Source organism: Fulvimarina endophytica (genome assembly GCF_003403015.1).
GTDB lineage: Bacteria > Pseudomonadota > Alphaproteobacteria > Rhizobiales > Rhizobiaceae > Fulvimarina > Fulvimarina endophytica.
In genome coordinates this window covers 230,687-685,173 of the sequence record NZ_QURL01000002.1, presented here as the reverse complement: position 1 = coordinate 685,173, position 454,487 = coordinate 230,687, and the positions used below count along the sequence as shown (strand labels likewise).

Annotated in this window: 412 protein-coding genes, 5 tRNA genes, 1 other RNA gene, 4 pseudogenes and 1 riboswitch (1 of these 423 cut by a window edge); of the genes and pseudogenes, 200 read left to right on the top strand and 222 right to left on the bottom strand. The window is 65.9% G+C overall.

What is annotated here, in order from left to right; translation table 11 throughout:
- Positions 1-2,154, top strand: a 2,154-nt coding sequence (gene katG / locus DYI37_RS06570; protein WP_116682369.1) for a catalase/peroxidase HPI, incomplete at its 5' end; no start/stop codon positions are given.
- Positions 2,155-2,275: 121 nt separating this feature from the next.
- On the opposite strand, the gene DYI37_RS06565 is transcribed toward katG, so the two are convergent.
- The 3 genes from DYI37_RS06565 to DYI37_RS06555 form a co-directional block, all read right to left on the bottom strand.
- On the bottom strand, positions 2,276-3,580 hold the full coding sequence (locus DYI37_RS06565) for a homoserine dehydrogenase (RefSeq protein ID WP_116682368.1): 1,305 nt from the start codon (positions 3,578-3,580) through the stop codon (positions 2,276-2,278).
- 142 nt (positions 3,581-3,722) lie between these two features.
- Complete coding sequence (locus tag DYI37_RS06560) at positions 3,723-4,940, bottom strand: LL-diaminopimelate aminotransferase (protein ID WP_116682367.1); 1,218 nt, start codon at positions 4,938-4,940, stop codon at positions 3,723-3,725.
- Positions 4,941-5,009: 69 nt separating this feature from the next.
- Positions 5,010-5,465 carry a hypothetical protein gene (locus DYI37_RS06555; RefSeq protein ID WP_116682366.1) on the bottom strand — a complete coding sequence of 152 codons (456 nt, stop codon included), beginning with the start codon at positions 5,463-5,465 and terminating at the stop codon, positions 5,010-5,012.
- 156 nt (positions 5,466-5,621) lie between these two features.
- On the opposite strand from DYI37_RS06555, the gene phaC reads away from it, so the two are divergent.
- From phaC to DYI37_RS06515, 8 genes are all read left to right on the top strand, one after another.
- Positions 5,622-7,466, top strand: coding sequence for a class I poly(R)-hydroxyalkanoic acid synthase (gene phaC, locus DYI37_RS06550; protein ID WP_116682365.1), 1,845 nt, complete (start codon positions 5,622-5,624; stop codon positions 7,464-7,466).
- A gap of 358 nt (positions 7,467-7,824) precedes the next feature.
- A complete protein-coding gene (locus DYI37_RS06545) occupies positions 7,825-8,841 on the top strand; it encodes an AAA family ATPase (protein ID WP_116682364.1) in 1,017 nt (338 codons plus the stop codon).
- Positions 8,841-9,779 (top strand): DUF58 domain-containing protein, encoded by a 939-nt coding sequence (locus DYI37_RS06540; RefSeq protein ID WP_116682363.1) that lies wholly within the window; start codon positions 8,841-8,843, stop codon positions 9,777-9,779. Before DYI37_RS06545 ends, DYI37_RS06540 begins: the two co-directional genes overlap by 1 nt.
- The gene (locus DYI37_RS06535) at positions 9,757-10,179 is read left to right on the top strand and encodes a hypothetical protein (RefSeq protein ID WP_116682362.1); all 423 of its coding nucleotides are present in this window, start codon (positions 9,757-9,759) and stop codon (positions 10,177-10,179) included. Before DYI37_RS06540 ends, DYI37_RS06535 begins: the two co-directional genes overlap by 23 nt.
- Before the next feature lie 4 nt (positions 10,180-10,183).
- Positions 10,184-11,137: a VWA domain-containing protein gene (locus tag DYI37_RS06530; protein ID WP_116682361.1), complete on the top strand. Its 954-nt coding sequence runs from the start codon at positions 10,184-10,186 to the stop codon at positions 11,135-11,137.
- A gap of 3 nt (positions 11,138-11,140) precedes the next feature.
- A complete protein-coding gene (locus tag DYI37_RS06525) occupies positions 11,141-12,064 on the top strand; it encodes a vWA domain-containing protein (protein WP_116682360.1) in 924 nt (307 codons plus the stop codon).
- Position 12,065: 1 nt separating this feature from the next.
- Complete coding sequence (locus DYI37_RS06520) at positions 12,066-12,704, top strand: hypothetical protein (RefSeq protein WP_116682359.1); 639 nt, start codon at positions 12,066-12,068, stop codon at positions 12,702-12,704.
- Positions 12,698-13,951 carry a BatD family protein gene (locus tag DYI37_RS06515; protein WP_116682358.1) on the top strand — a complete coding sequence of 418 codons (1,254 nt, stop codon included), beginning with the start codon at positions 12,698-12,700 and terminating at the stop codon, positions 13,949-13,951. The genes DYI37_RS06520 and DYI37_RS06515 overlap by 7 nt, the downstream gene beginning before the upstream one ends.
- 120 nt (positions 13,952-14,071) lie before the next feature.
- Here the strand turns inward: DYI37_RS06515 and DYI37_RS06510 are convergent, their stop codons facing one another.
- The 4 genes from DYI37_RS06510 to DYI37_RS06495 all read right to left on the bottom strand — a co-directional run bounded on the left by DYI37_RS06510 (position 14,072) and on the right by DYI37_RS06495 (position 17,857).
- Positions 14,072-15,274: a flagellar hook protein FlgE gene (locus DYI37_RS06510; RefSeq protein ID WP_116682357.1), complete on the bottom strand. Its 1,203-nt coding sequence runs from the start codon at positions 15,272-15,274 to the stop codon at positions 14,072-14,074.
- A 104-nt stretch (positions 15,275-15,378) separates the two neighbouring features.
- A complete protein-coding gene (locus tag DYI37_RS06505) occupies positions 15,379-16,641 on the bottom strand; it encodes a CCA tRNA nucleotidyltransferase (protein WP_116682356.1) in 1,263 nt (420 codons plus the stop codon).
- Positions 16,638-17,276 (bottom strand): CoA pyrophosphatase, encoded by a 639-nt coding sequence (locus DYI37_RS06500; protein WP_425365027.1) that lies wholly within the window; start codon positions 17,274-17,276, stop codon positions 16,638-16,640. Before DYI37_RS06500 ends, DYI37_RS06505 begins: the two co-directional genes overlap by 4 nt.
- A gap of 2 nt (positions 17,277-17,278) precedes the next feature.
- The gene (locus DYI37_RS06495; RefSeq protein ID WP_116682354.1) at positions 17,279-17,857 is read right to left on the bottom strand and encodes a DUF1285 domain-containing protein; all 579 of its coding nucleotides are present in this window, start codon (positions 17,855-17,857) and stop codon (positions 17,279-17,281) included.
- 220 nt (positions 17,858-18,077) lie between these two features.
- On the opposite strand from DYI37_RS06495, the gene DYI37_RS06490 reads away from it, so the two are divergent.
- The 5 genes from DYI37_RS06490 (at position 18,078) to DYI37_RS06470 (ending at position 25,630) form a co-directional block, all read left to right on the top strand.
- Positions 18,078-19,091 (top strand): AAA family ATPase, encoded by a 1,014-nt coding sequence (locus tag DYI37_RS06490; RefSeq protein WP_116682447.1) that lies wholly within the window; start codon positions 18,078-18,080, stop codon positions 19,089-19,091.
- A gap of 55 nt (positions 19,092-19,146) precedes the next feature.
- Positions 19,147-20,058 carry a DUF58 domain-containing protein gene (locus DYI37_RS06485; RefSeq protein WP_116682353.1) on the top strand — a complete coding sequence of 304 codons (912 nt, stop codon included), beginning with the start codon at positions 19,147-19,149 and terminating at the stop codon, positions 20,056-20,058.
- Entirely contained in the window at positions 20,058-22,943 is a 2,886-nt protein-coding gene (locus DYI37_RS06480) for a DUF4159 domain-containing protein (protein WP_199520099.1), read from the top strand. Before DYI37_RS06485 ends, DYI37_RS06480 begins: the two co-directional genes overlap by 1 nt.
- Complete coding sequence (locus tag DYI37_RS06475; protein WP_116682351.1) at positions 22,943-25,018, top strand: hypothetical protein; 2,076 nt, start codon at positions 22,943-22,945, stop codon at positions 25,016-25,018. Before DYI37_RS06480 ends, DYI37_RS06475 begins: the two co-directional genes overlap by 1 nt.
- Before the next feature lie 84 nt (positions 25,019-25,102).
- Complete coding sequence (locus DYI37_RS06470) at positions 25,103-25,630, top strand: MarR family winged helix-turn-helix transcriptional regulator (RefSeq protein ID WP_116682350.1); 528 nt, start codon at positions 25,103-25,105, stop codon at positions 25,628-25,630.
- Here the strand turns inward: DYI37_RS06470 and DYI37_RS06465 are convergent.
- The 4 genes from DYI37_RS06465 to DYI37_RS06450 form a co-directional block, all read right to left on the bottom strand.
- Positions 25,624-25,965, bottom strand: coding sequence for a tRNA-binding protein (locus tag DYI37_RS06465; RefSeq protein WP_199520089.1), 342 nt, complete (start codon positions 25,963-25,965; stop codon positions 25,624-25,626). The genes DYI37_RS06470 and DYI37_RS06465 overlap by 7 nt on opposite strands.
- A gap of 54 nt (positions 25,966-26,019) precedes the next feature.
- Positions 26,020-26,841 (bottom strand): pyrroline-5-carboxylate reductase, encoded by an 822-nt coding sequence (gene proC / locus DYI37_RS06460; protein ID WP_116682348.1) that lies wholly within the window; start codon positions 26,839-26,841, stop codon positions 26,020-26,022.
- A 4-nt stretch (positions 26,842-26,845) separates the two neighbouring features.
- Positions 26,846-27,349, bottom strand: coding sequence for a type III secretion system chaperone family protein (locus DYI37_RS06455; RefSeq protein WP_116682347.1), 504 nt, complete (start codon positions 27,347-27,349; stop codon positions 26,846-26,848).
- Positions 27,350-27,631: 282 nt separating this feature from the next.
- Complete coding sequence (locus DYI37_RS06450) at positions 27,632-27,898, bottom strand: accessory factor UbiK family protein (RefSeq protein WP_116682346.1); 267 nt, start codon at positions 27,896-27,898, stop codon at positions 27,632-27,634.
- A gap of 267 nt (positions 27,899-28,165) precedes the next feature.
- Between DYI37_RS06450 and lgt the strand changes: the two genes are divergently transcribed.
- From lgt to DYI37_RS06420, 6 genes are all read left to right on the top strand, one after another.
- A complete protein-coding gene (lgt, locus tag DYI37_RS06445) occupies positions 28,166-29,059 on the top strand; it encodes a prolipoprotein diacylglyceryl transferase (protein ID WP_116682446.1) in 894 nt (297 codons plus the stop codon).
- On the top strand, positions 29,056-30,168 hold the full coding sequence (locus DYI37_RS06440) for a class I SAM-dependent methyltransferase (RefSeq protein ID WP_116682345.1): 1,113 nt from the start codon (positions 29,056-29,058) through the stop codon (positions 30,166-30,168). Before lgt ends, DYI37_RS06440 begins: the two co-directional genes overlap by 4 nt.
- A 79-nt stretch (positions 30,169-30,247) precedes the next feature.
- Positions 30,248-31,009, top strand: a complete 762-nt coding sequence (gene pgeF / locus DYI37_RS06435; protein WP_116682445.1) for a peptidoglycan editing factor PgeF — start codon at positions 30,248-30,250, stop codon at positions 31,007-31,009.
- Between the two features lie 6 nt (positions 31,010-31,015).
- Positions 31,016-32,170, top strand: coding sequence for a M24 family metallopeptidase (locus tag DYI37_RS06430; RefSeq protein ID WP_116682344.1), 1,155 nt, complete (start codon positions 31,016-31,018; stop codon positions 32,168-32,170).
- A 164-nt stretch (positions 32,171-32,334) separates the two neighbouring features.
- Positions 32,335-33,297 (top strand): hypothetical protein, encoded by a 963-nt coding sequence (locus tag DYI37_RS06425; RefSeq protein WP_147307890.1) that lies wholly within the window; start codon positions 32,335-32,337, stop codon positions 33,295-33,297.
- A gap of 168 nt (positions 33,298-33,465) precedes the next feature.
- On the top strand, positions 33,466-34,398 hold the full coding sequence (locus DYI37_RS06420) for a ribose-phosphate pyrophosphokinase (protein WP_116682342.1): 933 nt from the start codon (positions 33,466-33,468) through the stop codon (positions 34,396-34,398).
- Positions 34,399-34,697: 299 nt separating this feature from the next.
- On the opposite strand, the gene DYI37_RS06415 is transcribed toward DYI37_RS06420, so the two are convergent.
- From DYI37_RS06415 to DYI37_RS06405, 3 genes are all read right to left on the bottom strand, one after another.
- Entirely contained in the window at positions 34,698-35,390 is a 693-nt protein-coding gene (locus tag DYI37_RS06415; protein ID WP_116682341.1) for a Maf-like protein, read from the bottom strand.
- Positions 35,391-35,435: 45 nt separating this feature from the next.
- Positions 35,436-35,654, bottom strand: a complete 219-nt coding sequence (gene infA / locus DYI37_RS06410; protein WP_116682340.1) for a translation initiation factor IF-1 — start codon at positions 35,652-35,654, stop codon at positions 35,436-35,438.
- A gap of 300 nt (positions 35,655-35,954) precedes the next feature.
- The gene (locus DYI37_RS06405) at positions 35,955-36,698 is read right to left on the bottom strand and encodes a L,D-transpeptidase (RefSeq protein WP_116682444.1); all 744 of its coding nucleotides are present in this window, start codon (positions 36,696-36,698) and stop codon (positions 35,955-35,957) included.
- Positions 36,699-36,961: 263 nt separating this feature from the next.
- Between DYI37_RS06405 and cueR the strand changes: the two genes are divergently transcribed.
- Positions 36,962-37,363, top strand: coding sequence for a Cu(I)-responsive transcriptional regulator (cueR, locus tag DYI37_RS06400; RefSeq protein WP_116682339.1), 402 nt, complete (start codon positions 36,962-36,964; stop codon positions 37,361-37,363).
- Between the two features lie 83 nt (positions 37,364-37,446).
- Complete coding sequence (locus tag DYI37_RS06395) at positions 37,447-37,932, top strand: MmcB family DNA repair protein (RefSeq protein ID WP_116682338.1); 486 nt, start codon at positions 37,447-37,449, stop codon at positions 37,930-37,932.
- 37 nt (positions 37,933-37,969) lie between these two features.
- On the opposite strand, the gene DYI37_RS06390 is transcribed toward DYI37_RS06395, so the two are convergent.
- Complete coding sequence (locus DYI37_RS06390) at positions 37,970-38,542, bottom strand: ActR/PrrA/RegA family redox response regulator transcription factor (RefSeq protein ID WP_116682337.1); 573 nt, start codon at positions 38,540-38,542, stop codon at positions 37,970-37,972.
- Positions 38,543-38,803: 261 nt separating this feature from the next.
- A complete protein-coding gene (locus DYI37_RS06385) occupies positions 38,804-40,162 on the bottom strand; it encodes an ActS/PrrB/RegB family redox-sensitive histidine kinase (RefSeq protein WP_116682336.1) in 1,359 nt (452 codons plus the stop codon).
- A gap of 339 nt (positions 40,163-40,501) precedes the next feature.
- Here DYI37_RS06385 and DYI37_RS06380 point away from each other — a divergent pair, with 339 nt between their 5' ends.
- Both DYI37_RS06380 and DYI37_RS06375 read left to right on the top strand, forming a co-directional pair.
- The gene (locus DYI37_RS06380) at positions 40,502-40,996 is read left to right on the top strand and encodes a DUF892 family protein (protein ID WP_116682335.1); all 495 of its coding nucleotides are present in this window, start codon (positions 40,502-40,504) and stop codon (positions 40,994-40,996) included.
- Between the two features lie 344 nt (positions 40,997-41,340).
- Positions 41,341-43,119: an SLC13 family permease gene (locus tag DYI37_RS06375; protein WP_116682334.1), complete on the top strand. Its 1,779-nt coding sequence runs from the start codon at positions 41,341-41,343 to the stop codon at positions 43,117-43,119.
- A gap of 131 nt (positions 43,120-43,250) precedes the next feature.
- Here the strand turns inward: DYI37_RS06375 and ppdK are convergent, their stop codons facing one another.
- The 4 genes from ppdK to DYI37_RS06355 form a co-directional block, all read right to left on the bottom strand.
- Positions 43,251-45,917: a pyruvate, phosphate dikinase gene (ppdK, locus tag DYI37_RS06370; protein ID WP_116682333.1), complete on the bottom strand. Its 2,667-nt coding sequence runs from the start codon at positions 45,915-45,917 to the stop codon at positions 43,251-43,253.
- Between the two features lie 170 nt (positions 45,918-46,087).
- Positions 46,088-46,942 (bottom strand): DsbA family protein, encoded by an 855-nt coding sequence (locus DYI37_RS06365; RefSeq protein WP_245413796.1) that lies wholly within the window; start codon positions 46,940-46,942, stop codon positions 46,088-46,090.
- Between the two features lie 130 nt (positions 46,943-47,072).
- The gene (locus DYI37_RS06360; protein WP_116682332.1) at positions 47,073-47,585 is read right to left on the bottom strand and encodes a DUF721 domain-containing protein; all 513 of its coding nucleotides are present in this window, start codon (positions 47,583-47,585) and stop codon (positions 47,073-47,075) included.
- Positions 47,582-48,835 carry an O-antigen ligase family protein gene (locus DYI37_RS06355; RefSeq protein WP_147307889.1) on the bottom strand — a complete coding sequence of 418 codons (1,254 nt, stop codon included), beginning with the start codon at positions 48,833-48,835 and terminating at the stop codon, positions 47,582-47,584. Before DYI37_RS06355 ends, DYI37_RS06360 begins: the two co-directional genes overlap by 4 nt.
- Positions 48,836-48,947: 112 nt before the next feature.
- Here DYI37_RS06355 and mutY point away from each other — a divergent pair.
- Positions 48,948-50,000: pseudogene (gene mutY / locus DYI37_RS06350) on the top strand (A/G-specific adenine glycosylase); the annotation flags it as partial.
- 295 nt (positions 50,001-50,295) lie between these two features.
- Here the strand turns inward: mutY and DYI37_RS06345 are convergent.
- A complete protein-coding gene (locus DYI37_RS06345) occupies positions 50,296-51,432 on the bottom strand; it encodes a site-specific DNA-methyltransferase (RefSeq protein WP_116682329.1) in 1,137 nt (378 codons plus the stop codon).
- A gap of 217 nt (positions 51,433-51,649) precedes the next feature.
- On the opposite strand from DYI37_RS06345, the gene DYI37_RS06340 reads away from it, so the two are divergent.
- On the top strand, positions 51,650-52,345 hold the full coding sequence (locus DYI37_RS06340) for an HAD family hydrolase (RefSeq protein WP_116682328.1): 696 nt from the start codon (positions 51,650-51,652) through the stop codon (positions 52,343-52,345).
- 17 nt (positions 52,346-52,362) lie between these two features.
- Here DYI37_RS06340 and DYI37_RS06335 read toward each other — a convergent pair whose 3' ends face one another.
- Positions 52,363-52,728: a gamma-butyrobetaine hydroxylase family protein gene (locus tag DYI37_RS06335; protein WP_116682442.1), complete on the bottom strand. Its 366-nt coding sequence runs from the start codon at positions 52,726-52,728 to the stop codon at positions 52,363-52,365.
- 364 nt (positions 52,729-53,092) lie between these two features.
- Between DYI37_RS06335 and moaA the strand changes: the two genes are divergently transcribed.
- Positions 53,093-54,082 (top strand): GTP 3',8-cyclase MoaA, encoded by a 990-nt coding sequence (gene moaA / locus DYI37_RS06330; RefSeq protein ID WP_245413811.1) that lies wholly within the window; start codon positions 53,093-53,095, stop codon positions 54,080-54,082.
- Between the two features lie 102 nt (positions 54,083-54,184).
- Here moaA and DYI37_RS06325 read toward each other — a convergent pair whose 3' ends face one another.
- Positions 54,185-55,063, bottom strand: coding sequence for an aldose 1-epimerase family protein (locus DYI37_RS06325; protein ID WP_116682326.1), 879 nt, complete (start codon positions 55,061-55,063; stop codon positions 54,185-54,187).
- Positions 55,064-55,535: 472 nt separating this feature from the next.
- Between DYI37_RS06325 and DYI37_RS06320 the strand changes: the two genes are divergently transcribed.
- Positions 55,536-55,958: an NUDIX hydrolase gene (locus DYI37_RS06320; protein ID WP_116682325.1), complete on the top strand. Its 423-nt coding sequence runs from the start codon at positions 55,536-55,538 to the stop codon at positions 55,956-55,958.
- 26 nt (positions 55,959-55,984) lie between these two features.
- On the opposite strand, the gene DYI37_RS06315 is transcribed toward DYI37_RS06320, so the two are convergent.
- The 4 genes from DYI37_RS06315 to DYI37_RS06300 all read right to left on the bottom strand — a co-directional run bounded on the left by DYI37_RS06315 (position 55,985) and on the right by DYI37_RS06300 (position 63,023).
- Positions 55,985-58,996, bottom strand: coding sequence for a bifunctional [glutamine synthetase] adenylyltransferase/[glutamine synthetase]-adenylyl-L-tyrosine phosphorylase (locus tag DYI37_RS06315; RefSeq protein ID WP_116682324.1), 3,012 nt, complete (start codon positions 58,994-58,996; stop codon positions 55,985-55,987).
- A complete protein-coding gene (locus DYI37_RS06310) occupies positions 58,977-60,392 on the bottom strand; it encodes a sensor histidine kinase (protein WP_116682441.1) in 1,416 nt (471 codons plus the stop codon). The genes DYI37_RS06315 and DYI37_RS06310 overlap by 20 nt, the downstream gene beginning before the upstream one ends.
- A gap of 7 nt (positions 60,393-60,399) precedes the next feature.
- Positions 60,400-61,077 carry a response regulator transcription factor gene (locus DYI37_RS06305; protein WP_116682323.1) on the bottom strand — a complete coding sequence of 226 codons (678 nt, stop codon included), beginning with the start codon at positions 61,075-61,077 and terminating at the stop codon, positions 60,400-60,402.
- A 422-nt stretch (positions 61,078-61,499) separates the two neighbouring features.
- Positions 61,500-63,023: a Do family serine endopeptidase gene (locus DYI37_RS06300; protein ID WP_116682440.1), complete on the bottom strand. Its 1,524-nt coding sequence runs from the start codon at positions 63,021-63,023 to the stop codon at positions 61,500-61,502.
- 263 nt (positions 63,024-63,286) lie between these two features.
- On the opposite strand from DYI37_RS06300, the gene DYI37_RS06295 reads away from it, so the two are divergent.
- Positions 63,287-64,459, top strand: coding sequence for a BaiN/RdsA family NAD(P)/FAD-dependent oxidoreductase (locus DYI37_RS06295; RefSeq protein ID WP_116682322.1), 1,173 nt, complete (start codon positions 63,287-63,289; stop codon positions 64,457-64,459).
- A gap of 49 nt (positions 64,460-64,508) precedes the next feature.
- Here the strand turns inward: DYI37_RS06295 and DYI37_RS06290 are convergent, their stop codons facing one another.
- The gene (locus tag DYI37_RS06290) at positions 64,509-65,426 is read right to left on the bottom strand and encodes a cation diffusion facilitator family transporter (RefSeq protein ID WP_116682321.1); all 918 of its coding nucleotides are present in this window, start codon (positions 65,424-65,426) and stop codon (positions 64,509-64,511) included.
- A 135-nt stretch (positions 65,427-65,561) separates the two neighbouring features.
- The gene (locus DYI37_RS06285; protein WP_116682320.1) at positions 65,562-66,848 is read right to left on the bottom strand and encodes an ABC transporter substrate-binding protein; all 1,287 of its coding nucleotides are present in this window, start codon (positions 66,846-66,848) and stop codon (positions 65,562-65,564) included.
- A 334-nt stretch (positions 66,849-67,182) separates the two neighbouring features.
- Between DYI37_RS06285 and DYI37_RS06280 the strand changes: the two genes are divergently transcribed.
- The 8 genes from DYI37_RS06280 to hemH all read left to right on the top strand — a co-directional run bounded on the left by DYI37_RS06280 (position 67,183) and on the right by hemH (position 75,245).
- Entirely contained in the window at positions 67,183-68,322 is a 1,140-nt protein-coding gene (locus DYI37_RS06280; RefSeq protein ID WP_116682319.1) for a (5-formylfuran-3-yl)methyl phosphate synthase, read from the top strand.
- Positions 68,323-68,428: 106 nt separating this feature from the next.
- Positions 68,429-69,082: an amino acid kinase family protein gene (locus DYI37_RS06275; protein ID WP_116682318.1), complete on the top strand. Its 654-nt coding sequence runs from the start codon at positions 68,429-68,431 to the stop codon at positions 69,080-69,082.
- Positions 69,083-69,139: 57 nt separating this feature from the next.
- Entirely contained in the window at positions 69,140-70,576 is a 1,437-nt protein-coding gene (locus DYI37_RS06270) for a DUF6513 domain-containing protein (protein WP_116682317.1), read from the top strand.
- 7 nt (positions 70,577-70,583) lie between these two features.
- Entirely contained in the window at positions 70,584-71,171 is a 588-nt protein-coding gene (locus tag DYI37_RS06265; RefSeq protein WP_116682316.1) for a DUF447 domain-containing protein, read from the top strand.
- 172 nt (positions 71,172-71,343) lie between these two features.
- Positions 71,344-72,789, top strand: coding sequence for a homospermidine synthase (locus DYI37_RS06260; RefSeq protein WP_116682315.1), 1,446 nt, complete (start codon positions 71,344-71,346; stop codon positions 72,787-72,789).
- A 209-nt stretch (positions 72,790-72,998) separates the two neighbouring features.
- A complete protein-coding gene (locus DYI37_RS06255) occupies positions 72,999-73,439 on the top strand; it encodes a nuclear transport factor 2 family protein (RefSeq protein WP_116682314.1) in 441 nt (146 codons plus the stop codon).
- A gap of 210 nt (positions 73,440-73,649) precedes the next feature.
- On the top strand, positions 73,650-74,015 hold the full coding sequence (locus tag DYI37_RS06250) for an Omp10 family outer membrane lipoprotein (protein WP_116682313.1): 366 nt from the start codon (positions 73,650-73,652) through the stop codon (positions 74,013-74,015).
- 168 nt (positions 74,016-74,183) lie between these two features.
- Entirely contained in the window at positions 74,184-75,245 is a 1,062-nt protein-coding gene (hemH, locus tag DYI37_RS06245) for a ferrochelatase (protein WP_116682312.1), read from the top strand.
- Positions 75,246-75,263: 18 nt separating this feature from the next.
- On the opposite strand, the gene cls is transcribed toward hemH, so the two are convergent.
- Positions 75,264-76,670: a cardiolipin synthase gene (gene cls / locus DYI37_RS06240; protein ID WP_116682311.1), complete on the bottom strand. Its 1,407-nt coding sequence runs from the start codon at positions 76,668-76,670 to the stop codon at positions 75,264-75,266.
- Between the two features lie 199 nt (positions 76,671-76,869).
- Here cls and DYI37_RS06235 point away from each other — a divergent pair, with 199 nt between their 5' ends.
- The 7 genes from DYI37_RS06235 to DYI37_RS06205 all read left to right on the top strand — a co-directional run bounded on the left by DYI37_RS06235 (position 76,870) and on the right by DYI37_RS06205 (position 83,989).
- The gene (locus DYI37_RS06235; RefSeq protein WP_116682310.1) at positions 76,870-77,391 is read left to right on the top strand and encodes a L,D-transpeptidase; all 522 of its coding nucleotides are present in this window, start codon (positions 76,870-76,872) and stop codon (positions 77,389-77,391) included.
- 129 nt (positions 77,392-77,520) lie between these two features.
- Positions 77,521-78,198, top strand: coding sequence for a DUF1007 family protein (locus DYI37_RS06230; protein ID WP_116682309.1), 678 nt, complete (start codon positions 77,521-77,523; stop codon positions 78,196-78,198).
- Between the two features lie 6 nt (positions 78,199-78,204).
- Entirely contained in the window at positions 78,205-79,329 is a 1,125-nt protein-coding gene (locus DYI37_RS06225; RefSeq protein ID WP_116682308.1) for a nickel/cobalt transporter, read from the top strand.
- Positions 79,330-79,447: 118 nt separating this feature from the next.
- Positions 79,448-80,413: a dihydrodipicolinate synthase family protein gene (locus tag DYI37_RS06220; RefSeq protein WP_116682307.1), complete on the top strand. Its 966-nt coding sequence runs from the start codon at positions 79,448-79,450 to the stop codon at positions 80,411-80,413.
- A gap of 28 nt (positions 80,414-80,441) precedes the next feature.
- Complete coding sequence (locus DYI37_RS06215; RefSeq protein WP_116682306.1) at positions 80,442-81,698, top strand: NAD(P)/FAD-dependent oxidoreductase; 1,257 nt, start codon at positions 80,442-80,444, stop codon at positions 81,696-81,698.
- Positions 81,699-81,716: 18 nt separating this feature from the next.
- Positions 81,717-82,718, top strand: coding sequence for a 4-hydroxyproline epimerase (locus DYI37_RS06210; protein ID WP_116682305.1), 1,002 nt, complete (start codon positions 81,717-81,719; stop codon positions 82,716-82,718).
- A 203-nt stretch (positions 82,719-82,921) separates the two neighbouring features.
- The gene (locus DYI37_RS06205) at positions 82,922-83,989 is read left to right on the top strand and encodes an AI-2E family transporter (RefSeq protein WP_116682304.1); all 1,068 of its coding nucleotides are present in this window, start codon (positions 82,922-82,924) and stop codon (positions 83,987-83,989) included.
- A gap of 32 nt (positions 83,990-84,021) precedes the next feature.
- On the opposite strand, the gene DYI37_RS06200 is transcribed toward DYI37_RS06205, so the two are convergent.
- Positions 84,022-84,942 (bottom strand): LysR family transcriptional regulator, encoded by a 921-nt coding sequence (locus tag DYI37_RS06200; protein WP_199520087.1) that lies wholly within the window; start codon positions 84,940-84,942, stop codon positions 84,022-84,024.
- A gap of 548 nt (positions 84,943-85,490) precedes the next feature.
- Here DYI37_RS06200 and DYI37_RS06195 point away from each other — a divergent pair.
- The 4 genes from DYI37_RS06195 to DYI37_RS20260 all read left to right on the top strand — a co-directional run bounded on the left by DYI37_RS06195 (position 85,491) and on the right by DYI37_RS20260 (position 91,026).
- Positions 85,491-86,624 (top strand): type III PLP-dependent enzyme, encoded by a 1,134-nt coding sequence (locus DYI37_RS06195; RefSeq protein ID WP_116682302.1) that lies wholly within the window; start codon positions 85,491-85,493, stop codon positions 86,622-86,624.
- A 149-nt stretch (positions 86,625-86,773) separates the two neighbouring features.
- The gene (locus tag DYI37_RS06190; RefSeq protein ID WP_116682301.1) at positions 86,774-87,412 is read left to right on the top strand and encodes a GNAT family N-acetyltransferase; all 639 of its coding nucleotides are present in this window, start codon (positions 86,774-86,776) and stop codon (positions 87,410-87,412) included.
- A gap of 146 nt (positions 87,413-87,558) precedes the next feature.
- Positions 87,559-89,946 (top strand): PAS domain-containing sensor histidine kinase, encoded by a 2,388-nt coding sequence (locus DYI37_RS06185; RefSeq protein WP_116682300.1) that lies wholly within the window; start codon positions 87,559-87,561, stop codon positions 89,944-89,946.
- A 141-nt stretch (positions 89,947-90,087) separates the two neighbouring features.
- Entirely contained in the window at positions 90,088-91,026 is a 939-nt protein-coding gene (locus DYI37_RS20260) for an SHOCT domain-containing protein (RefSeq protein ID WP_245413794.1), read from the top strand.
- 60 nt (positions 91,027-91,086) lie between these two features.
- Here the strand turns inward: DYI37_RS20260 and DYI37_RS06175 are convergent, their stop codons facing one another.
- The 5 genes from DYI37_RS06175 to DYI37_RS06155 all read right to left on the bottom strand — a co-directional run bounded on the left by DYI37_RS06175 (position 91,087) and on the right by DYI37_RS06155 (position 98,106).
- Positions 91,087-92,862 carry a DEAD/DEAH box helicase gene (locus DYI37_RS06175; protein ID WP_116682438.1) on the bottom strand — a complete coding sequence of 592 codons (1,776 nt, stop codon included), beginning with the start codon at positions 92,860-92,862 and terminating at the stop codon, positions 91,087-91,089.
- 143 nt (positions 92,863-93,005) lie between these two features.
- Positions 93,006-94,097 carry a histone deacetylase family protein gene (locus DYI37_RS06170; RefSeq protein ID WP_245413793.1) on the bottom strand — a complete coding sequence of 364 codons (1,092 nt, stop codon included), beginning with the start codon at positions 94,095-94,097 and terminating at the stop codon, positions 93,006-93,008.
- Between the two features lie 126 nt (positions 94,098-94,223).
- A complete protein-coding gene (locus DYI37_RS06165; RefSeq protein ID WP_116682299.1) occupies positions 94,224-95,030 on the bottom strand; it encodes an FAD binding domain-containing protein in 807 nt (268 codons plus the stop codon).
- A 128-nt stretch (positions 95,031-95,158) separates the two neighbouring features.
- On the bottom strand, positions 95,159-97,504 hold the full coding sequence (locus tag DYI37_RS06160; protein ID WP_116682298.1) for a xanthine dehydrogenase family protein molybdopterin-binding subunit: 2,346 nt from the start codon (positions 97,502-97,504) through the stop codon (positions 95,159-95,161).
- A gap of 107 nt (positions 97,505-97,611) precedes the next feature.
- The gene (locus DYI37_RS06155) at positions 97,612-98,106 is read right to left on the bottom strand and encodes a (2Fe-2S)-binding protein (RefSeq protein ID WP_116682297.1); all 495 of its coding nucleotides are present in this window, start codon (positions 98,104-98,106) and stop codon (positions 97,612-97,614) included.
- Positions 98,107-98,673: 567 nt separating this feature from the next.
- On the opposite strand from DYI37_RS06155, the gene DYI37_RS06150 reads away from it, so the two are divergent.
- The 11 genes from DYI37_RS06150 (at position 98,674) to DYI37_RS20530 (ending at position 120,753) form a co-directional block, all read left to right on the top strand.
- Positions 98,674-100,587, top strand: coding sequence for an autotransporter assembly complex protein TamA (locus tag DYI37_RS06150; RefSeq protein WP_116682436.1), 1,914 nt, complete (start codon positions 98,674-98,676; stop codon positions 100,585-100,587).
- Positions 100,588-100,590: 3 nt separating this feature from the next.
- A complete protein-coding gene (locus DYI37_RS06145; RefSeq protein WP_116682296.1) occupies positions 100,591-107,151 on the top strand; it encodes a translocation/assembly module TamB domain-containing protein in 6,561 nt (2,186 codons plus the stop codon).
- Positions 107,152-107,325: 174 nt separating this feature from the next.
- Entirely contained in the window at positions 107,326-107,538 is a 213-nt protein-coding gene (locus DYI37_RS06140) for a hypothetical protein (RefSeq protein WP_116682295.1), read from the top strand.
- Between the two features lie 316 nt (positions 107,539-107,854).
- Positions 107,855-109,522, top strand: coding sequence for a glucose-6-phosphate isomerase (gene pgi, locus DYI37_RS06135; RefSeq protein WP_116682294.1), 1,668 nt, complete (start codon positions 107,855-107,857; stop codon positions 109,520-109,522).
- Between the two features lie 6 nt (positions 109,523-109,528).
- Positions 109,529-112,003: a glycogen/starch/alpha-glucan phosphorylase gene (locus tag DYI37_RS06130; protein WP_116682293.1), complete on the top strand. Its 2,475-nt coding sequence runs from the start codon at positions 109,529-109,531 to the stop codon at positions 112,001-112,003.
- A 369-nt stretch (positions 112,004-112,372) separates the two neighbouring features.
- Positions 112,373-113,647, top strand: coding sequence for a glucose-1-phosphate adenylyltransferase (glgC, locus tag DYI37_RS06125; RefSeq protein WP_116682292.1), 1,275 nt, complete (start codon positions 112,373-112,375; stop codon positions 113,645-113,647).
- Between the two features lie 111 nt (positions 113,648-113,758).
- On the top strand, positions 113,759-115,204 hold the full coding sequence (glgA, locus tag DYI37_RS06120) for a glycogen synthase GlgA (RefSeq protein ID WP_199520097.1): 1,446 nt from the start codon (positions 113,759-113,761) through the stop codon (positions 115,202-115,204).
- Entirely contained in the window at positions 115,201-116,829 is a 1,629-nt protein-coding gene (locus DYI37_RS06115; protein WP_116682290.1) for an alpha-D-glucose phosphate-specific phosphoglucomutase, read from the top strand. Before glgA ends, DYI37_RS06115 begins: the two co-directional genes overlap by 4 nt.
- Positions 116,830-116,892: 63 nt before the next feature.
- A complete protein-coding gene (gene glgX / locus DYI37_RS06110) occupies positions 116,893-118,953 on the top strand; it encodes a glycogen debranching protein GlgX (RefSeq protein WP_116682289.1) in 2,061 nt (686 codons plus the stop codon).
- Between the two features lie 207 nt (positions 118,954-119,160).
- The gene (locus DYI37_RS06105; RefSeq protein WP_116682288.1) at positions 119,161-120,558 is read left to right on the top strand and encodes an L-lactate MFS transporter; all 1,398 of its coding nucleotides are present in this window, start codon (positions 119,161-119,163) and stop codon (positions 120,556-120,558) included.
- Positions 120,559-120,633: 75 nt separating this feature from the next.
- On the top strand, positions 120,634-120,753 hold the full coding sequence (locus DYI37_RS20530; protein ID WP_425365026.1) for an MFS transporter small subunit: 120 nt from the start codon (positions 120,634-120,636) through the stop codon (positions 120,751-120,753).
- Between the two features lie 130 nt (positions 120,754-120,883).
- Here the strand turns inward: DYI37_RS20530 and DYI37_RS06100 are convergent, their stop codons facing one another.
- From DYI37_RS06100 to DYI37_RS06085, 4 genes are all read right to left on the bottom strand, one after another.
- Positions 120,884-121,906: a COG3904 family protein gene (locus DYI37_RS06100; RefSeq protein ID WP_199520086.1), complete on the bottom strand. Its 1,023-nt coding sequence runs from the start codon at positions 121,904-121,906 to the stop codon at positions 120,884-120,886.
- A 15-nt stretch (positions 121,907-121,921) separates the two neighbouring features.
- The gene (locus DYI37_RS06095; protein WP_116682287.1) at positions 121,922-123,271 is read right to left on the bottom strand and encodes a hypothetical protein; all 1,350 of its coding nucleotides are present in this window, start codon (positions 123,269-123,271) and stop codon (positions 121,922-121,924) included.
- 595 nt (positions 123,272-123,866) lie between these two features.
- Positions 123,867-124,889 (bottom strand): ribonuclease T2 family protein, encoded by a 1,023-nt coding sequence (locus DYI37_RS06090; RefSeq protein WP_158555096.1) that lies wholly within the window; start codon positions 124,887-124,889, stop codon positions 123,867-123,869.
- 198 nt (positions 124,890-125,087) lie between these two features.
- Entirely contained in the window at positions 125,088-125,885 is a 798-nt protein-coding gene (locus tag DYI37_RS06085) for an SDR family oxidoreductase (RefSeq protein ID WP_116682285.1), read from the bottom strand.
- 100 nt (positions 125,886-125,985) lie between these two features.
- Here DYI37_RS06085 and DYI37_RS06080 point away from each other — a divergent pair, with 100 nt between their 5' ends.
- From DYI37_RS06080 to DYI37_RS06065, 4 genes are all read left to right on the top strand, one after another.
- Complete coding sequence (locus DYI37_RS06080; protein ID WP_116682284.1) at positions 125,986-126,735, top strand: 16S rRNA (uracil(1498)-N(3))-methyltransferase; 750 nt, start codon at positions 125,986-125,988, stop codon at positions 126,733-126,735.
- Positions 126,736-126,857: 122 nt separating this feature from the next.
- The gene (locus DYI37_RS06075; protein ID WP_116682283.1) at positions 126,858-128,231 is read left to right on the top strand and encodes a glutamate--cysteine ligase; all 1,374 of its coding nucleotides are present in this window, start codon (positions 126,858-126,860) and stop codon (positions 128,229-128,231) included.
- A 203-nt stretch (positions 128,232-128,434) separates the two neighbouring features.
- Positions 128,435-129,388 carry a hypothetical protein gene (locus DYI37_RS06070; RefSeq protein ID WP_116682282.1) on the top strand — a complete coding sequence of 318 codons (954 nt, stop codon included), beginning with the start codon at positions 128,435-128,437 and terminating at the stop codon, positions 129,386-129,388.
- A 113-nt stretch (positions 129,389-129,501) separates the two neighbouring features.
- Entirely contained in the window at positions 129,502-130,815 is a 1,314-nt protein-coding gene (locus DYI37_RS06065) for a hemolysin family protein (RefSeq protein ID WP_116682281.1), read from the top strand.
- Positions 130,816-130,862: 47 nt separating this feature from the next.
- Here the strand turns inward: DYI37_RS06065 and DYI37_RS06060 are convergent, their stop codons facing one another.
- Entirely contained in the window at positions 130,863-131,528 is a 666-nt protein-coding gene (locus DYI37_RS06060; protein WP_245413791.1) for an outer membrane protein, read from the bottom strand.
- 414 nt (positions 131,529-131,942) lie between these two features.
- On the opposite strand from DYI37_RS06060, the gene uvrC reads away from it, so the two are divergent.
- Both uvrC and pgsA read left to right on the top strand, forming a co-directional pair.
- Positions 131,943-134,009 (top strand): excinuclease ABC subunit UvrC, encoded by a 2,067-nt coding sequence (gene uvrC, locus DYI37_RS06055; RefSeq protein ID WP_116682435.1) that lies wholly within the window; start codon positions 131,943-131,945, stop codon positions 134,007-134,009.
- A 161-nt stretch (positions 134,010-134,170) separates the two neighbouring features.
- The gene (gene pgsA, locus DYI37_RS06050; RefSeq protein ID WP_116682279.1) at positions 134,171-134,752 is read left to right on the top strand and encodes a CDP-diacylglycerol--glycerol-3-phosphate 3-phosphatidyltransferase; all 582 of its coding nucleotides are present in this window, start codon (positions 134,171-134,173) and stop codon (positions 134,750-134,752) included.
- 35 nt (positions 134,753-134,787) lie between these two features.
- On the opposite strand, the gene DYI37_RS06045 is transcribed toward pgsA, so the two are convergent.
- The 3 genes from DYI37_RS06045 to folP all read right to left on the bottom strand — a co-directional run bounded on the left by DYI37_RS06045 (position 134,788) and on the right by folP (position 136,806).
- Positions 134,788-135,273 carry an Lrp/AsnC family transcriptional regulator gene (locus DYI37_RS06045; protein ID WP_116682278.1) on the bottom strand — a complete coding sequence of 162 codons (486 nt, stop codon included), beginning with the start codon at positions 135,271-135,273 and terminating at the stop codon, positions 134,788-134,790.
- Between the two features lie 169 nt (positions 135,274-135,442).
- Entirely contained in the window at positions 135,443-135,949 is a 507-nt protein-coding gene (folK, locus tag DYI37_RS06040) for a 2-amino-4-hydroxy-6-hydroxymethyldihydropteridine diphosphokinase (RefSeq protein WP_245413790.1), read from the bottom strand.
- Positions 135,946-136,806, bottom strand: coding sequence for a dihydropteroate synthase (gene folP / locus DYI37_RS06035; RefSeq protein WP_116682277.1), 861 nt, complete (start codon positions 136,804-136,806; stop codon positions 135,946-135,948). Before folP ends, folK begins: the two co-directional genes overlap by 4 nt.
- A gap of 193 nt (positions 136,807-136,999) precedes the next feature.
- On the opposite strand from folP, the gene DYI37_RS06030 reads away from it, so the two are divergent.
- From DYI37_RS06030 to DYI37_RS20415, 3 genes are all read left to right on the top strand, one after another.
- Positions 137,000-137,632 (top strand): DUF922 domain-containing Zn-dependent protease, encoded by a 633-nt coding sequence (locus DYI37_RS06030; RefSeq protein WP_116682276.1) that lies wholly within the window; start codon positions 137,000-137,002, stop codon positions 137,630-137,632.
- A 131-nt stretch (positions 137,633-137,763) separates the two neighbouring features.
- Positions 137,764-137,838 (top strand) — tRNA-Val (locus tag DYI37_RS06025).
- Positions 137,839-138,167: 329 nt separating this feature from the next.
- Entirely contained in the window at positions 138,168-138,302 is a 135-nt protein-coding gene (locus DYI37_RS20415; RefSeq protein WP_280986927.1) for a hypothetical protein, read from the top strand.
- A 277-nt stretch (positions 138,303-138,579) separates the two neighbouring features.
- Here the strand turns inward: DYI37_RS20415 and DYI37_RS06020 are convergent, their stop codons facing one another.
- Complete coding sequence (locus tag DYI37_RS06020; RefSeq protein ID WP_116682275.1) at positions 138,580-139,473, bottom strand: LysR family transcriptional regulator; 894 nt, start codon at positions 139,471-139,473, stop codon at positions 138,580-138,582.
- A gap of 111 nt (positions 139,474-139,584) precedes the next feature.
- On the opposite strand from DYI37_RS06020, the gene DYI37_RS06015 reads away from it, so the two are divergent.
- The 3 genes from DYI37_RS06015 to DYI37_RS06005 are packed head-to-tail and all read left to right on the top strand — an operon-like array spanning position 139,585 to position 143,782.
- Complete coding sequence (locus tag DYI37_RS06015) at positions 139,585-140,664, top strand: 4-oxalomesaconate tautomerase (protein ID WP_116682274.1); 1,080 nt, start codon at positions 139,585-139,587, stop codon at positions 140,662-140,664.
- A 30-nt stretch (positions 140,665-140,694) separates the two neighbouring features.
- Entirely contained in the window at positions 140,695-141,783 is a 1,089-nt protein-coding gene (locus tag DYI37_RS06010; RefSeq protein WP_116682273.1) for a Bug family tripartite tricarboxylate transporter substrate binding protein, read from the top strand.
- 52 nt (positions 141,784-141,835) lie between these two features.
- Positions 141,836-143,782, top strand: coding sequence for a tripartite tricarboxylate transporter permease (locus DYI37_RS06005; protein WP_116682272.1), 1,947 nt, complete (start codon positions 141,836-141,838; stop codon positions 143,780-143,782).
- A 269-nt stretch (positions 143,783-144,051) separates the two neighbouring features.
- Here DYI37_RS06005 and DYI37_RS06000 read toward each other — a convergent pair whose 3' ends face one another.
- From DYI37_RS06000 to DYI37_RS05935, 14 genes are all read right to left on the bottom strand, one after another.
- Positions 144,052-144,429 carry a hypothetical protein gene (locus tag DYI37_RS06000; RefSeq protein WP_116682271.1) on the bottom strand — a complete coding sequence of 126 codons (378 nt, stop codon included), beginning with the start codon at positions 144,427-144,429 and terminating at the stop codon, positions 144,052-144,054.
- Between the two features lie 122 nt (positions 144,430-144,551).
- A complete protein-coding gene (locus DYI37_RS05995; protein ID WP_116682270.1) occupies positions 144,552-145,094 on the bottom strand; it encodes a chemotaxis protein CheD in 543 nt (180 codons plus the stop codon).
- Positions 145,091-145,480 carry a response regulator gene (locus DYI37_RS05990; protein WP_116682269.1) on the bottom strand — a complete coding sequence of 130 codons (390 nt, stop codon included), beginning with the start codon at positions 145,478-145,480 and terminating at the stop codon, positions 145,091-145,093. Before DYI37_RS05990 ends, DYI37_RS05995 begins: the two co-directional genes overlap by 4 nt.
- 130 nt (positions 145,481-145,610) lie before the next feature.
- The gene (locus tag DYI37_RS05985; RefSeq protein ID WP_116682268.1) at positions 145,611-146,633 is read right to left on the bottom strand and encodes a protein-glutamate methylesterase/protein-glutamine glutaminase; all 1,023 of its coding nucleotides are present in this window, start codon (positions 146,631-146,633) and stop codon (positions 145,611-145,613) included.
- Positions 146,630-147,517, bottom strand: coding sequence for a CheR family methyltransferase (locus tag DYI37_RS05980; RefSeq protein WP_116682267.1), 888 nt, complete (start codon positions 147,515-147,517; stop codon positions 146,630-146,632). The genes DYI37_RS05985 and DYI37_RS05980 overlap by 4 nt, the downstream gene beginning before the upstream one ends.
- The gene (locus DYI37_RS05975) at positions 147,514-147,981 is read right to left on the bottom strand and encodes a chemotaxis protein CheW (RefSeq protein ID WP_116682266.1); all 468 of its coding nucleotides are present in this window, start codon (positions 147,979-147,981) and stop codon (positions 147,514-147,516) included. The genes DYI37_RS05980 and DYI37_RS05975 overlap by 4 nt, the downstream gene beginning before the upstream one ends.
- Positions 147,982-147,988: 7 nt before the next feature.
- Positions 147,989-150,280 carry a chemotaxis protein CheA gene (locus DYI37_RS05970; protein WP_116682265.1) on the bottom strand — a complete coding sequence of 764 codons (2,292 nt, stop codon included), beginning with the start codon at positions 150,278-150,280 and terminating at the stop codon, positions 147,989-147,991.
- 67 nt (positions 150,281-150,347) lie between these two features.
- A complete protein-coding gene (locus DYI37_RS05965) occupies positions 150,348-150,713 on the bottom strand; it encodes a response regulator (RefSeq protein WP_116682264.1) in 366 nt (121 codons plus the stop codon).
- Entirely contained in the window at positions 150,710-151,039 is a 330-nt protein-coding gene (locus DYI37_RS05960; protein ID WP_116682263.1) for an STAS domain-containing protein, read from the bottom strand. The genes DYI37_RS05965 and DYI37_RS05960 overlap by 4 nt, the downstream gene beginning before the upstream one ends.
- Positions 151,040-151,041: 2 nt before the next feature.
- A complete protein-coding gene (locus DYI37_RS05955) occupies positions 151,042-152,808 on the bottom strand; it encodes a methyl-accepting chemotaxis protein (protein ID WP_245413789.1) in 1,767 nt (588 codons plus the stop codon).
- Between the two features lie 329 nt (positions 152,809-153,137).
- On the bottom strand, positions 153,138-154,001 hold the full coding sequence (locus DYI37_RS05950; RefSeq protein WP_116682261.1) for a metal ABC transporter permease: 864 nt from the start codon (positions 153,999-154,001) through the stop codon (positions 153,138-153,140).
- Positions 153,998-154,921: a metal ABC transporter permease gene (locus DYI37_RS05945; protein ID WP_116682260.1), complete on the bottom strand. Its 924-nt coding sequence runs from the start codon at positions 154,919-154,921 to the stop codon at positions 153,998-154,000. The genes DYI37_RS05950 and DYI37_RS05945 overlap by 4 nt, the downstream gene beginning before the upstream one ends.
- Complete coding sequence (locus DYI37_RS05940; protein ID WP_116682259.1) at positions 154,918-155,820, bottom strand: manganese/iron ABC transporter ATP-binding protein; 903 nt, start codon at positions 155,818-155,820, stop codon at positions 154,918-154,920. The genes DYI37_RS05945 and DYI37_RS05940 overlap by 4 nt, the downstream gene beginning before the upstream one ends.
- Complete coding sequence (locus DYI37_RS05935; protein ID WP_116682258.1) at positions 155,805-156,701, bottom strand: metal ABC transporter substrate-binding protein; 897 nt, start codon at positions 156,699-156,701, stop codon at positions 155,805-155,807. The genes DYI37_RS05940 and DYI37_RS05935 overlap by 16 nt, the downstream gene beginning before the upstream one ends.
- Positions 156,702-156,972: 271 nt before the next feature.
- Between DYI37_RS05935 and DYI37_RS05930 the strand changes: the two genes are divergently transcribed.
- From DYI37_RS05930 to DYI37_RS05920, 3 genes are all read left to right on the top strand, one after another.
- Positions 156,973-157,416, top strand: a complete 444-nt coding sequence (locus DYI37_RS05930) for a Fur family transcriptional regulator (RefSeq protein WP_199520085.1) — start codon at positions 156,973-156,975, stop codon at positions 157,414-157,416.
- A gap of 81 nt (positions 157,417-157,497) precedes the next feature.
- Entirely contained in the window at positions 157,498-159,423 is a 1,926-nt protein-coding gene (gene mutL, locus DYI37_RS05925) for a DNA mismatch repair endonuclease MutL (protein WP_116682257.1), read from the top strand.
- A gap of 171 nt (positions 159,424-159,594) precedes the next feature.
- Positions 159,595-159,810 carry a DUF2093 domain-containing protein gene (locus DYI37_RS05920; protein WP_199520084.1) on the top strand — a complete coding sequence of 72 codons (216 nt, stop codon included), beginning with the start codon at positions 159,595-159,597 and terminating at the stop codon, positions 159,808-159,810.
- 10 nt (positions 159,811-159,820) lie between these two features.
- On the opposite strand, the gene lpxK is transcribed toward DYI37_RS05920, so the two are convergent.
- From lpxK to DYI37_RS05890, 6 genes are all read right to left on the bottom strand, one after another.
- Positions 159,821-160,861, bottom strand: a complete 1,041-nt coding sequence (gene lpxK, locus DYI37_RS05915) for a tetraacyldisaccharide 4'-kinase (RefSeq protein WP_245413788.1) — start codon at positions 160,859-160,861, stop codon at positions 159,821-159,823.
- The gene (locus tag DYI37_RS05910) at positions 160,858-162,192 is read right to left on the bottom strand and encodes a 3-deoxy-D-manno-octulosonic acid transferase (RefSeq protein WP_116682256.1); all 1,335 of its coding nucleotides are present in this window, start codon (positions 162,190-162,192) and stop codon (positions 160,858-160,860) included. The genes lpxK and DYI37_RS05910 overlap by 4 nt, the downstream gene beginning before the upstream one ends.
- Complete coding sequence (locus DYI37_RS05905; protein ID WP_116682255.1) at positions 162,189-162,977, bottom strand: lysophospholipid acyltransferase family protein; 789 nt, start codon at positions 162,975-162,977, stop codon at positions 162,189-162,191. Before DYI37_RS05905 ends, DYI37_RS05910 begins: the two co-directional genes overlap by 4 nt.
- Positions 162,978-163,001: 24 nt before the next feature.
- Positions 163,002-163,235, bottom strand: a complete 234-nt coding sequence (locus DYI37_RS05900; RefSeq protein ID WP_116682254.1) for a DUF4170 domain-containing protein — start codon at positions 163,233-163,235, stop codon at positions 163,002-163,004.
- Positions 163,236-163,321: 86 nt separating this feature from the next.
- Entirely contained in the window at positions 163,322-164,137 is an 816-nt protein-coding gene (locus DYI37_RS05895; RefSeq protein WP_116682430.1) for a 3'(2'),5'-bisphosphate nucleotidase CysQ, read from the bottom strand.
- Between the two features lie 7 nt (positions 164,138-164,144).
- A complete protein-coding gene (locus DYI37_RS05890) occupies positions 164,145-165,482 on the bottom strand; it encodes a TldD/PmbA family protein (RefSeq protein ID WP_116682253.1) in 1,338 nt (445 codons plus the stop codon).
- Between the two features lie 178 nt (positions 165,483-165,660).
- Between DYI37_RS05890 and DYI37_RS05885 the strand changes: the two genes are divergently transcribed.
- Entirely contained in the window at positions 165,661-167,559 is a 1,899-nt protein-coding gene (locus DYI37_RS05885) for a monovalent cation:proton antiporter-2 (CPA2) family protein (protein WP_116682252.1), read from the top strand.
- A gap of 56 nt (positions 167,560-167,615) precedes the next feature.
- Here DYI37_RS05885 and DYI37_RS05880 read toward each other — a convergent pair whose 3' ends face one another.
- A complete protein-coding gene (locus DYI37_RS05880) occupies positions 167,616-167,837 on the bottom strand; it encodes a hypervirulence associated TUDOR domain-containing protein (RefSeq protein WP_116682251.1) in 222 nt (73 codons plus the stop codon).
- Between the two features lie 217 nt (positions 167,838-168,054).
- Between DYI37_RS05880 and DYI37_RS05875 the strand changes: the two genes are divergently transcribed.
- Positions 168,055-169,107 carry a DNA topoisomerase IB gene (locus DYI37_RS05875; RefSeq protein ID WP_116682250.1) on the top strand — a complete coding sequence of 351 codons (1,053 nt, stop codon included), beginning with the start codon at positions 168,055-168,057 and terminating at the stop codon, positions 169,105-169,107.
- Positions 169,108-169,135: 28 nt separating this feature from the next.
- On the opposite strand, the gene DYI37_RS05870 is transcribed toward DYI37_RS05875, so the two are convergent.
- The 5 genes from DYI37_RS05870 to DYI37_RS05850 form a co-directional block, all read right to left on the bottom strand.
- Positions 169,136-170,050: a patatin-like phospholipase family protein gene (locus DYI37_RS05870; RefSeq protein ID WP_116682249.1), complete on the bottom strand. Its 915-nt coding sequence runs from the start codon at positions 170,048-170,050 to the stop codon at positions 169,136-169,138.
- A 7-nt stretch (positions 170,051-170,057) separates the two neighbouring features.
- Complete coding sequence (locus tag DYI37_RS05865) at positions 170,058-171,377, bottom strand: M16 family metallopeptidase (protein ID WP_116682429.1); 1,320 nt, start codon at positions 171,375-171,377, stop codon at positions 170,058-170,060.
- A gap of 56 nt (positions 171,378-171,433) precedes the next feature.
- The gene (locus DYI37_RS05860; protein ID WP_245413786.1) at positions 171,434-172,960 is read right to left on the bottom strand and encodes a M16 family metallopeptidase; all 1,527 of its coding nucleotides are present in this window, start codon (positions 172,958-172,960) and stop codon (positions 171,434-171,436) included.
- A 109-nt stretch (positions 172,961-173,069) separates the two neighbouring features.
- Positions 173,070-173,627: a 16S rRNA (guanine(966)-N(2))-methyltransferase RsmD gene (gene rsmD / locus DYI37_RS05855; protein WP_116682247.1), complete on the bottom strand. Its 558-nt coding sequence runs from the start codon at positions 173,625-173,627 to the stop codon at positions 173,070-173,072.
- A gap of 3 nt (positions 173,628-173,630) precedes the next feature.
- Positions 173,631-175,610: a pseudouridine synthase gene (locus tag DYI37_RS05850; RefSeq protein WP_116682246.1), complete on the bottom strand. Its 1,980-nt coding sequence runs from the start codon at positions 175,608-175,610 to the stop codon at positions 173,631-173,633.
- A 161-nt stretch (positions 175,611-175,771) separates the two neighbouring features.
- Here DYI37_RS05850 and DYI37_RS05845 point away from each other — a divergent pair, with 161 nt between their 5' ends.
- Positions 175,772-176,227, top strand: a complete 456-nt coding sequence (locus DYI37_RS05845; RefSeq protein WP_245413785.1) for a nucleoside deaminase — start codon at positions 175,772-175,774, stop codon at positions 176,225-176,227.
- Between the two features lie 41 nt (positions 176,228-176,268).
- On the opposite strand, the gene DYI37_RS05840 is transcribed toward DYI37_RS05845, so the two are convergent.
- The 7 genes from DYI37_RS05840 to DYI37_RS05810 all read right to left on the bottom strand — a co-directional run bounded on the left by DYI37_RS05840 (position 176,269) and on the right by DYI37_RS05810 (position 184,594).
- The gene (locus DYI37_RS05840; protein ID WP_116682245.1) at positions 176,269-176,904 is read right to left on the bottom strand and encodes a MarC family protein; all 636 of its coding nucleotides are present in this window, start codon (positions 176,902-176,904) and stop codon (positions 176,269-176,271) included.
- 191 nt (positions 176,905-177,095) lie between these two features.
- On the bottom strand, positions 177,096-177,782 hold the full coding sequence (locus tag DYI37_RS05835) for a hypothetical protein (protein WP_245413784.1): 687 nt from the start codon (positions 177,780-177,782) through the stop codon (positions 177,096-177,098).
- Between the two features lie 202 nt (positions 177,783-177,984).
- On the bottom strand, positions 177,985-181,011 hold the full coding sequence (gene ileS, locus DYI37_RS05830; protein ID WP_116682244.1) for an isoleucine--tRNA ligase: 3,027 nt from the start codon (positions 181,009-181,011) through the stop codon (positions 177,985-177,987).
- A 286-nt stretch (positions 181,012-181,297) separates the two neighbouring features.
- The gene (locus tag DYI37_RS05825; protein WP_245413783.1) at positions 181,298-182,032 is read right to left on the bottom strand and encodes an SDR family NAD(P)-dependent oxidoreductase; all 735 of its coding nucleotides are present in this window, start codon (positions 182,030-182,032) and stop codon (positions 181,298-181,300) included.
- Positions 182,029-182,748, bottom strand: coding sequence for an SDR family NAD(P)-dependent oxidoreductase (locus tag DYI37_RS20255; protein WP_116682243.1), 720 nt, complete (start codon positions 182,746-182,748; stop codon positions 182,029-182,031). The genes DYI37_RS05825 and DYI37_RS20255 overlap by 4 nt, the downstream gene beginning before the upstream one ends.
- Positions 182,745-183,725 carry a bifunctional riboflavin kinase/FAD synthetase gene (locus DYI37_RS05815; protein WP_116682242.1) on the bottom strand — a complete coding sequence of 327 codons (981 nt, stop codon included), beginning with the start codon at positions 183,723-183,725 and terminating at the stop codon, positions 182,745-182,747. Before DYI37_RS05815 ends, DYI37_RS20255 begins: the two co-directional genes overlap by 4 nt.
- 8 nt (positions 183,726-183,733) lie before the next feature.
- Positions 183,734-184,594 (bottom strand): TIGR01459 family HAD-type hydrolase, encoded by an 861-nt coding sequence (locus DYI37_RS05810; RefSeq protein ID WP_116682241.1) that lies wholly within the window; start codon positions 184,592-184,594, stop codon positions 183,734-183,736.
- A 293-nt stretch (positions 184,595-184,887) separates the two neighbouring features.
- Here DYI37_RS05810 and groES point away from each other — a divergent pair, with 293 nt between their 5' ends.
- Together groES and groL are read left to right on the top strand one after the other, a co-directional pair.
- On the top strand, positions 184,888-185,184 hold the full coding sequence (gene groES / locus DYI37_RS05805) for a co-chaperone GroES (RefSeq protein WP_116682425.1): 297 nt from the start codon (positions 184,888-184,890) through the stop codon (positions 185,182-185,184).
- Positions 185,185-185,275: 91 nt separating this feature from the next.
- A complete protein-coding gene (gene groL, locus DYI37_RS05800; protein WP_116682240.1) occupies positions 185,276-186,928 on the top strand; it encodes a chaperonin GroEL in 1,653 nt (550 codons plus the stop codon).
- A gap of 236 nt (positions 186,929-187,164) precedes the next feature.
- On the opposite strand, the gene DYI37_RS05795 is transcribed toward groL, so the two are convergent.
- Positions 187,165-188,394: a sensor domain-containing phosphodiesterase gene (locus tag DYI37_RS05795; RefSeq protein WP_116682239.1), complete on the bottom strand. Its 1,230-nt coding sequence runs from the start codon at positions 188,392-188,394 to the stop codon at positions 187,165-187,167.
- Positions 188,395-188,826: 432 nt separating this feature from the next.
- Positions 188,827-190,638: a translation elongation factor 4 gene (gene lepA / locus DYI37_RS05790; RefSeq protein WP_199520095.1), complete on the bottom strand. Its 1,812-nt coding sequence runs from the start codon at positions 190,636-190,638 to the stop codon at positions 188,827-188,829.
- A gap of 137 nt (positions 190,639-190,775) precedes the next feature.
- On the opposite strand from lepA, the gene DYI37_RS05785 reads away from it, so the two are divergent.
- Positions 190,776-191,252: a CYTH domain-containing protein gene (locus DYI37_RS05785; protein WP_116682237.1), complete on the top strand. Its 477-nt coding sequence runs from the start codon at positions 190,776-190,778 to the stop codon at positions 191,250-191,252.
- Positions 191,249-192,220 carry a CHAD domain-containing protein gene (locus tag DYI37_RS05780; protein ID WP_116682236.1) on the top strand — a complete coding sequence of 324 codons (972 nt, stop codon included), beginning with the start codon at positions 191,249-191,251 and terminating at the stop codon, positions 192,218-192,220. Before DYI37_RS05785 ends, DYI37_RS05780 begins: the two co-directional genes overlap by 4 nt.
- 176 nt (positions 192,221-192,396) lie before the next feature.
- On the opposite strand, the gene DYI37_RS05775 is transcribed toward DYI37_RS05780, so the two are convergent.
- Positions 192,397-192,672 (bottom strand): YjiS-like domain-containing protein, encoded by a 276-nt coding sequence (locus tag DYI37_RS05775; RefSeq protein WP_116682424.1) that lies wholly within the window; start codon positions 192,670-192,672, stop codon positions 192,397-192,399.
- A gap of 179 nt (positions 192,673-192,851) precedes the next feature.
- Here DYI37_RS05775 and DYI37_RS05770 point away from each other — a divergent pair, with 179 nt between their 5' ends.
- Positions 192,852-193,823 (top strand): LysR family transcriptional regulator, encoded by a 972-nt coding sequence (locus tag DYI37_RS05770; RefSeq protein ID WP_116682235.1) that lies wholly within the window; start codon positions 192,852-192,854, stop codon positions 193,821-193,823.
- Between the two features lie 46 nt (positions 193,824-193,869).
- On the opposite strand, the gene DYI37_RS05765 is transcribed toward DYI37_RS05770, so the two are convergent.
- A complete protein-coding gene (locus tag DYI37_RS05765) occupies positions 193,870-194,634 on the bottom strand; it encodes a pentapeptide repeat-containing protein (protein WP_116682234.1) in 765 nt (254 codons plus the stop codon).
- Positions 194,635-194,789: 155 nt separating this feature from the next.
- Between DYI37_RS05765 and xseA the strand changes: the two genes are divergently transcribed.
- Positions 194,790-196,394, top strand: a complete 1,605-nt coding sequence (gene xseA / locus DYI37_RS05760) for an exodeoxyribonuclease VII large subunit (RefSeq protein ID WP_116682233.1) — start codon at positions 194,790-194,792, stop codon at positions 196,392-196,394.
- Here the strand turns inward: xseA and miaA are convergent.
- The gene (gene miaA / locus DYI37_RS05755; RefSeq protein ID WP_245413782.1) at positions 196,391-197,257 is read right to left on the bottom strand and encodes a tRNA (adenosine(37)-N6)-dimethylallyltransferase MiaA; all 867 of its coding nucleotides are present in this window, start codon (positions 197,255-197,257) and stop codon (positions 196,391-196,393) included. The two genes, xseA and miaA, sit on opposite strands and share 4 nt — an antisense overlap.
- 83 nt (positions 197,258-197,340) lie before the next feature.
- Between miaA and serB the strand changes: the two genes are divergently transcribed.
- On the top strand, positions 197,341-198,228 hold the full coding sequence (gene serB / locus DYI37_RS05750) for a phosphoserine phosphatase SerB (RefSeq protein WP_116682231.1): 888 nt from the start codon (positions 197,341-197,343) through the stop codon (positions 198,226-198,228).
- A gap of 43 nt (positions 198,229-198,271) precedes the next feature.
- Here serB and DYI37_RS05745 read toward each other — a convergent pair whose 3' ends face one another.
- From DYI37_RS05745 to DYI37_RS05730, 4 genes are all read right to left on the bottom strand, one after another.
- Entirely contained in the window at positions 198,272-198,868 is a 597-nt protein-coding gene (locus DYI37_RS05745; RefSeq protein ID WP_425365025.1) for a molybdenum cofactor biosynthesis protein MoaE, read from the bottom strand.
- A gap of 2 nt (positions 198,869-198,870) precedes the next feature.
- A complete protein-coding gene (moaD, locus tag DYI37_RS05740; RefSeq protein WP_116682230.1) occupies positions 198,871-199,122 on the bottom strand; it encodes a molybdopterin converting factor subunit 1 in 252 nt (83 codons plus the stop codon).
- An 88-nt stretch (positions 199,123-199,210) separates the two neighbouring features.
- Entirely contained in the window at positions 199,211-199,612 is a 402-nt protein-coding gene (locus tag DYI37_RS05735) for a (R)-mandelonitrile lyase (protein ID WP_116682229.1), read from the bottom strand.
- A gap of 55 nt (positions 199,613-199,667) precedes the next feature.
- The gene (locus tag DYI37_RS05730) at positions 199,668-201,503 is read right to left on the bottom strand and encodes an aminopeptidase P family protein (protein WP_116682228.1); all 1,836 of its coding nucleotides are present in this window, start codon (positions 201,501-201,503) and stop codon (positions 199,668-199,670) included.
- Between the two features lie 300 nt (positions 201,504-201,803).
- Between DYI37_RS05730 and DYI37_RS05725 the strand changes: the two genes are divergently transcribed.
- On the top strand, positions 201,804-202,007 hold the full coding sequence (locus tag DYI37_RS05725) for a hypothetical protein (protein WP_116682227.1): 204 nt from the start codon (positions 201,804-201,806) through the stop codon (positions 202,005-202,007).
- A gap of 99 nt (positions 202,008-202,106) precedes the next feature.
- On the opposite strand, the gene DYI37_RS05720 is transcribed toward DYI37_RS05725, so the two are convergent.
- The 4 genes from DYI37_RS05720 to DYI37_RS19920 form a co-directional block, all read right to left on the bottom strand.
- Entirely contained in the window at positions 202,107-202,973 is an 867-nt protein-coding gene (locus tag DYI37_RS05720) for a 50S ribosomal protein L11 methyltransferase (protein WP_116682422.1), read from the bottom strand.
- A gap of 5 nt (positions 202,974-202,978) precedes the next feature.
- Positions 202,979-204,862 (bottom strand): cation:proton antiporter, encoded by a 1,884-nt coding sequence (locus DYI37_RS05715; RefSeq protein ID WP_116682226.1) that lies wholly within the window; start codon positions 204,860-204,862, stop codon positions 202,979-202,981.
- Positions 204,863-205,045: 183 nt separating this feature from the next.
- On the bottom strand, positions 205,046-205,636 hold the full coding sequence (locus DYI37_RS05710) for an SCO family protein (RefSeq protein ID WP_116682225.1): 591 nt from the start codon (positions 205,634-205,636) through the stop codon (positions 205,046-205,048).
- 46 nt (positions 205,637-205,682) lie between these two features.
- Positions 205,683-205,856 (bottom strand): hypothetical protein, encoded by a 174-nt coding sequence (locus tag DYI37_RS19920; RefSeq protein ID WP_158555095.1) that lies wholly within the window; start codon positions 205,854-205,856, stop codon positions 205,683-205,685.
- Positions 205,857-205,929: 73 nt separating this feature from the next.
- Here DYI37_RS19920 and DYI37_RS05700 point away from each other — a divergent pair, with 73 nt between their 5' ends.
- Entirely contained in the window at positions 205,930-206,601 is a 672-nt protein-coding gene (locus DYI37_RS05700) for a DapH/DapD/GlmU-related protein (RefSeq protein WP_116682223.1), read from the top strand.
- On the opposite strand, the gene DYI37_RS05695 is transcribed toward DYI37_RS05700, so the two are convergent.
- Positions 206,583-207,812, bottom strand: coding sequence for an MFS transporter (locus DYI37_RS05695; RefSeq protein WP_116682222.1), 1,230 nt, complete (start codon positions 207,810-207,812; stop codon positions 206,583-206,585). The two genes, DYI37_RS05700 and DYI37_RS05695, sit on opposite strands and share 19 nt — an antisense overlap.
- Positions 207,813-208,047: 235 nt before the next feature.
- Between DYI37_RS05695 and DYI37_RS05690 the strand changes: the two genes are divergently transcribed.
- From DYI37_RS05690 to DYI37_RS05665, 6 genes are all read left to right on the top strand, one after another.
- A complete protein-coding gene (locus DYI37_RS05690; RefSeq protein WP_116682221.1) occupies positions 208,048-208,902 on the top strand; it encodes a PhzF family phenazine biosynthesis protein in 855 nt (284 codons plus the stop codon).
- A gap of 86 nt (positions 208,903-208,988) precedes the next feature.
- On the top strand, positions 208,989-209,732 hold the full coding sequence (locus tag DYI37_RS05685; protein ID WP_116682220.1) for a TSUP family transporter: 744 nt from the start codon (positions 208,989-208,991) through the stop codon (positions 209,730-209,732).
- Positions 209,733-209,742: 10 nt separating this feature from the next.
- On the top strand, positions 209,743-211,230 hold the full coding sequence (locus DYI37_RS05680; protein WP_116682219.1) for a cobyric acid synthase: 1,488 nt from the start codon (positions 209,743-209,745) through the stop codon (positions 211,228-211,230).
- Between the two features lie 123 nt (positions 211,231-211,353).
- Entirely contained in the window at positions 211,354-212,133 is a 780-nt protein-coding gene (locus tag DYI37_RS05675; RefSeq protein WP_116682218.1) for a heme ABC transporter permease, read from the top strand.
- Positions 212,130-212,327 carry a heme exporter protein CcmD gene (gene ccmD, locus DYI37_RS05670; protein ID WP_116682217.1) on the top strand — a complete coding sequence of 66 codons (198 nt, stop codon included), beginning with the start codon at positions 212,130-212,132 and terminating at the stop codon, positions 212,325-212,327. Before DYI37_RS05675 ends, ccmD begins: the two co-directional genes overlap by 4 nt.
- Positions 212,324-212,965, top strand: coding sequence for a DsbE family thiol:disulfide interchange protein (locus DYI37_RS05665; RefSeq protein WP_116682216.1), 642 nt, complete (start codon positions 212,324-212,326; stop codon positions 212,963-212,965). Before ccmD ends, DYI37_RS05665 begins: the two co-directional genes overlap by 4 nt.
- A 120-nt stretch (positions 212,966-213,085) precedes the next feature.
- Here DYI37_RS05665 and DYI37_RS05660 read toward each other — a convergent pair whose 3' ends face one another.
- Together DYI37_RS05660 and DYI37_RS05655 are read right to left on the bottom strand one after the other, a co-directional pair.
- Positions 213,086-213,472: a response regulator gene (locus DYI37_RS05660; RefSeq protein ID WP_116682215.1), complete on the bottom strand. Its 387-nt coding sequence runs from the start codon at positions 213,470-213,472 to the stop codon at positions 213,086-213,088.
- Positions 213,469-216,870: a CheR family methyltransferase gene (locus DYI37_RS05655; protein WP_199520083.1), complete on the bottom strand. Its 3,402-nt coding sequence runs from the start codon at positions 216,868-216,870 to the stop codon at positions 213,469-213,471. Before DYI37_RS05655 ends, DYI37_RS05660 begins: the two co-directional genes overlap by 4 nt.
- Before the next feature lie 180 nt (positions 216,871-217,050).
- Between DYI37_RS05655 and DYI37_RS05650 the strand changes: the two genes are divergently transcribed.
- Together DYI37_RS05650 and DYI37_RS05645 are read left to right on the top strand one after the other, a co-directional pair.
- Positions 217,051-217,596 carry a PAS domain-containing protein gene (locus tag DYI37_RS05650; RefSeq protein ID WP_158555094.1) on the top strand — a complete coding sequence of 182 codons (546 nt, stop codon included), beginning with the start codon at positions 217,051-217,053 and terminating at the stop codon, positions 217,594-217,596.
- A 258-nt stretch (positions 217,597-217,854) separates the two neighbouring features.
- Positions 217,855-218,397, top strand: coding sequence for a cytochrome b (locus DYI37_RS05645; protein WP_158555093.1), 543 nt, complete (start codon positions 217,855-217,857; stop codon positions 218,395-218,397).
- A 57-nt stretch (positions 218,398-218,454) separates the two neighbouring features.
- Here the strand turns inward: DYI37_RS05645 and DYI37_RS05640 are convergent, their stop codons facing one another.
- Entirely contained in the window at positions 218,455-219,276 is an 822-nt protein-coding gene (locus DYI37_RS05640) for a TIGR00282 family metallophosphoesterase (RefSeq protein ID WP_116682211.1), read from the bottom strand.
- Between the two features lie 219 nt (positions 219,277-219,495).
- Positions 219,496-220,137, bottom strand: a complete 642-nt coding sequence (locus DYI37_RS05635) for a glutathione S-transferase N-terminal domain-containing protein (protein WP_116682210.1) — start codon at positions 220,135-220,137, stop codon at positions 219,496-219,498.
- Between the two features lie 119 nt (positions 220,138-220,256).
- On the opposite strand from DYI37_RS05635, the gene DYI37_RS05630 reads away from it, so the two are divergent.
- On the top strand, positions 220,257-220,781 hold the full coding sequence (locus tag DYI37_RS05630; protein WP_116682209.1) for a CAP domain-containing protein: 525 nt from the start codon (positions 220,257-220,259) through the stop codon (positions 220,779-220,781).
- Between the two features lie 64 nt (positions 220,782-220,845).
- On the opposite strand, the gene DYI37_RS05625 is transcribed toward DYI37_RS05630, so the two are convergent.
- Positions 220,846-221,433 (bottom strand): 5-formyltetrahydrofolate cyclo-ligase, encoded by a 588-nt coding sequence (locus tag DYI37_RS05625; protein WP_116682208.1) that lies wholly within the window; start codon positions 221,431-221,433, stop codon positions 220,846-220,848.
- A 184-nt stretch (positions 221,434-221,617) separates the two neighbouring features.
- Positions 221,618-221,775: non-coding RNA, 6S RNA (gene ssrS, locus DYI37_RS05620), on the bottom strand.
- Between the two features lie 185 nt (positions 221,776-221,960).
- On the opposite strand from ssrS, the gene hslV reads away from it, so the two are divergent.
- Positions 221,961-222,515, top strand: coding sequence for an ATP-dependent protease subunit HslV (gene hslV / locus DYI37_RS05615; RefSeq protein WP_116682421.1), 555 nt, complete (start codon positions 221,961-221,963; stop codon positions 222,513-222,515).
- A gap of 48 nt (positions 222,516-222,563) precedes the next feature.
- Here the strand turns inward: hslV and DYI37_RS05610 are convergent, their stop codons facing one another.
- Complete coding sequence (locus DYI37_RS05610) at positions 222,564-223,352, bottom strand: fatty acid desaturase (protein WP_116682207.1); 789 nt, start codon at positions 223,350-223,352, stop codon at positions 222,564-222,566.
- On the bottom strand, positions 223,349-224,692 hold the full coding sequence (locus DYI37_RS05605; protein WP_158555092.1) for a glycosyltransferase: 1,344 nt from the start codon (positions 224,690-224,692) through the stop codon (positions 223,349-223,351). The genes DYI37_RS05610 and DYI37_RS05605 overlap by 4 nt, the downstream gene beginning before the upstream one ends.
- Positions 224,693-224,837: 145 nt before the next feature.
- Between DYI37_RS05605 and DYI37_RS05600 the strand changes: the two genes are divergently transcribed.
- Together DYI37_RS05600 and DYI37_RS05595 are read left to right on the top strand one after the other, a co-directional pair.
- Positions 224,838-225,437, top strand: a complete 600-nt coding sequence (locus tag DYI37_RS05600) for a DUF2585 family protein (protein WP_116682205.1) — start codon at positions 224,838-224,840, stop codon at positions 225,435-225,437.
- 144 nt (positions 225,438-225,581) lie between these two features.
- Positions 225,582-226,124, top strand: coding sequence for a sterol desaturase family protein (locus tag DYI37_RS05595; RefSeq protein ID WP_116682204.1), 543 nt, complete (start codon positions 225,582-225,584; stop codon positions 226,122-226,124).
- Positions 226,125-226,250: 126 nt separating this feature from the next.
- Here DYI37_RS05595 and DYI37_RS05590 read toward each other — a convergent pair whose 3' ends face one another.
- The 5 genes from DYI37_RS05590 to rpmE form a co-directional block, all read right to left on the bottom strand.
- A complete protein-coding gene (locus DYI37_RS05590) occupies positions 226,251-226,982 on the bottom strand; it encodes an outer membrane protein (RefSeq protein WP_158555091.1) in 732 nt (243 codons plus the stop codon).
- A 186-nt stretch (positions 226,983-227,168) separates the two neighbouring features.
- The gene (locus DYI37_RS05585; RefSeq protein WP_116682202.1) at positions 227,169-228,101 is read right to left on the bottom strand and encodes an efflux RND transporter periplasmic adaptor subunit; all 933 of its coding nucleotides are present in this window, start codon (positions 228,099-228,101) and stop codon (positions 227,169-227,171) included.
- A gap of 21 nt (positions 228,102-228,122) precedes the next feature.
- Positions 228,123-228,326, bottom strand: a complete 204-nt coding sequence (locus DYI37_RS05580; RefSeq protein WP_116682201.1) for a DUF1656 domain-containing protein — start codon at positions 228,324-228,326, stop codon at positions 228,123-228,125.
- Positions 228,323-230,449, bottom strand: a complete 2,127-nt coding sequence (locus DYI37_RS05575; protein WP_116682200.1) for an FUSC family protein — start codon at positions 230,447-230,449, stop codon at positions 228,323-228,325. The genes DYI37_RS05580 and DYI37_RS05575 overlap by 4 nt, the downstream gene beginning before the upstream one ends.
- 250 nt (positions 230,450-230,699) lie before the next feature.
- On the bottom strand, positions 230,700-230,921 hold the full coding sequence (gene rpmE, locus DYI37_RS05570; RefSeq protein WP_116682199.1) for a 50S ribosomal protein L31: 222 nt from the start codon (positions 230,919-230,921) through the stop codon (positions 230,700-230,702).
- A 237-nt stretch (positions 230,922-231,158) separates the two neighbouring features.
- Here rpmE and DYI37_RS05565 point away from each other — a divergent pair, with 237 nt between their 5' ends.
- Together DYI37_RS05565 and DYI37_RS05560 are read left to right on the top strand one after the other, a co-directional pair.
- Positions 231,159-232,964: an ABC transporter transmembrane domain-containing protein gene (locus DYI37_RS05565; protein ID WP_280986911.1), complete on the top strand. Its 1,806-nt coding sequence runs from the start codon at positions 231,159-231,161 to the stop codon at positions 232,962-232,964.
- Positions 232,965-233,102: 138 nt separating this feature from the next.
- Positions 233,103-233,516 carry a DUF7282 domain-containing protein gene (locus DYI37_RS05560; protein ID WP_116682198.1) on the top strand — a complete coding sequence of 138 codons (414 nt, stop codon included), beginning with the start codon at positions 233,103-233,105 and terminating at the stop codon, positions 233,514-233,516.
- Between the two features lie 92 nt (positions 233,517-233,608).
- On the opposite strand, the gene DYI37_RS05555 is transcribed toward DYI37_RS05560, so the two are convergent.
- From DYI37_RS05555 to DYI37_RS05515, 9 genes are all read right to left on the bottom strand, one after another.
- Positions 233,609-233,944: a c-type cytochrome gene (locus tag DYI37_RS05555; RefSeq protein ID WP_116682197.1), complete on the bottom strand. Its 336-nt coding sequence runs from the start codon at positions 233,942-233,944 to the stop codon at positions 233,609-233,611.
- Positions 233,945-234,185: 241 nt separating this feature from the next.
- Positions 234,186-235,445, bottom strand: a complete 1,260-nt coding sequence (locus DYI37_RS05550; RefSeq protein WP_116682196.1) for a PQQ-dependent sugar dehydrogenase — start codon at positions 235,443-235,445, stop codon at positions 234,186-234,188.
- Positions 235,446-235,621: 176 nt separating this feature from the next.
- Positions 235,622-236,656, bottom strand: coding sequence for a peptidoglycan -binding protein (locus DYI37_RS05545; protein WP_116682195.1), 1,035 nt, complete (start codon positions 236,654-236,656; stop codon positions 235,622-235,624).
- 3 nt (positions 236,657-236,659) lie between these two features.
- Complete coding sequence (locus DYI37_RS05540; RefSeq protein WP_116682419.1) at positions 236,660-237,706, bottom strand: MotA/TolQ/ExbB proton channel family protein; 1,047 nt, start codon at positions 237,704-237,706, stop codon at positions 236,660-236,662.
- Positions 237,707-237,899: 193 nt separating this feature from the next.
- On the bottom strand, positions 237,900-238,763 hold the full coding sequence (locus DYI37_RS05535) for an inositol monophosphatase family protein (protein ID WP_116682194.1): 864 nt from the start codon (positions 238,761-238,763) through the stop codon (positions 237,900-237,902).
- Between the two features lie 164 nt (positions 238,764-238,927).
- A complete protein-coding gene (gene efp / locus DYI37_RS05530) occupies positions 238,928-239,491 on the bottom strand; it encodes an elongation factor P (RefSeq protein ID WP_116682418.1) in 564 nt (187 codons plus the stop codon).
- Between the two features lie 174 nt (positions 239,492-239,665).
- Positions 239,666-240,685: a tetratricopeptide repeat protein gene (locus tag DYI37_RS05525; protein WP_245413781.1), complete on the bottom strand. Its 1,020-nt coding sequence runs from the start codon at positions 240,683-240,685 to the stop codon at positions 239,666-239,668.
- Positions 240,682-241,362 (bottom strand): thiamine phosphate synthase, encoded by a 681-nt coding sequence (locus DYI37_RS05520; RefSeq protein ID WP_116682193.1) that lies wholly within the window; start codon positions 241,360-241,362, stop codon positions 240,682-240,684. Before DYI37_RS05520 ends, DYI37_RS05525 begins: the two co-directional genes overlap by 4 nt.
- A gap of 128 nt (positions 241,363-241,490) precedes the next feature.
- On the bottom strand, positions 241,491-242,633 hold the full coding sequence (locus tag DYI37_RS05515; protein ID WP_147307888.1) for a hypothetical protein: 1,143 nt from the start codon (positions 242,631-242,633) through the stop codon (positions 241,491-241,493).
- 217 nt (positions 242,634-242,850) lie between these two features.
- Here DYI37_RS05515 and DYI37_RS05510 point away from each other — a divergent pair, with 217 nt between their 5' ends.
- The 3 genes from DYI37_RS05510 to DYI37_RS05500 all read left to right on the top strand — a co-directional run bounded on the left by DYI37_RS05510 (position 242,851) and on the right by DYI37_RS05500 (position 245,293).
- Positions 242,851-243,429 (top strand): nitroreductase family protein, encoded by a 579-nt coding sequence (locus tag DYI37_RS05510; RefSeq protein WP_245413780.1) that lies wholly within the window; start codon positions 242,851-242,853, stop codon positions 243,427-243,429.
- On the top strand, positions 243,429-244,049 hold the full coding sequence (locus tag DYI37_RS05505) for a flavin reductase family protein (RefSeq protein WP_116682190.1): 621 nt from the start codon (positions 243,429-243,431) through the stop codon (positions 244,047-244,049). Before DYI37_RS05510 ends, DYI37_RS05505 begins: the two co-directional genes overlap by 1 nt.
- 101 nt (positions 244,050-244,150) lie before the next feature.
- Entirely contained in the window at positions 244,151-245,293 is a 1,143-nt protein-coding gene (locus DYI37_RS05500; protein ID WP_158555090.1) for a DUF2336 domain-containing protein, read from the top strand.
- 87 nt (positions 245,294-245,380) lie between these two features.
- Here the strand turns inward: DYI37_RS05500 and DYI37_RS05495 are convergent, their stop codons facing one another.
- Genes DYI37_RS05495 through coxB form a run of 3 tightly spaced genes read right to left on the bottom strand, consistent with a single transcriptional unit; the run spans position 245,381 to position 248,765 of the window.
- On the bottom strand, positions 245,381-245,689 hold the full coding sequence (locus DYI37_RS05495; RefSeq protein WP_147307887.1) for a hypothetical protein: 309 nt from the start codon (positions 245,687-245,689) through the stop codon (positions 245,381-245,383).
- A complete protein-coding gene (gene ctaD, locus DYI37_RS05490) occupies positions 245,689-248,166 on the bottom strand; it encodes a cytochrome c oxidase subunit I (RefSeq protein WP_116682187.1) in 2,478 nt (825 codons plus the stop codon). Before ctaD ends, DYI37_RS05495 begins: the two co-directional genes overlap by 1 nt.
- Positions 248,163-248,765: a cytochrome c oxidase subunit II gene (gene coxB / locus DYI37_RS05485; protein WP_116682186.1), complete on the bottom strand. Its 603-nt coding sequence runs from the start codon at positions 248,763-248,765 to the stop codon at positions 248,163-248,165. The genes ctaD and coxB overlap by 4 nt, the downstream gene beginning before the upstream one ends.
- Before the next feature lie 93 nt (positions 248,766-248,858).
- Between coxB and DYI37_RS05480 the strand changes: the two genes are divergently transcribed.
- Complete coding sequence (locus tag DYI37_RS05480; protein ID WP_116682185.1) at positions 248,859-249,404, top strand: DUF2231 domain-containing protein; 546 nt, start codon at positions 248,859-248,861, stop codon at positions 249,402-249,404.
- On the opposite strand, the gene DYI37_RS05475 is transcribed toward DYI37_RS05480, so the two are convergent.
- Positions 249,374-249,865 (bottom strand): CopD family protein, encoded by a 492-nt coding sequence (locus tag DYI37_RS05475; protein ID WP_199520082.1) that lies wholly within the window; start codon positions 249,863-249,865, stop codon positions 249,374-249,376. The two genes, DYI37_RS05480 and DYI37_RS05475, sit on opposite strands and share 31 nt — an antisense overlap.
- Positions 249,862-250,587, bottom strand: coding sequence for a cytochrome c oxidase assembly protein (locus tag DYI37_RS05470; protein WP_116682184.1), 726 nt, complete (start codon positions 250,585-250,587; stop codon positions 249,862-249,864). The genes DYI37_RS05475 and DYI37_RS05470 overlap by 4 nt, the downstream gene beginning before the upstream one ends.
- A 492-nt stretch (positions 250,588-251,079) precedes the next feature.
- On the opposite strand from DYI37_RS05470, the gene DYI37_RS05465 reads away from it, so the two are divergent.
- The 6 genes from DYI37_RS05465 (at position 251,080) to DYI37_RS05440 (ending at position 259,278) form a co-directional block, all read left to right on the top strand.
- A complete protein-coding gene (locus DYI37_RS05465; RefSeq protein WP_116682183.1) occupies positions 251,080-251,853 on the top strand; it encodes a formate/nitrite transporter family protein in 774 nt (257 codons plus the stop codon).
- A 234-nt stretch (positions 251,854-252,087) separates the two neighbouring features.
- A complete protein-coding gene (mgtE, locus tag DYI37_RS05460; protein ID WP_158555089.1) occupies positions 252,088-253,401 on the top strand; it encodes a magnesium transporter in 1,314 nt (437 codons plus the stop codon).
- Positions 253,402-253,504: 103 nt separating this feature from the next.
- Positions 253,505-255,820, top strand: a complete 2,316-nt coding sequence (locus DYI37_RS05455) for an FdhF/YdeP family oxidoreductase (protein ID WP_116682181.1) — start codon at positions 253,505-253,507, stop codon at positions 255,818-255,820.
- Between the two features lie 117 nt (positions 255,821-255,937).
- Positions 255,938-256,158, top strand: a riboswitch (cobalamin riboswitch).
- A 288-nt stretch (positions 256,159-256,446) separates the two neighbouring features.
- Entirely contained in the window at positions 256,447-257,430 is a 984-nt protein-coding gene (locus DYI37_RS05450) for an ABC transporter substrate-binding protein (protein WP_116682415.1), read from the top strand.
- Between the two features lie 91 nt (positions 257,431-257,521).
- Positions 257,522-258,496, top strand: coding sequence for a FecCD family ABC transporter permease (locus DYI37_RS05445; protein ID WP_245413806.1), 975 nt, complete (start codon positions 257,522-257,524; stop codon positions 258,494-258,496).
- Positions 258,493-259,278: an ABC transporter ATP-binding protein gene (locus DYI37_RS05440; protein ID WP_116682179.1), complete on the top strand. Its 786-nt coding sequence runs from the start codon at positions 258,493-258,495 to the stop codon at positions 259,276-259,278. Before DYI37_RS05445 ends, DYI37_RS05440 begins: the two co-directional genes overlap by 4 nt.
- 65 nt (positions 259,279-259,343) lie before the next feature.
- Here the strand turns inward: DYI37_RS05440 and ypfJ are convergent, their stop codons facing one another.
- Positions 259,344-260,240 carry a KPN_02809 family neutral zinc metallopeptidase gene (ypfJ, locus tag DYI37_RS05435; protein WP_116682178.1) on the bottom strand — a complete coding sequence of 299 codons (897 nt, stop codon included), beginning with the start codon at positions 260,238-260,240 and terminating at the stop codon, positions 259,344-259,346.
- 326 nt (positions 260,241-260,566) lie between these two features.
- Between ypfJ and DYI37_RS05430 the strand changes: the two genes are divergently transcribed.
- A complete protein-coding gene (locus DYI37_RS05430) occupies positions 260,567-261,571 on the top strand; it encodes an AI-2E family transporter (RefSeq protein ID WP_116682177.1) in 1,005 nt (334 codons plus the stop codon).
- A 113-nt stretch (positions 261,572-261,684) separates the two neighbouring features.
- On the opposite strand, the gene DYI37_RS05425 is transcribed toward DYI37_RS05430, so the two are convergent.
- Positions 261,685-261,912 (bottom strand): hypothetical protein, encoded by a 228-nt coding sequence (locus DYI37_RS05425; protein WP_116682176.1) that lies wholly within the window; start codon positions 261,910-261,912, stop codon positions 261,685-261,687.
- A gap of 158 nt (positions 261,913-262,070) precedes the next feature.
- Here DYI37_RS05425 and DYI37_RS05415 point away from each other — a divergent pair, with 158 nt between their 5' ends.
- Genes DYI37_RS05415 through DYI37_RS05405 form a run of 3 tightly spaced genes read left to right on the top strand, consistent with a single transcriptional unit; the run spans position 262,071 to position 265,693 of the window.
- The gene (locus DYI37_RS05415) at positions 262,071-262,847 is read left to right on the top strand and encodes an N-acyl amino acid synthase FeeM domain-containing protein (protein WP_147307886.1); all 777 of its coding nucleotides are present in this window, start codon (positions 262,071-262,073) and stop codon (positions 262,845-262,847) included.
- 3 nt (positions 262,848-262,850) lie between these two features.
- Entirely contained in the window at positions 262,851-263,405 is a 555-nt protein-coding gene (locus DYI37_RS05410; RefSeq protein WP_116682173.1) for a methyltransferase family protein, read from the top strand.
- Positions 263,399-265,693, top strand: a complete 2,295-nt coding sequence (locus DYI37_RS05405) for a putative bifunctional diguanylate cyclase/phosphodiesterase (RefSeq protein WP_210209329.1) — start codon at positions 263,399-263,401, stop codon at positions 265,691-265,693. Before DYI37_RS05410 ends, DYI37_RS05405 begins: the two co-directional genes overlap by 7 nt.
- A gap of 52 nt (positions 265,694-265,745) precedes the next feature.
- Here DYI37_RS05405 and DYI37_RS05400 read toward each other — a convergent pair whose 3' ends face one another.
- From DYI37_RS05400 to cysP, 4 genes are all read right to left on the bottom strand, one after another.
- Complete coding sequence (locus DYI37_RS05400; protein WP_116682171.1) at positions 265,746-266,471, bottom strand: ABC transporter ATP-binding protein; 726 nt, start codon at positions 266,469-266,471, stop codon at positions 265,746-265,748.
- Positions 266,468-267,274, bottom strand: coding sequence for a sulfate ABC transporter permease subunit CysW (gene cysW / locus DYI37_RS05395; protein ID WP_116682170.1), 807 nt, complete (start codon positions 267,272-267,274; stop codon positions 266,468-266,470). The genes DYI37_RS05400 and cysW overlap by 4 nt, the downstream gene beginning before the upstream one ends.
- The gene (gene cysT, locus DYI37_RS05390; protein ID WP_116682169.1) at positions 267,271-268,140 is read right to left on the bottom strand and encodes a sulfate ABC transporter permease subunit CysT; all 870 of its coding nucleotides are present in this window, start codon (positions 268,138-268,140) and stop codon (positions 267,271-267,273) included. Before cysT ends, cysW begins: the two co-directional genes overlap by 4 nt.
- 78 nt (positions 268,141-268,218) lie before the next feature.
- On the bottom strand, positions 268,219-269,208 hold the full coding sequence (cysP, locus tag DYI37_RS05385) for a thiosulfate ABC transporter substrate-binding protein CysP (protein WP_116682168.1): 990 nt from the start codon (positions 269,206-269,208) through the stop codon (positions 268,219-268,221).
- A gap of 434 nt (positions 269,209-269,642) precedes the next feature.
- On the opposite strand from cysP, the gene DYI37_RS05380 reads away from it, so the two are divergent.
- From DYI37_RS05380 to DYI37_RS05365, 4 genes are all read left to right on the top strand, one after another.
- The gene (locus tag DYI37_RS05380; protein WP_116682414.1) at positions 269,643-270,230 is read left to right on the top strand and encodes an SCO family protein; all 588 of its coding nucleotides are present in this window, start codon (positions 269,643-269,645) and stop codon (positions 270,228-270,230) included.
- A complete protein-coding gene (locus tag DYI37_RS05375) occupies positions 270,227-270,802 on the top strand; it encodes a cytochrome c oxidase assembly protein (protein ID WP_116682167.1) in 576 nt (191 codons plus the stop codon). The genes DYI37_RS05380 and DYI37_RS05375 overlap by 4 nt, the downstream gene beginning before the upstream one ends.
- A 154-nt stretch (positions 270,803-270,956) precedes the next feature.
- Entirely contained in the window at positions 270,957-271,370 is a 414-nt protein-coding gene (locus DYI37_RS05370) for a hypothetical protein (RefSeq protein ID WP_116682166.1), read from the top strand.
- A gap of 58 nt (positions 271,371-271,428) precedes the next feature.
- Positions 271,429-271,983, top strand: coding sequence for a copper chaperone PCu(A)C (locus DYI37_RS05365; RefSeq protein ID WP_245413779.1), 555 nt, complete (start codon positions 271,429-271,431; stop codon positions 271,981-271,983).
- Between the two features lie 346 nt (positions 271,984-272,329).
- On the opposite strand, the gene DYI37_RS05360 is transcribed toward DYI37_RS05365, so the two are convergent.
- Both DYI37_RS05360 and DYI37_RS05355 read right to left on the bottom strand, forming a co-directional pair.
- Positions 272,330-272,404, bottom strand: a tRNA-Glu gene (locus tag DYI37_RS05360).
- 101 nt (positions 272,405-272,505) lie between these two features.
- Positions 272,506-272,871 carry a hypothetical protein gene (locus DYI37_RS05355; protein ID WP_116682164.1) on the bottom strand — a complete coding sequence of 122 codons (366 nt, stop codon included), beginning with the start codon at positions 272,869-272,871 and terminating at the stop codon, positions 272,506-272,508.
- Positions 272,872-273,006: 135 nt separating this feature from the next.
- Between DYI37_RS05355 and DYI37_RS05350 the strand changes: the two genes are divergently transcribed.
- The 3 genes from DYI37_RS05350 (at position 273,007) to rpmG (ending at position 275,443) form a co-directional block, all read left to right on the top strand.
- Entirely contained in the window at positions 273,007-273,987 is a 981-nt protein-coding gene (locus tag DYI37_RS05350; RefSeq protein WP_245413805.1) for an RluA family pseudouridine synthase, read from the top strand.
- Between the two features lie 144 nt (positions 273,988-274,131).
- On the top strand, positions 274,132-275,046 hold the full coding sequence (rpoH, locus tag DYI37_RS05345; RefSeq protein WP_116682162.1) for an RNA polymerase sigma factor RpoH: 915 nt from the start codon (positions 274,132-274,134) through the stop codon (positions 275,044-275,046).
- A 229-nt stretch (positions 275,047-275,275) separates the two neighbouring features.
- Positions 275,276-275,443 carry a 50S ribosomal protein L33 gene (gene rpmG / locus DYI37_RS05340; RefSeq protein ID WP_116682161.1) on the top strand — a complete coding sequence of 56 codons (168 nt, stop codon included), beginning with the start codon at positions 275,276-275,278 and terminating at the stop codon, positions 275,441-275,443.
- Between the two features lie 1,077 nt (positions 275,444-276,520).
- Here the strand turns inward: rpmG and DYI37_RS05335 are convergent.
- Positions 276,521-277,885 carry a PleD family two-component system response regulator gene (locus DYI37_RS05335; RefSeq protein WP_116682160.1) on the bottom strand — a complete coding sequence of 455 codons (1,365 nt, stop codon included), beginning with the start codon at positions 277,883-277,885 and terminating at the stop codon, positions 276,521-276,523.
- Positions 277,886-277,894: 9 nt separating this feature from the next.
- Positions 277,895-278,266 (bottom strand): response regulator, encoded by a 372-nt coding sequence (locus tag DYI37_RS05330; protein WP_116682159.1) that lies wholly within the window; start codon positions 278,264-278,266, stop codon positions 277,895-277,897.
- A 123-nt stretch (positions 278,267-278,389) separates the two neighbouring features.
- On the opposite strand from DYI37_RS05330, the gene DYI37_RS05325 reads away from it, so the two are divergent.
- The 3 genes from DYI37_RS05325 to DYI37_RS05315 are packed head-to-tail and all read left to right on the top strand — an operon-like array spanning position 278,390 to position 280,679.
- Complete coding sequence (locus DYI37_RS05325; protein ID WP_116682158.1) at positions 278,390-278,692, top strand: DUF3572 domain-containing protein; 303 nt, start codon at positions 278,390-278,392, stop codon at positions 278,690-278,692.
- A complete protein-coding gene (locus tag DYI37_RS05320) occupies positions 278,689-279,372 on the top strand; it encodes a hypothetical protein (protein WP_116682157.1) in 684 nt (227 codons plus the stop codon). Before DYI37_RS05325 ends, DYI37_RS05320 begins: the two co-directional genes overlap by 4 nt.
- 2 nt (positions 279,373-279,374) lie before the next feature.
- On the top strand, positions 279,375-280,679 hold the full coding sequence (locus tag DYI37_RS05315; protein ID WP_116682156.1) for a DNA polymerase IV: 1,305 nt from the start codon (positions 279,375-279,377) through the stop codon (positions 280,677-280,679).
- A 6-nt stretch (positions 280,680-280,685) separates the two neighbouring features.
- Here DYI37_RS05315 and dnaE read toward each other — a convergent pair whose 3' ends face one another.
- Complete coding sequence (gene dnaE, locus DYI37_RS05310) at positions 280,686-284,150, bottom strand: DNA polymerase III subunit alpha (protein WP_116682155.1); 3,465 nt, start codon at positions 284,148-284,150, stop codon at positions 280,686-280,688.
- Positions 284,151-284,329: 179 nt separating this feature from the next.
- Here dnaE and DYI37_RS19755 point away from each other — a divergent pair, with 179 nt between their 5' ends.
- A complete protein-coding gene (locus DYI37_RS19755; protein ID WP_147307884.1) occupies positions 284,330-284,512 on the top strand; it encodes a hypothetical protein in 183 nt (60 codons plus the stop codon).
- Between the two features lie 256 nt (positions 284,513-284,768).
- Here DYI37_RS19755 and DYI37_RS05305 read toward each other — a convergent pair whose 3' ends face one another.
- From DYI37_RS05305 to DYI37_RS05190, 24 genes and pseudogenes are all read right to left on the bottom strand, one after another.
- Positions 284,769-285,452, bottom strand: a complete 684-nt coding sequence (locus DYI37_RS05305) for an ABC transporter ATP-binding protein (RefSeq protein WP_116682154.1) — start codon at positions 285,450-285,452, stop codon at positions 284,769-284,771.
- Positions 285,449-286,762 carry a lipoprotein-releasing ABC transporter permease subunit gene (locus DYI37_RS05300; RefSeq protein ID WP_199520081.1) on the bottom strand — a complete coding sequence of 438 codons (1,314 nt, stop codon included), beginning with the start codon at positions 286,760-286,762 and terminating at the stop codon, positions 285,449-285,451. The genes DYI37_RS05305 and DYI37_RS05300 overlap by 4 nt, the downstream gene beginning before the upstream one ends.
- A complete protein-coding gene (proS, locus tag DYI37_RS05295; RefSeq protein ID WP_116682413.1) occupies positions 286,759-288,081 on the bottom strand; it encodes a proline--tRNA ligase in 1,323 nt (440 codons plus the stop codon). Before proS ends, DYI37_RS05300 begins: the two co-directional genes overlap by 4 nt.
- Positions 288,082-288,577: 496 nt before the next feature.
- Positions 288,578-288,838: a DUF1467 family protein gene (locus tag DYI37_RS05290; protein ID WP_116682152.1), complete on the bottom strand. Its 261-nt coding sequence runs from the start codon at positions 288,836-288,838 to the stop codon at positions 288,578-288,580.
- A 132-nt stretch (positions 288,839-288,970) separates the two neighbouring features.
- Positions 288,971-289,375 (bottom strand): methylmalonyl-CoA epimerase, encoded by a 405-nt coding sequence (mce, locus tag DYI37_RS05285; RefSeq protein ID WP_116682151.1) that lies wholly within the window; start codon positions 289,373-289,375, stop codon positions 288,971-288,973.
- Between the two features lie 5 nt (positions 289,376-289,380).
- Positions 289,381-290,991, bottom strand: coding sequence for a ribonuclease J (locus tag DYI37_RS05280; RefSeq protein ID WP_116682412.1), 1,611 nt, complete (start codon positions 290,989-290,991; stop codon positions 289,381-289,383).
- Positions 290,992-291,159: 168 nt separating this feature from the next.
- Complete coding sequence (locus DYI37_RS05275; protein WP_116682150.1) at positions 291,160-291,918, bottom strand: biotin--[acetyl-CoA-carboxylase] ligase; 759 nt, start codon at positions 291,916-291,918, stop codon at positions 291,160-291,162.
- A 3-nt stretch (positions 291,919-291,921) separates the two neighbouring features.
- Positions 291,922-293,364 (bottom strand): NADH-quinone oxidoreductase subunit NuoN, encoded by a 1,443-nt coding sequence (gene nuoN / locus DYI37_RS05270; RefSeq protein WP_116682149.1) that lies wholly within the window; start codon positions 293,362-293,364, stop codon positions 291,922-291,924.
- 18 nt (positions 293,365-293,382) lie between these two features.
- The gene (locus DYI37_RS05265) at positions 293,383-294,894 is read right to left on the bottom strand and encodes an NADH-quinone oxidoreductase subunit M (RefSeq protein WP_116682148.1); all 1,512 of its coding nucleotides are present in this window, start codon (positions 294,892-294,894) and stop codon (positions 293,383-293,385) included.
- Positions 294,894-296,891 (bottom strand): NADH-quinone oxidoreductase subunit L, encoded by a 1,998-nt coding sequence (gene nuoL / locus DYI37_RS05260; RefSeq protein ID WP_116682147.1) that lies wholly within the window; start codon positions 296,889-296,891, stop codon positions 294,894-294,896. The genes DYI37_RS05265 and nuoL overlap by 1 nt, the downstream gene beginning before the upstream one ends.
- 7 nt (positions 296,892-296,898) lie before the next feature.
- Complete coding sequence (gene nuoK, locus DYI37_RS05255) at positions 296,899-297,207, bottom strand: NADH-quinone oxidoreductase subunit NuoK (protein WP_116682146.1); 309 nt, start codon at positions 297,205-297,207, stop codon at positions 296,899-296,901.
- Positions 297,208-297,235: 28 nt separating this feature from the next.
- Positions 297,236-297,856 (bottom strand): NADH-quinone oxidoreductase subunit J, encoded by a 621-nt coding sequence (locus DYI37_RS05250; protein ID WP_116682145.1) that lies wholly within the window; start codon positions 297,854-297,856, stop codon positions 297,236-297,238.
- A 99-nt stretch (positions 297,857-297,955) separates the two neighbouring features.
- Positions 297,956-298,447: an NADH-quinone oxidoreductase subunit NuoI gene (gene nuoI, locus DYI37_RS05245; protein ID WP_116682144.1), complete on the bottom strand. Its 492-nt coding sequence runs from the start codon at positions 298,445-298,447 to the stop codon at positions 297,956-297,958.
- A gap of 151 nt (positions 298,448-298,598) precedes the next feature.
- Positions 298,599-298,823, bottom strand: a complete 225-nt coding sequence (locus tag DYI37_RS05240; RefSeq protein WP_116682143.1) for a hypothetical protein — start codon at positions 298,821-298,823, stop codon at positions 298,599-298,601.
- Positions 298,805-299,857: an NADH-quinone oxidoreductase subunit NuoH gene (gene nuoH, locus DYI37_RS05235; protein ID WP_116682142.1), complete on the bottom strand. Its 1,053-nt coding sequence runs from the start codon at positions 299,855-299,857 to the stop codon at positions 298,805-298,807. Before nuoH ends, DYI37_RS05240 begins: the two co-directional genes overlap by 19 nt.
- Before the next feature lie 12 nt (positions 299,858-299,869).
- Positions 299,870-301,945, bottom strand: coding sequence for an NADH-quinone oxidoreductase subunit NuoG (gene nuoG / locus DYI37_RS05230; protein ID WP_116682411.1), 2,076 nt, complete (start codon positions 301,943-301,945; stop codon positions 299,870-299,872).
- A 140-nt stretch (positions 301,946-302,085) separates the two neighbouring features.
- Entirely contained in the window at positions 302,086-303,390 is a 1,305-nt protein-coding gene (gene nuoF, locus DYI37_RS05225; protein ID WP_116682141.1) for an NADH-quinone oxidoreductase subunit NuoF, read from the bottom strand.
- A 968-nt stretch (positions 303,391-304,358) separates the two neighbouring features.
- Positions 304,359-304,962: pseudogene (gene nuoE / locus DYI37_RS20250) on the bottom strand (NADH-quinone oxidoreductase subunit NuoE); the annotation flags it as partial.
- 603 nt (positions 304,963-305,565) lie between these two features.
- Positions 305,566-306,756, bottom strand: a complete 1,191-nt coding sequence (locus tag DYI37_RS05215) for an NADH-quinone oxidoreductase subunit D (protein ID WP_116682139.1) — start codon at positions 306,754-306,756, stop codon at positions 305,566-305,568.
- Between the two features lie 4 nt (positions 306,757-306,760).
- Positions 306,761-307,186, bottom strand: coding sequence for a GFA family protein (locus tag DYI37_RS05210; RefSeq protein ID WP_116682138.1), 426 nt, complete (start codon positions 307,184-307,186; stop codon positions 306,761-306,763).
- A gap of 14 nt (positions 307,187-307,200) precedes the next feature.
- On the bottom strand, positions 307,201-307,809 hold the full coding sequence (locus tag DYI37_RS05205; RefSeq protein ID WP_116682137.1) for an NADH-quinone oxidoreductase subunit C: 609 nt from the start codon (positions 307,807-307,809) through the stop codon (positions 307,201-307,203).
- Between the two features lie 10 nt (positions 307,810-307,819).
- The gene (locus DYI37_RS05200) at positions 307,820-308,404 is read right to left on the bottom strand and encodes a NuoB/complex I 20 kDa subunit family protein (RefSeq protein WP_116682136.1); all 585 of its coding nucleotides are present in this window, start codon (positions 308,402-308,404) and stop codon (positions 307,820-307,822) included.
- On the bottom strand, positions 308,395-308,760 hold the full coding sequence (locus DYI37_RS05195; protein ID WP_116682135.1) for an NADH-quinone oxidoreductase subunit A: 366 nt from the start codon (positions 308,758-308,760) through the stop codon (positions 308,395-308,397). The genes DYI37_RS05200 and DYI37_RS05195 overlap by 10 nt, the downstream gene beginning before the upstream one ends.
- A gap of 377 nt (positions 308,761-309,137) precedes the next feature.
- Positions 309,138-309,214, bottom strand: a tRNA-Asp gene (locus DYI37_RS05190).
- A 424-nt stretch (positions 309,215-309,638) separates the two neighbouring features.
- Here DYI37_RS05190 and DYI37_RS05185 point away from each other — a divergent pair.
- The 3 genes from DYI37_RS05185 to folD all read left to right on the top strand — a co-directional run bounded on the left by DYI37_RS05185 (position 309,639) and on the right by folD (position 312,214).
- The gene (locus DYI37_RS05185; RefSeq protein ID WP_116682134.1) at positions 309,639-310,322 is read left to right on the top strand and encodes a 50S ribosomal protein L25/general stress protein Ctc; all 684 of its coding nucleotides are present in this window, start codon (positions 309,639-309,641) and stop codon (positions 310,320-310,322) included.
- A gap of 99 nt (positions 310,323-310,421) precedes the next feature.
- Positions 310,422-311,150, top strand: coding sequence for an aminoacyl-tRNA hydrolase (gene pth / locus DYI37_RS05180; RefSeq protein ID WP_116682133.1), 729 nt, complete (start codon positions 310,422-310,424; stop codon positions 311,148-311,150).
- Positions 311,151-311,293: 143 nt separating this feature from the next.
- Positions 311,294-312,214, top strand: coding sequence for a bifunctional methylenetetrahydrofolate dehydrogenase/methenyltetrahydrofolate cyclohydrolase FolD (gene folD / locus DYI37_RS05175; RefSeq protein ID WP_116682132.1), 921 nt, complete (start codon positions 311,294-311,296; stop codon positions 312,212-312,214).
- Between the two features lie 125 nt (positions 312,215-312,339).
- Here the strand turns inward: folD and DYI37_RS05170 are convergent, their stop codons facing one another.
- The gene (locus tag DYI37_RS05170) at positions 312,340-312,498 is read right to left on the bottom strand and encodes a DUF3309 family protein (RefSeq protein ID WP_116682131.1); all 159 of its coding nucleotides are present in this window, start codon (positions 312,496-312,498) and stop codon (positions 312,340-312,342) included.
- Positions 312,499-312,658: 160 nt separating this feature from the next.
- Positions 312,659-313,921, bottom strand: coding sequence for a ubiquinone biosynthesis hydroxylase (locus DYI37_RS05165; RefSeq protein ID WP_116682130.1), 1,263 nt, complete (start codon positions 313,919-313,921; stop codon positions 312,659-312,661).
- A gap of 144 nt (positions 313,922-314,065) precedes the next feature.
- On the opposite strand from DYI37_RS05165, the gene tesB reads away from it, so the two are divergent.
- The 4 genes from tesB (at position 314,066) to DYI37_RS05145 (ending at position 318,696) form a co-directional block, all read left to right on the top strand.
- Positions 314,066-314,923: an acyl-CoA thioesterase II gene (gene tesB / locus DYI37_RS05160; RefSeq protein ID WP_116682410.1), complete on the top strand. Its 858-nt coding sequence runs from the start codon at positions 314,066-314,068 to the stop codon at positions 314,921-314,923.
- 364 nt (positions 314,924-315,287) lie between these two features.
- Positions 315,288-315,626, top strand: coding sequence for a P-II family nitrogen regulator (locus DYI37_RS05155; RefSeq protein WP_116682129.1), 339 nt, complete (start codon positions 315,288-315,290; stop codon positions 315,624-315,626).
- A 20-nt stretch (positions 315,627-315,646) separates the two neighbouring features.
- Entirely contained in the window at positions 315,647-317,017 is a 1,371-nt protein-coding gene (locus tag DYI37_RS05150; RefSeq protein ID WP_116682128.1) for an ammonium transporter, read from the top strand.
- 290 nt (positions 317,018-317,307) lie between these two features.
- A complete protein-coding gene (locus DYI37_RS05145; RefSeq protein ID WP_116682127.1) occupies positions 317,308-318,696 on the top strand; it encodes an ammonium transporter in 1,389 nt (462 codons plus the stop codon).
- 172 nt (positions 318,697-318,868) lie between these two features.
- Here DYI37_RS05145 and DYI37_RS05140 read toward each other — a convergent pair whose 3' ends face one another.
- A complete protein-coding gene (locus DYI37_RS05140) occupies positions 318,869-319,147 on the bottom strand; it encodes a GNAT family N-acetyltransferase (RefSeq protein WP_116682126.1) in 279 nt (92 codons plus the stop codon).
- Between the two features lie 252 nt (positions 319,148-319,399).
- On the opposite strand from DYI37_RS05140, the gene DYI37_RS05135 reads away from it, so the two are divergent.
- Positions 319,400-322,609, top strand: a complete 3,210-nt coding sequence (locus DYI37_RS05135) for a DNA translocase FtsK (RefSeq protein ID WP_245413778.1) — start codon at positions 319,400-319,402, stop codon at positions 322,607-322,609.
- 126 nt (positions 322,610-322,735) lie between these two features.
- On the opposite strand, the gene DYI37_RS05130 is transcribed toward DYI37_RS05135, so the two are convergent.
- The 4 genes from DYI37_RS05130 to DYI37_RS05115 form a co-directional block, all read right to left on the bottom strand.
- The gene (locus DYI37_RS05130) at positions 322,736-324,400 is read right to left on the bottom strand and encodes a cisplatin damage response ATP-dependent DNA ligase (protein ID WP_116682124.1); all 1,665 of its coding nucleotides are present in this window, start codon (positions 324,398-324,400) and stop codon (positions 322,736-322,738) included.
- An 83-nt stretch (positions 324,401-324,483) separates the two neighbouring features.
- Positions 324,484-325,293 carry an exonuclease domain-containing protein gene (locus DYI37_RS05125; RefSeq protein WP_116682123.1) on the bottom strand — a complete coding sequence of 270 codons (810 nt, stop codon included), beginning with the start codon at positions 325,291-325,293 and terminating at the stop codon, positions 324,484-324,486.
- A 158-nt stretch (positions 325,294-325,451) separates the two neighbouring features.
- Positions 325,452-325,676, bottom strand: coding sequence for an aa3-type cytochrome c oxidase subunit IV (locus tag DYI37_RS05120; RefSeq protein ID WP_116682409.1), 225 nt, complete (start codon positions 325,674-325,676; stop codon positions 325,452-325,454).
- A gap of 168 nt (positions 325,677-325,844) precedes the next feature.
- Positions 325,845-326,408, bottom strand: coding sequence for a type 1 glutamine amidotransferase domain-containing protein (locus DYI37_RS05115; RefSeq protein WP_116682122.1), 564 nt, complete (start codon positions 326,406-326,408; stop codon positions 325,845-325,847).
- 345 nt (positions 326,409-326,753) lie between these two features.
- On the opposite strand from DYI37_RS05115, the gene DYI37_RS05110 reads away from it, so the two are divergent.
- The 12 genes from DYI37_RS05110 to DYI37_RS05055 all read left to right on the top strand — a co-directional run bounded on the left by DYI37_RS05110 (position 326,754) and on the right by DYI37_RS05055 (position 341,752).
- Entirely contained in the window at positions 326,754-327,491 is a 738-nt protein-coding gene (locus DYI37_RS05110) for a DUF4396 domain-containing protein (protein ID WP_116682408.1), read from the top strand.
- Positions 327,492-327,664: 173 nt separating this feature from the next.
- On the top strand, positions 327,665-328,966 hold the full coding sequence (gene hslU, locus DYI37_RS05105) for an ATP-dependent protease ATPase subunit HslU (RefSeq protein ID WP_116682121.1): 1,302 nt from the start codon (positions 327,665-327,667) through the stop codon (positions 328,964-328,966).
- A 95-nt stretch (positions 328,967-329,061) separates the two neighbouring features.
- On the top strand, positions 329,062-330,831 hold the full coding sequence (locus DYI37_RS05100) for a sensor histidine kinase (protein ID WP_116682120.1): 1,770 nt from the start codon (positions 329,062-329,064) through the stop codon (positions 330,829-330,831).
- A gap of 19 nt (positions 330,832-330,850) precedes the next feature.
- Positions 330,851-332,239 (top strand): sigma-54-dependent transcriptional regulator, encoded by a 1,389-nt coding sequence (locus DYI37_RS05095; RefSeq protein ID WP_116682119.1) that lies wholly within the window; start codon positions 330,851-330,853, stop codon positions 332,237-332,239.
- 386 nt (positions 332,240-332,625) lie between these two features.
- On the top strand, positions 332,626-333,705 hold the full coding sequence (locus DYI37_RS05090) for a DctP family TRAP transporter solute-binding subunit (RefSeq protein WP_116682118.1): 1,080 nt from the start codon (positions 332,626-332,628) through the stop codon (positions 333,703-333,705).
- Between the two features lie 237 nt (positions 333,706-333,942).
- Positions 333,943-334,638 carry a TRAP transporter small permease gene (locus DYI37_RS05085; protein ID WP_116682117.1) on the top strand — a complete coding sequence of 232 codons (696 nt, stop codon included), beginning with the start codon at positions 333,943-333,945 and terminating at the stop codon, positions 334,636-334,638.
- 5 nt (positions 334,639-334,643) lie between these two features.
- On the top strand, positions 334,644-336,260 hold the full coding sequence (locus DYI37_RS05080) for a TRAP transporter large permease (RefSeq protein WP_116682116.1): 1,617 nt from the start codon (positions 334,644-334,646) through the stop codon (positions 336,258-336,260).
- A gap of 470 nt (positions 336,261-336,730) precedes the next feature.
- The gene (locus tag DYI37_RS05075; RefSeq protein WP_116682115.1) at positions 336,731-336,886 is read left to right on the top strand and encodes an ABC transporter; all 156 of its coding nucleotides are present in this window, start codon (positions 336,731-336,733) and stop codon (positions 336,884-336,886) included.
- A 155-nt stretch (positions 336,887-337,041) separates the two neighbouring features.
- Complete coding sequence (locus DYI37_RS05070) at positions 337,042-337,722, top strand: hypothetical protein (protein ID WP_116682114.1); 681 nt, start codon at positions 337,042-337,044, stop codon at positions 337,720-337,722.
- 229 nt (positions 337,723-337,951) lie between these two features.
- Positions 337,952-338,188 carry a zinc-finger domain-containing protein gene (locus DYI37_RS05065; RefSeq protein ID WP_116682407.1) on the top strand — a complete coding sequence of 79 codons (237 nt, stop codon included), beginning with the start codon at positions 337,952-337,954 and terminating at the stop codon, positions 338,186-338,188.
- An 8-nt stretch (positions 338,189-338,196) separates the two neighbouring features.
- Positions 338,197-339,393, top strand: coding sequence for an FAD-dependent monooxygenase (locus DYI37_RS05060; protein ID WP_158555087.1), 1,197 nt, complete (start codon positions 338,197-338,199; stop codon positions 339,391-339,393).
- 100 nt (positions 339,394-339,493) lie between these two features.
- Positions 339,494-341,752, top strand: coding sequence for an OmpA family protein (locus DYI37_RS05055; protein WP_245413777.1), 2,259 nt, complete (start codon positions 339,494-339,496; stop codon positions 341,750-341,752).
- A gap of 196 nt (positions 341,753-341,948) precedes the next feature.
- Here the strand turns inward: DYI37_RS05055 and metF are convergent, their stop codons facing one another.
- Positions 341,949-342,863 (bottom strand): methylenetetrahydrofolate reductase [NAD(P)H], encoded by a 915-nt coding sequence (gene metF, locus DYI37_RS05050; RefSeq protein ID WP_116682112.1) that lies wholly within the window; start codon positions 342,861-342,863, stop codon positions 341,949-341,951.
- A gap of 64 nt (positions 342,864-342,927) precedes the next feature.
- Positions 342,928-343,941 (bottom strand): ArsR/SmtB family transcription factor, encoded by a 1,014-nt coding sequence (locus DYI37_RS05045; protein ID WP_116682111.1) that lies wholly within the window; start codon positions 343,939-343,941, stop codon positions 342,928-342,930.
- Positions 343,942-344,118: 177 nt separating this feature from the next.
- Between DYI37_RS05045 and tsaA the strand changes: the two genes are divergently transcribed.
- Together tsaA and DYI37_RS05035 are read left to right on the top strand one after the other, a co-directional pair.
- Positions 344,119-344,616: a tRNA (N6-threonylcarbamoyladenosine(37)-N6)-methyltransferase TrmO gene (gene tsaA, locus DYI37_RS05040; protein WP_116682110.1), complete on the top strand. Its 498-nt coding sequence runs from the start codon at positions 344,119-344,121 to the stop codon at positions 344,614-344,616.
- Positions 344,613-344,984, top strand: a complete 372-nt coding sequence (locus DYI37_RS05035; RefSeq protein ID WP_116682109.1) for a DUF2293 domain-containing protein — start codon at positions 344,613-344,615, stop codon at positions 344,982-344,984. Before tsaA ends, DYI37_RS05035 begins: the two co-directional genes overlap by 4 nt.
- Positions 344,985-344,988: 4 nt before the next feature.
- Here DYI37_RS05035 and DYI37_RS05030 read toward each other — a convergent pair whose 3' ends face one another.
- From DYI37_RS05030 to ettA, 4 genes are all read right to left on the bottom strand, one after another.
- Positions 344,989-345,633: a DedA family protein gene (locus tag DYI37_RS05030; protein WP_116682108.1), complete on the bottom strand. Its 645-nt coding sequence runs from the start codon at positions 345,631-345,633 to the stop codon at positions 344,989-344,991.
- A gap of 198 nt (positions 345,634-345,831) precedes the next feature.
- Entirely contained in the window at positions 345,832-346,278 is a 447-nt protein-coding gene (locus DYI37_RS05025) for a response regulator (protein WP_245413776.1), read from the bottom strand.
- Positions 346,256-347,740, bottom strand: a complete 1,485-nt coding sequence (locus DYI37_RS05020) for a sensor histidine kinase (RefSeq protein WP_116682106.1) — start codon at positions 347,738-347,740, stop codon at positions 346,256-346,258. The genes DYI37_RS05025 and DYI37_RS05020 overlap by 23 nt, the downstream gene beginning before the upstream one ends.
- 119 nt (positions 347,741-347,859) lie before the next feature.
- Positions 347,860-349,509: an energy-dependent translational throttle protein EttA gene (gene ettA / locus DYI37_RS05015; protein WP_116682105.1), complete on the bottom strand. Its 1,650-nt coding sequence runs from the start codon at positions 349,507-349,509 to the stop codon at positions 347,860-347,862.
- A 279-nt stretch (positions 349,510-349,788) separates the two neighbouring features.
- Here ettA and DYI37_RS05010 point away from each other — a divergent pair, with 279 nt between their 5' ends.
- The 3 genes from DYI37_RS05010 (at position 349,789) to DYI37_RS05000 (ending at position 351,956) form a co-directional block, all read left to right on the top strand.
- On the top strand, positions 349,789-350,682 hold the full coding sequence (locus tag DYI37_RS05010) for a DUF1499 domain-containing protein (protein ID WP_116682104.1): 894 nt from the start codon (positions 349,789-349,791) through the stop codon (positions 350,680-350,682).
- Between the two features lie 166 nt (positions 350,683-350,848).
- On the top strand, positions 350,849-351,469 hold the full coding sequence (locus DYI37_RS05005) for a DUF5330 domain-containing protein (protein ID WP_116682103.1): 621 nt from the start codon (positions 350,849-350,851) through the stop codon (positions 351,467-351,469).
- 64 nt (positions 351,470-351,533) lie between these two features.
- On the top strand, positions 351,534-351,956 hold the full coding sequence (locus tag DYI37_RS05000) for a SufE family protein (protein WP_116682102.1): 423 nt from the start codon (positions 351,534-351,536) through the stop codon (positions 351,954-351,956).
- Positions 351,957-351,979: 23 nt separating this feature from the next.
- On the opposite strand, the gene DYI37_RS04995 is transcribed toward DYI37_RS05000, so the two are convergent.
- Entirely contained in the window at positions 351,980-352,471 is a 492-nt protein-coding gene (locus tag DYI37_RS04995; RefSeq protein WP_116682101.1) for a DUF6456 domain-containing protein, read from the bottom strand.
- A complete protein-coding gene (locus DYI37_RS04990; protein WP_199520080.1) occupies positions 352,468-352,911 on the bottom strand; it encodes a helix-turn-helix domain-containing protein in 444 nt (147 codons plus the stop codon). Before DYI37_RS04990 ends, DYI37_RS04995 begins: the two co-directional genes overlap by 4 nt.
- A gap of 232 nt (positions 352,912-353,143) precedes the next feature.
- Here DYI37_RS04990 and DYI37_RS04985 point away from each other — a divergent pair, with 232 nt between their 5' ends.
- Positions 353,144-353,644 carry a hypothetical protein gene (locus tag DYI37_RS04985; RefSeq protein WP_116682099.1) on the top strand — a complete coding sequence of 167 codons (501 nt, stop codon included), beginning with the start codon at positions 353,144-353,146 and terminating at the stop codon, positions 353,642-353,644.
- A 3-nt stretch (positions 353,645-353,647) separates the two neighbouring features.
- On the opposite strand, the gene DYI37_RS20120 is transcribed toward DYI37_RS04985, so the two are convergent.
- Positions 353,648-353,794 carry a hypothetical protein gene (locus DYI37_RS20120; protein WP_199520079.1) on the bottom strand — a complete coding sequence of 49 codons (147 nt, stop codon included), beginning with the start codon at positions 353,792-353,794 and terminating at the stop codon, positions 353,648-353,650.
- Between the two features lie 281 nt (positions 353,795-354,075).
- On the opposite strand from DYI37_RS20120, the gene DYI37_RS04980 reads away from it, so the two are divergent.
- From DYI37_RS04980 to DYI37_RS04970, 3 genes are all read left to right on the top strand, one after another.
- Positions 354,076-355,245 (top strand): patatin-like phospholipase family protein, encoded by a 1,170-nt coding sequence (locus DYI37_RS04980; RefSeq protein ID WP_116682098.1) that lies wholly within the window; start codon positions 354,076-354,078, stop codon positions 355,243-355,245.
- A 317-nt stretch (positions 355,246-355,562) separates the two neighbouring features.
- On the top strand, positions 355,563-356,210 hold the full coding sequence (locus DYI37_RS04975) for an exopolysaccharide biosynthesis protein (RefSeq protein WP_116682097.1): 648 nt from the start codon (positions 355,563-355,565) through the stop codon (positions 356,208-356,210).
- A gap of 119 nt (positions 356,211-356,329) precedes the next feature.
- Positions 356,330-356,692: a hypothetical protein gene (locus DYI37_RS04970; protein ID WP_116682096.1), complete on the top strand. Its 363-nt coding sequence runs from the start codon at positions 356,330-356,332 to the stop codon at positions 356,690-356,692.
- A 27-nt stretch (positions 356,693-356,719) separates the two neighbouring features.
- Here DYI37_RS04970 and pptA read toward each other — a convergent pair whose 3' ends face one another.
- Positions 356,720-356,944 carry a tautomerase PptA gene (gene pptA / locus DYI37_RS04965; protein WP_116682095.1) on the bottom strand — a complete coding sequence of 75 codons (225 nt, stop codon included), beginning with the start codon at positions 356,942-356,944 and terminating at the stop codon, positions 356,720-356,722.
- 490 nt (positions 356,945-357,434) lie between these two features.
- Between pptA and DYI37_RS04960 the strand changes: the two genes are divergently transcribed.
- From DYI37_RS04960 to DYI37_RS04950, 3 genes are all read left to right on the top strand, one after another.
- The gene (locus DYI37_RS04960; RefSeq protein WP_116682094.1) at positions 357,435-357,626 is read left to right on the top strand and encodes a hypothetical protein; all 192 of its coding nucleotides are present in this window, start codon (positions 357,435-357,437) and stop codon (positions 357,624-357,626) included.
- A 199-nt stretch (positions 357,627-357,825) separates the two neighbouring features.
- Positions 357,826-359,349: an AMP nucleosidase gene (locus DYI37_RS04955; protein ID WP_483466328.1), complete on the top strand. Its 1,524-nt coding sequence runs from the start codon at positions 357,826-357,828 to the stop codon at positions 359,347-359,349.
- Between the two features lie 61 nt (positions 359,350-359,410).
- Entirely contained in the window at positions 359,411-360,457 is a 1,047-nt protein-coding gene (locus tag DYI37_RS04950) for an endonuclease/exonuclease/phosphatase family protein (protein WP_116682092.1), read from the top strand.
- Between the two features lie 104 nt (positions 360,458-360,561).
- Here DYI37_RS04950 and DYI37_RS04945 read toward each other — a convergent pair whose 3' ends face one another.
- The 3 genes from DYI37_RS04945 to DYI37_RS04935 form a co-directional block, all read right to left on the bottom strand.
- The gene (locus DYI37_RS04945) at positions 360,562-362,199 is read right to left on the bottom strand and encodes an acyl-CoA synthetase (RefSeq protein WP_116682091.1); all 1,638 of its coding nucleotides are present in this window, start codon (positions 362,197-362,199) and stop codon (positions 360,562-360,564) included.
- A gap of 75 nt (positions 362,200-362,274) precedes the next feature.
- A complete protein-coding gene (locus DYI37_RS04940) occupies positions 362,275-363,885 on the bottom strand; it encodes a long-chain fatty acid--CoA ligase (RefSeq protein WP_199520078.1) in 1,611 nt (536 codons plus the stop codon).
- A 185-nt stretch (positions 363,886-364,070) separates the two neighbouring features.
- A complete protein-coding gene (locus DYI37_RS04935) occupies positions 364,071-364,919 on the bottom strand; it encodes an SDR family oxidoreductase (RefSeq protein WP_116682090.1) in 849 nt (282 codons plus the stop codon).
- Positions 364,920-365,182: 263 nt separating this feature from the next.
- Here DYI37_RS04935 and DYI37_RS04930 point away from each other — a divergent pair, with 263 nt between their 5' ends.
- Positions 365,183-365,362, top strand: coding sequence for a hypothetical protein (locus DYI37_RS04930; protein WP_116682089.1), 180 nt, complete (start codon positions 365,183-365,185; stop codon positions 365,360-365,362).
- A gap of 36 nt (positions 365,363-365,398) precedes the next feature.
- Here the strand turns inward: DYI37_RS04930 and DYI37_RS04925 are convergent, their stop codons facing one another.
- Positions 365,399-367,060 (bottom strand): electron transfer flavoprotein-ubiquinone oxidoreductase, encoded by a 1,662-nt coding sequence (locus DYI37_RS04925; protein ID WP_116682088.1) that lies wholly within the window; start codon positions 367,058-367,060, stop codon positions 365,399-365,401.
- A gap of 210 nt (positions 367,061-367,270) precedes the next feature.
- Positions 367,271-368,137, bottom strand: coding sequence for a TadE/TadG family type IV pilus assembly protein (locus DYI37_RS04920; RefSeq protein ID WP_210209328.1), 867 nt, complete (start codon positions 368,135-368,137; stop codon positions 367,271-367,273).
- 310 nt (positions 368,138-368,447) lie between these two features.
- Between DYI37_RS04920 and DYI37_RS04915 the strand changes: the two genes are divergently transcribed.
- The 3 genes from DYI37_RS04915 to DYI37_RS04905 all read left to right on the top strand — a co-directional run bounded on the left by DYI37_RS04915 (position 368,448) and on the right by DYI37_RS04905 (position 372,236).
- Entirely contained in the window at positions 368,448-369,407 is a 960-nt protein-coding gene (locus DYI37_RS04915; protein ID WP_116682086.1) for a uracil-DNA glycosylase, read from the top strand.
- A 200-nt stretch (positions 369,408-369,607) separates the two neighbouring features.
- The gene (locus tag DYI37_RS04910; protein ID WP_116682085.1) at positions 369,608-371,026 is read left to right on the top strand and encodes an MFS transporter; all 1,419 of its coding nucleotides are present in this window, start codon (positions 369,608-369,610) and stop codon (positions 371,024-371,026) included.
- Positions 371,027-371,111: 85 nt separating this feature from the next.
- Positions 371,112-372,236: an FAD-dependent oxidoreductase gene (locus DYI37_RS04905; protein ID WP_280986974.1), complete on the top strand. Its 1,125-nt coding sequence runs from the start codon at positions 371,112-371,114 to the stop codon at positions 372,234-372,236.
- A gap of 74 nt (positions 372,237-372,310) precedes the next feature.
- Here DYI37_RS04905 and DYI37_RS04900 read toward each other — a convergent pair whose 3' ends face one another.
- Positions 372,311-373,210, bottom strand: a complete 900-nt coding sequence (locus DYI37_RS04900) for a D-alanyl-D-alanine carboxypeptidase family protein (protein WP_116682083.1) — start codon at positions 373,208-373,210, stop codon at positions 372,311-372,313.
- Positions 373,211-373,510: 300 nt separating this feature from the next.
- Between DYI37_RS04900 and DYI37_RS04895 the strand changes: the two genes are divergently transcribed.
- Positions 373,511-374,578, top strand: coding sequence for a GlxA family transcriptional regulator (locus tag DYI37_RS04895; protein WP_116682082.1), 1,068 nt, complete (start codon positions 373,511-373,513; stop codon positions 374,576-374,578).
- A gap of 43 nt (positions 374,579-374,621) precedes the next feature.
- Here the strand turns inward: DYI37_RS04895 and DYI37_RS04890 are convergent, their stop codons facing one another.
- Positions 374,622-375,449: an EAL domain-containing protein gene (locus tag DYI37_RS04890; protein WP_425365024.1), complete on the bottom strand. Its 828-nt coding sequence runs from the start codon at positions 375,447-375,449 to the stop codon at positions 374,622-374,624.
- A gap of 393 nt (positions 375,450-375,842) precedes the next feature.
- Between DYI37_RS04890 and DYI37_RS04885 the strand changes: the two genes are divergently transcribed.
- The 10 genes from DYI37_RS04885 (at position 375,843) to DYI37_RS04840 (ending at position 389,511) form a co-directional block, all read left to right on the top strand.
- A complete protein-coding gene (locus DYI37_RS04885; protein WP_116682081.1) occupies positions 375,843-377,096 on the top strand; it encodes a sarcosine oxidase subunit beta family protein in 1,254 nt (417 codons plus the stop codon).
- A 25-nt stretch (positions 377,097-377,121) separates the two neighbouring features.
- Positions 377,122-377,439 carry a sarcosine oxidase subunit delta gene (locus DYI37_RS04880; RefSeq protein ID WP_116682080.1) on the top strand — a complete coding sequence of 106 codons (318 nt, stop codon included), beginning with the start codon at positions 377,122-377,124 and terminating at the stop codon, positions 377,437-377,439.
- 13 nt (positions 377,440-377,452) lie between these two features.
- A complete protein-coding gene (locus tag DYI37_RS04875) occupies positions 377,453-380,437 on the top strand; it encodes a sarcosine oxidase subunit alpha family protein (RefSeq protein WP_116682079.1) in 2,985 nt (994 codons plus the stop codon).
- Positions 380,430-381,002 carry a sarcosine oxidase subunit gamma gene (locus DYI37_RS04870; protein ID WP_116682078.1) on the top strand — a complete coding sequence of 191 codons (573 nt, stop codon included), beginning with the start codon at positions 380,430-380,432 and terminating at the stop codon, positions 381,000-381,002. The genes DYI37_RS04875 and DYI37_RS04870 overlap by 8 nt, the downstream gene beginning before the upstream one ends.
- A gap of 84 nt (positions 381,003-381,086) precedes the next feature.
- Entirely contained in the window at positions 381,087-382,346 is a 1,260-nt protein-coding gene (locus tag DYI37_RS04865) for an aromatic ring-hydroxylating oxygenase subunit alpha (protein WP_116682077.1), read from the top strand.
- Positions 382,347-382,412: 66 nt separating this feature from the next.
- Complete coding sequence (locus tag DYI37_RS04860; RefSeq protein WP_116682076.1) at positions 382,413-383,519, top strand: FAD-binding oxidoreductase; 1,107 nt, start codon at positions 382,413-382,415, stop codon at positions 383,517-383,519.
- A gap of 40 nt (positions 383,520-383,559) precedes the next feature.
- Positions 383,560-385,614, top strand: a complete 2,055-nt coding sequence (locus DYI37_RS04855) for an oxidoreductase (RefSeq protein WP_116682075.1) — start codon at positions 383,560-383,562, stop codon at positions 385,612-385,614.
- Between the two features lie 2 nt (positions 385,615-385,616).
- Positions 385,617-387,566, top strand: a complete 1,950-nt coding sequence (locus DYI37_RS04850) for a DUF3483 domain-containing protein (protein WP_116682074.1) — start codon at positions 385,617-385,619, stop codon at positions 387,564-387,566.
- Positions 387,563-388,780, top strand: coding sequence for an electron transfer flavoprotein subunit alpha/FixB family protein (locus tag DYI37_RS04845; protein ID WP_116682073.1), 1,218 nt, complete (start codon positions 387,563-387,565; stop codon positions 388,778-388,780). The genes DYI37_RS04850 and DYI37_RS04845 overlap by 4 nt, the downstream gene beginning before the upstream one ends.
- Positions 388,777-389,511, top strand: a complete 735-nt coding sequence (locus tag DYI37_RS04840) for an adenine nucleotide alpha hydrolase family protein (RefSeq protein WP_116682072.1) — start codon at positions 388,777-388,779, stop codon at positions 389,509-389,511. Before DYI37_RS04845 ends, DYI37_RS04840 begins: the two co-directional genes overlap by 4 nt.
- 172 nt (positions 389,512-389,683) lie before the next feature.
- Here DYI37_RS04840 and DYI37_RS04835 read toward each other — a convergent pair whose 3' ends face one another.
- From DYI37_RS04835 to DYI37_RS04820, 4 genes are all read right to left on the bottom strand, one after another.
- A complete protein-coding gene (locus DYI37_RS04835; protein WP_116682403.1) occupies positions 389,684-391,480 on the bottom strand; it encodes an acetolactate synthase 3 large subunit in 1,797 nt (598 codons plus the stop codon).
- A 305-nt stretch (positions 391,481-391,785) separates the two neighbouring features.
- Positions 391,786-393,003 carry a GGDEF domain-containing protein gene (locus tag DYI37_RS04830; protein WP_116682071.1) on the bottom strand — a complete coding sequence of 406 codons (1,218 nt, stop codon included), beginning with the start codon at positions 393,001-393,003 and terminating at the stop codon, positions 391,786-391,788.
- Positions 393,004-393,379: 376 nt separating this feature from the next.
- A complete protein-coding gene (locus DYI37_RS04825; RefSeq protein ID WP_116682402.1) occupies positions 393,380-394,015 on the bottom strand; it encodes a uracil-DNA glycosylase family protein in 636 nt (211 codons plus the stop codon).
- Positions 394,016-394,032: 17 nt separating this feature from the next.
- Complete coding sequence (locus DYI37_RS04820; protein WP_116682070.1) at positions 394,033-394,644, bottom strand: glutathione S-transferase family protein; 612 nt, start codon at positions 394,642-394,644, stop codon at positions 394,033-394,035.
- A 141-nt stretch (positions 394,645-394,785) separates the two neighbouring features.
- On the opposite strand from DYI37_RS04820, the gene DYI37_RS04815 reads away from it, so the two are divergent.
- The 6 genes from DYI37_RS04815 to rpsU all read left to right on the top strand — a co-directional run bounded on the left by DYI37_RS04815 (position 394,786) and on the right by rpsU (position 398,996).
- Positions 394,786-396,312, top strand: coding sequence for a sensor histidine kinase (locus DYI37_RS04815; RefSeq protein ID WP_116682069.1), 1,527 nt, complete (start codon positions 394,786-394,788; stop codon positions 396,310-396,312).
- A gap of 120 nt (positions 396,313-396,432) precedes the next feature.
- On the top strand, positions 396,433-396,636 hold the full coding sequence (locus DYI37_RS04810) for a DUF1289 domain-containing protein (RefSeq protein WP_116682068.1): 204 nt from the start codon (positions 396,433-396,435) through the stop codon (positions 396,634-396,636).
- On the top strand, positions 396,629-397,339 hold the full coding sequence (locus tag DYI37_RS04805; RefSeq protein WP_116682067.1) for a retropepsin-like aspartic protease family protein: 711 nt from the start codon (positions 396,629-396,631) through the stop codon (positions 397,337-397,339). Before DYI37_RS04810 ends, DYI37_RS04805 begins: the two co-directional genes overlap by 8 nt.
- 525 nt (positions 397,340-397,864) lie before the next feature.
- The gene (locus DYI37_RS04795; RefSeq protein ID WP_116682401.1) at positions 397,865-398,077 is read left to right on the top strand and encodes a cold-shock protein; all 213 of its coding nucleotides are present in this window, start codon (positions 397,865-397,867) and stop codon (positions 398,075-398,077) included.
- 197 nt (positions 398,078-398,274) lie between these two features.
- Entirely contained in the window at positions 398,275-398,580 is a 306-nt protein-coding gene (locus DYI37_RS04790; RefSeq protein WP_116682065.1) for a hypothetical protein, read from the top strand.
- A 188-nt stretch (positions 398,581-398,768) separates the two neighbouring features.
- The gene (gene rpsU, locus DYI37_RS04785) at positions 398,769-398,996 is read left to right on the top strand and encodes a 30S ribosomal protein S21 (protein ID WP_116682064.1); all 228 of its coding nucleotides are present in this window, start codon (positions 398,769-398,771) and stop codon (positions 398,994-398,996) included.
- A 175-nt stretch (positions 398,997-399,171) separates the two neighbouring features.
- On the opposite strand, the gene glmU is transcribed toward rpsU, so the two are convergent.
- From glmU to DYI37_RS04765, 4 genes are all read right to left on the bottom strand, one after another.
- Entirely contained in the window at positions 399,172-400,533 is a 1,362-nt protein-coding gene (gene glmU, locus DYI37_RS04780) for a bifunctional UDP-N-acetylglucosamine diphosphorylase/glucosamine-1-phosphate N-acetyltransferase GlmU (protein ID WP_116682063.1), read from the bottom strand.
- A 125-nt stretch (positions 400,534-400,658) separates the two neighbouring features.
- Positions 400,659-401,399 (bottom strand): cytochrome c biogenesis CcdA family protein, encoded by a 741-nt coding sequence (locus DYI37_RS04775; RefSeq protein ID WP_116682062.1) that lies wholly within the window; start codon positions 401,397-401,399, stop codon positions 400,659-400,661.
- A 279-nt stretch (positions 401,400-401,678) separates the two neighbouring features.
- Positions 401,679-402,767 (bottom strand): cation diffusion facilitator family transporter, encoded by a 1,089-nt coding sequence (locus DYI37_RS04770; RefSeq protein WP_116682061.1) that lies wholly within the window; start codon positions 402,765-402,767, stop codon positions 401,679-401,681.
- A gap of 93 nt (positions 402,768-402,860) precedes the next feature.
- Positions 402,861-403,535, bottom strand: a complete 675-nt coding sequence (locus DYI37_RS04765; RefSeq protein WP_116682060.1) for a MarC family protein — start codon at positions 403,533-403,535, stop codon at positions 402,861-402,863.
- Between the two features lie 308 nt (positions 403,536-403,843).
- On the opposite strand from DYI37_RS04765, the gene gyrA reads away from it, so the two are divergent.
- From gyrA to tgt, 6 genes are all read left to right on the top strand, one after another.
- Positions 403,844-406,597, top strand: coding sequence for a DNA gyrase subunit A (gene gyrA / locus DYI37_RS04760; protein ID WP_245413804.1), 2,754 nt, complete (start codon positions 403,844-403,846; stop codon positions 406,595-406,597).
- A 642-nt stretch (positions 406,598-407,239) separates the two neighbouring features.
- Entirely contained in the window at positions 407,240-407,719 is a 480-nt protein-coding gene (coaD, locus tag DYI37_RS04755) for a pantetheine-phosphate adenylyltransferase (protein WP_116682058.1), read from the top strand.
- Between the two features lie 54 nt (positions 407,720-407,773).
- The gene (locus tag DYI37_RS04750) at positions 407,774-408,367 is read left to right on the top strand and encodes a peptidylprolyl isomerase (protein WP_116682057.1); all 594 of its coding nucleotides are present in this window, start codon (positions 407,774-407,776) and stop codon (positions 408,365-408,367) included.
- Positions 408,368-408,557: 190 nt separating this feature from the next.
- Positions 408,558-409,037, top strand: a complete 480-nt coding sequence (locus DYI37_RS04745; protein WP_116682056.1) for a peptidylprolyl isomerase — start codon at positions 408,558-408,560, stop codon at positions 409,035-409,037.
- An 18-nt stretch (positions 409,038-409,055) separates the two neighbouring features.
- Entirely contained in the window at positions 409,056-410,147 is a 1,092-nt protein-coding gene (gene queA, locus DYI37_RS04740; protein ID WP_116682055.1) for a tRNA preQ1(34) S-adenosylmethionine ribosyltransferase-isomerase QueA, read from the top strand.
- A complete protein-coding gene (gene tgt / locus DYI37_RS04735) occupies positions 410,144-411,274 on the top strand; it encodes a tRNA guanosine(34) transglycosylase Tgt (protein WP_116682054.1) in 1,131 nt (376 codons plus the stop codon). The genes queA and tgt overlap by 4 nt, the downstream gene beginning before the upstream one ends.
- 42 nt (positions 411,275-411,316) lie before the next feature.
- On the opposite strand, the gene DYI37_RS04730 is transcribed toward tgt, so the two are convergent.
- The 8 genes from DYI37_RS04730 to ssb all read right to left on the bottom strand — a co-directional run bounded on the left by DYI37_RS04730 (position 411,317) and on the right by ssb (position 416,968).
- Positions 411,317-411,739: a DUF4864 domain-containing protein gene (locus DYI37_RS04730; protein WP_245413775.1), complete on the bottom strand. Its 423-nt coding sequence runs from the start codon at positions 411,737-411,739 to the stop codon at positions 411,317-411,319.
- Positions 411,740-412,028: 289 nt separating this feature from the next.
- Positions 412,029-412,316: a hypothetical protein gene (locus DYI37_RS04725; RefSeq protein WP_116682053.1), complete on the bottom strand. Its 288-nt coding sequence runs from the start codon at positions 412,314-412,316 to the stop codon at positions 412,029-412,031.
- Positions 412,317-412,412: 96 nt separating this feature from the next.
- Positions 412,413-412,488, bottom strand: a tRNA-Lys gene (locus tag DYI37_RS04720).
- Between the two features lie 396 nt (positions 412,489-412,884).
- Positions 412,885-413,049, bottom strand: coding sequence for a hypothetical protein (locus DYI37_RS19915; protein WP_158555084.1), 165 nt, complete (start codon positions 413,047-413,049; stop codon positions 412,885-412,887).
- A gap of 129 nt (positions 413,050-413,178) precedes the next feature.
- The gene (locus DYI37_RS04715; RefSeq protein WP_116682052.1) at positions 413,179-413,625 is read right to left on the bottom strand and encodes a hypothetical protein; all 447 of its coding nucleotides are present in this window, start codon (positions 413,623-413,625) and stop codon (positions 413,179-413,181) included.
- Positions 413,626-413,785: 160 nt separating this feature from the next.
- Positions 413,786-414,340 carry a hypothetical protein gene (locus DYI37_RS04710; protein WP_116682051.1) on the bottom strand — a complete coding sequence of 185 codons (555 nt, stop codon included), beginning with the start codon at positions 414,338-414,340 and terminating at the stop codon, positions 413,786-413,788.
- Between the two features lie 72 nt (positions 414,341-414,412).
- Positions 414,413-415,993: a hypothetical protein gene (locus tag DYI37_RS04705; protein WP_116682050.1), complete on the bottom strand. Its 1,581-nt coding sequence runs from the start codon at positions 415,991-415,993 to the stop codon at positions 414,413-414,415.
- Positions 415,994-416,437: 444 nt separating this feature from the next.
- On the bottom strand, positions 416,438-416,968 hold the full coding sequence (ssb, locus tag DYI37_RS04700; RefSeq protein ID WP_116682049.1) for a single-stranded DNA-binding protein: 531 nt from the start codon (positions 416,966-416,968) through the stop codon (positions 416,438-416,440).
- Between the two features lie 244 nt (positions 416,969-417,212).
- Here ssb and uvrA point away from each other — a divergent pair, with 244 nt between their 5' ends.
- A complete protein-coding gene (gene uvrA / locus DYI37_RS04695; RefSeq protein ID WP_116682048.1) occupies positions 417,213-420,140 on the top strand; it encodes an excinuclease ABC subunit UvrA in 2,928 nt (975 codons plus the stop codon).
- Between the two features lie 43 nt (positions 420,141-420,183).
- Here the strand turns inward: uvrA and DYI37_RS04690 are convergent, their stop codons facing one another.
- Both DYI37_RS04690 and DYI37_RS04685 read right to left on the bottom strand, forming a co-directional pair.
- Positions 420,184-421,104, bottom strand: coding sequence for a C40 family peptidase (locus DYI37_RS04690; RefSeq protein ID WP_116682047.1), 921 nt, complete (start codon positions 421,102-421,104; stop codon positions 420,184-420,186).
- Positions 421,105-421,130: 26 nt separating this feature from the next.
- Complete coding sequence (locus DYI37_RS04685) at positions 421,131-422,537, bottom strand: leucyl aminopeptidase family protein (RefSeq protein ID WP_116682046.1); 1,407 nt, start codon at positions 422,535-422,537, stop codon at positions 421,131-421,133.
- A 158-nt stretch (positions 422,538-422,695) separates the two neighbouring features.
- Between DYI37_RS04685 and DYI37_RS04680 the strand changes: the two genes are divergently transcribed.
- Positions 422,696-423,538: a tetratricopeptide repeat protein gene (locus DYI37_RS04680; protein WP_116682045.1), complete on the top strand. Its 843-nt coding sequence runs from the start codon at positions 422,696-422,698 to the stop codon at positions 423,536-423,538.
- Between the two features lie 109 nt (positions 423,539-423,647).
- A complete protein-coding gene (locus tag DYI37_RS04675) occupies positions 423,648-424,208 on the top strand; it encodes an RBBP9/YdeN family alpha/beta hydrolase (RefSeq protein WP_116682399.1) in 561 nt (186 codons plus the stop codon).
- Between the two features lie 67 nt (positions 424,209-424,275).
- Here DYI37_RS04675 and DYI37_RS04670 read toward each other — a convergent pair whose 3' ends face one another.
- Together DYI37_RS04670 and DYI37_RS04665 are read right to left on the bottom strand one after the other, a co-directional pair.
- A complete protein-coding gene (locus DYI37_RS04670) occupies positions 424,276-425,052 on the bottom strand; it encodes an HpcH/HpaI aldolase family protein (RefSeq protein ID WP_116682044.1) in 777 nt (258 codons plus the stop codon).
- Positions 425,049-425,360, bottom strand: a complete 312-nt coding sequence (locus tag DYI37_RS04665) for a DUF1476 domain-containing protein (protein ID WP_116682043.1) — start codon at positions 425,358-425,360, stop codon at positions 425,049-425,051. Before DYI37_RS04665 ends, DYI37_RS04670 begins: the two co-directional genes overlap by 4 nt.
- A 341-nt stretch (positions 425,361-425,701) precedes the next feature.
- On the opposite strand from DYI37_RS04665, the gene purC reads away from it, so the two are divergent.
- The 4 genes from purC (at position 425,702) to DYI37_RS04645 (ending at position 427,921) form a co-directional block, all read left to right on the top strand.
- Positions 425,702-426,466, top strand: a complete 765-nt coding sequence (gene purC, locus DYI37_RS04660; protein WP_007065826.1) for a phosphoribosylaminoimidazolesuccinocarboxamide synthase — start codon at positions 425,702-425,704, stop codon at positions 426,464-426,466.
- Positions 426,467-426,536: 70 nt separating this feature from the next.
- On the top strand, positions 426,537-426,779 hold the full coding sequence (gene purS, locus DYI37_RS04655; RefSeq protein WP_116682042.1) for a phosphoribosylformylglycinamidine synthase subunit PurS: 243 nt from the start codon (positions 426,537-426,539) through the stop codon (positions 426,777-426,779).
- Between the two features lie 54 nt (positions 426,780-426,833).
- Positions 426,834-427,514 (top strand): phosphoribosylformylglycinamidine synthase subunit PurQ, encoded by a 681-nt coding sequence (gene purQ / locus DYI37_RS04650; protein ID WP_116682041.1) that lies wholly within the window; start codon positions 426,834-426,836, stop codon positions 427,512-427,514.
- On the top strand, positions 427,511-427,921 hold the full coding sequence (locus DYI37_RS04645) for a hypothetical protein (RefSeq protein WP_116682040.1): 411 nt from the start codon (positions 427,511-427,513) through the stop codon (positions 427,919-427,921). The genes purQ and DYI37_RS04645 overlap by 4 nt, the downstream gene beginning before the upstream one ends.
- Positions 427,922-427,937: 16 nt before the next feature.
- Here the strand turns inward: DYI37_RS04645 and DYI37_RS04640 are convergent, their stop codons facing one another.
- Together DYI37_RS04640 and DYI37_RS04635 are read right to left on the bottom strand one after the other, a co-directional pair.
- Complete coding sequence (locus DYI37_RS04640; protein ID WP_116682039.1) at positions 427,938-428,342, bottom strand: gamma-glutamylcyclotransferase family protein; 405 nt, start codon at positions 428,340-428,342, stop codon at positions 427,938-427,940.
- A gap of 103 nt (positions 428,343-428,445) precedes the next feature.
- Entirely contained in the window at positions 428,446-430,335 is a 1,890-nt protein-coding gene (locus DYI37_RS04635; protein WP_116682038.1) for a hypothetical protein, read from the bottom strand.
- Positions 430,336-430,485: 150 nt separating this feature from the next.
- Here DYI37_RS04635 and DYI37_RS04630 point away from each other — a divergent pair, with 150 nt between their 5' ends.
- Positions 430,486-431,232 (top strand): pyridoxine 5'-phosphate synthase, encoded by a 747-nt coding sequence (locus DYI37_RS04630; RefSeq protein WP_116682037.1) that lies wholly within the window; start codon positions 430,486-430,488, stop codon positions 431,230-431,232.
- 71 nt (positions 431,233-431,303) lie between these two features.
- Here the strand turns inward: DYI37_RS04630 and DYI37_RS04625 are convergent.
- The 7 genes and pseudogenes from DYI37_RS04625 to DYI37_RS04595 form a co-directional block, all read right to left on the bottom strand.
- Positions 431,304-431,387 (bottom strand) — tRNA-Leu (locus DYI37_RS04625).
- Positions 431,388-431,496: 109 nt separating this feature from the next.
- On the bottom strand, positions 431,497-432,078 hold the full coding sequence (locus tag DYI37_RS04620) for a MerR family transcriptional regulator (RefSeq protein WP_116682036.1): 582 nt from the start codon (positions 432,076-432,078) through the stop codon (positions 431,497-431,499).
- A gap of 20 nt (positions 432,079-432,098) precedes the next feature.
- Positions 432,099-432,470 (bottom strand): annotated as a pseudogene (locus DYI37_RS04615) (integration host factor subunit alpha); the annotation flags it as partial.
- 92 nt (positions 432,471-432,562) lie between these two features.
- Positions 432,563-433,537 carry a beta-ketoacyl-ACP synthase III gene (locus tag DYI37_RS04610; RefSeq protein ID WP_116682034.1) on the bottom strand — a complete coding sequence of 325 codons (975 nt, stop codon included), beginning with the start codon at positions 433,535-433,537 and terminating at the stop codon, positions 432,563-432,565.
- A complete protein-coding gene (gene plsX / locus DYI37_RS04605; protein WP_116682033.1) occupies positions 433,534-434,616 on the bottom strand; it encodes a phosphate acyltransferase PlsX in 1,083 nt (360 codons plus the stop codon). The genes DYI37_RS04610 and plsX overlap by 4 nt, the downstream gene beginning before the upstream one ends.
- 93 nt (positions 434,617-434,709) lie before the next feature.
- Complete coding sequence (locus DYI37_RS04600; protein ID WP_116682032.1) at positions 434,710-435,270, bottom strand: YceD family protein; 561 nt, start codon at positions 435,268-435,270, stop codon at positions 434,710-434,712.
- Positions 435,267-435,806, bottom strand: a complete 540-nt coding sequence (locus DYI37_RS04595; RefSeq protein ID WP_116682031.1) for a ubiquinol-cytochrome C chaperone family protein — start codon at positions 435,804-435,806, stop codon at positions 435,267-435,269. Before DYI37_RS04595 ends, DYI37_RS04600 begins: the two co-directional genes overlap by 4 nt.
- A 185-nt stretch (positions 435,807-435,991) precedes the next feature.
- On the opposite strand from DYI37_RS04595, the gene DYI37_RS04590 reads away from it, so the two are divergent.
- Entirely contained in the window at positions 435,992-436,450 is a 459-nt protein-coding gene (locus DYI37_RS04590) for an outer membrane protein assembly factor BamE (RefSeq protein ID WP_425365023.1), read from the top strand.
- Positions 436,451-436,565: 115 nt separating this feature from the next.
- Here DYI37_RS04590 and DYI37_RS04585 read toward each other — a convergent pair whose 3' ends face one another.
- The 11 genes and pseudogenes from DYI37_RS04585 to DYI37_RS04535 all read right to left on the bottom strand — a co-directional run bounded on the left by DYI37_RS04585 (position 436,566) and on the right by DYI37_RS04535 (position 445,703).
- Positions 436,566-437,801 carry an MFS transporter gene (locus DYI37_RS04585; RefSeq protein ID WP_116682030.1) on the bottom strand — a complete coding sequence of 412 codons (1,236 nt, stop codon included), beginning with the start codon at positions 437,799-437,801 and terminating at the stop codon, positions 436,566-436,568.
- Positions 437,798-438,289, bottom strand: coding sequence for a transcription antitermination factor NusB (gene nusB, locus DYI37_RS04580; RefSeq protein ID WP_116682029.1), 492 nt, complete (start codon positions 438,287-438,289; stop codon positions 437,798-437,800). The genes DYI37_RS04585 and nusB overlap by 4 nt, the downstream gene beginning before the upstream one ends.
- Before the next feature lie 4 nt (positions 438,290-438,293).
- Positions 438,294-438,743, bottom strand: coding sequence for a 6,7-dimethyl-8-ribityllumazine synthase (locus DYI37_RS04575; RefSeq protein WP_116682028.1), 450 nt, complete (start codon positions 438,741-438,743; stop codon positions 438,294-438,296).
- Between the two features lie 89 nt (positions 438,744-438,832).
- Entirely contained in the window at positions 438,833-439,438 is a 606-nt protein-coding gene (locus DYI37_RS04570) for a riboflavin synthase (RefSeq protein WP_116682027.1), read from the bottom strand.
- Between the two features lie 3 nt (positions 439,439-439,441).
- On the bottom strand, positions 439,442-440,563 hold the full coding sequence (gene ribD / locus DYI37_RS04565; protein WP_116682397.1) for a bifunctional diaminohydroxyphosphoribosylaminopyrimidine deaminase/5-amino-6-(5-phosphoribosylamino)uracil reductase RibD: 1,122 nt from the start codon (positions 440,561-440,563) through the stop codon (positions 439,442-439,444).
- 56 nt (positions 440,564-440,619) lie between these two features.
- Positions 440,620-441,108: a transcriptional regulator NrdR gene (gene nrdR, locus DYI37_RS04560; RefSeq protein WP_116682396.1), complete on the bottom strand. Its 489-nt coding sequence runs from the start codon at positions 441,106-441,108 to the stop codon at positions 440,620-440,622.
- A gap of 106 nt (positions 441,109-441,214) precedes the next feature.
- On the bottom strand, positions 441,215-442,525 hold the full coding sequence (gene glyA / locus DYI37_RS04555) for a serine hydroxymethyltransferase (RefSeq protein WP_116682026.1): 1,311 nt from the start codon (positions 442,523-442,525) through the stop codon (positions 441,215-441,217).
- A gap of 313 nt (positions 442,526-442,838) precedes the next feature.
- Complete coding sequence (locus DYI37_RS04550) at positions 442,839-444,176, bottom strand: L,D-transpeptidase family protein (RefSeq protein WP_116682025.1); 1,338 nt, start codon at positions 444,174-444,176, stop codon at positions 442,839-442,841.
- A pseudogene (locus DYI37_RS20525) lies at positions 444,173-444,265 on the bottom strand (hypothetical protein); the annotation flags it as partial. The pseudogene DYI37_RS20525 and the gene DYI37_RS04550, both read right to left, overlap by 4 nt.
- 234 nt (positions 444,266-444,499) lie before the next feature.
- Positions 444,500-445,009 carry a transcriptional regulator LdtR gene (gene ldtR / locus DYI37_RS04540; protein WP_116682024.1) on the bottom strand — a complete coding sequence of 170 codons (510 nt, stop codon included), beginning with the start codon at positions 445,007-445,009 and terminating at the stop codon, positions 444,500-444,502.
- Positions 445,010-445,193: 184 nt separating this feature from the next.
- Positions 445,194-445,703, bottom strand: coding sequence for a DUF6163 family protein (locus tag DYI37_RS04535; RefSeq protein WP_116682023.1), 510 nt, complete (start codon positions 445,701-445,703; stop codon positions 445,194-445,196).
- A gap of 242 nt (positions 445,704-445,945) precedes the next feature.
- Here DYI37_RS04535 and hemB point away from each other — a divergent pair, with 242 nt between their 5' ends.
- From hemB to DYI37_RS04510, 5 genes are all read left to right on the top strand, one after another.
- Positions 445,946-446,968, top strand: coding sequence for a porphobilinogen synthase (gene hemB / locus DYI37_RS04530; protein WP_116682395.1), 1,023 nt, complete (start codon positions 445,946-445,948; stop codon positions 446,966-446,968).
- 110 nt (positions 446,969-447,078) lie between these two features.
- Positions 447,079-447,552: an RDD family protein gene (locus DYI37_RS04525; RefSeq protein WP_116682022.1), complete on the top strand. Its 474-nt coding sequence runs from the start codon at positions 447,079-447,081 to the stop codon at positions 447,550-447,552.
- Between the two features lie 148 nt (positions 447,553-447,700).
- Complete coding sequence (locus tag DYI37_RS04520) at positions 447,701-449,530, top strand: SLC13 family permease (protein WP_116682021.1); 1,830 nt, start codon at positions 447,701-447,703, stop codon at positions 449,528-449,530.
- 16 nt (positions 449,531-449,546) lie between these two features.
- Entirely contained in the window at positions 449,547-450,299 is a 753-nt protein-coding gene (locus DYI37_RS04515; protein WP_116682020.1) for an arginyltransferase, read from the top strand.
- A 122-nt stretch (positions 450,300-450,421) separates the two neighbouring features.
- Positions 450,422-451,321: a DMT family transporter gene (locus DYI37_RS04510; protein WP_245413774.1), complete on the top strand. Its 900-nt coding sequence runs from the start codon at positions 450,422-450,424 to the stop codon at positions 451,319-451,321.
- Between the two features lie 57 nt (positions 451,322-451,378).
- Here the strand turns inward: DYI37_RS04510 and DYI37_RS04505 are convergent, their stop codons facing one another.
- Both DYI37_RS04505 and DYI37_RS20410 read right to left on the bottom strand, forming a co-directional pair.
- On the bottom strand, positions 451,379-451,801 hold the full coding sequence (locus DYI37_RS04505) for a DUF1489 family protein (RefSeq protein ID WP_116682019.1): 423 nt from the start codon (positions 451,799-451,801) through the stop codon (positions 451,379-451,381).
- A 114-nt stretch (positions 451,802-451,915) separates the two neighbouring features.
- A complete protein-coding gene (locus tag DYI37_RS20410) occupies positions 451,916-452,047 on the bottom strand; it encodes a hypothetical protein (protein ID WP_280986904.1) in 132 nt (43 codons plus the stop codon).
- A 306-nt stretch (positions 452,048-452,353) separates the two neighbouring features.
- Here DYI37_RS20410 and DYI37_RS04500 point away from each other — a divergent pair, with 306 nt between their 5' ends.
- On the top strand, positions 452,354-453,064 hold the full coding sequence (locus tag DYI37_RS04500) for a DUF599 domain-containing protein (protein WP_116682018.1): 711 nt from the start codon (positions 452,354-452,356) through the stop codon (positions 453,062-453,064).
- Positions 453,061-453,345, top strand: coding sequence for a DUF3253 domain-containing protein (locus DYI37_RS04495; RefSeq protein ID WP_116682017.1), 285 nt, complete (start codon positions 453,061-453,063; stop codon positions 453,343-453,345). The genes DYI37_RS04500 and DYI37_RS04495 overlap by 4 nt, the downstream gene beginning before the upstream one ends.
- A 13-nt stretch (positions 453,346-453,358) precedes the next feature.
- Here DYI37_RS04495 and DYI37_RS04490 read toward each other — a convergent pair whose 3' ends face one another.
- Together DYI37_RS04490 and DYI37_RS04485 are read right to left on the bottom strand one after the other, a co-directional pair.
- Complete coding sequence (locus DYI37_RS04490; RefSeq protein ID WP_116682016.1) at positions 453,359-454,186, bottom strand: YdcF family protein; 828 nt, start codon at positions 454,184-454,186, stop codon at positions 453,359-453,361.
- A gap of 6 nt (positions 454,187-454,192) precedes the next feature.
- Positions 454,193-454,487, bottom strand: partial view of a mechanosensitive ion channel family protein gene (locus DYI37_RS04485; protein WP_116682015.1) — the end only. 1,106 nt of this gene lie beyond the right edge of the window; the window shows 295 of its 1,401 coding nt (coding positions 1,107-1,401); the start codon falls outside the window, past its right edge; the stop codon is at positions 454,193-454,195.

Genomic DNA, 454,487 nt, shown 5'->3' with positions numbered 1-454,487 from the left:
CTCGGCAAGAGCTTCGACTATGCCGAGGCGTTCAAGACGCTGAACCTCGACGAGGTGAAGGCCGACATCAAGGCCTTCCTCACCTCCTCGGTCGACTGGTGGCCGTCGGACTACGGCAATTACGGCCCGCAGATGATCCGCATGGCCTGGCATTCGGCCGGAACCTACAGGCGGGCCGACGGGCGCGGCGGTGCGGCCAAGGGCATGCAGCGTTTCGCGCCGATCAATTCGTGGTGGGACAACGGCAACACCGACAAGTCGCGCCGACTGCTCTGGCCGATCAAGCAGAAATACGGCGCCGCCCTCTCCTGGGCCGATCTCTATATCCTCGCCGGCAACTGCTCGCTGGAAATCATGGGTTTCCCCACCTTCGGCTTCGGCGGCGGCCGCATCGATGCCTGGGAGGCCGATCGCGCCACCTATTGGGGCCCTGAGGGCTGGAACGGCAAGAAGCCGAGCGAGAGCGCTCCCGGCCCGCTCGAGGGCCATCCCAACCAGATGGTGACCCGCACCCTGCGCTGGGAAGGCGAGCCCAAGGACGATCACTACGATCTCGAAAACCCGCTCGCGGCCTCCCATCAGGCGCTGATCTACGTCGATCCGGAAGGCCCGAACGGCAACGGCGATCCGATGGATTCGGCCCGCGATATCCGCACGACGTTCTCGCGCATGGCGATGAACGACGAGGAGACCGTGGCGCTCATCGCGGGCGGCCACGCCTTCGGCAAGTCCCACGGCATGACCTCGCCCGACAAGATCGGACCCGCCCCCGAAGGCGCGCCGATCGAGGCGATGGGCATGGGCTGGCACAATCCCAACGGCTCGGGCTTTGCCCAGTACACGATGACCAACGGCATCGAGGGCTCCTGGACGCCGAACCCGACCAAGTGGGACAACGACTATCTGACCAACCTCTTCAAATTCGAGTGGGAGCAGACCAAGTCGCCTGCCGGTGCCCTCCAGTGGCAGCCGAAGGACCCGAACGCGCCGAAGACGCCGGACGCCCATACCGACGAGATGCATCCCCTGATGATGATGACGTCGGACATCGCGCTGATCACCGATCCGGAATACCGCAAGATCTGCGAGAAGTTCCTGAACGACTTCGACGCCTTCACCGACGCCTTCTCGCGCGCCTGGTTCAAGCTCGTCCATCGCGACATGGGCCCGAAGGTCCGCTATCTCGGGCCCGAGGTTCCGGCCGAGGACCTCGACTGGCAGGATCCGATCCCCGACCTCGACCACGAGGTGGTGAACGATGCCGACATCGGGCAGCTGAAGGCGAAGATCCTCGATGGCGGCCTCACGGTCTCCGATCTCGTCTTCGTGGCCTGGAGCTCGGCCTCCACCTATCGCGATTCCGACAAGCGCGGCGGGGCGAACGGCGGCCGCATCGCGCTCGAGCCGCAGAACAGCTGGCAGGTCAACGATCCCGAGCGCACCGACAAGGTTCTGACGGCGCTGCGCCTGATCGCCGACGAGTTCAACGCCGCCCAGTCGGGCGGCAAGAGGATCTCGCTTGCCGACATCGTCGTTCTCGCCGGCTGCGCGGCCGTCGAGAAGGCCGCGAAGGATGCCGGCGTCGACGTGAAGGTCCCGTTCACCCCGGGCCGCATGGACACGACGCAGGAACTGACGAATGTCGAGTTCTTCGAGTGGCTGGAGCCGGTCTCGGACGGCTTCCGTAACTATCACCGCGAGGACATCGTCTACAACGTGCCGCCCGAGCAGCTCTTCCTCGACCGGGCGATGCTGCTTTCGCTGACGGCGCCCGAATGGACGGCCCTCGTCGGCGGGCTGCGCGTCCTCGACACGAACTGGGACGGCTCGAAGCACGGCGTCTTCACGGATCGTCCGGGGGTCCTGACGAACGACTTCTTCGTCAACCTGACCTCGCCGGACTACACCTGGAAGAAGGCGGATGCGGACGGCATGTCCTTCACGCTCAACGACTTCAAGTCGGACGAGGTGAAGTTCACGGCGACCCGCTGCGACCTGATCTTCGGCTCGAACGCCCAGCTGCGCCAGATCGCCGAAGTCTACGGCGCGTCCGACGGCCACGAACGCCTCGTCAAGGACTTCGTCGCCGCCTGGAACAAGGTGATGATGCTCGACCGCTACGACACCATCCCCTCGCTGAAAAAGGCCGCCTGAGCGGATCTCTTTCCCAAACCGGAAGACAAAAGAGAAAGGCCGGGGCTCCTCGCGGAGCCCCGGCCTTTTTTCATGTCCGCCCGAGATCGAGCCGCCCCTCCCGGCGCGTGTGTGCGAGGGATCAGTCCAGACGCTCGATCCGCAGCATCTGGGGCTCGCCTGCCAGATGGCCGTCATCTGAGATCGCCCGAAGCGCCTCGCGCACGGAGTTCTCCATGGTTTCGTGGGTGACGAGAATGACCATTGCGGTCGCCTTGTCGCCCTTGCCGGCGCGCTGACGCTGGACGATCGATTCGAGCGAGATCTGGTTCTCCGCCATGCGCGCCGCGATCGCGGCGAATGCGCCGACCTGATCGTGGACGGACATGCGGATGTAGTACCCGCCCTCATGGGCACGCATGCGCGCGCGCCGGTAGGGCTGGAGCTTGTCGACCGGAATGCCGAGCGTCGGAGGAACGACGCCGGTGGCGAGATCCATGATGTCGGAGAGAACGGCCGAGGCCGTCGCATCGCCTCCGGCCCCCGGTCCGGCCAGCATGATCGAGCCGAGGAGATCGGTATCGACGGCGACCGCATTGGTGACGCCGGACACCTGCGCCATCGCCTCGGCGGCCGGGATCAGCGCCGGATGGACGCGCTGCTCGATGCCGGTATCGGTCCTCTGGGCGACCGCGAGAAGCTTGATCGAGTAGCCGAGATCGGCGGCGGCGGCGATGTCCTCGGCTGTGACCTTCTCGATCCCCTCCACATAGATCGAACCGGAGTCGATCTCGGTGCCGAAGGCGAGAGAGGTAAGGATCGCGAGCTTGTGCGCGGCATCGAAGCCGCCGATGTCGAAGGTGGGATCGGCCTCGGCATAGCCGAGGTCCTGCGCATCCTTCAGGCAGACGTCGAAGGACAGTCCCTCGCGCTCCATCCGGGTCAGCATGTAGTTGCAAGTGCCGTTGAGAATGCCGTAGACCCGCGAGACCTCGTTGCCGGACAGGCTCTCGCGCATGGTCTTGATGATCGGGATGCCGCCGGCGACCGCCGCCTCATAGAGAAGTTCGGTGCCGTTCTCGGCTGCGAGGCGCGCGAGTTCGACGCCGTGATGGGCAAGCAGCGCCTTGTTGGCGGTGACGACCGGAATGCCTCGCGACAACGCCGCCCTGACGCTCTCGAGCGCAACCCCGTCCGACCCGCCGATCAGTTCGACGAAGCCGTCGATCTCCGCTTCCCCGGCAAGGCGCACCGCGTCCTCGAAGAAGGCGAGAGAGCTCGCATCGAAGCCCCGGTCCTTCGTGCGGTCGCGCGCCGAGACGGCGACGAGCTCGATCGGGCGACCGGCACGATGAACGATCGTATCGGCTTTGGTCTGAAGAAGGCGGGCAAGGCTCGCGCCGACGGTTCCAAGACCGGCAATGCCGATCCGCAAGGGTTTGGTCATGGCTGTTCAGTCGCACTTCGAAGAGGCTTCCGGAAAGCTCACGGCCAAAGCCGAGGTCCTTCCGGTGGCGATTGTCCGGATCGCGGGTACGGCCGAAATGCAGGACGGGGAGCCTCCCGGTGGATGATCCCCGCCCGTCTCGTCAGGCGCGTGCCCGCATGGGAACGACCTTTTGCCCATCTTCCTCACCCGTTGCAAGGAAGCGCTTGATGTTCCGCGCCGCCTGCCGGATGCGATGCTCGTTCTCGACCAGGGCGATGCGCACATGGTCGTCGCCATATTCGCCGAAGCCGATGCCCGGCGCGACGGCGACGTCGGCCTGCTCCACGAGGAGTTTCGAGAACTCCAGCGACCCCATCTCCTTGTAGGCGTCGGGCAGCGGCACCCAGGCGAACATGGTGGACGAGGGAGGCGGCACGGTCCATCCGGCCCGCCCGAAGGCATCGACGAGCACGTCGCGGCGCTTCTTGTAGACCTGACGGATCTCCGACACCGCCTTGTCGCCCTGGTTGATGGCCGTTGCCGCGGCCACCTGCACGGGCGTGAAGGCGCCATAGTCGAGATAGGACTTCACGCGGCCGAGCGCGGCGCAGATACGCTCGTTTCCGACCGCGAAGCCGATGCGCCAGCCCGGCATGGAATAGCTCTTCGACATGGAGGTGAACTCCACCGCCACATCCATCGCGCCTTCCACTTCGAGAACCGAGGGAGGCGGCACGTCGTCGAAATAGATCTCCGAATAGGCGAGATCGGAGATGACGATGATCTCGTGCTTCTTGGCGAAATCGACGACGTCCTTGTAGAACTCGCGCGTCGCCGTGTAGGCCGTCGGATTTCCGGGGAAGTTGAGGATGACGGCGATCGGCTTGGGGATCGAGTGGACGATCGCCCGCTCCATCGCCCGCAGGAAATCCTCGTCGGGCTTGGCCGGAAGCGCGCGGATCGTGCCGCCCGACATGATGAAGCCGAAGGCGTGGATCGGATAGGTCGGATTGGGGCAGAGGATCACGTCGCCCGGCGCCGTGATCGCCTGCGCCATATTGGCGAAGCCTTCCTTCGAGCCGAGCGTCGCGACCACCTGCCGGTTCGGATCGAGCTTCACGCCGAAACGCCGCTCGTAGAACGCCGCCTGGGCCTTGCGCAGACCATTGATGCCGCGCGAGGCCGAATAGCGGTGAGCGCGCGGATCGCGGGCGACCTCGCACAGCTTGTCGACGATGAAGGACGGCGTCGGCAGATCGGGATTGCCCATGCCCAGGTCGATGATATCGGCGCCCTTGGCCCGCGCGGCCGCCTTCAGCCGGTTGACCTCTTCGAACACGTAAGGGGGAAGGCGGCGGATCTTGTAGTAGTCTTCCATGGCTTCAACATCCTGCGGCACCGAAGGGTCCGCGATTAACTGAGGAATTCCATAAAGACCGAAGCGCGATCAGTTGGTCTGGGTTTCGGAGGCTTCGATCTGGCGCAGGACGTCTTGCGGTCGAGGCCCGCGCCCCGTCGTCCCGGAGGCTGCGGGCTGGCTGGCCGTCTGCTCGGCGACGGCCGCCTGACGCGCTCGCGCGTTCTGAAGCTGGGCGATCGTTCCCGCATTGCTCGAAACCGAGGCACCTGCCGCCGCGCGGCTCTGGGCGATGCCGGTGAAGGTCGCCTTCGTCTGGCTCACAGCTTCGTTGGAAAGCTGCGGGGCGGCCGCCGAGGGATAGGCGCCGAGCAGCGGATAGCCGTCTTCGCCCAGTCGCTGGGTCGAGGCCACACGGCCTGCCTGGCTCAGACGCGCCGCGCCGATGGAGGAATCCTCCTCGCCGGGAAACAGGCCCTGGCAACCCGCCAGCCCGAGGGAGGCGACGAGAAGACCGGCAATGCGCGAGGCGATCGATAAAGACATGACGAGGGACCTGTTTGAAATCGTCTCGCGTGTCATACTCTAGTAGATTACGATTTACAAAACGTCGAAAACCGTTCGCGCCAGTCTGGCACCAGAACCGGCGGCCGCGAACACCGGGCAAGACGCACGCCGGATCCGGCGACAGGGAGGAAACCGATGGCTGACAGGAACGACGGGCCGCGAGCGATCAGCGAACCCATACCGTTCTCCAGCGAATATGCGGTGAAGGACCCCGAAGCCTTCGCCATGAACATGGCCCGCATGTTCGAGCAGATCGGCAAGGCGGCGAGCGCCTGGATCGAGCCACGCGAGAAGGGCCAGGTCGTCGAGACGGGCCCGGTTTCCATGGTCGAGGTCGTCGAGACCCTCTCCAAGGTCGGCGAATACTGGATGACGGATCCGGCCCGCGCGATGGAAGCTCAGACGCGTCTCTTCGCGGGCTACATGTCTGTATGGAACAATTCCATCCGCCGCATGGCCGGCGACACGGCGAACGCGGAACACGTCTCTCCTGCCAAGGGCGACAAGCGCTTTTCGGACGAGGACTGGAACCAGAACTTCTTCTTCGATTTCCTGAAGCAAGTCTATCTGATGACCAGCCGCTGGGCCGACGAACTGGTGGAGGAGGCCAACGGTCTCGACGAACACACCCGGCACAAGGCCGCCTTCTACATGCGGCAGGTCTCCAACGCCCTGTCGCCGACCAATTTCATCATGACCAACCCGGAGATCTACCGGGAGACGATCCAGTCCAACGGCCAGAACCTCGTCAAGGGCATGAAGATGTTCGCCGAGGACATGGCGGCCGGCAAGGGCAATCTGAGGATCCGCCAGGCCGATTACGACGCGTTCGCCATCGGCAAGGACATCGCCCTCACCGAAGGCAAGGTGATCGCGCAGAACGAGATCTGCCAGATCCTCCAATACGCCCCGAAGACCGAGACCGTCTTCAAGCGGCCGATCCTCATCACCCCGCCCTGGATCAACAAATACTACATCCTCGACCTGAAGCCCGAGAAGAGCTTCATCGAATGGCTGGTCGAACAGGGGCACACGGTCTTCCTCATATCCTGGGTCAACCCGGACGAGCGCCATGCCGAGAAGACCTGGCAGGACTATATCGAGGAGGGCATCGTCTTCGGGCTCGACACCGCCGAGAAGGCGAGCGGGGCCAAGGAGTTCAACGTGATCGGCTACTGCGTCGGCGGCACGCTGCTGACCGCGGGCCTCTCCTATCTGAAGGCGCGGGGCGATACCCGTCCGCAGACGGCGACGCTCCTGACGACGCAGGTCGACTTCACCCATGCGGGCGACCTTCTCGTCTTCGTCGACGAGGACCAGCTGAAGACCCTGGAAGCCACCATGGACGCGAAGGGATATCTCGACGGCTCGCAGATGGCGCAGGCCTTCAACATGCTGCGCTCGGCCGATCTCATCTGGCCCTATTTCGTGAACAACTATCTGAAGGGCAAGGATCCGATGCCCTTCGACCTGTTGTTCTGGAACGCCGATGCGACGCGGATGCCCAAGGCGAACCACCTCTTCTATCTTCGCAACTGCTATCTCGAGAACAACCTGTCGGGCGGGGACATGGTGATCGGAAAGACGCCGATCGACCTCTCCAAGGTGGATATCCCGATCTACAATCTCGCCACCAAGGAAGATCATATCGCGCCGGCCAAGAGCGTCTATCGCGGATCCAAGTGCTTCGGCGGCGACGTGACCTTCGTGGTTTCGGGCTCGGGCCATATCGCCGGCGTCGTCAACCATCCCTCGCGCGGCAAGTATCAGTACTGGACGGGAGCCGACCCGGAAGACGGCGGCAGCTACGAGGACTGGCTGCAGAAGGCCGAGGAGCACAAGGGCTCCTGGTGGCCGCACTGGGCCGAATGGATCGCCGAGAAGAACGGCGAGGAGATGGTCAAGGCCCGCAAGCCGGGCGGCGGTAAGATCAAGCCGATCGAGGACGCGCCCGGCAGCTATGTGAAGGTGAAGACCTAAACATCGGGCGCACCGGCCGCATCCCGATCGGTGCATCGTCACTCGAACCCTGAGCCGGACCCGGGCCCTGGCCGTTACCGGAAGGGCTTTCAGCGCGCATGCCCTCACGGCCATCGTGGCGGCATGATGCGTTCGCGGTCGATATCGAGGCGCCGACAATTGGTCTGCCGCGCCCGATCGGACGGCGTCGCATCCGCGTGATTCGGGAAGTGCCGCGCGTCGCCGCACAGCTCCGAAGCGGGGCTTCGGGAAAAAGTTCATTTTACTTCCGGTGAAATCCAACGATAGACTGACCATCGTCGCGTGACGGATAGGGGCACGTTCCGGGAGCGCGACGACCCTCGGGAGGGGATCTGCCATGTCGACGCTCGCCGAAACCCGGACGACCGCCGAAACCGATGCGTCCGGCCGTCCGGCCTCGAGCGCCGTCCACCGGCTTTCCGCCTTGCAGGCATCCGTCGAGGCCGGCCTCGTCGGACGGTCCGATCTCGTCGAACGACTGATGATCGCGCTTCTGTGCGGCGGCCATCTTCTGCTCGAGGGCCCGCCGGGCCTTGCCAAGACACGCGCGGTGAAGCTCCTGTCGAACGGCCTGGAGAGCTCATTCTCGCGCATCCAGTGCACGCCCGACCTGATGCCCGCCGATCTGACCGGAACCCAGGTTTTCCGGCCCGAGGCCGGCCGGTTCGAGTTCGTCGAGGGCCCGATCTTCCATTCCCTCGTCCTCGTCGACGAGATCAACCGCGCACCGCCCAAGGTCCAGTCCGCACTGCTCGAGGCGATGGCCGAATCGCAGGTGACGGCCGGCGGCGTCACCTATCGCCTGCCCCAGCCCTTCATGGTCGTCGCGACCCAGAACTCCATCGAGCACGAAGGCACCTTTCCCCTCCCCGAGGCCCAGCTCGATCGCTTCCTGATGCATGTGATGGTCGGCCTTCCCGATGCGGCCGCCGAACTTGCGATCCTCGATCTCGTGGAACGGGAAACGGCGGCGCCGAGCAGTGCAGCGGGTGAGCCGATCTCGGCGGACGAGATCCTGAAGGCCCGCTCCGAGGTCGCCGCGATCCATCTCGCGCCCGCCCTCAAGGACTATATCGTCCGCCTGGTGATGGCGACGCGCGATCCCGCGTCGGGATCCGGCATCACGGACGAGATCGAGCATGCCGTCTCGCCGCGCGGCACCCTGGCACTCGCGGCAGCCGCGCGGGCCCGCGCCTATCTGCGCGGACGCGACTTCGCGATTCCTGAGGATGTCGGCGAACTCGCGCCGCAGATCCTCGCCCATCGCATCATCCCCACCTGGCGCGCGGCCGCGGACGGGGCGACCGGACGAAGCATCGTCGAAAAGCTCCTGTCGCGGATCGAGCCTCACTGATGGCTCTGCCTGGAGCGGCAGGACGGGACGAAGCGACGTCCGTCAGCGCCGAGACGCTGTTCGCGTTGCGCCATATCGTGCGGCATGTTCCCGAGCACCGCCTTCAGCCGACCGGTCGCCATGGCGGCTTCATTGGCAAGAAGCGGGGCAACGGGCTGGAGATCGTCGACGTCAGGCCCTTCGTCGACGGGGACGATGCCCGTCACATCGACGCCGCCGCGACGGCCCGGACCGCCAAGACCCATGTGCGCACCTTTCGCGACGAACGCGAGCGCACGGCGCTCCTCATCGCGGATTTCCGCAGCTCCATGGTGTGGGGCACACGCCGGCGCCTGCGCTCCGTCGCGGCCGCAGGTGCCCTCGCATTGGCAGGCTGGCGCGTCGTCGAAGGCGGCGGCCGGGTGGCGCTTCTCGCCCAGGGCGTCGACGACCAGATCTATCTTCCGCCCCGCTCGCGCGAGCGAGCGATGGCGGCGGTGACGGCGACGCTCGAAGAAGTTCACCGGGGCAGCATCGGCGCGCTCGAGACCGGGCGAACGGGCGCGGCGAGCCTCGAACATCTTCTCGAACAGGCGATCGCCCGTTCGAGCAGCGGCACGACGATCGTGCTCGCCTCCTCGCTCGACGATACGGGTCCCGGTTTCGACCGGCTCCTCGTCGCCGCCCGGCGCCGTTTCGAGATCGTGCTCCTCCTGATTCGCGATCCGTTCGAGACGCACTCTCCGAAGGGCGCCTATCCGTTTCTCGTGATCGGCGAGGACCAGACGGCGTCCATGCGCTGGGGGTTCGTGGCGAGCGACAGAAAGGACCGGATGGATCGGCGGATCGAGGCCCTTCGCTCGTCCGGCATCGACCTGCGCGTGGTGGAGACGAATGCCGAGTGGGCCGAGATCGCGACGGCATTGGAGACGGTGGATGGACCCGGACCTCGTCGCTGATCTCCGCCCGATCCGCCTTCCCGAGGGCTTCGAGGCGTTCGACCTTCAGGGCGCGCTCGCGGTCTTCTCGGTCGCGATCCTCATCGGGCTTCTGCTGGCCTATGGCGTGTCTCTTGCGAGCGAGCGCAAGCCTTCGCTGCGAAGAGCCATCGCGCACGATCTGGCCGAGGCGAGGACGCTCGCGCCCGCCGAGCGCCTTCTCGCCCAGAGCCGCGCCCTCGCCGCTCTGGAGGAAAAGCTGAAGGCCGGGCGCCGGAAGCCGGTGGCGGCAGCGACACGATCCGGCGTCCTCGCATTGAAGAGCGAGCTGTCGCACTCGCTCTACGCCCCGGCGCCGGACATCGATCTCGAACGGGTCGACCGGGAGATCCTGGGTCTTGCGACGGCAGCGCGGGTCTGAGCGCATGTGGAGTTTTGCAAGTCCCCTCGTCTTTCTTTTGCTTCCCCTGCCGTTTCTCGCCATCCGGCTCCTGCCGGGCCGGCGCGCGGTGACGGGCGCCCTCCTCGTTCCCGCGAGCATCGCGCAGACCTTTCCGGCGAACACCGGGGAAGCCGTGCGGCTGCGGGTGAGCCGCGCGATCCCCATCGTCCTCTGGCTGTCCCTCCTCATCGCGCTGGCCGGTCCGCAGCGGCTCGAACCCGTGCAGGCCCTGCCCGCGACCGGCCGCGACCTCATCCTCGCCATCGATCTTTCCGGCAGCATGGAGCGGGAGGATTTCGATCTCGACGGACGGACGGTGAGCCGGCTCGATGCGGTCAAGGCCGTCGGAAAACAGTTCGTCATGAGCCGGGCGGGCGACCGGGTGGGTCTCGTCCTCTTCGCCGAGTTCGCCTATGCGGCAAGCCCCCTCACCTTCGACGTCGCCGCCGTCTCCCGCATCATCGACGAGGCGACCATCGGCATTTCCGGCAGATCCACCGCGATCGCCGGCGGGCTCGGGCTGGCGCTGAAACGGCTGGAAGCCTCGGACGCCCAATCGAAGGTCGTCGTCCTTCTCTCGGACGGCTCCGATACCAGCGGCGATGTCCTGCCGCGCGATGCGGCCCGGCTCGCCAAGCGGCTCGGCGTGACGGTCCATACGATCGCACTCGGACCGGAGGACATGGAGACCGCGCCCAAGACCCGGGACGCCGTCGACACCGCCACCTTGCGCGACATCGCCGAGACCAGCGGCGGCCAGACCTTCCGTGTTCGGAACACGGCCGATCTCGTCGCCGTCACGCGCGAGATCGAGCGATTGGAGGCGAGCGGTTTCGACAAGCCGGCCGCGACCGTCAGGCAGGACTACTGGCCCTATCCGGCCATTCTCGCCTTCGCGCTCGCCATCTTCCTCATCGCCAGCCGAAGGTCGATCTGATCCATGGAACTCGGACCCGTCCTTCTCCTGCGGCCCTTGTGGCTCCTCGCCATTCCCGCGCTCGTTCTTCTCACCGTCCTCGCCCTGAGGCGCGCGCGCGGTCTCGGCGCATGGGAACGGGCGATCGACCCCGAACTCCTCTCGGCGCTTCGGCGGTTCGGCCGCGTGGTTCCCGGCAAGGCGCGGCGCATCCTGCCGCCGGTCGGCATCGCGGCGGTCACCGCCCTCGCCTTGTCGAGCCCGGCGACCCGCACATCCGATCCGCAGACCTTCCGCAATCTCGACGGCGTCGTCGTCGCGATCGATCTCTCGCGCTCGATCGTCGAGGGCGGGGGGCTCGATGATGCGCAGATCGCGGTCCAGAGCGTTCTGCAGAATTCGGGCGGACGTCCCGTCGCGATGATCCTCTTTTCCGGGGACGCCTATATGGCGAGCGCCTTCACGACGGATGCCGGCGCCCTTTCCCCGCTTCTCGCCGTGCTCGGCGGCGATATCATACCCAATCCCGGCTCGCGGGCGGACCGCGCCCTCGCGCTCGCCGAGAAGGTGTTCTCGGAGGCCGGCATCCTCTCGGGCGACGTGGTGCTCGTCACCGATGGCGACCATCTGACGCCGGAGGCCGGGGACATCGCCTCCCGGCTCGCCTCCAACGACATCCATGTGGATGCCCTGCTGATCGAACCCTCGGGCCGCAACGGCGACATGCCGCCAGCCGACCCGGCGGCGCTGGAACGGCTGACGGAGATCGGAGGCGGAGCGTTCGGATCGGCGGCCGACCCGGCGCCCACCGCACGCGCGATCGGCCGCCGGGCCGCGCAGAACCTTACGACGGGCGAAGCCGCGGCGCTCTTCTATCGCGATTACGGCCGCTACGGTCTCGTCCTCGCTTTGCCCTTCGCCCTTCTCCTCTTCAGACGGACGACCTGAGATGAACCGGCTCGTGATCGTCGCCTGCCTTGCCCTCTCCATCGCCGCCGCCATCAGTGCGGGACGCGAAGCCTTCGGCAAGCTCCTCTTCGTCTCCGGGTTTCCCGCGCTTGCCGAAGGCCTCGTCCACGACGACCAGCTCGACGGCATCGCCCGTTTCGAGACCGGCGACTATGCCGGGGCGGATGTCGCCTTCGCGAAGGCCGGGTCGCAGGCCACCTATAATCGCGCAATGTCCCTCGCGGCCCTCGGCGACTATGCCCTGAGCGTCGCCTATTTCGACGCCGTGCTCTTCGTCGATCCGAACGACGACGATGCCCGGTTCAACCGCGACCTCATCGCGGAGCGGGTGCCGGATGTCGTGTCGGAATCGAACGACATCGACGGCGTAGTCGCGCGGATGGAGGCGGAAGAATCCCAGGCGCAGGCGACCAAGCGCGATATCCTGGAGGGCCTGACGCTCGCCGAGACGCGCAGCATTCTCGACCCGCGCGTCCAGCGTCTGACCGCCGCGACCGAAGGCTGGCTTGCGACCCTCGCCGACGAACCGGCGCTCTACCTGAAGCGCCGCATCCAGGCCGAACACGAACGCCGGCAGGATCTCGGCCTTGCCTATCCACCGGAGAACAGCGCATGGTGACGGCTCCTCTCGCACGCGCGCTCGCAGCGCTCGTCCTCCTTGCGGGGTTCCTGTTCCATCAAGGTGCGGCTCCGGCGAACGCCGCTCCGCAGGTCGAGGATGGGGCGACCCGCCTCGTCGTCGAAATCGAGGCCGGGAGCCCGACGCCTTATGTCGGCGAGATGATCCTCGTGACGATCACCGGCTATTACGACGTGACAGTCGCGCTGGAGAAATTCCAAGGCATCGAACTTCCCAATTTCACCTGGCTACAGCTCGGGCGCGACGTCTGGTCCAAGGCACGGGTCGACGGGCGCGAGTTCACGACGGTGACGCGAAGGCTCGCGATCTACGGCGAGAAGGCGGGGCTCCAGCATATCGGCCCCTTCACGCACCATCTCACGCTCACGGAAGGAAAATCGACGCGCTTTCTCCACGACGTCGTCTCCAACACCGTCGACATCGTCATCGAGCCGAAGCCCAGGACCAATGGCGACTGGTGGTTTCCCGCCTCCAGCGCGGTCCTGACGGACGAATGGGACATGGACCCTTCGAAGATGGCGAACGGGGCGACCGCGACGCGGACGATCACCATCACCGCCGCGGGCCAACCGGGAGAGGCGCTGCCCAATCCTCCCTACATGTCCGCGCCCTGGCTGATTTCGTTCATCGCGCCCGAGGAGCGCTCGACGGAGATCACGCCGGACGGGCCCATCGGCAAGGTCACATGGCGCTGGCGCCTGAGGCCCTCGGACTCAGAACCCGGACGCATCCGCGCCTTCCATATTCCCTGGTTCGACACCGTCGACAGGACGATGCGGGACCTCACGATCGATTCCCAGGACGTCGCCTTCGCACTGGTCGCCGAGACCCGCCGCAGGGAGAGCGCGAAACCGGACTTCACCGGGCTCGCGGTTCCGCTGATTCTCGGCCTCATCGTTCCGGTCGTCGCCATCCTGCCCGGCCGGCGGCTTCTTTCCATGCGAAGCATCCGCTCGCGCCTTTCCGCGCGGCTTCCGTCGCGCGACGATATCGGGCTGCGGCTCGCGCTGTGGCGCGGCGATGCGCGGGCCTATCGCAGACATGCCGCACGGCTTCTGGCGGATCCTGCCGGCCCTGATCACGCAGAGCGCGCAGAGCGCACAGGGCGCGCGCTCGCCGAACTCGACCATGCTCTTTACGCAAAGGGTGCGGACGGCGCCGCCGTAAACCTGCGCGACATCCATCGCCGGATGGTGTCGCCCGAGCTTGCGCGGCGCGGGCACTGAACGCAGCATCCCATTGCCTGGCGACTGGATCGAGCGAAACGGGACGAAGGGTTCAAACGAAGACGGCCGGCGCAGGATGAGCGCCGGCCGTCTTCGGGAACTGTCGGATCGAGGGCGCGATCAGCGCTTCAGGTTCACCAGGAGATCGAGCATTTCCGAACCGGTCTGGAAGACCTTCGAATTGGCCGTGTAGTTCTTCTGCGAGACGATCATCGCGGTGAGTTCCTCGGCGATGTCCACGTTCGACTCTTCGAGCGCGCCCGAGCGGGTCGTTCCGAAGCCGGCATCACCGGCCTTGCCGAACTGGGCGGCGCCGGAATCGCGGGTTTCGAAGAAGAGGTTGCCGGTCTGCACTTCGAGCTGATCGGCGCTCTTGAAGCGGGCGAGGCTGAGCGTCGCGATTTCCTTGGTCTGGCCGGTTCCCAGCCGGCCCGTGACGACGCCCCCGGAGGTGACCGAGAAGCTTTCGTAGAAGCCGGCCGGATTGCCGTTGGCCGACATCTCGCTGGAGAACGGGGCGTTGAACTGGGTCAGGCCGGAGAAGGTACCGACCACGGGCGAGCCGTCGGCGAGCGCCAGATTGACCGCGCCGGCCGCCGCCGTCGGATTTCCGTTGAGGCCGAAGGCGATGGGTCCGGCGGTCGCGATGCTGGCGCCTGCCTCGTTCGTGAAGTTGAAGTTCCACGTGCCGCTCGTCGGCGGCGTGCCTGCGGCAGCTCCTGCCGTCTTCTCTGCGGTCACCCGGATCGTCTGCGGCGTGCCGAGCTGGTCGTAGACGACGACGGAGGTGGTCTGCTTGTCGCCCACCACGGCCGAACTCGGAAGCTGGAACTTCATGTCCATGTTCTCCGTCGCGACCGGGGCGATGTTCTGGTTGACCGGCAGCGTGATCGGAACGGTCTGGTTCGCCTCGTTCTTGGTCGAAAGGCGCTGGCCGGCCGCGTTTACGAGGTAGGTCACCTCCGCGCCGTTGTCGTCGACGATGGTCTTCTGAACGAAGGCGCCGGCGCGGGTATAGGCATCCTGGCCGCCCTCGGACTGGACGATGAAGAAGCCGTCGCCCTCGATGGCGAGATCCGTGGCGGAGGTCGAGGACGTCATCGATCCCTGCTGGGTGATGTCCCGGCGGGTCTGGGAAAGCACCGAACCGGACTGGTAAGCCCCGCCCCCGCCGCTATCGAGAACGAGGGTCGAGAACTCCACATCGGCCCGCTTGTAGCCGGTGGTCGACGAGTTCGCGATATTGTCGGAGACAGCCGAAAGCTTGTTGGCCTGTGCATTCATGCCCGAGACGCTCGTGCGGAAAACGCCGTTGATGCTCATTCGATAAGCCTGTGCCCAGTTGGTCGGTTTGGGCCGCACCCTACCCCACCGGACTGACCCGAGGGTGGAGGACCGGCGAGACCGACGGCGCCCGGGCTCGCGTCTCAATTCGTGGGCGCGGCTCCCTCAGTGGCAAGCCTTTCGGCACGCTCCAGCAGTTTCTCGCGGCTCGCCACGAACCCACCTTCCGCCCAGGCGCGCTTCAGCCGTTCGATCGCCCGGCCGAGTTCTGGCCCCGGCTCGTAGCCTTTCTCGATCAGATCCCTGCCAGTCACCGGAAACGGCGGCGGCGCGAAGGCTTCGGCGATCGCAAGCTGGTTGCGCAAGGCTGCCGTCCGGTTGAGATCCTCCTTCTGGCGCGCAAGGGCCAGAGCGAGTTTCAGGCGGTCGACGATCGCCGTCCGGTCGCCGAAATAGAGGCGCGCGCGAAAGGCTCCGTCGCCTTCGTCCGGCATCGGCGCCTCGGCATGGGCATAGGCGAGAAGCCGGTCGCGCTCCTCGTTGGAGAGCTTCAGCCGCTTCGCGATCCCGTTCAGACGCTCGGCATCGGGCGGAAGGATCGAGAGAAGGCGAAGCATCGGATCGGGGGTCCAGCCGAAAGCCGCCTCGGCTTCGATCAGCGGATGCAGGTTGTCGATGCCCCAGCGCTCGCCCTCCGGCAGAACGGTGGTCAGGACGCCCGCCTGTCGCATCCAGAGAAGCGCGCGGCTGGGATCGGCTGCACCGAGAAGCTTCTTCAGTTCGGACCAGACCCGCTCTCCCGAAAGATTGACGAGGCCTGCCTTCAGCTTGGCCGAGGCTCGGATGCCCTCCGCATCGGGCCGGCCGGTGCCGTACCAGGCGAAGAAGCGGAAGAAGCGCAGGATGCGCAGATAATCCTCCTCGATGCGCGTTGCGGCGTCACCGATGAAGCGCAGGGTGCGGGTCGAGATATCGTCGAGGCCGCCGACGGGATCGAAGACCCGGCCGTCCGGTCCGGCATAGAGCGCGTTGATCGTGAAATCGCGCCGCGCGGCGTCGGCCTGCCAGTCGCGCCCGAAACTCACCGTCGCGTGCCGCCCGTCCGTCGCGATGTCGCGGCGAAGAGTCGTGACTTCGAAAACCTCTCCCTCGGCGACGACCGTGATCGTGCCGTGCTCGAAACCGGTCGGAACCGCCTTGAACCCGGCCGCCTCGACGCGGCGGATCGTCTCCTCGGGACGGCAGGTGGTCGCGATGTCGATATCGCTGACGGGTGAGCCGAGCAGCGCGTTTCGCACGGTCCCGCCGACAATGCGGGCCTCCTCGCCATCGCTGTTCAAGATCGCCAGAACGGACTGAAGGATCGGATCGCGCAGCCATTCGGCGTCGATGCGGGTCTCGGTCATGCGTAGTATCTCTCGTAAAGCGTCCGCAGGATGCCGGCGGTCACGCCCCAGATGTAGCGCTCTCCATGGGGCATTTCGTAGAAATGGCGCTCGACGCCGCCGAAGGCCCGGGATGCGCGCCGATGATTGGCCGCGTTCATCAGGAAGGAGAGCGGCGTCTCGAAGATGTCCGCCACCTCGTCGGGATTGGCCTTGAGCTTGAAGCCCGGCGCTACGATGGCGACCACCGGGGTGATGCGGAACCCGGTCGTCGTCAGGTAGCGCGGAAGGCGTCCGAGGATCTCGACATGGCGTGCGGCGAGATCGATCTCCTCGCGTGCCTCTCGAAGCGCCGCCGCCTCGACCGAGGCGTCCTCCGGGTCGACCGAGCCGCCGGGAAAGGCGATCTGCCCGGAATGCTTGCGCAGCGAACGGGATCGTTCGGTGAGGATCACGCTCGCACCCTCCGCCCGGTCGACGACGGGAACGAGAACGGCCGCCTCCCTCGCATCCCGGTCCTCCATCAGCTGGACGATGTCCGGATTGAGGAGATGGTCGCCGAACTCGACGCCGGTGCCCGGCTCGTCCTTGCGTGTCTCGAAGCGCTGTCTGAGATCCTCCGCCGTGAACGGCATGGAGGCTTGAACGGCGGGCATGCTCATCGCTCCCGTTCTCCGCTTCGCGGTCCCTCGAAACGGGTCCCGCCGGACGTCAGGAAGTAGCCTTCCCCATCCTCCTCGAGCCAGCCGGCGAGTTCGAGGGCGACGGCCCGGCTCGCCTTGGCGCGCAGCCGTCCGCGCACCGTCAGATAGGGCACGAAGTCCTCCTCGATGTCGGCGGGAAGATGGACCGGCCGTTCCGCATCCGCGGTGACGAGATCGCCCACATTCGTGCGAAAGGTGAGGACGGGTCCCTGCGGCGAGATCGTCCGCACCACTTCGACCGCCATGAACGGCGCATCCTCGACCTCGATCCGCAGCTTTTCCACGGGCGTTACGAGATAGGTCGCCCCGCCCGCCTCCGTCTTCAGGATCGAGGCGAAGAGCCGCACCAGCGGCTCGCGCCCGATGAGCCGGCCCTCGTGATACCAGCGTCCATCGGCCGCGATGCGGATATCGATCCGGCCGCAATCGGGTGGATCCCATGTGTCGACAGGCGCGCCGCCGGAGCTTGCCTTGGCCGCCCGGCCGGCAAGGGCGATGAGATCGGCGGATGGTGCGTCGTTTGGCTCGTCCATGGGCGGGCATATAGTCCGCTGCGATCTTTCTTTGGACCCATTGCCGCGCAAGTTTTCCCTCCGAGACGCTCCGATGTCACGAAAGCGTTGGAGCGACGGCCTTGCCTCAAATGAGGCCAACCTCTTTCATATGTTTAACTTGCATGCCCTCCTCCGGTTCGGGCATCTGGTCGCAAGGTCCGGCGACCGCAACCACCGGGGAACGATCGAAGGACGCGTCATGACGGCTCATACGACAACCGATGCCACGCTCAGCGAGACGGAGATCGTCGAACGGGCCGAACGGGCCCTCTCCGATATCGCAAGGGTCAGGCAATCCGTCGGCACGGTGATCTTCGGGCAGGAGAGCGTCGTCGAGCAGAGCCTGATTGCGATTCTCGCCGGCGGCCACGGCCTTCTGGTCGGCGTTCCGGGCCTTGCCAAGACCAAGCTCGTCGAAACGCTCGGCGGCGCGCTGGGCCTCGATGGCCGGCGCATCCAGTTCACGCCGGACCTCATGCCCTCCGACATCGTCGGCACCGAGGTGATGGATCAGGACGAGACGGGACGCCGCTCGTTCCGCTATGTGAAGGGCCCGGTCTTCGCGCAGCTTCTCATGGCCGACGAGATCAACCGCGCCTCGCCGAGAACCCAGTCGGCCCTCCTCCAGTCCATGCAGGAATATCACGTGACGGTGGCCGGCGAGCGTCACGACCTGCCGCGCCCCTTCCACGTTCTGGCGACCCAGAATCCGCTCGAACAGGAAGGCACCTATCCGCTTCCCGAGGCCCAGCTCGATCGCTTCCTGATGCAGATCGACGTCTTCTATCCGGATCTCGAGGCCGAGCGACGTATTCTTCTGGAGACCACCGGCGGGCCTTCGAGCGACCGGGTCGAGGCCGTCATGACACCGGAGCGGCTCATCGAGATCCAGTCGCTCGTGCGCCGTCTGCCCGTTGCCGACAGCGTCGTCGAGGCGATCCTGAACCTCGTGCGCTCGGCGCGTCCGGGCAGCGGCCACAAGGAAGCCGAGAGCCATATCGCCTGGGGCCCTGGTCCCCGCGCCTCGCAGGCGCTGATGACCTGCGTGCGCGCACGCGCCCTCTACGACGGTCGCCTCTCTCCATCCACCGACGACGTCATCGCGCTGGCTGAACCGATCCTGCAGCATCGCATGGCCCTGAACTTCGCGGCCCGCGCCGAGGGCATGAGCGTGCGCGACGTCATCGCGGCCCTGAAGCGCGACATCGCCTGAGCCTGCCAAACCGTCCGCCCTTCCCCGTCTCGTAGAACAGGCACCATCAAGGCCCATGCCGATCGGTACGACGACAGACCTGACGCCATCGGGCGACGCTCTCGCGAGAGCCCGCCAGAGGGCGGCCCTGATGCCCGACCTCCTGGTGGAGGCCAACCGCGTCGTCTCGACCGTGATCTCCGGCTGGCACGGCCGCAAGCGTCGGGGCGTCGGCGAGAATTTCTGGCAGTTCCGGCCCTTCGTCGACGGCGAGCAGGTCTCCCGCATCGACTGGCGGCGTTCGGCGCGCGACGACCATCTCTATCTGCGCGACAGGGAGTGGGAGGCGGCCCACACGATCTGGCTCTGGGCCGATCCGTCCCCCTCCATGCGGTTCAAGTCGAACACCGCTCAGGTCTCGAAGGAGTCGCGTGCGCTCGTCCTTGTTCTGTCGCTCGCCGAACTCCTGTCGCGCTCGGGCGAGCGCGTCGGCTATCCCGGCGTGATCGATCCGATTTCCGCCCGCAACGCGGCCGAGCGGATCGCCGCCGCCCTGTCCATGCGCCGGCCGGATGACGGCTTTCCGGCCGACGATCGCTTCCGTCGCTTCTCGGAGGTGGTTCTCGTCTCCGATTTCCTCGATCCGATCGAGGAGACCCTCGCTCGGATCGACCGGATCGGCTCGCGCGGCGTTCGCGGTCACCTCGTGATGGTGAACGATCCGGCCGAAGAGGTCTTCCCCTATAGCGGGCGAACCGAGTTCCGCGATCCCGAGACCGGCGCGAAGCTGACCGCCGGCCGGGCCGAATCCCTGAAGGCCGACTATCGCAACCTGATGGCGGCGAGGCGCGAGACCCTGTCGGCCCAATGCCGGCGCCTCGGCTGGAGCTTCATCGCCCACCGCACGGATCATCTCGCCTCGTCTGTACTCGTCGCCCTCCATGGCCAGCTGTCGGGCGCGCCGCAGGCGCCGCGGAGAAGCGCGTGATCCCGGGCCTCAGCCTCACCTTCGGAGCGCCACTGGTGCTTGCGGGCCTCCTGGCGCTGCCGGTGATCTGGTGGCTCCTAAAGCTGACGCCGCCGCGCCCGCAGACCGAGACCTTTCCTCCCCTGCGTATCCTGCAGCGGATCCTGAAGGCCGAGGAAACGCCGTCGAAGTCGCCCTGGTGGCTGACGCTCCTGCGCCTCATCCTCGCCGCCTGCGTCATCTTCGCGCTCGCCGCCCCGACGCTCAATCCGCGCGAGAGCGTCCTGTCCGGCTCCGGTCCCGTCGTCGTGATGATCGACAACGGATGGTCGAGCGCGCGGGACTGGGACATGACCGTCTCGACCGCCCGCACCGTCATCGGGCAGGCCGGCGAATCCGGGCGGCCGGTCTCCCTCGTCCTGACCGCCGACGGCCCCGAGAACGACGCGACGCCCGTGGAAGCGGTGACCGCTCTCGAACGGCTCGCCGCCGCGACCCCGCGCCCCATTCCGGTCGATCGTCTCGCCGCGAGCGAGCGGCTCGCCACCGCTCTTGACGGCGAGACGCCCGGCTCGCTCCTCTTCCTGTCCGATGGGCTCGACAGCGAGGCGAGCGAGGCCGCGGCCAAGATCGCCCGCAATCTCGGCGCCGGCGAAACCCTCGTCTACGAGCCCTCGATCGAGGCCGTCATCGGCCTCACCCGCGCCGACAACTCGACGGATGCGCTCGTCGTCGACGCGGTCCGCCCCTCCGGCCGCAGCACCGGCTACCAGGCCGATCTTCTCGCCGTGGACAATCAGGGTCGCGAGATCGCGCGCACGCTTCTCAGTTTCGGTTCGGGGGAGACACAGGCCGAGGCGCGGTTCGAAATTCCGGTCGAGCTGCGCAACGACATCGCCCGGCTCCAGGTCGAGACCCCGTCCAACGCGGCCGAAGTGCGGCTGGTCGACGACGCGTTCCGCCGCAGGCGGGTCGCCCTCGTCTCGGGCGAGACGGCCGATCTCGCGCAGCCGCTCCTGTCGCCGCTCTACTATATCAGCCGGGCGCTCGAGCCCTATGCCGACATCGTGCGCGCCCGCAGTGCCGACCTCTCCGTCGCCATTCCGAATCTTCTCGAACAGCGCCCGTCCGTAGTGGTTCTCGCCGATATCGGCGTCTTGCCGGAGACGGCGCGCGAGGCACTGCAGACCTTCGTGGAAAACGGCGGCTATCTCGTGCGCTTTGCAGGCCCGCGGCTCGCCGCGACCACCGGCGAGGACAGTCTCGTGCCCGTGCGCCTGCGCAGCGGCGAACGTCAGCTGGGCGGCGCCATGTCCTGGGTCGAGCCGCAGACCGTCGCGGCGATGGATGCGGACAGCCCGTTTGCCGGAATCGCCATTCCGGACGACGTGACCGTTTCGCGTCAGGTGCTGGCCGAACCCTCGGTGGAACTTGCCGACCGCACATGGGCGAGCCTTTCGGACGGCACCCCCCTCGTGACCGCCGAATCCGTCGGCGCCGGTACCATCGTCCTCTTCCACGTGACCGCCGAGGCCACATGGTCGAACCTGCCGATTTCCGGCGCCTTCGTCGACATGCTGCGCCGCATCGTCTCCCTGTCGCGCGCGGAAGGCGGGGGGCCGGCCGAGCGCGAGGGCGTTTCGCAGAGCCTGCCTCCTTACCGCGTCCTGTCGGCGGACGGGCGTCTCGTTGCCCCCGGCCCGGAGGTCGAACCCCTGGAGACCGGCGGGACCGTTCTGGTGGATGCCGCCCATCCGCCGGGGCTCTACGGCACGGAAGAGGGCTACCGGGCGCTCAATCTCATGGGGCCGGAGACGACACTCTCGCCGCTGCCGGATCTCGAATGGGGGCCGAACACGACTGCCATGCAATACGAATCCGACGACGCCGTCGATCTCGCCCCCTGGCTTCTGGCCATCGCGCTGTTCCTGTTCGCCCTCGATGCGCTGGCCCTGTTCCTCATGAACGGCGGCTCGGCGAGGCTGAAGAGCCTTGCAATGCGGCGCGGGCGCTCGTCGCTTCCCAATCTGGCGGTCCTCGGTCTCGGCGCGGCTCTCGTTCTCGCCGCCCCGTCCTCCAAGGCGTTCGCCCAGGAGACGGAAGCGGGCGAGGCGAGCAGTTCCTCCGATACTCCGGCGCTCCCCGATCTCGCCGACATGCAGCGCGCCGTCGAGGCGACGGAAAAGACCCATCTCGCCTATGTGCTGACCGGCGACGGGCCGACCGACGATCTGTCCGCCGCCGGGCTCTCGGGCCTGTCACAGTTCATCGCATCGAAGACCGCGCTCGAACCGGGCGATCCGATGGGCGTCGACATCGAGACCGACGAACTCGCCTTCTTTCCGCTGATCTACTGGCCGATCGATCCGGCGACGCCGATGCCGTCCGACGAGGCGATCAGCCGGATCGACGCCTATATGAAGCAGGGCGGGACCGTGCTCTTCGACGTGGCCGGCAACGAGATGACGGGGCTTTCGGGCGACAGCGTCTCGCCGGGCCAGATGCGCCTTCGCGAAATCATCGGCGATCTCGACATCCCGCCTTTGCAGCCGGTTCCGGCCGATCACGTCCTGACCAAGTCCTTCTACATCCTCGACGACTTCGTCGGTCGCTATTCGGGCTCGGAACTCTGGGTGGAGAGCCTCGTCGCCGATTCGGAAGGCGAGTTGCGGCCGGCACGCGGCGGCGACGGGGTCTCCTCGATCATGATCACGTCGAACGACTTCGCCAGCGCATGGGCCGTGGATGACGCCGGACTGTTCCTTTATCCGACGGCCTCCACCAACCCCATGCAGCGCGAATATGCGTATCGGGCGGGCGTCAACATCGTGATGTATGTGCTGACCGGGAACTACAAAGCCGATCAGGTGCATGTGCCGGCGCTTCTCGAAAGGCTCGGTCAGTGATGAACTGGTCCTTCGACTTCGCCCCCTTCTTCTCCTGGACGACGATCCTTCTCATCGCCGTCCCGGCCGCCATCATCGGAGCGGGACTGCTCCTTGCCGGCATCCGTGGTGCCGTCGTGCGCATCGCAGCGCTCGCCGCGCTGATCCTCGCGCTCGTCAATCCGGTGGTGCTGCGCGAGGAACGCGATCCGTTGAAAAGCGTCGTCGCGATCGTCGCCGATCGCAGCCAGAGCCAGACCATCGAGAACCGCGAGGCCGAGACGACCGAAGCCGTGGAGGCCCTGCGCACGAGCCTTGCGCGCTTCCCGGAATTCGAGGTGCGCACGGTCGAGGCGCGGTCCGGCGACACGCCCAACAGCGATGCGACCACCGCGCTCTTCTCCGCCATGTCGCGCGCGCTCGACGACGTGCCGCCCTCGCGCGTCGCAGGCGCGATCATGGTCACCGACGGTCAGGTCCACGACATTCCGCAAAGCGCGGCCGATCTCGGCTTCGACGCACCGATCCACGGCCTCGTCACGGGCCGGGCGGACGAGTTCGACCGGCGTGTCGAGATCGTATCTGCGCCGCGCTTCGGCCTCGTGGACGAACCCCAGACCATGACCTACCGCCTCTTCGAGGACGGCCCCTCCCCAGGCGGGCCGGTTCCGGTGGATGTCTATCTCAACGGCGACCTCGTCTCGCGCGAGACCGCGAGCGTCGGCGAGGAGAACCGGTTCACTTTCGAGCTGCCGCGCGCCGGCCGCAACATCCTCGAAGTGCGCGCGCGTCTGGCAGACAACGAGATCACCGACGTCAACAACCGCTCGATCGCGGTCGTCGACGGGATCCGCGAGAATCTGCGCGTCCTCCTCGTCTCGGGCGAGCCCCATGCCGGCGAGCGGACATGGCGCAATCTCCTGAAGTCCGATGCCGCGATCGACCTCGTGCACTTCACGATCCTGCGCCCGCCGGAGAAGCAGGACGGGACGCCGATCAACGAATTGTCGCTCATCGCCTTTCCGACACGCGAACTCTTCGTGGAAAAGATCGACGATTTCGATCTCATCATCTTCGACCGGTATCAGGAGCGCGGTGTGCTGCCCTCGCTCTATTTCGACTATATCGCCCAATACGTGAAGAACGGCGGCGCGATGCTGGTCGCCTCCGGCCCCGAATATGCCGGCCCCGAATCCATCGCCTATACGCCGCTCCAATCGGTTCTGCCGGCGCTTCCGAGCGGGGAGACCGAGGAGGCGCCGTTCTATCCGACGCTGTCCGATCTCGGCCGCAAGCATCCCGTCACCCGGGACCTGCCGGGTTCGGCGTCCAGCCCACCGAACTGGTCACCCTGGTTCCGCTATATCGATGTCGGCGGCACCGAAGGCGAGACCGTGATGAACGGGCCGGACGGCAAGCCGCTTCTCGTTCTCGACCGGGTCGGCGAGGGACGGATCGCGCTTCTTCTGTCCGATCAGGAATGGCTCTGGTCGCGGGGCTTCCAAGGCGGCGGTCCGCATGTTCCGCTGTTCCGTCGGCTCGCCCACTGGCTCATGCAGGAACCGGAACTGGAAGAGGAGGCGCTGCTCGCCGAAGCGCGCGGCTCCGACCTCGTCGTCACCCGCCAGACGATCGGCGATGCCCCCGGGCCCGCGACGATCATCACGCCCTCCGGCGAGGCCTCGAGCATCGATCTCACGGAGACCGAGCCCGGACGCTGGGAGGGCCGCCTCGAAACCGACGAGCTAGGGCTCTTCCAGGTCGCGAACGACGATCTGAGGGCGCTGGCGAATGTCGGACCGGTCAATCCGCGCGAATATCGCGAAGCCGTCTCCACCCTCGACAAGCTGGACCCCATCGCTGAGGAGACGCGCGGGTCCGTGCGCCGCATCGCCGACGACGGAGCCGTCGAGGTGCCGCGCATCGTGCCGGTCTCGGCAAGGGGCGGTGCGGATGGACGCGACTGGATCGGCCTTCGAACCACTGATGAGACGATCCTGAGGGGCGTCGACCGCACGCCGCTCTTCGGCGGCTTCCTGGGCCTCGCGATCCTGCTTCTGGCATTGTCGGCGACCTGGTATCGGGAAGGCCGATAGGCCTCTCGAACAAGGGCCTTAGGCAAGGACGGATGATGAGAGCCGATCTCCCGATCCTCTCCAAGCGCCGGACAAGGGGCGTCGATGCCGAAGAAAGATCCGAAACGGGACGCGGTCGCGGTCGCCGGGCTTCTCGAACAGCTGACGCGGCGCATGCACGCCCAAGGCTTTGCCGCGCGCCTCTTCCCCGCCCAGTGGACCGCCTTGAGATATATCGAGAACGCCCCGCCGCATCTGCGGTCCGCGGTCGATCTCGCCCGGTTCCAGGGCCTTGCCCCCGGCGCGGTCGCCCGCACGGTCCGCACGCTGATCGGCAAGGGGCTCATCGAGAAGACGGGCAAGATGGTGAGGGGCCGGGCCGAGCAGCTCGAACTGACCGATCGCGGCCGGCAGATCCTGCGGCGCGATCCGCTTCTGGCTGTCGTGAGAGCCGCCGATCATGTTCCGGAAGAGGACCTCGTGCCGCTGCGCGCAGGCCTCGGTGCGCTCCTGCGCGCACTCGGCGCCACCCGGACGGAGCTGGACGAGACCGGAGATGGATCGAGCGAGGAGACGCCGGACGCACATGACGGGAGCGAGCGGAAACCCGCATCCGTCGTCGAGCCTCAGTAGAGGCGGCCGCCCTTCGGCACGCTGAGATCGGGGCGGATCAGCACCACCTCCCCGTCCGCGTCCGGAATGCCGAGCGTCAGGACCTCCGACATGAACGGCCCGATCTGGCGTGGCGGGAAATTCACCACCGCCAGAACCTGCTGGCCGGTGAGATCGGCGGGCGCGTAATGCCTTGTGATCTGCGCGGACGACTTCTTGATGCCCAGAGGCGCGCCGAAGTCGATCTTCAGCTTGATGGCGGGCTTACGTGCCTCGGGAAAGGCCTCCGCCTCGACGATAGTGCCGACACGGATATCGACCTTCAGGAAGTCGTCGAAACCGATCGTTTCGCTCATCTCTTGCTCAGCCATTCGCGCAATACCCCGCCTTGCTTCACCGCCGTCCGCAGATCAGTCCTTGGACAGCGCCACGGCCCGGTCGCGGGCCGCCAGCACCGTCTTCGTAACGAGAGGCGGCAGGCCGTCGCGCTCGTCCATGAGAACCTTGAGACCGGCTTCCGTCGTGCCCTTGGGCGACGTCACGTTCTGGCGCAGCTTTGCGGGCGTCTCATCCGAGCGGATCATGAGTTCGCCGGCCCCGGCCACCGTATGGCGCGCGAGCCGCATGGCGAGATCGGCCGGAAGTCCCGCCGCCTCACCAGCCTTCGCCAGGCATTCGGCGAGATGGAAGACGTAGGCAGGCCCGCTGCCCGAAACGCCCGTGACGGCATCGATCAGGTCCTCGCTCTCGACCCATTCGACGGGACCCGACGCCGAAAGAAGCGCGTCGGCGACGGCCTTCTGTCCAGCGGAGACACGGTCCGTCGCAAACGCACCCGTGATTCCGCGCCCGATCAGGGAGGGCGTATTCGGCATCGCCCGCACGATCGGCTTTTCGCCGAGATGCCGGGCAAGGAACGCGGCCGTCGTTCCGGCCGCGATCGAGACGACCAGCGTCTCCTCGCCAAGAACCGGCGCGAGCGATGGCAGCACCTCGGCCATCATCTGCGGCTTGACCGCGACGAGAACCACATCCGGCGAGGTGTCCGCCGGCAGATGGGTCTCGTGGCGAATGCCATGGCCTTCGATCAGCGCCGAGAGCGCATCCCCTCGATGGGGATCGACGACGGCGAGCGACCCGGGCTTAAGACCGGCATCGAGCCAGCCGCCCATCAGGGCGCAGCCCATATTGCCGCCGCCCAGAACGAGAACCCGCTTGCCGTCGAATTCCATCGGATCAGGCCTGCCCGACGGTGTCGAACATGGCGACCTTCAGCGCGTCCTTGGCGGACTTGTCCGCCCAGACGACGAACTGGAAGGCCTGATAGAAGCGTTCGCACTGGTCGATCGCGGACGAAAGCATGGCCTCGGCCTGCGCGCCCGTCGCCTCGACGCCGCCGGCCAGGAGAAGCGAATTGCGATGGATCACCGCACCTTCGGCATCCCAGAACCCGAAATGGCCGACCACCAGCTTTTCGTTGATGAGCGCGATTAGCCGGCCGATCTCGTCGCGGCGATGGGGCGGGACCTTGAGGTCGAACGCACAGCCCAGATGCAGGGCTTCGAGGCTGGCGATCCAGGAAAAGGAGACCGCGTAGTCCGTCCAGATGCCCTTGACGTTCATCGCGAGCTCGTCCTCGCAGGACCGCTCGAACGTCCAGTCATGGGCCGCCGCGACCCATTCGATGGTGTCCACCGGGTGAGCCTGCCGCAGACTCCCGCCTTCATGTGCCAGATTCATGTGTTGTGTCCTCGTGTGCCGCATCCGGCCTCGCCCCTTGCGGACGAAGCCCCGGTGACCGCCGCCGCCTACGGCGAATCACCTTCGAAAATCAGCATACAGACGAGGAGTCCGGCGCTTAAGGGCCGTAATCGTTTTTTCACATTTCTCTGGAAGCCGCGATGGTCGAACGGCTTGCCGGAGGGGCTCAACCCGAATCACCGCAGGGCTTGCGCGAGGATCGGCGGGTGTGCCCGCCTTGTGAAAAGCTTGTGGATAACTTCGTCTCGACCCGTCCGGGGCCTACGAGACATCTCCGCCGAGCTTCTCCTCGAGCTTCGCGATACGCGCCTTCAGCGCCTCGTTCTCGGTGCGCGCCCGCACGGCCATCTCTCGAACGGCTTCGAATTCCTCGCGCTGGACCACGTCCATCTGGCTCATCAGACGCTCGCCCTGGGAGCGGAAGAAGGTTTCGGCTTCGCGGCGCGCCCCCTGCGCTGCGCCGGCAGCGTCGGTCATCACGCGCGCGAACTCGTCGAGGATGCGGTTGGGGCCTTGATTGCTGCGCATGGGTCGGGATCCTTCATGTTCGTCCACGGTCGTCGTCAGGGCTTGAGGTAGAGACGCGGGCGCCGAGCGGCAATGCCTCGGCGGGCCGATCGCGCGAATTCCGGATGCCGGGACGCGGAGAGTGCCGCCGGGCGGGTGGTTTCGCGCCCCCGGTCCCGCCGCGCGGCGGCGACGGCCTTGACCCTGCCGCATGCCCCGGCCAAACCCCTGACGAACGCTCGGTGGGTCTCGCAGGCGCCGCGCGATGTCTGGAACCTGGACCAACCCATGATCACCTTCTCCACCTTCGGCGTACTCGCCTACCCGAACATCGATCCGGTCTTTCTCGATCTCGGATTTCTCCAGCTCAGATGGTACGGCCTCGCTTATGTCGCGGGCATTCTGTGCGGATGGCTCTACGGCCGCAGCATCGCGGGCAATCCCAATCTGTGGCCCGATCGCGTCTCGCCGCTGACGAAGACGGAAGCGGACGACTTCGTTCTCTACATCACCCTCGGCATCGTGCTCGGCGGACGGCTTGGATCGGTCCTCTTCTACGATTTCGACCGCTATCTCGCCGATCCGCTGGCGATCTTCCGGGTCTGGGAAGGCGGAATGTCCTTCCATGGCGGACTGATCGGCGTGGTCGTCGCGATCTTCATCTTCTGCCGCATGTACAAGGTGCCGGTCTGGAGCATGCTCGACATCGCCTCGGCCTGCGTTCCCTTCGGCCTGTTCTTCGGACGCATCGCCAACTTCATCAATGCCGAGCTCTGGGGCGCTCCGACCGACGTGCCCTGGGCCATGGTCTTTCCGGGCGCCGGTCCCGACCCGCGCCATCCGAGCCAGCTCTACGAGGCGGCGCTCGAAGGCATCCTCCTCTTCATCATCCTGCGCATCGCCACCCATCGCTTCGGCATGTTCAAGCGCCCGCGCTTCGTCGGCGGCCTTTTCCTCTTCGGCTATGGCGCCGCGCGCATCTTCGTGGAGTTCTTCCGCATGCCCGACGTCCAGCTCGGCTATCTCTATGGCGGCTGGCTCACCATGGGCATGGTCCTGTCGATCCCCATGCTGATCGTCGGACTGTGGGGCATGGGCTTTGCCAGATACCATTCCCATGCGAGCGATCCGCGCATCATCGCAAAGCGCGCCAAGGCGGAAGAGGACGCGAAGACCGCGTGACCTCTCCGCTCGAAGCGCAGATCGCCCGGGAGATCGCGGCTCGCGGGCCGATATCCGTCGAGCGGTTCTGGACCATCGCGCTCTACGATCGCGAGCACGGCTACTACGTCTCGCGCGAGCCGTTCGGCCGGGCCGGCGATTTCACGACGGCGCCCGAGATCAGCCAGATGTTCGGCGAACTGATCGGCGCGTGGATCGCGGGCGCCTGGACCGCCCTCGGGCGACCATCGCCGTTCCTTCTCGCCGAGATCGGTCCCGGTCGCGGCACGCTGATGGCGGATATCCTGCGCACCCTGCGCCAGGCGGCGCCCGCCTGCCTTTCGGCCGCCCGCATCCGGCTCGTGGAGGTGAGCGAGCGTCTCGCGGCCGTCCAGGCGACGAAGCTCGAACCCTTCGACCTGCCGATCCGTCGCGTCAGGCATATCGGCGAACTCGAGGACCTGCCGACGATCCTCGTCGGCAACGAGCTGTTCGATGCGCTCGCCATCCGGCAGGCCGTGGTTCACGAGGGCCGCTGGCACGAGCGCGTGGTCGAGGTCGATGCCGAGGGGCGTCTCGCCTTCGGCCATGGCCCGGAACTCGGCGCCCTCCCCGGCTGGATGGCTTCGGTCCCGCCGCAGTCCCTGCGCCCCGGTACGATCGCGGAAGTCTCGCCGGCACGCGACAATCTCGCCGCCGAGATCGGTCGCCGCCTCGTCGCCCACGGGGGCGCGGGCCTCTTCATCGATTATGGTCACGCTCGCTCGGCGCTCGGCGACAGCCTTCAGGCGATCGCAAATCACCGTTACGTGCCGGTGCTCGAGGCGCCCGGCGAGGCGGATCTCACGAGCCATGTGGACTTCGAGAGGCTCTCGGCCTGTTTCTCCGCCACGGGTCTCGAAGTCGCGCCGATCGTCACCCAGGGCCGCTTCCTTCTGGACATGGGGCTTCTGGAACGGGCAGGCAGTCTCGGAGGCCCGCTCGACGAGGCCGGCCGCAACGGCCTTCGGCAAAGCGTCCAGCGTCTCGCCGGTGGCGGCAAGGAGGATATGGGAGAGCTGTTCAAGGTTCTCGCATGCGCCTCGCGACCGATCGCGCTACCGCCTTTCGGCGCCGTCACGAGCGATTGACTTCACCCGTCCTGTCGATCACCCTAACTCTTCATCCATCGAACTTACGGCACGAGGCGGCGCGGAAGTGCTGAACGACATGGACGTGATCAGGAGCGGAGCCTTCGGCGAGGCCGTCGCGCACGGGTTCTTCACCCGGAACGGCGGCCATTCGGCGGGGATCTACGCCTCGCTGAATGCGGGGCTCGGCTCCGGCGACGATCGGGAGACCGTGATCCGGAACCGGACGTCGGCTCTCGAGGTCCTCGGCCTTCCGGCGGATCGTCTGGCGACCCCATGGCAGGTCCATTCGCCGGTCGCGGTCGTGACGGACGGCCCGTTCGAAGGGGAGCGGCCGAAGGCCGATGCGGTCGTGACCGCCAAGCCCGGTCTCGCGGTCGGCATCGTGACCGCCGATTGCGGCCCGATCCTCTTTGCCGACGAAGAGGCGGGCGTGGTCGGGGCGGCCCATTCGGGCTGGAAAGGCGCGGTAACCGGCGTGATCGAGGCGACCATCGAGGCGATGGAAAGCCTCGGCGCCCGCCGCGCCGGCATCCTCGCCGTCCTCGGGCCGACCATCAGCCAGGCCAGTTACGAGATCGGCGGCGAGCGGCGCGACGAGATCCTCGCCGCCATCGGCCCGCATGGGGACCGGTTCTTCGAGGCCGGCCGCGTTGAAGGAAAATTCCAGTTCGACCTGCCGGGGCTCATCCTGTCCCGGCTGACAGCGGCGGGCGTTACGGCGCACGACGTCGCTCTTTGCACCTATGGCGACGAACGGTTCTACTCGTATCGCCGGACAACCCATCGCAGTGAAGCCGATTACGGGCGCCAGCTCTCGGCCATCGCGATCAGAGGCTGAAACTTCATGCTGCATTTTTCCATGGACGAGTACCAGAACCGTCAGGCGCGCCTGATCGAACGCATGAAGGAGGAGAAGCTCGATGCCCTCATGCTGTTCTCGCAGGAATCCATGTACTGGCTCACGGGCTACGATACGTTCGGCTTCTGCTTCTTCCAGTGTCTGGTCTTCACGGGCGAGGGCGAGATGCGCCTTCTCACCCGTTCGGCCGATCTGAGGCAGGCCCGGCACACTTCGACCATCGAGAACATCGTCGTCTGGCGTGATCGCGGCTCGGCCGATCCGGTCATCGAGCTGCGGGATCTTCTGGAAGACATGGATCTTCTCGGCGCGAAGATCGGCGTCGAGTGGCAGACCCATGGCCTGACCGCCGCCAACGGAAAGATGGTGGAGGAGCGGCTCGGCTCGTTCGCCTCCCTGAAGGACGCGTCCCTTCTGGTCTCGATGCTGCGCGCCGTGAAGTCGCCCGCAGAGATCACCCAGATCCGCGAGGCCGCCCGCCTTGCCGACGACGCCTACCGGGAGATGCTGCCGCTGGTGCGCCCCGGTGCCGACGAGGCCGAACTTCTCGCCACCCTTCAGGGCAGCGTGCTGAAGAACGGCGGCGACTATCCGGCCAATCCCTTCATCCTCGGCTCGGGCGACGACGCGCTTCTCTGCCGCTACAAGTCGGGCCGAAGCCGGCTGAAAGAAAGCGACCAGCTTACGGTCGAATGGGCCGGCGTGAAGGCGCAATATCACGCGGCTCTGATGCGGACGATCATTCTCGGCCAGCCGAGCGAACGCCATCTCGAACTGCATGCGGCCGCCGTCGAGGCGCTCGAGGCCGTGGAGAAGGCAATGCGGCCCGGCCAGACCTTCGGCGACGTCTTCGACGCCCATGCGGCGGTCATGGAGGCGCACGATCTCGCCCGTCATCGGCTGTCGGCCTGCGGCTACTCCCTCGGCGCGCGCTATGCTCCCTCCTGGATGGACGCGCCCATGTTCATGTCCGGCAACCAGACTGAAATCCAGCCGGACATGACGCTGTTCGCCCATATGATCATCATGGATTCCGAGAGCGGCACGGCAATGACCCTCGGGCGCACCTATCTCACCACCAATGGCGCGCCGGAACCCTTCTCCCGGCTGTCTCTCGATCTGGAAGTCGTCGGCGGCTGACGATCCGCCGGAAGCCAAGCTTTCGTTAACCCTGTCTAGCCTTTGCAAGAGGGCGGGATCCTGCCGCCTTCATCCGACGTCAAGTTTTTTGCGCCACGGTTCACGGAGGGTGCGCATCGATCTGTTCGAGCGTGCGCCCAAAGAGATACCGAAGAGGCCTCGGCTTGACACGACTGCGACCGACATCGCGAAAGGCAGCCCTTCTGGGCGCCGCGCTCGCGCCGGGGCTGCTGGCCGGGTGCACGGGATCGGACATGACGATGGGCCTCGACGGGGTCGGCCCGATCCCGCCGGCATCCGTGGGCAGCGGCGGCGGCGTCTATGGTTCGCCGTCGGTGACGGCGAGCGCGACCGCCAGCCAGGTTTCCGGCGGCTATGGCGGCCTGGCCGCCCCCTACCCGCCCCAGGCCATCGAGCGGCTGCCGGACGGCTACGAGCCGCAGCCCCAGCCGCAATCGCAAGGCCAGTGGCAGGGCGGCGGCATGCAGCAGGCATCGACAGAGGTCGCGGGGCTCCCCCCGACCCCGCCGGCCGCATCCCCGGCTCGCTCGATCCAGTCCGCCCCCCTTCTTGCGCCGCCATCCAGCCAGGCCTCCAGTGCGAACGCGCCTTACGAGAGCGCGCCGCCGGCGCCCGCGCAGGATGCGGGCGGCTCCCCGGACGCAGGCTACGAGCCCCCGAGCCAGCCGGATTATACGGCGCCACCGGCCGCATCGAGCGCCCCCGCCCAGCCGGCCGTCCAGACCGCCGCCCTTTCGCAAACGACATCCGAAGTGCAGTTCCTGCCCCTCGTCGGCGCGCCCAACGAACAGGCGAACCTCCTCGCCCAGGCCCTCTCCGAGGAGGCGGCGCGCTCTCAGATCACGATCCGGCCCTCCAGCGACGGTCGAGCCCCGACCCGGCTGAAGGGCTATTTCGATGCCTTCGAGGACGGAGGCGATTCGGTCCTCGTCTACATCTGGGACGTGCTCGACGAGAATGACGAGCGCATCCACCGCATTCAGGGTCAGGAGCGGTTCGCGACCACGCAGGGCGGTGCATGGGCAGGCGTCGACCGCGCCGTTCTCGACGCGGTCGCCCGCAAGACCCTTCAGGAAGCCCGGACGCTTCCGGCCACCCCCGGTTGATAGTCCCTCCACCCCCGGCGATCCGGTGAGCGCCGGAGTTCCTCCATGCCGGGTTGAAGTTTCCCGGAAGGCTGCTAAAGCGCCGGGACGATGAGCCAGCGTTTCAAGGATCGACCGCGCCTCGCGCTCGACGAACGCCGTATACCAGCCCGAACAGGGACGAACGCGATGAAGATCTTCAGCGGCAACTCCAATCGCTCGCTTACGCAGGCGATAGCGAAATATCTCGACCTGCCCATGGGCGAGGCGCTCGTTCGCCGATTCGCCGACCAGGAGATCTTCGTCGAGATCCAGGAGAACGTTCGCGGCGCGGATGTCTTCCTCGTCCAGTCGACCGCCTATCCGGCGAACGACCATCTCATGGAACTCCTGATCATGACCGATGCGATGCGGCGCGCATCGGCGCGGCGCATCACGGCGGTGCTGCCCTATTTCGGCTATGCCCGGCAGGACCGGAAGGCGGGCGGGCGAACGCCGATCTCGGCCAAGCTCGTCGCCAATCTCATTACCCATGCCGGCGCCGACCGCGTGATGACGCTCGACCTGCACGCAGGCCAGATCCAGGGCTTCTTCGACATCCCGACCGACAATCTCTTCGCCATTCCGCTCTTTGCCCGGGACATCAAGGAGCATCAGGAACTCGCCAATCTCACCGTCGTCTCCCCAGACGTGGGCGGCGTGGTGCGCGCCCGCGCGCTCGCCAAGCGTCTCGACGCCCAGCTCGCGATCGTCGACAAGCGCCGTGAGCGACCGGGCGAATCGGAAGTGATGAACATCATCGGCGATGTGGAAGGGCGCAACTGCATCCTCATCGACGACATCATCGATTCCGGCGGCACGCTCTGCAACGCGGCGGCCGCGCTCGTCGATCACGGCGCGAACAGCGCATCGGCCTACATCACCCATGGCGTCCTGTCGGGCGGTGCCGCCGCGCGTATCGCAGCCTCCAATCTTCAGGAACTGGTGATCACCGACTCGATCGAGCCCACCAAGGCGATCCGTGAGACGGACAATATCCGCATCGTGACGACCGCGAACCTCCTCGGCGAGGCGATCGCGCGCACCGCATCCGAAGAATCGGTCTCGAGCCTCTTCGACTGATGCCCGCCCCGGCGCCGCACGGTCTTCGTTCCGGGCGGCGTTCATGCGCAGCGATCCTGCAATGGCGGCATGGGAGGGCATTGAAGCCCGAATGACGTCGGATCGGTCGATATGGTCCGAGAACGCGCCCGTCGCATATCCAAAACGCGCGAAACATTTCTGCGACGAACAGCGCAGGAGATCGAGCGCATCGGTCTCAGCTCATCTCCTCTCGAACTGCGGCCCATAACCTCAGCCCGATTGCATGTCCCGCCCGTTGGTGCCCCTGCGGCGGAGCGAGGTCGGCATCGAGGCCTGGCCTACCTGCCGGACGCTCGCGTCTCGTCGGCAGACTCGTCGTCGAAGATGGCCGTCTCCGTCGCCAAATCCTCTTGCATCTCCTCTTCGGGAACGGCGAGGCCGCTTCTTGAATCGACGTCGTATCCAGCTCCCGCGAGGAGGTTCACCGTCTCGTAGAGCGGAAGGCCCACAACATTGGTGTAGGAGCCGACGAGGCGCACGACGAAGGCCCCTGCCCGGCCCTGAATCGCGTAGCCGCCGGCCTTTCCCCGCCATTCGCCGGACGCCAGATAGCGCGAGATGTCGAGACGCGAGAGACGCTTAAAACGCACCCGGCTCTCGACCAGCTTCTGACGCAGGGAGCCGCGAGGCGTCACGAGGCTGACGCCGGTATAGACCCGGTGCGCACGCCCGGACAGGATGCGCAGGCAGGCCTCGGCATCCTCCTCGAGTTCCGTCTTCGGCAGGATGTCCCGGCCGACGCAGACCACCGTATCGGCGGCGAGCACATAGGGCTCGTCATAATCCAGCTCGGCCACGCGCCGGGCCGTCGCCCTCGCCTTCTCGCTCGACAGGCGCTTGGCGAGCGCGCGCGGATGTTCGCCGCGTGTCGGCGTCTCGTCAAGATCGGCCGGCATCAGGGCATCCGGCTCTATGCCAGCCTGCTGCAGCAGAGCGAGCCGGCGCGGCGACGCGGATGCGAGTATCAGCATGGCGAAACGCTCGTTTGCGAGAGAGTGGTCGGCGAGACTTCGAGCTTACTTGAAGCGGTAGGTGATGCGGCCCTTGGTCAGGTCATAGGGCGTCATCTCTACGAGCACCTTGTCGCCGGTGAGAACGCGGATGCGGTTCTTGCGCATGCGTCCGGCGGTATGGGCGATGATCTCGTGATCGTTTTCCAGCTTCACCCGGAAGGTCGCGTTCGGCAAAAGCTCGACGACCTCTCCGGGGAACTCCAGAACTTCTTCCTTGGCCATTCGATTTCCTTGTCAGCCGTCCTCCCGCTGCGAGAGGACCTATCATATGAAAGCGGGCCGCGCCGGGCGGCCCGGATCCCCGCCACTCTTGGACGTTCGGAACGACGCGAGGCTATCGGCGGGAGCGGTTGCCCCTCAATCGTCGGAATCCATGCAAAAAGCAAGCGATCGCCCGTCCGGCTTCGTTTTCCATGGGCGAAACGGCAAGAAGGCCGGCCTCGCATCGCGAGATCCGGCCTTCCAGATTCGAACCACGCGGCACGGCGTCCGACCATGCGGACGCTGGCGCGGCGACGTCGATCAGCGCTGGGCGAGACGCTCCGAGCCCTGACGCACGACGACCTTCGCACTGCGCGGAACACGCTCGTAGAGATCGATCACGTCCTGGTTCATCATGCGGATGCAGCCCGAAGACGCGGCGGTCCCGATCGTCCACCACTCCGGCGTTCCATGGATGCGGAACAGGGTGTCGCGGCCGTTCTGGAAGAGATAGAGGGCGCGAGCGCCGAGCGGATTGGTGAGACCGGGCTCCATGCCGCCATTGCGGTATTCCTCGAGCTCGGGCTTGCGATCGATCATCTCGCCCGGAGGATGCCACTTCGGCCAGTGCTGTTTGGAGTTCACATAGGCATCGCCGGCCCAGGAGAAGCCCGCGCGGCCGACACCGATCCCGTAGCGCATGGCCATGCCGTTGGGCTGGACGAGGTAGAGGAAGCGGTTCGGCGTATCGACGACGACCGTGCCGACCTCGTATTTCAGGCCCTCGGGGAAGGACACTTCCTGGCGAAGATACTGCGGATCGAGTTTCTCGGAAGGAATCGCGGGCAGAGCGAATCCGTCGTCGACGACCGCCGCATAATCGGGATTGGACACGGCCGCGACGCTGCCGGAGGCCATCGGAGCCGGCCCCGCATAGGCCGCGGCCATGGCCGGGCTCATCGGCGGAATCGAGCTGACCCGAGAGGACGGGCCCGTCGAGCAAGCCTGGAGAAAGCCCGCCGTCGCAAGGAGGAAGCCGGCTTTGAAAAGCGTGTTCATTCTCATCATCTTCGTCCAGTCGAGAGACCAATGGCCGCCGCCCGCGGCTCAAAAATGCGTCCGATCGTCGGCGTGTTGGCGAGGCAGTCCAAGCCAGCCGTCGTCATTCGGATTAGCACGGCATAGGCGTTAAGCAACGGCCACAATGTGGCAGACCATGCTTAAGAATTCCTTGTTGCCCCCCCAACACAGTTGACCCGGTGCACCTCAGCGACATCTGCTTGAAGGCGGAGCCCCATCCGACCGCGACGAGGTGCACGAGGCAAGCCATGAACATCGGAGAAGCCGCAAAGCTATCCGGTCTGCCCCCGAAGACGATCCGATATTACGAGGAAATCGGACTTCTGAAGCCGGCACGGGCCAGCAACGGCTATCGAGACTATCACGATCGCGACGTCTATGTGCTCCGCTTCCTGCAACGCTCGCGCTCGCTCGGTTTCTCGATCGAGGACACGCGCCGCCTGTTGTCCCTCTACGCGGACAAGAACCGACATTCGCAGGACGTCAAGCAGCTGGCACGGAGGCGGGTCGAGGAGATCGATCGCAAGATCGCCGAGCTTCAGACCCTGAAGAGCGCCCTCTGGAGCCTGACGGAACGGTGCCACGGGGATCTCGACCCGGACTGCCCGATCCTCGAAGAAATCGGCAACGAGCCCATCGTCTCGAACTAAGAAACATCCCGCAGCGGCGGGACATCGTGTCGCGTTCCTGTTTTGTCTTGCCTGCGGCGGCGTTTTCGGCGAAGAATCGCCCGATGCCTCTCGTCTCCCCTTTCCCGAACGCACCGCTTGTCGACGGTCGCCAGTCCGACCGCGCGATGATGGTCCGGCGCGGCGTTCAGCGCCTCATGATCGCCCATCGCGTGTCTCTCCTGCCGGAAATGCCGTTGCAGTCGGGACGCAGGGCCGATCTCGTCTGCATGTCGGACAAGGGAGAAATCTCGATTGTCGAGATCAAGACGTCCATCGAGGACTTCCGGGTCGATCGCAAATGGCCGGACTATCTCCAGCACTGCGACCGGCTCTTCTTCGCGACCCATCCGGGGGTCCCCGCCGACATCTTTCCAGACGACCAGGGGCTCATCGTCTCGGACGGCTATACGGCGGAGATCCTGCGGGAGGCGCCGGTCGAAAAGATGAGCGCGGCCACGCGCAAGGCGATGACGTTGCGCTTCGCACGCCTCTCGGCCGACCGGCTGCTTCAGGCCGAATGGGCCGCCAATCCGTTCATGACGGACTGACGACCTCGCAGGGACGAAAGCTAGTGAGCCCCCGCGTTCAGCGCGGCGCCCGCTTCGCCAGGATGCGCTGCAATGTCCGCCGGTGCATGGAGAGCCTGCGCGCCGTCTCCGAGACGTTGCGATCGCACAACTCGTAGATCCGCTGGATATGCTCCCAACGCACGCGGTCGGCGGACATCGGGTTTTCCGGCGGTTCGGGACGCTCGTCGGGATTGCGCGTCAGGGCCGCGATCACCTCGTCGGCATCGGCGGGCTTGGCGATATAGTCCATCGCGCCGAGCTTCACCGCCGTAACGGCGGTGGCGATGTTGCCGTAGCCCGTGAGGACCACCGCCCGGGCATCGTCGCGCGCGTCGCGCAACGCCTGGACGACGTCGAGGCCGTTGCCGTCGCCGAGCCGCATATCGACGATGGCAAAGGCCGGCGCGGAGCGCTTGACGGCCGTCATGCCCTCGCTGACGCTCTCCGCCGTCGTCACGTCGAAGCCGCGCTGCTCGAGCGCTCGCCCGAGGCGCTGGAGGAACGGCCGGTCGTCGTCGACGATAAGAAGCGATTTGTCCGCGGTCTCCAACCCGAAGGCACGAGCATCAGCTTGAACGGTATCGAGCATTTCAGTCTCCTGGTTCGGATGTGCGCCGCGAGCCGGCGCAACGCGCCCGCCTCGGCCGCACCCTTCGCGGATGCCGGCCGGGCCGATCGCGTTTCGCCATGGGTTCGCGCCTGACCGTAAGATGGTCATGGTATCGGTGAGTAGCAACGAACGAAGGCGTGCGAGGGATGCATGGAAGGGGCATCGAACTTGCGGCCAAGCGTCGCAAGACACCATCGTCCGGGGTGTTCGAGCCTGCGCAGACCCTTCGGCGCGCCTGCGTCAGTCGGCCTCGACCGAGCGTGCGAGCGAGGTCCCGGTCTCCAGCACCTCACGGTTCCATTCCACCGAGACGACCGCACCCGCTTTGCCGCGTTCGCGCGTGTTCTCGAAGGTCACCACCGCCCCGGAACGCTCCAGCAGCGTCTTGGCGATGAACACGCCGAGGCCGAGCCCGCCTCCGGCACGCCGGTCGCCGTTGAAACGTTCGCTCATATAGGGGTCCCCGATCCTGTCGAGGACATCCGGGTTGAAGCCCGGACCGTCGTCGCGGACCGTCACCTTCACGCGGTCCGCATTCCAGAACACCTCGATCACCACATTGCCGGCGGCGAAATCGACGGCATTCTCGACGATGTTGCCGAGCCCGTAGAGGACGCCGGCATTGCGGCGCGTGACCGGTTCGGCGCCCTCCCCTCGGGTTTCCACATGGAGGTCCACCCCGAATTCGCGATGCGGTTCCGCCACCTGTTCGATCAGGGAGAGCAGAGGCAGCTTGGCCATATGGCTTTCGGAGGACGAGGACAGGGTCGAAAGGCGGCGCAGGATTTCCCGGCAGCGCTCCGACTGTTCGAGAAGGAGATCGATATCCTCGCGCAGGGGATCGTCCTTCCCGACGGCCCGACTCATCTCCTTGGTGGCAAGGGCGATCGTGGCGAGCGGCGTTCCGAGTTCATGGGCGGCGGCGGCAGCGAGGCCGTCGAGCGCGGAGATGTGCTGTTCGCGCTGAAGCACGAGTTCGGTCGCGCTCAGTGCGTCGGCCAGAGCGCGCGACTCGGCCGCGACCCGGTAGACGTAGACGGCCGAAAAGCAGAGCGTTCCGACGATCGCGTACCAGAGCCCCGCCAGATAGACGGCCGGAAGCTGGAACATCTCGCCCTCCGGCCAGGGGAGCGGAAGATGGAAGACCGCGAGGAAAGTCGCGGCGAGCGAGGCGAGAAGGCCGAGGCCGAAGGTCGTTGCCGGCGGCTGGGTCGCCGAGGCGATCAGCGTCGGCACGATGAGAAAGATCGCGAACGGGTTGTTGAGCCCGCCGGTCAGGAAGAGCAGCCCCGTCGGCTGCAGGATATCGAAGGTCAGGACACCCGCGGCCGCTCCCGTCGACAGCCGGTGGCTCGCCGGAAACCGGGTGCTCAGATAGATGTTGAGGCCGACGGACAGGGCGATGAGCGCGAGGCAGTACCAGGCCGGAATTGGCCACCACACGCCCCAGGCGACGAAGACGACCGTCGCGATCTGCCCCACCACGGACAGCCAGCGCAGCCGCACGAGCGTCGCGAGACGCAGGCGCTGGCTCTCGCGCATGGTGGTCACATAATCGGGAAGCCGGAAGTGAAAGCTCTGGCGCGAAACGGTATCCATGCCCGCCTCTCTAACTTGGAAGTCTCCGGCCTCGCCATGAGACGAGTGCACGCAGCCCGCTCGTGCGGGGTTTGACCGGGAAATTGGGCGCAGCGACCGGGTTGTCATCATCGGGTGCGCCGAAAAAGCGCGCCACGGACATAGTCGGGGTCGGGCCGGAAAGCGCGCCGCGAACGCTGTCCGGATGGACGCCGAAAAGCGCGCCGGCTGCCGCCTGGAACGATTGACGCGGGCCCTTCGCCTCTCATCTCTCGCAGAGATCGGCGCTACGCACGGTTGGAACGAAATCCACCGCGCCGCGCTACAGACAGGACGACACGAAACCAGCAGGAGACCCAGATGGCGATCAGCAATCTCAAGGACATCTACATCGATCAGGCGCAGGACATCTACAGCGCCTGCAATCAGTCGGAAAAAGTCACCCGCGAACTCATGAACGTCGCGCATTCGTCGGACCTCAAGAACGCACTCAAGGCAGGCGTCGAAGGGATCGAGGAAGGCAAAAAGATGCTGGCCGAGATCATCAAGGGCCACGGCGCCGACCCGACCGGCGAGTTCTGCAAGGGCATGGAGGGTCTGGTGAAGGAGGCCAAGGCCCACGCAATCGAGGAGGACATCACCGATCCCGACGCGCGCGACGCGATGATCATCACCCAGTACCAGCGCATGGCCCATTACGCGATCGCGGGCTATGGCTGCCTCGTCGCCTTCGCCACGCGCCTCGACCTTCCGGAGGAAGCGAAGAAGCTTCAGACCTGCCTCGACGAGACGGCCGGCGGAGACCGGACCATGACCAAGCTCGCGACCGGCGGGATCAACGAAGCCGCCGTCTGAGGCGGTCTTTTCGGCCGCTCCCCAACGGCCGCGTGGCGCCGGCGACCTCGATCCCGAAATCGTGTTCGCCGGCCCATACCGCATCGGACCCCGCGTCAGGATGACAGTCCCGCAGACCATCCTCGCAAGTCCCGTCAGGGCTCCGTGAGACACGAAGACCCCGGTTCGGACCGTTTCCGCGCCGGGGATTTTTCGTTCCGCGCGAGGAAGGCGGGGCACGGAACTGGGGTCGAGCCTACCCATACAAAACAATGGAACGAGGCATCGGCCCCGCATAGGGTCGGGATCCGGAGTTCCAACGCCTTCGGTCAGGCCGGCATCGCCCGGCATCTCGGGTCAGGATGATGACGGACTTCCTCACGGACTACTCGGCCTATATCGGTCTCGCGATCGTCCTTTTCGTCTTCATAGGCTTCGCGCTCGAACGCTATCCGCCCGAGGTCATCGCAGTCGCCGGTGCGGTCTCCTTTCTGGTGCTCGGCTATCTGGACGCAGAGGACCTGACAGCCGCCTTCTCGAACCCCGCGCCGATCACGATCGCCGCCATGTTCGTGCTGTCCGGCGCGCTCGTGCGCACCGGAACACTGGAAGCGGCTGCAAGCTGGTTCATCGCGCGCTCGGGAGAGCGCCCCATCACGACGCTCGCGATCCTGACGATCGGCTGCATGCTGGCATCGGCCTTCGTCAACAACACGCCCGTCGTGATCATAATGATCCCGATCCTGATCGAGATCGCCAAGAAGATCGACGTGGCGTCGACCCGTCTTCTGATCCCCCTGTCCTTCGTCACGATCCTCGGCGGCACCTGTACGCTGATCGGCACTTCGACGAATCTTCTCGTCGACGGCGTCGCCCGTTCGCAGGGGCTCGAGCCTTTCTCGATCTTCGAGATCACACCGGTCGGCCTCTTCTCGGCCGCAGTCGGCCTCGTCTACCTCATGGTGGTCGGCCCGCTTCTCCTGCCCAACCGCAAGAGCGCCGACGAAGCCGTCGACGAGCCGAGTGACAAGTACCTTACGGAAATCATCGTGCGCGACGGCGCCCCTTCGGTCGGCCGGACGATCGGGGAGGATGCCGGCCTTTCACAGCGCGGCATCCGCGTGGTCGCGATCAAGAGGAGCAACGAGACCCTCCGCCGCGATCTCGATCAGGTGACGATCGAGAAGGGCGACCGGCTGGTCCTCTTTGCCTCAGCCGAGGAACTCCTGACACTGAATGATGGCGACGACTATCGCGTCGGCCGCTTCAACCGGTCCCAGAAATCCCCGGACGCGGTGGTCGTCGAGGCGACGGCCGCACCGCATCGGCGCGGTGTCGGCCGCTCGGTCGACGATCTCATCGGCTATTCGGGATCGGGCGTCGCCGTTCTCGGCGTCAGGCGGCACCGCCACACCCCCGGCCCCTCGCTTCTGAAGACGAAGCTGCGGCCCGCCGACAGGTTGTTGATGGAAGGCACGCCCGAAGCGATATCCCGGCTCGCCGAGACCAACGACCTCATCGAGATCGACACGCCCCAGGCGCGCCCCTTCCGCCGTCGCAAGGCGCCCTTCGCGATCACCGCCCTCGTTCTCGTCGTGGCGCTGTCGGCCTTCGGCGTCGCGTCCCTTCAGGGCCTCGCTTTCGTGGCGATCGCCGCGCTCCTCCTCCTGCGCGTGATCGATGCGGACGAAGCCTGGCGCTCGATCCGGGCCGATCTCCTGATCCTGATCTTCGCGATGCTGTCGATCGGGGAAGGCCTGACGCGCACCGGGGGCGTCGACCTCATCGTCTCCTCGGTCCAGCCTCTCCTGTCGTCGGCATCCCCCTTCGTCGTGCTGCTCGTCGTCTATCTTCTCGCCTCGGTTCTCACGGAGATGGTGACGAACAACGCGGTCGCCGTCATCCTGACGCCGGTCACGATCGCGCTCGCGGGCTCGCTCGGCATCGATCCGCGCGCGCTGGTCGTCGCGGTGATGTTCGGCGCCTCCGCATCCTTCGCGACGCCCATCGGCTATCAGACGAACACGCTCGTCTATGCGGCCGGCAATTATCGGTTCCTGGACTTCTTCTGGATCGGCGCGCCAATGAACATCATCGTCGGCATCGCGAGCTGCCTTGCGATCAGCGTCTATTACGGGATCTAGCCGGGCGACGGCATCGGACCGAAACCTCGACCCGGTTTTCGGACCATCCGATGCGTCAGGGAGAAACCGGAGCCTCGGACCCGATCCTCAAATCCGGTCCGAGGCTCCAATCAAGGTCCGGCGCCAAGCGATCAGCGCCGCGCACGCCCGCCACGCAGGATGCGGCCCTCGCGGATCGCGGCCTGGGCGGCTGCGAGACGGGCGATCGGAACGCGGAAGGGCGAGCAGGACACGTAATCGAGGCCGGCTTCCGCGAAGAAGGCGATCGATGCCGGATCGCCGCCTTGTTCGCCGCAGACACCCAGCTCGATATGGGGCTTCGTGCGACGCGCCTTCTCGACCGCGATCTGGATCAGTTCGCCCACGCCCTCCACGTCGACCGACTGGAACGGGTCGCGCTCGATGATCCCCTCGCGCACATAGGTGGACAGGAACGTGCCCGCATCGTCCCGCGAAATACCGAAGACGGTCTGGGTGAGATCGTTCGTGCCGAAGGAGAAGAAGTCGGCGGCCTCGGCGATCGTGTCCGCCCGCACGGCCGCCCTCGGCAGTTCGATCATCGTGCCGATGAGGAAGTCGATCCTGATATCGCTTTCCCTCGTCACCTCCGCCGCGACGGCCTCGATGCGCGCCTTGACGAAGTCGAGTTCCCGGCGAAGGCTGACCAGCGGCACCATGATCTCCGGGATCACCGCCTTGCCCGTCGTCCGGCCGGCCTCGATGGCCGCTTCGAAGATCGCGCGCGACTGGATCTCGACGATCTCGGGATAGGAGATGGCGAGCCGGCATCCGCGATGGCCGAGCATCGGGTTGAACTCCTGCAGCGCCTCGACGCGCTGGCGCAGGGTCGCGATGTCGAGCCCCAGAAACTCGGCCGTTTCCTCCAGATCATGCTCGGCCTGCGGCAGGAATTCGTGCAGCGGCGGATCGAGAAGGCGGATGGTGACGGGAAGTCCGGCCATGATCTCGAACAGCTCGACGAAATCGGCCCGCTGCATCGGCAGCAGCTTGTCGAGGGCCGCGCGCCGGCCCTTCTCGTCGGAGGCGAGGATCATCTCGCGCATGGCGCGGACCCGGTCGCCCTCGAAGAACATGTGCTCGGTGCGCGTCAGGCCGATGCCCTCGGCGCCGAAATCGCGCGCGGCGCGCGCCTCCGAGGGCGTCTCGGCATTGGTGCGCACCTTCATGTGCCGCGCCCGGTCGGCGAACTCCATCAAGGTCGCGAAATCGCCGTCGAGGGAGGGGCGCACGAGGGTCACGACGCCCTGGATCACCTCGCCGGACGATCCGTCGATGGTGATGGCATCGCCCTCCTTCAAAACGACCCTGCCGGCATGGAGCCGGCCCTTCTCGGCATCGAGCCGCAGCGTTCCGGCTCCGGTCACGCAAGGTTTGCCGATGCCGCGGGCAACGACGGCCGCATGGCTCGTCGTCCCGCCGCGGATCGTCAGCACGCCTTCGCAGACATGCATGCCGTGGATGTCCTCGGGATAGGTCTCGTGGCGCACGAGGATCGTCTTGCGCCCCTCGGCGGCGTTCGCCTGGGCCCGCTCGGAGGTGAAGGCGATCTCTCCGGTCGCAGCGCCCGGCGAGGCCGGCATGCCCTTGGCGATGACGTCGAAACTCTCGTCGCGCGCGATCGAGGGATGAAGCAGCTGGTCGAGGGAGGTCGCATCGATGCGCAGCAGCGCCTCGGCCTCATCGATCAGCCCGTCACGCGTGAACTCCACCGCGAGGCGCACCGCTTCCCCGGCATTACGCCGGCCGACGCGCGACTGCAGCAGGAAGAGCTGACCGTCGCCCACCATGAACTCGACCTCGGCGAGATCGCCGAGATAGGTCTCGACCGTGCGCACATGGTCGTGAAGCTGATCGAGATCGGCGGGAAAGGCGCTCGCGCCGCTCTGGAAGGCTTCCGCCAGATCGATGGTCTCGTGGGCGCGGTCGTGGTGGTCGCGCCCGCCTGCTCCCAGAAGAAACTCGCCCGCAAGGCAGGGCCGGCCCGTCGCAAGATCGCGCGAGACGGCGCGACCGCGCCCGGACTGGGCGTTGCGCTCGTTGAAGATCATCGCATGGACCGTGACCGCGAGCCCGGACGTCTCGGGAATGCCGCGCAGGGTGCGATGGGCGACGGCGGGCGCCGAGCGCCAGCTCTTGAAGGATGCGGCGACGACCTCGACGAGTTGCTCGAAGGGCGTCTGCGGCATCACGACGCCGAGTTCCTCGGACAGGAATTCGATGAGGCGATCGATCAGCGCGCGCCAGTCGTCGGCGCGGGACGGCTCGCCGCTCCAGCCCTTCTCCTCGGCCTCCTCGTCGGCGATCTCCTCGAAATCGGTGGGATCGGCATCGAAGACGAGCTGGGCATAGCTCTCGATGAGCCGGCGATAGCTGCGGAAGGCGAAGGTCGGGTCGTCGAGCTCTTCCGCGAGGATTTCGACCGTTCGGCCGTTGAGGCCGACATCGAGAACGCTTTCGGCAAGGCCCGGCATCGCCGTCTTGGCGCTCGTGCGTACGGCGAGGAGAAGCGGGCGCCGGTCTCCGTCGAACCGCCGACCGGTGACACCTTCGAGGGCCGCGACCTGATCGCGCAGATCCGATCTCAGCCCGACCGGCAGATCGTCCCGGCCGCCCTTCGCCTCGCGCCAGGCATAGGTCGAGATGGTGAAGCCCGGGGGAACCGGCAGGTTCAGCGAGGCCAGAAGCGAGAGGTCCGCGCCTTTCAGCCCGAGCGATTCGACCGCATCGGCAGGCCGATCGGCTTCGCCGCGTTGGAAAGGGAATATGCGTTGAGGCATCGGACCGAGGTTTTGCGACTTCCGGAAACGTAACTGTTTCAGCGTTTAGCGCGCCCTCGCCGCAACACCAAGAGCGCGGCGACGGATTCTTCCATCGCCGCGCTCGCAAAGAACCGGGCTCTCATGGGTGGACCCGGCCGGGCGGTGTTCGACCGCCCGGCCAGCGAAGATCAGTTCGAGGGCGAAGCGGCCTCGATCGCGGCGGCCATCTTCTCCGGGCTCATGGAGCCGGCATATTTCGTGCCGTTGATGAAGAAGGTCGGCGTGGCATCGACGCCGAAATCGTTCTGGCCGGCCTTCTGGACGTCGACGATCTGCTGCTGCAATTCGCGATTGTCGAGGCAGGCGACGAATTCGTCCTGGCTCATGCCGGCCATGCGGGCGATCTTGAGAAGCTCCGCCGAAGGGCTTTCGGCCCGCGCCCAGGTGTTCTGCTGGTCGAACAGGACATCCACCATCGCGGTGCGCTTGGCGTCGTCGCCGGTGCAGCGGGCCAGCATGAAGGCGGCGAGCGAGACCGGATCGAACGGGAATTCGCGCAGGATCAGCTTGGCCTTGCCGGTATCCACGTAGGCCTTCTTGATCGCCGGATAGCTGTTCTCGTGGAAGTCGGCGCAGTGGCCGCAGGTCATGGAGGCGTATTCGACGATCGTCACCGGCGCGTTCGGGTCGCCCTGCACGACGTCCGGCAGCGGCTGCTCGGCCATCAGATCGGCGACGTTGACGCTGCCCGAGGACTCCGGCGGCTCGGCTGCAGGCGTGAGGGCCGGCGCGGTGCCTGCATCGGCAGGGGCGGACTGCGCGCTCTGCGCCCCGGCTGCATTGTCGGTGGTCGCCGAAGACGAGGAGGACGACGAGGACGCCCCGGCCGAACCGCTCGACGAGGAATCGACCTGCCCCGCATCCGGCTGCACGATGGCGTTGGCGGCGCTGTTTTCGTCGTTGCAGGCGGCGAGCGTCAGCATGCTGGCGCCGGCAAGGGCGATGGCCGCGAGGCGGGCAGAAGAGCGAATGTTACGGACCACGGGTTCGGGACCTCCGTCTGAGAAACATGGGTTGAGGCGAGTTCTACCGGACAATCGCCGGGTTTCCTACCGGGGGCGATATCCCGGCGACCTTACAATTGCGTCATGTGCGGCACGGGCCGAGGCGAACTCAGTCGCGCTTCCTGTCCGCCCGCGACAACGTGGCCTCGGCGAACGCCTTGAGGCGCGCCTTCAACGCCTCGTCCTCGATATGGCCGACCATCGCCTCGATCCGCTCCCGGTCAGCAGCGTTCAAGGGCCGCGCGGGCGGCTTGTTGCTGCGCCCGGTCTCCATGACCGGCATCTGAGTGATCTTGATCCGGGCGACCGCCGGAAAGCCGTAGAGCCGGTTGATGCGCTGGATGAGTTCGGAGGTCTGATGCTGCAGGCGAAGCGCGGCCACCGGCTCGGCGCCGATGACGAGCGTCGCCGGCTCGAACGGATCGTCCTCGCCGCGCCTCGGCGGCCAGCGGAATTCAAGCGGCCGCGTCTGGCCTTCGAGGCGCGGGCCGACGATCTGCGGCCAGGCGACAGCGAGTTCGGCCGTCATGCCGCTCTTCTTGCGCAGAACGGGATCGACGAGCCGTGCCGCGATGTCCGAAAGCGACCGGACGGGCGGTCGCTTGCCGCGCTTGTCGATCATGCCCGCGCCTCTTGCGGATCGACGCCGATATCACGATCCTCGGACATGATCGTCCCCGCGATGGTCCAGATCGAGAGCGCCCAGACCGCATCGAGAATGTCGTGGAAGAACATGATGTTGGTAAGGCCGGGGACGAGATAGGCGATCACCAGGACGAGAGCTGCGGCGAGACGCACGCGCCCGGCGGGCCGCATGCGCGTGCGATAGGCGCAGAGGATCGGAGCCGAGAGCATCGCGACGAGGGCGAGAAGACCGAGGAGACCGGCCTGAACGCCGACCGTCAGGAAGATGTTGTGAAGGTGCGAGAAGCCGTAGCTGCCGTCGAAAGCCGCGCCGAGATGAGGCTTCAGGGCATCCCAGAGACCCGGTTTGCCGACGCCAATCAGCGGCGCGTCGAGATAGGCCTCGACGCCCGCCTGATACATTTCCGCCCGCAGGCTCAGCGAGGAGGCGATATCGGCATCCGTTGCGAGTTGCCGGAAATCGGTCACGAACTGGGCTATGCGATCGAGTGCGACGCCATAGCCGGTGACGACGACGGCGGCGAGAACCGCGAGCCCCGAGAGAGCGACCATCAGACGCCGCCGAAGGCTCGATCCGCGCCAGCTGGACGCGATCTCGCCGCGCCGGAACCAGAGAACCAGTGCAAGCACGATGAACAGTGCGGGCCAGGCGCCGCGCATGCCGCTGAGAACCACGCCGAGCGAGGCCCCGGCGGTGGCAAGCAATGCGAGCGCGTTGAAGATCGGCGTCCGCCGCCCCTCCAATGCGAGCGCCGCTAGGCCTGCCGTCAGGAGGCAGACGATCGAGAACGGGCCGGCATTGCCTGCAAGGCCAGCCGCGCGCGGCTCACCGGTGACGATCATCTGGCCGAAGGCGACGACCGGCACCAGCAACCCGCCGATCACGGCGCCCTTGAACACCGCATCGAAGACCCGCCTCGGATCGGAGATCGCAACCCGGTGCACCGCGATCAGCGGCATCAGGAAGAAGAGGCGCAGACCGGCCTCGCGCAGCGCGACGACAGGGTCCGCCTTGATGAGGTCGACGAGGAAGAGCACCGCGAAGAAGGCGACGTGGCTCCACAGGATCGGCGCGGCCGCGCCGAACGAGCGCCATTTCAGGCGGCCGACCACGAGCGAGATGGCGGCCCAGCAGACGAGGAGAACGTAGACGAACCCGGCGAGCGACCCCGCAATGGGTACGAGCGCGAAACTGAGGGCGATCGCATTGGGATTTCGCTCGGCCATCCCCTCGGCGGGCGGATTGCAAAGCCGGTACAAAGCGGCCACTGGTCCCTTGCGCCGGCCGTCTTTCGGTCGATCTTCAAACGGCAAATCTTCGATCCTCGAAAGCGTCCCGATGACGGCCACCGCAGAACCGATCTCCGACGCCCTTCTGGCCTGGTACGACAGGCATGCGCGCGAACTTCCCTGGCGGATCGGACCTTCCGCGCGCAAGGCGGGCGAGCGGCCGGACCCCTACCGCGTCTGGCTGTCGGAGATCATGCTGCAGCAGACGACCGTCGCGGCGGTGAAACCCTTTTTCGAGCGTTTCGTCAATCGCTGGCCGGGCGTCGAGGCGCTGGCCGCTGCCGACGAGAGCGAGATCATGGCGCAGTGGGCGGGGCTCGGTTACTATAGCCGGGCGCGCAATCTCCATGCCTGCGCCCGGGCCGTCACGGGTGATCACGGCGGACGCTTTCCAGGCACCGCGGCCGAACTGAAGACCCTTTCCGGCATCGGTGATTATACCTCGGCCGCGATCGCCGCCATCGCCTTCGACGAGGCTGCGCCGGTGGTCGACGGCAATATCGAACGGGTCGTCACGCGCCTCTTTCGCATCGCGACGCCGCTTCCGAAGGCGAAGAGCGAGATCCGAACACGGGTCGCGGAAATGACGCCGGCAGGCAGGCCCGGCGACTTCGCTCAGGCGATGATGGATCTCGGCGCCACGATCTGTACGCCGCGCTCGCCCTCCTGCCTCCTCTGCCCACTGACAAACGCCTGCGAGGCCGCGAGCGCCGGCGATCAAACCCGCTATCCCGTGAAGGCCGCAAAGAAACCCGTCCCCACGCGGCGCGGTGCGGCCTATGTGGCACGGCGCAGCCGCGACGGCGCGATCTGGCTGCGACGACGGCCCGCATCGGGCATGCTCGGCGGCATGAGCGAGGCGCCGTCCACCGATTGGTCCGCGCGAAGCGACGGCGGCACCGGCGCCGCCTGCGCGCCCTTCCCTGCTGCCTGGCGACCTGTCGGTGAGATCGAGCACGGCTTCACCCATTTCAGGCTTATCCTCGACGTCTTCCATGCCAAGATCGAGGAGACGCCAGCCACGGACGGCTGGTGGGCCCTTCCCGACGCCATGGACGAGCAGGGCCTTTCGACGCTCATGCGCAAGGTGGTGGCTCTCGCCGAGGCCAGCGGCGAAGGCGGCGGGACAGCGGCAAAGGCTGGCGGAACCCGGCACGCGAAACGGCCCGGGCGCGAAGCCCGAGCCGTTTTGGCGACGACGGAGGATGGGACGTCGGACGAGCCCGTCTTCGAGGACGCAGGCCGGTCGGGGACAACGCGCCCGGCGCGCCTCGAACGCCGGACGAGGCGAACCTCCGCACGGTGGTCGGGGCGTTGAACCCGCCGGCTGCCCGGCGGGGGTGGTCGCGCTCGAAGGGTCCGCGATGGCCGCGTGCCCCCTCGTGCGGGAGCCGGTGTCAGGCGCCGATGGCAAGGCTCATGCGCTGGCGGGCGAGCTGGCGCAGCTCGTCGATCGGCATCAGCTTCTGGCCCTGCTTCACATGCCAGAAGGTCCAGCCATTGCAGGCATCGAGGCCCTGGACCCGCGCACCGATCCGGTGGATCGAGGCGGCGTCGTCGCCGACGGCGATCGTGCCGTCCGCCCTCACCCGGGCCCGGTAGCGGCGCTTGGAATCGGTGAGTTCGGTGCCGGGGGCGACGAGACCCGCCTCGACGAGGCTCGCGAAGGGCACACGCGGTTCGGCGCGCTTGCCGCCCGCCATCTTCAGGTCGTCTCCGGCAAGCGGCTCGATCGCATCGATGCGTTCCTGGGCGATGCGCACGTAATCGTCCTCGCGCTCGATGCCGACGAAGTCGCGGCCGAGGCGCTTGGCGACGGCGCCGGTGGTGCCGGTGCCGAAGAAGGGATCGAGCACCACGTCGCCGGGCTTGGTCGAGGCGAGAATGATGCGGGCGAGCAGCGCTTCCGGCTTCTGGGTCGGATGGGCCTTGATGCCGTCCTCGTCCTTCAGCCGCTCGCCGCCCGAGCAGATCGGGAACAGCCAGTCGGAGCGCATCTGCACGTCGTCATTGGACGCCTTCAGGGCATCGTAGTTGAAGGTGTAGCTCTTGGCGTCCTGATCGCGCGAAGCCCAGATCAGGGTCTCGTGGGCGTTCTGGAAGCGCTTGCCGCGGAAGTTCGGCATCGGGTTCGTCTTGCGCCAGACGATGTCGTTGAGAATCCAGTAGCCGAGATCCTGAAGGCTCGCGCCGACGCGGAAGATGTTGTGATAGGAGCCGATCACCCAGATCGTGCCGTTCGGCTTCAGCACGCGCCGCGCCGCCGTGAGCCAGGCCCGCGTGAACGCGTCATAGGCCTGAAAGCTCTCGAACTGGTCCCAGGCATCATCCACCGCGTCAACCTTGGAATGGTCCGGACGCATCAGGTCGCCGCCGAGCTGCAGATTGTAGGGCGGGTCGGCGAAGATCGCGTCCACCGAGCCCGCCGGCAGCCGTTCCATCTGGCTCACGCAATGGCCCTGGAGGATCCGGTTGCGCCATCCGGCTTCGTCAGAGTCCCGATTATGGACGAGAACGGGTCCGCTACGCTTCATACTCAACACCGCCGCTTGACTGGGAGTTTTCAACAGGTCTTTCGGCGAACAGGGTTACCGAACAGGGTAAACAGGAGGTGAAAGCGGCCGATAAATTATCCGGCGTCGCCCTGCCTTCCGCGCTTTGCCGCACGGGTCCTCGCATGGTACCGCAGCGCGAAAGCCCGCCGCCGTCTAAGCGCGGCACTGCCGAACCTTGATCCGGGGAGCCGAGCCCATGTCCATGCCCAAGCTGATGATCTTCGATTGCGACGGCGTCCTCGTCGACAGCGAGATCATCGCCGCCGACGTGCAGGCCAAGCTGATCGCCGAATACGGGATCGAGATGAGTGCGGAGGACCTGGCAAGCCGGTTCGCCGGCCTCACCTTTCCGATGATCCTCGAACGCATCAGCGAGGAATCAGGCCAGCCGATCTCCGCGAGCCTCATCGACCGCTCGGACGCGGAGGTCGACCGGAGGCTCGCCGAGGAGGTCGAGGAACTGCCCGGCGTGCGCGAGGCGGTCGAAGCCTTCGCGGCGCGCGGCGTTCCCTACTGCATCTGCTCGAACTCGTCGTCGAAGCGGCTCGAGCTCGAACTCGATCATGTGGGCCTGTGGGACTATTTCACGCCCCACGTCTTTTCGGCGGGCGAGGTCGGCACCAAGAAGGGCAAGCCAGCGCCAGACGTCTTCCTCCATGCCTGCAAGACCTTCGGCGTCTCACCATCGGAGACCTTCGTCGTGGAGGACTCGGTTCACGGCGTTGCGGCGGCGAGCGCCGCCGGCTGCCGCGTCGTCGGCTTCACGGGGGCGAGCCACAGCTATCCGGGCCATGCCGAAGCCCTGGCGGAAGCGGGCGCGACGACCGTCATCAACCGCCTGAGCGACCTTCCCGCGACGGTGGAAGCCCTGTCCGAATTCGACGAGATCTGAGCGCCCGGCCCTTCCCGTCAGGCGTCGCGGGAAAGGCCCTTCTCGTCGAGCTCCTTCAGATAGGTGGCCCATTTCTCGTCCTTTTCGCGGCCGAGTTCGGCGAGATAGACCCAGGAATAAAGGCCGGTATCGTGTCCGTCCGAGAACGTGATCTTGATCGCGTAATTGCCGACGGGCTGGACGTTGGTGATCGCCACATCGCGCTTCCCGAACTGCGTCTTGCGCTCCGCCTCGCTGTGCCCGCGAACCTCGGCGGAGGGCGAATGGACGCGCAGATATTCCGCAGGCAACTCGCTCGAACCCTCGCCGGGCCAAGTGAGGGTCATGCCACGCCTGTCCTTCGAGATCCGGATCTCGCTGGGCGGGGTCTGGCGGGCGATCATCGGCGTCTCCTGTCCTGATGGCGAGCGCACCGGCTCCGGCCGCTGCGCTGGAACCGGAAGATTGAGGACGGCGGGACGAAAGAACAAGGCGTCGCAGGCCGAAGCGAGGCATTCCAGCCTCCGGCAGACGGGGACCACGCTTGACCGGACCCGATCGCGCTTCCACATTCGAGGATCGAACCATTCGAAAAGGCTTGCGGATGTCATCGCGGCATCCGTCTGATATCATTCGCCGATGACCAAGACGACGCTCTTCAAGCAGGACGGCATTCCGTCCTTCCGGCCTCCTGCCGACGCGATCGAGGTGCGGCCGGCCGGCGCGCGGTCCGGCACGGTCCCTCAGTCGGGTGCCGAAACCTCGGAGATGGTCGATCCGTTCGGTCGCCATATCAGCTATCTGCGGGTCTCGGTGACCGATCGCTGCGATTTCCGCTGCGTCTACTGCATGGCCGAAGACATGGAGTTCCTGCCCAAGCGCGATCTCCTGACGCTGGAGGAGCTCGACCGGCTGTCCTCCACCTTCATCGCCAAGGGCGTCAGGAAGCTGAGGCTGACGGGCGGCGAGCCGCTGGTCCGCAAGAACATCATGTATCTCATCCGCTCCCTGTCGCGCCATCTGGAGACCGGCGCGCTGGAGGAGCTGACGCTGACGACGAACGGCTCGCAGCTGAAACGCTTCGCGGGCGAACTCGCCGATGCGGGCGTGCGGCGCCTCAACGTCTCGATCGATACGCTCGATGCCGACAAGTTCCGCCAGATCACGCGCTGGGGCGAACTCAAGAAGGTGATGGAGGGCATCGACGCCGCCCAGGATGCCGGGCTTCACGTCAAGCTGAACGCCGTTGCCCTCAAGGATTTCAACGAGGACGAAATCCCCGCGATGATCGAATGGGCCCATTCGCGCGGCATGGACATGACCCTCATCGAGACCATGCCGATGGGCGAGATCGACGAGGACCGGACCGATCGCTACCTGCCCCTGAGCCAGGTGCGCCGCGACCTGTCCAGCCGGTGGACCCTGACGGACATTCCCTTCAAGACGGGCGGCCCCGCACGATACGTCAATATCGCCGAGACCGGCGGGCGTCTCGGCTTCATCACGCCGATGACCCACAATTTTTGCGAAAGCTGCAACCGCGTGCGCGTCACCTGCACGGGAACGCTCTTCATGTGCCTGGGCCAGGAGGATGCGGTCGACCTGCGCGAGCCGCTCCGCGCCTCGGAAGGCAACGAACTGCTCGCCCGCGAAATCGATAGGGCGATCTCGCACAAGCCCAAGGGGCACGACTTCGTCATCGATCGCACGACCCGCTCGCCTTCGGTCTCGCGGCATATGAGCGTCACGGGCGGCTGAGCGCCCGCCCGGGACGCTTTGCCCTACAGCATCGAACCGAAAAGCGGACCCGGTTTTCGGACCATCCGAGGCGTCAGCAAAAAACCAGAGCCGAGCCGGCCGTCAGACCGTAACGGACCAGGCGAAACTCTCCGCGTCCCCGGGCACGAGTTTGAGTATGCCCGGCTTGTCGAGGAACTCACCGTCCCAGTTCACCGGGCTCGCCATGGAATACCATGGCTCGATGCAGACGAAGGGGGCGCCTCCGGGCTTCGACCAGATGCCGAGATCCTTGTAGCCCTCCCAGGAGACGGTCAGCGAGCGTTCGCTGAAGCCCTCTTCGTTCAGCGCCTGATAGGTGACCGATCGGCTTCGCACATCGGGCATGACGATGGCGTCGGTGGCGAACAGCGCCTCGTCGAGCGGGAGGGTCGATCCGTCGAAGGGCAAGGGCCTGGGATCACCCAGAAGCCCACCCACGACCCCAAGGGCATGCCCCGTCTCCTGGCGTTCGAACAGGATGCGGTGCCGGGTCTTCTCGATGCCCTCGACGAGCGGCCACTGGAAGCCCGGATGGGCCCCGATACCGCAGGCAAGCATGGTCTCGCCGGGATTGGTTACGGTCGTGCGGACGGACAACGTCGTCCCGATCGCCTCCACATGGATGTCGAGGATGAACGGGAAGGGAAACTGCCGGCGCGTCTCGTCGCTGTCGACGAGGCGCAGGGCGACGCTGCGTTCGTCCTCCTCCACCACGTCGAACGACAGGTCCCGTGCGAAACCGTGCTGCTGCAGCGTATGGGACTGTCCCTCGTGCAGCAGCCGGTCCCCCGCCAGACGGCCGACGACCGGAAAGAGCACCGGCGAGTGACGCGGCCATTCCGGACCCGCCTGCCAGAGGAGTTCTCGGCCGTCCTTCCCCTTCAGGCTGCGCAATTCGGCACCGACACGGCTGACGACGGCGGTGACACCGCTGCTTCTGATCTCGAATGTCCGACTCATCGCGCCCTTACCTTGCGAAAGACTCTATCTGGCACGCGCAAGCGCCGACTGCGCAATGGCGATCGCGACACGGCCGATCAACAGATCGCGAACGTCTTCCCTTCGCGCAGGCGGAGAGAGATCATGCACCGGGGTTCGGCTCTTTCGATCGTGCGAGCGCCGGGGACGTGCGTACTCTACTCCGGCTTTTCCGCAACATGCCGCAACGGCAGGATCGATCGCTAGCGGACGGTGCTTTCGTCATTTTTCAGTTGCGAGCCAATGATTTGGGATTGAGACTTTCCATGAACCTTCTTAATTATGTCACGTCGCTCCGATATCCTGCCTCTCAGCGCGCGCCCAGCGCCGCAGGGCAAGTCGCGCGGTAAAAACCGGTTTTCGGACCACCCCTCTCCGCCCATATCGGTGCCGCGGCATCTCAAGGCACCTTTCCATTCGCGACCGAACAGCGTCGTCCCGACCGATATTTGCCATGCCCAAACGCCGCAGACAGACAGCAGCACTTCCCTATCGGATCAAGCCGGGCGGCGAACTTCAGGTTCTCCTTCTCACCTCGCGCGACACCGGACGCTGGGTCCTGCCCAAAGGCTGGCCCATGCCCGGCAAGCAGTTGCGGCGTGCGGCGGAGATCGAGGCCTATGAGGAAGGCGGGGTCGTCGGGCGAACCGTCAAGAAGCCGATCGGAACCTACGATTACGACAAGATCGACGGGCGCAAGAAGATGCCCTGCCGGGTCCACGTCTTTCCGATGCCCGTGGACGACCTCCTCGACGAGTGGCCGGAACAGGACGAGAGACGCCGGGAGTGGTTCGCGGCGAAGGACGCGGCCAAGAAGGTGGACGAGAAGGAATTGCGCTCGCTTCTCGCTCGCCTGAAGTCCACGCTGGATCTCTGAAGCAGCCTCTCGACAAACGCAGAGACCTATCGATCCGTCGGCCGCGCTTCGTCGGGATCGCCCAGATGCCTGACGAAACAATCCCGAACGGTCCCGGTGATCCGCTCGAGCGCATCGGCGAATTCGCCGGCATCGTCGAGATCGAGCGCATCCGCGATCCGCTCCGTCAGGCGCGTCGGCAGGGCCGAGACGTCCTGCACGCCGCCTGGAGCGAGACGGGACAGATGGGTGACGGCTGACAGCATCTCCATGGATCGGGCGAGCTTTTCCGAGACGCCCTCGATCTCCTCGCCGCCGTCGCGGGACCGCAGCGAGCGCAGGACGTCGGCGGTCTCGCGGCCGGGCTCGCCGGGAGCGCGGCCCGTCAGCTGCGCCCACTGGGCGATGAATTCCAGATCCACGAGCCCGCCGGGTCTGAGCTTCAGATCGAGTTCCCCGCGCGCCGGCTTGTCTCTGGCGATGCGCCCGCGCATGGAGACGACCGCGTCGCGAACCTCCTCCTCGTCCATGGGCTGCCCGAGAAGCTCCTCGATCGTCTCGAAGACGGTCTGCCGCAGATCGGCGTCGCCGGCGATCGGCCGGGCCCGCGTCAGGGCCATACGCTCCCAGACCCAGGCCTCGTTCTCCTGATATTTGCGGAACGTCTTGAAGCGGGTGGCGAGGGGACCCGCATTGCCCGAGGGTCGCAGGCGGAAATCCACCTCGTAGAGCGCGCCCTCGCGCATGGGCGAGGTCAGGGCGGCGATCAGCCTTTGGGTGAGCCGCGTGAAATAGACCTGGATCGCCAGCGGCTTGCCGCCATCGGATGTCTCGGCCTCCTCCTCGTGATCGTAGAGCAGGATGAGGTCGAGATCGGAGGCCGCGGTGAGTTCGCGGCTCCCGAGGCGCCCCATGCCGAGGAGCACCAGCCGCATGCCGGCGACGCGCCCATGGGCCCTCGAGAACTCGGCGACGACGGCGATCAGGAGCGCGTTCAGCACCACGTCCGCAATATTTGAGAAGGCGGGACCGGCCTCGTTGAGATCGACGACGCCAGACAGCATGCGCGCACCGACGAGAAAGCGCTGCTCGGAGGCGAAGATGCGCAACCGCGCGAGGACGTCCTCATAACCGTCCGCATCGGCGAGGAAGGCGCCGAGGCGCTCCTCCATCAGTTCGCGATCCGGCACCTCGTCGAAGAAGGCCGGGTCGAGAAGCGCATCGAAGACGTGCGGTCGTTGGGCAAGCGTCGCGCGCATGACGGGCGCCGCCGTCAGGATCAGAAGCAGGAGGTCCAGCGTCTTCGGGTTCGAGGCGATCAGGGAGAAGAACTGGATGCCCGAGGGAAGGCCCGAAAGGAAGCCGTCGAAGGCGGCGACCGCCCCGTCCGGGTCCGGCGCATCGGCGAAGGCCTTGAGGAGAGAAGGCAGCACGTCGGACAACCGCTCGCGTGCCTTGGCGGTCCGGGTCGAGCGGTAGCGTCCGAAACTCCAGATGCGCACCACGCGGGCGACGTCCTCCGGGCGCTCGAAGCCGAGTTCGGCGATCGCCTTGATCCCCTCCGGATCGGCATCGTTGTTGAGAAGCCGCAGCACCGGATCGGGCGCATCGCCCTCCCCCGCCTGTCTCGATCGCCCTTCGTTGAAGAGATCGTTGAAGCGGTGGTCGACGAGGCGCAGGACGCCGAGGAGCCTCTCCTCGAACGCCTCTCTGCTCCCGAGACCCAGAAGCCCGGCGATCCGCGACAGGCCCTCCTCGTCCTCGGGGAGATCGTGTGTCTGCTCGTCGTCGACCATCTGGATGGCGTGCTCGACCTGGCGCAGGAACCAGTAGGCATCGAGGAGATCGTCGCGTTCGCCGTCCTCGATCCATTCGAAGGCCGCGAGCCGATCCAGCGCCTCGTCCGTGCGCCGCGTGCGAAGGGCTGGGTTGCGGCCGCCGGCGATCAGTTGCTGGGTCTGGGCGAAGAACTCGATCTCGCGGATGCCGCCTCGTCCGAGCTTCACGTTGTGGCCGGGAAGCGTGATCTCGCCGAAGCCGCGATGACGATCGATCCGGCCCTTCATGTCGTGAATGTCGGCGATCGCGGCGAAGTCGAGATATTTGCGCCAGACGAAGGGGGCGAGTTCGGCGAGGAAGGCCTCGCCCGCCTTCCGGTCCCCGGCGACGACGCTCGCCTTGATCATCGCGGCCCGCTCCCAGTTGCGCCCCGAGCTCTCGTAATAGGTCATGCCCATATCGGTGGTGATGGCGAGCGGCATCGCGCCGGGATCGGGGCGCAGGCGAAGATCGGTCCGGAACACGTATCCGTCGCCGGTGCGCTCGCTCAGGATACGCACCAGTCGGCGGACGACCTTGGAATGCTCCACCACGGCTTCCATCGGGTCGCAGGCGATCTCGATATCGGCGTCGAAGAAGACGATGAGATCGACATCGCTCGAATAGTTGAGTTCGCGCGCGCCGAGCTTTCCCATGGCGAGGACGAAGAGGCCGCACCCGTCCTCCGGATCGCTCGCATCGGGCAGCTTGAGTTTCTTCGCGTCATGGGCCGAGCGCAGGCAAAAGCGCAGGGCCGCCCGGATCGCCCCTTCGGCGAGGCGGGAGAGATCGCGGGCCGTCTGCGCGGGCGAGGCCGCGCCGAAGAGATCGCGCAATGCGATGAGAAGCGAGGCCTCGCGCTTGATCTCCCGCAGCCGCTTCATCAGGGCGCTCTCGGGCATGTCCGCGTCCGGCAGGCTGTCCAGCGCACCGACGACCGTGCCGAGCCGGTCTCCGGCGTCCTCGTCGAGCAGCGCGTCGAGGACGGAAGGGCGCCAGAGGAGTGAGGATCTCAGATAAGGAGAGAGGGCCATGACCGCCCCAAGGCGGGCCGCGTCCGGACTGCCGGACGAACAGAGATCGGCGACCCGGTCGAGCCCGGCACCGGTCGCGGCTTCTAGGAGTTCGCCGAGCCAGTTCCGCCCGCTCCCGTTGCCTGCCGGTGGAAGGAGGCTCGGTGTCAGATCGCCGCCGATCCTCAGGCGCGGTGCGGTCGCGGTCTCATTGTGCGGTCTCGTCATGGGTCACGCCGTCCCTGGCCCGTTTCGGGAATTCAAGGACGACTGTAAGGCCCGGTGCCGCATCCTCAAGCAGAAGCCGCCCGCCGTGGACGCGCGCGATCGCCTGGACGAGGGACAGTCCGAGCCCCGAACCCGGCTGCGTCCGGCTTTCGTCGAGACGGTAGAACCGCTCCAGAACCCGAGAATGCTTGTCCTTTGGAATGCCCGGGCCGCTGTCGGAGACTGCGAGGCGGACCAGACCCTCGGTTTCCTCCACCCGGATCCCCACGCGCGTCCGGCCGCTCTCGGCCCGGCCGTATTTCAGGGCGTTGTCGACGAGATTGGAGATCGCCTGCGCGACGAGTTCCCGGCTCGCCTCGATCTCGACCGGCGGTCCGCCTTCGCAGCAAAGCTCCGCATCCGCCTCCTCGGCCAGAGGCTCGTAGAGCTCGGCGACGTCGCTCGCGATGGCGCGCAGATCGATCTTCGTCTTCTGGATCGGGTGCGAGCCTGCTTCCACCCGGGAGATCATCAGGAGCGCGTCGAAGGTGCGGATCATCACGTCCGCATCGGTGATGATGCCTTCGAGATGGTCGCGCGTCTCCTCCGAATGGGCCGCCCGCTGCGCGGCCTCCGCCTTGGAGCGGAGCCGGGCGAGCGGCGTCTTCAGGTCGTGGGCGATATTGTCGGACACCTGACGCAGCCCCTCCTGAAGAAGCGCGATACGGGCAAGCAGGGTATTGAGGTTCTCGGACAGGCGATCGAACTCGTCGCCGGCGCCGAGCACCGGCAGGCGCTCGCCGAGATCGCCGGCGAGAATGCGACTGGAGGCGGCGGACATGCGATCGAGACGCATGAGGGCCCGCCGGCCGATGACGAACCATGCGATCAGCGCGAGCGCCCCCATGGCCGCGAGCGCGAGGATCAGGGCGGACCGCACCACCTCGCGGAACCGCTGGGCATCGCTCTGGTCGCGGCCGACGAGAACGCGCATGCCGTTGGGCAGGGAGACGACGTCGGCGATCGCCTTGTGATAGACGCCGGTCTCGCCATAGCGCGAATAGCCGAAGGTATCCGGCGTCGATCCGGTCTCGTCGAGAACGCCGGCCTGAAGGTTTTCCACATTGCCGGCGATGATGCGGCCGGTCGCGTCGGTGGCGAGGTAAAGGCCCGCGCCGGGCTGGCGTGCGCGCCGATCGATGGAGCGCACGAGGCCGACGATGCCGGTCACGCGATAGATCTGCGCGAGTTCGGCCTTCTCCTCCTCGATTCCCGTTCGCGCCTGCTGGGCGATGAGGTCGCTCGCCGTGTTCGTCACATACCAGACGAGGGCGACGGCGCCGAAGGTGAAGATGAGGAAATAGACGGCCGAGAGGCGGACCGCCGTCATCTTGAGGAGGGATTTCAGACGTCGCACGGGCCTGTCAGCCGCCATCGCGCATGATGTATCCGGAGCCGCGCACCGTGTGGAGCAAGGGACCGTCGAACTCGCGCTCGATCTTGGAGCGCAGGCGCGACACGTGGACGTCGATCACGTTCGTCTGGGGGTCGAAATGGTAGTCCCAGACATTTTCGAGAAGCATGGTGCGCGTGACCACCTGACCGGCATGCTTCATCAGATATTCGAGAAGGCGGAATTCGCGCGGCTGGAGCACGATCGGCTTTCCGGCGCGACGAACCTCGTGGGACAGGCGATCGAGTTCCAGATCGCCCACCTGATAGCTCGTCTCCACCTCGCCGCTCGCCCGGCGCCGGCCGAGAACCTCGGCCCGGGCGAGAAGCTCGGACATGGCATAGGGCTTGGTGAGATAGTCGTCGCCGCCGGCCTTCAGGCCCTCTACCCGGTCGTCCACCTGGCCGAGAGCGGACAGGATGAGGGCGGGCGTCCTCGCCCCGCTTTTGCGCAGGTCCGAGATGACGGTGAGACCGTCGCGCTTGGGCAGCATCCGATCGACGATCCAGAGGTCGTAATCGCGCCCCTCGGCCATGTGCTGGCCCTCCTCGCCGTCGACGGCGTGGTCGGCGACATGTCCGGCCTCCTTCAGGGCCTTCGCCAGATAGGTTGCGGCTTCGCGGTCGTCCTCGATGATCAGAATGCGCATCGCGCCGTCCCATGGCCTCCGGTGATCGTCTGTCGGGAATGGGCTGCAAGCTCGTCGAATGCCGCTCATCCGTGACGATCGTTCGTAAGAGCGGGGTTGCGACACTGCAAGACCAGGGAGCGGTCCGAGTGCTCAACGAGGCCCGAGCGTCGGCTGACGAAGGGCGGCGGCGCGGAGACGCGACATACGGGGAATGATCCGCGCCGCCACCTGCGCTTCGATGGCCGATCGGTCGATCGCTCGATCGTCCGCGAAGCCATCGATGCGCGAGAGGTTCGAAGGCGCAAGGCTCGAAGAGCCGAGGGGGATAGCCTTGCGAACCCGTCAACGCGAACAGATCCGGGTTCGGGAGCCGGCTGCTCGCTTGTGGAAAGAGCCGAATGCGACGGGCCGGCTCGCTCCGGCCCGTCGATCGCCGATCGTCAGCTGCGCTCGATCGGGAGCGCGACGAACCGGTTCTGACCCTGCGCATTGCGCAGTTGGAACAGTGCGGCCCTGCGGCCGTTGTCCGACGCCGTCGAAATGGCCTTGCTGACATCCGACTGGGTCGAGACGCTGGTCCCGTTGACGGCGACGATCGTATCGCCGGCTTCGAGGCCCTTCTCGGCGGCAGAGGAGTCCGGATCGACATCCGTGACGACCACGCCCTGCCCGTCCTCGGCCGGCATGACGGTCATTCCGTAGCCCGAGAGCGCGGAGGGATCGACCGGCGAGGAGTCGCTGCGCGGCGCATCGAGCGATGCGGCCTCGTCGAGCTCCGACAGATTGCCGAGCGTGACCGGAATGGTCTCGCTTTCCCCGTTCCGGAAGACGGTGATGTCGACCTTGGTGTTCGGGCTGTAATTGGCGATCTTGCGGGCGAGCTCGCGCGGGTTCTCAACCGTCTCGCCATTGACCCCGGTGATGACGTCGCCGGTCTCGATGCCCGCCTTGGAAGCCGGCGTCTCGTTGTCCGGCAGGGTCACGATCGCGCCCTGCGCACTCGACAGGCCGATCGCCTCGGCGATGTCGTCGGAGACCTCGCCGATCTGGACGCCGAGCCAGCCGCGCTGGACATTGCCGTTCTCGCGCAGCGACGTCACCACGTCCTTGGCGACGGAGGCGGGAATCGCGAAGGCGATGCCGACATTGCCACCCGAGGGCGAGAAGATCGCCGTGTTGACGCCGATGACCTTGCCGTCGAGACCGAAGGCCGGACCGCCGGAATTGCCGCGGTTCACGGCGGCGTCGATCTGGAGGAAGTCGTCATAGGGGCCAGCGCCGATATCGCGGCCGCGGGCCGAGATGATGCCGGCCGTCACCGAGCCGCCGAGACCGAAGGGGTTGCCGACCGCGACGACCCAGTCGCCGACACGGGCCGCGTTGTCGTCTCCGAATTCCACATAGGTGAACTTCGTGTTCGGGGAATCGACCTTCAGGAGCGCGAGATCCGTGCGTGCGTCGGTGCCGATGAGCTTGGCGTCGTATTCCTTGCCGTCATCCATCACCACCGTGTATTTCGCCCCGTTGTCGACCACGTGATTGTTGGTCACCACGTAGCCGTCATCGGAGATGAAGAAGCCGGAGCCCTGACCGATCGACGGCCGGTCGCGTCCGCGCGGCCCCATGCTCGGCGGCATCTGGCGCCCGTCGGGCGTTCCGAAGAAGCGACGCAGGGGATGGTCTTCGGGAAGGTTCCCGAACGGGTTTTCGAAGTTCCCGCTCATCTCGGCGCGCGGCTCGCTCTGCTGTTCGACGCGAACCGAGACGACGGCGGGAGACACCTGCGAGACCACGTCGGCGAATCCGAAATTATCCTTCGGGGCCTCGACGGTCACGGGTTCGGCATTGACGGTGGCGGTGTCCGAGAGAACGCCGGCCGAAAGGGCGGCGCCTGCGACACCGGCGGCCAGAACGCTGGCGATGAACTTGTTGCGCTTGGGCTGGGTGGACGCTGGGTTCGGCATCTGAGCTCCGGTTGTCTCGAGAAAGGCCATCGGGCGGCGAGGATCGACGGTCCCCTTTGGTCGAACCGAACATAGGAGCGGCAAGATTACAGCGCCTTTGCGGGACCATGAAAACTTCGTAAGGTGAGCATAACGGGGAACCCTTCGTGCCTCGGCCTCATCACCCCTCCCGTCCCCGCATGGTGCGCCCGCGCACGACGGCAGGAGAGGAGCGACCGGGCCCCTCTTGCGCCCGTCCCCCTTCCCCGCCAAGAACGGCCGCCATGATCTACGACGCAATCATACTGGGCGCCGGCGGCGCAGGGCTCTTTGCGGCCGCCGAGGCCGGCAAGGCGGGCGCACGGGTGCTGGTGCTCGACCATGCCGACCGGCCGGGCAACAAGATCCTGATTTCCGGCGGCGGGCGCTGCAACTTCACCAATACCGGGATCGAGCCGGGCTGCTTCCTCTCGAAGAACCCGCATTTCCCGAAATCCGCCCTGAAGCGCTACACCCAATGGGACTTTCTGGCACTGGTCGAGCGCCACCGGATCGCCTGGCACGAGAAGACGCTGGGCCAGCTCTTCTGCGACGGCTCGGCCCGGCAGATCGTCGACATGCTCACCGCCGAATGCGCGGCCGGCGGCGTCGATTTCGAGTATCGGACGGCGATCGGCGAGATCGGCCATGGTCCCGGGGGTTTCCGCGTCGGGCAGCACCAGGCCGCGAACCTCGTGATCGCGACGGGGGGTCCATCAATCCCGAAGCTCGGCGCGACCGGCATCGCGTACGACATCGCCCGACGCTTCGGCCACAGGGTCGTCGAACCCCGCCCGGCGCTCGTGCCCCTCACCCTCGGCAAGGAGGAACGCCTGTTCGCGGAGATTTCCGGCGTCGCCTGTCCGGTCACGGCCAGGGTCGACGGCGCGAGCTTCACGGAAGCGGTGCTCTTCACCCATAAGGGCCTGTCCGGCCCGGCGATCCTGCAGGTCTCCTCCTACTGGCGGCCCGGAACGCCCGTCACCCTCGAACTCGTGCCGCAGGCCGCCGGGAAGCTCAGGGACGCCAGGCGCCGGATGCCGAAGGCCGGATTGAAGGCCGCGCTGTCGGAACTTCTTCCCAACCGGCTCGCCGATGCGCTCGCCTCGAGGATCGGTCTGGAGAAGAAGCTCGGCGATGCCTCGGATGCCGAACTCGAGGCGGCGGCCGGGCATCTCGACGCCCTCACCCTCAGTCCGTCGGGAACCGAGGGTTACGCGAAGGCGGAGGTGACCGTCGGCGGCATCGATACCGATGGTCTCTCGTCGAAGACGATGGAATCGAAGCGGGTGCCCGGGCTCTATGCGATCGGCGAGGCGGTCGACGTCACAGGCTGGCTCGGCGGCTACAATTTCCAGTGGGCCTGGTCGTCGGGATGGGCCGCGGGACAGGCGATCGCGGCGAAAACCGCGGCCTGAGCCGGGTACGGATCGGCGAGGCCCGGGCGACCGCGTTCGAGGCCTTCCGTCAGCAGGCCCATTTCGGATCGGCGGTGAAGGTGACGATCAACCAGCGATCGGGCCCCTCGAAGCCGACCGCATCGCTGATCTCCTGGCGGATCCGGTCGGTCCAGTCGATGGTCTCGATCCGGTAGCCTGCCGGCACGACGAAGTGGACCTCGATGGTCCGGCCCCGGCCGAATTTCGCCACGTAAGTCCGTGCCTCCGAGAACCCGTATCGCGAGACCGCCGCAGATGCCGCCGCACGCACCGAGTGATCGAGGTCGCTCGGTGCCATCATCAGGAATTCGCGGATCGCGCTCGCGACCGTCCGGGCAGGCACCGGCAGGAGAACGAGGCAGAGCACCGCGAGGATCGCCGGGTCGGCGTAGACGACATAGGGCTCGAGATCGGTTCCGGTCATCAGATAGGCGGCAGCGAACGAGACGAGCAGGGCGCAGCTCACCGAACTCGACATCAGCCAGCCCTTGGAATCGAGCGCGACGAATTCCGAGCCCACCTCGCGGTTCGCCCGCTTCGTCCAGAGCGCCATGGCGAAACCGATCACAGTGAGCGCCGCGGCATAGAGCATCGCCCATCCGAATTCGATCGCCCGGCCGCCGGCGAAGATCGTCCCGACGGCGTTGATCAGCGCGTAGAGCGAGACGAGCATCAGAAGCGAGCCGTTGATCGCGAGGACCACCGGTTCGAGATGCCAGAAGCCGAACTGGAACCGTGAGGAGAGCGGCCGGGCGATCAGCCGCGAGACGAGGATCGCGAGCCCCGTCATGGATGCGTCGACGAGGGAGAAGAAGCCGTCGAAGACGATGGAGAGCGAGCCGGACAGAAGGCCGAAGACCACACCGAGGAGACCTGCCGTCAGGATGACGGCTATGGAAATGCCGAGAATACGCTGTTCGCGGCGGGCGGCGCTGGAAGCATCCATCTTTGATCGAAGCCGTTCGTGGGTCGTGGGGCCGCGACGGCCGGTTCCCCAAGGTGACCGGCGGCCGATCCGTTCCCGGCTATCTGTCCGCCCGAGCCGGCCCGGCAAGACCGGCTCGTCAGGTTCCGGACGAGGTCAGAGGGAACAGGCGCTTTCCGGCCGGTCGAGCCCCAGCGTATCGAGGTTCGAGACCTGATGAAGGAAGCCTTCCTGAGGGGAAGCCGAGACGACGGAATCCTGCGTCGCCAGAAGCACGGGCTGGCGCAGCTGCCAGTTCCAGTCCCGGAAGGTCAGCCGCTGCCCCTTGAAGGCGGCGATGGTGAAATCGGGCGACTTGATGAAGTCGTCGAGCACCTTCGGATCGGTCGACTGGGTGCGCGAGGCCGCCTCACCCACCACACGGACCGCCGTCCAGGTCTGCATGTCCTTGGACAGCATGCGCCGGCCGGTCGCGTCCTCGAAGCGGTTCTGGATCTGCGCGCCGCCCCATTGCTCGCTCGACGGGTGCCAGGAGCCAGGCGTCAGACCAGCGGTGCCGGCCACCGGGCGCGGCACCCAGGTCCGCCATGGCACATAGGTTCCGAACACCTCGGACTCGTCGGCGACCAGCAGCACGTCGTGATCCGGCAGATCCTGCAGGAAGACGGGGAGCTGGCGCTGGACAAGAGCCTGTCCCGAATCGGTCGCCCGCGCTCCGCCCGTGTCCTCGAACACCTTCTCGCCGACGATATTGCCGCCGAACTTCGTCGCCGAGCGCTTCAGCGATTCGGCGAACTCCTTGTCCGCCTCGTGTTCGCCGGAGACGAGCGCCCAGTTCCGCCACTGCTTCCACATCAGATACTGGGCGAGACCATCGGTCAGCATCGCATAGGAGGGAGCCGTGTGCAGGAGATTGGCGCGGCAATCAGCATCGCGCAGCCGATTGTCGAGAGCGCCGGCATTGAAGACGAGCGCATTCTGTGCGGCGGCGAGATCGGCGACCGCCAGCGTATCCTCGGCATTGAGATCGGTGACGATGTAGTGGATGCCGTCCGCCAGCATCTTCTCGGCCGCAGGCTTCACGTCGTCGCCGGGCGCGAGCGTCACGGTGTCGAGCGTGAAGTCCTGGCCCATGAAGGAGCCGGTCGTATCGTTGTCGGCGATCGCGACTTCGGCGCCCGCAACGCCGATATCCTCTGGCGGAATGTCGAGAACGGACAGGGCGAGCGTGCGTTCATAGGTCCGCAGGAGGCCGATCTTCACCTCCTCCATCTGCGGCTTGGCGGCCTGTTGCGGAGCAGTACGCGTCTCGGTCGTCGTTTCCGCGGCTCCCGATGCACCGTCCTGCGCGGCCGCAGGCCCGGCCCCGAGGCCGACCGCGAAGGCCAGGGAAACGGCTGCGACGGTCGAGCGGCGGGCAGCGCTCATCGAAGATCTGCGCATATGGGTTCTCCTCCCGGTAGTCTCCGGCCTCTCTCGCAGCTTGACCGTTTGATCGCGCGTTCCTGCGCGTTACACTCCGGGCAGCCATGCGGCGACAACCGCCAGGGAGGCTTCTTTTTGTGATTCTCGACCATGTTCCCAACCGCTCCGGCCGGAGGCAAGCTGGACTTTTTCCCGTTATCGCCGGGTCGTTTTTCACCGCCTGCCCTCGATCCTTCGCCGAGCGAGGCCTCAAGGCCGCGTCCCGAACGGTGGCTGCGGCCGGCATCGGCCGATCGCGCGATCTCGCAGGTCCTTTCCGGAACGATGCCCAGTCACGGATCGGGGCGCGTTCGTGATCCGGTTTCTCGCCAGTGTCGCCACGCCCGAGGAAGCGCTCGTCGCCCTTGCCGGCGGAGCCGATGTCATCGACCTGAAGGAGCCGTCGGACGGGGCGCTCGGCGCGGTTTCGCCGGATGTCATCGAGCGCACGATCGCGGCCGTCGGCGGTCGCCGGCCCGTCTCGGCCGTGGCCGGCAACCTGCCCATGCGCCCGGAAAGCGTCCGCCGGGCGATCGAGGAGCGTCTCTCCGCCGATTTCGTCAAGATCGGCCTCTTCCCCGCCGGCCGCGAGGAGACCGAGGCCGTGATCGCGGCGGCCCGCGACTACAGCGAGCGCAGCCTTCTCATTGCTGTCATGTTCGCGGACGGGGCGCCGGATCTCGGCCTCGTCACATTGCTGCGCGATGCGGGGTTCTCGGGCGTGATGCTCGACACGATGGACAAGGGTTCCGGCGGGCTTCTCAGGCATATGAGCCTTGCGAAACTGCACGAATTCGTCGGCGCCGCCCGGGACGCGAACCTGATGACCGGACTTGCCGGCTCTCTGGAAGCCCCCGACATCCAGAGGCTCGGCGTCCTCGGCCCCGATTTCCTCGGCTTTCGCAGCGCGCTGACGCGAAACGCGCGCGATTCCGAGATCGACGAGGCGAAGGTGGCCGAGATCGCCGGTCTCATCGCAGGGCTCGGCCGGCCCGCTTCGCCCGTTCCCTCCCATGCGAACGCCAAACTCTCGGATGCCGACCTGCCGGGTGCCGCCGCGCCGGGCGCTGGGGCGACGGAGGGCGATACGATCTTCGTGCGCGACTTCGTTTTGCCGCTGGAGATCGGCGCCTATGCCCACGAATACGGAAGGCGGCAGGATGTCCGTTTCTCGGTCGACGCGACGATCGACCCGATCCCTTCCGACGCCCGGACCATGGGAGACATCTACTCCTATGACGTGATCATCGACGCGATCCGCGCTCTCGCAGAGAGCGGGCATACGGTGCTCGTCGAGGAACTGGCGAGCCGTCTGGCAGAGACCGTGCTTGCCGATCGCCGGGTCCGCCGCGTGCGGGTGAAGGTGGAGAAGCTCGATCTCGGCCCCGGTGCCGTGGGCGTCGAGATCGTTCGCCCGGCGCCCCACCGAGAATCACGCAGCCGAAGAAAGTGAGAATTCGATCTCTTCGATTGTGTAACTATTGTGTCTTCCGGCGCGTTTGAGCAAGAAGGCCGTCTTAGGGTTCACCCGGCGGCCAGTTCAAGGGAGGAAGTGTGAGATGAAACCGATCATCCTCGTCAAGCTCGGAGGAAGCACCGTCAAGTCGCCCAATCTCCAGCGCTGGATCGCGGCGATTGAACAGACGACGGAGCCCTGCGTGGTCGTGCCCGGCGGCGGCCCGTTCGCCGATACCGTGCGCAGGCATCAGGCCCAGCTCGGTTATGACGACGCCACCGCCCACGAGATGTCCGTCCTCGCCATGGAGCAGTTCGGCTGCGTCCTCCTCAACATGTCGAAGCGCTTCGTGGCCGCCGATAGCCTCGAGGCGATCGACATGGCCCTTTCCACCGGCCGCATCCCGGTCTGGATGGCCCGCAACATGGTCATGAACGCGGTCGAGATCGCACAGGACTGGACGACGACCTCGGATTCCCTCGCCGCATGGCTCCAGGGAAAGCTCAAGGCCGACCGGCTCTGCCTCGTGAAGCTGATCGACGTTCCGCACGACTCGACCGTGGACGCCCTGTCGCGGGCCGGCATCGTGGACCCCGCCTTCCCCGAAATGGTCTCGCCCGAGGGCAAGCTCTTCGTCGCCGGCCCGAGCGATCTGGCGACGGCCGGCCGGCGCTTCGCGCTCGGCGACGTCCCGGGCCGGATCGTTCCCACATCGCCCGACGCCTCGTCCCGGGGATCGGTGATCGCGGCGGAATGAGACGCTTCGACGATCGGGGGCTTGGCAAGTCGCCCGATATCGCCGAATGAGCGGCTCATGGCGCGCGACCGCATTCTCTTTCTCACCGGGCATCTGGCCCGCCCTCGGTTGGAACGCCTGCTCGAAGGTCTCGGCGATACGGACTTCGAGTGGGAGATCGCCGATATCGGCGTGAAGGTCGCGGCGCTGGCGACTGGCGACATCATCGAGCGCCGGCTCGCCCGTCCCGTCACGGCCGATCGCGTAATCCTGCCGGGCCGCTGCCGCGCCGATCTCGATCGCCTCTCGCAAAGCTTCGGCGCCCCGTTCGAGCGCGGCCCGGACGAGCTTGCCGATCTTCCCGCCTATCTCGGGCGCAAGGGGCCACCCCCCGATCTCTCCCAGCATGCCATGCGGATCTTCGCCGAGATCGTGGACGCCTCGGCTCTTCCCGTGGACGATGTTCTCGTGCGGGCAAGAGCCATGCGCGCGGAGGGCGCCGACGTGATCGATCTCGGCTGCCTGCCGGACACGCCCTTCCCCCATCTCGAGGAGATGATCGCGGCGCTGAAGGCGGAAGGGTTCGCCGTCAGCGTCGATTCGGCCGATCGCGACGAGTTGCGCCGGGCGATCGCCGCCGGGGCCGATCATGTCCTGTCCCTTACCGAGGAGACTCTCGATCTTGCGGAGGGGACGAACCTCATGCCGGTCCTCGTGCCGGCAAAGCCCCACGACATGGCCTCGCTCGAGCGGGCGATCGACAAGGCGCGTGCCATGGGGCTCCGCTTCATGGCCGATCCGATCCTCGATCCGATTCATTTCGGCTTCTCGGCCTCGCTGGTGCGCTATCACCAGCTGCGCGAGGCCTATCCCGACATCGAGATCCTGATGGGGACGGGAAACCTCACCGAGCTCACCGATGCCGATACGTCCGGCATCACGGCGATGCTGCTCGGCATCTGCTCGGAACTGTCGATCGGCCATCTGCTGATCGTCCATGTGAGCCCGCACACCCGGCGCACCATCGCCGAACACGATTGTGCCCGGCGGATGCTGTTTGCCGCCAAACGCGACAACGCCCTACCGCGTGGATACACCTCCGGGCTCCTCCAGATGCACGACATACGCCCCTTTTCGGCAAGCCCTGTCGAAGTGGACGAACTCGCCGGGGACGTGAAGGACCGGAACTACCGCATCCAGACGAGTTCGGCGGGCATCCATCTCTACAACCGCGACATGCACGCCATCGAGACCGACGCCTTCGAGTTCTTCCCGAAGATCGATGTGGGCGGCGATGTCGGGCACGCCTTCTATCTCGGCGCCGAACTGCAGAAGGCGGAAATCGCCTGGTCGCTCGGCAAGCGTTATGCGCAGGACAATCCGCTCGACTTCGGCGTCGGCGCGCCGAAGCTGCGGGAGGAAGATCGCACGCGGCTGGAAAAGGCCGGGCATACGCTGAAGGCGAAGAGCGAGCCGAAATCCAAGAGCCGGGCCGAACCGGACCCCAAGGAGTGAGAGACAGATGCCCTTCATCCGCGAAAGCGTTCTGACGACGGTCTCGGTCGACGGCGCCGTGCACATCGCTCCGCTCGGCATCATCGAGGACGGCGAGCACTGGATCGTCGCTCCGTTCCGCCCCTCCACGACGCTCGCCAATCTCGAGGCGAGCGGGCGGGCCGTCGTCAACTACACCGACGACGCGCTGATCTTCGCCGGCTGCCTCACGGGACGCAGGGACTGGCCGCTCATCCCGGTCGAAGGCTACGTGATCCCGCGCCTCGCGGCCGCCCTCTCCCATGACGTTCTCGAAGTCGTCGACGTGACCGAGGACGCGCAGCGTCCGCGCTTCCGGTGCAAGGTCGTCTCCTCCGTCCAGCATGCTCCGTTCAAGGGCATGAACCGGGCGAAGGCCGCTGTCCTGGAAGCGGCGATTCTCGCCTCGCGTCTCGACATGCTGCCATCCGAGAAGATCGAGGACGAGATCGCCTATCTGAAGATCGCGGTCGACAAGACCGCCGGACCCGACGAGCACAAGGCCTTCGGCTGGCTTCTGGAAAAGATCATCGATCATCTCGCCCGCATGGAGATGGAGCCCGAAGGCCGGCTCTAGACGTATCGGACCGCAGGCATTGCCGGACCTGCCCGGGCGGCGGTGACGCATGGGGTGCGCCCGCCTTGCGGCAAAAACGCTTTCCTTATCGATGAAAACCGTCTAGCCGGGCCGCACTGGCAGGATGGATGATCCGCCAGAGCGACTGGACGCGTTTGAAGGAGCTGTTTCGATGGCCAATCCCGACTACAAGACCCACGCGAAGATCTCCGGTCCGATCGTGATGATCGGGTTCGGGTCGATCGGCAAGGGCACGCTCCCGCTCATCGAACGGCACTTCGACTACGATCCCGCCCGTTTCGTCGTCATCGATCCGAACGATGCCGACAAGAAGCTTCTCGACGAGCGCGGCATCCGGTTCGTCAACGAGGCGGTAACCCGCCAGAACTACCGCGATCTCCTGACGCCGCTCCTGACCGAGGGCCAAGGCCAGGGCTTCTGCGTCAACCTGTCGGTCGATACCGGCTCGCTCGACCTCATGAAGCTGTGCCGCGAACTCGGCGTTCTCTACATCGACACCGTGGTCGAGCCCTGGCTCGGCTTCTACTTCGACAAGAACATGTCGAATGCGGATCGCACGAACTACGCCCTGCGCGAGACCGTGCGAAAAGAGAAGAAGGACAATCCCGGCGGCACCACCGCCGTCTCCTGCTGCGGCGCCAATCCGGGAATGGTCTCCTGGTTCGTCAAGAAGGGCCTCGTCGACATCGCGACGGAGATCGGCCTCGAATTCGAGGAGCCGGCCTTCGACGATCGGAACGGCTGGGCCAAGCTGATGAAGAAGACGGGCGTCAAGGGCGTCCACATCGCGGAGCGCGACACCCAGCGCGCCAAGAACCCCAAGCCCATGGACGTGTTCTGGAACACCTGGTCCGTGGAAGGCTTCCTTTCGGAAGGCATGCAGCCGTCCGAACTCGGCTGGGGCACCCATGAGAAGTGGATGCCGAAGAACGCTAAGGAGCACAAGAAGGGCTGTCAGGCGGCGATCTATCTGGAGCAGCCGGGCGCCAATACGCGCGTTCGCAGCTGGTGCCCGACGCCCGGTGCCCAGTACGGCTTCCTCGTCACCCACAACGAGTCGATCTCGATCGCCGACTACTTCACCCATCGCAACAAGAAGGACGAGGTCACCTATCGTCCCACCTGCCACTACGCCTACCATCCGGCCAACGACGCGGTGCTGTCCCTGCACGAGCTGTTCGGCGCCGCGGGCAAGGTGCAGGCCAAGCTCCACGTTCTCGACGAGACCGAGATCGTCGACGGCATCGACGAACTCGGCGTCCTTCTCTACGGCCACGAGCGCAATGCCTACTGGTACGGCTCGCAGCTCTCGATCGAAGAGACGCGCCAGATCGCGCCTTACCAGAACGCGACCGGCCTTCAGGTCACCTCCGCAGTGCTCGCCGGCATGGTCTGGGCCCTCGAGAACCCGGAAGCTGGAATCGTCGAGGCCGACGAGATGGACTACAAGCGCTGCCTCGAGGTCCAGTCGCCCTATCTCGGACCGGTGAAGGGCTACTACACCGACTGGACACCCCTGACCGACCGTCCGGGCCTCTTCCCCGAGGACATCGACGACAAGGATCCGTGGCAGTTCCGGAACATTCTGGTCCGCTAAAGCGTCTCGGCTGATGAATGTCGACTGCGGGTGACCGTTGCCGGTCGTTCGGCAACCGCCCGGCGGGGCGCCCGGCGCCCCGCTCCCGCAGTCCACGGCATCGGACAAAGAAGTGGTGCCGGTTTCCGGACCACCCGATGCGTCAGCAAGAACCCGAGCCTCGAACCCGGCTCTCCAATTCGGGTCCGAGGCTCCAGAAGCGAGACCACATGGCAGACCAGCAAGAACGCCGACGCGCCGCCAACGAGGTGATGCGCGCGGTGATGACGGGCCGGGTCGGATCGATCGCGAACCGATTCCATCCCGGCGCCGTCTTTCAGCAACGCACCAATGCGGGCGCGACGGACGCCCCCTGGTTCGAGCGGATGGAGGGCGAATTCCATCTGTCCGGCGAGGCCGAGACCCAGGCCTTTCTCGGCGAACTTCTCAAGCGTTCCAGCTATCTCTCCTACGAGATCCGCGGTCTGATCCTCGAAGCCGACGATGCGGCGAGCCGGTGCGACTGGTCGCGGCGCGACGAGGATACGGGCACGATCGTCACGGGAACGACGATGTACTGGTTCTCCTTCGCCGGCGACGATCGCATCCGTTCGGTGGAGACGCTGGGCGCGATCCATTCCGTGCTTCCCCGCCGCAAGCGCGAGGCCTGAGCCTCGAACGCGGACCAGGGGGTGCCCGGCTCGGAGGGCCGCACCCGACGAGCGGACGGCGTTAACCACGTTTCGCATGGCTGTTCCGCGCCTCTTCCCATCATCCTCAAGAAATCGTTAAAGTCTTCACCATCGCCGACCCGCGGGGCCGGGCACTCCTCTGCACAGGAGCCGGACCAGGCCCGCCCTTCATGCAAAGGTTCCTCGCCCATGCGCCGCATCGTCCTGTCGCTCACAGTCGCCTCGACCGCCGCCTTCTCCGCCTGCCAGATGCAGGAGCGCGCGGAACTGGCTCCGGCCGTGCCGCAGGGTGTGGAGGGAACCTGGAACTCCGTCGGGGGTCCCGTGAACTACACGGCGAGCCTCAATTCCGGGCAGTTCCGCTCGACCGAGCGCGGAACCGGCGCGGTTCTCGCCCAGGGCACCTATTCCAATATCGGACCCGGCCAGGTGACGATCGTCTATCGCCCGACCACCCGCGATACGGAAGTCGCCGCCAACTGCAACCAGACCGCGCCCGACACGCTGTCCTGTGCCACGTCGACGGGCAACCGCTTCCAGCTCCAGCGCGCCTGAGCGCACTTTCCGTCCTTTGCGCGACTTCGCCACGTTTCATCCCGGGGCGAATGAATTATATCGAACGACGACGCGGCGGAAAGCGACAGGCTTTCCGCCGCGCACGGCTGTGCCCCGCTTCGATGGTCGTGCGGCGAAACTCTACGAGAATGCGCAAAGGCTGATTGGATGAATGCAGTGACCAAAACCATGGCGGAACGCGCCATCGGTCCCCTTCCCGTCGACCACCCGGTGGTGCGCACACCGAAAGTGGGAGTCCTGCTCGTCAATCTCGGCACGCCCGACGGCACCGATTTCAAGCCCATGCGGCGTTACCTGAAGGAGTTCCTCTCCGACAAGCGCGTGATCGAGTGGCCGAAGATCGCCTGGTATCCGATCCTCTACGGCATCGTCCTCAACACGCGGCCGAAGAAGTCCGGTGCGGCCTATGCCGAGATCTGGAACGAGGAGATGAACGAGTCGCCGCTGCGCACCTTCACGAGGGCACAGGGCGAAAAGCTCGCCGCGCGCATGGCCAAAAACGAGACCGTCGTCGTCGACTGGGCGATGCGCTACGGCCAGCCTTCGATCGCCGAGCGCACCGACAAGCTGATGCAGGCCGGCTGCGAGCGGGTCCTCGTCTTCCCGCTCTATCCGCAATATTCGGCCTCGACGACCGCGACCGTCAACGACAAGTTCTTCGAGCACATGATGGCGCAGCGCTGGATGCCGGCGGTTCGCACGGTGCCCGCCTATCACGACGAGCCCGTCTATATCGACGCCCTCGCCAAGTCGATCGAGACCCATCTCGCCAGCCTCGACTTCGAGCCGGAGCGGGTGATCGCTTCCTATCACGGCATTCCGCAGAGCTATTTCCGCAAGGGCGACCCCTATCACTGCCACTGCCAGAAGACCTCGCGCCTGCTGGAAGCGCGGCTCGGCTGGAAGCCAGGACGGCTGATGACCTGCTTCCAGTCCCGCTTCGGACCGGAGGAATGGCTGCAGCCCTATACAGACAAGACCGTCGAAGCCCTCCCCAAGCAGGGCGTCAAGAACATCGCGGTGTTCAATCCGGGATTCGTCTCCGACTGCCTGGAGACGCTCGAAGAAATCGCCGGCGAAGCCGGAGAGATCTTTCACGAGGCGGGCGGTGAGAACTTCACGCATATCCCCTGCCTCAACGACAGCGAACCCGGCATGGACGTGATCGAGGCGATGGTCCGGCGCGAGCTCCGGGGCTGGATCGACTGATCCGCCTCGCTTGCCCGGTCAGAGCAGCGGACTGACCATCCGCGCTCCGTTTTCGAGCACCCGGCTGATACGGCTTCTGCCGCGCCAATCCTGAAGCGTGAGCGGATCGCTCCTGCCGATATAAAGGTCGTGAATCCTGCCGAGGGATCGGCAGGCCGCCTCGTCATGCAGGATGAGGCTGATTTCGGCATTCAGCATGAAGGAGCGCACATCCGCGTTGGACGAGCCGACGATGCCGACCCGATCGTCGACGAGGACGTTCTTGGCGTGGAGCAGGCGCTCCCGATACTGGTGGATCCCGATCCCGGCCGAGAGAAGCTCGTCGTAATAGGAGTGCTGGGCAAGGCTGACGAGGCGCTGGTCGGCGAGCGCCGAGACGATCAGATCCACCTCGACACCCCGCGCGACGGCGTTCTTCATGGCCACCAGCAGGCTTTCGTCCGGGATGAGATAGGGCGAGACGATCCGCACCCGCCGGCGCGCGCCGTGAACCATCTCCACCAGCAGGCGCTCATATCCCGGAACGTCGAAGTCGGGACCGCTCGGCATGGCCTGCAGGTTCGCCTCCCCCGGTCGCCCGGCGACGTCCAGAGGGGCGAGCCAAACCTCGGTCTCCAGATACCAGTCGCAGGCGAACACGGTGTCGAGCGCCATCACCACCGGCCCCTCGACCCGCGCCACCAGTTCGTCGTTGACGATGCCCGGCTTGAAGTCGCGATCGACGATGTTCTGGGACCCGACGAAGCCGGCCCGCCCGTCGATCAGACACAGCTTCCGGTGATTGCGCAGATCGCCCCGCGTCCGGCGCAGGGAAGCGAGGCGCACCGGCAGGACGAGGCGGGCGTCGACATCGAGCGAGGCGAGGAGGTCCATCGTGCGCGCCGCCCATTGATGGGAGCCGAGGGCATCGACGAGGACGCGGACCTCGACACCGCGCCTGCGTGCCCGGCCCAGCGCCTCGGCGATCGCCCGTCCCGTTCGGTCGTCGGCGAAGATATAGGTCAGCAGATGCACGCGGCTGGTGGCCGCGTCGATGTCGCGGACCATCAGCCGAACCGCGTCCTCGTAGTCGGCGGTGAGCTCGATCCTGTTGCCGCCGGTCACGGGGAAACCGCCGAGGGTGCGGGCAAGTCGCGCGAGCGGCTTCGCGTCGAGGGGCGCTGCAGCCCCGCCGGCCAGCCGCTCGGCGACCGCGCTCCGCGCATCCCCCGTCGACGCGAATCGCCGGCGGCGCCATGCCGGAAATCGCGCGCGTCCGATCATGCGATAGACGATGAGCGCGGGGATCGGCACGAACAGGAAGAGAAGCAGCCAGCTTCGGGCCGCCTCCGGCGCCCGGCGCTGCGGGATCACCAGAATCATGACCAGCCGCACGACCCATTCGGCCAGGAGATAGGCAAGCGTGAGGCTGGAAATGTCGAACATGGTAAAGTCCTACAGCATCGGACCGGACCCTGGATAAGGCTTCTCGAACGATCCGATGGAAAATGCCCGGTCGAAGGCGAACGGCTCGTGCTTGCGGACGAACCGGGCCGGTCTTCGCCGGCTTCCGGAGGGTCGGTCAGGTCCCGGTCGCTCGGCCCTCGTTAACACAAGTTTGGCGCAGGCCTGCTAGCCTTCAGCCATGAAGATCGCACCCCTCCTCGCCCCCATCCTCCTCCTTGCCGGTCTTGCCACGCAGCCGGCGCTCGCAGCGTTCGAGCAGCTGGCTCCGCGCCCCGAGATCGACGTTTCGGACACGGCCGATCCGGGCACGATCATCGTCAAGACCGCCGAGCGCAAGCTCTATCTCATGACCGCTCCAGGCAAGGCCTATGTCTACGACGTGGCCGTGGGAAAGCCGAGCGAGCAGTGGTTCGGCAAGAGCTGGGTCTCGCGCAAGCGCCGCGCGCCGACCTGGGTGCCGACGCCCTCCATGCGCGAGAAGAATCCGAAGCTGCCGCAATCGGTGGGTCCCGGTCCCAAGAATCCCCTCGGCGAGCGGGCGATCAATCTGGGCTGGGGCACCTACCGCATCCACGGAACCAACAATCCGCGCTCCATCGGCAGCGCCGCCTCGGCGGGCTGCTTCCGCATGCGCAACGAGGACGTGAAGGATCTCTTCGAACGCGTTCATGTGGGCGCCGAGGTTCGCGTCCTGCACTGAACCGGCCGCCCCTCGCTCTCAGGCGAGCGGCACCGCCCGCGCGGCAAGCTTCGTTCCACAAACTTCGGCCATTGTTTTCCGGCACCCCGGACCCAGCGAGGAAACGGGTTCGCACGGATCGGGGGATCGATGGGCGTCGTCAAACGGGGAGCGGGGATATCGATCCTTGCCGCACTGGGGCTTTCGATCGCAGGTCCGGCCCTCGCGCACCCCCATGTCTTCATCGAATCCCATGTGGAACTCGTCGGCGACGAGACGGGCCACCTGAAGGCGATCCGCAATGTCTGGCGGATGGACGAGCTGTTCTCCTCCTCCGTGGTGGTCGACTTCGACAACAATGCCAACGGCACACTCGACCCGGCCGAACTCGACGCGATCGGCGAGACGATCAAGACCTCGATCGCCGAATGGGGCTATTACACCTTCGCCGAACTCGGCGGCCGCGACGCCAAGCTTTCCGATCCCGACCGCATCCACACCCTGTTCGAGGACGGCCAGCTCATCCTCTTCTTCGAGATGCCGGTCGCCGAAGACGTCGATCTGAGGACCCAGCCGGTAAAGGTCTCCAATTTCGACGAAAGCTTCTTCGTCGCCTTCGATTTCGCCGGCGTCGACTCCTTCCAGCTGGTCGGCCTGCCGGGCGGGTGCCGCAAGGCGCTGAACGTTCCCGACGAGGACGATGCGGCGCAGAAGTGGATGGACCAGATCGCGACGCTCGGTCCGGACGAGGAGGTCGGCGCGGAGGGCGCCGCCTTCGCCGACGTGATGGCGACGCGCCTCGAACTCACCTGCGCCGCCCAGAGCTGACCGGCCATGAAGATCCTGAAAGTCCTCTGCGCCGCCTGTCTTCTGGCAACGATCGTCTCGGCCGAAGCTCTTGCGCGATCCTCCCTCGGCATCGGCTCGGCCGAGGTGACCGCGCCCGTCTCCGACGGCCCGCTCTCGGGCCTCTTCACCCAGATCGCGCTGTGGCAGCGCGAGTTCTTCACCTCGCTGAGGCTTGCCCTCGTCGGACTGAAGGATGGCGAGGGCGCCTTCCTCTATCTCACCGCGCTCTCTTTCGCCTACGGCGTCTTCCACGCGGCCGGCCCCGGCCACGGCAAGGCCGTCATCTCGGCCTATATGCTCGCGAGCCGGGCCGAGCTGAAGCGCGGCGTCCTCCTCTCCTTCGTCTCCTCCTTCGTGCAGAGCATCAGCGCGCTCGTCATCGTCGGCATCGGCTGGTATCTCCTGCGCGGCTCGGGCGTCTCCATGACCGAGGCCACCGACTGGTTCGAGATCGCCTCCTACGGAATGGTCGTCGCCGTCGGCCTCTATCTCCTTCTGCGCGCCCTGCGCCGCATGGGCGAACCCCGCGCGATGAGAGCCCTGCGCTCGAGGATCGCGGCCCCGTTGCGGGCGTCGTCCGCGCCGGTCCATTCGCTCGCCTTCGCCGGTCCCGGCGAGGCCGACTGGCGCCGCGAAACCTCCGGCAATCTCCCGTCCGGCGCCGGCTCCTTCGGCCAGGGCGACGGCGGGTTCGGCCGTGCGCAGGGCTTCGACCGGGCGACCGTCTGCGAGGAGGACGATTGCGGATGCGGGCGCGCTCACATGCCCTCGCCGTCCCAGCTCTCCCAGCCGATCACTTTGAGATCCGGGATCGCGGCGGTGTTCGCCGTGGGCCTTCGCCCCTGCTCCGGCGCGATCGTCGTCCTCACCTTCGGGCTTCTCAACGAACTCTATCTCGGCGGCATCCTGTCGGTCTTCGCCATGGGGCTCGGCACCGCCGTCACGGTTTCGGCGCTCGCGACGGCGACGGTTCTCGGACGCGGCGCTCTCGAACGGGCGGGACGGCGCACGCGCTTTGCGAGCGTGCTCGCGCGGGTTCTCGAGATCGCCGGCGCCTGCCTTCTCATCCTTCTCGGGCTCGGTCTCCTCGGCGGCGTCCTCTTCGGCTGATCGCGACGATGGATCGTCCCGCCGGACCTTCGGCGGGGGATGGAAGGCTGCCGGTCATTTCAATTCCGGCCGCGATCGGACAGACTGCGGCGAGCTGAAACCGCACGAGACCGTCCCGATGAAAGCCGCCATCTTCTCCGGCACCATTCCCGCCCTGATGACCCCCTGCACGCCGGAGCGGACGCCGGACTACGAGGCACTGGTGCGCAAGGGCCGGCAGCTGATCGACGCCGGCATGTCGGCCGTCGTCTATTGCGGCTCCATGGGCGACTGGCCGCTTCTGACCGACGAGGAGCGCATGACCGGCGTTTCGCGCCTGTGCGAGGCGGGCATTCCCGTCATCGTCGGAACCGGCGCCCAGAACACGCGGCTGGCCGCCGCCCACGCGGCCCACGCCCAGAAGGTGGGCGCGAAGGGTCTGATGGTCATTCCGCGGGTTCTGTCGCGCGGCAGTGCGCCGGCCGCCCAGAAGGCCCATTTCAAGGCCGTGCTCGCTGCGGCGCCGGACCTGCCGGCGGTCATCTACAACAGCCCCTATTACGGCTTTGCGACGCGGGCCGACCTCTTCTTCGCCCTGCGCGCCGAGCACCCCAATCTCTGCGGCTTCAAGGAATTCGGCGGGCCTCAGGATCTGCGCTATGCGGCCGAGACCATCACCAGCGGTGACGGTGACGTGACCCTGATGGTGGGCGTCGATACGGCGGTCGTCCACGGCTACGTCAATTGCGGCGCGACCGGCGCGATCACCGGCATCGGCAATGTGCTGCCCCGGGAAGTGCTCCATCTTTGTGCCCTCTCCCGCAAGGCCGCAGCGGGCGACGTCGCGGCCCGCCACGCGGCCGAGGAGCTCGACCGCGCGCTCTCGGTTCTTTCCTCCTTCGACGAGGGACCGGATCTCGTCCTCTACTACAAGCATCTGATGGTGCTGAACGGGGAGGAGGAATATCGTCTCCACTTCAACGAGACCGATGCTCTGAGCGACAGCCAGCGCGGCTTTGCCGAAGCCCAGTTCGCCCTCTTCCGGCGCTGGTATGGCGAGTGGGTGGCGCGCAGCGACATCGCCGCCCTGTCGCAGGCGGCCTGACAGAGCGCGCGCCAGCGGAGACCGGATCATGACCCGCAAGACCGGAGCCTCCCGCGATGTCGTCGTCGTCGGCGCGGGCGTCATCGGCCTGTCCTGCGCGCTCTTCGCACGAGATCGCGGCCTCGACGTCACCGTGATCGATCGCGAGGGTCCGGCGGCCGGGGCGTCCGCCGGCAATGCCGGAGCCTTCGCCTTCACCGACATCCTTCCCCTCGCCTCGCCCGGCATGTTCCGCAAGGCGCCGCGCTGGCTTCTCGATCCGCTGGGGCCCCTGTCGATCCCGCCGGCCTACGCCCTGAGGATCGCGCCCTGGATGCTTCGCTTCGCTCTTTCGGCGAGCCCTCGGCGCTCGGCCCGGGCCGCGAGGGCCCAGGCGGCCATGATGGATCTTTCCAGACGCGAGCTCGAACCCTTTCTTGCGGCGACCGGCACCGCCGCCATGCTGCGCAAGGACGGCAATCTGGAACTCTACGAGAACGAGGCGGAATTTCGCGCCTCGCTTCCCGGCTGGGCGGTGCGCGAGCGGCACGGCATCGACTTCGCCCATCTCGACAGGGACGGCATGGCCGAACTCCAGCCGGGCCTCTCGCCGGCCTTCGAGCGCGGCACCTTCACGCCCACCTGGTACACGATCGCCGATCCGAAGGAATACGTCCTCACTCTCGGCCACCGCTTCGTGGATGGCGGCGGGCGGATCGAGCGCGGCGAGGTCGCCGGCCTCCGTGCACACGAGGACGGCGTGACGATCCGGCTCGCGGACGGTGGAGAGATCGCGGCTGGGCGCGTCGTGCTGGCGGCAGGCGCGTTCTCGCGCGACATCGCGCGCAGTCTCGGCGAACGCATCCCGCTGGAGACCGAGCGCGGCTACAACACGACCCTGCCGCCCGAGGCCTTCGATCTCAGGCTGCAGCTGACATTCGGCGGACATGGTTTCGTCGTCTCCCGCCTCTCGAGCGGCATCAGGATCGGAGGCGCGGTCGAGCTCGGCGGGCTCACGCTGCCGCCGAACTTCGCGCGGTCCGATGCGATGCTCGACAAGGCCAAGCGCTTTCTCCCGGCCCTGAAGACCGAAGGCGGCACACGCTGGATGGGCTTTCGGCCCTCGCTTCCCGACAGCCTGCCCGCCATCGGTCCGTCACGGGCAAGCGCCCGCGTCATCCATGCCTTCGGCCATGGCCATCTGGGTCTCACCCAATCGGCCGGAACCGCCCGGCTCGTCGCCGATCTTCTCACCGGCCGCGAGCCGGCGATCGATCTTAGCCCCTTCTCGCCCCAACGCTTCTGAGCGCCAACGGAACCAATCATGGCCAAGCATATGTTCGCCTGCCTCGACGGGCACACCTGCGGCAACCCGGTGCGGCTGGTCACCGGCGGCGCGCCCCTCCTCCAAGGCGCGACCATGCTCGAACGGCGCGCCCATTTCCTGCGCGACTACGACTGGATCCGCACCGGCCTGATGTTCGAGCCGCGCGGCCACGACATGATGTCCGGCGCGATCCTCTACCCGCCGACCCGTCCCGATTGCGATATCGCCGTCCTCTATATCGAGACCTCCGGCTGCCTGCCGATGTGCGGCCACGGCACCATCGGCACCGTCACGATGGCGATCGAAAACGGCCTCGTATCGCCGCGAGAGGCAGGACGGCTCTCGCTGGATACGCCCGCCGGGCGGGTCGACGTGACCTATGCCGGCAGCGGCGATTTCGTCGAGGAGGTGCGGCTCACCAATGTGCCCGGCTTCCTCCATTCCGAAGGCCTCGCCGTCACCCTCGACGGCCTCGGCGAGATCGTCGTCGACGTCGCCTATGGCGGCAATTTCTACGCCATCGTCGACCGACAGAAGAATTTCCGGGACATGGCCGATTACTCGGCCGGGGAGCTCGTCGCGCTATCCCAGAGACTGCGCTCGGCACTCAATGCCGGTCACGACTTCGTCCATCCGCTTCATCCCGAAATTCGCGGCCTCAGCCACATCCTCTGGACCGGCGCGCCACGCGATGCGTCGGCCCATGGGCGCAACGCCGTCTTCTACGGAGACAAGGCGATCGACCGTTCGCCCTGCGGTACGGGCACCTCCGCCCGCATGGCGCAACTCGCAGCCAAGGGTCGCCTTTCGGTCGGCGACGACTATGTGCACGAATCGATCATCGGATCGCTCTTCAAGGGTCGGATCGAAACCAGGACGACTGTCGCGGAATACGCCGCGATCATCCCATCGGTCGCCGGCTGGGCACGCCAGACCGGCATCAACACGATCTTCATCGACGACCGGGACCCCTTCGCCCACGGCTTCGTCGTGCCCTGACGCATCGAAGAACGGACAGGGCCCGAAGAATAGCCGGCTAGGATCAGAACGAGGCGGCCGAAGAGCCGCGTGGGAAACCGTTCCGGTATCGGGACGTTGGCGAAAGCGTGGGTCCGTGGATCGCGAGGGGCGTTCGGTTCCTCGGCCGCGAGCACCACTCACGAACAACCAGCCCAAGCGGGTCCGGCAGGAAGCGACAGATCATGCAATCCGACATCGTCCGCAACCGCCTGCTCGCGATCCTCGCGGGCCTCGCCGTGATCGCCGCGGTGAAGATCGGCTATCCGGTGCTGATGCCCATCGTCGTCTCCTTCTGCATCATCGCCTCCGCCTGGCCGATCAAGCGCTGGACGAGTGGGATCGGCTCCCCGGCCCTGAGCTACACGCTGACGATCGTCATTCTCGTCGCGGGCGTGACGCTGTTCTTCGGCGTCATCTCCTACGCCCTCACCCGGGTCGCGCAGAACTTCGTGGAGAAGCAGGACGACTTCCAGGCTCTCTTCGATCAATACGGCGAGTGGGCACAAGCCAACGGACTGCCGACCCTGTCGGGGGACATCGGAGGGTTCGACCGCGTCGCTTCCCTCGTGCGCAGCATTCTGGGGGACGCCTACACGGTGCTCAGCTATATGGGCGTCGTGGCGGTGATCGTCGTTCTGGGCTTTCCGGAGGTCCCGAAGCTCGCGCGCAAGTTCCGCCGCGAGTTCGAGACCGAAGAACGCTATACGATCTCGCAGACCGTCGGCGAGATGGCGGATGCGATCCGCAGCTATCTCGCCATGACGATGGTGACGAGCTTCATCACAGGCCTCGTCTCCTTCGCCTGGGCCTTCGCCCTCGGCCTCGACATGGCCCTGATCTGGGGCATCCTGAACTTTCTCCTGAACTTCGTGCCGGTGATAGGAAACGTCATCGGCATCCTGCCGCCGACGCTCTACGCCTTCATCCAGTTCGGCGGCTGGGTCATGCCCCTCGTCGTCTTCGCCGGCTTCGTCGTCCTGCAACTGACGATCAGCAATTTCATCTACCCGATGCTGCAGGCGCGCGGCGTGTCGCTGCCGCCCGTCACGATCATCCTGTCACTGCTCTTCTGGGGCTGGATCTGGGGTGTCGCGGGCGGCCTTCTCGCCGTGCCCCTGACCGCGATGCTCGTCATCGTCTGCAGCAAGTTCGAGGCGACCCGGAAGTTCGCCGTCTTCGTCGGGGGCGACGAGAACTTCCGCAAGACGGGCTCCGACGAGACGAAGGCGCAGGGCGCGGAAGGCCGCTGACATCACCGGCCTTCGCGCCGAAGCCGAAGGCTTCAGGAGCCGTGATGGACGAGGTCCAGTTCGTGCTTCTTGAACCAGGCCGCCAGATAATCGACGAAGAGACGGACGCGCGCCGGCAGGTGCCGGCGGTGCGGGAAGACCGCGTAGATGCCGGCCTCGCTCTCCATGAACTCAGACAGGATGTTGACGAGCCGCCCCTCGCGCACGTCCTCGCGCACGACGAAGGTGGGCGAGAGGGCGAGACCGAGACCTGCAAGGGCCGCGGCCCGCACCGTCACCGGGCTGTTGGCGGTGAACTGGCCGGAAACCTGAACCGGAAGCGCCTGCCCGGTCTCCGGGTCGCGGAACATCCAAGACGTGAAGATGCGCGCATTCGAATCGATGACCACCGGATAGTTCGACACCTGGGAGGGGTGCGTCGGCTTGCCCAGCCGCTTCAGGAGATCGGGGCTCGCGACGACGCAGAAACCGAGGGAGGCGAGCCTCCGGGCGATCAAAGCCGAATCGGCGAGGCGGGTCATGCGGATCGCGACGTCGAAGCCCTCGTTCACCAGATCGACGAAGCCGTCGTCGAGATGGATGTCGAGGCTGACATCGGGATGGTCCTTGGCGAAGTCCACGAGGCTGTGGCCGAGATGGGCGTCGCCGAAGGTGCGGGCGGCGCTGACGCGGATGAGCCCCTTGACCTCCCCCGTGGCCTCGCGTGCAGCATCGTTGAGCGTTTCGATATCGCTGAGGAGCTGGCCCGCCCGGGCCATGTAGACCTCGCCGGCGGCCGTCAGCGCCACCTGGCGCGTCGTGCGGTTGATGAGGAGGACACCGATCTCGTCCTCCAGCTCGCGGACATATTTGGACAAAAGCGCCTTGGACCGGCCGGTCTTGCGCGCGGCGGCGGAAAAGCCCTCGTTCTCGACGACCGCCATGAAGGCACGCATTCGTGTGAGGGTGTCCATGAAGGCCCTTTCGCGTCGGGATCGATCCGATGGCTATGGCAGTTTTGCCACGGGAATCAAATCACTCGTTTTCTTTGGCGCAGCGCTCGAAAGCGCCTTGCATATGACAGTTACCATGTTTATGTCAGCCCTTGCCCAATGTCGCACGTGCCCATTGGCGTCCCCCGGTCCTCACGATAGCGAGGATGAACCGGGACGGTACCTGGACGTAACACACCCAGTCGGTTTCGCGAGCCGCGCGATAATCGAGGACGCCTGAAGCAACGACGGTCCGGGCCTTTCTGGTCTCTCCCGGTGTCCAAACCCGGGAATACTGAAGAGGCACACCTTCCTTGCCTGAAGTGCGGCGGGTCCAAGCCCTCCAATCCATGGCAGACCGATACCCGAAACCGGCGCATGACGTGCCGTCTTCGGACCCATCGCGTCGCGCGATCTCACCCATCCGGTTTCTGGCGTTCCTGCGTCGTTCCGGAAACGAAGATTCGCGTCTCGTTCCTTATCGAACCGCCCGATCAGATCCGGGCGCCCCGTCTCGTGGGAGTGCTCACATGGCTTCGCAGCGCATCACCGATTTCCTCGCCGCCAACACGATCGAAGGCCCCTGCCTCGTCGTCGACCTCGACGTCGTGCAGGACAATTTCTGCGCCTTCCGCAAGGCTCTGCCGGATTCCGCGATCTTCTACGCCGTGAAGGCCAATCCCGCGCCCGAGATCCTGAAGCTGCTGGCGTCGCTCGGCTCCAATTTCGACTGCGCCTCCGTCGCCGAGATCAAGATGGCGCTCGCCACCGGTGTCGGCCCGGATCGCATCTCCTACGGCAACACCGTCAAGAAGGAGCGCGACGTCGCCGCCGCGCACGCCCTCGGTGTCTCCCTCTTCGCCGTCGACTGCGTCGAGGAAGTCGAGAAGATCGCCCGCTCCGCTCCCGGCGCCCGCGTGTTCTGCCGCGTCCTCACCGATGGCGAAGGCGCCGAGTGGCCGCTGTCGCGCAAGTTCGGCTGCGTGCCGTCCATGGCGATCGACGTGCTCACCCATGCCCGCGATCTCGGCCTGCGCGCCACCGGCATCTCCTTCCATGTCGGCTCGCAGCAGACCGACACGAACGCCTGGGACGCGGCGATCGGCGATGCGCGCCAGGTCTTCGAGTCGCTCGAGAAGCGCGGCATCACCCTGACACTCGTCAATATGGGCGGCGGTTTCCCGACCCGTTACCTCAAGGACGTTCCGACCGCCCAGGCCTACGGCCAGGCGATCTTCGAGAGCCTCAAGAAGCATTTCGGCAATCGCCTGCCCGAGACGATCATCGAGCCGGGCCGCGGCATGGTCGGCGATGCCGGTGTGATCAAGGCGGAAGTGGTCCTGGTCTCGAAGAAGTCGGATACCGACGAGAACCGCTGGGTCTATCTCGACATCGGCAAGTTCGGCGGTCTCGCCGAGACCATGGACGAGGCGATCCGCTATCCGATCCGCACCCGGCGGGACGGCGGCGAGACGGCCCCTTGCGTTCTCGCCGGCCCGACCTGCGATTCCGCAGATGTCCTCTACGAGAAGACGCCCTATCCGCTGCCGATCGCGCTGACGATCGGCGACGAGGTTCTGATCGAGGGCACCGGAGCCTATACGACGACCTATTCCTCGGTCGCCTTCAACGGCTTCGAACCGCTCGCGAGTTACGTCATCTGATCATGATCGTGGCTTCGACCCTCGAGCTTCGACGACGAAGCATGACTGACTGATCCGGCGCGGGACCTGCCGCGCCGGGCCGAGAAGCCTCGCGCGCCGTTCCCTCCCGGACGGTCCCTCCCCACCGCCTGACCTGAAGGTGGTTCGTCATGCTGCACATTCCTGCCCTCGATCTCGCGAACGCGGCCCCGCTCGCCCTTGCCGGCGACCGGATCGCACCGCTCCCGCCCTTCGCGATCCTCGCGGAGACCGCCGGTCACGTCGCCGCTCGCGAAGCCCTTCTCGACCGCGCCATGGGCGCCGGTCGCAAGAAGAAGTCGTCCGAAGCGATCCGGCGCGGCCGTCTGCCCGCGAGCGGCCTCTCCTTCGTCGCCATCGGTCCCGACGGCTCCCTTCTTGCGACCCTGCGCCTCTGGCACGTGACCCTCGGGGAAAACGGAACCCAAGCCTTGCTCCTCGGGCCGCTGGCCGTCGAGCCGTCAGCCCAGGGGCTGGGCCTCGGCGGATCGATCATGCGCCACGCGATCGCCTCGGCAAGAGAACTCGGCCATGGGGCGATCCTTCTCGTCGGCGATCCGGACTATTATGCGCGTTTCGGCTTCAGCGCGGCCGCGACGGCGCATCTCGCGATGCCCGGCCCCTTCGAACCGCACCGCCTTCTCGCCCTCGAACTGAAAGCCGGCGCGCTGCAGGGAGCGCAGGGCGTCATCACGGGCACCGGCCCGTTTGCGCCCTCGTCCCATCGCCGCCGTAGGCCGGATCGCGTCCCGGCTGTCATGATCGCCTGAACGCCGGGCTGGACAAGACTTCGGAGAGATGTTTCGCTTTATCCCGGACTGGGCTTCGTTGTATTGCATCGCTTACGGATATCGAAGCGATCGCTGACTGCTGAAACTCACATGGAGGCGGGACAAGGTCACGGAACAGGAAAGCGATGACTCTGCCCCCGGACGACCGGCTCACCGCCCTCCAATCGGAGAACGAGCATCTGCGGTTCCAACTGGCCCGGCTGGAGGCCGAACTCTCCGCCAGATCCGCCGACCGCCAGAAGCTCTCCGGCCCGAGACGGCTCGTTCCGACGGCCAAGGGCGACGTCTACCGCATGATCGTCGAGAGCGCGGTCGACTACGCCATCATCGCGACCGATCTCGACGGCACGATCACGACCTGGAACGACGCGGCCGAAACCGTGCTCGGATGGTCTGAGCGGCAGGTCGTCGGGCGCTCCATCGCGACGATCTTCACGCCGCAGGACGTCGAGGCGGGGATCCACCTCAAGGAGATGCGCCTGTCCCTGACGGAGGGAAAGGCGCGCGACGAGCGCTGGCACATGAAGTCCGACGGCTCGCGCTTCTACGCCTCCGGCGAGATGATGCCGCTTTACGACGACGCGGATGTGGAGATCGGCTACATCAAGATCCTGCGCGATCGCACGCAGGAGATTCTCGCCAAGAGCGAACTCGAGACGAGCCGCGAGCGGTTGAAGCTCGCCCTCGACGCCTCGGCGATCGTCGGCACTTTCGATTGGGACGTGAAGGCCGACAAGATCTGGGCCGATGCCCGCTTCGCCTCCGTCTTCGGCATTGAGCCTGAGGAAGCCGAACGGGGCGCGAGCCTCGAGCGGTTCGTGAACGGCATCCATCCGGACGATCAGGAACGGGTGAGCGGCAGCATCGCGGAAGCGATGCGCACCGGCGAGCCGTTCGCGGAGGAGTATCGGACCCTCGATATCGAGGGAAGGCAGCGCTGGATCTTCTGCCGGGGACGGTGCTTCCTCGACGGTGAGGGCCGTCCGGAGCGATTTCCCGGTGCGATCGTCGACATCACCCAGGAAAAGGAACGCCTGTTGCGCCAGACGGCGCTTCTGCGGCTCGGCGACGATCTCCTGCGGGAAATCGGCCCGAACGACTACGCGATGAATGCGCTGACCATTCTCGGCGAGACGCTGACCGTCTCGCGGGTGGGCTATGCGAGTGTCGGCCCGGGCGGCGCGAGCGCGCGCGTCGTCAACGAATGGCTCGCCCACGGTATCGAGAAGCTTCCCGGCATCATCGACCTGCGCAATTATGGCGAGAAGTTCCAGGCCTCGCTCACCAAGGGCCTCGTCACCATCGACGATGTGGCGACCGATCCTGCGACCGCGGGCCATGTCGAGCGCTTTTCCGCCCTGTCCATCCGCTCTCTGGTGAACATCACCGTGGTCGAGGGCGGCGAAGTGCGCATGATCTTCTACGTCCACGACGAGAGACCGCGCCGATGGTCCTCCGACGACGTCGCCTTCATTCGCGAGATCCTGTCGCGCGCCTGGACCTATACCCGGCGACGGCGGGCCGAACTGGCGCTCCTGGAGACCGAGACCCGGCTTCGGCTGGCGCACGAGGCGGCCGAGATCGGCACCTTCGACTACGATCTGTCGACCGGCAAGCTCGTCTGGGACGAGCGCTGCAAGGCGATGTTCGGCGTCTTCGACGACCGGCCCATCAGCTATGACGACACCTTCGTTCGCGGTGTCCACAAGGACGACATCGCAGAGGTCCAGGCGGCCGTCGACGCAGCGCTCGACCCCGGCGAGCGCGCCGATTTCGATGTGGTCTATCGCACGATCGGCCTGCAGGACGGGGTTCTGCGCCATGTGCAGGCGCGCGGGCAGACGATCGTCGAGAACGGGCGGACCCTGCGCTTCGTCGGCGCGGTGCGCGATATCACCGAGGAGAAGCTCGCGGAGGAGCGCCAGACCCTCCTCACGCGCGAACTCCAGCACCGGGTGAAGAACACGCTGGCCATGGTGCAGGCGATCGCCAACCAGACCATTCGGCGCGCGACCAATGCGGAGGACGGTCTGAAGGCGTTTTCCGGACGGATCGCGGCGCTGGCGAAGGCTCACGACATTCTCGTCCAGACAAGCTGGACCTCGGCTCCGATCGCCGACGTCGTTGAGAAGACGCTTCTGATCCACCGGCCAGGGCGCGCCGACCGGCTGGTCTGGAGCGGTCCTCCGCTGATGCTCGACGCGCGCCAGTCCCTCGCTCTGTCCCTCGCGCTGCACGAGCTGGCGACGAACGCCGCCAAATACGGCGCCCTGTCGAACGAGGAGGGACGCGTCGACATCCGCTGGGACCTCGGCGCCCGCAATGCGGACGGGCAGCCGATGAGCTTCGTCTGGCGCGAGCGCGGCGGACCGAAGGTCGTCGCGCCTGAGAGGAGAGGCTTCGGCTCGCGCCTCATCCACCAGACCCTCACCGCCGAATTCGGCGGCGATCTCGATCTCGCCTATGACGCCGACGGCCTCGTCTGCTCGATGACGACGGTTCTGCGGGCCTGACAGGCCTCATCGGCTCGACGCGAGACGCGGGAAGGCTCGCTGAAGCCATCCCTCCATCCTATCTAACTGCCGAGACCGGACGTGACGTCCACGCATGGTCCAGCACCCGCGACGGCGGTTCCTCCGATAGGATGATCACTCTTGAACGACGACAGCGAAATTTCCCGGATCGCCTCCTCCACCGGTTTCTCGAAGGATGCGGTCGAGGCGATGGCCGACGCGATGCGCAGCGGCGGCGGCAGCATGGCGCAGTTCAACCATCCCGAGCTCGGCGGGTTCGGCCAGTGGTCGGCGGGCGGGATGCTGATGATCGGCGACATGTTCAACAATCAGCTGAAGGGGCGCGTCGGAACGCTCGCCGATGCGGTCTCCAACGCTCTGGCCTATGGCGGGCTCACAATGCGCTCCAGGACCGGCGCCTCCGGTTCCGCTCAATGGTGGCCGGAGGATCTCGGCCATCCGGCTTCGAGCGGTGCCCAGAACCAGACCCGCTATGCCGTCTTCCCCGAAAAGGCGCGTCTCGCCATCGAGCGCGGGGGAGAGACCACCATCTACGATACCGGCGAGCACCGGATCGGCGGCGTCTCCCAGCAGCAGGGCGGGACCAGCAGCCTGCGCTTTTCGAGCCAGCTCGGCACCGTCGAGGCGGACGACCTGCGTCGCGTCGGGCCGTCCCGGAATGACGAGCCGGAGACGGACCCGTTTTCCGTTGGTCGCGAGAACGAGCGGACCGCGCAGGCCCCCGAACCGTCTCGCGCGTCCATCGCGTCCCGGGCCGAGCGATCGACGGGGCATGAGCGGTTAGGGAACGAAGCCCATAAGCGGGACCGCGAGGCCTCTGCCGACGACCTCCGCTCGGCCCAGTCGAGGCAGCCGGCGGAGACCGCTCCTGCCCCCCGGTCGCCCGCAGGCCTCGAGAGTTCGGCTTCGAAGAGTGAGAGCGATGCCCGGCCGTCACCCGAGCGCCAGGACGGGGACCCGATCAGGATGATCCGGGAGCTTGCCGCCCTCAAGGCGGACGGCATTCTCACCGAAGAGGAATTCGCCGCGAAGAAGGCCGAGCTTCTTTCACGCATCTGAGTGCTGCGGAGTGATCCAATATAGGTCAGACGCCCACATGAGGGGCGCCTGACTAAAGGCTCAGCTGTTGGCGTTCGCGCCCTTGGCCTTGGGGCGGCGCGGCTTGTGCCGCGAGGGACCACCCGAGGGGCCGTCCTTCTTGAACTTCGGCTTACCGCCGAAGCCCGGCTTGTCGCCCCCCGGTGCGCCGTCGCGGCCGCCCTTGCGCTCGCGGCCGGGGGCGGCATCGGCGTAGGTGATCGTGATGTCGTCGCCATCGCTGATCTCGGCTTCCTTGGCGAACCGCTTGGCGACGCTGTCGGCGATCTCGAACTTGGTCTCGCGATCGAAGATCTTGATCGCGCCGATCTCCTGGCGCGTGATCTTGCCGCGCCGGCACAGGAGCGGCAGCAGCCATTTGGGATCGGCATTGTTCTTTCGGCCGACATCCATGCGGAACCACGTGCTCGGGCCTCCGCGTTCGTGCTTCTTCGGCCCGCGCTCCTCGCGCTCTCCCGGCCGTCCGGCCTTGGTATCGCGCGCGAAATTCGGATCGAAAACGTCTTCGGGCGAAGGCAGGCGGGCGCGCCACTGGCGCACGAGGGTGGCCGCGAGAACCTCCGGCGAATGGGCCTCGAGAAGGCGTGCGGCCATCGCCGCGTCGTCCTCGCTGGCCTCTTCGGTGAAGACCGGATCGGCAAGGAGACGGGCTTCGTCCGCCGAGCGGATATCCTCGGCCGAAGGGGCCGCGCCCCAGGTCGCGTTGATCCGCGCCTCGGCGAGAAGGCGTTCGGCCTTGCGGCGGCGTGAAATGGGAACGAGCAGCACCGAGACGCCCTTGCGTCCCGCCCGGCCCGTCCGCCCGGAACGGTGCTGGAGCGTTTCGGCATCGCTCGGCAGGTCGGCATGGATGACGAGGCCGAGGCTCGGAAGGTCGAGGCCCCGCGCGGCGACGTCGGTCGCAACGCAAACGCGCGCCCGCCCGTCGCGAAGCGCCTGGATCGAATGATTGCGCTCGGACTGTCCGAGCTCGCCCGACAGAGTGACGGCAGCAAAGCCGCGCTCGACCAGGCCCGAGGAGAGCTGGCGCACGGTCTCGCGGGTGTTGCAGAAGACGATCGCGCTCGGCTGTTCGGCATGGCGCAGAATGTTGGTGACGGCGTGCTCGACCTCGTTCGGCGCGATCCGCACCGCCCGGTATTCGATATCGGCATGCCCTGCCTGACCCTTGGCGATCTCGATGCGGTGGGCATCGCGCTGGTAGCGCTTGGTCATCTGGATGATGGGCTTGGGCAGCGTCGCCGAGAAGAGAAGCGTGCGCCGTTCGGCGGGCGTTGCCTGCAGCAGGAACTCCAGGTCCTCGCGGAAGCCGAGATTGAGCATCTCGTCCGCCTCGTCGAGGACGAGGGCCTTCAGCGAGCCGATCTGCAAGGCGCCGCGCGTCAGGTGATCGCGCAATCGGCCCGGCGTGCCGACGACGATATGGACGCCCTGGGCGAGACGGCGACGCTCGGCGCGCGGATCCATGCCGCCGACGAGGGTCGCGAGCTTGGCGCCGGTCTTCGCATAGAGCCAGGTCAGCTCGTCGGTGACCTGCATCGCGAGTTCGCGTGTCGGCGCGACGATCAGCGCGGAGGGCTCGCCCGCCTCGCCGAACGCCCCGTCCTCGCCGAGCAGCGTCGGTGCCATCGCGAGGCCGTAGGCGACGGTCTTGCCGGAGCCGGTCTGGGCGGAAACGAGCAGATCTCGGCCGGCGACGTCGTCGGCGATGACGGCACTCTGAACGTCGGTCAGGTCGCTATAGCCACGTTCGGAAAGTGCGACGCCGAGCGGCTCGCTCACGGATGGTAAAGTCATGATGTGTCCTTGGAAGGCGGGGTCGCCTCGTGTCACGATGCGCGCCACGCGCGCCATCCCAAGGCTGAACTGCCCTGCCCTATGGCACATTCGGTGCGAAGTCTCAACGCCGGCCCGGGTCCTTCGGTAAACGGCGCCGTTTCCTATCCGGCGCGCCCGGATGCCGATGTGAAACCATCGACGAAGAGCGGAGCGCATTCGGACACCGCTGCGAGCGAATATCCGCCCTCCTGCACGATCACTGTCGGCAGGTTCAATGCGCCGAGCATCCGTCCGATGCGCGCATAGGCGTCGCTCGTCACGTTCAGGCGCGAGAGCGGATCGTCCCGATGGGCATCCCATCCGGCACAGACGACGAGAGCCTCGGCTCCGAACCGGGTCGCCGCATCCGCCAACCGATCGACACCCTTGAGAAGATCCGCATCGTCGGAGCCGAAGGCGAGCGGGATGTTCAGATTGAGGCCCTCCCCCTCGTCCCGGCCCGTTTCGTCGGGATAGCCTGCGAAATGCGGATAATATTCGGTCGGGTCCGTATGCGCCGAACCGGTGAAGACGTCGCCGCGATCGTAGAAGATCGCCTGGGTTCCGTCGCCGTGATGGGTATCGAAATCGAGAATCGCCACCTTGCCGTACACGCGGCGAAGGCGCGTTGCGGCGATGGCGGCGTTGTTGAAGAAACAGAAGCCGCTCGCCCGGTCGCCATAGGCATGATGTCCCGGCGGGCGGCAAAGGGCATAGGCGGCGGGCTCGCCGGAAAGAACGAGATCGGCCGCGCTCGCCGCCGTCATCGCCGAGGCGTAGACGGCATCGAACGTGTTCTCCCCGAGGGCGCAGGAGAGATCGCCGATATACCAGCCGGTCTGTCCGAGGATGCCCGTGGTCCGCGGTCTCGGCCGCATGCCGAGGACCGGGGCACCGGAATGGTAGGGATGGACGTTCGGCAGGACCTCGGGCCCGGCATTCTTCAGGGTCTGGAACCGGCCATAGGCCGTGCGCAGAAACTCGACATAGTGATCGGCATGGACGGCGGTGATTGCCGCAAGGCCCGCGTCGTCCGGTTCGCGGTGAACGAGACCCTCTTCCGTCAGGCGTTCGAGCAGCGTCTGTGCCCGGTCGGGGTTCTCGAGCGGCTTCGTCAGCCGGCCGTGGACGCCGTATTGCTGCGGCGCGTGGCTCAGCTGGGTCCTCGAAAAGACGATCTTCACGCAGCTTTCCTCCTCGTCGCGTTCCGCCATCCGCCGCCGCGAGGTCCGGCCGATAGCAGGGCCATCTGGAACGGGAATGCCCGAAATGGCAAACGCGAACGGCCCGAAGTCCGCCGGGAGCTTCGGGCCGTCATCGCATTTCAGGTCGGCGAAGGCTCAGCCCTTCGCGGCATTCACGGCGCGCTTGGTGACGACCTTGACGAGATTGGCGCGATAGCCGGCCGAGCCGTGCATATCGCCCATCATGTCGTCCGGCGAGATCGACAGTCCGTCGAGCGCCGAGGCGTCGAAACTGGACGACAGGGCCTCCTCGGCCGCGGTCCAGCGGAAGACGCCGTTATTGCCGGCGCCGGTGACGCCGACGCCCACCGTGCCATCGGCCCGTTTGGCGACGAAGACGCCGGCCATGGCATAGCGGGAGGCCGGGTTGCGGAACTTCTCCCACCCGGCCGCCTGCGGCGGCTCGAAGGAGACCGCCGTCACGATCTCGTTCTCCTCGAGCGCGGTCTCGAACATGCCGGTGAAGAAGTCGTCGGCCGCGATCTCCCTCGTATTGGTGTGGATCGTCGCGCCCATGGCCAAAAGGGCGGCGGGATAATCGGCCGCCGGGTCGTGATTGGCGACAGCACCGCCGACCGTTCCCATATGGCGCACGGCCGGATCGCCGATGAGGCCGGCGAGATAGGAGAAGGTCGGCGCGTTCTGGCGCACCGTCTCGCTCGCCTTGGTTTCGGCATGGGTCGTCCCGCCGCCGATCCGCAGCCGGCCGTTCTCGAAGGAGATTCCCTTCAGATCCTCGATATGGCGCAGATCAATGAGGGCCGACGGCATCGCGAGCCGGGCCTTCATGGTGGGGATCAGCGTCATCCCGCCCGACATGAGCTTGCCCTCGCCATCGCTCTCGCGAAGAAGCTTGACCGCCTCGTCGATGCTGGTCGGGCGCCGATAGGTCGTTTCGTACATGGATTTCCTCCCTTTCCTTCCCTGCGTGTCCGGTCCGTCGAAGATCGCGGAGCGCAGGGTCGGGGACGTTTCAAGAACCCTCATCGCGGCGGGACGCGCTTGGCGAAGGCGCCCCGCCAGACCGCGTCTCAGGCGACCGCGTTGATCGCGTTCCAGACCTTTTCCGGCGTCGCCGGCATGGTCAGGTCGTTGTTGCCGATCGCGTCGGTGATGGCGTTGATGACCGCCGGCGGCGCACCGATCGCACCCGCCTCGCCGCAGCCCTTGAGGCCGAGAGGATTGGTGGTGCAGGGCGTCACCAGGGTTTCGACCTTGAACATCGGAAGGTCCCAGGCGCGCGGCATGGCGTAGTCCATGTAGGACGCCGTCACGAGCTGCCCGCTCTCGTCGTAGTTGACGCCTTCGAGAAGGGCCTGGCCGATGCCCTGTGCGAGCCCGCCATGGACCTGGCCTTCGACGATCATCGGATTGATGACGTTGCCGAAGTCGTCGGCGGCGATGAACTGGACGATCTTGGTGACACCGGTGTCCGGGTCGACCTCCACCTCGCAGATGTAGCAGCCGGCCGGGAAGGTGAAGTTCTGCGGATCGTAGAACGCGCCTTCCTTGAGGCCCGGCTCCATGCCGTCGGGCAGGTTGTGGCCGGTATAGGCGCCGAGGCAGACCTCGTGCCAGGCGAGCTTCTTGTCCGTGCCCGCGACCTTCACCTCGCCGTTCTCGATGACGATGTCGCCCTCGTCGGCCTCGAGGAGATGGGCACCGATCTTCTTGGCCTTGGCCTCAACCTTGTCGAGCGCCTTGACGATGGCCGAGCAGCCGACCGCGCCGGAGCGCGAACCGTAGGTGCCCATGCCGAACTGCACCTTGTCCGTATCGCCATGGACGATCTGGACGTTCTCGACGGGAACGCCGAAGCGCTGGGAGACGACCTGGGCGAAGGTTGTCTCGTGGCCCTGGCCGTGGCTGTGGGAGCCGGTCAGAACCTCGATCGTGCCGACCGGATTGACGCGGATCTCGGCCGATTCCCAGAGGCCGACGCCCGCGCCGAGCGAGCCGACCGCCTTCGACGGCGCGATGCCGCAGGCCTCGATATAGCAGCTCATGCCGAGCCCGCGCAGCTTGCCGCGGGACTTGGCTTCCGTCCGCCGCTCCTCGAAGCCGGCGACGTCGGCCATGCGCATGCCGGCCTCCATGCAGGCTTCGAAATCGCCGGTGTCGTAATTCATGATGACCGGCGTCTGGTGCGGGAAGGAGCGGATGAAGTTGATCCGCCGGAACTCGGCCGGCGAGATGCCGAGCTCGCGGGCCGCCGTCTCCATGGTCCGCTCGATGAGATAGGTCGCCTCGGGGCGTCCTGCCCCGCGATAGGCGTCGACCGGCGCGGTGTTGGTATAGACCGCCTTCACGTTCGCGTAGATCGCGGGGATATTATACTGGCCCGACAGGAGCGTCGCGTAGAGATAGGTGGGCGTCGCCGAGGAGAACAGCGACATATAGGCGCCGAGATTGGCGATCGTCTCGACGCGCAGACCGGTGATCCTGTGGTTCTCGTCGAGCGCCATCTCGACCTTCGAGACATGGTCGCGGCCGTGGGCGTCGGTGAGGAAGGCCTCGGTGCGATCGCTCGTCCACTTCACCGGAACGAGGGTTCGCCTGGAGGCCCAGAGGCAGACGATCTCTTCCGGATAGATGTAGATCTTGGCGCCGAAGCCGCCGCCCACGTCGGGCGCGATCACGCGCAGCTTGTGCTCGGGCGCGACATTGTAGAACGCGCTCATGACGAGACGCGCCACATGCGGGTTCTGGGACGTGGTGTAGCAGGTATAGTGGTCCTCGGCCGGATTGTAGTGGCCGAGGGCTGCGCGCGGCTCGATCGGATTGGGCGAGAGCCGGTTGTTGAGGATGTCGAGACGGATGACCTTGGCCGGGTTCTCGAAGGCCTTTGCCGTCGCCCCCTCGTCGCCGATCTCCCAGTCGAAGCAGAGATTGTTCTCCGCTTCCGGGTGGAGCTGCGGCGCGCCGTCCTTCAGCGCGTCGGGCCCCTTCACCACAACCGGCAGTTCTTCATATTCGATCATGACCGCATCGGCCGCATCGCGGGCCTGGTTGCGGGTATCGGCGACGACGATGCCGATCGGCTGTCCGACATAGCGCACCACGCCGTCGGCGAGCGCCGGATATGCGCCCATCTTCATGGGCGAGCCGTCCTTGGAGTTCACCTGCCAGCCGCAGATGATGTTGCCGATCCCGTCGGCCTTCAGCTGCTGGCCATCGAGAAAGTCGATGACGCCCGGCATGTCCCGCGCTGCCGAGGCGTCGATCGAGGTGATCTTCGCATGGGCGTGGGGCGAGCGCACGAAGGCGGCATATTTCATTCCCGGTACGGACATGTCGTCCGTGTAGCGGCCCATGCCGGTGATGAACCGGCGGTCTTCCTTGCGCAGAACCTTTGCGCCAATACCTTCGACACCCATGGGTGAACCTCCCTGTCAGTCGTTGCGGAGAACCGCCGCTGCGCATCCTCGCCGCGCGGCGTCCGATCGAAAATCTGCGATGGCGCCGCCGCTCGGGCGGCAATGCCTCATTCGGCCGCGACCTGCTGCTGGCCCGCACCCATCTTGGAGGCCGCATCGAGCGCCGCCTTGACGATGTTGTGGTAGCCCGTGCACCGGCAGATATTGCCGTCGAGTTCCTCGCGGACCGTCTCCTCGTCGAGATCGGATCCGTGCCGGTTGATCATGTCCGTGATCGTCATGATCATGCCCGGCGTGCAGTAGCCGCACTGGAGGCCGTGATGCTCCTTGAACGCGGTCTGGACCGCGTGGAGATCCTGCCCCTTGGCAATGCCCTCGATGGTCGTGACCTCCGACCCCGAGGCCTGGACGGCCAGCATGGTGCAGGATTTCACCGACTTGCCGTCGAGATGAACGACGCAGGCCCCGCACTGGGAGGTGTCGCAGCCGACATGCGTGCCCGTCAGGTGCAGGTTGTCGCGCAGGAAATGCACGAGGAGCGTCCGGTCCTCGCACTCGCCGGACACCTTCCGGCCATTCACCGTCATCGAAACTGTGCTCATATGATACCTCCCGTGATCCGATCGAACGGCCGCTCCACCGCCGCCGAAAGCCCCTTCGAACGCCGACGCGACGCGTCCTGAAGCGCACGCCCGGCACCCGCTCCCCCGCACCCTTTCGCCGGGTGCGCGGAGCCGGCGCCGGAGACTGCCGGCGGCTCGACCAGAGCCCGATTTCGCAGGATATCCTGCGTGTCCACCGGGCTTTTGGATATTGGACCTTGGTGCAGTGTGGAATGGTTCCAGCATTCCGGCAAGAGGCGCCGCGGCGCTGGCGCGGACCTCGTGTGACAGGTTCGGCACAAGCTCCGGGTGAAGTCCGCCCCGGCAGGTCATTTCGCCGCGCATCGGCCTGGAGACCGGTTGTTATCTTTAACGGAATCGTTCTTGTTGTCGGCCGATACTCAAGGTCCAACGGGGCGGCCGCTTTCGTGATGCGGTCACATGGAAGGCGGCAGCGGTCGCCGATTGAGACGGTCGATGCCGCAGGGACCTGCGACACCGGCTCGGCGAGGGGGAAGTTCGGTTTTGCGCAATTGGCCTCGTCAGGTCGTGAAGGTCGTGGTCGCGATGTCGGTTGCCGGCGCGGTCGCGCCGGGCTCCGCATCGGCCTTCGAACTGTTCGGTTTCAAGTTCTTCGAAAGCGAGGACGATACCGAGTTCGACGTCATCAATCCGCTGAACTACACCGTCCGCATGGAGGTGGCCCCGGCTGCGGACGACGACGGGGATCTGTCCTCGACGCTCGAGGACTCCTCGGTCCTCCTCGCCGACGAGGCGGAACCCGTGGCCGGCTCGCTCGGCCTGATCGCCAAGGCCAAGCAGGACCGCAAGCGCCTCGTGGCCGCCCTCTACGAGGCCGCGCGCTACGACGGCCTCGTCTATATCTTCATCGACGGCAAGAACGTCTCGGACATCCTCCCCGATACCAAGTTCGACGGCTCCCGCCCCGTTCCCGTCGTGATCCAGGTGCTGCCGGGGCCGAAATACGAACTCGGCCGCGTGGTGGTCGATACGAACGGCGTTCCCCTCGATCCGAGCGAATTCGGGCTTCAGACCGGCGGATCGGCCTCTTCGGTCGACGTGCTGGCGGCCGAGAACAAGATCTACCGGGACCTGCGCGAGGACGGGCGCCCCTTCGTCGCCGTCACCCAGCGCGACATCCTCGCCGATGCGGCGACCGACCGGCTCGACTATCTCACCGAGATCTCGCCGGGCAATCCGGTTCCCTTCGGCGAGACCTGGGTCGCGGGTGCCGAGGAGGTCGACCCCGGCTTCGTCGCCTATATGAGCGGCATCTATGCCGACGAGGTCTTCTCGCCGGAGGACCTCGAAAAGGCGAGGCAGCGCCTCGTCGATCTCGGCGTGTTCTCCTCGGTCGTCGTCAAGGAGGCCAAGGCGCAGGGACCGGATGGCCGCCTGCCGGTCCAGGTGACGGTCGCCGAACGCCAGAATTTCGGCTTCTACGGCGTCGGTGCGACCTATTCCAACACCGAGGGCGCAGGCGCCTCCGGCTATGTGGGCTATCGCAACCTCTTCGGGCGGGCGGAGAATATCCGCCTCGACCTCTCCGTCTCCCGGATCGGCGCGACGGCGATTTCGGGAACCGCGCGCGATCTCGACGGCATCGACTATTCCAGTTCGCTGGTCTTCGAGAAGCCCGGGGTTCTCGGCCCCGATTCCACCTATATCGGCTCGCTCGCAGCCGGGCGCGTCCAGCCGCTTGCCTATGAGCGCGAATTCGTGACCGCGAGCAGCGGCGTCGAATACGAGGTCGACGACAACCAGACATGGTCGGTGTCGGTCGCCGCGGACTATTCCGACGTGACGGACTTCCTCGGAACGCAGCAATATTTCATCGGCTCGGTCCCGATCAAATACACGTTCGACAACCGCGACAGCGAACTCAATCCCACCGAGGGCTTCCTCTTCGAGGCCAATCTCGAACCCTCCTACGGCATCAACACGCAGGCCTTCTTCCTGAATTCGCGCGTCGGCGGCAGCACCTATTATTCGCCGCTCGAAAGCGACCGGCTGATTCTCGCCGGACGTCTCGGCTACGGCACGATCTTCGGCGCGACACTGCAGGACGTTCCCAATTATCGTCGCTTCTACGCGGGCGGCGGCGGCTCGGTGCGCGGTTACGAGTTCCAGTCGATCAGTCCCTATTATCCCTCGCAGGCAGGCCCCGGCCAGAACTCGATCTTCGAGGACACGCCGCAAGGCGGCCTCTCGCTCTTCGACGGCGCCGTCGAGGCGCGCGTCGGGGTCACCGAGAACATCCAGATCGTGCCCCTCCTCGATTTCGGCGTCGCCTCCTCGGATCGGCTGCCGGAGTTCGCCGACATCAAGCTCGGCACAGGCATCGGCGCGCGATATCTGACGAGCTTCGGGCCGATCCGGCTCGACGTGGCCGTGCCGCTCGATCCGGGCCCGCGCGATTCGAGCTTCCAGTTCTATGCCGGCATCGGACAGGCGTTCTAAGACATGACCCTATTCGCCCGTTTCCTCGCTCTGTTCGCAGTCGTCCTGATCTCCGCCTCGCTGTCCGCACCGCGCACGGCCGAAGCGCAGGAATTCGTCGCCGACCAGATCGAGAACCTGATCAACTCGGATACGATGACCGTCGATATCCAAGGGCTTTCAGGCGCGTTCACCGGCGATATCCGCATCGAGAGCGTGACGGTCTCCGACCCGCAGGGCGTGTTCCTGACGGCGAGCGATCTCGCAATGGACTGGTCGCCGCTCTCGCTGGTGCGCTCGAACGTCAATATCGAGAACCTGACGGCCGGCCAGATCGTTCTCGAACGCCTGCCCGTCGGCCAGCCGGCGGCAGAGGAAGACACCTCCGAAGGCGGTTTCTCCCTCCCCTCCATCACCGCGAACATTAACAATCTCGCCGTCGAGGAGTTCGTCATCGGAGAGGCGATCGCCGGAACGCGGGCGCGGCTTTCCCTCAACGCCTCGCTGGCTCTCTCGGACGATCCGACCAATCTGGCGGTGAAGGCGAACATCCAGCGCCTCGACCAGCCGGGCCAGATCGCGATCGATCTAGCCTTCGCCCCGGCCGCCAACCAGCTGACCGTGGACATCCAGGCCAGCGAGCCGCAGGGCGGCCTCGTCGCGAACCTTCTCGACATCCCGGACCGGCCGGCGATCGACCTCTCGGTCAACGGTTCGGGTCCCTTGTCGGACTTCATGGCCAACGGCTCGCTGACGGTCGGCGGCGAACAGGCCGCGACGCTGACCGCACGCGTCAACGCGATCGACGCCGGACGCCGCGTCAGCCTCTCCCTTTCGCTCGCGGCCCAGCGCTTCCTCCCCGAAGCCTATGCGCGCTATGGCGAAGGCGGCGCCAATATCGATGCGCAGGTCGTCCTCAACGACGACGGCACCTATCGCATCGAAGAGGCGCAGATCGCCTCGAACGTCGTCGAACTCAATGCGAGCGGCACCGTCGATCCGAGCGGCGCCGGCAACGATCTCGACATCGCCCTCTCCTCGGCCGGGGGCGGTGCGCTCGACCTGTCCTTCGGCAGCGTCAACGTCACGATCGCCAGCCTCAACGCCGCCATCGAGGGCGCTCTCAACAATGCGCGCCTCGACATCTCCGCCACGCTGCCGGCGGGCGGTTATGGCGACTATCAGGCTGAGAACGTCGATTTAACCGCCCAGAGCTCCGGCTTCGACATCACCGGTCTCAGGGGCCCCTTCCAGGCGGTCGCGACCGCGCCCGGTTTCTCGGCGCCCGACGGCCTTCAGCAGCGCGTACTGACCGCGCCGATCCGCATCGCGGTCGACGGCGCGCTCACGGAAAACGGGCTCACCTTCAACCCGTCCACCGCGACGACCGACACCGCCGACCTCACGGTTTCGGGCTCGGCCGCCCTCACCTTCTCGACCTTCGATCTCTCGGTCGATTCCTCCTTCCAGACCTCGGCCATCTCCAGCGCTCTCGTGCCGATCGCCGGCGAGACGCTCGGCCTTGCGGGCAATGTGACGCGCACCGCCGAGGGCTTCCGCGTTTCCAACCTCGCGCTTGATTCCACCGGGCTTTCCGTGACCGGCAATGCGGCGCTGACGGGCGACCAGATCAGCGCCGATCTCAACGGCCGCCTCAGCGAGGCCTCGAACGTCAACGCCTCTCTCGGCGGAACCGCCGAGTTCGCACTCACGGCGAACGGCCCGCTCGATGCGCCCGATGTCGACCTGACGGTGGACGGCAACCAGCTCTCGATCAACGGACAGACGCTCGCCGATCTGAAGGTGGAGGCGCGCGGCACCTTCGCTTCCGGCGCGCCCACGGGCACGCTGTCGATCACCGGAACCCTCGACGGCGCTCCGCTGGAAGGCCGCGCCGATCTGAGAACCCTTCCCACCAACGAGCGCGAGATCTCCAATCTCCTGATCCGCCAGGGCGAGAACCGGGTGAGCGGCGACCTCCGCCTCACCGAAGCCGGCGCGCCGGTCGGAACCCTCGATGTCGCGATCCAGGATATCGGTCCGCTCGCGGCCCTCGGCGGCCTTCAGGCCTCGGGCGACATCAACGGCACGATCGGTCTCGACGTCGACGGCGATGCGACGCCCGTCGCCCGTCCCGACATCACCGCCAATTCGCTTTCCGTCGCAGGCACTGTGCTCAACCGTGCGACGATCGACGTCGTTATCGCCGATTATCTCGGCACCCCCTTCGTCACGGGTATGGTCGAGGCGGCCGCCATCGATACCGGCGCGGTGAGCGTCTCCAATCTTCAGGTGCAGCTCAGCCGCGAGGGAGACTTCAACGCGCTTTCGGCCGAGGCTTCCGCCAACGGCGTGCCGATCGAACTCGGTGCGCGGGCAAGCTTCGCCCCGAACGAGACGCTGCTCGCACTCACCCGCCTCCTCGCAGACGTGCCAGAGGCGCCCGTCCGTCTCGAGAACGAAGCGCGCGTCCGGATCGCCGACGGGGTCACGACGATCGACGGCTTCACGCTCGCGGTCGGCGATGGATCCCTGACGGTCGGCGGCTCTCTCGGCCAGACCTATGATCTCGACGCGTCCCTCGATGCTGTCCCCCTCGCCGTCGCCGCGCCCTTCATCGAGGGTATCGACCCGCGAGGAACCCTGACCGGCACCGCGAGCGTCGGCGGAGCGTCCGACAATCCGTCGGCGACCTTCGATATCCGGGGCCGCGACCTGACGACCGATCAGATCGCCCAGACGAATGTGCCACCGGTCGATCTCGACGCGGCAGGCACCTACGAGAACCAGACGCTGACCCTGCGTGACGCACGTGCGACCTTCGGCGAAGGCTCGCTGACGGCCACCGGATCGGTCGGTGAAGCCTACGATCTCACGGTCGATCTCACCGACCTGCCGGTCGGCCTTGCGAACGGCTTCGTTACCGGTCTCAACGCGACCGGCGACATCTCCGGCAGTGCACGGGTCACGGGCCCGCGCGACGACCCGAACGCGGTCTTCGACCTGACGGGCACCGGCATCAGCACGCCTGAAATCGCGCGCGCCGATATCGAGCCGCTAACCCTCGACGTCGCGGGCAGCTATGCGGGCGGGACCGCGACCATCGAAGAGGCCGCCGTGCGGGCGGGCAGCGCCTCCCTCACCGCCTCGGGCACGATCGGCGAAAGCCTCGATGTCGAGGCGCAGCTGCGCGACTTCCCGGTCGGTATCGCCAACGCGTTCGTCCCCGACCTCAACGCGGTCGGGACGCTGTCGGGAACCGCCAGCGCGACCGGTCCGGTCGGCGACCCGAACGCGGTCTTCGACATCACCGGCTCGGCGATCACCACCCGGCAGATCGCCCAGTCCGGTGTCCAGCCGCTCAGCCTGCGCCTCGCCGGCTCCTTCGCCGAGGGCACGGCCGACATCGAGACCGGCATCGTCAATGTGGGCGATGGCTCCCTGAATCTCGCCGGCACGGTCGGCCGCAATCTCGACGTCGATCTGACCGTCAACCAACTCCCCGTGGGCCTCGCCAACGGCTTCGTCGACAACCTCGATGCCTCGGGTACGGTTTCCGGCACGGCCACCGCATCCGGCTCGATTTCCGATCCGGCGGCACAGTTCTCCCTGACCGGCCGGCAGATCACGACCGAGGAACTGCGTAGCACCGGCATCGATCCGCTGACGCTCGATGTCGCCGGCTCCTATGCCAATGCGATCCTGACGCTCACCGAGGCCGAACTCGACGTGGGCGACGGCTCGCTGACGGCCTCCGGCACGGTCGGCGACAATCTCGATCTCGATGTCGTCATCGACGCGCTTCCGGTCGGCCTCGCCAACGCGTTCGTTCAGAACCTCGACGCCGAGGGCACGATCTCCGGCAGCGCGCAGGCAACCGGCTCGCTTTCGAGCCCGAACGCCGAGTTCCAGCTCGCCGGCCGGGGCATCACCACGCGCCAGATCGCCCAGTCCGGCACCGCGCCGCTGACGCTCGACGCCGAAGGCTCGTTCGCCGATGGAACGCTCGATCTGAGGACGGCCGAGATCAATGTGGGCGACGGATCGCTGACGGCGTCCGGCACGATCGGCGACAATCTCGACGTCGATGTCGACATCACCCGCCTTCCGGCGGGCCTTGCCAACGGCTTCGTGGACGGGCTCGGCGCGGAAGGCACGATTTCGGGCACTGCTGAGGCGACCGGTTCGCTCGCCGATCCGCAAGCCCGGTTCGAGCTCTCCGGCACCGGGCTCTCGACCCGTCAGCTTCGCGACGGCTCGGTCGCGCCTCTCAGCCTCCAGGCAGCGGGCGCCTATGCGGGCGGAACGCTGGATCTCCAGAATGCCCGCCTCGATGTCGGCTCCGGCTCCGTCACCGCGTCCGGCACGGTGGGCGATCAGCTGAATATCCAGGCGCAGATCAACCAGCTGCCCGTGGCGCTCGCCAACGGCTTCGTCGAGGGCCTTGGCGCGAGCGGCACCATCAACGGCACCGCGGAGGCGACGGGGTCGCTGTCCGCCCCCAATGCCCGCTTCGACCTTACGGGTTCCGGCATCACGACCTCGCAGATCGCCCGTTCGGGCGTCGGCCCGGTGGCCTTCGATGCCTCCGGAACCTATGCGAACGAGACGCTGACCATCGGCCGCTTCGACGTCGACGCAGGCACCGGTTCGGCGAGCGCTTCGGGCACCGTCGGCCAGTCTCTCGACCTGTCGGTGACCCTCGACCAGCTCCCGGTCGCCCTCGCCAACGGCTTCGTCGAGGATCTCGGGGCCCAAGGCACCTTGTCCGGTTCGGCCGAGGCGGCGGGCTCGCTTTCGAATCCGCGCGCGAGTTTCGACATCTCCGCAAGCAATGTCTCGGTCGCCCAGAGCCGGTCGGCAGGTGCTCCGGCGATCGATGCCGAGGTCGCCGGCAGCTACGCCAACCAGACCGTCGACCTCAGCCAAGCGGTGTTCGATGTCGGCTCCGGCCGGATCACCGTGACCGGCTCGGCGAGCGCCAACGCTCTGACCCTTCAGGCCCGGATCGCCGATCTACCGCTTTCGATCGCGAGCGCGGCGGCGGCGGGCGTCGACCCCCAGGGCACGCTGAACGGCACGGTCGCCGCGACCGGATCGCCCTCGAACCCCAATGTCCAGTACGATCTCGCAGCCTCCGGTGTCTCGGTCTCCCAGACGCGCGATGCCGGCATCGGGGCGATCGCGATCACCACGAACGGCACCTATGCCGGCAACCGGGTGACGACGGATACCAGCCTGTCCGGCTCCGGCATCGACCTTGCGGCGAACGGCGCGGTCGATCTGTCGGGCGGAACGCCGTCGCTCAATCTCTCGATCAACGGAAACGCGCCGCTGGAGCTCGCCAATCGCATTCTGGCCGAGGGCGGCCGCTCCATCAGTGGCACGCTCGGCGTCGATGCGACCGTCACCGGCCCCGTCAGCCAGCCGAACGCGAACGGGTCGGTCACCGTCAGCAATGGGCGCTTCGTCGATGCGACGGCCAATCTGGTGGTCAACACCATCAATGCGAGCCTCGCCCTCAACGGCCAGACCGCCACCATCAGCCAGTTCTCGGCCAATCTCGGCCAGGGCGGCACGCTCGACGTGAGCGGCACGATCGGCCTCGCTCCGCCCTTCGAGGCCGATCTTGCGGTCGATCTGAACCAGGGCCGCTACACGGACGGCGAGATCGTGACGGCGACCCTGTCGGCCGACATCACCGTCACCGGTCCGCTCACCGCAGGACCGACGATCGGCGGCACGATCACCGCCGACGAGATCAATGTGCTCGTCCCGGAAAACCTTCCGAGCTCGCTCGCGCGCATCGACGTCACCCATGTCAACGCGAACCCGGCTGTCTACGAACAGCAGCGCGAGATCTTCCCGGAGGCCGCCGCCGGCACCTCCGCGCAGGGCGGCGTCAATCTCGACCTCACCTTCCGGGCTCCGCAGGAAGTCTTCGTGCGCGGGCGCGGGCTCGATCTGGAACTCGGCGGAACGATCCAGATCGTCGGCAATTCGGCGAGCCCCGAGATCACCGGCGCGTTCGAGCTGATCCGTGGCCGCTTCGGCATCCTCGGCAAGCGCCTCGATTTCACGGAAGGGCGTCTGACCTTCACCGGCAATCTGGTGCCGACCCTCGACCTCCTCGCCCGCTCCACGAGCGGCGACGTCACGGTCTTCATCGCCGTGACGGGTCCTGCGGACGATCCGAGCTTCACCTTCTCCTCCAACCCGTCCCTCCCCCAGGACGAGGTTCTCGCCCGCCTGATCTTCAACCAGGGAACGAGCGAGCTCTCGCCCCTGCAGATCGCGCAGCTGGCCGAGGCGGCGGCCTCGCTCGCCGGTATCGGCGGATCGACGGGTCTTCTGGAGAACCTGCGCTCGCAGCTCGGCGTCGACGATCTCGATATCTCCACGACGGCAGACGGCGAGACGGCGGTCGGCGTCGGCAAATATATCAACGACAACATCTATCTCGGCGTCGATTCCACCGGTCGGGTCTCGGTCGATCTCAATCTGGGCGCGGGCCTCAAGGCGCGCGGCTCGGTGAACGCCGAGGGCAGCGGCGAGGTCGGCGTTTTCTACGAAGGCGAGTTCTGAGCGAAGGGCGGCGTGGCGCGACGGCGCCGCCCTCCAGCATCGAAAGCGTGAGCCGGCGGCCCCGATTGCAGCCCGCCCCGTGGACCCTTTCAGGCCTCGATGCGTTGGCCAACCGATACGGCGTTTTCGAACGGAGCGCCGAACGACCAACGCATCACCGAAAAGAGGCCCTCCATGAGCCAGACGACGCGCTTCGATCACCCCGAACATGGGTCCTATGACAGCCCCGCAGCCGTCGCGGCGGACGAGAAGCTGTCCACTGAAGACAAGAAGACGCTGCTTCAGGAATGGAAGCAGTCGCTCGAGCATGTCCTCGTCAACGACCCCCATGCCAGCGATGCGAAGACGACGCGCGACGAGATCGATCGCGCCGAAATGACCCTTTGATCTGAACGCGCGAAACGTCGGACGACCGGGCGGCGGTGCCTGCGCCGCCGCCCCCTTCCCTCGATGGCCTCTCTTCGAGGACCATCCAGGTTCCGATGCCATCGAATCCGTGACGGGCAGCTGACGATGCCGGGCACGGAGCGCACGGAGTTCCGTGCCATGCCGTCAGTAAAGACGGGCAGCCGATGAGGCGCCATGCTGGCATCAAGCTGTCTGCGCCCTATTCCCTTCCCCGGCGACATATCGTTTATTGCATTGCACCTTCGGTGCCCTCGACAGGGGCGCGAACGGGCGATGAGTGTGAACGGAACGGCGTATGGTCCGCCCATGCCGCCCGGCATGGCAGAACAGGAGAAGCTCTTTGTATCCCGAAGCGATCGCGCAGGCTGCGGCACGTGCCGAGAAGACCGGCATCAAACCGCTGTTCGAGGCCGACGAGACCCGGTTCGACACCTTCTCCTTCTCGCTGGACGATCTTCTTCTGGACCTCTCCAAGACCGCGATCGATGCGGACGCCCTCGGCTCCCTTCTCGACCTCGCCAGGGAACGGCAGGTTGAGGAAAAGCGCGACGCGATGTTTGCCGGCGCTCGGATCAACGCGACCGAGAACCGCAGCGTCCTCCATGTCGCCCTGCGCGCCGAGCCTGAAGACGGGTTCGCGGCTGACGGCGAAGCGGTGGGCGAGGACGTGGAACGGGTCCTGTCGGCGATGAGCGGCTTTGCGAATGCCGTGCGCGACGGGGAGGCGAAGGGCGCGAAGGGCCATGCCTTCACCGATGTGGTCAATATCGGCATCGGCGGCTCCGATCTCGGGCCCGCGATGGCGACGCTCGCCCTCGCCCCCTATCACGACGGTCCGACCCTCCATTACGTCTCCAATGTGGACGGCGCCCATCTCGCCGATACGCTGGAGAAGCTCGACGCCAAGTCGACGCTGGTAATCGTCGCCTCCAAGACCTTCACCACCATCGAGACCATGACCAATGCGGCGACCGCGCGCCGCTGGATCGCGGCTCACCTGGGCGAGGACGCGGTCAAGGATCACTTCGCCGCCGTCTCCACCGCGCTCGACAAGGTCGGCGCCTTCGGCATCCGCGAGGAACGCATCTTCGGCTTCTGGGACTGGGTCGGCGGGCGCTATTCGATCTGGTCAGCGATCGGGCTTCCGCTGATGATCGCCATCGGCCCGGAGGGGTTCCGCGAATTCCTCGCCGGCGCCCGCCAGATGGATCGTCATTTCCGCGCCGCGCCGCTCCGCGAGAACCTGCCGGTCCTGCTCGGTCTCGCCGGATGGTGGCACCGCGTCGCGATGGACTGCCCGACCCGTGCGATCATACCCTACGACCAGCGCTTGTCGCGCTTTCCCGCCTATCTTCAGCAGCTCGACATGGAATCGAACGGCAAGCGCGTCGGGCTCGACGGCGAGCCGGTGGCGATTTCCGGACCCGTCGCCTGGGGCGAGCCCGGCACCAACGGCCAGCACGCCTTCTTCCAGCTCATCCACCAGGGAACCGACGTGATTCCCGTCGAATTCCTCGTCGGCGCGAACGCGCACGATGGGGACGAGATGGCTGTGCACCAAGATCTCCTCCTCGCCAACTGCCTCGCCCAGTCCGAAGCGCTGATGACCGGCCGCACCCTCGAAGAGGCCCGCCGCCAGCTCACCGATGCCGGCATGAGCGCCGACGAAGCCGAGCGCATCGCGCCGCACCGGGTCTTTCCGGGTAACCGGCCATCGATCACGATCCTCTATTCGATCCTCGATCCGAACACGCTCGGCCGCCTGATCGCACTCTACGAGCACCGGGTGTTCGTCGAGGCGCAACTCTTCGGCATCAATGCCTTCGACCAGTGGGGCGTCGAGCTCGGCAAGGAGCTCGCCAAGAACCTCGTTCCGGTCGTCACGGGCAAGGAGGATGCCGGCAGCCGCGACGGCTCGACGCGCGGTCTCGTCGCGGCCATTCAGACCATGAGAAGGACGTAGAACCAGATGTCAGCCACGACTGAAATGGAAGCCCCGGTTCCCGAGCCGCGCTCCAACGACATCGACGCGCTCGCGAAACAGATCCTCGAGAAGATGACCTATTCGATCGGGAAGCATCCCGACGAAGCGCGCAAATACGACTGGCTGCGCGCGACGACGCTGGTCGTGCGCGACCGGATCATGGATCGCTGGTTCGAATCGGGCAAGCGGATCGAGCAGAGCGGCGACAAGGAAGTCTGCTATCTTTCGATGGAGTTCCTGATCGGCCGGCTCCTGCGCGATTCGATCAACAACCTGCAGCTGACCCAGCCGATCACCGAGGCGCTCGCGCGCTACGGCGTCCAGCTCGACATGGTGGAGCTTCTGGAACCCGACGCCGCCCTCGGAAACGGCGGGCTCGGACGCCTCGCCGCCTGTTTCATGGAGTCCATGGCCTCGACCGGCGTTCCCGGCTATGGCTACGGCATCCGTTACGTCCACGGCTTCTTCCGGCAGGAAGTCTCCGATGGCGAACAGGTGGAACTGCCCGAAACCTGGCTCGTCCACGGCAATCCGTGGGAGTTCGAGCGGCGCGACGCCGCCTTCGAGATCGGCTTCGGCGGCACCGTCAACACGATCCACGAGACCGGCAAGCCGCCGCGCCAGGTCTGGCGCCCGGCCGAGCGCGTGCTCGCCGTCGCCTTCGACACGCCGATGGTCGGCTGGCGCGGCAAGCAGATCAACACGCTGCGCCTGTGGAGCGCGCAGGCCGTCGATCCGATCCTGCTCGATGCCTTCAACCAGGGCGACCATATCGGCGCGCTCGTCGAATCCAACAAGGCGGAAGCGATCACCCGCGTCCTCTATCCGGCCGACTCCCATCAAGCCGGGCAGGAATTGCGGCTGCGCCAGGAGTATTTCTTCTCGTCCGCCTCGCTTCAGGACGTGATCAAGCGCCATCTGAAGCGCCACGGCACCATCGAGACCCTTGCCGACAAGGTGGCGGTGCAGCTCAACGATACCCATCCGGCGGTGTCCATCGCCGAGCTGATGCGCCTTCTCGTCGACATTCACGGGGTTCCCTGGGCCAAGGCCTGGGAGATCACCCGCGCGACCTGCGGCTACACCAATCACACGCTTCTGCCGGAAGCGCTGGAGCACTGGCCGATCCACCTCTTCGAGCGGCTCTTGCCCCGGCAGATGCAGATCATCTACACGATCAATGCGGAGATCATCCGCTACGCCGCGCAGGAAAAGGGTTTCGAGGGAAGCGAGATCTCGGCGATCTCGCTCATCGACGAGGGCAATGGTCGGCGCGTTCGCATGGGCCAGCTCGCTTTCGTCGGCGCCCATGCCGTGAACGGCGTTTCGGCTCTCCATTCCGATCTCATGAAGGAGACGGTGTTCCAGAGCCTTCACAAGCTCTATCCGGACCGCATCCAGAACAAGACCAACGGCGTGACGCCGCGCCGCTGGCTGATGGAGTGCAATCCCGAGCTGACGAATCTCGTTCGCGAGGCGATCGGGCCTGAATTCCTCGACGATATCGAACGCATCAAGGAAATCGACACGCTCGCCGAGGATGCGGGTTTCGTCGAAAAGTTCGGGGCGGTGAAGCGCCGCAAGAAGGCCCAGCTCGCCCATCTGATCTCCGAGCGCATGGCGCTTCAGGTCGATCCGGATGCGATCTTCGACATTCAGGTCAAGCGCATCCACGAATACAAGCGCCAGCTCCTGAACATCATCGAAGCCGTCGCGCTCTACGATCAGATCCGCTCCCATCCGGAGCTGAACTGGACGCCGCGCGTGAAGATCTTCGCCGGCAAGGCGGCCCCGAGCTATGCCCAGGCCAAGGAGATCATCCGCCTCGCTAACGACGTGGCGCGTCTCATCAATTCCGATCCCGTGGTGCGCGACCTCCTCAAGGTCGTGTTCATTCCGAACTACAACGTGTCCCTCGCCGAGATCATCATGCCGGCTGCGGACCTTTCGGAACAGATCTCGACGGCAGGCCTCGAGGCGTCGGGCACGGGCAACATGAAGTTCGCCCTGAACGGTGCCCTGACGATCGGAACGCTCGACGGCGCGAATGTCGAGATGAAGGACCACATCGGCGACGACAACATCTTCATCTTCGGACTGACCGCGCCGCAGGTAGCCGCGCGCCGGGCGCAGGCCCATTCGGGCCGTTCGATCATCGAGGAGACGCCGATCCTGCGCGAGGCGCTGCACGCCATCTCGTCCGGCTTGTTCTCGCCGGAAGAGCCGGCCCGCTATCACGGCCTCATCTCCAATCTCTACAACAACGACTGGTGGATGATCTGCGCCGATTTCCAGGCCTACTGGGAAACCCAGCGCAAACTGGACGAGCTCTACCGCAAGCCCAAGCAATGGCAGAAGAAGGCCGTGCACAACACGGCGCGCATGAGCTGGTTCTCCTCCGATCGCTCGATCCGCGAATATGCAAAGGATATCTGGCAGGCCGGACCCGGCGCGGCCTGAACGAGGCCGGATCGATCACAGTGTCATGTTCGGGCTTCGGCCCGGACATGCCAGCCCCGATGTAAGCGGGAAGGAGCGACGGCCCATGCCGTCCCGGTTCATCGACGGAACCATCGCGTTCGGACCTGCGACCGGGCCGTGACGACCTCGAAGAACAGGCCGGCCGTGGTGCGGCTTCGGTCGGTCCGGTCGATCGAAATTCTCTTTTTCATTCTGTCCACATCCTGCGCGCGATCTCCTATCGCTCGGGCTGAAAATTGCGCTACCTTTCCTTTCAATGAAGCGGACGCAATGAGGGATGCGATCGGCTGGTCGAGTCGGGCCGATCTGTCTCGGCTCGCGGTCCGCGCGCATCGGGGAGGAGACTGAATGACGGATCAGGGGCGCCAGGGGCCGCTTTCGCGTGACACGATGGCCTATGTTCTGGCCGGAGGACGCGGCTCGCGACTGAAGGAGTTGACCGACGGACGCGCCAAGCCCGCGGTCTATTTCGGCGGCAAGACGCGAATCATCGATTTCGCTCTTTCGAATGCCATCAATTCCGGTATCCGGCGCATCGGCGTCGCGACCCAGTACAAGGCCCACAGCCTCATCCGCCATCTGCAGATGGGCTGGAACTTCCTGCGTCCGGGACGCAATGAGAGCTTCGACATCCTGCCGGCCTCCCAGCGCGTGTCGGAAGACCAGTGGTATGCGGGCACGGCGGATGCGGTCTACCAGAACATCGAGATCATCGAGGCCCACGCGCCGAAATACATGATCATCCTCGCGGGCGACCACATCTACAAGATGGACTACGAGGTGATGCTCCAGAGCCATGCGGATTCCGGAGCGGACGTCACGGTCGGCTGCCTGGAAGTGCCGCGCATGGAAGCGACCGGCTTCGGCGTCATGCATGTCGACGAGAACTTCAAGATCACCGACTTCATCGAGAAGCCCAGCGATCCCCCCGGCATGCCGAACCGGCCCGACTTCGCCCTCGCCTCCATGGGCATCTACGTCTTCGAGACGAAGTTCCTGATGAACGCCCTGCGCGAGGATGCCGAGGACAAGACCTCCTCGCGCGATTTCGGCAAGGACATCGTGCCGAAGATCGTGGCGCGCGGCGGCGCCTTCGCCCATCGCTTCAACCGCTCGGTTGTCCGCTCCGACAACGAGCCGACCGACGAGGCCTATTGGCGCGACGTCGGAACGATCGACGCCTATTGGCAGGCCAATATCGACCTCACCGACGTGGTGCCGCCCCTCGACATCTATGACCGGGACTGGCCGATCTGGACCTATGCGGAGATCGTGCCGCCGGCCAAGTTCGTCCACGATGTGGACGGCCGACGCGGCTCGGCCACCTCGTCGCTGGTCTCGGGCGACTGCATTATCTCGGGAGGGCAGCTCAACCGCTCCCTCCTCTTCACCGGTGTGCGCCAGCGCTCCTATTCCCATCTCGACCATGCCGTCGTATTGCCGGGATGCCGCATCGGGCGCCATGCCCGCGTTCGCAACGCGATCCTCGATCGCGGGGTCGTCATCCCGGACGGGCTCGTCATCGGCGAGGATCCGGACCTCGACGCCTCGCGCTTCCGCCGGTCTGAAAACGGCATCTGCCTCGTCACCCAGCCCATGATCGACCGGATCGGCCATAGCTGACGAGGCCGATCCGGATCGATCCTTCGGGGCGATGGTCCTGAGGAAGAATGCAAAGCGGCCGCCATTTGCGGCGAGCGGGAAGCCGTCAATGGGAAGCATATCAGCATGAGCCTGGAGGTCCTCTCGGTCGCGTCAGAGATCTACCCGGTCATCAAGACGGGGGGTCTTGCGGATGTCGCCGGAGCCCTTCCGGGGGCGCTGGAGCCCGCCGGCGTGCGGATGAAGGTGCTCCTGCCGGGCTATCCGTCGGTGCTCAATCAGGTCGAGGCCGGCGCGCCCGTCGCCGTGTTCGACGACCTTCTCGGCGTGCGGGCCGAGCTGCGTCCGGCCACGAGCCGGGGCCTCGATCTTCTCATCCTCGATGCGCCCGATCTCTTCGCGCGCGAAGGGGGGCCTTATCTTGCGGCCAATGGCTACGACCATGCGGACAACTGGCGGCGCTTCGCCGCCCTGTCGCTTGCCGGCGCGAAGATCGCGCAAGGCGCGGTCGAGGGCTACCGGCCGGATATTCTCCATGCCCACGACTGGCAGGCGGCCCTCGCACCGGTCTATCTGCGTTTCTGCGGCGAGAGGTCGGTCAAGACCGTTTTGACCATCCACAACCTCGCCTTCCAGGGAAATTTCTCCGCCTCCATCTTCCCCGAGCTCGGCCTGCCGGAGGAGGCCTTCTCGATCGATGGCGTCGAGTTCTTCGGCAATGTCGGCTTCCTGAAAGGCGGCATCTTCGCCAGCGACCGGGTGACGACGGTCAGCCCGACTTATGCGCGGGAGATCCTGACGGAAGACGGCGGGATGGGTCTCGGCGGCCTCTTGCGCATGCGCGGCGACGCCGTCTGCGGCATCATCAACGGCATCGATACGGCCGCCTGGGATCCGGCCGGGGATCCGCACCTCGCCTCTCATTTCGACAGGAAGTCGCTGAAGAAGCGCGACGTCAACCGGAACGCCCTCATCGAGGAGATGGGGCTCGAACCCGATGACGGTCCGATCGTCGCGATCGTCAGCCGGCTGACATGGCAGAAGGGTCTCGACGTGGTGGCCGAGATGGCCGAGGCGATCCTCGACAAGGGCATACGCCTCGTCGTGGAAGGCACCGGCGATGCCCAGATCGAGGGCGCCTTCCAGAAGCTCGCCGTTCGCCATCGGGGTCGCATCGGCGTTCACATCGGCTATGACGAGGCGCTGTCCCACCGCATTCAGGGCGGGGCCGACGCCATTCTCATTCCCTCGCGCTTCGAGCCCTGCGGCCTCACCCAGCTCTATGGCCTGCGCTACGGCTGCATTCCGATGGTAACGCGCGTCGGCGGTCTCGCCGATACGGTGATCGACGCCAATTACGCGGCCCTCGAGGCCAAATGCGCGACCGGCATCATCTTCGAGGAAGCGAGCGAAGCCTCCGTGCTGACGGCGATGGACCGGCTCCTCGACATCTATGCAAGACCGAAACTGTGGCGGTCCATGCAACAGACCGCCATGCAGAGCGACGTCTCCTGGACGACCAGCGCCAAACTCTATGCCGACCTCTATCGCGACATGACGAAGGACGATCAAGAATGATCGAGACGATCGCCACCAAGCCCTATTCGGACCAGAAGCCGGGCACGTCGGGCCTGCGCAAGAAGGTGCCGCACTTCCAGCAGCAGAACTACGTCCAGAACTTTCTTCAGGCGATCTTCGATACGGTCGCCAAAGGCGAGCGCGAGACGCTCGTCATCGGCGGCGATGGACGCTTCTTCAACCGCGACGTGGTGGCGATCGCGATCCGCATGGCGGCCGCGAACGGCTACGGGCGGGTCATCGTCGGCAAGGACGGCATCCTGTCGACGCCGGCCGCCTCCAATCTCATCCGCAAACGCGGTGCCGCAGGCGGCATCATCCTTTCGGCAAGCCACAATCCGGGCGGCCCGGACGGCGATTTCGGCATCAAGTACAATATCGAGAACGGTGGGCCCGCGCCCGAGCGCATCACCTCGAAGATCTTCGAGAAGACGCGGTCGATCGAGGCCTATCGCATCTATTCGGCGCCCGCGCCCCATTTCAACGAGATCGGCACCCACAAGCTCGGCGACATGGAGATCGAGATCGTCGATCCGGTGGCCGATTACGCCGACCTGATGGAGGAGCTGTTCGACTTCCAGAAGATCCGCGATCTGATCGCATCCGGCTTCCGTATCCGCTTCGACGCCATGCATGCCGTGACCGGCCCCTATGCGACGGAAATCCTCGAGCACCGGCTCGGCGCCCCGGCGGGCACGGTGATCAACGGCGAGCCGAAGGAGGATTTCGGCGGCGGCCATCCCGATCCGAACGCGGTCTATGCCGCCGAACTCATCGACGAACTGATGCAAGGAGACGGGCCCGATTTCGGCGCGGCCTCCGATGGGGACGGCGACCGCAATCTCATCGTCGGCAAGGGCATGGTGGTCACGCCATCCGATTCCCTCGCCGTCCTGGCGGCGAACGCTCATCTCGCACCGGCCTACAGGAACGGCATCGCGGGCATCGCCCGATCCATGCCCACCAGCCAGGCGGCCGACCGGGTCGCCAGGAAGCTCGGCGTCGGCATCTACGAGACGCCGACAGGCTGGAAGTATTTCGGCAATCTCCTCGATGCGGGGAAGGTGACGATCTGCGGCGAGGAATCGGCCGGCACCGGATCGGACCATGTGCGCGAGAAGGACGGCGTCTGGGCGGTGCTTCTCTGGCTCAACATCCTCGCCGAGCGCCAGGAGGGCGTTCGCGAGATCATGGAGTCCCACTGGGCGGAGTATGGCCGCACCTTCTACCAACGGCACGATTTCGAGGAGATCGAGAGCGAGAAGGCCGAAGGGCTGATGGAAAGCCTGCGCGATCGTCTGGCCTCCATGGCGGGCCAGCGCTTCGGCTCGCTCGTCGTCTCCGAGGCCGACGATTTCTCCTACAAGGACCCGATCGACGGTTCGGTCGCGACCGGCCAGGGCGTGAGGATCGTATTCTCGGGCGGAGGCCGCATCGTGTTCCGCCTCTCGGGCACGGGCACGAGCGGCGCGACCCTGCGCGTCTATATCGAGCGATACGAGCCCGATCCGGCCAAGCATGGCGAGGACCCGGCAGAGGCGCTCGCCGAACTGATCTCGATCGCCGATTCCGTCGGCGAGATCAGGAAGCGCACCGGTCGCAGCGAACCGGACGTCGTCACCTGATCCGGGCGATTTCGAGTTCGGACAGGGTGGCGGGCGGCCGGGGGAGCCGCTAAGCCTCAGGTCATGATCGAAGCAACCGCAGAACACGGTCGCCCGCAGCGGCTCGGCGCGACCCCTACGGCGGACGGCACCCATTTCGCCGTCGCCTCGCAGAATGCCGACCGCATCGAGGTCTGCCTGTTCGACGCGGACGGCACGAGGGAAACCGCGCGGATCGCCCTGCCGGGCATCGATGGCGCCGTGAGATACGGCTTCGTCCCCGGAATTCGTCCCGGTGCGCGCTACGGGCTTCGGGCATATGGTCCGTTCGACCCCGCCCGTGGCCATCGCTTCGATCCCTCCAAGCTTCTCGCCGATCCTTACGCCCTACGGCTGGACCGCCCCTTCCTCTTCCATCCGGCATTCAAGGCGGCTCGCGGCGATCGCTATGACAGCGCGCCGTTCATGCCGAAGGCGATCGTGACGGATCTGGCGCGAGATGCCGAACCCCTGCCCTTCGCGGCACCCGGCCTGACCTACGAAGTCCTGGTGCGCGCGTTCTCGCAGCGGTTTCCCGATCTTCCGGAGACGATCCGGGGAACGGCCTCCGCCCTCGCCCATCCCCCGCTCCTCGACCATCTGGAGCGCCTCGGGGTCCAGACGGTCGAGTTGATGCCGCTCGCGGCCGCGATCGACGAGGAACATCTGACAAGGCTCGGCCTCGTCAATGCCTGGGGTTATAATCCGGTGACGCACATGGCGCCGGATCCTCGCCTGGTGCCCGGCGGGTTCCCCGAGCTCAGGCGCGTGGTCGACGCGCTCCACGCGCGCGGCATCCGCGTTCTTCTCGACGTGGTTCTGAACCATTCGGGCGAAGGCGACGCGGAAGGTCCCACCCTCTCCTATCGCGGCCTCGACAATGCGCTCTACTACGCCCACGAGGCGCAAGATCCCGGGCAGCTCGTCAATCACACCGGCTGCGGCAACACCTTCGCGGCCTTTCGCGAGCCGGTCGCGCAACTCTTCGTCGACACCTTGCGCACATGGGTCGAGGCCGCCGGCATCGACGGCTTCCGCTACGATCTCGCGCCGGTTCTCGGCCGCATGCCGGGCGGGTTCGATCCGGCCGCCCCGTTCTTCTCGCTTATCGAGGCCGATCCCGTTCTGAAGGACCGCATCCATGTGGCCGAAAGCTGGGATATCGGGCCCGGCGGCTATCAAGTGGGACATTTCCCGACGGCCTGGTTCGAATGGCAGGACAGGTTCCGCGACGATGTGCGGCGCTTCTGGCGCGGCGATCGCGGCATGGTGAGCGCGCTGGCGACCCGGCTGTGCGGCTCGCCGGACCTCTTTGCCACATCCCGCCCCGGCCCTTCGGCGGGCGTCAATTTCGTCGCCGCCCACGACGGCTACGCCCTTGCCGACATCGCCGCCTTCGAGCGCAAGCACAACGAGGCGAATGGCGAGGGCAACCGGGACGGTCACAACGAGAACCATTCCTGGAACAACGGCGCCGAAGGCCCGAGCGAGAACCCGGAGATCGTCGAGGCCCGGCGGCGCGACGTGCGGGCGATGCTCGCGACACTCTTCGTCTCGCGCGGCACGCCGATGATCGTCGCCGGGGACGAGTTCGGCCGGTCGCAAGGGGGCAACAACAACGCCTACTGCCAGGACAATGAGACGACCTGGCTCGATTGGGCCGGGGCCGACGAGCGGCAGGCCGATTTCGTTCGGCGGCTCGCGGCCTTGAGGCGCGCCCATCCGGCGCTGTCGGCCGACGCCTTCCCCAGCGGGCGTATGAGCGCCGGCGAGCTCGAGGACGTCGTCTGGCTGCGCGAAGACGGCGGGCGGATGGAGGATATCGACTGGGCGAATCCCGAGCGCCGGTTTCTCGGCATGAGCCTTTATGTCCCATCGGATGCGGCGTCGGAGCGCGTCGTTGTCTATCTGAACGCCTCGGCGGACGACGTTCCGGTCGCCCTGCCCGAGCCGCGCGCCGGGCATGGCTTCGTTCTCGCCATCCAGTCCGATTGGCCAAATCTCGGCGCTCGCCCTCTCTCGCGCGAAGCGGGACTCGTCGTGAAGGCCCGCTCGGTCTTCATTCTCACCGAGGAAAAGCTTGCCACCAGGACTGAGGATCCTTAGAGAAGGCGAAAATCGCGACCACTGATTGCGCCCGCATCTACCGATGCGAAGGCTGCCGCGCGTGAAACGAAAGCATCGGTTATTTTTCATCCGTGAAATAAAATAGGCAGCCGGACTATCGTTCCGATAACGGGTTCGTTATTTTCCCCCCGTTCGCCGTCCGGAGCCTCGCTCTTCCGAGGCCCGCTCTGCGCTGGGAGAACTTTCATGTCAAATCAATCGAGCTCGGCCGCATCCGGCGGCTGGCTTTCGCGTCAGCGGACCGTCGCAGGTCCAGGTTTCAATCGCTGGATCGTGCCGCCTGCGGCGCTCTGCGTGCATCTGTGCATCGGGCAGGTCTATGCGTTCTCGGTCTTCAACAAGCCGCTCAGCCTGCTGATCGGCGGCACCGAACAGGCGCCCGCCGACTGGTCGATCGCCTCGATCGGCTGGATCTTCTCGATCGCCATCCTGTTCCTCGGCCTTGCCGCAGCCTTCGGCGGAGCCTGGGTCGAGCGGGTCGGCCCGCGCAAGACCATGGTGACCGCGGCCGCTCTCTTCGGCGGCGGCTTCGTCATTTCCGCCTTCGGCGTCTGGTCGCACCAGCTCTGGCTGATCTTTCTCGGCTACGGCGTTCTGGGTGGCTGCGGCATCGGCCTCGGCTACATTTCGCCGGTCAAGACGCTGATGAGCTGGTTCCCGGACCGTCCGGGCATGGCGACGGGCATGGCCATCATGGGCTTCGGCGGCGGCGCCTTCATCGCCTCGCCCCTCTCGGTCTTCCTGATGGGCCAGTTCGGCGTCGGCGGCGCGTTCCTTGCCCTCGGCATCATCTACATCGTCTACATGCTGGTCGGCGCGACCATCGTTCGCGTTCCCGCCAAGGACTGGAAGCCGGCCGGCTGGACGCCGCCCAAGAAGACGAACCGCATGGTCACCAACGCCAATGTCCATGTGGACGAGGCGCTGAAGACCCCGCAGTTCTGGCTGCTCTGGGGCGTGCTCCTCCTCAACGTGACCGCCGGCATCGGCGTTCTCGGCCAGGCCTCCCTGATGATCCAGGAGATGTTCCCGCCCATCACCGATGCGAGCGGTCTCGTCACCGGCGGCATCACGGCGGCGGCTGCTGCCGGCTTCGTCGGCCTTCTCTCGCTCTTCAACATGGCCGGACGCTTCTTCTGGGCCTCCACCTCGGACTTCATCGGCCGCAAGACGACCTATGCGATCTTCTTCGCGCTCGGCGTGGTCCTCTACGCCCTCGTTCCGACCACCGGAAACATGGGCTCGATCGCCCTGTTCATCCTCGCCTATGCGGTGATCATCTCGATGTATGGCGGCGGCTTCGCCACCATTCCGGCCTATCTGCGTGACGTCTTCGGCACCCAGTATGTCGGCGCGATCCACGGACGACTGTTGACGGCCTGGTCGGTGGCCGGCGTTCTGGGTCCGGTGCTCGTCAACTACATCCGCGAGTTCCAGATCTCCTCGGGCGTCGCCCCGGCGGATGCCTATACGGTCACCATGTACATCATGGCGGGCCTCCTCGCGGTCGGCTTCGTTCTCAACCTGATGATGTCGCCAGTAAGCGAGAAGCACCACATGCAGGCCGAGCCCGCGACGGCCTGAGAGGCCGGCAGAACTCAAGGCCCGCCCTCTTTGGGGCGGGCGCTTCCATCAACCACTCGATTGAAATGGATCACCATGGCTGAGAAATCGACGACAAGTCCGGTCGCCATCGCGCTTGCCTGGGCCTTTGTCGGCATTCCGCTCGTCATCGGCGTCATCTTCACGCTGAACAACGCCTCCGCGCTCTTTTTCTAAAGAACGCTTGCAGCAGTCAAAAGCGGCGCCGGTCTCGAACGAGCCGGCGCCGCTTTTCGTTTGAAGACGATTGATCCGCGATCTGTTCAGGCTCGCCGGCTCGCGGCTTCGGAAGAAGCGCGGAAAGCTCTCAGGCTGCGTTGCCGGCGCCCGCAGAGGGCTCGTCGGCCAGCGGCTGCTGCGGCACGGGGCCAGCTGCCGGAGTTCCGGCGGAGGGCGTTCCGGTCGGGGGTTCGTCCGCGTCCGATAACGCCGGACCCTCGATCCTGAAATCCGACGGCCTGCGCGGCCCGATGAACTGCGGCCCGTCCGGGAACGGGCGCACGAAGCGCGAGGCGACGAGTTCGTCCTCGGTCAGGACATAGAGCTCTGCCGGCGGTGTCTGCAGCGCCTTGATCCAGATGGCCGGATCGACCCCCATCTCCACCAGCAATTCCTGGGCCCGGGCGATCGTCTGCTGGATATCGGAAATCGAGCGATCGACATCGTCGCCCCCTTCGAGCCCGGGCATGTCGACGGCGTAGACCTGATGCAGGCCGATCCACGAGGCGTCTCCCGCCCGGCGCGTCAGCCCGCCCGCAAAGACGAGCGGACAGGCCGAGGCGCAATAGCCGTCATCGGGCACGACCGTGCTGATGCCGCTCGTGCGCAGATCGCTCGCCATGGCCAGCGCATCGTCGACCGACCCGCCGGGCGAATGGAGGAAGAGCGTCTCGATCGGCGATCCGGCCTCCTCGCGGCCGGCCAGGAATTCGCGCAGATCCGTCGCCGTTCCGATCCCGATGCGGCCGACCGCCGAAGCGACACCGCCGCCGGCATCGCGGAACGCCATGACCTCGCCCATCGCATCGCCATCGAGCGGACCGTCGTAGCCCGGAAGCGTCGGGGCGCCGCGATCGGGCCCCACCGGCTGGGTTTTCGGAAGATAGGGACGGACCTGATCGCCAGGCTCCGGCCGCCGCAGCGGCAGGGGCTCGGTGCGTTCGGTGCGCGCCGTCTCGGCCTCGCTCTCGGCGAATTCGAGCCAGTCGAGATAGACGATGGCAAGGCTCATCACGAGAAGACTGATGAAGACGCCGCGCAGGATCGCGCCTTCCGGCAGCGCGCGCAGCATGCGATCGAGCCTGCCCGGGCTCGTCTCGTCACCGATCATCGCTTAAAGGCTCCCTCAACGCGAGGCCGTCTTCGCGAATGTGGTCGATCCGGCCGGATCGTTGCGCTGCACGATATCGCGGTCGCCTTGGGTGTTCGACACCTCGCCGGACGGCACAGGCGCAACCTGGGGCGGCCCGGACGGGGTGTGGGCGGCGTGCTCGAGCTCGCCGACGTCCTCAGCCACCCGAAGCTTCTTCTGGATGCGGATCGCCCGCATCAGGTCGGCGGCAGACATGTCGCCGGTCTCCATCTCCTCGCCGTCCTCGCGCCGAATGACGTCCTGGACGATGCAGAGGATGAAGATCAGCACCGCGGGCAATAGGTCGATCGAGATCGCGCCGGCCCAGGACGGGAGGAAGTCCGCGGCATAGCGGATCACGGCCTCCGGCGCGGAAAGCGGGGTGAAGCGGAGAGGCTCGACGGTCGGGCGGGCGAGAATCTCGTCGGCCGCGGCGACGAGCTGGGCGCTCTGCGCCCGCACCGCCTCCTCGACGCGCTCCACGACCTGCGACTGGCGGGTCCGCAGATTCTCGTCGCCGCCATCGGCGACCGGAGCGATGAAGGACCGGCCGAGATCCTCGGCCGTCCGCTTCACGGCCGGCGCGATGGAATTCTGTTGCAGGCTGGTGATGATGCCCGAAAGCTGAACGGCTTCTTCCGCGAACGCATTCGCCCGCCCGGCGATCGGCCCGGCATCGGAGACGAGCTGGCGCATCCGCGACAGCCGTTCTCCGCCCTCGTCGAAGGTCGTTGCGACCTGCGAACTGCTCGCCGAGATACCGTTCTGAAGGGCCGTCAGCTGGTTCGACATCTGGCGCAGGAACTGGACCACCGTTCCGGAGCCGGAGGTGCCGGTGAGGGAACCAGACCGGGCCTCCTGCTGGGCGAGACCGTCGAAACGCTGGGCGGCGAGCTGGATGTCGGGAAGCAGGGACTGGGCCGCGAGCGCGTTCTCATGCGCCTGATTGAGGGTCTGCTGATACTCCTCGGTCGTCACCGACAGATGCTGTTCCAGCGCCGCAGATCCCGCGAGCGCCGATGCGTTGAGCCAGGAGGACATGGCGACGATCATCAGCGAGCCGATGGCCATCGCGAGGTAGAGCATCCGACGGCTCGCCGCCTGGCGCACATGCGGCATGAAGCGCATCAGATAGGACCAGAAAGCGTAGATCGCGACGGAGACCGCCGACGCATAGACCACGGCCCCCAGAAGCACCGCCGTCGCGCTTCCATCGAGAAGCTCGCGCACGCCGAGATAGGTGTAGACGCCCGAAGCCAGCGCCAGGACGGCGAGCGTGACTTTGGTCACCGTGTCGAGGCGGGTCTGCTGGCCGCGAAGGGTGTAGGACTGCGATGCGCTCATACGCTTTACCGATCTCGTGAGCGACGGTCCCGTGGTGCAAGGCCGCCCGATTGCTGGATGCCCCCCACGGTGAACGCGCTCGGGCGAAGTCTCGCCGGGCGACATCTCCCAGCCTGTCCGAGCGCTCCGCGAACGGTGCGCCGCATGCTTAATCGGAAATTAAGACCAGCGCGTGGAGAAGACCATGCGCGATCCCATCCGCAGGCGCGGAATTCCCGTGCATGGTTAAGGCCTTGGCTCGAACAGCGCAGAGAGCCGCGCCCCGGGACGACCGGGCGGGTTCAAGACGCTCTGCGTAAGCGAGCCTTCCCCATCCGCAGCACCTCAGGTCAAAACACGATCGAGTTATGCTTTGAGCGCATGGCTGAATTGCGCGCTTATCTATTTCGCTGCGGTGCAGCGTGATCTAGATTGTGTGTAGCCGAACAGTGACGATCTCCTCCTCCCATTCGTCGCCTTCGGCTGTTTCCTCCCAAGGGTTTCTCACGAAACCGATATTCCGGGCCGGGTCTTAGTACCCGGCTTTTTTTTTGCCCTGATTTCCAGACGCCCCGTCCTGCGGCGGCGACCTCAAGGCGGAACGGCGCCCGGGCCCTCAGCCCTTCGCATCGACGATCCCGGCAGAGCATCCGCGCGGCGCCTCCTCGGCCGCCATGATCAGATCCTCGAGCCTCGTGTCCGGCTCGATCGTCCCGCGCAGATTGATCCGCAATTCGTTGATCAGGCGAAGCCCGTCCACCGTGTTGCAATCGAGGAGAACCCTCTCTCCCGCTCCCGGCCCGAACGCCTCGTCGAATGTCGCGCGGATCTCTGCCCCCGTCAGCGTCCTTCCGACATTGTCGCGGAACAGGGCGCCGACGGGCGAGGCGTTCAACTGCTCGATCAGGAGAAGGGAGTCGGCGAAGTAGTCCTGCACACCCGTTCCGTAGCAGGTTCCGTGCTTGATCCATTCGTGCCGATGAAGATCGGCCGCCATGCCGGGCATCGCTTCGGCCAGGGCTCGCCGTGTAGAGGCCTCGATGCGAGGCTCCGGCAGTTCGGCCCAGCGCCCCCGTTCGTCCGCCTCGACGAGCGCGCTCGCAACGCCGCAATAGGCAGCACTTCGCGGCTGGGGCCAGAGGCCGTGAAGCTTCAGGCCGTCGTCATATCCGCCGGTTCGGCAATCGCGGCTGCGCGGCCGCGCCTCGCAGAAGGCCGCATGCCAGCTTGCGGCAAGGACGAAGCGTTCCGGCGCGGAAGCATCCCTCGCCCGCGACGATGCGGGTGGGCTCGCGATGTCGGCATTGCCGGACTTCGGCCGAACCGCCCCGTCGCCCGATCCGCGAGAGAGGACGCCGCAGGTTCTGGAGACCCAGCGCTCGGGCGGCTCGGCGGCCTGGATTCTCAGTCGGTAATGGGTCGGATCGGACCCGTTGGCCTCGATCACTTCGTAGGAGCGGCCGATCTCCGTCGTCACGCCGTTCGGGTTCGTGCCCTTGCGGAAGGACTGGAACGCGGGACAGGTCTTGTCGGCAAGGAAGAGATCCTGCGCGAGAGCACTCGTTCCGGCAAGAAGGCCGAACGCCACCATCAGGCCCGCGATGCAGGAGAAAAGCGCGATCCTGCGACGGGTCGTCATAAAAAATCTCATCCTCGTTCGGTCTGGCCTCGTGCCGTGGGTCATCGAACCTCGAAGCCTCAACCTATCCGGCGGGCCGAGTGCGGACAATCACCCGGCTGCGTTGGACGCGAGGCGCTAAACGAACGGCGACGCCCGGAAGGGCGCCGCCGTCGTGAGGATATGCGGCTTGCGTGTTCGCGTCAGTCCAAGTTCGCGTCAGTTCTGGACCGACTGGACCGCCCCGCCATCGACGCGCACATTGCCGCCATTCATGTAGGAGGCCCGCTCGGAGACCACGAGCGCGATGACGGCCGCGACCTCGTCGGCCCGGCCACGGCGCTTCTGAACGATGCCCGGCCGCTCCTCGTCAAGGAAGGACTTGACCGCCTCGTCGAAAGAGACGCCGAGTTCCTCGGCCCGCTTCTCCATCATACCGTCGGTCATCGCCGTCTCCACGAAGGCCGGCGAGACCGTGTTGCAGAGGATGCCGTGGGCGGCTTCCTGATAGGACAGATTCTTGACGAAGGCCGCGAGAGCCGCCTTGGCGGTGTTGTAGGTCGCCTCTTCCCAATAGGGCTGCACGGCGTTCTCCGAGGTGATGCAGACGAAGCGGCCCCACTCGTTCTCGCGCATCTTCGGGAAGGTCGCCCGGGCGATCTTCACGGCGGAGAGGAAGTCGATCTCCCAGGCCTCCTTGTAGTCCTCGTCGGACATTTCGAGGGGATGACCCTTGGCGCCGGTGATGCCGGCCGTATGGATCACGATATCGATCTTGCCGAACTTTCCATAGGCTTCCTTGACCATCGCATCGATCTCGCTCTGATCGGTGCAGTCCGCCTTGATCCAGATCAGGTCCGTCGGCAGGCTGGAGGCTTCCTTTTCCAGCGTCTCGATGTCGAGATCGGAGAGGACGAGCTTGACGCCCTCGTCGGCGAGGATCTTCGCCGTCTCGAACCCCATCCCTCCCGTGGCGCCGGTGATGAGCGCGACGCGGTCTCGAATTTTCAGGTCCATCGTGGAAGCTTCCTTCTTTATGGTATGGCTTGGTCTGGCGTGACAACGGGGCATCGGGGCTTAGGTTGCGCTGCAGGATAAGCCGAACGGTGCGTCAAATATGCCGAGCTACGACTTCAAGAGCCCGAGGCTGTATGTGGGCGAGGACCTCGCCGCCGGCCGCGCGTTCGAGGCGAACCCCGTCCAGACGAACCATCTCCTCAACGTTCTGCGCCGCAACGAGGACGATCACGTACTCCTCTTCAACGGCCGGGACGGCGAGTGGCTCGCAAGCCTCAAAAAGCCATCCAAGAAGAAGCTTACATTCGTCCCGATCGAGGAGGTCAGGGCCCAGACACCGGCATCGGACCTGATCTACTGCTTCGCACCGCTCAAAGTCGGCCGGCTCGACTACATGGTCCAGAAGGCGGTGGAGATGGGTGCCGGGGTTCTCCAGCCGGTGCTCACCGATTTCACGCAGTCCCATCGCATCAGGATCGACAAGATCGAGGCCAATGCCGTGGAAGCTGCGGAACAGTGTGGCATCCTGACCCTGCCGCAATGCCGCGAGCCGTTGAAGTTCGAAGAGTTCATAGCCGGCTGGAACACGGATATCCCGCTCGTCATGTGCGACGAGCGGATGGATGCCGAAAGCCCGATCGACGCCCTCGCCTCGCTTTCCAGGGGCCCGAAGGGGGTCCTCATCGGTCCTGAGGGCGGTTTTTCGCCGGCGGAACGCAAGCGGCTGGGCGAACATTCCTTCGTGCGATCGATCTCGCTCGGCCCCCGCATCCTCAGGGCCGACACGGCCGCCGTCGCCGCCCTCGCCCTCCTGCAGGCTGTCTGCGGCGACTGGCAACCTGTTGCCTGATCCAAAGCTCGTGTAAACGGCGCGTCGCCGGGGAGCGTCTTGCCGCCGCTGCGGGCATGCGTAATTTCGGGACGGAACGAATCGGGTCGAACCGACATCCGCCATCATCGGAGGGGACAATCATGGCCCGCGACACCAGCGACGCGACGCCGATCGGATCGATCGAGGATCTGGCCGCCTATCTGGCGAGCGGCGAGAAGCCGGAGGACCGGTTCCGCATCGGCACCGAGCACGAGAAGTTCGGCTATTATGTCGAGAATTTCGCGCCCGTCCCCTATGAGGGCGATCGCGGCATCGCCAAGCTCCTCGAAGGGCTGAAAGCCCTTTCGGGCTGGGAGCCGATCATCGACGACGGGCGCATCATCGGTCTCTTCAACGACGAGGAGGGCGGCGCGATCTCGCTGGAGCCGGGTGGACAGTTCGAGCTGTCCGGCGCGCCTCTCGAAACGATTCACGAGACCTGCCGCGAATCGAACCGGCATCTGGCCGAGGTGCGGTCGATCGCCAAGGAACTCGGCATCGGCTTTCTCGGCATCGGGTCCTCGCCCACCTGGACGATCGACGAGACGCCGATCATGCCCAAGTCGCGCTACGACATCATGCGCGCCTACATGCCGGAGGTCGGCACGCGCGGCCTCGACATGATGCTGCGCACGGCGACGATCCAGGTCAATCTCGACTTCCGCGACGAGGCGGACATGCGCCGCAAGATGCAGATCGGCATGAAGCTTCAGCCGGTCGCCTCCGCACTCTTCGCCAATTCCCCGTTCACCGAGGGCAAGCCGAATGGCCTCGTCTCCTGGCGGTCCGAGGTGTGGCACGATGTGGACAATGCCCGCTCCGGCCTTCTCCCCTTCGTCTTCGAGGACAGTTTCGGCTATCGCGACTACGTGGAGTGGGCCCTCGACGTGCCCATGTACTTCGTCTCGCGGGGCGGCCGCTACCACCGCGCGACCGACGTGACCTTCCGCCAGTTCCTCGACGGCGCGCTGAAGGGTCGGTTCGACGATCCCGAGCCCAATATGGGCGACTGGACCAATCATCTTTCGACGCTCTTCCCCGATGTGCGCCTGAAGCGGTTCATCGAGATGCGGGGGGCCGACGGCGGCCCGTGGCGGCGCATCTGCGCGCTTCCCGCGTTCTGGGTGGGGCTTCTCTATTCCCCCGAAGCCATGCGCAAGGTGGAGGATCTGACCCGCGACTTCACAATCGAGGAAGTCGGCGACATGCGCCAGCGGGTCCCGAAGGAAGGGTTCCGCACCCCGTTCCGGGACGGCACGGTCCTCGATCTCGCACGCGAGTGCCTGAAGATCTCGCGCGAAGGCCTGATCGCCCGCGACTTCAAGAACGAGGACGGCAACGACGAAAGCTTCTTCCTCGCACCGCTCGAAGAGGTGGTCGCGCGCGGCACCACCTCGGCGGAGGAACTGGTGCGTCTCTACGAGGAGCAGTGGGACCGGTCGATGGAGCAGGTGTTCAAGAACCTCGCCTTCTGAGGGTTATCCCGCGTTTCGATCGATGCGAGGCATTGCTCCTGCCTCGCGAAAACGTCCGGCGAAGGAGCTTTCAGCACGGCAGGGATCGAGCCTGCCGCTTCGAACATGTGTTATCGAAGGGAAAAGCTTTGCGGGCGCCCTATCTTGCGTGCGTCAGTTCTCTTGTGTCTCAATCACAGCCGGAGAGCGCGAGAGGGAGTGAGATGACGGATTTCTTCGACTGGTTGACGGCATCGGATTCGGGCCTTGCCGCAGACAGGCTCGCCAGCGCCTACAATCTCAGCCCGAGCGAGTTGCGCGATACGGCCCAGGCGCTCGCTCCGGCGTTCTCGCTCGCGATGATGCGCGCGATGTCCGATCCGACGACCGCGTCCGACCTGTCGCGCATGTTCGCCCCCTTCTTCGGATCGATGGACGCCACGTCCCGGCGAGCCGCCGAACGCTCGGACGTCGAGCGGCTCACCGATAATCTCTTCGGCTCGAAGGCGCTCGTCGATGCGGTCTCCCGCCAGGTGTCTTCGGTCACCGGCACGGCGCCGGACACGGTGAAGCCCCTGATGCGCAATCTCACGCTCATGGCCATGCAGACCATGATGCAGATGGTGGGAACGACCTTCATGCGCGGGATGGAAAACGGCCGGTTCGACGCCGCCGACATGCCGGCGAACATGGCCGACCTGATGCGGCGCAGCGCCAATGCGATCGAGGCGTTCTCGCGCTCCCCGGATGCGCCGGCATCGCGCAGGCAGAGACCCGCCGATATGAGCAACGTCTTCGCCGACGCGTTTCGCGGCCCCCTGCCCTGGCTGCCGCCCATGCCTTTCCTCTCCGCCAGCAACGCCATGAAGCCGAAGGAGGAGGAGCGCTCCAAGGCCGAGACCGGCGGCACGGACAATCTGCCGCCAATGCCGTTTCTGGCGATCTTCGAGGGTTTTTCGAAGGGTCTCATGAACGAGACCGAAGACAAACCGCACAGCGAGGCGCCGCCGCGCGAGTCCGAGACGACCGGCGGCGAGACGGCGCGGTCGGCCGAAGATGCGCTGGGGTTCAGCCGCATGATGGAAGCCGGCACGCAGATGCAGAGCGAGTACTGGAAGTCCATGACCGCTCTCTTCGATGCCAATCCGCGGCGCGAGGATCCATCTCCCAAGGAATAAGCAAGCCGGCAAGGTCCGACCCCGCTGCAATCCTCACCATATCCCGACGTTGAAGACTGTCCTCAAGGCCGCCGGCTCTTACCGCGGTCTCCCGAATTCCAAGGTCCACGCACGTGCTTCTCATCAATGCCCTGATCGTCTTCGGGCTCATCCTGCTCAACGGCTTCTTCGCCATGTCGGAGCTCGCCGTCGTCTCGGCCAAGCGCTCGCGCCTCGAACAGCGCGCCAAGCAGCGAAAGAGCGGCGCGAACACCGCGCTGAAGCTGTCCGAGAACCCGACCACCTTCCTGTCGACGGTCCAGATCGGGATCACGCTCGTCGGCATCTTCGCCGGCGCTTACGGTGGCTCCGTCTTCGCCGAGCCGCTTGCGGAGGTTCTTCGGACCGTTCCGGGCCTGGAAAGCATCGCCGGCAGTCTCGCCTTCACGCTCGTCGTCGTGGTCATCACCTATCTGTCGCTCATCGTCGGAGAGCTCGCCCCCAAACGCCTCGCCCTGACGCGGCCGGAGGCCATCGCCTCCTTCGTCGCGCCGACCATGTGGATGATCTCTAAGGTCGGCCGGCCGATCGTCTGGCTCCTGGAGGTTTCGACGCGCTTCATCACCGCGCCCTTCGTCAGCGACGACGACAAGGAGGGCGAGGTGACGGAAGAGGACGTCCGCTCGATGATCCGCGAGGGCACCCAGATCGGCGTCTTCAAGGAAAAGGAGCGGGAGATGCTGGAAGGCGTCATCCGCATCGCCGACCGCAATGTCCGCTCGATCATGGTGCCTCGTCCGGACGTCGACTGGCTGAGCATCCATGACGACGAGGACGAGAATTTCGCCGAGATCCTGAAAGCCGGGCATTCGCGGTTTCCGGTCCTCGACACCGAGGTCGACGAGATCGTCGGCATCGTCCACACCAAGGATCTTTTCGAAATCCAGCGGCGGGAAAACCGGCTCGATCTGCGCGCGGCCCTGCGCAAGCCGCTCTACGTCAACGAGGCGATGCCGATCCTGAAGCTCCTCGAGGCGTTCCGCAATTCCGATATCCACCTCGCCGTCGTGCTCGACGAGTACGGCGCCTTCGAAGGCATCGCGACACCGCAGGACATTCTGACGGCAATCGCCGGCTCGCTGCCGGAAGGCGTCGAGGAGAGCGCGAACGCCGTGCGTCGCCATGACGGCTCATGGCTGGTCGACGGCGCGATGCCGGTTGATGCATTCGCCTACAAGTCGAAGGTGATCGAGTTTCCGGAAGATCGCGACTACGAGACCATCGCGGGCTTCGTCCTCGAGAAGATCGGGCACATACCCGAGGTCGGAGAGGTCTTCACCTGGGAGGATTTCGAGGTCGAGGTCGTCGATCTCGACGGCCATCGCATCGACAAGCTGCTCTTCACCCACAAGAAGCCGGCCGATGCCCAGGAAGGCAGCGCAGACTAGACCGTCCGCTCCCCCGAAGACCGGCCCTCGCTCCGCTGGCGGAAGCCTCAGAAATCGAGGCTGACGCCGGCCCGCACCGAGTGTTCGTCGAAGCCCGACGAGACGCTGGTCTTGCCGAGCTCGTAGTCGGACGAGCCGAAGTCCGAATAGCGATATTCGACGCGCGCATTGACCCGGTCCGTAACCTTCGCCTCGACGCCGGCGCCCACCGTGTAGCCGACGCTCGTGCGCGTATCCGACGCGCCGTCGAGCGTGAGCTGCGTATCGGCGAGCGCAAGGCCGCCGGTTCCGTAGACGAGGAACGGGTCCATCGGCACGCCGACGCGGCCGCGAAGCGAGCCGAAGACGTTCGTTTCGCCCTGGATATCCGGGCGGCCGGTGACGCCGTTCGCGGCGGCATCGAAATCGCCGCCGCCGATATCGCCCTCGATTCCGTAGACGATCGGTCCGCCGTCGATATTGAAGCCGCCATAGACGCCGCCGACGACCCCCTCGCCCTCGACGGACGCGCCGCGCAGATCATCGAAGCGCGAGATGTTGTAGCCGACGAAGGCGCCCGCATAGGGCCCCGACCAGACGCGAACGGGAAGCGCGGTCTCGGGAAGGCGCGCCTCGGGGAAGACCGTGTCCCGTTCGGGAGCCGGAGCCTCCTGCGCTAGGGCCGGCACGGCCGCGAAGGGGCCGAGCACAGCCATCGCCAATATGGTCGTCAATCGCCAGTTCGTCTGTCGCACGGCTTGCCTCTCCGTTCGATCCGCGTGGCCGGAAGCTGTCCAGCGGACCGCATCTCAACGCACGAGATCGCCAATCGGGCATGGTCTCGGAGGTTTTTATGTGGTCGTGGTCGATGTTCTCCCCAAGCGTCGTGGATCGTAAGCCTAGCTTTCCCAGATTTTATTCCGAAGCCGTTGCCCTTCCGCAACAGTCTTGCGAAGCCGGAGCATCGTGGATCGGGGCCTGCGACCCCGGTCCCTTGCGCCGACTCTGAACAAACGGGCCGCAAGGCCCTATATGGTCGAAGGACCGTGAAGACCTTCACCCGCCCCACCCGCTCCCGATCGCGCCCGCGGCGCTTCTCTCGCCATTCCGGGCGCGGCCTCAGACCACGCCAGTTCGATCAGGACGACATGCCGGATACCGAATTCGATCCCTCAGACGAGAGCCTCGACCCGGAGGAGGAGGATCGCGAGACGGGCGGCGAGGACAACCGGCTCAGCGAGGAAGCCACCGCGCTTCTCTCGGCGATCGACTGGGCCGATGCGGGCAAGGCCGAGACCGCCGAACTCGAGGGAGCCGAACTCATCGCCGCCCTCGTCAAGCGCCTGCCGAACCAGCCGGGCGTCTACCGCATGTTCGGCGCCGATGGGGAGGTCCTCTATGTGGGCAAGGCGCGCTCGCTGAAGAAGCGCGTCTCCAACTATGCCCGGCTCGGCGGGCACACCCAGCGCATCGCCCGCATGATCCGCCTGACGCGGCAGATGGAGTTCGTCACCACCCGAACCGAGACGGAGGCGCTACTTCTCGAAGCCAATCTCATCAAGCGGCTGCGCCCGCGCTTCAACGTTCTCCTGCGCGACGACAAGTCGTTTCCCTACATCCTCGTCACCGAGGACCATCAGGCCCCCGCCATCGTGAAGCATCGCGGCGCGCGCAACCGAAAGGGCTCGTTCTTCGGCCCCTTCGCGTCCGCCGGTGCCGTCGACCGTACGATCAACTCGCTCCAGCGGGCCTTTCTCCTGCGCACCTGCACCGATTCCGTGTTCGAAAGCCGGTCGCGGCCCTGCCTCCTCCACCAGATCAAGCGTTGCGCCGGTCCCTGCACCAACGAGATCCCGGAAGAGGACTACCGGGACCTCGTGAAACAGGCGAAAGGCTTTCTCTCCGGCCGCTCCGGCCAGGTGAAGGAGGCGATGGCGAAGGAGATGAGCCGCGCCTCCGACGATCTCGACTTCGAGCGCGCCGCGCTCTACCGCGACCGGATCGCCGCCCTGTCCCACGTCTCCAGCCATCAGGGGATCAACCCCCAGGGCGTCGAGGAGGCGGATGTCTTCGCCATCCATCAGGAAGGCGGGCTGACCTGTGTGCAGGTCTTCTTCTTCCGCACCGGCCAGAACTGGGGCAACCGCGCTTATTTTCCGAAGGCCGATCCCTCGCTCGAGCCCGAAAGCCTGCTCGGCGCCTTCATCGCCCAGTTCTACGACGACAAGCCGGCGCCGCGCCTCATCCTCACCCCGGTCGACCTCGACGACGAGGCCCTGCTTGCCGAGGCGCTCAGCCTCAAGGCCGAGAGAAAGGTGCGTATCGAGACGCCGTCGCGCGGCGTGAAGCGCGATCTGGTCGACCATGCGCGCTCCAACGCGAAGGAAGCGCTCGGACGAAAGCTCGCGGAGACTTCCTCCCAAGCTCGCCTTCTCCAGGGGCTGAAGGAGACCTTCGATCTCGACCGGGTTCCCCGCCGCATCGAGGTCTACGACAACTCCCACATCATGGGCACGAATGCCGTCGGCGGAATGATCGTCGCCGGCCCGGAAGGCTTCGTGAAAAGCCAGTATCGCAAGTTCAACATCAAGAGCACGGAGATCACGCCGGGCGACGATTTCGGCATGATGAAGGAAGTGATCTCGCGCCGGTTTTCCCGCCTCCTGAAGGACCATGCGGACGAAGCGCCGGGCGCCAGGGGCCCGGCCGAAAATGCGCCCGAGGGTGATGAGGCCGAGGAAGCCGCCGATGCGCCGTTTCCCGCCTGGCCCGATCTCGTCTTCATCGACGGCGGCAAGGGCCAGATCTCGGCCGTGCGCTCGATTCTCGACGAACTCGGCATCGCCGACAAGGTGCTGACCATCGGCGTCGCCAAGGGAGTCGACCGGGATGCGGGGCGCGAGCGCTTCATCCAGGGGACGCGCGACTTCACCCTGCCGCCGCGCGATCCGGTTCTCTATTTCGTCCAGCGCCTGCGCGACGAGGCCCACCGCTTCGCCATCGGCACGCACCGCGCCAAGCGCAAGAAGGAACTGGTCAAGAATCCGCTCGACGAGATCGCGGGCATCGGCCCCTCCCGCAAGCGCGCGCTGCTCCAGCATTTCGGAACCGCCAAGGCGGTCTCACGCGCGGGCCTGCCGGATCTGCGCGCCGTCGAAGGCATTTCGGAGACGATCGCGAAACTCGTCTACGATCATTTCCATGACAACGGCTAGAACTGCCGATGGCGGGATTCGGGCCGGTGCCCGCAGGCCGGCTCGGTTCTTCACCTAAACATTCGGAAATGGTTGACCCGATGCCTTTGAAGAGCTTTGTGGGTGCCTAACTCAGAACGGGTCGAACCCTGTTTTTCTCCAACGAGTCGAATGCCCTCTTCATGTCTCGGACCACATACAGCGTTCCCAATCTTCTCACCTATGCCCGCATCGCCTGCGTGCCGCTGGTGGTCGTCTGCTTCTTCCTGGAAGGTTCGCTGAAGAGTCCGGACTATGCACGCTGGTCGGCCCTGACGATCTTCGTCCTTGCTTCCATCACCGATTATTTCGACGGCTATCTCGCGCGGGCCTGGCAGCAGCAGTCGACGATCGGACGCATGCTGGACCCGATCGCCGACAAGCTCCTCGTCGCGGCCGTTCTTCTGCTGCTTGCGGCGGAGGGGACGATCGCGGGTTGGACGCTCTGGGCGGCCATCGTGATCCTGTGCCGGGAGATCCTCGTTTCCGGACTTCGCGAATATCTCGCGGAATTGAAGGTATCGGTCCCCGTCACCCGCCTCGCCAAGTGGAAGACCACCTTTCAGATGGTCGCACTCGCCATCCTTCTTGCCGGTCCTGCCGGCGACAAGGTCATCCCGAACGTCACGGAAATCGGCATCGCCTTCCTCTGGATCGCGGCGCTCATCACGCTGATCACCGGCTACGACTACTTCCGCGCGGGCCTGCGCCATATCGAGGACTGACGGCCATTCCCGGCCGCGAGACGGGCGTGGACTTGTCAGCTCTCGCGGGTCTCCTTGTCGAAGACCATGTAATCGAGGGGAAGCTCTGTCGTGGACTTGATGCGCTCCATCGCGAAGGCCGAGGAGACGTCGCGGATCTCGATCTTTTCGATCAGCCGCTTGTAGAAGGCGTCGTAGGCCGCGATGTCCGGCACGACGACGCGCAGGAGATAGTCCACCTCACCGCTCATGCGGTAGAATTCGAGAACTTCCGGGAAGGTCGTGACGACCTCGGAGAAGCGCCTCAGCCATTCGGTCGAATGGGAGTTCGTGCGGATCGAGACGAAGACCGTGACGCGGGTGTTGACCTTGTCCGGATCGAGGATCGCGACCCGGCGCTTGATGACGCCTTCCTCTTCCAGCTTCTGGATCCGGCGCCAGCAGGGCGTCGTGGACAATCCCACCCGCTTGGCGACATCGGCGACGGCGAGCGTCGTATCGGCCTGGAGAAGCCTCAGGATTTTCTTGTCGAGCCGGTCCATTCACTCTCCGCCATCAGCCTGGATCATCGGTCTGCCGCCATGGGAAACCCATACAGAAACCCGCCGGAAGACGATAGATCGGCAGCCTTTCGCGATCCTTCGCGCTCCGGCCACCCGTCGGAGCCGATATCCGGACCCGATGACAGGGCCCGGGAGCCGAGCCCGCGCCCTATCGCACCCACCAGTCGCCGGTCTCGCTGATCGGACGGATCCCGTCGCCAGCAAGGCCCGCCGCGCGCTCCGATATGCGGATGCCCGCAAGGCTGAGATCCGGATCGATGTCGAGGAGCGGCACCAGCACGAAAGCCCGCTCCAAGGCTCTCGGATGGGGCAGCTGGAGCCGGTCCTCCTCGATCCTGCGGCCGTCATAGTCGATGAGATCGAGGTCGAGGGTTCTCGGCCCCCACCGCTCCCCGCGCTCGCGGCCGTGATCGCGCTCCGTCGAGAGGCAGAGATCGAGCAGCGCCAGGGGCGACAGCTCCGTCTCGACGACGGCGCAGGCATTGATGAAGTCGGGCTGATCCGTCTTGCCCCAGGGCGGGGTCGAGAACAGGCGGGAGACCGAGACGATCCGAAGATCGTCGCGATCGCAGAGCGTGTTCAGGGCATCGGCCATCGTTCGCGCCACGTCGCCAACATTGCCGCCGAGGGCGAGGATCGCGCGTAGAGCGGTCACCAGCGCTCGCCCCGCATCGCCCGGCGCATGGCATCGGCAATGAACAGCGCATCGCGATTGATGCCGACGTCGTGCACCCGGAAGATGTCGGCGCCGCGCTCGCGCAAGAGTGCCGAGGTCGCGGCGGTCGTGTGGTCAGGGTTCGGCAGGCGCCCCTCGGGATCGGTGCGCACGAACCGCTTGCGGCTGGTTCCGACGAGAACCGGGTAACCGAGCGCCAGCACCTCGTCGAAGCGCGCGAGAAGCACGAGATTTTCGGGGCCGTCCTTCTCGAAGCCGAAGCCCGGATCGAGCACGATCGCCTCGCGCGCGACCCCAGCCTCCTCGGCGATCTCGAGAGATCGGCGCAGGAAGTGAAACTGGTCCTCGATCACGTCCGGGAGTTTTTCGCGCTCGCGGCCGGTATGCATCAGGCAGAGACCCGATCCGGTCTCGGCGGCCACCTTGGCGATCTCGGGATCCTTCTGCGCGCCCCAGACATCGTTGACGATGTGCGCGCCGGCCTCAATGGCGAGCCGCGCGGTTTCTGCCCTGTAGGTATCGACCGAGATGATGCAGTCGGAGCGCTGCGACAGTTCCTCGATCACCGGCAGGATGCGCCGCTGCTCCTCGGCGGCATCGACGGGAACGGCACCGGGCCGCGTGGACTCGCCGCCGATATCGATGATCGTCGCCCCCTCCTCCACCATGCGCAGGCTCTCGGCGACCGCGGCCTCGACGCTGGCATAGCGGCCGCCATCCGAGAAGCTGTCGGGCGTCGCGTTGAGAATTCCCATGATGCAGGCGCGCTGGCCGAGATCGATGTGCCGGCCATGGCCGACTTGCCAGCGTCCACCCTTGGGCTCGATCACCTGCATGGTCGTAGAACCTCCCCGTCAGCGCGGTTTCCCTGCCTGCGCAGTTAGACCTTCGCGCAGGTCCCTGCAATCGAAGGCGGCGTCACCTTCTTGCTTAAGCATGAGGCAGGAACGCGCGCCGCGCGGCATTGTCCTTCACGGGAAAGCCACTTAGCATCCCGGCATTCCTGCTTTCGGAAGGCTTCTCGGCCCTATGGTTCAATTGATCGCCCGCCCCTTCCGCGTTCTTGCGGCGGCGCTCTGTCTCGCGTCCCTCGGGGCACCTGCCACGGCGGGCCGGATCTCCCAATCCACGGAATATTTCAAGGTGCGTGGGGACAGCCTGGCGGAGATCGATCGCAGTCTCAGTCAGTCGGGACCGATTCTGGGCGGTTCCGGCCAGCGCCATCCGGGCGCGACCTCCGTCCGGTTCGACGGTGAGGTCGGCTATCGCCGTGTGCCGCGCGGCTGCGAGGTCGCCGAGACCGATATCCATCTCGAATTGAAGACCACCCTTCCCCGATGGGTCCGCCGCAAGACGGCCGAGCCCCATGCCAGCATCGTCTGGCGCACGCTCGCCGACGACATCGCCCGGCACGAGAAACAGCACAGCGAGATCGCCATCAACTATCTGAAGCGCCTCGAAAGCGTTTTGCGCAACCTGCGCCCCGAGCCGACCTGCCGGCAGATGGAAGAAAAGGCCAATCGGGTGATGGAGCGATATCTCGCCTGGCACGAGCGCGCCCAGCGCGAATTCGACATCGTCGAGGGACGCGAGATCGATATGAGGCTGCGCAAGGCGCTTCTGCGCAATCTGCGCGAAGCCTCCGCCGAACCATCCCCCTGAGACACGGGGCCCCGGGCGTTCGGGCAACCCCGCGCGACAACCCCGTCCCCCGCCTCCATTTTCGGCAAGCGGACGACCGGACGAAACCCGGGCTTGCGTCCGAGCGCGGAACGACATACAGGACAAGCACCGGGCGCGTAGCTCAGCGGGAGAGCACCTCGTTCACACCGAGGGGGTCACAGGTTCAATCCCTGTCGCGCCCACCATTCAGGCCCCTGCCCTTCGGGGTTTCTCACTTACGTCCTTGAAAATTGGCCGGCCATTCTGGCGATCGGGAAGAAACCCGGATGTCGGACGCCTAGGTTTGGCCGTGACGACCGAACCCATCCGGATCGTTCTTGCGACAGGCGGCGACTGCGCCTCCCGCACTTCGCCATGTCCTCGACAGAGCGGTAGCCGCGCGTGAAGCGCATGGCTTGTTTGCACTGCAGCATCTGGCGGCCCGGGAGGGAAAGGGCCATTTTCAATCCGACTGAACTCACCCTCCAGCGGATCCCGCTCAAGCGATGCCGCTGGACTTCGGACGGAGATTCCCATGACCGAGAAGCGTAGCGAAACCGAACGTTCGAACCGCATCAGCAGCGCCTTTTTCGGCTTCGTCGACAGCATCCGCGAAGCCAGGCGCCTGCGCGACGAATTCTACCGCAACAATCCCGATCTGCGCCGCTGATCGCGGCTGTCACCGCCCTCGCCTGCCGAGGGCGGTGACGGTCGTTCCGCCGGCCTGTCTCGGCCTCTCGCAAGGCGGCGGTTGAGCGAGGCGAACGGAAGCATCCGGGCGCCTTGGTGCGGCGCCAGCGAGACCGGGTCGCGACAGACGGTCGGTGCCACCGTTTTGATGCCCCACGCATCGCGCCGGATGCTGGCTTCGGCCTGATACCCGTGCATTGCCGGGCGCGTGGGCCTTCGGCATCAGGTCCGAGAGAACCGCATAGGCAAGGCTGACCCTATGGCGTCCGCCAGCGCGTCAGCAGCATTTCGTGGAAACGCTCGCTCGCGGGCGAGAGCCGCGCCCCCGGCCGTCGGACGAGGCCGACCGTTCTCATCACCACCGGGTCGACAAGCGGGCGGCTTGCGATGAGCGGATGGGGGCCTGAGGGAAGCGACATCTTCGGCAGGGCCGCGACCCCGAGACCGGCCTCCACGAGGCCGAGCGATGTCGAGAGGTGCTGCACCTCGTAGAACCATCTCGGCCTGAAACCCGATTTCGCGAGCCCGAGATCCAGAATCAGCCGATTGCCGCTCGCCCGGCCCACTGTGATGAAGCGGTGCTCCGCGAGATCCTCCCACTGCACTACCTCCTGCTCGGCCAGAGGATGGTCGTTCCGACAAGCCAGCATGAACGGCTCTTCGACCAGCGGTTCGAAGGCGACGTCCGGATCGTCCGCGCCCGTGAGCGTGATCCCGAAATCGACCTCACGGTTCAGAACGCCCTGAAGGACCTCGTTCGCGCCGGCATCGACGATGCGCACGCGAATGGAGGGATAGGCCTCGCTGAAGGCCGAGATGACATCGGGCAGAAAATAATAGGCGGCTGTCGGGATGCAGGCGATGTTGACCTGGCCCGAGCGGCGCTGCGCGATTTCCTGAACCGTCAGCAGGGACGTCTCGAGATCATCGAGGAGACGGCGCGCACGGGGAAGAAAATCGCGGCCGACGGCGGTCAGTTCGATGCGCCGCGTCGTCCGCTCCAGCAAGGGCACGCCCAGCGTCGCCTCGAGTTTCTGGATCCGGCGCGTCAAGGCGGGCTGGGACAGGTGAATGGTCTCGGCGGCGGCGCGAAAGCTGCGCATCTCCGCCGTCTTCACGAAGGCCTTCAGATCATCCAGTTCAACATTCATGCGAGTAACACATCAATCATTCAACTAATTGCATTTCACACAACGCAGCATCTTTGACAAGTAAGGCTCACTTCCGGCGCCGACGCCGGACCCAGCCAGAAAGTCCAAAAGATGCCGAAGATCCCTTGCGTTCTGATGCGCGGTGGTACGTCGCGTGGCCCCATCTTCCTGGCCTCGGATCTGCCGAGCGATGCTGCCTCGCGCGATGCGTTTCTCCTGTCCGTCATGGGCTCGGGCCACCCGCTTCAGATCGATGGGATCGGCGGCGGCAATCCCCTGACCAGCAAGGTCGCGATCGTGGGCCCAGGCAGCGTGCCCGGCGCCGATGTCGATTATCTCTTCGCCCAGGTCGACGTCGTCCGCGCGCTCGTCGACACCGCCCCGAACTGCGGCAACATGCTGGCAGCGGTCGGCCCCTTCGCCATCGAGGCGGGGCTGGTTCCGGCGGACGGCGCCGAAACCCGGGTCGTCATCCACAACGTGAACACCGGCAAGCTGATCGAGTCGCTGGTGGAGACGCCCGGCGGGGTCGTCAATTACGAGGGTGAAAGCGCCATTGCCGGCGTTCCCGGCACGGCCGCGCCCATTCGCCTCGCCTTTCTCGACGCGGCGGGATCGAAGACCGGGCGGCTCCTGCCAGACGGGGGCCCTAGAAGCGTCGTCGACGGGATCGATGTCAGCCTGTTCGACATGGCCGTCGCCGCGATGCTCGCCGACGCCCGCAGCTTCGGCAAGACCGGCGGCGAGCGCCCGGCCGAACTCGATGCCGATCGCGAATTCCTGGCAGGGCTCGAAGGCCTGCGCCTCACCGCAGGCCGCATGATGGGCCTCGGCGACGTGGCGAACATGGTCATACCCAAGCCCATCCTGCTCTCGCCCGCCGCAGACGGCGGCACGATCCGCGCCCGTTATTTCATGCCCCATTCCTGCCACACCGCCGTCGCGATCACCGGAGCGGTCTGCATCGCCGCCGCCTGCTGCACGCAGGGCACGATCGCGAGCGAACTGGCGGACCTGCCGCCGATCAACGCGGAGGGACGCCGCCTGCTCGTCATCGAGCACCCGTCCGGGCGCACGCCGGTCGAGATCGAACAGGATCCCGATACGGCCGAAATCACCCGCGTCTCGGTCATTCGCACCGCGCGGCGCCTGTTCGAAGGCTACGTCTTCGGCCGCGACAAAGCGGCCTGATAACAAGCACAATCCAAGGAGGAGACCACCATGAAACAGTTCAAGATCCGCGGCGCGCTCGCCGCATTGCTCTGCGCATCGGCGATCGCGGCCTCGTCGCTGCCGTCCCATGCGGCCGATTTTGCCGGTGAGACCGTCGAATGGACGATTCCGTTCGGCGTCGGCGGCGGCACCGACGTGTGGGCGCGGTTCTTCGCCCCGCAACTGGCCGATACGCTCCCCGGCAAGCCGACCGTCGTCGTGCTGAACGTTCCGGGCGGCGGGTCGATCACCGGCGCCAATCAGTTCGCCATGCGCGCCGGCTCCGACGGGCTGGAGATCCTCGGCACGTCGGCCTCCACCCAGTATCCGGCGATCCTCGGCGATCCGCGCGTGCGCTACGATTATGCCGACTGGACCGCGGTCCTCGCATCGCCCACCGGCGGCGTCGTCTACGTCAATCCGGAATACGGCGTCACCGGTCCTCAGGACATCGAGAAGCTGCGCGAGGCCGAGATCCGCTTCGCGAGCCAGGGCGCGACCGCGCTGGAAATGCCGGTCCTCCTCGCCTTCAAGATGCTGGACCTCAACGTCAGGCCCGTTTTCGGCATGGAGAGCCGGGGCGCCGGCAGGCTTGCCTTCGAGCGCGGCGAAGCCGGCATCGATTTCCAGACGAGTTCCGCCTACCTCACGAGCGTGAAGCCGCTGGTGGAAAGCGGAAAGGCCGTCCCGCTCTTCTCGCTCGGCGTCGTCAACGCCGATGGTTCGGTCGAGCGTGATCCGTCCTTCCCCGAGCTTCCGACCTTCGTGGAATTCTATGAGGCCGCGACGGGCGCTGCGCCGGAGGGCCAAGCTTACGAAGCGTGGCGCTCGCTCATGCTCGCCGGCTTCTCCCTGCAGAAGATGGTGGTCCTGCCGAAGGACGCTCCGGCGGACGTGATCGAGGCCTATGGCAATGCCGCCAAGACGATCGTCGAGGCGCCCGACTTCCGCGAGCGCGCGGGCGAGGAGATCGGCGTCTACGACCAGCTCGTGGGCGCGGAGGCCGATGCGGCCCTGAAGGAGGCACTCAAGGTCGACCAGTCGACCCGCGACTTCCTGACCAACTGGCTCTCCGAAGACTACAGCGTCCGGTTCTGAGCATCGGCGGGCCCGTCCTGGGCCCGCCCGTCTTTTTGGGGAGGAGATACCAATGTTCGACATCGCGCTGTCAGCGCTGGGCCAGGTCACGTCCGGCGCCCATCTCGCATTCCTCGTCGTCGGCGTGCTCGTCGGTCTGATCGTGGGCATCCTTCCCGGCCTTGGCGGCATCGCGGGCATGTCGATCCTCTTGCCGTTTCTCTACGGCATGGACACGACCTCGGCGCTCGGAATGCTCATCGGCATGGTCGCGGTCATCCCGACCGGCGACACCTTCACCTCGGTCATGATGGGAATTCCCGGATCGAGCGCCAGCCAGGCGACGGTGCTCGACGGCTTCCCCCTCGCCAAGAAGGGCGAGGCGGCGCGAGCTTTGTCCGCCTCCTTCGCCAGCTCGCTTTTCGGCGGCGTGATCGGCGCGCTCGTGCTCTCGTTCGCCATCGTCATGGCGCGTCCCCTCGTCCTCTCCTTCTCTTCCGCAGAGCTCTTCATGCTGACGCTGTTCGGCCTCTCGATGGTCGCGGTCCTGTCGGGGCGAAGTCTCGCAAAGGGCATCGCGGCGGCGGGCCTCGGCCTCATCGTCGGCATCATCGGCACGGCGCCGGCGACGGGCGAGCCGCGCATGACGCTCGGCTTCGACTATCTCTATGACGGCGTTCCCCTCGTCGTGGTGGCGATGGGCCTCTTCGCCATTCCCGAGATCATCGATCTCCTGAAGCGCGGCACGGCGATCTCGGATACCACCGGGCTCGGCGGCGGCTGGAGCAAGGGCATGCGCGACGTCCTGCGCCATCCCTGGCTGGTCGCGCGCTGCGCCAGCCTCGGCTGCGTCATCGGCTCCCTGCCTGGTCTCGGCGGTGCCGTGGTCGACTGGATCGCCTACAGCCATGCCGTCCAGACGAGCCGCGACAAGTCGCAATTCGGCAAGGGCGACATCCGCGGCGTGATCGCCCCGGAATCGGCCAACAATGCCTGCCAGGGCGGCGCGCTGGTGCCGACGCTCCTGTTCGGCGTTCCCGGCTCCGGCTCGATGGCCGTCTTCCTCGGCGGCATGGTGCTGCTCGGCATCCAGCCCGGCATCACCATGGTCGAGACCCGGCTCGATGTGACCTACACCATCATCTGGTCGCTCGCCCTCGCCAATATTCTCGGCGCCGGGCTCTGCGTTCTGCTCGCTCGCTACGTGGCCCGGCTGACCCAGATCCGCTTCGTCCTCCTCGCGCCCTTCATGGTGATGATCGTCATGTTCGCCGCCTTCCAGGCATCGCGATCCATGGCCGATCTCATCGCCCTGATCGTCGCCGGCGGCGTCGGCCTCTACATGCGGCGCTTCGGCTGGCCGCGCCCGGCACTTCTCATCGGCTTCGTGCTGGCGCCCGGCGCGGAAGGCTATCTCTATCAGGCCGTGCAGTTCTACGGCTGGGAATGGATGCTGCGGCCGGGCGTTCTGATCATCGGCGCCATCACGCTGATCTCGGTCTTCCTGGGCCTCAAGTTCGGCGCTGAGATCTCGAGCGAAGGCGCCTCGGACGAGGCGGCCCTCTCCACGCGCACCCGGCAGTTCGTATTCGCCGGCCTGTTCCTCGCCGCTGCACTCTACTGCGTCTACGAGGCGACCCAGTTGTCCTTCCTCGCGCAGGTCTTCCCGTTGACGATCGGTGTTCTGGCGGCAGGCGGCGCGATCTGGGTGCTGACCCATCTCCAGCGCGGCCAGCACTCGGCGATCCATGACGACGATGCGCGCTTTGCGACCGAGGGCGGCTGGTCCGGGCGGGAGGTCTATCTCGCCATCTTCGCGGCGCTGGTCGGCGCGATCTGGCTCATCGGCTTCGTTCCCGCGATGTGCGTGTTCTTCCCCGCCTTCCTGCTTCTGGCCGGCAAGGCACGTCTCGCCCAGACGGCGATCCTCACCGTTCTCGCCGTCGGGTTCATCTCCGGAATTACCTGGGCGATGACCCTTCGCCTCCCGGAAGGACTGGTCTGGTCGCTTCTGGGATGAGGCGAACGAACAATCGAGGTCCGGCGCGAGACGCGCCCCTATTGAAGGTCCGGCGCGGGACACGCGCCGGACCTTTGACGTTTCCCACGATCACTAGAAGTCCGAGAGGGTTCGGCAGCTAGTCCCGGCCCGGGGCGCGCGCAACCCGTCGACCAACGGCATCTTTGGGCTTCACCTTGCCGAACGAGCTTTCGTCACCCGCCGATCGGGAGGCTCTCGTTCGAACGGCGGCGTGGGAACAGCGCGTCTTATCGGCGGCAGGCGAGGCCTCAGAAGAGTTCGAGGTCTCCGGTCTCCCCGCCCGGTGCCTCGCCACCCTCGCGCCTGCGACCCACGATCCGGGACTTCAGCGAGTTGAGGGTCAGGGCACGCAGGGCAGTATGCGGGTCGCCGAGATCGTGGCCGGGCAGCGTTTCGGAAAGATCACGCAGGAATGCGGAAAGATCGGCGAGGATCTGGATATTGGAATCGATCGCCTGGACATGCCGCGCTCCGGCGGCGTCCGGCGAGCCGGACGAGGTCGAGAAGACCAGATCGTGCAGGCGGTCGGTGCGTTCGGCGATCGCGTCCAGTTCGGCCGCGACCGAGCGCATGGCCTCGTCCAGCATGAGGCCGGCACCTAAGCCTTCCGTCTTCGATTCGCTCATCTCGGGGTTCCCGTTCCCTAGGCCGTTTGGCGGACGCGCGCATTCGGACCGGCCGGATGGGCGTTTGCCCGGCACTATGGAACGCGGCCCATGCTCGAACCCTGCCAAACGGCAGGCGGGTGTCAGAACAGTTCGATTTCGCCGTGAGCGGCCTTGGCGAGGCTCGGCATGACGGGAACCGGCTTGAAGAGGGTCGAGTCGTCCATCAGCTTGCGCCGGGTTCGTCCGCTCATCGGCCAGTACTGGATACACCGCCCTCTCGTGCCGCCGAGATCCTCGGCAACGCAGCGGATGCTTTCGTTCTGGAGGAAGTTTCGCGCGAAATCCGCGTTGCGGCCGCCGATGTCCTGCAGGCTGTTGATCGTGCGCGCGCCGCCGAAGAGCTTGGCCTCCATCCGGCGGCGATCGCCGCCCTTCTTGAGGATCCCGTTGATCAGGAGCTCCATCAGGTAGACGCCGTAGCTCTCGGCGCGGCCGCGCTGGGCGCCGCTGTCGGAGCCCGGCAGCAGGAAGTGGTTCACGCCGCCGACGCCGGCGATCGGATCGCGGATGCACGCGGCCACGCAGGAGCCGAGCATGGTCGCGATGACGACGTCCTCGTCCGTGACGACCGCCTCACCCTGGATCAGATTGATACGCTTGTAGGGGTCGTCACGCATGGTCATTGAATTCGACCGACGATGGCTTCGATGCTCTTCCTCAGCACCGGAACGGTGATCGGCTTGGGCAGGAAGTTGTTGACGCCGAGCGCGATCGCCTGACGCACGAGTTCCTGGTCGCCGCGCCCGCTCAGGATGATGAAGGGCGTCTTGTTGGTCGGCTTGTAGGACCGGATCGCCTTGAGAAGCTGCAAGCCGTTCAGCTTCGGCATGTTGAAGTCGGAGATGATGAGATGCGCGGGCTTGGTCATCATCATCTTCAGCGCCGCCTCGCCGTCCTCGGCATACATCAGCTGCTTGATGCCGAGCTGCTGCAGCGCGTCGAGAACGATCATCCGGCTCGTCCTGTGATCATCCACGATCAAGACCTTGAACTGATCCTTGAAACTCATCTGCCTGCTCCTGAGTATCTCTGCGGGCCCGAGACCGTGCTTGCCGAGGGATAGCGGCCGCTGCCGTGGCCGGACTTGGCTACCCTTATGGACCGATAGCCTTTCGATCGAGTTTCCAACGCTTGCCCGATCATGCGAACACTTCCCGAGCGATCGCGTGAAGCGGCGTGCCCCGGTCGACCGCGCCGATCTCGTGGGCAACGCGCGGCATGCCGTAGACGAGCGCCGTGCCCTTGTCCTGGGCGAAGGTTCGCCCGCCTTCGCGGCGGATCGCGAGGAGACCTTCGGCTCCGTCGCGCCCCATGCCGGTGAGCAGCACACCGGTCGCCCCCGCGCCGTAATTCTCGGCGACCGAATGGAAGAGGGTGTCGACCGAGGGGCAGTGGCCCTGATTGACCTCTTCGCCCCGAACCACGCAGCGCGGCTGGGCGCCCGTGCGCACCCGCAGATGGCGGCCTCCCCGGGCCAGATAGACGCGGCCCTCCATCAGGGGTTCGCCATCTTCCGCCTCGGCCACCCGCGCAGCGCAGGCCCGGTCGAGGCGCGCGGCGAAGGAGGTGGTGAAGAGGCCGGGCATGTGCTGGACGATCACCGTCGGCGGGCAGTTCTTGGGATAGTTCGACAGGAAGGCGATGAGAGCCTCGACCCCGCCGGTCGACGCTCCGATGGCGACGATCTGCGGCCAGTCGGCTTTGCGCTCCATGGCCGCCGGCTGGACGGATGCGGGCGCGCCCGCCCGTTCCACCCGAAGGCCGATCCGCGCCTTTGCCGCTGCCGCCTGCTTCACGATCGAGGGAAGCGTCGAGAAATTGCCGCCGAGCGAACCGTTCGGCTTGGCCACGCAGTCGAAGGCGCCGATCTCGAATGCGCGCAGCGCGGCGTCCGCACCCGGGCGCGTCAGCGACGACACCATGACAACGGGCATGGGGCGCAGCCGCATGATCTTCTCGAGGAATTCCAGCCCGTTCATGCCGGGCATCTCGACGTCGAGCGTGAGAACGTCGGGTTCGATCTCCTTGATCTTCTGGCGTGCCTCGGCGACGTTCGTCGCCTCCCCCACGATCTCGATCGAATCATCGTTCGAGAGCGTGTTGCGCACGAGGGCGCGCATCACGGCGGAATCGTCGACGATCAGTACCCGCGCGGCCGTCATGCCCTCTCCTCCTTCGCTCGATAGGTCGTCGTCGCCTCGAGCGACAACCGCGCCGATCCAGGTCCCGTCACCCGCTCGGAATGCCCGACATAGAGGACGCCGCCCGGTGCGAGCGTATCGCGGAAGCGGTTCCAGATCGTCTGGCGCGAGGGTTCGTCGAAATAGATCACGACGTTCCGGCAGAAGATCACGTCGAAGGGACGGCTCATCGGCCAGCGGCCCATGAGGTTCAGTTCGCGAAAGGCGACGAGCGCCCGCATCTGCGGCGAGACCTCGGACATGACCTGTCCCGACGGGCTCGTGCTTCTCTGGAAGAACTTCCTGCGCAGGGCGTCCGGCACGTTTTCGAGCGCCGCATCGTCGTAGAAGCCCGCCTGTCCGAAGGCGACCACGTGCGGATCGATGTCGGAGGCGAGGATCCGGATGTCGAGTTCATGGGCATTGCCCATCAGCGACAGGATCGTCATCGCGATCGAATAGGGCTCGTGGCCGTTCGAACATCCGGCCGACCAGATCCGGACCCGCCCGCCCTTGCGCGCCTGGGCGAGAAGCTGCGGCAGGACGCGGGTGCGAAGATGGTCGAAGTGATGCTCCTCGCGGAAGAAGTGCGTGACGTTCGTCGTCAGGGCCGCCAGCATCTCGCGCCGTTCCGGCACGCCCTCGCGCTCGCTGACGAGCGCGCAATAGGCCGCGAAGCTTTCGAGCCCCAGGGCGCGCAATCGCTTGGTGAGCCGAGAATAGACGAGCATCGCCTTTTCCGGCTTCAGCACGATCCCCGCATCCGCGTAGAGGATCGACGCGATGGTGCTGAAATCCTTGTCCGAAAACGTGAACTCGGATCGCCCGGCCGCCTCGCCGATCGAACGGACGGAGGTCGTGCTCATGCGGCTTCTGCCAGGCCTTCCGGCAGGATGCTGGATGCCTCGATGATCGCGATCATCCGCTGGTCGAGGGCCATCAGACCGCTGACGAAGGATCTGGAGCGGTCGTTCGTCACGTCCGGATTGACCTGGATGTCTTCCTCGGTGACGCTGACGATGTCGGAGACGGCGTCGACGAGAAGCCCGAAGAGCTGGGATCCGATCTTCACGACCATGATCACCGAACGCGGTGTCGGCGTGATCGCCTTCAGACCCATCCGAAGGCCGAGATCCATCACCGGCAGCACGGTGCCGCGCAGATTGATCACGCCAGCGACATAGCTGGGGGTCTTGGGAAGCGGCGTCGCCGGCACGTAGCCGCGGATCTCGCGGACCGACTTGATGTCGACGCAGAATTCCTGGTCCGCGATCCGGAAGGCGATCAGCTCGCGCTTGAAGTGGCTGTCGTTTTGCGCATGGTCGTTCATGATCGTACTACTCTGCGGCTACGGAAAAGGGATTGTAGGAAGGGGCATCGAGGCGGTTCGAGGTGGTGAGGGCATCCACGTCGAGGATCAGAGCGACACGTCCGTCACCGAGGATCGTCGCAGCCGAGACGCCTTCGATCCGGCCGTAATTGGCTTCGAGGCTCTTGATCACCACCTGCCGCTGGCCCTGGATGGCGTCGAAGAGAAGCGCCTGTCCCGCCCCGGTCTCGCTCTCGACGAGGACGATGACGCCTTCGCGGGCATCGCTCGGCGTAGTGGTGAAGCCGAGCTGGCGCGCCACGTCGATGACCGGAATGAAGCGCTCGCGGACCCGGATCACCGAGGCGCCATCGAGGACTTCGCGGATGTCACCGCTGTTCGGCTTCAAGGTCTCCAGCACGGCGGTGAGCGGCAGGACGAGCGTGTTGTCGCCGGTCGAGACGATCATGCCGTCGAGAACGGCGAGGGTCAGGGGAAGGCTGAGGACGAAGGTCGAGCCCTTGCCGAGCTGCGAGCTGATCGACACGCGCCCGCCGAGCGCCTGGATCGAGCGCTTGACGACGTCCATGCCGACGCCGCGTCCCGAGAGTTCCGAGGCCTTCTCGCGGGTCGAGAAGCCGGGCAGGAAGATGAGGTTGTCGATCTCGTCGTCGGAGAGGTTGGCACCGGCGGGGATGAGACCCTTGTTGACGGCGATCGCGCGCACCCGCTGGCGATCGATGCCCGCGCCGTCGTCGGAAATCTCGATGACGATGCGGCCCGAACGGTGGGCGGCGGACACGCAGATATTGCCGACCGGCGGCTTGCCGGCCTTGATGCGATCCTCCGGGCTCTCGATGCCGTGGTCGATCGCGTTGCGGATCATGTGGGTCAGCGGGTCCGACAGACGTTCGATGACCGTCTTGTCCACCTCCGTATATTCGCCTTCCGTGGTCAGGCGGACATCCTTGCCGGTGGCGGCGCACACCTCGCGCACGAGCCGCGGCAGCTTCTGGAAGACCGATTTGACCGCCTGCGCGCGGATGGCCATCACGCTGTCCTGGATCTGGCGCGTGAGCATTTCGAGATCCTCGAAACCGAGGATGACTTCCGAACTCGAATTGATGCCGGCCTTCTGGGCGCTCTGCGAGAGCATCACCTGATGGATGACGAGTTCGCCCACGAGGTCGATCAGGCGGTCCACCCGCTCCAGATCGACGCGGATGGTCGTCGAGGGGGGAGCCCCGGCCTTCTTGTCATCGCCTGCTTCGCCGGCATCCTTCGGGCCGGCTTCGGCTTCGACCGGCTTTCTTGCGGCCGGAGCGGCGACGGGCTCGTGTTTCGTCTCGATCGCGGCCGGCGCGGCGAAGCCCGGCTCGTCGAAGTCCTCTTCAGGCTCGGGATCGGTCTCGATCCCCATGCCGACCGAGGCGAAATCGAAGTCCGTTTCGTCATCGTCGGAATTCGAGCCATCCGAGGCGCCGGCACTCAGCATTGCGAGGAGTTCGGAGACCTCGCGGTCGACATCCTCGCTCGCCGGCTCGTCCTCGGTCTCGTTCAGATCCTCGATCGTGAGTTCGCACTCCTCGTCGACGAATTCGAAGATTTCCTCGATGGCGCCGCGCGACGCATTCGTCTCGAGAGTGATTCCCCAGGAGAGATAGGCCTCTTCGGAGTCGAGCGCGTCGAGATCGGGCAGGCGCGACATGTCGCAGACCACCTCGCCCGAGCCGAGCGACAGGACTTCGCGGATCAGCACCATGCTCTCGTTGGCACGGGCATAGAGGTCGCGATTGGGCTTGAAGAGAATCCGGAAGCGGTTGTCGCCCTGGGGCCCGATCAGATCGTCGAGGGAGACCTGGACCGGCTCGAAGCCGAAATCGCCCATGAGCCCGTCGAGTTCGTCTTCCGCCGAACTGCCCGATCCGCTCGACGTGTCGCCCAGCAGTGCCTCGAGCGCCATCGAAACCTCCGCGACGGCGGCGGCGTTGTGGGCCGTCTCGTCGCGTGCCGCCGTCACCAGATCGGCGAGGACGTCGGACGAGCGAAGGAGAACCGAGACGACCTGTTCGCTCGTCTCCAGCCGGTCAGAACGCACGAGATCGAGAACGGACTCGAAGGTGTGCGCGAAGCCGACCAGCGTATCGAGATTGAACGCCCCGGCGCCGCCCTTGACCGAATGGACGGCGCGGAAGACCGCATTCACGGTCTCCGAGTCGGCACTCCCATCCTGGATGGCGAGCAGGCCCGTCTCGAGTTCGTCGAGCTGCTCTGCGCATTCCTCGAAGAATGTCTGACGGATCTCTTCCATTCCGGTCATCGTTCTATCCCTAGCAAGCGGACGGATGCGAGCCGCGCCTTTCAGCACTCGGCCGCTTCGTGCAGTCTTAAGCGGCCACCCGGTTGATGGCGGCGACGAGCTTTTCCGGATCGAACGGCTTCACGATCCAGCCGGTCGCGCCGGCGTTCTTGGCCCGCGCCTTCTTCTCGGCATCGCTCTCGGTGGTCAGCACCAGGATCGGGATGCCGCGATTGGCGGGGTCCTTGCGGACGGTCTCGATGAAGGTCAGCCCGTCCATGCGCGGCATGTTGACATCGGTGATGATGACATTGGGCTGGCTGCCAGCCAGCTTCTCGACACCGTCCACGCCGTCCTCGGCCTGGATGACGCCGAAGCCGGCATCCTGGAGGGTTCGGCGCAGCATTTCGCGCATGGTGCGCGAATCGTCGATCGTGAGAATCGTTTTCATCACTGTGGATCCAAGTTGACGGAAGAAGGTACGCCGAAGTCGTCCAGCGAAAGGCCGAGAAGCGTGAGGCCGGTCAGGAAGGCACCGGAGGGGGCGATGATCGTGAAGCGCCCTCCGGCCCGCGCCCATGTCCGGGCGGCCGAGAGAAGGACCTGCACCACGGGCGTTCCGATGCGCTCGACGCCCGAGGCGTCGACGCTCACGGGCGCGCCGGACAGGGCGCGCAGCCGGTCCGCGATCCCAGCGGCATGGGAGATGTCGAGGATCGGTTCGAGTTCGATCGTCCGTGTATCGCTGGCTTTGGTCATCAACGCCTCGGGCTTTGCCATCCTCAGAAATCTTCCCAATTCTCTGCTTCGATCATTGGCTGTGCCTTGCGTGCCGCAGAGCCCGTTCTCGCCGGGCTCGCAGACGTTGCAAGAACGTCGCTCGACGACCGGATGGACGCGGCCTGCCGCAAGGGAACCACACTGCCGCCCGGCGTCCGATCGGCCGGCAGACGGAACTCGCCGACGGTGCTGTCGAGCGAGACCGCCAGATCGGCGAGAACCGCGCTGCGTGCGGCGGTCTGTTCGACCAGGGCCGCATTGTGCTGCGTGAGTTGATCCATTTCCTTAACGGCGGTGTTGATTTCACCGAGCGCCAGAGCCTGTTCGGACGAGGATCCCGACATCCGCGCGACGATGCCGCTCACCTCGGCCACGTGCTGCACGATCCGCATGAGGGCCTGGCCCGTCTCGTCGACGAGCCTCACGCCGTTCTCGACTTCCTGACCGGAAACGGAGACGAGCGTCTTGATCTGCTTTGCGGCATCGGCCGAGCGCTGCGCCAGACTGCGCACTTCGGAGGCGACCACCGCAAATCCGCGTCCCGCCTCGCCGGCCCGTGCCGCCTCGACGCCTGCATTGAGCGCAAGAAGGCTCGTCTGGAAGGCGATCTCGTCGATGAGGCCGATGATCTGGCCGATCTCCCTCGAAGACGTCTCGATCGACTTCATCGCGACCACGGCGCGGCCGACGATATTGCCCGAGTTCTCGGCATCGAGCCGGGCCGTCCGCATGACCTCGCTTGCGCTGCTGGCATTCCCGGCCGCTCCCCGCACCGTCGCGGTGATTTCGTCGAGCGAGGCGGAGGTCCGCTCGAGGTTCCTTGCCTGGGTCTCGGTGCGCCGCGACAGGTCGCCGTTCGCCTCGACGATCTCTCTCGATGTCTCGCGGATGGCCGCGACGTCCCCGACGACCTCGCTCAGGCGTCTCGTGATCGCGTTCAGCGAACTGTTGAAGTCGGTTCGAAGAGCCTCGAACACCGCCGGAAAGTGCTGGTCGATGCGACAGTCGAGATTGGCCCGCGACAGTTCGTGCAGTCCGGTGCCGACGGCCTGCAGAACGTTGACGCGCGGCGTGACGTCCGTGGCGAACTTGACGATCTTCAGGACCCGCCCATCGGCGCCGCGGATCGGATTGTAGAATGCGAAGAGCCAGATCTCGCGGCCGCCCTTGCCGATCCGCTTGTATTCGTCAGAGAGATATTCGCCGCGATTGAGCCGCGCCCAGAAGCTCGCATAGTCCGCCGATTGCGCGAATTGCGGCTCGACGAACATGCGATGATGGCGGCCCCTGATCTCGTCGAGACCATAGCCCATCACGTCGAGGAAGTTCCGATTGGCCGTCAGGACCTCGCCCGACGGCGTGAATTCGATGATCGCCTGGGTGGCGGAAATGGCGTCGAGCTTGGCGTCCACCTCGGCCACCTTGTCGCGCCAGCCGGTCATGTCCGTCGCTTCCTTGACGACGCGCACGACGGTTCCGAAGGCATTGACGATCGGATTGTAGGAGGCCTTCAGCCAGAGCTCACGGCCGTCCCGGCCGACCCGCCTGAACTCGCCGGTCATCGCCTCGCCCTTTGCGAGCCTCTCCCAGAACGTCTGATAGTCCGCCGATCGTCCATCCTCCTCGGTGACCAGCATGCGGTGATGGCGTCCAAGAAGTTCTTCCTCGGCGTAGCCGGTGAGCTTGCAGAAGTTCGCGTTCGCCGCGACGATCCTTCCCTTCGGATCGAATTCGACGATCGTCAGCGTGCGGCTGAGTGCGTCGAGCACCGCCTTTGCCGAAGATTGCCCTCTTGTCCGAAGAAACTGCATGTCCGCCCCTGCGCTCGGCCAGCCCAGCTTCGTCTATCGAGCCGGATCTTCCCTTTCGGAAGTCGGCGGCGATACGCATACGAAGGGTGTGGAGCCAGCACGATGCCCATTAAGCGCAGGATGCGTTAATTCCCGGTTACAAGGGCTTTGCGCTGAGCGATCGGCCCCTCCATGGTCCCGCGGAAGAGGAGCCTCGGACGCGTGATCGGCGAGGCCGTGAGACCTGGCTACCGACCGTCCGCCGATCGAAGGCCTGCCGGGCGGCGATCGGTACGCCTGCGACGGGCTCAGCGTCCCGGGATCGTCTCCCGACGGTCAGCGCCGCGACGTTGCAGGAGGCTCCGCCAGGCGAAGACCGCGACGAACACCGCGCTGAGCGCGAGCACGATCGTCGGTGCCGGCGCGCTGTCGATGTAGAAGCTCGAATAGACGCCGAGCAGCGAACAGGAGACGGAGACGGCGCAGGCGCAGATCAGCATCCGCGAAAACCGCCGCGACAGGAGGAAGGCGATCGCGCCCGGCGCGATCAGGAGCGCGATGGTGAGGATGATCCCGGTTGCCTTCAGGGCGGCGACGATGGTGAGGGAGAGGACGGTCAGAAGGCCGTAATGGATGATCCGCACGGGAAGCCCGATCGCCCGCGCATGCATGGCGTCGAAGGTGTGGAGGAGGAGATCGCGCCACTTGAACAGGACGATCGCGCTCACCGCGACCGCGATCACGCCGGCCTGCCAGAGATCGGCCGGCAGCACGCCCAGCATGTCGCCGAAGAGGATGTGGTCGAGATGCACGTCGGACTGGATCTTCGTGTAGAGGACGAGCCCGAAGCCGAACATGCCGGAGAAGACGATGCCCATCACCGTGTCCTCCTTCAGGCGCGAGTTCTCGGAGAGATAGCCGGTCGCTGCCGCGCAGAAGATGCCCGCGAGGAAGGCGCCGATGGCGAGGGGGACGGCGAAGATATAGGCGAGAACGATCCCCGGCAGCACCGCGTGGGAGATGGCGTCGCCCATCAGCGACCAGCCCTTCAGCACGAGGAAGCAGGACAGGAGCGCCGTCGGAACCGCGACCAGCACCGCGATCAGCATGGCCTCGCGCATGAACGGAAAGGCGAAGGGCATCAGGGGGTCCGAGAGGAAGAGGTCGATCATCCTGCGTCCCTCGTCTCGAAGCGAGCGCCGGCGGGGCTCGTCATCGGCGACATCGTCTCCTCAGCCGCCTCACCCGCGATCGCCTCGCGCCGCCTCGCCCGGGCCGCGAGCCGGCCATGCTTGGGGGCGAAGACGAAGGCTGCGAGGAAGATCAGCGTCTGCAGGCAGATGATGACGCCGCCCGTCGCCCCGTCGAGGAAGAAGCTGACATAGGCGCCGACGAAGCTCGTGCCCGCGCCGATGGCAACGGCGATGAGGACGACCCGCTGGAAGCGGTCCGAAAGAAGATAGGCCGTGGCTCCGGGGGTCACGACCATGGCGACCACGAGAAACGCGCCGACCGTCTGGAGCGCGGCGACGGTGGAGGCAGCAAGCAGCGCGAAGAAGACGATCTTCATCGCCCGCACGTCGATACCGACCGTGCGCGCGTGGTTCTCGTCGAAGAACACCGCGAGCATGTCCTTCCACTTGGCGGCAAGCGTCGCCAGGGTGACGACGGAGATGATGAGAAGCTGCAACGTGTCGGCCGGTGTGATGGCGAGGACATTGCCGAGGACGATCGTCTGAACGTTCACCGAGGTGGGCGACAGGGACACCATGAAGAGGCCGAGGCCGAAGAAGGAGGTGAAGATCAGCCCGATGATCGCGTCCTCCTTCAGCTTGGTGCGCTGATTGAGGAACAGCATGGTGCCGGCGGCAAGACCGCCCGACAGGAATGCGCCGAACGAGAACGGCAGGCCGAGCATGTAGGCGCCCGCAACGCCCGGAACGATGGCGTGGGACAGCGCGTCGCCGATCAGCGACCAGCCCTTCAGCATGAGATAGGCCGAGAGGAACGCGCAGGTCGCGCCGACCAGCGCGCTCACCAGCATGGCGTTGCGCATGTAGTCGTAGACGAAGGGCTCGAGGAGGAGGGTCATGGCCGCCCGGCGGGCTCCCCGGATCGCGGTTCGCCGATGCCGGGCTCGGGGTAGACGACGAAGGGGCGCTCGTCGTCCGAGATGACGGCGGTCGCACCGCCCCGTTCGCCGGTCCGCAGGTCGAAATGGCGAAGCACGCCGCCGAACGCCTTTTCGAGATTGGCGCGGGTGAAGACCTCGCGCGTCGGCCCGCTTGCCAGAACCGTTCCCTTGACGAGCACCGTATGATCGCAGAACTCCGGCACCGAGCCGAGATTGTGGGTCGAGACCAGCATCACCCGGCCTTCGTCGCCAAGCTCGCGCAGAAGCGCGACGATCGCGTCCTCCGTGCCCACGTCGACCCCGGTAAAGGGTTCGTCGAGGAGGATCACGCGGCTGTCCTGCGCCAGCGCGCGGGCGAGGAAGACGCGCTTCTTCTGGCCGCCCGAAAGCTCCCCGATCTGGCGCTCGCGATAGGGCGCCATGGAGACCCGTTCCAGCGCCTCGTCGACGGCGTCGCGATCGGCCTTGGCGGGACGGCGGAAGAAGCCCATGCGGCCATAGCGGCCCATCATCACCACGTCCTCGACGAGGACGGGGAAGTTCCAGTCCACCTCCTCGCTCTGGGGCACATAGGCCACCTGATTGGCCTTGAGAGCCTGCCGGACGGAGCCACCGAGAATCTCGATGCGTCCCTCGGTCAGCGGGGCAAAGCCCATGATCGCCTTGAACAGCGTCGACTTGCCCGATCCGTTGACGCCGACAAGGGCGGCGATCGAGCCGGTGGGAACGGAAAAACTCGCCGAGCGGATCGCGGTCAGCCCGTTGCGATAGGTCACCGATGCGTTCTCGACGCGCAGTCCCGCTTTGCGTTCGGCCTCGTCTTTGGAAGAAGAGGCTCCTGTCACTGGCTCAGGCATGCGGCGATGGTCTCGCTCGTGGTTTTCAGGAGATCGATATAGGTCGGCACCGGCCCGTCCTCGGCGCTCAGGGAATCGACATAGAGAACGCCGCCATAGCGCGCGCCGGTCTCGCGGGCGATCTGCTCGGACGGCTCGGCCGAGACGGTGGACTCGGAGAAGATGCAGGGCACGTTCTCGGCGCCGATCGTATCGACCACCTTGCGCACCTGCTGGGGCGTTCCCTGCTGATCGGCATTGATCGGCCAGAGATAGAGCTCCTTCAGGCCGAAATCGCGGGCGAGATAGGAGAACGCGCCCTCGCCCGTTGCAAGCCAGCGCTTGTCGTCCGGAAGGCTCTCCAACCGCTCGCGGATCGGCCCGATCGTGCTATCGATCTCGGCCTTGTAGGCCTCGGCATTGGCCCGGTAGGTCTCGGCATTGTCCGGGTCTGCCGCCGCGAAGCCCGCCGCGATGTTGTCCACATAGATCTTCGCATCGTCCGGCGACATCCAGGCATGGGGGTTCGGCTTGCCGTCATAGGGACCCTCCGAGATCCCGATCGGCTCGACGCCCTCGGAGACGATGACCGTCGGAACATCACCGAGATTTTGCAGGAAGCGCTCGAACCAGCGCTCGAGGCCAAGCCCGTTCGACAGGATCAGGTCGCTTCCGGTCGCGGCGACGAGATCTCGCGGGGTCGGCTGGTAGTTGTGGATCTCAGCGCCCGGCCGGGTGATCGAGGTCACGTCAGCCGCATCGCCCGCAACGTTGCGCGCCATATCGGCGATGACGGTGAAGGTCGTGACGGCCTTCAGCCTCTCCGCAGCGGCACTCTGAGAGCCCGCGGAAAGGCTTGCGGCGAAGACACCGGCCAGAAGCGCGAACGGCATGCGTCCCATCGATCGATCGTCCTTTGCGCATATTCGTCGGGCCGGACACCCGGAAAAACCAGGCATCCAAAGATGCGACGCCCGTAAACTTGATATTGCAATTCATTCTCATCTAGTCAACAGAGGTGCCGGCTGAGGAGCTCAAGCCCGCATCACGATGGCGTGCCCTCCGGGTGACGCGCCGCAAGTGCTGGCTGGACACCGATTTGAAGGCGGTTCGGCCGAGAACGCCGGCCCGTCACGATTTGCCCTCTCTGCGGAAATATGAATTAGATCGACCATGACGGATGCTCTCGAACCCTCACCGAAAACGGACGGCTTCGCCGTGATGCTGCGCGAAGCGGGACTGCGCGTCACGAGCCAGCGCATGGCGATCCTGCGCACCCTGTCGAGCGCCGAAGATCATCCGACGGCCGAGGAGATCGCCGGAAAGGCGCGTGGGTCCGATGCGAGCATCTCCCACGCGACGGTCTACCGGACGCTGAGCGTGCTCGAAGAGCTCGGCCTCATCCGCAAGCTGTCTCTCGAAAACTCGCCGGCGCGCTACGAGCTGTGCGGCGACGACGATCACGGCCATATCGTCGATGTCGGCGACGGGACGATCATCGAATTCGAGGACGAGGCGATGAGCGCCCGGCACCAGGCCATCGCCGCCGATCTCGGCTACGAGGTCGTTCGCTGCGTCACGATCATCGAGGCACGCAAGAAGCCCGGTCCGGTCTGACGAAGCGGCCGCCCTCTCGCGGCGATCGCATATGCGAACCGCCCGCCATCACGAACTCGCCAGATCCTCGCGGAAGCTTTCATGTCCATCGTCCAGCTCGACGAATATCTGATCGACCAGATCGCCGCCGGCGAGGTGGTCGAGCGTCCGGCGAGCGTCGTCAAGGAACTGGTCGAGAACGCCCTCGACGCGGGCGCGAGGCGCATCCAGATCGCGACGGCCGGCGGCGGCAAGACGCTGATGCGCGTCACCGACGACGGGCGCGGGATTCCCCGCGAGGAACTGCGCCTTGCCGTGCGCCGTCACTGCACGTCGAAACTCTCCGGCGGTCTCGATGCCATCGCGAGCCTCGGCTTTCGCGGCGAGGCGCTTCCCTCCATCGGCTCGGTCGCGAAGCTCTCCCTCCTCTCGCGCGCGGCGGGCGCACAGGAAGCCTTCGAGGTCCGGGTCGCGGCCGGCGCCTGCGAGGGCCCGATGCCGGGCGCCCTGACGAAGGGAACGGTGGTCGAAGTGCGCGACCTCTTCCAGTCCGTTCCGGCGCGGCTGAAATTCCTAAAAAGCGACCGGGCCGAGACGAGCGCGATCACCGAAATCGTCAAGCGCCTGTCGATCGCCTTTCCGGGCGTGCGTTTCGAGCTGTCGGGCCCGGACCGCTCGCGGCTGGTTCTCGAGGCCGTGCCGGCGGACGAACCCCTGAGGCGGATCTGCGACGTGGTAGGACGGGACTTCTCCGAAAACGCCGTCGAGATCGACGCGGTTCGCGAGGATGTGCGCCTGTCCGGCTATGCCGGGCTTCCGAGCTTCCACAAGGGCAATTCCCTCAGCCAGTATCTCTTCGTCAACGGCCGCCCGGTGCGCGACAAGATGCTGATCTCGGCGCTCTCCGGCGCCTATGCCGACATGATGGAGCGGGGGCGCTATCCGCTCGCCGTCCTCTTCCTCGAGATCGATCCCTCGCTCGTCGACGTCAACGTCCATCCGGCGAAGGCCGATGTGCGCTTCCGCGACCCGCAGCTCGTGCGCGGACTGATCGTCGGTGCCATTCGCGAGGCGATGGCGGCCGAGGGGGTGCGGGGGTCGACGGCTGCGGCGCGCGGGCTTGCCGCCCGCTTCTCGAACGCGGCGGAGGCCCGGTCGCCCGATCCCGATATCCGCTTTGCGGGATTTGCCCCGGGTGCCCCGGACATCGCAATGCCTTCTTCGCCGAGCGCGCCCCGATGGCCGGGCTCCAGCTACGAGGCGCCGGCCCGTCCGCGCACGCCCTTCGATCCGTCGAGCGCCGCCTACCGGCCTCTCGACGGCTCGCGCGAGGCATGGCCGACGGAGGCGGGCCACGGCTTTGCCGAAGACGCACAGGCTCCGTTCGAGAGCGACGCCGCACAATTCCAGAGAACGCCTTCGCCGCAGGAGAGCCGGACGGATGCCGGAGATCATCCTCTGGGCGCTGCGAAGGCGCAGCTCTTCGAGAACTTCATCCTTGCCGAAACGCCGACCGGGCTCGTTCTCGTGGACGGCCACGCGGCCCATGAGCGGATCGTCTACGAGAAGCTGAAGACGGCACTCTACGGCCGAACCATCGCTTCGCAACTGCTGCTGATCCCGGAGATCGTCGATCTGCCGGAGGACGATGCGGACCGGCTGGCGGAGGAGAGCGAGACCTTCGCCAAACTCGGTCTCGGCCTCGAACGGTTCGGACCGGGCGCGGTCGCCGTGCGAGAGACGCCGGCGATCCTCGGTCAGTGCGACGTGAAGCGGCTCGTGCGCGATCTCGCCGACGAGCTCGCCGAGTTCGGCACGAGAGACAGCGTGAAGTCCCGGATCGACCATGTCGCTGCGACGATCGCCTGTCACGGCTCGGTGCGCACCGGACGCCGCCTCCGGCTGGAGGAGATGAACGCGCTCCTGCGCGAGATGGAGACGACCCCGGGTTCGGGGACCTGCAATCACGGCCGGCCGACCTTCATCGAGCTGAAGAAGGCCGATATCGAGGCGCTGTTCGGGCGCTGAAGATCGAGGCCGCCCGGATCGATCGGCCTGCTCCATGATTTGCATACCGGGTCCGGAAGGCTTAAATCGCGCTTCGATCAGAGGGGTCTTGCGATGAAAGTAGGCCCGGCCGCGACCCCGACGGCTCTCGAGCCGTTTTCGACGCGCCATGCGACAGGAATGCGGAACGTGATGAACAGGATGGACCCCGGCGGCGAAGCCAAGCTGAAATACGGCACGCCCGATTTTCAGGTGGTGAAGACCGGCGCCTTCGTGCGCTGTGCCGTCACCGGCGATGCGATCCCCCTCGATCTCCTGAAATACTGGAGCGTCGAGCGCCAGGAAGCTTACCGGGACGCCGAAGCGGTCTTCGAACGCGAGAAGCAGGTTCGCGCCGGCAAGGCCTGAACGGTTTGCCTCAGACGCCGTAACGCCGCCGGTGGAAGTTCGCGAGCGTCTGGCGGATGATCGATTTCGCCGTGTCTTCGGCCTCGAAGGCGAGCGCCACGTCGAGGACCTCGCATTCCTTCAGGAACATGCGCGAGGCCTCGGGACCGCTGCGCAGGCGAACCGCGTCCTTGGCCGTCGTCACCAGCTGCAATCCGTGTCCCCACGCCTCCTGCGACAGACGCGCGATATCGTTCGCGTCGTAGGGATGGTGATCGGGAAAGCCGAGGCTGCGCTCCACCTTCGCGCCGCAGGCCTTCAGGGTTTCGACGAATTTCTGCGGGTCGGCGATGCCGGCGAAAGCGAGGACACGCATGCCGTCGAACCGGTCGGCATCGATCGGGGCGAGATGCGCCCTGTAGGTCGTGTGGTTGGAACGCGCCGATTCGCTCGCGACCGCCGATCCCGCCTCGCCCTTGCCGATGAGGAGGATCGCCGAGGCGTGGACGAGCTGGGTCTTCAAAGGCGCGCGCAGGGGACCTGCGGGAAAGACGCGCCAGTTTCCGAGCCCGCGCCGGGCATCGACGGCGATGAGCGCGTAATCCATCGCCAGCTGCGCACTCTGGAAGCCGTCGTCCATGATGACGAGATCGCATCCGCATTCCGATATCAGCCGTTCGGCGGCTTTCTTGCGGTTCGCGCCGACAGCCGTCGGGGCAATCCCGGCAAGAAGCTGCGGTTCGTCGCCGGTCGCGGCCGCATCCTGCGCCTGAGGGTCGACGAGAAGCGGCGAGCGGCCGCGCCGCCGGTAACCGCGCGAGACGAAGCCCGGCTTGCGCCCGAGCGCGATCGCGGCCTTTCCGAGCGCCATCGCCGTCGGCGTCTTGCCGGCGCCGCCGACCGTCAGATTGCCGATGCAGAGGACCGGAACGCCGAGATCGGCCCGCCTGCCGCGATCGAGGTTCCGGGCGGCGACCGCGCCATAGACGAGGGCTGCCGGCGCTAGCAGTGCGGAGGGCGTCGAAGGCGCCGTCCACCAGAAGTTTGGAGCCTTCAGGCGCAGCCCCGTCATGGGCGCGGGCGTCCGACATCGGAGCGGCGGTCCAGGCTGATCGCCACCTTGAGCGGATTGATGAAGGGCGAAAGCGCCTTCATCGTGCGCTCCTTGGCGCCGCGCATGGTCGAGACGCAGGCGCGCGCCGCCTCCCCCATGTCCGCGCGCCGGTCCGGCGAGGATAGAAGCGCATCCACCTCACGGGTCAGGCCGGTCTCGTCCTTGAGAATGACGCAGGCCCCGCCCTCGGCGAGTGTCTGGTAGACCTCCCGGAAATTCTGCACATAGCGTCCCGACAGGATCGCACGTCCGAGCATCGCCGGCTCGAGCGGGTTCTGGCCGCCCTCGCCTGTCAGCGACTTGCCGATGAAGGCGATCTTCGAGAGTTCGAGATAGAGGCCCATCTCGCCCATGGTGTCGCCGAGATAGATATCGATGCCCTCGCCCGGCATCTCGCCCTTGGAGCGCTGGGCGACCTTCAAGCCGACCGAACGCAGTTCCTCGGCGATCGCGTCACCCCGATCGGCATGGCGCGGAACGATGACGGTGAGAAGCCCCCGGTGGCGCCGCTTCAGCCCGATATGGCAGGTCGCCGCGATCAGTTCCTCGCCCGGATGGGTCGAGAGCGCCGCCCAGACCGGGCGCCGGTCGATGACCGGGGCGATCTCGGCGAGGATGGCGGGATCGCAGCCCGGCGCCTCGCTATCGGCCTTCAGATTGCCGACGACCGTCACCGAGCCGGCCCCGAGGCGCCGATAGCGCTCCGCATCGACCTCGGACTGGGCGACGATGAGCGCGAAATTCTCGATCAGCGCCTCGGCGAACCAATGGGCCTTCTTCCAGCGCTCGAAGGAGCGATCGGACAGGCGGGCATTGACGAGCACCTGGGGCACGCGGCGGGCCGACAATTCATTGAGCGTGTTCGGCCACAACTCGCTTTCGGCGAAGATCGCGAGATCCGGCTGCCAGTGATCGAGGAAGCGCCCGACCGCCGACTTCACGTCGAGCGGGACATATTGATGGATCAGCCAGTCCGAGAACCGGGTCTCGACGATCTCGGCCGATGTCCGCGTGCCGGTGGTCATCAGCACCTGCGGTCCCTCTTCGGCGATGAGACGGGCCATCGGCGCGACCGCCAGCGTCTCGCCGACGCTCGCGGCATGGATCCAGACGAGCGGCACGCCCTCTGGGCGCTTGGCCGAGGCATGTCCGAACCGCTCGCGCTTGCGCGCACCGTCCTCCTTGCCCAGACGCGTGCGATAGGAGACGTAGGGGCGCAGGGCCGGCGAGACCACCGATCCGAGAAACCTGTAGGCGGACAGGAGGGCGCGTGCCTTGCCGTCGCTCATGCTCTCTCCACGATCCGGATCGCCTCTTCGTTCGCCGCCTCGATGGCGCGGGTGACCTCGCTTCGCTTGGCCTCCATCAGCGCCTCGTCCGCATCGGCCGGCACGTAGATCGGGTCACCGATCACGACGGCCATGCGCCCGAACGGCAGGGGCACGGTCGTGCGGTCCCAGGACGACTGGATCACATGGCGCCGGCTGGTGACGGCCGCGCTCGGCAGGATGGGCCGGCCGGAGATGCGCGCGAGGGTGACGATGCCGTATCCCGCCTCGCGCGGCGTGCCCTTCGGCACGTCGGCGATCATGCAGACGCCGGAGCCGGCTTTGAGCGCCTTGCGAAGGGCGATCACCGCGCGCGCCCCGCCCTTTTCCGATTTCGTGCCGCCGCCCCGGCCGCCCGAGCCGCGCACCGTGTCGATGCCGAAGCGCGAGACGACCCGTGCGTTGATTTCGGCATCCGCATTGCGCGAGAGCAGCGCCACATAGGGGAGTTCGCGCGGCCGGAAGATCGGCGCGAGCAGGTGCTGGCCGTGCCACATGCCGACGATCGCGGGATGATTGTCGAAGATCAGACGACGAACGGCTTCGAAGTCGTTTCCCGGCTTCTGCGTGCGCTCGATGAACCTCAGGAGCCGGTAGATGGCGAACCCTGCGAGCGAGTTCGCCGCATCGCTGCGGCCGGCGGAGCGGAACCACTTGCGCCGCAGCGCGCGCAGGCGCTTGGCAAAGGCCCGCCCCCGCGGCTCGGCTGCATGCGGCGCGTTCGTCCGCTTGGCTCCCTCGTTCATCCGCTCGTCCCGGCCGCCGTTTCCTCAGGCTTTCTCTGGGGTCAGAAGGCGATGCATGTGGACGATGAAATAGCGCATGGAGGCGTTGTCCACCGTCTGCTGCGCCTTGGACCGCCACGCCGACAGGGCGCTGTCGTAGTTCGGGAAGATGCCCACGATGTCGAGATTGTCGAGATCGGAGAACTGGATCCCCTGCAGGTCGTCGAGTTCGCCCCCGAATACGAGGTGGAGAAGCTGTTTCGGTTTCTGTTCTTCCATGGGGTCTGGCCTTCGCTTCGTTCGCGGTGCTTTCCGTCCGGCGAGCCGGAGGATCGGTGGTTACGGTCTCGGGCGATCTTGCGGCATCATCGCGAAAGCGCCGAGGCAAGTTCGCGCGCCTCGCTCAAGGAGGCCTTCGACGCAGCGACGAGGAGGCCGTGTCTCTTTGCAGATCTCGTATATCGGATCGCCTCCCCGGCGCAATCGACGAGAGCGGCATCGGATTTTTCGAGAAGGAGATCGCCGGCCGCGATGTCCCAGTCGTGGGCACGCGGGCGAACGAGGGTGGCGTCGAGCCTGCCGGCCGCGACCTGACACAGGCGATAGGCGAGCGATGGCGCGCCGATCTGCGCGCTCACCCTCTCCTGACCGGCGGCATCGAGCCGGCGCAGCGCGGAGCGGAACTGGTCGGGCATGGCGACGCTCATTGGATGCCCCTCGGTCGCCGCTCCCGCCCGGCACGGCTCGCCGTTGAGGCGCGCCTCTCCCGAGCGGGTCACGGTGAACATCTCGCCGGGAACCGGGGCAAAGACGGCCCCGGCCAGGGGCCGGTCGCCCGAGACGAGCGCGATCGAGACGCACCAGGTGGCATCGCCGCGCAGATAGGCGCGCGTCCCGTCGATCGGATCGACGATGAAGAACCGGTCCTCGTGCTCGGTCGAGGCCGTTCCGTCCAGAACGCTTTCCTCCGACACCCAGCCGTAATCGGCGCGCGCCTTCAGAAGACGCTCCTTGAGGTAACTGTCGACGGCATAATCGCCTTCCGAAACGGGCGAATCGTTCGCCTTCCACCAGACTTCGGGATCCCTGCCGAAATACGACATGGCGATGCGACCGGCTTCGCGCGCGGCGTCCTCGAGAAGGTCGAGTTCCTCGGTTTCTGACGGAAGGGTCTGGCTCACTTGCGTCTCATCGCCCCGCAACGGTCATCGAACCGACGCGCAAGGTCGGGGCGACCAGCGAGAACCGCGTGTCGAGATCGTCGGCCGCCGTCAGGGAAAGAAGCATGTCCTTCAGATTGCCCGCAATGGTGATCTCCGAGACCGGCCGGGTGAGTTCGCCGTTCTCGATCAGGAAGCCGGACGCGCCACGGCTGTAGTCGCCGGTAACGAGATTGGCGCCATGGCCGATGAGTTCGTCGACATAAAGCCCCTTGCCGGTGTCGGCGATCAGTTCGGCCGGCGACATCGAACCCGGCGTCAGGATCACATTGGTCGAGGAGGGCGAGAGACCGGCGCCCATTCGCGCCGCGCGGCCATTGGTGGTGAGGCCGAGTTCCTTCGCGGTCGCCGTATCGAGGAGCCAGTTCCTGAGAATGCCGTTCTCGACGAGGGTGATCGGATCACCCGAGACGCCCTCGCCGTCGAAGGGGCGCGAGCCCGGCCGGCGCCTGAGGGTCGGCTCGTCCGTCAGCGTCATCGTTTCGGGCAGCACCTGCCAGTCCATCATCGTCTTCAGGAAGCTCGTGCCACGCGCGATCGCCGCGCCATTGATGGCCGAGACGAGACTGGCGATGAGCCCCCGCGCCACCCGAGGATCGAAGACCACCGGAACGCGCCCCGTCGGCATTCCGCCGGGATCGAGGCGCCTTGCGACGCGCTCTCCCGCCCGCCGGCCGATCGTCTCGGGGTCCTCCAGATCGCCGTAATGCATGCGCGAATCGAAATCGTAATCGCGCTGCATGCCGGTGCCTTCGCCGCCGAGAACCGAGACCGAGCGCGAGAAGCCGGAGCGCATGCGATGGCCGCGAAACCCGTTCGACGTCGCAAGAACGAGGCTCGACGTCCCCCGGCTCGCACTCGCGCCGCCGGAATTGGTGACGCCCGCAACCGCGCGGGCGGCGTCTTCCATGGCGAGGGCGCTGTCGCGCATCTCGTCGGGCGTAACGTCGGTCGGGTCGAACAGGTCGAGATCGGGAATGTCCGTCGCGTGACGCTCGGGATCGGCGAGACCCGCGAACTCGTCCGGCGGCGAGACCTTGGCCATCGCCACGGCCCGCTCGGCCAGCATCTGGAGGTCCGATCGCGTATCGCCGGAAACCGAGGCGACGCGCTGTCCGACGAAGACGCGCAGCGAAATGCCTTCGGTCTCCGAACTCTCGGTCTCCTCCACCTTGCCGAGCCGAACCTCGACGCCGGTGCTGGTCGATGTCGCGACCGCCACGTCCGCCGCGCTCGCGCCCGCCTTCAGAACCCGTTCGAGCAGGCTGTCTGCGACACTCAGGAGCCGCGTGGTGTTCTGATCCATGGGATGGAGATCCGTGCTCTGGCCGTTTGTGACGTGTCGCCGACGGCAGGCATAGCCCGACGGCGATGAAACGCGTAGGTCTCGCATCTATTGCCGGACCGTTCCCCCATCAAGGCTTCACGGCCGGCCAAGCGGTCAGCTAGACTGGCAATACGGCACCCTCACCGGCGGACGGATCGTGGAACACGCAAATACTCTCTTCCTCGAGATCATTCTCCTGCTCGGGGGCGGCATTCTGGCGGGCACGCTGTTCAAGCGCCTCGGCCTTGGAACCGTGCTCGGATATCTCTTCGCCGGCATCGCCATGGGTCCGCTGCTCGGGCTCATCCACGACGGCGAGGCGGTCCTCCATATCGGCGAACTCGGCGTCGTCTTCCTCCTGTTCATCATCGGCCTCGAGCTGAAGCTCTCGCGGCTCTGGGCTCTGCGCACCCAGATCTTCGGCCTCGGCGCCGCCCAGGTGGTGGTGACGGCCCTGCCGATCGGGGCGCTCGTCTGGGCCTTCGGTTTCTCCGTTCCCGCCGCCGCCGTGATCGGCCTCGGCCTTGCCCTCTCGTCCACCGCCTTCGGCCTGCAGCTTCTGGAGGAACGGGGCGAAACCAACACGCGGCACGGACAGGCCGCCTTCTCCGTCCTTCTCTTCCAGGATCTGGCGGTCGTTCCGATCCTCGCCGCCCTGCCCTTTCTCGCGCCCTATTCCTCCGACACCGAAATCACCCTCAGCGAGGTCGCGGTCTCGATCGGTGCCGTTCTCGCCCTCGTCGTCGGCGGTCGTTATCTTCTCAATCCCCTGTTCCGCATCATGGCCTCGGCCGGCGCGCGCGAAGTGATGCTGGGCGCCGCGCTCTTCGTCGTCCTCGGCTCGGCCATGCTGATGGCGGCGGCCGGCTTCTCCATGGCGATGGGCGCGTTCATCGCCGGCGTCCTCCTCGCCGAATCGAGCTATCGGCACGAGCTGGAGGCCAATATCGAGCCGTTTCGCGGCCTGCTGCTCGGCCTCTTCTTCATCGGCGTCGGCCTGTCCATCGACCTCTCGGTGCTGGCGAGCGGCTGGCCGATCCTCCTCGTCGCAGCGCCGCTTCTGATGATCACGAAGGCCGGGCTCCTCTACAGCCTCTCCCGACTTCTCGGAAACCGCCACGACGGTTCGGTCCGGGTAGCCGGCCTCCTGTCCCAAGCCGGCGAATTCGGCTTCGTCATCTTCTCGGCCGCCAGCGCATCGGCGATCTTCTCGAGCGAGACCGCTTCGCTCCTCATCGCGATCACGACCCTTTCGATGATGCTGACGCCGCTTTCCACGGCCATTGCGAGCCGTCTGGTCGATCGGGACGAGGAGGAGGATGAGGAAGAGATGGACGAGGATTTCGCCGATGCGGGATCGGACGTGCTGCTCATCGGCTTTTCCCGCTTCGGGCAGATCGTCGCCCAGGTGCTTCTGTCGAGCGGGCGCGACGTGACGATCCTCGATTCGTCCGCCGAACGGATCCGCAGCGCCAACCAGTTCGGTTTCCGCATCTTCTTCGGCTCGGGCATGCGCAAGGATGTTCTGGAAGCCTCGGGCATCCGCCGCGCCAAGCTCGTCGCGGTCTGCACCAACAAGCGGGAGACGACGGACCGGGTCGTCGACCTGATCCGGGAGGAGTTTCCGAACGTCAAGCTTTATGTCCGCGCCTATGATCGCGGCCATGCGCTCTCGCTGCGCGCGCGCGGCGTCGACTACGAGATCCGGGAGACGGTGGAATCAGCCCTCTCCTTCGGCAATGCGACCCTTCGCTCCCTCGGCGTCGAGGACGAGTTGTCGAACCGCATCGTCGACGACGTTCGCCAGCGCGACCTGAAGCGCCTGAAGCTCCAGGAAGCCGAGGGAACCCATGCGGGCGCCGACATGATCACCACGCGCGCGGTGAAGCCCGAACCCCTCGTCGAGCCCCATGCGGCCCTCCAGGCCGTCGACGACGGCGCGGACGAGAACGACGACAAGGGCGGGATAATCGACGAGGACGCACCACGCCGGCGGCGGCGCGGAAGGCCCTTCAGGGGACGGCGGATGAGCTTCCGGAAGACCGCGCAGCGCTGATACGGAACCGGGCCCGCTCTCCCTTCGAGGATCGAGCGGGCCCGGCGGTCATGCGATCAGTCCTCAGGCTTGTGGAGCTCGGAGGCGAGCTTCATGACCTGAGAGCCATCGTCCTGCTCGATGAGAAAGGCTTCGTTGCCCTCCTCGCCCTTGCGGGTGATCTCGCTGCCGTCGATCGTCTTCGTCACTTCCTCGGCCCAGTGGTCCTTCACCTTGCCCTTGGCCGTTCCGTTGCCCCAGTTCCAGGCGACGTATTCGCCCTTTCGATATGCCACCATGCGATTGGTCTCCGATTGTCGTCGGGTGATTAAGCCGGCGGCGTGGCGACTGGTTCCGGCAAGACGAGAGCCCAGCCGCGACCGGACCGCGCAGGCCCTCGCTATCCCATGAGGCTTCAGAGCCGTGGCAATCGGACACCCTGCCGGAACCTCCGCCGGATCGCAGAGGTTCAGATTGTCGGTTCGCTCTTCAACAGGACAGTCCGGCTCGCCCCCCATGAATCCGCGCCTTGCCCATCACGCAGAGATCGTCGGTCTCTCCATCGTCGATCCCGAGACCTTCGAGATCGAGCGTCAAAAGCTCGACGACGGGTTCCGCATCTGCTTCCTTTCCGGGGAGACCGTGCGCGACAAGGCGTTAAAGAAGCGGATCGACGAACTCGTTCTGCCGCCGGCTTGGCAGAACGTGCGCATCTGCATCGACGGCAACGGCCATATCCAGGCGATCGGCCGGGACGAGAAGGGACGGCTGCAATACCGCTATCACGACCGCTGGGTGGACGTGCGCAATGCCGTGAAATCCGAACGGCTGATGCGGTTCGGCCGGGCCCTGCCGAAACTGCGCCAGGCGGTGGACCGGGACATGAAGCGGCGCAAGCGCGACCGACGCCTGACGGCCGCGACGGCCACGCGCCTCATCGACCTGACGGCGATGCGGCCTGGCCACGAGAAATACGCGACCGACGGCGGACGGGGCGTTGCGTCCCTGCGCCGCAAGAACCTGCGGATCCAGGACGGCAGCGTGGCGGTCCTGAAATTTACCGGCAAGTCGAAGAAGAAGCACGAGATCGAGATCGCGGACAGGAAACTTGTCGCCAATCTCGAGCGGATCCGCACGGGCACCGGCTCGCGCCTGTTCAAGTTCTCCGGCAAGAAGACCAAGACCCGCACCATGACCGCCGGCGTCCTCAACACCTATATGCGCGAGGCATCGGGCAAGCGCATCTCGGCCAAGGATTTCCGCACCTTCCATGGTTCGGCCGAAGCCCTGCGGTTCCTGTGCACCGACGAGAAGGCGGTCGAGGCCGACAGCGAGAACAAGCGCAAGAGGGCCGTCGCGGCCGCGATGCGCGCGGTTTCCGAGCGGCTTCGCAACACGCCGGCCGTCGCACGCTCCTCCTATGTGCATCCCCGCATCATCGAGGCCTATGAACAGGGCGAACTCTCCTGCGATCTCCTGAAGGGGCGCACGCGCGCAGGCCTCGACCGCCAGGAGACAGGACTGATGCGGTTTCTGGAGGAGACGACGACCGGCGCCTCGGAGGACTGACTCGGCCATTCGCCGAAAACCGTCGGCGTCAGCGCAGAACGGCCGAACTCTCGTGCGCGGCCGCATCGGGCGAGGTGCCGATGACCTCCACGAAGGCGCGGGTCGTAACGCCGAGCCGCCGCGCCTCGATCGCGTTTTCGAGCGCGCGCTTGACATTGTCCTTGACCGGCTCGGTCGCGCGGAGGATCTCAGCCGCCCTCAGGAAATCGAGAACCTTGTAGGGCGAGACGCGCGGACGCACGAGGATGTCGGGCGGATCGGTGCGCACCTTCAGGTCGATCACCGACTGCATCATCAGCTGGGACGACCCGATCATCGCCTCGACGGTCGCCGGCACGACGGCCGGGTCCCCCTCCGGCCCGCCGTTCACGTCCACCGCGACGACGAGATCGCAGATGCCCTTCAGGCGGTCGTAGGGGAGCGGGTTGTAGATGCCGCCGTCGACGAGAACGCGCCCTTCGCGCCGCACCGGACGGAAGATCGCCGGAAGCGCCGCCGAGGCCCCGAGGGCCGAGACGATCTCGCCGCTGTCGAGCTCGCATTCGAGACGGCGATAATAGTCCGTCGCCATGACGCCGAGGGGGATCGTCAGGGAGTCGAAGGTCTTCGGCACGGCGTCGGGCAGGAAGCTCGCGACGATCCGCTCCACGTTCAATTGCCCGATCCGGAAGCCTCCGTCGTCCAGGAACTGGCGGAAACTCGGCGGGCGCGTCTGCCAGAGCTTGACGGCGAGATCGCGCCGATGCGCGAAACTCTTCACCATGAAATCGCCGATCTCGCGCGCGGAGATGCCGGCGCAGTAGCCGGCCCCGACGATCGCTCCGATGGACGAGCCGACGATGCGGACGGGTTTCAGGCCCAGTTCGTCGAACGCGGCGAGCACATGGATATGCGCGATGCCTCGGGCGCCGCCGCCGCCGAGGGCAAGACCGATATCGGTCATGGCCTCGTCATGCTCCGGCGGGACCGACGGTGATGACCGTCGGCTCGACCGACAGAAGCGATCGGGCGGCTTCCTTCACCTGATCCAGCGTGACGGCGTCGATCTCGTCCTTGCGCGTATCGATATAGTCCATGCCCAGATCGTCGAGCTGGATGCCGACGAGGGTCTGGGCGATCGCGCTGGAGGAATCGAGATTGCGCACGGCGTAGGAGCCCTTCACATAGGTTTTGGCCTCGGCGAGTTCCGCTTCGCTCGGGCCGTCCTCGGCCATCCGATTCAGCTCCTCCCGGATGATCCCGATGCTCTCCTCGGCCGCATCCGCGCGCGTCGCCGTCGAGGCGCCGAGGAGCGCGGCGTGGTCGTAGCTCGCAAGCCAGGAGCCCGCTCCGTAGGCAAGGCCGCGCTTCTCGCGGATCTCCTCGTAGAGCCTGGAGGTGAAGGTCCCCCCGCCGAGGATGTGGTTCATCAGATAGGCCGCGAAGAATTGCGGATCGTCGCGCTTCATCCCGGGCAGCGTGAACTGGATCAGGGTCTGCGGAACGGCGAGATCGATCTCGACGCGGTCGCCGAACTTCGGCTCGACATCCGGCACTTCGGCAAGAACCGCCGTCTGCGGAAGATCGCCGAAGACGCGATCGAGGACGGTCTTCAGCCGCTCGGGCGTGATGTCGCCCACGACGCCGACCACCAGATTGTCCCTGGCGAACTTCTGCGCGCGGAAGGTGTCCAGGTCGCTCGCACCGATCTCGTCGAGGCTCTCGAGCGTTCCCTCGGTGCGGCGCGAATAGGGATGGCCGGGAAACACCGTCTTGCCGAAGGCATCGCTGAGAAGCTGGCCAGGATCGTTTTCGCTCGCCGTGATGCCGGTCTTGATCTGCCCCTTGATGCGCGCGACGGGCTCCTCGTCGAAACGCGGATCGGTGAGGGCGAGGGCCGCGAGATCGAAGGCCTCGTCGGAGAATTCGGTGATCGCGTTGATCGACCCGGTGAAATCGTCCCGGCTCGCATCGAAGCTCAGGGAGACGCCGAGATCGTCGAGCTTCTCCTGAAACTCGGTGCTTTCGATATCGCCGGCGCCCTCGTCGAGAAGACCGGACAGGAGATTGGCGAGGCCTGCCTTGCCCTCGGGGTCCTGGGCGGAGCCCGCCCCCTTGAACGCGAAATCCATCGCGATCAGGGGATTTTTGTGATCCTCGACGAGGAGCGCCTCGATCCCGCCTTCGCTCGTCACCTTCTGGATCTCCACCGCATCGGCGGCGAAGGGAAACGAGATCAGGGCCGTGAAGGCGATCGCACCGAGGGTGCGCCGGGTCTTGGAGAAGGGCATGGTCGACAACTCGGACAGTTTGGGCAGGAGGGTGGACGGACGCGCGACGAGCGGGATCACGACGGATTGTCCTCCACCATGCCGGAGGCGGCCGGGGCGGAACCTGCCGGCAGCGGAGCGTCGATCTGGCCGGTCGCGGTCCTCGGCGTCGCCGGCTGCGAGCCGTCCGGGGTTTCAGGCAGGAGATAGCCCGTCACCGAACGTTCGGGCTTCAGATATTTGCGGGCGACGGCGTTCACGTCCTCGACGGTGACGGCCTCGATGCGCTCGGGCCACTGGTCCACGTCCTCGATCGTGCGCCCGGTGGCGAGCGCCGTCGCATATTGGCGCGCCATCGCGGTCTGGCTGTCGCGCAGATAGATCACGCCCTTGCGCACCCGGTTCTTGGCGCGCTCCAGTTCCTCCTCGCTGATGCCGTTCTCGATCAGATCGTCGATGGCGGCCTTCGTCGCCGCCTCGACCTCGTCGAGGCTCGCGCCGCCGCGCGGCGTACCGTAGAGCGCGAAGACGCCGTTCTCCAGCGCCGAGGACTGGTAGTCGCTTCCCGCGCCGGCCGCGATGGCCTTGTCGATGACGAGGCCGCGATAGAGACGGCTCGTCGATCCACCGCCCAGGACGTCGGAGAGGACGTCCAGTGCCGCCGCCTCGTTGCCGCTCGCGGTGGTGGAGGACGGTACGAGATAGGAGGTGCTGAAGGAGGGCTGGGTCACCCGCGCATCGCGCAGGGTCACGGTGCGCTCGGCGCGCGGCTCGGGCTCCTGCGGGCGGATGCGCTCGCCCACATCGGCGCGCTGCTCGACCTTGCCGTAAGTCTTCTCGGCAAGGTCGCGAACCTCGTCGACGGTCACGTCGCCGGCGATGAGGAGGATCGCGTTCGAGGGGGTGTAATACCTGTCGTAGAAGGCGATCGCGTCCTCGCGCGTCAGGTCCGCGATGTCCTGCTCATAGCCGATGACGGGCGTTCCGTAGCGCGAATTGGTGAAGAGCGTCGCCTGGACGATTTCGGAGAGCTGCGCCTGCGGCTCGTTGCCGACGCGCGAGCGACGTTCCTCCATGATCACGTCGCGCTCCGGCAGCACCACCTCGTCGGTGAGGACGAGATTGCTCATCCGATCGGCCTCGTAGCCCATGATCATCTCGAGCTGATCGGAGGCGACCTGCTGATAGTAGCCGGTATAGTCGTCCGAGGTGAAGGCGTTCTCCTGACCGCCATGCTCCGCGACCTTCTTGGAGAACTCCCCTTCCGGATGGTTCGACGTGCCCTTGAACATGAGATGTTCGAGGAAGTGGGCGACACCCGTTTCAAGCGGCCCCTCGTCGGCGGCTCCGACCTTGTAATAGATCATCTGGGTGACGACCGGTGCCCTGTTGTCGGGGAGGACGACCACCTGAAGCCCGTTGTCGAGGGTGAAGCTGGTGACCTCTTCCTCCGGCACCGCCACATCTTGGACGTCGGCGCCGGCGCTCTCGGCGGTCTTTTCCTGCGGCTTCGTCTGTCCGTCCTGCGCGAATGTCTGGGGCGCGAACGCCACCGAGAACAGGAGGGCCGGAACGAGGGTTCTGCGTAGGGTCGCTGCGATCAACGGGCGGTCCTTCGGAAGCATTATGGAAATCGTCCGGCAGATATGGCGGGCCCACCGGTCTTACGCCAGTTACGGTTTCGTTAGACGTTTCGCTTCTGCCGACCAAGCCTCAGATCGGGGCGCGAAGAAGCCGCAGGCGCGATTCCGCGATCGTCCGCTCGTCGACGAGTTCGAAACCCTCGGGAGGGGCGAACGGGCTCGCGGCCGCTTCCTCGACCACGCAGAGAGCGCCCGGCTTCAGCCAGCCGCCGGAGCTGGCGGCTTCGAGGGCGCGCTCGCCGAGCCCCTTGCCATAGGGGGGATCGGCAAAGAGCAGATCGAACGGCTCGAAGGTCCCGACGCCCCCGAGCCTTGTCGCGTCCCGCCGGTAAATCTTCGTGCGGCCCTGAAGGCCGAACGTCTCCACATTGCGGCGAATGAGGCCGCGTGCCTCGACGCCCTCCTCGATGAAGACGCAGAACCGGGCACCGCGCGACAGGGCCTCGCAGCCGAGTGCCCCGGTTCCGGCAAAGAGATCGAGAACGCGTGCGCCGTCGAGGTCCACCTCCTCGCGGTGAGCGAGGATGTTGAACAGGGTCTCTCGCGCCCTGTCGGTCGTCGGCCGGATCTCGTCCGTTGCGGGCGTCTCCAGCTTGCGGCCACGGAACTCTCCACCGACGATCCGCATCGGTCAGCTTTCGTCGCGGTCCGAAGGCTTGCGATCGCGCGGGCGCGGCGCGGCGCCCTCACGGCGCGGACCGCCCGTACGCTGGGGCCTGCCGCCGGAACCCGAACCGGAAGCCGGACCAGACGAGCGCGGGGGCTTGCCGCCGGAGGCCGGCTTGCCGCCCTTGCCTGCGAATTTCGACCCGGCCACCTTGGGCGGGCGGGAGACGCGGCGGGCGGGATTCGCGAGATCGCGCGAGCCCCTCGCCTCGCCCGTCCGCTCGCCTTCCGGCTTGTCGCGCCACGGCTTGGAGTCCGGCGCCATCCAGACATTGGAGCGACGGCGCCCTTCGCCCATCGGCTTCTTGTCGGCGAAATCGTCGGTCTTGCCGAACTTGCCCGGACGATCGCCGCCGGAGCCGCGCTTGTCCGCGCCGAACGAGCGCCCACCCCTCTCGCGGTCACCTCTGCCACGCTCGCCGCCGTCCCTGTCGCGGCCTGCCTTGTCCCGGTCGCCGAACCGGCCCTTGGGCTTGGTGTCGAGACGGCCGAGGGCGTCCTCGCGCTTCTTCTCGCCGAATTTCTTTCGGTTGACCGGACCACCCGCCGAGACCCAGTCTGTCTTCGGCGCGGCTTCGCGCTCCTTGCGCCCTTCCACCGGCTTGTTGGAGAAGGGCTGGGAGATCGGTCCGTCGAAATCGGCGCCGGCCTCCTCGATCAGCCGGTCGCCCAGCTGGTCGCGAAGGGTGCGCCCCTTCACCTCGCGAACGGCGCCCTCTTCGAGGTCACCGAGCTGGAAGGGTCCGAAGGACAGGCGGATCAGGCGGTTCACGTCGAGGCCGAGGGCGCCGAGGACGTTCTTCACCTCCCGGTTCTTGCCCTCGCGAAGGCCGAGCGTGATCCAGACATTCGAGCCCTGCTCGCGGTCGAGCGTCGCTTCCATGGCGCCGTAGAACACGCCGTCGACCGAGATGCCGTTGCGCAACTCGTCGAGCCTGGCCTGTGTCACCGCGCCGTGGGCGCGCACCCGGTAGCGCCGCAGCCAGCCGGTGGAGGGCAGTTCCAGAACCCGGCTCAGCCCGCCGTCATTGGTCAAAAGCAGCAGGCCTTCGGTGTTGATGTCGAGGCGGCCAATGCTGAGTACGCGCGGCATGTCGTCCGGCAGGCGGTCGAAGATCGTGCGCCGGCCTTCCGGGTCCTTGTTCGTCGTCACCGTGCCGGCCGGCTTGTGGAACAGCCAGAGACGGGTGCGCTCGGCCTGCGGCAGGGGCGCGTTGTCGACTTCGATCCGGTCGGTCGGATGAACGTCGAGGGCGGGGGAATCGATCACCTTGCCGTTCACCTTCACCCGGCCGTCGGCGATCATGCCCTCCGCGTCACGCCGCGAGGCGATGCCGGCGCGCGCGAGACGGCGGGCGATGCGCATGTCGCTCGCCTGAGCCGAGACAGAGGACGCATCCTCGACCGGATGGCGCGAGCGACGCTCCGTGCCGCCCGATGCCGAACGGGCCTCGCGGCGATCGTCCCTGCGGCCGGCACCTTGGGAACGCTTCTCGCCGAACGCTGCTCGCGGCGGGCGCGCGCCGCGCTCCGGGCGCTCGGAACGCTCAGGCCGCTCGCCGTCGGTGCGCTCGCGATCGTTTCGCGTGAAACCGCCGCGCGGGCCCCGGCGCTCGCCGTCCCCGCCTGCATCCGGCCTGCGCCCGCCGGGCTTGAAGCCGGTCTTGCGCTCACCGCGCCCGTCCCATTCGCGGTTCTCGCCGCGCGGGCGGTCTGCGGACGCCTTCGGCCGGGCCGGCCGCTCGCCATCCGACATGCGCTCGGCGGAGCGCGTTCCGAAGCTCTTCGGCTTGCGCGGCGCCTCGCCGTCCCGCGCGCCACCGTGGGATTTCATGCCCCGGCTCTTGGGCGTGAAGGGCTTCTGTCCGCCCTCGCCGGAACCGCCGCGCTTGAACCCACCGGGGCCTCGCCCGCCGCTGCGCTTGCTCTTGTCGTCGTCACTCATGTCGTCTTGTCCCGCGAGCGTTCCGTCGTTCGGCGCTCGCTTCTAATTAGGAGGTCGATTGCCGACGTCCCATACAAAATGCTGCCCTCGCGCGCTGGCGCGACCGGTCGGCGGGCTCTATCAGGTCGCGAGGCGATTGGCGAGAGAAGGAGGTCCCGTCGATGAACAGCCGCTTCATGGACGCGGCCCTCTTCGAAGCCCGGGCGGCCTTCGATCGCGGCGAGGTGCCGGTCGGCGCCGTCGTGGTTCGGGACGGGGAGATCCTCGCCAAGGCCGGCAACGAGACGCGGGCGGGATGCGATCCGACGGCCCATGCGGAAATCCTCGCGATCCGCCGTGCCGCAAACCGCCTCGGTGCCGAACGCCTGCCGGGATGCGATCTCTACGTGACGCTGGAGCCCTGCGCCATGTGCGCGGGCGCGATCTCCTTTGCGCGCATCAGGCGCCTCTATTTCGGTGCACGCGACGAAAAAGGCGGCGCGGTGGAGAACGGCGCGCGCTTCTTCCACCAGCCCACATGCCACCACGCGCCCGACGTCTATCCGCATCTGGCCGAAGCCGAAAGCGCCGAACTTTTGCGGCGCTTCTTCGAGGGCTTGCGGGATCGCGAGGCCTGATGGTCGCCCGGCCCGTCCCCCTACGCGCTGCCTGCGCCCTATCAGGAGGCAAGGCCCGGAAGCAGCACCAGAAGTCCGGCGACGATCATCTCCACCGCGATGGCGAGGAGGATCATTCCCATGAGCCGGGTCGTGATGACGCGCATCGTCTCGCTCATGATACGCCCGATCTGCGCCGAGAAGAAGAGCACGACGAAGATGAGGACCAGCATCGCGCCGACGATGGCCGCGATGGCGCCGAGCTGTTCGGCGCCGGTGCTGCGGCTCGCGTAGAGAATGATGGTGGCGATCGTTCCCGGACCGACGATCATCGGGAAGGTGATGGGATAGAAGGCGAGGCTGCGCAGATCCACCATGACGGCCTGCTCCTGCTCGCTGCCGTGATGGGCTGCCGCCGTCTTTCCGTTCAGCATCGACCAGGCGATCTTGGCCAGAACGGCGCCGCCCGCCACGCGGAACTGGTCGATCGTGATCCCGAAGAAGTGGATGATGCCGCTGCCGGCGACGAGGATGACGCCGCACATCGCGGTGGAATAGATCGCGACCTTCACCGCCACGGCCCGCTGCTCGGCCACCGAGGAGCCGCTGGTCAGCGCGAGAAAGATCGGAAGCGTCACGAACGGGTTCATGATCGCAAAGAAGGCGCCGAGCGCCTTCATCCACTCCACTTCGCTCATCCCCGGTCCCTCGTTGCCGCAAAACGCCACCGACCTTCGCGGCCTCTAGCGCGTCGAAAGCGAACCAGGTGCTTACCGAACCGCCCGAAAGGTGGGAAGGGCCGCGCCAAGATCGCGGCCGATTCCTCGACCGTCCTTCTCGGAAAAGAGCGCCGATGGAACGGGCGAATGCCCGTCGCCGGTCCGAGGCTCTAGAAGGGAAGCAGGTTGCCGATCTTCGACATGATCGTGTTCGAGCCTTCCAGACGACGCTGCTTCGTCGCCTCGTCGAGGCCGGGATCGCCCACGGGGGCTGCCGCCGAGGGCCGTCGATAATCGAGCGGCGGCTCGGACAGATAGCGGCGGGTATTCTGGTTGGTGCCGTTGGTTTCGGCAATGCGCTGCCTGACGAGAGCGGAGCGCGAGCGCATCTCCGCCGGGCTGAGGACACCCGCCTCGTCCCGGTTGCGGATGCGTTCGAAGTCGTATCCGTCGCCGCGCGTGGCTTCGAGATACTCCTCGGACGCATAGGGGTTCTGGCCCGTCATCTGGCCGGCGGGCACCGCACCGTCGCCCTGATAGGCGGCGGACTGCAGGCGCCGGCGCGCCTCGGCGCGCGTTTCCGGCCGCGCGGCCGCCTGCTGCGGCGGCGGCAGGACCGAGGTGTTCTCGGGACGCTTGAGTTCCGGCCTGTCGGTATAGGCGATGGGCTCGGAATCGCCGACGGTGCCGAGGGTCACCATATTGTTGAGGTCGTCGAACAGCATCTGACCCTGGCTCGTGCCGGTGCCGTAGGTCGGGCCGAGACAGCCGGACAGCACCGCCGCGCCCGAAACCAGTGCAAGGCGGCCGGCGCTCTTGAACAGAAGCTGACCTGTCGTCTTCGAAGTCATGGTCATCGAGCCCCCTCGGCCCTGAAAATCGGTTTGGGCGTCATGCGGCTCCCCCGCCGCAGGACGTCGTCCGCTCTGCCGCTCGCACGGGAATCGGGCGATATTTGGCCTTCCACCCCTCGAGCGCGGGTCGCATTAAAGCGCAGGCGCAGGATATGGCAAGAACGCCATGCCCCGCGCCTGCACTTTTACAAGGCCGCGAGCGCGCTCAGGCGGTCGTCAGGCGTCCTTCCGCCTTCAGTTCGCGCAGGGCTTCCGCATCGCGCAGGGAGACGTCCGGATAGTCGGGATCTGCGCCCACATCCCCGGTGATCTTCCAGGATCTTGCGCATTTCCTCCCCTTCGCCTCCTCGAAGACGACCGCGACGCCGTCGACGTCCGCAAGCCGGAACGCGTCCGACGGACCCTCGCCCGCCTCGATCCTGAGGCCCGAGGTGATCGCGATCTCCGCGAAATCCACCGACTGCGCCAGCGCGCGAAGGCCTTCGTCGGCGATATGAACCGTCGGCCAGGCCTCGAGCGAGGATCCGATCACCTTGGCCCGGCGCTTCTCCTCCAGCGCGCCCATCACCACGCGGCGAACCTTGCGGATCTCCTTCCAGCGCGAGGCGAGCGCATCGTCGCGCCATCCGCTCTCGGCCGGACGGAACTGTTCGAGATGGACCGAGCGGGCATCCGGATAGCGGCTGAGCCAGGCCTCTTCCATGGTGAAGGGCAGCATCGGCGCGAACCAGGTGACCAGCCGGTCGAAGATCTCGCGCACCACCTGAAGTGCCGCGCGGCGCCGCACGGCCGAGGGCGGATCGCAATAGAGCGAGTCCTTGCGGATGTCGAAATAGAAGGCGGAGAGTTCCACCACGACGAAATCGAGGAGAGCGCGGGAAATGCGCTTGAAGTCGAAGGCGTCGTAGCCCTTGCGCACGATCTCGTCGAGTTCGGCGAGCCGGTGCAGCATCAGCCGCTCGAGTTCCGGCATCTCACCCACGGCGACCGTCTCGCCGCGATCATGGGCGAGAGTGCCGAGCATCCAGCGGACGGTGTTTCTCAGCTTGCGATAGCTGTCCACATTGGTCTGCAGGATCACCTTGCCGAGGCGAAGATCCTCCGAATAATCCGAAGAGACGATCCAGAGGCGCAGGATGTCGGCACCCGACTGCTTGATGACCTCCTGGGGCGTGACGATGTTGCCGAGGGACTTCGACATCTTGCGCCCCTCCTCGTCCATCACGAAGCCATGGGTCAGAACCGCGTCGTAGGGTGCGCGCCCGCGCGTGCCGCAGCCCTCCAGCAGCGAGGAGTGGAACCAGCCGCGATGCTGGTCGGAGCCCTCGAGGTAGAGGTCGGCCGGCCATTTGAGGTCGGGCCGCTTCTCCAGGCAGAAGGCGTGGGTGGAGCCGGAATCGAACCAGACGTCGAGGATGTCGCGCACCATGCGCCAGTCCTCGTTCGCGCGCGACCCGAGAAAGCGCTCGCGCGCGCCATCGGCGAACCAGGCATCGGCGCCTTCGGCCCGGAAGGCCTCCAGGATGCGGGCGTTGACCGCCTCGTCCTTGAGGATGGCGCCGTCCTCGTCCGTGAAGATGCAGATCGGCACGCCCCAGGCACGCTGGCGGGACAGGACCCAGTCCGGCCGATCGGCGATCATGCCGCGAAGGCGGTTCTGGCCCGAAACGGGAACGAAGCGCGTGTCTTCGATCGCCTTCAAGGCCCGTTCGCGCAGGGTGTCCTCGCGGCCGCTGTCCGCAGAACCCGCCCCATCGAGGCCGTAACCGCCCAGATCCTTGTCCATGTGGACGAACCACTGGGGCGTGTTGCGGTAGATGATCGGCTTCTTGGAGCGCCAGGAATGGGGATAGGAATGCTTCAGCCGGCCGCGCGCGACGAGATTGTCGCGGGCGATCAGTTCCTTGATGACACGGCCGTTGGCATCGCCCTTCTTGCCCTTGTCGTCGATGACGCGGGCAGCGCCTCCCTCGGCGTCCGGCCCGAAGCCCGGCGCATCCTTGGTGTAGAAGCCGTCGTCATCGACGGTGAAGGGGATGGTCGTATCGATGCCGCGCTGTTCAAGATCGCGGCGCATGTCCATCCAGGCGTCGAAGTCTTCACGGCCGTGGCTCGGCGCGGTGTGGACGAAGCCCGTACCCGCATCGTCGGTCACATGGTCGCCGGCGATGAGCGGGACGAGGAACTCGTAGCCGCCAGCAAGGCCCTTGAGCGGGTGTTGGCATGACATGCCATCCAACTCGCTGAATTGCACATCCCGCCTTTTCTCGAAGCGTAGCTTGGCTTTAGCGAAAGTTTCCTCGGCTAACGCATTAGCTAGAACATATTTCGCGCCGGGTTGCGGCCCAAAATCGTTTTCCGCCGCAGTCACTTCGTAGAGCCCGTAATCGATGCGCGGCGAGAACGCGATTGCCCGATTACCGGGGATGGTCCAAGGGGTAGTCGTCCAGATGACGACGGAGGCGCCAAGAAGCGCGTCGCTTTGGCTACGATTTTCGCCGACACTTCCCCAACTGCCTGTCGATCCTTTTCCGACGATCGGAAACGCCGCCCAGATCGTATCGGACTCATGGTCGTGATATTCGACCTCGGCCTCGGCGAGCGCGGTCTTTTCCACCACCGACCACATCACGGGCTTGGAGCCGCGATAGAGCTGGCCGGACATGGCGAATTTCAACAGTTCGCCCGCGATGCCCGCCTCGGCATCGAAGTCCATGGTGAGATACGGGGTCTTGAAGTCGCCCTCGACGCCGAGCCGGCGGAACTCCTCGGTCTGGACGCCGACCCAGTGACGCGCGAAATCGCGGCATTCCTGCCGGAATTCGTTGACCGGCACCTCGTCCTTGTTGAGGCCCTTGGCGCGGTACTGCTCCTCGATCTTCCATTCGATCGGCAGGCCGTGACAATCCCAGCCCGGCACGTAGTTGGAATCGTAGCCGCGCATCTGGAAGGAGCGCGTCACGACGTCCTTCAGCACCTTGTTCAGCGCGTGGCCGATATGGAGATTTCCGTTGGCGTAGGGCGGACCGTCGTGGAGCACGTATTTCGGCCGCCCCTCGCCCGCCTTGCGCAGTTCCGAGTAAAGGCCCATTCCGTCCCATTTGGCGATCCATTCGGGTTCGGCCTTGGGAAGCCCGGCGCGCATCGGAAAGTCCGTCTGCGGCAGGAACAGGGTCTGGGAATAGTCGACGGCATCCGGTGTCTCGGCGCCCGGCGTCTTCGTCTCGCTCATCGGTCTCGTTTCGTCCAGATTAGCGGCCACGCATCGGTTCACGGGGGGATGGCATGGCACAGGGTCGTTTCGGGCATGCGTCCGGGATGGGCCGGAGGCATGGCGCGCGGGTCAGGTCCCGGTCCCTCGTCGCGTCTTCCTCGGAAGACCGGCGTTCAGAGGGCCGGGCCGCTAATTCGTATGCGGTGAAGAATGATGCGCGCCTGAAACATGGAAAGACGCTTTAGCAAGGCGGAACCGGAATGGGAAGAACGGCCGCGCGTTCGCCCCCACCAGACCGGGCGCCCTACCAGACCGGACGATCCAACCTGTCATAGATGAGGCGTCGCATGGCGCGGCTCGCAAGACCCGGCGCGAGCCGCCCGAACAGCATCGAGCCGCGCGCCGCAAGTCCGGGCGTCACGAGGAAACGCTTCCCGCTCACCGCCGAAAGGATCGCGGCCGCGGCGATCTCCGGCGCCATGCGCGCCTCGGCCTTCGCGCCTTCCGGTGCATGCCGCGCGGCCTGCCCGGTCCGCAGCGGGCCGGGACAGACGAGCGTCACGGCGATACCCCGGCGCTTCAAAGGCTTGCGCAGGCTCTGTGCATAGATGGCGATCGCCGATTTGGAGGCGGCATAGCTCGCAGCGCCCGGATAGCCGACGAAATGGGAGAGCGAGGAGACGAAGACGATGCTCCCGCCTTTCAGAACGCTTGAGGCCCGGACGAGACCGTTCGCGAGCACCATCGCGGCCTCGGCATTGACCGCGAGGACGCGGCGATGGGCCTCGGCGTCGATCTCCTCGAACCTGCCCGTCGCCGAAATACCGGCATTGAGGACCACGAGATCATAGGGGCCGCTCGCCGCCGCCTCTTTGAGGGCGCGGTCGGTTCCATCAGGCGACGACAGATCGGCCCGGATGCGCACATGATCGCCGGCGTCGCGGTCGAGGCCGATCACCTCCCAGCCTTCCGCCTTCAGCCGGTCGCCAATCGAAAGACCGAGCCCGGCCGCAGCGCCCGTGACGAAAGCCCTCTTCAAAACCGCCCTCCATGGCGAAGCCTGTGCGCGAGGGTCCCGCCGAGACCGAGGATCGCGCGATCCCGCCCGGTCTCGATCGCGGCCTCCACCATGGCGGCCATGCGCTCCGGCGAGGCGAAGAAGCGGCGCATGCCCTTCGGATCGAACCCCGCCTTCGCGTGCATCTCGGTCGCGATCGGCCCGGGATGGATCATCGAGACCGGGACGCGCCCGCGCCATTCCTCGCGAAGGGCGCGGCCGAAGGCGTCGAGGCCGGCCTTGCTCGCCGCATAGGAGGCGAGCAAGGCCGAGCCCCCATGGGCGACGGACCCGATGAGAACGAGCCTTCCGCCGCACGCATCGAGCCGGGAGAAGAGCGCATGGGCGAGAGAGACGGGCGCTGCGAGATTGACGGCGAGCGTGCGGCGGATATCGCCTGCATCCTCGGCGAAGGGATCGCCATGGCGGCCGGTTCCGGCATTGAGCACGACGCGGTGGAGGCGGTCGATCCCGGCCTCGCCGAGGGCCTGAAGGAGCGTCGCCACCGCCGTCTGCGGGCGTGTCAGGTCGGCGGGCACATAGATCGCATCATCGGCCAGGCGGTCTTCGAGCGCATCCCGCCGGCCGGTGAGGACCAGCTGGTATCGCCCGCTCCACCGCCGCGCGAGCGCAAGGCCGAGGCCGGCGCTCGCCCCGGTGACGAGCGCGACCGGACGCTCGGATGTCTCATTTCTCAAAAGGCGACGACCCGGTCGAGGGGGGAGATCGGCGCGATCCGGCCGAGAACGGCACGCGCCTCCTCCGCGTCCCGGTCCATCTGGCGAACGAGGCTTTCGGCGCTGTCGAACTTCTCCTCGCCGCGCAGGCGCGAGACGACGGAGACGCGGATCGTCTCGCCGTAGAGATCGCCGGAGAAATCGAAGACGAAGGTCTCGAAGAGAGCCGCGCCGTCGTCGAAGGTCGGGCGGCGGCCATAACTCGCGACGCCGTCGAGGAGCGTTCCGTCGGCGCGCCTGAGCCGCACCGCATAGATGCCGTGGGCCAGGAGATCGTCCTCGAGCACCAGATTGGCGGTCGGATAGCCGAGCGTGCGCCCGAGCTTCTTGCCGTGGACGATCTCTCCCTCGATCGTGAAGCGATAGCCGAGAAGGCCTGCAGCAGCCTCCACGTCGCCTTCGATCAAGGCCCTCCGGATCCGGCTCGACGAGACGGCCTCGCCGCCCTCGTCGGAAAAGGCCGGCACGAGCGTCGCGCCGAAACCGAGGCGCATCCCCGCTTCTCCGAGGCTGGTCGGGGTGCCGGAGCGTCTGGCGCCGTAATGGAAGTCGAACCCGGCCACCACATGGGAGGCGCCGAGCGCATCCCTCAGAATGTCGGCCTCGAAGGCGCCCGGCGCGATGGCGGCGAAGGCGTGGTCGAAGGTCTGCTCGATCACGGCATCGAAGCCGAGAAGCGAGAGAAGCTGCGCCTTCATCGGGGCAGGCGTAATGCGCGGCAAGGGCGAGCCGGAGGAAAAGACGGTGCGCGGATGCGGCTCGAAGGTCAGGCAGAGAAGCGGCAGGCCCTCGGCCTTCGCGATCTCCGCAGCCTTTTCAAGGACCGCCTGATGGCCCCGATGGACCCCGTCGAAATTGCCGATCGCGACGACGCCGCCCTTGAGGTCGCCCGGACACTCCTCGACGGCCCCGATCCTGCGGATCGCCTTCGGTATCATGGTCCCCGTCACCGAAGCGCCGGCAGGAAATATCGCGCCGACAGGCCGTTCTGGCGAAGCAGGCTCGCAACGCTCGCCTCGCTCGGATCGGCACCGTCGAGTTCGGAACTGTGAATGCCCCTCGTGATGAAGACGGCGTCGACGCCGAAGCCGTTCGCCCCCTTGATATCTGTATGAAGCCCGTCGCCGATCGCCAGGATGCGCCCGAGATCGGCTTCGTCCATCCCGATCGTCTCGGCGGCGAGATCGTAGATCGGCCGGTGCGGCTTTCCGGCGAAGGCCACCGATCCGCCGAGGCTCGCATATTCGCGGGCGATGGCGCCGGCGCAGTAGATCGTCCGATCCCCGCGCTCGACGACGATATCGGGATTGGCGCAGATCATCGGCAGGTCGCGGCCGCGCAGATCGTTGAGCATCCCGCGATAGTCGTCGGGCGTCTCGTTCTCGTCGTCGAAGAGACCCGTGACGACGATCCGGCGCGCCTCCTCGATCTCCACCCGCTCGACATCGAGGCCGTCGAAGAGCTCGAGGTCGCGCTCGGGCCCGATATGGAAGATGCGCCGCTCGCCCTTGGCGATGAGGTCGCGGGTCGCATCGCCCGAGGTCACGATATGATCATAGGCCTTGCGATCGAAGCCCATGGCCTCGAGCTGGGATGCGACGCCCTCGCTGCGGCGGGGCGAATTTGTGAGAAGCACCACCTTCACGCCCTTGCCCCGGGCGGACAAGAGCGCATCCTCGGCGGCCGGGAACTTGCTGACGCCGTTGTGAACCACGCCCCAGACGTCGCAGACGATCGCACCATATTGCGCCGCAACATCGCCAAGTGCCGTGATCTTGCGGCAGGGAGCGTCTTTCGCCTGAGCCATTCGGTCTCCAGTTCAAAGGGGCCTGGCCCTTGCGTTAGGGTCAAGGGCTCGGTCCGGTCAAGGCCGCCTCTTGCGATACCCTCCGATCGTCGCCAGTTCGGGGCCGAGCCGCTGCGATTGCGAGCCGCGAGCCCGCGACATTTTTCACCAGCCATGCCTTGACGAGGCGACGGACTCTCTCCTATCTCCGCCGCCGTTAGCACTCGCCTCCGGTGAGTGCTAGAAACGCTCAAGAGCCGGATGCCTCCCATTCGACAGGGTCCGGCATGTCGCACAACAAGGGTTCGAAGAACATGGCAGATGCGAACTTCCGTCCGCTCCACGACCGCGTGCTGGTGCGCCGGGTCGAGTCCGAGGCGAAGACCGCCGGCGGAATCATCATTCCGGACACCGCCAAGGAGAAGCCGCAGGAAGGCGAGATCGTCGCCGTCGGCTCCGGCGCTCGTGACGATTCGGGCAAGATCGTCGAACTCGACGTCAAGAAGGGCGACCGCGTCCTCTTCGGCAAGTGGTCGGGCACCGAGGTCAAGCTCGGCGGCGAAGACCTGCTCATCATGAAAGAGTCCGACATCATGGGCATCATCGGCTGATCAGCCGGCGCGATAAGCCCGCACGTCCTCTTTCGACAGACAGACATCAACAAAGCGCGGCCTTTCACGGCGCGCTGAGGAGAACAGCACAATGGCAGCCAAAGAAGTCAAGTTCGGCCGCGATGCCCGCGAACGCATGCTGCGCGGCGTCGACATTCTCGCCGACGCGGTGAAGGTCACGCTCGGCCCGAAGGGTCGCAACGTCGTCATCGACAAGTCCTTCGGCGCTCCGCGCATCACCAAGGACGGCGTCTCCGTCGCCAAGGAGATCGAGCTCGAGGACAAGTTCGAGAACATGGGCGCCCAGATGGTGCGCGAAGTGGCCTCGAAGACCAACGACAAGGCCGGTGACGGCACGACCACCGCGACGGTTCTGGCCCAGGCCATCGTTCGCGAGGGCGCCAAGGCGGTTGCCGCCGGCATGAACCCGATGGACGTCAAGCGCGGCATCGACGCGGCCGTCGCCAAGGTCGTCGAAGCGCTCGGCTCCGCCGCCCGCTCCATCGACACTTCCGACGAAGTCGCTCAGGTCGGCACCATCTCCGCCAATGGCGAGAAGGAAGTCGGCGAGATGATCGCCAACGCCATGCAGAAGGTCGGCAACGAGGGTGTCATCACCGTCGAGGAAGCCAAGACCGCCGAGACCGAGCTCGAAGTCGTCGAAGGCATGCAGTTCGATCGCGGCTACCTGTCGCCCTACTTCGTCACCAATGGTGAGAAGATGGTCGCCGAGCTGGAAGACGCCTACATTCTCCTCCACGAGAAGAAGCTCTCCAACCTGCAGGCGATGCTCCCGGTTCTCGAATCGGTCGTCCAGTCGTCCAAGCCGCTCGTCATCATCGGCGAAGACGTGGAAGGCGAGGCTCTGGCCACGCTCGTCGTCAACAAGCTGCGCGGCGGTCTGAAGATCGCGGCCGTCAAGGCACCGGGCTTCGGCGATCGCCGCAAGGCCATGCTCGAGGACATCGCGATCCTGACGGGCGGCACGGTCGTCTCGGAAGACGTCGGCATCAAGCTCGAGAACGTCACCCTCGACATGCTCGGCCGCGCCAAGAAGGTCTCGATCACCAAGGAAAACACCACCATCGTCGACGGTGCGGGTGAATCCGAGCAGATCAAGGCCCGTGTCGGCCAGATCAAGGCTCAGATCGAGGAGACCACCTCGGACTACGATCGTGAGAAGCTCCAGGAGCGTCTCGCCAAGCTCGCAGGCGGCGTCGCTGTCATTCGCGTCGGCGGTGCGACGGAAGTCGAGGTCAAGGAAAAGAAGGACCGCGTCGACGACGCCCTCAACGCGACCCGCGCGGCCGTTGAAGAAGGCATCGTGGCCGGCGGTGGGGTCGCTCTCCTGCGCGCTTCCAACGCCGTCGACCTCAAGGGTGCCAATTCCGATCAGGACGCCGGCATCAACATCGTCCGCAAGGCGCTTCAGGCTCCGATCCGTCAGATCGTCCAGAACGCCGGTGGCGAGGGTTCGATCGTGGTCGGCAAGATCCTCGAGAACTCCTCCACGTCCTTCGGCTACAACGCCCAGACCGGCGAATACGGCGACATGATCCAGATGGGCATCGTCGATCCGGTCAAGGTCGTGCGCTCGGCTCTCCAAGACGCGGCATCGGTCGCCGGCCTGCTGGTCACCACCGAAGCCATGATCTCGGAGGCCCCGAAGAAGGAGTCGGCCGGCGGCGGCGGAATGCCCGGCGGCATGGGTGGCATGGGCGGAATGGGCGGCATGGACTTCTAAGTCCTGCCGACCGGCCCATCAGCCAGTCGAACAGAAAAGGGCGGTCCTTCGGGGCCGCCCTTTTTCGTATCCCGATTTTCGTCGCCGCATGATCGGGCCGGGGCGCGGTCGCCATCGTCGAAGGATCGCGCGAGGAAACCGAAGACCGGAAACCTGCAGGGCCCGACCGGCCGTCTTACGCCGGTCGCTGCGTCTTGCCGGCCGCTGTCAGGACCGCTCGTCCACTCGGCGGGGCGTCAGGCGACGAGACTTTCGGTGATGCCGAGACGTGCCAGCGCCGCCCGGAAGTCCGCGGGCCGTCCGAGCCGGTAGCCCTGGCCCTTTCCGATCTCGAGCAGGCGCAACACCGCTTCCTCGCTTTCCGTCTCGATGCCCTCGGCGACGACCGTCACGCCGATCTCCCGGGCGAAATGGACGATCGCGGCCGCGAGCGAGCGCCGGCTCGGATCGGTATCGATGTCGCGCACGAGTTTCATGTCGAGCTTGATGATGTCGGGGCGCAGCTGGAGGATATGGCTGAGGCTGGAATAGCCCGCGCCCGCATCGTCGACGGCGAGACGGACGCCGGCCAGCCTCAAGGGGTCGAGCTTCTCGTGGAGCTTTCCGTAATCGGGCACGACGTGGTGCTCGGTGACTTCGAGGACGAGGCGCTTCAGGTGCCGGCTTTCGACGGAAAGGAGAAGCGGAACGAGCCTGTGACCGGTGATGACGTCCGGGGACGCGTTGACCGACAGGTAGACGTCGTCCGGCAGGCTGGCCAGCCGCTCCAGGGCCCGGCGAATCGCTGCAAGTTCGAGCTCCTCGCCGAGATCCACGAGCCGCGCCTCCTCGAACCAGAGATTGGGCGCGCGATACGGCTCGGATGCAAACCGCGACAGGCATTCGAACCCCGCGACACGGCCCGATCCGAGATCGACGATCGGCTGGTAGACGAGATCGAACCCGTCCTCGTCCAGCATCTGAAGGACCCTCTGGCGAATACCGGCATGCTCGCGCTCGGTCATCACCCGATCGGCGATCCGCTCGGCCGCAAGATCGGCGAACATGCGCATCAAGGCGAGATCGCGCTGGTTGAGAGAGGGGTTTGGCCGGGCGCTGAGGCAGCAGAACATGCCGTAGATCTCGCCGTCCGGCAGGCGGATCGGGAGGCTCATATGCGAGCCGATCGGCACCGCGGCCGTGATCGGCATCCCGACCGCGACAGGCTCGTTCGCGGTGTCGGGAATAAGGGCCGGCAAACGCCCTTCGAGAATATGTTTGCAGTAGACGGAATCGAGCGCTTGGCTGTCGCCCGGGCGGATCAGATGATCCAGTCCCGGCGCGTCGACGTGGCGGAAGACGATCTCGTCGCCCACGAATTCGGAGAGATAGGCAACGTCCATTCCAAGATAGGCGCGAACATTGTTGAGGGCTTTATCGATCGACAAGCCGCCGAGGCTCGCAGCATCCGGAAGGGAGGACATCATGGTTTCTCGTCAGCGTCAAAACGGTTTCGAGAGAACAATGGGCAGTATCGATTGATGCTTCGCTAAGAATTTCAGCTGCTGCGACAAACTGGAGCGATCATCGGTCGAAGATAAAGACCGAAATGCGCATTATCGCTACGTAGAGTTTAAGACCCGAAAGACGTCGAAGACAGAATTTCATTCTTAAGACTTATCACTTGCGCGAGAGGAGGCGGGAGCGGCAAACAACGCGGATGCGGAGCGAGGCTCGTGTTGCGACACGATGGGGACTGTTCCGCCCTCCGTTTCGCGTGCGGGAACGGGCATCGGTTCGACGCGCGCTGATCCGGCGGCACGTGCCCCACCGCCGGGACACCGCACGCAAGCCATCCGCATCGAGGCCGATCCGATCGGCCGAGCCCTAGCTCGGACCCGTGCGCCGGCAGGCCGGTGTCAGCTGTCCATCTTGAGGGCGGCGATGAAGGCTTCCTGCGGGATCTCCACCTTGCCGAACTGGCGCATGCGCTTCTTGCCCTCCTTCTGCTTGTCGAGGAGCTTGCGCTTGCGCGAGGCGTCGCCGCCATAGCACTTGGCCGTCACGTCCTTGCGCAGGGCCGAGATGGTCTCGCGGGCGATCACCTTGCCGCCGATCGCGGCCTGGATCGGGATCTTGAAGAGATGGTTCGGGATCAGCTCCTTGAGCTTCTCGCACATCACCCGGCCGCGCTTCTCGGCCTGGGTCCGATGCACCAGCATGGCGAGCGCGTCCACCGGCTCGGCATTGACGAGAATGCCCATCTTCACGAGGTCGCCCTCGCGATATTCGATCATCTGGTAGTCGAAGCTCGCATAGCCCTTGGAGATCGACTTCAGCCGGTCGTAGAAATCGAAGACCACTTCGTTCAGCGGCAGTTCGTAGGAGACGAGCGCGCGCTTGCCCACATAGGACAGGTCCGTCTGCACGCCGCGTCGCTCCTGGCAGAGCTGAAGGATCGCGCCGAGATAGTCGTCGGGCGTGAGGATCGTCGCCCGGATCCACGGCTCGGCGATATGGTCGACCTTCACCACGTCCGGCATGTCCGCCGGGTTGTGCAGCTGGATCAGGTCGCCATTGGTCATCTTGACGTCGTAGACGACGGAGGGGGCGGTCGCGATGAGATCGAGATCGAATTCGCGCGACAGGCGTTCCTGGACGATTTCGAGATGCAGGAGGCCGAGGAAGCCGCAGCGGAAGCCGAAGCCGAGCGCGGCCGAGGACTCCATCTCGTAGGAAAAGGAGGCGTCGTTCAGGCGCAGCTTGCCCATTGCGGCGCGCAGGTCGTCGAAATCGGCGGCGTCCACCGGAAAGAGGCCGCAGAAGACGACAGGCTGGGCCGGCTTGAAGCCCGGCAGCATGGTCGCGGTCGGCCGCTTGTCCTCGGTGATGGTATCGCCGACGCGGGTATCGGCCACTTCCTTGATCGAGGCGGTGATGAAACCGAGCTCGCCCGGCCCGAGCGCGTCGACCTGCACCATCTTCGGCGTGAACACGCCGACACGGTCCACCGGATATTTGGCGTCCGTTCCCATCATCCGGATGGTCTGGCCCTTGCGCAGCTCGCCGTCGATGATGCGCACGAGAACGATGACGCCGAGATAGGTGTCGTACCAGGAGTCGACGAGCATCGCCTTCAGCGGCGCGTCCCTGTCGCCTTCCTTGGGCGCCGGCAGGCGCTTGACGATGGCTTCGAGCACGTCGTCGATGCCGAGGCCGGATTTCGCCGAGATCATCACGGCGTCCGAGGCGTCGATGCCGATCACGTCCTCGATCTGCTCCTTCACCTTGTCGGGTTCGGCCGCCGGCAGGTCGATCTTGTTGAGGACGGGAACGATCTCCAGATCGTTGTCGAGCGCCAGATAGACGTTTGCGAGGGTCTGCGCCTCGACCCCTTGCGCCGCGTCGACGACGAGCAGCGCGCCGTCGCATGCGGCAAGCGAGCGCGAGACCTCGTAGGCGAAGTCCACATGGCCCGGCGTGTCGATGAGATTGAGGACGTAGACCTCCCCATCTGAGGCCGTGTAGTGCAGGCGGACGGTCTGCGCCTTGATCGTGATGCCGCGCTCGCGCTCGATATCCATCGAATCGAGCACCTGCTCCTTCATGTCACGGACTTCGAGGCCGCCCGTGTTCTGGATCAGGCGGTCGGCCAGGGTCGACTTCCCGTGGTCGATATGGGCGACGATCGAGAAGTTGCGGATGCGCGAAAGCGGCGTATTGGCGGGCATTGTGCTCATGGCGCCCGATATAGAAGTTCGCGCAATCTTATGGAAGCCGGTTGGAAGCGTTAAAAACATGCGTGATCGGCACGGCTCGCGGCCTTTTCCCCGTGGCCGAACGAAATCGCCGGTCTATCTGCCGCAGCATGGGCCAGGAGATCGAACGCAAGTTTCGCGTGAACGGCGAGGAGTGGCGCGCGCACGCCGATGGCGGCGTGCGCCTCGAACAGTTCTACCTCTTCGTCGGAAGCGACAAGAGCTGCCGCGTGCGCATCCGTGACGGGCGCGAGGCACGGCTGACCATCAAGACCGGGTCCGGCATCGCGCGGGGCGAGTTCGAATACGAGATCCCGATCGAGGATGCCGAGGCCCTGCGAACGACGCGGGATGGCGCCGTGATCGAGAAGGTGCGCTACCGCGTTCCCCACGGCGATCTCGTCGCCGAGATCGACGTCTTCGAGGGCGCCCTTTCCGGTCTCGTCCTCGGCGAGATCGAACTCCCGGCCGCCGATCATGCTTTCGAGCTTCCATCCTTCTTCGGGCCCGAGCTGACGGGCGACCCGGCCTTCACGAATGCGAGTATGGCGCTTCGGGGATCGCCCGATCACGAGGACCGGTCATGAGCTATGTGCTGTCGCCTGAAAAGTCGCTCGATGCGGAAGTCCGCCGGGTCGCGCTCGAGCAGATCGAGAAGGCGTGCAAGGCTCTGGAGGAGATCGCCGACGATCCGCACGAGGCGATCCACGACGCCCGCAAGGTGTTCAAGAAGCTGCGCGGCCTGATCCGGCTGGTGAAGCCGGAGCTGAAGGATTTCTACAAGGCGCAGAACGCGCTCTTCCGCGATACCGCCCGCGACCTCTCCGGCACCCGCGACAAAGCCGCGCTCGTCGAGGCGATGGAAAAGCTCGAAGCCCGCTTCGAAACCGAGCCCGGCGCATCCGATGTGCTGACTCCGGTCTGGACCCGGCTGATCGCCGAACGGGACGAGGCGATCGAGGCGGGGGCCGGCGATCTTCCGCACCAGATCGAGACGGCATTCTCGGCGCTCGCCGCCGCGAAGGCCAATATCGAGACCTGCCGGTTCGACGAGCGCGCCCGCTACAGGCCGAAGCGGGACGCCCGCATTCTCGCATCCGGGCTCGCGACGACCTATGGGCGCGCCTTCGAGGCCCTGAAGACGGCGAGCGCCTCGCGCTCGGCGCACGATCTTCACGAGTTGCGCAAACGCGTGAAATATCACTGGATGCATCTGAGGCTCGCAAAGCCCCTCTGGCCTGCCGAGTTCGCGGCCCGCATCGCGCTTGCCAAGGAGATTTCCGACGACCTCGGCGACGATCACGATCTCGCCGTCCTCACCGAGACGATCGCCCGCGAGCCCGAGGCCTTCGGCACGCCGGAAGCGTTGGTGGAGGTTTCGGCCCTCATCGAGAGGCGTCAGGCCGAACTGCGCGAGGTGGGTCTTGCCTCGGCACGGGTGCTTCTGTGCGAAAGGCCGAAGGCCATGGAGCGACGGGTGCGAAACCTGCACCACCTCGCCTCGGGGCGCGCCCATCAGCGGATCGAACTGCCGGGCACGAAGCCGAAGGCATAGCGGCTCCGCTTTCTCGCTGACGCATCGGATGATCCAAAAGCCGGATCTACGTTTCGGTCCGATGCTGTGGGCCACACGAAAAAGACCGGCGCGCGAGAAGCGGGCCGGTCTTCCATCAGGTCGGAACGGGCATCAGGTCGGAACGGGATCGGGAGGCGGAGCCTCGCTTTGCCCGCTTATCGACGGCGCCGCCCCAGCGTATTGCGCGAGGCCCGCATCGACAGGAGATAGGTCGGATCGGAGCGCCAGTCGGACTGGAGCGCGTCGTGCACGTCGTCCCGTTTCAGGCCCATATCGTTGAGGAGATAGTCCGGGAGATCGGCGATCTGGCGGGCTGCGTGCCGGTTCCTCAGGGTGCGCACCATGGCCGGGACGGCGGCCACCGCGAGGCGAAGCGCCTCGGCGAGCGTCTGAACGAGGGTGTCGGTCGTGGTCCTGTGGAAGATCGCCATGGCTTTGTATCCTTTCGCAAAAGCCGCCGGGCACCGGGAAAAAGAGAAGCGCCGAACCGAGGCCGGTTCGAAGCGCTTCCAAGTTTCTTCCTGACGTTTCGAGACATAGCGAACCGCCATTGATCGATCCAACGAATGTTCGTAATCTCAGCCATCGCTTTTGCTGATGGAAAAATCCCATGAGTTCCCCCATCGATCTGGACCAGTTGCGAACCTTCGTCGCCATCGTCGATGCGGGCAGTTTCACACGCGCCGCGGAGGACGTGTTCAAGACCCAGTCCGCCGTCTCCATGCAGATGCGACGGCTCGAGGAGCGGCTGGATACGCGGCTGTTCGAGCGCAATGGCCGCGCGATCGAGATGACCGAAAGCGGCCACCGGCTGCTCTCCTATGCCCGGCGCATGCTGACGCTCAGCCAGGAAACGCTTCTCGCCTTCGACGAGGACGCCATGCAGGGAACCGTGCGGATCGGCCTGCCGGACGATTATGCCGAACGCTTCCTGCCGGAAATCCTTGCCCGTTTCGCCCGGTCCAATCCGCTCGTCGAACTCTCCATCGCCTGCGAGCCCTCCTCCAATCTCGCCGAAGCGGTGGCCAAGGGCCGGCTCGATCTCGCTCTCGTCACCGATTGCGGAACCACCGGGGCGAAGATCGATCTCGTGCGCCACGAACCGCTTCATTTCGTGGCCTCGACCGCCCACGAGGTCCATCTGAAGGACGTGGTGCCCCTCGCGATCGGCCGAAGCGACTGCATATGGCGCCATGACGGCATCCTCGCGCTGGAACGCGCCAATCGCCGCTACAAGGTCCTGTTCAGTTCCTGGTCGGCGCAGGTTCTCATCTCGGCCGTTCAGTCGGGCCTCGCAGTCGGCATCCTTCCCGAATGCGCGCTGCGACCGGGCCTCAGGGTCCTGAGCGAACGCGACGGCTTTCCGCGACTGGGCGAAACGAAGATCGGCATCCTGCGTTCGGCCAACACCTCTTCGGCCGTCGTCACCGCTCTCGTCGAACACATCCGAGAGAGCCTCGCGAACCTGACGCCCGCAATGGCAGCAGGCGATGCGCCCGGCGCGCAGATCTACAACCTGCCGGAGACGCGGGTGATCCGGTCCCAGCGGCGCAAGCCCGGTTCCGTCTCTGCCGGCTGGTAGGCGCTCGGGCGGTCCCCGCTCCCGGCCCAAGCGAGCGCCCGGGCCCTTACCGATCGAGGTTCTTCGGCGCTCCCTTGGTGTCGACGAATCTTGTGGACCGCATGTCCGCCAGTTCGAAATCGGCGCCTTCGAGATTGGAGCCGACGAATTTCGCGCCGGAAATTTCGGCGCGCAGGAGGTTCGCCTCGCTGAGATCGGCATCCGTGAAGTTCGCGAACTCGGCCGCCGCGCGCGACAGGTTCGTGCCGACGAGTTTCGCCTTCGTCAGATCGGCCGAATTCATGACGCCGCGCATCATCCCCATCGACTGGTTCTCCATGTCCGCCGACAGGTCGGCTCCGGAAAGATCGGCGCCGGAAAGATTCGCATTGGTCAGGTCGGCCGCGAGTCGCGCGCCGGTGAGATTTGCGCCCGACAAATCAGAGTCCCGGAGCTGCGCCTGGAAGAGCTGCGCATTCGAGAGGTCGGCACCGGAAAAGTCGGCCTTCATCGCCCAGGCCTGATCGAGCTTCGCGCCTGAGAGGTCGGCCCCCGAGAGATTGGTGCCGTTGAGATAGGCGCTCGTCAGATCGGCGCCCTTGAAGTCGAGGCCCGAGAGATCGAGGCCGTTGAGTTCCGCCGCCCGGAAGGAGGCGGGCGCCTCGCGCGTGGCCGTTTCGAGACGGCTCGCCACCGCCTCGCGGGTGGTGTTCGCCTTGGTCATGCGATCGGATGTGAGATCGAGCCCGTTCATCATGCCCTGGGCGAGCGCGGTCTGACCGGACGGGGCGAGGATTGCGAGACACAGAAGGCCGGCGCACAGGATTTTCATCAAGGTTCCTCCACGAGGATGCCGGCCAAAGCCGGCGCGAGGCGCCCACCTCTCGATAGCGAATATGGATCAGCTACGTGAAAGGTCACGCATGAGCTTCACGCGCGGGCTCGCCGCGCTTGACCTTTCGGCGTGAAGATGGCTCGGTCTCTTCCATGAGCCTTCTCGATACCGAACCGCAGACGAACGCCGCCGAATTTTCGGTCTCGGAAATCTCGAACGCGCTGAAGAAGACGGTGGAAGACGCCTTCGGCCATGTGCGTGTGCGCGGCGAAGTCTCCGGCTATCGCGGCCCCCATTCCTCCGGTCACGCCTATTTCTCGCTCAAGGACGAGAAATCACGCATCGACGCCGTCATCTGGCGGACGAGTTTTTCGAAACTCGCCTTCAAGCCGCAGGAAGGGCTGGAAATCATCGCCACCGGGCGGCTGACCACCTATCCGGGCTCCTCGAAATACCAGATCGTCATCGAGGACGTGAAACCGGCCGGTGCCGGCGCGCTGATGGCGCTTCTCGACGAACGCCGCCGCAAGCTGGAAGCCGAGGGCCTGTTCGCCGAGGCGCGCAAGCGGCCCCTGCCCTTTCTGCCGAAGGTCGTGGGCGTCGTCACCTCGCCGACCGGCGCCGTCATCCGCGACATCCGCCACCGCATCACGGATCGCTTCCCCGTCCATGTCCTCGTCTGGCCGGTCAAGGTGCAGGGCGAAGGATCGGGCGATGCCGTGGCGAACGCCATCGACGGCTTCAACGCGCTCGAAGCGGGCGGCAAGATCCCGAGGCCCGACGTTCTCATCGTGGCACGCGGCGGCGGCAGTCTGGAAGATCTCTGGGGCTTCAACGACGAGGCGGTGGTGCGCGCCGCTGCGTCCTCGGCCATTCCCCTGATCTCGGCCGTCGGCCACGAGACCGACTGGACGCTGATCGACCATGCGGCCGACCGGCGCGCGCCGACGCCGACCGGGGCCGCCGAGATCGCGGTTCCCGTCCGCGCCGAACTCGTGGCGGACCTCGCGGCCTTCTACGCGCGCTACGAAAGCGCGATTTCCCGACGCCTCGACAATGAGCGCCGGCAGGTGGCGCAGACCGCCCGGGCGCTGCCGACGCCGGACATGCTGCTTGCCCTTCCCCGTCGCCGCCTCGACGATGCGGCGACGGGCCTCGGATCGAACTTCCGCCTCGTCCTTTCCGAACGCCGCCGCAGCTTCGAGGCGTCCGCCGCGCGGCTATCGCTTTCGACGCTGGATGCGGCCGTTCGCGAGAAACGCGGAAGCCTGCGGCATACGGCGCTCGAAGCCGATCAGGCGATGGCCGGGCGCCTCTCCCTCCTGCGCCAGCGTTTCCAGCGCGCGACCGCCGATCTTCAGCCGATCGGCCTTCGCGCCCGCTCGGAAGCCGCGCGGCTCCGCTTCGACACGCTGAGAACGCGTTTCGAGCGCGCGAGCGACCGGATCCTGACCGAGCGCCGCGAGGCGGTCGCGCAGGTCTGGCGCGTCGCGACCACGTTGGGGCCCCAGCAGGTGCTCGCCCGCGGCTATGCGATCATTCGCGGCCCCGAGGATGCCCCCGTCCTTCGCCCGGAGGATCTGCCGTCCGGAACGGCCTTCGCAGTCGAGTTTGCCGGTGGACGGCGGGTCGGCGCGCTCTCGACCGGCGAGACCGCCTCCACGGCGAGCGGCATTCGCCCGGCACCCAGACGACGGCGCAAGAAGCCCTCCGAACCGGAGGGCGAGCAAGACCAGGGCAGTCTCTTCGAGAGCTAGTCCTGTTCCGCAAGCTTCGGCATCACCAGCGCCAGTGCCTCCTCGACGCTCGCCGCGCGCAGCCAGTCCTCGCCGAACTGGCGGCGGAACCAGGTTTCCTGGCGTTTCGCATATTGCCGGGTGCGCACGACCGCGCGCTCGCGCGCCTCTTCGATACTTGCATTTCCGGCCAGCACCGCGCCGAGTTCCGCGCAGCCAATCGCCTTTTCCACATGGCGGCCCGTCTCGGGACGCCGCGCGAGATAGTCTTGTACCTCGGCAAGAGCGCCGACCGCGAGCATCTGGTCGAACCGGGCCTCGATACGGGCGTGCAGCAGTTCGCGCTCGGGAGCCAGAACCAGCTTCAGGGCACCGGCCGCATCGATGATGCCCGTGCCCGAACCTTTCTGATGAGCGCTGAGCGGCTTGCCTGACGTCTCAAACACCTCGAGGGCCCGAACCACGCGCTGGCCGTCCCTCGGCATGATCCGGCCTGCCGCCACCGGATCGATGCGGCCGAGTTCCGCATGGAGCGCCTCGGCGCCCTCCCGCTCGAGGCGCCCGCGCCATGCCGTGCGAATGGCCTGCGGGATCTCCGGCATCTCGTCGAGACGCCCGAGCAGCGACGAGAAGTAGAGCCCGGTGCCGCCACAGAGGATCGGGAGCAGCCCCCCACGGCGGCAATCGTCCAGCACCGACGACACCTCACGGGTGAAGCGGCCCGCCGACATGAGTTCGTCCGCCGCCAGATAGCCGTAGAGCGCATGAGGAATCGCGGCCTCGTCCTCGCCTGTCGGGCGCGCGGTCAGGATCGGCATGTCGCGATAGACCTGGAGCGAATCCACGTTGATCACCATGCCGCCCGTCCGGCCGGCGATCTCCATCGCAAGGCGTGACTTGCCGCTCGCGGTCGGCCCGGCTATCAGGACGGCGTCTGGAATGCCTCGGGTCAGGGCCTCACCTTCTCATGTTCGTCGTCACGCTGATCGCGCCACCCCTCTCGCCCGGTCTCGACCGGGACCTCGTTGCGAAGGTCGGCGACGTTCTCGGTTATGTCTACCGGGAAGACAAGCTCGACGAGACCCATGCGAGCGATCTCGTCCTCGACCGCGAACCGCTGTCCGGAGCCTGGGATGCAGCGCGCCGCCTCGCCGCCAGCCGACGCACGGATGCCGTTCTCCAGCGTTGCGAGGAACGGCGGAAATCGATCCTTGTCGCCGACATGGACTCCACCATGATCGAGCAGGAATGCATCGACGAACTCGCCGCCGAGATCGGCGTCAAGGATGCGGTGTCGAAGATCACCGCGCGGGCGATGAACGGCGAGATCGAGTTCGAATCCGCGCTGCGCGAGCGCGTCGCCCTGTTGCGCGGTCTGGGCGAGGAGGTCATCGGCAAGGTGATCGCGGAGCGCATCACGCTGGCAAAGGGTGGCGGGCAGCTCGTCTCCACCATGCGCGCGAACGGTGCCTATGCGGCCCTCGTCTCGGGCGGGTTCACCGCCTTCACGACGATCATCGCCGAGCGTCTCGGATTCGACGAGAACCGAGCGAACAGTCTTCTGGTGGAAGATGGAAAGCTCACGGGTCGGGTCGGCGAGCCGATCCTCGGCTCCGATGCCAAGGTGACGGCGCTTCTCGAAATCTCGCGCCAGCGCGGCGTCGATGTCCGCGACGCGATCGCCGTCGGCGACGGGGCCAACGATCTCGGCATGATTCGGCTCGCGGGAACCGGTGTCGCGCTCCACGCCAAACCGGCGGTCGCGGCGGAGGCCGAGCACAGGATCGATTACGGCGACCTGACCGCCCTCCTCTACATGCAGGGCTATCGCTCCGACGAGTTCGCCCCGGTCTGATCCATGCGACCGGAGACGTGCGGCACGGGAAGCCTCGGAAGGCTCAGATCCTGTGCCATTTGTCGCCGGCCGACTCGTCCGTCGCCTTCGATTCGACCCAGCCGCCGACCGAACCGTCCTTCAGATGCTCCCGCTTCCAGAACGGCGCCTTGGTCTTCATGAAATCCATGATGTAGGACGCAGCCTCGAAGGCTGCGCCCCGGTGCCTCGATGAGCAGGCGACGAAGACGATCTCCTCGCCCGGCGCGATCTTTCCATGGCGATGGGCGGCCCGCACGGCAATCAGCGGCCAGCGCTCGGCGGCCTCCTCGGCGATCTTGCGGATCTCCCGCTCGGCCATGCCGGGATAATGTTCGAGCTCGAGCGCCGACAGACGACCCTCTTCGTCCCGGCAATAGCCGATGAAGGTCACGAGGGCCCCGGCCGCACCCTCTCCGGAGAGGGCCTCGGTCTCGGCCGCGACGTCGATCCGTGCCTCGCCGACCGTCACCTTCGGGGCGATCGACTTCGAAGACATGGGCGAAGACCCGTTGGAGATGTCCGCTCCCTCGGACAGGGCGCTCGTATGGCCCTGGCTGCGATCGTACATCCCGGCAGCCATGTCGGCATGGACGCCGCCGCCCTGCGCTTCGTCCGCCATGGTCAGCCTCCGGTCATCGGGGGGAAGAGCGCGATCTCGCCGGCGCCGGCCAGCCGCTCGGAATGATCCACATGCTCCTGATCTATGGCGACGCGGATGATCTCGGGGACCTGCAGGGCGTATTCGTAGTTCTCGCCCCGGCTTCGCAGCCAGTCGAGAAGGTCCGAGACCGTCTCGACGCCGGCGGGCAGGGCCACCTCCTCATCGGATTTGCCGATGCGCTCGCGCACCCAGGCGAAATAGCTCAGCTTCATGACGACTGCCTCGAATTCCTCGTCTCTCGACGCTCAGATAGGATGGATGGCCCGGCGATGAAAGCGCAGGCGCGCGCTTGGCCCAGCCTCACACCGTCCCGTCATATTGCTCGTCCGTGACATGCTCCAGCCAGTCCACGGTGCTGCCGTCCTGACGCTCGTGGACGGCGATATGGGTCATCGCGCTGTCCTTGGCGGCGCCATGCCAATGCTTCTCGCCGGGTGCGAACATCACGACGTCGCCGGCCGAGACCTCGATCACGTCGCCGCAATCGCGCTGCACCCGGCCCCGGCCTTCGGTGATGTAGAGCGTCTGGCCGAGGGGATGGGTGTGCCAGGCCGTGCGGGCGCCCGGCTGGAAGGTGACGCGAGCGGCTCCGGCCCGGGCCGGCTCCGGCGCGGAAAACAGTGTCTCCACCGTCACGTCGCCGGTGAAGTAGTCTTGGGGCGCGGGATTGGTTTTCCGATCGGCGGCGCGGGTGACATCCATCGAAACACTCTCCTCAAATCACGGCAGGGCCTGTTCACCTGCCCGTTGAGATGGATCAGTTCACGCCCGAGGCGAGTGGCCGCGTGGCTTCGCCCAGCCAGTCCGCATCCTCAGCCGAAAGATGGGGCAAGAGTTCGCCCCGCACGCGGGCATGATAGGCATCGAGCCAGTCGCGCTCCTCCTCGGTCAGAAGCGCAAGATCCACGAGGCGGCGATCGATGGGGCAGAGGGTCAGGGTCTCGAAGCCCAGCATCGGCTTCTCGCCGCCTTCGATCGTCTCCTCCGGTGTCACGAGAACGAGGTTCTCGATGCGGATGCCGTAGGCCCCTTCCTTGTAGTAGCCGGGTTCGTTGGAGACGATCATGCCCGGCTCGAAGGCCGTCATGCCTCGGCGGGAGATCGACTGGGGACCCTCGTGGACAGCGAGGAAGGACCCGACGCCATGGCCCGTGCCGTGGGCATAGTCGACACCGGCCTTCCACAGGGCGATCCGCGCGAGGACGTCGATATCGACGCCGCGCGTGCCCTTGGGAAAGCGGGCGAGCGTGATCGCGATCATGCCCTTGAGAACGCGGGTGAACATCGCGCGCATCTCGGCCGACGGCTCGCCGATCGCGACCGTGCGCGTGATATCCGTCGTGCCGTCCTGATACTGGCCGCCGGAATCGAGAAGGAAGAGCTCGCCGTCTCCGAGGCTGCGATCGGTCTGGCGATTGACCCGGTAATGGACGATCGCGCCGTTCGGCCCGCTGCCCGAAATCGTGTCGAAGGAAATGTCCTGAAGCGGCATGCCGCCGGCCTCGCCGGCCTGCGCGCGCAGGCTCTCGAGACGTTCGGCCGCCGCGATCTCGGTGACCGAGCCCGGCGCCTGCCGGTCGAGCCATGCGAGGAAGGCGACCATGGCCGCGCCATCGCGGATGTGGGCGCTTCGGCTTCCGGCGATCTCCGCCTCGTTCTTGCGCGCGCGAGCGAGACGCACCGGGTCATCCATGAGCTCGGCGGTGCCACCAGCGCCCGCGACGATCTCGCCGATGGCAGCCGCGACCAGTTCGCGATCGAGACCGATCCTCGCGCCCGCGCTCGCCCGGCGCAGATGCTCTGCGAAATCACCATAGGCTTCGATCGCGCAGGTCTTTGTCAGGGCGTCGCGAACCTCCCCCGTCAGCTTCGTCTCGTCGACGAAAAGAACCGCGTCCGCGCTCTTCGTCACCACTGCGAAGGACAGGACGAGCGGCGTGTGCTCGACATCGCTGCCGCGGATATTGAACAGCCAGGCGACCGATGCGGGATCGGTCAGGACCGTCAGGTCGCATCCCGCCTTCTCCACGGCCTCCGCGATTTCGGCGATCTTCTCTTCGGCGCTTCGTCCGGCAAAGCGAAGGGGCTGGAGGCGGACGGGGCCGGCCGAGGCGGAGGGTCGATCGCTCCAGATCGCGTCGATCGGATTGCCGTCCAGGGTCACGAGCGTGCCGCCGCGCTTCTCGAGCGCGGTCTTCAGCCGCTCCGTCCCCGCAAGCGTCGTCAGCCATGGATCGATGCCGATGGTCGCGCCGCAGGCATGCTCCAGAAGATAGTCCGTCACCGACGTCTCGACCGAGGACACCGGCTCGAAGGCCGAAAGGTCGATCTGGCTGCGAAGCTGAAGCGTATAGCGGCCATCGGACAGAACGGCAGCGCGGTCCTTGAGGATTACGGCGGTTCCCGCAGAACCGGTGAAGCCGGTCAGCCATTCGAGGCGGGCTTCGGTGCGGGGGATGTATTCGTTCTGATGGCGATCGGCGCGCGGCACCACGAAGCCGTCGACACCGAGGGCGTCGAGGCGCGCGCGCAGCGCCGCCAGCCGATCCGCACTTTGCGAGGCGTCGCTGATTTCGTCGAAGCTCTGAAACATGCCTGATGATCCCGTCTGATGCCTTTGGAGCGGTCTGGAGCCTCGGATGGCCCGAGAACCGGGTCCACTTTTCGGTCCGATGCTGTAACGCGTTCGGCGCCCGCCCGCGAGGGCGATACCGTGCGTCTCTCGTTTCAGAGGCGCCGCGCCGCTGCAGAAGTCGCTTTCCGCGCCCTTAACGTCCGTCCATGTTGCATTGCAGCGAACGGAAGGCAGCTATGCGCCCGACACCCTGACTGACGGGCCGGGAACAAGCCATATTGCGTGCAGGGAGACAGGTCACCAGAAGGAATGAAGAGTATGGCTCAGAACGGTTACAACGATCCCTCCACCCGCAAGGCGTCGTCGGGCAAGGGCATGTTCCGCAACGCGCTCGACCGGATGATCGAAGCCCGCGAGCGTCAGGCCCGCGCCTATGTCCGCAACAATCTCGCTCTCTACGGCCGCGATATGGAGTCACTGCGCAATCTCATGCCCGTCGACCCCTCCGGTCCGACCCGCTGATGCGACGAAGCGCAGGCCCGAAAGGGTTCGCGCGGATCTCCCGAATATGATGAGCCCGTGCCGTCCGGCGCGGGCTTTTTCATGGGCGGCGCTCCCGGATCAGCCTCTGAGGAGCAGGGTCACCCATTCGCCGATCGGCAACGTCTTCTCGTGTTTCAGGCCTTCGGCGACGAACGCCTCCACCACTCCGTCGTGCTGGCTGTCCAGAATGCCGGAAAGGATGACGCGGCCCTGCGGCGCGAGGTGCCGGGCAAAGTCCGGCGCCATCTCCTTCAGGGGGCCGGCAAGCACATTGGCGACGATCAGATCGTAGGGAGCGCGCTCCTCGACCCGTGCCGAGGCGAAGCCGACCGCCTCCACGACCTCGACGAGAGTGCCGACGCCGTTCGCCGCGGCATTCTGCCGGGCGACCTCGACCGCGACGGGATCGATATCCGTGGCGAGCACCGCCATGCCGCCGAGCTTGGCGAGGCCGATCGCCAGTACGGCGCTTCCCGTCCCGAGGTCGAGCGTCGATCGCGGAAGCCGGCGCGAGACCTCCTCCTCGATCAGGGTGAGACAGCCCGCCGTCGTGCCATGATGGCCGGTTCCGAAGGCCATTCCCGCCTCGATTTCGATCGCGATGTCGCCCTCCGCCACCGCGTCCCTGTCATGGGCGCCGTGGACGAGGAACCGCCCGGCCCGCACGGGCTTGAGGCCGGCGAGAACCTCCGCCATCCAGTCCTTGTTCTCGATCGCCTCGCGCCCGACGCGCTCGACCGGGACACCTGCCGCGCGCGCGAAGTCGCCGGCCCGGTCGCCACCTTCCGGCACGTCGAGATAGGCGGCCGTCTCGAAGACCGCGTTCGCCTCGTCGATCTCGGTGATGGCGATGGGCGCACCCTCGTCCTCGAAGACGGGCTCGATCGCGGCATACCAGGCTTCGGCCTCGAGCTTGGTGCCCTTTACGTAATATCGGACCTGCATCGCATTCACGCCTTGTTCGTCATGACCTCGGTCGTGTGACGCGCGCGCTCCTCGCGCTTCACCTTGTCCGTCGTCGTGGCCTTCTCGATCTTCTCGCGGTCGCGCGCAAGGCGGGGCGGCGCGAAAGAGATGATGCGGTCGCCCTCCTGGGGCAGCCCCGCCCCTTCAACCGTGGAGAAGACGATCGCGCCGGACGGCTTGATCCACAGGATCACCTCGGCCTCCTCGGGCCGGCCGGCCCTGAAGTCCTCGTAGTCGAATTCCTCGGTGAGTCGGGTCGACTGGAAGACCCAGCCCTGATCGATCATCCCGTTCAGTTCGGGATAGGTCTTGCCGGGCTTGAACAGCGGCAGGCCGCCGATGGTGAAGTTCATGGAGCGGCGCTCCGAGCCCCCGCTCCGCCCGATCTGGAAGACGTTCGAGCGCCCGATCTCGGGCGCGAAGTCGGTGGTGATCAGCGCATTGTAGGCGTCGTTGTCGGTGGCGGCGACGAGATGATCGAACCGGGCGAGGTTGAGGTTGTGGTGCGCCGCCTCCGAAAGAATTTCCCCGTACCAGGTCTCGACTTCGGAATAGCGGGCTTCGGAAATGTGCACCCAGTTGTCGTCGGCGATCAGCACCGGCACCTCGTCGGTCTTCAGCCGTTTGGCGAAGGAGATGGTGAAGGGCGAGGAGCCGACGAGCAGGATGCCGGGCCGGTTGGCAGCCTTCAGGCCGAGGAGCCTCGAGAGGGGCCCCAGCGAGAAGCCGTGCAGGAAGATCGTCATCGCCACCACCGCGAAGGTGTAGGCGATCATCTGCTGGCCGTCGGCGACGCCGAGATCGGTCAGGGTCGCGCCGAAGAGGCCGGCGACGGCCACGGCGACGATACCGCGCGGGGCGATCCAGCTGACCAGCAGCCGCTCCTTCCAGTCGAGACCCGTGCCGATGGTGGCAAGTCCGATCGCGATGGGCCGCACCACCGCCATGACGACGAGGATGAAGAACAGCGCCTCCCATTGGAGGCTGAGAAGGGTCTCCATCTGCAGGGATGCGGTGAGCGCGATGAAGAGGCCCGAGACGAGCAGGATGGTGATCGTCTCCTTGAAGCGGCGAAGCTCGCTGAGGGAAGAGATCTTCGAATTGGCCATGGTGATGCCCATGACCGTCACGGTGAGGAGCCCGGCTTCCTCCAGCACCATGTTCGTCAGCGCATTCATCGCGACGACGGCGGCGAACAGGATGGGTGCCTTGAGATATTCGGGCGAATGGCCACGCGCAAACAGCCAGCTCAGCGCCTTTCCGGCGAGAATGCCGCCGCCGATCGCGAGGATGAGGGCCAGGAAGAGCGAGAAAACGAGGCTCTCCGCCTCGTGGTTTCCGTGAAGAACGAGATAGCCTTCGAACGCGACCACGGCGAAGAGCGCGCCGACCGGATCATTGACGATCGCCTCCCATCTCAGGATCGAGGCGGGGCGGCTCTTCAGCTTGGCGTTTCTGAGGAGCGGCATGATGACGGTCGGGCCGGTGACGACGAGAAGGGCACCGAGAACCATGGAGGTCGGCCAGGACAGGGCGCCGACATAATGGGCGGCGAGCGCCGTCATGACCCAGACCATGGGACCCGAGAAGAGGACGATGCGCCGGACCGCCACGGAGGTCTCGCGAATCTCGCGGAAGTTGAGGGTCAGGCCGCCCTCGAAGAGAATGATCGCGACCGCCGTCGAGACGAGCGGGGTATAGAGCTCACCGAAATCGGCGGCCGGATTCATCATCCCGGTGAACGGCCCGAAGACCAGTCCGACGGCAAGCAGCAGAACGATGGCCGGGAGTTGCAGCTTCCAGGCGACCCATTGAGCCGCGATGCCGGCAAAGCCGATGACCGCGATTTGAAAGGCGAGATCGCTCATTCAGGTTCGTTCCGATGCATTGTCAGATGGGAGAGCGCGCCGCAGATCGCGCGCGACAGGTCGTGGACGCCGAAGATAGCTCCGGCGGTCCGGACGGAAAGGATCGTCCGGCCTTCCCGGTTCCCGATCGCCCGGGCGGGGTCAGCTATGCAAAAGCATGGGGTGCGCGCCGGCCGGCCGCAATCAGGCTCCGGTCAGGCGTTCCAGCTTGGCCTTGGCCGTCTCCGCCTTTTCCCCGTAGGCGATCGTGCCCGCGAAATGCCCGGCCTCGTCGATGAGGAAGGTCGTCGCCGTGTGGTTCATGTTGTAGTTCTCGCCCTCGCCGTCCTTCTGGGCGAAAACGCCCCAGCTGCCGATCATCTCCGCGACCTTCTCGGGCTCGCCGGTGATCGCCAGAACGTCATCGGAAAGCGCACCGACATAATCCTTCAGGATCGCGGGCGTATCGCGCTCCGGGTCGACGGTGACGAAGACGATCTGGAACGGATCGCCGCCCTCCTCGGCGATCTGCTTCTGGAAGCCGGAGAGTTCGTAGAGGGTCGTCGGGCAGACCTCGGGACAATGGGTGAAGCCGAAGAAGACCGCCGAGGGACGGCCGCGCAGCGCCTGTTCGGTCACCGCATCGCCGTTCTGGTCGACGAGCTGGAAGGGCGAGCCGTAGGGCTCGTCGGCGACCGCGGGACGGCCGCTGCCCTGCATCGCCCAGAAGACGGCAAGGGTCGCGCCCGCGAGCAAGGCGACGGCGACCCACAGGACGAGTCTTACAGCTTTCATATGGTTCCACTCCATTGTCCGGGGGCTCGACGCGTCGAGGCCTGGCTCAGAAGCACAGGGCCCAGCCATCGGAAAGGGCCTGCAACAGGATGTCCTCGCCATAGATCGCCCAGCCTGCGACGGCCGCGAACGTCACCCCGCCGAGAAGACAGAGGCCCAGGAGCGGCGCCCAGACCGGCAGGGCCGCCCCATCGCCGCTCTTGTCGGTCCGCATAACCATGGTGCACCCCTCGATGACGCGGCCGCTCGGCCGCCCGAATGTCCCGTCATGTTTCGAGGAACCGGTTATCATCATGGCAGCCTATGATCCAGACGCCGACCCCTCACATCTCCAATTGCGATTTCGCGATGGCCGGCCGAAGGTCCACCAGAGTGCCGTGACCAAAGGCTGCAGCCTCGGCGATCATGTGGAGATCGGACCCCGCGTTACCCTGCGCGAGGTCACGGTGGGCGCCTTCTCCTACTTCGAGAGCGGCGGCGAGGCCGCTTACGCCGCGATCGGCCGGTTCTGCTCCATCGCCCCCAATGTCCGCATCAATGCCCTCGCCCATCCGCTCGAACGCATCACCACCCACAAGATCGCCTATCGTCCGAACGAGTATTTCCGTTGGCGGCAGGTCGACCAGACCTTTCTCGACGAGAGGCGCGCAAACTCCGTGACCATCGGCAACGATGTCTGGATCGGCCAGAATGCCGTCGTGATGCCCGGCGTAACCATCGGCGACGGGGCGGTGATCGGGGCCAATGCCGTCGTCACGCGCAGCGTCGCGCCCTTCACGGTCACCGCCGGCGTTCCGGCCCGCCCGATCCGCAGGCGCTTTACGGACGATGTCTGCGACAGGATCGAGGCGCTCGCCTGGTGGGACTGGCCGAATGACGTCCTCTTCGAGGCGGTGCCCGACATGGCCGAACTGCCGATCCTCGCCTTTCTCGACAAGTGGGAGGCCTACGCGCCCGAGGCGTGAGTCGTCCGCCCCTCGCTGATCGCGAAATAGGTGAGAGCGGCTGCCGGCAGCCCGGCGCCGACCAGGCAGATCGCCGCCCAGCCGAAGTTCTCCAGAAGCGGACTCGCGAGCGAGGAGCCGAGCGCGCCGCCGAGGAAGAAGGTGGTCATGTAGACGGCGTTCAGCCGGTTCCGGATCGTCTCGTTCAGCTGGTAGATCTCGCGCTGGCCGAGGACGAGATTGGCCTGGACGCCGAGATCGATCACGATACCGGCGAGAAGCAGCGGCCAGAACACCGTCTTGCCGAACCAGGCGAGGACGAAGGCGGCGATCGCCAGCGAGATCGCGATCACCGTGCCGCGCCGGGCATGGCCGCGATCGGCGAGCCGCCCCGCCACCGGGGCCGCGAAAACGCCGAAGACGCCTGCCAGCGTGAACAGGGCGACGCCGCTCGATGTGAAGTTGAACGGCTCGCGGAACAGGATGATCGGCGCGGCGGTCCAGAACATCGAGAAGGAGGCGAACATCGCCGCATGGTAGAGCCCGCGCCGTCGCAGCACCGGTTCCTCGATGAAGAGACGGCCGAGCGAGGCGATGAGGTCGCCGTAACCCTTGCCCGCGCTCGGACGCCGCTCGGGAACGAGAAAGAGGCCCGCGACGAGGATCGCGCCGACGGCGAGACCCGACACGCCGAACACGCCGCGCCAGCCCAAATATTCGGCGAGAAAGCTCGCGATCGGCCGGGCGAGAAGGATGCCGCCGAGGAGCCCGGTCATCACGTTTCCGACGACGGCGCCGCGCTGGCTCGCCGGCGCGAGATTGGCGGCGAGCGGCACGATCATCTGGGCGGCGCAGGAGGTAATGCCGACGAGGAGGGTCATCGCGAAGAGCGCCGCAAGACCCGGCAGGAGGGCGAGCCCGGCAAGGCTCACGAGATTGAGGGCCGTCGTCGCGAGGATCAGCTTGCGGTTCTCGACGATATCGCCGAGCGGAACCAGAAGAACGAGGCCGATCGCATAGCCGACCTGCGCGGCCGTGACGATGAAGCTTTCCAGCGAGACCGGCAGCCCGGTATCGGCGCCGATCAGCGCGACCAGCGGCTGGGCATAATAGAGATTGGCCGCGAGCGCCCCGCAGGCGAAGGCGAAGAGGATGGTGAGACCGGTCCCGATGCCGCGAGCGCCATCCGGCTCGGCGATGGGAGCGTCTGCCGCGTCGGTGTTCTGGATCATGGCCCTGTCGATCTGCGTCGCGATGGCCGAAGGCTCTGCGCCGCGCTGGGAACCGAATTCAATGCGGTTGGGAGATAGTCCGCACGAAGGACGCAGGCAACGCGGTAGACGGTGAGTCCCCGCCTCGCGAACGCGGCTCGGTCCGTGCCCCGATCAAAAGGCGTACGGAACGATTGCAATCCCGACCATGAAACGGTTCTTGTTGCACGCCGAACCCTGAGCAGGAGCCCTTGCCGTGAAAACCCTTCCCATCTACCAGGTCGATGCCTTCACGCGCGAACTCTTCGCCGGCAATCCGGCGGCCGTCGTTCCGCTGACGGAATGGCTGCCCGACGAGACGATGCTGAGGATCGCGGCGGAGAACAATCTTTCCGAGACCGCCTTCTTCGTCCCGGCGGGCGAATCCCGATGGGAGCTGCGCTGGTTCACGCCGGCGACCGAAGTGCCGCTCTGCGGACATGCGACCCTCGCGACTGCCTTCGTCCTCACCGAATGTCTCGGGATCGAGGCGAGTTCGCTGACGTTCCAAACCCGTATGTCCGGCGAACTCCACGTCACCCGTGGCACGGACGGCCGCTTCGACATGCGGTTTCCCGCCCGCTCCTGGACGCCGCACGAAAACCATGACGGTCTCTCCGCCGCGCTCGGCACGGCCCCGAGCGAACTCTTCTTCACCATGGTCGAGGGCGAGACCTCCTTCCTCGCCGTCTACGAACGGCCGCAGGAGGTGCGCGATCTCGACCCCGACATCCGTGCGCTCGCGGCGGTGCGGTCGCGCAACGTGATCGCGAGCGCGCCCGGCAGCGACGTGATCGTGACGGCACGGGGCGAGTCGGCGGAGGCGGACGGGCTCGACTTCGTCAGCCGCATGTTCGCGCCCAATGCCGGTATCGACGAGGACCCCGTCACCGGATCGGCCCATTGTCTGCTCGCGCCGTTCTGGGGCGAGCGGCTGAGCAAGACGCAGCTCAGGGCAAGGCAGGTCTCGGAGCGTGGGGGCGATCTGTGGTGCGAGGTCGAGGACGGGACGGTGGTCGTGTCTGGCTATGGCGTTCTCTATCTCGAAGGGCGCATCAGGGTGCCGGACTGACACATGCGCCAGGCGGGTCATTCCTCCCCGATGGAGAACGGGAATGATCGCTTGCGCTTTCCCGCGCGCTCGGCCAAAGCGCTCGGATGCCTCTCGACATTCTCCTTCTCCTCGTCGCTGCAGCCTTCCTTGCCGGCTATATCGATGCCGTGGCCGGCGGCGGCGGTCTGATCACAATCCCGGCCCTCCTCCTGTCGGGCATGGACCCCCTGACCGTTCTCGGCACGAACAAGGTGCAGGGCGTGTTCGGATCGGCCTCGTCCACCATCGCGTATGCCGCGAAGGGGCATGTGGACCTGAAGAGCCAGTGGCCCGCCGCTCTCGCATCCGCCATCGGATCGGTGCTCGGAGCGCTCGCGGCCTTCGTGGTTCCGACGAGCGTTCTGGAGACGGCCCTTCCCTTTCTCCTCGTCGCGGTCGCCCTCTTCTTCGCCTTCCGCCCCGGCCTCGGCGATCTCGACCGGGAACGGCGCATCTCGCCCTTCCTGTTCATCGGCTTCGTCGTGCCGCTGATCGGCTCCTATGACGGGCTGTTCGGCCCCGGCACCGGCTCCTTCTTCATGATCGCCTTCGTCACGCTGGCGGGATACGGCGTCCTCAAGGCGACCGCCCATACCAAGCTTTTGAACTTCGCCTCCAATTCCGGCTCACTGGCGGTCTTCATTTTCGGCGGCGCGGTGATGTGGAGCGTCGGCCTGTCGATGGGCGTCGCCCAGTTCCTCGGCGCCCGGCTCGGTGCCGCGACCGCCATGCGCTTCGGCTCCAGGGTGATCCGCCCGCTCCTCGTCGTCACCTGTCTGGCGCTGGCGACGAAGCTGCTCATCGGATAAGCCGCACGGCATGTCGAAGCCAGCCGCCATCATGCTTCAGGGCACCGGATCGGACGTGGGCAAGTCCGTTCTCGTCGCCGGCCTCTGCCGCCTGTTCACCCGGCGCGGGCTCGCGGTGCGCCCGTTCAAGCCGCAGAACATGTCGAACAATGCCGCCGTCGCGCGCATTCCGGATACGGCGGAGTTCGGCGAGATCGGCCGGGCCCAGTGGCTGCAGGCGCTCGCCTGCCGCACGCCGGCCAGCGTCCTCATGAACCCGGTTCTCCTGAAGCCGCAATCGGAGACCGGCAGCCAGATCGTGCTGGCGGGCAAGATGGCCGGAACCGCCGGGGGGCGGGACTATCAGAGCCTCAAGGGCCGGTTTCTCTCGACCGTTCTCGAAAGCTTCGAGCGTCTCGGCGAAGAGGCCGATCTCGTCATCGTGGAGGGCGCGGGCTCGCCCGCCGAGATCAATCTGCGCGCCAACGACATCGCCAATATGGGGTTTGCGACGGCGGCGAAGGTTCCGGTCGTCCTTGTCGGCGACATCGATCGCGGGGGCGTGATCGCCTCGCTGGTCGGGACCCATACGATCCTCTCCGACGAAGACCGGGCGATGATCGCGGGGTTTCTGATCAACAAGTTTCGCGGCGACGTCTCGCTCTTCGACGAGGGGCTGACCGCGATCGAGCGCTTCACCGGCTGGTCTTCGCTCGGCGTCGTGCCGCACCTTGCCGCAGCGAGCCGGTTGCCGGCCGAGGATTCAGTCGCGCTCGAGCGGCTGGCGCAGGCCGAGGCCCGGCCCGGCGATCTCGTCGTCGCCGTTCCGCGCCTCGGCCGGATCGCCAATTTCGACGATTGCGACCCCCTCGCCCACGAGCCCGGCGTCTCGCTCGTCTTCGTCGCCCCCGGTGACCCGATCCCGGCCGAGGCGCGCCTCGTTCTCATTCCAGGCTCCAAGTCGACCATCGCCGACCTCGCGGCCTTTCACCGAAACGGCTGGGACCGCGACCTCGAACGCCATCTGGCGCGAGGCGGCCACGTCGCGGGCCTGTGCGGCGGCTACCAGATGCTCGGTCGCAGCATCGCGGACCCGGACGGCATCGAAGGCGAGATCCGCTACGCCGAAGGCCTCGGGCTTCTCGACGTCGAGACCGTCCTCGCGCCGACGAAAACGGTGCGAGAGGGCATCGCCCGCGATCTCGAAGGCCGGCCACTCCAGGGTTACGAGATCCATCTCGGCGAGACGACGGGGCCCGACCGCGAGCGGCCGGTCTGCGTCCTCGGCGGCACACCGGAGGGCGCGAGACGCGCGGACGGGCGGGTCTTCGGCACCTATCTCCACGGCATCTTCGCCAATGACGGCTTCCGGCGCGAGACGCTGCGGGCGCTCGGTCATGAGGTCTCGGGTGCCAGCTATCGCGAGGGCATCGAGACCGCGCTCGACGCGATCGCCGAGGCGCTCGAGACGGTCGTCGATTGCGATGCGCTCCTCGCGATCGCCAGACGGCGCGGCTGACGCGGGATCGGGCAGGATCGAGGCCCCGAAGGACGCGAACCGCCAAATCGCCAGCCGCGACCTCGCTTTCGCCGCATGCTTTCCGTTTGCTGCCGGCCGAGCGAGCGGATAGGATCGAAGATCATGAGCAACATCGCCACAGGGCGGCCCGGCCGCTTCGCCATCCTTGCCAATCCGACGCGCTTTCTGGAGCTTTCCGGCAAGGTGCAGCCCTGGGTCTACGGGGCGGCGATCGCGTTCGTCCTCGCCGGGCTCGGCCTCGGCTTCCTCGCGCCCGAGGATTACCAGCAGGGCGCGACGGTGCGCATCATGTTCATCCATGTGCCCTTCGCCTGGCTCTGCATGATGATCTGGACGGTGATGGCGGTTTCGGCCCTCGGCACCCTCGTCTGGCGCCACCCGCTCGCCGATGTCTCGATCAAGGCGGCCGCCCCCATCGGCGCGGTCTTCACGGTGCTCGCCCTCCTCACCGGATCGATCTGGGGCCGGCCGATGTGGGGCACGTGGTGGGTCTGGGACGCGCGGCTGACCTCGGTCTTCGTCCTCTTCATCATGTATCTCGGCCTCATCGCGCTGACGCGCGCGCTGGACGAGCCCGGCAAGGCGGCACGTCCCGCCGCGATCCTCGTCCTCGTCGGATGGGTGAACATTCCGATCATCAAGTTCTCGGTGGACTGGTGGAACACGCTGCACCAGCCCGCGAGCGTGATCCGGGCCGACGGCCCCTCCATGCCGCCCGAATTCCTGACGCCGCTTCTTCTGTCGGCCGCAGGCTTCACGCTGCTCTTCTTCGCGCTGCACCTCACCGCCATCCGCACGGAGATCCTGCGCCGGCGCGTCGAGGCCCTCTCCAAGCTCGCGGCCCGCAAGGCCGAGCGCTCTGATGCCGGGGTGGCGTCGTGAGCGGGGCCTATACCGGTTTCATTCTCGCGGCCTACGGCTTCTCGGCCCTCGCCATCGGCGGCCTTGGCCTGTGGACCTATCTCGATGCCCGAGCCCAGCGCCGGGCCCTCGCCGATCTCGATGCCCGCGGCATCAGGCGCCGGTCGGACGGCTCGGCACGCAGCGACACACAGAAAGGCGCGGCATCCCGATGACGCCGAACGACGACACCCGGGCGAAGAAGTCCGCCCGCAGGCGCGGACTTCTCGTCGCCCTGCCGCTCCTCTGTTTCGCAGGGCTCGCCGGTCTCTTCTTCTACGCGCTCCACCAGAACCAGCTCGGCCGCGACATCACCGAAATCCCCTCGGTTCTCATCGACAAGCCGGCGCCCCGGACGGTCCTGCCCGCGCTGGAAGGCGTCCAGACGGCCGACGGCACACCGCTGCCCGGGCTCGACATGACGGCACCCCACGACAAGCCGATGCTGGTGAACGTGTTCGCCTCGTGGTGCGGCCCGTGCCGCCAGGAGCATCCCTTCCTGATGGAGCTTGCCAAGGACGACCGGCTGGACCTCGTGGCCATCAACTACAAGGACAAGCCCGCGAATGCGCGCGGCTTCCTCTCAGCCCTCGGAAATCCGTTCTCGGCGATCGGCGTCGACCAGAAGGGCGCGGCGACCATCGACTGGGGCGTCTACGGCGTTCCCGAAAGCTTCCTCGTCGCGCCCGACGGCCGGATCGTCTACAAGCAGACCGGACCGTTCTCAGAGCAATCCTATCGCGAGAAGTTCCTGCCCGCACTCGAGCGGGTCCTGAACGGAGAGGCCGCCTCGCCCTCCGCCCCGACGAGTTGAGGCGGGAACCGGAACGGATCCCGATCGGCAGGGCCTTGCGGGATCGCGAACGAAACAGCTCGCAGGGAACCCGGACGCCCGTCCGGGCGCTCGCAGCTCCCTGGCGCGACGCGAGGCGGATCAGCCCGCCGTCTCGGCTTCCTGTCTTGCGGCCAGAAGGGCGTTGACGAGACCCTCCGGCGTCGAGGGCTTCGAGCAGAAACACGCATTGGGATAGCGGTTCGAGATCTGGGCCGGATCGAGATGACCGGAATGGAAGACGATCGGGATCTCCCGGTCGCGGATCACGTCGGCCACGGGGAAGACGTCACCGTCCTCGAGGCGCACGTCGAGAATGGCGATGTCGAAGCATGACCCGTCGACCGCCACTCTCGCCTCGCGGGATGTCGCGAACGGTCCGATCACCTCGGCGCCCTCGAATTCCACGGTATCGGTGATATCCATCGCGACGAGCGCCTCGTCCTCGGCCACGAGGACCCGAAGGCCTTTCAGGGTCTCGATGCTCATGCGGCGTAAGGTATGGCAAGTGTCATGCGACGCTCCCGATCGGTCCGTTCGACCTCGTAACTAGCGCGCAACTGGGTGATGGAGAACTCCACGAGGCGCGAGCCGAACCCCTTCACCTTGCCGTCCTCTTCCGGCTGCGGCGTCTTGAAGCGTTCGCGCCAGTCGACGAGGATCTGATCGTCCTGCGACACCGACCATGTCAGGCTCAGCCCCTCGCCGTCCTCGCCGAGCCCTCCATACTTGGTGGCATTGGTCGCCCATTCGTGGAAGATCAGCGCGAATGCCGTGAGCTTCTCCACGCCGATGACGAGTTCGGGCCCCTTCACGACGACATTGTCGCCATCACGGAAGGGTTCGAGGATCGACTTGGCGAGATCGGACATCATCACGCTCGTCGAGCCGCGGGTGGCCTGGGTCAGCGAATGCGCGTTGCCGAGGGCGGTGATGCGGGCACGCACGGACCGCGCCATCTCGTCGACGTCCGAAGCCGTGCGGGCGGCCCCCGTCACCATGCTGGAGATCACAGCGAAGAGGTTCTTCACCCGGTGGTTCATCTCGTGCAGCAGGAATTCGCGCTGCTCGGCCGAACGGACCTCGCGCGTGACGTCGATCGAGACGCCGAGGATCCGGCCCTTCCCGGAACCGGCGATGTAACGCCCGAAGCCGCGAAGGCTGATGGAGGAGCCGTCGGGACGCTCGACCCGGAACGTCTCCTCGAAATCGCTCTGTCCCTCGACGGCCGCGCGAAGCGCACGCTCGACCGCCGGACGATCCTCCTCGGCGATCCTCGCCATCATCTCGGACAGATCGTTCGCCTCCATTCCGAAGAATCGAAGTTCCGTCTCGTCGGCGAGCACGGTGCCGTCGTCGATGCAATACTCCCAGATGCCGATGCCGGCGATGACGCAGGCGAGCCGCAACCGCTCGCGCTGCTCCTCCAGCGCCGCCTGGATATCCAGAACCTCCGTCACATCGGTGAGGACGATCGTCGCGCCGTCCACCGTGCCGTCGAGAAGGAGGTAGGGCATGACCCGCATCGAATAGCGCCGCGAGCCGTCCTTCAAGGCGATGGTGCGGATGGCAGGGTCCCTCCCGGCCAGGACGGCGCGCGCATCGGCGAGGAAACCGTCATCGGCCAGGTGGCTCGCGACATCGGAGAGATACCGTCCCCGGTCTCCGTCACGTAAGGGGAAGACCTCGAGCGCTGCATCCGTGAAGTTCCGGATGCGCAGATCGGAGTCCACGACGACGACCGCGAGCCGCGTCGATTCGAGGAAGTTGCGAAGATCGGAATTGGCGATCGAGACCTGGTCGACCTTCGACTTCAACTCGTCGTTGACCGTCGACAATTCCTCGTTCGTCGACTGAAGCTCCTCGTTCATCGACATCATTTCTTCGTTGGAACTCTTCAGTTCCTCGTTCGCGGTCTCCAGTTCCTCGACCGCGCCGCGCAGCTTGTGCCGCGTGACCCTCAGTTCTTCCTCCAGTTCGTGGGTCGCGTCCTCGGTGGAGCGCAGTTCCGCCATGTCGTCGTCGTCGGAAGGATCGAAGCCCGCTTTGTCGCGGAAGACGACGAGAGCGGTCCCATCCGGCAGGGGGTCGGCGATCACATCGAGCTTCTGGCTGCCGAATTCGGCCCGCACCGTCACATCGCGCGCGATCGTCCGGCTCCGGTCGTCGACCGCCTGCCGGATCAGGGTCGGCAGGACTTCGCGCAAGCCGGGGCGGGCGACGGTGGTGACGACGATGCGCCCGGAATTCGTGCTCGGGAATTCGAGATATTTGGACAGCCGTCCGGTGGACTGAAGCATGTCGCCATCGCGATTGCAGACGACGCTCGCAGGAGCGTAGCGATCGAGAAGGCGCCGGGCCGGCGCGCTCTCCTCGGTCAGCCTCTGGGGCGAGTCGTCGCCGGAATCGCGGTTCGGCGAACTGGAGCCGCGCCGATCGGGAGCGAGGCGGATCGGATAGGGCGTGCGCCCTTCGAGCCGGCGGAAGATCCGGGCCTGCCGGTCGATATCGGCGAACATGTCCTCATGGCGCCCGATGCTTTCCGAAGGCCCGAGAAACAGCGTTCCGCCCGGCTTCAGGGCGTAGTGCAGGATCGGGAAGACCTGCCGCTGCAGTCGCTCGTCGAAATAGATCAGGATGTTGCGGCAGGAGATCAGATCGAGGCGGGAAAAGGGCGGGTCCTTGATGAGGCTGTGAGAGGAGAACCGGATCATGTCCCGGATCTTCCCGCTCATCTGGAAGTAGCCGTCATGGGCGATCGTGTAGTTCTCGCGCAGGTCCTCCGGGATGTCGGCCATCGCCGAGGAGGGATATTTGCCTTCGCGCGCCGTCGCCAGCATCCGCTCGTCGATATCGGTCGCGAAGATCTGGACATAGGGGCGGTCGCGCCGGCCCCGGAGGGCGTCCGCGAAGAGGATCGCGATCGAATAGGCCTCCTCGCCGCTGGAGCAACCCGGCACCCAGATCCGGATCTCCTCCTCGGCCTCGGCCCCGTCCACCAGCGGCCTCACGACCTCCCGGTCGAGAACCTCGAACATCTCGGAGTCCCGGAAGAAACGGGTGACGTTGATCATCAGGTCGCGGAACAGGGCGTCGCATTCTTCCGAGGAGCCGCGAATTCGCTCCAGATAACGCTGCGGCGTCTCGATGCCGAGAACCTTCATGCGGCGCTCGATCCGCCGCACCAGCGTCGTTCGCTTGTAGCCGGAGAAATCGTGTCCGATCGCCTCGCGCAGGGCCCCGCACATGTCGTCCACATGGTCGGCGACCACGGACGCGGCCTCGTGCCTCGGCCTGTCGGTTCCGCCGGTCTCGAAGAAGGCCCGCAGGCAGTCGAGGATCGCGGACGGAGAGCGGACGAAATCGACGAGACCGGTGCCTACCGCCGAAACCGGCATGCCGTCGTATTTCGCCGTATCGGGGTCCTGCGCGATGCAGAGACCGCCATATTCCTTGATGGCCCTGAGGCCCGTCGTCCCATCGGCGCCCGTGCCCGACAGGATCACGCAGGCCGCGTTCGGGCCCTGGTCCCTCGCAAGGGATTCGAAGAAGTCGTCGATCGGACGGCGCAGGCCGCGCGGCTGCGAGAATTCCGTCAGTTCGAGCCGGCCGCCGAGAATCTCGAGCTTCTTGCCGGGCGGAATGACGTGAACCTCTCCGGGCCGCACGTATTCGCCGCCCTCGATCTGCCGCACGGGCATCGAGGTGCATCGCCCGAGCAGTTCGGCAAGCAGGCTCTGATGCGTAGGATCGAGATGCTGGACGATGACGAATGCGAAAGCGGTATCGATATTGGTCTCGGTCAGCATCTCGCGGATCGCCTCGAGGCCACCCGCGGAGGCCCCTACCCCGACGACGGGGACAGCGACCCTAGTCTGTGCGTCCAAATTTCCGGATCCTTCTGGAACTATCGGCCTGAGACATAAAAGCAGGCCGCTCCTGTCACAAGCCGCACGCCGCACTAACATGTCGCACCCATGCCATTGGGCAATCGGACAGTGTCCGTTCGGCGTCAGAGGATCGGCTTGTCAGCTAACGATCGATGTTCGCCAAAAAAAGGAAATACCATGGATTCCAGTCTCGAAACCTCGCTGGCGAAGTTCGCCGAGAACGCGCGGGTCGCGGTCACGATCGCCGAGGCGGGGGCGCCCGACCTGCCGCTCAACCTCGTCAACCCCCGCTTCTGCGAGCTTTCCGGATACGAGGCGGACGAATTGATCGGCAAGAACTGCCGGCTTCTGCAGCGCGACGAGCGCGACCAGCCGGGCCGCGAGGAGATCAGGGGCTTCCTCAAGAACCCCGCCTCCCAGACGATCCGCACGACGCTTCTCAACTTCCGCAAGGACGGAACGCCCTTCATCAACCTCGTCCTGATGACGAAACTGCTCGATGCACGCAATCGCGTTCGATTCATCTTCGCCTCTCAATTCGACGTGACACGGATCACCGAGCGCGAGATGAACACCCACGAGGAGAAGCTCGTCGGCGATGTCGAGCGGATGGGATCGATCGTTCGCGAGCATCGGCACATCATGAACACGTCCTACGACACCATCGCCAATTCGATGGCGCAGATCGCCAAGTCGCGCCTCGCCCTCGACGAAAGTCGCTGACCGGTCCGGCGGCCGCGACAGGCCTTTCCCGTGACCGCCATCTCAGCCACCCTTACGACCAGCAGCTTTCGATCTCCTGACAAGTCGCAGCGATGACGTCGAATGCAGAACCCCGCAAGACCGGGGCTTCGGCCATGTCGCGGGGGTTTCTTGCCTGAAGACCCGGTTCCGGCCCTTGCCTCACCCGGCCGGGTGCCGAAAACATGTCTCGTTCATGCGATCCGCCCCGTGGGTCGCATTCAGGCAGGAGACGGAAGAATGAGCGCTCATGCATCGGGCCGGACGGGCTGGACCCGTCTCAACGTCCTTCTTCACTGGGCCGTCGTGCTGCTCATCCTCGCCCAGTGGATCGAGGCCGAGTGGATGGAAACCCTGTGGGACAGCGTCACGGAAGGCGAACAGATCGGAACGACCGGTCTCGTGCTCGGCTACACCCATATCGTCTGCGGCACCTTCATCCTCGCAGCCGCTCTCGTCCGCCTCCTCGACCGGTTCGTGAACGGGCGTCCCCCTTATCCCGCGAGCAATCCGAGTTGGACGATGTGGCTGTCGAAGATCACCCATTTCGGGCTGTACGGGATCATCATCGTCATGCCGGCCCTCGGCCTTGCCGCGTGGTGGACGGGCAATGACGAATTCGCCCACTGGCATACGCGCCTCTGGGACCCGCTGCTGATCCTCGCCGGCCTGCATATCCTCGGCGCCCTCGCCGAACACTTCTATTTCCGGACCGATTCGCTCGCCAAGATGGTTCCGGGCCTGTCGGAGCCGAGGGGCGGCGGACGAAACGATCTCGCCTAGACCGGTCCGTGTGACGCCTATGCGGCAGGAATTCCGCAGAGGGTCCTGTGCAGGCGCTTACCAGAAATCCGGGATCGCCTCGCTGAGATGGCCGCCGAGGCGCAAGGGCGCGACACGTTCGGCAAGGCCGGTGCGATCGGACAGGTCGACGGCGAGGCCGCAGATGGTCGCAGCACCGCTCGCGGCCTCGAACCGCCCCTTGGGAATCTTGGTCACGAAGCGGTTGAGCGGCTCCTCCTTGTCCATGCCGAGGGAGGAATCGTAGTCGCCGCACATGCCGGCATCGGACTGATAGGCGGTGCCGCCGACCAGGATCTGGTGATCGGCCGTCGGGACATGGGTGTGTGTGCCGACGACGACGCTCGCCCGTCCATCGAGGAAATGCGCCATGGCCTGCTTCTCGCTGGTCGCCTCGGCGTGGAAATCGACGACGATGGCGTCGGCCTGCGTCCCGAGCGGGCAGGAGGCGACGAGATCGTCGGCGCAGGCGAACGGATCGTCGAGATCGGGCGCCATGAAGACCCGGCCCATGATGTTGGCGACGAGGACGCGCGCCCCGTTCCGCGCGACGAACAGTCCCGAGCCGGATCCGGGCGCACCCTTGGGATAGTTGAGGGGGCGGAGGAATTGCGGCTCCTGCGGCGCGAACTGGAGTGCCTCGCGCTGATCCCAGACATGATTGCCGGTGGTGACCACGTCGGCGCCCGCATCGATCGTCGCCTGGAAGATCTCGCGGGTGATGCCGAAGCCGCCGGCCGCGTTCTCACCGTTCACCACGACGAAATCGAGACCGTGATCGTGGACGAGGCCTGGAAGGCGGTCGAAGACGGCCGTGCGCCCCGTGCGCCCGACCATGTCGCCCAGAAAGAGAAATCGCATTCAACCGCTCCGGCCCGGATATCGAGGCGTCGAGCCATGAACCATTCCGCCGCGCCCTGTCGACCCCTCGGCGACGGGGCGCGGCGGAAAGCCCGCAAGATTCTCTTTGCCGCCCCACGAGAGCGGCCCGGGCTGCCGGCCCAAACCTTCGCCGCGACGTTCAGGCGCGACGCAGGCTCATACCGAGGATCGCCCGTCGAGACTCGAGACCCTCGGGTCTCAGCCGTGCTTCGCCTTGGCATCCTGGAGCTTGTCGAGGGCGCGCTTGACGGCCGGGCGCCGGCCGATCCGCTCCACCCAGTCGGCGAGCGCGTCGTATTTCTCGGTGCCATGGCCGGAGAGTTCCTTCAGGCCCGACTTCGCCCAGCTCCAGTTGATCATGTCGGCGATCGAATAGTCGCCGGCGAGCCATTCGCCGGACTGCAACTGGCGGTCCAGAACGCCGAGAACGCGCACCGACTCCTTGCGATATCGCTCGATCGCATAGTCGATCTTCTGGTCTGAATGGTTATTGAAGTGGTGGTACTGGCCGATCATCGGCCCGGTATTGCCCACTTGGAAGAAGGTCCATGCGAGACACTTCGCGCGCTGCGGCGAGGTGCGCGGCAGGAACTGATTGTTGATTTCGGCAAGGTAGACCATGATCGCGCCGGACTCGATGACCGTCTCGGCATAGCCGCCGCGGGTCCGCTCGACGAGCACCGGGATCTTCTCGTTGGGATTGAGGGCGTTGAAGCTGTCGGCGTGCTGCTCGCCCGAGCCGATGTCCACCATGTGCAGCTGGTAGTCCATGCCGCACTCTTCCAGCATGATGATCGGCTTTTCGCCGTTCGGGGTGGTCCAGGTATACAGTTCGATCATGGATTTGCCCTTTATATCGCCGCGTTCACGTGGTGCTTGAGCACAAAGATTAGGGCGCCCATCGCCCGAAAGAACAGGGTCGCGGCAGGGCGCAGCGCGACGGAACGAGGACAAGCGGCATGACGACACGGCGGGACATCCTGCGAACCATCTCGATCGGCATGGTGGCCATCGCCGGGCTTGGGCTTGCGGCATGCGCGGGCACGCCGGGCTCGGTGGATATTTCCGGAACCGAGGCGAGGCCGGTGGATCGCGGCTATGCGCTGAGGAGCGTCAATTCCCTGCGGGCGCAGAACGGCCTGCCCGCCCTCTCCTATTCCTCCCGTCTCGACGAGGCCTCCACCCGTCAGGCACGGGCGATGGCCGCGCGAAACACGATGAGCCACACGCTCGAAGGCAAGGTGTCGGATCGGGTGACCCAATACGGCTACAGCTGGGGCGCGGTCGCGGAGAATATCGGCTACGGCTATCCCGATACGCGGAGCGCGGTCGCCGGCTGGGAGAATTCGCCGGGCCACCGCAAGAACATCCTCAATCCGCGCGTGACCGAGATGGGTTTCGCGATGGCACAGGGCCCGAATGGCATACCCTACTGGGCGATGATCTTCGGCACCGAGGCCAAGCGCATGCTGGTCGCGCGCTAGAGCCTCCTTTGAGCGCATCGGATGGTCAAGACCGGCTCCGCCTTTCGGTCCGATGCTCCGACCGTCAGGTCCGCGAACGCGGCTCGATCACGCCGGCCTCCGTCACGACCGCGTCGAGGAAGTGGTCGTGGGACGCCATGGGCGCCTTCTCGATCTCCTGAACGGCGAAGGCGGTGCCGACGAGGCGAGGCCTTGCGCCGTCCGTCTCGAAGCGCTGGATCGCCCGGTCGTAGAACCCGCCCCCATAGCCGATGCGCCCGCCCTGCCGGTCGAAGGCCGAAAGCGGCACGAGCATGATCCCGGGCACGAGAACGGCGGCGTCCGGCCCGGGCGCGACCGTGCCGAAGCCCTGATCGACGAGTTCGGCCCCGCGCTTCAGTTCCCGAAATTCGAGCTCCTTGTCGACGATTGCAGGGACGCAGAGCCGTGCACCATGATCGGCAAGCGCGGTCATCAGGGGGCGCAGGTCGACCTCCGAACGGATGGGGAGAAAGCCCGACACGATCCGTCCGCGAACCGCATCGGCGAGGAGTGCCGTGCCGTGGGCCGCGATCTCGAGCGAGGCCTCGATCCGGGCGGTCTCGTCCATGGCATCACGCCGGGCGAGCGCTTCCATACGCAGTCGCTTCTTGATCGCCTTCAGGTCCGACATCTGCGCTCCTCCGCTTGCTGGAGGGCAGAGGGTAAGGCATCGCGGGCGGTTCTCAAATCGGAAGCGATCGATGCGCCCGATGACCCAACCCGCCCTCGCCCAGCCTATCCGCTCGCCGCGCTCACACGGATGGGCGGGGCGCCCGGGACACGCCGACGGTGTTCGAAATGTCGAAAGGAAAAAGCGGCGAGCCACCCGGCCGATGGTCGAAGTCGATCCCGGGAACCTACAAAGTAGGTGGGCGCCATATGCCCCGACCCACGGGCCGAGACAGGGACAGCTCCCAAAGGAATGACTAAGGCCCCGGGGAATAGTTACGCCTGTCGCACCGCGCAGCCCGCCTGAACGAGATATAGACCCTGGCACCCCTTTGCGAAAGAGGACGGGATGCGAAATCGATGTTTGCCGGCGAACTCGCTTTATTTCGCCATGCGATGACCCCACATCGCACCCGAACTTGAAGATCAGCGCGAGGCCTCGTCCGAGATCCGCGCCAAGACCAGCGAACCCACGGAACGAATGACATGATGGATAGCCACAAGCCGGACCAGATGTACGGAACCACGATCGTCACGGTGCGCAAGGGCGGCAAGGTGGTGGTCGCCGGCGACGGTCAGGTCTCCCTCGGCAATACGATGATCAAGGGCAATGCGAGAAAGGTGCGCCGGATCGGCAAGAACGGGCAGGTGATCGCCGGGTTCGCGGGCGCGACGGCCGACGCCTTCACGCTTCTCGAACGCCTCGAGGGCAAGCTCGAACAATATCCCGACCAGCTGATGCGGGCCTGCGTCGAGCTCGCCAAGGACTGGCGCACGGACCGCTATCTGCGCCGGCTGGAAGCGATGATGATCGTCGCCGACAAGACGGTGACCCTGACGCTGACCGGAAACGGCGACGTGCTCGAACCTGAGGAAGGCGTCATGGCCATCGGTTCGGGCGGCAACTACGCCCTCGCCGCGGCCAAGGCGCTCGCCGACACGGACTTCGATGCCGAGGAGGTCGCGCGGCGGGCCATGAAGATCGCCGCCGAGATCTGCATCTACACCAATGCGAACGTCATCGTGGAAACGCTGGACGAGTGATCCCGCCCGCCGCGCATGCGCGCGGGCGGGCCGGGCCTTGAGGCGGGTCTAGCGCTCGCGCATGTGCGGCAGCGCCCACCAGGGCGTCCACGGGGCGATGTGATGCTCGTGGTGATAGCCGAAGTGAAAGCAGGTGAAGAGCGAGGCGAGATAGCCGAACTCGTTCGAGCGGGCATTGTGCGCGTCGGCGAAATGCCCCTCCTCCTCGTGCCGGTGGGGCCGGTAGGTGCCGAAATAGAAGAGCTGGAGCGAGGAGAGCAGCGAGGGCATGCCGTAGAAGAGGACGACGTTCTCGACCCTCGCTCCGAGGACGACGAGATAGGTCGTCACCACCGTCGAGACGAACAGCACCGAGCGCAGGCCGAAATAGCGCGAGAAGAAGGTGCGGAACCACGGCCAGAAGTTCTCCGGATCGTCGGCGAAGAAGTCGGGATCGGCCTCCGTTCCCGGCGCGTCGTGGTGGGAGAAATGCGCGTCGCGAACCTTCCGCCACGCAAAGCCCGCATACACGAAGAGGATGAAGGCGCCGATCGCCCCGTTCAGCCGCCTTCGCCCGGGTGCGAGCGAGCCGTGCATCGCATCATGGGCGACGATGAAGAGTCCCACCGTCAGCCAGCACTGGACCGCGGTGATCAGGGGCACGAAGGCAAGGGTCGACGCCGTGATCTCGAAGAAGAACACCGCCGCAATGTGAATGGCGAACCAGGCCGAGATGACGCAGACGCAGAGCGTGAGGCCGATCGCCGCCTGAAAGGGACGGATCTTCGGCGCCCGCGCGGCGAGCGTTCGTTCCGGCGCGCCGGATGTCGCGGCAGGGTCTCGGATCTCTGTGGTCATAGCCTTACAGATAGACCAAGATCGCGGATCTCCGTATCGTTCGCCGGCTGCCTCGCCGCGTCAAAACGTCCGGCATGGGCTTCGATGCGCGACCGGATCAGGAGATCGTGGACGAGTTGCGCGGCCCGTGCCGCACCGCCCGCCCGGCGGATCTCGGCGCGCATCGGTGCCGCCCTTTCCACATAGCCGGCGCGCTCATCGAGAAGGCGAGTCAGAGCCTCCTCGATCCTGCGCCGGGTGGCCCTTCGGGCCGGGATCGTTTCGCCGATCCGGTGATGGCGGATGCGGGCCCCGTTGCCGGGCTGGTCGTAGCCGACCGGCAAGGCGAGCATCGGGGTTCCGGTATCGATGCAGTCGAGAACGGTGTTGAGCCCGCCATGGGTCACGCAGAGATCGGCGCGCGACAGGATCGAGCCCTGGTCGACGAAATCCGTCACCCAGTCCGCCCCGATCCTCGCCGCATCGGATGGGCTGAGGCCTCCGCAATGGGCAACGAGAAGCTGGGCGCCCGCGGCCCGGCAGACCGAGGCGATCCTCTCGAACAGCCAGCGACGATGCCCCTGCATGGTCCCGAGGGAGGCGAAGACGAAGGGACGTGCCGGATCCACCGCAAACGCATCGAGACCGGGATGGGCCTCGCGGTGCTGCGAACGGATCGGACCGACCGGCGTCAGGCCCGCCGTCGGCGGACGGGGAAAATCGAAGCTTGCGGGCGCCTGCGCCAGTCTGAGGCTCCGGGAGAGGCAGGCGGTGTCGTCGGCGATCTCGCCGAGCCCGAAGCGCTGTGCCCAGCGCGAAATGACGCGGCGCTGGCTGCCCATCAGAAATCCGCCCACCAGTTCGCCTCCGCGATTGCGGGCAAGCCCTCGCTCGCTCGGATCGTAGGCCCAGCCGAGAAAGGGGAGCGGCATCGCGGGATCGCGCTCGATCGGCAGGGCGGCCGCGAGCGAGACGTGCGGAAGGCCGAGAAAGGCCGCGACCAGCCCCGCCGCCGGCTCGAACTCGTCGCCGACGACGAGATCGATCCGCTCGCGCCGCATCACGGCAGGCGCGGCGGCACAAAAGGCGTCGGTCGCGCGCGCCCTGTCGGCGACGGTGCGCAGAATGCCCGTGAGTCCGGTGCCGCTCGCAGCGGCCCGGCCAGCCAATCGCCGCCCGAACACTCCGCCCGCCTTGCGGCCGACGAAGATCGTGCGGAAGTGAGTGGAGCGCATCTCCCCCGCGCCCTCGGGGACCAGGAACACCGGTTCGTGCCCCATGGATGCAAGTTCCTCGCCCAGCGCCTCGAAGGCACGCAGATGGCTGTAGAAGTCGGGGCAGACGAAGGCGATACGCGCCAAATTCCCTAGTTCCTTCAAGGCGATTGAATCGACGCCGGGGAGGCGACGGGCCGCCCTCATCGACCTATCTTAGCGCATCGAGGGGTTTTGGCGACGCGCAAGGCGGACGCGGCCACCGAACGGCGAACCGGGATGGCGCCTTGAAATGAGCATTCGGCAGACATCTGAGGGCCCGGCGATCGGAGCATCGGGGCAGGCGCATGACGGGCGGGTGCCGATCTCGTGGCTGTCCGCCAGCCTGTGTATCCTGGCGGTCAACGGGTTCGTCGTTCTCTATCTCTGGGTCATGGGGCGGCCCTTCGTCGCTCCGCACGAGCCGTTCCAGCTGTTTTCCGCCTCCCTTTCGCAGGGCGACAATTCGCTCCACCTGAGCGATCCCTATTCCCTTAGCCACGCAATCTTCGGCATGGGGCTGTTTCTCTTCATCGACTGGATGAAGCCGCACTGGTTCTTCGGCCGAAAGCTTCTCGTCGCCATCCTCGGCAGCGCCTTCTGGGAGGTGGTCGAGAACACGCCCTTCGTCGTCGATCTCTTCAACGACCCGGCGCAGGGCGACGTCTATCGCGGGGACAGCATCGTCAATTCGCTGAGCGATACGCTCTTCGTCGCGCTCGGCTTCGTGTTCGCGAGCCGTGTGCGCTGGCCGGTGGTGGTCGCGGTGGCGGTGGTCCTCGAGATCGTCGTCTCGCTCTGGATTCACGACGGGCTGATCCTCGGAACGCTCAAGGTCCTCGGCCTTCAGTGACCTGAGCATTACGCAGGAATGCGCGACCGATGCGCCCGCAGGCCCGGAGCCCCTGCCATATCCTCGCCGAATCCGTATACTTGAACCTCGACGCGCCGCCCCACCGGCCGATGCGCCCCTCATGGTCTATCCGATAGCGAACCGATGACGATCTGGACTGTCTACTATATCGCACTCACCCTCGGCACGATCGCCCTGATGGAGGTCTATGCGTGGTGGGCCCACAAGTTCGTCATGCACGGGCGGTTCGGCTGGGGCTGGCACAAATCCCATCACGAGGAGACGGAAGGCTGGTTCGAGAAGAACGATCTCTATGCGGTCGTCTTCGCCGGGTTCGCGATCGCGCTTTTCACGGTCGGTCACTATCTCTCGCCGACGCTCCTTGCCATCGGCTGGGGCATTACGCTCTACGGGCTTCTGTATTTCGTCGCCCATGACGGGCTGGTCCACCAGCGCTGGCCGTTCCACTACGTGCCGCACAAGGGCTATGCGAAACGCCTCGTCCAGGCGCACCGCCTCCACCATGCGGTCGAAGGCCGCGAGCACTGCGTCTCCTTCGGCTTCCTCTACGCGCCCCCCATCGACAAGCTGAAGCGGGAACTGCGCGAGTCCGGTGTCCTGGAACGCGAGCGGATCGAACGCTCCCTGACCGAGCAGGGCGCCTCCCACGCTCCCGTGCGGGGCTGAGGATGTACATTTGGTGGTCCGGCGCCCTACCCTGTCGCGGCGTTGGAACCTTGACGATTTGAAAGCCGAAAGCCCGGCGCGGAAGGATGTTCCGCGCCGGGCTTTCGGACAAGGCTCCAGATCTCGTCAGAAGCGGAAGTTCAGGCCCGTCTTCAGGGTGTGGAACTTCACGTCCTGATCGACGCTCACGCCCTGGGCATCCCTGTAGAGACGGTCCTCGCCGAGATCGTTGTAGCCGTATTCGGTCTGCACGGAGACGTTGTCCGTGGCCTTCACTTCGACGCCGGCGCCAACCACATAGCCGTACTTCGTATCGCTCTTGCGCGTTTCCGAAGTGGACGTGATGAGACCGCCCGTGCGCACCGCATCGTCGATGGAGGTTTCCGCCTTGCCATAGGCGAGGCCACCATGGCCGTAGGCCAGAACCCGCTCGCCGCCGTAGCCGGCGCGGGCCCGAACGGTTCCCAGATGCTCGACCGAGGTCGAAACCGTCTGCGAACGCTCGCTGGCGCCGAGACGCTCGCGGGAGGTGGTTTCCGCATCGATGTCGGTCAGGGCGAAGTCGGCGACGCCGCCGAGAACGACATTGCCCATCTGGACGTCATAACCGGCCTGAACGCCGCCGAGACCGCCACCGGCGGACTGATCGTATCCCGTTCCGTCCGAACGGTCATAGGTCGTGTTGCCGGACGCGATGCCGCCGAAACCGCCGACATATCCACCGGTCCAGTCCCCGGAGGAGGACTGCACGTAGCCGTCCGAATAGGAGGGCGACGGATCGGTGTATGTCAGATCCGCGGCAGACGCGGCCGAAGCCGTGAATGCAAGAAGGAGCGAGGCGAGGAGAGATTTGCGCATGGCGACAATAGTCATCCCTAAAGTTCGATGGATCGACTTTAGCAAACGTTCACTACGCTGCCGAATCGATCTTCGGAACAGGGAAAACAATGTCTTAATACTGCCTCGACCGCAGATCACCCACAAGAACGGTTAACGAAACATGACCACCGACTTGACGGCTTGAAGATATATCTAAGCCGGCCGTCAGTGGAAACTGGCGAGAAAGCGGGTCATGCTCGCCCCGATCCGGTCGATCACGCCCTGGTTCTCCTCGTTCCCGACAGGCTCGACGATCACCGTCGCCGTCTGGCCCGCGACGAGCGGCAGGCTGTCCGGATGCTCGGAGATCTCGATCTCGACGGGAATGCGCTGGGCGAGCCTGATCCACTGGAACGAGGCCTCCGGCGACTGGAGGAGGTCCGAGGAATTGGCCTGCGGAAGATAGATGCCCCGCGCGATGCCCTGCACCTTGCCCGAAAGCGTCGTATTGCCCGCCATCAGCTGAATGCGCGCCGGGGCGCCGACCGCGATATCGGGCAGCTTCGTCTCCATGAAATAGGCATCGATGCGGAACGAATTCTCGTCGACGACGGCGAGGAAGGAGGTTCCGGCCGAGACGAAATCGCCCACATCGGCGGTGAGATTGGTCACATAGCCGTCCGCCGGCGCGACGATCGTGGTGCGTTCGAGATCGAGATTGGCGCTGCGCAGCTGTTGCTGGGCGGCGACGAGGCTCGCCTCTGCCGCCGCGGCCTGCAGCTGGGCATTGGCGACGTTCACATCGGCGACCGCCGCCTGGTCGCGATCCTGGAGAGCGGTCAGGCGCGCCGCCTGCTGCTGCTCGAGCCTGAACTGGGCTTCGGCTTCCTGAACCTGCGCCTGGGCCCGTTCCACCGCCAGCTGGTAGCCGGTCTGGTCGATACGAACGAGGAGCTCGCCCTTCGTGACCTTCTGGTTGTCGACGACCGAGAGTTCCGTGATCGATCCGGGCACATAGCTCGCGATCTCGATCACGTCGGCGCGCACATAGGCATCGCGCGTCCATGGATCCTCGAAATAGGTGGTCCAGACATAGACGATACCGAAGACCGCGGCGATGACGATGGCGGCCGTGAGAAGAAGGCGAACGATGATCATGCGCGGGTCAAATCCGAAAGGTCAGAAATCGGGGTAGAGCGCGGAAACCGCACCGAACAGGACGAAATAGAGGGCGAGCCGCGCCAGCGGCGGATGCCAGAACAACTGCCAGGCCGACAGTTTCAGCATGAGATAGTCGACGAGGAACCAGAGCGCGGCCGCGATGATCGCGCACAGAACGAGGGACGGGGCGTAGACGCCGAGGACCGAGATCTCGTGTCTCATCGCGATTGTCCCTTCATCAGGCCTATCCTCTCCTCCACGACGAGCGTCGCGAGCTGCTCCATGGCGAGCGCGAAGCGTAAGGTGGCGGTCCGCTCGACCGAGGGCCCCTCGAAGCCTGAGAGGCGCTCGCCGGCGCTGCGGCGCGCGTTCTCGAAGACCGCGAGTTCGCCGGACGTGTCCTCGCCGATCCGCCGCTTGGTCGCAGCGACGATCGCCTCCCTGACCTTCGGGACGAGGGCCGAAATATCGTCCGGAAGATGCCCCGTGCGCCGCATCCGGTTGACGGTGAGCATCTCGCGCCCGGCATGGGCGATCGCCTTGGCCCGGCTGACGAGATGGGCGTCTCCCGGCTCCTTGATCTGAAGATCGCCGCCGTAGTCGGCCGTCACGTCGATCGCCTGGGCGAGCAGGGTCTCTTCATTCTCGGTGCGGTTGTAGGCAGCCGAACGCATCAGATTGGTGCCGGCACGGCCGAGATGCCTGCGAAGCCAGGTCGTGTCCTCGGGCAGCACCACGAGCATGGCCGAGATGAAGGCCGCGGGCATGATGGTGAGCGTGAGCACCGAATTGAACAGGCGCAGCGCGTCATAGGACTGATCGTTGGCGGGCTGGAGCGCGATCGCGATCATGATGGTGGAGCCGATCGCGAGCGCCCGGTTCGCCCCCTTGCAGAGATAGAAGATCACGAAGATGACCGGCATGAAGACCGCGAGGAAACCGCCGAAGCTCGTCACCGAGGGAAGCACCATCATCATCATGAAGGCTATGGTCCCGCCGCTGACGAAACCGAGAAAGATCTTGATTCCGGCCTTGGAGAGCGCCGCTCGCGGCAGGATCGTCGGAATGAGCAGCGAAAGCGCGCCGGTGATGAGGGCGAGGATCGAACCATTGCTCCAGGCCGAGAAGATCCAGAACAGCGCCATCGCCAGGAAGGCCGCCGCCGGCCGAAGGCCCCGCTGGACCGCGGCGCTGAGATCGGGATAGCGCGTCGAGAAAGAGCGGTCCGGCAGCGCGCTGCGGGTCGGATCGGCAACCGCGAGGGCCGCTTCGAGATAGCTCGCCAGCGCGGACGCGTTCTCGCGCAGACGATAGACGAGAAGCCCCTCGATCCGCGTCTTGGCGTCCTCGCCGAGGGCCGCCTTTCGCATTCCCTCGCTGCGCTCCAGCTCGCCGGTATAGCGCCTCAGCTCCTCGACCCGTTGCTTGACGGCCTCGGGATCTTCGCGGGCGCTCGGAATGTCCTCGACGAGTTCGGCAAAGCGGCTGCGCGCGCGCCTCACATCCTCGGCGAGATCCCCATGGCCCCTCGTGCGGGCGACGACGACCGAGAGCGCGCCCGAATCGATATAGAGCGCGTTCAGCCGCGCGGTCGCCGTGCGCACGCGCGTGAATTCGGGCCCGAGGTGATTGCGCTCGAGCTTCTGGGCGCGGATCAGGGTGAAGAGGCCGCGCAGCGCGGTCGCGGCACCAAGACGCGCTTCGGCCGTCTGCTCCTCGTCGCGGGCGACGGCATCGCGCACGAGATCGAAGACCTTCGACCGTGCGGTCTCGAAACCGTCGACGACTTCGTTGCGCACAGAACGCGGAAAGATCGTGAGAAGGACGATGAAGCTCGCGATGACCGCGATGATCGTCTCCGTCGATCGCCAATAGGCGTAGCTGAAGGCCATATCGGCATTCGGGCCGGTATCGATGGCGACCACGAGCGCGGTGAGGCCGGCGGTGCCGTAGGCATATCCGTCGAGCCCGGTCTGGGTGCGGGCATTGTATCCGCATCCGAAGATCCAGAGCGCGAGGCAAAGGATCATCACGAGCCCGTTCTGGGCGAACAGGGCGACGAAGGCGAGCGCGACGATGGCACCGGTGAGCGTGCCGCCGACGCGCGCGGCGCTGCGCCAGACGGTGGTTCCCGATTGCTCGGTGACGACGAGGGGAAGGGTGAGAAGGGCCCAGTAGGTGTAGGGAAGGTCGACGAGGAAGGCGAGGAACATGGTGAGCCCGCCCGCCAGCATCACCTTGAACGCATAGATCGCCTGGCTGCCGTCGAGCCCGATGGAGCCGAGGGCGCCTGCGATCCGATCCTCCGAGGAGATGTCGCTCCCACGGGCCGCGATCTCGTTCATCTTCGTCTTTCCGCTGAGATCCGTCCGTCGGACGGCAAGCCGACCCGGCGCCGGGCACGAGGCAGAGCGGAAGATAGCGCCCCCGTTCCGGTTTTCAGTGGGCGAAACGAGTCGCGATCTGCAACGCAGCGTTCGCTGACGCGGCACCGGAGTTGGGCGTTCCAGTCAGCACAAAAAGCCCGGCGGGCACATCGGCCAGCCGGGCTTTTCGATAAAGACGAAGGGCCGCGCTCCTTGGAGCGAGCGTTCTTCAGATGCCGAGGCCTTCGTAGCGCTTCTTGAAGCGCGAGACGCGGCCACCGCGATCCATCAGCTGCTGGTTGCCGCCGGTCCAGGCCGGGTGGCTCGTCGGGTCGATGTCGAGGTTCATCGTGTCACCTTCCGAACCCCAGGTCGAACGGGTCTGGTATTCGGTGCCGTTCGTCATGACCACGGTGATCGTGTGATAGTCGGGGTGCAGATCTTTTTTCATTACCATCGTCCTCGGCTTGCCCGCGCGCTTCCGGACGAAGAGTCTTGCCGGCGATCAGCCGTCGGTCAGCCTCGAATGTCCAGAGACGGAAAGCCCTTGAAAGCTTCCAAATTCAGGGGCGAGCCTATACACAAGCCGTGCCCCGCTCGCAAGGCCGAAGCGTCCCGGGATGTCGCAGCGTGCTTGAATCGACACTCCGGAGAGCGGACATAGAGGCGAAACGGTGAAGGCTTGAGCGTGAAGAGGACGAAGACCACGGGTGCGGACACCGCAGGCAAACGGCGCAATCTGCGCCCTCTGGCGCGGCTCGTCCCCTATATGAAGCGCCATCGCGGCCTCGTCGTCGGCGCGGTGATTTTCCTGACCGTGGCGGCTGTCGTGACCCTGTCCCTGCCGCTCGCGGTGCGCCGGGTCATCGACGAGGGGTTCACTGGCGCCAGCACCTCGCTGATCAATGCCTATTTCGGCATGCTTTTCGTCCTCGCCGGGCTTCTCGCCATCTCCAGCGCCTGTCGCTACTTCTTCGTCGTCAGCCTTGGCGAACGGGTGGTCGCGGACCTCCGCAAGGACGTCTTCGCCCATGTGACGAAGCTCTCGCCGAGCTTCTACGACCGGTCGCTCTCGGGCGAGATCGTCTCGCGCCTTTCGGCCGATACCACCCAGATCAAGTCGGTCGTCGGATCGACCGCCTCGGTCTTCCTGCGCAACGCCATCCTCTTCCTCGGCGCGCTCGCGATGATGGTGGTGACGAGCCCCAGCCTGTCGCTGATCGTGATCTCGGCGATTCCCTTCATCGTGCTGCCGCTCGTCGCCTTCGGGCGCGGCGTGCGCCGGCGCTCCCGCCTCGCCCAGGACACGCTCGCCGAGGCGACGGCCTATGCGACGGAAGCGATTGGCGCGATGCGGACGGTGCAGGCCTTCACCAGCGAGCCGTTCGTCTCGGGGCGCTACGGGGACGCGGTGGATCGGGCCTTCGGCGCGGCGCGCACCTCCATCAAGGCGCGCGCGATGCTCACCGCCGTCGCCATCTTTCTGATCTTCGCCTCGATCGTCGCGGTCCTGTGGATCGGCGCCAATCGGGTGGCGACCGACACTCTCTCCCCGGGCACGCTCGGCCAGTTCCTTCTCTATGCGGTGTTTGCCGCCGGCGCCCTCGGGCAGCTCTCGGAAGTCTGGGGCGAACTCGCGCTTGCGGCCGGAGCGGCCGAGCGCCTGAGCGAACTCCTCGAGGAAGAGCCCTCGATCCTCGCGCCTGCCGCCCCCATGGCGCTCCCCTCGCCGCTGCGCGGACGCCTCGTCTTCGACCGCGTCAGCTTCGCCTATCCCTCCCGGCCCGATCTGCCGACGGTCTCGGACCTTTCCTTCGAGATCGCCCCCGGCGAGACGGTGGCCATCGTCGGCGCGTCCGGCGCGGGCAAGTCGACGATCTTCGCGCTGCTGGAGCGCTTCTACGATCCGACCTCCGGCACGATCTCAATCGACGGCACGGACATCGCCACCACCGATCCGGCGGAGCTGCGGTCCCATATCGCCTTCGTTCCCCAGGACACGACCATCTTCGCGGCCTCCGTCGTCGACAACATCGCCTTCGGCCGGCCCGGCGCGCGGGCGGACGACGTTCGCTCGGCCGCGACCTCGGCTCTCGCGAACGGTTTCGTCGAAAAGCTCGCCGATGGATACGACACGCTTCTGGGCGAGCGGGGGGTGACGCTTTCGGGCGGGCAGCGCCAGCGCATCGCCATCGCCCGGGCAATCCTTCGCGATGCGCCGATCCTCCTCCTCGACGAGGCGACGAGCGCCCTCGACGCGGAGAGCGAGGTTCTCGTCCAGCGGGCGCTCGACGAGCTGATGGTGGGGCGCACCACCCTCGTCATCGCCCACCGGCTCGCGACGGTGCTGAAGGCCGACCGCATCCTCGTTCTCGATCGCGGGCGGATCGCGGAAGAGGGAACGCACCAGACGCTGATCGAAAAGGGCGGGCTCTATGCGCGGCTGGCCCAGCTTCAGTTCGAGGCGGGCCAGGTGCGCGAGGCCGCCGAATAGCGGCGGCACTGTTGATCACCGAAGCGTGATAGGTTCGTGCGTTTCGATCAACCGATCGCGAGGACCGGAGCAATCCTGCGTCCGGTTCGTACCTCCTACGAGCATCGCAATGATGCATCACCAACGTAAGGAGAATTCATGACCCGTACGATGATCGCACTTCTCGCCACCGCCGGCATCGCAACGAGCGCATTCGCCCAGTCCGGCACGACGCCAGCGGTCACCGCCTCCGATCAGGACGTCTCCAACGGCATCGTCTCCGCCGATTCCGTGAGCGCCGAGAAGAACGGCTGGCTGGTCGTCCACCGCACGGATGCGGACATGAAGCCGGGCCCGGTCGTCGCCTACGCGCCGATCCGCGCGGGCACCACTGAGGATGTCGCGGCCATCCTTCAGGAAGAGGTCGCGAGCGGCGACATGCTGATGCTGATGGTCCATTCCGAGGACGGCGGCAACGAGACGGGCGTCTTCGAGTACACGCTCGGCGCCAAGGAAGACGGGCCGGTGCGCGTGGACGACAAGCTGGTGATGCAGGTCATCTCGGCACAGTAAGACGACCGGAACGCATTCGTTCGAACGAGAAAAGCGTTCAAACGAGAAAAGGGGCCGCGCGGCCCCTTTTTTCATGCTCGTTCGCGTGGCGGTCAGCTGCCGGGCAGCTTCGCCGTCACCTCGATCGCCGCATACCAGGCGGCGAGATCGGCCATGTCCTCCTCGCTGAGGCTCTGGGCGATGATCGACATCTGCTCGTGCTGGCGGGCACCCGATTTGAAGGCCTTCAGCTGGGCGACTGTATAAATCGGGCTCATGCCCGCCAGATTGGGAGCGTCCGGTGCGACGGCGATGCCGTCGCGCCCGTGGCAGGCCGCGCATGCGCCCGCCTTGCCGCGTCCGGCCTCCGCGTCCGCAGCGCTCGCCGGGACGGCTGAGACGGGACCGAGGGCGATCGCAAGAACGGCGAAGACGTGCCGTTTCCTCATGGAAGAATCCTCAAAAAGCGATGGGGGAATATCGAAGGCGGCGCCCGTTCGGGCGAGCACCGCCGCAGGCAGGAGCCGATCGTCGTGGCGGTCCGACGCGTGGCCGCCGGCCTCTCCGGGAGACCGGCGAACGCTGGAGCGACACGCGAAAAGGTCGGGTCGCCATTTCGCTCCAGGCCGTTGTTGGCCGCATGACGTGATGCCGAAACGTCATGCGACGTTTCGGCATCATCTTCCGGGATCACTTGTCGTAGGAGATCCGGTAGAGAGCGCCCGCCAGATCGTCGGAGACGAGCAGCGAGCCGTCCTTCATCACTTCCACATCCACGGGCCGGCCGAGATATTCCCCGCTCTCGTTGAGCCAGCCATCGGCGAAGACTTCCGGCTCGCCTGCCGTGCCGTCCTCGCCGACCGGCGTGAACATCACCCGCGCGCCGACGGGCTCGGTGCGGTTCCAGGATCCGTGCTGGGCCGAGAAGATGCCGCCGCGATATTTCTCGGGGAAGCTCTGGGCGTCGTAGAAGTCCATTCCGAGATCGGCGGCATGGGCGATGGTGGTGGCCTGCGGCGCGACCACGTCGGCGGGCACCTCCTCGTCCTTGTATTCCTCGGTGCGGATATCGCCGCCGCCATACCAGGGAAAGCCGAAGTTCTGGCCGGCCTTCTCGATCTTGTTGATCTCGCCCGGCGGGATGTCGTCGCCCATGCCGTCCACTTGGTTGTCGGTGAACCACAGCTTGCCGTCGCCGGGGCTGAACTCCATGCCGACCGAGTTGCGGATGCCGGTGGCATAGACCTGCCGGTCCGTCCCGTCCCGCTTCATGGAGATGATGCCGCCGATGCCCTCCTTGGCGTAGAGCTCCGACTTCTCCTTGGGCGGCACGTTGTAGGGCTGACCGAGCGAGATGTAGAGGCGATCGTCGGGACCGATGCGGCAGACGCGGGCCGTGTGGTTGAAGCTTTCCTCCGATGCCGGAACGAGGTCTCCCTTGTCGACGACGACGCCGACCGCGACATCCGGGCTCTCGTAGAAGAATTCGGCCGCCGGAAGCACGAGGACGCGGTTCTGTTCGGCGATGTAGAGGAAGCCGTCCTTGGAGAAGCAGACGCCGTTCGGAATCGCGAAGTCGATCGACGGGGCGAACTCCTTCACCTCGTCGGCGGAGCGATTCTTGTCGCGGTCGGTCACGACCCAGACATTCTGCTTGCGCGTGCCGACGAAGGTGGCGACGCCCTGCGGGCCGACTGCGATATGCCGTGCATCCGGAACGACCGCGTAGAGGTCGATCTTGAAGCCGTCCGGCAGTTTGACGTTCTTGAGGTTCTCTTTCAGCTGGTCGGCATATTCGCCGGTCTGCTCGACGGTCCTGAAGTCCATCGACGTGCCGGTCGACTGCATGCCCTGCAGCTTCTTCATGTTATCCGGCACATCCTGCGCGAGCGCGGCCGATCCCGCGCCCAAGGCGAGCAGAGCCGCCGAGGCCAAAAGCCAGGTCTTCATGTCATTCCTCCCAAATCCCCTCACAGGGTCACCGAAGCGGCTCCTCCACCGCTTCGTGGGGGATCGTGCAGCGCGATTTGCGAAAAAGCAATCAGCCACCGATGGCAGGATGGAAGGCTTGCGTGCGGGGGCCGGCCGGGGATCGCGCGAACCGCAACCCTCGATCGGAGCGCCTCTCAGCGCTCGGTCAGCTTGAACTCGATGCGGCGATTTCGCCGCCGCGCATCCGCCGTGTCGCCCTCGTCGATGGGCTGGAACTGGCCGAAGCCGGTCGCCGCCAGATGATCGGCGGGAACGCCCTGCCCGATCAGATATTTAACGACCGCGCTCGCCCGCGCGCTCGACAATTCCCAGTTGTCGGCGAACTCGCCGGTGCCCGACAGGGGAACATTGTCGGTGTGGCCGTCGACACGGACGATCCAGTCGATGTCCGACGGGATCTCGGCGGCGAGATCGCGGATGGCGCTCGCCATCTGGTTGAGTTCGTCCGTTCCCGCATTCTGGAGATCCGCGCTGCCGGAGGGAAACAGCACTTCCGACTGGAAGACGAACCGGTCGCCGACGATGCGGACGTTGTCCCGGTCGGCGAGAATCTCGCGCAGCCGTCCGAAGAAGTCGGAGCGGTAGCGATTGAGCTCCTGAACCCTTTGCGCGAGCGCCACGTTCAGCCGGCGCCCGAGATCGGCGATCCGGGTCTGGCTCTCCTGATCGCGGCTCTCGGAGGCTTCGAGCGCCGATTCGAGCGCCGCGATCTGCTGACGCAGCGCGGTCAGCTGCTGGTTCAGAAGCTCGACCTGGGAGCGGGCGCGCTGGGAGAGCGATTCCTCCTCCGCGAGATTGTCGCGCAAGGAGGCGATGGTCGCATTGGCCGCCTCGCTCGAGCCGCCATTCTCTGCGAGCGCGGACTGGAGGCGCGAGCGTTCGTCCTCCAGCGCGCCGAGCGACGCCCTGAGGGACGCGATCTCGTCCTCGCTGTCCTGCGCTTGCGAGCGCTCGAGGGCGAGGAGCTGGGTGAGTTCGGCGATCTGGCCGTTCAGCCGGTCGAGCACGGCATCCTGGCCGGACAGTTCGCGGCTGAGGAGAAACTGCGCCAGCACGAAGACCGACAACAGGAACATGATCGCCAGAAGCAGCGTCGAAAGCGCGTCGACGAAGCCCGGCCAGTAGTCGGCGCCGCCGCCTCCCCCACGCCTGTTTCGCGACAGGGCCATCGGTCAGTCCCCCCGGTTCTGGAGGTTGTCCGAGCGCGACAGACGGTCGAGGACGCGGCGCAGTTCGCGCTGCTCCTGCGCCTGGCTCTCGACGAAATCGCGCATGATCTGCTGCTCGGAGCGCATGTGCTGGACGAGGCCCTGGATGCTCTCGGCGAGATTGGCCATGGCCGCGCTCGTCTTGGGGGCCGACGACTGTTCGCGCACCAGACGATCGATCCGGTCCGTGAGGCGCTGGATCTCCTCCGTTCCCGAGACCTTGATCGCCCCCTCGCCCGTCGGCGGAATGACCATGTCGGAGCCGACATCCGTGACCGAGGAGAGCCAGTTCTCGAGTTCGGTGTAGAAGCGGTTCTGCGCCCGGCCGATCTGGAGATCGAGAAAGCCGAGGACGAGCGAGCCCGAAAGGCCGAAGAGCGAGGACGAGAAGGCCGTCCCCATGCCGGATAGCGGCGCCGCAAGCCCCGCCTTCAGGGCATCGAGGACGCTCGCTGTGTCCCCGCCGGTCGGATCGAGACCCTGGATCGTCGCGCCGATCGAGCCGATGGTGCGAAGCAGGCCCCAGAAGGTGCCCAGAAGCCCCAGAAAGACGAGAAGCCCGATGAGATAGCGGGCGATGTCCCGCGTCTCGTCGAGACGCGTCGCGGTCGAATCGAGGATCGAGCGCATGGAGGTGGTGGAGAGCGCCAGCGTGCGCCGGCTGCCGATCAGCGCGCGCATCGGCGCAAGCAGGACCGGATCGGGCATCCGTCCGAAGTCCTTGTCGCCGTCGCGATAGGCGTTGACCCAGCGCACCTCGCGCGACAGGCGCCAGACCTGCAGGATGGCGAGGACGACGCCGACGAAGAGAACACCGACGATGAGGCCGTTGAGGCCCGGATTGGTGGCGAAGGCCTGGGTGACCTGACGGCCGAGGATCAGGACGACGAAGCCGACGAGCGCGAGGAAGACGAGCATCGTCCAGAGGAAGACCAACGGGCTCGAAAGCCGGGTCGGGTCGTAGGCCTTCGGCCGTGCGTCGCTGTCCGACTTCGAACTGAAGAGCTTCATCATGTCCCGCTTCTAGATTCTCACCGCCGCTCGTTCGGGCGGCAAAGACGAGGCGCTTTCGCGCGCAACGCCCTCTCGCCCGAAACCATAAGGAATTGCGAGGGATTTTGAAACAAGCGGTCCGATCCCCTTAGGCCGCCGGACGAGGCCGGAGACACGAGCCGAAGCGGCCTTCGCCGAGAACACCGGCGTATCAGGCCGGGCTGTTCGGATCGGTTTCGCCGGTCTCGCGCGATTCGCCGGCGCGGCGTGCCGCGAGCCGCTTGGTCGCCGCTTCCTTCAGCTGCCCGACGAGAAGCTTGTGGATGAACTCGTTGCCGCAGGCGATGTCGCCGCGCATGACATCGAAGGGCTCGCCGGAAAGCCCGGTGACGAAGCCGCCCGCCTCCTTCACGAGAAGCGAGCCGGCCGCGATGTCCCAGGGCTTCAGCGCGTGCTCCCAGAAACCGTCGAGACGGCCGGCGGCCAGGAATGCGAGATCGAGCGACGCGGCGCCATAGCGGCGGATGCCGGCGCTCTCACCCATCAGCTGGCGCAATTCGTAGAGGAAGCCGGCATGGTCGCCGAGCCCCATGAAGGGAATGCCGGTGCCGAACAGGCATTCGGGCAGGGTCTTGCGGGCGCCGACCCGGATACGCCGGTCGTTGAGATAGGCGCCGCCGCCCTTCTCGGCCGTGTACATCTCGTCCATCGCCGGATTGAAGACGACGGCCGCGACGATCTCGCCATCGCGTTCGAGCGCGATCGAGACCGCGAACATCGGCAGGCCGTGCAGGAAATTGGTCGTTCCGTCGAGGGGATCGACGATCCAGCGATGCTGGGGATCGCGCCCCTCGATCGCACCGCGCTCCTCCATCAGGAAGCCCCAGTCGGGACGGACCCGGGACAGTTCCTTGAAGACGACCTCCTCGGCCTTTCGATCGGCGGATGAGACGAAATCGGCGGGCCCCTTCATGGAGACCTGCAGGTGCTGAACCTCGCCGAAATCGCGCACGAGCCCGCGCCCGGCCTTGGTCGCGGCCTGGGACATGACGTTGAGGAGAGCGGAACGGGCCATGGGTTTCCTGTCGTGATCAAGCGGAGGCGACGGGGGACGGCCGTTTCACGGACCCGTCCGCTATCGGCCGGCATCTGAACGGACGCTGCCGGCGGCAGAGCCCGCATCTTCGCGCATTCGGCGCGAAGTCTGGACTGTGCCGGGAAGATCCGGCGGAAGAAGACCTATTCGGCGCGGCGCAGATAGGTGATCTCGTTGGTGTCGACGAGGATCTTCTCGCCGGCGGAGATGAAGGGCGGCACCATCACGCGCACGCCGTTCTCCATGATCGCGGGCTTGTAGGAGGAGGATACGGTCTGCCCCTTCACCACCGGATCGGCCTCGGTGATCTCGAGGACGACCTGATCGGGCAGCTGGATGCCGATCGCCTTTTCCTCGTAGAGTTCGACGGTCACGGTCATGCCGTCCTGAAGGAAGGCGGCACGCTCGCCCACGAAGTCCTTGACGAGTTCGAGCTGCTCGAAGGTCTCCGAGTCCATGAAGACCAGCATCTCGCCTTCGGCATAAAGGAACTGGTATTCCTTCTGCTCCAGCCGCACGCGCTCGACCGTCTCGGCCGCGCGGAAGCGCTCGTTCAGCTTGGTGCCGTCGATCAGGTTCTTCAGCTCCACCTGGGCGAAGGCACCGCCCTTGCCGGGCTTGACGTGCTGGGTCTTCACGGCGGCCCACAGGCCACCCTTGTGCTCGATGACGTTGCCTGCGCGAATTTCGTTGCCGTTGATCTTCATCTTTGTCTCGAAAGCGTTTCGAATGATAAGGCCGATGGCGCCCGTTCCGGTTCCGGACGGCGCCCATCGGCGGACCATGTCATGACGGAGATCGTCGCGATCGCCCGTTCCTCGCGCGCTCAACACCATAAATCCGGCCCTGCATCAAGCGCGAGCGCGCAAAAGACGCCGTTCTCAGCCGGTCGTGAAGCGGTTCGCCTCTTCGAGCGCGCTCTTGCGCGCCTCGTCGCTCAGCCCCTCGAAGAAATCGTCGAGAACCGGATCGCTGTTGTCGAGGCGCTTGGCGACGACCGCCCACTTGGCGGCCTCGGCGGTGTCGGGAGCGGTGCCGAGCCCGTCCTTGTAGAGATGGGCCACCCGGTTGATCGCGATCGGATTGCCGCGAAGCGCGGCGCGCTCGAGGAACCGGAACCCCTCGGGCTGGTTGGCGGGTCCGCCCTTGCCGTTGAGCAGCCAGATCCCGTATTCGATCTCGGCGATCTCGAAGCCGTTGATCGCGGCCCGGCGCAGCCATTCGCGCGCCTTGGGCAGGCTTTCCTCCCCTCCCCGTCCGGAGGCGAGAAGCTGCGACATGGCGTATTGCGCATCGGCGATCCCGGCATCGGCCGCCGAGCGGAAATAGGGAACCGCCTCTTCGAAACCGCTGGCCGGCGAGGTGCGGATCAGAAGCTGAGCGTAGTTGAATTCGGCCAGAGGCAGCTTCGCGTCGGCAGCGCTCTTCAGAAGCTTGAGGGCGCGGGCCTCGTCACGCGCGACCCCGGTTCCGGAAAGGAGCAGCATGGCGAAGTTGAGCTCGGCGGTATGATCGCCGCTCTTGGCGGCCGCCTCGAACCAGCGGGCCGCCTCGTCGACATCGGGCGTCACGCCGAGACCGTTCTGATAGAGATCGCCGAGAAGCGCCTGGGCGGCCGGATCGCCGAGCTTGGCGAGCGGTTCGGCGAGCGCCTTGGCCGTCAGGTAATAGCCGCGCTGATAGGCGGCATAGGCCCGGGCACCCGGATCGCCCGTCTCCTCGGTTCCCGAGACAGTCGGCCTCAGGGACGGCATCGAGAGCGCCTCGCCGGGCCCGGCTCCGGCCGGCACCTGAGCCGGTGCCGTATCCTGGGCGAAGGCCGGCCCGCACGCGGATGCCGCGATGGCGGCGGCAAGGCCCGCGGCCAGGAGACGAGACGAGGGTCCCGGCACGCGCTTCACGCTTCGGCCTTCGCTTTCACCAGCTCCTTGAGGTGCCGGTAGCGCTCCTCGAGCATGTCATTGGCCTTCCCGACAGCCTCCGCCTCGCCGCCGGCCGGATCGAAGATCGCAGCCGAGAGGGCGATGAACTCGGCCTCGGTCTCGGCGAGAACGGAAAGGCTCTCCAGCCCGTGCGCCCCGAGCGCGATACAGGGCAGTTCCACCATGGCCGCCCACCATTCGGCCATTGCGAGCGTCTTGGGATGGGGTTCCTCTTCCGTGTCCTGGCCGAGCCGCCCGAAGAACATGTAGTCCGGCATGAGTTCGCCGGCTTCCAGGGCGTCGTGACGGGTCTTGAAGCCGCCGGCGCCGACGATCATCCGCGAAGCATGGGCCTCGATCGTCTCGCCGAGAACCGAAAGACGACCGCCGCTGAGATGGATCCCGTCGGCCTTCACACGGCCCGCGCAGCGCGTGTCGTCGATGACGATCGCCGCCGCACCGGCCTCCTGGGCGATCGGCACCAGCCTCTCGGCGAAATCCTGGAACGCGCCGGGCTCGCGGCCGGCCGGATCGATCAGGACGCTCGCGACATCGCCGCCGGACAGGGCGCGGCGCAGCGCCTCGTCGGCACCGTCGTCGCCGAGCGATGTCGTCACGAGGACCAGACGCTGGCGGATGGGATCGTCGGAAGTCATGGATGAGCACGCGCTTTGATCGGTTGCACCGGGCAGACGCATATACGCCATCGAAGCGTGGCGAAAGTCGGGGCGTGCGGGCGGGCACGGAAACTTGCCGTCCGCCGAAGGTGCGAAGCCCGCCGCCTTCAGTCGCCGGAGGTCGTCTCGACGAGATCGCTCATCAGCACCTCGACATCGGCATCCTTGCCGCCTGTCACCTTGAAGACCCGCTGATAGGTCGTGTCCCGGTTGCGGGCGACCGCCACATACTCCCCCTCGGCCAGAACCATGGAGGCATAAGCGCCCGCGCTCTTGCGCAGCACGTCGCCCGACATGCTCGTCACCGTCCAGGCCGTGTCGGCGATCGCCTCGCCGCCCTTTTCGCGAACGAGCTTCAGCGTCTGCTGGGCGGCACGGTGCTTGAGGACGGCATGGCTGAGCTTGCCCGGCTCCACCTTCACGTCGGCCTCGGTGCGTGCGTTCACCGAACCATAGGAGGAGACGATGTGGTAGAGCCCGGCATTGAGACGGAGGATCTGACCGGGCGCGACGCCGCTGGCGATGAGCTCGCGGTCGCTGTCGCGCTCGGTCTCCGCATAGACGTCGAAGGTCACGTGGGAGGCCGGGGCGTTCGCCCCGTCCTCCGAGACGGTCGCGTCGAGCTTAAGGCCGCCGGCTCCGAGGACCACGATCTCCCGCGTCTCCTCGCCGGTGAAATCGATGCGCTTGACGACGCCGGCCCGCCCGAAGGTGGCATGCACGATGTACTGGCCGGGCGGCACGTCGAAATGCGGCTGGGGCTCGCTGGAGGTCGCGATCAGCGAGGAACGGCCGTCGAGCGGCGACATGGCCGAGAAGAGGCGCCAGACCAGCCCGTGCGGAACCGGCCCGCCGGCCTCGGAGAGCTTGGCCTCCAGCACCAGTTCGGACTTGGGACGGATCGCCTTCGGATCGAGCTTCAGCTGCGGCGCATAGGCGGGAATGCTCGGCAGGTCGAGCGCGCCGGTGTCCCGGCCATTGGCCCTTTCGGGAAGAGCGATCGGACTGAGGGCCTTCAGGGACTGCATCTGCGGCACGCCGACATCGGAGGCATCGGGCAGGAGTTCGCTGGCGGAAGGTGAGGCGTAGGTCTTGGGATCGCTTGGCTCGCCCTTGCCGAAGAACTGCTCGAGGCCGCGTCCGAAGAAGCCGGACCCGCCATCCGACTGGGCGAGAGACGGCAGGGTGAGGCCGAGAAGGAGCGCGAGGGAGAGGATGTTGCGCAGGAGGCGGAATCGGCGATCGACCATTGCGAACAGATGTCCCTTTCCCAATCTCGCCCCCATCTCGATAGCGCGCGGAGCCCGAAGGTCGCGCAGGGCCGAAGACGCTTCCTGACGCCAGATCATGGCGAAGTCGCGCCGTTCGAGACGCACCGGTCACCTTGAATCGCGTCCCGGACGGCTTATAGCCCTGACGTGTCCGCAAGAACACACCCGACATCGTCCAGAAGCGAAAGCTGCGTCCGTGCCCGATCTCCTCGCCCATCTGTCGAACCGCCGTTCCCTGCCGCTGCCCGCCCTCGTCGAGCCGGGTCCCTCGGCGGAGGAGCTGACGCAGATCCTCACCATCGCGGCGAGGGTTCCCGATCACGGCAAGCTCGCGCCCTGGCGGTTCATCGTCTTTTCCGGCGACGGCGCGAAGCGGGCGGGTGACGCCCTCGCGGACCTTGCCCAATCGCGCGAAGGCGAACTCAGCGAGATCCGCAGGCGCGTCGAGGAGACCCGGTTCACCCGCGCGCCGCTCGTCGTCGCCGTGGTCTCGACGGCGGCCGAGCACGTGAAGATTCCCATCTGGGAGCAGCAGCTCTCCGCGGGCGCCGTCTGCCTCAATCTCATCCACGGCGCCAACGCGAAGGGCTACGCCGCCACCTGGCTGACAGAGTGGCCGGCCTATGACGCAGAGGCCCGGGTGATTCTCGGCCTGAAGCCCGAGGAGACCGTCGCCGGCTTCATCCATATCGGCACGCCGAACGAGGCGCCCTCGGAGCGACCGCGCCCCGACCTCGCCGACATCGTTACCCATTACCAAGGACCTGCCGCCTGATGTTCTACCGCACCGAAACGAACGACCACGGCCTGCCCCACGACCCCTTCAAGGCCATCGTCTCCCCGCGCCCGATCGGATGGATCTCGACGCTCTCCAAGGACGGCACCGCCAATCTCGCGCCCTACAGCTTCTTCAACGCCATCGCCGATTCGCCCAAGCTCGTGATGGTCGCCTCCGCCGGCATCAAGGACATGGCGCGCACCGCGGTCGAGACCGGCGAGTTCGTCTGCAATCTGGCCACCGGAGAACTGGCCAAGCAGCTGGTGCGCTCCTCCGCGAACGCGCCCTCTGAGGTCGACGAATTCGAGATGACGGGCCTCACCAAGGCACCGTGCGAGATCGTCCGCGCGCCGCGCGTCGCCGAGAGCCCGGCCGCCCTCGAATGCATCGTCACCGACAGCTTCCGGCCGAAGACCCGCTCGGGCGAGCATCCGGGCGCCTTCGTCGTCATCGGCGAGGTGGTCGGCATCCATATCGACGAGCGTATTCTGGTGAACGGGCGCATCGACATGGCGCTCGCCGCGCCCCTCGCCCGTCTCGGCTATCTGGATTACAGCGTTTCCGACACTGTCTTCACCATTCCCCGGCCCCGCACGCCGGACGGCAGCGATATCTGACATCGAAACCTGCCGATTAACGAACATGGTGAACCGAAGCTTAATTCTTTTCGCCGATGCTGCGGCCCGAACGAAGTCGAACGGGTCGGAGACGAATCATCATGGCGGAGCCGGTAGGATCGAACTGGTGTGAACCGGCAAGTGCCGGACAGCGCGCCGAATGGGCCCATCTCCTGGCCAGCGCCTATGCGAACGGCTTCATCCCGGCGGGCGACCGGGATGACGTCGCGGAGATTCTTCTGCAGATCGCGGCCGATCCGGCCGCCAGCGTCCGGCGCGCCTTGTCGAGCGCGCTCGCCGGCTCGCCCGCGCCGTCCCGCGATCTCGTGATGACGCTGGTGGACGATGTCCACAGCGTCGCCCTGCCGCAGATCTCGCAGTCGCCGCTCCTTGCCGACGACGATCTCGTGGAGATCGTGCGGCGCGGGCAGCGCAAGCTCGTTGATGCCGTGTTGATGCGCGCCTCCCTTTCGGCGCCTGTCGCGGCGGCGATCGTTTCGGCGGGCGAAGGCGAAAGCGTGCTCACCCTCCTTCGCCACCCGGACGCGCGGATCGAAGCAGAGAGCCTTCGCGCCATCGCGGACCGGTTCGCCGGGGACGCGGAGATCCGTGGCGCCCTGTTCGATCGGGCAGACCTTCCCGCAGCACTCAGACAGAGACTTCTCGTGAAGGCGAGCGAGGCGGTCGCCGGATCCTTCCTCGCCGCCGGCGTCCTCGGCGCGTCGGAGAGCCGCCGGATCTGCGAGGAGGCCTCCGAACGCGGCACCGCGACGATCGTCGAGGAGGCGTCCCGCGCCGATCTCGAAGACCTGATCGACGATCTTCTTCTCCAGCGGGCCCTGTCTTCGGCCATTCTCCTGCGTCTTGCCTGCTCGGGCTCGCTCGACACCCTGACCGAATGCCTGACCCGCCTGACCGGCACGTCCGCAAGGCGCGTGCGCTCGATCCTCGTCGAAAGCCGCCGTCAGCCCTTCAACGCTTTGTGCGCGCGCGCAGGCCTGCCGAGCGAGGCGACCGCCCTCCTCTTCCACGCCGTCGACGTCTGGCGCGCCGCCGACCACCGGGGCGACACGCCGACACCGAACGAGGTGGCGGCGCGCATCATGACGCGGCTTGCCGAAGAGATGCGCAAGGACCCCTCCCGCAGCATGGAACCGGCTCTCGCCTTCCTGCGCGGCCTTTCGCGCGAGATCGCGCGCACGAACGGTTTGCGCGATCGCCGGCCCCGCGCGCAGGCCGCCTGAGGCGCACACGCCCGGCCGGATCGCGGCCTTCGAGCCCCGAACGCCGCCGACCGACCCCGCCGCGCATCGGCATGTTCCGGCGCCTCGTCAAAGACAGGCGGGAACGAGAACGATCGGAAGTCCCGAGACGAGCGTCGTCCCGGCGCCGGCCCAGGCGAGAAGCATGGATGCCCTGTCCATCGCGCTCCCGCGATATCGCCCGAGAACCAGAGCGAGCCAAATCCCGGCAAGGGTGAAGCAGGCCCAGAGCGCGATCATCGAGGCCCTGTGCAGTTCGAACGGCCCGACCGTCTCGTTCGGCCAGCCCAGAGCGCAGCCCAGCCCGTGCACGGCGTAGATGGCACAGAAGCCGATGGCCCAGAGGGTCAGCCCGGCGGAGAGGCGAAGAAGCGGCATCAGACCCCCCAAGCCGCAAGGACGAGGACGAGCGCCACCACGATCGCCGTCCCGGCCGCATAATCGACCCACAAGGTCGCGACCCGCATCTCCTGCGGTCGCCCATGCGCCACGAAACCCTGCCGCTTGCGCACCATCATGAATGCCAGGATCAGTGTGGCGACCATGGCATGGAAGAGGCCATAGGCGACGAGCGTGGTGGAGACGGCGCCGAAGGCATGGTCGGTGGGAGCCGGCAGGCGCAGGACCGGCAGGGAGGCAAGGACGAGAAGTGTCAGACCCATTCCCGCGATCGCCAGATAGAGCCGGCCCTCGCCGTTTCCTGTGCGCGGCAGAGCGAGGCGGACGAAGATCGCGGCGGCAAGAGCGCCCGCGACGATCAGCCCCGTCTCGAAAAGCGGAGCATCGAGACCGGTCTGCGGCGGCCAGTGGGGCGCCACCGTCCACAGATAGGCAAACCCGAAGATCAGAGAGCCGAACAGCGTTCCGCTCGCGCAAAGGGCGAAGACGCTGCCCCAGTAGCCGACGGTTCCCTGCGCCTCGTAATGGGACGGGACGGTCGTCCCGTCACCGATCTCGAGCGGTCCCACCGGCTCCCTCGAGCCGTTCGTCGAGGCCCAGAGCCAGATGACGACCGTGACCGCGACGAGAAAGAGCGGTGCGATCCAGTAGAGGCTGAGAAGCATCATCGCGAAGAAGCCGCCGAAGCTCGCGGCGGCCGCGACCGGCAGGAGGCTCGGCCCCGGCAGGATCGCCACATGGTCCGGCTTCCCGCTCGCGATGTCGACGGCGAGGGTCTCGCGCCAGCCGTTTCTCGGCGCGGCGAGGAGCCCCTCGCCACGGGCGAGATCGGCGGCGAGAGTCCCCCGTGCGCCGAGCGGTTCGCGGCACTCGACCTCGGGCAGGCTTGCGAAATTGTAGGCCGGCGGCGGGGTCATCATCGTCCATTCGAGCGTCCCGGCCCCCCACGGATTCCGCCTGGCGGGCCGCCCGAGCCAGGCTTGAAGGGCGATGTCCAGCGCGAAGAGCGCGAAGCCGAAGGCCTGGAGGAAGCCGCCGATGGACGAAACGAGGTTCAGCCAGTCCCACCCGGCCTCCGCCGGATAGGTGTAGACCCGGCGCGGCATGCCCAGAAGACCGGTGAGATGCATGCCGAAGAAGGTGATGTTGAAGCCGATGAAGATCAGCCAGAACGCGGCCTCGCCGATCCGCATCACCCGCAGCCGTCCGGTGACATGGGGCATCCAGTAATAGGCCGCCGCCAGCATCGGGAAGACGAAGCCGCCAGCAAGGACGTAGTGGAGATGGGCGGTCACGAAGGCCGTGTCGTGGGCCTGCTGGTTGAAGGGCACGATGGCGAGCATCACGCCCGTGAGCCCTCCGAGGATGAAGACGAAGAAGAAACCGAGAAGGTAGAGCATCGGCAGTTCCAGCTTCGGCCGCCCCGCCCAGAGGGTTCCGAGCCAGGCGAAGATCTGGATGCTGGTCGGGATGGCGACCAGAACCGAGGCGGCCGAGAAGAAGCCCAGCGCCATGTGCGGGATGCCCGTCGTGAACATGTGATGCACCCAGAGCCCGAAGCTCAGGAAGGCGAGCGCCATCACGGAGGCGACGATGGCGCCGTAGCCGATGAGCTTCGTGCGCGCCATCACGGGGATGATCGTCGAGATCGCGCCGGCCGCGGGCAGGAAGATGATGTAGACCTCCGGATGGCCGAACAGCCAGAAGAGGTGTTGCCACAGGAGCGGCGAGCCGCCGAGCTCGGGATCGAAGAAGGGCCAGCCGAAGGCCCGCTCGATCTCGAGCAGGATCGAGCCGAGGATCAGCGGCGGGAAGCCGAAGATCATCATGCCGGCGGTGGCGAGAATGTACCAGGCATAGATCGGCATGCGGTCGAGGCGCATGCCCTTGGCGCGGAATTTGAGGATCGTCACCACGATCTCGATCGCCGCGCACATGGCCGAGATCTCGACGAAGGTGACGCCGAGAAGCCAGACGTCGGAATTGACCCCGGGCGTGTACTCGGGGCCCGAAAGCGGCGGGTAGAGAAACCAGCCCGCATTGGGCGCGAGGCCGACGAGGAGCGAGCCGACCATGATCGAGCCGCCGAAGAGATAGCACCACCAGCCCAGTGCGGTGAGGCGCGGAAAGGCCAGATCGCGCGAGCCGAGAAGCTTGGGCAGAAGATAGATCGCCACGCCTTCGAGCATCGGAATCGCGAACAGGAACATCATGATGCTGCCATGCATCGTGAAGATCTGCGCATAGGCCTCAGGCCCCACGAAGGCCGAGTGCGACGTGGCGAGCTGGGCCCGGATCAGCATCGCGAGAACGCCCGCGATCGCGAAGAAGATCGCCGATGCGATGATGAAGCGCTTGCCGATATCGGTATGGCTGACGGCGCTGAAGACGCCGCGCAGGCCCGGCTCGCCCGCCCAGATCCTGGCGAGCCCGCGGTGACGGCCGATCGCGTTCATTCACGGTTCTCCAGAAAATCCTGCCAGCTCTCGCCGTCATGGGCGATCACCTGAAAGTCGTGATCCACATGGCCGATGCCGCAATATTCGGCGCACACGCCGGCGAAGGTTCCGGGGCGGTCGGCCTCGATGCGCAATTCGTTCACATGGCCGGGGATCGCATCCATCTTGCCGGCAAGGCGCGGCACCCAGAAGCTGTGAATGACATCGGTGGCGGAGATGACGAGATCGATCTTCGCATCGGCCGGGATATGCAGGACGCGCTCGCTCACCCGGCCGTCGGGATAGCGGAAGGACCAGCCCCAGTTATAGGCGGTCACCTCCACCGTCAGATCGGGCGCATCGGGACCGGGAAGGATGCGGCCGCCGAGGTGGAGGGCGTAGGTCAGGAGCGCCAGAAGGACGACGACCGGCATTGCGAGGCCGAGCCAGCCGAGCCAGAGCTTCTCGCTCGGGGCGTCTGACCGCTCGGCCCTGCCCGCCCGCCGGAAGGCGAGGAAGAGAATGACGAAGACGAGCCCGGACAGGAGAACCGATCCCGCGAGCATCCACCACCAGAGATCCGCAATTGCCGCGGCGGAGGGTCCGGCCGGGTCCATGACGGAATGTGAACCGGCGCATCCTGTCAGCAGGGCGGCGGCCGCAATATAAGCGGCAAGGACACCGATCGAACGCGGGAGCGGCACCTTCAGATGAGCGACACCGAGTATGGGCAGGCGGATGCCGGGGCGCAGTCGAAACGTGGAGGGCCCGGCCTGATCGACCCGATCAGGGAACAGTCGGACTTCCACCGGCTGGAATCGAAGGTCGCGGTCGCCGGTCACCCGATCCACGCCATGCTGGTGGCCTTTCCGGTGGCCTTCGTGACCGGAACCTTCGGTGCGGACGTCTTCTACTGGTGGACCGGGGACCTGTTCTGGGCCCGCGCGGCGCTGTGGGCCTCCGGCATGGCCTTCCTGTTCGGCGTGGCCGCGGGAATCGCGGGCACCGTCGAGCTCCTCTGGGTGCCGGGCATAAGGCAGCGCTCGGCCAGCTGGACCCATTTCATCATCGCGGTGATGCTTCTGTCGATCCTCGGCGCCAATTGGGGCTACCGGCTCGGCGGTTACGAAGAGGCGGTTCTGCCCTACGGCCTGCTGATCTCGACCTTCGCGGTCGGATTTGCCGGTTTCACGGGATGGCACGGCGGAAAGCTGGTCTTCGAATATCAAGTCGGGATCTCGTCTACCGGTAAGTGACGCTCGCGCGGGCTTTCGAGCCAGTCGGGAACGGGGGATGGAAGGACCGGCTTGCCGAGCACGAGAGCGAGAACGAGGGTCATCGTCGCCAGCGTGCCGCCGAGCATCCAGACCGAGGACCGGGGCTCGAAGGACCCGCGCCGCTCGCTCATGGCGATGACGGTCTTTCCGATCACCGCGTGAAGGACGACGAGGAGACCGACCGCGACGAGCTTTGCGAACATCCAGGGCACGAAGACGCCCTGGAGGAAGATCAGCAACGTTCCGGCAGTGATCGCGACGACCGCCGCGGGCGTGACGATATAGGAATAGGTCGCGTGGGTGAGGACGCGCAGGCGCGCATACCGCCTCTGGTCCTCGCCGATTTCGTGCTTGCTGAGCATCAGCGGCAGCGCGACGAGGCCGGCGCACCAGACGACGAGCGCTGCGATATGGATCGCCTTGACGAGGGAGAGGATCACGCCGCCCGCCCGCCTGCCGGTGCATCGAGACCGATCCAGGCCCGATGGGCGATGAGGCCGCCGGCGATCGCGAAGGGCGCCATGCCGCCGACCCACATCACGAGCCCGGCGAGTTGCTGATCGGCGAGCGGCGACAGTCCCCAGGTTGGCGCCGCGAGCCGGTGGATCTCGTAGAAGGGCTGCTGGGCGAAGGTGAGGACCGCACCGAGGAAGCCCATCTGAACCGCACCGCCGACGAGGCCGCTCGCGGCGGCGACCGGACCTGCGGCGCGGATGGCGATCCAGAACATCGCAATCGAGGCGAGAAGCGAGAGCTGCATCGCCCAGTAGACCGCCATGTTTCGAAGGGCGAGATCGTAGAGCTGCGGCAGATGCCATGCCCAGAGCACCGCCGTCATGAGAACGAGGGTCGGGAGAACAGGCAGTCTCAGGCGCCCGACGAGCGAAGGCGAGAGGGCGAGCGCTCCCGCCCCGGCGGCAGCAAGAAGAACGAGATGATGCAGCGAGCGGGCGGAGAAGAGCGCGACGCTCGCCGCGCAGATCGGCGAAACGAAAGCGAGCGCGAGAAGAGCGGTCGCGATCCCCCCACCCCGGCTCGCCCTGCGCCAGCTGAGGATCGCCGCCGCGCCGAGGGCCGTAAGAACGAAGGGTTCGAAATTCCATCGGGCGAGGACGTCGCCGAGCGCCGGCGCCGTGCCGCAGTAACTGCCATCGAACATCATGCGGCCATCCGTCCCGTCTGCGTCGTCGCTTTCCCGCTGTGATAAGGACTTCTGAACGACGGCGACCAGCGCCCTACGCAAACGTTATCAGTCGTGACGATCACCGGAATTCGGTCCGCTTCCAGCGCATTGCCGGCTATCGAACCTTGTCGCCGCGCAGTCGCGATACGTGCCCTTGATTTCTCGCCGAAGCCTTGCCGGCTCGGCCTTGGGCGGCTTATCGAACGCGCCGTGTAGCCCGCTCGAAGCCCTCGCGAGGAACACGATCGGCCCGCCGTTCGACTTCGCGGGTGGCGGCCCTTCGCAATTCTCGATCACGCATTCGAAAAGAGCGTTCCGCATCCGATGCGGAAGACCTCCGTTCGAACGGTCTTTTCCTGAGGAGGGGCGCTGGAACTGCGCGCTCGTGCCGCACTTAGCGGAGGAAATCGAAATGGAGGCGCCGCGACCGCGTCGCGCCCTTCGCGAACCGCAGCGAGGCGAGCGGGACCCATGAGCAAGGCCGATCCGACCGGAGCCGATATCGCCGAGAAGGCTCCTCTCATCCTCAAGAAGAAGGCGCTCGGCGAGACGGCGAACATGGCCGTTCTCGCGATCGCCGCCGGCGCCTTCATCGCCTTCGGATCGATCGGCTCCTTCGTGGCGGAGGCATCGGGCGGTGGACCGGTTCTCGGCGGGCTCGTCTTCTCGGTCGGCCTCATCCTCGTCATGGTCGCGGGAACACAGCTCTTTACCGGCAATACGATGATGGTCCTGCCCGATCTGGAAGGCCGGCTGAACACCTCGCTCGTTCTCTACGGCTGGGTCACCGTCTGGCTCGGAAATCTCGTCGGATCGCTCGCGATCGTCGTCCTCTTCATCGCGGCCGGAGGCGGCGATGCCCTCGACGGAGCGGTGGGCCAGGCTGCGGTCGACACGGCGAGCAGCAAGGCCGCGAAAGGCTCTTGGGCGATCATCGCCTCGGCCATCCTCGCCAACATGCTCGTCTGTCTCGCCGTCTGGATGTCGATGGCCACGAAATCCGTCGCCGGACGCATTCTCGCGATCATCGGCCCGATCACGATCTTCGTCGCTTCGGGTTTCGAACATTCGATCGCCAACATGTCGATCCTTCCGATCGGCTGGGCGATGGGCGACGGCGCGTTCTCGGTCCTCGACATGACGCACAACATCCTTCTCGCCACCGTCGGAAACATCATCGGAGGCATCCTCGTCGCCCTCGTCCTCAGTGGCGGCCATGGCACGATCGAGCGGGTCGACGAATGACGCCGGCCCCGGCGACCCGTTCCATCTGCGCCGACGGCACGGCCGTTGGCGAACGAAACCTGGTCGCGTCCGGCATGCCAGCCCTTTTCGTCGAGGAACGGGCCGCAATATCGGTGTCCAGGAGGGGTTTCGTACGGAGCCGGGTCGCCGGGGCTTCCGCGACACCCCGCACACTCGATGGCAGTCGCCGGATCGTGGTGGCCCAAAGATGCGGGCACCGAGGGGATGAGTTTCATGCAGGACATCGCCGCGCTGGAGGGACGAGCGCTCGAAGACTGGCTGGAGGAGGCCAAGCCCCATCTGGCGGTGCAGCGGACGAAGCATGTCGCGCCTTCGACGCTCGCCCGCGCCATGACGCTCATTTCGCCCGAGAAGGCCGCGCGGATCTTCGACCTTCTCTCCCCGGCCACCCAGTCGGACATCCTGCAGGCACTCCCGCCTCCCGAGCGCGCCCGTTTTCTGGAGCGGATGGAGCCGGACGACCGGGCGAGAATGCTGGAATTCGTGCCGCCCGAATTCGGTCGGACACTCCTCGAAGCCCTGAGTTCGGAAGAACGGGCGCTGACGCGCACCGTTCTCGACTACCCCGCCAAGAGCGCGGGACGGCTCATGAGCCCGGAATTCGTCAGCCTGATGCCCGAGATGAGTGCCGAGGACGCGCTGCTTGCCATCCGAAGCGGCGAGAAGCGTGCCGATACGGTATTTCTGATGCCGGTCTGCGACGCGGAGATGCGCCTCCTTGGCGCCGTCGACCTCGCCCAGATCGTGCTCGCTGCGCCGTCGACGCGCATTTCCGATCTCTCCACGCTGGACGTGCCCTTCGTGCACGTGACCGACGATCAGGAGGACGTGGCGCGCCTGATGACCTCCGCCGACCTGATGATCGTGCCGGTGATCGAGGAGGACGGACGGCTCGTCGGGATCGTGACCTTCGACGATGCCATGGAGGTTCTCGACTTCGAGAACAGCGAGGACTTCGCTCGCGCCGGCGGCACGGAGCCGATCGGCAGACCCTATCTTTCGGTGCCCGTCTTCCGTCTGGTGCGCTCGCGCATCGTCTGGCTTTCGGTTCTGGCGGTCGCCGCGAGCCTCACGGTCAACGTGCTCGACGCCTTCGAGGAGACGCTCGAGAGCGTGGTGACTTTGGCTCTCTTCATCCCGCTCCTCATCGGCATCGGCGGCAATGCGGGTGCGCAGTCGGCGACGACCATCGTGCGCGCGCTCGCGGTGGAGGACGTGAAGCCGGGCGACATTCTCGCGATCGCCTGGCGCGAGACCCGGACCGGCTTCGTCATGGGCCTCCTCGTCTCCGTCTTCGCCTACGCTATCCTTGCTCTGATCTTCGATCCCTCGATCGCCCTCGTCGTCGCCGTCACGCTCGTCTTCATCTGCACCCTCGCAGCCCTTGTCGGCGCCGTGATGCCGGTGGCCGCGAAGGTTCTCTCGATCGACCCCGCCGTCTTCAGCGCGCCTTTCGTGACGACCATCGTCGATGCGTCCGGGCTGCTCATCTATTTCCTCGTCGCCCGCGTCATCCTGGGCGTGTGAACGCAAGCCATATGCGGCCGCTTACGGCCGCGACGCATCCGGCAGCCGCGCGTTGCGGCGGTTCGGTTGCGGTTCCCCCACCGCCATGTCTGGAGAGACGCGAATGAGCAGAAACGACGAGCGCTTCGACGGCGAGATCGAGAAGCCGGAATATGACGCGCCGGCCGGCGGCTGGGGCTCGCTCAGCGGCATTCTGGCGGTCACGATGGACGCCGAACCCGAGCTTGCGACGATCGCCACCCTGCGTCGCCAGAACAAGCCGGGCGGCTTCATGTGCGCCTCATGCGCCTGGCCGAAGCCGGCCGATCACGCACCGTTCGAATTCTGCGAGAACGGCGCCAAGGCGACGATCTGGGAACTCACCAGAGATCGCTGCGAACCCGAATTCTTCGAAGCGCACACGGTATCGGACCTGCGCGACTGGTCCGATCACGAACTGGAGATGACCGGCCGCCTGACCGAGCCGATGCGCTACGACGCGGCACGCGACACCTATGTGCGCACCACCTGGGAGGAGGCTTTCGCCGCGATCGGAAGCCGGCTTTCGGCGATCGAGCCCAAGCGCAGCGTCTTCTACGCCTCAGGCCATGCCGGCCTCGAAGCCTCCTATCTCTACGCCCTCTATGCCCGGCTCCACGGCCACAACAACCTGCCGCAGAGTTCCAACATGTGCCATGAGACGACCTCGGTCGGCCTCAAGGAGGTCATCGGCTCGTCGGTCGGAACCGTGATCTGGGAGGATCTGAAGGAGACCGACTGCTTCTTCTTCTTCGGCCAGAATCCCGGCACCAACTCGCCGCGCTTCCTGAAGCCCCTGTCCGAGGCGAAGAAGCGTGGCGCCACGATCGTCACCTTCAACCCGCTCCGCGAACCGGGCCTCCTCGCCTTCACGAGCCCCCAGGACCCTGTCGACATGCTGACCGGCGGCGAGACGAAGATCTCCGATCATTACTATCAGCTGAAGGCGGGCAGCGACATCGCGGCCTTGACGGGCCTCTGCAAGCACGTCCTCGAGCGGGATGACGCGGCACGGCATACGGGCGCGGACCGCATCCTCGACACCGCCTTCCTCGACGAGCACACCACGGGCTTTGCGGCGTTCGAGGCCTTCCTGCGGGAGACGTCCTGGGAGAAGATCGAGGCCGAAACCGGTCTTTCGCGCAACGATATCCGCCAGGCCGGCGACGTCTATGCGAAGGCCGAGCGGGTCATCGGCGTCTACGGCATGGGCCTGACCCAGCACCCGCTGGGGGCGACGAACATCTCCATGTTCGTCAACTTCCTGTGCATGCGCGGCAATATCGGCAAGCTCGGTGCCGGCTGCTGCCCGGTGCGCGGCCATTCGAACGTGCAGGGCCAGAGGACCGTCGGCATCTCCGAGAAGCCGAGCCTCATTCCCAATGACAGGCTGCGCGACCTCTTCGGCTTCGAGCCGCCGATGGAGGAAGGCTATGTGGTCACCGAAGCGATGGAGGCCGCACTCGCCGGTGAGGTGAAGGCAATCGTCAGCCTCGGCGGCAATCTGTGCCGGGCGCTGCCGGAACGACAGAGCGTCGAGAAGGCCTGGTCGGGCATGGATCTCACGGTGATGATCTCGACCAAGCTCAATCGCTCGCATCTTCACCCGGGCAAGGAGGCCTACATTCTGCCCTGCCTTGGCCGGGCCGAGGTGGACGAGCAGGAGACCGGCAACCAGTATGTGACGGTGGAGGATTCGTTCTCCCACATCCACGCCTCCATCGGCCATCGCGATCCCGCCTCGCCGCACCTTCTCAGCGAACTCGAGATCGTCGCCCGCCTCGCCAAGGCGACATTGCCCGAGAACCCGAAGGTCACGTGGGACGCGTGGATCGCCGATTACGGCCTCGTGCGCGATCTCATCGAAAAGACCTATCCGGACGATTTCCGTGACTTCAACGCCCGCATGAAGGAGCCCGGCGGCTTCTGGCGCGGCAATCCCGCACGCGAGCGGATCTGGGAAACAGAGAGCGGACGGGCAGAGATCCGGGTTCCCGAGAAGCTCAACGCACGGGGGTTCGAGGAGACGGCGGGACGCTTCAACCTCATCACGGTGCGTTCCAACGATCAGTTCAACACGACGATCTACGGCTATACGGATAGGTTCCGGGGCATCGAGGGCACGCGCGACGTGGTGCTGATGAACGAGGAGGATATCGCCGAACTCGGGTTCTCGCCGGGCGATACCGTCAGTCTCGTCAACGATCTTTCGGAAAGCCGCTCGACCACCCACCGCCTCGGCGGCCTCGTCGTCACGCCCTACGACGTGCCGCGCGGCACGCTCGCCGGCTATTATCCCGAATGCAACGTGCTGGTCGACCTGATGGAAGGCGACGAGTTGTCGAAGACGCCGGCCTACAAGTCGATCCCGGTGCGGGTCGAGCGGGACCCCGCCGCCTGATCGGACCTTTTACGCGTCAAGCCGTTTTCGCCTGAAGCCGCGCGCGGCGTGGGAGCCGCGCGTCAGCCCCATCCTAGCAGTCCTTGCGCCGGCGCAGTTGTCAGGGACGCAATCAGCGTCTACGAAAGACGCGATGGTTCCCGACGCCGACCCGGCGCCGGGATTAAAAGGGAACGCGGTAGAACGACCCAATCCGGGGTTCGAAGCCGCGGCTGCCCCCGCAACTGTGTGCGGTGAGCCGACTGTCCATTCGCGTGCCACTGGGGCGAGCCCCGGGAAGGCCGGACGGAAGGCTGAGACCCGCAAGCCAGGAGACCTGCCGTCACTCTCAGAAATCCGTAGTCGAGCGGGGATGCTCGGAAAGGATGATCATGACGGCTTCTCCCGGGGCACTTCCGCCCTTGTCATCTCATGCGTTTTCCTTCGGGCGCGCTCCTGCGCGAAGACCCGACCCCGTTTCGATGCGCGGCTTTCCCGTTCCGGTCCGGTCTTGCGACCGGCCGTTCTCGAAGCACGGCACCGAAGGATCGCTCAACATGTCCAGCGTCTCCCCCTCCCCCCTGCGCAAGCGGTTTCGTCCGCTCGCACTCTCGAAACTCGCCTTCCCCGCATGGGTCTGCGCCGCCATGGCCTGCGGCGCCCTCCCGGCGCCCGCCCATGCGCAACCCGCCCACTATCCGGTGACGATCGAGAATTGCGGCCGGTCCCTCACCTTCGAGGCGAGCCCCGAGCGCACCGTCTCGATCGGCCAGAGCATGACGGAAATCCTCTATCTTCTCGGCCTGTCGGACAAGGTGGTTGGGACGGCGCTTTGGACGGCACCCGTCCTTGCCGAGTTCGAGGCGGTGAACGCGACCATCAAGCGGATCGCCGACAACGATCCGAGCTTCGAGGGCGTACTGGCCGAGCGGCCCGATCTCGTGACCACCCAGTTCCAGTGGCAGGTCGGCCCGCAGGGGGTGGTGGCGACCGAGGAGCAGTTCGCGGAACTCGGTATCCCGGTCTACACCTCGCCCGCCGATTGCGTCGGCAAGGACAATTCGGGCGGCGGCGACGGGTTGCGCACCGAGCCCTTCACCATGGACCTCGTCTACCGCGAAATCGAGGATCTGGCGGCGATCTTCGATGTGAGCGAACGCGGCGCCGAACTCGTCGCCGACCTCAAGGCGCGCGAGGCGAAGGCCCGCGAGGAGGTGGCAGGGATCGGCGAAGGCGTCTCGGCCGTGTTCTGGTTTTCGAGCGCGGAGATCGCGATCGACCCCTATGTCGCAGGAACGAGCGGCGCGCCGGGCTACATCATGAAGACCCTCGGCATCGACAACGTGATCGACAGCCAGGAGGAATGGCCGACCGTCGGCTGGGAGACGATCGCCCGTTCCAACCCCACCTTCATCGTTCTCGGAAGGATGGATCGCAGGCGGTTTCCAGCCGACGACGTCGAGAAGAAGCGCGAGTTCCTCATGAGCGATCCGGTGACCAGCCGGATGGCCGCCGTCGAGACCGGTCATGTGGTGGAAATGGACGCCCAGGCGATGAACCCGACGATCCGTACGATCGAGGGTCTCGAGATGATGGCGCAAGCGGTCCGGGATGCCGATCTTGGCGAGTGAGACCCATGTGGTGGCGGGCGCGGCGGCACCTGCCGCCACGCCCTTCGCCCTTCGCCTCGTCCTATCCTGTCTTGCGGCCTTCGCCCTTCTCCTGTCGGCCCTCGTCTTCGCCGCGGCGGTCGGCGAGACGCAGATTCCGCCTTCGGTGGTCCTGAACACGATCGCGAACGCGCTCTGGAACGCCGGCCGCGAGGTGGACCCGATCGATGCCGGCATCGTCTGGAACTACCGGCTCTCGCGGGCCGTGGTCGCCGCCTCCTGCGGCGCAGCGCTCGCGGTCTCCGGGGTCGTTCTCCAGTCGCTGCTGCGCAATGCGCTCGCCGACCCTTATCTCCTCGGAATATCCGCCGGCGCCTCCAGCGGAGCGGTCTCGGTCGCCATTCTCGGTCTCGGCGGCGGTCTTCTCACGCTCTCGACCGGCGCCTTTCTCGGCGCGCTTGTCGCCTTCGCCCTCGTCGCCGGCCTCGCCTGGCTTGCCGGCAGAGGTTCGATCGCGATCATCCTCGCGGGCATCGCCGGCTCCCAGCTCTTCAACGCCCTGACATCCTTTATCGTCGTGCGCTCGGCCAATGCCGACGAGACGCGCGGCATCATGTTCTGGCTGCTCGGCAACCTCTCCGGCGTGCGCTGGGAGGATGCGTCCCTCGCGGTTCCGGTCGCGCTTTCGGGCCTTGCGATCTGCGTCCTCCACGCACGCGCGCTCGACGCTTTCGCCTTCGGAACCGATGCGGCGGCCGCCCTCGGCATTCCGGTGCGGCGCGTTCAGATGACGGCCATCGCGACCGTCGCGCTGATGACGGCGGTCATGGTGTCGCTCGTCGGCTCGATCGGTTTCGTCGGCCTCGTCATTCCCCACGCCGCCCGGCTGGTGGTCGGGGTGAGGCACACGGTCCTTTTGCCCTCCGCCGCCCTGATGGGAGCCGTCTTCCTCGTCCTTGCCGATGTCGTCTCGCGCATCGTCATCGAAGGGCAGGTCCTGCCGATCGGCGTGGTGACCGCGCTCGTCGGAGCTCCGGCCTTCGCCGCCATCCTCATCGCCAATCCGTCCTTCCGGGCCTCGCGATGATCCTCGAGGCGTCGCGGATCGGCCGGACCGTCTCCGGCAAGCCGATCGTCGCCGACGTGTCGCTGGCGAGCGTGCCCGGAGAGTTCCTGGCGATCGTCGGGCCGAACGGTTCGGGCAAATCCACCCTCATCTCGATGCTGGCCGGCATCCGGCCGCCCGGTCACGGCCGGGTGCTCCTCGGCGGGCGTCCCCTTTCCGAAATCGGCAGACGGGCCGTCGCGCAGAGGATCGCCCTCGTCGAGCAACAGGCCGAGACGGGCGAGGCGCTGACCGCGAGGCAGGTGGTCGAGCTCGGCCGCACGCCGCATCTCGGCCCCCTTGCGCCCTATTCGGCAGAGGATGCGGCGATCGTCGACGAGGCGATGCGCTCTGTCGGCATGTCGGGCTTCGGCAAACGCCGCTGGCATTCCCTGTCCGGCGGCGAGCGGCAGCGGCTGCATCTCGCCCGGGCCCTCGCCCAGCGGCCGGAGATCATCATTCTCGACGAGCCGACCAACCATCTCGACGTGCAGCATCAACTGGCCCTCCTGACGCTGCTCCGCCGATCGAACCTCACCGTCATCGCGGCCCTGCACGATCTCGGCCAGGCAGCCCTCTTCGCCGATCGGATCGCCGTGATGGACGGGGGCCGGCTGACGGCGCTGGGGCCGCCTGCGGCCGTCCTGACGCGCGAGCGCATCCGGCAGACATTCAAGGTCGATGCGGCTATCGAGACCGGCGAGGACGGGTCGCTTTCGATCCGCTTCCGGCTGCCGGATCCGGCGGATCAAAGCTCAGGCTGAAAGAGAACGGGGCGCCCAACGAAATTGGACGCCCCGCCACGATATCCCGGCTCACCAAGCGGGGTTCACCCGCCGAGCCGGCCCTCAAGCGTATCGCAGGCGGCCATGTCCCCGGTCTCGTAGCCGCGGCTGAACCAGCGCTGACGCTCTTCGGACGTGCCGTGGGTGAAAGTGTCCGGCATCACCGTTCCCTGGTTCCTGCTCTGAAGGCGGTCGTCGCCGATCTGGAAGGCGGCGTTGAGCGCCTCGTCGATATCGCCCGGATCGAGATAGCCCGCCTCGCGGGCATCGTGCGCCCAGAGGCCCGCATAGCAGTCGGCCTGGAGTTCCACCCTGACGGACAGTGCGTTCGCCTCGGCCTGCCGCAGGTTCTCCCGCGCCTCGGCGAGACGTGGCAGGATGCCCTGCAGGTTCTGGACGTGGTGGCCGACCTCGTGGGCGATGACATAGGCCTGGGCGAAATCGCCCGGCGCGTTCAATTGGCGCTGCAACTGGTCGAAGAACGACAGATCGAGATAGAGCTTGTCGTCGACAGGGCAGTAGAAGGGCCCCGTCGCCGAGCCGGCCATGCCGCAGGCCGAGTCCACGCGATTGTCGAAGAGAACGAGGCTCGGATCGCGATAGGTCTCCCCGGCCTCCTGGAAGCGCCGCGACCAGACATCCTCCGTATCGGCAAGGACGGTCGCCACGAAGTCGTCCGTCTCTCCGGGGGTTGAGTTCACGCCGCCGGAGCCCTGCGTCGTCTGCGCGGTGCGGCCGCCGCCATCGTCCACGGCACCCAGCATCGCGAGCGGATTGATCCCGAAGACCAGCCAGCCGATCAGGAGGAGAATGACGAGGCCGATGCCGCCGCCGCCAGCCCGCAAGGGGATGCGCATGCCGCCCCCACCACGCGAGAAGCCACCGCCCCCGCCGCGCCTGTCTTCGATATTGCCGGATTGTCTGCGTCCTCGCCACTGCATCGTGCGACCGCTCCCTGGTGTCCGCCCTTCGAAGATTCTTCGTTCAAGATACGTCAGCGTCGAAGAAAGAAAATGAGAGGATCGAAACCGGGTCCTTCCTGAAACACAGCCGGCCATCATGGCCCGCCAGCGGGACGATCGGCGCAGCCGCTCGACGGGCCGCCGGCAGGGCGGTCAAGCGGCGGGGCGGCGGGGCGAGCCAGCCGAAAACCGGTCTTCGATGATGCGGGCTGCGGCAGCCGGCCTGCTCTGCGTCGTGCCGGTTCCTATATGCAGCCCCTGGTCCGGCAGACTGCCGGGCATGCACACCCGCCAGGATGAACCGGATGAACCGCCGCCGCCTCTCCCTCCTCGTCCTCGGCGCCGCATTTCTTCTGGTGCTCTGGTTCGCGGCCGACGTCGCCCTCGCGGTCTTCGCGGGCATCCTGTTCGCCGTCTTCCTGCGCGGCTGCGGCAACCGGCTCGCCAGCTGGCTCAACATCCGCAACGGGCTCGGTCTCGCCCTCTTCTGCGTGTTTCTCGCTCTCGCCCTCACGGCCTTTCTGGGCATTGCGGGAGCGGCGCTCGCCCAGCAGATGTCGCAGCTCGTCGACCGGCTACCGGCCGCGACCGAAAGCGTGCGCGACTACGTGCAGAGCCACGGCTGGGCCCGCAGCGTCATCGACAATGTCGACTTCCAGAACCTCCTGCCTTCGGGCAGCAGGGCGACGACCTTCTTCTCGAGCTCCCTCGGCGCCTTCGGCAATCTCATCGTCGTCACCTTCGTCGGCATCTACGGCGCTGCGGCGCCGCAGACCTATCTGCGCGGCTTCACCGCACTCTTCGCTCCCAGTCTGAGGCCGAAGGTCAGGGCCATCCTGACCGAAGCCGGCATCGCCCTGCGCGGCTGGCTGAAGGCCCAGTTCGTCTCCATGGCCGTCGTCGGCCTCCTCACCGGCCTCGGCCTCTTCGTTCTCGGCGTTCCGCTCGCCCCGATCCTCGCCGTTCTCGCCGCGATCCTCACCTTCATCCCGAATATCGGCCCGGTGCTCGCGGCAATTCCGGCGGTCCTTCTCGGCCTGTCCGACGGCCTCTCGACAGCTCTGTGGATCGTCGGCCTCTACGTGGTGGTCCAGACGGTCGAGAGCTATCTCGTGACGCCGCGCGTCCAGGAGGAGACGGTCTCGCTGCCGCCTGCTCTCACGATCTCCGTCCAGCTTCTCTTCGGCGTCGTCTTCGGCATTCTCGGCCTTGCCATGGCGACGCCGCTCGCCGCCGCGGGCCTTCGCGTCGGACAGCTGTTCTATGTGAAGGGATATCTGGACGAGGAAAAGCAGGCAGCCGGCGACTAGCGCCGGCATGAAAATCGGGATCGATTCTCACACAGCACATTGCGCAGGCGTCGTGAGTGAGAACGTCCTTCTCGCGTCTGACCGGACGCGCGCCGCTTCGGAGCGTGACGGGCCTATCGGCGGGCCGTCTGGAAGCTTTCGGCGAGCCTCATCTGAGAGATGTCCGGCTTCGTGAAGCCCCCGTCGACGAGCCCGTTGCGCCATCCGTGCCAGTAGGAGCGCGATACCTGCGCGAGTTGACACTCCGATCCGCCAAGCCCGTCCAAGTAGCCACAGAAAATTTCTCCCTCATCGAGAGTGAGAAATTCATCCACCTTTTCAACGGGTTGAAAGATCTGCACGCCGAACTCGTTCTGTTAGGGCGTTCAGATGGGAGGAAGTCGGACTCCCACCCGGCGCCGGGGGCCGTCACAATGGTCGCGCACGGCCGCGATACTCGGCTCACCGGCGAGGTCGACACCGAGCCTCGTGCGTGCGGACGCAATCAGGGGGCTCTTCGATGCAACATATCCTCTCGACCTTTCCAAGTGATCACCAGACTCTCGACAATCGTGTCGATCCAGCGAAAACCGCACCGGTCTGCGTTCCGAAGGTTCGAGCGAAAGACCGTCCGACAGTCTATGTAGCACGTCTCGCTACGGAAGGTCAGGTCCGCGACGATGCGTACCGGATCCGCTATCGCAGCTATGTGGCGGGCGGACATATCGAGCCCAATGTCACGGAGCGCTTCAGCGACGTCTATGACGACATGCCGAATGCGAGCACGATCGTCATCTACGATGCCGACGAGCCCGTCGCTTCCGTGCGCACCTGCACCTTCGCGCGCGGCACGGATCTGAGATCGCCGGCCCTCGACGCCTTTCCGGACGAGGTGCGCGCGCTTCTCGACCGGGACAGGTCCGGCCCGTTTTCCGGTCGCGGCATCGAAGTCACCCGGCTCGTCCGCGTTCCCGAGGCCGAGAACAACCAGGGGCTCGTCTTCCTCCTCTATAGAATGGCGGGATATGTGGCCCTCTGCGCCCACAGTCAGGTGCATCTCGCCTGCGTGCGCGGCAATCACGCTCCCTTCTATCGCAGGCTGGGCTACGAGCCCGCATCCGAGCTCAAGCCCTATCCCGGACTGAGCTGCGCCATGCGGCTGATGGCGAGCGATCGCAGGCGCTACGACGAGGTGCGGCGCGCCGTTCCGGTGATGGACCCGCTGGGCGGTCTTTCCGGCAATCTCGCCGCCTTCTTTCAAGGCGGTCCCGTCTCCCTGCATCTCAGGAAGGTCTGACCGATGCTGACCACCGTCGTGATTCTCGCCGCCATCGTGCCGCTCGCCTCGTTTACCTGGGCCCTGCGTCAGCATTTTCGCTCGACGGGAGGCATGCCGACCGGCATGCGCGGCCTGACGGCGGCGAGCGGGCTTGTCGCCCTTCTGTTCCTCGCCCTCGTGATCGATGGAGGGGTCAGCGGTCCGCGTGCATTCGCATTCCTGATCCTGTCGGCCCTCTCGACGAGCCTGTTCTGGTGGACGGTGAAGACCACGCGGCGGCGGCCGCCGCAGGTCGCCTACAGTTCGGCGGCTCCCGATTCGCTCTATGACGAAGGCCCCTACGCCTTCGTGCGCCATCCCTTCTATCTCGCCTACTGCCTGTTCTGGCTGGGCACGGCGGTCGCTGCGGGCAGCTTCCAATGGTTTGCAGGTTTATTTATAATATCGTGGTACGTCGTTATCGCGAGAACGGAGGAAGCAAGCTTCCTCGGGACGTCGATGGCCGAATCCTATCTGCGCTACAAACGTCGGACAGGAATGATCGTGCCGAAGTTCAGTAGGATACCGCCTTGGTAATACAAGGAAATGTGGCCGACGAACGCGTGACGGCGGGAATGGAGTCCCTGCGCCGTCTCTTCCGGCTGAAATCGCCGATCTCGCGTCAGGACGAAGAGACGCTCGCGGACCAGGCCAATCTCCTCTTCTATCTGAGCCTTCTCTTCGCGGCGACCGGCATCGGCAACACCGTCTTCATCGTCTCGAACTTCCAGCCGATGAACCGGCCCTTCCTGCCCGTCCTCGGCGTCCTGATCATCATCGTCTACGGCTTCATCCTCGCCGCCGCCTTCGCATGGCGCAGGCACCGCAAGGCAATCGTCTTCCTCGAGCGCGCCCGCCTCCTCTACGTCGCCCTCGGCACGTGCTGGGGAATTTTCATCATCGCGCTCGCCCATTACGGCACCGCCAACCAGCACGCGCTCATCGTCGGCCTCGCGCTCGGCGTCGTGTCGACGCCGATCATTTGCATTCCGGCCACCGTCGCCTTCTGCTTCTTCGTTCCCGTCTCGCTCCTGTCCGTCGTCGCCGTGACGCTGACGGGGTTCACCGATCAGGTCACCGCGATCGCGTTCACCTGCTACACGCTCTATGCCATCGTCGGCATCGTTTGCACCAATCTGGCCTATGACGGCCGGTCACGGGCCCAGGCGGCGCTGAGGCGCGAGGTCGCGACCGTCAGCATCTTCCTGCGCGAATATCAGGAAGGCTCGTCCGACTGGCTGTGGGAAACCGATGCGGACGGATGCCTCGTCCAGATGCCGCCGGCTCTCGCGCCGATCATGGAAACGAGCATCACCTCGTCTGCCAGACCCCGTCTGTCCTTCCTTCTTCAGGACAGCGAAGACGGAGCCATGCATCGCGAGCTCGCCGGCAGTCTTCAGAAGGGGATCGCGTTCCGCGATCTGAAGGCTACGGCCCTCGACGGCGCCAGGCGGCGCTGGTTCACCCTGACCGGACATCCGCTTCACGACAAGGACGGCCGGATGAGCGGATTTCGCGGCATCGGGCGCGATATCACCGCGCGCCACGAGGCCGATGCCCGACTGGCCTATCTCGCGCGCCATGACGGCCTCACCGGACTGCTCAATCGGCAGGAGATCCTGACGCAGATCGAAGCGGCCTGCGCCAAAGGCGGGGATTTCGCCCTCGCCAGCATCGATCTCGACGACTTCAAGACGATCAACGACACGTTCGGGCACCAGCTCGGAGACGAGCTCCTCATCGCGATCGCGAACGAAGTGACCGCCGCGCTCGGCCCCAAGGACGTCTGCGGCAGGCTCGGCGGGGACGAATTCGCGGTTCTCTTCGCGGGTTTGACGCTCGACGAGGCCTGCACCGCAGCGACCCGTCTCGTCGAGCGGCTCACGCGGCGCATGGTCCTTCGCGGCCACAGCGTGTCGTCGAGCGCCTGCGCCGGCGTCGCCGCGTCCGAGGGACCCTCGAGCGATGCCAAACGGCTGTTCTTCATGGCCGATCTCGCGCTCTACAAGGCCAAGAGCGAGGGCAAGTCCGCCGTCCGGTGCTTCCGTCCGGAATTCGAAGCCGAGTACAATGCCCGGTTCGTGGAAGAGAGCGAGCTGGCACGGGCGATCGAGGACGGAGAGATCCGGCCCGTCTTCCAGCCCATCGCCGATCTCTTCACCGGGCAGGTCATGTGCCTGGAGGCCCTCGCCCGCTGGCAGCATCCCGAACTTGGAATGGTCTCCCCGGCCAAGTTCATCCCGGTCGCCGAACGCGGCGGCCTGATTGACCGGCTCGGCGAACAGATCCTCGAAGAGAGCTTGCGTCAGGCGGCCGAATGGCCCGACGAGGTTCAGGTCAACGTCAACCTGTCGCCGAAGCAGCTGGTCAGCGGACGGTTTCCCGCCACCCTCGCCCGGATCCTCTCGGAGACCGGCCTGCGCCCCTCCCGGGTCGGCATCGAGATCACCGAGAACATCTTCGTGGACTTCTCCCAGTCGGTCCTCGACCAGCTCACCGCAATCCGCGAGCAGGGCGTCCGGCTCGTGCTCGACGACTTCGGAACCGGCTATTCTTCGCTCGGCTATCTCCAGAAGATCAATGTGGACGGGCTGAAGATCGATGCGAGCTTCCTGCGCCAGATCCCCGATCGCAAGGTAGAGGCGATCATCCGCACGATCACCCAGCTGACCGCAGATCTCAACATCCACCTCGTCGCCGAGGGCATCGAGAACACGATGCAGCTGGATTGGCTGCGGAGCAACGGCATCCATTTCGGCCAGGGCTTCCTCCTCGGGCGCCCGAAAGCCGATCCCCCGACGCAGCGGATCGACCTCCTTCCCTGAACCCACCGGCCCGGCCCGAACTCCCACAGCCTCGCCACCAGGACCTGCCCGATCAGGCGGCGTTGAGAAAACTCTCCACGAAGGGCGATGCGGGATGTGCGCGAAGCTCGTCCGGCGTCCCGATCTGTTCGATCGATCCCTCGCGCATGATCGCCACCCGGTCGGCGATCCCGAAGGCCTCGGCCTGATCGTGGGTGACGAGAATGGTGGTGACGCCGACCCGCTGCTGAAGGTCGCGAACCGAATCGCGCAACTCGCGGCGCACCTTGGCATCGAGCGCGGAGAACGGCTCGTCGAGAAGAAGCAGGCGCGGACGGATCGCGAGCGCCCGGGCCATGGCCACGCGCTGGCGCTGCCCGCCCGAAAGCTGGGCCGGATAGCGCTCGCCAAACCCCACCATGTCGATCATGGCGAGCAGTTCCTCGACGCGCTCGCGGCGCTCCGCCTTGGAGGGTCGCTCCGAACGGTCCATCACCCGCAGACCGAAGGCGATGTTGTCGGCGACGTTCATGTGGCGGAACAGGGCGTAGCTCTGGAACACCATGCCGAACCGGCGGCGGCCCGCCGAAAGGTCCGTGATGTCCTCCCCGTCGAGAACGAGACGCCCGCTCTCGGGCCGGGTCAGCCCGGAGACGACGTTGAGAAGCGTCGTCTTGCCGGAGCCCGATGGCCCCAGCAGCGCGAGGAACTCGCCGTCCCTGACGGTGAGCGAGGTGTCTTCCAGGACGGCGGAGGTGCCGTCGAAGGATTTGGAGACGCGTTCGATCTGCAGGGTCATTGGGCAGCTCCGCGAACGGGATGGGTGAGCGCGATGAGGCCGCGCAGGACGAGCGTGACGAGCGCCAGAAGCGCAAGCACCGTCGCGGCGGCGAATGCGCCGGTCGTGTTGTAGTCGTTGTAGAGAAGCTCGATCTGAAGCGGCAGCGTCATGGTCTGGCCCCTGATCGCGCCGGAAACGACGCTGACCGCGCCGAACTCGCCGATCGCCCGCGCCGTTGCGAGAATCGCACCATAGACGAGCGCCCAGGTGATGTTCGGAACGGTGACGAGACGGAACATCTGCCAGCCGCTCGCCCCGAGCGTCAGCGCCGCCCGCTCCTCGTCCTCGCCCGAGACCGACAGGACCGGCAGGACTTCGCGCACGACGAAGGGACAGGTCACGAAGAGCGAGACGAGAACGATGCCGGCGAGGTTGAACATCAGCTGGATGCCGTAGGGCTGCAACGCGCCGCCGACCGGACCGTAGGCCCCGTAGACGAGGAGGAAGCAGAGGCCCGCGACGATCGGAGAGATGGCGAAGGGCAGTTCGATGACGACGAGGAGCGCGCGCCGGCCGGGAAACTTGAAACGCGCGATCGCCCAGGCCGCGCACAGCCCGAAGACGATGTTGACCGGGACGACGATCAGCGCGGTGACGACGGTGAGCACGATCGCCGACCGGGTCTCGGGCTCGCTGACGGCCGCAAGCCAGACCGCGAAGCCTTCGGCGAAGGCACGCTGGAAGATGACGGCGACCGGCAGGACGATGACGACGAGCGCGAAGAGGACGGCGAGCGCGATGAGGAGATGTTTCGCCTTCATTGGCCGCCCTCCAGCCGGCGATAGAGCCGCGTCTGCGCGATGTTGATGAGAACGAGAAGCACCAGCGAAAGGGCAAGCATGGTGCCGGCGATCGCGGCGGCAGCGGGGTAGTCGAACTCGTCGAGCCGGATCATGATGAGAAGCGAGGCGATTTCGGTCTCGTAGGGAATGTTGCCGGCGATGAAGATGACCGCGCCGAACTCGCCCAGGCTGCGCACGAAGCTGAGCCCGGTTCCGGTGAGGATTCCGGGCGAGAGCTTCGGCAGGACGATCGAACGGAAGGTCTGCCAGTCCGACGCTCCGAGCGTGCGCGCGGCCGCTTCCTCCAAGGGATCGAGCTCCTCGATCAGCGGCTGGATCGCACGGACCGCGAAGGGCACCGAGGTGAAGACCATCGCGACAACGATTCCCCACCAGCTATAGGCGATCTGGATGTCGAGGGGAGCGAGCAGGCTGCCGATCCAACCATCCTTCGAATAGAGCGCGACGAGCGCGATGCCCGCCACCGAGGTCGGCAGCGCGAAGGGCAGGTCGACGAGCGCGTCGAGGGCCGAGCGGCCGACGAAGCGGTAGCGCACGAGGACCCAGGCGAGAAGAAGCCCAAAGACGCCGTTGAAGACGGTGGCAAGGGCTGCCGCCCCGATGGTGACGCGAAGGGCGGCGAGCGTACGCTCGTCGCTCATCACGAAGAGATAGTCCGAAATGCCGAGCTGCGAGAGCTGCCAGCCGAGCCCTGCGAGCGGCAGAAGCACGATCAGCGTGACGAAGGTCACGGACACGCCGAGCGTCAGCCCGAGACCCGGAAAGGGGGAGCGTCTGGCACGGCGGCGCCTGAGCGCATCGAGTGGCGTCTGCAGAAGGGGCATGGAACCGGCTGACGAAACGAGACCGCTCGCTCCCGGAAGCACCGGAGGCGAGCGGCCGGATTGATCGGATCGGACGTCTTACTGACGCTGCAATTCGTCGAGAACGCCGCCCGAGGCGAAATGGGTCTCCTGGGCATCCTCCCAGGAACCGAAGACGTCCTCGACTTTATAGAGCTCGACTTCGGGGAAGCGATCCGCATTCGCCTTCACCACAGCCTCGTCGTGGACGCGGTTGTTGAAGGAGGCGAGGATCTCCTGGCCCTTCGGGGTATAGAGGAAGTCGAGATAGTCGCGGGCGATCTCTTCGGTGCCGCGCTGGCTCGCGACCTTCTCGACGACGGCGACCGGGAATTCGGCGAGCAGCGACTGGGGCGGCACCACGGTCGCGTAGTCGTCGTTCTCACCGGCGATGTTCAGCGCCTCGGCCTCGAAGGTGACGAGCACATCACCGATGCCGCGCTCGGTGAAGGTCGTCGTCGCGCCGCGCCCGCCGGTATCGAACACTTCGACATTGTTCAGGACCTTCGTCATGTAGTCGCGGACCTTGGTCTCGTCCCCGCCGAACTCGTTCATCGCCCAGGCCCAGGCGGCGAGATAGGTGTAGCGGCCGTTTCCGGAAGTCTTGGGGTTCGGGAAGATCACCGAGACGCCGTCGCGGGCGAGATCGTCCCAGCCGTCGATCTCCTTCGGATTGCCTTCGCGCACCATGAAGGCAGGCAGAGAATAATAGGGCGAGGCGTTGTTCGGGAACTGCTCCTGCCAGTTCTCGGCCACGAAACCGTTATCGGCGAGAACCTGCACGTCGAGAACCTGGTTGAAGGTGACGAGATCGGCTTGGAGCCCCTGAAGGATCGCACGCGCCTGCTTGGAGGAGCCGGCATGGCTCTGATTGATGGTCAGTTCGCCTTCGCCCTCCCCGCGCTGCTCGATATAAGCGGGATTGATCGCCGCATAGAGTTCGCGTGCGATGTCGTAGGAGACGTTCAGGATTTCGGTGTTCTGGGCGTGGGCGGGAGCGGCGAAAGTGCCGCCGACGATCGTGATGGCAGTCGCGAACTGACGAAGCATGGTATCTCCTGAACTATCGGTCGACCCGGCACATACGCGGTCCCGCCGTGCTTGCAATCCCCTCTCGCGCCACGAAAAAACAGCGATCTCCGCTCCGGTTCGAGAAAAGGACCCCATTCCAAAAAGCGCCTCCGCCTTGGAATGCGCGACGGGCATGACCGGGGCTTGGGCAGCCGCCACCGGCCGAATCGCCCCGGGCTAAGATCGGCGTTCTCTCGGGTTTCGATGTCGGACGCGGCAGCCGATCTGCATGAAGCAGGGCCGACGGCGCCGTGCAGGCCGTTCCTCCTTCACGAAAGGACTTCAGAGCTTGAAAAGCCCGCGCCATTCGGTCACGGCCCGTGCCGGACGTCATCTTTCGGACGGGTTCGGGTCCGATCTTCAGGATCGATACCGAATTTCTCTGAAGGACATTGCATGACGAGGAACGCGCCATGATCAAGCGGACGCATATCGGTCTGGCCACGGTCCTTGCCCTCTCCTTCCTCGTCGCAGCCGGCTTCAGCCTGGCCTTCATCGAGGATGGGGACCGGGCACGGCCGTCCGATACGGCGCTTGCCATGACCGATCAGCACGGAAACCCGGTCACGCGCGAGATCTTCAAGGGCAAGCCGACCGCCCTCTTCTTCGGCTTCACCCACTGCCCGGAGGTCTGCCCGACGACCCTCAGCGAGTTGACGGTCGCGGCTCGCAATCTCGGCGAGAAGGCCGACGAACTGAACGTCGTCTTCGTCACCGTCGACCCCGAGCGCGACACGCCGAGCGTGCTTGCGGACTATGTCGGCGCCTTCGACGAGCGGATCGTCGCCCTGACCGGATCTCAGGATCAGCTCGGCGCGATGGCGCGCGATTGGGGCGTATTCTACGAGAAGGTGCCGTTGGAGGACGGCAATTACACGATGGATCACACCTCCACGGTCTTCCTGATCAACCGAGCCGGTGAGTTCACCGGAACCATCGGCTATGGCGAGGACATCGGCATGGCCGCGCGCAAGCTGCTGCGTCTGGTGGACCAGTCGTGAGGCCGCTCGCGTCTCACGCGCCGCCGGCACGTATCGGCGCCCTGCCGCTCGTCCTCGGGCTGTTCCTCTTCGGGGCGGGAGTCTTCGGATCAGGTGTTCATGGGGCCAAGGCCGAGACGCGCGCGCCGGAGGCGACCCCGCCGAACGCGGAGGGCTCCGATGATGGCTCTGGGGCGGCGAACGAGACCGCCACGAGCGGCCTCGTTCGGCTTCGCTTCGAAAGCCGGAACCTCGACGGCGTCGAGGCGACCTTTGCTCCGAGGGAACCGGTGACGCGCGTCGAGCCCGGCAAGGTCACGCGGATCTACTTCTTCATGAGCAACCGCTCGAACCGCACGGTCCAGCTTCGACTGAACTACAGGGTGGAGCCGGACGCCGATTCCGTCTTCTACAACCAGCTGCAGGGGGTCTGCACGACCGGCCAGACGCTCGGCCCCTGGGAGACGACCTTCGTCTACGATTCGGTCCTGATCGATCCGGCGATCCTCGACGATGCCGAGCCCGGCGAGGAGAAGGTGCTGACCGTCCACTACACGCTGAAGCCCGCCGAGGACTTTCCCCAGTTGCGATAGACGGGATGACCCGGTCGCAATTCACATCCTGTCCGGATGCGACCGCCGGGCACGGCCGCGCGACAAGCCGTCCCGTTCCGGCCATGGAGCCTCGTCATACCGGCTGGCCGGTGCCGCCTATCGCCCTCGTTCCCCCTGTGGTAACCGCTGATCCATGAGGCAGTTTCGGCACCTTCTCTCGGATCGATCGAGCGCTCTGGCGGCGACACTCGTCATCGCTCACCTCATCGTGCTCCAGGCTCTGTCGGGGGCCTATGCCGGCGCCCGCATGGATGCAGCTCTCGCCGGACCCGTGTCCGTCATCTGCCACGACGGCGCGCCCTCCCAGGCCGGCCCGGCGAGCGATGCACCGAACCCGCACGACTGCTGTCTCGACGGCTCCTGCGCCATCGCCTGCGGCCACTCGGCCGCGCACCACCTCGCGTCGAAGACCGTGGGTGGCGGCAAATTCGTCTTCGCGGCGAACGAGACGGCCCTCACCTGGCCGCTGCCCGTGGACGCGCAGGGGCCGCGCGCCCCGCCCCCGGGCCTTGCGCTCACGCGCGGCCCTCCCCCTTCCTCCGCCTGATCTCGAAATGCCCGGACTTCATGTCCGGCGATCTTTTCCTTTCATTCGGAGACATACGATGATTTCCCGCATGCTTCTGGCCGCGAGCGCGGCCCTCACCCTCGCTTTGTCCGCACCCGCCTTCGCCCACGACTACAAGGCGGGCGAGATCGTGATCGACCATCCCTGGACGCGCGCGACGCCGCCCAACGCGCCCGTCGCCGGCGGCTATCTGACCCTCGACAATCGCGGCTCGTCCGAGGATCGCCTTCTCGGTGGTTCCTCGCCGGTCGCGAGCGACGTCCAGATCCACGAGATGTCCATGGACGACGGCGTCATGAAGATGCGCCAGATCACGGATGGGCTGGCGGTGCCCGCCGGTGAAGCGGTCGAGCTTTCGCCCGGCGGCTATCATCTGATGCTGATGGACCTGTCCGAGCCGCTCAAGGAGGGCGCCCGCGTGCCGCTGACCCTTCGTTTCGAGAAGGCCGGCGATGTCGAGGTGGAACTCGCGGTCGAGGCCATGGGGGCGAAGGCTCCGCAGGGCGAAAGCCACGAGATGCATCATGGCGCGGCGCACGGGGATACCGACATGCCGGGACATGAGGGAATGGCCGAAAAGTCGGCCCAGTAAACCCAAAGCCTCGGGCCCGATGAGAGAATCGGGCCCGAGGCTCCGGTTTCTGCCTGAGGCATCGGATGGTCCGAAAACCGGGTCCAGGTTTGGGTCCGATGCTATCAAGCCGCGTCTCATGCGGCCAATCCGGCGCAGGCGGAGCCTTGGGCTTCCCCCTGCGCCAGGACGCATCGCCCGCGTCAGAGATCGATCGTCGTGGAGTCTTGGATGTCCGAGCTTCGCGGCCTCGCCGGCTCACACGCCTGACAGCGAACGGGATAGCCCGCCCCGGCGATCGGACGCGCTCTCGCAATGGCCAGCCTATGGCCAACCGTGCCTAAAACGTTTGCTATATCGGGGAGATTGGTACGCCCAAGGGGAATCGAACCCCTGTTTGCGCCGTGAGAGGGCGCCGTCCTAACCGCTAGACGATGGGCGCGTGCCAATGGGGGTGACATAAAAGGGCCGGCCGCAGGATGCAAGACTTTTCTGCGGACCGGAGGCGCATTCGGAGAAGTTTTTCGGTGCACCGTCCCCCGTTCACCGGGTGCCGGCCGAAGGCGCGTTCGCGAGAGTGAAGGATCGGAGGACCTCGCCGGTCTCCACCGAGACGAGGACGAGCCGGGTTTCGGCTCCGACGCGCACGGTCAGGAGCATCCGGTCCCCGTCGAGCACGGTCTGGACGACCTCGCTCCCGTCGGGCAGGGCGATCGAGAGCGGCGTTCCGTCATAGGCCGGCACCTCCTCGGCACCCGAGGTGCGATAGATGATGACGCCGAACACGGTCATGATCGACAGGAACAGAAAACCCATCGAGACGACGAGCAGGCGGACGAGCTTGATGCGCAAGCGCTCGGCGGCGGGGTCGAGGGGCTTTTCGTCCTTGATATCGTCTTCAGTCGTCATCGCCGGTTTTGCCTGTTTCGCGTCAGCCGGTCATAACCGCAGATCCGGAACGCGACAATGAAGAGCCGAGCAGTGAATCTGGAACCCAGTGATCGACACGTCTTCACGGTGGACGCATCGGATGCGGGAACCCGCATGGACGCGTTTCTCGCCCGTCTCTGCGGGCCCGATCTGTCGCGAGCGCGAATCAAGGCGCTGATCGAGGCGGGAGACGTCTCGATCGACGATGCGCCCGCGACGATCGCCAAACGCAAGCTCCAGGCGGGCGAAACCGTGACGCTGGTCGTGCCGCCGCCCGCCGAGCCCGATCCGCAGCCCGAGAAGATGCCGCTCGCCATCGTCTTCGAGGACGCGGACCTGATCGTCGTCGACAAGCCGGCCGGGCTCGTCGTTCATCCCGGAGCCGGCAACTGGACCGGAACGCTGGTGAACGGTCTTCTCCACCATTGCGGGGACGAGCTTTCCGGCATCAACGGCGTCAAGCGCCCGGGTATCGTGCACCGGCTCGACAAGGATACGAGCGGCCTTCTCGTCGTCGCCAAATCCGACGCGGCCCATCGAGGGCTCGCCGAACAGTTCGCCGCCCACGGCCGCGACGGGCGCCTCGTGCGCGCCTATCGGGCGCTCGTCTGGGGCCATCCCCTGCCGGCGGTCGGCCGGATCGAGACCTTTCTCGGACGCTCCTCGGCCGATCGCCTGAAACGGGCCGTCGTGTCGGACAGCCAGCCCGACGCGCGTCATGCGATCACCCATTACAATGTCACGAGCCTTTCGGCTCGGTCGGCACCATTGGAGGCGGCGCTGGTCGAATGCCGGCTGGAGACCGGGCGCACCCATCAGATCCGCGTGCACATGGCCCATCTCGGGCATCCTTTGGTCGGCGACGACGTTTACGGATCGGGCTTTCGGAGCAAGATTCACGCGCTGGAAGAAGAAGCGCAGGCGGTTCTTGGTGCATTCGACCGGCAGGCCCTCCACGCGGCGGTCCTCGGCTTCGTCCACCCGGTCACCGGAAAGAGTGAACGGTTCGTCAGCCCCCTGCCGGGCGATTTTCGGGAACTTGCAGGGTCCCTGCAGGTTGGTCTCCAAACGGAACCAACTGCCGGAGATGGGTAAGAGGCGGACGGTCGTCAATGGATTTTTTGCGCGCGATACCGTGCAGGACGAAGTCTCCATCCCCATATCAAGGGCTGGCGGGTGCCCCATGGGCCCGCCTTTGTCTGGCTTTGAAAGCAGGCAGTTTTCGATGGAGGGACTAGAATGGCCCAGATGAACCTACCCAGCATCGCCTCGGGCGAAGGCGGTCTGAACCGATATCTCGAGGAGATACGCCGGTTCCCGATGCTTCAGCCCGACGAGGAATACATGCTCGCCAAGCGTTACGCCGAGCATGACGACCGCAATGCCGCCCACCAGCTCGTGACGAGCCATCTGCGTCTCGTGGCGAAGATCGCCATGGGCTATCGCGGCTACGGCCTGCCGATCGGCGAAGTCGTCTCGGAGGGCAATGTCGGCCTGATGCAGGCCGTCAAGCGCTTCGACCCCGAGCGCGGCTTCCGCCTTGCGACCTACGCCATGTGGTGGATCAAGGCCTCGATCCAGGAATACATCCTGCGGTCGTGGAGCCTCGTGAAGATGGGCACGACCGCGAACCAGAAGCGTCTGTTCTTCAACCTTCGCAAGATGAAGAGCCGGATCCAGGCGCTCGAGGACGGCGATCTCAATCCCGATCAGGTCCAGCAGATCGCGACCCAGCTCGGCGTTTCGAACGAGGAGGTCGTCTCCATGAACCGCCGTCTGTCGGGCGACGCCTCGCTCAATTCGCCCCTGAGGGCGACCGAGGGCGAGTCCGGCGAGTGGCAGGACTGGCTGGTCGACGAGAACGAATCCCAGGAGGAGCTTCTCGCCAATCAGGACGAACTCGACCAGCGCCGGGGCATGCTGAAGCGGGCGATGGGCATCCTCAACGATCGCGAGCGCCGGATCTTCGAGGCACGCCGCCTGTCCGAGGACCCGATCACGCTGGAAGCCCTCTCGGGCGAGTTCGACATCAGCCGCGAACGCGTGCGCCAGATCGAGGTCCGGGCCTTCGAGAAGGTCCAGAAGGCGGTCCAGGAGAACGTCGTGGCCGATCAGCAGTCCCTGCGGCGCGTGGAGGATGCGGCCCACGCCTGATCGGAGCCCGGTTTTACCGGCCCGCTCTTGACTTCGGAGCCGCGGCGGGTAATGTCCCGCGTGAAATCCGCCGGCGTCTCAAGCGCCGGCGGCTTCGCGTTTGTGCCAAGGCCGATCACCGATCGCGGGACTAACGTGACAGGACGGATTTTCAAATTGCAGCCTTCCTTCGGTGCCGGACATCGCGCCGGCCGTAGCGAAAGGCGTTCAAGAACCAACGGATGAGACGATGGCCAAGGCGACCACGATCAAGATCAAGCTGCTCTCGACGGCCGACACCGGCTATTTCTACGTGACCCGCAAGAACAGCCGCACGATGACCGACAAGATGGTGAAGCGTAAGTACGATCCCATCGCACGCAAGCATGTCGACTTCCGCGAGACCAAGATCAAGTAAGCCGCGAGCGGTCCGAATCGGACCCGAAGACAGGCCGATCCCTGAGCGTTCTTCAGCGTCGTCCGTCACCGGGCGGCGCTTTCGTTTATGGCGGGGCGCAACCTTCTCACACGAAGGATACCGTTAGGGCGGCGGCACCGGCCCCCCCTGCCCTATTCACTCACCGCTCCATCGGCGCTCCGTTGCTGCCCAATCGGCGCTCCGCAGCAACCGAGAGCCGGCCTTGCCATCATCGAGTCGGGAACCAGTTATCTCTTGACGCACGCCGAGCGCGCATGACGCAACCTTCGGCCTGCGATCGGTGAACCGGCGTTCCTCGGGCTTCGATGGCACCGGGGCTTCGCCGGCGTCAGTCAGAGAGCAGTCTGCGACAAGGGCCTGCGATCGGCGCGGGCGTACAGGAAAGCCGGGCGCGGAAACGCTGTCAGCATCGAACTCAGGATGTCGGAGAAATCGGCGTTCCGGAAGAAAGTGGCCGGCCAGCTGGTTCACGGCACGAGGACACCGTATTGAACCAGACTGGCCGACCGCCCCACGGGACCCAGGAGATGCGGCGGACCTGAGCATTCCATGGGGTATCTCGCACATTCGAAGCGGCTGTCCTTGCCTGCATGCGAATGCCAGAACCCATGAGCAGAACGTGACGGAAACACGCCGATTTTGCAACGAGATTCGACAAAAGCGACCGATTCCCGTCATACGTGGTTAACCCCATCATAGGCCTCTTCACGAAGCGGTAACAGCCCCGACGCTCCGTAGGTCGAAGAGGCGCGAAATCGCATGGTGGCCAAGCGCCGTTCGGGCATCCACGGGCGCCGAGTGCCAGCCCGTCATGACACGCCATCCCCACTTGCCCGGCACCATGCCGACGGCTCCGGGAAGCGGACCTGGCAGAACGGATGGGAGATGCCTGCGCGAACGCCCCGCACATCGATCCTTCGCAAATGATCGTCGAAGATCATCGCAGACGAAGGAGACGGCGGTGGGGTTGCCAGGGGACCGACCTCGCCCGCCAAAGAGGACGGGGCCGCGATTCCAGGAGAGCCCGGATGCGCCCCGCGCCCTCCCCCGCACAGGTCAGGCGGCGACCGCGATCCGGTTCCGGCCTTCGTGCTTCGCCTTGTAGAGCGCCTCGTCGGCTGCCCGAAGCAAGCCTGTCGCGTCGGATCCGTTGGCCGGATAGATCGCGACACCGGCACTAACGGTCAGGTTCACGTCGACGCCGTCGGACATCGAGAACGGGCGCGCTTCGACCGCGAGGCGGAAGCGCTCGGCCATGGTTCTGGCCATTCTGTCATCCGCATTCTGCAGGAGGACCGCGAACTCCTCCCCGCCCATTCGGCAGGACAGATCGCTTGCGCGTACGCTTGCCTCAAGACGCCGGGCAAATTCCCTCAGCACCTGGTCGCCGTGATCGTGGCCATAGCGATCGTTGATCGACTTGAAGTGGTCGATATCGGCGACGAGAATTGCGAACGGCGTGTCCCGCTCCTTCGCGGTCTCGATGGCACGGGCCATATGCGCGTCGAAGAAGCGGCGATTGTAGAGCCCCGTCAGGGGATCAATCACCGCCATTTCGAGGGTGCGCTCCACCGTCATGCGCAGCGCTTCGCCATACCGGTATCGGGCGAGCTGGGTGCGCGTTCGTGCCGCAAGCTCGTTCGCATCGACCGGCCGCTGCACGTAGTCGTGGGCACCGAGTTCCAGCGCCTTGGCCGCGGACTGGTCGTCGTCGGCATCGGTCACGACGATGATCGGCATCGCCCGCGAGTTCTGCTCCGCCCGGCAGCGGGCGAGGAAACGCATGTAATCGGGCCCCGCGCCGCCGGACAGATCGATGAGGCCGAGGGTCGCCCATCCCGCCTGGATCGTGTCGAACGCCTGCGCCCGGTCCGCGAAGGACCGCACGGTTCCCACCTTTTCCAGAATCGAGGCGAGACGGCCATTGGACCGTTCGTCGTGACCGAGAACCAGGATGTTCGGCACGCTCGAGGCGGCATCGGCCGCAGGATCGCTCGCGGTCATGAGATCGCTGGCGGTCTCGGCGCGCAGCCGCAATTCGTCGGTAACCTGCTTCAGCCGGGTGAGGCTTTTCACGCGCGCAAGCAGCGGCAGATCGCGGACCGGCTTGATAAGGAAGTCGTCGGCGCCTGCCTCCAGTCCCATCACGCGGTCGGACGGCTGGTCGAGCGCCGTCACGAGGACGACGGGCAGATGGAGGGTCGCCGGATCCGACTTGAGGGTGCGGCAGAGTTCGAAGCCGTCCATCCCGGGCATCATCACGTCGCTGACGACGAGATCGAGCGGTTCGGAGCGGCAGATCTGGAGTGCCTCGGCGCCGCTCTGCGCGGTGACGACATCGAAATATTCCGCCGAAAGCCTCGCTTCCAGCAGCCGGACATTCACCGGGTTGTCGTCGACGATCAGAACGCGTCCGCTCATTATGATTCCTTATCCCTCGCCAAGAAACGATTTGATCGTCTCTATGAACTTGGGGACAGAGATGGGCTTGGAGATATAGGCCTCACAGCCGCCCTCGCGAATCCGCTCTTCGTCACCCTTCATGGCGAAGGCAGTAACCGCTATGACCGGAATCCGTTGCAATTGCGCGTCCGCTTTCAGCTGTCGTGTGACATCGAGGCCCGAAATTTCGGGCAGCTGGATATCCATCAGTATCAGATCGGGCATGTGTTCTCGGGCGAGATCCACCGCATTGAGCCCGCTTTGGGTGCGAACCGTCAGATATCCGTAAGCTTCGATCAGATCGCGAAAAAGTTTCATGTTGAGTTCGTTGTCCTCAACGATCATCACGGTTTTCGCCATCGGTGCGTCTCCTGCTCGACCCGGGGCCGAATGTTCGGTATCGGGTTAATCCAATAGGCGCATTTCGTTGAAGAAGTGGGAATCTGGAGCCTTCTTCGCATCACGATTGACGGAAGGTAAAGAATGGCGGGTTCGAAAGAGGGCACGACCGGCGATCCGGAAGCCATCGCGGTCGAGGCTCTCGGCTTCATCGCAGGTGACCAGCGCCTTTTCGAGCGATTCTGCGGGCTTACCGGACTTTCGGCAGGCGAGATGCGGGCGGCGGCGGCCGAACCCGGCTTCCTTTCCGGCGTCCTCGAATTCGTGACGGCGCACGAGGCGACGCTGATGGCCTTCTGCGAGGCGAGCGGCCATGCGCCGCAGCGCGTCGTGGACGCCGGCAGCGCCCTTGCCGGCGGGCGCGGACGGGAATGGGACAGCCTATGAGCCACAGGACACGCGGCACGGCCATCGACGCCATCGAGAAGCGGCACGAGGCCCTGCTGATTCTCGACGTGGACGAGGTGGTTCTCGAATTCATCGCCCCGTTCCAGACGCTTCTCGGCGAGCATGGCGCGGCTCTGCGCTTCGACAGCTACAAGCTGACGGGAAACGCCATGCGCGTTTCCAGTGGCATCGCCCTTTCCGGCGGCGAGCTGGAGACGATCATGCTTCAGCTCTATGCCGAGCAGGCGAAACGCCAATTGCCGGTGAACGGCGTGAGGGAGGCACTGGACGAACTGGGGCAGCACGCCGACATCGTCTTTCTCACCGCGATGGACCCCGACTACCACGACACCCGGCGTGCGGTCCTCGATGCGGCGGGCCTCAGCTATCCGATGATCGCCACGGAGCGGGCGAAGGGCGGCGTCGTCGCGGAACTTCAGGCACGCTGGAGCGGCCCGATCGTCTTCGTCGACGATCTGCCCCCCAATCTCCAGACGGTCCGGCGCAGCGCCCCCACCGTGCATCTCGTCCACCTCATGGCCCATGACGGCTTCCGCCCCCATCTGCCGGCCCTGCCGAGCGGAACCCTGTCGGCGCGCGACTGGCCCCATGCGCGGAACCTCATCGGCTCGATCCTGCGCGACGGCAGCGACGCCGACGGCCTCGGGCCGACGGGCTGACCATGGCCGCGTCGGCAGCGGGTTTCAGTGTCTGCCGGGACTGCCATGCGACGGGCCGGCTCGAGGCGCGCCGGTGCACTGCCTGCGGCAGTCCGCGCCTTGCCGCTCACCCGGAACTCGGCAGCCTTCCCATCGCCCATCTCGACTGCGATGCCTTCTATGCCAGCATCGAGAAGCGGGACGATCCGAGCCTTCGCGACAAGCCGGTGATCGTCGGAGGCGGCACGCGCGGCGTCGTGACGACATGCTGCTACATCGCCCGCATCCGGGGCGTTCGCTCGGCCATGCCGATGTTCAAAGCCCTGAAGCTCTGCCCGGAGGCCGTCATCGTCAAACCGCGCATGGAAAAATATGCGGGCGTCGGCCGCGAGATCCGCCAGATGATGCGCGATCTCACGCCCCTCGTCGAACCGCTCTCGATCGACGAAGCCTTCATGGATCTCTCCGGCACCGAACTTTTGCACGGCGAGCCGTCCGCCGTCACGCTCGTCAAGCTTGCGGCACGGATCGAGGCCGAGATCGGCGTCAGCGTCTCGATCGGCCTGTCGCACAACAAGTTTCTCGCCAAGATGGCCTCGGATCTGGAAAAGCCGCGCGGCTTCTCCGTGATCGGGCGGTCCGAGACCCGCGACTTCCTGCGCGTCCGGCCGATCGGCGCGATCTGGGGCGTGGGCGAAGCGATGGCCGCGAAACTCACGGCGGACGGTCTCACCTCGATCGGACAGCTGCAGGAGATGGACGAAGGCGAGTTGATGCGCCGCTACGGCGCCATGGGGATGCGCCTGTCGCGCCTCTCGCGCGGGATCGACACGCGAACGGTCGAGCCGCGGGGCGAGGCGAAGAGCATTTCCGCCGAGACGACCTTCGATACCGACCTCTACCGGATGGACGATCTCGTGCCGGTTCTGCGGCGTCTCAGCGAGAAGGTTTCCGCACGCCTCAAGGCGACCGATCTTGCGGCCACCGGCGTGACGCTGAAGCTGAAGACGGCCGATTTCAAGCTGCGCACCCGCCAGCGCAAGCTTCAGGATCCGACGCGGCTCGCCGACCGCATCTTTTCGGCCGGACGTTCGCTGCTCGGACACGAACTCGACGGCACCCGATTTCGCCTGATCGGGATTGGCTGTTCGGGCTTTGCGCCCGAGAGCCTCGCCGACCCCGAGGATCTCGTCGATCCGGCCTTCGCCAAACGCAAGAAGGCGGAAGCCGCGCTCGACGCGCTTCGCGGCCGCTTCGGACAGAAGGCGATCGAGACCGGCTACACCTATGGGGCGCCGCCGACCCGGTCCGAGCCGCGCCGCAGCTGAGAAGCGTCAGACCAGTTCCACATCCACCACGCCCTGCGCGGCCTTGATGGCGCTCGCGATCTGGGGCGAGACCCGGTACTTGTCGGCAAGCCGGATCTCCACCTCCCGACCCCCGTCGTCCCTGAGGAGGACGATCGAGACCTCGCTGTCGCCATTGGCTTTCAGATGGTCCTGGAAGGAGGCGATCGGGGCTTCGTCGCGAAGGAAGATGCGCAGCGCCTTCTGCATGCGCACCGCCTCGTCCTCGAGCGACTGGACGTTGCTGACCCGGAACGAGACGCCCTCGGGCCGCTCTTCGGCCTGGGCGGTGACGATGACCGAGGCCCCGGGCTCCAGAGCATCGCGGAAGGCGTAAAGCGTTTCGGAGAAGAGAACCACCTCGTACTGGGCGGTCGCATCCGACATCTGGATGATGCCGATCTTTCCGCCGGTCCGCGTCTTGCGCTCCTGCCGGCTGGTGACGGTGCCGGCGAGACGCACCGCGCTCGCCCCTCGCTTGACCGCGGCCACCGCATCCGAATGGGACTGGACGCGCAACCGCTTGAGGGCCGCCTTGTATTCATCGAGCGGATGGGCCGACAGGTGGAAGCCGATCGCCTGGAATTCGCGCATCAGCTTTTCGGAGGATGTCCAGAGCGGGCCCGCGGTCAGGCGCAGGGGTTCGGGCTCGCTCGACAGGGATCCGAAGATGTCGGCCTGACCCGAGGTGCGGCTGTCGGCGATCCGGGCCGCATAGCCCATCATCTTCTCGACATTGCCCATCAGGAGCGCCCGCTCCTGGCCGAAGCAGTCGAAGGCGCCGGCCGCGATCAGGAATTCGAAGGTGCGCTTGTTGATGATTTTCGGATCGATCCGCCCGCAGAAGTCCTCGAGCGATGCGAAGGGCTTTTCGCCGCGCTTTGCCACGATGTGATCCACCGCATGCTCGCCGACCCCCTTGATGGCGGAAAGAGCGTAGAAGATGCGCTTCTCGCCCACCTCGAACTTGCGGAAGGAGGTCTGCACCGAAGGCGGGACGACCTCGATGCCGAGCCGGCGGGCATCGAGCCGGTATTCGTTGAGCTTCTCGGTGTTGCCGCCGTCGAGGGTCATGGAGGCGGCGAGGAACTCGGTCGGATAGTTCGCCTTCAGATAGGCCGTCTGATAGGCGACGAGAGCGTAGGCCGCCGCGTGGGACTTGTTGAAGCCGTAATTGGCGAACTTGGCGAGCAGATCGAAGATCATGTCCGCCTGCTTCTTGTCGACGCCCCGCTCCACCGCGCCGTCGACGAAGCGGACGCGCTGCTTGTCCATCTCCGCGCGGATCTTCTTGCCCATGGCTCGGCGCAGCATGTCGGCCTCGCCGAGCGAATAGCCCGAGAGGACCTGCGCGATCTGCATCACCTGTTCCTGGTAGATGATGACGCCTTGCGTCTCCTTCAGGATCGGGGCGATCTTGTCGTGGATGAAGTCCGGCTCCTCCTCCCCGTGCTTGCGGGCGTTGTAGGTGGGGATGTTCTCCATCGGGCCGGGCCGATAGAGCGCCACGAGCGCGATGATGTCCTCGAAGACGTCGGGCCGCATGCCGATCAGCGCCTTGCGCATGCCGACCGATTCCAGCTGGAACACGCCGACGGTCTCGCCGCGCGTCAGCATCTCGTAGCTCGCCTTGTCGTCGAGCGGGATGGCGGCGAGGTCGATCTCCTCCCCCGTCCGCTTCTTCACGAACTCGACGGCGGTCTGGAGCGTCGTCAGGGTCTTCAGTCCGAGAAAGTCGAACTTCACGAGCCCGGCCGGCTCCACCCATTTCATGTTGAACTGGGTGACCGGCATGTCCGAGCGCGGATCGCGATACATCGGCACGAGCTTCTGAAGCGGCCGGTCGCCGATAACGATGCCCGCCGCATGCGTCGAGGCGTGGCGGTAGAGCCCTTCCAGCTTCAGGGCCATGGAGATCAGCCGGTCGACGATCTCCTCCTTCTCGCGCGCCTCCTTGAGGCGCGGCTCCTCCTCCAGCGCCTGGGCGAGCGTCACCGGATTGGCGGGATTGGCCGGCACGAGCTTGCACAGCTTGTCGACATGGCCGTAGGACATTTCGAGGACGCGGCCCACATCGCGCAGCACGGCCCGCGCCTGCAGCGTTCCGAAGGTGATGATCTGGCCCACCTGCTCGCGGCCGTACTTGCCCTGGACGTAGCGGATCACCTCCTCGCGCCGATCCTGGCAGAAGTCGATGTCGAAGTCCGGCATCGAGACGCGCTCGGGATTGAGGAAGCGCTCGAAGAGAAGCGAGAAACGCAAGGGATCGAGATCGGTGATGGTCAGCGCGTAGGCGACCAGCGAACCTGCGCCCGATCCACGGCCGGGACCCACCGGAATGCCCTGGTCCTTCGCCCATTTGATGAAGTCGGCGACGATCAGGAAGTAGCCGGGAAACTCCATCTTCTCGATGATCGTCAGCTCGAAATCGAGGCGCGCGCGATAATCCTCCTCGGTGTGCCCGCTCGCGATCCCGTGCTTGGCGATCCGCGCCTCGAGCCCCTCGAAGGCCTGGCGGCGCAGTTCGGCCGCCTCTTCCCTCAAGGCCTCGGCGGGATCCGCGTCAGCCCCGGCAAACCGCGGCAGGATCGGATTGCGCACCTTCGGCCGGAAGCTGCATCGCCGCGCGATCTCGACCGTGTTGTCGAGGGCCTCGGGCAGATCGGCGAAGAGTTCCGCCATCTCCCCTTGCGTCTTCAGACAATGGTCGCGCGAGAGGCGGCGCCGGTCCTCGTGGCTGACGAGACGGTTGGAAGCCACGGCGAGAAGCGCGTCATGGGCGTCGAAATCGTCCGGGCAGTAGAAATAGGGCTCGTTCGTCGCGACGATCGGCAGGTCGAACGCATAGGCGAGTTCCAGCGTCTCGGCCTCGATCCGCCGGCTGTAGCCGCTCTGGCGTTGAAGCTCGACATAGAGCCGGTCGCCGTAGATCTGCTTGAGATAGTCGAGGCGCGCCTCGGCGATCGGCTTGCGATCGGCGCCGAGCGCGATGCCGAGGGGGCCGTTCGGACCGCCTGTCAGAACGATGACGCCCTCGGCGAATTCGCCGAGCCAGGACGACTTCACATGCGGGCGGGAGTTCTCCTCATGGCCGAGATAGGCCTTGGAGACGATCTCCACGAGATTGGCATAGCCGACCTGCGATCCCGCGATGAGGACGAGGGGAGCGGGAGAGAGCGAGGCGCGCTCGCGATCGTTCTCGCCATCGGCGAAATCCACGTCGAGCTGACAGCCGATGATCGGCTGAAGCCCGCTCTTCGAGGCCTTTTCGGAAAATTCGAGGGCACCGAACAGGTTGTTGGTATCGGCGATGCCGACGGCCGGCGCCTCGTCGGCCAAAGCGAACTTGATGATCTGGTCGAGCTTCAGCGCCCCTTCGAGCAGCGAGAAGGCACTGTGGCTGCGCAGATGGATGAAGCGTGGGCCCGTCTTCGCGTCCGCCGTGATCGTCATGGTCGTTCACCTTCGTTCGCCTGCCATGGGCGGACCCTGCGGTCCGCTCACCCTCCCGGCCCATTCTAGACCGCGAGCCTCGGCCCGGCATACCGCGCCCATGTCTTGCTCCACAGTTTCCGGGCAGCTTCGAGCCCCGCTGCAGGACGACGGCGGTCCGGGATCACAAGCTATGCACGATGACCATCAGGGAAAAGACGAAGCCCGAAACGACCACCAGTGACGCGATATCCCTGCCCAGATCCAACATGACGTCTTTCCCGTTCTTCGTTTTCGATGGGAACATCATGTTCCTGTTTTGTTCTCTTGTCAACACGCCGATCGCAAGCGGTCGCTCGCCCAGCGGAACGGGCGATCCGTGACAGCGACAGAATAGCGGCGATGCAGCCCTGCGGCCGCGGCAACCTCGCGGTCGGCGCTTCGGGATTTCGGGATTTCGGGAGAAAAAGAGAGATGGCGTCGGGAAGACGCATGACCGGTCGAGCCGGTGGCGGAACCGTATCGGCACCATCTCGCACGCCGACGCGCTGGCCTGCGGCAGGCGCACCCTGCCCGCCGACAAGAGCGTACGAGGTGCGCCGGCGTTGGATCGTATGGCGGCGTTCCGGGGCGCCGGCCTCAGCGGAGCTTCGGTACGATCTTGCCGTCGGCGAGGGTCACCGTGCGATCCATGCGAGCGGCGAGATCGTGATTATGGGTCGCGATCAGTGCGGCAAGGCGCGATTCGCGCACCAGGGTCGTCAGGGAATCGAAGACGTGATCGGAGGTCGACGGATCGAGATTGCCCGTCGGCTCGTCGGCGAGGAGAAGCTGGGGCTCGTTCGCGACGGCCCGCGCGATGGCGACGCGCTGCTGCTCGCCGCCCGAAAGCTCGGCCGGGCGATGATCGGCTCGACCGGCGATGCGCATATGGTCGAGGAGGACGCGGGCCCGCTTGGCGGCATCCCCGCGCGAGCGCCCGAGAATGAGCTGCGGGATCATCACGTTCTCCAACGCCGAGAGCTCGGGCAGAAGATGATGGAACTGATAGACGAAGCCGATCGCCTGGCGGCGCATGGCGGTTCGCCCCTTGTCGTCGAGGCGAGAGCACTGGCGCTCGCCGACGACGACCTCGCCGCTCGTCGGCTTTTCCAGAAGCCCGGCGATCTGCAGGAGCGTCGACTTGCCCGAACCGGAGGGCGCGACGAGCGCGACCATCTCGCCCGCCGCGATGGTCATGTCGGCCCCGTCGAGGATGACGAGTTCGTTTTCGCCTTGGACGAAACGTCGCCCGATGGCCTTCAATTCCAGTGCGGGGGTCATTCGTATCTCAAGGCCTCGACCGGATCGAGCCGCGAGGCCTGCCAGGACGGGAGGATGGTGGCGAGGAAGGACAGACCCACGGCCATCGCGACGACGAGAACGACTTCCGAAAACTGGATCTCCGCCGGAAGCTCGCTCAGGAAGTAGATCTCCGAATTGAAGATATCGACGCCGGAGAGCCAGGAGAAGAAGCCCCGGATGCTCTCGATATTGAGGCAGAACAGGAGGCCGAGGACGAAGCCGGCGATCGTGCCGGAGACACCGATCGAAGCGCCTGTGATGAAGAAGATGCGCATGATCGAGCCGCGCGTCGCCCCCATGGTGCGCAGGATCGCGATATCGCGGCCCTTGCCTTTCACCAGCATGAAGAGGCCCGAGACGATGTTGAGCGCGGCGACGAGCACAATCAGCGTGAGGATGATGAACATCACGTTGCGCTCCACCTGGAGCGCGGAGAAGAAGGACTGGTTCTGGCTCTGCCAGGTGACCGAATAGACCGGCCGTTCGGCCGCGGCTTCGATGGCCGGCTGCAGGCGGGCAACATCGTCGGGATTGTCCACGAAGACTTCCACGGACTGGGCCTGCCCTTCCGAATTGAAGAAGAGCTGCGCTTCAGACAGCGGCATGTAGATGAAGCCTGCATCGTATTCCGACAGGCCGATCTCGAAGATCGCCTCGACCGGATAGGCCTTGACGCGGGGGGTCGTTCCGAGCGGCGTCACGTCGCCATCGGGCGAGATCAGCGTGATGTTGTCTCCGATGCGCAGGCCGAGACGCTCGGCCAGACGCGCGCCGATCGCGACGCCCCCGGCGCTGTCGAAATTTTCGAGCGTGCCCTGCTGCACATTGCTCGCCACCGGCGCGAGCTTTTCGAGTGCCGCCTGCGGCACACCCTTCACGAGCGCGCCCGTCGAGGCGGTGCCCATGCCCTGGGCGAGGATCTGTCCCTGGACGAGAGGCATCGAGAATTCGACGCCCGGCACCTGATCGATGCGGTTTGCGACCGCGTCGTAATCGGTGAGCGGCTGATCGATCGGCATGACGATCACATGGCCGTTGACGCCGAGAATGCGGGTCAGAAGCTCGGTCCGGAACCCGTTCATCACCGACATCACGATGATGAGGGCCGCAACGCCGAGCATGATGCCGACGAAGGAGAAGCCCGCGATGACTGAGACGCCGGCCTCGCGCTTGCGCGAGCGCAGATAGCGCCCCGCCAGCAGCCATTCGAAGCGCGAGAACGGCGAGGCGCCGGTCTTCGGCAGCCTTCCGGTCGGCTTCACGCCTCGATCGGCACCTGCAGCACTCACGTCATGATCCTGGCGATGACATTGTCCATGGGTACGGTGTCGCGCGCGCCGCTTGCGCGATCCTTGACTTCGGCCTCGCCGGCCTTGGCGCCGCGCGGCCCGACGATGACCTGGGTGGGCAGGCCGATGAGATCCATGGTCGCGAACTTCGATCCCGCGCGCCCCTCCTCGTCGTCGTAGAGGACGTCGAGGCCAGCGGCCGTCATCTCGCCATAGAGCTTCTCGCAGGCCGCATCGCAATCGGCGTCGCCGGGCTTCATGTTGACGAGCCCGACGTCGAACGGCGCGATCGAGCGCGGCCAGACGATCCCGGCATCGTCGTGGAAGGCCTCGATAGCGGCGGCCACGAGACGGCTCGGACCGATGCCGTAGGAACCCATATGGACCGGCATCTCCTTGCCGTCCGGACCGGTGACGACGGCGTTCATCGCCTCGGAATATTTCGTTCCGAAATAGAAGATGTGGCCGACTTCGATGCCGCGCGCGTTGAGCTTCTGCGATTCGTCGATCGCGTTCCAGGCGCTTTCGTCGTGCATCTCGTCGGTCGCGGCGTAAGGCGTCGTCCAGTCCTTCACGATCGAGGAGAGGCGTGCGGCGTCGTCGAAATCCATGGCTTCCGACGGGATCGCCATGTCGAGATAATCGCGATGGCAGAATACCTCGCTCTCCCCGGTGGAGGCGAGAATGATGAATTCATGGCTGAGATTGCCGCCGATCGGGCCGGTATCGGCGCGCATCGGGATCGCCTGCAGGCCGCAGCGATGGAAGGTGCGCAGATAGGCGACGAACATGCGGTGATAGGCGATCTGGGCCGCATCGAAGTCGACGTCGAAGGAATAGGCGTCCTTCATCAGGAATTCGCGCGAACGCATGACGCCGAAGCGCGGGCGCACCTCGTCGCGAAACTTCCACTGGATGTGATAGAGGTTGAGCGGAAGGCTGCGATAGGAGCGGACATAGCTGCGGAAGATGTCCGTCACCATCTCCTCATTGGTGGGACCGTAGAGAAGGTCGCGCTTGTGCCGGTCGGTGATGCGCAGCATCTCCTCGCCGTAAGCATCGTAACGTCCCGATTCCCGCCACAGATCGGCGGACTGGATGGTCGGCATCAGGATCTCGTTGGCGCCTGCGCGGTTCTGCTCTTCCCGGATAATCGCGCAGACCTTGTCCAGCACCTTCTTGCCCAGCGGCAGGAAACTGTAGAGGCCGGCGGCCTGCTGGCGGATCATGCCGGAGCGCAGCATCAGCTGATGCGAGATGATCTCCGCCTCGCGCGGCGTTTCCTTCAGGATGGGCAGAAAATATCGCGACAAGCGCATGGGAAGAACCGTCGAACTGGCGTGAAGAAGCACCGGATGCAAGCCGGCGAAGCGTGGCAGGGTTTAACCCCTCGCCGATGGAATGGAAAGCGGCATTTCCGGGGCGTTTCCGAGCCCTTCCCGGGAGCTGAGAGATATCGAGGCGCAGCCGGCGATCCCCAGACCGCATCGTTTTTCAGCACTGTATAGAGATGCGCAAAGAGAGTGCAGCGAAAGATTCCGGATGACAAGCATTGTCAACTTGCGTATAGACACATCGTTGTCACGGTTCCGTCAGAAGAACCAGGTTTTGCGGTCTAGTCTTGGGAGGACGTGATTTCTGGGCGCGTGAGATTCGCTGCCCGCCGGACATGGTAATTGGAAATCCAGACACGCGATTTTTTCAGATGCAGGGCCTCGGCCTTGCATCTTTTTTTTGATCTTCTTCTTCATACGGACCAGATGAGCGGGACGCCGGCACAGCGCAATGCCCCATGTTTCGGCAGCCGGCGAAGGATCAGCTTGGAACGAACTGCGGGAAGTCCGAGAAGCTGAATCCGAGAACTTCCGTGACGAGATAGAAGGCGCCGAAGACGAGCACCGAGATGACCGTGGTGATCATCGCCTTCTTCATCATTCTGGGATTGCTCGGCGTTTCTTCCTGGGTCCCGAGAAGCTGTTCCTCACCCTCGGGGATCTGGTTGCCGAATGGCAGGACCGCGAAGAGGACGGTCCACCAGATGATGAAGAAGATCGCCAGTCCCGAAACCCAACCCATCCCTCTTCTCCCTTCGCCTGTCTGTCGATCTTGCTCCAAGGCCCGATCGCATCGCGTCGTGCCTGCGTGCTAACCCGCGCCGCGAGAACTTCGTCGATCGCGGAACCCGGCGAGGTCTCACCGGTGAGCGGATCAGACCTCTTCGAGCTCCGTCAGCGTTCCGAAGAGATCGCCCGGATGGATGAAGAGGACCGGCCTGCCATGGGCGCCGATCTTCGGTTCCCCGTCGCCGAGGATGCGCGCGCCGCTTTCAACGAGCCGATCGCGGGCCGCGCGGATATCCGCGACCTCGTAGCAGACGTGATGCATGCCGCCTTTGGGGTTCTTGGCGAGGAAGGCCGCGATGGGCGAGGCCTCGCCGAGAGGCTCCAGGAGTTCGATCTTGGTATTGCCGAGTTCGACGAACACGACGCGGACGCCATGCTCCGGCAAAGCCTGTGCCTCGGAGACCGACGCCCCCAGCATTTCGCGGTAATGCTCGCTCGCCGCCCCGAGATCGGGAACGGCGAGCGCCACATGGTTCAGGCGTCCGAGCATGGCGGTCAGTCCATCGTGATGAAGACGGTGGTCAGCGGCTTCTTTCCCCAGATCTCCTGGGCGGCATTGCGAACCGCACGGCGTACCGCTTCGCGCACGAGAGCCGGGTCCTTCCGTCGACCGTTCGGAATGCTTTCGACCGCACCCGCCGCCGCATCGACCAGCAGATCCTCGAGGTCCTCACCGGTCTCGTCCTCGATCGGAAGTCCGATCGAGACGAGATCCGGATCGTCCTTCAGATTGCGCTTGGCATCGAGTTCGATCAGCACCGAGACCTGGCCGACGAAGGAGAGACGGCGCCGCTCCAGAATGCCCATGTCCTCGGCCGTACCGATGAGATGACCGTCCTTGTAGAGGCGCCCGAACGGGACCTCGTCGATGACGGCACCGGAACCCGGATAGAGCTGGATCATCTGGCCGTTGCGGGCCTCGACGACGTTCTTCGTGCCGAGATCGCGGGCAAGCTGGGCATGGGCTGCAAGATGAGCAGGCTCGCCATGGGCCGGGATGGCCGTCTGCGGGCGCGTCCACTCGTACATCTTACGAAGCTCGTTGCGGCGCGGATGGCCCGAGACGTGGACGAGCGCCTCGGAGTCTTCGAGAATGCGGACGCCGCGCTCCAGAAAGGCGTTCTTGATCTCGATGATGGGCTTCTCGTTGCCCGGAATGGCGCGGGAGGAGAAGATGACGAGATCATCCTTGGACAGGGCGACGGTCGGGTGCTCGTCGCGCGACAGGCGGGCGAGCGCCGCCCTCGCCTCGCCCTGGCTTCCCGTGAGGATGATGACGACCTTGTCCTTCGGCACGTAGCCGAAATCCTGCTCGGACAGGAAATCCGGCAGATCGCTCATATAGCCGAGTTCGCGTGCCACATCGACGGTGCGGCGCATGGACCGGCCCATCAGCAGTACCTGCCGTCCGGCATCGGTCGCAGCCTTCGCCACGGAGCGGATGCGGCCGACATTGGAGGAGAAGGTGGTGACCGCGACGCGGGCGGGCGCTGCGGTGATGATCTTCGTCAGCGAGGCGGCGACCTCGGTCTCGCTCGGCGAATCGCCCTCGCGCATCGCGTTGGTCGAGTCGCAGATCAGGGTCATGACGCCTTCATCGCCGATCTCGCGCAGCCGCGCCTCGTCCGTCGGCAGGCCCAGCACCGGCGTCGGGTCGATCTTCCAGTCGCCCGTATGGATCACCGTGCCCGCCTCGGTGCGGATCGCGAGCGCCACGGGATCGGGGATCGAATGGGTGACGTTGATCGCCTCGATCTCGAAGGGCCCGACCTTGAAACGGTCGCCGGCCTTGAAGACCTCCACCGGGATCTTCGGCGCGCCGGGTTCGCTCGCGCGCTTCGCCGCGAGGAGACCGGCGGAAAACTCGGTCGCGTAGACCGTCGCCTTGAGGCGCGGCCACAGATCGAGGAGCGCGCCGTAATGGTCCTCGTGGGCATGCGTGATGATGATGCCCTTGAGGGACTTCACGTGCTCTTCGATGAAGCGGATATCGGGGAAGACCAGGTCGACGCCCGGCATGTCCGGCCCGGCGAACGAGATGCCGCAATCGACCACGATCCATTCGCGGTCGTGTTCGGGGCCATAGCCGTAGAGGGCGAGGTTCATTCCGATCTCGCCGATGCCGCCGAGCGGCACGAATACCAGTTGTGTCAAATCGTCATTCTTTCATGCGTTTTGCGCGACGCGCGCGGGGCGCATCGGGCGGTTTCGTTCGGTCATGTTCATTCGGTGTCGCGCCACGGATCGTCCCGCGTCGCGAAGCGCTACGACCCGTCAGGGAGCGCTCGATGAGAAAAAGATGTCACCTGCAGATATAGGGATGATGCGCCCGTCTGCGAGTGCCAGAAGAAGGCGTCCGTCGGCATCGATCGCCTCGAAGCGCCCTTCGAGCGTCCGGTCGGTGAGGCGCGCGGTACAAGGGCCGCCGATGCCCACGGCATGGCTCAGCCAGTCGCGACGGATCTCGCCGAAATTGGCGCCGCGATCGAAGCGCTTCAACTGGCACTGCCATTCGAGCGCCAGCGCCTCGAAGACGTCCTGCGTCCCCGAGCGATAGCCTTCGGCACGGAGCGAGGTGACCGGATAAGGCGCATCCTCGGGGTGGTGATCCACATTGATCCCGCATCCGAGAACGAGCACCGTATGCCCGGTGGTCAGCCGGCTCGTTTCGAGGAGAATACCGACGATCTTCTTGCCGTCGACGAGGATGTCGTTCGGCCATTTCGTCTGGACGCGCGCCCCGGGCTCCACGAAACGCTCGATCGCGTTTCGAACGGCGAGCGCGGCGACGAAGGGCAGCTTGGCCAGCTCATGCGCCGGGGTGACGTCAATCCCCATCCAGCTCGCGAAGAGATTGCCGGCTTCCGACGACCAGCGCCGCCCCATCCGCCCCCGCCCCTCGATCTGGCGCTCGGCGGTGACCCAAAGGTCACCCGCATCTCCGGACCGCGCCGCTTCGAGAGCGATCGTGTTGGTCGAGGAGACGTCGCCGAAAGCCAGCCGTCTGTAGGTCGGAGCGGACGCGGCGGCCATTCCTCAGAAGAAGGACTGGGCCGCGGCACTCGCCGCCGCAAAGACCGGACCGCCCACGAACAGGTAGACCGGGAAAACGAACAGGCCGGCCACCCAAAGGACGACGCGAAGCTCGATCGGCGCGGGCAGGAAGGGCTTGGCCTGATCGTCGAACCACATCAGCTTGACGATCCGCAGGTAGTAGTAGAGCGCGACGACGCTCGCGAGAACGCCGATGACGGCGAGCGCGAACAGGCCGGACTCCACGGCCGCCATGAAGACGAAGTACTTGGCGAAAAATCCGGCGAGCGGCGGCAGGCCGGCAAGCGAGAGCATCATGATCGTGAGGAACGTCGCCATCACCGGATTGGTGCGCGACAGGCCCGAGAGATCCTCGATCTGATCGACCGGACCATCCTCCCGGCGCATCGACAGGATCACGGCGAAAGTGCCGAGGGTCGTCGCGAGATAGATCGCCATGTAGAGCGCGACGCCCCGTACGCCTTCCACATTCGCGGCCGCAAGACCGACGAGTGCGTAGCCCATGTGGCCGATCGACGAATAGGCCATGAGGCGCTTGATGCTCTTCTGGCCGATCGCGGCGAAGGCGCCGAACGCCATCGAGGCGATCGAGATGAAGACGATGACCTGCTGCCAGTCGATGGCGACCGGCTGGAAGCCTTCCATCGCAAAACGCACGATGAGAGCCATCGCCGCCACCTTCGGCGCGCCAGCGAGAAGCGCGGTGATGGGCGTCGGGGCACCTTCGTAGACGTCGGGCGTCCACATGTGGAACGGGACCGCCGAGATCTTGAAGGCGAGTCCGGCGAGGACGAAGACGAGACCCACGATAAGGCCGAGGGACCGCTCGCCCTCCGCAAGGCTCGCGGCAATGGCGGTCAGCTCGATCTGCCCGGTGAAACCGTAGACCATCGAGGCGCCGTAAAGCAGCATGCCAGACGAAAGAGCGCCAAGGACAAAATATTTGAGGCCCGCTTCGGTCGAGCGCACGCTGTCCCGGTTGATCGCGGCAAGGACGTAGATCGCAAGCGACTGCAGTTCGAGGCCGAGATAGAGGGTGATCAGGTCACCGGCCGAGACCATCACCATCATGCCGAGCGTCGACAGGACGATGAGCACCGGGAACTCGAACCGGTTGAACCGCTCGCTCTCCGCATAGCCCGCCGACATGACGACCGCGGCCGCCGATCCGATCAGAACGAGCACCTTCATGAAGCTCGCGAAGCTGTCGGAAAGGATCGATCCGCCGAAGGCGACCCCCTGCGGCGCGATGAAGACGAGCCAGAGCAGGGCGATGATCAGCAGCGCGACGGCGAGCGAGGTCACGAGTTGCGCGCTCTTCTCGCCCTTGAAGACGCCGATCATCAGCAGAACCATCGCGCCGACGGCGAGGATGAGTTCAGGCCCGACGATCCACAGGCTGCTGGAGAGCATGTCCGAAACCATGTGCTAGCGGTCCCTGCTTCAGTTGGCTTCAGCGACGGAGGACGAGGCAGCCTCGAGTCCGGCGTTGTAGGTATTGAGAAGATGATCGACGGAGGCGGCCGTCACATCGAAGACAGGCATCGGATAGACGCCGAAGAAGATGACGAGAACGATCAGCGGATAGAGCATCGCCTTCTCGCGCCGCGACAGATCGAGGATCGAACGCAGGCTCTCCTTTTCGAGCGCGCCGAAGACGACGCGGCGATAGAGCCATAGCGCATAGGCCGCCGAGAGGATGACGCCGGTCGCCGCGAAGATCGCGACCCAGGAGTTCACCTGGAACACGCCCATCATCGTCAGGAACTCGCCGACGAAGCCGGACGTGCCGGGAAGGCCGACATTCGCCATGGTGAAGATCAGCATGGCGACGGCGTATTTCGGCATCCTGTTCACGAGGCCGCCATAGGCCGCGATCTCGCGGGTATGCATGCGGTCGTAGACGACGCCGACGCACAGGAAGAGCGCGCCGGAAATGAGGCCGTGAGACAGCATCTGGAAGATCGCGCCCTGAACGCCCTGGGCGTTGGCCGCGAAGATGCCCATGGTCACGAAGCCCATATGGGCGACCGACGAATAGGCGATCAGCTTCTTGATGTCCTCCTGCATGAGCGCGACCAGCGAGGTGTAGATGATCGCGATCACGGACAGCGTATAGACCAGCGGCGCGAAATCGGCCGAGGCGATCGGGAACATCGGCAGCGAGAAGCGCAGGAAGCCGTAGCCGCCGAGCTTCAGGAGGATTCCCGCCAGGATGACGGAGCCCGCCGTCGGCGCCTCCACGTGCGCGTCGGGCAGCCAGGTGTGGACCGGCCACATCGGCATCTTCACGGCGAAGGACGCGAAGAAGGCGAACCAGAGCCAGGGCTGCATCGAGGCCGGGAAATCGTGGGCGAGAAGCTCGGGGATCGATGTGGTCCCGGCGTTCCAATACATCGCCATCATGGCGACGAGCATCAGGACGGAGCCGAGGAAGGTGTAGAGGAAGAACTTGTAGCTCGCATAGATGCGGCGCTTACCGCCCCACACGCCGATGATGAGGAACATCGGGATGAGGCCGCCCTCGAAGAAGATGTAGAAGAGGATCAGGTCGAGCGCGCAAAACACGCCGATGACCAGCGTCTCCAACACCAGGAAGGCGATCATGTATTCCTTCACACGGCTCTTCACGCTCTCGAAGCTGGCGAGAACGCAAAGCGGCATGAGGAAGGTCGTCAGGATGACGAACAGCATGGAAATGCCGTCGACACCCATATGATAGGTGATGCCGGTGCCCAGCCATTCGGCCTGCTCGACGAACTGGAACCCGGTGGTCTCGTAGTCAAACTCGCCCCAGATCCAGAGCGAGACGACGAAGGTGAAGACCGTCGTCATCAGCGCGACATTGCGGATGTTGCGCCGTGCGAGTTCGTTGTCGTCCTGGATGAAGAGGATCAGCAGCGCGCCGACGAGCGGCAGGAACGTGACGGTCGAGAGAATCGGCCAGTCGGTCATCAGGAGATTCCCCCGATCATCATCCAGGTAACGAGCGCTGCGACACCGATCAGCATCGCGAAGGCGTAGTGATAGAGGTAGCCCGTCTGCAGCCGAACCACGCGGTTCGTCACGTCAAGGACGCGGGCCGAGACGCCATCGGGACCGAGCCCGTCGATGATGCGTCCGTCACCGGTCTTCCACAGCGTGCGGCCGAGAGCCTTGGCCGGGCGCACGAAGAGGAAGTCGTAGAGCTCGTCGAAGTACCACTTGTTCAGGAAGAACTTGTAGAGGCCGCGATGGGTCTCGCTGAGCTGCTTCGGCTTGGCCGGGTTCACGATATAGAGCCAGTAGGCGATCACGAAGCCGAGGGCCATCATGATGGTCGGGATGATCGCGATGCCGAACGCCACCTCGTGCAGATCGTGCAGGATGTGATTGTCCGGGCCCATGTAGAGCGCCGCCTGCCAGAAGTGTTCGTAGCCCTCGCCGACGAAGCTGTGCTCGAACATCATGCCGGCGAAGAGGGCGCCGATCGACAGGATGAAGAGCGGAACCAGCATCACCATCGGCGACTCATGCACGTGATGCATCACGTCCGCCGAAGCGCGCGGCTTGCCATGGAAGGTCATGAAGATCAGGCGCCAGGAGTAGAAGCTCGTCAGGAGCGCCGCGATCACCGTCAGGCCCCAGCCGTAGCCGGCGAAAGCGTTGTGCCCGACGAATGCGGCCTCGATGACGGCGTCCTTCGAGAAGTAGCCGGCGGTGAACGGGAAACCGGTCAGCGCAAGGGTGCCGATGACCATGGTCCAGTAGGTGACCGGGATGTGCTTGCGCAGCCCGCCCATGCGCCGCATGTCCTGCTCGTCGGACACCGAATGGATGACGGAGCCCGCGCACAGGAACAGGAGCGCCTTGAAGAAGGCATGGGTGAAGAGGTGAAAGATCGCGACCGAGTAGGCGCCGACGCCGATCGCGACGAACATGTAGCCGAGCTGCGAGCAGGTCGAATAGGCGATCACGCGCTTGATGTCGTTCTGCACGAGACCGATGGTCGCCGCGAAGAAGGCGGTCGTCGCCCCGATGAAGGTGATGAAGGTGAGCGCGGTGTGGCTGAGCTCGAAGATCGGCGACATGCGCGCGACCATGAAGACGCCGGCGGTGACCATGGTCGCCGCGTGGATCAGCGCCGAGACCGGCGTCGGGCCTTCCATGGCGTCCGGAAGCCAGGTGTGCAGGCCGATCTGGGCCGACTTGCCCATAGCGCCGACGAAGAGGAGCAGGCAGACGACGGTGAGCGCGCTGCCCATGGTCAGCGAATAGCCCGCAAAGCTGAGGACGACATCGCCGGCGGAGGCCGCGCCGTGGGCGGCAGCCTCGCCCGCTTCGCCGCCCATCTGAGCGGCGATATCGGCGGCACCCGCGAAGATCGTGTCGAGATTGACCGAGCCGAACAGCACGAAGACGCCGAAGATGCCGAGAAGGAAGCCGAAATCGCCCACGCGGTTGACGACGAACGCCTTCATGGCGGCCGCGTTCGCGGACGGCTTCTTGTACCAGAATCCGATGAGCAGATAGGAGGCGAGACCGACGCCCTCCCAGCCAAAGAACATCTGGATGAGATTGTCGGCCGTCACCAGCATGAGCATGGCGAAGGTGAAGAGGGAGAGATAGGCGAAGAAGCGCGGGCGATGCGGATCGTGATGCATGTAGCCCATGGAATAGATGTGAACGAGGGCCGAGACCGTGTTCACGACGACCAGCATCACGAGGGTCAGCCGGTCGATCTTGAGCGCCCAGGAGACGTCGAAGTCGCCGGACTGCATCCAGTGCAGGAGGGTGATCGGAGCCATCGGCTCGGCCGCGTCGAAGCTGAGAAAGCCGATCCACGACAGGAGCGCGGCCACGACGAGGAAGCTCGACGTGACATATTCCGACGCCTTCGCGCCGATCATATTGCCGCCGAGGCCGGCGATCAGGAAGCCGGCCAGCGGGAGGAGGACGATGATCTGATACACGGGTCGATCAGCCTTTCATCGTGTTGACGTCGTCGACGGCGATCGAGCCGCGATTTCGGAAGAAGACGACGAGGATCGCAAGGCCGATCGCAGCTTCCGCGGCGGCGACCGTCAGGACGAAGAGGGCGAAGACCTGCCCCGCGAGATCGTCGAGAAATGCGGAAAACGCCACGAAATTGATGTTCACCGCGAGCAGGATCAGCTCGACGGACATCAGGATCGTGATGATGTTCTTCCGGTTCATGAAGATGCCGAAGACGCCGATCACGAAGAGGATCGCCGCGACGGTCAGGTACTGGCCGAGACCGACTTCCATGCTGTTCAAGCCCCTCGTCCTTTCAATGTCAGATGCCGCGTCCGCTCTCGACCTTCTTGATCTCGATCGCGGTCGCGGGATTGCGCGCCACCTGATCGGGAATCGACTGTCGACGGACATTTTCCTTGTGGCGAAGCGTGAGCACGATGGCTCCGATCATCGCGACGAAGAGGATGAGACCCGCAAGCTGGAAGAACAGGATGTAGCGGGTGTAGAGCACGTTGCCGAGCGCTTCGATGTTGGACAGCCCCCCGGTCTCGGCCATGGGCAGAGCGGTCGTCATCGTCATGGGTGCGGGATCGGCAAGGCCGCCCGAGACGGCGATGATGAGTTCGGCCAGAAGCAGCACCGCGATCACCGCACCGAAGGGCGCGTACTGAACCGCTCTCTGCTTCAGCTGTCCGACGTCGAGATCGAGCATCATGACGACGAACAGGAAGAGGATCGCGACGGCGCCCACGTAGACGACGATGAGGATCATCGCGAGGAATTCGGCGCCCGTCAGGAGGAACAGGCCAGCCGACGCGACGAATGTGAGAATCAGGAACAGCACCGAGTGTACCGGGTTCCTGGACAGGACGACCATCAACGCACCGCCGACGGCGATGAAGGCGAAGATGTAGAAGAAGAATGCCTGGAGACCGAGCATCGAAGCTCCCTGTTGTCACTGTCGCGCGGCTCGGCGCGGAGGGCCGCGCGAGTCGTCGGGCTCTGCGTTTGCGAGACCGTTTCTAAAGTTCGGCCCCGCTTACCTGTATGGCGCGTCGAGCGCAATGTTGCGCGCGATTTCCCGCTCCCACCGATCGCCGTTCGCAAGCAGCTTCTGCTTGTCGTAATAGAGCTCTTCGCGGGTTTCCGTCGCGAATTCGAAGTTCGGGCCCTCGACGATCGCATCGACCGGGCAGGCTTCCTGGCAGAAGCCGCAATAGATGCACTTCACCATGTCGATGTCGTAGCGCACCGTGCGGCGCGTGCCGTCGTTCTGGCGAGGTCCGGCTTCGATGGTGATCGCCTGGGCCGGACAGATGGCCTCGCACAGCTTGCAGGCGATGCACCGCTCCTGGCCGTTCGGATAGCGGCGAAGCGCATGCTCGCCCCGGAAGCGCGGGCTCGTTTCACCCTTCTCGAAGGGATAGTTGATGGTCGCCTTCGGCGCGAAGAAATAGCGCATCGCAAGGCCGAACGCCTTGATGAACTCGATCAGGAACAGCGATCGGACGGTCTGTTTGATGGCGGACATGGATCAGATCCCAAAACTGTCTTCGGCTTCCCGAACGCGTCGGCGCGAACGCCGCCCGGCCCGGGCAATGATAATCGGCACCGCGCCCGATCGCTGCTTCACCGCGAGGCCACGGGGAAGACGACGGGTTCGGGGCGCACGATCGCGGAGGTCATAGGAGGTAGGCCCCGACATACCACCCCGCGATCGGAAAGAACACGAGCTGCGAGATCCGGACGATCTCGATGATCACGCCGCTTCCGATCCGCTCGGCCGGCATCTTCTGCCGGAACCGGTCCCGGACGAAACCGAGAAGGACGTAGTCGGCGATCCCGATGGCCAGCCCGATCAGGGCGCCGAGGATCGCCGGGATCTCCATCACGCCGCGGCGCCCCATCCGAAGATCTGGATGACGAAGGCGGTGACGATGACCATTGCGAGCGACAGCGGAAGGAAGACCTTCCAGCCGAGCCGCATCAGCTGGTCGTAGCGGTAGCGGGGCACGAACGCCTTCACCATCGCGAACATGAAGAACACCAGCCCACCCTTGATCAGGAACCAGATGAAGCCGGGAACCCAGGTGAACGGTGCGAAATCGAAGGGAGGCAGCCAGCCGCCGAGGAACAGGATCGTCGTCAGGCAGCACATCAGGGTGATGGCCGCATATTCGCCGAGCATGAACATCATGTACGGGGTCGCGGAATACTCCACCATGTAGCCGGCGACGAGTTCCGACTCGGCTTCCGGCAGGTCGAAGGGCGGCCTGTTCGTCTCGGCGAGCGCCGAGATGAAGAAGATGATGAACATCGGGAACAGGCCGAGCCAGTGCCAGTCGAGGAAGGTCGCCGGAAGGCCGATCATCGTCCCGAGGCCCGTCGACTGGGACAGGACGATCTCGGTGAGGTTCAGCGATCCGACGCAGAGCAGCACGGAGACGATCACGAAGCCGATGGAGACTTCGTAGGAGACCATCTGCGCGGCCGAGCGCAGCGCGCCGAGAAAGGCGTATTTCGAGTTCGACGCCCAGCCGCCCATGATCACGCCGTAGACCTCGAGCGAGGAGATCGCGAAGACGTAGAGGATGCCGATATTGATATCGGCGATCACCCACCCGTCGGCCACCGGAATGACCGCGAAGGTGGCGAGCGCCAAGGTGACCGCGACGAGGGGCGCGAGAAGGAAGACCGGCTTGTCGGAGGAGGCCGGGATGATCGGCTCCTTCAGTGCGAACTTCAGGAGATCGGCGAAGGACTGGAACAGGCCGAACGGGCCGACCACGTTCGGGCCGCGCCGCATCTGCACGGCCGCCCAGATCTTGCGATCGGCGAGCAGGATGTAGGCGATCAGGACGAGCAGGACCACGATGAAGAGGACGCTCTGGGCCGTGATGACGAGAGCCGGCCACACGTAGAGGGAGAAGATGTCAGTCAAGCCGTGTCGTCCTTATTCCGCAGCTGCCAGATGGGTCTGGCTGGCAAGCTTGGAGCATTCGGCCATCACCTTCGAGGCCCGCGCGATCGGGTTCGTCAGATAGAAGTCCGGGATGTTCGAGCGCAGGGGCATGGATGCCAGCTTTTCCGCCCGGTCCGCAAGGGTCGTGATGGAAGCGGGGTCAGCGGCCTCCACACCATCGGTGCGCATGAAACCGTGCTCGGCGTAGAGTTCCTTGCGCAGCTGCAGCAGCGAGTCGAACGGAAGCTGCTTGCCGATCACCGCCGACAGCGCGCGCACGATCGCCCAGTCTTCCTTGGCTTCGCCCGGGGGGAACGCGGCGCGGCTGGCGACCTGCGCCCGGCCCTCGAGGTTCACATAGGTGGCGGACTTCTCCGTATAGGCGGCCGCCGGCAGGATCACGTCGGCGCGGCTTGCGCCGCGATCGCCATGGCTGCCCGTGTAGACCACGAACGGGCCGTCCTTTATCTCGATCTCGTCGGCACCCATGCTGAAGAGAAGATCGACGCCGCCGGAAGCCATTTCAGCCGCAGAAAGTCCGCCCTCGCCCGGCACGAAGCCGATATCGAGCCCGCCGACGCGCGAAGCCGCCGTCTGGAGGACGTTGAAGCCGTTCCAGCCATCCGTCACCGCCCCCACTTCCCGTGCGAGAGCTGCGGCCGAGGCAAGCACCGAGGCGCCGTTCTCGCCCATGAGGGCTCCCTGGCCGACGATGATCATCGGGCGCGAGGCCTGCTTGAGGGCTGCGAAGAAGGCCTCGCTCGCACCCTCGATATCGGAAAGGGTGTCGGTGCCGGCGCCGAGATAAGTGTAGTCGTAGCGCAGATCCGTCCGCTCGCCGACGAGACCGATCGGGAAGCCGTCCATGCGCCAGCGCTTGCGGATGCGCGTATTGAGAATCGAGGCCTCGAAGCGCGGATTGGCGCCGATGATGAGAAGCGCGTCGGCCTCCTCGATGCCCGCGATCGTCGTGTTGAAGATGTAGGAGGCGCGCCCGTCCGCCGGATGGTTCACCGAACCGTCCTGGCGGCAGTCGAGATTGGGCGAACCGATCTCGGCCATGACCCGCTTCATCGCCCACATCTCCTCGACGCCGGAGAGATCCCCCGCGATCGCGCCGACCTTCGAGGCGTCCGTCGCGTCGAGCTTGGCCTTGACGGCCGCGAAGGCCTCGGGCCAGCTCGCGGGCTGCAGGCGCCCGTCCTTGCGCACATAGGGCCTATCGAGACGCTGAACCCTCAGACCATCCCACACGAAACGGGTCTTGTCGGAGATCCACTCCTCGTTCACCGCCTCGTTGGTTCGCGGCAGGATGCGCATGACCTCGCGGCCGCGCGTATCGACGCGAATGCCCGAGCCGACCGCATCCATCACGTCGATGGTCTCGGTCTTGGTCAGCTCCCAGGGACGCGCCTGGAAGGCGTAGGGCCGCGAGGTGAGCGCGCCGACGGGGCAGAGATCGATGACATTGCCCTGGAGTTCGGACGTCATCGCCTGTTCGAGGTAGGTGGTGATCTCCGCATCCTCGCCGCGGCCGACGAGGCCGAGTTCGGAAATGCCGGCGATTTCGGTCGTGAAGCGGACGCAGCGCGTGCAGTGGATGCAGCGCGTCATGATCGTCTTGACGAGGGGGCCGATATACTTGTCCTCGACCGCGCGCTTGTTCTCCACATAGCGCGAGGAGTCGACGCCATAGGCCATCGCCTGGTCCTGCAGGTCGCACTCACCGCCCTGATCGCAGATCGGGCAATCGAGCGGATGGTTGATCAGCAGGAATTCCATCACGCCCTCGCGGGCCTTCTTCACCATCGGCGTGGTCGTGAAGACCTCGGGCAGTTCGCCGTTCGGTCCCGGACGCATGTCCTTGACGCCCATCGCGCAGGATGCCGCCGGCTTGGGCGGTCCGCCCTTCACCTCGACGAGGCACATGCGGCAATTGCCTGCGATCGACAACCGCTCGTGGAAGCAGAAGCGCGGGATCTCCGCGCCCGCTTCCTCGCAGGCCTGAAGCAGGGTGTAATGATCGGGAACATCGACCTCGCGGCCGTCGACCTTGAGCTTCGTCATCGTCTCAGACTCTTTCTGCCGGATGGAAGACATCCGCTTTCTCTGCCGGGCTCCGCCGCCGACCCTTCGGCCCCATCGAACGCGCGTCCTGGCGCGGATGCCGGACCGGGAAGCATGCGGGGGCGACCGGCGCCATCAGCCTATTCCGCCGCCACGAGATGGGGACGATCGAGATCCGCATTGCGCGAGAACTCGTCGATCCGGCGCTCGATCTCGGGGCGGAAATGACGCATCAGGCCCTGGATCGGCCATGCGGCCGCATCGCCCAGCGCGCAGATCGTGTGACCCTCGACTTGCTTGGTCACCTGGAGGAGCATGTCGATCTCGCTCTTCTTGGCGTTGCCGACGGCCATGCGCTCCATCACGCGCCACATCCAGCCCGTACCCTCGCGGCACGGCGTGCACTGTCCGCAGCTTTCGTGCTTGTAGAAATACGAGATGCGCGCGATCGCCTTAACGATGTCGGTGGACTTGTCCATGACGATGACGGCGGCGGTGCCGAGCGAGGTCTTGATGTCCTTCAGGCCATCGAAATCCATCGGCGCGTCGATGATGTCCTTGCCCGGCACGAGCGGGACCGAGGAGCCGCCCGGAATGACGGCGAGGAGATTGTCCCAGCCGCCGCGGATGCCGCCGCAATGCTTCTCGATCAGCTCGCGGAAGGAAATGCCCATCGCCTCTTCCACCGTGCAGGGCTGTTCCACATGGCCGGAAATGCAAAAGAGCTTTGTGCCGGTGTTGTTCTCGCGGCCGATGCCGGCGAACCAGCCCCCTCCCCGGCGCAGGATCGTCGGGGCGACGGCGATGGACTCCACGTTGTTAACCGTGGTCGGGCAGCCGTAGAGACCGACATTGGCCGGGAACGGGGGCTTCAGGCGCGGCTGGCCCTTCTTGCCCTCGAGGCTTTCGAGAAGCGCCGTCTCCTCGCCGCAGATATAGGCGCCCGCGCCGTGATGGACGACGATGTCGAAATCCCATCCGCACGAGTTGTCGCGGCCCAGAATACCGGCCTCGTAGCATTCGTCGACGGCGCGCTGCAAAGCTTCGCGCTCGCGGATGTATTCACCGCGGATATAGATGTAGGCGGTGTGGGCGCCCATCGCGAAACCGGCGATCACGCAGCCTTCCAGCAGAGTGAACGGGTCGTTGCGCATGATCTCCCGGTCCTTGCAGGTGCCGGGCTCGGACTCGTCCGCATTGACCACGAGATAATGGGGCCTGCCGCTGCTTTCCTTCGGCATGAAGGACCATTTGAGGCCGGTCGGGAAGCCGGCGCCGCCGCGCCCGCGCAGGCCGGACGCCTTCATCTCGTTGATGATCCAGTCGCGGCCCTTCTCGATGATCTCCTTCGTCCCATCGAAATGGCCGCGCTTCATCGCGGCCTTCAGGCTCTTGTCCCGAAGACCGTAGATATTGGTGAAGATGCGGTCCTTGTCTGCAAGCATGTGCCCGCTCCTCGCTTACGATTCCGACCCGTTGCCGCTGTCGGTTCCGACATCGGCGCGCACCTTGGCCTGATCGACCCATTGATCGCGCACGGCACGTCCCCGGAAATTAAGGTAGTTGTCGACCCACACCAGCTCTTCGCGGCGCCATGCCGCGACCTGCGAGACATGGTAGACGCCGAGCTCGTTGAGCTTGGCCTCGATCACGGGACCGATCCCCTTGATCGACTGAAGATCGGAGGTTTCGCCTTCGCGCGGGCCATCGATGAGATTCTGCGGCTTCTCGCCCTCGCCGAGATCTTCGCCCTCCTGAGGCAGATCGGCCTGTTGGTCGATCGGGCGCCCGGTGCCGGCACCGGCGCTGCCGGCCTCGCCCTCGGTCGCCTTGGAGGCGAAGGTGTCGTCGTAGACGGCACCCGCACCCGTATCTGAGGTGTGGGCGCGCTCACCTTCCAGGCGCTGTCCGCCCCGGTTCAGGAGATCGTCGACCTCCGTCGCATCACGTGCGGCATCGATATCCGGGCCGCCGGGATCCTCGACCGTCTTGAAGTCCTGCACGACCGCCTCGCGGGCCGCCTTTTCGCGGTCGACGAAGCTGCCACCGGCGGTCTGCGGATCGGCCTTCGGATCATCTCCCGAGACCTGACCGAATTCCGCGGCGTCGCGCTCTTCCTGGTCGGTGCCGCCTTCGCGCGCTCCGCCTTCCTGGCCGGCGGACGGATCCTTCGCCTCGGCGACGAGATCGTCGCTCACGCTGCGCTCGTTGCTCTCGTCGACGGCGGCGTCCGCGGGCTTGCCCGGCGCATCGATCGTCGGATCGGTATAGCTCGATTCCGTATCGGGACGTCCGGCTTCGGACGGCGGCGCGGAAATCGTCGCCCCCGCGCCCGCGCCCTGGCTGCCAGCACCGTTTGCCGGCCCGGTTTCCGTCTCAGACTTCTGCTTGGAGACGAGGTCGTCGTAATCCTCGGTCAGCGAGGTCAGTCCGCCGATCGGCACGGACTCGTGGCGTCCGTTCTGCGGCCCGGTCTTCACCTTGCCGCCATTGCCCGCCTCGAACTCGTCGATGATCTCCTCGAGCCGCTCGGGCGTGAGGTCCTCATAGGCATCCTTGAAGATCATGATCATCGGTGCGTTGACGCAGGCGCCCTGGCACTCGACCTCTTCCCAGGACAGCGTCCCTTCCGCATTGCGGTGGAACGGCTCGGGATGGATCTTCTTCTTGCAGACCGCCTTCAGGTCCTCGGCACCGCGCAGCATGCAGGGCGTCGTCCCGCAGACCTGGATATGCGCCTTCGTGCCGATCGGCTGAAGCATGAACTGGGTGTAGAAGGTCGCGACCTCGAGCACGCGGATCAGCGGCATGCCGAGACGATCGGCCACGTGCTCGATCGCCGCCTTGGTGACCCAGCCTTCCTGGTCCTGCGCCCGCATAAGAAGGGGGATTACGGCCGACTGCTGGCGACCTTCGGGATATTTGCGGACGGTGGCATCGGCCCAGGCATCGTTCTCCGCGGAGAACGCGAATGCCTGCGGCTGCATGCTGTCATCGGCAAGACGTCGAACGGACATCGGACCTCGACTTTAAGAACCATTACAATTCACGCGGTTTGCGCGCGTTCTATCACAGGCTGGACAAAACGCCAGCACTACCCGTTCAGGATTTCGCACTGCGGCGAAGAGCGGCAAGCGACCGGGCTTCCCATCCCGCCGCACGACGTCTCGAAATCCTGAGGCAAGCGCCATGGGAGCCTACAGCATCGGACCGAAAAGTGGACCCGGTTTTCGGACCATCCGATGCGTCAACGAGGAGCTGGAGCTTCGGACCCGATTCTCAGATCGGGTTCAAGGCTCCAGGCAAGCCGGCAGGAGCCGCAGCCAGCCTTCGTTATGTCACGCAGATCCGGTCACGGACACTCAACATGACACGGATGCCGGACGGGCGCACCTGCTGCCGCGATCGATGAGGGATTGAAGAACACCGCCCGGGCGCCCTGCCCCGAGCGATCTCGATCCGGTTCTAGCCGCAGACGAGCCCGCTTTCACGAGCCGGACGTCACACAGCGAGACGTCCGCCCGCCCGTGAGTCGCAAACCAAGGCCGAGGAACCATCCACCTTGAGAGGCCGAGCATCCCGAAAGAATCGAGACGCTCGTGCCGGCTCCGCAAGGCCCCTTAGCGATCGACCTCGCCGAAGACGATGTCGAGCGTTCCGAGGATCGCCGAGACGTCGGCGAGGAGATGGCCCTTGCACATGACGTCCATGGCCTGCAGATGCGCGAAGCCCGGAGCCTTGATCTTGCAGCGATGGGGCTTGTTCGTCCCGTCCGCCACGAGATAGACGCCGAATTCGCCCTTCGGCGCCTCGACGGCCGCATAGACCTCGCCCTCGGGAAGGTGGAAGCCTTCGGTATAGAGCTTGAAGTGATGGATCAGCGCCTCCATCGACCGCTTCATCTGCGGACGCTTCGGCGGGACCACCTTGCCCATGGGCGCGGAAACCGGACCGGTCTTCTCGCGTCCCGAAAGGCGCTCGACACACTGTTTCATGATGCGGACCGATTCGCGCATCTCGACCATGCGGATCAGATAGCGGTCGTAGCAGTCGCCGTTCTTTCCGATCGGAATGTCGAATTCCATCTCGTCGTAGCATTCGTAGGGCTGCGACTTGCGAAGGTCCCAGGCCGCGCCAGAGCCGCGCACCATCACGCCCGAGAAGCCCATGGCCCAGGCATCGTCGAGATTGACGACGCCGATGTCCACATTGCGCTGCTTGAAGATGCGGTTGTCGGTCAGGAGCTCTTCGAGATCGTCGCAGACCTTCAGGAACGGATCGCACCAGGCACCGATATCGTCGATCAGCTTCTGATCGATGTCCTGATGCACGCCGCCCGGGCGGAAATAGCTGGAATGGAGGCGAGCGCCGGATGCGCGCTCGTAGAACACCATCAGCTTCTCGCGCTCCTCGAAGCCCCAGAGCGGCGGCGTCAGGGCGCCGACATCCATGGCCTGGGTCGTCACGTTGAGAATGTGGGAGAGGATGCGGCCGATCTCGCAGTAGAGAACGCGGATCAGCTGGCCGCGGATCGGGACCTCGACATCCGCCAGCCGCTCGATGGCGAGGCAGAAGGCGTGCTCCTGGTTCATCGGCGAGACGTAGTCCAGACGATCGAAATATGGGATCGCCTGGAGATAGGTCTTGTGCTCGATGAGCTTCTCGGTACCGCGATGCAGCAGGCCCACATGGGGATCGACCCGCTCGACGATCTCGCCGTCGAGTTCGAGCACGAGACGCAGAACGCCGTGCGCGGCCGGATGCTGCGGACCGAAATTGATGTTGAAATTGCGGACGTCGATCTCAGCCATCGGGCTATTCCTCGTCGGAAGCGTGCAGGGCGAAGAACTCGAGGCCCGTCAGCTTCTTCGTGTCGTTTGCGAATTCGTACCAGTGCGGCTTGGAGTCGATGAAGATCTGGTCCACCATTTCCGCATCGTCCACATCGCTGCAGGCCATGGCCGAAACTGCGTAGTGGGCGGCATCTTTCGTGCGGAAGAAGAGCGTGGTGCCGCAGCCGATGCAGAAGCCGCGCTCGCCCGTGGGCGACGACGCGTAGATGCCGAGCCGGTCGGTTCCGGCGATCGAGACCTCGCGCGCGCCCTCCAGCGCCATGAAGGGCCCGCCGCACCAGCGGCGGCAGGTATCGCAATGGCAGACGCTGACGCGCAGATCGTCGACCTCGGCGGACAGCTTCACGTCCCCGCATAGGCAGTGGGCATCGAGGCGTCTGGCGGCCATCGGCGCGCTCCCCGTCAGTTCGGCGCCTTCTCGTCGCCTGGCAGCACGTAGTCCGTGCCTTCCCAAGGCGAGAGGAAGTCGAAATTGCGGAATTCCTGGCGCAACTCGACCGGCTCGTAGACGACCTGCTTGCGCTCTTCGTCGTAGCGGACCTCGACGAAGCCGGTCAGCGGGAAGTCCTTGCGCAGCGGATAGCCCTCGAAACCGTAATCGGTGAGGATGCGGCGCAGGTCCGGGTGGCCGGTGAAGAGGATGCCGTAGAGATCGTAGGCCTCGCGCTCGAACCAGTCCGCCGCCGGGAAGACGTCGGTCACCGAGGGAACCGGAACGTCCTCCGCCGTCGACGTCTTGATGCGCACCCGGGAGTTCTGTCGCGGCGACAGGAGGTGGTAGACCACCTCGAAGCGCTCGGCACGCTGGGGGAAATCGACCCCGCACAGATCGACGAAATTGACGAACTGCATTTTCGGGTCGTCGCGAAGCACGGTCAGGACCTTGACCACGTTCTGCGGCGAGACGACGAGGGTCAGCTCGCCGAAGCGCACATAGCTGTCCTCCAGCCGGTCGGCCAGGGTCTCGAGAATCGCGTCGCGAACATCGTCGCTGATCTGCGGATGGGTCATCGCCGGCCCCTTATCGTTCGATCGTGCCGGTGCGGCGGATCTTCTTCTGCAGAAGCATCACGCCATAAAGCAGGGCTTCGGCGCTCGGCGGGCAACCCGGCACGTAGATATCGACCGGCACCACCCGGTCGCAGCCGCGCACCACCGAATAGGAATAATGGTAGTAGCCGCCACCATTGGCGCAGGAGCCCATGGAGATGACGTAGCGCGGCTCCGGCATCTGGTCGTAGACCTTGCGCAGCGCCGGGGCCATCTTGTTGGTGAGTGTTCCCGCGACGATCATCACGTCGGACTGGCGAGGCGAGGCGCGCGGGGCGAAGCCGAAGCGCTCGGCGTCGTAGCGCGGCATCGACATCTGCATCATCTCGACAGCGCAGCACGCAAGGCCGAAGGTCATCCACATCAGCGAGCCGTTGCGGGCCCACTGGATGAGATCGTCGGTCGAGGTGACGAGGAAGCCCTTGTCGGCGAGCTCGTCGTTGATCGCCGTCACGAACGGATCGGGCGCGGCGGTGACCGATCCGGGCGCACCGGCGCTCGCGACATCGGTCTGCGGCGAAAAGAGCTTGAGCTCGTTATCTTGGATCACTCCCATTCGAGTGCTCCTTTCTTCCATTCGTAGATGAAGCCGACGGTGAGGACGCCGAGGAAGACGGTCATCGACCACAGGCCGAACCAGCCGACGGTCCCGAAGCTCGCGGCCCAGGGGAACAGGAACGCCACTTCGAGATCGAAGATGATGAAGAGAATCGCGACGAGATAGAACCGGACGTCGAACTTCATGCGCGAATCGTCGAAGGCGTCGAAGCCGCATTCGTAGGCGGACAGCTTCTCGTCGTCGGGCGCGCGAAAGGCGAGAAGGAACGGCGCCACCAGAAGGGCAAGGCCGAGGACCAGGCAGATGCCGACGAAGATGACGATCGGCAGATACGAACTCAGAAGGTCTTCCATCGAACGGACAGGTCCTCGTTCATCGACAGGATGCCGCACGCGTCTGACGCGCGGGCGCAACAGAAATGTCGGGCCGGAAAAGCGGTTGCGCGCGGCGGCTATTTCGAGACCTGCGACACGCGACAGCCCGGCCCGGGACAACGCTCGGCCACACCTAGCCTCTCCCCTTCGCCGGTGCAAGGCGCAACGCCCCTGTCACATGGACGCGCCGCTTCCCGCCAGCGTGGCGCAGGCACGCGACGAGCGCAAGTTCGCAGCTCGGACGCCCGGAGACGAACGGATCGGCTATCGACTGGAAATGGGGAAGAAATTGCGAGACCATCCGCCCGCAGGCGGCGCGCCATTCCGTGATCTCAATCGTCGAAACTGAGAGGGAATGGCGCGAGTGACGGGGCTCGAACCCGCGACCTCCGGCGTGACAGGCCGGCACTCTAACCAACTGAGCTACACCCGCATTTGCTCGCCACCGAAGCGGCGATGGCGGTGATTTACGGGCTCGAATGATTCAAGTCAAGCGCCCTTTCGACAGGATGTCCGACCATGCCTCCGGAGGCTCCAATCCCCGGCGCCACAGGGGTTCCGGGCACACTCGAACGGGGCCCCGGGGCGCGACTTGAGAAGAAAAATTCGTCGCGGCGGTGTTTTTCTTCGCCTCGTCATGCGGCGGTCATAAGGGAGATCGCGTCTGTGCGAATGGGCTCGCCGCCTGCGGTCTTGCCGCAGGCCCCGGGCTCGCGTATAGCGTGCCCGTCCGCGCGGACACCCTTGGAGGCAGCGCGGAGGAAGCGGTATGCCGGACGGCATCGCCGCTTTTCGTCGTTTCCCGCCCGCCTGCGGGACGGGAACTCGACCACCTCAACAGTCAAAGGACGAAAACCATGCATCAGACCTTCGAGGTCAAGGCCGAGAAGCGCGAAAAGGTCGGCAAGGGGGCCGCCAGAGCTTTGCGCCGCCGGGCCATGATTCCCGCCGTGATCTACGGCGACAAGAAAGATCCCCTGCCGATCGCGATCCCCTACAAGGAAACCTTCCTTGCGCTGCACGCAGGCGGCTTCATGACCAATCTGGCGACCATCGAAGTCGATGGCAAGAAGATCAAGGTCCTGCCGCGCGACTACCAGCTCGATCCGGTTCGCGACTTCCTCGACCATGTCGACTTCCTGCGCGTCGGCGAGAAGACCCGCGTCACGGTCGAGATTCCGGTTCACTTCGAGAACGAGGAAGCCTCCCCGGGTCTCGAGCGCGGCGGTGTCCTCAACATCGTGCGTCACACGGTCGAGGTCGAGTGCTCGGCGAACGCCATTCCCGAGGCGTTCACCATCGACCTGACCGGCACCGATATCGGCGATACGCTGGCGGCATCCTCCGTGACGCTGCCGAAGGGCGTGACCTTCACGATCACCGACCGCGACTTCGCGATCGCGACGATCGCCACCCCGGCGGCTCTGCGCGCCGAGGAAGACGAGGGCGAAGCTCCCGAGGACGGCGATGTCGAGGCGACGGAAGTCACCGAGCAGCGCGCCCAGACCGTCGAAGGCGAGACCGAGGCCGGCCCCGAATAAGCCGGACGCCGCGTCCCATCGACACTATTTTGAAACGGCCGGGCTCAAACCCGGCCGTTTTCGCATCCGCGTTCGCCACACCGCGAAAGGGCACAACCGATGATACTGATCGCCGGCCTCGGCAATCCCGGACCGAAATATGCCGCCAACCGGCACAATATCGGCTTCATGGCCGTCGACGAGATCGCCCGCGACCCCGCTTTCGCACCCTGGTCGAGGAAGTTCTCGGGTGAGATTTCGGAAGGCCAGATCGGCGGCACGAAGGTCCTACTCCTCAAGCCCCTCACCTTCATGAACGATTCGGGCCGCTCGATCGGCGAGGCCGCCCGCTTCTTCAAGATCGAGGCGCGCAACGTGATCGTCGTGCACGACGAACTCGATCTCGATCCCGGCCGGGTGAAGGTGAAGACCGGGGGCGGCAATGGCGGGCATAACGGCCTGCGCTCGGCCGATGCCCATCTCGGAACCCGCGACTACAGGCGCCTGCGCCTCGGCATCGGTCATCCGGGCCGCAAGGAACTCGTAACGCCCCACGTGCTCGGCGACTTCTCCAAGGCCGATCGCGAATGGTTGGATCCCCTCCTTTCCGATATCGCGCGTCATGCGGATCTTCTCGTGAAAGGCGAGGACGCCCTCTTCATGAACCGGCTGTCCACGTCCGCCGATCCGGGCGGCAAGCCGGCGCGTGAAGCCAAGGCTCCCGCCGCAAAGCCTGCCGCCGGAAAGAGCCACATCCATCAGGCGCGCGGCAACGGGCCGAAGGTCAGGGTTCCAGAATCAGGTCCGATGGCCGAGATGCTGAAACGGATGTTCGGCAAGGGCGACTGACCGGTTCACCCGACCGACGAGCGTTTTTGACCCGATCGGGGCGGCCCGCGTGTCGCGCATCCCCGCCGTCTCGCCTTATAGTCCCCTCGATTCGAGCACCCGTGCGCCAGACATGGGAGCGATCCCAACGGAGGAGAGTTGAGATGAGCGATCCGATCATCATGGACGGCAAGGCCCGGTCCAAGTCGATCATCGAGGAGGTGACGGCGGCGACACGGCGGCTCCGGGACGAAACCGGCGTCCAGCCCGGCCTTGCGGTCGTCATCGTGGGATCCGATCCGGCGAGCCAGGTCTATGTGGGCTCGAAAGCGAAGCGCGCCGAGGAATGCGGCTTCAAATCCGTCAAGCACGAACTCACCGAGGATACGAGCGAGGACGAACTCCTCAAGGTCGTCGACGCCTTGAATCGGGACGACACCATTCACGGTATTCTCGTCCAGCTCCCCTTGCCCAAACAGATCGACGACGCGAAGGTGATCCAGGCGATCGACGCCGACAAGGACGTGGACGGCTTCCACCTCGTGAACGTCGGCCGGATCGCGACGGGCGCTGCCGACGAGGCGTTCGTGCCCTGCACGCCCGCCGGCTGCATGGTGATGATTCGCGACGTTCTGGGGGACGATCTCTCCGGCCTCAACGCCGTGATCGTGGGACGGTCCAACATCGTCGGCAAGCCGATGGCGCAGCTTCTGCTCGCGGCCAATGCCACCGTCACCATCGCCCATTCCCGCACCCGCGATCTCGCATCCGTCTGCGCGAAGGCGGACATTCTCGTTGCCGCCGTCGGGCGTCCGGAGATGATCACCGGCGACTTCGTGAAGGACGGGGCCGTGGTCGTGGACGTCGGCATCAACCGCGTCGAGGCGGCGGACAAGGGCGCCAACGCGGACGGCTCGCCCAAGACGCGCCTCGTCGGCGATGTCGCCTATGACGAGGCAGCGGCCAAGGCCAGGGCGATCACGCCCGTTCCGGGCGGCGTCGGGCCCATGACCATCGGCATGCTGATGGCCAATACCCTGCGCTCGGCCTACCGGGCCGCCGGCCGTGAGGCGCCGAAATTCTGATCATCGAAAAGCCGGAACACGACAAAGCAGGCGCCCGGAGCGATCCGGGCGCCTTTCTCGTTTCGGTCATGAGGAATTTGTGGAGGTTCGGAGCGTTCGCGGCGTCCGAATTCCGGACATGCCCGTCAGATGAGACCGATCAGAGCGAGGACCATCACCAGCACGATGAGGAGCGCGACGATCATCAGCGGGCCGATCGTGAACCGGCGGGAATAGGACCAGATCGGCAAAACGGCGACGAACGCGATCACGAGGAGAATGAAGAGAATACCGCTGAACGTCATGCGCTGAAGGCTCCGACCAGTGAGAGGTGGACCGGCGACAAGCCGCGATGGCGACTTGCGGACGGCCCTTTCGTTTCGGAACGTGTCGTAACCTCACCGGGCGGGAACCGCAATCGACCACCGCCCCCAAAGCGCTCCTTCCGCAACGCCCAACGACTTCTCAGATCGGCTCGCCGCGCAGGAGCCGGGGGGCCGGGCCGCGATTGAGCCCCGCGGCCTGGGAGATGAAGAACTCCTTCACTGCCGGCGCCCGGTCGACGAGGGAGAGCCCGAAGGAGCGAACCGCGCGCAGCATCGAATTGTCGTTGGAGAACAGCCGGTTGAGGATGTCCGTCGTCACGCCCATCTGCACCGTGTCGAATCGGCGCCAGCGCTGATACTCCTCCAGAACGTCGACGGCTCCGATATCGAGCCCACCGCGTTCGGCTTCCACGATGACCTGGGCGAGCGCGGCCGCGTCCTTGAAGCCGAGATTGAGGCCCTGCCCCGCGATCGGATGGATGCCATGGGCCGCATCGCCCGCAAGCGCAACGCGATCGGTCACGAAACTGCGCGCCAGCGTCAGTCCGAGCGGGAAGGCCCTGCGTCCGCCTTCGAGGCGCAGCGCGCCGAGCTTGTGGCCGAATCGCTGCTCCAATTCGAGTTCGAACATCATCTCGTCGCCCTCGACGAGATCCTTCGCCTGCCGGGTGCTCTCCGTCCAGACGAGCGAGGAGCGGTTGCCCTTCAACGGGAGGATCGCGAACGGGCCGGAGGGCAGGAAATGCTCCTCGGCGCGCCCGTGATGGGGGCGCTCGTGGGAGACGGTCGCAACGATGCCGGACTGGTCGTACTGCTTCCTGACCGTCTGGATGCCGGCCATGCCGCGGATCTTCGAGTTGACGCCGTCGCAGGCGACGAGGAGACGGGCGGCGAGTTCGCGTCCGTCGGTCAGCGAGACGTCGATCCGCGCCGACTTGCGCGCGATGCCGGAGACCCCGACGCCCTGGGAGAGCGTGACGCCGAGGGCCTCGGCCTTTTCGCGCAGCGCACCGTTCAGGACCTGATTGCTCAGCATGTGGGCGAACGGCTCGCCGGGCTCGGCCTCGCCGCCGAAGGTGAGGAAGACCGGCCGCACCGGATCGTTCGTGCGCGAATCGGTCACGATCATCTCGGTAATCGGCTGGGCTTCGTCCCTCACCGACTGCCAGATCTCCAGATGTTCGAGCATGCGAATCGCCGCCGCGGCGATGGCGGAGGCGCGCTCGTCCCGCTTCCAGGCGCCGTCCGGCGCGATGTCGACCAGCCTGACGTCAAGCGATGGCGCCGCCGACTTGATGGCGATCGCGAGGGTCAACCCGACATAGCCGGCACCGGCGATCACGATATCCGTGCGCTCGATGGGCGCGCTCGCGCCCCGTGCTGTCGTCTCGGGTTCGGCCATTCCAGCTCTCCATGCCGCAAATTCGCGCGTTCGCAGTGGACGAACGCATGACGTGGCATATGGTTTGCCCATCGAAGAGCGCCAGAGCCCCCGCGACGGATGGCCCGTTTTCGAACCGTTCCGAGCGCCGCGAAGGACCCGCCGATGAAAGATGCCGCCGACCTCCTGACCATTCTCGATCTCGAACGGATCGAGGAGAACCTGTTCCGGGGCATCACCGCCGACAGGACCTGGCAGCGGGTCTTCGGGGGCCAGGTGGTGGCGCAGGCGCTCGTCGCGGCCCAGCGCACAGTGCCGGCCGAGCGCGAATGCCACTCCCTGCACGGCTATTTCCTGCGCGGCGGCGATCCCTCCCGCCCGATCCTATACGACGTGGACCGCATCCGCGACGGCGGCTCCTTCACGACGCGCCGGGTCGTCGCGATCCAGAACGGACAGGCGATCTTCTCGCTTTCGGCATCCTTCCAGAAGCACGAGGACGGATTCGATCATCAGGTCGATATGCCCGACGTTCCGGGACCCGACGACATTCCCCATGGCGACGCGCTGAAGGAGAAAATCCTCGAGCATGCGCCGGCGGCCGTGAAGCGCTACTGGCAGCGCCCGCGCCCGATCGAGTTCCGGCCGGTCATGCTCGACCACTACCTGACCGAGAACAAGCTCGACCCGGTCCAGAGGGTCTGGGTGCGCTGCAATGGCGAGATCGGCGACGACCCGCATCTCAACGCTGCCGTCCTCGCCTATCTGTCGGACATGACGCTCCTCGACACCTCGCTCTTCGCACACGGCCTGTCCGTCTTCGACGAACGGGTGCAAGCCGCGAGCCTCGATCATTCCATGTGGTTCCACCGGCCGATCCGCGCCTCCGAATGGCTGCTTTACGCGCAGGAGAGCCCCTCATCCTCCGGCGGGCGCGGGCTGACGCGCGGCAGCCTCTACGATCAGGCCGGCGTTCTGGTCGCCTCGGTCGCCCAGGAAGGGCTGATCCGGCCGCGCCGCTGACCGGGCAGAGCATTCCCCGTCCCTGTCGTGCCCGTTCGGCCCAGGCCCGGAGCGCCGGGACGCGCTGCCATTTGCGAGTTTTGAAGCCAGACAGACTCAATAGCACATTTTTTAGGCAAACTGCCCGCCTGCCTGTCGCATAATTTCGAGGCAGAGGCGGCACGTGCCCTGCCGTGGAGTGCCTGAAGCCCGGCTTCGCCCTTTGCAAAGCGGGCCTCGTCTCGCGAATTTCGTCTTTTCTGCGGCTCCGCCGAGAGTTTGGCACGAAGCTTGAATCTGTCCTGTCAGCCGCCGGCCTTCCGGGCACGGCGCGATACGGCTCAACACCAGCGGTCCGAGCCACCGCGACAGGTTCGAGGTGAACATGAAAATCGTGATGGCGATCATCAAGCCATTCAAGCTGGACGAGGTGCGCGAAGCCCTCACCGGCATCGGGGTCCAGGGCCTCACGGTGACCGAGGTCAAGGGCTACGGGCGCCAGAAGGGGCACACGGAAATCTATCGCGGCACCGAATACGCCGTGAGCTTCCTGCCCAAGCTGAAGATCGAGGTCGTGGTCGCGGCGGACGTCGTGGATCGCGCCGTCGAGGCCATCCAGACCGCCGCCAAGACGGGTCAGATCGGCGACGGGAAGATCTTCGTCTACGGGGTCGATCAGGCCGTCCGCATCCGTACGGGTGAAACCGACACCAGCGCGCTTTGATCGCAAGAGGGGACGAACGCATGAACTACGGGAAGCTGATCTTCTTCACCGCGCTTGGAGCGGGCCTCGCGGCGACCGCCGCCTTCGCCCAGGACGCCGCCGCGCCGGCGGCCGATGCCGCGACCGCCGCGGCAGCTCCGGCTGCGGACGCAGCCGCGAGCGCACCGCCGGTCTCCACGCAATACATCTTCAACACGCTGCTCTTCCTGATGGGCGGCTTCCTCGTGATGTTCATGGCCGCCGGCTTCGCGATGCTCGAGGCGGGCCTCGTGCGTTCGAAGAACGTCTCGATGCAGTGCCTGAAGAATATCGCGATCTATTCGATCGCCGGCATCATGTTCTGGGTCGTCGGCTACAGCCTGATGTATACGGACGTGAACGGCGGCTATATCGGCACCTTCGCGGCCTATTCCTTCGATGCCGTCGGCGGAAACGCCCTCGACACCGGCTATTCGACGGCATCCGACTGGTTCTTCCAGATGGCCTTCGTCGCGGCCACCGCCTCGATCGTCTCCGGCACCATCGCCGAGCGCACCAAGCTCTGGCCGTTCCTGATCTTCACCGCCATCCTGACGGGCATTCTCTATCCGATCAGCGGCTCGTGGCAGTGGGGCGCCGGCTGGCTCTCCGAAATGGGCTTCTCCGACTTCGCCGGTTCGACGGTCGTCCACTCGGTCGGCGGCTGGGCGGCGCTCGCCGGTGCCCTGCTCGTCGGCGCACGCAAGGGCCGCTTCGCCAGGGACGGCCAGGGCGTTGCCATGCCGGGTTCCTCGATCCCGCTCGCGACCCTCGGCACCTTCATCCTGTGGCTCGGCTGGTTCGGCTTCAACGGTGCCTCCCAGCTCGCGATGGGCACGATCGGCGACGCGACGGATATCAGCCGCATCTTCGCCAACACCAACCTCGCGGCCGCAGGCGGCGTCGTCGTCACCCTGATCCTGCTTCAGGCGATCTACGGCCGCGTCGACGTGACCATGGTCCTCAACGGCGCCCTTGCGGGCCTCGTCTCGATCACGGCCGAGCCGCTCGCACCGGAAGCCTGGCAGGCGATCCTCATCGGCGGCGTCGGCGGCGTCATCGTGGTCTTCGCCGTGCCTCTGCTCGACAAGCTGAAGATCGACGACGTGGTGGGCGCGATCCCCGTGCACCTTCTCGCCGGCATCTGGGGCACCATGATCGTTCCGGCGACCAATGGCGACGCGAGCTACGGCACCCAGCTCATCGGCATCGCCGCCTATGGTGTCTTCACCTTCGCGGCCAGCCTGATCATCTGGGCCATCCTCAAGGCGGTCATGGGCATCCGCGTCTCCGAGGAAGAAGAGGCGCTGGGTCTCGACCGTACCGAGGTCGGCGTCGAGGCCTATCCGGAGTTCGCCACCGGCCAGCGCTGATCGCGCAGCATCGATCCCATCGGATCTCATGGAGAAGGCCTGCCTCGCGGCAGGCCTTTTTCGTTTGTCGCCGCGGGCGCGATCTCTGCACCTCTCCATGGCCTGAACCTTTCGCGGGCACCTGCCTCATCCTTGGGCAATCGGGACGTTCCCGTGCCGGCCCGATCCGGCCTGCCGCCGCCATCGAGGGAATTGGCACGGTTTTTGATAGGTCCCGCTCGATGCGCATCGGCTGGAAAGACGCCACGCGCTCTGATCGTGACAAGAAGTGATATGAGGGACGTCTCCAGATGACGGCACAGGTCGATCTCAAGCGGGTTTCGGCGGCTTTGGCCGGCTTAGCCCTCGCATTCAATGCAGGCGCCGCGTTCGCGCAGGACACCCTCGCCTCCGGCGGGGCCGGCATCGCGGAAACGGTGGCGCCGACGGTCGACAAGGGCGACGTCGCCTGGATGATGACCGCGACCCTCCTCGTTCTCTTCATGACCATGCCGGGCCTTGCCCTGTTCTATGGCGGACTCGTGCGCGCCAAGAACATGCTCTCGGTTCTCATGCAGTGCACCATGATCTGCGGCGTGATGATCATCGCCTGGGTCGTTTACGGCTACTCCTTCGCCTTCGGCGGCAGCACCAGCTATTTCTGGGGCGGTCTCGGCAAGGTGTTCCTCTCGGGCGTCACCGTCGATTCGACCGCGGCGACCTTCACCGATGGCGTGGTCCTGCCCGAATATCTCTTCATCGCCTTCCAGATGACCTTCGCCGTCATCACCCCGGCACTGATCGTCGGTGGCTTCGCCGAGCGCATCAAGTTCTCGGCGGTCGTCGCCTTCGTGCTTCTCTGGACCACCTTCTCCTACTACCCCGTCGCCCACATGGTCTGGGACGCCTCGGGCCTGATCTTCACCGGTGCCCTTGCGGGCGGCGTCGCGGCGATCGATTTCGCCGGCGGCACGGTCGTTCACATCAATGCGGGCATCGCGGCGCTCGTCGGCTCGCTCCTCGTGGGCAAGCGCCTGGGCCTCGGCCGCGACAACATGGCGCCCCATTCCATGACGCTCACGATGGTCGGCGCCTCCATCCTCTGGGTCGGCTGGTTCGGCTTCAATGCCGGATCGAACCTCGAATCGACGGCCGCCGCCGTCCTCGCGATGATCAACACCTTCACCGCCACCGCCGGAGCCCTCGTCGCCTGGTGCGCCATCGAGGCGGCGATGCGCGGCAAGGCCTCGATGCTGGGCGGCGCTTCGGGTATCGTCGCGGGTCTCGTCGCGGTCACCCCAGCCTGCGGCACGATCGGCCCGGTCGGCGCGATCGTGCTCGGCGCCGTCGCAAGCGCCGTCTGCTACTTCTTCGTGGATGTCGTGAAGCACAAGCTTCAATATGACGACAGCCTCGACGTCTTCGGCATTCACGGTGTCGGCGGCATCGTCGGTGCGATCGCCACCGGCATCCTGACCTCGAGCGCGCTGGGCGGCGTCGGCTATGCCGATGGCGTGACGATGAGTTCCCAGGTCTGGGCGCAGGTCGTGGGCGTCGCGATCACGATCGTCTGGAGCGGCGTCGTTTCGCTCGTCGCCTACAAGATCGTCGATCTCGCGATCGGCCTGAGGCCCAGCGCGGACGACGAGCGCCAGGGTCTCGACCTCAGCTATCACGGCGAGGCCGCCTATCACAGCTGATCGGTCCGCGATCGACCGGCAACGGGGCCGCTCGGCGGCTCCGCATCCTGCCAGCCGACGAAGAACGCGGGGATGTCCGGGAACGGACATCCCCTTTTTTCGTGTCCGGAAGCGCGTCACCTTTCGCCCAGGAAAAGGCGAAGCCCGATCCGGCCCTCAGGCCATCCGGCCGTCAGCGAGCGGCGATATCCGCGTAGAGCGCCGGTTCCCGCCTGAAGAGAACGTCCACATAGGGGCATTCCGGCACGACCTTCAGCTTCTCCTCGCGCGCCCAGGCGACACCCGCATCGACCAGCTTGCGGGCGAGCCCCTGGCTGCGCATCTCCGGCGGCACGAAGGTGTGGTCGAAGACGACGGTCTGCGATCCCGCCCGCCGATAGGTCAGCTCGCACGAGCCGTCGCTCGTCGCAAATCGCCCGCCATACTCTCCGGCCTCGTGTCGGATTTCCATTCGTCGTCCCTCCCCGTCGGGTCGTTGGTTCGTCCGATCACCAAAGCGGCTTGGGCGCGTGCAGGTTCCGTGCCGCTCTCGGGCGCTCAGGCCGGTAACAGGCCCTTAAGCTTAAAGGCGGCTTAACCACCCGGGCCTTATGGTCTCCCAGAACGATTCCGGCCGCTGTCCGAACGGGGGCGGCCGCAAGAGAAACCAGCTTTTCGACGGGCAGAAAAGATGACGATGACGGCAGACGGACGCGGCAAACGCATGAATCTGAGACGGCAGGCGGAACTCGCCATCGGGCTCGGGATGATCGGCCTTTCGGCCTTTTTCGCAGTTTCCATCGCGACCTGGAACGTCGCCGATCCGTCCTGGAGCCAGGCCAATCGCCAGGCGGTCGAGAACGCCGCCGGGGCCTCCGGTGCGATCACCGCCGACCTCTTGATGCAGGTTCTGGGTCTCGGAGCGGCACTCGTCGTCGTCTGGCCGCTGATCTGGGGCATCTTCTATCTCATGGGTCGCCCGCTGGACCGGCTCGCCCGCAAGGGCTGGCTCGCGGTCGGCGGTATCGCGCTCGTCTGCGCGGCCATCGGCTGCCTCCCGTCGAGCGAGAGCTGGCCGCTGCCGATCGGCCTCGGCGGCGTCCTCGGCGACATCGTGCTCAAGGTTCCGGCCCTCTTCATCGGCGGCTATCCGTCCGGCATCGCGGCCGTCATCGTCGGCGTCCTGATGCTCCTGCCCGGCGCACGCCTGATGCTCGGCGGCACGGGCCTCTGGGAGATGAAGCGTGCGCCGAGCCGCACAACTGGGACCGCCGAACTCGCCCATCGTCCGGCCATGCGTTCGAACCAGCCGGAACTCGACGGCCAGGAGGGCTATTTCTCCCTGGCCATGGGAGCCCTTGCCCATACCGTCTTCTCGGCGCGCTCGGCGATCGACCGCGTCCGCAGCAAGCGGGCCGAGAGGAAGCGCGAATTCGGCGACCGGTTCGACGAGTGGAGCGATTACGCCGATACGGCGCCGGCCGTGCGCGATCCCGCCCTGTTCGCGCCCGAGCCGCGCCTCGATCCCATGCCGCCGCTCGCAGCGCCCGCACAAGGCTACGCGCCCCAGGCCCCGCGTCGCCAGTCCGCGCCGGCCTATGCTCCGGCACCGGCCGCGCCCGAGGCACCGGCCGAGCGCACCGTGCGGGTCCACATGCCCAATCAGGCCCCGGCCTCGGCCTATGTCGATCCGTTCGCCGATCAGATGGACGAGGACGACTGGGCCCAGCCGGCCCCTGCCCAGACCCTTGCGCCGCAGCCTCCGGTCGCGGACCCCTACGGTCTTCCCCAGCCCACGGGGCGCTTCGACACGGCCTATCAGGCCCCCGTTCGCGAGCCGGCCGCGGCCGAGCCCTTCGCAAACAATGCCTGGTATCGCGATGGCGGTGCCATGCGTCAGCCAGAGGACGAGAGCCGGTTCGAGGCCCCCATGGAGCCCGAATACGAGGACGAGTCCTATTACGACGAGGAGCCGGACTATGCGGAGGCTCCCGAGGCGCCGCAGGCACCCTATCCGGGCGAGGCCGCGCCGAGCGAGGCTGGCTGGCGCGGGCTTCTGCCAGCCAATATCGTCGCCTTCCCCGGCCGCCGTCCGAAGCCCCAGGCACCCGAACAGGCGCGCCGCGAGCCGGCGATGGAGGCGGCGAGCCCGGCTCCCCAGGCACGGCCGGACATGCACGAGGAACCGGCGCCCCGGCATATGCCGCGCGCCCATGTGGCCGGCCAGCCGACCGGACAGGTTCCCCCCTCGCCGTCCTCGCAGGATATGCCGCTCGGGCGGCCGGTGCCGGGAACCCGCACGATCACCGGTGACCAGAACCGGCTTCGCACCGGCTCGGGCAAGGCGCTCGCGATGAAGCCCCGCCTCGAACTTCCCGATCCCGAGACGTTCGAGCTGCCCTCGGTCGAATATCTGACGCCGCCGCCGCCCCAGGCCTTCGACGAGTCGATTTCCGAGGCCGCGCTCGCCGACAATGCGCGCCTTCTCGAAAGCGTTCTCCAAGACTTCGGCGTCAAGGGCGAGATCATGGAGGTGCGGCCCGGCCCGGTCGTCACGCTCTACGAACTCGAGCCCGCGCCCGGCATCAAGTCGAGCCGCGTCATCGGCCTTGCCGACGACATCGCCCGCTCGATGAGTGCGATCGCCGCCCGCGTCGCGGTGATCCCCGGCAAGAACGCCATCGGCATCGAACTGCCGAACCCGTCCCGCGAGACCGTCTATCTGCGCGAGATGATCGCCAACGAGGCCTTCAGCGGTCACAAGGGCAAGCTGCCGCTCACCCTCGGCAAGACCATCGGCGGAGAGCCGGTGATCGCCGATCTCGCCAAGATGCCGCATCTCCTCGTCGCCGGCACCACCGGCTCGGGCAAGTCGGTGGCGATCAACACCATGATCGCCTCCCTCCTCTATCGCCATTCGCCGGCCGAATGCCGCCTGATCATGATCGACCCGAAGATGCTGGAACTGTCGATCTACGACGGCATCCCGCATCTCCTCTCGCCGGTCGTCACCGATCCGAAGAAGGCGGTGGTCGCGCTGAAATGGACCGTGCGCGAGATGGAAGACCGGTATCGCAAGATGTCCAAGGTGGGCGTGCGCAATATCGACGGGTTCAACCAGCGGGTGAAGGCGGCCCAGGCCAAGGGCGAGGTCCTGTCGCGCACCGTGCAGACCGGCTTCGACCGCAACACCGGCGAGCCGATCTTCGAGACGGAGGAATTCGACCTCTCGCCGCTGCCCTACATCGTCGTGATCATCGACGAGATGGCCGACCTGATGATGGTGGCGGGCAAGGAGATCGAAGGCGCCGTCCAGCGTCTCGCGCAGATGGCGCGCGCCGCCGGCATCCACGTCATCATGGCGACCCAGCGTCCCTCGACCGACGTCATCACCGGCACGATCAAGGCGAACTTCCCGACCCGCATCTCCTTCCAGGTGACGTCGAAGATCGACAGCCGGGTGATGCTCGGCGAGAGCGGCGCCGAACAGCTGCTCGGCATGGGCGACATGCTGTTCATGACCGGCGGCGGGCGCATCCAGCGCGTCCACGGCCCCTTCGTCGACGATGCCGAGGTCGAAGGCATCGTCAGCCATCTGAAGGCGCAGGGCGTGCCGGACTATCTCGATGCCGTTCTGGAGGACGACGAGGAGGACGAGGCTCCCGCCAAGGGCGCCAAGGCCGGCGGAGCGGGCAAGAACGCAGCCCCGATCGAGGACGAGCTCGACGAGAGCGCCGATCTCTACGACCAGGCCGTGGCGGTGGTGCTGCGCGACGGCAAGGCATCCACCTCCTACATCCAGCGCAGGCTCGGCATCGGCTACAACCGCGCCGCCTCGATCATCGAGAAGATGGAGAACGAGGGCGTCGTCGGCCCGGCCAACCATGCGGGCAAGCGCGACATCCTCGTGCCGACCGAAGAGGACAATCTGTAGGCGGCAGCAGTCATCGCTATGAGAAGAGCTCTGGCCCGGTGAAAACCGGGCCAGTTTTGTTTGGGCAGGCAATTAAACGTTTTCGCTCATGGCCCGGCCACGAGCGCGCCGCGCTGGAACGCAACCTCAATCCAGCATCGCCTGAAGCGTCTCCAGCCGGTCGGCCTCGGATGCCGGCTTGTCCCAGCGCAGCCGGTTGACGCGCGGAAAGCGCATGGCAACGCCCGATTTGTGGCGGGCGGAGCGCTGCAGACCTTCGAAGGCGACCTCGATGACGAGCCCGTGCCCGGGCTCGGCGCGCACCGAACGCACCGGCCCGAAGCGCTCGATCGTGTTGTCGCGGACATATTTGTCGATCTGCTTCAGCTCCTCGTCCGTGAAGCCGAAATAGGCCTTGCCGACCGGAACGAGCTCGGGCGCGTCCTCCTCGCCCGTCCACACGCCGAAGGTATAGTCCGAATAGAAGCTCGAGCGCTTGCCGTGCCCGCGCTGGGCATACATGAGAACGGCGTCCACGAGGTGGGGGTCCTGCTTCCACTTGAACCACGGTCCCTTGGGACGGCCGGGCACATAGGCCGAATCCCACCGCTTCAGCATCAGCCCCTCGATCACCGCATGGGGCGGCTCGCGCCTCAGGGCCGCGAGATCCTCGAAGCTCTCATAGGCGACGAGAGGCGAGATATCGAAGCGCGTCGGCTCGAGCCGTGCCGCGAATGCGGCAAGGCGCTCGCGCCGCTCGGCGAACGGCAGGGGACGCAGGTCGACGCCCTCCTCCACGAGAAGATCGTAAGCCCGAAGGAAGACGGGATGGGACTTCAGCATCGCCGCCGAAACCGTCTTTCTGTTCAGTCTCTGCTGGAGGTCGGAGAAGGTGCCGACCACGATGTCGGCGGCACGCGGCGCGTTGCGGCCGGCGACCGCCGGCTTGCCCGAACGCTTCGCCGTGGGCTTGGCGACCAGCAATTCGCCGTCGAGCGTTCCCTCGAAGGTCATGAAGTCCATGAGATCGGGAAAGGCGCCGGAGATGTCGTCGCCGGTGCGCGAATAGAGCCGGGCGACACCCCCTTCCGCGCTCGCCTGGACGCGAATGCCGTCCCATTTCCATTCCGCCGCATAGTCTTCTGCCCGGATGATCCCGTAATCGGGCTCTTCGAGCGGCGTCGAGAGCATCACCGGGCGGAACGGTGCCTTGGCCGCCGAAACCGGCTTGTCCGCCCGGTCTTCCAGCCAGGCGAAGAGCTGTTCATAGGGCACGTCGAGACCGTGCCAGAGCTCCTCGATCTCGGCGACGTCCTTTTTGCCGAAATCGGCGAGCGCCTGCTTGGCGAGACGGGCCGAGACGCCGATGCGCATCGAGCCGGTCACGAGCTTGAGGAGGGCGTAGCGCCCGGAGGAGTCCAGCTGGTCGAGCCATGTCTCGACGAGCTTGGGGCCCTCGCGGCGGTTGGCCGCGTTCAGCTGCTCGACCACCTCCGACAATCGCGGTCCGGACGATGCTTCCGCGCCTTCCGTTTCGCTGCCGGACGGCCAGACGAGGGAGATCGTCTCCGCCAGATCGCCCACATAGTCGTAGGAATAGCCGAACAGGACCGGGTCCATCCGGTCCGTCATCAGTTCGCGCAACATCGCGGGCTTGACCGACTTGATGTCGAGATCGCGGGTGATCGCCGCGAGCGCGAGGCCGCGTTCGGGATCGGGCTGGCTCGCGAAATGGTCCACCAGAAGACGCAGCTTCCCGTTGCGCGAAGGCGTCAGGGTCAGGGCATCGATCAGGTCGGCGAAGGCTTTCATCCCGCGAAAATCTAGACAGATCGACGGCCGTGGCGAGAGCGATTTCGCCCCCTGCGAGAAGCACGGGCGGAACGGCGGAGCGGTCAGAGCGCCGTGCGGGCCGCCTGCGGCAATGCGCGCTCTCCCCTCACCCGGCGCAGGGCGAGCTGGCGGCGCGCCGTGAACACGGCATCGGCACTCATCTCCGGCTCGGCGACGAGCCATTCCAGATAGTCCGACGGAACCTCCGCGATAGGCACGCCCTTGTGGCGCCCGAACCGCAGCTTGGCCAGCAAAGCGGGTTCGTTCGAGGCTCGTTCGGCTCGCTCCAGAAAGTCTCGCAGGTCATGGCATCGCGGCATCAGCTCATCGGCGATCCGGCGCAGGAGAACGGCGGTGCAGACCGCGTCGAAGAGCGCGCGATGCGGATGAAGGCCCGCCAGCATCCCGTCGACGCTCGACAGGTCGAGCGGAACGTATTTCACGAGGCTCTGGAGACCGTGTGCGCGCACATCGGGAAAGGCGCGAAGGGCGAGCTTGTAGGTGCAGAGCCAGCGGCCGGTGAGGCGCAGGCGCGAGCGGTCGAAGTCGGCGCGCTGGGCTGCATAGGTCTCGGTGGCGAAAGGGCGGACGGCCTCGGCGAAGGGCGGCGCCCCGGCGAGCATCTCGTCGGTGATGTGATGCACCTTGCGTGCGCCCGGGCTGATCGGCACGCCGGCCGGGTCGCAGAAGGTCTGCATGGGATTGGAAATCGCGCCGGTCGAAAGATCGAGATCGACCGATCCGATCTCGATCACCGCATCCTCGGCGAGCTTCTGTCCCGCCGTTTCCGTATCGATGATCCGCACCATCGGGGAAACCGGGCTATCGAAGAGGCCGGGCATCGTGGGTGCGGGCGGAAAGAGGTCGTTCATACCCCGTCAGATCGGCAGTTTCCGACGGGCGGCAAGAGACACCTCGACGCGGGCGCGAGCGCAGGAGCGGACGGGCATTGTTTCCGCCCGCCGCCGGCGAGCCGTCGCTCTCGCGGCTCCGACATCCGGTCCGGCATTCCGCGAGACCGGACCCGACATTATCGGAAGATGAAATAGGCGATGGCCAAGACGACGACGAACGCGCCGATGCCGCCCAGCACGCTGCCGGCGCCGAGCAGTCCGACGGCCATGCCGACGAGTAGGGCGACCACGAACACGGCACCCCATTTGAACATCGCCAGGAACCGGGCATAGGTCCGCTCGTGTTCGGGATAGTCCATATCCGCCGACGTCTGGACGTCGTAGTTGATTTCGCCTGCCATCGGGTCGCCTTTCGAGAACGAGATGAAGGTCTCGACATACACGAGAAATTTCTTCGCTGGCAACGTCCGGCGAAATGGTTCGAACGGCGAAGTCATCGCAAGGAAAAGGGGCCGGCGTCCGGCCGGCCCCTTCGAGATGGATTCTGGTTCCGATCGATCGTTCGGCGGTCAGGCGACCTTGCGGTCCTCGTGACGGCCTTCCTCGACCTCCTCGATGATCTTGCCGATGAAGGCCGGCAGGTCGTCCGGATTGCGCGAGGTGATCAGCCCCTCGTGCACGACCACTTCGCGGTCCACCCAGTTGCCGCCGGCGTTCTTCACATCGGTCTTGATGGACTTGTAGGAGGTGATGTCGCGTCCACGCACCACGTCCGCCTCGATCAGGAGCCAGGGCGCGTGACAGATGGCTGCGAGCGGCTTCTTCGAGTTGAAGAACTCGCGCACGAAGGACACGGCCTTCGCGTCGGTGCGCAGCACGTCGGGATTGATCTGTCCGCCCGGAAGCACGAGGGCGTCGTAGTCCGCGACGCGAACCTCTGAGAGCTGCTTGTCGACCGGGATCTCCTTGTCCCAGTGATCCTGATCCCAGCCCTTGATCGAACCGCTCTTTGTCGAGATCACGTGAACTTCGGCCCCGGCCTCCTTGAGCTTGGCGAGCGGCTCGGTGAGCTCGACCTGCTCGAACCCGTCGGTGGCGAGAATCGCGATCTTCGCTTCGGTAATCTTCGTCATGGTGTTCGTCCTTTGCTTGCAGGATCACGCCTTTCCGGCAGTCACGACAATCGGCCGGCCGGAGCTGCCGACTGTCACGATCGCCGGAAAGGAGAATGGAACGACCTCGATCCGGCCGCCCCAGCGGCGGCTCGCCTCGAGACGAGGAGCACGGTCGTCCCATCGTGATCTTCGTTTGCTTCAGCCAGACAACGGGACGGTGGCACTTGTGTTCCGAGATGCTTTGCCGCCTCTCGAACCAGGACGACACGGAACGCGATGGCAGCCAGCGACTTTCATTCGAGCTTTCTCGAAACGGATCCGGCGCCTCGCCCGCCGGATCGATCACCCGACGGACCTTCCCCGATGATCCCCGACTGGCTGCATCTTCTCGCGATCGTCATGATCCTTTCGGGTGTGACATCCTTCACCCTGCTTCTCGTCACGGTGATCTACCGGCCGCAGCACATGGCAATCATGAACGTGGTCTGGCCCGTGACGGGCCTTTATGCCGGTCCCCTCGCCTTGTGGGGCTATTATCGATACGGCTCGCTCGCCCGCGACGACATCGCGAGGGCGGCGATGGAGCGCGGCGAGCCGATGCCGCACAAGGAACGGACCCCGTTCTGGGCATCCGTCGGCAAGGGAGCGACCCATTGCGGAGCGGGCTGCACCATCGCGGACATCATCGCCGAGACGGTCGCCTACCTGTTTCCGGTCGTCGCGGTCCTCTTCGGTTACAAGATCTTGTTCGCCGAGAAAATCTTCGCCGTCTGGATCTTCGACTATGTCCTCGCGCTCCTCATCGGCATCGCCTTCCAATATGCCTCGCTGAAGCCGATGAACCCCGAAATGACGAGGGTCGAGGCCCTGAAATCCGCGATCAAGGCGGACGTTCTCTCCCTCACCGCCTGGCAGATCGGCATGTACGGCTCCATTGCGGTCGCTCATTTCATCGTCTTCGCATCGCTTCTCGGTGTATCGATCGACCCGTCCATGCCGGAGTTCTGGGCCTCGATGCAGATCGCGATGATCTGCGGTTTCGCCACCGCCTTTCCGGTCAATCGCTGGCTGATCCGCAAGGGTCTGAAGGAGCGCATGTAGGCGGGTGTGAAACGGCCATTCCGGATGCCTCGGCAAAGGCCACTTCCCGTCCTCGCTCTGGCGAAGCTCTCCGGTCGATCCCATGTAGCCGCAGGAACGCGTCGGATCGCTCCATCGAGGCCCGGCGCAGACGAAGAGAGCCGCAGGATCGGCGGCGCCAGCCAAGACGAGCCATGACTGATTTTTCCCCCCGCGAGATCGTTTCCGAACTCGACCGCCACATCATCGGGCAGAAGGATGCCAAGCGAGCCGTCGCGGTCGCGCTGCGCAATCGCTGGCGCCGGCAGCAGCTCGAAAAGGGCCTTCGGGAAGAGGTCATGCCGAAGAACATCCTGATGATCGGACCGACGGGGGTCGGCAAGACGGAGATCTCGCGCCGCCTTGCAAAACTCGCCGGTGCCCCGTTCATCAAGATCGAGGCGACCAAGTTCACCGAGGTCGGCTATGTCGGCCGCGACGTGGAGCAGATCATCCGCGATCTCGTGGAGATCGGCATCGGGCTCGTGCGCGAGAAGAAGCGCGAGGAGGTGAAGGCTCGGGCGCACAAGGGCGCGGAAGACCGCGTCCTCGAAGCGCTCGTCGGCAAGTCCGCCTCCCCGGCCACCAAGGACTCCTTCCGCAAGAAGCTGCGCTCGGGCGAACTCGACGACAAGGAGATCGATATCGAGGTCTCCGACACCTCCGGCCCTGCGGGCGGCATGGACATTCCGGGCATGCCGGGCGCCAATATCGGCGTTCTCAATCTGTCGGAGATGTTCGGCAAGGCGATGAACCGGACCAAGCAGGTCCGCACCACGGTTCGCGACTCCTACGATCTCCTGATCGGCGAGGAATCCGACAAGCTCCTCGACCAGGGCGAGGTCACGCGCGAGGCGATCGACGCGGTCCAGAACAACGGCATCGTCTTCCTCGACGAGATCGACAAGGTCGCCAACAAGGACGGACATTCGGCCGGCGTTTCGCGCGAAGGCGTGCAGCGCGATCTCCTGCCCCTCGTCGAGGGCACGACGGTCGCCACAAAGCACGGCCCGGTGAAGACCGATCACATCCTCTTCATCGCCTCCGGCGCCTTCCACGTCTCCAAGCCCTCGGATCTCCTCCCCGAACTCCAGGGCCGCCTGCCGATCCGAGTGGAATTGCGGGCGCTGACCCGCGAGGACTTCCGGCGCATCCTCACCGAGACCGAGGCCTCGCTGATCAAGCAGTATATCGCCCTCATGAAGACCGAGGACGTGACCCTCGAGATCACGGAAGATGCCATCGACGCGCTCGCCGACACGGCGGTCAAGCTCAACGGCTCGGTCGAGAACATCGGCGCGCGCCGGCTGCAGACCGTGATGGAACGGGTGCTGGACGAGATCTCGTTCGAGGCGCCGGACAAGGGCGGCGAGACCTACCGGATCGACGGCGACTACGTCCACAAGGCCCTCGACGGCATCGCCGGGGATACGGATCTGTCGCGGTTCATTCTCTGACGAAGCTGGGATAGTCTTCGAGCGTCGAACGCGCCCGGCGGACACCCCGCCGGACGCGTATCGCTGGGAGACGAGCTTTGCCGGGTAGATCGACGATGGCCATGCGGCGGACCGGTCGCCACGCCGTCGAGCGCAGGTTCTGGATCATTCGCGGCGCCGCGGCGATCCTTCTTCTCGCCGTCGCGGTTCTTGCGGCGACGCTCGCGGGACGCCTGACCGGACACTCGGTTCGTCTCTCCGTCACGAGGGACGCCGCCGAGACGCTGAACGTGCAGGCCGCAGTTCTCGAAGGCATCCTCGACAAATATCGCCTCCTGACCCCCCTCCTCTCGGGAACGCGGGAGATCGCCTCGATCCTCGCCCCGCCGGGCTCGCCGCTCATCGCGGTCAATGCCCGCGACGCCGCGCGGGCGGTCGGTCAGGTCACGGCGATGTCGGGCGCGCTCGACGCCGCGCTCTTTTCACCGTCGGGTGAACTCGTCGCCAGTGCCCGGGGCCGTTTCCAGCCCTCCGCGAGTGCGCTCGACGCGGCTCTCGCGGCCGCTCGCCAGGGCCGGCTCGGTCGCCAGAGCCTGAAGCTCGCAGATGGCGAGAAGGCCTATCTCTTCGCCTCGCAGGTTCGCCGCCAGGGCAAGGTGCTCGGCTATATCGCGATCCTCGTCGGCTTCGAGAGCGTCGAATCCACCTGGGCCCTGTCGAAGAAGCCGATCTTCGTGACCGATCGGAACGGCGAGATCCTCCTCACCAACCGGCCGACCGGCGAGATCGCCTCTCTCGCGCCCGCGGCCCTTTCGGGCGATCTCGTCAACGGGACGGGCGAGACGTTCATCGAATTGTCGCGCAGCTTTCCGCTTCTGGAATGGGAAGTCCACGTTCTCGCCGATACGCGCCCCATCGCGCTCGCCGTGACCTGGGCGACGGTGTCCGCACTTCTCTTCGTCCTCCTCCTGGCCGTCGCCACGGCTCTCCTCATCCGCCGCAGCGAGCAGGTCATCCTGCGCGAGCGCCGGGACAGGGCGATCGCGCTGTCCCTCGAGCGGCGCGTGCGCACCCGCACCAAGGCGCTGAGCGAGGTGAACGGCAGCCTTGCGGCCGAGGTCGAGGAACGCCGGATCGCCGAGGAGAAGCTGCGGCAGGCCCAGTCCGATCTGGTGCATACCGCACGGCTCGCCGGGCTCGGGCAGATGGCCGCCGCCCTCGGGCACGAGTTCAACCAGCCGATCGCGGCCATCCGGACCTATGCCGACAACGCGGCCCGGCTGATCGCGCGCGAGGAGCCCCGCAAGGCCGAGCACAATCTGTCGCGCATCGCGGCGATGACGGAGCGGATGGCGGAATTGTCGAAGACGCTGCTGGCCTTTGCCCGAAAGCCCAGAACGACGACGGAGATCATCGGCCTTGGCCCGGTTCTCGACGAGGCGATGATCCTCGTGCGCCCACGTCTTCGCAAGGCGGAGATCGACCTCGTCATCGATCCGGCCTTGCGCGAGCATACGGTTCTGGGCGGAAAGGTCCGGCTGAGCCAGGTGTTCATCAACCTCATCAACAACGCCGCCGACGCGATGAGCCACCTTTCCGGCGGCCGGATCGAGATCGCGATCGGACAGAGCGCGGGAGGTGACGACCTGACGATCGAGGTCGCCGACGACGGGCCCGGCATTCCCGAAGACATAGCCCGGCAGATCTTCGAGCCGTTCGTCACGACCAAATCGAGCGGCGAAGGCATCGGCATCGGCCTCTCGATCGTCTCCAACATCCTGGCCGATTTCGGCGGCGGCATCCGCCTTCTGCGAACCGGCCCGGAGGGAACGGTGTTTGCAATCACGCTTCGGAATGCCGATAGCCAGTCGATCGCCGCAGAATAGTCCCCCCGAGGTCTCGTCCATGCCCGAATTCGGCCCGTCCATCGTCCATCTCGTCGACGACGACGAAGATCTTCGCGATGCCCTCGCCCAGGGCCTCGAGCTGGAGGGGCTGCCGATCCGGTCGCACGAGGACGCGGCCGGCCTTCTCTCCCAGCTCAGCCAGGACGCCCATGCGGTCGTGATCAGCGATATCCGCATGAAGGGGATCGACGGGCTGGAGGTTCTGAAGCGCGCGCTCTCGATCGACCCGACGATGCCCGTCATTCTCATCACCGGCCATGGCGACGTGCAGATGGCGGTCGATGCCATGCGCATCGGCGCCTACGACTTCATCGAGAAGCCGTTTCCGATCTCCCGCCTCCAGACCGTGGTCGAGCGGGCGCTGGAGAAGCGCCGCCTCGTTCTGGAAAACCGGTTGCTGCGCTCGCGGCTCGACGACAGCGGAGGCGAACTCTCGGCTCGTCTCGTCGGCCGCACCCCCGCCATCGAGCGCCTGCGCCAGCAGATCAGGGCGCTGGCCGATACCGATGTGGACGTCCTGATCCGTGGGGAAACGGGCGCCGGCAAGGAGGTCGTCGCGCGCGCGCTGCACGATTTCGGGCAGCGCTCGAAGAAGAATTTCGTCGCCATCAATTGCGCCGCGCTCCCCGCAGATATCATCGAGTCGGAGCTCTTCGGCCACGAGGCCGGCGCCTTCACCGGCGCCCAGCGCCAGCGGATCGGCAAGCTCGAACATGCCGATGGCGGAACCGTCTTCCTCGACGAGATCGAGTCCATGCCCCTCGATCTCCAGGCCAAGCTTCTGCGGGCGATCGAGACACGGGTGATTGAGCGGCTCGGTTCGAACAAGCCGATTCCCCTCGACGTGCGCTTCGTGGCAGCGACGAAGACCGATCTTGCCCGGGCCGGCGAGGCCGGCCAGTTCCGCTCCGATCTCTATTACCGGCTGAACGTCGTCACCCTGACGATCCCTCCCCTTCGCGAGCGGCCCGAGGATATTCCGATCCTCTTCTTCCATCTCGCCCGCGAGGCCCGCGCGAGGTTCCGGCGCGAGATCCCGCCCTTCGACCACGAATTCGAACGCCATCTCGTCGCCGCCCCTTGGCCCGGCAATGTGCGCGAGCTGCGCAACTATGCCGATCGTTTCGTGCTGGGGCTCTGGTCGGGCTTCGAGAACGGATCTGCGAGCGATCCCTCCCATGCCCCGGCCGCGCCCCTGAACGCCTCGCTCGCCGATCGGATGACGCTCTACGAAAAATTCGTGATCGAGACGGAACTTTCCCGGCACCAGGGCGCTTTGAAGCCTACATACGAGGCTCTTCAGATCTCCCGGAAGGGTCTCTACGACAAGATCAAGCGTCTCGGGATCGAGACCGGCGAGACCGAGGACGAACGCGGCGAGGCTTGACCGACGTCGTTGGAAGCTCCGTTCGTCTCGGCATGTGTAGCGTCCGACACATCGGCATCGCCAGGACGAGTAGCCAGCTTCCCGCTCGATTACTCCGTGCCTTCGCGATCTCGTCGCCGGCGGGACGTTACCCAATCTTTCCAAAACCTTAAGCGGTTCCTCACCCCTCCCGGCGCGTTTGGCATGCGCCTTGCCAGTTGTCTTCTGTCGCAGTGACGGGAGGCATTGCGAGGCGAACTGATCCGCTTGGACAAAGCGGGTCCGAGGCGCCCGGCACCGACCTCCCCCACATGCCGATCTCATGCTCTGCGGCCGATCTACGGTTCGCGGTGCGGACAACCAGACGTTTCGGGCGGCTCGTCACCGCTCATCGGGAGGATAATCATATGAAGAATCTCTTGCTCGGCACGATCTCCGGCCTCGCTCTCACCCTTGCGGCGGGCGCTGCGCAGGCTCAGGACGATCCGTGCGGAAGCGGCGAGACCATCGTCAAGTTCAGCCACGTCGTCGCGGCGCAGGGCCATCCGAAAGGCGAGGCCGCCCAGCTTCTGGCGGACCGCGTGAACGAGGAGATGGACGGCAAGCTCTGCATGCAGGTCTTCCCGAATTCCACGCTCTACGACGACGACAAGGTGATGGAGTCCCTGCTCCTCGGCGACGTCCAGCTCGCCGCCCCCTCGCTCTCGAAGTTCGAGGCCTATACGAGCAAGCTGCGCCTCTACGATCTGCCCTTCCTCTTCCCGACCCTTGCGGATGCGAACCACTATCTCGCCTCCGACAACGCCAAGGATCTCCTCTCGGTTCTCCAGGACGAGGGCTATGAGGGTCTCGGCTATATCAGCTCGGGCCTGAAGCAGTTCTCGGCCAACAAGCCGCTGGTGATGCCCGAGGACGCCGCGGGCCTGAAGTTCCGCGTCCAGACCTCCGACGTCGCGGTCGCGATGATCGAGGCCCTGAAGGCCTCGGCCCAGAAGCTCGCCTTCAAGGAAGTCTACGGTGCGCTCCAGCAGGGCGTCGTGGACGGCCAGGAGAACAGCTGGTGCAACACCTACACCCAGAAGTTCTTCGAGGTGCAGGACGGCATCACCGAGACCAACCACCAGCTGCTCGCCTACGCGCTAATCACCAGCCAGGACTTCCTCGACAGCCTCGACGACGATGTGCGCGAGCAGTTCCTGACGATCGTCAACGAGACCCTGGCGGACGCCAACAACAAGGTCGCCCAGCAGGAAGACGAATGCCGCACGCAGATCGCCAATGCCGGCTCCGAGATCCGCAAGCTTACGCCCGAGCAGCGTGAAGCCTGGGTCACGGTCATGAAGCCGGTCTGGGATCAGTTCCGCAACGATATCGGTGCCGACGTGATCGATGCCGCCGTCGTCATGAACGGCACGGCCGACACCCAGTCCACCGACGCGGCCGCAGCCACCGGCGCATCGGGCTCCGCCTCGACCACCGCGAACTGACGAACGGCAGATCGGGCCGGGCCGGACGAACCCGGCCCGGCCTGCACGCCTATCGGCACACCGCGATTCGCTAGATCGCGGCCGGCCGGGGCATCGCGGACGGCCGCCCCCAAGCGCTGAAGCCGGCAGGCCCAGCGTTTCGGCGGCGGTCCGTCATCCGGGCGCGCCTTCCCGCGCGGCCCCGGACGCAGCGAAATCCTCACCCATCGATCATCCAAATTCTTCGGGAGTTACGCCGTGGAACTCATCTGGCCCATCGCCGGCTTGATCCTGCTCGTCGTGATTCTCTTCCTTGCGGAACGTCGGTGGCCCGACGGAATCGCGCGCCTGGAAGAGAACATCATCGCCATCCTTCTCGCCGCCATCACCCTCATCTCCTTCTCCCAGGTCGTCGCACGCTACGGCTTCAACTCCGGCTGGACCGGTTCGCTCGAAGCCACGCGCATCCTGTTCGCCTGGCTGATCCTGTTCGGCATGGGCTATGGCGTGAAGACCGGCATCCATCTCGGCGTCGACGCGCTGATCCGGCTGTTCCCGAAGCCCCTGTTCAAGGCCGCCGCGATCTTCGGCGCGTTCTGCACCCTCGCCTATGCGATCATCCTGCTCCACGGCGGCGTGCTCGCCATCGTCGGTAACGGCACGGGCGGCAATTGGCGCCAGAGCGGCGCAATCGGCTACTGGGCCTTCATGTTCGACCGCGGCACCGGTCTCGACGATCTGAGATATCCCGACTGGGCGATCAACAGCTTCGGCCTGCAGGAGCGCGTGCAGCGCTGGGTGGCCTACATCATGCTGCCGATCGGCCTCGCCCTTCTCGCATTCCGTTCGCTTCAGGGCATTGCCGACATCGCATCCGGCAAGCGTGAGCTGATCGTCGCCGGCCACGAGGCGGAAGACCTCGTCGCCGAGAACAAGAACGCCGTCAAGGACTAAGCCCCATGGAAACCACGGTTCTCTTCTGCCTGGTCATCGGGCTTCTCTTTCTCGGCGTTCCGGTCGCGATCTCCCTCGGTCTCGCCTCGGTGCTCGTCATCGCGCTGCTCTCCTCCGACTCCATGAGTTCGGTCGCCCTGCAGCTCTTCACCGCCTCCCAGAACTACACGCTTCTTGCGATTCCGTTCTTCATCCTCGCCTCCGCCTTCATGTCGACGGGCGGCGTCGCCAAGCGAATCATTCACTTCGCCATCGCCTCGATCGGCCACCTTCGCGGCGGTCTGGCAATGGCGAGCGTGCTCGCCTGCATGATGTTCGCGGCCCTTTCGGGCTCCTCGCCCGCAACCGTGGTCGCGATCGGCACCATCGCCATCGCGGGCATGCGCCAGGTGGGCTACACCAAGGAGTTCGCCGCGGGCATCATCGCCAATGCCGGCACGCTCGGCATTCTGATCCCTCCGTCGATCGTCATGGTCGTCTATGCGGCCGCGACGAACGTCTCGGTCGGCCGCATGTTCCTTGCCGGCATCATCCCGGGTCTCCTCGCGGGCCTGATGCTGATGGGCGCGATCTACATCCAGGCCCGGCGCAAGAACCTGCCGGCCGAGGAGTGGAAGGGCTTCGGCGAGGTGATCGCCGGCGGCAAGCAGGCGGCCTTCGGCCTGCTGCTCATCGTCATCATCCTCGGCGGCATCTATGGCGGCGCCTTCACGCCGACCGAGGCCGCGGCGGTCGCGGCGGTCTATTCCTGCCTCGTCGCCCTCTTCATCTACCGCGACATGGGTCCGATGAAGGGCAATCCCTGGACGCTTCCGACCGACAAGAGCCGCGCCATCATCGGCTTCAAGGCCTATGCCTACGCGCTCTCCTTCCTCTTCGTCTGGTTCATGCTGGCCTTCTTCTTCGAACGCTCGTTCGGAACGGGCTTCGCAGAGAGCCGGGCCGTCATCGGCCTCCTCATCGGCGCTTTCATCCTCGTCGCCTATTCCGCCTGGCGGGCCGGCGGCGGCATCACCGCGGTTCCGGGCACGCTCATCGCGGGCCTGCCGATCTGGGGCCGCAATCTCAAGCTCATGGGACGCAACCTCCTCGGCGCCTTCGTTCACGACGAGACCCGCAAGGTCATGGTCGATGCCTCGAAGACGACGGTGATGCTGATGTTCATCATCGTCAACGCGCTGCTCTTCGCCCATGTCCTCACCTCCGAGCGCATTCCCGACGCGATCACCTCGGTGATGCTGGACTACGGCTTCAACTGGTGGACCTTCCTCATCGCCGTAAACGTCCTGCTGCTCATCGGCGGGCAGTTCATGGAGCCGTCCGGTCTTCTCCTGATCGTCGCACCCGTGGTGTTCCCGATCGCGATGGAACTCGGCATCGACCCCATCCACCTCGGCATCATCATGGTGGTGAACATGGAGATCGGCATGATCACGCCGCCGATCGGTCTCAACCTCTTCGTGACCTCGGGCATCACCGGCATGAGTCTCGTGAAGGTGGTGAAGGCGGCGATGCCCTTCGTCGGGGTTCTCTTCATCTTCCTGATCATCGTCACCTATGTACCAGTGCTCTCCACCTGGATACCGACGGCGCTGATGGGACCCGAGATCGTCACGCGATAGGGTTCTGACACAGACTGCCACGAGGCCCCCGGTCGCTTGCGCCCGGGGGCCTTTTTGCATCGCAGCATCCGCGGCGCAGGCCGGCCGGCCGCAGTTCGTGGCGAGATCGTGACGAACCGCCTCCCAGCACCCGTTCCAGGGCCTTTGCGAGGGGTCGAAACGGGCCGATTCTCGCGAAGAATTTCGTTGTTTCAAAAGACGTGATGCGGCGGCGCACCACTTCGCGCAAGACCCTGCTTGAACTGCGAAAGCCTTGCTTATAAAGGGTTTGCACACCCCTGACCCAACCCATCGCGGTTGCGGTAACCGCAAATTAAGCGGCCGGGGTTTAAGTAAACGCGATGGACGGCAAGTGTTGCGATTTCGCACTTGCTCCTATCGCCAAACCGCAACAGTTTGCAGGCAGGTATCGGTCAACGCGACCGGACCTTAACTGCGGCATCATCCGTCAGGCACTGATAGGTAAAATTATGAAGAAGATCATCATCGCTTCGGTCGCGGCCTTCGCAGTCGCTTCGCTCGCCGGCTGCATGAGCGACGGCATCGGCAAGGGCAAGGGCAAGGGCAAGGCTCCCGTTGCTGCTCCGGCTCCGGTCTACGAAGAGACCTACGTCACCAAGGGCTAATCCCCTTCAGAAATTGGGGGGGCCGGCACAGCCGCTCCCCCAATTCGGCCTTATTCGGCCTTTAGAGCCCGCCGGGTTCCCTTTCTGATAACAACGAAATCGCAATACGATCAGCCTATTGGTCAGATCATGCGTAACGTTCTGGATCGGCCGATATGGCAAATGCTTTCTTGAAACTCGGCGCGATCGCGCTGGTTGCAGCCTCGCTTGCGGGCTGCTCGTCGACTTCCTCTTCCAACGGGTTCGGGTCCGGCTCCGCCGCAACGAGCTACGCCGAAGAGACGGGGCAGGTGCACTTCACCCCCTATAGCGGCCGCAGCGCCGTCGGCATTCTCGACAAACCCTATTTCATTTCCTTCCGCGCCAGAAACGCGGAGAGCTACGGGCACTCGTTCATCGCCCTCGGCCAGCTCGATTCCAACGGCCGCGTTCCCTACGACCGTTCGGGCGTTCTCGTCCCGTCCATGGTCGAGATCGCGGGCTTCTGGCCCGAAGGCGGTCCGGGCCTCTACTCGATGGGCCACTTCGTCCCGGTCCCGGCCGGCACCGGCGCGACCGATGGCGACACCGAGATCGCCTATCTCCAGAACGAGATGACCATTCCGCTGACGGCCGACCAGTATCAGCGGGTCAGCGCCTATATCCACGAGAAGCAGCGCGGACTGACGCTCTGGAGCGCGGTTGCCTACAACTGCTCGTCGTTCAACAACGATGTGGCGGAGTTCCTCGGAATGCGCGGCGTCAACCACATGCTGTTCCCGCGCAACTGGGTTGCGGCCTTCAAGAAGGCCAATCCCGGCTACGAGACCATTCCGGGCGTCGACATCGTCGGCTGACCGAGCGTCCCCTGCGCTGCATGGGCCGGCGATCCGGCTCGAGCTGCTACCACGATTTCGAAACGGGTCCGAAAGGGCCCGTTTTTCGTTGGCGGGTCTCGATCGCGAGACGAAACGGGACGCACGGAGCCCGCGACATCGAATTTCCTCGCCCGATGACTGGCAATCGGCAAACCGGCTGAATATGGTCCGCCGCAACGCAAACGACCGTCGAGACGAGGCGCCTGTCATGGCCGGACATTCCATTCCCCACTTCCAGAACGATGCGGGTCACGACGTGATCGAGATCGGCGTCACCGAATTCATGTGTTGCGGGGCCAATCCTCCCCACGATCATCCGCATGTCTTCCTCGACATGGGCGACGAGCGCGAGAAGATCTGTTCCTACTGCTCCACTCTCTATCGCTACTCCGACGCCCTGAAGCCGAACGAGACGAAGCCGGCGGGCTGCCTCTACGAAGGGTAGGACGCCTCGTGGCGAAGGGAAAGCCGACGGGCACGCGGACGGGACGCATCGTCATCCTCGGCGCGGGCCTTGCCGGGCTGACGACGGCGCTGGCGCTGGCGCGCCATGCGATTCCCTCCACCATCGTCGAACGCGCCGAGACGCTCGACGAGGTCGGCGCGGGCCTTCAGCTCTCCCCCAACGCGCTTCGGATCCTCGACCGGCTGGACTGCCTCGAAGCGGTGTCCGAGCGCGCCGTCGCGGCTTCCGCCGTCGAGCTTCGCGACGGCAGGACCGGCCGGCTCCTCGCGGCGGTTCCCGTCGGCTCGGGCGATGACGTCGCCGCCTATCTCTCGGTCCACCGCGCCGATCTGCAGGCCGTCCTCGCCGATGCCGTGAGACGCGAGCCGCTGATCGAGCTCGAGCTCGGCGAAGCCTGTCTCGGGATCGACGAGACAGCGGATGGCGTCGTCCTCCACAGCTGGAGCGGACGCGAGGAGCGCGTGCATGCCTGCGATCTCCTGATCGCGGCGGACGGCGTCAACAGCTTCGTCGCCGATCATCACGACGAGAAGCCCGCCCGGTTCGCCGATGCGGTGGCCTGGCGCGGACAGGTCTCGGGGCCCCTCGCCCGGGAGTTTTCGGGCCGAGCCCGGGGAATCACCGCCTGGCTCGGGCCGCGCCGTCACGCGGTCGCCTATCCGATCAGATCCGGTGAGGTCGTCAATCTCGTCCTCGCCGAAAAGGTTCGATCGCCGGATGATGCGAACCGGCAGCGGACCCTCGATGCCTATCGCGACTGGGCGCCCGATCTCGCATCGCTGATCGCGAATGCTAACGATCTGACCCCCTGGCCCCTGAAGGTCACGCCGAGCGAGCGGCGCTGGGTGCTCGGGGACGGGCGAACCCTCCTGATCGGTGATGCCGCTCACGCCCTGCTTCCCTATGCCGCGCAAGGCGCCGCCATGGCGCTGGAGGACGGATATGTGCTTGCCGGGATCATCGCCTCGGCAAGCGACCTCCTGACGGTGGGTCCCGCCTTCGAACGGGCGCGCCGGGGCCGGATCGACCGGGTGCGCAAGCGCGCCTCCTTCCACCGGTTCGTCTATCACTTGCCGCGCCCCTTCTCGCTCGCCCGCGACGCGGTGATGGCGGCAACGCCCAAAGCCCGGCTCCGCGACCAGCTGGGCTGGCTCTACGACTGGACCCCGCCCGGCGCTGCGTGAATTTGCTTCCAGTCAGCTTCCATTCATCTGCCGCTTCTTATCTCACAGTAAATCGGCCTGCCGATGTTCCGTCGGAATGCGCGCGGCCGGATGCAACAGGATGAGAGTGACACTCATGTTCGACATCAAGAGAGCCGGACGATTCGCGGGCGTCGCGACGCTGGCCGCGTCCACTGCCCTGGCCGGGCCGCTTTCGGCCTATGCCGCCGATACGGCCGAGATGCGCCTCGCGCAGGCCGAGACCGGCGAGCCGACCCCGGCCGAAGAGCAGCTGATCGAGAATGCGGAGCCGATCGTGGAAGAGGCGGCTCCCCCCGTCGAGGCCGCTCCCGAACCCGCACCCCAGCCGGAACCCGCACCGGAGCCGGCCCCTGCGCCCGAACCCGAGCCTGCGCCGGTCGAGCCGCCGGTGAGCGAGGCCCCGCCCCCGGCACCCGACGCCCCGCCGGCGCCTCCCGAGGCCGAAGCACCGCCGCCCGAAGCCGCGCCGGAGCCGCAGCCCGAGCCGGCACCCGAACCCGAACCCGCTCCGCAGCCGGAACCTGCACCCGAGCCGGCACCCGAGCCCGCGCCGGAGCCTGCCGCGAGCGACGTGCCGGCCGAAGCCCCCGCCGCCGAAGCTGCGCCCGAAGAGGCACCGGCCGTGAGCGAAGAGGCACCGGCCGCCGAGACCCCGGCGCCCGAGGAAGCCGCACCGGCCGATCCCGCGCCTGCGGAGCAGCCTGCCGCCGAGGCACCCGCCACACCCGATGCCGCCGAGAGCGCACCGGCGGCGCAGGAGCCGCAGGGCGAAGCTGAGCCTGCGCCGGCCGAGACCCCGGCCGATCCCTCCGCGTCACCACAGCCGCCGGTGGACGCAGCGCCGGGCGAAACCGGCGAAGAGGGTGCGCCGGCAAATGCTGACACGGCCGCCGAGCCCGCCCCCGAGGCTTCCCCCGCAACGGGTGACGGCGCAGCCGCGCCCGAAACTCCTGCGGCGGCCGAGCCGGGCGCGCAGCCCCCTGCAACGAGCGAACAGCCGGCTGGCGCGGTCGAGGGACAGGCTCCGGCCGCGCCCGCCGCGGGCGAGCCGGCTCCGGACGCATCGACGCCGCCGGCCGCAGACGCCGCGCCCGCTGCCGCGGCCCCTGCCCCGGCCGAGGAAGCACCGCAGCCCGTCGCCGAGGAGATCCAGACCGAACCTGTGCCCGAAGGCGGCGTCGCCGCGAGCGATGCCCGCGTTCAGACCCTGGCTCAGCCGGTCGACGCCATTCCCTCGGCCATGGCCGAACAGGGTGAGCGGATCGAGACGACGACGATCAACAACAACACGACCACGAACAACTCGACCACGACGAACAACACGTCGACCACCAACAACTCGTCGGTCACCAACAATTCGAGCACCGTCAACAACACCACCGTCAACAACACCACGGTCGTGCGCGGACCCCAGCCCGAGATCCCGCCCGGCGTCGAAGTGGTGGAGCGCGACGACAATGACGGCCGCGAGATCCTGACGATTCTCGGCTCGGGGCTGGCCGGCGCGGCGGCCGGTGCTGCGGCCGCCTACTTCATCCGCAGCGACGATTCGAGCCGTCTGGCGGTCGACTCGCAGGACCAGTATTACGAACGCCTAGGCGACGGACGGGTCCGCGAGACCATCGTTCGCGAGAACGGCGTCCAGGTCGTCACGATCTCGAACCGCTACGGCGAGACGATCCAGCGTTCGCGCATCCTGCCGGACGGCCGCGAAGTCGTGCTGTTCTACGATCCTTACGCGGATGACCAGGACGCGCCGCAGTACTACTACGACGTCGGCGCGGACCTGCCGCCGGTGGATCTGACCATTCCGCGTTCGGCCTATATCGTCGACGTGGCGCAGCCCGATCGCGAACTCTACTACGACACCATCGTCGCCCCGCCGGTCGAGACCGTGGAGCGGATCTATTCGATCGACGAAGTGCGTCGTTCGGAGCGTATCCGCGACAAGGTGCGCCGCATCGATCTCAACACGATCAACTTCGCCTTCGGCTCGGCCGACATCGCGCAGGAACAGGTCGGCAATCTCGAAGCCCTCGCCCAGGCGATCTCTGAGGTCGTCGACCAGAATCCCGACGAGACCTTCCTGATCGAGGGCCACACGGACGCGGTCGGCTCGGACATCGCCAATCTGAAGCTCTCGGATCGGCGAGCCGAGACGGTGGCGGCGGCGCTGACGACCTATTTCGACGTGCCGCCGGAGAACCTCGTCACGCAAGGTTATGGCGAGCAGTTCCTGAAGGTGAATACGCAGGAGCAGAACGCGGAGAACCGGCGCGTCACGGTTCGCCGGATCACGCCCCTCGTCAAGCCCGTCCAGACCTCCTCGGCGCGCTAGCCGAGGATTGGCCTGCAAAGCCCCGCGCCTTCAGCCAAGGCGCGGCTGCGCGGTCGAAGCCGACATGAAAAGGGCCCCGGTTCGTCCGAACCGGGGCCCTTTTTTGCATTGGTTGCAGGCCTTCGGCATCGGACCGGGAAGTGGGCCCGGTTTTCGGGCCATCCGATGCGTCAGCGAGAAAAAGGAGCCTCGTCCCTCAGGCCGCCGCGGACTGGAGCGCCGGTGGCACGTCGGCCGAGGCGCCGCGAAGGCCGAGGATGTGGCAGATCGAATAGACGAGATCGGCCTTGTTCATCGTGTAGAAATGGAAGTCGGAGAAGCCGCGCTCGGTGAGGTCCAGCACCTGCTCGGCGCAGCACGCCGCCGCGACATGGCTGTGCGTCAGCGGATCGTCCTCGAGGCCCTCGAAGCGCGTGCGCACCCAGTCCGGGATCGAGGCACCGGCCTTGGCCGCGAAGTTCGCGATCTTCGTGAAGTTGTGGACCGGCGCGATGCCGGGCACGATCGGGATGTAGATCCCGGCCCGCCGCACGCGCTCGACATAGCGCTCGAAGAGATCGTTGTCGAAGAAGAACTGGGTGATCGCCCGCGTCGCGCCGGCATCGACCTTGCGCTTCAGGAGATCGATATCCGTCGTGAGGTCCGGGCTCTCGGGATGCTTTTCGGGATAGGCGGAGACCGAGATCTCGAAATCGGGATCGATGCGCTTCAGGCCTTCCGTCAGTTCCGCGCCGTTGCGGTAGCCGTCGGACCGGCCCTGCCATTCCTCGCCGACGCCGAGCTGGCTGTCGCCGCGAAGCGCCACGAAGTGGCGCACGCCCGTCTCGCGGTACTGGCGGACCACCTCGTCCACCTCCTCGCGCGAGGCATCGACGCAGGTCAGATGGGCGGCAGGAACCAGCGCGGTGTCGCGCAGGATGCGCTGGATGGTCTGGTGCGTGCGCTCGCGGGTCGATCCGCCGGCACCATAGGTGACCGAAACGAATTCAGGGGCGAGCGGCGCCAGGCGCTCGATCGACTGCCACAGCGTCTCCTCCATCTTTTCGGTCTTCGGGGGGAAGAACTCGAAGGACACCCGGATCGGCTGGGAGGTGGGGCGAGGCTTGAGCATGGTGAAAACTCCTTGAGGGGGCCGGATGGCCGGCTCGAAGACGTGCAGGGCGAAAAGATTGCCGTCAGGCGTAGGCCAGGGAGGCCGCCTCGGCGTTCGGGGCCATCAGCATGCGGCGATCCTGGCCGATGCAGATGGTGACGGTCAGGCCTCCGGTTTCGGCCGCGCCCGATTCCAGATGTTCGAGAGCCCGCATGTCGAGATCGCAGCTCTCCATGAAGGAGACGAGGCTCGTCTCGGAGAAGCCGAGCCTCAGATGGGCGTGGTCCGTGCGCAGGAATTCCATCTCGTGCGGCGCGAAATCGACGATCAGCAGACGGCCGCCCGGCGCGAGCATCGAGGAGGCTTCGCGCACGGCGCGCATGGGATCGTCGAGATAATGGAGAACCTGATGGAGGACGACGAGGTCGTAGGTCTCGCCGGTCGCCGGCAGGTTGTAGGCATCGCCGAGACGAACCTGCGCGTTGCGGATCTGGGCGTCGTCGAGCTTGGCGCGCGCGGCGGAGATCATCTCGCGGGAGGCATCGACGCCGAGCATGCGCTCGCAGCGCGAGGAGAGGAGTTCCAGCATGCGCCCGGTTCCCGTGCCGATGTCGAGCATCGAACCGATGCGGCGCTTGCCGAGCATTCGCTCGAGCGCCGACGCGATCTCGGCATCGGGCACATGGAGGGCGCGGATCGCGTCCCAGTCCTCGGCATTGGCCGCGAAATAGTCGGCCGCCCGGCGCGTCCGCTCGGCCCGCACGGCTTCCAGCCGCTCCTGGTCCTTGCGCAGAACCGTGTCGTCGGCATCGAGCGTCGCCTCGAGCGAGCGCGCAAGGAGACCGGCCGGGTGCCGGTCGGAGACGCGAAAATAGGCGTAGGCCCCCTCCTGATACCGCTCCAGAACCCCACATTCCGACATGAGCTTGAGGTGACGGGAGATGCGCGGCTGGGATTGGCCGAGAATCACGGTCAGCTCGCTGACGGTGAGATCGCACGACTTCAGCACCAGTGCGAGGCGCAGGCGCGTTGGTTCCGCCAGGGCTTTGAGAACGTCGACGACGCGCTCGAAATCAAGGGGTTGGGCCGAGGCCATGCACAGTCTCCCATGTGGACATAAAGATATGTTTATATGGATTTCCACGCGACTGCAAGCGTTGGAACGATCCGCGCTTGCCCTTCATGCGATCATCCGTCAGGACCGCGCCGATTGCGGGATGGACCGGACGTTCGGCGGCGGCGTTCGTGTCAGCGGCCAGGGGAGCGAAAACGGATGAGCGACGAGACCAGGCGTGAGGGAGAACGGGTCTTTTCCCTGCCCGATGCCGCCCCCTTCGACGCGGGCCTGCGCTTCATCGGACGAATCGTCTCGCCATGGACGGAGCGTTCCGCCTGCCCGAAGAACATGCGTCAGGCGCGCGAGCGCGGGCAAGCGGCGCGGGTCGAACTCTTTCCGCCCTATCAGGAGGCTCTCGCCGGGCTCGAGGCCGGCTCGCCCATCTTCCTCTTCACATTCCTCGACCGTGCCCGGCGCGATCTCGCACTCCAGATGCCGCGCCATGCCGACAGTGCGCGCGGAACCTTCTCTCTGCGCTCTCCGGTCCGCCCCAACCCGATCGGTCTCCACCTCGTCGAACTGGTGGCCGTCGACAGGGAAAACGGCCTGCTCTCCATCGATGCCATCGACGTTCTCGACGGCACGCCGCTCCTCGACATCAAGCCTTATTTCGAAAGCGTCGACCGACCGGGCGCAGGACTTGCGTCAGGATGACGACACGCCGGCAACGCCTCGTTGCCGAGGCCCTTACCGCACTGGTCCCGCGAGCACCTTTCCTCGATGCCGAAACCATTCGCGATGCCGCGAAGGCGCGGCATATGCGCGGGCTGCGACCGGATGCGGCGGTATGGCTCGCCGCGATCGCCCATATCCGCCATCAGCACACCGATTACGACGCGCTCATGGACGATGGCTACGACAAGGATGCGGCGCGCTTCTTCGTGGTGGACGACACCAATCGCGTTCTCGACAGCTGGGGTGCGACGCGCCTTCTCGATCCGGACGCGGTGGAGGAGGATGGGACGGGCTTCGCCGACGACGCAAGCGGCGAGACGCCGGAAAGCGAAGACCACATCGGTTGACGGGTCAGCGCTCGCCTCGGCTTTCGTCCCCGATCTCGTCTCGGGTCTCCTCGGGATGTGGCGAGAACGTCCACACCCGGTAGGCATAGGCGAGCACGAGCACGACCAGCACCGTATTGGACACCGGTCCGATGTAATTCTGGACCTCGGCATATTGCGATCCGAGAAGATAGCCGGCGAATGCCAGAAGGCTCGTCCATATGGCGCTGCCGATGGCCGAATAGAGGAGGAACTTCCAGATTGGCATATGGGCGATGCCGGCCGGCACGGAGATCAGCGTGCGCACCGTCGGCACCAGACGGCCGAACAGGACCGCTTCCGATCCATGGCGGGCGAACCAGTCATTGGCCCTCTCCACATCCTGCGGCCCCATTGTGAGCCATCGCCCGTGCCGCGCGGCGAGCTTCTTCGTGCGGCGCAGTCCCATCCAGTGGCCCGCATAGTACCAGGGCACGACGCCGAGAAGCGAGCCGATGGTGCCGGAGAGGATGACCGCGAAGAGGCTCATCGATCCCCTCGCGGCCTCGAAACCGGCGAGGGGCATGATCAGTTCGGAGGGGATCGGGGGAAAGATGTTCTCGAGGAACATCAGGAGGGCGATCCCGAACGGCCCGAGCGTTTCCATCAGCGTGTTGACGAAGATGTCCATGAGGATCTGCCGTGTGGTTCTGTCCAAAGATGCCGAGCGGGATCGATCGCCTCGATCGCAGGCCCAGGGGGATCCCCCGCCGCTTGACGCTAGAGAGATCACGACCGCTTGAATTCAAGCTCGTCCCATCGTTTTCGTAAGCGGACCGACAGACCTCGTCCGAAGGCCGGGCGACGTCGATCCGGTCAGGAGGTCCAGTCAGTCGGCCCGATCGGCACGGATCGCCGCCACTTGGCCGGCATCCTCGCGGCGCTCGTCGAAGACCACCCGCAGGAGCGCTGCCTCGATCTGGGCAGAGGTGTAGGGCTTCTGGAGGATCGGATAGCGTCTCCACTCGTCCGGGACGCCGGCGGTGCCGTAGCCGGTGGCGAAGACGATGGGAATGCCTGCGGCCTGCAGCCCCTCGGCGAACGGAAACACCGTCGCATCGCCGAGATTGACGTCGAGCACGGCGGCACCGGCAGCCTTGTCCTCGTCGAGAAGCGCCATGGCCTGACGCAGGCGCATCGCCGTCGCCACGATCCGGCATCCGGCATCCTCGAGCATGTCTTCCAGCTGCATCGCGATGATGGTCTCGTCCTCGACGACGACGACCGAAAGCCCGTTCAGCGATCGGGCGGCGCTAGGCGACTGACGTTTCAACATACCCAACCTCGGAAAGCAGGACGTCCAGCCGGCAGGAAAATCCCTCGGTGCCGAGATCCATTACGAGATCGCCATCGAGTTCCCCCTCGACGATCCGCCTGACGATGCGGATGCCGTAGCCGGGGCGGAGGCTCTCCTCGATGGGGACGGGCGCCGTCTCGGTCCATTCGAGGCTCAGCATCTGACCGCCCGCGCAGGCTCGGCAGGTCCACGAGACCGCCAAGGTCCCACCGGCTTGCGCGAACGCCCCGTGGCGGGAGGCGTTGGAGGCGAGTTCGTGAAGCGCGAGGGCGAGCGCGATCGCCGGTTTGGGGCTCAGGAGGACGAGCGGCCCGCGGACCGAGAGACGCGCCCTGGGAAGGCCCGCAAGCCGCTGATGGATCAGCGTCGCGAGGCTCGCCGACTCCCAGCGGCTGGCCGAAAGGATGTTGTGCGTCTGGCTGAGCGCCATGATGCGGGCTTCGAACGCGTCCCGCGCATCCTCCGGATCGCCGGCCGAACGGAAGCTCTGCCGCGCCATTGCCTGGACCGTGGAGAGGGTGTTCTTCACCCGGTGGTTCAACTCGTCGACGAGGATGCGATGGCGCGTCGTTGCACGCATGGACTGGGTTCGGTCGACGCCCTGGAAGAACAGGCCGACCACCTTGCCCTCGTTGTCCGTCAGCGGGCTGAAGGTGAAATCGAAGAAGCGGTCCGCGACCGGCTCGCCTTCTGCCGAGCGTTCCGACTGGATGCGAACCGTCTCTCCGATCACGGCATATCGGCCCGCAAGGGCCTGGCTCGCCAGTTCCGCGACGCCCTGCTCCTTCAGTTCCGGCAACGCATCGAAGAAGGCACGGCCGAAGAGGAAGCGGTCCGACGCGAACTCGGACAGGGCCTCGTTGACGAAACTGAAGCGGAGATCGGCTCCCTCCAATACGGCGAAAAGCCCAGGGGCCTCGCGAAACAGGCGACGGAAGGTCCTGACTTCGCTGCTCGCAGCGATACCCAGAGGCGCCGGCTGCTCCCGCCTCGCCTCGATCGCCTCGATCTCCTGCGGCTCGAGCCCCTCTTCGGCGCTGCGCGCGTTGTCCTCGGCGATCTGCGTCACGTCGACGATCGTTGCGACGATGAACTCCGTATTGCCCGCCTCGTCGAGCATCGGCGAGTAGGTCAGGCTCCAGAACCGCGTCACGAACGTGCCCGGTACTCCGTTCGGATCTGGAATGTCGTAGCGCAGGAAGGCGATCGAAGAACGCTCGCCGGTCTCGATCACGCGATCGAGCGAGGCGCGCAGGCGTTCGCGCGACATTCCTTCGCCCGGAAACATGTCGAAGAGCTTTCGGCCGATCAGGGCAGCGGCCGTCATGCCGGCGGAGGCCTCGAACGCCTTGTTGACCGCGACGAACCTCAGATCGCGGCAGAAGATCGCGTGCGGTTGCGGCAGGATCTCGAACTGTCTCGCGAAATCGAAGGACGTCATTCGGCCTGCTTATCAGGGAACGCGCAGATCAGACAATCAAAAGACGGCGAGACCGGCGCCGGACCCATTCCGCCCGGCTTCGTTCGAAGCCGGGCGGTTCTGCGGATCGTCGCGAAATGCTAGCGCGTCAGGCGCTTGTAGGTCGGACGCTTCGGGTTGACGGATTCGGGTCCGAGACGACGGATCTTGTCCTGCTCGTAATCCTCGAAATTGCCCTCGAACCATTCCACATGGCTGTCGCCCTCGAAGGCGAGGATGTGGGTGGCGAGCCTGTCGAGGAACATGCGATCATGGCTGATCACCACGGCGCAGCCTGCATACTCCTCCAGCGCATCCTCCAGCGCCGTCAGCGTCTCGGTGTCGAGATCGTTGGTCGGCTCGTCGAGGAGGATGACGTTGGAGCCGGACTTCAGCATCTTGGCCAGATGCACGCGGTTGCGCTGGCCGCCCGAAAGCGTGCCGACCTTCTGCTGCTGGTTCGGGCCCTTGAAGTTGAAGTTGCCGACATAGGCGCGCGAGTTCATCTCGTACTTGCCGAGCTTCATGATGTCGACGCCGCCCGAGATCTCCTCCCAGACGTTCTTGGAGGCATCGAGGTCGTCGCGGCTCTGGTCGACATAGCCGAGGTCGACGGTTTCACCGATCTCGATCTTGCCGGAATCGGGCTTCTCCTGGCCGGTGATCATCTTGAAGAGCGTGGACTTGCCGGCGCCGTTCGGTCCGATGATGCCGACGATGCCGCCGGCCGGAAGCTTGAACGACAGATTGTCGATCAGCACCCGGTCGCCGTAGCTCTTCGTCAGGTTCTCGACCTCGATGACCTTGTTGCCGAGGCGCTCGCCGGTCGGGATGACGATCTTGCCGTCGGCGGGCTTGCGGTTCTCGGCCGCCTCGACGAGTTCGTTATAGGCCTTGATGCGGGCCTTGGACTTGGTCTGGCGGGCCTTCGCGCCCTGCTGGATCCACTCGCGCTCGCGGGTGATGGCCCGCATGCGCGCATCGTCCTCGCGGCCCTCCTGGGCCATGCGCTTCTGCTTCTTTTCCAGATAGATCGAATAATTGCCCTCGTAGGGCACGCCGTGCCCGCGATCGAGTTCGAGAATCCATCCGGTGACGTTGTCGAGGAAATAGCGATCGTGGGTCACCATCAGGACGGAGCCCTCGTACTCGCGCAGGTGCTTTTCGAGCCAGAGAATGGTCTCGGCGTCGAGATGGTTGGTGGGCTCGTCGAGGAGCAGGATGTCGGGCTTGGACAGAAGCAGCTGGCACAGGGCGACGCGGCGCTTCTCACCGCCCGAGAGCGGGGCGATCTCGGCGTCGGGCGCGGGGCAGCGAAGGGCGTTCATCGCCATCTCGACCTGATTTTCCAGGTCCCAGAGATCCTGGCTGTCGATGATGTCCTGGAGTTTCGCGCCCTCGTCGGCGGTCTCGTCGGAATAGTTCATCATCAGTTCGTTGTAACGCTCGAGGATCGCCTTCTTGTCGGCGACGCCTTCCATCACGTTCTCGAACACCGTCTTGGTCTCGTCGAGCTTCGGCTCCTGCGCAAGGTAGCCGACCCGCGCGCCCTCGGCGGCCCAGGCCTCGCCGGTATATTCCGTGTCGACGCCCGCCATGATCTTCAGGAGGGTCGACTTACCCGCGCCGTTCGGGCCGAGAATGCCGATCTTGGCATCGGGGTAGAAGGACAGGTGAATGTTGTCGAGGACCTTCTTGTTGCCGTAGGCCTTCGAAAGTCCGGACATGTGATAGATGAACTGGCGTGCCATGGCGCGCGACCGTCTCCGTATGGATCGAAATGCGGGGTTTGGAGGTTGGCATTCCTCTAAGCCATCGGCCCCGGTTTCGCAACGCGGTGCCGGGCCCGCGTCTTTCCCCGATCCCGGCCTGTCGGGGCGGCCGGGTCCGGCATCGGGCGAAAGGGACGGAGCCCTCGCCGGTTCGCTAACCCGATCGCCCGACTTGCACTCGTGCGGGCGAAGCCTCATCATCATCGCGGCGGGCAGGCCCCGCCGCTCCCACGGACAACCGCTTTCCGCCGGATATCAATGAGCCGAGCCGCCTTTTCCCTCCCGCCCCAGGGTCATTTCGTGCGGCCGCGCCTCGGCCTTGCCCGCCCGGCCCTGCGCATGGCCTGGTTCGGCATCCTGCTCTTTCCGGTCTCCGTCCTCGCCTTCCGGCTCGGCGGCGTGACGCTGCCGGCGCTCTTTGCAAGTCTCAGCCTGTCCTTCCTCCTTCTCTTCACGGCTCTCGTCATCGCCTCGGCGGGCCTCGTGCGCGCCTGGGTCCAGGCCGCGCGAGGGGGATCGAAGGCGTTCGGCGCGGCGGCCCTCGCCTCGATCGGCCTCATCCCCTTTGCGATCGGCGGCATTCTGGCGGCGGAAAATCCGCCGACCAACGTCGCCTACACGATCGGCCTGCCGGCCAGGGCGGAGACGGCGAATGCGAACGCAGGTTCGCTTGCCGTCGACGACGTCATCGCCGCCCTGCCGGCGCGCCGATACGCCGCCCAGCCTGTGGTGGTGGCCGAAGCCGTCGAGACCGCCGCGCGCGAGGCGGGCTTCACGATCGAGGAGATCGCCGCCGGCGGGTCGCAGGACGGGCCGGACGAAGCGGACAATCCTCTCGGCGTCTTTCGCGATTCGGGCGCGATCCCGCTTCCGTTCTCTCGTTCGGCGCCACAATCTGCCGGCGGCGCGACGATCGGCGATCTTCCCGCGCGGGACGACTACCGCATCCAGGCGGTCGCGGCCGACTGGCTGCTCGGCCTGCCGAGCACCGTCACCATCGCCATCGAACTCGAAGGCAGCGCGACGGTCGTCGACATCCGGTCCGCCTCGCCGGGCGCACCGATCGATTTCGGCCAGAACCGCCGCTTCATCGAGGACTTCTACGCAGCGCTCGATCTCGCCATGGCGAGCGGCGCGAGTGTCGCGGACTGACGACAGCCGCACCACGAATTCGTGAGAGGTACGGCAAAGGCCCGCCGGACAACCAAATCTTTGGAACTCCCCGCTAGGCAGAAACCTTCAGTCCGGTGTCACGGCGCTTGAATGCGCCGATCCGAGCCGGTTTGCGGCCGCCACGAGGAATGAGCCAGATCCCGCGATGATCCGCTTCGCTCTCAAGACCGTACTGGCGCTCTGGGCCGTCTCCCTCGTCCTTCCGGCTTCCGGACCGGACGACGAGGCGCAGCCCTTCGATGCGTTCCAGAGCCTTGCGGGCCTGCGGGCGGCGGTGGAGGACGTCGCCGGCTTCTGCAGCCGCGCGCCGGAGGCCTGCGAAGCGGGCGCCCGGCTGTCCGCCTTCGCGCGCGAACAGGTGGAGAGCGGGCTCGCGCTGGCGCTGGCATCGTCGGCGCCCTCCCCCTCGCACCCGGCATCGGCCGAACCCGGCATCGCGTCTTCCCCAAAACCCGACGACCGGCCTCTGGATGGCGCCCGGGACACGACCGACTGGAACGGGATCGATGCCGGACTTCTCGCCGCGCTCTATGCCTCGGGTGGCGAAGACGACGTAAAAGCCCTCGCCGCCTCGCCCGAGGTCGTGGCGGCGGTGCGGGCGGCTGCGCGACTGGCGACCAGAGGCGCCGGCCCCGAGAGCGCTCCCGTGGAGCCGTTCGTCGAAGCCTTGCCGGTTGCGGCGGCGAACCCGGCGGTTGCGGCAGGAGCCGAACTCGGGCCGGGTGTCGCGCGCGTGCCGATCCCGAGCCCTCGTCCCGGCCTGTAAAAGCGGGCGATCGGGTCTATATGCCGGGCACCGTCACGCAAAGCCACAGCATGGGAGAGACGCCTTGCAGTCGATCGAGGACATCATCTCCGATTTCCAGTTCCTGGACGACTGGGAAGACCGCTATCGCTACCTGATCGAACTCGGACGCTCCCTGCCCCCGATGGAGCCGGACGAGATGACCGATGCCACGAGGGTTCAAGGCTGCGTGAGCCAGGTCTGGCTCGTCAGCGAGAGCGACGATGCCGATCCGCCGCGCCTGACCTTTCGCGGCGAGTCCGACGCCCATATCGTGCGCGGACTGGTGGCCATCACCCTCGCGCTCTTTTCCGGCAAGACCGCGCCGGAGATCGCCGCGACCGACGCCTCCTCGACATTCGAGACGATCGGGCTTCAGGAGCACCTGACGCCGCAGCGCTCCAACGGACTGCGCGCCATGGTCGACCGGATCAAGAAGGATGCGGGTGCGGCGCTCCAGAACGCCTGAACACTCACCTCACTCCGGCGGCTTTATCGTCCGCCGCCGATCGCCGGGCGCGCATCCGTGTCGCGCCAAGACCGCAGGGCTCCAGCCCGACCGGCCGGTCTTTCGGCAAGGCCGTAATGGCGCGCGAGGATGGCGAGGCCCACCTTCAGCAGCATCTTCGCGCTGCGGGCAGGCCAGCGCCGCTCGCGCTCAACCTCTTCCAGCCCCTTCAGGTGGCAGACGACGTCGAGGAGCAGTTCCTTCAGTTCCGGGCCCGCTGCCTCGATCGCGGCCGCAAGGCGCGCCCTGGCGTCGATCGCGGTGTCCGACAGGTCTGCGCCCTGACGCGCGCCGCCTTTCGCGGTCGGCTGGGTATCCCAGCGTTGGGTCACTGACGGCGCCATCCGTCCGCGCTCGAAATCCATTCGCAGGCGCTCCCCCGCCTCGTATTCGGGGCGCGTGAGGAACGGGGCGTCGCGACCTCGTGCCCTGGACAGGCGTGCGATCGCCCAATCGCTTTCGGACCGGAAGCTCATGAACGCGCCCTCCCCTCGCCGGTCTCGTCCACGGCGAGCGCGTGGCCGACCGAACGGGCGAGCGTCTCCAGCCGCTCGATCCGCGCATCGAAGCGCGGATCGTCCCGCCCATCCTCGATCCGTCGCACGGCATGGGAAACGCTGGTCCGGTCCCGGCCGAAGGCGGCTCCCGAACGGATCAGCGACACCTGAAACACCACATGCGCCAGATACATGGCGATATGCCGGGCCTCGCAGACATGCGCGGAGGAACGGTTCGGAGCCGCGATATCCTCGATCTCCACATCGCAGAGCGCCCCCGCGATGGCAATCGCCAGGCGGCAGGCGCGAGCATCGGTCCGCCTGTCCTTGCCTTGCGCGAAGGGCCGGGAGCCGCTCGAGGCCATCGGGGAAAAGGTTCGGGCCGGCCCGCTTCGTGGTTGATGGATCAGGGTCTGCATGATGTCCTCTCCTGCTTCGACTCGCCTATTCAAGCCGCAGACCGGCCACCGGGGATAAGTTCCTATGATGATTCCCGCTCATCGCATCGGAATCTGCGTCCGACAATGACAAACCGCTGCTTCGAGAAGAGAGATAGCGATTCCAGCAACCAATTTATAGGTATTTTTTCCTCTCCTTCGCCGAGATGGACAAGACTGGGGCCGTTATCCACTGCCCGGACCCCTGTCTTTCATGGATCTTTCGAAATTCGGCGCGGCGCTCGAAGCGGCTGCGAACGCATATGCTCAGCGGCGAAGAACGGCTGCCGCCCTTCCCTTACAGACGAGCGAGATCGTCGCGCTTCTTGCCCGCGAAGCCCTGATCGACGAGGTGCTGCCCGTCGAGCGCCGGGAGACCGCAAGAAGGGGCCGGTTGCGCGCCTGCCGGACGCAGAGCGAAGTCGGCGATCTGGAGGCGATCGTCATGGGGCTCGGTTCCGAACAGCTGGAACGCCTGAGATCGAGGACGGCCCGCGAACTGGCGACCCTGCGGCGGCGCGCGCGAAACCGCGATCAGCGATACGACATCAACCGCCATGCGGCGCTCGCGCGCCTCTCCGCCGCGATCCGGACCGCGGATGGAGCGGGAGGGCCGGCAGACGCCGGAGAGCCGAGCCCGGTGCATGAAAAAAGGACGCCCGGCCGGTGCCGGGCGCCCTTCGAATCGAAACGGCACCGTTTGCCCGTCAGATGAGGATCAGCGAACGATGTCGGCGGCCGCCGCCTCGCCTGCATCCACGGTGTTGCCCACATCGGCGCCGACACCGCGGACCGTATTGGCGCAGGCGCCGAGCGAGAGAAGACCGGCCATGAGAACGATGGCTGTCGTCAGACGATGATTCATTGAAGGGCTCCCATGGATCGAAAGGTACCGGGCCGGACCGTTCACGGCCAGTGACGTCGAAACTCGCAGATCACGCGAAGGTTCCAGTCACGTGAAGCCAGAGTGTGCTTCCGATCACCGGGGCTCCGCGTTTCGATCGATCCGCCGGTGGACAAAGCCTCCACGGATGCCGACATTCGCGCTCACGGGGCTCGCCGCGCCGCATGCGGGACGCAACGCGGACAGGCGAGGCTTAGCAGGCGGACAGTACGAGGATCTTGACGAAAAGGACGACCACCAGAATGGACATGCTGACGCCACATCCCTCCCGAGACACGACGATCACGCGGCCCGACGAACTTCTCGTCCTGGTTCTTCAGGGTGGCGGGGCGCTCGGCTCCTATCAGGCCGGCGTCTTCGAGGCGCTCGCCGAATACGAGGCGATGCCCGACTGGATCGCCGGCATCTCCATCGGCTCGATCAACGCGGTCCTGATCGCCGGCAACCGGCCCGAGGACCGCGTCGCGGCGCTTCGCAGCTTCTGGCACACGATCTCCTCGCTCGTCGTCTTCGATCCGCCCGTTCCCGGCGTCGTCGCACGATCGTTGTTCAACGAGGCGAGCGCGACCGCGTCGGCGCTGTTCGGAATTCCCGGCTTCTTCGCCCCGCGCTTTCCCCCGACCTATCTCGGCAAGTCGTCCTCGCCCGGACGGCTCAGCTATTACGACACCTCGCCGCTGCGCGAGACGCTGCTGCGGTTCTGCGATTTCGACTATCTCAACGCGCAGGGGCCCCGCGTCAGTCTGGGCGCGGTGAATGTGAGGACCGGCAATTTCTGCTATTTCGACAGCGAGGACACCCGGCTCGGCCCCGAACACGTGATGGCGAGCGGCGCCCTGCCGCCCGGCTTCCCGCCGGTCGAAATCGACGGCGAGTGGTACTGGGACGGCGGCATCGTCTCCAACACGCCGCTCAAATACGTTCTCGAGCGAGACTACGACCACGACATGGTCGCCTTCCAGATCGATCTCTTTCCCTCCCGCGGCGCGCTTCCGACCTCGATGGAGGAGGTCTCGCAGCGCGAGAAGGACATCCGCTTCTCGAGCCGAACCCGGCTCGGGACCGACCTCATCAAGGAGCGCCAGCGCGAGCGGCGGGCAGTCCATCGCCTTCTGGAAAAACTGCCCGACGAGTTGAAGGACGATCCCGATGTGCGGTTCCTGCGCGAGCGCGAGAACGATGCCTGCGTGACGATCATCCACCTCATCGACCGGGTGCGCGAATACAGCCGCGATTCCAAGGATTACGAGTTCTCTCGGCATTCCGTGGACGAGCGCTGGAGCGACGGCTACCAGGATGCGATGTGCACCCTCACCCATCCCGATTTCGTCAATCGCAAGAAGCCCGAACTCGCCGTCGAGGTGCTGGATCTGACCCGCGGCGAACAGGAGACGCGGAAGAAGACCCGGTAAAGGCTCCGATCCACCCCCACCGAGCGACGAACGGCCGCCCTCTCGCCTCACCGGCAAAGGCCCGGCGAGCCTCGACTTGGCCCGGATGGCGCTTTAAGAGCGATCCGATCCTCCGATGTCTTCGTTTCGCGACATGATCTCGCTACGGACTGATCGGAGGCTCGGCGATCGGACGGCAAGGCGCGCCGGTTTTCGGACCATCCGATGCCAAACCTTCGAAACCGGAGCGTAAGATCCGGATGCTAGACCGGGTCCAAGGCTTCGCGGCGCGAGCATGGCCCGCACCGACCACTGATCCGAGGATGAAAGAAGTTTCCGTGTCGCCTCTCGTCTTCTCACGCATGCGGCGCGAATTTCGTCGGCAGAAAGGCAAGCGTCAGCGCCGCATATCGGCGATCCTGCGCGCCTTCTCCAATCCGAGGACATCGGACGACCCGACGCTCGAGGAGCTTTCCCTCGCCTTCGACACGCGTGCGTTCGGCGCATTCTTCATCCTCTTCGGCGGCCTGAACCTCGTGCCCCTGCCGCCGGGTGCCTCGACGATCTTCGGAATGCCGCTGATCCTCTTCTCGCTTCAGCTCGCCATCGGTCGTCACAAGGTCTGGCTGCCGGCGAGGTTTCGCCGGATCAGCCTCAAGCCCGAGACGATCGCCACGTTGATGCGGAAGATCGGACCGTTCATCCGCAGGGCCGAGCGGCTCGCGCGTCACCGCTACTGGCTGCAGCCCGAGGCGATGCTGCTCAGCCTGACGGGCTGGTTCTGCCTGTTCCTCGCGATCATCGTGACGATCCCCTTCCCGCTCACGAACATGGCGCCGGGCGTCGCCATTGCGATCGCCGGGATCGCGATCACGGCCCGCGACGGCCTCTGGCTGATCGCGGCGGCGATCCTGGGCATCGCCTCGGTTCTCTTCCTCGTCGGCGTCTATGGCGGCGCGATCCTCGCGCTCCTCAACATGTTCTGATCGGTCCCGCGCGCGAAATTTGATCGCGCGCCCGAAGAAGCATTACGGGCCGGCGATGCCACCGAATGCCGTCTCGCGCGTTGCACTCTGATCCGAAGAACCGAATCACGAGATCTTCCATGGCACGCAAGCGCAGCAATACGCCGTCCGCTCCCTTTCAGAAGTCGATGGCCGAAGCGAGCGCCATCATGATGGGCGCCCCCTTCGTGATCGGAATGCGCCTCACGCAGATGGCGCTCGCCGGCAGCAATCCGAGCGCCAAGGACCAGCGCGAGAACCACAAGATGGTGGCCGAGAAGATCGCCGCCTCCCAGCAGTCCGCGCTCGCCTTCAACCAGGCGATGATCAAGGCCTCGATGGAACTGCCGCTGGCGATGATGCGCGGAACGCCGATGACCGCGGCCATGGATACGATCGCGACGGCCGCACTCAGGCCCTACAGCTCGAAGGTCACATCCAACCGCAAGCGCCTGAGCAAGTAACGCGCCGGGCCCTCCAGACCCGCGCGCTCAGTAGTCCGGCCGCTTGATCAGCCGGCCGGACTTACCCACGATCTCGGGCTCGTAGACATCACTCTGCCAACGCTCCTTCTCGACGGGCTCGACCGCAATCGAGATCGCCCCGTCGCGGCTTGCGAAGGCCTTCTGGATGGCGGCCGTGATCTCGTCGGAGAGCGCCCGGGTCTGTTCGGGGCTCAGGTCTTTGGGAAAATGCTTGATGGAGACGTGGGGCATCGGGGACCTTCCTGTGTCTGAAGGACGGGTTGTCTCCGAAGCCTCTGTCTCTGTCCACTGGCCGCCATATCGACGTCATGTCGCGCATACCCCCATGCCGGACCGATCGTCTTCGCCGTTACGGCATACCGGCCCGCAAACTCTTCGGACACCACAGCAAATTTCGATCGACCGGCGATCGGCCGAAAGTAGAGGCCGGGCGAATCGCTCCGCTTGACCCTCGGGGGTTGCCTTTCGATGCGAATTGTCTCAAATGCGTCACTGGAATGGACGAGAATCTCCACGAATGGACCTTCCCGTCACAGTTCCAGCGCAATTTAGCCACGCTCCTGTGGCGTGATGGACGCATATGAGGCGTCAGTGGGGACGGCGCCGATCGGGGATCGGGGACACAGCGTTCGCGAAATCGAAAAGATGCCGGTGTGCCGTTCAGCCTGGGTACAGGTCGGAATGTCACGATGGCCGCAGAAAACAGGGGGAATGATACCCAATGATCCAGCGACTTTCGTTCGTTACGGTTCTGATCGCGCTCTTCGGCATGGCAATGAGTGCCCTTGCCCAGAATACCGTCTCGCGTCCCGGCAGCGCCCTCGCCTCGGTCTCCGGCGACCGTTGCGATTACACCCAGGGCATCGTCTGCAATATCGAGCGCACGCCGCTCAACGCCACCGTGCGTTTCTGACGGTATCCGACACCGGTTTCGCATCCGTAAAGCCGCTCCGGGAATGAAAGTTCCCGAAAAAATCGACTGCGCATCCTCGCCAGCGTCCTCGAAATCGCCAACGGTCCATCGAAGCGGGATGTGACATCGCCGGCATCTCGCACCGGCAGACCCTCTTCGGTCTCTTCCTCTTTGAGCGCCATCCGCTAACTTGCCGGCCATGACGCGCTCATCCGACCCCCGCCCAAACGCAACCGCTCCCGGCACCCCCACCGGGATGCTGACGCCGGAACCTGCCGAAAGCCGCAGCTTCCGGGATGCGAAGGAGGCGGTCGCCGAGCTCTCCCGGCTCTACCGCCGCTCGATCGAATTTCTCGCCGAACAGTTCGAGGCGACCATCGAGACCGCCGACGCCTCCCGGCGGATTCGGGCCTATTATCCTCAGGTCTCGATCACCACGACGAGCCATGCGCGGGTGGATTCGCGCCTCTCCTACGGGCATGTCAGCCAGCCGGGTCGCTACAAGACGACGATCACGAGGCCGGATCTCTTCGAGCGCTATCTGATCGCCCAGATCGATCTCCTGATCCAGAATCACGACGTTCCGGTCACCGTCTCGGACAGTTCGACGCCGATCCCGCTCCATTTCGCGATCCCCGACGGCTCCTATGTGGAGGCCGAGAAGGTCGACCGCCTCGGGGCCCCCTTGCGCGATATCTTCGATGTGCCGGATCTTGCGGCGACCGACGACAGGATCGTCAACGGCACCTATACTCCGGTTCCCGGCGAGGGCATGCCGCTCGCCCCCTTCACCGGCCAGCGCATCGACTATTCCCTGCATCGACTGCGCCATTACACGGCGACGCGGCCGGAGCACTTTCAGAACTTCGTCCTCTTCACGAACTACCAGTTCTATATCGACGAATTCTGCATCCTCGCCAGGCAGATGATGGCCGAGGGCGGCCGGGGATATTCCTCCTTCGTCGAGCCGGGCAATGTGGAGACCCGGGCCGGCGAGACCGAACCCTCCGATGGCGTCGCGCCCGAACGCCTGCCCCAGATGCCGGCCTATCACCTGAAGCGCCCGGACGGCGAAGGCGTGACCATGATCAATATCGGCGTCGGCCCGTCCAACGCCAAGACGATCACCGATCACGTGGCGGTCCTGCGCCCCCATGCCTGGCTGATGCTCGGCCATTGCGCGGGCCTGCGCACCAGCCAGGAACTCGGCGATTACGTCCTTGCCCATGCCTATGTGCGCGAGGACCATGTTCTCGATGCCGATCTGCCGATCTGGGTCCCGATCCCGGCGCTCGCGGAAGTTCAGGTCGCGCTCGAGCAGGCCGTCGAGGAGGTGACGGGCCTCTCCGGCTACGAGTTGAAGCGGATCATGCGCACGGGCACGGTCGCCACCATCGACAATCGGAACTGGGAGCTTCGCGATCACCGCGAACCGGTGGAGCGCCTGTCCCAGTCGCGCGCGATCGGGCTCGACATGGAGTCGGCGACGATCGCGGCCAACGGCTTCCGCTTCCGGGTGCCCTACGGAACGCTTCTCTGCGTGTCCGACAAGCCGCTGCACGGGGAGTTGAAACTGCCGGGCATGGCCACCGAATTCTATCGAAGGCAGGTCGCCCAGCACCTGAAGATCGGCATGCGGGCGCTCGAACTGATGAACGAACTGCCGCCCGAGCGCATTCATTCCCGAAAGCTCCGCTCCTTCACCGAAACCGCGTTCCAGTAGGCGGGCCATTCTCCATGACCGAGGTCGCAGGACCCGCCTTCGCGAGACGGTATCGCAGCCGATGACCCGTTTCGGCCGGCTTGCGGTACTTGCGGCGACGCTGTGCGCGCTTCTGCTCCTTGCCGGGCTGATGGGCGGGCTTGCGGCTCCGCTCGATTCCTTCTCTCACTTCCGCCCCTATCTGGCCGTCCTCGCCATCGTGGCCGGCTTTGTCGGCCTGTGTCTCGGCCATGGCCTCGGGCGGTGGGTCGCCCTCGGAGCCATGGCCGTTGGCATCGCCTCGGCGGTCACCGTCGCGCCCTTCCTCGGTGTGCTGTCGCCCTCCCTCACGAACCGGCTGCACGGCTTCGCCGTTTTCGCGCCGATCGCGGAGCCGGACGAGGCCGCGCGAGCCCGTGAACTCAGTCTTCTCCAGTTGAACGTTCTCTACAGCAGCGATCCCGCGGCAGGTCTTGCCGCCATCCGGCGCGCCAATACCGATTTCGTAACGCTGGAAGAGGTCGCCTGGCGATGGCCGGCCGCTCTCGAAACCCTCTCCGATCTCTATCCCCATCGCGCCGCATGCGGAGCGCATCGCGGGGGAGAGAGCGTGGTCATCCTTTCGAAATACCCGTTCACCGGTGAAGCCGTCTGCATGCCCGATCAGCGCTTCGGGGCGCGCGAGGTCGATCTCGGTGAAGGACGGCGCATGACGGTTGCGGTCCAGCACCTGTTCTGGCCCTGGCCGCGCGGCCAGAACCGGCAGATCGCTCAGCTTTCCAAGACGCTCGGGGCGATCAAGGAAAGAGGCACGCCGCTCATCGTCGGCGGGGATTTCAACGCCGCCCCCTGGAGCGCGGCGATGAGAACCTTCGCAGCCAAGAGCGGCACGCGTCCGGTCCCCTCGATCGGGCCGAGCTTTGCACCGAGGGCTCTTCCCGATATCGCGAAGAGTTCGGTCGGCCTCCTCATCGACAATGTCCTCGTCTCGCCGGATGTCGCCGTCCTTTCGGCGCAGACGCTTCCGCCGGTCGGATCGGATCACCTTCCGGTCCTCGTCCGCTTCACCCTCCCCGGCAGCCCGACACCGGGGACGAAAGCTGAGACAGGAATGCCCGCACGCAGTTAGAGCCTCGAACCCGATCAGGAATCAGGCTCGAGGCTCCGGTTTCTGCATGACGCATCGGATGGTCCGAAAACCGGGTCCACTTTTCGGTCCGATGCTGTAGGGCGTCATGTGTTCGACAAGTCCTCCGCCTTCTTGCGCAGGACGTATTTCTGGATCTTGCCGGTGGAGGTCTTCGGCAGATCGTCGAAGATCACCGTTTTCGGCGCCTTGAACCGCGCCATGTTCTCCTTGCAGAAGGCGATGACCTCCTCCTCGGTCATGGTCTCGCCCTTGCGCAGCACCACGAAGGCGCAGGGTGTCTCGCCCCATTTCTCGTCGGGCCGCGCGACGACGGCCGCCTCCGCGATCTTCGGATGCCGGTAGAGCACGTCCTCGATCTCGATCGAGGAGATGTTCTCGCCGCCGGAGATGATGATGTCCTTGGAGCGGTCCTTGATCTCGATGTAACGGTCCTCGTGCATCACCGCGAGATCGCCGGACGCGAACCAGCCGCCGCGAAACGCCTTGGCGTTGGCTTCGGGATTCTTCAGATAGCCGCGCATCACGTTGTTGCCGCGCATGAAGATCTCGCCGATGGTCTCCCCGTCGGCGGGAACGGGTTCGAGCGTTTCGGGATCGGCGACCATCAGATCGTCGAGAACCGTGTAGCGCACGCCCTGCCGGGCCTTCTTGGCGGCGCGCTCGTCGGCGGGCAGGTCGTCCCATTCGAATTTCCACGCGCAGACGACGGCGGGACCATAGGTCTCGGTGAGGCCGTAGGCATGGGTCACGGTGATGCCCATCGCCTCCACCCGGCTGATGATGGCGGCCGGCGGGGGGGCTGCCGCCGTCATGGCGTGCATGGGCGAAGGCAGGCCCTGTTTCAGCTCGTCCGGAGCGCTGGCGAGAGTGTTGAGAACGATCGGCGCCCCGCAGAAATGGGTCACGCCCTCGGCACGCATCAGGTCGAGGATCGGCTTCTCGCGCACCGCGCGCAGGCACACGGCGGTTCCGGCGAGCGCTGCCAGCGTCCAGGGATAGCACCAGCCGTTGCAGTGGAACATCGGCAGCGTCCACAGATAGACCGGATGCGGCGCGATTCCCCAGTCATGGGCGTTCGACAGCGCGTTCAGATAGGCGCCGCGATGGTGATAGACGACGCCTTTCGGATCGCCCGTGGTGCCCGAGGTATAGTTGAGACTGATCGCGTCCCATTCGTCCTGCGGCTTGCGGTAGTCGTCCAACGGATCGCCCTCCGCCAGAAGCTCGTCATAGGTCAGGGCTCCGACGGCTACGCTCTCGCCCTCGTACATCGCGTCCGGCACGTCGACGACCAGAAGGTCCCGGCCGGACGCCTCGAGCGCGCCTTTCGCCGTCTCGGCGAATTCCGGATCGACCATCAGGATGTCGCTCTCGGCATGGTTCAGGATGAAGCCGATGGTGGCTGCGTCGAGACGCGTATTGATGGTGTTGAGGACGCCGCCCGTCATCGGCACGGCGAAATGCAGTTCGAACATTTCCGGCGTGTTGGCGAGGATCGCCGAAACGGTCTTTCCCGGCCCGATGCCGCGCTTGGCGAGGGCGCTCGCCATCGCCCGCACCCGCTCGAAGGTCTCGCCCCAGTTGCGGCGGACCTTTCCGTGGACGACGGCCGTATGCCCCGGGTGGACCATCGCCGCCCGCTCGATGAAACTGATCGGCGTCAGCTGGACGTGGTTTGCCCGGGTCTTCGGCAGTTCGGTGTCGTAGATGTTTGCAGCCATTGGCGTGGTCCCTTAAGGCCCTGATGTTCGTGACGATCGTGCCCCCCGCCCTCCCCGGGGCGTGGGGCCGCTTCGTCAAAGCATGTTGCGGATATCGGTCTTGCGCAGCTTGCCCGTGGCCGTGTGGGGCAGGTCGTCCACCACGCGGACATCGTCGGGAACGCACCATCCGGCGACCTTGCCCTCGTAGAAGGCGCGCATCTCCTCGGCGCCGGGGGCCTCGCCGCCGGCCTTCGGAACGATGAAGAGAACCGGGCGCTCGCCCCATTTCTCGTCGTGGCGCGCGACAACCGCCGCTTCCTTCACCGCCGGATGGCCGGTCGCGATGTTCTCGAGCTCGATCGAGGAGATCCACTCACCGCCGGACTTGATGACGTCCTTGGTGCGGTCGACGATCTTCACATAGCCGTCGGCATCCATCGTCACCACGTCGCCGGTCTCGAACCAGCCGTCCTCGCGAAAGGCCGGGCTGTCGCTGTCCGCACCGAAATAGCGCTGGGCGACCCAGGGGCCGCGGACCAGCAGCGCGCCATAGGCCTTCCCGTCCCGGGCCACCTCCTCGCCATCGCCGCCTTCGACGCGGAAATCCATGCCGAAGAGCGGCCGGCCTTGCAGGGCAGTGAGAGCGAGCCGGTGCTCCTTCGAAAGATCGCGGTGTTTGGGCTTGGGCGCGCTGGCGAGCCCCACCGGGCTCGTCTCGGTCATGCCCCAGGCATGACGAACCGCGACCCCGAGCGCGTTCATGCGCTCGATGAGCGGTGCCGGCATCGCCGAGCCGCCGACCGCGACCCGTTCGAGGGTCCGGAAGAGCGCGCCCTCGTCCTCCATATGCGCGGTCAGGCCCATCCAGATCGTCGGAACGCCCGCCGACATGGTGACGCCCTCCTCGTCGAAGAGCCTGCGCAGGCTCGCCCCGTCGAGGTTCGGGCCCGGCATCACCATCTTCGCCCCCATCATCGGGCAGGCATAAGGCAGCCCCCAGGCATTGACGTGGAACATCGGCACGACGAGGCAGGCGCAATCGCTGCCCGAAAGGCCGATCGCATCCACCCAGCCGATCGCCATCGCATGAAGCACCGAGGAGCGGTGCGAGTAGAGCACACCCTTCGGATTGCCGGTCGTCCCGGAGGTGTAGCAGAGGCTGCAGGCCGTGTTCTCGTCGAGTTCCGGCCAGTCGTAGTCCTCCGGCCGGCCGGCGATCAGGTCCTCGTAGGCGATGAGATCGGGGAAGGCGTCGGAATGCGGCAGGTCGCCCGCCTCGCACAGGACAACGATCCGGATCGCCTTCGGCAGATCCTCCTTCAGCTTTTCAAGCAGAGGCAGGAACATCGGCTCGACGAAGAGCGCCCGATCCTCCGCGTGAGCGACGATATAGGCGATCTGCTCGGGAAAGAGCCGTGGATTGATCGTATGGCAGACGCGGCCCGAGCCGCCGACGCCGAAATAGAGTTCCAGATGCCGGTTGGAGTTCCAGGCGAGCGTTGCGATCCGGTCCCCCTCGACCATTCCCCATTCGTCGAGCGCATGGGCGAGCTGGGCCGAACGCCGCGCGACGTCGTCATAGGTCTTGCGCGTGACGCGCCCCCCTTCGCCCGCGGATACGACCTCCGTATCGCCGTGATAGCGGGCCGCGTGCCGGATGATGCTCGATACGAGCAGGGGCACGTCCATCATCAGGGCCTGCATACGTCACTCCTCCCAGAATGTTCGTCGTTAGACTAACATTAAGGGCCAGGCGTCGCGCGTCCATGGCGCCAGGTGGATGGCGACATCGGACGTCGCCGTCCTCCAAGGATGGAGCGGCAGAAGCGAGGGCGGTCCGGCGGCGCCCGGAAGGCGGGCCGCCGGACCCTTTCGCGGGTCCCGACGCCTCAGGCGCCGACGATCATGCCGCCGTTCGGATGAAGCACCTGGCCCGTCATGAAGGAGGAGTCCTCGCAGGCGAGGAACAGGACAGACGGCGCGATCTCGTTCGGCTGTCCGGCACGGCCCATCGGCGAGCCCGAGCCGAAGCCCTCGACCATCTCGGCGGGCATGGACATGGGGATGAAGGGCGTCCAGACCGGCCCGGGCGCAACGCCATTCACGCGGATCTTCTTCTCGACGAGATTGCTGGCCATGGAGCGTGTGAAGGCCGTGATCGCGCCCTTCGTCGAGGAATAGGCGATCAGCGTGTCGTTGCCCTTGTAGCTGTTGACGGAGGTGACGTTGATCACCGCCGCGCCTTCCTTCAGATGATCGAGGCTCGCCTGCATCATGTAGACATAGCCATAGACATTCGTCTCGAAGTGCTTGGCGAGGGACTCCTGCGAAAGCTGCCGCAGATCCTCGTCGACCGCCTGGTGGGCGGCATTGTTCACGAGAATGTCGAGCCCGCCGAACCGCTCCACGGTCTTCTCGACGGCCCGGGTGCAGAACGACTTGTCACGCACGTCGCCGGCGATCAGCAGGCATTCGCCGCCTTCCGCCTCCACCGCCTTGCGAGTCACCTCGGCGTCTTCGCTCTCGTCGAGATAGACGATCGCGACCTTCGCACCCTCGCGCGCGAGGAGAACGGCGGAGGCGCGGCCGATGCCGCTGTCGCCGCCGGTGACGATCGCCACCTTGCCCTTCACCCGGTCGGATCCCTTGTAACGGGGCGCGTAGTCGGGGGCCGGGTTCATGTCGGCCTCGAGGCCGGGCGTGCGCTCCTGGTGCTGAGCGGGAATATCGGCTGTCATATCGAATGTCCTTTCGTGATCCGGCGCGCTCCATCGAGGGCGCGTCGTTCTCACGGTCGAAACATCCGGCCGCCTTCCTCGTTGCTCCAAAGGTCGAGCGGAATGCGTTCCCGCCTCACGACTTGGCCATAGTCCGGGAACGGAACCGCCGGGCACACGCCCGGGACTTCGACCCGGACATCGGCGCCCGGCGACGGGCAGGCGTTGACAAGATCGGCATTCCGGCGCGCGATGGACGGCGGGACGAGACCGGGAGGAGATCCATGTATCTCGACGAGAAGAACGAATGGCAGCCGCCCGAGCGGCCCGAGCGCCGGCAGATGACGCCGCGCGAACAGAAGGTCATCGGCTGGCTGATCGGGGCGAACATCGTGCTTCTGTTCGTCGCCCCGATCGGAGGCGCCACGGTCATCGGCGCCCTCATTCACTGGTGGAGCGCCTGAGCGCGGCGTCCGCAACCCGCCGCGCCGCGCCGCCGATCACATTTCCTGGTAGACCGGCCCCTCGCCGCCCTGGGGCGGGACCCATTCGATGTTCTGGTTCGGGTCCTTGATGTCGCAAGTCTTGCAGTGGACGCAGTTCTGGCCGTTGATGACGAAGGTCTCCTCGCCGCCCTCGGTCCGCCATTCGTAGACGCCGGCCGGGCAGTAGCGCTGGGAAGGCCCGGCATAGACGGCGAGTTCGGAGCTGTGCTGCAGGCCGGCATCCTTCACGTGGAGATGCACGGGCTGATCCTCCTCGTGATTGGTGTTCGACAGGAACACCGAGGAGGCCTTGTCGAAGGTCAGCTTGCCGTCCGGCTTGTCGTAGGCGATCGGCTTATGCTTCTCGGCCGGCTCCAGGCAGGCGTGATCGGGCTTGCCGTGGGACTGCGTGCCGAAGAAGGAGAAACCGAAGAGGGACTGTGTCCACATGTCGATGCCGCCGAGGACGAGGCCGAGCATCGTGCCGTGGCGCGACCAGAGCGGCTTGACGTTGCGCACGGTCTTGAGGTCGCGCCCGATGGGCGAGGCGCGCCAGCCTTCCTCGTATCGCGTCAGCCGGTCATGGGCCCGGCCGTCCCCGATGGCCTCCGCCGCAGCTTCCGCCGCCTGCATGCCCGACCACATGGCGTTGTGCGCGCCCTTGATGCGCGGCACGTTGACGAAGCCCGCCGAACAGCCGATCAGCACGCCGCCCGGAAAGTCGAGACGCGGCACGGACTGCCAGCCGCCCTCGGTGATCGCCCGCGCGCCATAGGCGATGCGCTTGCCGCCGTGGAGCAGCTCGGCGACGTCCGGGTGGGTCTTGAACCGCTGGAACTCCTCGAAGGGAGAGAGATACGGGTTCTTGTAGTTGAGGTGGGTGACGAAGCCCACATAGACCCTGTTGTCCTCCAGGTGATAGAGGAACGAGCCGCCGCCGGTATCGTCCTTGAGGGGCCAGCCGAAGGAGTGCTCGACGCGGCCGGGCTTCGAGCGCTCCGGCGCGATCTCCCACAGTTCCTTGATGCCGATGCCGAACTTCTGCGGCTCGCGGCCCGTATCGAGGCCGTAATCGGCGATCGCCCGCTTGGAGAGCGAGCCTCGCACGCCCTCGCCGAGGAAGACGTATTTGCCGCGCAGTTCCATGCCGCGCTGGTGCTGGGCACCCGGCTCGCCGGTTCGGGTGATGCCCATGTCACCGGTGGCGACACCGATAACCGCATTGTTTTCGTCGACGAGAAGCTCGCTCGCGGCAAATCCGGGATAGATCTCGACGCCGAGCGCCTCGGCCTTGCCCGCGAGCCACTGGCAGACGAGCCCGAGCGAGACGACGAAATTGCCCTCGTTGTCCATCAGCTTGGGCATCATGACATGGGGAAGGCGCACGCCGCCCTGGGGGCCGTAGAGATAGAACCGGTCCTCGCTGACCGGGGTCCGGATCGGCGTCTCCTCCTCGCGCCATTCGGGAAGCAGCGCGTCGAGGGCGGACGGGTCGAGCACGTTGCCCGACAGGATATGCGCGCCCACCTCGGCCGACTTCTCCAGCACCACCACGGACAGATCCGCGTCGATCTGCTTGAGGCGGATCGCGGCGGCGAGCCCCGCCGGCCCCGCACCAACGATGACGACGTCGAAATCCATGGATTCGCGGGGTTCGAGTTCGGGTGTCGAGGCCATGGGAGGATGCTACGCCTTCGCGATTGGGATGTCGGTCATTCCGCCTGCGAGACGCAGGTTGGAATGAATCTCGTTTTCCCGGTTCTAACGGCTCTTCGCACGGCGTCAAACAACGATGACGGACATCCGGTCGCTCCTGCGCGGCCACCGGGCACGATCTGCCTCCGGCGCGATCCGGTCGCCGCGTCTGTCAGGCAGGAACACGGCCCGTCATTTGACGAGGCGCATCGTGTCCGACTTCTTCATCCTCTCGTCGCAGGTGACCGTGTATTTAAAGTCCTGAAAGTTGCGGTCGCCGCCATCCTCCCAACTGACGGCCTCGCCGTTCGCCTTTCCGCATGCCCCTTCCCTGCGCATCCGGTCTTCGACGTCTGGGCCGTCGGAATCGTAGGATTTGACGGTCACGCCGGGTCCGCTCCGGTTCCCCTTGAGTGTCACGTCCTCGTAGACGACCATCTCGTAGCCGTAACTCGAATACTCCCCGACATTGATGGTGTGGGTCCGGTTGAGGTCCGGCCTCACGGTCGCAGACGTCCATCCCAACTGGGGGTGCTTGGACGTAACGTCGTAGCTGAGAACCAATTCGCGCCGGGTCTTCCTGCCGGAGGCATCCCGCGTGAAGAAGTAGATGTCCTTGTCGAACGCGCCGCTCACGGCCGTCGGCTTGAACGTGGCGGACACGATCTTCTTCTCCATGCTCGGCTCGACCGCTGCGACCGCTCCGAACTTGATCGTCTCCATGCCGAACATCTGCAACATGAGCGCCGGCTGTTCCGCGACGGCCCGCCCGGCCATCCCGCCTTCGCCATTCTCGAAGAAGGTCAGCTCCGATACCTCGATGCCGTTGAGATTGTTCGCAAACAGCATTCTTGCCCGGGTTTCGTCGAACTCGTCCGACTCGCCGTAACCGCCGAGAAGGGCGGTATCGAGGGCATTCTGGATATCGCTGCGCCCGCTATAGGCCATCCCGTAACTGAGGGCTCCGCCCATGGCCATCACCATGACCGGCATGGCGAGCGCGCATGCGAGGATCATGTTTCCGGACCGATCGGAGCGGAATTTTTCGAAGATCGTCATGACACAAACACACATCGGAAGGCGCGGAACGGCGCGGACCCTCGGATGGTTAGGTGACAAGCTTGACTGGCATGTTAACGGTGCGGCATCTCGCCTTCCGCTCCGTATGTCAGGGTAAACTGTACGTTATCGTCTGTTACGATATGACCTCGAACCGGACCGGCCTTACGCGGCGGAGCGAGTGCGGGCCTCGAGTGGTGACGAGCCCGACAAGGCGAGACGCGGGCGCGAACGGCCTTTGTCCGCAGGGATGTCGCCGGCGGATCGCCGCCCGCCTTTCGCCCGCCTCGCCCCTCGGCTAGAAAACCGCATGACGAACGACGAAGCCGATCTCTCCTGGCGCCGCGAGGCGATCTCTCTCCTGCGCTTCTATAGCGAAGCCGGGATCGAGATCTTCGTGGACGAGGCACCCCGAGACCGGTTCGCCGAAACGCTTGCCGAAGTCGAACGCCGCCGCGGGGCGGGCAGCGGTCAGGAAGCCGGGATGCCGGCTCGCGCGCGCATGGCCGCCCCGCCCCCCTCCGCCGGCTCATCCCCGTCAGCCTCAGCCGGCGAGAGCGACCGGCGCGGCGCCGGTGACCCCGCCCGCGAGGCGAGGCGGACCGATGCCGGGAGCTCCTCCCCGCAGATCGGCCTGAACCTTTCGGAGGATGCGCTGATCGCGGATGGGCGCGAACGCGCCCGGTCCGCGCGAACGCTTGCCGAACTTCAGGAGGCGCTGCGCTCCTTCGAGGGATGCGGCCTGCGCGTCACCGCCAAGACCTGCGTCTTCGGAAACGGACGCGAGGATGCCGACCTGATGCTCGTCGGCGAGGCACCCGGCCGGGAGGAGGATCTCGCCGGCGAACCCTTCGTCGGCAGATCCGGCCGGTTGCTCGATCGCATGCTGCAGGCGATCGGGCTCGACCGGGCCGATGTCCGCGTCACGAACACGGTTCCCTGGCGCCCGCCGGGCAACCGGCCGCCGACGCCGATGGAAACGGCGATGTGCCTTCCCTTCGTCCAGCGCCAGATCGAACTCGTCTCCCCGAAGGTTCTCGTCTGCCTCGGCAATCCCGCCTCCAAGGCGCTTCTCGATGCCGACGAAGGCATCCTGCGGCTGCGCGGCAAATGGAAGAGCTATACGATGCATATGAGCGAGGGCGGTCAGATCCCGGCCATCGCCATGCTCCACCCCGCCTATCTGCTTCGCAATCCCATCCAGAAGCGCCTCGCCTGGCGCGATCTCCTGGCGCTTCAGCAGAAGCTTTCGGAGCTCACGGCTTCGTGATCACGCCGCCGGTGCGGTACGAGATCCGGCGAAAGCACCGTTGGAACGGCGCTTTATCGCGGTCCATGTCCGTTCCGAGACGGCGGTCCACGGCTGAGGCAACGAGGTTTGCCCGATTGCCCCTCGCCTCCGCCCGATTTCGCGGTTAAGGCCGCGCCGCCGGGGCGTGCGGATCGCACCCGGCCTGATGCGAGGTTCCCATGCACCTGACCCGGCAAATCGTTCCGATCGGCGCACTTCTGTTCTCGACTTTCTTCCTGATGGCGGGAGCGGGGCTGCAGGGCATTCTTCTTCCGGTCCGTGGCGCGATCGAGGGCTGGTCGGCCTACGAGATCGGTCTTCTGGGAACGAGCTACGCGATCGCCTTCACGGGGGCCTGCGTCATCATGCCGATCGTGGTGCGTTCGGCCGGCCATGTGCGCACCTTCTCCTCGCTCTCGGCGCTTCTCGCCATCGCGATCCTGCTCTGCGCCCTGATCGTCGATCCGATCGCCTGGATCCTGTTCCGGGCCATGGGCGGCCTGGCGCTGGCCGGCTGCTACATGATCGTGGAAAGCTGGCTCAACGAGCGGGTGACCAACGAGACGCGCGGCGCAATCTTCTCGCTCTACATGGTCGTCACCATGGCCGCGATGATGGGCGGCCAGTTCGTGATGCCCCTCGCCGATCCGGCGATGGCCGGCGCGTTCATGCTCTGCGCGATCATGTTCTGCATGGGCGTCATCCCGACGGCTCTCTCGCGCGCCAAGTCGCCGACGCCGCTCTCCAATGTGCGGATCGATGTCGGGCTTCTGTTCCGCAATTCGCCGGTGGGCGCCGTCGGCGTCCTGCTGGCGGGCGTCATGTCCGGCGCATGGAACAACATGGCGCCGGTCTTCGGACAGCAGATCGGCCTGTCCACGACCGAGATCGCTTCGCTGACGGTCGTCGCGATGGCCGGCGGCATTGTCTTCCAGATCCCCCTTGGCCGCCTCTCGGACAAGGTGGACCGGCGCTATGTGATGGTCGGGATCGGTGCGATCGGCATCGTCATCGCCGCCCTCGGCGCCCAGATCGGTGCATCCGGGGCCTCGCTCCTCCTCGTCGGCGCCTTCGTCGTCGGCGGCGTGGTCTATCCGTCCTATTCCCTCGCGGTCGCCCATTCGAACGACTACGCGGACCCCAACGACTTCATCAAGATCTCGAGCGGCCTTCTGATTCTCTACGGCGTCGGAACCATGATCGGACCGCTCTATGCCGCCTATCTGATGGACCTCTTCGGCCCGATCGGCATCTTCCAGTCGGTGGGATCGGCAGCGGCCCTCTATGCGGCCTATGCCTTCTTCCGAACCTTCCGCCGGGTCGCGCCTTCCTCCGAGCAGCGCTCCGACTTCCAGACGATCCCGCTCGCCCGCACCCAGACGCCGGTCACCTTCTCGCTCGATCCGCGTTTCGACACGGGCGAGGAACCCGATCCGGATGCCGTGGACGAGGATGTGCCGGAGGGGGACGTGACGGAAGGCGGCGCGCCGGAGGCGGACGCAACCGTTTCGAAGGCGACGCCGGAGCCGGACGCGCCCGAAGCAGGCGAGGACGCCGGGAAGGCCGGGGAGCCGAAGGACCGGACACCGGCCGGCTGATGGGCGGGGACAAGCGGGCGCCGGGGCGCAGATCTTGAAGTACCGATCCTCGGTCAAGAGCCGGCCGCCGGTCCGGCTTTGTCTCGTGGGGGCGGGCCACGCTCACGTGGAGGTTCTTCGCGCCCTTGCCGAACGCCCCGAGCCGGGCATCGCCCTCACCCTCGTGACGCCGCACGAGCGAACGCCCTATTCAGGCAGCCTGCCCGGCTATCTCGCCGGCTTCTACACGGCGTCGCAGATGACGATCGATGCGAAGGGGCTTGCCCGAAGGGCGGGCGCGAGGCTCCATCTCGAGCGCGCCGTGGGTCTCGATCCAGACGTGTGCCGGCTCGAGACCGAGAGCGGCGAGAGGCTCGACTACGATCTCCTCAGCCTCGATATCGGCTCCCTGCCCGGGCGTGGAGCGGGTGAGCCCGGCATTCCCGTCAAACCGATCGACCGCTTCACCGAAACGGTCGATCGCATCCTCGCCGATGCGCGCTCGGGCAACGGGCCGTTTCGCCTCGCGGTGGTCGGAACCGGCGCGGCCGGCGTGGAACTCGCCTTCGCCTTCCTCACCCGGCTTCCACGCGAACTCGGTGGGCGCCAATTCGAGATCCTGCTCATCGGCGAGGAGGAGGAAATCCTGTCCGATCGTTCGCCCCGCACGCGGGTCCGACTGACGCGAACGCTTCGCAGCAAGGGTATCGAGCCGGTTATCGGATCGCGGGTGGAGCGGGCCGAGGCCGGCCGCCTGATCCTTGCGAACGGGCGCGAGATCGTCGCCGACACGATCGTCTGGGCCGTGACGAGCCGGGCGCCGTCATGGCTCGAACGGACCGGCCTCAGCCTCGATGCCGGAGGCTTCGTTGAAGTCGATAAGGCCCTTCGCAGCCTCTCCCATCCGAACGTCTTTGCAGCGGGCGACGTCGCCTCGCTCCCCGATCCGCGTCCCAAGGCCGGCGTCTTCGCGGTACGGGAAGGACCGATCCTCGCGCGTAATCTGAGGGCCGCGGCGCTCGGCGGCTCCTTGCGGTCCTTCCGTCCCCAGTCCGACTGGCTCAACCTTCTTTCCACCGGCGACGGGCGGGCGGTCGCCGACAAATGGGGAATTTCCCTCGAAGGCGCATGGGTCTGGCGCTGGAAGGACTGGAACGACCGGCGCTTCGTCGAGCGTTACAATCGCTTCGCCGGTTCGTCCGCGGAACGCAATCGGAGCGGTCGGGTGTGAAACCGGTTCGCGTCCGGCGCCTCCGCACCCGGGCCACGGCGCGCGTCCCGCGCTTTGAGCCACGGGATCAAACCTCAGCTGCCGGCGCCCACATAGCGCTCGATCAGATCGCTGACCTCGGCGTCGCGCTCGCGCGAGGACGGGCCGCCGAGGACGACCACGATGAGCCGGCGGCCGTCGCGGTTGACGGAGGCGACGAGGTGGGAGCCCGCATCGTTGATGTAACCGGTCTTGATCCCGTCGACGCCGCGCACCTTGCCGAGCAGCTTGTTCGTCGCGCGATAGGTGCGCCCATCATATTCGTAGGACTGGATCTGGAACAGCGAGGCGCGCTCGGGAAAGCGGGACAAGAGCGCGCGTCCGAGGATCGCCATGTCGCGCGCGCTGGAGGCCTGGCGGGGGTCCGGAAGCCCCGAGGCGTTGACGAACTGGGTGTGGTTCATGCCGAGGGAGCGCGCCTTGCGCGTCATGGCATCGGCGAAGGCGGCTTCGCTGCCACCGAGATTTTCCGCGACGGCGGTCGCGACGTCGTTGGCCGATCGCACGGCGAGCGCGGTCATGGCGAGGCGCACGGGAATGGACTGGCCGGGTTTGGCACCGAGCTTGGACGGCGGCTTGGAAGCGGCGTTCTCGCTGATCTGGATCGGCGTATCCTCGGAGATCTGGCCGTTCCGAAGCGCCTCGAAGATCATGTAGAGCGTCATCATCTTCGTGAGGGAGGCCGGATAGCGCAGCGCGTCCGCCTCGTCTTCGTAGAGCGTGCGACCCGTCCGGTAGTCCACGACGAGGGCCGAATGGCCCCGGCGCTCGATCTGGCTGTAGGCGATCGGAGCATGGGCCTCAGTGGGCGGCAGCAGGCCTTCGGCCGTCAGCTGCGAGGACTGGCAGCCGGCGAGAAGCGCCATGGACATCGCGACTGCGCAGAGGCGCGCGACGAGACCGTGGGTGCGGCCTGCCGAAGTGAAGCGCGCCATGTGCAATACCCTCTTGCCGCGATGATCCGGGCCCTTCGGGCCGACACGCCGATGCGGGTGGAACGCGAACGGCGTCAGTCATTTAACAGGTCGAACCTTGCGCGAGGAGGACATCCGGCACCCATGCGCGCAACGAGCGCCGGACGCGCTGCGACACACGGCCGTCTCGACGAACCGGACGGCCCGCGGTAAATCTTGCGTGCAAAATGCACGCCATCCCGGTCTTGCCACGGGAAAGCCTTGATATCGGCACGGTCCTCGTCTTTGATCGATTCCAGACAAGGTTCGGGAACGTTCACGATGGCGCTCGAAGAGACGAGACGGGTAGGCTCCTTCGTGGGCGCGGTCGAAACCGGACCGCGCCGGGTGGCCGGCTTGCACCCCGTTCCCCAGCTTCGCGTCGGCTTTCTCCTCGCCAACAACTTCACGCTGACGGCGCTCTCCCTCTTCATCGACACGCTGCGCCTTGCAAGCGACGATCGCGACCGCTCGCGCCAGATCCGGTGCGCGTGGTCGATCATGGCACCGCGTCCCGAACCGCTGCGCTCCAGCTGCGGGGTCTCGCTCACCCGGACCTGCGGTCTCGTCGACCCGGAAAACTTCGACTACGTGGTCGTCGTCGGCGGCCTTCTCGACGGCGGCGAACAGGTGGATCGCGGCGTTCTGGGCTATCTGGAACAGTGCGATGCAGCCGGAATCACGCTCATCGGCGTGTGTACGGGCTCCTTCGTGCTCTCGCGGGCGGGGCTCATGAAGGGGCGGCAGACCTGCGTCTCATGGTTTCACGCGGAGGATTTCGCGGCCGAATTTCCCGATCAGACGCCGGATGCCGAGCGGCTGTTCATCGACGACGGAAACCGGATCACCTGCGCCGGCGGCGGGGGTGTCGCCGATCTCGCGGCCTATCTCGTCGCCCGCCATGTCAGCAGGGACGCCGCCAAGAAGAGCCTTCACGTGCTGCAGCTCCAGGATGCGCGGCGCGGCCACGACGCCCAGCCCCATGGCGGCCCGGCGGCAACCGATTCGCGCGTGCGCCGCGCGATCCTCATGATGGAAACCCATGTGAGCGAGCCGCTCGCCGTCGATACGATCGCGATCCGGCTGAACCTGTCGGGCCGGCAGCTCGAACGCCTGTTCCGCACGACGCTCGGGCAGGCACCGGCCGCCGTCTATCGCCGGATCAGGCTCGAACACGCAAGGCGGCTTCTCGAGACGACCGCCAAGCCGGTGACGGAAATCGCCATCGAGACCGGCTTTTGCGACGGCGCCCATTTCGCCCAGAGCTTCCGGGCGGCCTTCGGCCTCTCCCCCAAGCTCGCCCGCACGAAGGGCCGTATCCCGGTCGAGGAGCCCGCGCCGGCCGATTGACCGGGGCGGTTCTCGCGGGGGCTGCCTTTGTTACCCGACCGCGTCAGGCGGCGGCGATCGAGGCTTCCGCGTCGCCCAGATCGAACCTGAAGCTTTCGAAGGCGGCCGGATTGACGCCCGGCAGGGTCTCGATCGCGGGTTTGGCGAAGTGGTAGCCCTGCATGAGGCGAACGCCCGCAGCCCTCAGCGTCGTCGCCTCGGCATGGGTCTCGATGCCTTCGGCAAGGACGACGATATCCAGTTCGCGCGCCACGTAGAGAATGGCCGAGAGGATCGCCTGGCGGGCCCGCGAGGTGTCGATGCCACGGATCAGATGCATGTCGATCTTGATGAGATCGGGCTGGAAATCGGCCAGAAGGCCGAGACCCGCATAGCCTGCCCCGAAATCGTCAAGCGCGGTGGTGAAGCCGTTCCGCCGATACTCCTCGATGATCCTGCGCAGATGAGCGACATCGTTCATCTGCTCGCCTTCGGTGAATTCGAACATGATCGAGGTGAGCGGGAACCGGCTCTTGCGGGCAGCCGAAAGCGTCGCGCGCAGGCAGGCGGCAGGCTCGTAGACCGCGTTGGGCAGGAAGTTGATCGACAGGAAGCTGCCTTCCGCCGGGAAGATGCGCGAGGCGATCTCGATCGCCTTGGTCCGGCAGGCCTGGTCGAACCGGTAGCGCTGCTCCTCGGTCACCTTGGAGAGGATCGTATAGGCGCCCTCGCCCGCCAAGCCGCGGATCAGGGCTTCGTAGCCCCAGACCCTCTCATCGACGACGTCGACGATCGGCTGGAACGCCATGGTGAACGAGAAGTCGAGGGGCTTGGAGGTCCGGCATCCTGGGCACTGCTCGCTCATCGGCGTGATCACCTCCGTTTCTGACATGGGTGTCTTCAAAGGCTGCGTTATCTCAGATCGCAGCTTAAGCCTTCGATAAGGCGGGTTCCGGAAACTGAAGGGTTTCGAGAGCCGACTAACGGTTTTCTTCCTTTCATCAGCAGTTGCACGACCAGTCGCCTTCGCAGCGCACAAGGGGCGAACCGCAACTTCGAGGGGACCAAACACCCTTGTCGCGGACCGGTTACGGGGGTTCGCAGCCGATGGAACAGGGGACTAAATCGCTGCATTCACGGCATTTCTCTTCGCTGATGCCGAAAATTTTTGCAGTGCAGCAAATCGAACAAAGCTGTCGCATTCTCAATGGCGGGCGACGGATTTTCGACAGTTTCGTATGGTTCGAAATGCGACACCGAACTTGTCTCAACGGGGGTCCGTCCTATGCGCCGCTTCTCGCTCGCTTCGCTTCTTCAGGAATCGACCAAGGGTCACACCGGCTGGGAGCGCCAATGGCGCGCACCGGAACCCAAGAAGCATTACGACGTCGTCATCGTCGGCGGCGGCGGACACGGTCTCGCGACGGCCTATTATCTCGCCACGGTCCACGGCGTCACCAATGTCGCCGTGATCGAGAAGGGCTGGATCGGCGGCGGCAATACCGGCCGCAACACGACGATCATCCGCTCGAACTATCTCTTCGACGAGTCGGCCGCGCTCTACAATCACGCGATGAACCTGTGGGAAGGCCTCTCCCAGGAACTCAACTACAACATCATGTTCTCCCAGCGCGGCGTCCTGATGCTCGCGCACAACCATCACGACGTCGTCACCTTCAAGCGCCACGTCTATGCCAACCGCCTCAACGGCGTCGACAACGAGTGGCTGACGACCGAGGAGTGCAAGGCGTTCTGTCCGCCCCTCGATACCTCGCGGAACATCCGCTACCCGGTCATGGGCGGCGCTCTCCAGAGGAAGGGCGGCACCGCCCGCCACGATGCGGTCGCCTGGGGCTATGCCCGCGGCGCCGACGCCCGCGGCGTCGACATCATCCAGAACTGCGAGGTCACCGGTCTCCAGCGCAATGCCGACGGGTCGGTGAAGGCGGTCGAGACGACGCGCGGCACGATCTCCTGCAACAAGGTCGGCGTCGTCGCGGCCGGTCACACCGGCGTCGTCATGGGCCGCTTCGGCCTGCGCATGCCGGTGGAGAGCGTGCCGCTCCAGGCGCTCGTCTCCGAGCCGGTCAAGCCGGTCTTCCCCTGCGTCGTCATGTCGAACGCCGTCCACGCCTACATCTCCCAGTCGGACAAGGGCGAGCTCGTCATCGGCGCGGGCACCGACCAGTACAACTCCTATTCCCAGCAGGGCGGCATCCACGTCACCAACCACACGCTGGACGCCATCTGCGAACTCTTCCCGCAGTTCACGCGCATGCGGATGCTGCGCTCCTGGGGCGGCATCGTCGACGTGACGCCGGACCGCTCCCCGATCCTGTCGAAGACGCCGATCAAGAACCTGTTCGTCAATTGCGGCTGGGGCACCGGCGGCTTCAAGGCGACGCCGGGTTCGGGCCACGTCTTCGCCCACATGCTGGCGACGGGCGAGCCGCACCGGATCAACGCGCCCTTCAGCCTCGACCGGTTCCGCACCGGCACCCTCATCGACGAAGCGGCCGCTGCCGCCGTGTCCCACTGACCGCTGCCGAAGAAGGAACGGATCGATGCTACTGCTTGAGTGTCCCTATTGCGGCAAGCGCGCCGAGAGCGAGTTCCACTGCGGCGGCGAGGCCCATATCGCACGGCCCGAGACGCCGGCCGAGCTCGATGACCAGGCCTGGGCGGAATATCTCTACTACCGCACCAATCCCAAGGGCCTGCATGCCGAGCGCTGGCAGCATCGCCATGGCTGCGGGCGCTGGTTCAACGCCCTGCGCGACACCGTGAGCGACAAGGTCGTCGAGACCTACAAGATGGGCGAGCCCCGTCCCGACGCCTCGAACGCGAACATCCCCGATCCCGCCAAAGTGCGCTCCGCCTGAAGGTTGAACGATCATGAGCCAGCCCTTCCGCATTCAGTCCGGCGGCCACATCGACCGCTCCAAGCCGATCTCGGTCTCGTTCAACGGCAAGACCCTCAACGGCTATCGCGGCGATACCGTCGCCTCCATGCTGCTCGCCTCCGGCTCGCATCTGGCCGGTCGCTCGTTCAAGTATCACCGCCCGCGCGGCATTCTGAGCCACGGCTCGGATGAGCCCAATGCGCTGCTCTCGGTCGACTGGCGCCCGGAAAAGGGCAAGGGCCGGCGCGATCCGAACAATCGCGCCTCGGTCGTCGAGGCGCGCAACGGGCTGAAGACCGAGACCCAGAACCACTGGCCCTCGCTCGAGCGCGACGTGGGTGCGCTCAACGACATCCTGTCGCCGGTCTTCGTCGCCGGTTTCTACTACAAGACCTTCATGTGGCCACGCAGCGCCTGGGAAAAGGTCTACGAGCCGGTGATCCGCCGTGCCGCCGGCCTCGGCGAAGCCCCCGAGGTCGCCGATCCCGATCGCTACGCCAACCGCCACGCCTATGCCGACATCCTGGTCGTCGGCGCCGGCCCCGCAGGCCTGTCGGCCGCGCTCGCGGCGTCCGAGGACGGCTCAAGCCGCGTCCTTCTCGCCGACGAGGGCTTCCTCTTCGGCGGCGCGCTCCTCAACGATGCGACCTCGACCATCGACGGCAAGCCCGCCAAGGCCTGGGTCGACGAGATGGTCGCAACTCTCGATGCCCGCGAGAATGTCGTTCTCCTGCCGCGCACGACGGTCTTCGGCTACTACAACCACAACCACGTCGCGATGGTCGAGCGCGTCGCCGATCACCGCGACGACGCGCTCGAGGGTCTTGCCCGCGAGCGCCTCTGGCAGGTGCGCGCCGGCAAGGTCATCATTGCCGCCGGCAGCCACGAGCGTCCGCTCGTCTTCGAGAACAACGACCGGCCCGGCATCATGTTGGCCGAGAGCGCCCGCGCCTTCATCAACCGCTATGCCGTCAAGCCGGGCAACCGCATGGTCGTCGCCACCTCCGGCGCCTCGGCCTATCGCACGGCTCTCGACGCCAAGGCCGCCGGCATCGCGGTCACGATCGTCGACATCCGTCTCGGCGAGGATTGCGGCACCGAGCTCGCCGAGGCGCGCGAGGCCGGGATCGAGGTCCTGACCGGCCACACGGTCGTCAAGGCGCTCGGCAAGGCCCGCGTCACCGGCCTCATCGTCGCCCCGCTCGGCAAGACCGGCGGTGTCGGCACCCGGCGCACGCTCGAATGCGACACCGTCGCCATGTCCGGCGGCTGGACGCCGTCGGTCCACCTGTTCTCCCAGTCGCGCGGCAAGCTCGTCTTCGATGCCGATATCGACGCCTTCCTGCCCGGCCAGTCGGTGCAGAACGAGGTTTCGGCCGGCGCCTGCCACGGCATCTACGATCTCTCGGCCATCATCGCCGACGGCGCGAAGGCCGGCGGCGGCAGCCGCGAGGTGACCGCGAGCGCGACCTTCACCGGCTTCCAGCCGGTGCGCGTCCTGCCGACCGACGAGGATCCGAAGAAGGTGAAGGCCTTCGTCGACTTCCAGAACGACGTGACGGCCAAGGACATCAAGCTTGCGGTGCGCGAGGGCTTCGAATCGATCGAGCACGTCAAGCGCTACACCACCACGGGCATGGCGACCGATCAGGGCAAGACGTCCAACATGAACGCCCTCGGTCTCGTGGCGGGTCTTCTCGACCGGCCGCTGCCGGCGATCGGCACCACCACCTTCCGCCCGCCCTACACGCCCGTCACCTTCGGCGCGCTCGTCGGCCCCTCGCGCGAGGAGCGGTTCGAGCCGGTCCGCAAGACCGCGATCGACGGCTGGGCCGAGGCCCAGGGCGCTGAGTTCGAGCCGGTCGGCCAGTGGCGCCGCGCCCACTACTTCCCGCGCTCGGGCGAGGACATGCATGCGGCCGTCAACCGGGAATGCAAGGCGGTCCGCACCTCGGTCGGCATCTTCGACGCCTCGACCCTCGGCAAGATCGAGGTCGTCGGCCCCGATGCCGCCGAGTTCATGAACCGCATGTACACCAATGCCTGGACCAAGCTGAAGGTCGGCGGCTGCCGCTACGGCCTCATGCTCGGGGAGAACGGCTTCGTGATGGACGACGGCGTCGTCGCGCGCCTGGCCGAGGACCGCTTCCACGTGACCACCACCACGGGCGGCGCGGCACGGGTCTTCCAGCACATGGAAGACTATCTCCAGACCGAGTGGCCGGATCTCGACGTCTTCATCACCTCGATCACCGAGCAGTACGCGGTGATCGCGCTTCAGGGTCCGAACGCCAAGAAGGTTCTCGAACCCTTCGTGTCGGACATCGACATGTCGGAGGATGCCTTCCCCCATATGTCGGTGCGCGAAGGCTTCATCTGCGGCGTGCCGACCCGCCTCTTCCGCGTCTCCTTCACGGGCGAGGCCGGCTTCGAGGTGAACGTTCCGGCCGATTATGCGGCGGCGGTGTGGAAGGCGCTCTACGAAGAGGGCCGGAAATACGACATCACGCCCTACGGCACCGAGACGATGCACGTCCTTCGCTGCGAGATGGGCTTCATCATCGTCGGCCAGGAGACCGACGGAACGGCGACGCCGGACGATGTCGGCCTGTCGGGCCTCGTCTCGAAGGTGAAGCCGGACTTCGTCGGCAAGCGCTCCCTGTCGCGCCCGGACATCCTGCGCAAGGACCGCAAGCAGCTCGTGGGCGTCCTCGCCAAGGATCCGAAGGAGGTGCTGGACGAGGGCGCGATGGTCGTCGACGATCCGACCGCCCCGGTGCCGATGCCGATCGCGGGCCATGTCACGTCGAGCTATCATTCGTCCAATTGCGGCCGGTCGATCGCCATGGCCATGGTCAAGGGCGGGCGCGACCGGATCGGAGAGACCGTCTGGGTGACGACGCCGAAGGGCTTCACCGAAGCGGTGATCGCGACATCCGTATTCTACCAGCACGAGAAGGAATCGATCGATGCTTGAGGTCAATCTCGCAAAGCGCGCCCCGGCCGTCTTCCTCGCCGAACAGGCCGGCAGGGGTCCGATCGACATCGTGCTCCAGCCGACGATGGGGCGTCTCTCCTTCCGCGCGAAGGAGGCCGCACTCGAGGGTCGCTCCGAGGTGTCCGGTCTCGCCGTGGACGGCGCCATCAACACCCGGCGCGAGAACGGCGATCTCGCCGCGATGCGCCTCGGTCCCGACGAGTGGATGTTCCTGTGCGACGACGGCGAGGTCGACAACCTTGCCGAGCGCATCGCCGAGGAGATGTCCGGCAAGGCCTTCTCGCTCGTCGACGTCTCCCACCGGGACGTGACCTTCGAGGTGAGCGGAGCGGCCTCGGACGCCGTGATCGCGTCGGGCTCGCCCCTCGATCTCTCGCTCGAGGCCTTCCCCGTCGGCATGGCGACCCGCACGATCTTCGCGAAAAGCGACATCGTTCTCGCCCGCCTGTCGCAGACCACCTGGCAGGTCACCTGCTGGCGTTCCTTCGCGACTTATGTACAGGGTTATCTGGCTGATGCCGCAAAGGATTTCGCGGTCGCCTGAACCAGGGGCGGCTCCCCGCGAGCCGCCTTCCCCAAGGGAGCCGGAATGGGCCGGCGACCTCATCGTCCTCTTCGGAGACACACCATGTTCGATCTTGTCTCGCAGTTGACCCACCGCAAGAAGGGCCACACCCTCGAAGCCCCCTTCTATCTCGACCCGGACGTGTTCGCGGCCGACATGGAGATCATCTTCGGCCAGCACTGGCTGTTCGTCGGCGTCGATGTCGACGTTCCGGAGCCGGGCGACGTGATGATGGTGAAGATCGGCGAGACCGAGATCGCGATCGTGCGCGACGACGACGGAGAGATCCGCGCCTTCCACAATGTCTGCCGCCATCGCGGCGCGCGCCTCGTCCACGAGGAGAAGACCACGGTCGGCAATCTCGTCTGCCGCTATCACTCCTGGGTCTACAACCTCAACGGCGAGCTCATCCACGCCGAGCACATGGGCGAGAACTTCGACAAGTCCTGCCACGGCCTGAAGCCGGTGCATGTGCGCTCGCTCGAAGGCCTGCTCTTCATCTGCCTCGCCGAGAATCCGCCCCAGGATTTCGACGAGATGGAGCGGCAGATGGCGCCCTATCTCGCGCCCCACAACCTGCGCGAGGCCAAGATCGCCTACCAGCACGACCTCATCGAGGAGGGCAACTGGAAGCTGACGATGGAGAACAACCGCGAGTGCTATCACTGCGGCGCGAACCATCCCGAACTCACCGTTCCGCTCTTCGCCTACGGCTTCGGCTTCGATCCCAAGGAGCTCGAGCCGCACGAGCGCGAGCATGCGGAAAACTATGCCTGCATGCTCAACGACAACCATGCCGAATGGGAGGCCCAGGGCCTGCCGTCGAAGGAGATCGACCGCCTCGACGACATGGTCACGAGCTTCAGGACCGAGCGCCTGCCGCTCGCGGGTGCCGGCGAGAGCCACACCATGGACACCAAGCGCGCCTGCAAGAAGCTCATGGGCTCCATGACCAATGCCAAGGCCGGCGCTCTCCACTTCTGGACGCAGCCCAATTCCTGGCATCACTTCATGGGCGACCATGCCGTGGTCTTCTCGGTCCTGCCGATCGATGCCGAGCGCTCCGTGCTTCGCACGAAGTGGCTCGTCCACAAGGACGCCCAGGAGGGGATCGACTACGATCTCGAAAACCTGATCGGCGTCTGGATGGCGACCAACCAGCAGGACGGCGAACTCGTCGGCTACTGCCAGCAGGGCGTTCGCGGCAAGGGCTACGTCCCCGGCCCCTACTCGCCGCACACCGAAATGCTGGTGGAGAAATGCACCAACTGGTATGTCGGCCGGATGCTCGCCCATCTGGCCAAGACCAGAGCCGTCGCCTGACGATGCGGGGGCGGACGCGAGATTTCCGCCCCTGACATTCAACGCCTCTCGAGACAGGTGAACGCCATGGACATGCCAGAGCCGAAGATCGCGCCCGTTCCCACCGGCTATTATCGCTGGGAGCCGGAAGAGGACGACGTCCTCATCTGCCGTGCCGTGCGCAACGAGACCCACGACGTGAAGACCTTCATCTTCGCGCCGCGTTTCAAGCGCCAGTTCGAGTTCGTCTCCGGGCAGTTCATGACGTTCGAGTTCGAGATCGGCGGCGAGACGATCCATCGCTGCTACACGATCTCCTCGCCTCCCTCCCGTCCCGACACGATCTCGATCACGGTCAAGCGCGTGCCGGGCGGGCCCGTCTCCAACTGGCTTCACGACGAGTTCCAGGAAGGCATGATGCTGCGCTGCACCGTCCCCATGGGCGAGTTCAGCTGGGCCGGCGAGACGCAGTCCAAATATCTCTTCATCTCCGGCGGCTCCGGCATCACGCCGATGATGGCGATGACACGGTCGGCCTTCGATCACGCGCTGATCGCCGATATCGAATTCATCCATGCGGCGCGCACGCCCGCCGACATCATCTTCCGCGAAGAGCTCGAATTCATGGGCGCTCGCAACCACTCGATCAAGCCGACCTTCATCTGCGAGGACGACTCCAAGTTCGAGCGCTGGCCCGGCTATCGCGGCCGGCTGGACATCGCCAAGCTGGAGATGATCTGCCCGGACTTCCGCTCCCGTTCGATCTATGTCTGCGGCCCGGCTCCCTTCATGAAGGCGGTACGGCAGATGGTGAAGGGCGCCGGCTTCGAGATGAGCCGGTATTTCGAGGAGAGCTTCAACTTCGATTCCTTCACCGAGGAAGCGCAGGAGCAGATCGTCGAGGCGACCGAAGTCATCGAGACGCCGCTGAAGGTCTATCAGGTCGAGTTCACCAAGACCGGCCGCACGGTCGAGTGCCCCGAGAACCTGACGGTGCTGGAAGCCGCGCGCCGCGCCGGTATCCGCGTCCCCTCCTCCTGTTCGAAGGGCCTGTGCGGAACCTGCAAGTCGCAGGTCAAGTCCGGCGAACTTGACATGAAGCATTCGGGCGGCATCCGCCAGCGCGAGATCGATGCCGGCAAGGCGCTCCTGTGCTGCGCCAAGCCCCTCAGCGATCTCGTCATCGAACGCTGATCCACCGAACCGTCCTCGATCCCGCAGGAGAGCGCACCCCATGATCGCGAATGCCGAAGCTCTGCTCAAACCCCTGACGATCAAGGGAATGACGATCCGCAACCGGGTCATGTCGACGTCTCACGCGCCCTCCTTCGGCAAGGACGGCAAGCCGCAGGAGCGCTATCAGCTCTATCACGAGGAGAAGGCCAAGGGCGGCATCGGCCTGTCGATGTTCGGCGGATCGTCCTCGGTCTCCCTCGACAGCCCGGCAACGCCCTGGAACCAGATCTCGGTCGCCGACGACAGCGTCGTTCCGTTCTTCCAGAGCTTCTCGGAGCGGATGCACAAGCACGGCGCCAAGCTGATGATCCAGCTGACCCATATGGGCCGGCGCACCAAGTGGGATACGGAGAACTGGCTGCCGGTGAAGTCGGCCTCGGTGACCCGCGAGCCCGCGAGCCGCTCGGTCTCCAAGGCGCTCGAGCAGGAGGAGATCGACCGGATCGTCCGCGACTTCGCCTCGGCCGCCCGCCGCTGCAAGGAAGGCGGACTCGACGGCTGCGAGATCTCGGCCGCCCACGGCCATCTCGTCGACCAGTTCTGGTCGCCCAACAGCAATCATCGCACCGATAAGTATGGCGGCAGCCTCGAGAACCGCATGCGGTTCGGCATCGAGGTCCTGTCGGCCATGCGCGAGGCGGTCGGAGACGACTACGTCATCGGCATGCGCATGTCCGGCGACGAACTCCTGAAGGGCGGGCTCACCGCCGAGGATCTCATCACGATCGCCACCGAATATGCCAATCGCGGGCTCGTCGACTTCCTCAACGTGATGGGTGGCCAGGCGCGCGATCATCTCGCCCACGCCGTCTCCCTGCCCAACATGTCCTTCCCCGTCGCGCCCTATCTGCCGATCGCCTCGGCGGTGAAGCGCGAGGTGGACATCCCGATCTTCCACGCCCAGCGCGTCACCGATCTCGCCACCGGCGCGCGAGCGGTCGCCGAAGGCCATGTGGACATGATCGCGATGACGCGCGCGCACATCGCCGATCCCCATCTCATCAAGAAGCTGTCGGAGGGCCGCGCCGACGACATCCGCCAGTGCATCGGCTACGGCTACTGCATCGACCGCATCTATGTCGGCAAGGACGCCCTGTGCATCCAGAACGCGGCCACCGGCCGCGAGGCGACCATGCCGCACGTGATCCAGAAGGCCGAGGTGAAGAAGCGCGCCGTGGTCGTCGGCGGCGGCGTCGGCGGCCTCGAGGCGGCCCGGGTGCTCGCCGAACGCGGTCACGAGGTCACGCTTTTCGAGAAGTCGGACAGGCTCGGCGGCCAGGTTCTCACCGCTGCCAAGGCCACCTGGCGCGAGGCACTCACCGGCATTCCGCGCTGGCTGGTCGCCCAGGTGCAGAAGCTCGGCGTCGATATCCGCCTCAACACCGCCGCCGACGATGCGGCGATCGCGGCGCTGTCGCCGGATATCGTCATCATGGCGACGGGCGGCCTGCCCCATCTCGGCGAAGTGCCGGGGGCCGAGCATGCCGTCTCCACCTGGGACGTCCTCGAAGGCAGGGTGGAGCCCGCCGGCACCGTCCTCGTCTTCGACGATATCGGCGAGCACAACGCCGTCTCCACCGCCGAGCATCTGGCCAAGAAGGGCTGCCTCGTGGAACTCGCAACCCATGACCGCATGGTGGGCGAGGAGATCGGCGGCACCAACCAGCCGGTGCATCTGCGCGAGCTCTACAAGCTCGGCGTCGTCATGACGCCGAACATGGAGCTGATCGAGATCTATCCGGAAGGCAACCGCAAGATCGCGGCCCTGCGCAATGTGATGACGCTGGAAGAGGAGGAGCGGGTCGTCGACCATATCGTCGTCGATTACGGCACCCATCCGGTGGACGAACTCCACTTCAAGCTGAAGGATCGCTCGAAGAACAACGGCTTCGTCGATCAGGACGCCGTCGTCGCCGGCCGGCCCCAGCCCTTCGAGGTGAACGGCTCGGCCGAGAAGGACGGGTTCACGCTCTACCGCGTCGGCGACGTTCTCGCCGGGCGCAACATCCACGCCGCGATCTACGACTCCCTCCGCCTCTGCAAGGACCTGTAGCGATGACGGCAGCGAGCCTGCTTCCCCTTCTCGTCCTCGCCATGATCGTCGTCGCGGGTGTCCAGATCGGGCGGCGCGCTCTGCTCTGGCGCTCGGGCTCCTTCGCAGACGTCGACTGGGTTGCCGGGGTGAAGGCGCTTCCCAAGCGCTATCTCGTCGACGTTCACCACGTGGTGGACCGGGACAAGTCGGCCTCGCGCATGCACGTGCCCGTCGCGGCCGGGCTCGTCGGCTCGGCCGGCCTTCTGGTCCTCGGCCTCGTCCCCGGCATCGCGGGGTCGCGCATCTACTGGGCGGTCGTCGCCCTCGCCTTCGCGGTCATGGCGGCCGGCGTCGTCCTCGTCGCCCGCAGGCGCTATCCGCGCGCCATGCCGCGCCTCTCGCTCGGGCGCTATCAGCGCACGCCGGTCTATCTCGGCCTGTTCGCCGGCGGCGGTCTTCTGTGCGCCCTTCTCGCAAGCTTCGGCGATCCCCTGCCCTTCTTCTCCTTCCTCGGCCTGATCTTAGCGGCGGCGGGGGGTCTCGCCCTTGCCGCACAGGCGGCGACCGGCCCCATGCGCCACGCGCTCGCGGGCGCCGCCCATCTCGCCCTCCATCCGCGCCCCGAACGCTTCGACGAGAGACTGCCCAAGGGCCGGGCGACGGGTCTGAAGCCCATCGATCTCGATGCCGCAAAGCTCGGGCGCGAGGAGCCCGCCGATTTCGCCTGGAACCGGCTTCTCTCCTTCGATGCCTGCATCCAGTGCGGCCGCTGCGAAGCCGCCTGCCCGGCCTTCGCGGCCGGCCAGCCCCTCAGCCCGAAGCATCTCATCGCCGATCTCGCGGCCGCGAGCGGCGGAGGCCATGCCAGCGCCTATGCCGGCAATCCCTATCCGAACGAACGGTCCGTCGCCCGCGAAGGCGGTCTGCACCACGCCGTCATCGGCACGGGCGGCATGGTTCATCCCGATACGATCTGGTCCTGCACCACCTGCCGGGCCTGCGTCGAGGAATGCCCGATGATGATCGAGCATGTGGATTCCATCGTCGACCTGCGCCGCTACCAGACACTCGAACACGGTGCCGTGCCCGGCAAGGGCGCCGATATCCTCGACAATTCGCGCCTCACCGACGAGCCGAACGGCCACGACGTGGCGACCCGCACGGACTTTGCCGCAGGCCTCGACCTGAAGCGCCTCGACGACGGCGCGCGCACGGACGTCCTTCTGTGGATGGGCCAGGCGGCCTTCGACATGCGCGGCCAGCGAACCCTCAGGGCGCTGATCAAGCTCCTGAAGGAGGCGAAGGTCGATTTCGCGGTGCTCGGAGAGGAACGCGACTGCGGCGATCTGGCAAGGCGCCTCGGCGACGAGGCGACCTTCCAACGTCTTGCCCGCGCCAATATCGGGGCGCTTTCGAAGGTGGGCTTCCAGCGCATCCTCACCGCCGATCCCCACGCGCTCCATACCTTGCGCAACGAATATCCGGCCTTCGGGGGCGATTACGAGGTCGTCCACCACACGGCGTTCCTCAACGATCTCGTGGCGAGCGGACGCCTCTCGCCGGCCCGGCTGACGGGAGCGGCGATCACCTATCATGATCCCTGCTATCTCGGCCGCTACAACGGCGAATTCGACGCCCCGCGCGCCCTTCTCGACGCACTCGGCCTCGAACGGCGCGAAATGGCGCGGTCGAAGCGCAAGTCCATGTGCTGCGGCGGCGGTGGCGGCGCACCGATCGCCGATATTCCCGGCGACAACCGCATTCCCGATCTCCGGATGGAACAGGTGCGCCAGACGGGCGCGGCGACCGTCGCCGTCGCCTGCCCCCAATGCACCGCGATGCTCGAGGGCGTGACGGGAGACCGGGCCGAGGTGCGCGATGTCGCCGAACTCCTCCTCGATGCCGTCGAGGCCGGACGCGGCGAAAAGGCGAAGACCGAGGCGCGGGCACGGGAGGTCGAGACCGCATGAGCCGCACCCGCCGCGATCCGAGGAACGAGCGAGAAGCAAAGTCGGTCGCCTCGAACACCCGCCGCCGCTTCGATCTGGGGCTCGTCGCCTCGACCTCGCGCCGCCCGCGGCGCGATCCACGCGCCGAATTCGCCTCGGCCGAGGTCGAGGGCCGTTCGCGCCGCCGCTTCGATCGGACCCAGACCACGGCGGCCATCGCACGACCGATCGCCGAGGCGCCGCATCGCCGGCAGGAGGAGGTGAAACCCGCGACGCGGATCGTCGAGACCCCGGCCTTTCTCGTCTTCGCGGTCCTCGAAGCTCCGAAGAACCGCCTTTCGCGCTTCGATCGCCAAGTGCTGGGTGCCGCCCGCATGCTGGCCGATGCGAAGGATGGCGGCGGCGCGGTGGTCGCCCTGGCGCCGGCCGGTCTCGAAGAGGTCGGCGCGGCGGGTGCGGACCGTATCCTGCCGTTTGCCGACGATCTCGCGCTGGACGACGCCTCGAGGGCCGCGCAGCTTCGCGCCGCCATGGAAAGCCTCGAGCCGCGCCATGTCCTCTTCGCGGAGGACGGACGCAGCGCCGACCTCGCACGCAGGCTCGCGGCCTCAACGGGCGAGTCCTTCCTGGCGGATGTCGTCTATCTCACCGCCAAGCAGGCCGCCCGGCGCAAGATCGGCATGACCGCCGAGGAGTTCGGTGCGCCCCCGCGCCTCGTCAGCATCGGCGAGGATCGGGTCGCGGCCTATGCCGGCGCGCCTTGCGAGGCGAGGCCGATCGAGGACGAGACGCACGCCTCGCCGGCGGCGGGCTCCGCGATCGTCTCCGTCGAAACGATCCCCGGCGATCCCGCCTCGCTCTCCCTTTCGGAGACCGATTTCGTCGTTTCGGCCGGCAACGGCGTCAGCGATTTCGAGGCCTTCAAGGCGCTCGCGGCCGAGTTGTCCGGCACGCCCGGGGCCTCGCGCGTCGTCTGCGATGCCGGCCTCATGCCGCGCGGGGCGCAGGTCGGCGCATCGGGCACCGTTCTTGCGGCCGACTGCTATCTCGCCCTCGGCATTGCGGGCGCGCCCCAGCATCTCCAAGGTGTCGCGGCCTGCGAGCACGTGATCGCCGTCAACACCGATCTTCATGCGGCGATGGTGGAGCGGGCGGGCCTTGCGATCATCCAGGACGCGCAGCGGGTGATGCCGGCTTTGCGCGAGCTTCTGGAAGAGCGGAGGAACGCCTCGTGAAGACCACGGTTCTCCTCTCCGCCGCCCGCCATCCGGTATCGGGGCGCGAGGCGCTGGCGCGGCTCGAAGCCCAGGCCATCGCCCTTGCGACAAGGCTCGGCGGCGATATCCGCGGCCTCCACGCCGGCCCCGAGAGCGATGCCCTTCGCGAAGCCCTCGGCGTCGGCCTGTCGAAGATCGACCGGATCGATGCGCCGAACGGATCCGATCCGATGGAGGATCTCGCATCCCATCTTCGAGCGGCCGGGCCCGACCTGATCCTTGCGGGACGACGCGGCCAGGGCGGTCTCGATAGCGGCCTCCTTCCCTATCGCCTGGCCGAACGGCTCGGCCTGACGCTGGTCGCCGACGCGATCGCGATCGAGGCGGGCAGCGAGGCGGGCACGGTCCGCATCGATCAGGCGCTCAAGAAGGGCGACCGCCGCCGCGTGACCGTGCGTCTGCCGGTGATCGTGACGGTACATCCCCTCGCCCCGCCGCCGGCCGCCTTCGCCTATGGCGCGGCCCGTCGCGGCATGATCTCGACGCATCCGGTGAACGATCCGATCCGGCAGGAAGGCCAAGGCAGCGAGTGGGAGGAGCGCCCCTATCGCAACCGGCCGAAGCTCATGCGAACGGCTTCCGCATCGAGCGGGGATGCGGCCGAGAAGCTGTTCGTCGATCCGGATCCGAAGGAAGCCGCCCGGCTGATCCTCGACTATCTGGAGCGCAACGGCATCCGCCAGTTCTGAAACCGCCGATCCGTCGATCGCATCGAAGCACGGGCGCGCCCGTGGACACCGGGACAGCCAGACCCATGAAAAAGGCCCCGGCCCAGGATCGCAGTCCTCGGCCGGGGCCTCTTCTCGCGTGGCGTGATCCGGCGCCTCTTTCGGCCCGCCGGATCACTCGTCTCTGGACCGGTCAGACCAGCGCCTTGCCCTTGGCATCGATGGCATTGGCGACGGCCTCGTCGGTCGCCTCGTCCGGCAGCAGGATCTCGTTATGCGCCTTGCCCGAGGGGATCATCGGGAAGCAGTTGGCGAGATTGGCGACGCGGCAGTCGAAGAGCACCGGGCCGTCGTAATCCAGCATCTCCTGGATCGCGTCGTCGAGATCGCCGGGCTTCTCGCACCGGATGCCGTGACCGCCATAGGCCTCGGCGAGCTTCACGAAGTCCGGCAGCGCCTCGGTATAGGAGTTCGACAGCCGGTTGCCGTGCAGAAGCTGCTGCCACTGGCGCACCATGCCCATATACTGGTTGTTGAGGATGAAGACCTTGATGTTCGCCTTGTGCTGAACAGCCGTCGACATCTCCTGCATGTTCATCAGCACCGAGGCGTCTCCCGCGATGCAGACGGACAGGGCTTCGGGATGGGCGATGGCCGCGCCGATGGCTGCCGGCAGCCCATAGCCCATGGTTCCGAGACCACCCGAGGTGAGCCACCGGTTCGGCTTCTCGAAGCCGTAGAACTGCGCCGCCCACATCTGATGCTGGCCGACTTCGGTCGAGACATATGTCTCCCGGTGCCGGGTCAGCTCGTAGATGCGCTGCACCGCGTATTGGGGCATGATGACGTCGTCGTTCGGCGCAAAAGCGAGGCAGTTGCGCGCGCGCCACTTCTCGATCTGGCTCCACCAGTCGGCGAGCGCCCCCCTGTCGGACACGGCGCCCCTCTCCTTCCAGGCCGAGACAAGATCGCGCAGCACATGGGTGACGTCGCCGATGATCGGCAGGTCGACACGGACGTTCTTGTTGATCGAGGACGGATCGATGTCGATCTGGATTTTGCGCGAATTCGGCGAGAAGGCGTTGAGACGGCCGGTGATGCGGTCGTCGAAGCGCGCGCCGATGCAGATCATCAGATCGCAGTCGTGCATCGTCAGATTGGCCTCGTAGGTGCCGTGCATGCCGAGCATTCCGAGCCATTTGTCGCCGGACGCCGGATAGCAGCCGAGCCCCATCAGCGTGGAGGTGATCGGAAAGCCGGTGGCCTCGACGAGTTCGGTGAGAAGCTCGGAGGCCTCGGGCCCCGAATTGACGACGCCGCCACCGGTATAGAAGACCGGCTTCTTCGCCGACTTCATCAGTTCGAGCGCCGCCTCGATCGCGCCGGCCTCGGCCGAGAGCTTCGGCTTGTAGCTCTCATGGGTCTGGTTGGGCGGCGGCGGCGAATAGAAACCGGTCGCGAACTGGACGTCCTTCGGGATGTCGACGACGACCGGCCCCGGACGGCCCGTGGTCGCGACGTGGAAGGCCTCGTGGAGAACACGTGCGAGATCGTTCACGTCCTTCACCAGCCAGTTGTGCTTGGTGCAGGGGCGCGTGATGCCGACGGTGTCGCATTCCTGGAAGGCGTCCGAGCCGATCAGCGTCGTCGGAACCTGGCCGGTGATGCAGACGAGAGGGATCGAGTCCATCAGGGCGTCCTGAAGGGCGGTCACCGCATTCGTCGCTCCGGGGCCGGAGGTGACGAGCATCACGCCCGGCTTGCCTGAGGAGCGGGCATAGCCCTCGGCGGCGTGGCCGGCCCCCTGCTCGTGGCGCACGAGGACATGGCGGACATCGCTCTGCTGGAAGATCTCGTCGTAGATCGGCAGCACGGCCCCGCCCGGATAGCCGAAGATATCCTTGACGCCGTTATCCTTCAGGGCTTCGACAACCATGGCGGCGCCGGTCATCTCGCGTTTGCCGCCTGCCTCGATCGTTCCGTTGTTCATCGCGTCCATGTCCTGCTCGATCTCTTCTCTCATCGGCATGTCGTTCACCGAATTCCAAGCATAAAAAAAGGGCCTCCGGGGGCCCTTGTCTTCGCGCACACGTGGCATTCGCCTGGCAGCTACGCTGCCGGTCGTGTGCGCGGTTCTACGATTACGAGAATGGTGGTGTGCGTCATGGTGCAAACGTTAGGCGCGAAACGCACGGGCGTCAAACGGTTTTTCGGATAGGCTGGCCGAGGAAGCAACGCCCGGCCTGATCGGGCGGGCAGGCGCAGGCATGCCGCGCCCCTTTTGCGTCCGTCAGCCTAGACCGCCGGTTGTCTGCCCAGGCGCGCCGATGATCGCCCTTCGTCAGTCGCCTCACCGTGAGCGGCGGCGGTCGACCGACGGTCCGGCGGTTCACTGACGTGGAGTTGCCCGCGCCCGTTCTTCTTCGCGGCGTAGAGAGCGAGATCGGCCTGCTCGAGCATCGCCTGGGCGGAAAGCGAACAGTCCCTCGCGACGAACGCGCCGATGCTGACGCCGATCCGGACCGGAGCGGAGCGACCGATATCGAGGGGCCGCGCCACGGCCCCGATGACGAACTGGCTGAAATCGTGCACCCGGGCCTCGTCCGCGTTCGGAAGCAGGACGACATATTCGTCGCCGCCGATGCGACAGACGATGCCGCCCTCGGTCAGACGCAGGCTGAGGATGTTGGCGACATGCACCAGGACCCAGTCGCCCGCGGAATGCCCGAAACGATCGTTGACCTGTTTGAAGCCGTCGAGGTCGAGGCAGAGGATCGCCATCGACGCGGTGCCGGCGTTCTCCTCCATCGCTCGCATGTGTTGATCGAGGGCGTCCCACAAGGCGGTTCGGTTGGGGAGCTTCGTCAACGGATCGAGCAGCGCGAGGCGCCTGTGGGTCTGCTGATTGCGGATGGCGCCGAGGAGAATCAGATGCGTGCGCTGGATCATCAGCCAGAAGACCCAGACACCGACCAGCACCAGCACGGCGATGGGGCGCATGAGATCGGAAGACCCCACGGCCAGGCCGATCGCAAGCGCACCATTCAGCAGCACGATCTTCAGCATTGCGAGGATCGGAAAGGCGGGGAAGAACGATACGACGTAAGACGAGAATCCCAGCGTCAGAAAGATCGCGAGGATCGATGCGTGTTCGTCCGGAACCAAGGCGAACACGAAGATCTGCGCCGCATCGACAGCGATCATCGCGACATTGGCCGAGACGAGGCGCACGTCGGAATAAGCGCCTTCACGGCCGGACAGGCTTGCCGTTCCTCTCACGAGCGGCCAGCGAACCGCCCAGAGACCGCAATACAGGATGACGAAGACGGAGATCCAGACCCAGCCCGTCACCCAGAACACGTAGAGCCAGCTGAGCTGCGTCCATGCGAGCGCCATCAGGCTCAGGGCCGGGCTGTCGATCAGCGTTTTGAGGGAGATATCGCGGATCTCCGGATCGCTCTCCCCCTCCTGGCGAAGAAGGACTTCCAGCAATCCTTCGCATTTGAAATTCACGGCACGGGGCCTCGAACGGGAGGAAGGGCTACGGAGACATAGCTCAACAATCTTTCCTAATCGTTCCGGCCGCTGGAGAAGATCAAGACGCGTCAGTAAGCGAAATCACATGAAACGGACGGTTATGCGCCGACCATCTTCCTTCCAAATTCAATCGGATATACTTCATATGGAGATTTTTAACCTTGCCCCGACATTTTCTCCGCATCTTCGCGGCCTCGGAGAACGGTTGGGAGGAATCGCCCGAACCTCCGTCATCGCGAAGCAAAGACGCATCCCGCCGCATGAGGGGTCCGTGTCGCGTGGGTGGTCTCCCGTTCATGCCGGCAGATACGGAAGAGAAGGTGTCTCCGACCTCTCCTCGTGAAGACCGGCATCACGCCGCGGCACCGAGAGCCTTCGCCACATTCGCCCGCAGAACCGGCAGAAGCTCTTCGGCGAACCATGGATTTCTTCGCAGCCAGCCATTGTTGCGCCAGGATGGATGCGGCAGCGGAATGACCGGCGCAAAGCGGCCCCCATGGTCCAGAACGGAGCGCCAGTTCGCGACCGTTTCGGTGAGCGTTCTTCCCCGCCCCTCGGCGATATGGAAGTCCTGCGCATAGGCACCGATGGCGAGGACGAGTTCGATTTGCGGCATCGCGCCCATCGCCCGGTCGTGCCAGGTCATCCGGCATTCCCTTCGAGGCGGTCTGTCGCCGCCCTTCGCGTCGTAGCCCGGAAAGCAGAAGCCCATGGGCAGGATCGCGATCTTCGAGCGATCGTAGAAGATGTCCGCCCCGATCCCCATCCAGTCGCGCAGTCGCACGCCGGAGGGGTCGTTGAACGGTTTCGAGGTCTTGTCCGCCAGATTGCCCGGAGCCTGTCCCGCGACGAGGATGCGCGCCGTATCCGACAAAGCGAGGATCGGATTGGGCTCGATCGGAAGCGGCTCGCCCAAGGGCGCCTCCGCGCAGATGCGGCAGCGCTCGATGACGGCCTGGAGCTCGACCGCGCCCTTCCCTCCGCCCATCGCGTCCGCCATCGCAGTCAGGCGGACGCGCTCGGCCGCTCGGCGATCTGCGAATACCAGCGCTTCAGGTTCGTGAAATCCTCCGGAATTTCGAGCTTTGCCGCCTTCATGAAACCGGCCGCGATGAAGACCGTGATGTCGGCGACGGAGAACGCATCGCCCGCCACGAAGGCATGATCGGCGAGCTGGTCCTCGAACATCCGCAGAGCCTCGATCGCGCGGCCCCGGTTGAGTTCGGCCCATTCGGCGATCTGCACCGGCTCGGCTGCCGCCATGCCCGGATGTCCGTGCCTGAAGACGGCGGCGACGGCCGAATAGAGTTCGAGTTCGGCCCGGCGCTGCCACATCTCGATGCGGGCGATCTCGACTGGCGTGCGGCCGAACAGCGGCGGATCGGGATGCAGGGCCTCGAAATAGCGACAGATCGCGATCGATTCGGTGATGACCGTCCCGTCGTCGAGTTCGAGGACCGGCAGCCGTTTCAGCCGGTTGCGTTCGGCCATCGCCTCGCTCTTGTGCTCGCCCTTCGACATGTCGACCGGCACGAGCGGCACCTCTATCCCCTTCTCCGCGAGAAACATTCGCGTCCGGCGCGGATTGGGCGCACGCCCACCATCGAAGAGTTTCATGCCCTGTCCTTCTCCCTTGTGCGCTGGGGCGCCGACACGAAATCGAGGCGCGTTCGCGGTTCATTAAGGCATCTTGTTCATTCTTCCCGAAGACAAGCCCTCGACCTCATCTTCCCCGCGCACCGGACCTGTCGAACGCCCATGTCCCTCGCCCTCTCCCCCCTCGACCAGCGCCCCAGAGGCGAACAGGCCGGCAGGGCACAGCGCGCCCGCAAGGCGGGGGCCTCGGGCACCGTGCGTTCGATCAGGGAGAAGCTGGGCAAGGGACGGCGCGGTCCCTCCTTCATCGAGCGCGAGCTTCTCGCCCAGCACGCCGCGCAGATCCGCGCCGCCTCCATCCTCCTGCCCGCACCGGTGATCCTCGCCGGCTTCGGGCTGTCGATCTTCACGGGGCCGACGACCGCCACGATCTGGACCGGCGTCACGCTGCTTGCCTATCTCCTCCTCGTGGTGATCGGGCGCGGCACGCGCGGCGAGCGCGAGAGCGGCCCCGACGGCACGGCCTCCATCCGGCCGATCAGCGCCCGCACCTTCATCCTCGGACACTTCCTAGTCGGGCTCTGCTGGTCCTATCTCGCCTTCCTGGGCTGCGATGCCTGCGCGCCCATGCGCTTCGAGATCTTCCAGTTCTCGGTTCTGGTCCTCGTCATCGCGATGACGGCAATGGTCTCCTCCACCCTGCGCTTCGTGGTGCCGATCGCCTTCGCCCCGCTCGTCGTCGGGCTCGCGGTGGAGCTTGCCATGTCGCCCGATCCGATCGGAACTGCGACGAAGTCGGTGGTGATCGGCGCCGTTCCCTTCTTCGCCTTCGTCGCCGAGACCCTGCGGCGCGGCGCGGTCGCCCAGGTCCGCCATCAGGCCGAGAAGGACGAACTCATCGGCGAACTGGAACGCTCGCGGGTGCTTTCCGACGAGGCACGCCGGCGCGCGGAGGATGCCAACCGGGCGAAATCGCAGTTCCTCGCCACCATGAGCCACGAACTGCGCACACCGCTCAACGCGATCCTCGGCTTCTCGGAGATGATGCAGAACGAAGTCTTCGGTCCGCTCGGCAGTCCGAACTACAAGGATTATCTCGGCGACATCCACTTTTCCGGCAAGCATCTTCTCGGCGTGATCAACGAGATCCTCGATTTGTCGCGCGTCGAGGCCGGCCAGTACGCCCTCAACGAGGAGGCGGTGGATCTCGCCTATGTCGCGCGCGAATGCATGTCGACCGTGCGGCTGCGGGCCGAGACCAAGAGGATTTCCCTGCTTCTTGAGGCGGAAGACCAGCTTCCCCTTCTGTGGGGCGACGAACGGGCCCTGCGCCAGATCGTCCTCAATCTCCTGTCGAACGCGGTGAAGTTCACACAGCCGAACGGCGAGGTCGTCATCCGTGTCGGCTGGACCGCGGGCGGCGGCCAGTATGTGTGCATCAGCGACAACGGCGCGGGCATCCCGCAGGACGAGATCCCAACCGTGCTCGCCTCCTTTGGCCAGGGATCGAACGCGATCAAGAGCGCGGAACAGGGAACCGGGCTCGGCCTGCCCATCGTCCAGGCTCTCGTGAAGCTGCATGACGGCCAGTTCGAACTGACATCGCGCCTCGGGCGCGGCACGCAGGCCATCGCGATCTTCCCCCATTCGCGCGTGCTCGAGGTCTTGCCCTCCTTCGAACTCGCCTGACCCTCCCGCATCCTCCCTATGAACCGGCCGGCCCTCGCCTGCCCTCCGGGTCCGTCTTGAGGCGGGCGCCCGCCGCGACCATATCGCCCCCATGACACCGCCCATCGCCAGACGAGGCCCATGATCGAAACACCGTGTACCGGTATTTGCCAGCTGCATCCGAAGACAGGTCTGTGTCTGGGCTGCGGGCGCACGGGGTCGGAGATCGGCGCCTGGTCGGCGCTTTCGCGCGCCGATCGCACCGCGCTGATGGCCGAACTGCCGGCCCGCCTCGAGACGGCGGAGATGAAGACAGCGAGACGCAGGGCGAAGATCGATGCGTAGGGATACGATCCTCTGGGTGCTTCTCGCCATTCTCGGCGTCGCATGCCTCGCTCTCGTCCTCAATCAGGATGGCCGGATCGTGGGCCTCGGCGAGGACGAGTTCGCCTCGCTGGTCTATCTCGGCACCATCGGCTTCGGCATGGCCGCCGCGCTCTTTCTCTTCTCGCGCACGGGTCTCGGTCAGGCCCTGCGCCATCTCCTCGTCTGGATCGCGGTCTTCGCCGCCGTCCTCGCCGCCTATGCCTTCGCGCCGGAGATGATCGCGATCAAGGATCGCGTGATGGCGGTGCTCGTTCCCGGCAGCGTGGTCGCGCTGCCGAACGACGGCGAACACGCGCAATATCTCGTCACCCGGGGCGCGGACGGACATTTCCACCTCACGGGCGAGGTCGACGGCCGGCCCGCTTCCTTCATGGTCGATACCGGCGCCTCGGTGATCGCGATGGACACCAGCACGGCGCGTTCGCTGGGATTTCACCCCGACGACCTGTCCTTCACCAATTTCGTCCAGACCGCCAACGGGGTCGCCCGCTCGGCGCCGATCATCCTTGATTCCGTCAAGGTGGGCGATATCGAGCGGCGCAATGTGCGCGCCGCCGTCACGGAGAGCGACGGCCTCGGCACGATCCTTCTGGGGATGAGCTTTCTCGATACGCTCACCTCCTATGATTTTCGCGGCAACCGCCTGATCCTTACCGACTGACCCCGCATGGGGCGGGAGGCCGTCGCTGCCGACCGATCGAGGGTCCCGTCAGCCACTCGAATGATGCGAAGCTTTCCGAGAGACCAGACGCCTCCGACACGATCCGGGACATCACCTCCAGATGCCGGATCACCCCTTCATCGCTGCGGAAAGCAAGCCGACGGACATCCGGGCGAAGGGCGCTGGTGACGATCGCAGGCAGGTCCCGGCAGGGGTCGCCGGGTCGGTGCCGACAGGGGAGAATGCGCGGCAGGGCTTGCTATTTCGGTGCAGGACGCCGATATTGGATGGACGGGTAATTTACGAACCCGGGGTCTGGCTGCCGTTCTTCTCGTCTGATCTTCAGGCGAATCTGCCGTAACGCAAAGTTGCAGCCGTATGAACTATTCCTTTCACCCATGCTTGTGATTGTCCGAACGAATGACGTTGCGCGTCGCGACGTCAATTAACCTGTTGCATCCCTCCGTCATGGTGGATGCAGACCGTTTCGACCCGTCGAAGCGGACCATCGAGAAAGGGCTCCTCATGAGCCAGACCGGAACCATCAAGTTCTTCAACGAAACCAAGGGCTTCGGCTTCGTGACCCCCGAGGGTGGCTCGAAGGACGTGTTCCTTCACATCTCCGCTCTCGAGCGCGCTGGCATCTCTTCGGTTCAGGAAGGCGACAAGATCACCTTCGACACCGAGGCCGACCCCCGCGGCAAGGGCCCCAAGGCCGTCAACATCCAGATGGCCTGAACCATCGGTTTCCGGCGATCCGCCGCGCCCTTCGCGCCTGGCGGACGCCTCTAGAAAAGCGGCAGGCTGCCGAGGCTGTCGAAGCCCGCGCCTGCCGCTTTTCGTTTCCGATCCCATCCGCTTCACGGCCACGCCCATGCGCGCCGACGCTGATACGTTGCATCGGATGGCATTCTCGTGAGATAAGGAGAGACGCCATGGAAAATTCACGCCGCGCGCGGGAACAGGCCGAGGCGCTTCTGCCGGGTCCGACCGCGCCTCATCGCTCGGAAAAGGGCACGGCCGGCGGGATCATCGCCGCCGATCTCGCGGCACGACACGCCAAGACCGAACGTCTGCGTGCAGCGCGCCTCGCCCAGCAGGCGCTGGACGTCGAGGCGGCATCCGTGGCCGAGCCGGTTCGCAAGAAACGGGCCACCAAAGGCACGGCCGCAGCCGCCAAGACGACCGGCACAGCGCGCAAGGCGCCCGCTCAGGCGCGTAAAAAGACCGCGGCCGTTTGAACCTTCTTCTCTCGAAGACCGTTCAATCCGGGTGACCGGCAGACAGTCGTATCCGCCCCGTGTCGGGGACAGTTGCGACACCGAGTGAAATCGCTCCGGTCGATCCTAAAGCATCGATCGGTGGTGCCATCACGGCGTTGCGGGTTCGCGACGCTCATCAGAAACACGAACCTGACGAAGGAGACGTTTTGAGAGTCGACGTTAGAGACAACAATGTGGATCAAGCCCTGCGCGCGCTGAAGAAGAAGCTGCAGCGCGAAGGCGTGTTCCGTGAAATGAAAGCTCGCAGGTCCTACGAGAAGCCCTCCGAGGAGCGTGCGCGCCGCAAGCAGGAAGCGATCCGACGCTCCCGCAAGCTGGCCCGCAAGCAGGCTCAGCGCGAAGGCCTCCTGCCCAAGACCGGTCGCGCGCGCTGAGGCGCAGGCGTCTGGTCGGCTGCCTCGCGCAGCCGGGTCACGGACAATCATCGGGGCGGCAGTCCAGTCCGCCTCGCTCCAACGGCGCCCGAGAGGCGCCGTTTCTCGTTCCGGGCTCCGAAAAGTCCGAAATTCATGCCCGTCTCAGGGCTTTCGCCGAACCGGACGATGGGATCTATGACTGGGATTTCTTCGCCCGCTTGGCCTCGGCATTGCGCTCGGCGATCAGCTTTCCCTTACCCGGCTTGTTGACCTGCCGGCCGCGGGCGATCGCCAGCGCATCCGCTTCCACGTCCTCGGTCACCACACTGCCCGACCCCACATAGGCTCCAGCGCCGATCTTCACGGGCGCCACGAGGGACGAATTGGATCCGATGAACGTGTTCTCGCCGATCTCGGTGAGATGCTTCAGCGCCCCGTCATAGTTGCAGGTGATCGTGCCAGCGCCGATATTGGCATCCGCGCCGACCGTCGCATCACCGATATAGCTGAGGTGGTTGACCTTCGCTCCGGCGGCGATTGTCGCCTGCTTGACCTCGCAGAAATTGCCGACCTTCGTCCTCTCGCCAAGATCGGTACCCGGGCGCAGCCGCGCGAACGGCCCGATCTCGGAGCCTTCGCCGATCCGCGCGCCCGTGAGATGGCAGAACGCCCGGATCACCGCTCCGCTCGCGACCGCCGCTCCAGGACCGAAGACGACATTGGGCTCGATCAGGACGTCGCTCCCGATCTCGGTGTCATAGGCGAAATGCACGGTCTGCGGATCGATGAGCGTCACGCCCGAGATCATCGCACGCTCGCGCGCTCCGGCCTGCCACAGGGCTTCCACCGCCGCCAATTCGCTGCGATTGTTGACGCCGATCGTCTCGGCAATCGAGGCCTCGATAGCCTTGACCGCAAGTCCGCGCCCGCGCGCGATCGCGACGAGATCGGTCAGGTAGTATTCGCCCTTGGCATTGTCGTTGCCGATGGCATCGAGGCAATCGAGCGCGGTGTCGCCCGCAAAGGCCATGATGCCGGCATTGCAGAAGCCGATCGCCCGCTCCGCTTCGCTCGCATCCTTCTCCTCGCGGATGGCGACGAGTTCGCCGTCCTCCTCGATCAGCCGACCGTAGCCCGTCGGATCGGCAGGACGGAAGCCGATGACGCAGACCCCTGCCCCCTCGGCAAGGACCGCGCGCGCCCGTTCGATCGTCTCGGGCCGAAGGAGCGGCGTATCGCCGAAGAGCACGACCACGTCGTCATAGCCCTCGGCCAGCGCCTCGCGGGCCGCGAGAACCGCATGGCCGGTGCCAAGGCGCTCGGTCTGTTCGAAGGTCCGAACATTTTCGGCATCCTTGCGGACGGCGTCTGCCACCTTGTCGCCGTCGCGCCCGACCACCAAGGCGAGCCGTTCCGACCCGGCCGCGATCGCGGCGCGGGCCACGTGGCGCACCAGCGGCAGATGAGCGACCTCGTGCAGCACCTTCGAGCGGGAGGAGCGCATGCGCGTTCCCTCGCCGGCAGCGAGGATGATCGACAGGCAGGTTCGGGACATGGGGCGGCGCAAGCTCCGGTGAGGCGGTGACGGATGGGCGAGGCACGGGGCCTTGTCGGCGAAGCTCTCTCACGGCGGGACCGCTCTTGTGAAGATGTCGGGGTGCCGGGAGCCTTGAAAACCGGTCAGCCAATGGTCTGGAGGGTCGGGAAGGTTTCCAGAAGCCAGAACGACATCCACTGCATGCCGCCGGTGAGGAACAGGACGCCAGTGACGACGAGCAGCCCGCCCATCGCGCGCTCGACGCTCTTCAGGTGGCGGCGGAAGCCGCCGAGCCAGGTGAGGAAGACGGAGGAAAAGGTGGCGGCGAGGATGAACGGAATGCCGAGACCGGCCGAGTAGACGGCGAGCATCAGGGCGCCCTCGCCCACCGTGTCGCGCGCGCCCGCAAGTCCGAGAATCGCGCCGAGAACCGGCCCGATGCAAGGCGTCCAGCCGAAAGCGAAGGCAAGCCCCATCAGATAGGCGCCGAGGACGCCGGCCGGACGGTCCGGTCCGCGAAAGCGCTTCTCGCGGGCAAGGAAGCCGAGACGGAACACGCCGAGGAAATTCAGCCCCATGACGATGATCATGATGCCAGCGACGATACCGAGCCAGCTGAGATTCTGGCGAAGCAGGGAGCCGACGGTGCTAGCCCCGGCCCCGAGCGAGACGAAGACGGTGGAGAAGCCGAGGACGAAGACGACGCTTGTAAGGAGCAGCCGGCCCTGCTGGCTGCCGGCCTCGCGCGGCGCGCTTCTCAGATCGTCGGCGGAGACGCCGGCCATGTAGCAGAGATAGGGCGGGACGAGGGGCAGGACGCAGGGCGAGAGAAAGGACAGGGCGCCGGCAAGCGCCGCGGTCGGATAGGACAGTTCGCTCAGCACTCGTGACTTCCTCTTCCTCGCCGTCCGGCCGGCCGCGGACCGGGCCGCGACGGCCTTCCCGAACGCCGACAAGACGCACCCGGAAGGGGCGTCACCGATCGGCGATCCGGCCTTAGACCGAACGTTTGGCGGCAATTAGCCCGATCCGGCCGCAAACCTCAATCGGCATGAGTAGGCCCCAGTCGCACAGGGCCGGACACAGGGCGCCGACCCGACCAGCGATGGTGCATGCCGGCCGGCGGATGTTCAAGGAGAGCCGGCAAGCTGCGCCAGAGAGGATCAGCTCGCGGCGCCCTCGCCTTCCCTCGGATCCACGAAGCGCTGGTGCCCGGCGGCCGACTGGACCTCGACATAGACCTTGCGCACGATCTTGTAGGCGTCCTTCACCTCGGCCTCGATCTCCGTGACGATCTCCTCGATCCGCCCGGCGCGCACATCGTCCTGGAAGTCGACGCTCATGGTCAGCAGCACGTCGTTGGGTCCGAGGTGCAGCGTCCGCAATTCGTTGATCGCGACGATCTCCTCACGTCCGCCGACGCGCTCCTGGATCGCGCGCTCGATTTCCGGATCGGCCGTCTCGCCGATCAGGAGATGCTTGACCTCGATGGCGAGAAGAATGGCCGTCACACCGAGGAGCACGCCGATCAGGATCGAGCCGATCGCGTCGAAAGCCTCGATGCCGGTGGTGATGGCGAGCGTGATACCGAGGGCGGCGATGATGATGCCGATGCAGGCGGCCGAATCCTCGAACAGGACGACGAAGACCGAGGGGTCCTTGAGGCGGCGGAAATCGGCCCACAGCCCTTCGCCCTTGCGGCGCTCCCTGAACTCCTTGAACGCGACCGACCAGGAATAGCCCTCGAAGCAGAAGGCGATGAACAGGACGCCGAGGGCGACGAGGGGCGATTCGAGCCCGCCGCTTTCGCCGGATATGAGACCTTCGACACCTTCGTAGATGGAAAAGCCCGAGCCGAGCGCGAACAGGAAGATCGCGACCATGAAGGCCCAGAAATAGATCTCGGCCCCGTAGCCGAAGGGATGCTGCTCGTCGGCCGGCTTCTTGGCCCGCTTCATGCCGATGAGCAGCATCACCTGGTTGAAGGTATCGATGACCGAATGGATGCCTTCGGCGAGCATCGAGGACGAGCCGGTCATCAGCGCCGCGCCGAACTTGGTGGCCGCGATCGCGAGATTGGCCGCCATGGCGGCGAAGACGGTCTTCTTGCTCCCTTCGTCCTCGTCCGCGCCGCCTTCGTCGGAGCTTTGACGATGGGCGTCCGCCTCACGCGGCTTGATGCGACGGCGCCGGTCCTTGGAGAAGCTGTTGCGGCTGCCGGACAGCTGCGCCTCGCTGATATACTTGCCCATTCGCCGCGCTCCACGCTCGCTTTTCCGTGATGGGAAAAGTCCTCTGGCTCACGCAGATGCGAGCGCCGCGCCATCCGGCAAGGGAGGCTGCGATCACGATTGAAGACGGGCCTCGATCGCCGGCCCGGCTTCCTTGACGATCATCGCCTCGATGCCGTCCGCGACGAACTGGACCGCAAGGGCCGCGAGAATGACGCCGAGAACCCGAGAGATGACACCGCGTCCGGTGGAGCCCAGCAGGCTGTCGATGCGCGGCGCGAGCGAGAGGCAGGCAAAGCTCGCAAGAAGAGTGATGGCGATGACCGCGATCACGCTCGCCTGGCCGACGGCACTCGGCAACTGGCCCGACAGAAGGATGACGGCGGCGATCGCGCCCGGACCTGCGATCAGCGGAATGGCGAGCGGAAAAGCCGCGATGTCGCCGTCCTCGTGGCTTTCGGTCTCCTGGTGGGCGACCGCTTCAACCGCCGTCTTTCCCTTGCGCTCGGCCCGTTTCTCGAAGACCAGTTCGAAGCCGATGACGAACAGGAAGAGACCGCCCGCGACGCGAAACGCGCCGAGGGAAATGCCGAGGGTTTCGAGGACCGCGAGACCGACGAGCGCGAAGAGGGCGAGGATCGCGAAGGCGATGGTACAGGCCTTCATAGCAAGCCTGATCCGCGCCGTTCGCGACAGGCCGGGCGTCAGGGCGATGAACACTGGAATGAGGCCGAGCGGATCGACGATCACGAACAGCGTGACGAAGCCATTGAGAAGAAGATCGGCCATTTCGAGGGTCCAGTTGCTGCGTCCGGCCGTTCTGACCACCAAACCTCAGGCGACGCAACCGCCTCACCGCGCCCGGCCGCGGGACCCGTTCGAGAGGCCGCCGGCAGGCATGGGCAGGCAGGGCCTTGCCCACCGGCGCACGGTTTGCGCTGGCGCTCGCCTTCGGTCTATAGACCGGGTACGATCTTCTTGATTTCCAGGACCACTCCTTGGCTGACGACAACGACGACCTGACCCCTCCCGACGAGCCGATCGGCGGGGAGCCGCCCGAAGCCGGCGGCATCGGCACCGTCTCCATCATCGAGGAAATGCAGCGCAGCTATCTCGACTACGCCATGAGCGTGATCGTCAGCCGTGCGCTGCCCGACGTGCGCGACGGCCTGAAGCCCGTGCATCGGCGCATCCTCTACGCCATGCACGAGATGGGGCTTACCTCCACCAAGTCCTACCGCAAATCCGCCGGCGTCGTCGGCGAGGTGATGGGTAAGTTCCATCCGCACGGCGATTCGGCGATCTACGATGCCCTCGTGCGCATGGCGCAGGACTGGTCCCTGCGCGACCGGCTGATCGAGGGACAGGGCAATTACGGGTCGATCGACGGCGATCCCCCGGCGGCCATGCGCTATACCGAGTGCCGTCTCCAGAAGATCTCCGATGCGATGCTCGCCGACATCGACAAGGAGACCGTCAACTTCCAGGAGAACTACGACGGCCGCGAGATGGAGCCGGTGGTTCTGCCGGCCGGCTTCCCCAATCTCCTCGTCAACGGCTCGGGCGGCATCGCCGTCGGCATGGCGACGAACATTCCGCCGCACAATCTCGGCGAGGTCATCGACGGCTGCGTGGCGCTGATCGACAACCCGCAGATCACCCTTCCCGAGATGATGGAGATCATCCCCGGACCGGACTTCCCGACCGGGGCGATCCTGCTCGGCCGTGCCGGTATCCAGGCCGCCTATTCCACCGGCCGCGGCTCGCTCCTGATGCGCGGCAAGGTGCATATCGAGACGCTTCGCGGCGAGCGCGAGGCGATCGTCGTCACCGAAGTTCCCTATCAGGTGAACAAGGCGACGATGATCGAGAAGATGGCCGAGCTCGTGCGCGACAAGCGCATCGAGGGCATCTCCGACATCCGCGACGAATCCGATCGCGACGGCTACCGGGTCGTCGTCGAGCTGAAGCGCGACGCGACGGCGGACGTGGTCCTCAACCAGCTCTATCGCTTCACGCCGCTCCAGACCTCCTTCGGCGCCAACATGGTGGCGCTCAACGGCGGCAAGCCCGAGCAGCTGACCCTGATGGACATGCTGCAGGCCTTCGTCTCGTTCCGCGAGGAGGTCGTAAACCGGCGCACCAAATATCTCCTGCGCAAGGCCCGTGAACGCGCCCATGTGCTGGTCGGCCTCGCCATCGCGGTCGCCAATATCGACGAGGTGATCAAGCTGATCCGCGCAGCGCCGGATCCTGCGACCGCGCGCGAGCAGCTGATGACGCGCGAATGGGACGCCAAGGACGTCGCCCCGCTCGTGCGCCTCATCGACGATCCGCGTCACCGCATCTCCGAGGCCGGCACCTACCGCCTGTCGGAAGCCCAGGCCCGCGCGATCCTCGACCTGCGCCTGCAGCGCCTGACGGCCCTCGGCCGCGACGAGATCGGCGACGAACTCGCCAAGATCGGCGAGGAGATCAAGGATTATCTCGACATCCTCTCCTCGCGCGCCCGCGTGATGCAGATCATCAAGGACGAGATGACGGCGATCCGCGACGAGTTCGCGACGCCGCGCCGCACCGAGCTTTCGGAAGGTGCAGCCGATCTCGAGGACGAGGACCTGATCCCGCGCGAGGACATGGTCGTCACCGTCAGCCATGGCGGCTACATCAAGCGCGTGCCCCTCAGCGTCTACCGGGCCCAGCGGCGGGGCGGAAAGGGCCGCTCCGGCATGAGCCTGAAAAACGAGGAGGATTCGGTCACCCGCCTCTTCGTCGCCAACACGCACACCCCGGTCCTGTTCTTCTCCTCGCGCGGCATCGTCTATAAGGAGAAGGTCTGGCGCCTTCCGCTGACGACCCCGCAGGGTCGCGGCAAGGCGCTCATCAATCTCCTGCCCCTGGAGAAGGGCGAGCGCATCACGTCGATCCTGCCGCTTCCGACCGAGGAAGAGGCGGCCGAGCGCATGAACGTGATGTTCGCCACGACCCGCGGCACCGTCCGGCGCAACAAGCTGTCCGATTTCACCCAGGTGAACCGCAACGGCAAGATCGCCATGAAGCTCGACGAGGAGGGCGACGAGATTCTCGGTGTCGCCACCTGCTCGGAAGACGACGACGTGCTGCTGACGGCCTCTTCCGGCCAGTGCATCCGCTTCCCGGTGACCGATGTTCGCGTCTTTGCCGGGCGAAATTCGGTCGGCGTGCGCGGCATCTCGCTCGGGACGGGCGAAACCGTCGTCTCCATGGCGATCCTTCGCCATGTGGACGCCTCGGCCGAGGAGCGCTCGACCTATCTGAAAATGCGCCGCGCTGTCGAAGGCGGAGCGCAGGACGACGAGGTTCCGGCCGACGAGGAGGCGCCGGTCAGCGATGCCTCGATCGACACCCAGCGTTATGCCGAGCTCAGCGAGGCCGAGGAGATGATCCTCACCGTTTCGGAGTTCGGCTTCGGCAAGCGTTCGTCCTCCTACGAGTTCCGCACCTCCGGGCGCGGCGGCAAGGGCATTCGGGCGACCGATACGAACCGTCTCGACAAGCTGGGTCAGCTCGTCGCGGGCTTCCCTGTCGCGGCCGAGGACCAGCTGCTGCTCGTCACCGATCGCGGACAGGTCATTCGCGTTCCGATCGAGGGCATCGGTCTCAAGGGCCGGGCGACCGGCGGCGTCACCATCTTCAAGACGGCCGAAGGCGAACGCGTCGTCTCGGTCGAACGGATCCCCGATCAGGGAACGGACGAAGCGGGTGATGCGGAGGCGGACGCGATCTCCGAGAGCGGCGCCGAAGGGTTCGCCGACGGCGATCAGGGTCTTTCGGACGGGTCTGTCGACGAGGGCTCCGACGACGAGGCGTGACGACGCCGGCCGCGAAGGCCGGGAGCGGAACGGGTTCGCCCGTCCGCTCCGATCGGCATCGATAAGGCCAGGGCGTTCGCGTGAGGATCTGTAGCGCTCCGCAATGCCGGGTCGCGGGAGCCGGTCCGCTCGGGCCGGCCCTTTCGGGTCTCCGATGCAAGGGCCCGGTCGATGCGATGAAGGAGCAGATCGCAGGGCGGCAGCCCGAACGGCGAGATCTCCGACGAACCTCCTGAAACAAAAAAACCACTGGATCTCATCCGGGATGCAGTGGTTTTCAGGTCTTTTCGAATTGGAGTGGAAAGACCGGACGACCGGGCTCTCTCAACCGAGATCAGTAGGTGCGTTTGGCCTTAACCTTGACGCGGGCGCGCTCGCGGTCGTCGTGAAGGCTCTTCAGCGTCGCTGCGGTCAAGGTAGCGATCATGGTGAGAGAAAGTGCTGCGATGAGCATGGAAACTTCTCCTCGTTGTCTTGACACAGATACGCTTGACGGAGCCGCCCGGTTCCCTGTTTCATTCGGTCGCGGCACGATCGTGTCGGTTCTGCCACGCCACGATAGCGCGCCAGTCCACCGATGTCTCGGAGCATCGCACGGAAAAGCCGATCGCGCTTCGATTATTTTCCACAAAGGTTGACGACATGATCACCGCATTCTTCCCCGGCTCCTTCGATCCGATGACGAACGGCCATCTGTCGATTCTGCGTAAGGCGATCGCCTCCTTCGAAAGGGTCGTCGTCGGCATCGGCGTCCATGCGGCGAAGACGCCGATGTTCTCCTTCGAGACGAGAGCCGTACTCATTCGCGACAGCCTTCAGGCCGCCGGTCTCGATGCGGGGATCGACATCGTCTCCTTCGACGGGCTCGTGGTGGAGGCTGCGGAAGAAGCCGGCGCGAGCGTTCTCGTACGCGGTCTGCGCGACGGAACCGATCTCGATTACGAGATGCAGATGGCCGGCATGAACGGGGCCATGAAGCCCGCGATCACCACCGTCTTCCTGCCGGCCTCCCCGCAGACGCGGCCCATTACCGCCACATTGGTCCGCCAGATCGCCGGCATGGGCGGGGATGTCTCGGCATTCGTACCGGAACCGGTTCTGGCGGCATTGAAAAATCGGTGACCGTCCCGACTTCCCGCAAAACCCACGCCGAAACGGCAAACCTCGGGATCGTTCATGAAACTTCTCTCCACCATCGCTCTCGCCACCGGAATGACGCTCGCAGCCGCCATGCCGACCTTCGCCCAGGATGGCGGCGATGCGTCGAACCGCCTGAACATCGAGACGAACAAGGGCGAGATCGTCGTCCAGCTGAAGCCCGATCTGGCGCCCAAGCACGTGGAGCAGATCAAGGAACTCGCCCGCGAAGGCGCCTATGACAACGTCGTCTTCCACCGTGTGATCGACGGGTTCATGGCCCAGACCGGCGACGTCCAGTTCGGCAAGAAGGGCTCCGATGCCTTCGACGCATCGCGTGCCGGCATGGGCGGATCCGAAAAGCCGGACCTTCCCGCCGAGTTCTCCGACAGCGAGACCTTCGATCGCGGAACCGTGGGCATGGCCCGCTCGCAGGATCCGAACTCGGCCAATTCCCAGTTCTTCATCATGCTCGACGACGGCGACTTCCTCGACGGCCAGTACACGATCGTCGGCGACGTGGTCGAAGGCATGGACGTGGTCGACGCGATCAAGAAGGGCGATGCCCAGCAGAACGGCGCCGTCGAAGATCCGGACGTCATGACCAAGGTCACCGTCGGCAGCGAGGGCTGACAGCGTCCTTCGAGGACGAGGCATTTTGCGGATGGGGTTGCCTCGTTACGCGATCTGTCACACTTAGACGCATGAGTGCGGCGGTTCGGGACACCTCCCGGGCCGCTTTTTTGCAAGCAAGCCAAACGGCGACGGCGAAAGGCTGAGGGTTCCGACGAACCCTTCCCGCGCCCGGCCCAAGGAGACGAACATGGCCTATGACAATCCCGAAGACGTTCTGATTCTCGACACCACCAAGGGACAGGTCGTCATCCGGCTGCGGCCGGATCTCGCGCCGAAGCACGTGGAGCGGATCAAGGAGCTCGCCCGCGAGAACTTCTACGACGGCGTCGTCTTCCACCGGGTGATCGACGGCTTCATGGCCCAGACGGGCGATCCGACGGGCACCGGCGCCGGCGGCTCCGACAAGCCCGACCTGCAGGCCGAATTCTCGGCGGAACCGCACAAGCGCGGCACCGTTTCGGCAGCCCGCACGGCGGCCCCGAACTCGGCCAACTCCCAGTTCTTCATCTGCTTTGCCGACGCCCCCTGGCTCAACAAGCAGTATTCGGTCTTCGGCGAGGTGATCGAAGGCATGGACAATGTGGACAAGATCAAGAAGGGCGAGCCCGTGCGCGATCCCGACTCGATCACCACCATGCGCGTCGCCAGCGATGTGGACGCCGGCTGAGCCGGAACGGCATCTGCGATGAAGGTCGATCTCTTCGACTTCGAACTGCCGCCGGAGCGCATCGCGCTCCGGCCCGCCTCCCCGCGCGAGAGCGCGAGGCTTCTGGAGGTTCGCGCGGACGGCCTGTCGGACCGTACGATCGCCGACCTGCCGGATCTCCTGAACCCCGGTGACATCCTCGTCTTCAACGATACGCGGGTGATTCCCGCCCAGCTCGTCGGCATGCGCACGAGAGAGGGCAACCGCGAGGGGGAAGGAACCGCGCGGATCGACACGACGCTGCACATGCGGCTCGCCGGCGACCGGTGGGCCGCCTTCGTGCGCCCGGCCAAGCGTGTGAAGCCGGGCGATAGCATCGTCTTCTCACGCGGCGAGGCCGAACCCTTGCGCGCCGAAGTGTCCGAACGCGGCGAGGCCGGCGAAGCCGTTCTGGTCTTCGAGCGCTCGGGCCCCGATCTCGACGCAGCCATCGCCGCCGTCGGCCACGTCCCCCTGCCCCCCTATATCGCGGCCAAGCGCGGCGAGGACGAGCAGGACCGGACCGACTACCAGACCATCTATGCGAAAGATCCGGGGGCCGTCGCAGCACCGACGGCCGGCCTCCACTTCACCGAAACCCTGCTCGAGACCCTGCGAAAGCGCGGCATCGAGACCGCCTTTCTCACGCTCCACGTGGGGGCCGGCACGTTTCTCCCCGTCAAGGCGGACGATACCAGCGACCACCGCATGCATGCCGAGATCGGCCATATCGACCGGGCGACCGCCGACCGCCTCAACGCGGTCCGGAACGCGGGCGGGCGTATCGTCGCGGTCGGAACGACGTCGCTGCGCCTTCTGGAGAGCGCGGCCGGCGAAGACGGGATCATCGCGCCCTTTTCCGGCGCGACGGACATCTTCATCACGCCCGGCTATCGCTTCCGCGCGATCGACCGGCTACTGACCAATTTCCATCTGCCGCGCTCGACGCTGTTCATGCTGGTCTCGGCCCTTTCGGGCACGAAACGCATGCATGCCGCCTATGCCCATGCGATCGCGAGCGGCTATCGCTTCTATTCATACGGCGATGCCTGTCTTCTCGACCGCATCCCCGAAGACATCGCCAGACCATGACCGAACGCTTCACCTTCACCCTGCAAGCCACCGACGGAAAGGCCCGCCGGGGCGAGATCACCATGCCGCGCGGCACCGTGCGCACGCCGGCCTTCATGCCCGTGGGTACGGCCGGCACCGTCAAGGCGATGTATCTCGATCAGGTTCGCGATCTCGGCTCCGACATCATTCTCGGCAATGTCTACCACCTAATGCTGCGGCCCGGCGCCGAGCGGGTCGCCCGCCTCGGCGGGCTCCACGAATTCGCCCGCTGGCCCCATCCCATTCTCACGGACTCGGGCGGCTTTCAGGTCATGTCGCTCGCGGCTCTGCGCAAGCTCGACGAGCGCGGCGTCACGTTCAAGAGCCATATCGACGGCACCGAATACGAATTGACGCCGGAGCGCTCCATCGAGATCCAGCATCTGCTCGATAGCGACATCCAGATGCAGCTCGACGAATGCATCCGCCTGCCCGCCGAGCGGGCCGAGATCGAACGGGCGATGGAGCTCTCCCTGCGCTGGGCGGAGCGCTCGGCGAAAGCCTTCGGCGACCAGCCCGGCAAGGCGATGTTCGGCATCGTGCAGGGCGGCGACGTGCCCGATCTGCGTATCCGTTCGGCCGAACGGCTCGCGGCGATGGATCTCAAGGGCTATTCGATCGGCGGGCTTGCGGTGGGCGAGCCCCAGGCCGTGATGCTGAAGACGCTGGAAGAGACGCTTCCCGTCCTTCCCGAACACAAGCCGCGCTATCTGATGGGCGTCGGCACACCGGACGACCTCCTCCAGTCCGTCGCCCGCGGCATCGACATGTTTGACTGCGTGATGCCGACACGGGCGGGCCGGCACGGGCTCGCCTATAGCTGTTTCGGCAAGATCAACCTGCGCAATGCCCGGCATGCGGACGATCACCGGCCTCTCGACGAGGCGTCCGCATGCCCGGCGGCACGCGACTATTCACGCGCCTATCTGCACCACCTCGTGCGCTGCAACGAGGCGCTGGGCGGCATGCTCCTGACCTGGATCAATCTTGCCTACTACCAGGATCTGATGGCCGGCATGCGGGCCGCGATCGAGGCTGGCAGATTCGCCGATTTCAAGGCGGAGACGGAAGCCGGCTGGGCGCGCGGCGACATCGCGCCGCTCTGACGGGCCGAGGCTTGCCGGGCTCCGGCCGGAAGGGCCCCGAGGTCAGACCGCGAGATCCTCGCTCTTGCGAAGCGAAACCCCTGTGATCTTCATTGACCCGTCCGCCTGCCGCTCGAGCCTGTAGTCGGCGATCCAGGCCTGACCGTTCGGATCGGTCATGAAGACGTCCTGACGGAACCCCTCGGCATCCCGGGTGAGGTCGCCGAAGGTCACATTGCTCGAGCGATAGACCGGCGGATATCCGTCGCGAACCATCCGCATGAACATGGCTTCGGATCCGAACATGGTTTGGATCTGCGGAGCGGCATAAGAGAAGGCCGTGTTGCCGTCGTCGGCGCGAAAGGCCTGGAGTTGGGCTCCGATGGCGCCGCGAATATCCGATGCGTCGTCCGCACGGGCCGGCGTGGCGAAGACGAGCGCGAGCACCGTCATCACCATTGAAAGACGTGAAAGACCGAGGGCCATGATGCGATGCTCCCTTTCGCGTGCACAAACGAATGTTCGTTCGAACCCGATCGGGGGAAGCACCGGCACCGCTCACGATTGGGTGAGCGCCACCGTCGAGGAACGGGCCCGCATGAGCGATGGGAGAGACGGGGAGTGGCGGCGACCCGTTCTAGGGTCATCGATACTTTCAGCGAACAATGAAGCTAGAAGCCCGGCGTCTCGCCGAACGGATCGCTCGTGCCGGCCATCGAAGCCCCGGTCGGCCGGCCTACGGGACGATATTCGAGAGCGGAGGGGCCGCCTCGCCTCAGCGTGTCTCGGCTTCGATCCGGCGCAGGGTATCGCGGCCGCCTTCGACGAGCCCGCGTCCTTCGCGAAGACGGGCTTCGCTGGCGTCCCGGTCGGCCCGCGCCTCGCGGATGATGGTCTCGCCTCGCGCGATGTCGCGCTCGGCGGCCAGCGCCTCGTCGGCGAGGGATTGCCGGCGCTCGGCGTCGGATGCCAGCCTCTCGCCGAAGGTCGGCTCGCTTGCACAGCCTGCGAGGGCGAGAAGAAGGACGGAGGAGATGGCGGCGATCGAAACGGATCTGGTCATCGGTTTCTTGCCCTCTGTTTCATGGCTGGCAGATATGTCGGGCACCATGCGATCCCGGCCGGCCTTGGCGTCAAAGGGAACCGGCGATGGCGGGGATGGTGGGCGCGCAGGGACTCGAACCCTGGACCTACAGATTAAAAGTCCGTTGCTCTACCAACTGAGCTACGCGCCCCAACCACGACACGAGCGACCGAGCCGGAAGAAGTCCATCCGTCGGCCGCTCAGGCGTTCGCCCGGAGGATGGCTGCGGTCTTCGCAGGGAGGCGTCTCGACGCCGCCCGCGAACCACGAGCTTGCCGCCCGGCCGGTGCGCGGCCCTTATGACCTATCGGGCGTCCAGGGGTCAAGCACTTCGCCCCCGCTGATTTGCCGCAAGTGGGACCCGGCATCGGGCGGGATCGATCGGCGGACCAAGAGGTGCCAAGAGCCGAGCCGCGTTCACGCGATGCGAGATCGCGGTTTCATCGATGCGGCCATGGAACGGATGATCGGGAGACCGGCTGGAGATTCGGGTGGGATGCGCGAGGGCGCTTTCGGCAGGAGCGCGGTCGCATGAGGGACGGGAGAATCAGGCCGCCAGATTGATATCGAGATCCTTGCGCAGGCGTTCGATCTCTTCCTGGAGGAGGTCGATCCGGCAGCGCCGCAGGGAATTGATCGCCCGGTCCGTCCTGATTTCAGCCGACCATTCCGCGAGAAACTGACGGATCTTGTGGGCATCCAGAGTGGACATCGCCTGTTCGATACGGGCGTCGGCAGGTTCTGATCGTTGATCTTGCGGAACCATCGGGTGCACTCCTTTGCGGATGGCCCAACCCTAGGTTCCGAAGCTGACACCATGCTGGACAAGCGGTCCGCACGGTCACCGATTGACCGAGGTGATCCTCAGCCGACTCTTCAGATCGTTGATTTCCTGCGTGACCGCGCGGATATGGCGCTCGGCCCACTGGTGCTCCTCGAATTTCAGGTCGAAATTCGCCTTCAGCTCCTCGCACTCGATCAGCTTGGCCTCGAGCACCGCCGCAAGCTTCAGATACTCCTCGTCCTGCGTCTTGATGACGGTCTCGAGTTCGGAAATGCGTCCACGCACCTCTTCCTCGCGTTGTCTCGACACGGCGAGGAGATGATCGAACTCGCGGGATTTCTCGTACAGACGCCTGGTCAGATCGTCGATCAGGTCGCCGATCTCCGCAATCGTATCGAGCGACTGCATGCACCTCTCGCTCTGCCGGGCGCCATGCTGCGTCCGGTGCGTGGAGGTCGAGACATCGGTGTAATAGACGGTCTTCTTCGTCCCCATATATGCCATGGCCATGATCCTCGAATGGCCCCGCTACCGGCCGTGACAGACATTCGCAGACCGGCTCGGACGATGTCCGGTCCGGTGGTTGCGAGGTCTCGCGATACCGCGCGACCTCTCGCACTTCGGGCAAGCCCGCATGCCTGCCCGAACCGATGCGGATTTCTGCTCAGTCGTCGGACATGTGGTCGATCTCGAGATCGGACAGTTCGATTTCGAGGCGGTTCACATAAGGCCCGAAGCCCTGGCGAACGGCTTCGTTGATCTTGACCAGCCAGTTCTCGGCATCCTGCGCGCGCTTCTCGGCGAGCTTCGCCCGCAGATTGGCCGCCTTGATCTCGTCCTGCGCGGCGGCCAGACGGCCGTTCATGGCGCGCAGGTCGTTGCGGCTCTGGAGCGAGACCTGTTCGAGCTCGTTCTCGAGGGCTGCCACGCGCTCCTCGCTGAAACGGATCGATTCGCAGGCTTCCTGAACGAGTTCGAGCGTCGCCGCCCAGTCGCTGGACATGTGGGCGCCTTCCGACGTCTGTTCGGGACGCGCACGGGACTTTCCGCCACGCTCCGTCTGGGCCTCTTCCGAGGAGATGGTCCGCAGCACCCAGTCGTTATTGGTCTGGAAGTTCGACAACTGAGAATCGTCCGCATCGCGGCCCGGTTCGATCTCGAATTCGGCCTCGATCGCATCATCCTCGATGAGCGTCTTGTTCAGCGCAGTCTCTGCCATGGGTTGCACTCCTCGATTGGACGGTTCTACTGACCGGAAGGGTGCGGTCCGGCGATCGGCCGCACGATCTCGTTAGGGCTTGTCGTTCGGGTCTCTCGTCCGCGAACGGAAATGACTGACATTGTTCGTCGGCTCGTCCCGGGGGATCTCGTCCTCGAAATCCTCCTCGGGCGGCCGCTCATCGGAAAACTCGACGGGAAGGTCCGCATCGTCGGTGGCGGTGCGCAGCGCGCGGTTGCTCCGCTTCAGCGCCTCGTTCTGCTTCTGCAGCCAGGACCGGCTCTCGCGCGCGATCTTGAGCGCGCCCTGGGCGAGCGTGCGCTCGGCCTTCTCGGCTTCCAGATCCTCGAGGAGGCGCCGGTTCGCCGCCTTGAGCGCAGCCTTTTCCTTCTCGAAGCGCTGGGTGAGCTCGTCCATCTGATCGGCGCGCGCCTCGACCTGTTCGAGCGCGGAATCGAGCGCCGCGCTCTTGCCGGACAGCGCCTTGTTCAGCATGGCGGCGCGCTTGGCCGCCTCGTCCGAGGCCTGCTTGATCTCGTTGAACTGCTGGGTCCTGTCCTTCAGCTGCTGTTCGAGAACCGCATTCTCGCGGTCTCTCATGCGCATGCCCTTCTCGGCATCGCGCAGGGCCGCCTCGTATTTCTGGATCATGTTGTCGCGATCGCCCTGGGCCGTTCGCAACTGGCCGATCGTCTGGTCCATCGCGGCAGTCCGCGCGTTGAGCTCCTCCACCTTCAGCGTCATCGACGCCTTCTCGGCGGCAAGGCTCGAATTCTGAAGGCCGGCCTGATGCAGCGCGGCCTCGTGCTCCGTGCGTTGGGCGACGAGGCGACCTTCGAGATCCTCGATCGCGGCGAGCTGCTGGCGGCTCGCCTTTTCCAGCTCGCCCGCGCGCGCCTCGTGCTCGACCAGCTGCAGAACCTGCTGGTCGACGATCTTCTGCAGGCGACCGAGCTCGGCTTCGAGCCGGGCGGAGCGCTCCTTGGCGGTGTCGCGATCGGCGATCGCCGCCTGCAGGTCCTCGGCATAAGCGGAGGCCTTGGAGGAGAGATGGCTCAGCTCGGCTTCGACGGCCTGACGGTTTTCGTGTTCGAGATCCGCACGCTTCTCCGCATTGCGGCGCAGCGATTCCAGCTCGTCCTCGCGGATGCGCAGCTCCGCCGCATCCTCTTCCGCCTTCTCGACGGCCGCTTCCAGCGCCGCGATCCGCTTGGCGGTCCGCAGCTTCTCGTCCTCGAGCAGGGAGAGCCGACGGCGCAGCCCTTTCAGCTCGTCGCGCGCAGACCGGTTCTCCTCGCTCTCGCGCTCGAGAAGCGCCTGATATTCGATCAGCCGGGATTTTGCCTGGGGAAGTTCGGTCGCCATTTCGGCGATCGGCGCGGCGAGGAGATTGAAATCCTCAGCCAGGGACTTCAGGTCCTCCAGCCGGTCGGCCATGTATCCGAAGCGCACGTGAAGAAGTTCGTTGCGCTCGCCGAGATTTTCGAGAGGCGCATAGGAATTCTTCTTTGCCGCAGGCGCCGCCTGCGGCGCGTCTTCGGCGACAGCCTGCCCTTCAGGCCCGCGCCCTGCCGGCTGAGGACGCGCTTCCTTGCCCGAATCCGCCGTCAGGCCGGCCTTGTGTGAAAAGAAGGTCCGCCAAGAAATTGTCAAAGGCTGATTCTCAGGTGCGAAAGTGTCGTCGATTGGGGCGAAAATTAAGCGGAAGTTAACGAAGTGTCAATTTTTAACGGTCGGTCCGGGGGCATGATCGCGCCGCAAAATCATCGACATGCGGCGGCTCGACCACACCCTGCCGCTCCATGGCCTCACCGGGCATGAAGCGGTTGAAGCAGGACGCGGAACCGGTGCAGCCTGTCCGCCTTGCGTGCATCCCGCCTTCGGCCTGAACGGCCGATTTCGAAACCGGTGCTCCGGCTCTCGCCCGTCACCCTCCGCCTCGGATCATCGCAAGTCCGAACTTACCCTTCGGCTCCGGCCCTCCCGGCCCGGTTGGAAGACGAGTGACGGGCTCCGAGATCAGGCCGAAGAGGGCGAGACGCCGGAGCTTCGATCAGGCAAGGCGGATGCGAGACAGCGCCCTGCCCTCACCGATCGTCAGAACGGAATTTCGTCGTCGAAATCGCGCGAGCCGCCGCCCGAGGAGCCGCCGCCATAACCGCCACCTCCGGATCCGCCGCCGTAGTCGCCACCGCGCGAGCCGCCACCGCCGCCGCCACGAGAACCGCCGCCGCCGCCATAGTCGCCGCCGGGACCGCCACCACCGCCGCCTTCGCCGCGCCCGTCGAGCATGGTCAGCGAACAGTTGAAGCCCTGCAGCACGACCTCGGTCGTGTACTTCTCCTGCCCGTCCTGACCCTGCCACTTGCGGGTCTGCAGCTGGCCCTCGAGATAGACCTTCGAGCCCTTCTTCACATACTGCTCGATGATCTTGTTGAGACCCTCGTTGAAGCAGACCACCCGGTGCCACTCGGTCTTCTCGCGCCGCTCGCCGGAATTGCGATCGCGCCAGGTCTCGGAGGTGGCGAGGGAGAAGTTGGCGATGGCCTTGCCGTCCTGGGTGCGACGCATCTCCGGGTCCGCGCCGAGATTGCCGACGAGAATGACCTTGTTGACGCTGCCTGCCATCGAAACGCTCCTTTGTCCGAATTCGAGCGAACCTAACCACCCGCCCCGATGCGCGAAAGGGCGGCCCCCGCGCGATCAACAGGAAAGACGTCCACCGGATCGCCGCCGGTTTCGCCCGGCTCGACATCCCGTGAGAACAAAGTTAGAACACGGTAAATCGGCGAGTCAATATCGGCTTTAAACCGGGGCACCTCTCCCATAGATATGTCTCGCCTCATCACAATACGACAGACCGGTACCCTTCATGGCCGACCTCAAGACGATCTCCATTCGCGGCGCGCGCGAACACAATCTGAAGGGCGTCGACCTCGACCTTCCGCGCGACAGGCTGATCGTCATGACGGGCCTTTCGGGCTCGGGAAAGTCCTCTCTCGCCTTCGACACCATCTATGCGGAGGGCCAGCGCCGCTATGTCGAGAGCCTCTCGGCCTATGCGCGCCAGTTTCTGGAGATGATGCAGAAGCCGGACGTGGACTCGATCGAGGGCCTGTCGCCGGCCATCTCCATCGAACAGAAGACGACTTCCAAGAACCCGCGCTCGACGGTCGCGACCGTCACCGAGATCTACGACTACATGCGCCTGCTCTTTGCCCGGGTCGGCGTGCCGATCTCGCCCGCGACGGGCCTGCCGATCGAAAGCCAGACCGTCAGCCAGATGGTGGACCGGGTTCTGGCGCTCGAGGAAGGCACGCGGCTCTATCTGCTCGCGCCGATGATCCGCGGGCGCAAGGGCGAATACCGCAAGGAACTGGCCGAACTCCAGAAGAAGGGCTTCCAGCGGGTCAAGATCGACGGCGAATATCACGAGATCGCCGACGCTCCGGCGCTCGACAAGAAATACAAGCACGATATCGACGTGGTGGTGGACCGCATCGTGGTGCGCGAGGACATGAAGTCGCGGCTCGCCGATTCCATCGAGACGGCCCTTGGTCTTGCGGACGGCCTCGCGGTCGCCGAGTTCGCGGACCGGCCGCTCGCCAAGGAGCGCCTCGCGGATGCGGGCGCCAATCGCAGCAAGAACGAGACCCATGAGCGGCTTCTCTTCTCCGAGAAGTTCGCCTGCCCGGTCTCCGGCTTCACCATCCCCGAGATCGAACCGCGCCTGTTCTCCTTCAACAATCCCTTCGGCGCCTGCCCGACATGCGACGGGCTCGGCGCCCAGCAGGCGGTCGACCCGAAGCTTGTGGTTCCGAACGAGAACCTCACCCTGAAGGACGGGGCGATCTCGCCCTGGGCGAAATCCACCTCGCCCTATTACGGACAGACGCTGGAAGGGCTCGGCAAGCATTACGGCTTCAAGCAGACCGACAGATGGGCCGATCTCTCCGACGAGGCGAAGGCTGTGATCCTGGAAGGCACCGGCAAGGAGAAGATCGAGTTCCGCTTCAAAGACGGGCTGCGCGCCTATACGACGACGAAGACCTTCGAGGGCGTGGTTCCGAACCTCTCGCGCCGCTGGCGCGAGACGGATTCGAGCTTCATGCGCGAGGAGATCGAGCGCTTCATGTCGGCGACGCCCTGCCCCTCCTGCAACGGCTACCGGCTGAAGCCCGAGGCGCTCGCGGTGAAGATCTCCGGACGCCATATCGGCGAGGTGAGCGGGCTCTCGATCCGCGATGCCGCCGAATGGTTCGAGACCCTGCCGGCGGGCCTTTCCGACAAGCAGAACGAGATCGCGGTGCGGATCCTGAAGGAGATCCGGGACCGGCTGCGCTTCCTCAACGATGTGGGGCTCGACTATCTCACCCTGTCGCGCTCCTCGGGCACCCTGTCGGGCGGCGAGAGCCAGCGCATCCGCCTCGCCTCGCAGATCGGCTCGGGGCTGACGGGCGTGCTCTACGTTCTGGACGAACCCTCGATCGGGCTGCACCAGCGCGACAACGAGCGCCTGCTCATCACGTTGAAGCACCTGCGCGATATCGGCAATACGGTGATCGTGGTCGAGCATGACGAGGACGCGATCCTCCAGGCCGACTACGTGGTCGATATCGGCCCGGCGGCGGGCGTCCATGGCGGGCGCGTCATCGCGGCGGGCACGCCGGACGAGATCATGGCGAGCGACGCCTCCCTCACCGGGCGCTATCTTTCGGGCGATCTCGGCGTTCCCGTTCCCAAGACGCGGCGCAAGGCCAAGAAGGGCAAGGCGGTCAAGGTCGTCGGTGCGCGCGGCAACAACCTGAAGAACGTGACGGCCGAGCTTCCTCTCGGCCTGTTCTCCTGCGTCACCGGCGTGTCGGGCGGCGGCAAGTCGACCTTCCTCATCGAGACCCTGTTCAAGGCCGCCTCGCGGCGCATCGCGAACGGCCGCGACGTTCCGGCCGAGCACGACCGGATCGAGGGGCTCGAACATCTCGACAAGATCATCGATATCGACCAGTCGCCGATCGGCCGCACGCCGCGCTCCAACCCGGCCACCTATACCGGCGCCTTCACGCCGATCCGCGACTGGTTCTCGGGTCTGCCGGAGGCGAAGGCGCGCGGCTATCAGCCGGGACGCTTCTCCTTCAATGTGAAGGGCGGGCGCTGCGAAGCCTGCCAGGGCGACGGCGTCATCAAGATCGAGATGCACTTCTTGCCCGATGTCTACGTCACCTGCGACGTTTGCGACGGCAAGCGCTACAATCGCGAGACCCTGGAGGTCACCTACAAGGAGCGCTCGATTGCCGATGTCCTCGACATGACGGTGGACGAGGGCGTCGATTTCTTCTCGGCGGTGCCTGCCGTGCGCGACAAACTCCTGGCGCTGCAGGAGGTCGGGCTCGGCTATATCAAGGTCGGCCAGCAGGCGACGACGCTGTCCGGCGGCGAGGCGCAGCGGGTGAAGCTGGCCAAGGAGCTGTCGCGCAAGGCGACCGGCAAGACGCTCTACATCCTCGACGAGCCGACGACCGGCCTCCACTTCCACGATGTCGCCAAGCTTCTCGAAGTGCTGCACGACCTCGTCGACCGGGGCAATACGGTGGTGGTCATCGAGCACAATCTGGAGGTCATCAAGACCGCCGACTGGCTGATCGATATCGGCCCCGAAGGCGGCGACGGCGGCGGCGAACTGGTCGCGTCCGGCACGCCCGAGGAGATCTGCAAGGTGGAGCGGTCCTATACCGGCCGGTTCCTGAAGGATCTTCTGGAGCGCCGTCCCGCCAAGAAGGTGACGAAGATCGCGGCCGAGTGACGAGCGGGCCGAAACCAGCCGCGTTGATCACCGCGCTCCCCGCTCAATCCTCGCTCGCCCCTGCCTCGCTCACCTTCGCCGCGAGCCTGCGGACCGCGCTCAGCGTCGCGCCTTTCTTCTCGAGACGCTCCAGCGCATCGTTCAACGGTTCGATCGCCGTCATCATGTGGTGGGCGTTGGCGTGGATGATGCGCCGTCCGTCCACCATGATCCCGACATGGCCCGGCCAGAAGATCAGATCGCCGCGCTGCAGAGCCTCGATGCCGGCGATCCGCGTGCCGAGCTCGCGCGCCTGATCGCCGGAGTCGCGGGGCGCATCGATCCCGGCCATCTGGCAGGCGAGCTGCACGAGCCCCGAGCAGTCGATGCCGAGCGCGCTCTTGCCGCCCCACAGATAGGGGGTTTCGAGAAATCGCTCGGCGACGGCGACGAAATCTTCTACGTCCTTGCCGAGAGCCGTCGCATGCTGCTGGACGATCGCGCCGCCGCTGGCGAGGAGATGGTAGCGGGCATTGCGGTCCTCGGCCTCCTCCACCGCGGTGACCAGCGCCCCCATGGGAAGGTCCGCGACCGGTGGGCGTTTGATGTCGGGTTCGGGAAAGAGAAGCGTGCGCGGAACGGCGATCCGGTGCGTCGGAAGGCTCGCCTCGGTCTCCTCGCCGAGCCGTTCGAGCGCGGCGAAGGGCGTGTAGCCCACATAGCCGTCGTCATCGAGCTGCACCCAGGCCCAGGGCTCGCCGTCCGGCCCGCTCGTCTCGTCGAAGACCAGAAGGCGCTCACCGAACAGGGCCTCGGTGTCGAGGAAGGCGTCGTGATCGGGTTCGCGATGGAGAGGGGCGAGCGGGACGGCGACGACGGCCGGAATGCCATCGACGAAACGCGCCGCCGAGACCTGGCCCTTCAGCCGGATGTCGGCGAGGTCGTCGCGATAGGCGTTGAGGCGCGGATTGAGCGGTTCGGTCATGGGAGCCTGCCTGGAGCGGGTTTCGGTCAGCGTGCCGGGTAGCGGGTCGACAGAATGTCGAATAGGGAGCGGATGGCATAGGCCTCGCCCCCGACCGGCCCGATGGCGGAGGCGGAGGGCCGCCATCCGTAGATGTCGAAATGGGCCCAGGTCGTCGCCTTCTCCACGAAGCCTTCGAGGAAGAGCGCCGCCGTGATGGCGCCGGCAAAGCCGCCGGAGCTGACATTGTTGGTGTCGGCGACCTTGGACGAGAGATCGCCCGCATAGGGCCGGTAGAGCGGCAGGCGCCAGGAGGGATCGGCAAGGCGCGTACCGGCCTCGGCCACCTCGCCGGCGAAAGGATCGCTGCCGGTGAAGAAGGCCGGCAGGTCCGGCCCGAGCGCGACCCGGGCCGCCCCCGTCAGCGTCGCCATGTCGATCATCAGCTCCGGTTCCTCCTCGTCGCCATAGGACAGGGCGTCGGCAAGGACGAGACGGCCTTCCGCATCGGTATTGCCCACCTCCACCGTCCGGCCCTTGCGGCTCGTCAGGATGTCGCTCGGGCGAAAGGCGTTGGCCGAGATCGAATTCTCGACGGCCGGAACGAGGACGCGCAGGCGCAGATCGAGCTTCGTCGCCATGATCATCGCGGCAAGACCGAGAACATTGGCTGCGCCGCCCATGTCCTTCTTCATGAGAAGCATGCTCGAGGGCGGCTTGATGTCGAGCCCGCCGGTATCGAAGCAGACGCCCTTACCGACCAGCGTCACCTTCGGCGCATCCTTGCGGCCCCAGACCATCTCGACGAGACGGGGCGCCGAGGCGCTCGCCCGACCGACCGCATGGATCATCGGAAAGTTGTGTTCGAGAAGATCCTCGCCGGTGATCGCCGACACCTCGGCGCCGTGGCGTGCGGCAAGATCGCGGATCGCCGTTTCGAGTTCGCCCGGACCCATATCGTTGACCGGCGTGTTGATGAGGTCGCGCGCAAGGGCGACGCCGTCCGCGACCGCCGTGATCTTGTCGAGATCGCGCCCCTCGCCGAGGTGGATCTCGATGTTCGGACCCGAGGCATCGCCGCTCGCGCCGCTCTTGTAGCGGTCGAAACGATAGGCGCCGAGACGAAGGGCAAGGCCCGTCAGGTCCATGTCGAGGCCACAGGTCCCGTCGAGATGGAAGGCGCCCTCGGGGAGCGCGCGGGCGAGCGCACCGGCAAGAAGGGCTGCGCGGGCGCCATCGCTCGGGTCGCGCTCCTCCGCCTTGCCGAGGCCGAGGAGAACGCAGGCGAGACCGCCATCCCCCGGCACGAGGCAGACCGAGCCGGCCTTCGCCTCGAACCGCGAGATCTCGGCCCAGCGCCTCGCCTCGTCCGGCAGGCTGTCTCGCGTTGCGGGGCGAACGGGCAGGATCGGACGCGAGGACGCGGAGCGATCGGCGGTCAGGGTCACGGACATCGGGGTTCCTCGAAACATGGGCATTTCAGCAGGCGGCAGGCTCTCGCGAAGCGGAACGAACCCGCCGCCGGGTCAGCGAAGCAGGGTCGCGGCAAGATAAGGCCGCTATCAATGCGCGGAAACCCCATCTGGCAGACCGGTGACGAGGCCAAGAGCTCATGCGCATGACCAGTTCGATCACGGCTTCGAAAAAGGCCGCCCCAATCCTCGCAGCCGCTGCCCTCCTCGCAGTGGCGGGCTGCGCCACCAAGACCGAGAAGGTCAGCTACGAGACGACCGGCTCGATCGCGCCCTCGGCCTATGCGAGCTCCGACGACATGTCGGCCCGCTCCGTCGCCGAGATGTCGCCGAGCGAATTGCGCAGCGCGGTCGACGCCTATGGCCAGCGTTACGAGGCCGATCCCAAGAACAAGCAGATCGGGCTCGCCTATTCGGCCGCGCTCCAGATGGCGGGCCGGAACGAGCAGTCGCTCGCCGTCATGCGGCAGATCGCGATCGCCCACCCGGAAGACCGGGCCGTCCTGTCCGCCTACGGCAAGGCGCTCGCGGCGGCGGGCGATCTTCCGAAGGCTCTGGAGACCGTGCGCCGGGCGCAGACCCCCGATTATCCCGATTGGCGCCTCTATTCGGCCGAAGGGGCGATCCTCGACCAGCTGGGAAAGCCCCAGGAGGCGCGCGCCCTGTTCCAGAAGGCTCTCGTCCTCAAGCCGAACGAGGCGACGGTCCTCTCCAATCTCGGAATGTCCTATCTGATGAGCAACGAGCCGGCATCGGCCGAGCGCTATCTGCGTCTGGCCCTCGCCCAGCCCGACGGCGATGCCCGCATCCGCCAGAACCTCGCCCTCGCGATCGGCCTCCAGGGTCGCTTCGAGGAGGCCGAGCGGGTCGCGGCCGAGACGCTCTCGCCGCAGGAAGCCGAAACCAATATCGCGTTCCTGCGCGGCATGCTCTCCCAGTCCAACACCTGGTCGAAGCTCGAAGCCGAGGGCGGCCAGGGCTGAGCCCGGACGCGCCGACCGTTCCGGCGCGCAGGCTTCCCCGGGGCGCGCCGGCCTTTCCGGCGCGCGAGCTCCGTTGACTTTGCAGGGCCCAGCTTCCATGTCAGCCGGCATGCGAGTTGCCGAAGCTGACATCCTCATCATCCCTGGTTACAAGGGATCGCCAGACACCCATTGGCAGACCCGGTGGGAGAGCAAGCTCTCCACCGCCCGGCGCGTGGAACAGCGCGAATGGTCGAAGCCCGTGCGCGAGGATTGGGTCGGCGCCGTTGCCGAAGCGATCGATCAATCGACGCGCCCCGTCATCCTCGTCGCCCACTCCCTCGGCGTTGCGGCTGCCGTCCACGCGGTGGAGAAGGCGAAGAAGCCTGTGACGGGCGCCTTTCTCGTCGCGCCGCCCGATGTGGAGAACGCGGCGATCCGGCCGAAGCATCTGATGACCTTCGGCCCCTATCCGCGCATTCCCCTGCCCTTCCCCTCGATCGTCGTCGCGAGCCGCAACGACGTCTTCTCCTCCTTCGAGGCCGCCGAGGACATCGCCGGGGCCTGGGGCTCGCTCTTCATCGATGCGGGCGAATCCGGGCATATCAACGGCGATTCGGGCCATGGTCCCTGGCCCGAAGGCCTTCTGACCTTCGGCAAGTTCATGAGCAAGCTTTCGGCCGCAGCCTGAACGGCGCGAGACGGCCGGTCGCACCCCGAACCTGACGCGACCGGCTTTCCGGACCGGGGCCGCGCTCTCAGCCCCGCAGATCGCTCGCAAGTTGCGCCGTGCCGTCGGCGATGACCTTCAGATCCGAGCCGACGCAGACATAGCTGAAGCCGAATCCGCTGTAGAGCCGCGCCTGACCGGGGTTCGTCGCATAGCAGGCGGCGATCTTGCCGTGCCTCGAACAGGCAGCGACGATATCCGCCATCGCCGTCTTCAGCCTCGCGCCTTCGAGATCCGCCCTGCCGTCGTCCGACAGGGCGATCGACAGATCGCTCGGCCCCACGAACAACCCGTCGAGCCCTTCGATCCCGGCGATCTCGTCGATCGCATCGAGGGCACGGCGCGTCTCGATCATCGCGAATGCGAAGGTCTCGGTGTTCGCCTTGGCGACATAGGCGCCCGCATCCCCGTCAGCCGAGAGCAGCGCCGCGCGGATCGGCCCGAAGGAGCGCAGGCCGAGCGGCGGATATTTCGCGTGCCTCACGAAGGCGCGGGCCTCGTCCGCCGTCTCGATCATCGGCGCGATGATGCCGCCTGCGCCCATGTCGAGCACCCAGGAGGCGAGCGCGAAGGCGTCGACAGGGACGCGCACGACGACCTGACGGCCGAACCCGTGGGCGCGCGTGATGGCGTCCCGCACGTCGCTCTGGTCGATGAGGCCATGCTGCATGTCCAGCGTGACGATGTCGAAATCCGCTCGGAAGAAGGCCTCCTGGGTGAAGGGATCGGGCGAGCCGAGCCAGGCGGACATCGCCGTTTCGCCCGTCTCGAAGATCCCCTTCAACGGCTTGCGGCCAGCGGTCATTCGGCCATCACCTGCTTTTCGGCTTCGTGAAGAAGCGCCTCCATCCGCTCCCGGATCTCGGCGTCTGAGATGCCGGTTCCGGCGAGATCGGCCTTCAGGTGGTCGGACACGTCCCGGTCGCCCGGTCCGTCGAAATCGGCGCGAATGATCTCCTGCGCATAGGCGCGGGCCTCGTCCTCGCTCTTGCCGAGCTTTTCGGCCGCCCAGAGGCCCAGGAGCTTGTTGCGCCGCATCCGAATCCGGAACTTCAGTTCCTGATCGTGGACAAACCGGTTTTCGAAATCCCGTTCGCGATCCTGCATCGTCATCGTCGTCACCCTTTTCAACCGGCGTCGGACGGGCCGTCGCGCAGCCCGATCGCCTCCGCCACAGGCATGGAACATGGCGCATGGCCGGGCGAACGCTAGGCCGGCCATGCTCCATCGTCCAATCAAATACGGGGAAAAGCCGGCCTCAGTGCGTGCGCAACGCACCCGAACGGGCCGCCTTCCTTGACGTTCGGGCGCGGGATGCCGACCTTCATCGGGGAGTTCGTCTCCCACGCGCCCGCCTGCAGATTGTGATCGCGGGCACTTTGGTCTATTCACGCAGGCGACGCGACCCTCGGCAGCCCCCTGCCCGGGCCCGCAAGCCAAGAACAGAGTAAGATATGACACGTCGCCGCCGCATCTACGAAGGCAAGGGCAAGATCCTCTACGAGGGCCCCGAACCCGGCACGCTCGTCCAGTTCTTCAAGGACGACGCCACCGCCTTCAACAAGAAGAAGCATGAGATCGTCGACGGCAAGGGCGTCCTCAACAACAGGATTTCCGAATACATCTTCGGCCATCTGAACAAGATGGGAATCCCGACGCACTTCATTAAGCGGCTCAACATGCGCGAGCAGCTGATCAAGGAAGTCGAGATCATCCCGCTGGAAGTGGTGGTGCGCAACATCGCGGCCGGATCGCTCGCCAAGCGCCTCGGCATCGAGGAAGGCACGGTGTTGCCGCGCTCGATCATCGAATTCTACTACAAGGCCGACCAGCTCGACGATCCGATGGTCTCCGAAGAGCACATCACGGCCTTCGGCTGGGCATCGCCCCAGGAAATCGACGACATCATGGCTCTCGCCATCCGGGTCAACGACTTCCTGTCCGGCCTCTTCCTCGGCGTCGGCATCCAGCTGATCGATTTCAAGATCGAGACGGGCCGCCTGTTCGAGGGCGACATGATGCGCATCGTCGTCGCCGACGAGATCTCGCCGGACTCATGCCGCCTGTGGGACATCAACACCCAGGAAAAGATGGACAAGGATCGGTTCCGCCGCGACATGGGCGGGCTGGTGGAGGCCTATCAGGAGGTCGCCCGCCGGCTCGGCATCATGAACGAAAACGAGCCGCCCCGCCCCTCCGGGCCGGTGTTGGTGAAGTGAGGCGGATCGCTCCCGTCAAGCGGCCGGCACCGGCTTTGAAACTCATCCACTCGAAAGACAGGCAGATCCAGTGACCAAGGCGCGTATCGTCGTCACCCTGAAGAACGGTGTTCTCGACCCCCAGGGCAAGGCGATCCAGGGCGCCCTCGGCCATCTGGGCTTCGAGGGCGTGGGAGAGGTTCGTCAGGGCAAGGTGTTCGACATCGAACTCGCCGGCGAGGACCCGGCCGAGGCCGAAAGGCGCCTTGCCGACATGTGCGACAAGCTTCTCGCCAATACGGTGATCGAGAACTATTCGATCACCGTGGAATGAAACGGGCGGAGGCCGCTCGTTGAGCGAGCCTCCAGCCGCATCTGGTCCGGTCCCATGAACACCACCGTCGTCCTCCTCCCCGGCCTCAACCGCGATCGCGACATGATCGCGGCACTGAAGACGATCACCGGCAAGGCGCCCGCGACCGTCTGGCAGACCGAGACCGCCCTGCCGAAATCCGATCTCGTGGTCATTCCGGGCGGCTTCTCCTTCGGGGACTATCTGCGCGCCGGCGCGATCGCCGCCCGCTCGCCCGTGATGCGCGCGGTCGCCGAGGCCGCGGCGAAGGGCGTACCGGTTCTCGGCGTCTGCAACGGCTTCCAGATCCTCTGCGAGGCGGGCCTCCTGCCGGGCGCGCTGATGCGCAACACGACGCTGCGCTTCGTGTGCCGCGAGGTGAAGCTGGAAGTCGTGAACGCCCGCACGCGCTTCTCCTCCGGCTATGCGAACGGACAGGTGATCCGGTGCCCGGTCGCCCATCACGACGGCAATTATTTCGCGGACGAGACGACGCTGCAGCAACTCATCGACGGCGACCAGATCGTCTTCCGCTATGCCGAGGCGACCAATCCGAACGGCGCGATCAACGACATCGCCGGCATCGTCAATGCGGCCGGCAACGTGCTCGGCATGATGCCCCACCCCGAAAACCTGATCGAGCCGGAGCATGGCGGCACGGACGGACGCGCGATCTTCGAGAGCGCGCTCGGCATGGCGGGCAGGATCGCCGCGTGAGGTTCGCGCACACCAGGCCGGCGACGGGCGCTGTTTTCGCTCTTCTGACGATCCTGTCGGCCTGTGCGAGCGCGCCCGAGCCGGAACCCTCCACTTCGCCCTCCCAGGCCGGTCTCGACCTCATGGAGCGGCTGACGCTGAATGCGGATCGCTGCTGGTTCAAGTCGGGCGATCCGGCCTTCGACGGCTATGGCCTTGCGCCCGAACTCGCCTCGTTCTCCGGCAAGCCCCGCTTTCTCCTGACCCCGGCCGGACAGCCCGAAGCCCGCCCGCTTCTCGTCGTCGAGGGCCAATCGGGAAGCGCCGATGTCTCGATCTACGGGCCGCTCCTGTCCGAGGAGATCGGCCAGCGCGCCCGCGCCGACGTCCTGCGCTGGCAGTCGGGAAGCGACGACTGCGTCGTCTGACGCTGAACGCGCAGCGTCAAATGCGTCCCTCGTAGACCGCCCAATCGCCTCCCGGCACCACGGGGTCGTCCTCCGATACCTGTGAGATGTAGACCCAGGCCTGCAGGTCGGGCTCGATCAGCCGCATCTTGCGTCGGATATAGAGCGAGGACGCCTCGTCGGCGGCGTCGTATTCCTCCCAGCGATCGAAGACCGCGAAAGCGTCGGCGAGAAGGATCTCGTGCAGCTCGGCCTCGACGGTCGGGCCGGTTCCCGTCCGGTCGGCATCGGCCGGATAGAAGCCCGGATAGGCGCCGTGATCGCGCAGGACGCCCGCGAGGCGGCAGGGCTGCAGAAACCGTGTCAGTCCGGCGCGTGAGGGCGCCTGCGAGGCGCGAGCGCGCTCCATGAGCGTTCCATAGAACGCGATGTAATCCGTCATCGGCCCGCTGCCCTAAAAATTGAGGGGAGGACGGTGTCGTCCGAACAGAAAAGGCGCGGGCCAGGCGGGCCCGCGCCTTCGTCGAGTGAGCGAATGATCTCGATCAGCAGCCGCTCGCGGACAGCTGAACGCGCGCTCCATCAGTGCTGTCGAGCGTGACCGAGCATCCGTCGCCGAGATCGAAGGACTGGCCGACCTCGAGGGCCTGGCGTCCCTTGTTGAGAACGGCGAGTGTCGCTCCGCCGTCTCTGACGGAAGACACGAAGACGGACTTGCCGCCGAAGCTCGTCGCCTGGCCGACCGAGAGCCCTTCGCTGTCATTGCCGCCCTGCGAAGCGGCGCCTTCACCGTTCGCGGAGGAACCGCCCTGCGCAGCCTCGCCTTCGGACGAAGCGCCCTGCTCGCCCGACGATCCGGACGCGGCGGCATTGTCGCCGCCCTGAGATGCCTGACCGTTCTGGCCGGTCTGGCCGGCTTCGCCCTGTGCCGCATCGCCGCCCTGCCCGTTCGAATCGGACTGGTTCTGGCCGGCGGCCTGGTTCTGGTTCTGGTTCTGGTTCTGGTTCTGGTTCTGGTCACCGGCTTCGGAGGACGTGCCGCCGCCGTTCCCCTGAGCCTCCGCGCCATTGCCCGAACCGGACGGCTGAGGCTGCTGGGACTGTTCGGCCTGCCCACCTTCGGTCGTCGCCGCGGGCTGCTGGCCCTGCTGCTGAGACTGGTCCTGGCCCTGCGACTGCTGGCCTCCGCCATTTCCGCATTCTGTGCTGGAGAAATAGGCGGCCCCACCGGCGACGCCTGCGAGGGTCACCGAACAACCATTGCCGAGATCGACGGAATCACCAGCCGACACGCTCTGGCCTTCGCCACCGCCTTCACCGATCGCGACCTCGGCGCTGCCGGCGCCGGCATCGATCGAAACGAGGTGAAGCCGAGTCTGGCCGAAAATGGCCGCCTGTTCGGGCAGGAGGATCGCACCGCTCGCACCGATCTTCTCGGCGAGAGCTGCCGGGTCGGCCTCACCGGAACCCGACTGACCGCCGGATCCGGATGCCGCCTGCTGCGCGCCGTTGCCACCGCCACTGCAACCGTCCGCCGTCAGGAACGCGGCCCCGCCGGCGACACCTGCAAGGCTGAGCCTGCAATCGTCCGAAAGATCGATGCTGTCCCCGCGCGAGACCTCGCGGCTCTCACCATTGACCTTGAGGGTGACGGTTCCGTTCTGACCGTCGACATTCGACAGGACGACCTGCGTGCCGCCGAAGACCGCGCCCTGCTCGGCAAAGAGGATCGCGCCGGACGAGCCGACCTGCTCGATCAGGCTCATCGCGTCGCCGCCCTCACTGGAGGACTGGGCATTCGCCCCCGTCTGTTCGCCGTTCGAGGACGCCGAAGCCTCGCTCGACTGGGCCGGCTGCTGCGAGGCGGCAGACTGCTGGCTCTGCGAATCGCGCATCGCCTGCATGGCGGCCGCCTGTTCGTCGGCCCGGCTCTGCGCCTCGCTCTGGATTGCCTGCAGGCGCTCGCCCATGGAGGACTGGTTGTCTGCGATGGAGCTCACCGACTGGGTCAGCTGGTTGATCTGGCCCTTCAGCTCCTCCGACAGGCCCGATGTCTGGCTGGAAACGCTCTGCGAGATCTCGTCGAGCTTCTGGCGCAGGGTGCCGATCTGCTCCTCGACGCTGCTCTGGACCGAGGAGGCCGCGCTGGTCGCGGCCTGTCCTGCCTGATTGGCCTGGGCGGCCACGGCGTCGGTGAGCGAGGCGACATGGTTCTGGAGCGCGACGACCTGCTGGCCGATCGCATCCTGTTGCTGGGCTGCGGCGCCCTGCTGCTTGGAGACCTCGTTCGTCAGCGCCGCAAGCCGCTCATCGAGCGAGGATTGAGCCGAAGCGACGCGATTTTCGACGCTGCCCACGTCCGGCCCCATCAACCAACCGACGAACAGACCGACCAATGCCGCGACGACGATTGGAATGAACTTAGAGCCGCCCATGGCGCACCTCCTCCAGAACCGCTTTCCCGGCACAGAGTTGCCGTCGCCCGGAGCCAAGTCAACAAGCGCACTTTCAAAAACGTGGCGTTGCGCCAGTTTGCGTGGCACCAATTCGAACGGCACCCCAGGAACCGGACGTCGGAGACGAGAATGCCCACAGAACTTTCGGTGAACCTCAACGCGGTCGCCATGCTGCGCAACCGGCGCGACCTGCCCTGGCCAAGCGTGACGGCACTCGGCCGGATCGCGCTCGATGCGGGCGCGCACGGTCTCACGGTCCATCCGCGACCCGACCAGCGCCATATCCGCTTTTCCGATCTCCCGGCCTTGAGGCAGCTGATCGACGACGAATTTCCGCTCTCGGAGTTCAATATCGAGGGCTATCCGTCGGACGAATTCCTCGATCTGGTGGAGAGCGTCGCGCCGGAACAGGTGACGCTCGTGCCGGACGATCCGAGCCAGCCGACCTCCGATCACGGCTTCGATTTCCGGGCCGAGAAGGACCGCCTGAAACCCATCGTCGAGCGCCTGAAGGGTCATGGCGCGCGGGTTTCCATCTTCGCCGATCCCGATCCGGAGCAGATGGAGTTTGCGGCCGAAACGGGATGCGACCGGGTGGAACTCTATACCGGCCCCTATGGCGCGACCTTCGACGACGAGGAGGCGGCACGCCGCGAGATCGAGAAGCTGGGCGCCACCGCCGAGCGCGCGCGAAGCCTCGGTCTCGGCGTCAATGCCGGTCACGACCTGACCGTCGCCAACCTCCCTCCGCTCATCACCCGCTTCCCCGACCTAGCCGAGGTCTCGATCGGACACGGGCTGACCGCCGATGCGCTCGAATACGGAATGGCGGAAACGGTGCGGCGCTTCAGGAGAGCGTGCGGGCAGACCGTCTGACCGCAGGCTTCACTCGTCCCTGCCCCGGCAGGAAGAAAAGGTGAGAATCGGGAGAAGCTAGAATGCCGGCGTGGTACGGGCGGCGGGACTCGAACCCGCACGGCTTGCGCCTCCGGATTTTAAGTCCGGTATGTCTACCATTCCATCACGCCCGCATGGTGCCTCGCGGAAGCGACGATACCTGTCGCGGCGGCCGTTCGAGGCATCGGCTTCAGCCATAACAAGCAAGGCAGCGCGCGTCGAGATCGACCAGTGACAGGCGTCCTATCGAACCTGATCGAGGATCCTCTTGCATTCGAGGAGATCGAGGATGACCGCCTGCAGGCGCTCGGTCTGGGACCGGCTGAGCCCGTTGGGCGCCGTCTCGCCCGGGTCGCTCCGGCGCTTGAGGATGGAGCCAAGTCCCGGCCGCCGCTTCGCTTCCGCAGCTTCGGGCGGCATGTCCCGCGCCATCGTCGGCGGTGCGGTAAGCGCAAGGTCGTCGGGCAGTTCGGGCTCGTAAACCGATGCCACCGGCGCGTGTTCCGCCTCCTGGCCGGCTTCGGGATCGGGCACCGGTTCCGGGCTCAGATCGCCCGAGGCGGTGGCCGCGACGAAGCGGACGCCCTGCTCGCGCAAAAGCCGCTGCACGCCCTTGATGGTGAAGCCCTTGGCGTAGAGAAGAAAGCGGATGCCGTGCAGAAGCGCGACGTCCTCGGGCCGATAATAGCGGCGATTGCCCCCGCGTTTGAGCGGCTTGACCTGCGGAAAACGCGTCTCCCAGAATCGCAGCACATGCTGCGGGATCGCGAGTTCCGTCGCCACCTCACCGATCGACTTGAAGGCCTCGGGCGACTTCTCGTTCATGACAGGTCCCCGCTCGGCGCCTATTCGGCCGCGCGCATCTCTTGTTCGGCCGTGAACGCCTCGTCGGTGTCGGCGCCCCGCTTGCTCTCATGGGCTTCGAGCACCCGCTCCTTCAACACGTTCGATGGCTTGAAGACTGTCACCTTGCGCGGCGAGATCGGCACCTCGACGCCGGTCTTCGGATTGCGCCCGACCCGTTCGTCCTTGTCGCGCACGAGGAAGGAGCCGAAGGAGGAGATCTTCACCGACTGTCCGCTGGCGATGGTGTTGCACATCTCCTCGAGGACCATGTCCACGAGGGCCGAGGATTCGGTGCGCGACAGACCGAGTTTCCGGAAGACGGTCTCCGAGAGATCCGCACGTGTCAAAGTCTTGTTGCTCACAGCTTTCTCCGTGCTCTTCCGCCTCGCGCTCGCGCTGGCCGGGGCGTCCTCTCGACAGGGGTTTGCGTCATGGCATCACTATGTCGTGAGAGCCTAGCCGACTACCATCTCACAAGACAAGCGCCCCAGGTGAATCCACCGCCCATCGCTTCGAGAAGAACGAGCTGACCCTTCTGGATACGCCCGTCCCTGACGGCGATGTCGAGGGCGAGCGGGATCGAGGCCGCCGAGGTGTTGCCGTGGCGATCGACGGTGATCACCACCTTGTCCGGTGAGATGCCGAGTTTCTTGGCCGAGGCGTCGATGATGCGCCGATTGGCCTGATGGGGCACGAACCAGTCGATCTCGTCGGCGGAAAGGCCGGAGCGCTCGAACGAATCCTCGATCACGTCGGTAATCATACCCACCGCATGGCGGAAGACCTCGCGGCCCTCCATGCGCAGGTGCCCGACCGTGCCGGTGGAGGACGGTCCGCCGTCCACGTAGAGCTTTTCCTTATGGGCGCCGTCGGAGCGAAGCCGCGAGACGAGAACGCCGCGCTCCTCGCCCTCGCTGTCGCGCGCTTCGAGAACCAGCGCCCCCGCCCCGTCGCCGAAGAGCACGCAGGTCGAGCGATCCTCCCAGTCGAGGATGCGCGAGAAGGTTTCGGCGCCGATCACGAGCGCGCGCTTGGCGAGCCCGCCCTTGAGGTAGAGATCGGCCGTCGTCAGCGCATAGACGAAGCCCGAACAGACCGCATGGATATCGAAGGCGAAGCCGTGATGGATGCCGAGGCGGTTCTGGATCTGGACGGCGGATGCCGGAAAGGTGTTGTCGGGCGTGGCGGTCGCAAGGACGATGAGGTCGATATCGCTCGCCGTCAGCCCCGCCGCCTCGAGCGCCTTCTCGGCAGCCGCGGCCCCGAGCGAGACCGTGGTCTCGCCTTCCCCCGCGATGTGGCGCTGCTCGATGCCGGTGCGCTGCTTGATCCATTCGTCGGACGTTTCGACGACGCCCTCGAAATCGCGATTGGTCATCACCCGTTCCGGCAGGGCCGATCCGGTGCCGAGAACCACTGATCGATAGGATCCGTTCATGCGCTTGCGCTTCCGCTTTCTGCTTCCTGGCGTGTGGGCTCGGAGCCCATGCGATCGTGGAAGCTCTGAAGATCCGCCGCGATCTTGTCCATGAGTTCGTGGCGCGCCATCGCGTGGGCGAGATCGAGGGCGGCGGCGAAGCCCTCGGCGTCCGCGCCGCCATGGCTCTTGATGACGATGCCGTTGAGGCCGAGGAAGACCCCGCCATTCACCTTGCGCGGGTCCATCTTGTCCCTCAACCTGTCGAAGGCGCCCTTGGCGAGAATGTAGCCGAGCTTTGCAAGAATCGTGCGGCTCATGGCTTCGCGCAGGTAGGCGCCGATCTGCTTGGCCGTGCCCTCGGCGGTCTTGAGGGCGACATTGCCGGTGAAGCCTTCCGTCACCACCACGTCCACGGTGCCCTTGCCCAGATCGTCGCCTTCGACGAAGCCGTGATACTGGATGTGCTCGAGATTGGACTCCTTCAGGAGGCGACCCGCTTCGCGGACCTCGTCCTGCCCCTTCACTTCCTCGACGCCGATATTCAGGAGCCCGACCGTCGGGCGCTCTAGGCCGAACAGGGCCCGGGCCATCGCGCCGCCCATCATGGAGAAATCGATGAGCTGCTGGGCGTCGGCTCCAATCGTCGCGCCCACGTCGAGAACGATGCTCTCGCCGCGAAGCGTCGGCCAGATGGCGGCGATCGCCGGCCGCTCGATCTCGGCCATGGTGCGCAGGCAGAACTTGGCCATCGCCATCAGGGCACCGGTATTGCCGGCCGAGACGGAGACCTGAGCCTCGCCCGTCTTCACCGCCTCGATCGCCTTCCACATGGAGGAGCGCTGGCGTCCCTGGCGAAGCGCCTGGGAGGGCTTGGCATCCATGGCGATGGACATCTCGCAATGGTGGACGACGGATGCCTTCCGCAAGGCGGGATGGCCGTCCAGAACCTTTTCGATCGCCGTCTCGTCGCCGAACAGGACGAACCGCGTGTCGGGACGACGCTCCAGGGTGATGGCAGCTCCCGCAAGCGTCACCTCGGGTCCGAAGTCGCCGCCCATCGCATCGATCGCGATGGTCGTCGTTTTCACGTCACTCAATGCAAACTCGCCTTCCGAACCGTTCGATCGCTCCTTGGCGGAGGATCCGCCGCGACATTAACCGTCCTGCCCGATGCCGCAACCGGTGCCATGTCAGTTCTCGTCGCCCTGTTGCTTCTTAAGGGCGGAAAGGCCGGCGAAGGGCGAGATCTTGCCCTCCTCCGGCTCGGGATCGGTGTCGACCTCCTCGAAGGCCTCGCCCTCGTTTCGCGGAAACGGATCGAGTTCGAGCGCCAGCTGCTCCTCGATATAGGGGGAGAGATCGAAGCCTTCGCCCGAAAACGTCTCGGGCGGGTCCTCGCCTTCGGGATCGACGAAGAGTTCCTGCTCCTCGGGAGCGGGAATGCGCGCGAGCTTCGAGGTGTCCGGCACGAAGGTCATGCGGAAGTCCATGGCATAGGCGCGCTCGACCGGTTCGAGCGTGACGACGCTTTCCTGGATCGCGCGAGCCTCGATCGGTCCGGATACGCGCACGCCGCTCTTCTGCCACCGCTCGATATCGAGCGTGCCTGACAGATGCTGGAGTTCGACGAGACCGAGGGTCTGCGCGATCCGCGATCGCTCGGCCTCCGTCATGTCGAATTCGAGACGCTGGCCCGATTGCGGAAGCCGGGCCACGGCGACGAAGAGGGGGTTGGTACGCTCAGCGCTCACGGCTGGGTCTCCCTTTCGAGTTGGCCTATGAGAATCGCGTCCGGGGAGATGCCGGCGAGCCTCTCGTCCTCGGCGATCGCCTCGCGGGCGAGCATCCGCGCCTCCTCACCATCCGCGTCCGCATCCGCCTGGAGGGCGCGGCCGGGAAAGGCGCGAGCGATGGCCGCAGGCGCATCCTCGCTCGCAAACGCCTTGTCGTAGGCGTCGACGCGTTCGTAGAACTGGCCGGCAAGCTTGCGCATGCGCTTGGGCACGGACTGATCGCCGATGCCGATCTGGCGCAGGGTGTCGTCCATGTCGGCGATGAACCGGTCGACCACGTCCTGGGCGACGGGTTTCAGGGCCTCGCTGCCCCGGCAGCGCCGCAGGAACAGGAACATCTGGAGCGACAGGGCCTCGAACCTTCCCATCACGGTATCGGGAATGCCGCACGCCTCGAAGAGGACGGGGCGCCGGGCCCGCCCGACGATCGCCGCGTAGAGCTCGTCGATGATGCGGCGGTTGTGGCGCCGCCGCTCGCGCCATTGGGAGAACATGCGTTCGTCCGATCGAAAACTCGTCTATGGTGTCTGGCGGTGCCATAGGGCTTCGACGATTGCAACGCGGGAAGGTCTGATTTACGGATCGTTGCGATGTGCGCGGCCGACTTTCGGGGGCCGCCGCAACGAAGGGGTGACGCCCTCGATCCTCGGTCCGACGCTTCGAACGGAGACAGAAAAACGTGATCCCCAGCACAAAGGCGCGCCGTGCGGCCGCCGTCGCAGCTCTTGCCGCCATTCTCGGCGCATCCGCCGGCTGCTCCACCGGAGAGGTGCTGAGCGCCGGTTACGTCATGGACGAGCAGACGCTTCAGCTCGTGCCGCCGGGCTCCAGCCGCGAACAGGTGGAACTCGCCCTCGGCTCCCCCTCCACCAAGGCGACCTTCGATGCGGAGGAGACCTACTACTACATTTCCCAGACGCGCTCGCGGCCCGTCGCCTTCCTGACCCCGCGCGTGACCGACCAGCGCGTCCTCGCGGTCTACTTCAACAACGAGAACCGCGTCTCGCGCATCGCCAATTACGGCCTGCAGGACGGACGGGTCTTCGACTTCATTTCCCGCACGACGCCGACCGGCGGCAAGGATGCGACCTTCCTCAGCCAGATCCTCGGCGACACGGTAAGCGGCGGCCCGCGCTGACGGACGGGGACCCGGCGCCCCAACCGGGGCCCGGGACGAGCCGGAACCGATCGGGCCGGAGCCGATCAGGAGGGCGCTGCGGCAGCACCGCCCCTCACCCCTCATGCCGCGATCGTCAGATGGCGGTTTTCGAGCGCGCCCATGGCCCGGCTTCCAGGAGAAGCGCTGCGAGGCAGACGGCGACGACGGGCAGGACCACCCAGTTCATCACGTCCCAACCGGCTCCGACATAGACCTTCCCCGACAGGAAGGATGCGAGGGCGACCAGCGAGAACAGCACGAAGTCGTGGAATCCTTGCGTCTTCGCCCGCTCCTGCGGCGTGTAGACGCTCGCCACCATCGCGGTCGCGCCGATGAAGCCGAAATTCCAGCCAAGGCCGAGGAGAACGAGGCCCAGCCAGAAATTCCAGATCTCGATCCCGCCGAGGAAGACGAGCGCGCTCGCGGCCGTCAGGATCAGCCCGGTTCCGACGATCCTCTCGGCCCCGAAACGCGCGATCAGGCGGCCGGTGACGAGGCTCGGCCCGAACATCGCGAGCACGTGCCACTGGATGCCGAGCACCGAGACGTCCTGATCGAAGCCGCAGCCGACGATGGCGAGCGGTGCGCCGGTCATCACGAAGCTCATCAAGGCGAAGCTTCCGACGTCGCAGACGAGAGCGGTGAGGAACCTGCGCTGGGTGACGATGCGGATGAGCGGCCGGCCGGTATCACGCGTTTCACCGGTCGCCCGCCCGGCCTGCGTCACCGGTTTCGGCATCTTCAGGAGGCTGAGGACGAAGACGCCGAGAAGCGCGAGGACGGCGAGCGTCAGGAAGGAGCCGGCGAACTGGGTCGGCAGAAAGAGTTCGGAGGTGTAGCGGACGGTCTGCGGCCCGACGATCGCAGCCCCGATGCCGCCGACGAGGACGATCGAGATGGCGGTCGACTGGTAGGCGGGCGGGGCCGCATCGCTGGCGGCGAAGCGATATTGCTGGACGAAGGCGCCGCTGAGGCCGAGGCAGAGAAGGGCGAGCGCGAAGATCCAGAAGCTCTGCTGGCCGAGCCCGGCAGCGCCGATCAGCGCGCCGAGACCCATCACGAGCGCACCGGTCATGAAGCCGTATCGACGCCCGATCCACCGCATCAGCGCGGCCGCCGGCAGGGCGCCGAGGGCGACCCCGACATTGTAGGCGGTGACGGGGAGGGTCGCGAGGGACTTGTCGTCGGCCAGAAGCCAGGTTCCGGCGAGACCGCCGGTGGAGATGGCGACGGGCGCGGCCGCCCCGCAGATCGCCTGGGCGCAGGCGAGGATCACGGCATTGAGGCGGGCTGCGCGAAGCGCGACCGTCTCGCCGGCCGTAGAGGTCACTTCCGCTCCGCCGGGCGTCCCTCGGGGCGCGTCTCGCGCGCGACCCGGTCGAGGAGCGCGTTGACGAGCTTGGGCTCCTCGTCCTCGTAGAAGGCCTTCGCCACGTCGACATATTCGGAGACGATGACGGCGACCGGCACGTCGTTGCGCGTCTCGATCTCGTAGACACCGGCCCGGAGGATGGCGCGCAGGGTGGAATCGAGGCGCGACAGGGGCCAGCCGGGCGGAAGGCTGGCATGGATCACCGGATCGATCAGCTTCTGCTTGCGCACGACGCCGGACACGATGTCGCGGAACCAGGCGGCATCGGCGTCGCGATAGGTCTCGCCATCGATCTCCCGCCCCATGCGGAAGGTCTCGTATTCGGCCACCGTCTCGACCAGCGGCGTGCCCGCGATATCCATCTGATAGAGCGCCTGAACGGCGGCGAGCCGCGCCACGCCGCGCTTGTTGGCCGGCCGGAAGGCCCTATCCCTGATCTCCGCCATCGGATCAGGCTCCGAAGCGATCGCGCAGGGCGATCATCTCGAGAACGGTGCGCGCGGCTCCGCCGCCCTTGTCCTTGCGCTTGGGATCGGCCCGCTCCAGCGCCTGCTCCTCGTTCTCGACCGTGAGAATGCCGTTGCCGATGGCGACGGAGCCGTCGAGCGAAAGGTTCATCAGCCCGCGCGCGGATTCGTTGGCGACGATCTCGAAGTGATAGGTCTCGCCGCGGATCACGCAGCCGAGCACGACGAAGCCGTCATATTCGGTACCGTCCGCATCGGCCCCGGAAAGCGCATAGGCGATGGCGGCGGGGGCCTCGAGGGCGCCCGGCACGGTCACGACGTCGTAGGTGACCTCGCTCGCATCGAGTTCGGCCTTGGCGCCGGCGAGGAGGTGGTCGGCAATCTCGTCGTAGAAGCGCGCCTCGACGATCAGCACGTGAAGATTGGCGGCCATGGTCTGTCCTTTCGGGGAAATCCTGGCCGCCGAGATACGCCGCTCGCGCGTTTCAGGCAACCGTTCGCAGGCAGGAAGCGGGGCTCTCGTCAGCCTTTCTGGAACAGACGCTCGGCATATCGCGCGATCTGGTCGACTTCGAGATTGACCGCATCGCCGACGCGCCGGTCCTGCCAGGTCGTCACGGCGAGGGAATGGCGGATGAGCAGCACGTCGAACACGTCGTCCGAGACCGAATTGACGGTGAGCGAGGTGCCGTCGAGGCAGATCGAACCCTTCTGGGCGACGAAGCGCTTCTCGCCCTCGCCAGCCCGGATGCGGAACCGGACGGCCTCGCCCTCTTCCTCGATCGCGACGATATGGGCCCTGCCGTCCACATGGCCCGAGACGAGATGGCCGCCGAGTTCGTCGCCGAGCTTCAGGGACCGTTCGAGATTGATCCGCGTCCCCTCGCTCCAGTCGCCGGCGGTCGAGAGGCGCAAGGCCTCCTCCCAGGCCTCGACCTCGAACCAGCGCGCGTTCGAGCCGTCCTCGGGAAGCGCCGTGACCGTCAGGCAGATGCCGGAACAGGCGATCGAGGCGCCGAGGTCGATCGAGGCCGGATCGTATGCGGTCTCGACACGGAAGCGCCGTCCCTTTTCCAGGGTTTCGACCGATGCGATGCGGCCGATATCGGTGACAATGCCGGTGAACATGGGTCAGGCCCGCCTTTCGAATTCGAACCAGAGATCGGTGCCCAGACTCAGACGGTCCGTCTGCCGGAAGCGCCGCTTGGCCTCGTCGAGTGCGATCGGCGCGGCGATCCCGCCCTCGCCGATCTCGATTTCGCCGCGAACGAGGATGAGACGGTCGACGAGATCGGCCTCGATGAAGCTCGCAGCGACCGCCGCGCCCCCTTCGACGAGGATGTTCTGGAGACCCATAGCACCAAGGTCCTCGAGAAGTTCGGGCAGCGCCACCCGGTTGCTTCCCGGAACCGTGTCGCAGGCGACGAACTCGACGCCCGCTTCGATGAGCGCCCGGCGCTTGTCCGGCTCGGCGCTGCCCTTGGCGACGAGGATGAGGGGCGTGCGTCGCGCCGTTCGCACCAGTTGCATATCGGGATCGATCGTGAGGTCGGGGTCGATCACGATCCGGCGCGGCGAGCGGTCACTGAGGCCGGGAAGACGGCAGTCGAGGCCCGGATCGTCCTCCTTCACTGTGCCGATGCCCACCAGGATCGCGTCGTGACGCGAGCGGACCAGATGGGTCTGCCCGTTGGCGATCTTGCCTGTGATGAAGACCTGCCCGCTCCCCTCCCGGCCGATCCGGCCATCGGCCGAGATGGCGGTCTTCAGGGTGATCTGCGGCCTGCCGAGGGCATGGCGCGTCAGATAGGGCGACAGATCGGAGGAGGCGTCGGCGCGCAGCACGCCCCGCGTCACGGACAATCCGCCGGACAGAAGGATGCGGTGGCCTTTGCCGTCGACGCGCGGATCGGGATCGGCAGCGGCCGAGACGACCCGGGCGATGCCGGCGGAGACGAGCGCGGTCGCGCAAGGCGGGGTGCGGCCGTGATGGGCGCAGGGCTCCAGCGTGACATAGGCGGTCGCACCGCGCGCAAGGTCCCCCGCCTCGCCGAGCGCAGCCGCTTCCGCATGTGGTCTTCCGCCGAGCGCGGTGATGCCGCGCCCGACGATGCGCGGCCCCGCGCCGTCGTCGCGCACGAGAAGGGTCGCGACGGAGGGGTTCGTGCCCGTCTGGCCGGAATGGCGGAAGGCGAGCCGGATCGCTGCGGCCATGAACCGCTCGTCGCCGGGCCGCGGCGGATCGAAGGCCATGTCCGGACCGTCTCCGGCCGAAATCTGCGTATCGGAAGTCCCCGTACGATCCGCCATCATGCCTCCCCCGGCTCGCCGGTCTCGCCGGCGCGTTCGCGCGTCTTCAGCTCCTCGATGAGATCGCCGAAATCCTTGGCCTCGTGGAAGTCGCGATAGACCGAGGCGAAGCGCACGAAGGCGACGTCGTCGAGACCCTTCAGCGCATCCATCACCATCTCGCCGATCGTATCGGAGGAAATGTCCTGTTCGCCGGATTGTTCGAGCTGGCGCACGAGACCGGTGATCAGGCGCTCGACCCGGTCGTGCTCCACCGGACGCTTGCGCATGGCGACCTCGACGGAGCGCGCGAGCTTGTCGCGGTCGAAGGGCACGCGGCGGCCCGACTTCTTCAGGACGTTGAGTTCGCGCAGCTGCACCCGCTCGAAGGTGGTGAAGCGGCCGTTGCAATCGGGACAGACCCGGCGTCGGCGCACCGCCGCTCCGTCCTCGGCGGGGCGGGAGTCGCGAACTTGGCTGTCTTGCGATCCGCAATAGGGACACCGCATGGCTTCACCGCAGCTTTTCAAAACGGAACCGCCGGCTTCTGCGAGGAAGCCGGCGGTTCGTGTCATGCGTCAGATCGGGTGGCGACGGCAAGCCGCCGGTCCGCGATTACATGTTCTGGTAGATCGGGAACCGCTCGGTGAGGGCGATGACCTTTTCCTTCACCGCCGCCTCGGCCGCATCGTTCTCGTCGGAGTTCGACTTGCGCAGGCCTTCGAGCACCTCGACGATGAGATTGCCGACCTCGCGGAACTCGGCGGTGCCGAAGCCGCGGGTCGTCGCGGCCGGGGTGCCGAGGCGAATGCCGGAGGTGATCGCCGGCTTCTGCGGATCGTTCGGGACGCCGTTCTTGTTGCAGGTGATATTGGCGCGGCCGAGCGACTTCTCCGAGGCCTTGCCGGTCAGGTCCATCGGACGCAGGTCGACGAGCATCAGATGGGTGTCCGTGCCGCCCGAGACGATGTCGCAGCCGCCGGCGCGCAGCGTTTCGGCCAGAACCTTGGCGTTCTCGCAGACCGAGCGCTGATAGGACTTGAACTCGGGCGTCAGCGCCTCGCCGAAGGCGACGGCCTTGCCGGCGATCACGTGCATCAGCGGACCGCCCTGCAGACCCGGGAAGACGGCCGAATTGATCTTCTTGGCGATGTCCTCATCATTGGTCAGCACGATGCCGCCGCGCGGGCCGCGCAGGGTCTTGTGCGTGGTCGAGGTCGCCACATGGGCATGGGGGAACGGCGAGGGATGGACGCCGGCCGCCACGAGACCCGCGAAATGGGCCATGTCCACCATGAAATAGGCGCCGACCATGTCGGCGATCTCGCGCATGCGCTTGAAATCGACCTGACGCGAATAGGCCGAACCGCCGCCGATGAGCAGCTTGGGCTGATGCTCCTTGGCGAGCGCTTCCACCTGATCGTAGTCGATGAGGCCGGTTTCGAGATCGAGACCGTACTGGACGGCGTTGAACCACTTGCCCGACATGTTAGGCTTGGCGCCATGGGTGAGATGGCCGCCGGCATCGAGGCTCATGCCGAGAATGGTGTCGCCCGGCTTGATGAGAGCGAGGAAGACGGACTGGTTCGCCTGGCTGCCCGAATTCGGCTGCACATTGGCGAAGCTGCAATCGAAGAGCTTCTTGACGCGCTCGATCGCCAGTTCCTCGACGATGTCCACATAGTCGCAGCCGCCGTAGTAGCGACGGCCCGGATAGCCTTCCGCATACTTGTTCGTCAGCACGGAGCCCTGCGCGTCGATGACGGCGCGGGAGGTGATGTTCTCCGATGCGATGAGTTCGATCTCGTGGCTCTGGCGGTCGAGTTCCTTGCGGATCGCCGACATCACGTCCGCATCGCGCTCGGCGAGCGGGGTATTGAAGAACGTTTCGTAAGTATTGGACTGGCTGTTTGCCGCTTCGCTCATGACAATCTCGCTCCCCAGATCTGTTTTCGGGTATCTCATGGCGCGACCGCCATTCGATATACGGTTCGCAGCGGTCTCTAGCATGGGGGTTCCGCAATTCCAACGCGGCCCGCTACCCTCCCGGATAACAAGTTTCTATCCGTTCGAAGAAGAGAGCCGGTTGCGCCCGTAAGGCAGCCGTGCCGACCGCGCACGCTCCGCGCCCGGCTTCCGGCGATCGCGCGGCCCGAGGCGCAGCCGACCTCTACTCTTCACGCGGCGGGGCAGAAGCGCGCGCGACCGGCACGCTTCCCGCCCGCCGATCCGGCCGAAATCAGAAGCCGTCGCCCTGCGCATAGGGGTTTTCCTGGCCGGCGGCATAGGCCGTTGTCGTCAGCTCGCTCATGGCGAGCTGATCGGCGCCGTCCCGGTGGTAGATGTCGTCCCGGAACTGGACGACCGCCGGATCGGTCGCCCATGCGGTCACATAGGTGAAGTAGACGGGCACCGGATTGGACAGGTCGATGTCCTGGCGCGTGCGCGCCGAAATGACGCGCTCGATCGCCTGGCGATCCCAGCCCGGCTCGTCCCGTGCGAGCCAGACGATGAGGTCGCGAACGTTCTGGACGCGGACGCATCCGGAGGACTCGAAGCGCATCAGCTCCGAGAACAGTCCCTGCTGGGGCGTGTCGTGCATGTAGACCGCATGGGGGTTCGGGAAGTTGATCTTCACCGAGGCCATGGCGCTCTTGGGGCCCGGGTCCTGGCGGAAGAGATAGTTCACTGCCTCGTCCGAATTCCAGTCGATCGCCTGGGGCGGCACCTCCTCGCGATTGCCGTTGAAGATGTGGATGCCGTTGCGCTGGAGATAGGTCGGATCCTTGCGCACCAGCGGAATGATGTCCTTGCGCACGATCGAGGCGGGCGCATGCCAGTAGGGATTGAGGTTGAGGTTCTGGATCCGGGAATTCAGGATCGGCGTCTGGCGATCGACCTTGCCGACCACGGCCGTATGGCGCTGGACCACCTGGCCGTTCTCCACCGCCTCGATCGCGGCGGCTGGAATGTTCACCATCACGTAGCGGGCGGGCATGGCCTCGGCGAGTTGCGTCTGCAGGCGCGCGGCATTGGCGCGAAGCTGGAACAGGCGCAGATCGGCCGGCACGTTCAGCGCCTTGTAGGCGTGCTCGCCCACGACGCCGTCGGCGGGCAGGCCGTGCCGCGCCTGGAAGCGCTTCACGGCGGCGTCCACATAGCTGTCGAAGGCCTGGGACCGGGCCGCCTGTGGCGACAGGTCGCCGGAGATCGCGAGCCGCTGGCGCAGGAGCTCCACATCCGGCGAGACCACGCCGAGCTTCAGGGTATAGCGCGCCGGAACGTTCGGCCAGCCGCCCTGCGCGGCGATCTGCTCGTAGGACTGGATCGCGGCCTGGGTGGAATAGAGGCTCTGGGAGGAGAAGATCGGGCTGAAGGAGGACACCTGCCGGGCGCTGGAGCCGCGTGTGTCGAACTGGTCGTCCCAATTGCCCCGGGCCGGCGCCCTCAACAGGCCGTCCAGCGTCGACTGGGCCTGGGCAAGGCCGGTGAAGCCGAGACCGAAGGCGGCGCTCGCCCCGGACAGGAAGCCGCGGCGGGTGGAGCGTCCATGGATGCTGCGGCGGTTGATCGTCATCGATCGGGTCCCCTCGTCTCGATCAGGTTCTGGCCATGGTGCGGCGGGAACGGGCTCCGCCACGACGGCGCAGGCGGGAGGTGCTGGGCCCCGCCCGCTCACAGTCGTTCGACCATGTCGTTTGATATGAGGATCATTCAGCGCAATGCGGCGAAAGGAAGGATCGGGGCGCCGGCGATTGCGGTTCGGTCAAGGTTGCGGCGACCCTGCAACGATTGGATGACCGGGCGCATAAGAACCGGTTCAGACACGGCGAAACGGCCGCCCGCCATGATGTGCGGGGGCCGTTCGGGGAATGCCGGGGACGCGTATCGAACCGATGCCTAAAGGCGATAGACGATCTGGTCGTTCCAGAACCGGTCAAGGCGCTGGAGGGACTTGTTCATCTTGGAGAATTCCTGCTCGTCGAGACCGCCGACCTTGTCGATCGAGCCGATATGGCGCTCGTAGAGTTCGGCGACGACGCTCGCGATCTCCCGGCCGCTGTCGGTGAGCGAGATGCGCACGGCGCGGCGATCGACGCGGGACTTCTGGTGGTTGATGAAGCCGAGGTCGACGAGCTTCTTCAGGTTGTAGGACACGTTCGAGCCGAGATAGAAGCCGCGGCTGCGCAGTTCGCCCGCCGTCAGCGTCGCATCGCCGATGTTGAAGAGAAGCAGCGCCTGGACGGCGTTGATGTCGGTGCGGCCCTGACGCTCGAACTCGTCCTTCACCACATCGAGAAGGCGGCGATGCAGGCGCTCGACCAGCTGAAGGGTTTCCAGGTAGAGGGACTTCAGATCGCCGGTCGTCTCGGTCTCGGTGGCCGGGCTATGCGCAAGAGTTGCGGTCATGACGGGTCTCCACTGTTGAAGTGATGAGTTCTTCTTTGCCTCATCTTGATGTCAGGTGTAGCGACCGGCCCCTAAAATTCGACTTAAACTACAGGCTTAACAAGCTTTTACGCGATTTCGGCGCTTTTCGTCCTTAATCAAACCTCGCCGAAATCTTGCTCAATCCTTGCCGTCTTGCTTCGCTTCAGGCCCCCGGTGCGGGTCCGGCATCCCGGCTCGGAACCTCCCCGGCCTCGTCGCCCACCGCGCCGCGCCGGGCCTTCCGCGCCTTCATCCAGTCGCGATAGACGAGCGCGCGCAGGCCGAAATAGAGGGCGAGACCTGTGAGATGCACGGCCAGAAGCAGGAAGCGCGATCCGAACAGGATCGGAAAGCCGAGATGCATCACCATCTCGACGAGCACCAGAAGCCCCCAGACCACCGCCGCCCAGCGCGCCATCATCCACAGGCCGATGCCGGCGACGGGGTAGAGCACGGCCAGAATCGGAACGGCGATGCGCCACCAGGACGGCATCAGGTCGAAGCGGGCGGGCACTTCGACGAAGAGCGGAAGGATCGGCGCAAAGCCCACCAATGCCGCCCAGTAGGCGACGCCGATGGCGAGGAGGAAGACGGCGAAGGAGCGCAGGAGAACCGCGGTCACGAGCCGGTGGAAGCCCGCTTCGGGCGTTTCGGTCGGGAGTTCGAGTGTCATGCGGCCGCGCCCGCCATCCACCTCGTCAAGCGCCGCGCACGATCGCGGACCCGTCCCGTCGCGGAGGCGGCAGGGTCTGCCGGCATGGTCTGGAGCACGATGAAACTCTCGTCTTTTTCTTCGCCGGCCGTTTTGTCGGCCGCCCCGATCCTATAGTCAGAAGCGCATGCGCGAAAGGCGCAAGGATGGAAGAGGCCCACCTGCCCCGCAGGAAGCCGGAACAGACGAAGACAGGCAAGACCATGGCCGCACGGGACGTCAACGCGATTTCCAGACAGATTCAGGATGCAACCTCGGGCCTGCGCATGCGCAGGCTGCGCCAGGCCGACTGGTCGCGCCGGCTGGTGCGCGAGACCCATCTGCGATGCGAGGATCTCATCTGGCCGGTCTTCGTGCGAGACGGGAACGGCGCCGAGCCCGTCGTCTCCATGCCAGGCGTCGAGCGCCGCTCCATCGAGGGCTGCGTCGAGGCCGCCAGGGAAGCCCGCGACCTCGGCATACCGGTCATTTCCCTCTTCCCCTATACCGATCCCTCCTTGCGCGACGAGACCGGCAGCGAGGCCCTCAATCCGAACAATCTCGTCTGCCGCACCGCCCGGGCGATCAAGGCGGCGGTGCCCGAGATCGGCATCATGTGCGATGCGGCCCTCGATCCCTATACGAGCCACGGCCATGACGGACTGATGGACGGCGAGCGCATCCTCAACGATGCCACCGTCGAGGTGCTGATGCGCCAGTCGGTGATCCAGGCGGAAGCCGGCGCCGACATCATCGGCCCCTCCGACATGATGGACGGGCGCGTCGCCTGCATCCGCTCGGCCCTCGACGATGCGGGCCTGCGGGACACGATGATCATGGCCTATTCGGCGAAATACGCCTCGGCCTTCTACGGCCCGTTCCGCGATGCGGTCGGCTCGAACGCCATGCTGAAGGGCGACAAGCGCACCTATCAGATGGATTATGCCAATGTGGACGAAGCCCTGCGCGAGGCCGTGCAGGACATCGCCGAAGGCGCCGACATGATCATGGTCAAGCCGGGCCTCGCCTATCTCGACGTCCTGTCGCGGCTGACCCAGGAGCTGAACGTTCCGACCTTCGCCTACCAGACCTCCGGCGAATACGCGATGATCATGGCGGCCGCCGGAAACGGATGGCTGGACGGGGACGCGGCGATCCTCGAAGTGCTGACGGCCTACAAGCGCGCGGGCGCCTCCGGCATCCTCACCTATTTCTCGCCGAAGATCGCACGAACGCTCAGAGGCTGAGAGCGCCCGGGCCTTTCCTTACCGCCACCGGACGCCCCGCTTGCGACAGGGCGCCGCGCTCACCATTTCGAGGGGGACGACAGGTTGCGACAGCGAAAGGACGACAGGACATGGACCGCACGGCGCCCCTCGAGGAGACGATGACGCGAGAGACCGCGCTCGACGAGCCGTGGCTGTACCGCAGCGCGCTTCGGCGACGGACGGCCGCGTTCCTGATCGACTATTCGCTCGTGCTTCTTCTGTCCGTGCCGGCCGCGATCGTCATCTTTCTCCTCGGCATCGTCACCTTCGGCCTCGCCTTCGGGCTCTACGCCTTCATGCTGCCCGCGATCGCGATCCTCTACATCGCCGTCACCATGGGCGGCCGGAGGCAGGCGACCTACGGCATGCGGTTGACCGATCTCGAGGTGAAGCGCCTCGACGGCGGCCGGGTCGATCCGACGCTTGCCGTCCTGCACGGGGTCCTGTTCTGGGCGAGCACCGCGCTCCTGACGCCCGCGGTCGTGCTCGTCGGCCTGTTCACCCGCCGCAAGCAGCTGCTTCACGACCTTCTCCTCGGTACGGTGATCTGCCGCCGCGACTGATCGGCGATGCCGGGGAAAACCGTTCCCCGCCCGCGCGCCTGAGCGACATGCTTTTCCGGTATCGCCACCAGCGATGCCGGGATCGCGCTCTTGCCTTGAACGGATCGCCCGCTGATAAACACCCCTCGAATGGGCGATGCGGGGGCATATGGATTCGATCCACATCTGGGCGACCTACGGGCTGATCGTCCTCAGCGTGGTGGGATATGCTCTGGAGCGATGGCCGATCGAAGCGGTCGCCGCAGCGTCGCTGAGCGCCTTCCTCCTTCTCTTCACGCTGTTTCCCTATACCGGGCCGAACGGCGACCCCGTCACGACGGCGGAGCTGATGGCGGGTTTCGCCAATCCCGCGCTGATCACGGTGATGAGCCTTCTCATCGTCGGGCAGGGTCTTTTTGCCACCGACGCCATGGCGCGGCCGGCCCGGCTCGTCACCCGGCTCGGGGGCCCGACCGGACGCACCACGGTCTTCATCGTGCTTGTCGCGGCCGCCCTCCTCTCGGCCTTCCTCAACAACACGCCCGTGGTGGTGATCTTCATCCCCATCCTCACGGTCATCGCGACCCAGCGGGCCATTCCCGCCGCCCACGTCTTCATGCCGCTGTCCTTCCTGTCGATCCTCGGCGGCATGACGACCCTGATCGGCTCCTCGACGAATCTCCTCGTCGCCGGCGTCGCAAGCCGCGCGGGCGTCGAGATCGGTTTCTTCGACATCACCATTCCCGGCCTCTGCCTCGCGGTGGCCGGTGCCTTCTACGTGCTGAAGATCATGCCGCGCATCCTGACGCCCCGCGACGGCGACCTTGCGCGCACGAGCGATGTCGGCGGCAAGCAGTTTCTCGGCGAAGTGCATATCGACGAGGACCATCCCTTCGCCGGCCTGACGGCGCGGGCGGGCCTCATTCCGGGCCTCAACGAATTCATGCCGCGCATGATCCTGCGCGGCGCCCAGACCTTCCTGCCCCCCTTCGAGGACGTGACGCTCGCCGCCGGCGACCGTCTCATCGTGACTGCGCCGCGCAAGGCCTTTTCGGCGGCCTTGTCCAAGGGCGATCTCGCCTTGCGGACGATCGACCCGGCATCGGGCGCGCAGAATCTCGAGCGCACGCGCAATATCGGCCCCGACATGGTGATGGCCGAGGCGGTGGTGGCGCCGGGCTCGCGCTATGTGGGCCGGACCATGCAGTATTCCGGCTTGAGAACCCAGTTCGAGCTGACCCTGTTCGGCCTGCAGCGCAAGAACCGCATGGCGCGCTCGGCGCTCTCCGACATCCGGCTCGAGCCGGGCGATACGCTGCTCCTGTGCGGGCGCCAGTCCTCGATCAACGCCCTGCGCGGCAATCACGATCTTCTGCTGCTCGAATATTCGACCCAGACCGTGCCCCAGTCGAGCAAAGCGGGTCTCGCGATCTCGATCTTCCTTACCATCGTCGCCCTGTCGGCCGCCGGCGTCCTGCCGATCGAGGTCCTCGCGATGACCGGCGCGGTCCTGATGGTGGCGACGGGATGCCTGACGATCGGCGAGGCCGCCCGCTCGGTGGACCGCTCGATCTACATGCTGGTCGCGGCCTCGATCGCGGCCGCGACGGCGCTGGAGCAGACGGGGGGTGCGAGGCTGATCGCCGATTCCATCGTCGACGCGCTGTCGGGGGCGACGCCGCTCGTCATCCTCTCGGCCCTGTTCTTCGTCATCGCGCTTCTCACGAACTTCCTGTCGAACAACGCGACGGCGGTCCTGTTCACGCCCGTCGCGCTCAACATCGCCGACCAGCTGGGCGTCTCGCCGATGGCGTTCCTCGCCTGCGTCATCTTCGCCGCCAACGCATCCTTCGCCACGCCGATCGGTTATCAGACCAATCTCCTGGTCATGGGACCCGGCCGCTACCGCTTCATGGACTTCATCAAGGCCGGCCTTCCCCTGGTTATCCTGATGTGGTTATGTTTCACTCTGGTCGCGCCGCTCTATTACACGCTCTGAAGGTCGGGGATCATCCGTGACGGTCCATCATCCCCAGTCGCCGCAGTTCTTCCTCACATCGCCCTCGCCCTGCCCCTATCTGCCGGGCCGGGCCGAACGGAAGGTCTTCACCCATCTGACGGGCGAGCGGGCCCCTGCCCTTCTCGATCTCCTGAGCCAGGGCGGCTTCAGGCGCAGCCAGAACATCGCCTACAGGCCGGCCTGCGAGCGCTGCCGGGCCTGCATCTCGGTGCGCATCCTCGTCGACGAGTTCAGGGCGAACAAGAGCTTCAGGCGCGTCCTCAAGCGCAACGAGGATCTCGTCTCCTTCGAGGCGCGGGCCGAGCCGACGAGCGAGCAATATGCGCTCTTCCGCAGCTATATCGACGAACGGCACCTGACCGGCGGCATGAGCGAGATGAGCGTTCTCGACTATGCCATGATGGTCGAGGACAGCCAGGTGGACACGCGGATCGTGGAGTATCGCCGGCGCGTTCCCGGCGCTCTCGGTGGGCCGGAAGCCCGCCAGGGCGAGCTTCTCGCCGTCGCGCTCAGCGACGTGATGGCCGACGGCATGTCGATGGTCTATTCGTTCTTCGAGCCGGGCGCGAGCGAGCGCAGCCTCGGCACCTTCATGATCCTCGATCATATCGAGCGCACGCTTCGCAAGGGCCTGCCGTTTCTCTATCTCGGCTATTGGGTCGAGGGGTCGGACAAGATGGACTACAAGATCCGCTTCCGCCCCCAGGAACACCTGCTCCCCAAGGGCTGGGAACGCTACGAGGGCTGAAGCCGGGCGCGGCGAGGCGCAGGAGTCTCCCGCAGGTCCGCTCGCCCATCGGCAGGCTTGCCTGACGCAACCGGGAGTGCGAAGCGGGAGGAGCCGATCCCCCATTCGCCCGGACATCTGCCTTGCAAGACCCACGCTCCGTCGCCTCGCACCAGTCCGGCCTGATCCTCGTCGGCGTCGGCGGTCTGGCGCTCTCCTTCGACATTCCGCTGATCCGCATGTCGGAGAGCGACTACTGGAGCGTCCTCCTCCTGCGCGGTGTCCTGATCAGTGGCGCCGCCGTCGCCTACTGGGCCTTCCGGCGCTTCGTGCTTGGCCGCGACACGAAGCTCATCGACGGAAGGAAGGGGCTCCTCGTCACGCTCCTCTTCGCGATCGGCGTGACGAGCTTCATCTATTCGATCTTCAACACGGATGCGGCCAACACGGTCTTCATCCTGGCGTTCAACTCCGTCTTCGCAGCTCTCTTGAGCTGGGCGATCTACGGCGAACGGCCTTCCCGCACGACATTGCTCGTCATTCCAGCCACAATCCTCGGCGTCGTGCTGATCATCGGCTCGGGGCTCGGGGCGGGAAACTGGAAGGGCGATCTCGCCGCCCTCGTCGCGGCCTTCTTCATCGCTTTCGCGCTGGTCGTCAGCCGGAGTTCGCGCAGGGACATGCGCTATGCCGCAGCGCTCGGATCGATCGGACCGGCCGTCATCGCCCTGCCGATCGTGGCGGGCACCGGTCTCCAGTCCGAGGCGCCGATCTGGCTGGTCGTGAACGGCGCCCTCGTCATTCCGGTCGCCCTCATATGCCTGGCCGCCGCGCCGATGTTCGTCGCCGCGCCCATCGTCGCCTTCGGCTATCTCCTGGAAACGGTCTTCACGCCCGTCTGGGTCTGGCTGATCTTCGGGGAACGGCCGACGACGGCGGCGCTTCTCGGCGGGTTGGTGATCCTCGCGGCACTCGGCGTTCAGGCCTTCGACGAAACGGGCGGGCGAAGGCGGCGGGCAAGGCAGCCGGCCGAACGCGTCTGAGCGACTCACATCTGGCCGTCCGATACGCCTCGTGGATACCGAAGCACCGGTCCCGCCTCAGAAGATACCGAGATCGCTCAGTTCGTCACGCAATTCGCTCGGCAGGCCGTCATCCGCCGAGGCGCCCGAGAAGTCCGGCGGCGATTCGTGCGGTTCGAGATAGCGCCAGCCCTGGAACGGCCGCTTGGGACGCCGTTCGGTCCGGATCAGGGCGGGCTCGAGCAGAAGCCGGCAGCGGCCGATGCCCTCGTCGTCGGTGAAGGGCACGATGTCGATGAGACGCTGGCGGGCGCAGATCTGACCCTTGATCACCCAGTAGATCGAACCGCCGTCGAGAAGATCGACGCGGCGCTTGGGCACCATGCGTGTCTGGTGCCAGGTGTGATCCGTGCCGGCCTCGCGGATACGGCGTTCGATGAATCCTTCCAGATCCTCGACCGTTTCCGGACCGACGCTGAGCTTCAGAAGATTGAGGGTCATCGCGCTCGATCGGCCGCAATGAGGCATCCGGCGGAGAGAAATCCGTCCGGATGAAGTGCAACCGTCGTGATCGAGAAGCGGATCATGCCCGAAGGCACTGCCGCGCGGAGGGCGTCAGCCGGCTGCAACAGCCACGGCGACGGGCTCTGCGCCGGCGAACAGGAAACCAAATGCCATAATCGCGGAGAACACTGCGACCGTCCAAACGGTCACGCCCCAGCGCGAGGTGTGTACGCTATCGTCCATGAATGCCATGACCTTAGAATTTAACCCCCACACGGACCCGAGTTTCCCCTCCCCGGTCCGAGCGAAGCCGTTAATTAGAGGTTAATCGAACGCCTCGCAAGTGGGTCGAAATTGCAAGTCGGGACACGCTATTTTGCATGGCTTACCCGACCCTTACCAAGGTCCCGCGCCTTGTCTTCATCCCGCAAACGGCACCCTGCGCCGTGATTGATTCACAGGAAACGTGAAGCCACTGGCGAATGACGGCGGCCCCTGCCCTGTCGAATCCGGCTGGTCGAAAGACACGCGCCCCTCTATGCATTCTCCATGACTCTCGACTGGTTGGATCTCGCCGCTCTCGGCCTCTACGTCGCCATCTGGCTCGGCTACAACCGGCTGACGCAATCGCTGTGCGATTCGGACCGCAGCCTCTCCTCTCTCATGAACAGGGAGCGGGCCCGCTGGATGCGCACCGCGCTCGGCCGCGACCTCAGAATGATCGACACGGCGGTTCTGGCGAGCCTCCAGCAGGGTACGGGCTTTTTCGCCTCCGCCTGCATCTTCGCGATCGGCGGCTGCTTCGCGCTTCTGGGCTCGGCCGAGATCATCGCAGAGATCTCGCGCGATCTTTCGGTGGCAGGGCCCTCTAACAGGGTTCTGGTGGAGATCAAGCTCCTCGGCCTCGTGGTGATCTTCGCCTACGCCTTCTTCAAGTTCGCCTGGTCCTACCGGCTGTTCAACTACTGCGCGATCCTGATCGGCGCGCTGCCGATGCGGGCCGATGTGGAGAAGGACCCGGAGGCGGCGGAGGCAGCCCTCGACCGGGCCGTCTCCCTCAACGTCTCGGCCGGCTGGAACTTCAATGCCGGGCTTCGGGCGATCTTCTTCGCGCTCGCCTATCTCGGCTGGTTTCTCGGGCCCTATGTCCTCGTCGCCTCGACGGTCTTCGTCGTCGCGATCATCGCGAACCGGCAGTTCCGCTCGCCGGCCTACAAGAATCTGAAAGCGAACCTCGATCGGTCGGGAGAAGCCCCATGAGCGCGACCGAATTAAGGATCGATTCCGACGAGATCGCGCGCACGATCCTGACACTGTGCGCAGAGCGGGGACCGGACAAGACGGTCTGCCCATCGGAGGTCGCCCGCGCGATCGCGGGCTCGGACGAGAAAAGGTGGCGACGGCTGATGCCGACCATCCGGCACCAGTCGATCCGGCTTGCGGACAAGGCGCGGATCGTCATCCGCCGCAAGGGCCGCGTGGTCGATCCGCACGCCTTCAAGGGCATTTACAGGCTGGCGATCCCGGCCCCGGACGCCTGAACGCCTCTCACGGTCAGAAGCCGGGCTCGGGCCTGAGCGAAACCTCGGCAGGCGCCGGAATCAGCGCATCGGTGCGCCCGGCGAGCCGGTAGGCGAGAAGGCCGAGATATTCGCGGATCGCGAAGTGGACCTTTTCCAGATTGCGCGTCGTCGCCGTCGAGGGACGCCAGACATCGGCTCCTGCGGGCGTGCGGTAATCCACCGGATAGGGCACCACGTCGAAGCCGACCTGCCGGAAGCAGCCGACGGCCCGCGGCATGTGATAGGCGGAGGTGACGAGAAGCCAGGTTTCTCCCGGCCGGGGATCGGCGAGCGCCTTGGCGCGCTGCGCGTTCTCGAAGGTGTCGCGCGCCTCTCCATCCAGAATCAGGCGGTTCGCGTCGAGCCCGAGCGACAGATAGAACTGTTCGGCCGACTGGGTCTCGGGAATATCGTCGCTGAAGGCGGCCGCGACGCCGCCCGAAAACAGCACCTTCGCATCCGGATAGTCCCGCGCCAGCGCCATGGAGACGGTCGCGCGATCGGCCGCTTCGTTGAGTTCGACCAAGCCGCGCGTGCGGGCGACACGCGTGTCGAAACTCCCGCCGAGAACCACGATCCCGTCGACCTTTGCCGGCATCACCGCCGGCCGTTCGAACCGGTTCTCCAGATAGGCGGTCATCGCAAGACCGAGCGGCGAGAGGCTGACGAGGGCGAGCATCAGCGCCGAGAGCGCGAAGAGACCCTTGGCAGTGCGCCGCCGTCTGAGGGCGAAGGCCAGCCAGCCGGCGAGTGCGACGAGGATGATGGCGACCAGCGGCTGCAGGACGAACCAGCCGATCTTGGCGAGATAGAAGAACATGATGGCCTATCGTTCGCCCGCCGCGCCGCCGGGCTTGCCCGGTTCGGCATCTTCGCGCGGTTCGCCCGGTTCGCGGCGGGATTTGCGCAGGATCTCGAAATCGGCGTCCTTCACGTTGAGATCGACGGGCGTGCGCATGATGATCTCGCGATGGGGGAACGGGATGTTGATGCCTTCTGCCTTGAAGGCGTCCCAGATCGCAAGCAGCACCTGCCCCTTCACGTTGACGAGCCCGGCCGGGGCGTCGGTGATCCAGAAGCGGACGATGAAATCGATCGAGGACGAGCCGAAGGCCGTCATC

Bases quoted from the DNA above. Each gene is read 5' to 3' on its own strand.
- DYI37_RS04960 (WP_116682094.1), top strand. From the start codon at position 357,435: ATGATCCAGCGACTTTCGTTCGTTACGGTTCTGATCGCGCTCTTCGGC.
- DYI37_RS05610 (WP_116682207.1), bottom strand. From the start codon at position 223,352: ATGACCACAGAGATCCGAGACCCTGCCGCGACATCCGGCGCGCCGGAA.
- DYI37_RS05020 (WP_116682106.1), bottom strand. From the start codon at position 347,740: ATGACGTCCTTCGATTTCGCGAGACAGTTCGAGATCCTGCCGCAACCG.
- nuoF (WP_116682141.1), bottom strand. From the start codon at position 303,390: ATGCTTGCAGACAAGGACCGCATCTTCACCAATATCTACGGTCTTCGG.
- DYI37_RS06185 (WP_116682300.1), top strand. From the start codon at position 87,559: ATGACTCTGCCCCCGGACGACCGGCTCACCGCCCTCCAATCGGAGAAC.
- DYI37_RS05240 (WP_116682143.1), bottom strand. From the start codon at position 298,823: ATGGGGCGCCGCGGCGTGATGGAGATCCCGGCGATCCTCGGCGCCCTG.
- DYI37_RS05080 (WP_116682116.1), top strand. From the start codon at position 334,644: ATGGAAACCACGGTTCTCTTCTGCCTGGTCATCGGGCTTCTCTTTCTC.
- DYI37_RS05835 (WP_245413784.1), bottom strand. From the start codon at position 177,782: ATGACCATGACTTCGAAGACGACAGGTCAGCTTCTGTTCAAGAGCGCC.
- DYI37_RS04630 (WP_116682037.1), top strand. From the start codon at position 430,486: ATGCCCACAGAACTTTCGGTGAACCTCAACGCGGTCGCCATGCTGCGC.
- pth (WP_116682133.1), top strand. From the start codon at position 310,422: ATGATACTGATCGCCGGCCTCGGCAATCCCGGACCGAAATATGCCGCC.
- DYI37_RS20530 (WP_425365026.1), top strand. From the start codon at position 120,634: ATGGCTGAGAAATCGACGACAAGTCCGGTCGCCATCGCGCTTGCCTGG.
- DYI37_RS05595 (WP_116682204.1), top strand. From the start codon at position 225,582: ATGACGATCTGGACTGTCTACTATATCGCACTCACCCTCGGCACGATC.
- DYI37_RS06495 (WP_116682354.1), bottom strand. From the start codon at position 17,857: ATGGACGAGCCAAACGACGCACCATCCGCCGATCTCATCGCCCTTGCC.
- phaC (WP_116682365.1), top strand. From the start codon at position 5,622: ATGGCTGACAGGAACGACGGGCCGCGAGCGATCAGCGAACCCATACCG.
- DYI37_RS06465 (WP_199520089.1), bottom strand. From the start codon at position 25,965: ATGAGCGAAACGATCGGTTTCGACGACTTCCTGAAGGTCGATATCCGT.
- DYI37_RS06045 (WP_116682278.1), bottom strand. From the start codon at position 135,273: ATGGACCGGCTCGACAAGAAAATCCTGAGGCTTCTCCAGGCCGATACG.
- DYI37_RS06500 (WP_425365027.1), bottom strand. From the start codon at position 17,276: ATGCCCGCCGTTCAAGCCTCCATGCCGTTCACGGCGGAGGATCTCAGA.
- rpoH (WP_116682162.1), top strand. From the start codon at position 274,132: ATGGCCCAGATGAACCTACCCAGCATCGCCTCGGGCGAAGGCGGTCTG.
- DYI37_RS05110 (WP_116682408.1), top strand. From the start codon at position 326,754: ATGATCCCCGACTGGCTGCATCTTCTCGCGATCGTCATGATCCTTTCG.
- DYI37_RS04885 (WP_116682081.1), top strand. From the start codon at position 375,843: ATGCGCCGCTTCTCGCTCGCTTCGCTTCTTCAGGAATCGACCAAGGGT.
- DYI37_RS05695 (WP_116682222.1), bottom strand. From the start codon at position 207,812: ATGATCCAGAACACCGACGCGGCAGACGCTCCCATCGCCGAGCCGGAT.
- DYI37_RS04820 (WP_116682070.1), bottom strand. From the start codon at position 394,644: ATGAAACTCTTCGATGGTGGGCGTGCGCCCAATCCGCGCCGGACGCGA.
- DYI37_RS06165 (WP_116682299.1), bottom strand. From the start codon at position 95,030: ATGTACGAAACGACCTATCGGCGCCCGACCAGCATCGACGAGGCGGTC.
- DYI37_RS05380 (WP_116682414.1), top strand. From the start codon at position 269,643: ATGATCAAGCGGACGCATATCGGTCTGGCCACGGTCCTTGCCCTCTCC.
- DYI37_RS04570 (WP_116682027.1), bottom strand. From the start codon at position 439,438: ATGTTCACCGGCATTGTCACCGATATCGGCCGCATCGCATCGGTCGAA.
- DYI37_RS06510 (WP_116682357.1), bottom strand. From the start codon at position 15,274: ATGAGCATCAACGGCGTTTTCCGCACGAGCGTCTCGGGCATGAATGCA.
- DYI37_RS04825 (WP_116682402.1), bottom strand. From the start codon at position 394,015: ATGGGCGGAGGGAAGGGCGCGGTCGAGCTCCAGGCCGTCATCGAGCGC.
- DYI37_RS05845 (WP_245413785.1), top strand. From the start codon at position 175,772: ATGAACAGCCGCTTCATGGACGCGGCCCTCTTCGAAGCCCGGGCGGCC.
- DYI37_RS05840 (WP_116682245.1), bottom strand. From the start codon at position 176,904: ATGAGCGAAGTGGAGTGGATGAAGGCGCTCGGCGCCTTCTTTGCGATC.
- DYI37_RS05150 (WP_116682128.1), top strand. From the start codon at position 315,647: ATGAACTACGGGAAGCTGATCTTCTTCACCGCGCTTGGAGCGGGCCTC.
- DYI37_RS04925 (WP_116682088.1), bottom strand. From the start codon at position 367,060: ATGGCCTCGACACCCGAACTCGAACCCCGCGAATCCATGGATTTCGAC.
- DYI37_RS06505 (WP_116682356.1), bottom strand. From the start codon at position 16,641: ATGACCGAGACCCGCATCGACGCCGAATGGCTGCGCGATCCGATCCTT.
- DYI37_RS06525 (WP_116682360.1), top strand. From the start codon at position 11,141: ATGGAACTCGGACCCGTCCTTCTCCTGCGGCCCTTGTGGCTCCTCGCC.
- DYI37_RS05185 (WP_116682134.1), top strand. From the start codon at position 309,639: ATGCATCAGACCTTCGAGGTCAAGGCCGAGAAGCGCGAAAAGGTCGGC.
- nrdR (WP_116682396.1), bottom strand. From the start codon at position 441,108: ATGCGGTGTCCCTATTGCGGATCGCAAGACAGCCAAGTTCGCGACTCC.
- coxB (WP_116682186.1), bottom strand. From the start codon at position 248,765: ATGGACCCGGCCGGACCCTCCGCCGCGGCAATTGCGGATCTCTGGTGG.
- DYI37_RS04690 (WP_116682047.1), bottom strand. From the start codon at position 421,104: ATGACCGAACCGCTCAATCCGCGCCTCAACGCCTATCGCGACGACCTC.
- DYI37_RS04490 (WP_116682016.1), bottom strand. From the start codon at position 454,186: ATGTTCTTCTATCTCGCCAAGATCGGCTGGTTCGTCCTGCAGCCGCTG.
- DYI37_RS06195 (WP_116682302.1), top strand. From the start codon at position 85,491: ATGGCTTCGCAGCGCATCACCGATTTCCTCGCCGCCAACACGATCGAA.
- DYI37_RS05890 (WP_116682253.1), bottom strand. From the start codon at position 165,482: ATGGATCAGAACACCACGCGGCTCCTGAGTGTCGCAGACAGCCTGCTC.
- DYI37_RS06205 (WP_116682304.1), top strand. From the start codon at position 82,922: ATGCAATCCGACATCGTCCGCAACCGCCTGCTCGCGATCCTCGCGGGC.
- DYI37_RS05765 (WP_116682234.1), bottom strand. From the start codon at position 194,634: ATGAAAATCCTGTGCGCCGGCCTTCTGTGTCTCGCAATCCTCGCCCCG.
- DYI37_RS05720 (WP_116682422.1), bottom strand. From the start codon at position 202,973: ATGCAGGTCCGATATTACGTAAAGGGCACCAAGCTCGAGGCCGAAGCC.
- DYI37_RS06335 (WP_116682442.1), bottom strand. From the start codon at position 52,728: ATGATCGCCCGCCAGACCCCGCCCAGCGAGATCCGGATCTCGAAGGAC.
- tesB (WP_116682410.1), top strand. From the start codon at position 314,066: ATGAAAGATGCCGCCGACCTCCTGACCATTCTCGATCTCGAACGGATC.
- DYI37_RS05730 (WP_116682228.1), bottom strand. From the start codon at position 201,503: ATGTTTCAGAGCTTCGACGAAATCAGCGACGCCTCGCAAAGTGCGGAT.
- DYI37_RS06455 (WP_116682347.1), bottom strand. From the start codon at position 27,349: ATGAATCTGGCACATGAAGGCGGGAGTCTGCGGCAGGCTCACCCGGTG.
- DYI37_RS06355 (WP_147307889.1), bottom strand. From the start codon at position 48,835: ATGGCCGAGCGAAATCCCAATGCGATCGCCCTCAGTTTCGCGCTCGTA.
- DYI37_RS05315 (WP_116682156.1), top strand. From the start codon at position 279,375: ATGGCCGCGTCGGCAGCGGGTTTCAGTGTCTGCCGGGACTGCCATGCG.
- DYI37_RS06430 (WP_116682344.1), top strand. From the start codon at position 31,016: ATGCTGCATTTTTCCATGGACGAGTACCAGAACCGTCAGGCGCGCCTG.
- DYI37_RS04810 (WP_116682068.1), top strand. From the start codon at position 396,433: ATGATCGAAACACCGTGTACCGGTATTTGCCAGCTGCATCCGAAGACA.
- tgt (WP_116682054.1), top strand. From the start codon at position 410,144: ATGACCGAACGCTTCACCTTCACCCTGCAAGCCACCGACGGAAAGGCC.
- DYI37_RS06020 (WP_116682275.1), bottom strand. From the start codon at position 139,473: ATGAATGTTGAACTGGATGATCTGAAGGCCTTCGTGAAGACGGCGGAG.
- purQ (WP_116682041.1), top strand. From the start codon at position 426,834: ATGAACACCACCGTCGTCCTCCTCCCCGGCCTCAACCGCGATCGCGAC.
- DYI37_RS04850 (WP_116682074.1), top strand. From the start codon at position 385,617: ATGACGGCAGCGAGCCTGCTTCCCCTTCTCGTCCTCGCCATGATCGTC.
- DYI37_RS06475 (WP_116682351.1), top strand. From the start codon at position 22,943: ATGAACTGGTCCTTCGACTTCGCCCCCTTCTTCTCCTGGACGACGATC.
- DYI37_RS04940 (WP_199520078.1), bottom strand. From the start codon at position 363,885: ATGCAGGCCCTGATGATGGACGTGCCCCTGCTCGTATCGAGCATCATC.
- DYI37_RS06270 (WP_116682317.1), top strand. From the start codon at position 69,140: ATGGCGCGCGACCGCATTCTCTTTCTCACCGGGCATCTGGCCCGCCCT.
- DYI37_RS06140 (WP_116682295.1), top strand. From the start codon at position 107,326: ATGAGCCAGACGACGCGCTTCGATCACCCCGAACATGGGTCCTATGAC.
- DYI37_RS06490 (WP_116682447.1), top strand. From the start codon at position 18,078: ATGACGGCTCATACGACAACCGATGCCACGCTCAGCGAGACGGAGATC.
- DYI37_RS05505 (WP_116682190.1), top strand. From the start codon at position 243,429: ATGTTCTACCGCACCGAAACGAACGACCACGGCCTGCCCCACGACCCC.
- DYI37_RS04910 (WP_116682085.1), top strand. From the start codon at position 369,608: ATGCACCTGACCCGGCAAATCGTTCCGATCGGCGCACTTCTGTTCTCG.
- lgt (WP_116682446.1), top strand. From the start codon at position 28,166: ATGATCACCTTCTCCACCTTCGGCGTACTCGCCTACCCGAACATCGAT.
- DYI37_RS04575 (WP_116682028.1), bottom strand. From the start codon at position 438,743: ATGGCCGCCAATCTTCACGTGCTGATCGTCGAGGCGCGCTTCTACGAC.
- rpmE (WP_116682199.1), bottom strand. From the start codon at position 230,921: ATGAAAAAAGATCTGCACCCCGACTATCACACGATCACCGTGGTCATG.
- DYI37_RS06450 (WP_116682346.1), bottom strand. From the start codon at position 27,898: ATGCGCAGCAATCAAGGCCCCAACCGCATCCTCGACGAGTTCGCGCGC.
- DYI37_RS05205 (WP_116682137.1), bottom strand. From the start codon at position 307,809: ATGACCCATCCGCAGATCAGCGACGATGTTCGCGACGCGATTCTCGAG.
- DYI37_RS04505 (WP_116682019.1), bottom strand. From the start codon at position 451,801: ATGACCCTCAATCTTCTGAAGCTCAGCGTCGGTCCGGAAACGGTCGAG.
- folD (WP_116682132.1), top strand. From the start codon at position 311,294: ATGAGCGATCCGATCATCATGGACGGCAAGGCCCGGTCCAAGTCGATC.
- DYI37_RS05880 (WP_116682251.1), bottom strand. From the start codon at position 167,837: ATGGTGGCATATCGAAAGGGCGAATACGTCGCCTGGAACTGGGGCAAC.
- DYI37_RS04890 (WP_425365024.1), bottom strand. From the start codon at position 375,449: ATGTCAGAAACGGAGGTGATCACGCCGATGAGCGAGCAGTGCCCAGGA.
- nuoI (WP_116682144.1), bottom strand. From the start codon at position 298,447: ATGTCCGCCATCAAACAGACCGTCCGATCGCTGTTCCTGATCGAGTTC.
- DYI37_RS04815 (WP_116682069.1), top strand. From the start codon at position 394,786: ATGTCCCTCGCCCTCTCCCCCCTCGACCAGCGCCCCAGAGGCGAACAG.
- DYI37_RS04955 (WP_483466328.1), top strand. From the start codon at position 357,826: ATGACGCGCTCATCCGACCCCCGCCCAAACGCAACCGCTCCCGGCACC.
- DYI37_RS06235 (WP_116682310.1), top strand. From the start codon at position 76,870: ATGAAGATCGCACCCCTCCTCGCCCCCATCCTCCTCCTTGCCGGTCTT.
- DYI37_RS05785 (WP_116682237.1), top strand. From the start codon at position 190,776: ATGGGCCAGGAGATCGAACGCAAGTTTCGCGTGAACGGCGAGGAGTGG.
- DYI37_RS05710 (WP_116682225.1), bottom strand. From the start codon at position 205,636: ATGAAAGCTGTAAGACTCGTCCTGTGGGTCGCCGTCGCCTTGCTCGCG.
- DYI37_RS05960 (WP_116682263.1), bottom strand. From the start codon at position 151,039: ATGGCAAAGCCCGAGGCGTTGATGACCAAAGCCAGCGATACACGGACG.
- DYI37_RS06005 (WP_116682272.1), top strand. From the start codon at position 141,836: ATGTTCGACATCGCGCTGTCAGCGCTGGGCCAGGTCACGTCCGGCGCC.
- DYI37_RS05075 (WP_116682115.1), top strand. From the start codon at position 336,731: ATGAAGAAGATCATCATCGCTTCGGTCGCGGCCTTCGCAGTCGCTTCG.
- DYI37_RS04845 (WP_116682073.1), top strand. From the start codon at position 387,563: ATGAGCCGCACCCGCCGCGATCCGAGGAACGAGCGAGAAGCAAAGTCG.
- DYI37_RS05555 (WP_116682197.1), bottom strand. From the start codon at position 233,944: ATGAGGAAACGGCACGTCTTCGCCGTTCTTGCGATCGCCCTCGGTCCC.
- DYI37_RS05415 (WP_147307886.1), top strand. From the start codon at position 262,071: ATGCAACATATCCTCTCGACCTTTCCAAGTGATCACCAGACTCTCGAC.
- DYI37_RS05400 (WP_116682171.1), bottom strand. From the start codon at position 266,471: ATGACCCTGCAGATCGAACGCGTCTCCAAATCCTTCGACGGCACCTCC.
- cysW (WP_116682170.1), bottom strand. From the start codon at position 267,274: ATGAAGGCGAAACATCTCCTCATCGCGCTCGCCGTCCTCTTCGCGCTC.
- rpmG (WP_116682161.1), top strand. From the start codon at position 275,276: ATGGCCAAGGCGACCACGATCAAGATCAAGCTGCTCTCGACGGCCGAC.
- DYI37_RS05640 (WP_116682211.1), bottom strand. From the start codon at position 219,276: ATGCGATTTCTCTTTCTGGGCGACATGGTCGGGCGCACGGGGCGCACG.
- ppdK (WP_116682333.1), bottom strand. From the start codon at position 45,917: ATGCCTCAACGCATATTCCCTTTCCAACGCGGCGAAGCCGATCGGCCT.
- DYI37_RS06540 (WP_116682363.1), top strand. From the start codon at position 8,841: ATGGCTCTGCCTGGAGCGGCAGGACGGGACGAAGCGACGTCCGTCAGC.
- DYI37_RS06360 (WP_116682332.1), bottom strand. From the start codon at position 47,585: ATGATCGACAAGCGCGGCAAGCGACCGCCCGTCCGGTCGCTTTCGGAC.
- infA (WP_116682340.1), bottom strand. From the start codon at position 35,654: ATGGCCAAGGAAGAAGTTCTGGAGTTCCCCGGAGAGGTCGTCGAGCTT.
- DYI37_RS05700 (WP_116682223.1), top strand. From the start codon at position 205,930: ATGGCAGCCTATGATCCAGACGCCGACCCCTCACATCTCCAATTGCGA.
- DYI37_RS05905 (WP_116682255.1), bottom strand. From the start codon at position 162,977: ATGAACGAGGGAGCCAAGCGGACGAACGCGCCGCATGCAGCCGAGCCG.
- cysP (WP_116682168.1), bottom strand. From the start codon at position 269,208: ATGCTTCGTCAGTTCGCGACTGCCATCACGATCGTCGGCGGCACTTTC.
- DYI37_RS04970 (WP_116682096.1), top strand. From the start codon at position 356,330: ATGGCACGCAAGCGCAGCAATACGCCGTCCGCTCCCTTTCAGAAGTCG.
- DYI37_RS06000 (WP_116682271.1), bottom strand. From the start codon at position 144,429: ATGAGCGAATCGAAGACGGAAGGCTTAGGTGCCGGCCTCATGCTGGAC.
- DYI37_RS05365 (WP_245413779.1), top strand. From the start codon at position 271,429: ATGATTTCCCGCATGCTTCTGGCCGCGAGCGCGGCCCTCACCCTCGCT.
- DYI37_RS06485 (WP_116682353.1), top strand. From the start codon at position 19,147: ATGCCGATCGGTACGACGACAGACCTGACGCCATCGGGCGACGCTCTC.
- pptA (WP_116682095.1), bottom strand. From the start codon at position 356,944: ATGCCCCACGTCTCCATCAAGCATTTTCCCAAAGACCTGAGCCCCGAA.
- DYI37_RS04670 (WP_116682044.1), bottom strand. From the start codon at position 425,052: ATGACCGCTGGCCGCAAGCCGTTGAAGGGGATCTTCGAGACGGGCGAA.
- DYI37_RS05870 (WP_116682249.1), bottom strand. From the start codon at position 170,050: ATGACCGATATCGGTCTTGCCCTCGGCGGCGGCGGCGCCCGAGGCATC.
- DYI37_RS05495 (WP_147307887.1), bottom strand. From the start codon at position 245,689: ATGCCGCTTCTTCGCCTCTCCGCCGGGCTGACCCTCTGGGCCATCGGC.
- DYI37_RS04860 (WP_116682076.1), top strand. From the start codon at position 382,413: ATGGACATGCCAGAGCCGAAGATCGCGCCCGTTCCCACCGGCTATTAT.
- DYI37_RS05370 (WP_116682166.1), top strand. From the start codon at position 270,957: ATGAGGCAGTTTCGGCACCTTCTCTCGGATCGATCGAGCGCTCTGGCG.
- DYI37_RS06290 (WP_116682321.1), bottom strand. From the start codon at position 65,426: ATGGATGCTTCCAGCGCCGCCCGCCGCGAACAGCGTATTCTCGGCATT.
- DYI37_RS06470 (WP_116682350.1), top strand. From the start codon at position 25,103: ATGCCGAAGAAAGATCCGAAACGGGACGCGGTCGCGGTCGCCGGGCTT.
- DYI37_RS06520 (WP_116682359.1), top strand. From the start codon at position 12,066: ATGAACCGGCTCGTGATCGTCGCCTGCCTTGCCCTCTCCATCGCCGCC.
- DYI37_RS04610 (WP_116682034.1), bottom strand. From the start codon at position 433,537: ATGAACGGATCCTATCGATCAGTGGTTCTCGGCACCGGATCGGCCCTG.
- DYI37_RS04675 (WP_116682399.1), top strand. From the start codon at position 423,648: ATGCGAGTTGCCGAAGCTGACATCCTCATCATCCCTGGTTACAAGGGA.
- nuoK (WP_116682146.1), bottom strand. From the start codon at position 297,207: ATGGAAGTCGGTCTCGGCCAGTACCTGACCGTCGCGGCGATCCTCTTC.
- DYI37_RS05290 (WP_116682152.1), bottom strand. From the start codon at position 288,838: ATGGGTTGGGTTTCGGGACTGGCGATCTTCTTCATCATCTGGTGGACC.
- DYI37_RS05095 (WP_116682119.1), top strand. From the start codon at position 330,851: ATGCCCGAATTCGGCCCGTCCATCGTCCATCTCGTCGACGACGACGAA.
- DYI37_RS05795 (WP_116682239.1), bottom strand. From the start codon at position 188,394: ATGATGTCCTCCCTTCCGGATGCTGCGAGCCTCGGCGGCTTGTCGATC.
- DYI37_RS05675 (WP_116682218.1), top strand. From the start codon at position 211,354: ATGAGCAACATCGCCACAGGGCGGCCCGGCCGCTTCGCCATCCTTGCC.
- DYI37_RS06405 (WP_116682444.1), bottom strand. From the start codon at position 36,698: ATGAGAATGAACACGCTTTTCAAAGCCGGCTTCCTCCTTGCGACGGCG.
- DYI37_RS06010 (WP_116682273.1), top strand. From the start codon at position 140,695: ATGAAACAGTTCAAGATCCGCGGCGCGCTCGCCGCATTGCTCTGCGCA.
- DYI37_RS05625 (WP_116682208.1), bottom strand. From the start codon at position 221,433: ATGTCGGACCTGAAGGCGATCAAGAAGCGACTGCGTATGGAAGCGCTC.
- pgeF (WP_116682445.1), top strand. From the start codon at position 30,248: ATGGACGTGATCAGGAGCGGAGCCTTCGGCGAGGCCGTCGCGCACGGG.
- DYI37_RS04680 (WP_116682045.1), top strand. From the start codon at position 422,696: ATGCGCATGACCAGTTCGATCACGGCTTCGAAAAAGGCCGCCCCAATC.
- DYI37_RS06545 (WP_116682364.1), top strand. From the start codon at position 7,825: ATGTCGACGCTCGCCGAAACCCGGACGACCGCCGAAACCGATGCGTCC.
- DYI37_RS05065 (WP_116682407.1), top strand. From the start codon at position 337,952: ATGGCCGGACATTCCATTCCCCACTTCCAGAACGATGCGGGTCACGAC.
- DYI37_RS05100 (WP_116682120.1), top strand. From the start codon at position 329,062: ATGGCCATGCGGCGGACCGGTCGCCACGCCGTCGAGCGCAGGTTCTGG.
- DYI37_RS06380 (WP_116682335.1), top strand. From the start codon at position 40,502: ATGGCGATCAGCAATCTCAAGGACATCTACATCGATCAGGCGCAGGAC.
- DYI37_RS04520 (WP_116682021.1), top strand. From the start codon at position 447,701: ATGGATTCGATCCACATCTGGGCGACCTACGGGCTGATCGTCCTCAGC.
- DYI37_RS04900 (WP_116682083.1), bottom strand. From the start codon at position 373,210: ATGGCGCGCTTCACTTCGGCAGGCCGCACCCACGGTCTCGTCGCGCGC.
- DYI37_RS05940 (WP_116682259.1), bottom strand. From the start codon at position 155,820: ATGCCTGAGCCAGTGACAGGAGCCTCTTCTTCCAAAGACGAGGCCGAA.
- DYI37_RS06080 (WP_116682284.1), top strand. From the start codon at position 125,986: ATGCCGAGCTACGACTTCAAGAGCCCGAGGCTGTATGTGGGCGAGGAC.
- DYI37_RS06155 (WP_116682297.1), bottom strand. From the start codon at position 98,106: ATGAGCACAGTTTCGATGACGGTGAATGGCCGGAAGGTGTCCGGCGAG.
- mce (WP_116682151.1), bottom strand. From the start codon at position 289,375: ATGCTCGGACGCCTGAACCATGTGGCGCTCGCCGTTCCCGATCTCGGG.
- DYI37_RS05950 (WP_116682261.1), bottom strand. From the start codon at position 154,001: ATGATCGACCTCTTCCTCTCGGACCCCCTGATGCCCTTCGCCTTTCCG.
- DYI37_RS05920 (WP_199520084.1), top strand. From the start codon at position 159,595: ATGAACAGGATGGACCCCGGCGGCGAAGCCAAGCTGAAATACGGCACG.
- DYI37_RS06535 (WP_116682362.1), top strand. From the start codon at position 9,757: ATGGACCCGGACCTCGTCGCTGATCTCCGCCCGATCCGCCTTCCCGAG.
- DYI37_RS06215 (WP_116682306.1), top strand. From the start codon at position 80,442: ATGACCCGCAAGACCGGAGCCTCCCGCGATGTCGTCGTCGTCGGCGCG.
- DYI37_RS06265 (WP_116682316.1), top strand. From the start codon at position 70,584: ATGCCCTTCATCCGCGAAAGCGTTCTGACGACGGTCTCGGTCGACGGC.
- DYI37_RS04710 (WP_116682051.1), bottom strand. From the start codon at position 414,340: ATGGCAGAGACTGCGCTGAACAAGACGCTCATCGAGGATGATGCGATC.
- DYI37_RS05035 (WP_116682109.1), top strand. From the start codon at position 344,613: ATGACGACACGCCGGCAACGCCTCGTTGCCGAGGCCCTTACCGCACTG.
- proS (WP_116682413.1), bottom strand. From the start codon at position 288,081: ATGCGCTTGTCGCGATATTTTCTGCCCATCCTGAAGGAAACGCCGCGC.
- DYI37_RS06315 (WP_116682324.1), bottom strand. From the start codon at position 58,996: ATGACGAGACCGCACAATGAGACCGCGACCGCACCGCGCCTGAGGATC.
- DYI37_RS05600 (WP_116682205.1), top strand. From the start codon at position 224,838: ATGAGCATTCGGCAGACATCTGAGGGCCCGGCGATCGGAGCATCGGGG.
- DYI37_RS05120 (WP_116682409.1), bottom strand. From the start codon at position 325,676: ATGGCAGGCGAAATCAACTACGACGTCCAGACGTCGGCGGATATGGAC.
- nusB (WP_116682029.1), bottom strand. From the start codon at position 438,289: ATGGCGGAGATCAGGGATAGGGCCTTCCGGCCGGCCAACAAGCGCGGC.
- uvrC (WP_116682435.1), top strand. From the start codon at position 131,943: ATGCCGGATACCGAATTCGATCCCTCAGACGAGAGCCTCGACCCGGAG.
- DYI37_RS05465 (WP_116682183.1), top strand. From the start codon at position 251,080: ATGAGCAAGGCCGATCCGACCGGAGCCGATATCGCCGAGAAGGCTCCT.
- lpxK (WP_245413788.1), bottom strand. From the start codon at position 160,861: ATGACGGGGCTGCGCCTGAAGGCTCCAAACTTCTGGTGGACGGCGCCT.
- DYI37_RS05995 (WP_116682270.1), bottom strand. From the start codon at position 145,094: ATGACCATGCGTGACGACCCCTACAAGCGTATCAATCTGATCCAGGGT.
- DYI37_RS04895 (WP_116682082.1), top strand. From the start codon at position 373,511: ATGGCGCTCGAAGAGACGAGACGGGTAGGCTCCTTCGTGGGCGCGGTC.
- DYI37_RS06085 (WP_116682285.1), bottom strand. From the start codon at position 125,885: ATGGACCTGAAAATTCGAGACCGCGTCGCGCTCATCACCGGCGCCACG.
- DYI37_RS05780 (WP_116682236.1), top strand. From the start codon at position 191,249: ATGAGCTATGTGCTGTCGCCTGAAAAGTCGCTCGATGCGGAAGTCCGC.
- DYI37_RS05770 (WP_116682235.1), top strand. From the start codon at position 192,852: ATGAGTTCCCCCATCGATCTGGACCAGTTGCGAACCTTCGTCGCCATC.
- DYI37_RS05550 (WP_116682196.1), bottom strand. From the start codon at position 235,445: ATGAAGACCTGGCTTTTGGCCTCGGCGGCTCTGCTCGCCTTGGGCGCG.
- cls (WP_116682311.1), bottom strand. From the start codon at position 76,670: ATGTTCGACATTTCCAGCCTCACGCTTGCCTATCTCCTGGCCGAATGG.
- DYI37_RS04865 (WP_116682077.1), top strand. From the start codon at position 381,087: ATGTTCGATCTTGTCTCGCAGTTGACCCACCGCAAGAAGGGCCACACC.
- DYI37_RS04620 (WP_116682036.1), bottom strand. From the start codon at position 432,078: ATGAACGAGAAGTCGCCCGAGGCCTTCAAGTCGATCGGTGAGGTGGCG.
- DYI37_RS05030 (WP_116682108.1), bottom strand. From the start codon at position 345,633: ATGGACATCTTCGTCAACACGCTGATGGAAACGCTCGGGCCGTTCGGG.
- DYI37_RS04665 (WP_116682043.1), bottom strand. From the start codon at position 425,360: ATGACGATGCAGGATCGCGAACGGGATTTCGAAAACCGGTTTGTCCAC.
- DYI37_RS05725 (WP_116682227.1), top strand. From the start codon at position 201,804: ATGGCTCAGAACGGTTACAACGATCCCTCCACCCGCAAGGCGTCGTCG.
- DYI37_RS05195 (WP_116682135.1), bottom strand. From the start codon at position 308,760: ATGGAAGACCTTCTGAGTTCGTATCTGCCGATCGTCATCTTCGTCGGC.
- DYI37_RS05515 (WP_147307888.1), bottom strand. From the start codon at position 242,633: ATGGTCGATCGCCGATTCCGCCTCCTGCGCAACATCCTCTCCCTCGCG.
- DYI37_RS06515 (WP_116682358.1), top strand. From the start codon at position 12,698: ATGGTGACGGCTCCTCTCGCACGCGCGCTCGCAGCGCTCGTCCTCCTT.
- DYI37_RS06325 (WP_116682326.1), bottom strand. From the start codon at position 55,063: ATGAGTCGGACATTCGAGATCAGAAGCAGCGGTGTCACCGCCGTCGTC.
- DYI37_RS04685 (WP_116682046.1), bottom strand. From the start codon at position 422,537: ATGTCCGTGACCCTGACCGCCGATCGCTCCGCGTCCTCGCGTCCGATC.
- DYI37_RS05645 (WP_158555093.1), top strand. From the start codon at position 217,855: ATGAGCGCTCATGCATCGGGCCGGACGGGCTGGACCCGTCTCAACGTC.
- DYI37_RS06560 (WP_116682367.1), bottom strand. From the start codon at position 4,940: ATGGAAGACTACTACAAGATCCGCCGCCTTCCCCCTTACGTGTTCGAA.
- DYI37_RS06225 (WP_116682308.1), top strand. From the start codon at position 78,205: ATGAAGATCCTGAAAGTCCTCTGCGCCGCCTGTCTTCTGGCAACGATC.
- DYI37_RS05585 (WP_116682202.1), bottom strand. From the start codon at position 228,101: ATGATCATCGTTCGCCTTCTTCTCACGGCCGCCATCGTCATCGCCGCG.
- DYI37_RS06345 (WP_116682329.1), bottom strand. From the start codon at position 51,432: ATGAAGCGTAGCGGACCCGTTCTCGTCCATAATCGGGACTCTGACGAA.
- DYI37_RS06295 (WP_116682322.1), top strand. From the start codon at position 63,287: ATGATCTACGACGCAATCATACTGGGCGCCGGCGGCGCAGGGCTCTTT.
- DYI37_RS04495 (WP_116682017.1), top strand. From the start codon at position 453,061: ATGAGCGCGACCGAATTAAGGATCGATTCCGACGAGATCGCGCGCACG.
- DYI37_RS05590 (WP_158555091.1), bottom strand. From the start codon at position 226,982: ATGCGCAAATCTCTCCTCGCCTCGCTCCTTCTTGCATTCACGGCTTCG.
- DYI37_RS05975 (WP_116682266.1), bottom strand. From the start codon at position 147,981: ATGAACGACCATGCGCAAAACGACAGCCACTTCAAGCGCGAGCTGATC.
- hslV (WP_116682421.1), top strand. From the start codon at position 221,961: ATGGATAGCCACAAGCCGGACCAGATGTACGGAACCACGATCGTCACG.
- cysT (WP_116682169.1), bottom strand. From the start codon at position 268,140: ATGCCCCTTCTGCAGACGCCACTCGATGCGCTCAGGCGCCGCCGTGCC.
- mgtE (WP_158555089.1), top strand. From the start codon at position 252,088: ATGCAGGACATCGCCGCGCTGGAGGGACGAGCGCTCGAAGACTGGCTG.
- DYI37_RS06105 (WP_116682288.1), top strand. From the start codon at position 119,161: ATGTCAAATCAATCGAGCTCGGCCGCATCCGGCGGCTGGCTTTCGCGT.
- DYI37_RS05130 (WP_116682124.1), bottom strand. From the start codon at position 324,400: ATGAAAGCCTTCGCCGACCTGATCGATGCCCTGACCCTGACGCCTTCG.
- DYI37_RS06095 (WP_116682287.1), bottom strand. From the start codon at position 123,271: ATGAGCGCATCGCAGTCCTACACCCTTCGCGGCCAGCAGACCCGCCTC.
- DYI37_RS05900 (WP_116682254.1), bottom strand. From the start codon at position 163,235: ATGGAAGAACAGAAACCGAAACAGCTTCTCCACCTCGTATTCGGGGGC.
- DYI37_RS06565 (WP_116682368.1), bottom strand. From the start codon at position 3,580: ATGACCAAACCCTTGCGGATCGGCATTGCCGGTCTTGGAACCGTCGGC.
- DYI37_RS05545 (WP_116682195.1), bottom strand. From the start codon at position 236,656: ATGGCCCTGTCGCGAAACAGGCGTGGGGGAGGCGGCGGCGCCGACTAC.
- groL (WP_116682240.1), top strand. From the start codon at position 185,276: ATGGCAGCCAAAGAAGTCAAGTTCGGCCGCGATGCCCGCGAACGCATG.
- nuoN (WP_116682149.1), bottom strand. From the start codon at position 293,364: ATGGTTTCGGACATGCTCTCCAGCAGCCTGTGGATCGTCGGGCCTGAA.
- DYI37_RS05910 (WP_116682256.1), bottom strand. From the start codon at position 162,192: ATGAGCGACGGCAAGGCACGCGCCCTCCTGTCCGCCTACAGGTTTCTC.
- DYI37_RS05935 (WP_116682258.1), bottom strand. From the start codon at position 156,701: ATGGGACGCATGCCGTTCGCGCTTCTGGCCGGTGTCTTCGCCGCAAGC.
- DYI37_RS06415 (WP_116682341.1), bottom strand. From the start codon at position 35,390: ATGCTGATACTCGCATCCGCGTCGCCGCGCCGGCTCGCTCTGCTGCAG.
- DYI37_RS05350 (WP_245413805.1), top strand. From the start codon at position 273,007: ATGGACGCGTTTCTCGCCCGTCTCTGCGGGCCCGATCTGTCGCGAGCG.
- ypfJ (WP_116682178.1), bottom strand. From the start codon at position 260,240: ATGCAGTGGCGAGGACGCAGACAATCCGGCAATATCGAAGACAGGCGC.
- DYI37_RS06170 (WP_245413793.1), bottom strand. From the start codon at position 94,097: ATGGCGGAACGCGACGAGGAGGAAAGCTGCGTGAAGATCGTCTTTTCG.
- moaA (WP_245413811.1), top strand. From the start codon at position 53,093: ATGGTCGATCCGTTCGGTCGCCATATCAGCTATCTGCGGGTCTCGGTG.
- DYI37_RS05010 (WP_116682104.1), top strand. From the start codon at position 349,789: ATGAGCCGAGCCGCCTTTTCCCTCCCGCCCCAGGGTCATTTCGTGCGG.
- DYI37_RS05735 (WP_116682229.1), bottom strand. From the start codon at position 199,612: ATGGATGTCACCCGCGCCGCCGATCGGAAAACCAATCCCGCGCCCCAA.
- ettA (WP_116682105.1), bottom strand. From the start codon at position 349,509: ATGGCACGCCAGTTCATCTATCACATGTCCGGACTTTCGAAGGCCTAC.
- DYI37_RS04920 (WP_210209328.1), bottom strand. From the start codon at position 368,137: ATGACGATCTTCGAAAAATTCCGCTCCGATCGGTCCGGAAACATGATC.
- DYI37_RS04980 (WP_116682098.1), top strand. From the start codon at position 354,076: ATGGACATGCTGACGCCACATCCCTCCCGAGACACGACGATCACGCGG.
- DYI37_RS04950 (WP_116682092.1), top strand. From the start codon at position 359,411: ATGACCCGTTTCGGCCGGCTTGCGGTACTTGCGGCGACGCTGTGCGCG.
- DYI37_RS06090 (WP_158555096.1), bottom strand. From the start codon at position 124,889: ATGACGACCCGTCGCAGGATCGCGCTTTTCTCCTGCATCGCGGGCCTG.
- DYI37_RS05480 (WP_116682185.1), top strand. From the start codon at position 248,859: ATGAGCGACACCGAGTATGGGCAGGCGGATGCCGGGGCGCAGTCGAAA.
- DYI37_RS05875 (WP_116682250.1), top strand. From the start codon at position 168,055: ATGAATCCGCGCCTTGCCCATCACGCAGAGATCGTCGGTCTCTCCATC.
- DYI37_RS05680 (WP_116682219.1), top strand. From the start codon at position 209,743: ATGTCGAAGCCAGCCGCCATCATGCTTCAGGGCACCGGATCGGACGTG.
- DYI37_RS19920 (WP_158555095.1), bottom strand. From the start codon at position 205,856: ATGGTTATGCGGACCGACAAGAGCGGCGATGGGGCGGCCCTGCCGGTC.
- ileS (WP_116682244.1), bottom strand. From the start codon at position 181,011: ATGAGCGAGACGAAGACGCCGGGCGCCGAGACACCGGATGCCGTCGAC.
- glgC (WP_116682292.1), top strand. From the start codon at position 112,373: ATGACGGATCAGGGGCGCCAGGGGCCGCTTTCGCGTGACACGATGGCC.
- DYI37_RS05520 (WP_116682193.1), bottom strand. From the start codon at position 241,362: ATGACTTCCGACGATCCCATCCGCCAGCGTCTGGTCCTCGTGACGACA.
- DYI37_RS04525 (WP_116682022.1), top strand. From the start codon at position 447,079: ATGGACCGCACGGCGCCCCTCGAGGAGACGATGACGCGAGAGACCGCG.
- DYI37_RS05575 (WP_116682200.1), bottom strand. From the start codon at position 230,449: ATGAACGAGATCGCGGCCCGTGGGAGCGACATCTCCTCGGAGGATCGG.
- DYI37_RS04805 (WP_116682067.1), top strand. From the start codon at position 396,629: ATGCGTAGGGATACGATCCTCTGGGTGCTTCTCGCCATTCTCGGCGTC.
- ssb (WP_116682049.1), bottom strand. From the start codon at position 416,968: ATGGCAGGCAGCGTCAACAAGGTCATTCTCGTCGGCAATCTCGGCGCG.
- DYI37_RS06130 (WP_116682293.1), top strand. From the start codon at position 109,529: ATGTCAGCCACGACTGAAATGGAAGCCCCGGTTCCCGAGCCGCGCTCC.
- DYI37_RS06175 (WP_116682438.1), bottom strand. From the start codon at position 92,862: ATGACTTTACCATCCGTGAGCGAGCCGCTCGGCGTCGCACTTTCCGAA.
- DYI37_RS20120 (WP_199520079.1), bottom strand. From the start codon at position 353,794: ATGAATCATCGTCTGACGACAGCCATCGTTCTCATGGCCGGTCTTCTC.
- DYI37_RS05125 (WP_116682123.1), bottom strand. From the start codon at position 325,293: ATGAACGACCTCTTTCCGCCCGCACCCACGATGCCCGGCCTCTTCGAT.
- DYI37_RS05280 (WP_116682412.1), bottom strand. From the start codon at position 290,991: ATGAACCTCGCCCTCTACGGCTATGGCCCCGAACACGACCGCGAATGG.
- DYI37_RS04725 (WP_116682053.1), bottom strand. From the start codon at position 412,316: ATGACCAGATCCGTTTCGATCGCCGCCATCTCCTCCGTCCTTCTTCTC.
- DYI37_RS04765 (WP_116682060.1), bottom strand. From the start codon at position 403,535: ATGGCCGATCTTCTTCTCAATGGCTTCGTCACGCTGTTCGTGATCGTC.
- DYI37_RS05635 (WP_116682210.1), bottom strand. From the start codon at position 220,137: ATGATCGAACTGTATACCTGGACCACCCCGAACGGCGAAAAGCCGATC.
- DYI37_RS04535 (WP_116682023.1), bottom strand. From the start codon at position 445,703: ATGACACTCGAACTCCCGACCGAAACGCCCGAAGCGGGCTTCCACCGG.
- lepA (WP_199520095.1), bottom strand. From the start codon at position 190,638: ATGCCCGCCAATACGCCGCTTTCGCGCATCCGCAACTTCTCGATCGTC.
- DYI37_RS04550 (WP_116682025.1), bottom strand. From the start codon at position 444,176: ATGACGATCAACCGCCGCAGCATCCATGGACGCTCCACCCGCCGCGGC.
- hslU (WP_116682121.1), top strand. From the start codon at position 327,665: ATGACTGATTTTTCCCCCCGCGAGATCGTTTCCGAACTCGACCGCCAC.
- DYI37_RS05005 (WP_116682103.1), top strand. From the start codon at position 350,849: ATGATCCGCTTCGCTCTCAAGACCGTACTGGCGCTCTGGGCCGTCTCC.
- DYI37_RS05025 (WP_245413776.1), bottom strand. From the start codon at position 346,278: ATGTTGAAACGTCAGTCGCCTAGCGCCGCCCGATCGCTGAACGGGCTT.
- DYI37_RS06015 (WP_116682274.1), top strand. From the start codon at position 139,585: ATGCCGAAGATCCCTTGCGTTCTGATGCGCGGTGGTACGTCGCGTGGC.
- DYI37_RS05440 (WP_116682179.1), top strand. From the start codon at position 258,493: ATGATCCTCGAGGCGTCGCGGATCGGCCGGACCGTCTCCGGCAAGCCG.
- DYI37_RS04750 (WP_116682057.1), top strand. From the start codon at position 407,774: ATGAAACTTCTCTCCACCATCGCTCTCGCCACCGGAATGACGCTCGCA.
- DYI37_RS05155 (WP_116682129.1), top strand. From the start codon at position 315,288: ATGAAAATCGTGATGGCGATCATCAAGCCATTCAAGCTGGACGAGGTG.
- glmU (WP_116682063.1), bottom strand. From the start codon at position 400,533: ATGTCCCGAACCTGCCTGTCGATCATCCTCGCTGCCGGCGAGGGAACG.
- DYI37_RS05165 (WP_116682130.1), bottom strand. From the start codon at position 313,921: ATGGCCGAACCCGAGACGACAGCACGGGGCGCGAGCGCGCCCATCGAG.
- DYI37_RS06190 (WP_116682301.1), top strand. From the start codon at position 86,774: ATGCTGCACATTCCTGCCCTCGATCTCGCGAACGCGGCCCCGCTCGCC.
- DYI37_RS04915 (WP_116682086.1), top strand. From the start codon at position 368,448: ATGACGAACGACGAAGCCGATCTCTCCTGGCGCCGCGAGGCGATCTCT.
- DYI37_RS06395 (WP_116682338.1), top strand. From the start codon at position 37,447: ATGCCTCTCGTCTCCCCTTTCCCGAACGCACCGCTTGTCGACGGTCGC.
- groES (WP_116682425.1), top strand. From the start codon at position 184,888: ATGGCAGATGCGAACTTCCGTCCGCTCCACGACCGCGTGCTGGTGCGC.
- DYI37_RS06275 (WP_116682318.1), top strand. From the start codon at position 68,429: ATGAAACCGATCATCCTCGTCAAGCTCGGAGGAAGCACCGTCAAGTCG.
- DYI37_RS05170 (WP_116682131.1), bottom strand. From the start codon at position 312,498: ATGACGTTCAGCGGTATTCTCTTCATTCTCCTCGTGATCGCGTTCGTC.
- DYI37_RS04935 (WP_116682090.1), bottom strand. From the start codon at position 364,919: ATGACAGCCGATATTCCCGCTCAGCACCAGGAGCGCACGCCCGGCCTC.
- DYI37_RS05560 (WP_116682198.1), top strand. From the start codon at position 233,103: ATGACCCGTACGATGATCGCACTTCTCGCCACCGCCGGCATCGCAACG.
- DYI37_RS05430 (WP_116682177.1), top strand. From the start codon at position 260,567: ATGAACCGCCGCCGCCTCTCCCTCCTCGTCCTCGGCGCCGCATTTCTT.
- DYI37_RS06300 (WP_116682440.1), bottom strand. From the start codon at position 63,023: ATGCCGAACCCAGCGTCCACCCAGCCCAAGCGCAACAAGTTCATCGCC.
- DYI37_RS05305 (WP_116682154.1), bottom strand. From the start codon at position 285,452: ATGACCCCCGCACTGGAATTGAAGGCCATCGGGCGACGTTTCGTCCAA.
- DYI37_RS05580 (WP_116682201.1), bottom strand. From the start codon at position 228,326: ATGAGACACGAGATCTCGGTCCTCGGCGTCTACGCCCCGTCCCTCGTT.
- DYI37_RS06375 (WP_116682334.1), top strand. From the start codon at position 41,341: ATGACGGACTTCCTCACGGACTACTCGGCCTATATCGGTCTCGCGATC.
- DYI37_RS06030 (WP_116682276.1), top strand. From the start codon at position 137,000: ATGGTTCAATTGATCGCCCGCCCCTTCCGCGTTCTTGCGGCGGCGCTC.
- DYI37_RS05200 (WP_116682136.1), bottom strand. From the start codon at position 308,404: ATGGGAGTGATCCAAGATAACGAGCTCAAGCTCTTTTCGCCGCAGACC.
- DYI37_RS04640 (WP_116682039.1), bottom strand. From the start codon at position 428,342: ATGACGGATTACATCGCGTTCTATGGAACGCTCATGGAGCGCGCTCGC.
- DYI37_RS05535 (WP_116682194.1), bottom strand. From the start codon at position 238,763: ATGGCCCGTTCCGCTCTCCTCAACGTCATGTCCCAGGCCGCGACCAAG.
- DYI37_RS05045 (WP_116682111.1), bottom strand. From the start codon at position 343,941: ATGGCCTCGGCCCAACCCCTTGATTTCGAGCGCGTCGTCGACGTTCTC.
- DYI37_RS04745 (WP_116682056.1), top strand. From the start codon at position 408,558: ATGGCCTATGACAATCCCGAAGACGTTCTGATTCTCGACACCACCAAG.
- ctaD (WP_116682187.1), bottom strand. From the start codon at position 248,166: ATGAACGCGATCGGCCGTCACCGCGGGCTCGCCAGGATCTGGGCGGGC.
- coaD (WP_116682058.1), top strand. From the start codon at position 407,240: ATGATCACCGCATTCTTCCCCGGCTCCTTCGATCCGATGACGAACGGC.
- hemB (WP_116682395.1), top strand. From the start codon at position 445,946: ATGGCCGCACGGGACGTCAACGCGATTTCCAGACAGATTCAGGATGCA.
- DYI37_RS06305 (WP_116682323.1), bottom strand. From the start codon at position 61,077: ATGCGCATTCTGATCATCGAGGACGACCGCGAAGCCGCAACCTATCTG.
- DYI37_RS06145 (WP_116682296.1), top strand. From the start codon at position 100,591: ATGACCCTATTCGCCCGTTTCCTCGCTCTGTTCGCAGTCGTCCTGATC.
- DYI37_RS05410 (WP_116682173.1), top strand. From the start codon at position 262,851: ATGCTGACCACCGTCGTGATTCTCGCCGCCATCGTGCCGCTCGCCTCG.
- DYI37_RS05115 (WP_116682122.1), bottom strand. From the start codon at position 326,408: ATGACGAAGATTACCGAAGCGAAGATCGCGATTCTCGCCACCGACGGG.
- DYI37_RS04770 (WP_116682061.1), bottom strand. From the start codon at position 402,767: ATGGGCAAGTATATCAGCGAGGCGCAGCTGTCCGGCAGCCGCAACAGC.
- moaD (WP_116682230.1), bottom strand. From the start codon at position 199,122: ATGAAGCTGAGCTATTTCGCCTGGGTGCGCGAGCGCATCGGCAAATCC.
- DYI37_RS05990 (WP_116682269.1), bottom strand. From the start codon at position 145,480: ATGAGTTTCAAGGATCAGTTCAAGGTCTTGATCGTGGATGATCACAGG.
- DYI37_RS05715 (WP_116682226.1), bottom strand. From the start codon at position 204,862: ATGAGCGATCTCGCCTTTCAAATCGCGGTCATCGGCTTTGCCGGCATC.
- DYI37_RS05135 (WP_245413778.1), top strand. From the start codon at position 319,400: ATGAATCTGAGACGGCAGGCGGAACTCGCCATCGGGCTCGGGATGATC.
- DYI37_RS20410 (WP_280986904.1), bottom strand. From the start codon at position 452,047: ATGGACGATAGCGTACACACCTCGCGCTGGGGCGTGACCGTTTGGACG.
- DYI37_RS06150 (WP_116682436.1), top strand. From the start codon at position 98,674: ATGTCGGTTGCCGGCGCGGTCGCGCCGGGCTCCGCATCGGCCTTCGAA.
- DYI37_RS06385 (WP_116682336.1), bottom strand. From the start codon at position 40,162: ATGGATACCGTTTCGCGCCAGAGCTTTCACTTCCGGCTTCCCGATTAT.
- DYI37_RS05945 (WP_116682260.1), bottom strand. From the start codon at position 154,921: ATGACCCTCCTCCTCGAGCCCTTCGTCTACGACTACATGCGCAACGCC.
- DYI37_RS04930 (WP_116682089.1), top strand. From the start codon at position 365,183: ATGTATCTCGACGAGAAGAACGAATGGCAGCCGCCCGAGCGGCCCGAG.
- metF (WP_116682112.1), bottom strand. From the start codon at position 342,863: ATGCTCAAGCCTCGCCCCACCTCCCAGCCGATCCGGGTGTCCTTCGAG.
- DYI37_RS06230 (WP_116682309.1), top strand. From the start codon at position 77,521: ATGGGCGTCGTCAAACGGGGAGCGGGGATATCGATCCTTGCCGCACTG.
- DYI37_RS06160 (WP_116682298.1), bottom strand. From the start codon at position 97,504: ATGGGTGTCGAAGGTATTGGCGCAAAGGTTCTGCGCAAGGAAGACCGC.
- purC (WP_007065826.1), top strand. From the start codon at position 425,702: ATGACACGTCGCCGCCGCATCTACGAAGGCAAGGGCAAGATCCTCTAC.
- DYI37_RS05455 (WP_116682181.1), top strand. From the start codon at position 253,505: ATGAGCAGAAACGACGAGCGCTTCGACGGCGAGATCGAGAAGCCGGAA.
- DYI37_RS04985 (WP_116682099.1), top strand. From the start codon at position 353,144: ATGGATCTTTCGAAATTCGGCGCGGCGCTCGAAGCGGCTGCGAACGCA.
- rsmD (WP_116682247.1), bottom strand. From the start codon at position 173,627: ATGCGGATCGTCGGTGGAGAGTTCCGTGGCCGCAAGCTGGAGACGCCC.
- DYI37_RS05470 (WP_116682184.1), bottom strand. From the start codon at position 250,587: ATGATGTTCGATGGCAGTTACTGCGGCACGGCGCCGGCGCTCGGCGAC.
- DYI37_RS04870 (WP_116682078.1), top strand. From the start codon at position 380,430: ATGCTTGAGGTCAATCTCGCAAAGCGCGCCCCGGCCGTCTTCCTCGCC.
- nuoG (WP_116682411.1), bottom strand. From the start codon at position 301,945: ATGACGAAGCTCAAGGTCGACGGCCGCGAGGTCGATGTTCCCGATCAT.
- DYI37_RS05745 (WP_425365025.1), bottom strand. From the start codon at position 198,868: ATGGCGGACGAAGCGCAGGGCGGCGGCGTCCATGCCGACATGGCTGCC.
- efp (WP_116682418.1), bottom strand. From the start codon at position 239,491: ATGAAGATCAACGGCAACGAAATTCGCGCAGGCAACGTCATCGAGCAC.
- DYI37_RS05450 (WP_116682415.1), top strand. From the start codon at position 256,447: ATGGCCTGCGGCGCCCTCCCGGCGCCCGCCCATGCGCAACCCGCCCAC.
- DYI37_RS06390 (WP_116682337.1), bottom strand. From the start codon at position 38,542: ATGCTCGATACCGTTCAAGCTGATGCTCGTGCCTTCGGGTTGGAGACC.
- DYI37_RS04715 (WP_116682052.1), bottom strand. From the start codon at position 413,625: ATGGCATATATGGGGACGAAGAAGACCGTCTATTACACCGATGTCTCG.
- uvrA (WP_116682048.1), top strand. From the start codon at position 417,213: ATGGCCGACCTCAAGACGATCTCCATTCGCGGCGCGCGCGAACACAAT.
- DYI37_RS04595 (WP_116682031.1), bottom strand. From the start codon at position 435,806: ATGTTCTCCCAATGGCGCGAGCGGCGGCGCCACAACCGCCGCATCATC.
- DYI37_RS04500 (WP_116682018.1), top strand. From the start codon at position 452,354: ATGACTCTCGACTGGTTGGATCTCGCCGCTCTCGGCCTCTACGTCGCC.
- DYI37_RS06420 (WP_116682342.1), top strand. From the start codon at position 33,466: ATGAAGATCTTCAGCGGCAACTCCAATCGCTCGCTTACGCAGGCGATA.
- miaA (WP_245413782.1), bottom strand. From the start codon at position 197,257: ATGGAGATCGCCGGCCGGACGGGCGGCATGGTGATCAACGTGGATTCG.
- pgi (WP_116682294.1), top strand. From the start codon at position 107,855: ATGGTCCGCCCATGCCGCCCGGCATGGCAGAACAGGAGAAGCTCTTTG.
- DYI37_RS06285 (WP_116682320.1), bottom strand. From the start codon at position 66,848: ATGCGCAGATCTTCGATGAGCGCTGCCCGCCGCTCGACCGTCGCAGCC.
- DYI37_RS06250 (WP_116682313.1), top strand. From the start codon at position 73,650: ATGCGCCGCATCGTCCTGTCGCTCACAGTCGCCTCGACCGCCGCCTTC.
- tsaA (WP_116682110.1), top strand. From the start codon at position 344,119: ATGAGCGACGAGACCAGGCGTGAGGGAGAACGGGTCTTTTCCCTGCCC.
- DYI37_RS05335 (WP_116682160.1), bottom strand. From the start codon at position 277,885: ATGAGCGGACGCGTTCTGATCGTCGACGACAACCCGGTGAATGTCCGG.
- DYI37_RS06115 (WP_116682290.1), top strand. From the start codon at position 115,201: ATGATCGAGACGATCGCCACCAAGCCCTATTCGGACCAGAAGCCGGGC.
- DYI37_RS05145 (WP_116682127.1), top strand. From the start codon at position 317,308: ATGACGGCACAGGTCGATCTCAAGCGGGTTTCGGCGGCTTTGGCCGGC.
- DYI37_RS04945 (WP_116682091.1), bottom strand. From the start codon at position 362,199: ATGGCTGCAAACATCTACGACACCGAACTGCCGAAGACCCGGGCAAAC.
- DYI37_RS05980 (WP_116682267.1), bottom strand. From the start codon at position 147,517: ATGAGCACGACCTCCGTCCGTTCGATCGGCGAGGCGGCCGGGCGATCC.
- DYI37_RS05055 (WP_245413777.1), top strand. From the start codon at position 339,494: ATGAGAGTGACACTCATGTTCGACATCAAGAGAGCCGGACGATTCGCG.
- ribD (WP_116682397.1), bottom strand. From the start codon at position 440,563: ATGGCCTTCGATCCGCCGCGGCCCGGCGACGAGCGGTTCATGGCCGCA.
- DYI37_RS06555 (WP_116682366.1), bottom strand. From the start codon at position 5,465: ATGTCTTTATCGATCGCCTCGCGCATTGCCGGTCTTCTCGTCGCCTCC.
- DYI37_RS05685 (WP_116682220.1), top strand. From the start codon at position 208,989: ATGCCTCTCGACATTCTCCTTCTCCTCGTCGCTGCAGCCTTCCTTGCC.
- DYI37_RS06260 (WP_116682315.1), top strand. From the start codon at position 71,344: ATGGCCAATCCCGACTACAAGACCCACGCGAAGATCTCCGGTCCGATC.
- DYI37_RS04635 (WP_116682038.1), bottom strand. From the start codon at position 430,335: ATGGGCGGCTCTAAGTTCATTCCAATCGTCGTCGCGGCATTGGTCGGT.
- DYI37_RS05970 (WP_116682265.1), bottom strand. From the start codon at position 150,280: ATGACCGGAATGGAAGAGATCCGTCAGACATTCTTCGAGGAATGCGCA.
- DYI37_RS06210 (WP_116682305.1), top strand. From the start codon at position 81,717: ATGGCCAAGCATATGTTCGCCTGCCTCGACGGGCACACCTGCGGCAAC.
- DYI37_RS05775 (WP_116682424.1), bottom strand. From the start codon at position 192,672: ATGGCGATCTTCCACAGGACCACGACCGACACCCTCGTTCAGACGCTC.
- DYI37_RS04995 (WP_116682101.1), bottom strand. From the start codon at position 352,471: ATGAGCTTCCGGTCCGAAAGCGATTGGGCGATCGCACGCCTGTCCAGG.
- dnaE (WP_116682155.1), bottom strand. From the start codon at position 284,150: ATGACGATCACGGCGGACGCGAAGACGGGCCCACGCTTCATCCATCTG.
- gyrA (WP_245413804.1), top strand. From the start codon at position 403,844: ATGCAGCGCAGCTATCTCGACTACGCCATGAGCGTGATCGTCAGCCGT.
- DYI37_RS05070 (WP_116682114.1), top strand. From the start codon at position 337,042: ATGGCAAATGCTTTCTTGAAACTCGGCGCGATCGCGCTGGTTGCAGCC.
- DYI37_RS04790 (WP_116682065.1), top strand. From the start codon at position 398,275: ATGGAAAATTCACGCCGCGCGCGGGAACAGGCCGAGGCGCTTCTGCCG.
- DYI37_RS06200 (WP_199520087.1), bottom strand. From the start codon at position 84,942: ATGGACACCCTCACACGAATGCGTGCCTTCATGGCGGTCGTCGAGAAC.
- DYI37_RS04990 (WP_199520080.1), bottom strand. From the start codon at position 352,911: ATGCAGACCCTGATCCATCAACCACGAAGCGGGCCGGCCCGAACCTTT.
- DYI37_RS19755 (WP_147307884.1), top strand. From the start codon at position 284,330: ATGACCATCAGGGAAAAGACGAAGCCCGAAACGACCACCAGTGACGCG.
- DYI37_RS06340 (WP_116682328.1), top strand. From the start codon at position 51,650: ATGTCCATGCCCAAGCTGATGATCTTCGATTGCGACGGCGTCCTCGTC.
- DYI37_RS05355 (WP_116682164.1), bottom strand. From the start codon at position 272,871: ATGACGACTGAAGACGATATCAAGGACGAAAAGCCCCTCGACCCCGCC.
- DYI37_RS05650 (WP_158555094.1), top strand. From the start codon at position 217,051: ATGGATTCCAGTCTCGAAACCTCGCTGGCGAAGTTCGCCGAGAACGCG.
- DYI37_RS05265 (WP_116682148.1), bottom strand. From the start codon at position 294,894: ATGACCGACTGGCCGATTCTCTCGACCGTCACGTTCCTGCCGCTCGTC.
- DYI37_RS06075 (WP_116682283.1), top strand. From the start codon at position 126,858: ATGGCCCGCGACACCAGCGACGCGACGCCGATCGGATCGATCGAGGAT.
- DYI37_RS05540 (WP_116682419.1), bottom strand. From the start codon at position 237,706: ATGAAGCTCTTCAGTTCGAAGTCGGACAGCGACGCACGGCCGAAGGCC.
- DYI37_RS06100 (WP_199520086.1), bottom strand. From the start codon at position 121,906: ATGATCGGTGACGAGACGAGCCCGGGCAGGCTCGATCGCATGCTGCGC.
- DYI37_RS05320 (WP_116682157.1), top strand. From the start codon at position 278,689: ATGAGCCACAGGACACGCGGCACGGCCATCGACGCCATCGAGAAGCGG.
- DYI37_RS04855 (WP_116682075.1), top strand. From the start codon at position 383,560: ATGATCGCGAATGCCGAAGCTCTGCTCAAACCCCTGACGATCAAGGGA.
- DYI37_RS04875 (WP_116682079.1), top strand. From the start codon at position 377,453: ATGAGCCAGCCCTTCCGCATTCAGTCCGGCGGCCACATCGACCGCTCC.
- DYI37_RS04730 (WP_245413775.1), bottom strand. From the start codon at position 411,739: ATGGCCCTCGGTCTTTCACGTCTTTCAATGGTGATGACGGTGCTCGCG.
- DYI37_RS19915 (WP_158555084.1), bottom strand. From the start codon at position 413,049: ATGTCCACTCTGGATGCCCACAAGATCCGTCAGTTTCTCGCGGAATGG.
- DYI37_RS05815 (WP_116682242.1), bottom strand. From the start codon at position 183,725: ATGATACCGAAGGCGATCCGCAGGATCGGGGCCGTCGAGGAGTGTCCG.
- DYI37_RS05850 (WP_116682246.1), bottom strand. From the start codon at position 175,610: ATGAGTGACGACGACAAGAGCAAGCGCAGCGGCGGGCGAGGCCCCGGT.
- pgsA (WP_116682279.1), top strand. From the start codon at position 134,171: ATGTCTCGGACCACATACAGCGTTCCCAATCTTCTCACCTATGCCCGC.
- DYI37_RS05325 (WP_116682158.1), top strand. From the start codon at position 278,390: ATGGCGGGTTCGAAAGAGGGCACGACCGGCGATCCGGAAGCCATCGCG.
- DYI37_RS05985 (WP_116682268.1), bottom strand. From the start codon at position 146,633: ATGACGGCCGCGCGGGTACTGATCGTCGACGATTCCGCCGTGATGCGC.
- glyA (WP_116682026.1), bottom strand. From the start codon at position 442,525: ATGAGCGAAGCGGCAAACAGCCAGTCCAATACTTACGAAACGTTCTTC.
- proC (WP_116682348.1), bottom strand. From the start codon at position 26,841: ATGGAATTCGACGGCAAGCGGGTTCTCGTTCTGGGCGGCGGCAATATG.
- DYI37_RS05865 (WP_116682429.1), bottom strand. From the start codon at position 171,377: ATGCCCTTCTCCAAGACCCGGCGCACCCTCGGTGCGATCGCCTTCACG.
- DYI37_RS05215 (WP_116682139.1), bottom strand. From the start codon at position 306,756: ATGGCTGAGATCGACGTCCGCAATTTCAACATCAATTTCGGTCCGCAG.
- DYI37_RS05275 (WP_116682150.1), bottom strand. From the start codon at position 291,918: ATGGCCGCCGCGTCCGCTCCGACCTACAGACGGCTGGCTTTCGGCGAC.
- DYI37_RS04835 (WP_116682403.1), bottom strand. From the start codon at position 391,480: ATGAACAACGGAACGATCGAGGCAGGCGGCAAACGCGAGATGACCGGC.
- DYI37_RS04880 (WP_116682080.1), top strand. From the start codon at position 377,122: ATGCTACTGCTTGAGTGTCCCTATTGCGGCAAGCGCGCCGAGAGCGAG.
- ldtR (WP_116682024.1), bottom strand. From the start codon at position 445,009: ATGACCGCAACTCTTGCGCATAGCCCGGCCACCGAGACCGAGACGACC.
- mutL (WP_116682257.1), top strand. From the start codon at position 157,498: ATGTCCATCGTCCAGCTCGACGAATATCTGATCGACCAGATCGCCGCC.
- DYI37_RS05330 (WP_116682159.1), bottom strand. From the start codon at position 278,266: ATGGCGAAAACCGTGATGATCGTTGAGGACAACGAACTCAACATGAAA.
- DYI37_RS05630 (WP_116682209.1), top strand. From the start codon at position 220,257: ATGACGACACGGCGGGACATCCTGCGAACCATCTCGATCGGCATGGTG.
- glgX (WP_116682289.1), top strand. From the start codon at position 116,893: ATGATCGAAGCAACCGCAGAACACGGTCGCCCGCAGCGGCTCGGCGCG.
- cueR (WP_116682339.1), top strand. From the start codon at position 36,962: ATGAACATCGGAGAAGCCGCAAAGCTATCCGGTCTGCCCCCGAAGACG.
- DYI37_RS05250 (WP_116682145.1), bottom strand. From the start codon at position 297,856: ATGCTCGGTCTCCAGGCATTCTTCTTCTACATCTTCGCCTTCATCGCC.
- hemH (WP_116682312.1), top strand. From the start codon at position 74,184: ATGAATGCAGTGACCAAAACCATGGCGGAACGCGCCATCGGTCCCCTT.
- DYI37_RS05660 (WP_116682215.1), bottom strand. From the start codon at position 213,472: ATGAGCATCGAGACCCTGAAAGGCCTTCGGGTCCTCGTGGCCGAGGAC.
- DYI37_RS05090 (WP_116682118.1), top strand. From the start codon at position 332,626: ATGAAGAATCTCTTGCTCGGCACGATCTCCGGCCTCGCTCTCACCCTT.
- DYI37_RS04795 (WP_116682401.1), top strand. From the start codon at position 397,865: ATGAGCCAGACCGGAACCATCAAGTTCTTCAACGAAACCAAGGGCTTC.
- serB (WP_116682231.1), top strand. From the start codon at position 197,341: ATGTTCGTCGTCACGCTGATCGCGCCACCCCTCTCGCCCGGTCTCGAC.
- DYI37_RS06255 (WP_116682314.1), top strand. From the start codon at position 72,999: ATGGCAGACCAGCAAGAACGCCGACGCGCCGCCAACGAGGTGATGCGC.
- DYI37_RS06320 (WP_116682325.1), top strand. From the start codon at position 55,536: ATGCCCAAACGCCGCAGACAGACAGCAGCACTTCCCTATCGGATCAAG.
- DYI37_RS06070 (WP_116682282.1), top strand. From the start codon at position 128,435: ATGACGGATTTCTTCGACTGGTTGACGGCATCGGATTCGGGCCTTGCC.
- folP (WP_116682277.1), bottom strand. From the start codon at position 136,806: ATGCAGGTGATCGAGCCCAAGGGTGGACGCTGGCAAGTCGGCCATGGC.
- DYI37_RS05930 (WP_199520085.1), top strand. From the start codon at position 156,973: ATGACGGATGCTCTCGAACCCTCACCGAAAACGGACGGCTTCGCCGTG.
- DYI37_RS06530 (WP_116682361.1), top strand. From the start codon at position 10,184: ATGTGGAGTTTTGCAAGTCCCCTCGTCTTTCTTTTGCTTCCCCTGCCG.
- DYI37_RS20415 (WP_280986927.1), top strand. From the start codon at position 138,168: ATGACCGAGAAGCGTAGCGAAACCGAACGTTCGAACCGCATCAGCAGC.
- DYI37_RS05210 (WP_116682138.1), bottom strand. From the start codon at position 307,186: ATGGCCGCCAGACGCCTCGATGCCCACTGCCTATGCGGGGACGTGAAG.
- DYI37_RS05140 (WP_116682126.1), bottom strand. From the start codon at position 319,147: ATGGAAATCCGACACGAGGCCGGAGAGTATGGCGGGCGATTTGCGACG.
- DYI37_RS05665 (WP_116682216.1), top strand. From the start codon at position 212,324: ATGACGCCGAACGACGACACCCGGGCGAAGAAGTCCGCCCGCAGGCGC.
- xseA (WP_116682233.1), top strand. From the start codon at position 194,790: ATGAGCCTTCTCGATACCGAACCGCAGACGAACGCCGCCGAATTTTCG.
- DYI37_RS05810 (WP_116682241.1), bottom strand. From the start codon at position 184,594: ATGGCTCAGGCGAAAGACGCTCCCTGCCGCAAGATCACGGCACTTGGC.
- queA (WP_116682055.1), top strand. From the start codon at position 409,056: ATGAAGGTCGATCTCTTCGACTTCGAACTGCCGCCGGAGCGCATCGCG.
- DYI37_RS05500 (WP_158555090.1), top strand. From the start codon at position 244,151: ATGGCGGAGCCGGTAGGATCGAACTGGTGTGAACCGGCAAGTGCCGGA.
- DYI37_RS06220 (WP_116682307.1), top strand. From the start codon at position 79,448: ATGAAAGCCGCCATCTTCTCCGGCACCATTCCCGCCCTGATGACCCCC.